Genomic DNA, 458360 nt, shown 5'->3' on the forward strand with positions numbered 1-458360 from the left:
TATCCCAAGTTAGTCCCGCAACCCATGGCGGAGGATGCACTCTTGACTGGGAAGCTCGAGCCCACCAATGAACCCTATGCGATTGCCAAAATTGCAGGAATCAAAATGTGCGAAAGTTATAACCGCCAATACGGCAAAAGCCATGGGGTGGACTATCGCTCGGTGATGCCCACCAATCTGTATGGCCCAGGGGATAATTACCATCCTGAAAATAGCCACGTGATTCCGGCACTCATTCGGCGTTTTCATGAGGCAAAGATCAATCGCTCACCCGAGGTCACGATTTGGGGAACTGGTACTCCCAAGCGTGAATTTTTATATGTCGATGATATGGCTGCTGCTAGCGTGTTTGTCATGCAGCTCGATCCAGTAGCCTATGAAGCACAAACTGAGCCCATGCAGAGTCATATCAATGTGGGTTTTGGTAGCGATATCACGATTGCACAATTAGCCGATGCGATTGCCAAAGCGACTGGCTATCAAGGTCAAATCACCTTCGATCCGACAAAACCGGATGGATCGCCGCGCAAACTCATGGACTCTAAACGATTAAACCGTCTCGGGTGGAGCCCTAAGGTTGGGTTGAAAGAGGGCTTAGCCACTGCTTATGAAGAGTACGTGAAGCTGAATTTACGAAAATAGCGCCAAAACTACCACTTGCAACCCATCGAGCCATTAAGGGTCCTTTGGTCACTTCATGGATTTAAAATTTAGAATGATTTTGAAATTGATCCATTAGGACATCATGAAGAGCGCGTTTCGCATTGACCACATCCTATTGCGAATTCTCTTTGGCCGACGCTGGAGAGAAAAAGTGTGGGCATCCAAAGCGGACGTTGCTCGCTTGCAAGCTCACATCACGGCAACCACTACTCCATTTTTAATCAATCTGGATGGGGTGGAGCGCATCAAGCTTTCCTGGAGCACTCCAAACCCAGCGTATAACCCCAGTTTATTAAAAACACCCAGTGGCTATTTGATGACCGCACGATCGAGTGCAGTCCATGTATTTAATGACCGCGTCTGCGTGACGAATCCCGATGCTCCTAAGGATGTCAATTATGTGATGTGGCTAGATGCGCAACTGAATATCATCAAATACGACATTCTGGATGAATCATTGTTGAGTAAGGATGCATCGGGTTGGACCTCTGCTCTTGAGGATATTCGACTATTTGACTGGAAGGGTGAGGTGTGGGGCATTGCCGCCATTGGTAATCGCGCGGCGGGCGCCATTGGGCAGGTTATGGTTCAGCTTGATGGGCATCGGATTACTCAGTATCAGGTCTTGCCGTCGCCACGAGGGCAGAAAGTAGAAAAGAATTGGATTCCGGTTACCCATGCATCGCAGTTAAAGTTGATTTATAGCGTAGAGCCATTGCAAATTCTTTCCATGCGTGCTCCCATGGAGCCAATCCGTTTGCCAGATAACTTTGATTCGGTAGCGGCTGAAGTGTCCTATCCGTATCGCGGGGGATCAAATTTAGTGCCATATGCCAACGGGTATTTGGCAGTGGTGCATTCAGCCCCAATCGCCTATCAAGGCGCTCGGATGTACACCCATCATTTCGTGCTCTTTAACCCCGATCTTCAGATCATTGAAATTGGCAGACCTTTTTTCATCGAACACATCGGAATTGAGATTGTGATGAGTATGGTTTTGCAAGACGATGGCGTTATCATTTCCTATGGTGTTGGGGATCGACTCTGTCGATTACTCAAGATTCCCCATACCGTGATAGATCGATTGATTTCGTGTGAATCGATTATTTAATTTACCTTCCCTTGGTCTTGTGCTCATTATCATGAGCGCCATTCTTTTAGGATGTTGGGCAGTCAAAGACACCATTGCTCTACGTAATGCCATGCTATTTCTGGGGGCTCCAATCGCAGCGCTATATTGTTATCAAGTCTTTAAAACGCGGCATGATCAAGGGATAGCGATTTCGTTTTGGTATTTCATTCCAATTATTTTGATTGGTTTGATGTTTGGCTGGGTCATATTTCATTTCTTATTTCTAGCCCGATTTCCTGAGCTGCAATTTCAAGAATTGCGATCGACCTGGCTTCGGGCCTTTATGGGGGTGGTGTTGGGGTTGGCCACCGGAATGGCCATTACCAAGCGACCCGCGGCAGTGAATATCCTATGGCTTGGATTTGTACCGAGCTTTCTTTATTTGTACTACCAGTATGTACAAAAGGTAGCGATTGCCCAGAGTCTCTTTGCACCGGACTATCACGGTTATATTTTTTACGGCAAAATTAGTGGCGTTTTGGTTGGTACGATTTTCATCGCTGGAGTCTTGGGAACCCTGTTGGATTTATTTCCTCGCCTAGGCGCGCGTGCGAAGTGGGCAATGATTATTTTCTGGCTTTTTGCCACAGGTGTTGCCTTGTTTTCCTATGTCTTTATTTTTGATGCGCTCAACGGCGTTGGGCTGGGCTTTTTGATTTTTGGTGCAGTGGGTGTTGGACTTTTGATTCGCCTAGTTCATTCTTTTTTCTCAAAACCCGAGATAAAAAAAGTTGTTATCCACTTCGTATTTTTAGTAAGTCTTGTTGGCGCTGCCGGATGGTTTGGTTGGCATCAAGCGAAATTGAATCCTGGTTGGGCGAGCCTGCTCGAAGATATGAATATTGCAGTGAAAGTGCATGAGTACCCAAACTGGCAAGATCCAGCCACCCTAGGTTTTCCAAAAAATGCCTTGGGAAAAGAGGTGCGCGGCAATACCTATGAGCGAGTGTCTTGGGCGGTCGTCGGCATGACGATTCTTGCTCCGCAAACCCCCTTGGGCGTGGGAATTCTTAGTCGACCATTTGGGGTGTTATTGAATGAAACATTCCCAAATAGTGCAAAAGGAATTATGTCAAGCCATAGCGCATGGGTTGAATTGACTTTAGCATTTGGATTTCCTGCCTTAGTGCTGACATTAGGAGCGATTGGATCCTTGATGGTTCTAGCTTTTTATAGCACCGGGCCCTTTCGGTACTTAGTGCTACTTTTTGGATTTTCGATCCTCTGTTTATATACTGTTGGCGAGGTCAGCCATCAACACGGGATTGAAATTTTATATTTTTTGATTGCTTTGATGGCAGGACTTGTAATGCCAGTAGGACAAAGTAGTGATGATGTTAAACCGATTAAATCGTAAAGATTGATGATGAATATTCTTTTAACAGGTGGCGCAGGTTATATTGGTAGCCATACGGCAGTTGCTCTTCTTGAAGCAGGGCATCATGTTGTGATCATCGATAACTTTTGTAATAGCCAACGATCAGTTGTAAATAAGATTGAGCAAATTACTGGTAAAAAGCTAATATGTATTGAGGCGGATGTGTGCAACACCCCCGTTGTTTTAAAAGCACTCCAAGAGAACCAAGTCGATGCGGTGATTCATTTTGCTGGCTTAAAAGCAGTGGGAGAGTCGGTTCAAAATCCCCTAGCGTACTACGCCAATAATATTACAGGCACCATCAGTTTATTGGAGGCGATGAGAACTGCGGATGTCAATGTGCTGGTATTTAGCTCAAGTGCAACCGTCTATGGCGATCCGCTCTATTTACCAATCGATGAAAAGCATCCAACCTCGGCAACGAGTCCCTATGGAAGAACCAAACTGCATATCGAAGAGATGCTTAAAGACATGGCAAGTAGTGATCCCACTTGGAAAATTATTTGTCTGCGCTACTTTAATCCGGTGGGAGCTCACGATTCGGGGTTGATTGGCGAAGAGCCTCAGGGTATCCCAAATAATTTAACCCCCTATGTCGCTCGGGTTGCCAGTGGTATCTTGCCGCAACTTCAGGTGTTTGGGGGTAATTACCCGACAGCCGATGGAACCGGGGTTCGAGACTACATTCACATCATGGATTTAGCCGAGGGCCATTTGGCGGCTTTAAATTTTGTCAATCAACATCCCGGATGGATCGCCGTGAACTTGGGAACGGGATCGGGTCATAGTGTTTTAGAAGTCATTCATGCCTACGAAGCCGTTGTCAATTCAAAAATTCCATTCAAAATCGTCGATCGCCGTCCTGGCGATATTGCAAGCTGTTATGCCAAAGTTGACTCTGCTAGGGAATTATTGCAATGGGTTGCTAAACGCGGGCTCTCAGAGATGTGTGAAAGCTCTTGGAATTTTCAACGCGCCAAGTAGGCAAGCGAATCAAATAAAATCAGTTTATAAATCCGCAACATCTGATTGGGAACAGCGTGCTGTACTATTACTCGATGTTTATAAAAATTAAAAACAGTCTTTTCAGTATTTATTTATTCACACTGGCATTTTCGATTGGGCTAGGAACCTTTAAGGTATCCCTCGCATTGATCGTACTCGGAATAGTTAGTCTTCCGATCGTATGGGATCAACACCAAGCGCGATTGATTTACCCTAAAGCCGGAGGGTGGATTCTATTGTTTTTATCAACCCTATTTTTAATCAGCTATTGGGCGAGTTATGTGCCGTATAAGCCATCCATTTTTTCATTTGAAGCGAACTATTTTGAGATGCTTTTTGTTTTAAGTGCTTGCGTCTTGATCATGCCATTTTGTCTGAAAGACACGCAAAAGGCGCTTGACTTAATTTGGTATTTGGGCTTGGGGGCATTTTTGTGGGCTGCGGTGACCATTTTTACAACCGTTTTACTCGCGCCTTCTCCGTACTACGGCAAGATAATTGATTTACGCGCTCTCGCCAGAGGCTTGATTCAGTTTGGCAATACGCCGGGAATTGCTAATCTGCTGACATTCTTTCCAATAATTTTTTATGCAAGTTTAATTTACCCCACACGAGAGCGGTCCAAGGGATATTGGGTGGGTATAGCTTTAGTGATGATTACGACACTAGTGGCTGCGGTACTGATTGAGCAGCGCTCTTTTTTTGTAATTAATTTTTTTGTACTCCCAATTTTGGTTGGAATCTTCTTATTTGCTATGAATCAGCGAAAGTTAGGCTCATGGGTTTTATCGCTACTTGCGATATACCCCTTGCTTATACTGGTAAATGATTACGCATCATTTTTAGATCGCGAAATAAAAACAGACATCTTCTTGGATGCCCGATTTGAGATGGTAGTGTTTTGGCTTTATCAATTGTTAGCCAATCCCTTTGGGAGTCCACTGGTTGGACCTCCTCCGTTAGATATGTATCCGCATTTTCATAATTTTTTTGCCGATATTCATCGGATTTCAGGATTTTGGCCTTTATTGAGTGCGATTTTATTAGTTCTGTACATATTCATTCGATTAATTTACCTAAGCTATTGGAATCGGCAGCTCGGGTTTTATCTACTGGCAATTGCCGTTCCTATTTTTCTGATTATGATCAGTTCAGTGGTTCCCGAAGGGGAGAGGCAACCTTTTTTAGCCCTTCTATTAATTGGAGCCCTATGTGAGCGGTATCTAGCAACTTCCGTGAGAACGTCGCCCACTACCTTGCCCGATGGATAATGGGAACAGGGTGAAAAATAATTAATGCGAAAATACACATTCAATGCGACTTGGCTGGTTTTTGAAAAAACCATCAGAATCATCGCAACTACTCTCGTAGCTTTTTATATTGCGCGCTACTTAGGTCCCCAAGATTTTGGTCAGCTATCGTATGCTCTCGCATGGCTAGCGATATTCGGTTCATTGTGCTCTTTAGGCCTAGACAGTATTGTCCTAAGAGAAATTTCGCATCACCCGGAGCGGCAAAACGGCATCTTCAGTACCGCCATTGGCATGAAGTTCTTTGTGAGTTTGATTTTTGTACTCATCGTTTTAGGGATCTACCTTTGTAAGGCAGATGATGTGGGTATGCACTTAATTTTGATTGCCGCGTGTGCTCTTATTTTTCAGCCACTCAATTTATGTGAGATTTTTTTTCAGGCAAAAGCGGAGTCAAAAAAAATTGTCCACTTTCAGGTCATTCAATCCTTAGCCTCTTGTATCCTAAAACTTTGGATTATCTATATTAATGGACCACTGGAGTGGCTCCTTTGGTCTTATGTCTTTGATGCGTGTTTTCTTGGGGTCGGGATTTATTTAAGGTGTCAGATGGAGAAGGGTATTACGCTGTCAGCAAGATATTTTGATTTGCAACTAGGTAAAAAATTACTCGTGTCAGCATTTCCCATGTTTTTAACCGGATTATCGGTTGCGACATATATGAAAATTGATTTAATCATGCTTGAACAGATGGCCTCCTTAGACGAGTTGGGAATATATTCCGCAGCGGCCAAACTTTCCGAGTCTTGGTACTTTATTCCAGTAGCGATCACGGGCGCCTTTTCGCCGCTCCTTTTCAAGCTAAAGAAAGAGAATCAAGAGGCCTTTAATTTGAAATTACAAGAGCTCTATAGCCTATTAATTTGGGGTTCAATCATACTTGGGTTTGCAACTTCATTATTCAGTAATGACATTATTCAATTGATCTATGGGACTAAATTTCAAACAGCAGACCATGTTCTATTAGTTCACATTTGGTCTGGGGTATTTGTTTGTATCGGCTTGGTAAATTCAATAGCACTACTCTCGGAAAATAAGCTATATCAAAACCTCATAAGAACGTTACTCGGCGGCATAATCAACATCTCACTTAATTTTTTATTCATCCCAACCTTTGGAGTACTTGGTGCCGCATATGCGACTTTAATTGCGTATGCATTTTCAGGACACTTCAGCGTAATTTTGTTTAAAAATGGATTTCATGAGTTAATGCTGCCCATTAAGTCTCTGATGCGAATTCCTAGGATCTTTTCATGAATGTGCAATTAAAAGCCAAACTTTATAAATTGCTGAGTATTTTTGGCATAGAAAGAAAGCTTTACAGTAATCCCTCATATTCTCAAGAAGGAGAGGATATGATTTTGAGACGCTTTGTTGGCGATGGTTCGATTGGTTTTTATGTTGATATTGGTGCTCATCATCCCTACCGTTTTTCTAATACCTATTTTCTGTACCAAAAGGGATGGAGAGGAATTAACATCGATCCACTTCCGGGAGCAATGGAATTATTTAAAAGTTGTAGGCCAAGAGACATCAATTTAACCTTAGGCATTGCTGCTGTTGATGGAACATTAAATTATTTTATGTTTAATGAACCAGCCCTTAATACCTTTGATAAATATCTTGCTAAAAGTAGGGAGTCACATCAATACAAAATTATTGATAGTCGAGCAATACCCGTAACTCGATTAGAAACCATTTTAGAAAATCACCAACACCAATTTAGATCGATTGACCTATTAACAGTGGATGTAGAAGGTTTAGATTATGAAGTTCTTCAGTCGAATAACTGGTTGAAATTTAGACCGCGTCTAGTCATAGTGGAATCATTACAATCGAGTTCATTGATTGATGTGATGAAATCTGAAATTTACAAATTTTTAATCGATAAAGAATATGTGCTCGTGGCAAAATCATTTTATAGTTGTATTTTCTTGGATCAAAGCTCAGGCAGATAATTCATTAACGCATGAAAAGTGCCGTATTGTTCCTAGTATTTAATCGGCCAGATACAACCCAAATTGTATTTGATACGATCTCACGAGCAAGACCGTCAAGACTGTATATTGCAGCCGATGGTCCTCGATTAAATTACCCAAATGATAATAAGCTTTGTGAAAAAACAAGGGCAATCGTCGATCAAATTAACTGGGATTGTGATGTCAAAACATTATTAAGAAAAACCAATTTAGGTTGTCAAGTGGCTGTGTCAAGTGCAATCAATTGGTTTTTTGAAAATGAGGATGAGGGAATCATCCTAGAGGACGATGTTGTTCCAAGCCCTGAATTTTTTGAATTTTGTGACACTATGCTAGAGCGATATCGTCATCAAATGCAAGTTGGAATGATTTCGGGATTTAATCCACTTGGCGCAGAAAAAAAATCGTCCCACTATTTCTATTCGAATTATGCATCGATTTGGGGATGGGCAACATGGCGCTCTCGCTGGAAACTTTATGATGTGAATTTATCCAACTGGACCATCAAAGGTTATAAAAAATTCATGTGCGGCAAATTGCCAGCCCATGTCTTGGAATATTTTATTGATGCCTATGAAAAGGTGCATCGTAAACAAATTAATACTTGGGACTATCAGTGGTCTTATGCTATGCAATCAAATAAACTATTGGTGATTAGGCCCGAGGCAAATTTAATCAGTAATATTGGGATAATTGGTACGCATTCCAATACTCAGGATATGAATCATAATATCCCTTATGGGTTCGTCGATATTAATTCTTTAAGTGGGCCATCAAACTTATTGTCAAATCCAAAATATGATTTAGATTTTTATCATTATGCATTTAGTAAAGAAAAGTATCAACTTTTTTTGCGTTCCTTTGCAAGGAAATTACTCTTATTAGATCTCATTCGAAATTTTTTTAAAAAAGATGATTAAAAAATTCGCTTTTTTTTCAGAAAATAGTAAACAGTGCGTTAATAATCAAGGTTCACTTTTTGTCTGTTAAAAGTGAAGAAAATATTTCTTACATTTGCTGATTCTCGTTTAAAGAGGTCTTTAAAAAGAATAGAGCAAGAAGCGGCTAATATGCAGGTGTATTCTTCAATTCTGGCTTTAGATGAAAGGTCACTAGCTCCCGAGTTTAGCGATCGTTTTCAAGATAAATTAAAGCCCTCAGTTAGAGGTTTTGGATATTGGTGCTGGAAGCCCCAAATCATCAAGCAGACTCTTGAGCAAATGAATGAGGGAGATGTGCTTCATTATTGCGATGCAGGTTGTTATCTGAATTTAGCGGGAAAAAATCGGTTACAAGAATATTTAAGTATGGTCAGTAGTAACTCTATTGGATTTTTAGCTTTTCAGGCAAAAGAACCAGCTGATCCATTCATGCATGATGGTAGAAAACTTTTAGATCTCAGAGATAGATTTTGGATAAAAGGGGATGCTCTAGATTATTTCAAAGTAAGATCAAGAATTGATATTATCGATACTCAAACAATAGGAGCTGGAATAATTTTTATCAGAAAAAACAAAAATACAATCGATATTGTTAAGCATTGGCTTGATATCTATTACAAAAATTTTAGTCTTGTAGACGATTCAGTTTCAATATCCCCAAATTTGAATGGCTTCATCGAGCATCGGCACGATCAAAGTATTTTTTCTATCCTTTGTAAATTAAGTGATATCGAAACCATTTCTGCCTATGAGTATTGGTATCCGTCTCGATCTGATTTAACTAAGCCCGATTGGAGTGTATTAAAAAACTATCCGATTTGGGCAATGCGAAAAAAAGATTTTGGATTTTGGGGAAATATAAAAGTTTGGGGATTGACAAAATACCACGCCTTACAAAGAAAATTTATCTTATAAAAAATACTCTATTTAATCTGGCTCAAAGTATTTGAATTTGAATAATAAATTATTAAGGCCATCTTAATTATGGGGATTACTTATAAGTGCTACTAATGACTCACTATTTTTTCTGAAATCTTATCAATACTAAATAGTAATATTTTTATCAAGAGATTTTTTGATTTACACTCAAATGAGAATTTCTTATTAGAAATTACAATGTTGAATAAAGTAATTTTTGGGAATTGATAACTGTGCGTATTGCTTTTGATGATCATATATTTAGCTGGCAAAAATACGGAGGTATATCGCGTTATTTTTATGAGCTAGCAAATCAGTTAACCTTAGAACCCAGCCTTGATGTTAAGGTGATTAGCCCATTTCACGTAAATGAGTATTTAGCCACAAGCTCCAAGGTGCCTATCTTGGGAACTAAGATGCCTTCTGGAAAGTATCTACAAAAAGGATATCGTATTGCAAATAGATTACTTGTGCCAATTTATCAGCGAGGCTTTATGCCTAATATTATTCATGAGACTTATTATTCAGCTTGGGGTAGTTTTGCAGGTAACGCCAAAAGAGTAATAACCGTGCACGATATGATTCATGAAAAGTTGCCTAATTATTTCCATCCTAAAGATAAAACGCCAAAAAGGAAAGCGGCTGCCATTGAGCGTGCAGATCATATTATTTGTGTTTCTGAAAATACAAGAGCAGATTTAATACAAATTCTTGGCGTCCCACATAAAAAAACATCTGTTGTTCATCATGGATTGTCGTTTTATCGTGAAGAATTAGCTCGATCAAATTCTAGCGGAGCCCCCCCTTTTTTGTTATATGTAGGTGAGCGGACTGGCTACAAGAATTTTTCTGCATTATTGAGTGTGTATGCAAAGTATAAATACTTACATAATAATTTTCACTTAATTGTATTTGGCGGCGGGCACTTTTCAGACCTCGAGCTACAAAAAATAAAAACTCTTAAGTTAGATCTTTCCAGAGTTCGGCAAACTACTGGGAATGATCTGATTTTGCGTGAACTTTATAACGCAGCATCGCTATTTATTTATCCTTCGCAATATGAGGGATTTGGGATTCCTCCCCTGGAGGCGATGAGTATGGGTTGTCCGGTTGCTTGCAGTAACACAGGCTCATTACCCGAAGTTGTTGGGGATGCCGCCTCATTTTTTGATCCGAATTGTGAAGAGTCTATGGCAAATGCTATTTTGTGCTGCCTTGAGAATCAGAGTTACCGAGATAGTTTAATTCACAAGGGTCAGGCAAGAGTTAAAAACTACTCATGGCAAAAATGCGCAAAAGAGACGAAGGCTGTCTATAAAGCACTTTTATCGTAAGAAAATAGGACCTGTGCCCATTTATTTGTATGGAGCGCCTTCTCGATATTAAGATCAAAATATACAATCTGATTTAATGCCAAATAAAAGTCTGCCCCTCATTACAATTATCACCTCTACACTAAATGCGGGTGAGTCATTACGGCATACGGCCCGATCCATACAAAAGCAAAGTTATCCCCATATTCAGTGGATTATTGCCGATGGTAAATCTTCAGACAATACCCTAAAGATTATTGAAGAGTTGGGTGATTTGGTAAATGTATGGTTTAGCAAACCTGATCGGGGAATTTATGATGCCTGGAATAAAGCACTCAAGTTTGCAAGAGGTGAATGGGTGCAGTTTATTGGCTCAGGCGATGAACTAGCTGATATTGATACTCTAGAAAAAATTGCATCTATCTTAGGTAATGCTCATCCCCATTATGATTTGGTGTATGGGCGTTTACAGTATCTATCAGAACACAATAGAAAGTTTCTTGAAGAAGTTGGCGCACCTTGGTCGAAAATAAAAAATGAGTGGGAGTTCTTTAGGCCTAAGTTACCAATTCATCCCGAGGTATTTCATCATATTTCCTTATTTAAAGAGGATGAGCCTTTTGATGTTAGTTATAAGTTTGCGGGTGACAGTCACTTTCTCATGCAATGTATTCGTAGTAAAGATCCTTTATATGTTCCAATCCTAGTAAATAAAATGCCGCTTGGTGGCGCCACAGGTTCTATTTATAGAGCCCATTTGATCTCACTTGAAACAAGGCGTGCATGTAGAGAGTTAGGTTATCAAATACCACTTAGTCATTATCTTTCGGAAAGTGCCAAAACCTTCATGAAACGAATATGCTGCTTTTTATTTCCCGATCAATATCTGTTTAAGATCGCCAATGGATACCGAAAATTAGTGGGTAAACAAAAACGCTGGTGATGGATATTCTTTTTGATAATCGTTGGATTGGTCCTCATGGTATCGGCCGCTTTGCTTTTGAAGTTGGAAATAGGTGTGGATTTAAGCCTTTGAATTTACGAGGGCGTCCATTGGGACTAATGGATCCATTGAGACTAACTTATTCTTTGTTAAATCAAAAGAAGCATTTTTTTTCACCTGGTTATAACGTTCCACTAGGAAATCCTTGCCGCTTTTCGTTTACCTTGCATGATCTGATGCCACTTGAAGTGCCGGCCTTAATGTCTCCGATGAAGAGTGCATATTTTGATTTATTAATCAAGCCGGCCATTAAAAATGCGCAAGTGGTATTTACTGTTTCGGAATATTCAAAAAAAAGGATAATTGACTGGTCCAGTATCGATCCTCAAAAAGTTGTCAATGTTGGAAATGGTGTTCACCCGCGATACACACCTGATGGGTCACGTTGGCAAAATCACCGACCCTATTTGCTATATGTTGGTAACCAAAAAGCCCATAAAAATGTTGAAGGATTAATTCGGGCTTATGCTCAGAGTCGAATTAGAAGTGATTGCGATTTACTGCTGAGCGGCTTCTTTTCTAGAAAAGTTGCAGATGAAATTTCCAAGCTGAATTTGGAGAAGCAGGTGTTATTCCTGGGCAATATTCCTGAGGAGTCTTTGCCAACTATCTATCGAGGGGCATTGGCGTTTGTGATGCCCTCTTTTTATGAGGGATTCGGGCTTCCTTTGGTGGAGGCAATGGCCTGCGGCACACCGGTGCTTACTAGTTCACTCACAGCCATTCCCGAGGTATGTGGGAATGCCGCCTTGTATTTTGATCCCAATGACTTTGACTCCTTTGTTAATGGCCTCAATCAATTAACAGATCAGAATTTGTTAAATCAACTAAGAGTAGCTGGGATTGAGCGGGCATCTCAATTTACATGGGATGATGTTGCTAGTCGCATCAAATCAACACTTAATGAACATAATGCATGATTGATTCGAATGACAACTGAAAAAAGGGGACATGGTCTACTTCGATGGATCGATCAAAAGCTTGGATCTTTGATTCTAGCGATGCTTGGCATTTTTTTAAAGATTCAAAGAGTTTGGGGTGTCAAAAAGCCAATACCATCCAATTCTTATTTAGTAGTTTGTTTTGGTGCGATTGGTGACTTAATAATTTTGACAAGAGCGGTAAAGACTTTTCTGGCTGATCAAAAAGTATATTTAGCATGCTCTAACCTTAATTACTCTAGCGCTCTTCTGTATACCGATTTTTATGCAGGTATTGAGTCGATCGATTTAAAGTCACCCTTATCTATTTATCGTGTGTGTAAAAAATATCAGATTAATCAAATCATCGATAGTACCCAATGGGCTAATATTGGACCAATTATGGTTGGCATGGCTTCATTACTCAATACTTATATTATTACCAGAGGGTTTAAATCAAACAATCGCTTTAGATGCTTAACCTACAATCACATTATTGATCATTCAAAAGATATTCATGAGGTTGGAAACTTTATCAACCTAATAGTAGGTGGGATAAAAGTAATTAGTAATTCACAACTACCCGAACTACTGACGGATTTGTATCATCCTCGTCTTCGCAAAACTACACGAAAAGTACTTTTGCATTTATGGCCAGCGGGGTCTAGAGCCTATTTAAAAGAGTGGCCAGAGTCTAATTGGGAAAAGCTTGCTCATCATCTAGTAAAGAATGGTTATCAAGTCTATTTAAGTGGTTCTCAAAGCGACGCATTAAGGACCCAAAATTTTATTGAGCGCTCTGGCTTGCCGTTGATCAACCTTGCAGGTGTAATGGATTTAAAATCGCTCTCTGAATTTATCCAAAATGAAATTGAGTTTGCGGTTTCGGTCAATACGGGTGTGATGCATTTGCTGGTGGAGGCTAAGGTCCCCGTCATTGGCCTTCATGGCCCCACGAACCCCGTGCGCTGGGGTCCCTTGGGATCGGCATCCATCTCATTGCTTCCGCGGTCTGGCCTATCTGCATACCTACATTATGGATTTGAGTATCCCAAAGCAGACAATTTAGCCTATGCACTCAATATGCTTTCCGTAGAACAGGTTATTGATGCGATGACAGACCTACCTTCGAGGGATAATTGAATCTATGAATCGATCCATCAGACTGTCTGACCCCTGGGTTCCGTATGCCATTCGACTTGCTGATGCTCTCATGATCCTTTCGTCTGGCTTATTGGCATTAGAGTTACGTCAAGCGTTAAATTTAGGAATAGATTTTCCCCCCGACTTATCCGCATACTATGCGATGGTGACAATTGCAGTAATTCTCTTTGCTGGATTGCCTGCAACCATATATCGATCATGGCGGGCTTCGCAATTGACAGCCATACTTGCCGGGGTCGCAATTCGTTGGCTAGCGATTGTGGGTTTAATTTTGTTGTGGTTATTTTTAGTCAAAGCCTCTGATGAGTTTTCACGGACTTGGTTTCTAATATGGACATTTATAGGGCTAATTTTTTTATCAGTTGAAAGGTTATTTACGTACTTATTTTTGCGACTATTGCGTAAGCATGGCTTTAATTTACGCTATGTAGCACTTGTTGGATCAGGTCAAGCAGCTATGAATCTAAAAAAACAATTACAGGGGCCCAGTTGGAGTGGGTATTCAATTGCTCTGGAGATTGGCCATATTAATGAAGAATCATTGCGACATCTATCAACTGTTGAAGTAAACGAAGTTTGGTTAGCATTACCACTATCTCATGAGTTTGAAATCAAAAACTTACTAGAGGCTCTTAAGCACAGCACGGCTACTATTCGCTTTGTTCCTGATTTATTTGTATTAAGATTGATCAATCATGGGGTATCCGATGTTCTAGGGACTCCCATGTTTGATTTATCTGCCTCTCCCATGACCGGAACCAATCAATTAGTGAAATGGTTGGAAGATAAAATTTTATCGTTACTGATTTTAGTGATGGTAAGTCCTCTCATGTTGATCTTGGCCATAGGCGTAAAATTTTCCTCCAAGGGCCCTATTTTTTATCGGCAAGAAAGAGTGGGACTTAATAATAAATCTTTTCAAATGCTTAAGTTTCGATCCATGCTAGTAGATGTTGAAAATTCAGAGGTGCGATGGGGTGGATCAGCTTCAAAGACAGTTACACGATTTGGCCAATTTATCCGAAAAACGAGTCTCGACGAGTTGCCTCAATTTCTCAATGTTTTGAAAGGAGACATGTCAATTGTTGGGCCGCGTCCTGAACGTCCAATGTTTGTAGAGCAGTTTAAAGAAGAGATTCCTGACTATATGAAAAAGCATTTGGTTAAGGCTGGTATCACTGGCTGGGCTCAAGTGAATGGTTGGCGTGGAGATACAGATCTGAAAGCTCGAATCGAATATGATCTTTACTATATTGAGAACTGGTCTTTAGGGTTCGATCTTAAGATAATATTAATGACCTTATTTAGAGTGCTGAATGATAAAAATGCTTATTAAATTTTCAATTAAAGAACTTCAACCTTCATTATGGAAAAGTAAATTATTAAAAAAACAATAAAATGAATAATTCTATGAATCGAAATGATTCCTTATCTGACACTGAAATCTCTTTAATTGATTTGTTGATATTTTTCAAATCTGCATACAAAACTATCGCAAGTTTCGCTTTATTTGGGATCATAGGTTCAGCCCTTTTCCTCTGGGCGGTCCCTAAGCAGTACGAGGCCAGCGCTCAAATTAAGATGGCGCAGATCGCAAACGTCAATAATAACAACAACAACATTAACCCCCTGGGCATCACCATCGAGGAACCGCAGGCCCTCATCGCCCGCATGGCGCTGCCGACCTCCTACACCAAGGAGACCATCGCACTCTGCGGCCTGACCAACCAAAAGGATCCCGAAGCTCTACTTGCAAAAAAAGTAAAGTTCAGCATCCCCAAGGGGGTGGTCGGGACAGTGGACCTGAAGGTTCGTGACACCTCCAAAGAAATTGCCAAAGCCTGTATAAACGCCATCTATCAGCTCATCAAGACTAGCCAAGCCCAGCTCGTTGCCCCCTACATCGATGAGGCCAGCAAAAAATTGAAAATCGAAGAGGAGCGCCTAGGCCGTGCCACCCAAGTGATCGCCAAGGCCGATAAATCAGGCGCGGCCGTGAGCGCCGCCTATCTCGCCACCCGCGACGAGATTCGCTACCTGCTCGATCAGATCTCCAGCCTCCAAAACATCATCACCGGCAACGAGAGCCGCTCCGCCCACCTTACAGCCCCGATCTACCTGAAGGAAGAGCCCGTCTCTCCCCAAAAGCGCAATAGCCTATTAATTGGCCTGATGCTCGGGGGCCTCCTGGGGCTGGTGCTGGCCCTAGCGCGCAAGTGGTACCGATCCAACCGCACGGCTCTTAAGCACTAAAACGTTAAAATATTAGACCTCAGGCCCTAGAGCTTTTACTCCAGGTAAAAGCCACAAGCATCAAAGTCCGCCCGCCGCAGGGGCTAATGTTGACCTTTTTTGAGATCTTTCACCTCAACTATTAATAGATGCCAAAGTGTTTAAATGATTTAAGTCCAATAAGGATGAAAGGGTACCCAGAAAAAATCTTTCCTCTGATCAACAACTGATTATAATAACTAATATCATAAACCGATTTCGGTAAAACTAAACCACTGTAAAGCCGCAGGATAACTTCATGGCCGCAGTCCCCACCAATCATTCCCTAGAGTTATCGGCGCAGCCCTCTCGACAGTGGCTGGCGGAGGAGTCGTTACATTCAACCACAGGCTCGGAGGCTCACTTAAGACTTCTAGGTCTCCTGGAGCAAAACACCGTCTGGACCCTGCGCCAGTTGGCTGATGCGCTGGCGGTGAGCCTTGGCAAGACCAACTACTGCCTGCGCGCTTTAAGAGACAGGGGCCTCGTCAAATGGGGTAATTTCTCGCAAACCCCAACAAGCTAAAGTACATGCACCTCCTAACCACCAAGAGCATCGCCCAAACGCTTCAACTTACCGCTCACTTTTTGCAGTGCAAGAAGCGCGAGTTCGAGGGGTTGCATAGCGAGATAGTGTGCCCGCGTGCCGAGTTGCGAGAAAACATTCCCGGCCCTGGTGCCGCATCGACCCTGTCGGCTAAAAATTACCCGTTTAGCGCGGGCGCTCCAGTGTGCTAAACCGTATGAATAAGCGAGTGAATAGATTCCAAAGTATGGCTGTCAAGATGGCTGATGGTCCATTGGGCAGGTACAGAAAAGGCATTGCTGTATTAGAGTTTAGTGCAGCAGCTATGCCGGCAGTATTTTGGATTGCGGGGGCAAGGGCTCGGAGCGGGCATTAGCGGGCTTGAGTGTCGAAAACTAATGTCTAATCGGGCAAGTCTTTTATTAGCCTCAAAGAAGATTTAATCAGATGAGCGATAAGCCAATTTATGTCAGTAAACCATTTCTTCCGCCTTTGGAAGAGTTCACTCCCTATTTGGAGCAAATTTGGAGCAACAAAACTCTCACCAATGGCGGTCCTTTTCATCAGCAATTGGAAAAAGCGTTATGTAAGTATCTTGGGGTAGATCACATTGCATTATTTAATAATGGGACGATTGCGCTTATAACCGCCCTGCAGGCTATGAAAATCAAAGGGGAAGTTATTACCACTCCTTACTCTTTTGTGGCTACAGCCCATTCGCTTTTGTGGAATGGAATCGAGCCCGTTTTTGTGGATATTGATCCCAATACTTTAAATTTAGATCCCTCGAAAATTGAAGCGGCAATCACTTCAAAAACAACAGCTATCATGCCGGTTCACTGCTATGGGCGCCCTTGTGATGTTGAGGCAATTCAAGAAATTGCAGATCGCCATAACTTAAAGGTAATTTATGATGCAGCGCATGCTTTTGGAGTGAAATGTCATTGTGGCAGTGTATTGAATCATGGTGATTTGTCCGTGTTAAGTTTTCATGCAACCAAAGTGTTTAATACTTTTGAAGGAGGAGCTGTTGTTTGTTCAGACGTTGAGATAAAAAATCTCATAAATCAGCTTAAAAACTTTGGCTTTGTAGATGAGGTTACCGTTGACATTGCAGGCATTAATGGAAAGATGAGTGAAGTTAATGCAGCTTTTGGTTTGGCCCAGTTAAATCATATTGACGACGCCCTGGAGGCGCGTAAGAAAGTCGATGCGCTATATCGATTCCAATTAAAAAATGTCAATGGGATCAAATGTCTTGAAGATGCAGGCGAAAAAGTTACTAACTATTCTTATTTCCCAATATTGGTCGATGAAACTTACTCTTTATCCAGGGATCAGCTTTATCAAAAGTTAAAAAATAACAATATCTATTCAAGACGATATTTTTATCCGCTTATTTCAGATTTTCCAATGTATAAAACATTACGATCATCTAGTTTTTCTAACTTGCCTGTTGCGCACAGATTATCGAAGCAGGTACTTTGTCTGCCAATGTATCCCGATCTAGATAGTGATGACGTAATCCGAATTACCGGATTAATAAAAAATAATCTTTAATAAACTTATCTTTAATAGTGAATTTCAGACACAACATTATTGCGAATTACGCTAGCCAAATCTACAGTGTCCTGATAGGCATTTTTATGTTACCCCAGTATATAAGTTTCATGGGGCCAGAATCATATGGTCTAGTTGGCCTTTTTACCATGCTGCAATTGTGGTTTTCAATTTTGAATGTTGGCTTAACGCCAACCCTAGCGCGGGAAACCGCCCGTTTTTATGGGGGTGCAATAAGTGTCCTTAGCTATTTGCAATTAATTAAATTCATTGAAATTATTTTTCTGGGGATAGCTTTAATTGGTGGTGGTATGTTGTATCTATTATCTGAGTATATCGCTGGTGAGTGGTTGCAGTTAAAGGAATTGCAAATTAGTGAAGTTCAGTACGTCTTAAAGATAATCGCCTTAGTTATTGCTATTAGATGGATGTGCGAATTTTATCGCGGCCAAATTAGCGGCGCCGAAAGGCAAGTATGGCTTAGCACTTATACGATCATTATTGCAAGCTTAAGATATGTTGGAATTATTGCTATATTTATGTTGATTGGTGTCTCCCCCAGCATCTTTTTTAATTATCAACTTTGCATCGCATTGTTAGAACTTATTTGGATCAGATCTTACGCAAATTCTTTGTTACCAACTCTGTGTGCTACAGAAAAATTAAATTTGTCTTTTGAGGTCATAAGACCGATAACTAAATTTTCCTTGACAATCGCATTTACTTCAACCGTGTGGATTTTTATTACCCAGACTGACAAGCTAGTACTATCTAAAGTATTGCAATTAGATGAATATGGCTATTTTACTTTGGCAGTTTTGGCGGCTAGTTTTATTATTGCAATTGGGGGACCTGTTAGTGCCGCTCTTCTTCCTAGAATGGCAAAGTTAGAGGCTGAGGGTAAACATTTCGAGTTGATTCAGGTCTATCGGAAGGCAACACAGCTGGTAACAATCGTTGCCGGTGCGGCATGCGTGACAATTGTTTTTAATGCTGAATATCTCCTTTTAGCGTGGACTGGTAATGAGTTTTTGGCGGCAAAGTCTTGGAAGATATTAACGTTATATGCCATAGGTAATGGGCTTTTGGTTCTCACGGCATTTCCGTACTATTTGCAGTATTCAAAAGGTGATTTGCGCTTGCATTTAATCAACAATATTGTATTTGTAATAATATTGGTTCCATTGATAATCTGGGCTTCTGGCAATTATGGTGGAGTAGGTGCTGGTTATGTGTGGGTTGGTATGAATCTATTTTCTTTTATTGCCCTTGTACCAATTGTTCATAATAAATTTGCGAATGGAATTAATAAAAAATGGTATCTCACTGATACGTTAAGTATCATTGCGCTTCTGGTTATAGCCGGTTATTTTTTAAATGATTTTATGATATTAAGCGAAAATCGTTTATATCGAATTGCTGAAATTTTGTTATTTGGATTGACAGTATTGATATTAGGCGTAATAGCTTCGTCAGAGTTTCGATTGAAATTTTTATATCTACTTAATTTTAGGCAAAAGTAATTTCTACTTTTCAATTAATTACTGAATGAAAAGCTGGGAAAATATATAATATAAAATTTATAATATTTTTTAATAGTCTTGAGTTGATAAAAATGATTTTATATATTTATTGTGCTGGCGGTTTTGGCAAAGAAGTTATTGATGTGGCACGTCGTAAAAATAATGTTTTAAATTTATGGACGGACATTAAATTTATCGATGATATTCGGACCGAGAATTATTATCATAACGCTGAAGTATTAAAATTTGATCAAATAACCGATGCGATAGAAATTGAAGATTCTGAATTTATTATTGCCAGTGGAGAGCCTATTGCCCGCTGTAAACTCTTTGAAAAGTTGCGGACCATAAATGTAGATTTTACAAACCTAGTTGATATTTCAAGTCTAGTGTCTGATTCAGCATTATTGGGTAACGGTGTTTTTGTGGCCCCCTTCTGCTCCATTTCAAGTAGCGTTGTACTTTCTGAAAATTCTTGCGTCAACACGATGAGCATTATTGGTCACGATGTTTGTGTAGGTAAGAATTCAGTAATTTCTTCTATGGTTAATCTTGGCGGGACATGTATTATCGGTGCCGAGAGTTATATTGGTATGGGCGCTTTAGTTAAAGAGGGCGTAAAAATTGGTTCTAACTCAATAGTTGGAATGGGGTCAGTTGTATACAACGACATCCCTGATGGCATGATTGCCATAGGTAATCCAGCTCGCGTATCTCGTCCCAACGCTGATCAAAAAGTTTTTAAGTAAGAAAGGAAATGCCATGAGCAATAAAGCTAAATATGATCAAATTTTTATTGATTCTTTCTCGGTAACGGCAGATCAATTGAATGATAAATTTGTATACCAATGTGTGCCAGCGTGGGATTCGGTTGGTCATATGGGCATGATTGCGGCCCTCGAAGATGCTTTTGGGATCATGATGGAGACCGAGGATATTATCGAATTCGGTTCATATACGATTGGCATCGAAAAGCTAAGTAAATACGGTATAGAGATATGATGTTTGGCGTTCTTGTCAGTAGACAGAACCCTAACGGCGTTGCTCTAGTCTTAGATGGGGGCATGGAAGTTAGTTATGAAATGCTTCACTCAGATATACAGCGCTTAGCCAATAAAGTACCCAAGGGGGCACTAGTATTTATAATTGGAGGCAATGATAAAGCTGCAGTAATTTTTTATTTAGCTTGCCTAGAAAAAGGGGCGGTCCCTTTGCTCTTAGGGAAAAATATTTCGCTTAAATCTTTGCATAAATTAATGCATACGTATGAGCCAAATTATTTATTTAAGACTACAATAAGCGGTCTGTCTGAAGACGGTTATAGTCTTATTTGGAAAGAGGATGAATATGGTTTGTTTGAGAGTAACGCATCCAAACCCCATGTTCTACACCCTAATCTAGGTCTATTGTTGGCCACTTCCGGGTCTACTGGTTCGGCAAAGTTAGTTCGCTTATCTTTGAAAAATTTAATTTCAAATGCAGAATCAATATCGCAATATTTAGAAATTACTCCTGAAGAAAGAGCCATTACTTCATTACCTTTTAACTATTCATATGGACTTTCAGTAATCAACAGCCATTTATTTTCTGGCGCATCAGTTGCGTTAACTAACCGACCTTTGTTGGATGCAGGTTTTTGGAAGTTTATTAATCAAGTTTATGTTACGAGCTTTGCTGGTGTTCCCTATAGCTATGAAATGCTATTGAAGTTGGGTCTAGAGCGATTAAAAATGCCATCTATTAAAACGCTTACCCAGGCTGGGGGGCGACTTGATCCGGTAAAAGTAAAAAAAATAGCTGAATATTGTTTCGCTAATGGATTAAAGTTTTTCGTGATGTACGGTCAAACAGAGGCAACTGCACGAATTTCTTATATGTCTTTAGAGGATGTGTTACGGCGACCGGGTAGCATAGGAAAAGTAATACCAAATGGTCTGCTACGGATAGAAGATATTGGTGGTAATTCTGTAAAGGTTCCTGGGGTGGTTGGAGAGCTTTTGTATGAAGGTGCTAATGTCTCAATGGGATATGCTGAAAGTTTAGATGATTTGAAATCGGGTGATATTTTTAATGGCATTCTTCGTACTGGTGACTTAGCGAGTTTTGATGAGGCTGGATATTTTTATATAGATGGAAGATTGCAGCGTTTTCTTAAAATTTTCGGGGTTCGTATTTCTTTGGATAGTGTTGAGAGAGTCTTGATGGACAAAGGTATCGAGTGTGCCGCTCATGGATCGGATGATCTGTTAATAATCTCGGTAGTTAATTTATCAGAGGATAAGTTTGAAGAATTGCAAAAAGTATTAGCTATAGATCTAGGGATTCATTACTCAGGTGTTCGGATACGAGGTATATCGGAATTACCGAGATTAATTAATGGAAAAGTGAACTATCAATGTCTGAGCCTATAAATATAGATCCGATATTAGAATGGCCCGTCTTTGGCCTTTCTCAAGAAGAAAAATCTCAGTGGCTCCTCGTTGCTTTGAAGAATTTGACCAACTGGCATGATAAGCGTTGTCCTGAATATCATTCAGTATTATCAAAAATTAAAAATGCCGAGAATATGGATTCAATTTCTGATTTACCTTTTTTACCAGTTCGATTATTCAAGAGTCAGAAATTACTCAGTATTCCGTATTCAGATGTAATAAAAATAATGACATCATCTGGCACCAGCGGTCAGAATGTTTCACAAATTTTCCTTGATAAGAAAACTTCATCAATGCAGGTTAAGATATTGTCTAAAATAGTTTCAAGCTTTATAGGTCCGCAACGTTTGCCGATGTTGGTAATAGATTGCCGAGCGACGATTGTAAATCGCTTTAAGTTTTCCGCTAGAACAGCTGGAATATTAGGATTTTCAATATTTGGTCATGATGTTGAATTTGCACTTGATGACGACATGACGATTAATTTAGACCGCGTTTCAAGATTTCTTGAAAAGTATACTGATCAGGATATATTACTCTTTGGTTTTACATTTATAGTTTGGCAACACTGGATCCGTTATTTAGAAGATGTCTCCATTAAGGTTCCAATCCGCAACGGAATTCTTATGCATGGGGGTGGTTGGAAGCAATTGCAATCGCAGGCTGTAAGCCCCAATGAATTTAAATACAGACTTAAGTCTGTCTCAGAGATCTCTCGAATACACAATTATTACGGTATGGTTGAGCAAACAGGCTCAATATTTATAGAATGTGAAGAGGGTAATCTTCATACATCTTCATGGTCTGAAATTATTATTCGCAATCCAACTGATTTCAAAGTAATGCCAAAGGGCGGCGTAGGTTTAATACAGCTGTTGTCTGTCATTCCCCATAGTTATCCTGGACATTCATTATTAAGCGAGGATGAAGGAGAGATTATTGGAGTTGATGGCTGTAGCTGTGGAAGATTGGGTACGTACTTTAGGGTTTATGGACGTATACAGAATGCTGAAGTTAGGGGATGCAGTGATACATATTCCAGATAATATAAGTAAACGAATGAAGATTTTTGTTGGAGATTTAACGCTAATTTCCAATAGACCAGTAGAAATATTTACTGATGAGCGAATTCAGTTTTTGGCGACGTTATCAAGTACTTTATTCAAGTTGCCTCAAGTTCGTAGCCTGCCGGATGTATCGACTTTTGCTTATTGGTCACGTAAATCTAATTTATTGCGACTTCGTGAACTAAGTAAGTCGAAAAGCAAATTTAAAATGGGATTGGGTTTAAGTTTCCATATTTGCCCCTCAAACGTGCCAATAAATTTTGCATTCTCTATGGCTTTTGGCTTACTAGCCGGAAATACATGTGTTATACGGCTTCCTACTAAAGAGTCTCCTACTATAAGTACTCTTATTGAGGCAATATTGAACGTTTTATCTATTCCAGAATATGCTGATATAAAAAGTGAAATTTTAATTGCAAGATTTCTACGGGATGACGAAGTAAATAAATTTTGGCTATCTGTAGCTGATTGTAAGATCGTATGGGGTGGTGATGATACAGTAAATCATTTTCGCAGCTTGCCATCACAGCCACGTTCGCGTGAAGTAGCTTTCCCTGATCGCTATTCATTATGCATTTTAAATCCGAGTGAAGTTAATCTTTTGGACAATGGCGGTCTAAAAAAACTAACATTAAACCTTTTTAACGACATATATTTAATGGATCAGGCTGCATGTTCATCCCCTCAATTGATAGTATGGATTGGTGAAGATGAAGAAGTCCGCTCAGCAAAAATGCGTTTATGGCCTGCATTAGTTGAAATTGTTGCCGATCGATATGAGTTAAAGCCGGTCCATGCTGTTGATAAGTATGTAGAAGCTTGTAATATTGCAATCAATAATGAGCGCGCGATTTCAGTAGAATGTTCTGGGAATCTCCTGTATAGGATAGAGCTATCTTCTATTTCAGTTGAACAAGATAAATATCGAGGATATTTTGGAACAGTTCATGAGATAACTTTGCGGTCTATGGATGAATTATCTCCCATGGTAAATGAGCGCTATCAGACAATCACTTATTTCGGCTTTATGCCAAACATTATTCGTAATGTAATTGCCTCACAAAAGCTTCGAGGGATTGATCGGGTAGTGCCAGTTGGTGCCGCAATTGATATGGGATTATTCTGGGATGGTTATGACATAGTTACCAGCTTGTCTCGTGAGATTGTATTTCAATAAATTGGGAGAATGATCTTGAAAGATTCTGTAGGTGAAAAATTTAGTCTAAATTGTATGGAGCTACAGGCTTATCAGCCCAATCGGTATCCATTTTTAATGATTGATCATGTTGATGAGGTTCTTCCTGGCAAGTTTGCTCGTGGATACAAAAATTTAACAATGAATGAATGGTATTTTCCGGTCCACTTTCCTGATGGCCCAAATATGCCTGGTGCTTTACAGCTTGAGGCGTTGGCTCAGATGTTGACGGTGGCCATCACCACATTACCAGGCCTTAAAGGTAAAGTAACACATGCTTTGCAACACACTGTTCGCTTTAGGAAAGAAGTTTTGCCTGGAAAAAAATTTGAAATTAATGCAGAGATAATTAGTTGGTCACGTGGCATATGCAAAGGTCGTGGTACAGCAACAGTTGACGGAGAAATTGCTTGTGAGGCTGATATGTTAATCACAATTCCAGATATTCTTGAGCAGTACCTCCCAAGGAAATAAATAATGATAAGAGAGGTTGATGTCATAGTAATTGGCTCTGGCGCAAGTGGTGCTGCTGCTGCATGGAGCCTTAGTCGAAATAATTCATGGCGTATAGTTTGTATAGAGCAAGGAAAGCAAGCGAACCCTTCAGATTACCCATCAACTCGCATGGATTGGGAGCTTGATCGTTTAGATACGTTTAGTTCAAATCCCAGTGTTCGTAAAAGTACCTCAGATTACCCTATCGATGACTCAAATTCACCGATTTCTATTGCTAATTTTAATGGTTATGGCGGCAGTACTATTTTGTATTCTGCTCACTTCCCGCGCTTCCACCCTTCTGATTTTCGAACTCGTTCTTTAGATGGCGTCGCTGAAGATTGGCCTTTGACTTATTCTGAATTGGAACCTTTTTTTTCAGAAAATGAAAAAATGATGGGTGTTGCTGGCTTGGTTGGAGATCCTGCATATCCAGATTATTCATCGTTGCTTCCCCCTGTGCCATTGGGGTCAATCGGGCGAGCTCTGGCCCATGGTTTTAATAGCCTCGGCTGGCATTGGTGGCCCTCATATGCGGCAATTAATACAGACAAGCATGGAAATCGCGGGGCCTGTATAAACCTTGGCCCATGCAATACTGGTTGCGCCCAAGGAGCGAAAAGTAGTGTTGACGTAACATATTTACCTGCTGCTCGATTACAGGGTGTCAACATTCTTACTGAATGCCGAGTTCTAGAAATTATATTGAATCCTAAGGGGCTGGCTGAGGGTGTTCTCTATGCAGATGCTTCTGGGTCGCAACATCTTCTGAGGGCCCGAGTAGTTATAGTTGCTTGTAGTGGTATTGGCACACCACGCCTACTATTAAATTCCAAGTCTACCGCATTCCCAGATGGGCTCATAAATGATACTGGTTTAGTCGGGCGAAATTTAATGTTACACCCTTTGGCATATGTTGAGGGCGTCTTCGATGTTGATATGCGTTCTAGTATTGGGCCCCATGGATGCTGTATCTTGAGTCAACAGTTTTATGAGACGGATATATCCAGAGATTTTCAAAGAGGGTATACCATGCAAGTATTGCGCGGAGCACCACCATTAGAGACTGCTATAACTGGCTACTTTATGAGACACATACCCATTGGACCTGATCATCACAAAATTTTTACATCAGTCTTTAATCGAACCGCTGGGATAGCAGTTATCTCAGAAGATTTGCCAGAATTGCATAACCGTATTGAGCTTGATTTGGAGCACAGTGACTCTTCAGGAATGCCAGGGGTAAAGGTTTATTACGCTCTCGGGGAGAATACTAAGAAAATGCTCAAACATGGAATTGATATGAGCAAAAGAGTATTAGAAGCATCTGGAGCCAAGGTAATTTCTGCATTTGCGCCCGTGAAACATACTGGCTGGCACTTAATGGGAACAGTTCGAATGGGGGATGATCCGAAAGTATCGGTAGTTAATAAGTATGGCCAAGCTCATGCGGTTAAAAATATTTTTGTTGTTGATAGTAGTATTTTTGTGACCTCAGGAGCTGTAAATCCCGTTGCAACTGCGCAAGCTCTCACGTTACACGCATGCGAGTATTTAAATAAAAATCTCGAGAGCTTAGTCGGTTAATTATGCTTAACTTAATAATTGATACGATCCTGCCAGGAGATCGCGCCTTAAATTTACCGCCTGCCTCTGAAATTAATATCGATATCTATTTAAGCAGCTATAGAAAGCAGGAGTTGATTAGTGAATTTTTGAATTTGACTAAGAAAGTTTGTTTAAATAAGTTTAAAAGTAATTTTTCAGAGCTTTCGGGTGCGGATCGTCTGAAAGCTCTCGAAGCCTGTAAAAGTGCAAATATTAGATTATTTACGGATTTTATAACAAACGTGTTAAAAGCTTATTATACAAATGCAAAAGTTCTTGAGACGATCAATTCTGGATCTATTCCTCCTTTTCCAGTCGGTAATGTTCTCGAAAACGATGATTGGGAAATTTTAGAGCCAGTCTTTGAACGTGGAAGAGTTTATAGATCCATCAATCCTAAGTTTTGATTTAATAAGGTAGAGGTATGTTGTTAAAAGATAAAGTGGCGATTGTGACTGGCGCAAATAGAGGAATTGGCTTTTCAATTGCTCGCACTTTTCTACAGAATGGCGCAAAGGTGATTGCATGCATTAGGTCTTTAGAAGCACAGCAGGAAGATTTGCAGACAAAACTCGATCCAGATGGGGTTCATAATCTTCAGTTAGTGTATTTGGACTTAAGTAAAGAGCAAGTGATTAAGTCAGCAATCAAGGTGATTATGACTACAAATCACAAAATAGACATTTTGGTGAATAACGCAGGAATTGCGAGCGGTGGATTATTCCAAATGACAACAATGAATGAGTTGCGTCGACTCTTCGAAATTAATTTTTTTGGGCAATTACTTTTAACGCAAGGGATTGTCAGACTTATGCAGCGTCATAAGGAAGGAAGCATTATCAATATCTCCTCAACAGCAGCCTGCATTGCCGATCCTGGAACACTAGGTTATGGATCTAGTAAAGCAGCTTTTGTTCGAGCATCTCAGAGTATGGCAACTGAATTCGGTAATAGCGGTATTCGAGTTAATGCAATCGCACCAGGTTTAACTAGAACAGACATGTTTGATCAAATGACGCCTGCGGCTAGGGAAAAATTGATTAATTCTTCCTCACTCAAGCGTGCAGCAGAGCCTCAAGACATTGCAAATGCGGCATTATTCTTGGCATCAAATTTATCTACATTTGTAACAGGTCAAATATTAAGAGTTGATGGAGGAATTTTTTGATATGGACAAAATGTCATACTCTGAAATTGTTGATATGGCCAAATTGATGCGCCTTAAAATGCTAGAGATTAGCTACAACTGTGCCTCAAGCACTCATCTCGGTGGGGGACTTTCAATGACTGAAATGATGGCTTGTTTATATGCTCGCATTTTACGTCATGATAAGAAAAATCCACGTTGGGAAGGGAGGGATAGGTTTATATTAAGCAAGGGTCATGGTGTTCTTGGATATTTTTCTGCCCTTGTTTCCGCTGGAATAATTTCCGACGAGATCTATAATACTTTCCAAACAAATGAGAGTGACTTGATTGCGCATCCTGTAATGAATTTGAATTTGAGTATTGAGTCATCAAATGGGAGTCTTGGGCAGGGCCTTTCAATGGCTGTCGGGATTGCATTGGCTGCGAAAAAGAAAAATGCCGCTTTTACTACTTATGTATTAATGGGGGATGGCGAGTGTAATGAGGGCTCAGTTTGGGAAGCCGTGATGTCAGCCGGTCAATTACATTTGGATAATCTTGTGGCCATGGTTGATTACAATAAGTTTCAAAGTGATGGAGTGGCTGATCAAATCATGAATTTGGGAGATCTTGCCAATAAGTTTCGTGCATTCGGTTGGGATGCACACGATATTGATGGACATAATATTATAGAGCTTGTTAATTCTTTAGAGGCGCCAAAAGTAGAGGGTAAGCCCAGGGTTATAGTTGCCAATACTATAAAAGGTAAAGGCGTGTCTTTTATGGAGGGCAATAACGAATGGCATCACAATCGCCTAACAAAGGCAAATTTTGATTTAGCTGTTGCAGAGGTAAGTAACTCTGCTATAACTCTGGAGAGGTAAATGTTTGATATTACCCCTACTAATGCAAGACAGTGGTCACGTTTAGGATCTCGAGGTGTTTTTGGTCAGGCCATCCTTGCCGTTGCTGAAAATAATCCGGAAATGATTGTTATATCAGCTGATCTCGGTAATTCATCTGGTCTAGATCGCTTTAAAAAAACCTACCCTGATAAGTTTCTTAACATAGGTATAGCGGAGCAAAATATGATTGGGGTCGCTAGTGGTCTTGCAAAAGAAGGATTTAATGTTTTTGCAACATCATTTGCACCATTTATTTCGATGCGTGCCTCAGAGCAAATTCGAATGAATTTAGGCTACATGGAGATGAATGTTAAGGCTGTAGCAATTGGAAGCGGTATTTCCATGGCTTTTTTAGGAAACTCTCACTATGGAATTGAAGATGCTGCCGTGATGAGATCCATTCCAAATTTGACGGTCGTATCGCCAGCTGATTGCGCTGAAATTTTTAAGGTCGTGGAGGCTGCCTCAAAGTTCAAAGGCCCAATGTACATAAGATTAACTGGAGCGGTGAATAATCCCCCTGTTTATACAGAAGACTATCAATTTGAAATAGGTAGAGCGATAACTCTTAAAGAAGGCTATGATATAAACATCGTCGCTTGCGGGACCATGGTCTATGAATCTTTGGAGGCGGCCAAGATTCTTGAGGAGCAAGGAATATCTGTTGGAGTAGTGAACATGCACACCATAAAGCCTCTCGATGCTCAAGTTATAAACAAAATTATAAGAAAATCGAAACTATTGGTTACTATTGAGGAGCATTCAGTAATTGGGGGGTTAGGCAGCGCAGTAGCAGAATATGCATGTCAATTTAAAGATATCCCACCTCAACTTAGACTTGGATTGCCGGACGCCTTTGGTAAAACTGGCGAATATAGATATCTGTTAGAAAAGTATGGGCTTGTGGGCTCAAAGATTGCAGAAAACATCAAAATCTTTTTTAATAACTTAAAATGTTAATGTATTAGTTGAGTTGGTATGTTGAGCATTAAAATTTCGTAAAAATGTAAAAAAACTAATGAAATATGATAAACCTTCTAGAATCAGAAAAAAAAATTATTGCAAATAGGCATAGCCTTAAAAATGCATTAAAAAAAAAATTAAAAATTTTTTTAGATTTGTCTATTTAAATTTAATTTTAAATGCAACAGATCAAAAATTTGATTCGAACACAATAATTTTAAGTAGAAAAATACATATTTTTTACAGGCATGTTGAGCGAAATAATGATGATCTACAAAGATTTCCAGAAAAGATGAGACCATCATGGTTTTCATATGAAAAATGCTTTAAAAATCTTCTAGACACAATATCTTTAGATGAGCTTGGTAAGGATGTCTGTATAAACATTTTATACGATGGAACTAAAGAGGGGCTAAACAAAGATTATATTTGTAAATATAAGAATTACAGAAATTTAAATATCAAAATTTTTCTAGTTAATGCTGGTTCAGAGCTTGGATCCGTTTTAATCATGACTAGACTTATAGCAAGTTTAAATTTACCTCAAAATGATCTTATTTATATTCTTGAGAATGACTATATCCACCAAAAAAATTGGGTTTCAAAAGTTATTGAAGTATATAATGAAAAAAGAAATTTTTTTGATATTTTGACACTATACGATCATCCTGATAGGTATAAGCAAAAAAAAGATCTTAATTTCAAATCAAAGATTATAGCTGCTTCTACTCAGCATTGGAGAACCGCACCTTCTACATGTATGTCTTTTATCATGACGCAAAAAGTTTTTCTAGAAATTTATCCTTTGTTGCGCACTGGGATCTCAGATAATCAAATTTTTAAAAAATTAAGACGAAGAGGTAAAAGATTAATATCTGCGATCCCAGGGTTGTCAACTCACGCCATGACTGAGCATATGAGCCCTTCTATTGAATGGCAAAAATTGATTGAGAGCGTTTAAAAGCTCGAGAAGTAAAAGTTATTTAATTAAAGTAAATAATGAAAATTTATACTAATCCTAAAAATCCATTTTCCTTGCTCGAAAAAAATTTATTAGTCCGCTTGTATTCAATTTATCCAAATTTATCTAATAGACTTTTTAAATCAATCAAACTGATTAAGGCTCCATTTTATATTTTACATTTAATAGTAAATTTATATGGTTTAAAAAAACTAGTAAACCGAATCGATAGATTTCTAACTGCTAAGGTAACTTTTGGCAATACAAAAAAATTGTTTACTATTAGAGATACTAATTCTCAATTTCATTCTATTTATTATAATTGCTTTAGAGATGTTTACGAGCCTGATGTAACATCAGCTATTTCACTTTTTCTTAATGAAGGAGAAACCTTTATTGATATTGGCTCAAATTGGGGGCATCATACTTTTTATGCTGTTTTGTGTAAGAAGGCGAAGTCTATAGCCTTTGAGCCTAATCCAGCAGTATGCGATGACATGAAGAGAATAGCTATGGAGTTGGGTGTTGAGGACAGTGTTGTATGCCATAATCTAGCGCTGTCAAACTTTACAGGTGACATCCAATTTGTACAGGAGTATTTTGAGTCAGGAATCGTATCAATAAATAGTGAATTTACCAGCCTAAGCTTAGCAACAAAAAAAATATTAGATCAATTAAAAAAAATTTTAAAAATAAACGGTATTAAGATTAAATCTACGGTGGTTAGTCTAGATTCAATGAATATTGCGTCAGCAAAGCTTATAAAGATTGATGCTGAAGGTGCCGAATTAAATATTTTATATGGAGGTTTGGAGACCTTAAAAAGGTGCAGGCCGTTGGTTATATTTGAATATCACTCCTCAAATCTTGAGAGGCTAAATAATTATCTTGATTACTTCAGGAGTATTAACTACATGTTAAAAATAATTGACTGTAAGTGGTCGGATAAGAAATATTGTTTTGAGCTTAACTCCGTTGAAGACATAGCAAAAAATAAGCAATTTAATTTACTGGCAATTCCTAAAGAATACAAAAACGTTATTGCATAATATTTGGTGGAAATTTATTATTTAATCCCGGCACTAGCAATCTCTGCTGGTTTGCTGTCGATTCTTGGTAATAAATATGATCAAATATATTTATTATTCTTTTCTGTAGCTATTTTTTTGATATGTGGCTTTAGATACAATTCAGATATTGATTACCCTGGTTACTTTGAGATTTATGAAAGAATACCAGCTTTAACCGATTTAGGCGCTGACGATTTCAAGTCAATTTATGGTGAGCCACTATTTATACTAGCTGGATCGTTTTTTAAATTATTTACAAGCGATTATCAACTTTATTTAATTATATTAGTTGCTATCTCAATTTTTGGAAAAGCATTCTTTATAAGTAAATTCACTAGGTATAGCTCTGCTGCATTTGGCATTTATCTTTGCTTTCATTTCATCACCGTAGAATTTATTCAGGTCAGGTGGGCAGTATCTACAAGTCTTCTTGCACTCAGTCTATTTTTTTTAATAAACTTTCGTTATTTATATGTAATTATTTTTGCCATTTTAGCAATTAATTTTCATTATTATAGTTCTGTAATAGTTTTAATTATATTAATAGCATACTTTGTATCAATAAAAAAAGCTTATTTAATTTTTTATCTTTGTTCAATCATTTTTTTACTGAAATTATTTGATATATTTGAATTTTATAGAATTAGCGATATAAATTTTTTCAGTAATTATATAAAAAATCAACTTAATACATATGGTAACAATGATGTAAGTATTGGTTTTCTTGGGATTTTGAGGGTCTTTTTTTGTATATTTTTAGCTTCAATAGTCCCAGTTGGCTATTCAAGAGAAATATTAATATTAAAAAAAACCTTAATAATTTCAACCTCTGTAGCTCTTATTGGATATTTAATCGGTACAATTTTTTATTATAGGACGCTGGTTTTTTGTGATCTAATTTTCTCGGTTATTTTATTCTCGAGAATGACTTTAATTAATTCAAAGTATTACAAATTATTATATTTTTTAATTATATTATTGTATAATTTATGGTTTATAATTGATATTAATAATAATATTTATGGCAAATTTATTACGGAATACATTTTTTTGAAATGAAGTTAGAAAGTATTCGTACTATTTTAGTAATTAATCACCAAGGCATCGGTGATATTGTTCTTTCAATACCTATATATTTGTCTCTTCGTGAAAAATATCCTGGTGCAAAAATATACTCTACTGTAAAGGGATTCTCTGAAAGCACAATCCTTACCTTTGCAGGGCTTTCCGATAAATTTATTTTTACTGAAGTACTAAGTAGTGGATTTTTCGAAAAGTTTAAATTTTTATTAAAAATATTTCAGTATAAATTTGATTTAGTTGTTGTACCTGCCGGACAAAATATCAGAAATGCATTAATAATTAGTTGGTTAACTCGCTCCAGATACTCACTTTCATTCTACAAGAATAATTTTCAAAAATTTTTAATTACAACCCCAATTTCTTTTCCATTAAATATCAACAGAGTTTTCAGGAATCAGATTATTTCTGCACAAATTCTTAATAGGGATTGTTGTAAATTATTGCCATTGCTATTCCCGTATAGTCAAAGTACACCGTCTGATCATAATTCAAAATTCAAGATGCTTAATTCTAGGTATATAGTTGTGCATCCCGGTAGTGGCGAACTAGAAAAGCATAAAAGATTTAATCTTCATCATTTGTCTAATCTTATTAAACTAATAATCTCTTCATATGACTTGCAGATAGTTATAGTTGGCTCCCCACAAGAAAAATCACTTTCTGAAAGTCTCATTTCCATGGTTTTGTCGTCTAATCTTGTTTCGTTGGTTGGTAAAACTTCATTAGTTGAAGCGATGGGGGTTGTCTCGAAATCAATTATGCTGATATCTGGCGATTCTAGTTTTATGCATATTGCAGCAGCATTTAAAGTTCCAACGTTTACTTTTTTTGGGCCAACATCTTCTGAGGAATTGGCTCCAACTTGGGCTCCGCACTTCACTTACTCGTTAAAAATGCCTTGTAGCCCATGTTATCCATATCTTTTAACTGGGTGCGGTAATACTATTTGCATGGACAATGTCAAGATAGATTCATTATTTATGTCTTTTAGTAATTTTTTTAATACTATAAACTTACAGAATGAGTAAAATATATGCTGTAGTTGTTAACTGGAACAATTATCAAATTACATTGAGATTGATTGAAGCTCTTATCTCACAATCGATTCCATTAGAAATTATTGTTGTTGATAATTGCTCAAGCGATAATTCTGTTGCAGTGTTGGAAAGCGAATCTAATGACAAATTTTTTTTAATTAAAAGATCTACTAATGGGGGGTTCGGCCAGGGTTGTAATGATGGAATTATTTTTGCCTTAACTAAATCGGCTAAATATATTTGGCTAATTAATAATGATGCAGTACCAGATATAAATTGTGCTTACGAGTTATTAAGAATAGCGTCCTCTGATAATACAATTGGAATTGTTGGCGGCTGTATTATTGACCCTGAAAATTTTATCCTTCCGCACTGCGGCTCCGTTGTGTCACCCTTTTCTCTGCAGTCAAGATACATATTCGACCAGTATTCCCTGCAGAATTACCGATATAGTTTTGTAACAGGCGCATGTATGTTTATTAATTGTGCAATATTTTCTAACAAAAACTCTCTTTTTGATCCGATGTATTTCATGTACTGGGAAGATCTTGATTTTTGTATGAGAGTTAAGCGTCATGGTTACAAGTTGTGCGTTGCCCCTGCTGCTTTGTTAACACATTCTGCTGGTACTAGCAGCAAGGATCTGCAGCTAAGTCGCCACGATTGGCAAATAAACTCCTCTTTAAGATGGGTAAATAAGCACTACCCAATTAGATATTATGGCTTTTTCATTATTTTTCTAAAAAATATTATTAAAAGTATTTTTGATGGAGATTTAAATCGTCTTCTTCTTACATTGAAAATATTCTCTAGGCTTCATTTTTTAAAATGGCGATGAGTTATGTGTGGAATATTTGGAATATTCGGTTATAAAGGATCGTATATTCAAATCCTTGAAAGTGCGAACTTTGTTATGCGACGTCGAGGTCCTGATGGCTCTGGCACTTGGTTTGACGATGCAAAAGCCATTGGCTTATCTCATGTGCGCTTGGCTATTCTAGATACTTCAAATGCCGGATCTCAGCCAATGATTTCGACTAATGGCCGTTACATAATGATTTATAACGGGGAGATTTATAACTATCGGGAATTGAAGAAAGAGCTCGAAGACTTGGGTGAGACCTTCTTGGGCAGCTCAGATTCTGAAGTTTTTCTTTCGCTTTTCTCTCGATATGGAGATTCTTGTTTTTCGAGGCTAAATGGAATTTTTGCTGCCGCTTTTTGGGATTGTGAGCTTGAAATATTAACTCTTGTGCGCGATCCGATGGGTGTTAAACCTTTATATTATTCACAGTCTCCAGGGAATAAATTTAGTTTTACAAGCGAGTTGAAGGCGCTGTTGAGAAACGGTTTGATACATCCAAAGTTAAATCCACAAGCTGTTTTGGCTCATCTTGGTTATCTATGGTCTCCGGGTCCTGACACCATTATTCAGGATATAAAAAAACTAATGCCTGGATATTTCATGAAAGTTAAGGCTGGAAAAATTCAGTCTTTCCAGCAATACCACAACTGGTCTGCGATGTTATTGGAAGGTGATTCTTCTACCTCAGCTGCCGATTGGGCGCTACGTGTTGCCTCAAGCGTCAAAAGCGCAGTTGAAAAGCAAATGGTCTCCGATGTGCCTCTCGGTGCTTTTTTATCAGGCGGCCTTGATTCATCAGCTGTAGCTCTTTTCGGTCAACATTACTTAAATTCTAAAAGCCCAGGGTCCGCTAATAGACTGCAGTGTTTTAGCATTGATGTGGGTGAATCGCCCTTCTCTGCTGAGGGGTTCTCAGATGATTTGCCGTATGCTAGAAAAGTAGCAGAGCATATTGGTGTAGATTTGCATGTTGTACGAGTTGGAAGCGAAATGATGAATAGATTATCTGAAATGATTTATTTTTTAGATGAACCCTGCTCAGATCCCGCTGCACTTAATACATTGTTTATTACAGAGTTTGCTAGATCATTTGGAATAAAGGTCCTTTTGTCAGGGGCAGGTGGCGACGATATTTTTACTGGATATCGCCGTCACTTCGCTTTAAAACAGGAGCGATGGTGGGGTTTTTTACCAGAATCAGCCAGAAAAGTTTTACGGATTGGAGCTGAGCACCTGCCTACCTCAACGAGCACGGGGCGACGCATTGCTAAAGCTTTTCAATATGCAGACAAAGATAAGGATCATCGGCTTGTTAGTTATTTCCTTTGGATGGATCCTCGGCGAGCTTTGGAATTATTGACACCAGATTTTCGAAGTGAACTGAATGAGGAAAGTATGTATGCGCCTCTTTTAAAAACTTTACATTATGCCCCGGCTGAGTTTGATTCGATCAGCAAAATACTATTTTTGGAGAGAAAACATTTTTTGGCCGATCACAATCTTAACTATACGGATAAGATGGCAATGGCAGCAGGAGTTGAGGTTCGTGTCCCATTATTGGATTTGGATTTAGTTAGTCTTGCAGGAATCATTCCTAGCTCATTCAAACAGAATGGCGTTACTGGAAAGTGGATTTTTAAAAAAGCGATGGAGCCATATTTACCTCACGAAGTAATTTACAGGCCCAAAACTGGCTTTGGTGTGCCATTACGTCAATGGATGCAAGGTATTTTAAGACCCCTAGTTGATGATGTTCTATCAAGATCTAGCCTGCTTAATAGGGGATTATTTGATCCTAAAGCTGTTGATGCTTTGGTAAGTGCCGATAGGATTGGAAGAGTGGACGCCACTTATACTATTTTTGGAATTATTTGCCTTGAGCTTTGGTGCCGTCAATTTATAGATGGAAATTTTTCGGTGGATCCTTTTATCGAAGTTATCCATTAACTCTTGTCTGGTAGCATGTAATTAATAATTACTTATAAAATAAATTAAGACTTTTATGATGAGTAAATTTCATCCTAATTTTTATAAAAGCTAATTTATTTCCCATTAAGATAGGTTTATAGAATTGAAAAAAAAAGTTATGCTAGCTTTTGGTACGCGCCCGGAGGCCATAAAGATGGCCCCCCTTTATCACGCATTAAAAAAGTATCCAGATGATTTTGAAGTTCTTGTCTGCGTAACAGCTCAACACCGTCAAATGCTTGATCAAGTATTGAGGGTGTTTGATATTACTCCTGATATTGATTTGGACTTAATGGCTCCTGGCCAGGATCTTTTTGATATCAGCGCGACAGTACTGTTAGAAATGCGTGCTGTTTTGACAAAATATAAGCCTGATCTACTATTGGTACATGGAGACACAACTACAACCTTATCGGCAGCATTGGCTGGTTTTTATAAGGGTATACCAGTTGGGCATATTGAAGCTGGTTTACGAACATTTGATATGTCTGCGCCTTATCCAGAGGAATTTAATCGCCAGGTGGTTAGTAAGGTGGCTACCTTGCATTTTGCCCCGACAAAGTTAAGTCGCGATAATCTTTTGCATGAAAAAATTAATGATTGTTCCATAACGGTTACTGGGAATACGGTAATTGATGCCTTACTTTGGATATTAGATCATATTGAATCAAGTGTGGATCACATGAATTCCATCAAGTGTTTCATAGATAGCAAGCTTCCTTTTGATTGGATTAATGATCGATTTATTCTCATAACTTGCCATAGACGCGAAAACTTTGGAGATGGATTTTTACAAATTTGCCGAGCAGTTAAAATGCTTGCCGAAAGATTTCCAAATGTTAGTTTTGTGTATCCTGTACATCTAAATCCCAATGTACAGGCTCCAACTCGAGAAATCCTTTCTGGAATAACAAATGTGCACCTTTTAGACCCATTTGATTACGAACCTTTTGCTTATCTACTAAAAAAATGTTATTTGGTTTTAACTGACAGCGGAGGTATTCAGGAGGAGGCACCGAGCTTGGGTAAGCCGGTATTAGTTATGAGGGATGTTACAGAAAGACCTGAGGCTGTTGAGGCCGGAACTGTGCGCCTAGTTGGGGCAAATCAAGAGCAAATCTTTTCTAATGTATCCGTTCTTTTAGAAAGCCAGCATAATTATGAGTCTATGTCTAAGGCTCATAACCCCTATGGCGACGGAAATGCAAGTGAGAGAATAGTTCAAGTCCTGAGGAATCTTTAAATGCAAAAAAAGTCGGTATGTATTATTGGACTTGGATATATAGGTCTCCCAACGGCCGCATTACTAGCTTCTAACGGTTATGAGGTAATCGGGGTGGATGTCAATCAGCAGGTTGTAGATACGATTAATCAAGGGCGCACTCATATCTTGGAGCCTGATTTAGATGCTTATGTAAGATCCGCTGTCGCTAATGGAAAACTAAAGGCTTTTACTAGACCTCAAGTTGCTGACATTTATATTATTTGCGTCCCAACCCCATTTCATAAGTCAGCGGGCATTCCTCAGCCAAACATAGATTATGTACTTGCCGCTGCCGATAGTATCAAAGGCTTAGTTAAAGCAGATGATCTTATTATTTTGGAATCCACATCTCCAGTTGGTACAACTGAAAAACTTTCCCATGTTTTTATGAATTCTGAAAATGAACTAGATAAGTTAAATATCGCCTATTGCCCGGAGAGAGTACTTCCTGGAAAAATAATGGTCGAATTAGTTGAGAATGATCGTATCGTCGGCGGCCTCACAGACAGAGCCACCAAAAGTGTCAGTGATTTTTATCGAACTTTTGTGCGCGGTGCAGTTTTGGAAACTAATGCCCCTACTGCAGAAATGTGCAAGCTAGCTGAGAATAGCTATAGAGACGTTAATATTGCATTTGCCAACGAGCTTTCACTATTAAGTGCTAATGCAGGAGTAGATGTTTGGAGATTAATTGAGCTAGCGAATCGTCATCCGCGTGTTAACATTTTGCAGCCTGGTACGGGAGTTGGGGGGCACTGTATTGCAGTTGATCCATGGTTCATAGTTGCGCGTGATCCAGAAAACGCTAAACTGATTAGAACTGCTCGTGAGGTAAATGACTATAAAACGGATTGGGTAATTAATCAGATTAAGGAAGCTTTAAACAAGGTTGAGGATGAGTTAAGTCGTAAAGCTAAGTTAGTTTGTTTGGGCTTATCTTTTAAGCCTGATATTGATGATTTGCGGGAATCCCCAGCGATTCACGTTGCACTTTCCTTACAAATGCAGGGATATAGAGTGTTGGCTGTTGAACCCAATATAAGCTCTCATGATTTACTTGAATTGGCGGATTTGGATGATGCTTTAATTAGTGCTGATGTGATAGCAGTATTGGTTAGGCACAAGGAATTTGTTCAATTAGAAAAAACTGGCTCCCTCAAAAATCGATACGTGTTAGATTTTTGTGGGCTGAACCTCTAAAGGTCATTTTTATTTTAGATCGGGGTAAATTTATTGGGGTAATCCCCCAAAATTTAAATATCCTAAGACTCAGTTCTTAAAAATAATATTGAGAGAGATATGAAGCAAGTTTTGCAAGATATGGTCAATGGGGAAACTATCGTTGCAGAGGCGCCATCACCCCAGGTCTCCTCTGGAACATTGCTAATTAACACTAGTGTGACATTGATTTCTGCTGGTACCGAGAGAATGTTGGTCGATTTTGGTAAAGCCTCGTATCTCCAAAAGGTAAGGCAGCAACCCGAAAAGGTAAAAATGGTTCTTGAGAAGGTTAAGACAGATGGCTTGATTAGTGCGTATGAAGCTGTGCGTTCAAAACTAAGTCAGCCGCTACCTCTTGGTTATTGTAATGTTGGTGTGGTTACAAAGGTCGGATCTGATATTCAGGGCTTTAAAATTGGTGATAGGGTGGTGTCCAATGGTCCGCATGCGGATGTTGTCAAGGTGCCAAAGAATCTTTGCGCCTTCATTCCAGATACGGTGGACGATGAATCTGCGGCTTTTGTGGTGGTGGCGAGTATTGGCTTGCAGGGTATCCGTTTGGCACAACCTACGCTTGGTGAAGCTTTTGTAGTCACGGGTTCGGGTTTGATTGGGTTGCTGACAGTGCAGTTGCTTTGCGCCCAAGGTTGCCGAGTGCTCGCAATTGATATTGACGAGTCCAAGCTTGCTCTGGCACGGCAGTTTGGTGCGCAAACTTGCAACCCCGGTATAGGTGAAGATCCTGTGGTCGCTGGGATGGAGCTGAGCCGCGGCAAGGGGGTGGATGGAGTAATCATTACGGCATCCACGCAATCGAATGATCCTGTGATACAGGCTGCGCGTATGTGTCGAAAGCGAGGGCGCATTGTACTGGTAGGCGTGACAGGGCTTGAGCTTAACAGGGCCGATTTTTACGAGAAGGAACTAAGCTTTCAGGTCAGCTGCTCTTACGGACCGGGCCGCTACGACCCAGATTATGAATATAAGGGGCTAGATTATCCACTGGGTTTTGTACGATGGACTGAGCAGCGCAATTTTGAAGCGGTTCTAGATATGCTGGCTAGCGGCCGGTTGGATGTGAAGCCACTCATTACTCATCGCTTTGCTTTTGAAGATGCGGCTAAGGCGTACGAGTTACTAACGATGGATAAGGCTAACCTAGGTATTTTATTGCAATACACATCACCAGTTTCGCAGCGAATGGTACGTCAGCTTTCCCTTAAGCCTGATATAAAGTTTGATCCGCAACGACCTGTATTGGGTTTTATTGGTGCAGGAAATTATGCCTCACGAATGTTGATTCCTGCATTCAAGAACGCTGGGGCTCAGTTCCATACTATTGTCACAGCAGGGGGTATAAACGGTGTGATCCACGGTGAGAGGTCTGGTTTCGCTGAGGCGTCTACAGATATGGCGACACTTCTAGCTAATCAGTTGATCAACACAGTAGTGATTGTCACACGTCACAATACACATGCAAATTTTGTGGCACAGGCTTTGAAAGCAGGCAAACATGTATTTGTGGAGAAGCCATTGGCAATCAACTATGAAGGTCTTGATATAGTCCGCTCGGCATATGATGCTGCGCAGTCCCGGACTGCAGTCGGCGGTGCGCAACTCATGGTGGGCTTCAACCGTCGTTTTTCTCCACAGGTGCAAAAGATGAAGGTGCTTCTAGAGAAGGTGAACGAGCCCAAAAGTATCATCATGACTATAAATGCGGGGACGATTCCTGCCAATCATTGGACACAGGACTTGGTCATTGGTGGTGGGCGCATTATCGGCGAAGCCTGTCACTTCATTGATCTCATGCGCTTTCTGGCGGGCAGTCCGATTGTGTCCATCCAGGCTCGTCGCATAGGGGATCAACCTGGCATCGGCATCACCGAGGACAAGGCCTCGATCACTTTGGGTTTTGAAGACGGTTCCTTTGGTACCATCCTTTATTTGGCTAACGGAGCGGCCAGTTTTCCAAAGGAACGAATAGAGGTGTTCACGGCTGGTAGTGTGCTGCAACTGGACAACTTTCGCAAGCTAAAAGGTTATCGTTGGCGAGGATTCAATAAGATGAACTTGTGGAAGCAGGACAAAGGACAAAGGGCTTGCGCCGCCGCATTTTTGCAGGCCATTGAAACAGGTACGCCGGCCATACCTGCAGATGAGATTTTTGAGGTGGCACGAGTCACCATTGAAGTGTCAGAGCTGTTGCGCAGTCAATGACGAGTTGGGCTATCCAAGTGCGGACTTTGTTGGAATTGGGTTTGTCAAATGTTGTACGCGTAGCTTGGTATCGTTTGGGTGTGAAGCTTGGACTTCACCCGGTTAGACGACTTCAGGCTGGCGTACCAAATGCACCATTCTTTTTACCTACAAAGGCAAATTGCGTTCCAAATGCCCCTGCAGTTTCAGCTTGGTACACGTCGACGTTATTGTTTAGCCATTTGCCAATAGCACTGACAGATGCCCCCCCCGACTGGTTAGCCAATCCCCTAAATAATCAGCGTATTCCAGAGTCCGATAGAGATTGGTGGCAAATCCCAGACTTCGATTCTGCTGTGGGTGATATAAAGCTTATTTGGGAGTTGTCGCGTATGGATTGGGCGCTCGCATTTGCACAGCGAGCTAGTCAAGGAGATATGGCTACCCTAAAACGGTTAAATGAATGGATGGCAAGCTGGTGCGCACAAAATCCGCCTTATAAAGGGCCGAATTGGAAGTGTGGCCAAGAAGCATCCATTCGTGTGATGCACCTTGCCATGGCTGCATTGATAATGGGGCAAATACGCTCTGCAACGTCTGGCTTGCTCGACTTGATACGCCTTCACTTGCAACGCATTGCGCCAACCGTTCAGTATGCTATGGCGCAGGACAATAACCATGGCACTTCCGAGGCAGCAGCATTGTTCATTGGAGGTAGTTGGTTGGACGCTTTGGGTTTTTCAGAGGGGAACCGCTGGGCGAACATGGGTCGCTTTTGGCTGGAAAATCGCTCTGAACGGCTGATTGGGCCGCACGGCAGTTTTAGTCAGTATTCGCTCAATTATCACCGTGTAATGCTGGACACCTTCTGCATGGTTGAAGTTTGGCGTCAGAAAATGGGTTTAACCCCACTTTCCACGAGTTGGATGGATAAGGCATTGGTCGCAACTGAATGGCTACGTCATATGTTGAATAAGGTGAGTGGGGACGGTCCAAATGCCGGTGCTAACGATGGCGCCCGTTTGCTGCCTTTGACTAATTCACCCTACCGCGATTATCGACCGACCGTGCAGTTGGCTATGGTTTTATTTGCCGGAAAACGAGCGTATTTACAGACAGGCTCTTGTGATACTGTATTGCAATGGCTTCGTATTGACCTCCCGCTAGTGGTAGCGCCCGCAGTTGAGAGTTACGTAGCGGACGATGGTGGTTTTGCGCTGCTCAGGCGTGGCAATGCAATGGTTATGTTACGCTACCCCCGCTTTCGTTTCCGACCCAGTCAAGCCGATGCACTTCACCTGGACCTTTGGTTGGGTGCCGACAATCTGCTGCGCGACGGTGGTACTTATAGCTACAACACTGAGCCACAATGGCTCAATTACTTTGGCGGTACAGCCAGTCACAACACAGTTCAGTTTGACGGCCGCGACCAGATGCCGCGCCTGAGCCGCTTTTTACTCGGAGATTGGTTGAAAACAGAACACCTGCAACCATTGCAGGAAGACGACCAGTCAACGCACTTTGCTGCCGGCTATTGTGATGGCTATGGGGCTCGGCATCGACGGTGCGTTAGCCTAGAAAACAATGCGTTGCTGGTGGTTGACGAAGTACAGGGTTTTGCCGATAAGGCGGTTTTGCGCTGGCGCTTGATGCCGGGCGATTGGCATTTTAAGTCGTCCTCAGACGGCGCTCGGCTCATGCTGAATGGGGGTAGTCTGCTCTTTCTTAATATATCATCTAATGCGCCCATTACGCGTTGTGAGTTGGTGAAGGGTTGGGAGTCACGCCACTACCTCGAAAAAACACCATTACCCATACTGGAGTTGGAAATTCAACAAGCCGGCACGCTGACAACGCAAATGCTCTGGACAGCATGAAGGTTATTTACTTCCATCAGCATTTTTCTACTCCAAAGGGCTCGACGGGTACTCGTTCTTATGAATTATCGCGGCACTTGCTGACGCGCGGTCACCAGGTCACTATAGTATGTGGTAGCTATGGGATGGGAGAAACTGGCCTATCTCAACCTTTTGTAGGCGGACGGCGGCACGGCACCGTAGATGGTATTGAGATCATCGAATTCGACCTCGCCTATTCGAATGTCGATGGCTTCATGAAGCGAAGCATGACGTTTGTGAAATTTGCCTTGCGTAGTATTGGCTTGGCCCTCACCGAAAAGTATGACCTCCTGTTTGCTACCTCCACCCCGTTGACTGCGGGCATACCGGGTATTTTTGCGCGATGGCTACGTGGTAAACCTTTTGTATTCGAGGTGCGAGACCTGTGGCCAGAATTGCCTCGCGCAATGGGCGCGATTCGTAACCCGTTGGTGCTCAGTGCCATTTCAGCGCTGGAGTGGTCAAGCTATCGTTCTGCGCACCGGTTAGTGGGTCTGTCGCCTGGCATTGTGGAAGGTATTGCGCGCCGTGGTGTGTCGCGCGAATGTATCACCTTAGTACCCAACGGCTGCGACTTGGGTATTTTTGCTAGTGGAGTACAGCCTTGGCGGCCATCAGAAGTGCACACGAATGATTTGATGGCATTGTTTGCCGGAACTCACGGCATGGCTAATGGTCTTGATGCTGTATTGAATGTTGCCGCTGAACTCAAGCATCGTGGGCGCGACGATATTAAGTTATTGCTTATAGGCCAGGGTAAATTCAAAGCCAGCTTGCAAGCTAGAGCTGCAGATGAGGGGCTTAACAACGTAGTGTTCCAAGATCCTGTAAACAAAGTAAAGTTAGCAGGCTTGATGGCATCTGCTGACCTGGGGTTGCAAATACTAGCTAACATTCCAGCCTTTTACTACGGCACCTCGCCAAATAAGTTTTTTGATTATATTGCCGCCGGTTTACCTGTTCTAAATAACTACCCTGGCTGGCTGGCTGATATGATTATTGAATACCGTTGCGGCTTTGTCGTGCCTCCAGATAATCCATTTGCATTCGCGGATGCACTGGAAGAGGCAGCTGCTGACCGCGATGAGCTGAAAGCTATGGGGCAACGTAGCCGTGCCCTGGCCGAAAAACAGTTTGACCGTACCAAGCTTGCAGATTTGTGGGTCGATTGGTTATCAGTTACCAAGGCCAACTTTACAGGTTGATGAATATGAAATTAATATCAAGTGATCATTCATTTATCAGGTTCGTAAGAGAGATATATGGAGAAGGTTTTATACCTCTTCATCGCCCGGTTTTTCAGGGTAACGAGCGTAAGTATCTAGTCGATTGTATTGACTCGAATTTCGTCTCATCGGTTGGAGCCAAGGTCACCGAATTCGAACAGAAGATTGCTAGTTTTACGGGTGCCAAGTTCGCTATCGCCACAGTCAATGGCACAGCTGCATTACATATAGCATTGCAGCTAGCTGGGGTTCGGTATGAAGATGAGGTAATTTCGCAAGCCTTGACCTTTATTGCTACTTGTAATGCGATAAGTTACATCGGTGCGCATCCCGTTTTTATCGATGTCGATCGTGATACCATGGGTTTGAGTCCTCGCGCATTGCGTCAATTCTTGGGGGCGCATGCGGAAATACGAGATGGTCAGACCTGGAACAAGTCGTCTGGTCGGCGTATTGCAGCGTGCGTACCCATGCATACTTTTGGGCTGCCCTGCCGTATTGAAGAGATTGCTTCCATTTGTGCTGAGTGGGGTATTGCCTTAGTTGAAGATGCCGCTGAATCTCTGGGCAGCTACGTAGGCAACCGCCATACTGGCACGTTCGGTGTATTTGGTGCACTGAGCTTTAACGGCAACAAGGTCATTACTACTGGCGGCGGCGGCATGATAATTACCGATGATGAGATCTTGGCAAAGCGCGCCAAACACATCACAACCACCGCAAAGACCCCACATCCCTACGAATTTGTACACGACGAGGTTGGTTATAACTATAGGCTACCGAATCTAAATGCTGCTTTGGGTTGTGCGCAGATGGAGCGCCTGCCGTGGATGCTTGATTTGAAGCAGCAAGTCGCCAACCGCTACCGTGACTTCTTCGGTAAAATAAATATAGATATTGTTGTACCTTTAACCGGTTACAGGACCAACAACTGGCTAAATGCCATTGTTCTGTCCGATAAAGCTGAGCGCGACTCATTTCTCTCTTACACGAATGAACATGGCATTATGACCCGTCCGATCTGGCGTTTGATGTCTGAATTAGAGATGTTCAAAAGGTTCCACCACGATGGTCTAGAAAATTCGCGTTGGCTGGAAGAGCGCGTGGTGAATATTCCTTCTAGCGTTCCAAATATAACTCTTGTCTCCGACTATGCCTGAGTTTGTTGGTAAGGGATTGAAGGCGAAGTTAGCTTATCGCGAGATAGCCCGCATTCACTTGCAGTGTATCAATAAAGGGTTTCTACCGAAGTTGGGGGAGCGATTCCTTACTTTGCTTTATAAATCGATAGATGAGGATCCGAACAGTATCATATTTGTTGAACGTAAAGAAGGGCAGGTTGTTGCGTTTGTTGCTGGCGGTCGAGGCATGAGATCAATTTATCGGCAAATGCTTTGGTACTGGCCCAATTTACTTGCAGTACTGTTACCAGCTCTATTTAATCCATTTAAATTGAAGAGGATAATTGAAATAATTATGTTTAGTCAGAGGCAAAAACTCGTTCTAAATTCTCCAAAAGCAGAATTATTCAGTATTGCTGTTTTAGATTCAGAACGCGGACGCGGTTTAGCCGCTGGTTTGTATGACGCATTAAAGCAACATTTTACTGAAAAAGGAGAATCTGCTTTTTGCATCGTGGTCGGTAATCGCCTCATTTCTGCCCACCATTTTTACCAAAGAATGGGCGCCACACCAATAGCACGACTTCAGGTTCACAAGGGGGAGCTATCTATACTATACAGACAAAATTTATCAGGATCCGTTAGCCGTTCATAGGATTTATATATTTATTACTGAAAATAGATATTGAAAATTTACATAAAATTGAATCAATTTTAATTTATATTGTTTGTAGAGTTAAAAAATAGTTAAAAATAAACTTTAAAAATATTTTATGAAAAAGTTATCGGATGCTTTGACACCAAATCTAATACAGGATTTATTATCTCAAGGATTTGTAAAACTGCCAAATTTAAAAAATTATATTAGCTTGGAGCTACTATCTGATGAGATTATTTCAGAAATTAACGGGCGCACTTTTTCTGCATTAACACCTGCGCACACAAAACTAATTGATGGTTTGGGGTTGCGAGACGATTTTGCCGCTTGTTTGTATGAAGTTGCGGTAAGTGCATTCAAATTTAAGGGAAGAATTGATAATCAGTACCATATTTCTCGTTTTGTATCTCCAGGACATTCTCGAGAGTGTTTTAGATCACATTTTGATTCACATATTTTTACTCTCGTACTTCCAATATCTATACCGCACGAAGAAGCACCATTGTGTTCTGGCGAATTATTATTAAAGCCAAATGCCAGAAGACATCCGAAAAGTGAAATTGAAAATATATGTACAAAATTATACTTTAAGCGTTATGCTTCAGAGCATTCAGTGAATATTCTCATAAAAAAGAAATTATTACTTATTGAGAAATTCACCAACATGGAGCCATTACTATTTTTGGGTATGACAACTTTGCATACAAATGCACCAGTTGCTCAATTTGTTTCCAAGCCAAGATTAACTTGTCTTGCGCACTATTTTGATCCATCCCCAAGGTTTGGGGTTGGTAACTTATTACGTTCAATTAGAGGCCGTTAAATATAACTTAGATAATTTTATGCAAAGATTTTTTGATATTTTTTTTTCTGGAATTGCGCTTTTATTTTTAGCGCCAATTTTTTTGCCTATTATTTTTTTATTGCGCATAACTGGAGAGGGTGAAGTATTTTTTTTTCAAGAGCGGATTGGTTGGCATGGACGTAAATTTCGTTTATTTAAATTTGCAACAATGCTGAAGAATAGCCCCAATATGAGCACAGGTACTGTGACAATTAAAAGTGATCCCAGGATTTTGCCTTTTGGTAAGTTTCTTAGAAAAACTAAAATAAATGAGCTTCCACAGTTAATTAATATTTTTCTTGGAGATATGAGCATTGTTGGGCCAAGACCTCTGACTACTGAAACTTTTGAGATTTATACAGCCGAAATTCAGGAATTGATCATAAAAGTAAAACCTGGTTTATCTGGCATTGGATCAATTATTTTTAGAGATGAGGAAAATATACTTATTGGGGCTGATAGCTCTTTAGATTTTTATAAAAAAAATGTAGCACCTTACAAAGGAATTTTAGAAGTTTGGTATGCATCTAACAATACAATTTTTAATTACTTCAAGATTATCGTAGTCACTGTTATTATTGTCCTTCACCCCAAAAGTCAGATTGCATGGAGTTCTTTTAAAAAGCTGCCCACTCCTCCAGCTCAACTTAAATCATTACTAAATTATCCCGGATAGCCTGAATCAAAAATTCGGATTCTGCTTATGTAATAAATTTATATAATTTTTTATTTTTTAAAATTGCCGGAATTTTTCTGTTACTTTTAGCATTTTTTATAAAACGCTTAAAATTAATAACATCTAATTTTTTTTGCTCATTCAATAGGCATATCAATACTGATTGGATAATTTATTTCTAAATGTTTAATTTCCCCTATTATTAAATTCATTATCTTCGTTTAGTTTTCGTTTTTAACAAGTATTCAAAAAAACTTTAAATTATTTAGCTATTTTCTCATTAATCCTGGATGTCAAGAATAAATTGCCTACCATTTCTACTATTAATTGTATATTGATAGTATGAAATTTTCGGTGAATTATTCTTGCCCCCAATGCGGTATTTAGATCTTTATAATGTTTGAAAAATAATATATAAAATTAAATTTTATTTGCTCTCAATTTTTGTTTTAGCCATATTTTAGGGCTGGTGAAGCATTGATTATTTGCGCAGTAATTGTTTATGGAGTCTAAATGATTTGGGATTCTTGAGTCTGGTACTGAAATCTTGAGTTCTGGCAAACCAATTCCAAGCGCCAAGCGCGCACATTGCTGCATGGTTTTGTGCCGCAGCATTCGGCGTGGCATCTCTACCCACATGGGATGATCTGTTTTCAGTTCTGCGAAGTACTCCCGCACTGTTATTGGGTGTATGAGACTTGAGCGATAAATGGTGCACTCCATCCAGATGGGAATACCCTGTTCTGTTTCGGCAGCTTGATGAAAGCTTATTCCTTGAAAACTCGGTTCACGGTGAATGAGGCTAATCCAGCCATCAATCGGGATGTAGATATCCCACTGGTTCTTTGTGTTGAGTTCCCAGGCGATGTTTCCCAAATGGGGATTGAGTTTATAGTGTTTGGCTGTGAGTAGAATGTTTTTTAACACTGCTGTGGGTACGGAAATCTCTTTGCCCCAATCCCTTAGCTCTTGGGGATCGATACTTAATACGGTAGCAACCTCGGTAATGAGGGTTTCTATTGGGGTTGGTCCGATGGGTGAATGCTGTTTACTGATTGCCCCTTTTCGTTTGGTTCCCGGTGCGTGTGAAATAGGTTTAATTGGAGCATCCCCTAACAGATCTTCGGGCAAATCGAGGATGGAGACCTTGTTCATTAATTTACTCCTTCTAATACTATCGTCTCCTTGATAGGCTCTTGGGGTTTCAATGCATCGGGGAGATCCTTCACCACAAAGCGCCGACTATTGATGACTGGGCTTTGGTAAGCCCTGATGAGTTCGGGATGCTCTAGACCCAGGCGTTTGGTATCAATCCGATAGCTGGGCTTGGGAGCTTTCCAAGTAATGACCGGTTTACCGAGGTAAGTCAGCACTTCGGCATCCGCCATGGTTTCCATGAGTTGCTGCTTAATACTATTGATTTGCTCTTCCTCAGCATGGCTTTGGGACTCCAAGGCTTTGAGCTCTTGGATTAAGGCGATCGTCTGCGGGTTGGCTTCGATTGTTTTGCCTGAAGAAGCCCTCTGAAAGAGCGCCTGGCAATCATCAATGGATTGAGGTTTGGGTGGAATATCCTTTTGTACATGCTCAGTCCAAAAGAAAGCTGCCTTTTCAAACATTAAGGATTCCAGCTCAACATCTCGGGTAACCGTATAGATCCGCAGATCCGAACCTCCCAGTAGAACAGCGACATCAATCTCAGGCAGATTGGTAATCCCTAAGTACCAGATGCACTGGCAAAGATAGGGCAGGGGAATCGCGTCCGTCCCTGGTTCACCCCAATCACTTTGACTGTAATGATTTGCAGTCTTACATTCCAAGAGCTTCTTGGCATTTAGTCTTCCGTCAGAATTAAAGAGGGGCAATTCTTTCTTCTCCAACACAAAGCGATCAATGTGTCCTACGCAAAAGGAATATGTAGGATGAATGAGACCCTGTGAATACTCAAGCAGATGCTCACCCGTGAGTAAGGCATATTCATTAGCGATAAACGATTCGGCAAACGAACCAAAGCGCAAAGCAAAACTATCTTTGGTGTCTACGCGCTTACCTGTTTTCTCCAGCCACACATCCATCGCCGAGCGGTACTTCGAAACCCCCAGAATCGCTCCAATATCGCTACCACCTAGGAAAGTAGTGCGATTGTGTGTAAAATCTTGATTATTAAGCATTTTTTAATCCTTTCATATTAATAATTAATAGATACTTAGTAATTATTACTAATAATATATTAAAAATAACTTGATTACAAGCGATCAAATTCGTGCTGCTCGAGCCTTATTGCGATGGAGTGGGAAGGACTTGGCAGATAAAACCGGCCTAGGTTTTTCTACATTGATGCGTTTAGAAGTGCTTGAGGGGGTTCCTGGTGCTCAGGCAAAAACACTAGAGATCATTCAAAAGACTTTTGAAGAGGCTGGAGTTGAATTCATCGGCACCCCTGAATCGGGGGCCGGGGTGCGGTGGAAAATCCAATGAATATTTTTAAATTACTTCAAATCTGTTTGTTCAGGCCATACGAACTACATAGTAGTCAAAATTCTGGATTTCTAATCATTTAAGACTCCCCGTCGCAAATATCGGCGGCGACCTCTCATGCAAGTTGATCATCCGTGCGGGGACTGTCGCCAAATAGGACCGGCTGTGAGATTTTGCATTTCATGATAATTTACTGGTCATACTAATCACTTGGATTTTGATGACTCTATCGAAACGTTTGATATGACATCCATTACATTTCCATTGCATCCAGCGCTGATGTATCGCAAGCGCTCTATTCGCCGTGAGGTGCGCGAAGCACTCACGCGATATCAATTTCCAAAGGATGTGTTTAAACAAGTCGAAGATATTCTAGTACGTCAAATTCGCATCTCACGGCTCATGAATCGCCATGTTCCAGCCACGCGCTTTAAAAATGCCGAGGATGTGCTCGACCATTTTGATGTAGAGCGTTTTGTGTGGCCCAAAGGTCGGGGTCGTAAAAATGAGGATCTCAAGCGAGCTCATCTGATCGCGACTTTATTTCGGGTGTGGGTGATTGGTTTTGGCGAGGAGCCCAAGATTAACAATAGGGGCTTTGCCCGCACCCCCTTTGTGCAATTTGCCCATCTGATTTTGCGCCATGAGGGCATTGGGAAGCTAGAGATGCACTTGGAAGCTTATCAAGCTTATCGCAAAAAGGTATTACAAAGCATATCAGTCACCGCAGCTTAATGGAGAGAGCAAAATCTCGCGATTAAACGGGGGGTAGTTTTGCCGATTTGGGCCTTACCAACTCTTATTTTCCTTTCTATAGTGAAGACTCATCTTCATTCATTTAAAAAGGAGCTAATATGAAAGATGCGAACGTTGTTGCAATACAAGCCATTACCGAGATCAATGGTGATGATTATGTAACCTCGAATCAAGAGCTGGTGGTCACTCAGATGCCACAAACCAAGATCGATCGTAAGCCAGCGAATAAATCGGGACCAAAGTCTCAAGCAGGTAAACAAAAATCCGCGCGCAATGCCTTTAAGAGCGGCTTTTTTAGTAAAGGCCTATTACCGTGGGAAGATGCCAAGGGCCAAGAGGCGCAGTGGAAGGCGTTAGTTGACTATTGGGGTGCGCATGACCCGGCCCGAGTGGGATTGCTGCGCGGATTGGAGTTTGCGCTCATGCAGCAAGAGCGCCTCATGGTAATCGAGCGCGATAAAATTTTAGGAGCCATGCAGTCAGTGGATATCGCCCTGGAATTTTGCCGACGCTCTGGATTATTGACGATTACCTACATGAACCTGCCCACGTGGTTTTTTAAGATTGACGATGAGGGTCAAAAAGAGTGGGCCATTGAGCTTGGGGATGTTCATGCAGAGGCGCTCCATTTAAAGGAGCATTACCACGATCGCTTAGTTGGTCGCATTGAAAAAGACTATCCGCATTTATATCGCTTCGTGATGGAACAATATAAAGCTAGCCCCTCGTTTTCGATTGCTTTAGGTCAGCTCTATAAACAGCAGAACACTATTTTGAATCTTGCAGCCCTCATTAATCAGTTGCAAGAGCGCTATCCGCATCACTTGACCTGGGCACAAGATCCCGAGCGTTATCAACTTATCATCAATGGCTTGCGATCGGAAGTCATTGAGAAGGTGGTCGACGTGGATAAAAGTATTGCGCGCGCCGCAGCGATTCAAAATCGTGTCCTCAAATCACTTGCTGGATTGGCCGCAATGAATCAGCAAGAAGTCCAGGCATCGGCCGCTAAGCGCTTATCGGAGTGAGTGTTTTAAAAAACGAACCCCTGAATTCATCAGCTAAATCAGGGGTTTAGCATTTAGCGGTTCGATCAATTGGGCAAAAGGATTAATTGGATTTTTTAGTTGATTGATTTACTGATTGATTTACTTTTGGGGGGGGCGACCTAACCAATTGGGAGTGCGAAAGGTCACGATTTGTCGATAGGTGAGGTTATAGAGAATTACAAAAACCGCGGCACTTGCCATGAGCGCTGGGGTGGAGTTCCACCATAAAAGCGCTGGAATGACGCCTAAGCTTGAGAGTACCCAAAGGTAGGGGGAGGTTTTGGCATTGGCCCAATAGGACTGATCACCAGGATGAGCCCAGCGCATAATGCGTCGATAAATGAGACTATGAAAATGCGCACCATCGGGCAGACCCGGGTTCTTACCTTGATGGACACTGCGTCGCCAAATCGTAAAGAGCGTCTCAAAAATCGGATAGGCATTGACCATGATGGCAAACCAGGGCGAGACGCTGGGATTGCGCGCCACCAACGCAATCGATAGCGCAGCAATGACAAAGCCTATGAGATAGGCTCCACCGTCACCTAAAAAAATGAGACCCCTTGGATAGTTCCAAAGAAAAAATCCTGCGATCGCCCCGATCAGAATGAATGCGAGATGCAGCACCAACGGATCACTCACTTTAAAAGCTACATAGGCAATCGCAAGGCAGGTAATGATGGCGACCATGCTGGCGAGTCCATTAAAGCCATCGATAATGTTGTAGGCATTTGAGAGCCCCGTGACTCCAAAGGCTAAAAAAAGGACTACAAACAATGAATGGTTTAGCCACACGTCAAGCGCACCAAAACCAAAGCGCATGGAGGTGATGTCAAAAAGCCATAAAAATAGAAGCCCCGCGATAAAGCCAGCCAGGAGCCGCATTTTCACACCCACGCGTTTAGTGAGATCTTCAGCAATGCCAGCGATAAAGACGGGAAGGCTAGCAAATAAAATAAGGACGAGGAGTGTGCCAAGCGTTGGGTTGACGATCCATTGGTAGAGCGTTGTAATCGCAATCCCCATCAATATGGACACGCCGCCAATACGGGGGGTGATGGCCGTATGAAACTTTTGGGGACCATCAAAATCATGATCGCCACTGACATGGTTATGCAAATGCTGATAGCGAATTACAAGGCCGGTGAGGATAGCGCTCGTTGCAAAAGAGAGGATTAATAACCACATCATTCAATTATAAAACTTATAGATAAATGCATCTGAAAATTGAGAATTTGGGATAGGTTAAGTGTCTCTTTAAGTGTTTCTAATTCCAAACGCATTATTGAGTCTCGCTCTAATTCGTACATGCGATTAGCATGATTAATGATGTGGTAAGGTGATTACTTTGTTTCGTCTTACAATGTAATTCACATAATTTTCACCAATCTCTTAATGGGCTGAATTTAGTATCCTCTGACCTAGTTTCCAAAATCACTCTGACACAATCAAGAACTAACTCATTGACTGCCTCTTTCTTATGAAACAATTCATTCGCGACCTACAGCAATATAGCTTGAACGCTTTTGTGATTGGCACACTCACTTTTTTTACCTTTCTCAGTAGTGATGCCCATGCTCAGGGATGCACAGGTGGCGTCCCAATTAATAGCGCACAAACCTCAACAGTCGTTATTTCAACCAATAATGAGTGTTTAAGTATTACTGAATCGGGCTCGATTACTGTGATTGGTCCAAGTGATAACGCGATTTATGTAAATCTAGGGGTAACCGGGGCCGGTATTAATAATGCCGGCTCGTTAACGGGTAATTTTTATGGTATCTCCAATGATGGATCGATAACAAGCCTCATTAATTCAGCAACAGCGCCCGCCATGGCCTCAATTACGGGTGGGAGTTTATGCGGCATCTATGGTTGTGCGGGCGTGGCAAATTTTGGCACGATCGGAACACTGATTAATTCTGCCAACTCATCGATTGCCGCTGGCTTGGGTGTCGGCATTGTTAGCTTTGGCTCTACTTCCTCGATCGGTATTCTTGATAATTCTGGAACGATTTCAGGCCCTGGTTTTTCGGGAATTCAAAATGAGGGCACCATCGGCTCATTAGAAAACCGAAGTGGAGGATTAATTGACGGCGATGGAGGAATATTAAATTACGGTACCGCAGCGATCATTACTACTATTACTAATGCTGGCGGTATTGTAGGTAATACCTCACAAGGAATTACAAATGAAGGAACGATTTTAAATCTTACCAATCAAAATGGCGGCGCGATTAGTGGATTTAGCACTGGAATTCATAACTCAGGAGTCGCAAGTTTAATCTCCAGGATCACCAATTCAGGACTGATTACTGGTAATTTATATGGTGTGGATAACGATGGAATGATTGGCGCCATAACAAATAATGCCAGTGGTTCTATTACTGCAGGTGGCGGCATTCTCAATCGCTCAACTGGCTCGATCGCGGTCATTGACAATTTAGGACTCATTAGCGCAACAGTTACAGCCATTGGTAATGTGACCGGCGGAAGGATTGCGTCATTAACTAATTCAGGTACGATCAGTAGCGATTCTTCGCATGCCATTGCTAATGCAGGTTCTATTAGCGCCATTGCAAATACAAGCTCCGGAATAATCAACGGTGGGGCTTATGGTATCGCTAATGATGGATCAGGAGCCATTGAATCGATTACCAATGCTGGATCAATCATTGGTCTAGTTGGTGGTATTTACAATTTCGGTAGTATTGGCACCCTCAATAATCTACAGGGTCAGGGCAATGCCAATGGAGCTTTGATTTACGATGGCCAATTGCCAGGGAACTATAACGTCATTATTAATAGCCCAACGCAATATGGACAGTTAACCGGATCTGTTGTTGGCGCCACCACATTTGGTATTTACACTGGCTCTACTGTGACAAGAGGTACCTATAGCGCAGTGCTTTCAGGATTTTCGTCAAGCAACCTCAACAACACCTCAGGCACATTCAATGGCTTTCGTTGGAGTTTAAGTAATTCATCGGCAGATATTTGGGATCTGATTGTGACCGGAGCGTCTACTGCGGACACCCAACAGTCCTTGGTGAATACAGCTTCTGTTTTACAAGGCACCTACACCTTACAAAATAGTGTGATGGTCAATGGCTTTACCTATGACTGCTCCCTATTTGATCGGCGTGGCATTTGTATCAGTGCAGGTGGTCGTAACACTACCGTTCAAGCCCAAGGGATCAATAACACGAGCGGTCTCTTGATCGCGTCCTATCGATTGAATCAAAACAATAGCCGTATTGGTGCCTGGGTGGACCAGAACCTATCCGTGAGTGGCCCGGGTACTGTGAAGTTGGGTAATAGCACTCCCATGATTGGTCTATTTGGAGTATGGAGCCAGCGTTCTGATGGCGTGGGTACTGAAGTTAAAGTCTCCGCCGCTTATGGTCAAAAAGACACCACCATTACTCGGCAAATTGTGGGTACTAGTGAAGCAGGAACTGGCAGCTCGCAACTCATTAGCCAAGGCGCTCAAGTGTTAGCGAAGTATGGTTTTGCTGTGATGCCTGATGTCGTAGTCTCCCCATACGCTGGAGTGCGCTACACCCAAAACAATATGGGTGGTTACACTGAAGCCACGAGCTCTGCTGTGACAACACCGTTGACCTACTCGGCACTGAATACTAATGCTACCACTGCACTGGCTGGTGTTGGAGCCCGTTATCAGGGTATTCCCAAGACCACGCTCTTTGCCAGCGCGGGAGTCGAAACCGATACCAATACCAGTAATGGTTCATATTCGGCAACCGGTGTGGATGGCTTAACCCCAGTGAACTTTAATCCCAATCCTGTGAAGACTAGACCCACTGCAACTGTGGGGGGTTACTACGACATCCTCAAGAATCAGCGTATTGGTGTGACAGGCATTTATCGACAAGAGCCATTCCAGGCGGTATCGACTACTACAGTCTTAGCTACGTATACGATTGGCTTCTAATGCATCGGACTTTCTTGATCAGTTCGCATTTGAAACCTTGGGTTCAGTTAGTGGATTGATTAGCAATCCGATCGAAGAAAAGATTCCAATCAATTTGCACTGAATGTGCCGAATGAAGATGGTGGGTCGGGCGAGACTCGAACTCGCGACCAACGGATTAAAAGTCCGCTGCTCTACCGACTGAGCTACCGACCCAGTGTGGTGTTGCTAGATTCAATACTGAATAAGCAAGAAATTTGCCTAATAAGAACACTGCAAGAAAAACCGCTTTAATTCATGATATTTGGCAAAACCAAGATTATAGCAAGATGTTGAAAGGCTACCTGACCCCTTTAATTTCGCCTTATGACTTGCCTTTACCTGACGATTCATTACCCCTAACCGCGCCGCGCCATGGGCGGATTTTTGGCAAAGTAATCCTTGATGCCTTCCAAAATCGCATCCGCAATCCGCTCTTGGTAGGTCTCATCATTGAGCTTTTTCTCTTCCTGGGGATTGCTAATAAACGCGGTCTCAATCAGGATCGATGGAATATCGGGGGCTTTAAGTACCGCAAAGCCCGCTTGCTCGACACGGTTCTTATGCAGTGGTGCAAAGTTACCAATGTTGCGTAAGACCGAGTTACCCACCCGTAAAGAATCGTTGATCTGCGCCGTGGTCGACATATCGAGAAGCAAGTGCGCGACTTGCTTATCCTTGGTTTTGATGTTGATGCCACCAATCAGATCCGAGGCATTTTCTTTATTGGCCATCCAGCGGGCGGCAGAACTCGTCGCCCCTTGTTGGGAGAGGGCAAAGACCGATGCCCCCTTCGCATGGGGCTGAATAAACGCATCCGCATGAATGGAGATAAAGAGATCGGCTTCCACTTGCCGTGCTTTAAAGACGCGGCGATGCAGGGGTACAAAGTAATCACCATCGCGGGTTAAAAAGGGGCGCATCGAGTCTTCTTGATCGATCTTGTTTTTTAAGCGCTTGGCAATCGAGAGAACGATGTTTTTCTCATACGAGCCGCGCGCGCCAATGGCGCCTGGATCTTCGCCACCGTGACCGGGGTCAAGTGCCACCGTAATTAAGCGCTTAAACGGAATGCGCTGGGTATTGGCAGTGGTGGCGCTTGGTGGGCTCTGTGGACTTTGTTGAGTGGTACTGGGACCACCCTTTTTACTGGGGGCGGCGTCTTTTTTGGCAAAGGCCGCAATCGGGTCTTCTTCCGTAGCCATCCCTTTTGGATTTTTCGCCTGTTCTTCTGCCAATAACTTCTCTTTTCTGGCGGACTCTTTCACCAGTTGCATGAGTGGATCGGGAGGATTAGTGGGGTAGAGATCAAAGATCAAGCGGTATTGATACTCGGCAACGGGCTCAAGGGTAAAGAGCTGGGGTTTCACCGCTTCTTTGAGATCAAATACGAGTCGCACCACCGTTGGTTGAAATTGCCCCACCCGAATTTGCGCCACGTACGGATCATTGGGTTTGACCTTCGCAACCAAATCTTTCAAGGTGGGATTGAGTTCCAAACCATCGATGTCGACCACCAATCGATCAGGACCTGTGAGTAGTTGATGAGAAATCGGCAGCGCCTTATCCGACTCCAGGGTAATGCGTGTGTAGTCCTCCGAGGGCCAAATGCGCACCCCCAAGAGTTTGGCACCGCTATTGGCTTGCACCAATTCACTTTCAGTTAGTAAGAGATAAAGCACACCCAGTGAGCCCATCGATTGCAGCCCTTGCGAAATGATCTGGCGACGTTTGGGGTTCATGGATTGATTCATGGATGAGTGCTGAGCGATTGAAGGACGGCTTCACCCGTTGGGGTCTGAGCGGTAATTTCAACTGTTCTCGCTAGTTCGGATTCTGTCTCTTGGGGATGAATCAGGGTGATCGCCAAATCCATGGTGGGCAGGGTGTGCTCGGCTTTCTCTGGCCACTCAATGATGCACAGCGTCGGGTATTCGGAATGCGTGAAGTGCTCTAAGAGACCAGCATCGACCCATTCGGCTGGGCTTTGCATGCGGTAGAGATCAAAGTGAAAGACGTGGAGTGTTTGATTGGGTAAAACCAGGATATGCTCTTCACACAGGCTATAGGTCGGACTTTTGACCTTACCCGAATAGCCCATCGCTTGGAGAAGGTAACGGGTGGCGGTGGTTTTACCTGCTCCCAGATCCCCATGAAGACTCATAAAGAGTGATTGAGGTTTATCGGGGGTGGAGGCATAGAACCCGAGGATTGCATTGGCGAGCATTTGTACCGCCTCTGCAGTAGCCTTCTCATCTTTACAATGGATCGTATGGTTGATTGCCAAGCGCGTCATGACCTCGTGCGTTCACACTCATTTAGGGATGGATTCTAAATTGCCCATGCATTCTCACGCATTTTCGCAAGAATTGCACACCCAGTGGGGAACCTTGCGTACTTGGCTAAATACCCGTGCCAAGGAGTTGGGCTTTGGGGAGGTACGAATTACCGATACCGATGTCAGTCACGCTCACCCTCATTTAGTAGAGTGGTTAAAAGAGGGTCGACATGGCCAGATGGCCTATATGGAGCGCCACAAGGATCTGCGTGCTGACCCAAGCTCTTTACAGGCAGGCGCGATTCGCAGCATTTGCCTCACCATGCCGTATTTGAGTGAGCAAAGTAGGTTACATGAGCAGTATGGGCAGCCTGAGCTGCATGAGATAGATGCGTCTTCAGTCGAGCAACTCCTTCAGTATGAAGAAAAGCGTCTCTTGGAGAGCGATCAAGCGATGGTTTCAGTCTATGCCAGAGGGCGGGACTATCACAAGGTGATTCGCTCTCGCTTACAAATCTTAGCTATGGAGCTAGAAGAAAAACTACAAGCGGCGTTCAGTGAATTGAACCATCCCCTGGAATACCGTGTCTTTACCGACTCTGCGCCACTCATGGAGGTGGAGTTGGCGCGCAAAGCCGGTTTGGGCTGGCGGGGTAAGCACACCTTGCTGCTTAATCGCGACTCCGGGTCGTTTTTCTTCTTAGGTGAAATCCTCATCAACGTCCCATTACCAATCGATGAGCCCATGGAGGCGCATTGTGGCTCGTGTCAGGCGTGCATCGACATTTGTCCCACAAATGCAATTGTTGCTCCGTATCAACTCGATGCCAGGCGTTGCATTTCGTATTTAACAATTGAGCATCGCGATGCAATTCCAGTGGAGTTTCGAAGCACCATGGGTAATCGCATTTATGGCTGCGATGATTGCCAACTCGTATGCCCCTGGAATAAATACGCCCAGCTCTCGACCGTAGCGGATTTTGGGGAGCGAAATGGATTGGGAAGCGCATCACTACTGGAACTCTGGAGCTGGAGCGAAGCCCAGTTTATCGAGCGCCATGCGGGTAGCGCCATTTTGCGCATTGGCTATGAGCGCTGGCGACGCAATCTAGCCGTTGCTCTGGGAAATGCTTTGGCATCGAATCTTGATGATGAAGTAAAGAGGGAGATTGTTTGGCACTTACAAGAGGCCTTACCGAGCGCCAGCCCATTGGTAGCCGAGCATATCTCTTGGGCGCTCAGTCGAGATGGCTCACGAGATCCCCAAGGGTCAAGCCGCTAAAATAGGGTAGATCCACTATGAGTACACCGCCCACCCATTCGAACGATGTATCTAAAACGGGTGCTGAGCGTCCGGCTGATCGGGTGGTGAGCGAAATCGATGCGCTCGAGTCTCATGAGAAGGCGCTTCAATCGCCATCTAATTCACCTATCACTCCGCGCTTTACTAGCGCGCACGATGCCTTTTGGAGTGGGGTGCGCGATGCGCGAGGTGCCCCTGCCATGGTGCTCTTTGCTGGCATGGTGGGCTTTGGGGCGATGGGGCGCACCAATGGCTTTGATCTGTGGTTTACCACCGCAACGAGCTTTTTGATGTTTGCTCTTCCCGGTCAGATTGTGATGCTCGAGATGATTTTAGTAGGCGCTTCATCGCTCACGATTGCGCTTGCGACCACTCTCACCGCAACCCGCTTTGTGACCATGACCGCCACGTTGTTTCCGATGCTCCATGAGCGCGATCGCAATAAGGCGCTCTATGCCAAAGTGCACCTTCTAGCAATGACTGCCTGGGCAGTTTCTTTGAAAGAATTCCAAACGATTGAACCTAAGCATCGTCTAAGTTACTTTGTAGGGCTTGGGATCTTGTGCTGGTTAATTTCAGTACCGGGTACGATTGTGGGGTTTTTAATTGCGGGCTCGGTCCCCATGCCCATTACTTTGGGCCTCATTTTTATTAATCCCCTCTTTTTTTTACTCACCTTTACCGAGATTAAGGTGAGTGGCTATCGCCTAGCCATTCTTCTAGGCAGCATTGCCGGCCCCATCTGTTATGTGCTCGATCGCGATACGAGCCTGTTAACCGCGGGACTCATTGGCGGTACGCTGGCCTACTGGATTGATCGGCGTTGGATCAGGCGCTATGACCGAAAGGTGTCCTCATGAGTGTGACAGCATCTCTAGCCCAAAACCTCGATACCGCCTTTGCGATTCAACAGGGGTGGGGCGCATGGCTTGCGCTTTTGGCGGCATCGCTAGGAACTTATGTGTGCCGCGCGGTGGGGGTGATGCTCTCGGGGCAAGTCAGCCAAGATAGCGAGTTCTTTCGCTGGCTCTCGGCAGTGACCTATGCGATGGTGGCAGCACTCACGATTCGCTTGATTTTTTTACCGATTGGGCTCTTAGCTACAGTGCCGCTCTATCTGCGTATTCTGGTCTGCATCTTGGCTCTGGGGGTAATGCTCTCCAATCCCAATCGGCGTTTGGTGCCGGCATTGCTCACCGGTACTTTATTGATGGTCACGATTGGTGTGATGCGGTAATTCGTGACCCCAATCTCTAAGTTACTCGACTTAATTCAAATGCTGTTCTAGAACTTTCGCAATATGCACTGCCTCGCGACTTGCCCCATCGGCGATTTGGTGACGACAGCTAGTACCGTCGGCGACCACCATTGCGTTGGGCTCTTTGCGAATACGCGGTAACAAACTGAGCTCCGCCATTTGTTTGGAAGCCTCGATATGCTCCACCTCATACCCGAAGCTGCCCGCCATGCCACAGCACGAGGATTCAATCAGCTGGGGGTTGGCATTCGGAATGAGTTTCAGTAATTCAAGGGCGGGGCTCACGGCCGCAAAGGCTTTCTGATGGCAATGGCCATGTACCAAAATCGGCTGTGCGGACTCTTTGAAGTTCGGCACAAACCGATTGGCTTTGTGTTCGCTGGCTAAAAACTCTTCAAGGAGTTGGGCATGCTTACTCACGACTTGCGCAGACTCACCCAGACCCATGGTGAGCGCTTCATCGCGAAGCGTAAATAAGCAAGAGGGCTCTAGACCCACAATTGCTATTCCTTCGTTTGCATAGGCTGCTAAATGGTTAACAAGTGCTGAGAGTCGTGTCTTCGCTTCATTGACCATACCGGATGCTAAGTAGGTGCGACCACAGCAAAATGGCTTTTGTTCATCTTGATCGTTTGCAGGTTGCGCCACATGAACCGCGTAGCCTGACTTTTGCAAGAGTGCGAGCGCCGCTTGCAAGTTCTCGTTCTCAAAATAGGCGTTAAAGGTATCGGCAAAGAGCACGACGCGTTTGTCGTGCTTGGCGAGTTCCTCAGGCGTTGCAAATGGCAGGGGTGCTTGATTCCAAAAATGCTTGCTCTTCCACGTCGGTAAGGAGCGCTGGGCGCTAATTCCGGTAAGCCACTCTTGGAGCTTGGCTAAAAGTGGGGTGTGATTACGCAGATTCATGAGCGCGGGCAAACCAGGAATGCGTGCAATGATGGGGGCGTAGTTCGGCAAGTGGGCGACTAAGCGATCACGTAGGGTATGACCAAAGCGCTCTTTGTATTGCGCCAAATACTCAATTTTCATTTTGGCCATATCCACGCCCGTGGGGCACTCGCGTTTGCAGCCTTTGCAACTCACGCATAAATCCATTACTTCTTTAACTGCCTGGGTGGCCAGTGGCAAATGGGCAGGAGGAGTATCACTCGTACTCGTAATTTGCCCTGAGATCGCAAGACGTAAGGTGTTGGCACGACCGCGGGTGAGGTCTTTTTCATTGCGGGTGATGCGATAACTCGGGCACATCACATCGGCATCAAACTTACGGCAATGCCCGTTGTTATTGCACATCTCAATCGCTTTGGCTAGGCCTTGCGCAGGATCGCCACCGGTACCTGCCGCGGTGACGACTTCGGTCACGGGATTGTTTTGTACATTCCAGGCGGACCAATCGAGCTTCGGTTGAACAGTAATGACCTGATAGGAAGGTGGATAGCGAAAGTAGGTGCTGTCATCCATCTTTGGGGGATTGACGATCTTGCCGGGATTAAGAAGCCCTTTGGGATCAAATTGTGTTTTGATCTTGGCAAGCGCCTCGGTAATCTTGGGACCAAATTGCCAGCTAATCCACTCCCCCCGGCACAGACCATCGCCATGCTCGCCACTAAAGGCACCTTTGTATTTGCGCACGAGCTCAGCCGCTTCTTCTGCAATCGCGCGCATCTTCAGAGCCCCATCGCGGCGCATATCCAGTATTGGGCGCACATGCAGGGTGCCGACTGAAGCGTGCGCATACCAGGTACCGCGCGAGCCATACTTACTAAAGACCTCGGTCAGGGCTTGGGTGTAGTCGGCCAAGTGCTCCAGAGGCACAGCGCAATCCTCAATGAAGCTCACAGGCTTACCATCTCCCTTGAGACTCATCATGATATTGAGTCCTGCTTTACGCACTTCCCACAAGTTCTTTTGCATCGCCGCGTCGGGCATCATCACGACCGACCCAGGTAAACCCAGATCACTCATGAGCGCATCGAGCTCTTGAAGTTTTTGTAAGAGTGGAGCGTGCTCGTCGCCGCTAAACTCCACGAGCAAAATGGCATCGACTGTTTTGGCGTTCGCATCAACGAGCGCGGTCTCAATGGTTTTACGAAATGCGGGGTTATTGCGCGAGAGGTCGATCATGGTGCGATCGACGAGCTCCACGGCGGTGGGTCCCAACTTCACGATGTGCTGGGCGCTATCCATCGCTTGATAAAAACTCGCAAAGTTTACGACCCCTAAGACCTTGTGTTTGGGCAAGCGCGCAAGTTTGAGTGTTAAGGATTTGAAATAGGCGAGAGTACCTTCACTACCTACGAGTAAATGAGCAAGATTGACACTGTTATCTAAGGTGTAAGGCAACTCACTTTGCGGATGAAAGACATCTAAGTTGTAGCCTGCTACTCGGCGCATCACTTTAGGCCAATGTGCGTCAATCTCGGGCTTGAGATCGTCCACCAGGTGCTTAACGTAATCCCCTAACACTTTGGCACGGCCCATGCTTTCTGAATAAGGACCAAAGTTGGCGAGCTCTCCATCAGCAAGCCAGGCATTAATCCCTAAAACGTTGTGCACCATATTGCCATATGCAATAGAGCGGCTGCCACACGAGTTATTGCCTGCCATACCGCCGATGGTCGCTTGGGCTGCTGTGGAGACATCAACCGGATACCAAAGTCCATGGGGTTTAAGGTGGGCATTGAGATGATCCAGCACCATACCTGGTTCTACCTCTACCGTGGCGCGATCCGGATCACTGAGATCGGAAGAGAGGATCTTACGAAAGTGTTTGCTGTTATCAATCACGAGTGCAGCACCCGTGGTCTGGCCGCATTGACTGGTGCCGCCGCCTCTGGGTAAAACGGGAATACCTGACTCGTTCGCAACCTCAAGGGCCGCTTCAATGTCCTGCGCCGATTTAGGAACGAGAACTGCTACCGGAAACTGTTGGTAGATTGATGCGTCGGTTGCGTAGCGCCCACGACTAGCACCATCAACCAAGACCTCGCCCTCAACATGCTGTTGGAGCTTGGTGGAAATCTCAGGCGGCAGGCTGCTTAGAGTAAAGCTGGGATCGGGTGCAATTTTGGTCATGAAGGCAGGCTATTAGTGGGGTGATTGATGCGCAATGACATAGAACAATATTTGGTAAAAATGATTGTAGTGATTTAAGTGCTACTTTTCAGGGGTGCAAGGATCCCTTTGCCGACTATGGGCAAGGAACTACTCAGGAATTGTTTATACTATTTCAGGTATATTTTTCTTATGCACAATGTTAAAAAATGCTCATAGTTGGAAGATGAAGAAAAGAGAAATGGGCGGTACTGAAATTACCCGAGGATCGAAAAATGTGTATGCAGATCTAGGTTTGCCTGACGCTGACAAACTCAAGATTAAGACTGATCTGGTCATTCAAATTATTAAAGCGATTGAGCGCCTTCAGTTGACTCAGGCTGAAGCTGCGCAACGAATGGGTATTTCACAGCCAAAAGTTTCCGCCATGATTAATGGAGACTTCTCTAATTTGTCCGAGCGCAAGCTGATGGACTGTCTCACCTGCCTTGGTTACAACATTGAGATTCGGGTAAAACCAGTTAGAAAGCCAATTGGGAGTTTGCGGGTGGCTATTGCCTAGGCTGATAAGAACCGTGGCAGAATGATCCTAAAGAAAGAATCAAAATACCAAGGAGACCACCATGCTAGCCAATAAACCCTATTTGCGCCAAGTCGATGTGCAAAAGATCTTAGACGCTGCCAATGCCCATGCCGAGAAACACAACTGGGCGGTCACCATTGCCGTGTGCGATGACGGCGGGCATTTGCTGGGGCTGATTCGTCGTGATGGCTGCGCTCCGGTGTCGTCCTATATTGCGCAAGACAAGGCGCGCTCTGCAGCGATGGGTAAGCGTGAGAGTAAGGTGTATGAGGATATTATTAATAACGGCCGAACTGCCTTTGCGACCGTACCCCACATTAAGGGCATGCTCGAGGGCGGGGTCAATATCGATGTGGATGGGTACACCATCGGTGCGGTCGGCGTCTCTGGCGTGAAGTCAGCCGATGATGCAGGCATTGCTCGAGCCGGCATCGCCGCGATTTTGTCCTAAATCAAAGCCAAATCTACCTTGTAAGCCAAGCCACATCTAGTAGTGAGCCGTATTTTTGAAAATACGGCTCAAAATATGAGCCGTATCAGCTATAATACGGCTCATGGTACTCACACATTCGTCAAAAAAAACCTATATCTGGCAATTGCCAGGATGGCCAAACTTTCAAATCGATCATGATCGCTTGGAGTCTCTGATAACCAGTGCTCGCCAAGCCCAAGGAATGATTATTGGCAAGGCATCCGCCATTGGCTTAACGGCTATCGCTGATGTTCATCAACAGCTTTGGATTGATGAGGTGATTGCTACCTCAGCGATCGAGGGCGAGCAATTAAATCCAGACTCTGTGCGTTCATCGGTATTAAGAAAACTAGGAATGGAGTATCAGGCTATTTCTGACCCACGTTCAGAAATGATTGATGGACTGGTCGCCATCATGGATGATGCGTTAACGCATCACGATGAAGAGCTTAATCATGAACGGTTGTGTTCGTGGCATCGTGCAATCTTTTCAAATGAGCGCTCGATTAAAGCAATGCGGGTTGGCGGTTATCGTACTCATACAGAGCTCATGCAAATTGTGAGCGGTTTGTATCGCAAAGAGAAGGTGCACTACATCGCACCACCTTCGGAAGAGGTGCATGGTCAGATGGATCAGTTTCTGAATTGGTTTGAGCTCACTCGTCCAAATATCAAACGGCGCAAAGCAGAATCTTTGGATGGTTTGTGTCGGGCTGCCATTGCTCATTTATGGTTTGAATCCATTCATCCGTTTGAGGATGGTAATGGTCGCCTTGGGCGAGTTATCTTGGATATGGCTCTCGCGCAGGATTACCCGCATTCGATGCGAATTTACAGTATCTCCAATCAAATTATGCGAAATCGTTCTTCGTACTACGATGCGCTTGAAGAGGCGCAGTCGGGAGATTTAGAAATTACTAATTGGTTGATTTGGTTTTTAAACACATTCATTAAATCATGCAAAACATCCTCACAATTTATTGATGATGCGATCGCAAAATCGCAATTTTGGCAAATGCATGCCAATCGAGGGTTGAGTGAACGACATCGCAAGGTGATTCAAAAACTGATCGAGGCGGGCGATGGCGGATTTCTTGGCGGCCTTACCGCTGAAAAGTATCAAAAAATCACCAAGGTATCTAAAGCGACTGCAACTCGCGACCTTGGGATTCTCAAGGAATGGGGCATCTTATTTACTAGCGGGGAAGGTAAAGCCACGCGCTATTACCTGAAATTAGGTAATTGGCAGCATGGGCTTGAAAGGAGTAATTCCTTGCAAGCAGGAGAAGCCCTGTAAAATCAAGGGGTGTCTACAAAAACTGATCCAAACCTACCCGATTCGGGTAATGCGCCCAGCGCCAATTTTGCTGATTTCCAATTAGATCCCAAGATCCTCAAAGCGGTTGAGGAGCAGGGCTATACCCAAGCAACCCCAATTCAGGCCAAGGCGATTCCAGTCGTCCTAGAAGGTCGGGATGTGATGGGCGCAGCCCAAACTGGAACTGGTAAAACCGCCGCCTTTACCTTGCCGATTATTCAGAAGCTCTTGCCTCAGGCGAATACGAGTACTTCGCCTGCGCGCCATCCTATTCGGGCCTTAATTTTGACCCCGACCCGAGAGTTAAGCGATCAGGTGGCTGATAACGCGAGCCTCTATGCCAAATTTACGGATCTACGCACGGCCGTTGTATTTGGTGGTGTTGACATCAAACCTCAAACAGCCTTGCTGCGATCGGGGGTAGAGATTTTGATTGCAACCCCTGGGCGTTTACTCGATCACATCACCAGTAAAACGGCCGATTTGTCACAAGTGCAACTTTTGGTATTGGATGAGGCTGATCGCATGCTCGATATGGGCTTTTTGCCCGACCTGCAACGCATCATCAATTTAATCCCCGCACAGCGCCAGACCCTATTGTTCTCTGCCACCTTTTCTCCAGAGATTAAGAAGCTCGCTCAAACCTACTTACGCAATCCCGTGACCATTGAAGTGGCTCGGCAAAATGCCGCAGCCGATACGGTCAATCAAGTGGTGCACTTGGTACCCTCCGAACATAAGCGTGCAGCCATCGTGGCAATATTGCAAAACCGGGTGAAGGCGGGCTTAAGTCGCCAGTGCATCATCTTTACTAATAGCCGAATGGGTTGCGCTCGGTTGGCGACTGCATTAGAGCGCGATGGCATCAAAGCGGCTGCGATTCATGGGGATAAGAGCCAAACCGAACGGATGGCAACTTTGGAAGCCTTTAAGACTGGCGCGATTGATGCCTTAGTTGCTACCGATGTTGCGGCACGTGGCTTAGATATTGCCGATATGCCGTGCGTGATTAATCATGAGCTGCCCTTTAATGCGGAAGACTTCATTCATCGAATTGGTCGCACTGGCCGTGCTGGTAGCAAAGGTGATGCAATTGCCTTAGTCGATGATAGTGAAAAGCGCTTACTCGAGGATATTGAGAAGCTTATGAAGCGCAAACTCACGATTGCGCGATTACCCACGAGTGAGCGAGAGGGTAAAAGTGGTGGCTCTAAACCGATTGCAGCCGACCCATTTTTCTACATGCCTTATGAGCCTGGGCAAATCACGGCAGCACCAAAGCAAGAGCCAACGAGTGCGCCGGTTAAACCAAACTCGAACTCAAAAAAGCCAGTGCTTGGCGCGCTCTTGGGCGGAATCAAAAAATAGTTTTATACCCCTTCCTTTGAAGTCTTAAAAAATGGGGGCTTGGATTCAAATCATGGAATTCGTCAGAAAGCATATTCTGTTCGTTGAAGGGGGTTTACCCACCCCACAAATGGATGCGGGGTCATTGGCTAATCTAGAGCTCATTACCCTCATCCAATCGCAGGGCCATCGGGTGAGTTATCTCTTTACGGGGCATCACCCCATGGGCGCGCGTCACGCACTCATCGATCTGGGATGCAAGCTCATCGATGGGGTAGGCTTTACACGCGCTCAGCAACAGACTCTATTCAAAGAACAAGGGTTTGATGCGGCCATCCTCTCACGCCCTGGGCCGGCACTGCAATGGATCGATGCTTTAAAGGCGCTTGCGATTCCCACCGTTTATTTTGGGCATGATCTGCACCACGTTCGACTCGAGCGTGAGTATGCGCTTCATTTGGAAACCGCGCCGCAACCCAAATTGCTGCAATCGTGTTTGGTGCATAAATCGATTGAGCGTCATTTGTGGGCGCTGGCCGATGTGGTGGTCTACCCAACATCTTGGGAATGCGATTACGTTATGACGCACTGTGGCCGCACCCATGCGCTCCCCATGCCGATTTACGATGGTGAGGCGATGGCGCATCTCCAACCGCAGATCGCAAGTATCGTTGCGCAGGTGCAGACCAACGACGGCAAGCCATATCCTCTTCTCTTTGTGGGTGGCTCGCATCATGGCCCTAACCGTGATGGTCTTCTTTGGTTCGTGCGCGATGTAGCACCTTTACTGACGCTACCCATGGAATTACGGGTCGTGGGCCAGTGGGATTGCGAGGCAATGCAACAACTTAACGATGCAGCGCACGGTGCATGGCGCGGCGATCAGCGCTTGTCCTTTTGCGGCTCGCTAACGAAGGAAGAGTTATTACATCAGTACGCCACTGCGTCTTTAGTGATTGCGCCGCTGCGCTATGGAGCAGGGCTTAAACGCAAGGTGGTTGAAGCATTGCTGTTTGAGCGCCCCTTACTCACAACCCCGATGGGGGTAGAAGGAATCGAGCTAGCACCTAGCCAATTGGAGCAGGTATGTAGTCCACTGGATCCCAAGGCCTTTGCCAAGGCTGTGGAGGCCCACTTGCAATTACCGCCATCAGTCCATCAGGCGCGCTCTCAAGATATTGCTCGCCAGATTGCTAGGCAGTTTTCTAAGACCCAGCGTTTAGCAAGTCTTGCGCAAATCTTTGCTATGCTAAGACTTTACTAATTTTGGGTTTTCACACTATTTGAGTTTATGAGTACTGCCTACGAAATCAATACCCCGCACGTGATTTCTGAGTCACTTGGCAATGAGACCGTCATCATTAATCTAGAGACCGGTACCTACCATCATTTAAATGGCAACGCCGCGCGCATTTGGCAACACTTGCAGCATGCGATCACCACCGACACCTTGGTACAGGGAATGGCGGCGGGTAGTCCAGAGCGTGCGTCCACCCTGACCCAGGCTCTTCCTGATTTTCTTGCGCAATTGGTGGATCAAGGCCTGATTCGCGAAAGTACTTGCGAGCCAACTGCGCACGCTTGCCCAGCCATTACGCTCGATGACAGTGCCTTGGTGTGTGAGAGTTTTACCGATATGCAAGATTTATTGGGCTTGGATCCCATTCATGAGGCCGATCCGAACGCTGGCTGGCCACATCAGCCACCGACCTAATTGGTTTGAACGCATTATTTGCGCAGCTAGCCACCACTTTGCGTGATCCGATCGCAAAGGCGATCTCCTTCTCAGAGCAACTATTTGGTGAGCACCGTTTTTCCTTTCGCATCAGTCCCGATTGGCCCCACCAGGCAATTCGTGGCGCTCTTTTTGGGACCCAAGATCAGAGCGCGCCAGTCCAATCGGATTGGCAGGTCTTGGCATTAACCGTAACGCAAGAGTATCTGACCGAGCTTATAAAGCCCTACGATCGCAATCGCTATGGGCAATTCATCATGGCCGAAGCTGCGCAAGGTGAAGAAGGGGTTTTAAGGCAGATGGCGTTTTACGACCCACTGGCAAAGTCGCTAAGAGCCTATGATTTTGATTCTCAGATTGCTTACATCCTAGTGACTCCAGCGCATGCATTTGCCGAGTGGGAGATTTTTAGTCCCTTTAAAGAGTTTTGGCATTACTGGGCCCTCATGCATGATTCAATCCTGGTGCACTCAGGGGTGGTGTGTCAAGCAGATGGTGCACTCGTGATCTTAGGTCCGGGCGGGGCAGGCAAGTCAACCACCACCTTATCCTGCGTAGAATATGACATGCAAACGACGGGCGATGACTTTAATCTATTGTCGATGGTCGATGGACGGGTTTGTGCTTATCCTCTTTTTCGAACCATCAAGGCAAAAGTGGGTAACTCCCTCATTACCAGCTTTGGTTGCTTATCCCGCTGGCCCTCGCAGACCTATGCCGCAGATCAGAAAACGATTTACTTTCCACCAAGCACTGATGCCATATGGCAAAAAAAGGCAGCGCAAGTGCTCGCTTTTTTAGAGCCTCAGTGGCTAAGTCAGGATTTGCCGCGCACCCCAGCCGCTATCCCCGCTATCCAAAGTGCGGTGAGCGCTATTTTGCAACACCCGTATTTAGCAGAGCGCTATTTGCAGCGCATGAGCGCCATGCTGGCGCAATGCCCAAGGCACACCCTGCATTTGTCCGCGCAACCCCAGGATAATGTGGCGCGCATTCGTGCTTTGATGGCGACTCTTCGGTCATAAGAGCGATGCACCAGGTCAGCGTCATTATCCCGGTGTTTAATCCCACTGAGCACCTAGCGGAGTGTGTGGCGAGCGTCTTGCAGCAAGAGTACGCTCCTTTTGAAATCATCCTCGTTGACGATGGCTCCAATAATCACTGCCTTGCGACGCTAGAGACGACTTGGCCAGACGAGCTTGTGCGGGTATTGCGGCTCGAGCGCAATCAAGGCGTTGCCCACGCTCGCAATTGGGGTGTGCAACACGCGTGCGGTGAGTATTTGGCATTTATCGATCAAGACGATTTATGGCCACCCCATAAATTACGCCTCCAGCTTGAGTATTTGGATGCGCATCCTGCTATGGATTTTGTGATTGGTCAGCAGGTGTATTTTTTATCCGCCGAACAAACCCAGGCACCCCCGTGGTTGCGCCGTGATTTACTGCAAAGGAGTTTGCCAGGGTATTTGCCGGGCACTCTGTTAGTGCGTAAAGATCGTTTTGTGACGGTTGGCTTTTTTAATGAGGCCCTGGTATCGGGTACCGATGATGTGGACTGGTTTTTTCGGGCAAAGGATCGGGGTATGCAAAGTAGTATGCTAGCCGATGATCTTTTATACAAACGCGTGCATGGCAATAATTTAAGTCAACAGGTTACTCGGCATCAGCAGGAGTTATTGCGCGTGGTGGCTGCGAGCATTGCGCGTCAGAAAAACACGGATAAATAATGCCAATCTCTGTGATCATGCCGTGCTACAACGCCGCTCTGTATATCGAAGAGGCGATTGCCTCGGTCTTAGCGCAGGGCGATTGGGTGGGTGAACTGATTGTGATTGATGATGCTAGTACCGATGACAGCGCCAAGCGCGTTTTGCACCTTGCGCACCCGAAAATTCAGCTGCTACGTCGAACCACCAATGGTGGTATTGCATTGGCGCGCAATCAAGGGATTGCGGCAAGTTCGAACGAGTACTTGGCGTTTTTAGATGCCGATGATTGGTGGCCAATGCAGCGTTTAGCAAGGATGCGCGCCGCTTTGGCTGATGGGCAGTGGTGCTTTGGTCAGATTGAGCATTTTTATTCCCCCGAATTGCAGCCAATACCCACTAAACCCTTGCCACCGATCCAAACCGGTTATTTTGCAAGTGCGATGCTCGCGCGCCGCTCATTTTTTGAGCGCGTTGGAGTATTTAATCCCCAATTGCGCGTGGGGGAGTTTATCGATTGGTTTGATCGTGCTCGCACGATTGCGCCCGATCCAGTCCTCCTAAAGGAAGTGGTTTTAAGGCGCCGCATTCATCGAAGTAATTCATCATTAACGAGCCAGCAGCATGTCCGTGACTATCTCAAGGTGGCTGCCTTAGCGATTGCACGAAAGCGTTCATTGTGAGTTCGAGACCCGAATACCTTGCCCTAATGGTTGAGTGCCACCAAGGGCAATTTGCCGATGCAGCACTTCGCATCACCAAGCAATTGCAACGCAGCGATGGTGCAGTGACTGCGCAGGTGATGGCAGCTCATTTTGCCTTGCGCCAAGCGCAATTTTCCAAAGCCCAATGGTTCATTGATGCGGCCCTCGCTAAGGATCCTTCAGACCAGGCAATTTATGCCGAGGAGCTTTTATACCTCTTTACTCAAAGTGATTACGCTAGGCTTTGGCAAAAATGGAATTTAGCAGTTGTCGCGGCCGCTCCAGCGCAGCACCCCATTCACGTGCTGGCACAAATCATGGAGCTTCTGAGTGCCGATGCCCCGCGTGATAGAGTCCTGCAAAAACTCAAGACTCATCCATTTACGACCATGGCTATGCATTTGCCATGTTTTGCATTTTTAGCAAAAGCGGATCCGCACATGCCGGCGTTGGATTTTGAAGCCGAGCTAGGAATGCAAACATTACGTAGCGTAGAGGATCTCATTGCCAAAACCGATTACCTCATGGCCTTGGCGGTGGCCCGCTGGGCCGCACACCTTGCTCCCAATGATGCCAATGCCTTTGCGGCTTTGGGGCTAGCGGAGCTTGTCAACGGCTTTGATACCTTGGCCGATCGCTATTTGCATGAAGCGGAATTTCGTCAAGCAAGCGATATGCCTCTTGTGAATTTGTATCGCTATCGGATCTTTATGAAGCAGGGCCGGTGGACAGATGCCACCATCATGGCCCAAGCGCTCATGGCCCAGCAGGCACTGGCTTGGACAGAGTGTCTGAGTTATCTCGACTATGCGCTTTGCCAACATGAGATTGCCTTATTTGAGGCGGGAGTCGAGTGGTTTAGTCAGCACTTTAAAGACGATGCCCGCTTGCCATCGGCTTTGGCGTACTTCGAATTGCGCCAAGCGCTCGATGCTAAGCGCATCAGTTCCTCTGAAGCCCTAGCTCGCTTGGCGCACACCGCCTGGCAAAGCAATGCTTGTGCCCATTATTTGAAGGCGCAACTTTTAGAGCCCGATGATCCGAGAGCAGCGCAAGCCGCGGCCATGATGGCCATCGCGCTTGATCCCTATTATCCCGCCGCCCAACGCTGGCAAGCGCAAGTGGCGACTAATCCGGCAGCGCTCGAGTGGATGGGGATTTTTATTCCAAAAAATCATGAAGGAGCGGCTTGGCCAAGTCCCCAGCATGAAGCGCTATTGCAACTCATTTTTGATACACCGCGTGCGGAGCTGAGTTCACGTTGGGCTCAGTTGATAGAAGCGAATCCCGTTAGCGGATTGGATGCGGGTGCAAATCGCTTGTTGCCGTTTTTGCATAAACGCTTTGAGACCGATATGGTGGCGCTTAACGGATCCAATCAGGCGCTTTTAAAAGGGGTTTGGAAAAAAAGTTTTTTTGAAAACGCCACACGCTTAGCAACGCTTTTGGAGCTGCAGAGGCATTTTCAAAAGGAAGCAATTGATCTCGTGCTGTTAAAAGGGATTGGTAATGCCATTGATCTTTATGGCGACTTGGGATCGCGGCCCATGGCCGATTTGGATATTCTGATTAAGCCCGCAGAAGTCGCGGCCACGCATCAACTGCTCACTCGGCTTGGCTGGAGCAGTGATGATCCACCCGTTGCTCCCCGAGTGCGCTTTCAATATGCAAGCACCTATCGCCATCCTGGCGGTGCGATGGTGGATATTCATTGGCGACCGTGTGAAGATTTTGTGAGTGATATTTACGACCCTGCCGATTTAGGGGAGTTGCATGCGATTGTGGTGCAAGGCCAAACCTTTGCGGTGCTCAATCCCACCTTGAATTTATTAACCACCATCTTGCACGGGGTAGCATGGAATCATCTTCCACCGGTGCGTTGGGTCTGCGATGCCCGCTTAATTTTGCATAAATACCAAGCTCAGATTGATTGGGGGCTCATGCATAGCTTGGCTATGAAGTATCACTGCTTAGAGGTCTTGGTCTTGGGTTTGCAATACCTGCAGCGGCATTTACCGCAGCCGCTAAGTTTGCCGCCGCCCATGGAGCTTGCGCTCCTGAGCGATTACTCCCAATCACCATTAATTCGGGTGCGGACCCAGTCACGCTCGCGCTTAGCCAATGCGGAAGAGATCATCGCTACCGTAGAGTTGTGGCGCAAGAAAGTGACGCTTGGCGCACACGATCGCATCATCGCCACGGGCGGAGAAGCGCCTCAATACGTGCGAACGCGATGTGAGTTGCGTGAAATTCCTTGGTTAGCGCAGTATGACCCAGGCTTTGGAGATCGCTATTTTGGGGATCAGGTGGCCGCTTACAATCTCATTACTATTGATGGGGCACACTCGTGTGTGTTGCGCCTCAATGCCCGCTATTGACGCGATTGATTAAGAAGAGCCATGGCACAATCATCGTCACCTCCTACAATGCCTCCATCCTTAGAGGCGGCCGATCGCTTCTTTGAAGCTCAGGAGTATGGCAAAGCAAAGCTCATTTATGAGACGCTCATTCATGAGCGCGCATCTCCTGCCAAGGTGTGGCAGCGCTTAAGCGTGATTGCTCTGATCGAGGGCCATTTAAATCACGCTTTGGACTATGCCTTAGAAGCCCACAAGCGAGACCCAAAAGATTCCACCACCATTTTGAACTTAGCCGAGCTTAATCGGCGCTTGGGAAAGTTAGCCGATGCCTTGCATTGGGCTCAATTTGCGATCACGCATTTTTCGCACGACCCGGTGGCCCATTACAACCTTGCGAGCGTTCATTTGGACCTGCAAGACGATCTTAAAGCGCAGGAGGCCTTGATTGAGGCTACGCGCTTGCAACCAAACCATAGCCTGGCTTGGAATAATTTGGGGTCGGTCTATCAACGGCGTAGTTTATTTGAAGAGGCTTATGAAGCATATGCCATGGCAGTGCAGATTAACCCCAGCCATGCAGAAGCCCAATGCAATAAGGGCTCGATTTTGTATCAGCGCAAGCAACTCGAAGCAGCCCGTGCCTGCACGGAGTTGGCCCTCCAAGCGCGCCCCAATTTTTTAGAGGCCAAAAACAATCTCAAACACATGATTGATCCTCAGGGCGGGGCACCTTACTTGATGGCCCTTGCGGGTTTGGCAAGCGGCTTTCAAAATCAACAACGGCATCTCGCTGTGATTGAGTTATTGCAATCGGAAGTGCAAACTGGTGGCGCGCTTGCTGAAATGGCGCAGCTGTGGCACTTATTGGGAATCTCGTATTACAAATTAAATCAATTTGCGAGCGCTTACCAATGCTATCAAGAGGCGATCGCTATTGCACCACGTTTTCCTGGAGCCCTCAATAGCCTCGGGTTTTTGTTGCAAGACATGCGGCTGTATGAGGATGCGAAGTTGGCTTTTGAGGATGCACTTCGATTGGAACCAAGCTCGGATATGGCAAGACTTAATCTGGGCCTTTTGCAACTCAAGTTAGGTGAGTGGGAAGCGGGTTGGGACAATTATGAATCGCGTTGGACGGGTTCAGCCGAGGCAATCAATCAAACGCAAGTCAAACCCAATCTGGCGCTCCCAGTCTGGGATGGGGCACAAGGAGCAGAACATAAGAGGATTCTCGTGCTAGCAGAGCAGGGGTTTGGAGACGCGATCCAGTTTTGCCGTTACCTGCAGGTACTGCAAACGCGAGCTCAGCATATTAGTTTTCATGTTCCAGACGCGTTGCGACGTTTAATGGAATGGTCATTCCCAAATGTGGATATTCGCTCCTTGATACCAGCTCGTCTAGATCCATGGAGTGCTTACATTCCACTACTATCCTTGCCCCGTATTTTTCAAACGCGACTTGAAACCATCCCGGCTGCCACTCCTTATTTACAGGTGCCCACTATTTTTAAAGAGTTCTGGCAACGCCGCGTTCAGCAAACCCGTTCGGATCGATTGAAGATTGGCATTGCATGGTCAGGCCGAAAAACCTTGCAATACGATGCGCGTCGCAGCATTCCCTTTGATGCCTTGGCCCCACTTTTGGCGATGGATCACATTGATTGGATCTGTTTACAAAAATGGGATCGAGATGTAGATGAGCGCCGTCTCGATTCCACTAATTGGCTAGACTGGACCGCAGAGCTTCAGGATTTTGCGGATACGGCAGCGCTTATTGAAAACCTGGATGCGGTAGTTGCGGTTGATTCGGCAGTTGCGCACCTTGCTGGTGCACTTCATAAGCCGGTGTATTTGCTTAATCGGTACGATGGAGAATGGCGCTGGTTATGCAATCAAAGCCGCTCACCGTGGTATCCATCGATGCAGATCGTCAATCAAACCGAATTTGGTAATTGGACATCTGTGATTGAGGCTGTAAAACAAAAAATTCAAGGGTTAACCCTAGATCGCTCGATGGGCAGCTAGTTTATCCTTTGACTTACTAAAAAACTCAGTGAATTCATCTCAGTCCAATTAATTAAAAATGAACAAGATATATCGACTGATATGGAGTAAACGCCACGGTTGTTTAGTTGCCGTTGCTGAAAATGCACGCTCTCATAGCGGAGGTAGTGCAGGGCAATCGCTTGTCGTGGGCGCTCTATTAGTTGGCTCGATTGCGGCGATCAGTCCAAGCCCAGCTATCGCAGCAGACTGTAGTTTTACCGGTGGCGCTACGATTTCTGGAACGTGTGAGCTACCAGCTAGCCCCGGGTTAACGGTCACTGGATCGCAGGCCATTGAGGTGACAACAGGCGCTGCTGCGCAAACTACCGCAAGTTTCACATCTGGCTCATTGCGCAACTCTGGATTAATTAGTGGCTCCACAGACGGCATTCAAAATACCGTTGGGACCCTGGGTGGTTTTATTAGCAACAGTGGAACCATCACGGGGACAAATAACGCGATTAATTTAACCAATATGACCCGGTTTATCAGTAACGCCGGGACGATCTCTAGTTCAGGTGTTGGTATTCGCTTAACAAACGGTAACTTAGCGGGTGGGATCACTAATGACGGGTTAATTAGTGGCGTGACCGAAGCAATTCGCATTGATCGCGGCACGTTTCAGGATTTTTCGACGTTTCGAGTCATATCAAATTTTGGCACTATTAGTGCTTCAGGTGGGGACGCATTTCGCTCAGGCAATTCCACAGCGGGTAGCGCAACATCCATCATCGGTACGATCGCGAACTTTGGATTAATTTCGGGTCAACGCGGCCTCGTTTTTGATGGAGGCACTAATCAAATCGGTAGTGTTCACAACTCTATCTCGGGATCCTCTAGCTCGGGATTTTTAGTGGGCGAAATTGCTGGAACGTCCACCGGCATTCAGATCGGTTCTGCCAGTATTAGTAGCACGATCAGCGGCAGCATTCAAAACCTAGGATTAATCCGCGGTGGTGATATTGGAATCTATATTCAAAATGGCACACTCACTTCGCTACGCAACTACGAGGGAACGATTACTGGAAGCTTAGACAATAGTAAGGCGCTATGGATTGCCAATGGCCAAATTCTCGAGGGTATTAGCAATACTGGCACGATCGGTGGAACAGCCTCTGGCAGTACCGCGATTAAAATTGGCGATGGCACTAATGTTGGCACGCTCAGTGGTGCAATCTACATTCCTGGAATCACCAATTCTGGAACGATCGGGCTAGGTAATATCGCGCTTGAAATTGATACTGGATCATCGCTCACCCATAGTCTCGTAAATAGTGGAACCATTACTGCAGATACAACAGCAATTCGTGTTTTAGGTACGCTTGCAAATAATTCATTTTCAGGTAATGCGATTGTTAACTCGGGTACCGTTTCAGGTTTTAGTGATGCTGCGATTCGGGTTGGCTCAGGAACCCTTGCGGGAACGATCTCAGGAAGTATTTCAAATTCGGGATTAATTTCAGGTAATTCTGCAATACGCATTGATCAAAATGGCACACTGCTTGGGCGCATTACCAACGATGGAACCATTGCTGGAACTTCAAATAATTACGGTATCGATCTGATCGGAACCATTACTGGTGGAATTCGTAATACCGGATTGATTTATGGAGGCCCTTCTGGTCGTTCGGGGACTGCAATTAGTGTTTTTGGGGCTGGCGTATCATCGCTCGCACGAGTTTCTTCTGGCATTACGAATCTTGGAACAATTGCTGGTGAGTCTGCAATTTTTGTCAATGAATTTGGAACCATTGCGGGTGGTATCACTAACTCCGGCAGCATTTTGACGCGAACCTTGGGTCCATCCGGCGGTGCATCGGCGATTGCAATTCTGGGGCGGATTTCTGGAAATGGTGGTGGCGCAAGCATTATCAATACTGGAACGATTGATAGTGGTGCTGGCGCTGGAATCGATATTGGTACGTCCTATGTAGGGACCATCAGTGGCAGCATTCGTAACGCAGGAACCATTAAGGGTGCAACCTCCGGCATTCGTTTGCAAAACGGAACGATTACCGGTGGTATTACGAATTCTGTCTCAGGACTCATTACCGGTAGTCGGGCCAATAGCAGCGGTATTTTGATTGCCGGAGCAAATGCCACAAGTAGTGGCGGTTTAAGTGGGGGAATTCGTAATCTGGGCACGATTGGTGGCTCAGCGAGTGGCGCGATAGGACTCATCGTGGGCGATGGCGTCTATGCAAGTACGCTCAGCGGTGGAGTCACTAACTCTGGAACGATCGGGCGCGGCTCTTACGGGGTTCAGGTTCAAAGCCTATCCTCATTAACGGGTGGCCTCACCAATAGTGGAACGATTGCCGGTAGTACCGCAGGTATTCAAGTCGAAGGGGTTCTTGCCAATGGCGGCTCGGGTAACGCCATTACCAATTCTGGCTTAATTCAATCGGCAGGCGGACCGGCCCTACAAATTGGCGGGACTCTTGCAGGCACCATTAGCGGCAGTATTCATAATTCTGGGCAAATCGTAGGCAGCTCATCGGCCATTCAAGTCGCTAATAACGGTGTGGTTACCGGTCAAATTAGTAATAGTGGAACTCTGAGTGCTACCCATGCGCTAAATTTGACCAACACCGCGAGCGGTTTTGTGATCAACAATACCGGGATGATTGACGGTCATGTCATTCTTGGTATTAATACGCTCAATTTAAATGCTACTACCAATACAATCAGTGGCTCTATCTCTGGTGGAGTCGCTAGTGGAGTGACGCTTAATGGCGCATTAACCAGTTCAGGTTCGATTGATGTGGGGCGTTTTCAGATTCAAAGTGGGGGAAGTCTCACATTGGCCAATGCCATGACCATATCCGGCTCTGGACAGGCGTTAAATAATTCCGGAACACTCGCGATTGCCGCCGGGACCAGCCAAACCTTAACGGGTAACTACAGCCAAGCGAGCGGAGCCACATTTCAAACAGGGGTTGCGGGCGCTTCAAGTTATGGTCAGCTTCGTGTCAACGGAAATGCAAGTATTAGCGATGGTGCTCAGGTTAATGTCAATGTGATTGGAAGCCCATCCATTTCAAGTAATACAACCATGAGCGGCATTATTTCAGCGACTGGGACCCTTGCAGCCACTGCTGCAGCAATTACAGTCACCGATAACAGTGCGCTATTGGACTTTTCATTGGCGGTATCAGGGAGTAGTTTGGATTTGATCGCTCGCCAGTCATCTGTCAATAACTTTGTGAGTGCTGTTCAAGCCAACAACAATCCGTCAGCCTTGGGTGCCGCTACAACCTTGCAAGCGCTATCTGCAAGCCCATCGCCGACCTGGGATCCGGTCTTTACTGCATTTAATCAAATGGCCAGCACTCAACAAGTATCAAATGGCGTCAGCCAAACAGTTCCACTTTTGGTTGGGGCTGGCTCGCAAGCCACCGCGATGGTGATGCAAAACTTTAATGATGTGATTGACTCACGTGTCTCGGTCAAACAAGGCTTGGCTAGTAAAGAAGAATTTATTGGCAATCAAGAGGTTTGGTTAAAACCGATTGGTAGTTGGGCCGAACAGAATCAAGAGAATAATGTTTCAGGATATCGCGCTAACACTGGTGGAGTCATTTTAGGGATCGATCGAGGTATTAATGCAAGTACCAGTCTGGGAGTAGCTTTGGTCTTTGCAAATAGTAATATTTCATCGAATTCAGCGGTAGCTCCAAGCTCTCTCAATATCAATAGTTACCAATTGGGTATTTATGGGCATCATCGACTGACTCAATCAACCGTTGTCAACTATCAAGCAGATATTGGTATTAACCAAAATAAAGGAAGTCGTTCAATTAATTTCATGGGAACGACGGCAAACTCAAGTTATGACAGTTACTCATCGCATGTAGGTTTGGGCTTAAACCATCACTTGCGTGTAAGTGAGCGCTTCACATTTATTCCATTAATTCGTACGGACTACATTGGAGTCATGTCAAATGCATATACCGAAAGTGGTGCAGGGCCGTTAAACCTCAATGTCAGTCAGCAAAATTACAATCAATGGCTAATGACAACTGGTGCAAAAGCTGAGTATGCATTGCCAAATCGCCTGAAGTTAGTTGGTAACTTAACTGCCGGATACAACGTAATCAATCAACAGGTTCAAGTTACATCAGCGTTTGTTGGTGGTGGGGGTAGCTTTGTAACCAATGGCTTATCGTTATCGCCCTGGTTATATAGCGCAGGCTTAGGATTGGTTGGCAAAACAAAAGACAATGTCGAGTTGAGTATTCGTTACGATTTACAATCGTCTTCTTCAGGTTATTTCAATCAAATTGCCTCTGCACGCATTCGATTCTTTTTTTAGAAGCACATGACTCAAACCATTCTCGTAACCGGCGGCCTCGGTTATATCGGCTCGCATACGGTTGTTAAACTCTTAGAGCAAAACTACCGCGTGGTAATCTTGGATAATCTGTCTAATAGCGAGCGCACTGTGCTTGCGCGCATTGCCCAGATTACCGGTAAAGACTCGGTCTTTGTGGAAGGGGATATTCGCGATCGCTCCCTTATTGCATCGATTTTTCAGTCGCATGTAATTGATGGGGTGATTCATTTTGCGGGATTAAAAGCGGTTGGTGAGTCGCAAGCCGAGCCGCTACGCTACTACGACAACAATGTATTGGGCAGCATCGTTCTTTTTGAGGAGATGCAAAAAGTAGGTGTCAAGACTTTGGTGTTTTCCTCATCAGCAACCGTGTATGGCGATTCGCCCGATACACCGTATCACGAGGAACTACCCTTAAAGCCGATTAATGTCTACGGGCGCACCAAATGGATGATCGAGCAGATTCTTGCGGATCTTGCATTGGCTCAACCGCAGATGGCCATTGCGTGTTTGCGTTACTTTAATCCCGTTGGGGCCCATGCTTCGGGACTGATTGGTGAGCATCCGCGTGGTATTCCCAACAATCTCATGCCCTATATTGCCCAAGTTGCCATTGGCGAGCGGGAGTGCTTAAGAGTGTTTGGTGCTGACTACCCCACACCTGATGGCACGGGCTTGCGCGATTACATCCATGTGGATGATTTGGCCGAGGGCCATCTCTTGGCCTTGCAGGCTCTTCAGAGTCATGCTGGGCTCTTAACCGTTAACTTGGGTACAGGTATACCGACAAGCGTTTTGCAAATGATTGCCGCCTTTGAGGCAGCCTGCGGTAAACCGATTGCCTATGAGATTGTGGAGCGGCGCCCAGGCGATAGTGCGAAAAGTTTTGCCGATCCGAGGTTAGCCAAAACCCTTTTTGGCTGGCAAAGCCAATATGGCATTGAGCGCATGTGCGCGGATACGTGGCGGTTTTATCAATCCCTTAGCAAGTCGCTTTAGCTACTGCATTCCTTTACCAGTCGATCGTTCCAGCGCTCGGTTGCAATACCTAACCACTGTGCGATGCTTATTTGTTGAGCTAGGGTTGTATCCGCTATCCCTAAGTAATGCGCAGCACGATTGAGTGTTGCGAGCATGATTTCTCTTGAATGCATCTCGATAGCCGCAGCCTGGGTTTGTTTACTGAGTTTCTCGCCCGCGGTATTGGTCACCAGCGGGAGATGCAAATAATGGGGCGTTTCATAACCCAAAGCGCACTGCAGATAAATTTGGCGTGCAGTGTTACTAAGAAGATCGGCACCGCGCACCACATGCGTAACCCTTTGTGCCTGATCATCGACTACCACCGCTAACTGATAGGTAAAGAGGCCATCGGCTCGCCGCAGCACAAAATCACCCACTTGACGATGAAGATCTTGGCTTTGTTTGCCTAAGCCTCGATCCACAAAGCCAATCACGCAATCCTTGGGTAGCCTCATGCGTAGGGCATGATTCTCAATGCTTAAATGTTGCTCGCGACACGTTCCCGGGTAAATGAGCTCTTGATTGGGACTTATTGAGACACCTGCTAGTTGCAAAACGTCCTCAATCTGTTTACGCGAGCACTGGCAGCCGTAGATCAGACCCTTGGCGATCAATTGATCGAGCCCCTTTTGATAAAGCGAAGTGCGCTCGGATTGCCACGTGGGTTCCTCATCCCACTCTAGGCCATAGGCTTTGAGTTGCTCAAGGATCAATTGATCAGCTCCTGGCACGGTCCTTGGGGTATCCACATCCTCAATACGCACGAGCCACATCCCGCCATGCGCTCGGGCGTCGAGCCAGCTCCCCAATGCCGTGGTGAGCGATCCCAAATGCAGGGGTCCGGTGGGTGAAGGAGCAAAGCGGCCGCGGTAGGGTTTTGGGCTTTGGCGACTACCTCCTGACCTAGTGCCTTGATTGAATTGGGGATTTAAAGAGGTGGTCATCGGGCTCATGATTTGGGAGTGCGCACAGCTAAAATCATCTCATATGGCTGCCCCCCAATTTATTCATCTGCGTTTGCATTCGGAGTACTCGATTACCGATGGGGTGGTGCGTATCGATGATGTGGTTGAGACCGCCTCCGCTGATGGGATGGGCGCGTTGGCACTCACGGATCTGGGTAACCTTTTTGGCCTGATTAAGTTCTACTCGGCAGCCCGCTCCTCTGGTCTAAAGCCGATTGCTGGTGCCGATGTATGGGTGACAAACACTCAAGAGCCCGACCAACCCTATCGCATGTTGCTCATGGTGCAAAACCACACCGGTTACCTCAATCTTTGCGAGCTCCTAAGCAAAGCATCGCTTCATAATCAGCGTCATGGCAGAGCCGAGATTCAGCCGGATTGGTTGAGTGAGTCGCTGCCAGCAAGTACTAAAGGATCAAAGAAGAAAACATTGGCCGAGGGCTTAATTGCGCTCTCGGGTGGACATCTGGGGGATGTGGGAGTTGCACTCCTAAACGGGGATGAGGCGAGGGCGCGCGAGTCGGCCAAACACTGGCAAACGGTCTTTGGTGGCCGCTATTTTGTGGAGCTTCAGCGTTTTGGTCATGCTCAAGAAGAGGCGCATATTCAGCTTGCATGCCAACTCGCTTGTGATTTGAAGATTCCGGTCGTTGCCACCCACCCAATTCAGTTTATGAAGCCCGAGGATTACACGGCGCATGAAGCGCGCGTCTGTATTGCCGAAGGCGAGTTATTGGGTGATCCGCGTCGTCCCAAACGTTTTACCGAAGAGCAATATTTTCTGACGCAGGCGCAAATGAGCGAGCGCTTTGCGGATCTCCCAGCGGCGCTTGCCAATACCGTAGAAATTGCCAAGATGTGCAATCTCAACCTGACCTTAGGACAAGCGCGGTTACCCGAGTTCCCAACGCCCGATGGTTTGCCACTCGATCAATACCTCATGCAACAGGCGGAGATCGGGTTGGATAAAAATCTGCGCAAACTCTATCCCAACGAAGAAGAGCGTAAGGCCCTTGAGCCCCGCTATCGCGAGCGCTTGCGCTTTGAGGTCAATACGATTGCGCAAATGGGCTTCCCAGGCTACTTCTTGATTGTCGCGGACTTTATTAACTGGGCCAAAAATAATGGCGTGCCGGTGGGCCCGGGTCGTGGGTCGGGCGCTGGATCTTTGGTCGCGTTCTCATTGGGGATTACCGATCTGGATCCTCTGCGCTACAACTTACTCTTTGAGCGCTTTTTAAATCCCGAGCGAGTTTCGATGCCCGACTTTGATATTGACTTTTGTCAGCATGGGCGCGACCGCGTGATTGCCTATGTGAAAGAGAAGTACGGCAAGGATGCGGTGAGTCAAATTGCCACTTTTGGAACCATGGCAGCTAAGGCCGCGATTCGGGACGTGGGAAGAGTTCTAGAGCAGCCTTATGGTTTTGTTGATGGCATTGCCAAGCTCGTACCGTTTAAGCCAGGGCAAGTAGTCACGATCGAGTCTGCCAAGAAAGAAGAAAAGCAACTCGCTGAGCGGGAAAAAAATGAAGAGGAAGTACGCCAACTCTTAGCGCTTGCACAGCAGCTTGAGGGTATGACCCGCAATGTGGGCATGCATGCCGGAGGGGTGCTAATTGCCCCTGGCAAACTCACCGATTTTTGCCCGCTCTATACCCAAGATGGTGGCGATGCCAATGCAGGGGTTATTAGCCAATTCGATAAGGATGATGTCGAGTCCATTGGTCTGGTGAAATTTGACTTTTTGGGCCTCACCACGCTCACCATCTTGGCGGGGGCCGAGCGTTGGATTCAGAAACTACATGCGGATCGTAAGGATTGGAGTATCAGTGATATCCCTCTCGATGATCCAAAAGCTTTTGAGCTTTTAAAGCGCGGTAATACGGTTGCAGTTTTTCAGCTGGAAAGTCGGGGCATGCAAGGGATGCTGCGCGATGCCAAACCCGATCGCTTTGAAGACATTATTGCCTTGGTGGCGTTATACCGACCGGGTCCCATGGACCTCATTCCCGATTTCATTAAACGTAAACACGGGCAGCAGAAAGTGGAGTATCCCGATCCTCGCATTGAGCCCGTATTGCGTGAGACCTACGGCATCATGGTCTACCAAGAGCAGGTGATGCAAATGGCGCAGATGATTGGAGGTTACTCCTTAGGGGGTGCTGACCTATTGCGGCGCGCGATGGGTAAAAAGAAGCCCGAGGAGATGGCTCAACATCGCCAGATCTTTCGCGAGGGGGCGCAAAAAAATGGACTCACCGAGCACAAGGCCGATGAAATCTATGACCTCATGGAGCGTTTTGCAGGATATGGTTTTAATAAGTCCCATGCGGCTGCCTATGCGCTATTAGCCTATCAAACCGCCTGGCTCAAGGCCTACTACCCCGCTGAGTTTATGGCGGCCAACTTATCGCTCTCAATGGACGACACCGATAAGGTGAAGATTTTGTATGACGATAGCCTGCACAATGGCTTAAAGATTCTGCCGCCGGATATTAATACCGGAATGTACGAGTTCACACCGATTGCAGAGCTCCATGATCAAGAACAAGGTATAGGGATTCGTACGATTCGTTATGGCTTGGGGGCGGTCCGAGGCACCGGTGAAGGGGCAATCCAAATCATTGTGGAAGCTCGCAAGAATGGACCATTTAAAGATCTGTTTGATTTTTGTGCCCGCGTGGATCGGCGTCAAGTCAATCGCCGTGCGATTGAAGCCTTGATTCGGGCGGGGGCATTTGATTCGATTGCGACCGATGCTGCCAAAGGCTTAGCGCATGCGTATGATGCGCGCGCCACGCTTCTAGCCTCACTCTCCCGTGCGATCGAGGCTGCCGAGCAGGCCGAAGCCTCAGTGCATCAGGTAAGTCTCTTTGATGCAGAGGATGTGGCGCAAGCCCATGCACCCGAGTACGTGAAGGAACTTCCTTTTTCTGAGAAGAAGCGACTTCAAGATGAAAAAGCGGCATTGGGCCTGTGTTTAACCGGACATTTGTTTGATGCCTACCGGCCCGAAGTGACGCACTTTATTCGTCAACCACTCATCAAGCTCACCGAGGGTAAGGATCAATTAGTCGCTGGCATCATTACCTCATCCCGAATGCTGATGGGGCAACGTGGACGAATGATGATTGCGACGATTGATGATGGCAGCTCAGCCCTTGAACTGACGCTCTATAGCGAAGTGTATGAACCCAATCGTTCTTGGCTCAAGGAAGACGAGCTACTGATCGCCAAAGTGAATGTGAGTCCCGATAAATTCTCAGGGGGCTTGCGAATTGTTGCTGAGAGCGTGATGGATATTGTGGGTGCACGTCTACGCTTTGCTAGAAATGTTCATCTCAATTTAGATACCGGCATTGATCTAAAGGTTCTCAAAGCCCAAATCAATCCATTTTTAGTCAAAGCACCAATGGGGAATGCCCTGCAAACTCCTCCAAAGGGACTGCCATTGACTGCCGCCGTGATGGCTAAAGGCGGGGCTTGCTTAGTTCAGTTTCCGGAGGATGTGCGCCTTTACCCGGATGACAACTGCTTGCGGAATTTGCATCAGATTTTGGGAAGCAAAACTGGCTCAAGCCCTAATCCGGTAGAAATTCAGTACGCTTGATTTTTCTGTTCGAATCTTTTGTGCTTAGTTAAAAGTTACCTAGTTCGATCAACAAGTTACTCATAAAAAAACAAAATGCCCATCGTAATTACCACCATCATTGATGAGAATGGAAACCAAGTCATTCCACTGATTGGTGATGCATGTTATCCAGAGGCGCTTAAGAGGGTTGTGATTCGCATACATGGAAATGAGCGAATCATTACTCCAATCGAACATACTTGGGATAACTTTTTCTTAAATGGACCCGTTGTTTCTGATGATTTTATGAATTAGCTGGAATGTTGAACCTATCAGGGGTAGAAGCAATCTCCTGCCAATGCCTAACGATTTTTAAGATAGGTCTCAAAGTCGTCTTTAAGCTCAGGGTGCTTTAGTGCAAATTCAATGGTTGCTTTAAGGTAACCTAATTTACTACCGCAGTCATAGCGCACCCCTTCGTACTCATAGGCCAGAACGGCCTCATCCTTTAGGAGAGTTTGTATAGCATCAGTGAGTTGGTATTCCCCGCCAGAACCAGGTTTGAGGTTGCGAATATGACCAAAGATCGAAGACGAAAGGATATAACGGCCAACCACTCCAAGATTAGATGGGGCATCCTTCGCGGCAGGCTTTTCAACAATTCCGGTGACGGCATGGATTCCTGTACCTTGGACTTTGGCTGCCACGACCCCGTAAGATTTGGTTTGTTCTGGCAGAATTTTCTCGACAGCCAAGACTGAAGCATTGTGTTTGGAATGCAGATCAACCATTTGTTTGAGGACTGGGGTATTACCATCCAATAAATCATCGGCCAAGATAATTGCGAAAGGTTCATCACGTACTAATTTCTCGGCGCATAAAACCGCATGTCCGAGACCCAATGGCTCGGCTTGGCGAACATAGACGCAATCCACATGGCTGGGTTTGATATTGCGCACGATCTCTAGAAGGCTTTGCTTATTTTTCGCTTCAAGTTCTGCCTCAAGTTCATAGGCCTTATCAAAGTGATCTTCGATGGCGCGTTTGCTGCGACCAGTCACAAAAATCATTTCCGTAATGCCAGCAGCAATAGCTTCCTCGACCGCATACTGAATTAATGGTTTATCCACCACATTGAGCATTTCCTTAGGGGATGCTTTGGTAGCTGGTAAAAAGCGAGTACCTAATCCTGCAACAGGAAAGACCGCTTTAGTGATAGGTTTAGTCGACATAGTCGTAATTATGCCTCGTCTTTATTAAAATCCAGTTCTTGGAACTTTGCGAACTGTCGTTGATCCATTTGTTTAATCAAGTGAAAAATGAATAAAAGAATTAACCGCAATCCTTCACGCAGACCAACGCATCCCGGCGCAATTCTACGCGAGGATATTTTGCCTTCACTCGGAATCAGTCAGGCGTCCCTAGCGGAATATTTAGGAGTCAGCCGATTGACGGTGTCTGAAATTTTGCTTGAAAAGCGTGCCGTAAGTGCAGAAATGGCCATGCGCATCTCGAAGGCAATTGGCGGATCTCCGGAAAGTTGGTTGCAAATGCAATCTGCCGTTGATCTATGGGATGTTGCGCAACGGTTTAAGTAAGACCCGGCGAAGTTGCCTAAACCAATCCCAAATTTAGCTTTCGCCTGATTGACTAAGCTTACATGCTTAGTTTATTAAGCTGTTCACTTAGCTTCGCATGACTTACTTCAAAATCCGCTAGCCGCTTTTTCTCCTGCTCGAGGACTGCGGCGGGAGCACGGGATACAAAGGATTCATTATTCAGTTTGCTTTGGCATTTGGCGATTTCATTAGCAAGACGTGTAATTTCTTTGGTGAGGCGCGCCTGTTCTGCTTTGGGGTCAACCTCAATCTTCAGCAATAACTTATTACGACCTACCAGAGCAATCGGCGCGCCCGGCGCATCCTTTTCCAAAGTGGATTCATCGGTCACAATTTTCACTTCGGATAGCTTGGCTAATGCACTGAGATAGGGAGCAGCCTTCGTTAAAAAGTCTGTGTCGCCATAGATCCATAAGGGCACCTTCTGAGCTGGCGAGATTTGCATTTCTCCACGCAGATTACGGCACGCATCAATAATGCTTTTAACCTCACCCATCCATGCCTCACTGGCCGGATCAATCTTATCGGTTTGCGATATAGGGTAGGGTTGCAGTGCAATCGATTGTCTAGGTTGATTGGTAAGCACCTTACCACTCTTGGGACCAATGGTTTGCCATAACTCCTCGGTGATGAATGGAATGATGGGGTGAGCCAGGCGCAAAATGGTCTCGAGAACGCGTAAGAGCGTTCTTCGCGTTGCCCGTTGTTGAGCAGGGCTGCCCTGTTGTAACTGAACTTTGGCAAGCTCTAAATACCAATCGCAATATTCATCCCATACAAATTGATAAATGGCGAGAGCAATGTTGTCAAACCGGTAATCGGCAAAGCCTTTGGCGACATCCGCTTCGGTACGTTGCAGTTGCGAGACGATCCAGCGATCCGCTTGCGAGAAATCCAAATAGCCTTCAGGGCCGCATTGGTTATCGCACGGTGCAAAGCCATTGTTTTTCTCATCCCCGGGGCAGCTCATTAGGACAAAGCGTGTGGCATTCCACAACTTATTACAAAAGTTACGGTAACCTTCGCAACGTTTTTGATCAAAGTTAATATTGCGCCCTAAAGAGGCCAGTGAAGCAAAGGTAAAGCGCAATGCATCGGTACCAAACGCTGGAATACCTTCTGAAAACTCTTTCTTTGTTTTCTTTGTAATGCTCTCCGCTTGTTTGGGGTTCATGAGGCCTACAGTGCGTTTTTGAACCAAGTCGTCGAGTGCAATACCATCAATCAAATCGATGGGGTCCAGAGTATTGCCCTTGGACTTACTCATTTTCTGGCCTTCGGCATCGCGCACTAAGCCATGCACATAAACAGTTTTAAATGGTACCTTCCCAGTAAAGTGGCAGGTCATCATCACCATGCGCGCGACCCAAAAGAAAATGATGTCAAAGCCTGTGACCAAGACCGAGGAGGGTAAAAAGTGATCGAGCTCTTTGGTTTGCTTTGGCCACCCCAGTGAACTAAATGGCACCAATGCAGAACTAAACCAAGTATCTAAGACATCCTCATCACGCTTGAGATCTCCTGCGTAGCCCGCTGCCTTGGCTTTAGCCTGCGCTTCATCCGCATTGCGCGCCACAAAGATCTCGCCGTTATTTCCATACCATGCGGGGATCTGATGGCCCCACCATAATTGCCGCGAGATGCACCAGTCCTGAATGTTCTCGAGCCACTGGGTATAGGTTGAGATCCAGTTCTCAGGTACGAGTTGGATGTCACCCGAGGTGACCGCATGCAAGGCGGCTCCAGCAATCGATTGACCCGGTTGGTAGCGATTATCGGGACTTGCTTTCGACATCGCCACAAACCACTGATCGGTGAGCATCGGCTCAATCACGGTTTGGGTTCGATCACCCCGCGGCACCATGAGGGTGTGGGGCTGAACTTTTTCCAATAGATCAGCTGCTTCGAGATCGGCCACAATTTGCTTACGAGCGGTAAAGCGATCGAGCCCTTGATAGACCTTCGGAGCATGCTCGTTAATTTTGGCATCGAGCGTTAAGACATTAACGAGTGGTAACTGATGACGCTGACCTACCGCGTAGTCATTAAAGTCATGGGCGGGCGTGACCTTTACTACCCCAGTCCCAAAACTCATATCCACATAGGTATCCGCAATAATCGGGATGCTGCGTTGGCAAAGGGGAAGCTCAACAGTTTTACCAATCAGGTGACGATAGCGCTCATCCTCTGGATGCACCATGACCGCCACATCACCCAAGAGGGTCTCAGGGCGCGTGGTTGCGACCACCAAGTGGCCACTTCCATCGGAGAGGGGATAGCGTATATGCCAGAGGCTGCCTTGTTCCTCTGTGCTGACTACCTCTAAATCCGAAACGGCAGTACCTAACACGGGATCCCAGTTGACCAGGCGCTTGCCGCGATAGATTAGTCCTTGCTCAAAGAGAGTGACAAAGACCTCCACCACGGCCTCGGACATCTTGGGATCCATCGTGAAATACTCACGTGACCAATCAATGGATGCACCAAGCCGCCGAATCTGCCGCGTAATCGTGGAACCGGATTCTTCTTTCCACTCCCATACCTTCTTTAGGAAGACCTCGCGCCCAAGATCATGGCGGGAGATTTTTTGGGCATCGAGTTTGCGTTCCACCACAATTTGGGTGGCAATTCCGGCGTGATCGGTGCCGGGAACCCAAAGGGTATTCTTGCCGGACATCCGTGCATGGCGCACCAAGCCATCCATGATGGTTTGATTAAACGCATGACCCATATGCAAGGTGCCTGTGACGTTCGGTGGTGGTAGCTGAATACAAAAATTGTCTTTGCCATCATCAACCTTAGCGGTGGCAATGCCACGCGTTTCCCACTCAGGTCCCCAGAATGCTTCGATTGGGGCTGGCTCGTATGACTTGGCTAATTTGGCTAAGTCAGGATTGTGATTGAGCGAGGGTTTTTCAGGGGAATAGGCAGTGTCAGACATAAGCATCAAATTATAATTGGGACGATGTACGCTGATTTACTTGAGAACCTCAATCCTGAACAACGGGAGGCGGTGACCCTACCTCCAACTCACCCCGATGGGCGCCCTCAATCAGCACTGATTTTGGCGGGTGCAGGTAGCGGCAAGACCCGCGTTTTGACTACGCGCATTGCCTGGCTGATTCAAACGGGGCAGATTTCTCCGATCGGGGTCTTGGCGGTGACCTTTACCAATAAAGCAGCCAAGGAGATGTTGACTCGTCTTGGAGCAATGCTGCCAATTAATACCCGAGGCATGTGGGTGGGAACTTTTCATGGTTTGTGTAATCGATTACTACGCGCGCATCATCGCGATGCGGGCCTGCCATCGACCTTTCAGATTCTGGATACACAAGATCAACTCTCCGCGATTAAACGGCTTTTAAAGAGCCTCAACGTCGATGATGAGAAGTTTCCACCGCGGCAATTACAGTACTTTATTGCCAATGCCAAGGAGCGTGGTAAACGCGCTAAGGATCTCGATCCCGGGGATGATTTTGAGGCCCGCATGATTCAGTTGTATGAGGCATACGATGCCCAGTGTCAGCGCGAAGGGGTGTGCGATTTTTCGGAGCTTTTGTTGCGTAGTTATGAGTTGCTCAAACATCACGAGCTAATCCGCACGCATTATCAGGAGCGCTTTAAACATATCTTGATTGATGAGTTTCAAGATACCAATGCCTTGCAATATGCTTGGCTCAAGCTCTTAGCCGGCAATGGTCAGATGACTAGTAGCTCGGTATTCGCGGTTGGTGACGATGATCAGAGTATCTATGCATTCCGGGGTGCAGATGTCGAGAACATGCGACTCTATGAGAAGCAATTTAAGCCTGTAACCGTGAAGTTGGAGCAAAACTATCGCTCACACGGGCATATCCTCGATGCTGCTAACCATTTGATTGCACACAATCAAGATCGCTTGGGTAAGAACCTGCGTACTGAAGCCGGTGTAGGTGAGCCGGTTCGTGTTTATGAGGCCGCCAGCGATGGCATGGAGTGCGCTTGGCTGATTGATGAGATTAAAGCCTTGATTCGCGGTGGCATGAGCCGTAGCGAGGTTGCGGTGCTCTATCGTAGTAATGCTCAGTCGCGCATTATTGAGCACGGGTTGTTCTCAGCCAATATCCCTTACCGCGTGTATGGAGGCCTACGCTTTTTTGAGCGCGCTGAGATTAAGCATGCATTGGCTTATATGCGCTTACTTGAAAACCCCAATGATGACACCTCCTTTGCACGGGTTGTGAACTTCCCGGCTCGTGGTATTGGAGCGCGTTCGATCGAAGCCTTACAAGATGCTGCTAAACAACACCAGTGCTCATTCTATGCAGCGGCCTCGTTCATCGAGGGCAAAGCCGGTAATAGTATCTCGGGATTTGTGCGCCTGATTGAGCATCTGCGTGACGCAACTAAACACAATACCTTGCCAGAGACGGTGGAGTATGTGATTCAGCACAGTGGTTTAATTCAGCATTATTTGACCGAGCGCGAGGGGCAAGATCGCGTCGAGAACTTACAAGAGCTGATTAATGCTGCGACCGCGTTTGTGGCCGAAGAGGGCTATGGCCAAGATGTTCAAGCCGCTACGCCACCCAGCCCAGAGCAGGCTGGGGTCGAGGATATTTCACCGCTGGCAGGATTTTTGGCCCATGCATCGCTTGAGGCTGGCGACAATCAAGCTGAAGCAGGTCAGGATGCGATTCAGTTGATGACTGTGCATTCGGCTAAAGGTTTGGAGTTCTCCGCTGTGTTTATGACTGGTCTGGAAGAAGGATTATTTCCTCACGAGAACAGTATTTCAGAGCCCCGTGGACTTGAGGAAGAGCGACGTCTCATGTATGTGGCAATTACGCGTGCCAAAGAGCGCTTGTATCTTTCGCATACGCAGTCACGCATGCTCCATGGCCAAGTACGCTACAACATGCCCTCACGCTTTTTGGATGAACTGCCTGCCGAGAGCCTCAAACACTTAACACCTAAAGCAAAAGATGCCCGCTGGGGAGCAACATCGTGGCAAAAAGGACGATCTACGAATACAAATAGCGTGGATGAGTTGTGGTGGGGCGGCAACGAGAGTGATGTGCCCGTGCGCAATGATCAGGCGAGTAACGCGATTGTTACGAGTTCATTGCAGTTAGAGCAAAACAAGAAGCGCGGACATTCTTTTCGGGTGGGGCAAGAAGTGTTTCATACTAAGTTTGGTGAAGGGCGGGTGACCGCACTAGAAGGTGAAGGAGTCGATGCCAAGGCGCAAGTGAACTTCAAACGCCATGGTGCGAAGTGGTTGCAGCTATCGATCGCCAAGCTGGTGGCAATATAAAGAAGAATTCCTTATATCTAACCCCCATACTTTTTTACGAGCTTAATAAAATCTTTTCGGGAAATATAGTCTTTTTTGTCTGCCTCTTGAATGGCAAGGTTAATTTCTGTTAATTGCCACTTTTCTAACTCATATGAAGGAAATGCATATTCATCCTGTGGCAAATTTCCAGGACCGCTCGTAAGTCGAATTGTTTTTGTAGGTTCCAATAAGGATTAATTCGGTAACTGCTCGTAATCATTACCCGTAAAGCAACCCTTCCAGGTCGCAAAAAACGAGCAATACATCACCGTTAATGCAGCCATGGAGAAGGGCGCCACCACAAAGGACGCGTAACGGCTCAAACCGATGATATCCATGATCATTCCCAGAGTGAGCGGAATCAAAATCAGCACTACGCTCCAGATGGTGATGTAGTAAAAGAACGCGCCTTTATTGGTCCAGCACGCCATCCAGCTAACAAATAAAGCTTTGCTCGGTGGCATATCTGCCCATGCCACCAAGACGGGCGCAAACCACATCAGCATGGCTACTGGAATATACAAAATACCACCGATGATCAGTGAGTAATACAACTGCTGCATGACCTCAGAGGTGATCGGTTTGTCATTGGTAATAAATGGCAGGAGCGCCTGAAAATCAATCACCATACTCGCAATTAAGCTCATGGTGAAGATCATGAGGGCATACACCAGTCCTAGTTGCAAGATGCGTTTTTTAACCTCAGGGTTATTCGAGCGGAACGCTGCCAGATAGACGGTTGGCAAAATCCGATCCTTTTGAATCGTTTGACGACACGCGGTCATGAAGCCAACCGATAGAGCAGGGGTCAAAATGAGGACTGCAAATACTCCAGCCAATGGAATCATGATGGCTAGCTGAGCCAGAAAAACATACATAAAGACAAGCATCAAGAAGCCTAGCGGGTTTTGCTTGAAGAGCCAAACCCCCTGGCGGACCCATACATAGCCTTCATTGGTTGCAACGGGATTGAGATTCATAGGCGCTTAGCTTACCTTAACTTGTGTGACGGCGGTTACGTAGGATTTGCTCAAAATGCGTTGGATCATGGGGTGTGAGCATCTGCGCATTACGAGGTAGGTAAAAATCCCAAAGCCGCGAGATCCAAAACCGCAGAGCGGCCGCGCGCAACATCGCGCTCCACGATGCCTCCTCGCCATCGGTGAGTGGACGCACTCCCATATAGGATGCTAATAAGGCATGTAAACGCTCGCGATTAAGAGCGCCTGAGCCATTGGTAAAGGGATCCTCCAAACACCAATCATTGGCAGTGACGGCTAAATCAAACAACCATTTGTCATTACCTGCAAAGTAAAAGTCAAAAAAGCCACCCAAGGATTCTTGACCGTGGTGGTGGGTAAAAAGCACATTGTCCCGAAAGAGATCGCAATGGCAAGGGCCCTGAGGAAGAGACTGATATACCGCCGACTGAAAAAATGCCTCCTGAAATTGCATCTCGGATAAGAGCAATTCTTTTTGAGACGTATTAAGGTGTGGCACGATGACAGGAACGGTCTCTTGCCACCAGGAGAGACTTCGTAAATTGGGTTGGGATAGCGCAAACGATTGCCCAGCCAGATGCATTTTCGCTAACTCTCTACCCACGGCATCGCAATGCTCGCTCTGGGGGGTAAGTTCTGATTGACCCGAGAGTTTGGTGACAATCGCTGCCGGTTTTCCTTTGATCTCAAACCATAGCTGTCCAGCACGATTGGCAATCGGCTTGGGAACTGAGATGCCTTGATTTGCAAGATGAAGCATTAGCTCCAAGTAATAGGGCAGTTGCGCAGCGCTCAATCGTTCAAAGATGGTCAGAACATAGTGACTGACTTTGGATGTTTGGCAATCGAGAAAGAAATTGGAGTTCTCAATCCCACCATGAATACCTTTAAGTTCGATGGCATTGCCAATTGAAAAATCGTTCGCAATGCGAGGAGCGATCTCATCAAGAGTGAGGGAGGTATAAACCGCCATGAGTCGGATTACTTTATCGGAATCCGAATACTCGGAACGCTAATCAAATTATCCGATGACATCCCGCCTGCTGGAAATACCGTTTGCGGGGGTGACATCTCATAAGTACCAAAGGCGGATTTCACCTCGATCTCAGTAGGTAAATTACTGTCCCGGTATTCGCGGATTTGAGTACCGGAAGGGTCGGTGTATTCAAAGCTGGGCTTGCGCTCTTCCTTGACACCAAGACCCGCAGGATTTCTGGATGACGGAGCTAATGGCTGATTATTAATTTGGTTCAGATCTTCTTTGCTTAGCGCTTGTGTGCCAGATGTTTGGGCAAATACACCATGCGATAAGAGTGCGGCAGAACATACGATGAAAGCATAGCGCCTCATAAGTAGTCCAGACTTAGTAGGTAAATTGAGGGATATCGTCATTTTTATTAAGAGAGAATGCCACCTATTATCCTAAGAAACTAGGATTTGCCCCACCGTTACGCCGATACAGCAAAATCAGGGGTTTTCCAGACCCCAGCAACTAAATTGTACGATTGAGGCATGTCAGCACACCAATTACTCCTTGTCGACGGCTCTAGTTACCTCTACCGAGCCTTTCATGCCATGCCGGATCTACGAAATAGTGCTGGGGAGCCGACCGGGGCAATCTACGGTATGGTCAATATGATGCGACGCGCCCGTGCGGAAATCGGCGCCGATCACATTGCCTGTGTATTTGATGCCAAGGGTAAGACCTTCCGAGAGGATTTATATCCTGAGTACAAGGCGCATCGTTCCCCCATGCCCGAGGATTTGGTGGCACAAATCGAGCCGATTCATGAGGTAGTTAAGGCGCTCGGATGGCCAGTGCTCATGATCTCCGGTGTCGAGGCCGATGATGTGATTGGCACTCTGGCCCGGCAAGCTGCTGAGATGGGCTGGTCAACCGTGATCTCCACGGGTGATAAGGATCTTGCGCAACTCGTGAATGACAAAGTAACTTTAGTGAACACCATGACCAACGAGAAATTAGATCGCACGGGGGTGGTAGCTAAATTTGGTGTGCCACCGGAGCGCATTGTGGATTATCTAGCGATTATTGGGGATAGCGTGGATAACGTTCCAGGAGTTCATAAGGCCGGACCCAAAACAGCAAATAAATGGTTAGCTGAGTATGGTGATTTGGATCAACTCATCGCCCACGCGAGTGAAATTAAAGGAGTGGTGGGTGATAACTTACGAGCGAGTCTTGATTGGTTGCCCAAGGCCAGAGAACTGCTGACAGTAAAACTCGATTGCGATCTCAATCCGCACATCGGTTCATTACATGATTTACACGCGAAGCCCGAAGACCCAAGCCAACTGAGAGCACTCTTTGAGCGCTACGCATTTAAATCATGGTTGAAAGAACTAGACGCTAAGAGTCTATCTGCTCCAACTTCACAGAGCGCAACGAATCATTCAGATACCCCAGTCTTCCAAGAGCCTCTTTCGCAGGAGTCTCAAGCACCATCTAAAGGTGAGATTGCGCGTGACTACACATGCGTGACAACCCAAGAAGTGTTTGAACAATGGCTACAGAAAATTAAGCATGCCACATTAACCTGTATTGATACCGAGACCACGAGCCTAGATGCCTTACAAGCCGAGCTGGTTGGGATTTCCTTATCGGTTGAAGAGGGTAAGGCCTGTTACATCCCGGTTGCGCATCGTACTGGCGAAGAGCAACTGGAACGGAATTGGGTGCTCGCTCGACTAAAGCCCTGGCTTGAGAATCCTGAAGCGAAGAAGCTTGGTCAAAATCTTAAATACGACATACACGTCTTTGGCAATTATCAAATTCAGGTGCAAGGAGTGGAGCACGACACCTTACTTGAATCCTATGTATTGGAGTCGCACCTCAGTCACAGCATGGATAACTTAGCCCAGCGCCATTTGGGAGTGAAGACCATTCAATATGAAGAGGTCTGTGGCAAAGGCGTGCATCAGATTGGCTTTGATCAGGTGGATCTCAAAACTGCGACCGAGTATGCCGCTGAAGATGCTGACATCACCCTGCGCCTTCATCACCATTTATGGCCGCAATTGGAACGCATGCCCCGCTTGCGGTACGTGTATGAACAGATCGAAATGCCAGCGATGCGCGTCTTGGGTATCATGGAAAGTAATGGCATCACGATTGATCGTGAGAAGTTGGCAATTCAGGGGCAGGAGGTTGGAAAAAAACTCCTCGTCCTTGAAAAAGAGATTCATCAACTGGCGGGTCAGCCATTTAATATCCAATCACCCAAGCAGATCGGTGAAATTCTGTTTGGGCAACTGCAATTACCTGTAGTTAAAAAGACTCCATCAGGAGCGCCATCCACCGACGAAGAGGTCTTACAAAAACTAGCCGAGGACTTTCCCTTGCCGGCACGGATTTTGGATTACCGCAGTTTGGCCAAGTTGATGTCGACCTATATCGAGAAACTGCCACGTATGATCAATCCCAAAACAGCGCGCGTGCATACCAATTACGCCCAAGCTGTTGCGGTCACCGGCCGTTTGGCGTCAAACGATCCTAATTTGCAAAATATTCCAGTGCGCACCGAGGAAGGCCGACGCATTCGGGAGGCCTTTGTTCCCCAAGCAGGCTATCGTTTGGTCTCGGCTGATTACTCGCAAATTGAGCTGCGCATCATGGCGCACATTGCCGAGGATGAAAACTTATTAGCTGCGTTTAAGGCGGGTAAGGATATTCATCAAGCGACAGCGGCCGAGATCTTTGCGATTCCACTGGAGCAAGTGAGCTCGGAGCAACGGCGCTATGCCAAAGTGATTAACTTTGGTCTCATCTACGGCATGAGCGCCTATGGACTAGCCAGCAATTTAAAGATCGAGCGCGCAGCTGCTCAGCAGTACATTGCAAAATATTTTGAGCGTTACCCAGGCGTTGCTCAATATATGGAACGAACTCGAGAAGAGGCTCGTGTCAATGGTTATGTAGAAACCGTATTTGGGCGACGCTTATGGTTACCGGACATCAAAGCCAATGGACCAAAACGCCAGGGCGCTGAGCGCGCAGCGATTAATGCACCAATGCAAGGAACGGCCGCTGATCTCATTAAGTTGGCGATGGTCGCCGTACAAAATTGGCTAGAACAAGAGCAACTGAAGGCCCGCATGCTCTTACAAGTGCATGATGAGCTCGTCTTTGAGGCCCCGCCTGAGGAGCTTGAGCATCTAAAATCATCCCTACCTCGACTCATGGGATCGATTGCTGAACTAAAGGTGCCTTTGATTGTGAGTATTGGAGTTGGCGATAATTGGGAAGAAGCACACTAGTGATTGAAATCAAATAAGGAGACAAGACGATGAGTAATGATCATATGCACAATGATTCAGGTCGACGTGATTTCATGAAGACCTCACTGAAAGCCTCAACAGCAACGGTGACCGCCGGAGCCTTGGGGATTGGCTTTGTAGCCGCTTCGGATCCTGTTTTGGCCCAAGCGATTAAAACCGACTTTACTGGCATTAAAGCGGGTGAGCAGGATATTCCAGTGGGCAGTTTTAATATGCCTGCTTATATCTCTCGTCCTGAGAAAGCAAGTGGCCCCTTGCCGATCGTGATTGTCGTGAGTGAGATTTTTGGAGTGCATGAGTACATCGCTGATACCACTCGGCGCTTTGCAAAGTTGGGTTATATGGCGATTGCGCCAGAGTTCTTCACTCGTGCGGGCGATCCCAATACCTTTGGAACCATTGCTGAGATTCAGAGCAATATTGTGGCCAAGACACCCGATGTTCAAGTATTGGGCGATCTAAAGGCTGCGATTGCCTGGGCTGGTAAAAATGGCGGCGATCTTAAAAAAGTCGGTGTCACTGGATTTTGCTGGGGTGGACGCATTACCTGGTTAGCAGCAACGATGCCTGAGGTGAAGGCGGGCGTGGCTTGGTATGGACGCCTGGTGGGCGATAAAACCTCTAATAACCCAAGACAGCCCGTTGAGATTGCAGCCGATCTGAAAGCTCCCGTATTGGGTCTCTATGGTTCAGCTGATACTGGTATTCCACTCGATACCGTGGAGCAAATGAAAGCAGCGCTCGCTAAAGCAAGTTCCAATCCTGCGGCGAAAGCCTCCAAGTTCGAGATCTATCCAGATGCCCCACATGCCTTTCATGCGGACTATCGCAATACCTACCGCGAGGGTCCCGCAAAAGACGGCTGGGCAAAATGCCTAGCTTGGTTTAAGCAGTACGGCGTTTCTTAAAATCCATTGAATCGAGCGGATTGCCTGTGGGTTTGAGCACACTTCAAATGATTGTTTTGGTCACCGCAGGCGCAGGGCTTGCGAGTGTGCTCGCTGCCGCAAGCCTTTCCTTAACCTTGCTTGCCAAAATCGTCAACAATATGGTGAGCCTCTCGGTAGGTATTTTGTTGGCCACCGCCTTTTTACATTCTCTGCCCGAGGCCTTTGAGATCCCAGGTGCGCAAGCCCACTACCTATTTGCCACCCTCTTGGGTGGATTGCTTGGATTTTTTCTCTTGGAGAAAATCGCACTCCTTCGTCATAGCCATCACCACGAAGGCGATGGGCATGACCATCACCACGGCCACGATAAAGAGGAGGCGGGTAGTAGTGGTTGGATGATTTTGGTGGGTGACAGCATTCATAATTTTGTGGATGGTGTTTTGATTGCTGCCGCCTTTATGGTCGATGTGCAAATCGGTATCTTTACTGCCTTAGCCATCATTGCGCATGAGATCCCCCAAGAGATTGGAGACTTCATCGTACTTCTCAATGCGGGCTTCTCTCGGGCACGCGCATTGCTATACAACGGAATTAGTGGTTTGATGGCAGTGGTCGGGGGCGTATTAGCGTATTACTTTTTAGAGCGCGCTACTCAAGTGATGCCCTATCTGCTGGTGATTGCATCGAGCAGTTTTATTTACATTGCAGTGAGTGATTTAATTCCGCAGATGCATCGGCGACCCCATTGGCAGGAGTCGCTACGCCAAGTCGTATTGATCGCAATCGGGGTTGGAATTGTGGTTTTGCTAACCGACCACAACCACTAATTTAAAGAATACAAACTGGGTTTATCGCTCAATCGGACGGCTTGGATCTGAGCACCACTCGCTCCAACTACCCACATGTAAGCGTGAGCCACTGAGGCCTGCTGCTTCCATCGCCAACAGATTATGGCAAGCACTAACCCCAGATCCACACGAATGAATAATAGTTCCAGGTTTTTGTTGACCAATGAGGAGAACAAATTCTTTATAGAGTTGCTCGGGCGATTTAAATTTACCCGAGACCAAATTCTCCTTAAAGCAGCGATTGGTTGCTCCGGGAATATGACCACCGACCGGGTCTAAAGTCTCATTCTCACCGCGAAAGCGATCTGGCGTGCGCGCATCAATCACCATTTTAGGAGCGTCGGATTTGACGTTTTGTTCCATCTCATTGGTTGTGATAACTCCCTGGAAGGGATAGACCTCTGGCATCGAGGTCAATGGTGTTGGTTCACGACCCGCATTGCCAATGCTGCCATTCCAAGCGTCTAGTCCGCCATCAAGTACTTGCACCGAAGCGTGACCAATGGAGCGTAGCATCCACCATAAACGACTCGCAAAGGTACCGCCATGGCTGTCGTAGGCAACCACATGGGTGTGATTAGCAATCCCTAGGCGTTGACGGGTTTTTGCCCAAGCCTCGGGGGTGGGTAGTGGGTGGCGACCATTCGTTCCAGTTTTAGGGCCCGATAAATCATGCTCAACATTCACATAGATGGCGCCAGTGATGTGGGCATTTTTGTACATTGCATAGCCGGCGTTGGCATTCGTGAGGTCGTAGCGACAATCGCAAATTAAGACATCGCTGCCTTCATTGATCAGTTCTTCCAGTTGATTTGCAGTAATGATGGGATTCATATAGCCTCCTGGGTGAAGATCCATTAGTAATTCATTTCACGACGATACCATTCGTGGAAGTGTTGCATGCCATCTTCCATGGGGCTTTGATAAGGGCCCACTTCGTTTTGGCCACGAGCAAGCAAGGCCGCGCGACCTGCATCCATGCGCTCGGCAATTTCATCATCCTCAATGCAGGTTTCCATATACGCAGCACGTTCCGCCTCAATAAACTCGCGCTCGAAAAGAGTAATTTCCTCAGGGTAATAGAACTCCACAATATTGCGAGTCTTGTTTGGGGCAATCGGATGCAGCGTTGAAATACAGAGTACACCTGGATACCACTCCACCATCACATTGGGGTAGTAAGTGAGCCAGATGGCGCCATGCTTTGGCATTTGCCCTTGGTGATGACGTAAAACCGCGTCGTGCCAGGCGCGATAGGTTGGTGTACCAGGCTTACTCAGTTCCTTGTGAATCCCGACGGTCTGCACACTGTGCCAGTCACCAAACTCCCAGCGCAAATCATCACACGACACAAACTTACCAAGCCCTGGATGAAAAGGGACAACATGATAGTCCTCGAGATATACCTCAATAAAGGTCTTCCAGTTGTAATTGCACTCGTGTACCTCAACATGGTCGAGCATATAACCCGAGAAATCTAAATCGCGACCCACGGAGAGTTTTCCGAGGTCGGCTTGCACATCCCTAGGACCTTCAAATAGTAGGCCCTGCCAATTTTGTAAAGGTGACTTACCAAGATTCAAACAAGGCTTGTCCCCAAAATGTGGAGCACCTAGCAACTGACCTTCGAGATCGTAGGTCCAGCGATGCAGTGGACAAACGATGTTGTCGACCTTGCCGCTACCATTGAGCATCAGTGCTTGTCGGTGGCGACAGACATTAGATAAGAGCTCAATACCGTTTGGACCTTCGTGATTACGAACCAGAATACGCCCCTCATTTTCCGCTAGCAGGGTTCGATACGAACCTGTTTCGGGAACCATGAGTTCATGACCGACGTAGCCGGGCCCTTGCTTAAACAGCAATTGCAATTCCTGTTGAAATAAATCAACGTCAAAATATGCCGAAACCGGCAGTTGTAAATTGGACGGCGCAAGGAATTGCGCGGTAGCCAGATTAGTCATTCTCCCCACCCCCGAAAAAGTCAGCCGAAGCTAAGCGGAACAACCAATCCAACCATCGACATGTCGATATTGGAAAGGAAGAAGGATTATACCCATGGGGCAAAATCTTGCTCGTGACATTTGTCAAATGAAGGAAATCCCCATAAACCCCGAAATCAGTTGAAATTCAATTCGGTATTAAGATCTTGATATGGCAAGTAAAAAAATGAACCCAGCCCCAATCGAGGGAAATATTGACCCCCAAATGCGCTATGAGGCAGCCCTCAAAGAGCTTGAGTCCTTGGTGGCTGCTATGGAATCTGGCAAGCTATCCCTTGAAGAAACCTTGGTCGCCTATCAGCGGGGCGCAGCTTTACTCAAACACTGTCAGGGTGTATTAGCTCAGGTTGAGCAACAAGTTAAAGTGATCGAGACCTAATTCGATTTAAGTCGCGTTGATGAACCCATTTTCATTTGAGGCCTGGTTGGCCTCCCAATCGCAGCGAGCAGAAAATGCGCTCCTGCAGTATCTCGATTCAGATACTGCGATCCCCCAGCATTTGCACGCCGCCATGCGCTATGCCGTGTTGGGTGGTGGCAAACGAATTCGTCCCCTATTAGTATTTGCTGCGAGTGAGTTAGGGTCAGTTGATCAAGTGGATGGGTCGCTCGTGAATCGTGCCGCGAGTGCGATTGAGATGATTCATACCTATTCCCTGGTGCACGATGATTTGCCATGCATGGACGATGATGATTTGCGCCGCGGACGCCCTACAGTTCATAAAGCCTATGACGAGGCGACTGCTTTACTAGCGGGCGATGCATTACAAACCCGTGCCTTTGAAATCCTCTCGTATCCAGTCGGTCCTGACCCAAAGACCGGTTTTGCACAGCTGCGCATGATTGCTTCCTTGGCTTATGCCTCGGGTTCTAAGGGCATGGCCGGTGGACAGGCGATTGATTTGCAGAACGTGGGCAAAAAAATGGACTTGCCCGCTCTAGAACAAATGCATGCCATGAAGACCGGTGCTCTACTCATTTGCGCTGTCCAGCTCGGAGGGATTGCCGCCCAATTGTCCGATCCAGCGATGGCTCAACTTGATACTTACGCAAAGGCGATTGGCTTGGCTTTTCAGGTGGTGGACGATATTCTGGACGCGACCGCTGATAGTGCAACACTTGGAAAAACGGCGGGCAAAGATGCGGCGCAAGATAAGCCTACCTATGTGACCCTGAAGGGTTTAGACTATGCAAACGAACTGGCTAATGAATTAAAGGGGAGAGCGCTAAACAGTCTGAATGAGTTTGGGCCACAGGCCGATGCCTTGCGTCATATTGCTCATTTAGTTGTGGATCGCAAAAAATAGTATGTTGCACTCGATCAATGACCCTCGCGATTTACGTAAATTAACACGTGAGGAGCTCCCGGCACTTGCTGATGAGCTAAGACAGTACATCGTGGATTCTGTATCGAAGACAGGTGGTCACCTCTCGTCGAATTTAGGAACGGTCGAGCTATCGATTGCCTTGCATTATGTATTCGATACACCGCACGATCGGATCGTGTGGGATGTGGGTCATCAAAGTTATCCGCATAAGATTTTGACTGGACGACGTGATCAGATGCACTCCTTGCGGCAATTTGGCGGACTTTCTGGATTTCCAAGACGCTCTGAGAGTGAGTACGACACCTTTGGTACAGCTCACTCCTCTACCAGCATCTCGGCAGCCATGGGGATGGCACGCGCTGCACAAACCAAGGGCGAGGATCGGGTGGCAGTTGCGGTGATCGGCGACGGCGCGATGAGTGCAGGGATGGCGTTTGAAGCCATGAACAATGCAGGCGTGTATGAGAACATGCCCCTGGTAGTCATTCTAAATGACAACGATATGTCAATTTCACCAGCGGTTGGGGCGCTTAATCGCTACTTGGCACGCTTACTCAGCGGCAATATTTACTCGGCAACCAAAAAAGGAATTGATTCGGTTCTGTCCTCGATGGCACCGCCGCTACGCGAGTTTGCTAAACGTCTTGAAGATCATGCCAAAGGTTTTGTGTCTCCATCCACTATCTTTGAGGAGTTTGGCTTTACCTACTTTGGTCCCATTGATGGCCATGATTTAGATACCCTCATCCCGATGATGCAAAACGTACGCCGTTTGGCAAAGGAGGGGAATGGGCCTCAGTTCTTGCATGTGATCACGCGCAAAGGCCAAGGCTATATGTTGGCTGAGGCGGATCCCATTTTGTACCATGGCCCCGGTAAATTTAATCCCCAAGAAGGAATCAAATCGAGTGGTGCGGGTAAGAAAACATTCACCCAGGTATTTGGGGAGTGGTTATGCGATATGGCGCAAGCCGATCCAAAGTTGGTCGGTATCACCCCTGCAATGCGCGAAGGTTCAGGCTTGGTCGAGTTTGAAAAACGTTTCCCCGATCGTTACTACGATGTGGGTATCGCGGAGCAACATTCTGTGACCTTTGCTGCAGGTATGGCCTGCGAGGGTATGAAACCCGTCGTGGCGATTTACTCCACCTTCTTACAACGTGCCTATGATCAGTTAATTCATGATGTGGCCTTGCAAGATTTACCGATTGTGTTTGCGATTGACCGTGCTGGGTTAGTGGGTGCCGATGGTGCGACTCACGCTGGGGCATACGATATTGCCTATTTGCGATGCATTCCTAATATGTTGATCATGACTCCGGCGGATGAAGCGGAGTGCCGTGATTTATTAACGACCGCGTATCATCAAAATCACCCAAGCGCAGTTCGCTATCCCCGCGGCGCAGGTATTGGCAATCCGCCATCTGCCGAATTGCGCTCCTTACCACTCGGGCATGGTGAGATTCGTCGTGAGGCGCAAACAAAGGGTAAACGTCTCGCTATTCTGGCATTCGGAACGCTGCTCTATCCTGCTTTGGATGTCGCCGAAAAACTGGATGCTACTGTAGTGAATATGCGTTTTGTAAAACCGCTGGATATTGAGTTGATCAAAACGCTTGCCCGTAATCATGATTACTTTGTGACCGTTGAGGACGGTTGTGTTCAGGGTGGTGCTGGTAGCGCTTGCATGGAGGCCATGAACCTCTTGGGTATCACCAAGCCGGTATTAACTCTTGGATTACCCGATGTCTTTATTGAGCACGGAGATTACAACTTGCTCATGGCTCAGTGTGGATTGGATGCTGCAGGAATCGAGGGAACAATTCTTGCCCGCTTCCCAGATTTGGGTACCGCCCCATTCAATCTTAAGACCCCATCGGATCAGGTCCCCGTCGGTAAGTAAAGCGTTTGTACAGGCGCTCCTTGAGCCAGTTGGATTGTTTTGAGCGAAAATACTGGTATGAATGATTTAAACACCCACTTCCTGAACACGACTGCCTTACCTGACATTCAAGGTGGTCATGACCTTCGCGCTCTTGCGATTGAGCGTGTTGGAATTCGTGGCATCAAGCATCCCATTCATGTTCAAAGTGGTTCTGGATCATTTCCAACTGTTGCTCAGTTTGAAATGGACGTGGCACTCCCAGCTGACCAAAAGGGGACCCATATGTCGCGCTTTGTCCATCTTTTGCACGATGAGCAAGGCGCTTACAGTGGCTCAAAGATCGTTGGGATGGCAAAAAAAATGTTACCCCTGTTGCAGGCGAAGCAGGGCCGTATTCAAATGCAATACACCCATTTTGAAAAGAAAAGCGCACCCGTTTCCTCGGTAGAAAGTTGGATGGATTACGAGGTCACGTATCGTGTCGAGGCCAAACAAATGCCTGATGAAAGCGTCGATATTGACTTGTATCTGCAGGCTATCGTACCGGTCATGAGCTTATGCCCATGTTCAAAAGAGATTTCGGAATACGGCGCCCACAATCAGCGCTCGCATGTCACCATTTTGGTCAAAGTCGATCCTGCCGCCAATCTGAATGTTGAAGAGCTATTACGTATTGCGGAGACCGAAGCCTCAAGCGAGTTATGGGCTATTTTGAAGCGCCCTGACGAAAAGTGGGTAACAGAGCGCGCGTATGAGACTCCTAAATTTGTGGAAGACTTAGTACGTGATGTTGCTACCCGGTTAAAGCACGATGAACGAATCCTGTCTTTGATGGTCGAAGCTGAAAACTTTGAGTCCATCCACAACCACAGTGCGTTCGCCCGTATCAACCTTCCTTAATGATTGGAGCGATCTAAAGAACTCAGATCCCAACGGGGTTTGATATCAAACGCTCCATTCGTGGTCGAACCACTTTGTAGTAGTCGAAGTGCTCCTGCAAATGCAATCATTACTCCGTTATCAGTGCATAACTCGATTGGTGGATAGTGAACCTGATACCCGCATGCAGTTGCCATTGCGGTGAGTTTTTTCCGAAGCTGGGTATTGGCACCCACACCTCCGGCAACCACTAAATCACGACACTCCATTTGCTCGAGTGCTGCCATTGCTTTATGACTTAAGACATCGGTCACGGCCTCAACAAATGCACAGGCGAGGTTGGCACGAAAAGACTCGGTATCAGAATTGGTGGATTGCACTTTTTTGACTTGGTGCAGCACTGCGGTTTTTAGTCCCGAAAACGAAAAATCCAGATCCTTGGAATGCAACATCGGTCTGGGTAAATCAAATCCGGCAGCCTTTCCAGACTCTGCCAATTTTGAGAGCGCTGCCCCGCCTGGGTAGTCAAGACCTAATAATTTGGCAGTCTTGTCAAACGCCTCACCGGCTGCATCATCCACTGTTTCCCCAAGCAGTTGATAGTCCCCAATTCGATTTACGAGCATGAGTTGCGTATGCCCACCGGAGACCAATAGGGCAACAAAGGGGAATTCAGGTGGGCGCGAGGATCCATCTGCCAGCAAAGGGGATAGCAGATGACCCTCTAAATGATGAACTCCGACCAGGGGTTTTTGGGTTGCCAGGGCTAGTGCATTGGCAAAGGCTGATCCCACCAGCAGGGCGCCTGCCAGACCAGGCCCCTGGGTGTAGGCAATGGCATCGACTTCCTGGAAGGTGCGGCCAGAATCTTTTAACGCCTTGTTTAATAAAGGAATTAAGCGGCGAATATGGTCTCGTGAGGCCAATTCAGGAACCACCCCACCATAATCTTGGTGCATCTCAATTTGGGAGTGTAAAGCGGCACCTAAGATGCCATGATGGGCAGGTCTTCCAGCCTCCCAGGCCCCTGTGTCATAGATGGCTAGGCCGGTTTCGTCGCAGGAGGTTTCAATACCGAGGACTATCATTGGTGGCAGGGTCGTGCTAGAATCCGTGTTTTAGTAAATTTTGATCATTTTCAAGCAATCAAAGAGTAAAAGCGAGTAAAAACAGCATGACCACAGTCCGCCTTCGCGAAAACGAACCATTTGAAGTGGCATTGCGCCGCTTTAAGCGCACCATTGAGAAGAATGGTCTATTGACCGATCTTCGTGCTCGTGAGTTCTATGAGAAACCCACTGCCGAGCGTAAGCGTAAGAAAGCAGCCGCTGCAAAACGCCATTACAAGCGCATTCGTAGCCAGATGTTGCCTAAAAAGTTGTATTAATTCTTTTATCTAATACAACACTGTGAAAGCCCCGGTTGTCGGGGCTTTTGTTTTTGGCTAATTAGGTTAAATCTAAACCAAATGAAGCTCAATGCGCTTACCTAAGGCGGCAGCATATTTGCGCAGCGTGCTAAGGCTTGGAGAATGTTTTCCAGAGGCCAGAGCGCTTTCTAGCCTTGCAATGGCTGGCGCTTGGGTGCCCATGCGTTTTGCAACCTGAGCTTGTGATAGCCCCGCTTCTTTTCTGGCAGCAAGAATCTCATCCAAAATTGATAGCTCTTCGCGGTTAAGTCGATTAAGTTCAGCTTTAACAGCAGAATTCTTAAGCATCTTGTTGACCATTTGTTTGTGGGTCAGCGCTTTAGTCGATTTGGTTGTCATTTCTTAAACTCCTTCATGCGTTGCTTGGCAAGCTTTAATTCTTTATCGGGGGTCTTTTGAGTTTTCTTTATAAAGCTATGGAGCATGACAATTTTTTGTTTTACAGCTAAGCAAAAGAAAACGCGCGCAATACCCTCTGCACCTTTAAGCCTTAGTTCAAATAGGCCACCTCCAAATGCATCGGTATGAGGTAAGCCTAAGTTGGGTCCATGCTCCATCATTCGGTCAGTTAAGCCGATATATCGAGCTTGAAGCGTAACTGGTAAATTCATGATTGCTTCCTGAACCTCTTGACTGTAATAAATGATAGAGTATTTCATCAAACAATGATAACAAATTTGTTATCATTGGGCAAGGGCAAAAAATTGCTGTTGCATTTATCAACACAATCAAAGCACTTACATGCGTATTCGTTAATCTCTTGGATAATGGATCAATACCATCTACGATTTGGAGAACTTAAATGACTCTCAAAGAGCAAATTACCGAAGACATGAAGTCAGCTATGCGTGCTAAAGAGACCGAGCGGCTGGGCACCATTCGCTTGTTGTTGGCTGCAATTAAACAGCGCGAAGTGGATGAGCGTATTACGGTAGACGATGCCGGCATCATTGCCATTGTTGAAAAACTGATCAAGCAGCGCAAAGATTCAATTGAGCAGTTTCAGAAAGCAGGTCGCACGGACCTAGTTGACCAAGAATCAAAAGAGTTAGGCATCTTGCAAGCCTATATGCCAGCCCAACTATCAGAGGCTGAAGTACAGGCGGCGATTCAAAAGACAATTTCGAGCTTGGGAGCTGCGGGCCCACAGGATATGGGCAAAGTGATTGGAGCACTCAAGGCACAACTTGCTGGGAAAGCCGATATGGGAATGGTCTCGGGCATGGTCAAGGCCGCTCTCGCAAAGTAGTGATTCGTTTATGGCCCTGATTCCCCAATCCTTTATCTCCGATTTACTCAATCGGGTCGATATTGTGGATGTGGTGGGCAAGCACGTCAAACTCAAAAAGGCGGGCGCGAACTATCAAGGCTTATGTCCTTTTCATCAAGAGAAGTCACCCTCGTTTTCAGTATCCCCCACCAAGCAGTTCTATCACTGCTTCGGGTGCGGGGCGCATGGGTCGGCAATTGGCTTCATGATGGAGTACTCCGGACAGTCTTATGTGGATGCGATTGAAGATCTCGCCCGTTCGGTGGGCCTGTCTGTTCCCCGTGAAGAGCGCAATGTTCGTGATGTGATTGCGCAAAAGCAAGCCCTGGCCCTTGGCGAAGTAATGACTATGGCGAGCGATTGGTATTCTCAGCAACTAAAAGGATCGCAGCGGGCCATTGACTACCTGAAGGGGCGTGGTTTGACCGGCGAGATTGCCAAGCGCTATGGCCTTGGGTATGCACCTGATGGCTGGCAGGGACTCGAGGCGGTATTTGATTCGTATAGCAAGGATGAAACTGCCAAGTTACTGATCGAGGCTGGCTTGATTATCCAGGGAGAGGGTGCCGACAGTCAGAGCAAGACCAAACGTTATGACCGCTTTCGTGATCGGATCATGTTCCCCATTCGAAATCCCAAAGGACAAGTGATTGCCTTTGGCGGCCGCATCTTAGATCAAGGGGAGCCTAAGTATTTAAATTCTCCAGAGACCCCGTTGTTTTCCAAAGGAAATACTCTTTATGGATTATTTGAGGGACGCTTAGCGATTCGGGATCGCGGATTTGTCTTGGTCTGTGAAGGCTATATGGATGTGGTGGCTTTGGCCCAACTAGGCTTTGCCAATGCGGTTGCCACCTTGGGGACTGCGTGCACACCCTTTCATGTGCGCACTTTATTGCGCCAAACCGATCGGATTGTATTTTCATTTGATGGGGATGCAGCCGGTCAGCGTGCGGCGCAGCGTGCGCTGGAGGCAACCCTACCCATCTTGAGTGACGATAAAGAAATTCGTTTTTTATTTTTGCCCAGCGAGCATGATCCCGATAGCTATATTCGTCAATATGGCGCTGCCGCGTTTGAGCAAGCAATTCATCAGGCGATGCCCTTATCCGGATTCTTTTTCAAGCTTGCGAGCGAGGGTAATGATCTAGCAACTCCAGAGGGTCGAGCTAAAACCCATCACATAGCCAAACCATGGCTGCAATCGATGCCAGCGATTGCCATGCGCTCTCAATTGCTGCGTGAGCTTGCGAATCGTACCGCATCGAGTGTGAGTGAGCTTGAGCAATTTTGTGCATTGACTTCTGCTACTAAAACTCCGCTCCCTACCACTCAAGCCCAAACCAAATCGCAGAATATCAAACCGGTAATTACAAAACCGATCGCCGCACGATCGGCAAAGCAGTCCCGTCCTAACGTTGAACCACCCAGGCCAACCGATTTGTCAGAACACATCATGCGTTTACTGATTCAGTTCCCGATTCTTGGAAAAGACATGACCCCCGATCAACGTCAATTGGCAATGGAGGTCGCCAAAAAACGATCAGATAAGGCGCATGATTTAATGAGCGACCTGATTCATCAGTGCGACATTTTGGAGATCAATACTCAAAATCCAAATTCTTCCTTTGCGGTTTTTCAGGATCAGTTAGCAACCAGTCCATTGGCCGATTTGTACCAAATCCTCAGGCAACGCATTTTGGGTTCTGAGATTGAGTATCTTGGAGCAAAAGAGGATCTGGAGGGAGTCTTAAATAAGCTAGAACTTGGTCATTTGAAAGCCGAAATGACTGAAATTACCGAAAAAATGACTCAGGGAACTGCAAATACACAGGATTTAGAGCGCTACCGGGAAATTAGTCAGCGTTTGAGTAGGCAGTAGGAAAATCAGAAAATAAATGGCTTAAATCGATATTTTTTAAGCTTTTGTAGGTCTTGATTGGCTCAATCGAGTATAATACGCACTTCCAGAAAAAACTATTTGAATCAGCCACTTACCTCCATGGCCTGAGTACCTTTGGATGATCGATGCGGGCAAATGAACCAGATCATCAGGAAATATGGATTAAGTGAGTATTTACTAACTTATTAGATTGATCGATTGCACAGATATCCATGAAAAAACCAGCTTCCAAAGTCGCTCCTAAAAAATTAGCAAAACCGGCACCTAAAGCTAAGGCACCGGTTAAAAAAGTAAAGCCTGCTGCTCCGGCAAAGAAGTCAGTAAAAGCGGTTGCTAAGAAGCCCGCCAAGGTTCCAGTAAAAAAAGTGAGCAAACCTGCGGGTAAGGCAATAAAGGCGCCAGCTAAAAAAGTGGTTTCCAAAACTGCAAAGCCGACAGCAAAGACTGCCAAGCCAAGTGCTAAATCAGTGAAAGCGGCACCAAAATTAACTGCCAAAGAGTTGGCAAAAAAGGCGGCCGAAGAGAAGGCCCTGAAGAAAGCGCAAGAGAAGGCGGCGAAGGAACAAGCCAAGGCGGAAGCAAAAGCCGCCAAGTTAAAAGCCAAAGAGGCAGCGGTTGAGTTGGATGAAAATGGTCAGCCGATTAAAAAGACGCGTGGTCGTAAACCAAAGGTCGAAGTAGCGGGCGAGCCTGGTGTTGATAACCGCACCGATCGCCAAAAAGCACGCGATCGAAAAGCAAAAGAAAAAGCACTCCTCAAAGAGTTTGCTGCACAACAATTGGGTAGTGAAGAGCAGCAAGAGTTACGCCGTGCACGTTTGAAGACCCTTATCAAAATGGGTAAGTCCAAGGGTTACTTAACTCATGGCGAGATGAACGATGTCATGTCCGATGAATTGTCAGAGGTGGACGCCCTTGAAACTCTGATCGGTCTGCTTAATGACATCGGGATTACCGTCTATGAGCAAGCTCCCGATGCAGAAACCTTACTCTTAAATGAACATGGCCCTACCGCAACCTCGGAAGAAGAGGCGGAAGAAGAAGCTGAAGCTGCTCTCTCAACCGTTGACTCAGAGTTCGGTCGTACTACTGACCCCGTGCGCATGTATATGCGCGAGATGGGTACCGTCGATCTCTTAACCCGCGAGGGTGAGATCGTGATCGCCAAAAAGATCGAAGCCGGTCTCAAAGATATGGTGATGGCTCTTTCTGCTTGCCCCGTCACCATTTCAGAGATCCTCACCAATGTCGACAAGATTGTTTCCGGAGAGATGGAAATCGATCAGTTTGTCGATGGCCTAGTAGATCCTAATGCTGAAGATATTCCGATGGCTGCCGATGAGCCCGAGGATCTGGAGATGATGGATGAGGGCGAAGAGGGCGATGATGATGAAGGTGGCGGTGGTGGCGCGAGTACTGCTAGTGCGAAGCAACTCGAAGAGCTAAAGCAACGTTCCCTTGAAAAGTTTGCGGTGATTCGGACGCAGTTTGACAAGATGCGTCGCGCCCACGACCGCGATGGTTATAACTCACCAGGTTATTTAAAAGCGCAAGACGCGATTCGAAACGAGTTACTTGGCTTTCGCTTAACAGCAAAGAGTGTTGAAAAGCTCTGCGACACCATGCGTGCCCAAGTCGATGAAGTTTGGAAACTCGAGCGCGGCATTGTGAGTATTCTGGTTGATAAGATTGGGATCCCGCGTGCCGAAGTTCTACAAGCATTTCCAAAAATGGCCATGAACTTGCGTTGGACCGCAAATCTTCTCAAAGAGCCAAAGTCGTATAGCGCTCTCTTGGAGCGCAATGTCCCAGCGATTCAAGAGCTACAACAAAAGTTGATCGATATTCAGACCAAAGTGGTTCTACCGCTCAATGAGCTCAAAGAAGTGAATAAGCAAATGATTGCCGGTGAGAAGCGGGCGAGGGAAGCGAAGCGCGAGATGACGGTCGCAAACTTACGCTTGGTAATCTCGATTGCTAAGAAGTACACCAACCGTGGCTTACAGTTCTTGGATCTGATTCAAGAGGGCAATATTGGTCTCATGAAAGCAGTCGATAAGTTTGAGTACCGTCGCGGTTACAAGTTCTCGACTTATGCGACCTGGTGGATTCGTCAGGCAATTACTCGCTCGATCGCAGATCAGGCGAGAACGATCCGTATCCCAGTACACATGATTGAGACCATCAATAAGATGAATCGCATTAGTCGCCAGATTTTGCAAGAGACTGGTCATGAGCCCGATGCTGCAACCTTGGCACAGAAGATGGAGATTCCAGAGGATAAGATTCGGAAGATCATGAAGATCGCAAAAGAACCGATTTCTATGGAAACCCCGATTGGCGATGATGAGGATTCACATTTGGGCGACTTCATTGAAGATTCCAATACCTTGGCACCTGCCGAGGCCGCACTGCATGACTCGATGCGCGATGTAGTGAAGGATGTGCTTGATTCCTTAACACCGCGTGAGGCAAAAGTATTACGGATGCGTTTTGGTGTCGAGATGAGCACCGATCACACCCTCGAGGAGGTTGGTAAGCAGTTTGATGTGACGCGTGAACGCATTCGTCAAATCGAAGCCAAGGCATTGCGTAAGATGCGTCATCCAAGCCGCAGTGATAAGTTGAAAACCTTCCTTGAAGAAGATTGATGAAGTCTCAGGGGCCCATAGCTCAGTTGGTTAGAGCAGAGGACTCATAATGGACTTAACCATGAGGTCTAGCAGTAAAGACCTCAATGATTTCAAGCGGTTAGTGGTGAAATGAGTGGTTTAAATTCACTACACACCGCTTACACACCAACGGGTTTTTCATGGTGTGTAGTAAATAGGGTTTTTATGTGGTTTTTGTGTAGTAAAACAAGTTAAGTAGGGCCCATAGCTCAGTTGGTTAGAGCAGAGGACTCATAGCGAAAGTTGTGCACCAGATAGCGAAAGCTGCTGTGTGAATGGTGTCAAATTCGGTGAACGCTAAAGGTAGTTAAAAACTACATATGCCAACGCCGAGCCAAGCGGAATCGCAAGATTCTGAAGGTGTAGAGACTAGACGGCACCCACCTAAGTAAGGATTTATAAATCTTTATACGGTGAAGGCATAGTCCAGGGAGTTAGGAAACTAACACAAACCGGAATCCTTTGGTCCCAGGTTCAAGTCCTGGTGGGCCCACCAGAATACATAACCCTGACCAGTAATGGTTGGGGTTTTTGTCTTTTGAGTATTACTAATGCGTATATCATGCCTGAAATAGACCCAATTTTGACTCGCATTGACTGCAGTCAATCATGTTTCAGACTTTGCTTTCTATGATTTATTCAACGAGTAGAAGAGTAAAAAGAACACATGGAATTCGAAATACCAGAAACCCTAGCCAATACGCTTCTTGGAATGATCGATGGGGATACGCTCCTTGCGAAGCGGCTTAGCGAGTACGGCCTTTCCCGTGGTAAACGTGTGGTATCTAGCCGTCTTTTCGATGCCACTTCATTGAACACGCTCTACGGCCTGTGCCGCACGGCCGACGAGCGTGAGCTGATGTTCCAAATGATTGCGCTGGACAATATCCATGCTGCGCCGGCTGCCCGAAAAATCCCAAGCTTGGAGCATCTGATCCCTGGTCTGATCGCTTGGCTGTCGCGCGACATGATCGATGGCTGGCTCTACAAACTTGGCAAGGATGGTGTGTTGCTACCCTGGCTGGTCCATTCAATGCGCTATGTGCAGCCTGTCGATGGCGCAGCTTACGTCATCATCGGCCTTCTGGCGAATACCTTGCAGGCCGCAGATCGTGAGCCAATTAACGATCCGAGGTTAAGGCGCACCGGCATGACTAACAGTATCACCTTTTACGCCGAAGATATTCAGGATTGCACGATTCCTGAATTGATGACGGGCTATGGTTACTTCAAAGAATGTGTGGAATTCAAAAACGAATACGAGACACACTTGAAACATTTCATGCAAATGCAACCAAAGTTTGGTGCGCAATTTACTGTTTCTGGCACTGTCTGGATGTCGAGCGAAGGGTCTCGTCCACAACTCGAATGCCTGAGGCTGCAGGCCGGTACAACAGCTCGATGCGTCAATGATGAAGAGCTACTGGAACGCCACTTCGATACCACCGCTGACGCAATCTTCTGGCGAGCAAGCGGTATCAGCGAGGGTTTTGAGAGGATTCCCCAGCATTGCTATCTGCACCTATTTCACCTGGATTACCACCGCAGCATATGGGCTCATGTGCAAAATGTGAAGGCCTATCGTTATAAGCCAGAATTGCGTGACAAGCTCGTTCTGCCAAATACTCATCGCGACTTGATTGATATCTTGACCGCTGATCGTAACTTCCTAATGGAAGACATTGTCGAGGGTAAGTCAGGCGGTACAACCATTCTGTGTAAAGGCGCGCCTGGACTTGGCAAGACGCTGACAGCAGAGGTCTATGCCGAAGTCGTGGAGAAACCGTTATACCGGGTACATTCTGGTCAACTCGGGGTGACGGCAAGCTCAGTGGAGGCTAACCTTTCGAAAATCCTGCGGCGTGCTGCGCGCTGGGATTCGGTGCTATTAATCGACGAGGCTGACGTCTACATTCGCCGCCGCGACAATGATCTGGAGCATAACGCCATCGTGGCCGAGTTTCTGCGGACCCTCGAGTACTTTAACGGTTTGCTGTTCATGACCACCAACCGCGTAGCCGATATTGATGACGCTGTCCTATCGCGCTGCATCGCTATCATCCAGTTCGAGACGCCGACACAAGAGCAGGCGAAACAATTATGGAAATCGCTCGCGCAGCAGTTCAACACCGAGCTGTCTGATGACCTAGTTGAGCGCTTGATAGTAACTTACCCAGCTGCCAGCGGCCGCGATATCAAGGAGTTGCTCAAGCTGACGCTCAAATTCTGCAAGGGTAGGAATTTGTTACTGAACGAAGATGCATTTGCTCAGTGCGCGGCTTTTCGCAGTATCAGCAAATCCGTCTAAGATGGCAACGTTTGACACATCCCTCCTTGGAGATTTGCTGCTGGGCCGGCTCAGTTTTCGGCCTGGTACTGTGCCTGACAGGCAAGCCTTGCCCGCTGGTCGTCACAACCTGGGTATTGCTAGCGAGCGCGATGCAGTATTGATCGTGCCGGAAGATCTCCAGCCTGGAGTTCCAGTTGCTCTGCTTGTGATGTTTCATGGTGCTGGTGGCAGCGCTGATAAGGTGTTGCCATTTTTGATCGAGCATGCGCGTCAGCATGGCTTTTTACTTCTGCTGCCGCAGTCTCAGTTTCCGACTTGGGATTTGGTTGTGGGTGGTAATGGCCCAGACCTAGAGCGGCTAGACAAAGCATTGCACGAAGTAGCCTCACGTTTTTCTATTAATCCATCCCACTTGGGATTTGCTGGGTTTTCAGACGGAGGCAGCTATGCACTATCAGTAGGTCTGACCAATGGCGACTTTGTAAGTCATGTGATCGTATTTTCTGGAGGCTTTATGTCGGTCCTTCAACAAAATGGCGCACCCCGCATTTTCATCGCCCACGGTTTGGAAGATGAGCAATTGTCAATTGAAACTAGTTCACGTCCTCACGTAACCAAACTTAAAGCCGCAGGTTATGACGTAACTTCTTTAGAATTCAAAGGCCCGCACCGCATCGAGCCACCAGTAGTTGCCTTGGCCATTGATTTCTTCCTGAAACCGACGTAATAGACGTAAAAAGCCACGCTTGAAATACAGAAATTCCCATGGGACTGATAAACAGCACTCAGAGGGTTGCAATCAAAAAATTGATTGAAGTAGAGGTTACCTCTGCTTTAATTATGTATACGTAAAAATTTGTAATTAGCAATTAACTAAAAGATATCGGATTAATTCATTGTTTCAAGATATTCAGTAACTGCTTTTATATCACTATCAGACAGTCCTTTTGAAATCATTTGCATGAGATTGCCTCGCGGACGTTCAAAGTGAATAGTTTTCGCCGACCATGTTGTGCCGCCAATTTCCATAAATCTTTTTTGATCAGGATTTTTCCAAAGGTTAAGCTGTTTTTGGTTATAGAAAGCTTTCTGACCAGCAATTCGAGGTATTGAGCCTTGTCCCTGACCTTCATTGCCATGACAGGAGTTGCACTGTAAAACAGATTGCTGGGGTATTCCCTTTTCGAAAATTTCTTTTCCTCGAGTTATCGACTCAGATGTATAAGGGATCTTCTGAGGTTTAATCTTTAATTGAGAAAAGTACTCAGCAAGCTCATTAATTTGTGAGTCGGATAGTCCTCTAGCCATGCCCCACATATACATCACGCCATATTCATTTCGACGAGTCTGATCTCGATAATCATTTAATTGATTTATTAAATACTCTTTTTGCTGTCCAGCAAGATTGGGCATGATCGGAGTGTTTGAGTAGCCATCAAGCCCATGACAAGATGAGCAAATCTGAACGGCAAGAACTTTTCCAGAAACTGGATAATCACCAATGGTTCTACTCCGTAATGGGTTTTCAAGAGTACTTATAGGGGGGGTCGAATTGAAGTATGTACAGCCTGAAAATATTCCAGATATCAGTAAGCCAAGGAATATCCTTAAGACGCTAATTTTGTTAATGTTTTTGTATCTCACTAACATCACATTGCTATCCAAACGTAAAACCATGATGCGTTATTTGCGCTTGCGTTGGTGCCTAATCCGTTGTAGTTTTTATTGCCACCATTAAACTGAGTGAATGCTGTATACGTATAGGTAATTCGGATATTTTGGAGTGGTTGATACCAAATAGATGGCATCCAGGCGACTGAGTTTGGCTGTAAGTTTGCACCGCTAATGGCATTCGTTCCATATCGAGCATCTGCTGAACCAGAAACACTTAAGTAGCCAAGGCCAGCACCATAAGTTGCTTTGTAGACATAGCTGATTTTAGCAATCAATGAATTGAGATTGTTATTTGTATTGCTGTAAAGAATATTGTTTGCATCAGTGATATTTTCTTGAGTAAAGCGGGCTTGCGCAGTAACAGTATGAGGATCCACTAAGTATTGATACTGCCCATCAACTGCTCGATCCTGATATTGCACAGTGCCTGAGCCCAGAGCGGGCGAGTTTATTGCCAAGCACGATGGGATGTTGCCAGTGAATTGAGCGCTATTGGCAACGGTCGAGCAGCTTTGATATTGATTAATATTCGATCCAAGAAATCCAATCATCCAATTGTGGCCGTTTCGCTCATTACTTTGATAGGCAAACCGAAAATAAGGATTAAGTCCTTGAAGGTATGTTGGTGCGTTATTCGGATTGCTATTTGATGCGGGGTAAGTCATCCAAGACAATGGTCCCGAACCACCTGATTGATATAGGTTAAGTTCACCATAAAAATTATTATTAATATACGCATAAACACCATAGCCGGGAGCGTTGATGCCATAAGCGCTTAGTTTGGTGTTGAAGGGAAGTCCATATGTTGACGAGTTTCTGTTAGAGCCCATGTAGGGATACATCCACATTGGAGAAGAATTCCAGACATCAGTAACGCCCGCATAATTATTAAGTGAGGCACCCCAAATAATATCTTTAATGATGCCATCGCCACCCACAAAGCGGTCAGCATAACGCCAATCCTGAACATCGGCAGCAAAACTGTTTTGATTTTTGACTGAGCCTCCACCACTAGTTTGCTCATCAAATGCGTAGTACCACTGACTAAAAGCACCGAAGTTATCAAAAATCTTACCACCTACATTAAGAAAAAGATAATTTGGTTCTAGTTTGCCACTTTGCTGAGTCTGCCCAGTGCCATTATTACCATTGGTACTGGTAGCAGCACCACCTACAAATTGAATCGAAATGGGCAAATCTTGACGGGTGCCCAACGTGTAACCGGTGAGCTTAAAATATCTGCCATAAGGGGTTAGTTCAGGATATTGACCGCCAGCATGGCATGAGACGCAGTTCTGACCCGTTTGTCTCGAGAAGAGCGGTATTGCGTTGCTGGATTCAGCAATGCTAAATAAAATAATAAAAAACGCAAAAAATTTGAATTTAAGAAACATATTATTTATGTAGAAATACTTGACAGTATTTTGCCAAAAAGAAAGCGCAATAAAAAGTAAATTTTGAATCCACTAGATGAACTGCTTCAGCTATGAAATACAAAGCACTCATCGTTTTCGATGACAGCTTATTTTTAGATCAGCGGCATCTTACCAATATAACCTTACAATCTAAGCATCATGAATTCATCTGAGCCAAACAATACAAATTCAGTTGATCAAGCAAAGGAGGAAGATCAATCCTCAAGCCAACTCAAGGCTGAGATCAAATCTGAGCCCAAGCCCACCATGAGTAAGCGCGAGATCATGGAAGAGTTATCACGCCAACGATTTCCATGGGAAGAATAGGTGACTATTTTTAGAAAGCGCTAGTGCAGTCAGGCTTTTACCTCTCCATCATTCTTGCCAGTCTAGGAGCCATCCTATTTGCTGCTAAAGCAATTGTGGTGAAATTTTCTTACCAATATGGTGCCACTGCGGATGTCGTTCTCACCCTGAGGATGGTGTTTTCGCTACCCATCTTTTGGTTGGCAGTTTGGTGGAATCAGCGAGTTACATCCCCTATACCTTTGGTGAGACAGGATGTAATTAAAGTCTGTGCGATTGGCTTATTAGGCTATTTTTTATCGAGCTATCTAGACTTTTTAGGATTGCATTACATCTCAGCAGGCTTAGAGAGGGTCATTTTGTACTTGACCCCAGCCATTGTTTTAGTGCTTTCAAAATTCTTTCTTAAAAAAGAGATTGTTCGCAGGCAATATTGGGCAATGGTCGTTGCTTATTTAGGAATTGTGATGGTATTTATGCACGATATTCAATTGAATGAGCATGGCGCCGTTGTCTTGGGCAGTATTTTGGTCTTTCTAGCGGCTGTGGTTTATTCGATCTACTTAATTTTTGCTGGCGAGTTAGTTGGACGCGTGGGCAGCATCCGATTAGTAGCGCTTGCAAGTGCATCAGCCACGGTCGCAACCTGTATTCAATCCCTCGTTCTGGGGGCCGATCAACTTTTTGTACAACAGCCCGAGGTGTATTACTTTGCTCTCGTCAATGCTTTGTTTTGTACCTTCATGCCCATGCTCTTTATCATGATGGCCGTCAATCGTATTGGCTCGAGCTTGACCGCTCAGGCAGGTACCATTGGCCCCGTGGGAACGGCATTTTTAGGATGGTATTTTCTGAATGAACCAGTGAGCGCCTTGCAACTTGCAGGAATTGCCGTAGTGTTAATTGGGATTGCGATCCTTTTATCAATTGGCAACAAGCCCAATCAAAACCCAACCCCAACGGAGTAGTTGCTTAGCTTTTAAATGTCACTACGTGATCAGCGCCCAAACGAATACCAATCTTTTCACCAATAGCGTGGTTATGGTGGCTGGGAACAAAGGCAAAAACCTCTTGGCCTGAGCTAAGTTTGAGGGTGTATAAAAAATCAGCTCCCCGAAACGCTTTGCGTACCACCTCAGCTTGCATCGGACTTTCATCATCATGCTGAATATCGTCAGCGCGTAAGAGCACATCAATTTGTTTTCCAGGACTTAGTTCGTCACCTGGGTCTAACTGTAACTGACCGAGTTCAATTTCAACGGCACCACCATCTTGGGTTTTGCCTTTGATAAATACCCCGCGACCGATAAACTCAGCGACATACCGTGTATTAGGCTTGTGATAAAGGTCATAAGGTGTATCCCACTGAATAATTTTGCCCTCGTTCATCACCCCAATGTGATCAGCAATTGCGAACGCTTCAAATTGATCGTGCGTGACGAGAAGAGCGGTAACTCCATTGGCCTTGAGGATGTCGCGCATCTCACTAGCCAGACGTTCACGCAAATCAATATCCAAGTTGGAGAAGGGCTCATCGAGCAAAATGAGATCGGGTTCGGGAGCCATTGCACGTGCCAGAGCCACGCGTTGTTGTTGTCCACCCGAGAGCTCATGAGGATAAGCGCTTGCTTTATCGGCAAGTGCTACGCGTTCTAACCATTGCATCCCAACAGTTTCACGCTCTGCTGTTGTACCCGTGCGTAGTCCAAACATGACATTCTCGAGAACACTTAGGTGTGGAAAGAGGGCAAAGTCTTGAAAAACCATCCCCACTTTGCGCTCTGCTGGTGGAACTCGAATACCTGGTGAGCTCACCGTTTTGCCATAAATCTTGATTTTTCCCATTTGCACAGGCTCAAAGCCGCAAATGGCGCGTAGAACCGTAGATTTGCCACAGCCGGAGGGGCCCAAAAGACAGGCAATATCCCCTTTGGGAAGTTGGAAACTGAGACCATTCACAACCCGAATAAAGCCTGAGCCTTCCTGCTTTGGAAACTCAATGGCAATGTTTTCGAGGGAAATCAGGGCTGGATTGGAATTCATCCCTATAATTTTCGCATTGAATCATAAAAATTCATAAAAACACCACAACCTACCTATTTATTTGATCCTTCACCGCAGTCGATGCGCACTAGCTCCATTCTTTTAGCCCTCGCCCTCAGTCTTCCGATTCTAGGGTTGATCTTGGCAGCTTTATTGGGTCAACCTAGCCCCATCCTATCCGATGGGATAGTCGCCGAGAGTACGCTAACCCACCTCTGGAACTACGTGCTGACCGATTACATTGTTACGACGATCTTGTTGTGTTTAGGCGTTGGTATCGGCGTCTTTGTATTGGGCGTTGGTAATGCGTGGTTAGTAGCGAACTATCAATTTCCAGGAAAGGCAATCTTTGAATGGGCCTTGATCCTGCCCCTTGCAGTTCCTGCCTATGTGATGGCGTATTTGTTTGTGGATTTTTTGCAGCACGCAGGGCCTGCGCAAACTATGTTGCGTGAGAATTTAGGTCTTTCATTGGCATTGCCTGATCCGCGTTCTTTGGGAGGTGCGATTTGGACCTTCTCCATGTGTTTATATCCATACGTTTACTTAGTGGCTCGCACCTCTTTTTTAGATCGAAGTGCACGATTTATGGAGGTTGCCGAGACTCTGGGGTACACCAGTGTGCAAGCATTCATGAAGCTAGTATTGCCCATGGCTAGACCCGCAATTTTTACCGGTATTGCGTTGGCACTGATGGAGGTCTTAGCCGATTTTGGAGCAGTATCGTACTTTGGCTTGCAAACCTTTGCGACCGGCATTTTTAAAGCTTGGTTATCGTTTGGGGACCGCAGTGCTGCAGTTCATCTATCCCTCATGCTCTTAAGTTTTGTCCTCATCGTGTTCTATTGGGAGCGTCACAATCGAGCCAGGCAACGCTATGCCCTCGCTAACACGAATACCCGACCTGCGATCCCAAAGCGCTTAGTCGGTTCGCATGCGCTCTACGCATTTTTATTCTGCGCCTTAACCCTATTTTTTGCATTTGTTTTGCCAATGGCAGTTTTATTTGATCTTCTAAGCGAGCAGGGGCTAGAGGCTGATCCGCGCTATTGGGGGTGGTTAAAAAATTCCTTAAGCTTATCCGCGTTCACTGCGATATTGGCTGTATTCTGCGCACTCTTTTTGGCGTATGCGGCACGCCTTACTCAAAGTAAAACGTTGCAAGGGGTTAATCGCTTGCTTACGGTTGGCTATGCTTTGCCGGGAGCAGTCTTGGGTGTCGGTATTTTGTCTCTATTGGGTTTATTGGATATTGCTTGGTTGATGTCGGTAAGCGTTGGAGTATTAGTTTACGCGTATCTGATTCGCTTTTTATCTGCAGGCTTGCAAAGTATTGAGACTGGCCTGACCCGTATTACCCCAGCGATGGATGGGACCGCTGCGCTCTTGGGCGCCAAGCCGATAGAGATGATTTGGCGGATTCATCTGCCATTATTAAGACGCAGTGTTTTAACAGCCTTGTTATTTGTGTTTGTTGATGTCATGAAAGAGCTACCAGCCACCTTACTATTGCGACCATTTAACTTAGATACCTTGGCAGTCGCTACCTATCAATTAGCAGCTGATGAGCGTCTGGCCGAATTAGCCTTACCTGCCTTAAGCATTGTTTTGGTTGGTCTTTTACCGGTGATCTTGCTATCTAGGGCCATTGCTCAGAAACGTTAAAAAACCACATAAGTACCAATATTATTGATAATCATTCTCATTCGTATTACAATGTAATCTTTGTAATTGCTGATAGGAATGGTTTGATATGCAAGGAATTCGCTCAGGATTCACATCTTCAATCAAGAAGGTATCTCTCATACTTGGTTTGGGTTTTGCAATTAGTGCCCCACTTAGCCATGCGGCTGAGCCTAATACAGTTCTTAATTTGTACTCCGCGCGTCATTATCAAACCGATGAATCGCTCTATGCCAACTTCACAAAAAGTACTGGCATCAAGATTAACCGAATTGAGGCAGACGACAATGCTTTGCTTGAGCGCTTGAATAGCGAAGGTGCCAAAAGCCCGGCCGATGTGATCTTGCTTGTTGACGCAGCACGATTGTGGCGCGCTCAAGTCAATGGCATGTTCAAGCCGATTCAGTCGAAGGTATTGGATCAGCGCATACCTGCCAATCTGCGTGCTAAGGCTGATCCGGATGGAACCACCTGGTTTGGATTTTCAACTCGGGCGCGCATTATTGTGTACAACAAAGATCGTATTAAGCCGGAGGATGTGAACACTTATGAAAAGTTAGCCGATCCAATCAATAAAGGTAAGGTATGCACTCGTTCGGGCTCACACCCCTATATGTTGTCATTGGTGGGTGCTCTGATTGAGCGTGATGGCTCTGCGGCCACTGAAAAGTGGGCTAAAGGCATGGTTGCCAACATGGCGCGCGCACCGAAAGGTGGCGATACCGATCAAATCCGCGCTGTTGCATCTGGTGAGTGTGCTGTTGCTTTAACCAACTCCTACTACTTAGCGCGCCTAATGCGCTCGACCAAGCCTGAGGATATCGCGGTGGTTGCTAAAGTGGGTCATATTTGGCCCAATCAAAATGCCGGTGGTGTGCACATCAATATTTCTGGGGGAGGGGTAGCCAAGAACGCTCCCAATCCGCAAGCAGCCGTTAAGTTTTTAGAGTATCTAGCCAGCGATGCGGCGCAGGTCTATCTGGCCGATGGTAATAACGAATGGCCGGTGGTAGCGGGCGTAAAAGTCGATAATCCTGCTTTAAAAGCGCTCGGACCTTATCAAGTCGAAAAAGTATCGATCGCTGCCATTGGCCGTAATCAAGTAGCGGCGCAGCGTATCTTGGATCAGGCAGGCTATCGCTAGACGACTAACCGCGACCAACAAATGGCATCTTGCTTGCCATGATGGTCATGAACAAGATATTGCTTTCGGGCGGCAGTTTGGCCATCTGTAAAACAGCCTGTCCAACATGATCGACATCCATCCGCGGCTCGACTTTGATCGAGCCGTCAGCCTGCATAATTCCGGCGGCCATGCGCTCGGTCATTTCAGTAGCGGCATTACCAATGTCAATTTGACCGCAGTTAATATTGAATGGCCTGCCATCGAGGGCGATGGATTTGGTTAGACCGGTAATTGCATGCTTAGTTGCAGTGTAAGGTGCGGTATTGGGTCTAGGCGCATGGGCTGAAATTGAGCCATTATTAATAATGCGACCACCTTGTGGTGACTGGGCTTTCATCATCCGCATAGCCTCTTGGGCGCATAAGAAGGCGCCACACAGATTGCTGTTGACGACATTCATCCACTGCTCATAACTAAGTTCATCCATGGGAATGGCCGGTGCGCCCATCCCCGCGTTATTGAAAAGCACATCAATGCGGCCGAATTGATCTTTTAGTTTCCCAAACAACGCTTTTACATCTTCGGGTTTGCCTACATCACAGGCGACTGCTAGACAATTACTTTCGTTTCCACCAATATCGTTAATTGCTTTTTGCAAACGTTCTAGATTACGCCCAGTAAGCACGACCGAGAATCCATCCGATAGCAGGGCTTTGGCAGCAGCCTTACCAATACCAGTTCCAGCACCGGTAACCAGAGCAACACGCAGGGGGTTTGAGTTCGTTGGCATGGATTTAATCAGGGCATAATAGTTGAAAGTTGAATAATAAACTGATGCTCATTAAAACTATTTTCTTTTCTAATAATAGAGTTTCAAAAAAATGGTAATTAAATAGTTATTTTTGAATTAAATCAATCAAGTGTATTAAGAATAATTTGATGCTGCTTCCCCCATTTACCCCCTTTGATCAACTGCAACTTTCCTTGCAAGAGCGGGGCTATGCGGTGATATCCCCTGATAGCCTGAGCCAATTGGTGAAAACTCCCCTCAAGGATCTGGAGGGCTTGAAGACCTATTGGAATAATTTGCCGCGTGATCCGTATTTAAAGGATGGCGGGCGTTATCGCTTTCGTCGCCATGCTAGCTATCTGATTCATCAAGGAGCTCTTGAATTAGCTCCCCATCGTGCGCATTGGCAATCGCTTGATTACAACGCGCTTCATGGCGGGATCGAGCGCTGGTTCGAGCCTCTAGAGTCCGCATTGCAGAGCAATTTGAGCTGGCAACAGTTAATGTTGGGGATCTCGCAATTATTTCCGGTATCTCCAAAATGGTTTGTCGAGGCCCATCCTTTTCGGATTGATACCAGCGATGGTATTGGGCGCCCTACGCCTGAAGGGGCTCACCGCGACGGTGTCGATTATGTCGTGGTGATTTTGGTGGATCGAGTGGGTGTCAAAGGCGGGGAGACCCGTATTTTTGAAGCACAAGGCTCGATTGGTTTGCGGTTTACCTTACGGGATTCTTGGACAGCCTTAGTTTTGAATGATGCGAAGATGATTCATGAGACCACACCAATTCAACCCATCGGAGCCCATGGCTATCGAGACACCTTGGTGATTACCTTTCGGCACAACGGTTTTCAAGAGCCTTCAAACCGGCAAGATCAATAATTAAATCGTCATGAGCATTCTGAAAGGGAATACACCATGGATGTTGGTAGCCCAAGTCGGTGCTCTATTAGGCTTTGCTGCATATGCTGTGACACTAACCACTTTGCAAGGCGAGTGGGGCCTCTCTAATTTTGAATCCGGCCTAATTGCCAGTGCATTCTTCGTAGGTTATATCGCGGTGGTGCCATTTGCCACGGCGCTAACCGATCAGATGGATGCGCGGCGTATTTATATGACTGGAAGTTTGTTGGCGATTGCGGGTCAATTGGGAATGGGCTTTATCGCCAGTGGCTTTATCAGCGCTTGCGCTTGTATGATGGTGAGCGGCGCTGGGTTAGCAGCTACCTATATGCCAGGTCTCAAAATCCTTTCCGATCGAGCTATTCAAGGGGAAATCACCCGCCATATTGCGTTTTATACGGCGTTCTTTGGGGTTGGGACGGGCCTCTCCTACGTCATCTCAGGGTGGATCCTCGATCTGGGTGATTGGCATCATGTTTACCGTTGGGTCGCTTTGGGTCCAGCATGCTCGCTCCTGATCGTGTTGGTGCTGATTCAGCCAACATGTCATTCTCATTGGCAAGACAATATAAGGATTGATTGGCGCAATATTTTCCCGATCCGGAAGTGGCAACAAGTTTTGCAAAATCGCAATGCCTCAGGATACATCCTCGGATATACCGTCCATTCACTTGAGCTCTTTGCCTCGCGCAGTTGGTTAGTTGCCTTTTTTATCCTTAGCACCCAGCTTTCGGGCGAGCAATTTATTCTGGCGGCTACGACACTTGCTGGAGTCATTAATTTCTTTGGGGTACCTGCCTCGATTTTGGGTAACGAGCTTGCCTTAAAGGTGGGTCGCCAACAATGGGTGTGTATTGTGATGATCACCAGTGCTTTTTTTGGAGTGGCGCTCGCTTACTCCATGGGCCATGCCAGTTGGATTATTTTGGCACTGGCAATTGGTCATGCCATTTTTATCATGGCAGATTCTGCTACGTTAACCGCGGGGCTGGTGACGAGTGCTGATGAGAAGCTCAAGGGAGCAGCAATGGGCTTACATTCACTGATGGGTTTTGGGGGTGGATTATTGGGCCCAGCCATTTTTGGTTTTGTGCTTGATCTCACCGGATCCCAGTCCGATCGGATTTCTTGGATTTGGGCCTATGCTTCGATCGTAGTTTGGGGAGTCTTATTTGTGATCTATGAACGTCGCAAGGGTTGGGTCCACTAAGATATCAAAAATGCATTTCTGGCTTTTTGAAGTCCACTGGCAAGGTCATGGCAGAAATACTCCGAACTCATCTTGTCGTAAAGACCAGAGCGCAGGGCAATATCATGAGTTTGATGATTTAAGCCACAGATATAGACCGATACACCCTGGGTTTGGCAATGGTGCATGAACTCCATCAAACTATCCATCCCAGTGGTATCCATATAAATTACATTCTTAAAATCTAATACCACTGCACATTGGGGAAGCCGCTGCTCGATTTTCTCAAGCAGCTGAATAGCTCCAAAAAAGAGGGCGCCATAAATGCGATACGCTGCCACTTTATCCTCTTGACCCTCAAGAAATGGAAAGTCAGTGATCGGCGCATTTTCAATTCGTGAGAGACTTGAAATTCGATATACAAAAGTGATGAACGCCAAGATTAATCCCACTTGCACAGCAACCGTTAAATCCACCGTGACAGTGAGTAAAAACACGCTGATCATGGTGATGCGGTAGGGCAGACGAAATTGTTGGACATCGATGAATTTTTTCCAATCCCCCATGTTCCAAGCAATAAAGATGAGGATCGCGGCTAAGCATGCCAATGGAATATTTTTTGCCAATGGTGATGCTAATACGATGATGAGCAGTAGAGTGGCTGAATGAACAATCGCTGAGATTGGTGTTCTAGCGCCAGATTCAATATTAGTGACCGTGCGGGCAATCGTACCGGTAACTGGCATACCCCCAAAGAAAGGCATGAAAAAGTTAGCAATTCCTTGGCCCATGAGCTCTTGATTGGGGCGATGGCGCTCATGCGTCAAGCCATCGGCAATACGAGCGCAGAGCAGGGATTCAATGGCGCCTAATAGTGCTAGGGTCATCGCTGGGGCAATCACCAATTGAGCGCTCTCCCAAGTAATTCCTTGCCATTGAGGGCTTGGAAGACCGGATGGAATTCCACCAAACCGCGTTCCAATCGTCTCCACTGGTAATGAAAAAATGGTGGTTACCAGAGTTGCAAGTACCAGAACCCAAATGGTCCCTGGCATGATCCCCAGTTTTCCGAGGCGCTTATGAAAGAGTCGCCATAGAATCAGAAAGAGCAGACTTGAGAGTGATAGAGCTAAGGTCGTTAGGCTCCAGGTAGCGGCCTGATGAATGAGCGTTTGTACCATGCTAACGAATTGCGATGGTAATTGTGGAATTTGCAAACCAAAGAAATCTTTAATTTGCGAAAGAATGATGAGAACCGCAATACCATTCGTAAAGCCAACAATCACGGCAATCGGAATAAAGCGAACTAGAGTTCCTAGGCGAAACAGTCCCATCAGAAATAAAAAAACACCTGATAGGGTGGTGGCTAGTAAGAGATTGGCAACCCCATAGCGATCAACAATGGCATAAACGATTACGATAAAGGCACCAGCAGGCCCTGCAATTTGAACTTTAGTGCCGCCAAATAGGGCGACAATCAATCCCCCAATAATGGCGGCAAAGATTCCAGCCTCGGGTTTTAAGCCGCTAGCAATTGCAAACGCCATTGCTAGTGGCAGTGCAATCACCCCAACCGTAATACCAGCCAATATATCCTGTGAGAATTGTTGACGCGAATACTTGCTAAACGAATCAAGGATGGCTGGTCGAAAGAAAGCCATTGTAGGTTTTTAGGTTTTAAACCAATTCCCCAACCACTGAGTAATCCCATAGGCCAACACTGAGCATGTTGCTGTCAGAATACTGCCCCAGGCGATATCAATCAGAGCAAGCTTACTTGGAAAATCACGAATCACAGCCAGATTGGTGAGGTTATAGGTCATGTAGCAAAAGAGTCCAAAAAGCGCCCCATAAATGAGTGCATCAAGCCACACCTGCTTTTGTAGGGCGGGATAAATCACAAAAATTAGGGCTCCAAGTCCGTACAACAGATAAAAGCCTAAAGCGGCCATCAGATTGGGATTGGGGGACATGAGGGTGCCCATTTCACTGCGATACAGGCCTTTGGCAATTCCTAACAACCAAATTAAATCAATCACTAAGAGGCAAAGCAGGAAGGCAAAATAGGGGATGAAATACTTGAGCATTTTGGTCAGAACCAGTCGCACAGAACGTCAATCGGACTTAACATAGTACTTCGAGTATATATCTTTCAATTATTTCGTTGGAGGCCTCTATGTTTCAGAATTTAATCGTACCCGTTGACGGCAGCGATGTCAGCATGAAATCGCTCAAGAAAGTAGCTGAGTTAGCAAAAGCAGATGGCGCAAAAGTGACTTTAGTTTACGTGTCTGATCCATTGCCTCCGATTGCATATGCCGATAGCACGATGGGCGTTGCGTTTACCGATACCGAGCATAAAAAGACCTGCGAGGCCTTTGCAAAAAAAGTGTTGGCTAAATCCACTGAAAAATTAGGTAAAGGATTAATGGTTGATACCCGCCATGTTTTTCATGTCAATCTGTTCGAAGGCATTATTGAAGCTGCCAAGAAATCAAAAGGCGATGTGATTGTGATGGCATCCCACAAAAATACTGGCCTCAAAGGGATTATGCTCGGCAGTGAAACCCACGCAGTGATCGTGCACACTAAATTACCAGTATTGGTTTTAGGCTAGTTTCTACTTCTTTTTCTGTTGGCCCGCCTCAGCGCGGGCTGCAGCGATGTTTTCATCCATGCCACGTGCAAACTCGCTATCGGCAGGAACCAAGCCTTTTGCCTTCGCCCAATATTCTTCAGCCTTTTTATAGTCGCCCATCTCAAAATAAGCGGTGCCTCCAAGAGCAAGGGCTTTGAGATTATTGGGGTCGATCTGCAGGGCTTTTTGCACCAGGCGCATCGGTTCACCCCGAATACTCTTATTCTCAAACGCTAAGAGATCGGCATAGTCCACTAAGAGCTGGGCATTATTGGGGTTGAGTTCCAATGCCTTCTTATAAGCCGCCCGAGCCTCTGCCATCCGGTTTAATGCAGCATAAGAGCGCCCCAGCATTTGCCAGCCCTCAGCGTTATTAGGCTCTTTCTCGAGTCGTTGAGCTAAACGCTCAACCATGCCTTCAATATCTTGTTGCGTCAGCTGCGGTTGGCCTTGATTAGCCTCTGGCAAGTACAGGGCCAATGGGGAGCCGACCAAGAGATATAAAACAATCGCCCCAATGGGTAGTGTGGTGGCAATGAAAATGGTCGACCATTTTTTCTTACGTTGATGTAACTCGCCATCTAAAACAAGTTGATCGGCCGCGATCGCCCGCTCCTCTTGGAGTAAGCGTTTTTCAATGTCTAGACGTGATTCATTTAGTTGCTCTTTGGTGATTCGACCTTCTTGGTGATCAAGCTCAAATTGACGCAATTGATTTCGAAGAATGGCAATATTCTCATCTTGCTCGAGGCTAATTTTTTCAGTATTAAGCTTGCTTTTACGAAACGGAATAATGATCAGTAAAACCGCAACTACGGTCATCAATACAGCAATCAGGATGAAAAGAGTCATTACTGGTTTCCTAGTTTGCGGTCTAGCAGTTGTCTAGCGCGCTCAATTTCTTGAGCCGAAAACGTTTCTTGGGACAACTCTTGTTTGCGTTGCTTAATCTGACGAACCAATAAGATGAGACCAAGTAGCATCAGCAAGAATGGACCAACCCAAAGCATTACGGTCGCTGCATTAAAGGGGGGCTTATACAGCACAAAGTCCCCATAGCGTTCGGTCATGTATTTCAAAATCTCTTGTTTAGAGCGCCCCTCACTTAGCTGTTGGCGAACTTGGTTTTTGAGATCCACCGCAAGATCGGCATTGGAATCCGCAATCGTCTGATTTTGACAAACTAGGCAGCGCAGTTCATTCGAGACCTCGAGAACTTTCTTCTCAAGCGCTGGGTTATCGGAGACCGAGGGGGCTGTATTGCTTTGTGTAAAACCCAGGCCGGGAATAGCAAAGCTAAGCAAGAGTCCAGTTAAATGAATAGAGAGGCGTTTCATGATTAGAGGCTGGCAATCAAGGGGATAATTTTTTTCTCGATCGCATCCTTGGTGAGTGGCCCGATGTGTTTGAGGCGAATCACGCCAGAGCGATCAATCACAAAGGTTTCAGGAACCCCATAGACCCCATAATCAATTCCAACCTGACCTTTAATGTCCGATACTGAGAGTTGGTACGGATCGCCGAATTGCTTGAGCCACGCTTGCGCCGCCTCAGGCTTATCTTTGTAGTCAAGCCCAATCAGAGGTGTGCTCTGAGTTTTTGCAAAGTCAACTAGTAAAGGATGTTCGTCCCGACAGGCAGCACACCAAGATGCCCAGACATTGAGAATCCACACCTGTCCTTTCATCTGATCAGGAGAAAAACTTGTTTGTTCTTTACCAAGCACTGGTAGATTAAACATCGGAGCAGGTTTACCAATAAATGGCGAGGGAACCTCACGCGGCTTCAGCTGTAAGCCGATTCCCAGAAAAACCAGCAGCACCAAAAAGATGATGAAGGGAATCAGGTAACGTCGCATCTTAAGCTTCTTTCTTGCGATAGCGACGATCGGTAATCGCCAAGAAACCACCGAGAGCCATCAAGAAGCATCCGCCCCAGATCCAATCAACAAATGGCTTGTGATAAATCCTTACGCTCCATTCGCTTTCATTAATTGGCTCTCCTAGAGATACGTACAGGTCGCGTGTCAGGCCAGAATCGATTGCTGCCTCGGTCATCGGCATTTGGCTTGCGGTGTAAATCCGCTTCTCAGGGAACAAGCTGGTTACTGGTTTGCCATTCTTGCTTACATCAAATTGACCCTGAATGGCGGCGTAGTTAGGGCCATTGATGGTTTTTAAGCCAACCATCTTGAAGTCGTAGCCACCGGACTGCGATACGCTACCAATTTGCATGCGCACATCCTGCTCGGTTTCAAAGCCACGCACTGCGGTCACGCCAATAATAAATACTGCAACCCCAAAATGTGCCAGTAGCATGCCGTAGTAACCAGCTGGTTGAATCCGTAGGTTTTGCCACCAGGTCTTACTTGGGTTAATCCTGGCACGATCGATTAATTGCGTAATACCAGAGCTAATAATCCAGGCAGCAATCAAAAGTCCAAAGCCGATCATTGGCGTCCAGGAACGCAGAATTAGGGGGGCAATAATCGCAGAGATCGCACTTGCTGCAAGTGCCCACTTCAATTTAGTCGCCAGTTCGATTGGCGGCGATTGGCGCCAGCGCGCAATTGGACCAACTCCCATTAAAAATAATGCAGGCGTCATGAGTGGCACAAATACTGCTTCGAAGTAAGGCTCACCCACCGAGATCTTTCCAAGGTTTAAGGCATCTAAGATCAGTGGATAGAGAGTGCCTAGTAACACTGCGGCGGCGGCAACCAATAAGAGAACATTGTTGACGAGGAGCATGCCTTCGCGTGAGACGGTCTCAAAGTTACCACCAATGTTGGCTTTCGGAGCTCGCCATGCAAATAGCAATAAGGAGCCACCAACGATCAGACCTAAAAAGCCCAGAATAAATACGCCCCGCTCAGGATCGGTAGCAAAGGCGTGAACCGAAGTAATCACACCTGAGCGAACTAGGAAGGTTCCCAATAGCGATAGTGAGAAAGCTAAAATCGCTAAGAGGGCGGTCCACATTTTGAAACCACCACGCTTTTCTGTAACGGCAAGCGAGTGCATCAATGCGGTACCGACTAGCCAAGGCATAAAGGACGCATTTTCAACGGGGTCCCAGAACCACCAGCCACCCCAACCGAGTTCGTAGTATGCCCAAGCGCTTCCAAGCGCAATACCAATGGTTAAGAAGCACCAGGCGGTAGTAACCCAAGGGCGCGACCAGCGCGCCCAGGCAGCATCGAGTCGACCAGATAAAAGAGCAGCAATTGCGAATGCGAAAGCGACTGCTGAACCCACATAGCCCATGTATAAAAACGGCGGATGAATAATCATCCCTGGGTCTTGCAACAGAGGGTTCAGATCACGCCCTTCAGGAGCGGGAGGAAAGAGTCGATCAAAGGGGTTGGAGGTCAGGATGGTAAATAGCAAAACACCCACGCTCAAAATACCCAACACAGCCAAAATGCGCGCAATCATTTTGTCTGGAAGGTGTTTTGAGAAAACAGCCACGGCTAAGGTCCAGGCCGCCAACATTAATGCCCACAACAAGATAGACCCTTCATGGCCACCCCAGACGGCACAAATTCGATAAATTAGAGGCAGATTGGAATTCGAGTTTTGTGCCACATACAGCACACTGAAATCATTTTGAATGAAGTTCACTGTGAGGCAAACGAAGGCAACTGCGACCCAAATAAAGAGGGCCCAAGAGGCAGGCCTAGCAATGGCCATGAGATGAGGGCGATTACTCTGGGCGCCTACCATTGGAAGCACAGAGAGGATGAGCGCAGTCACCAGCGCCAAGATCATCGCGTATTGGCCGATTTCTGCAATCATTTTTTACCCCCATACTCTTTTAGAGTAGGTGCGGCTTGAGGGTCTTTTGATTTGGCTTTTTCAAGAGCCTCAGCAGCTTCTGGTGGCATATAGTTCTCATCATGCTTAGCAAGCACTTGCTTTGCCTGAAAGATTCCGTTTTGATCGAGTTGACCTTGAGCAACCACGCCTTTACCTTCCTTGAATAAATCTGGCAAAAGACCTTCGTATTGAACGGGGACATCGTGTGCGGTATCGGTCACGATAAAGTTCACCTTCAAGCCACCTGGGTCACGAACAATGCTGCCCTCTTTCACTAAGCCGCCAATCCGAAATAATTTGTTCTTCGGTGCTTCATTGGCATAGACCTGGGATGGGCTAAAGAAGAACACTAAATTACTTTGGAAGGTCTGCAATACCAAATAGGCTGCAACACCTAATGAGGCCAGACCACCAGCGATCGCAAGACCGCGCTTTGTACGGGGTTTCATAACCCCCTATTTTGCCTAATTTCTTTGGGACTCGCGAATTTCAGAAATTAGGGTTTTTCGGAGGGTCTTATTCCGACTTCGTAATAGGGCTATCTCAATGACTAGAGCCAAAATCGTGACCAGGTAAGACCCCCAAACGAAGAGGGCATAGCCACCCATGTGAAGAAAGTCAGAAAAGCTCGACCAATAAAACATTACAGCACCTCCTTCACCCAGTCGGCGTGGCGCTCGCGGTCCAGAATGAGATTGCGACAGCGATATAGGGCAACTGCAATCGAATACATCCAAAAAGCAAAAACCATGATGAGCATGCCAGTCAACATTTGAGTGGCCATCGTAGGGGCTTTGGTGAGGCTAACGGAGGCCCCTTGATGAAGGGTATTCCACCATTTCACTGAGAAATAAATAATGGGGACATTGATCACCCCCACTATTGCCAGTAGTGCTGCGCTTCGGTCGGCCTTGCGCACATCCTCAATCGAGGCGTGTAATGATAAGAAGCCAAAATACAGAAAAAGTAATACGAGCTCTGAAGTGAGGCGAGCGTCCCAGACCCACCAGGTACCCCAGGTTGGCTTGCCCCAAACCGCACCCGTCCACAGAGCAATAAAGGTCATGATGGCTCCTGTGGGTGCAAGAGAAAGCGCCAGCATACTAGCCAAGCGTGCATTAAAAATGAGACCAATCGCCGCCCAAAATGCCATAACCAAATAAATCAGCATTGACATCCAGGCCGCAGGAACGTGGATAAAGATGATGCGATACGAGTCACCCTGCTGATGATCAGTGGGCGCAATACCTAAGCCAATCACTAAACCAATGATGGTCAGGATCACGCCGCTCACCACAAACCATGGGATTAGTGATCCAGCAAGCCCATAAAAACGTTGTGGTGCAGCGTATTTAAACCAATTTAGATTGAGTAAAGACAAAGTAATAAAACCTAACAGATTAATAAACTGAAAAGTATTGTAAGTCGATTGCGTGTGATCGTCTTTTATTCCAAGGCAATCCGAATGCTAGCCGCGCTGGCAAGGGGGGCTAAAAATAATGCGAGTGCGAGCATGGCGCCAAGCAAAGAAAAATGGGCCGCCACTCCAAGGCCAGTCTGGTAGGACTCGACTGCGCCGGCTCCAAAAATGAGGACGGGGCTTACGAGGGGCAAAATGATCAGGGCCAACAGGGTCCCGCTACCACGACTGGCTAAGGTTAAGCCGGCACCAATAGAGCCGATTAGACTCAATAGAGGTGTTCCCAGTAGAAGGGATAAAAACAAAACACCGACCGTATCCATCGGTAAATTAAATTGCAAGGCAAGGATTGGTGAGATGAGGGCAAGTAATAGACCGCTGCTCATCCAATGCGCAATGGTTTTAGCAAGCACCACGAGTGGCAAGGGTAAGGCGGTTAATGCAATTTGGTCCAAAGACCCATCGATAAAGTCCTCTGAAAATATTTTGTGAAGCGATAGCATGGCTGCTAGTAAGGCGGCAATCCACAGCATGCCTGGTGCAATTTGCATCAACAAGTTTTGCTCTGGCCCAATACCCAATGGAAAAAGACTCGTAACTACGGCAAAAAAAATGATGACCGCAAGGCTATCGCTTTTGCGTCGCAGAGCGAGGCGCAGGTCGCGCGTAATCACGCCTTGGAAGATCACAAATCCGGATGCGCTTTGACTCATAGTTCTAATCGAATCACACAAGGTTCGCTATCGATCTGTAGCTCTTGATGGCTACTAAGTGCTACGATTCCTCCATGATTGACATGCTCAATTAATAAGCTTTGTAACGCAAGGTTGGCCTCTCGATCTAAGGCATTAAATGGCTCATCTAAAACCCAAATTGTTTTTGCTTGAGGAAGGCGCAAGCGACTGAGCGCGATGCGTTGCTTTTGACCTTGGGATAAGGTGCGAATAAAACGATGGGCTTGGCGCTCCAAACCCGCTGCACGCAGAGCGAACATAGCCTCATCGTTGGAGATCGATTGTCCACCCAGTAATGCCAATGACATTAAATTCTCGATCGCACTAAAGTCTGACTTCAGGGCGGGGATATGCCCAAGATAAATCAGCTCGCTATGAAATTGATCCCGGTCCTCGGTAATTGGATCTGGTCCCCAAAATATCTGTCCCGCATGGGGTAAGAGTAGGCCACACAGAATACGCAGAAGACTGGATTTGCCTGAACCGTTATCCCCAGAGATGCGTAGAATAGATCCCGGTCTAATTTCAAGGCGGAGATCTTCAAATAAGGTACGACCCCCGCGTACGCATGCAATGGACTCAAGGCGTAACGATTTAGACATGCGTACTCATTCTTTGGGGATGCTACCTAACATTAACAGCTGCTTCGTGAACGAGCCGCTATCGCTTGGGCGCATGGTCCACAAATCCAGCTGGATTTTTGGGTTATAGGGGTCCACATAAATACCATTCTTTCGTAATTCGTAATGCAAATGGGGGCCGGTGGAACGACCGGTCGAGCCAACGTAGCCGATCTCCATACCGCGTCGAATATCATTTCCGACTACTAATTCATTATTGTAATTACTCAAGTGGGCGTAATAGGTTCGATAGTTGCCTGGATGGTCAATGATGATGAGTTTGCCGTACGCGCCGCTGTAACCAAGAAAAGCCACTTTCCCATTCGCAACGCTAAATACTGGCGTACCAGTAGGGGCTGCATAGTCAATCCCCATATGGGTTCGATAGCGTCGGTCTTTGCTTTGGGCTTGCGGATTATTAGGATTGGTTCGGGAGCGAATCGGAACCTGCCCAACACCTCGAGAGATCCGTCGATAGCTAAGAGGATTGGTCCAAAAGCTACGCTCAATAGAGTCGCCGTTGGCAGTAAAAAATGATCCAGGAATATCATCGCGATCCAACCAAAATGCATCGGCTAGTACTTGATTGGTTGCTAGGTTCAGAATCTCAACTGCCCAAATTTGTGCCCAACGATCCCGAGTACCAAAATCAACGATCACGCGCACTTGCTTTGGGCTATTTCCAAGTGAGGCGGAGTCATCTGGATAAAGTTGCTTCACGATCGAGTTGAGTTCCCAGGCAAGCTCAACAGGTAATTTATCTCCTAAACGTTGGGGGTCATAGAGTACCTCTTGCAACGGAATAAATAACTCTGTCCAAAACTGCATTTGGTCAGCAAGGTTTTCTTCTTGAATGAGGTATCCCCCAAACCCTGAGGCAGTAAAGGTCAAAATCTGCGATTTTTCATTCCTACTTGGCCCATTCATGATGCTCAGCGACTCAAAGCGCCCCCGTTTTCCGAAAGCAACGACATAAGGGATGCATGGGCCACTTGCGGAGTCGAAGAACCGACCCGTCTGATTCTTGAAATAATCTAAAAATTCAGGATCGTTGATTCCAATTCGACTGGGAAGATTGCTATCTCGAAATCCTCGCTTTAGACAGCCACGTTGTACCTGAAAATCAGGTACCGCATCAAACTGACTGTACTCTTCATTGCCAGGATCGGTCAGCTGTTGGTTTTGCTCTGCTAAGGGTTTACTTTGCAAGCCCGAGCCACCACTCCCTGCTTTACTTTGGGTGCGTTGATTAACCTGAATTCCTTTTTGGGGAGCAGTCACTTTTTTGTTGGTGACATTCGATTTGGTGTTTTGATTAGATTGAGAGAGCGCGATCTGACTGCAAAGTATGAGGCAAACTCCAAGACATACTTTGCCCCAAAGAGCCAAAGATTGAACACTGAATCGAGAGGTATGGGTTTGATGCACACCTCGATTATCCAATATCAAGAGGGGTAATCGAGGTATTTATTCCGTAGTGCAACATTTTTGTATCTAAAAACTAGGTATGATCAGGCATTGACTTCAAGGGAGCGGTAATCGATGCAAGCTGTGATGATTCGTTTGATGACCGCTGCCTGTGTATTTAGTATCCCTTCTTCGCAGGCGTCGGCCAAGAGTTGCTCAGAACAATTGGCCCCACAAAATTCTGCTCGTTCAGGATCCAAGCCCATGAGTTATGACGATTGTGTCAAGCAGGCTCGCATCGATTGTGAGCGGACGGCACGAGATCGTAAATTGATCGACGTTGCTAAAGAGAGTTTTATGAAACGCTGTCTTGCAGAATCCATCGGCAAATAATCGCTACAATCATTTTCTTTGATTGGTTAACCAAAAGAGGAAAAAATGCCGATTATTGAATCTGTTCAAGTGGCCAGCGTGCCAGTTCCCTTAGATGTTGTAACATCGTTTGCGACTCGAACCGTGAGCGAGCGCCATTACTGCATCGTTAAAGTTCGCAGTAAAGATGGTCACGAGGGGGTTGGCTTCTGTTACGTCGGATCTGCCGCCGGCAGTATCGCCAAAGTCGCCGTTGAGCAATTGTTGGCTCCTAAATTGATTGGTCAGAATAGCCATCGTAGCGAGGGTCTGTGGTCGGAGATGTATGCGGAATCGATTTTGCAAGGTCGTTCTGGCTCTGTGATGCGTGGCATCTCGATTCTGGATACTGCAATTTGGGATCTCAACGCCCGCTCAGTTGGTTTGCCTCTCCATCAATACTTGGGATGCGTGGTAGATGATCGTGTCCCTGCCTATGCCAGCGGTGGTTACTACTTGGAAGGTAAAACTCCAGCCAAATTGGGCAAGGAAATGGAATCGTTTGTGAAGCTTGGCTTTAAGGCGGTGAAGATGAAAGTGGGCCGCCTATCCCCCCGTGAGGAGGAGGCTCGAGTCAAAGCCGCTCGCAGTGCAGTCGGCGATGATGTCCTTTTAACCCTCGATGCGAATAATGCTTGGCGCGATTTACCAACCGCGATGGAGTATGTCCGTCGTTTTGAGAAATACAACCCCTATTGGTTGGAAGAGCCATTTTCCCCGGATGCTATTGATTTGCATGCCCGCTTGGCAAAAAATACCTCCATCACGATCGCTACTGGCGAAATTGAGGTAGGCCGTTGGCGTTTTCGTGAGCTGGTTGATGCCGGTGGCGCAACCATCCTGCAAGCGGATGCGGCAGTGTGCGGTGGCATTAGCGAATTCAGGCGGATTGCTGCGTATGCTGACTCTAAAGGGATTACAGTTTGCCCCCACTGGTTCCATGATTTGCATGCTCCCTTAGTTGCGGCAACACCCAATGCTCGCTTTGTGGAGTTTTTCCCTGACAACCAAGTCTTAAACTTCAGACGCCTTATTAACAAGCAGTTGGCATTTAAGAACGGTGATCTGATTTTGCATAAAACACCAGGATTGGGATTTGAGTTTGATGAAGCTGCGGTTAAGAAATACGCCGGCAAATCAGCCTGGACTACGATCAAAAAATAGTACGAAACGAATCAAAAAAGCCGCTTGATGAAAGCGGCTTTTTAGTTGATGACCATTTAGGCACTGGCTTTAGGCTTGGCCTTAAAGTACTTAAAGAACTGCAGGATGAGTACCAAGCCAAATCCAGCAAAGCCAATCATATCGGCGGTTGGTGAGGTGTAGGCCAGCGCGACCCCAGAAACAATCATCAGGGTACGCTCCACAATATTGGTCTTCTCAATAAACCAACCTTGCAGACCGCCGGCCAGTGCCACAATTCCGACGATGGCGGTTAGTGTTGACCAAACGATTTCCATCCAATTTGCCTCGGCCAATGCAGTGGTAGAGCCCATCAGCAAGAGGCTAACCCCTGATTTATCTAGCACGAACATAAAGGGCACCAGAATCGCAGGCGCCACGTATTTCCAGCTTTGTAAGGTTGTTTTGTATGGGTTACCCTTACAAATCGCTGCCGCCGCAAAGGGCGATAGGGCGGTTGGCGGTGAAACCTCCGATAACACTGCATAGTAAAAGATAAACATATGTGCTGCAAATGCGGGTACGCCCAAGTTAATGAGCGCAGGAGCTGCAATCACAGCACAAATGATGTACGAAGCAGTGACTGGTACTGCTAGACCCACAATCCAAACAATGAAGGCAGTAAATATGGCGGTGAGTAATAAAGAGCCGCCCGCATACTGAATCACAATCGAGCTGAACTTGAGGCCTAAACCAGTCAATACCACGGTACCCACAATCAGGCCGGCACCAGCGCAGGTTGCCGCAATCGCCAGAACACCGGTTGAGCCAGAAGCGAGCGCCTTGGTTAAATTGGATTCATAAAGACCCTTGAGAATGGGCTGTTTACCCATAAACCACTCGTAGGGGATGATGGCCGTATCCCGGCGCAACATGCTGGTCAATGCGGAAATAATTGTTGCCCATAACACAGCCATGACGGGCGTGAAGCCCATCAGCATAAATAGAACGATTGAGATCAGCGAGAAGAAATGAAACCAGTATTTTTTGCTGAGGGACCAGGCACTCTCGACCGCCTCAAAATGCATTGCTTTCATGCCGTACTTACGAACATCGATTTCCACCATCGTAAAAAGTCCGAGATAAAACAAAATGGTCGGAATAATCGACATTAATAAAACATCGAGATACGAAATCTTCAAAAAGTCGGCAATCAAGAAGGCTGCTGCACCCAATACCGGCGGAGAAATGATCGCCCCTAGGCCACCAGCTGCTAAGAGGCCACCAGCCGCGTTTTTCTCGTAACCTACCTTATCGAGCATTGGGGCTGCTACTGAGCCGACGGTGACGGTGGTGGCTACGCCGGACCCAGAGGGGCCGCCCAGCAAGAATGAAGATAAAACAATGGTGCGTCCTACGCCAGATGATTTGCCGCCCATGGCAGCAAATGAGAAGTCGATAAAAAACTTGCCCGCACCCGTAAATTGCAAGAATGCCCCAAAGATCGTGAAGAGAATAATGAGGGTAGCGGATACATCAACTGCGGTACCGTAGATACCCTCTAGGGTCATATACATAAACCCAACCAGACGGTCTACTGAGTAGCCTTTATGGGTCCAGGGGGCTGGAAGCAAGTCTCCAAAAAGTGCGTAGAGTAAAAATAGTATGGTCACTGATACCAAAATAGCGCCACTGGTGCGACGCACAGCCTCTAGGATTAATAGGATCAGTATGGAGCCCCAAACCACATCCATGCGGTCGGGCGCAGTATTGCGATCGCCAAAATCATCTCCACCGGCAATTGCGTAATAGGCAATATAAATCGCCAACAGGGCGCAAATCACATCCCACCACTTCACTTGATTCTTGTACCGAGCCAACATCGGAAAACTTAAGAAGACCAAAAAGAGCATAAAGCTCACGTGTACTGTTCTAAGCACTTGGGTTGGAACAATGGAGTAAGCGGCGTACAAATGAAACAGCGACATGCCAACCGCCATCAAGGTCAAAAAGATCGCAAAGATCCCTTTGTAATTATTGGAGTCACCCTCTTCTTGTTTAATCAGCGCATCTAATTTTTCTTGGGTTGCGCTATCAATTGCACTTTGGCTCATGGTATAGGTCTTTACTGAAAAATGGCCGCATTAGCGGCCATTCAAACAAAACGAAGAAACGAATTAATTGACTTTAATGTTTTTCTCTTTGAAGTACTTCAAAGCACCAGGATGAAATGGAACTGGTGTTGAGGCAGCTTTTTGACCTTCGGGGGTCACATTGATGTACTCAAAGTGTGAACGAACCAAGTCGATCTTGTTATCAAACACGGCTTTCACGATGTCATAGGCTTCTTTTTCAGACATCTTTGAGCTTGTGACCAAGATATTGGCAACAGAGATCACATTATTGTCTTTATCCATGCCCTTGTAGGTAGTTTTTGGAATCACGTCCTTGAAGTAAAGGTTGCCATATTTTTTGTTCATGGCATCCACTTCTTTGGAGTGATCAATCATCACAATCTTAGTTCCGGGAGTATTGGCAAGATCAGTTACAGCAGCGGTTGGTAAACCACCCACCCAAAAGAACGCATCAATCTTGCGGTCTTTGACAGCATTGACAGACTCTGCAACACCAAGACGCTCACGCTTCATGTCTTTATCTTTATCAAGACCAGCAGCCTCAATCACGCGAAAGGCCATCACCTCAGTAGCGCTGCCAGGGCTTCCTGTGCTCACACGCTTGCCTTTGAGATCTTGCATCGTTTTGATGCCCGATGCCTCGGTGGTCACAATGTGCATCCGATTAGGATAGAGAACTAACAAGGTGTTGAGGTCAATTTTTTTACCCGAGAACTTGCCTTGACCAGTTTGTGCATCTTTAGCGGCATCGGCCATTGAGAAGCCAATGTAAGGCTTACCAGTGCCGATCAGGTTGAGGTTATCCACTGAGCCGCCAGTTACCTCAGCAGTCGCAGACATCCCGGGCACTTTTTTGGACAGAACAGCTGCTAGGCCGCCACCCATGGGATAGTAAACACCGCCGGTACCGCCAGTCGCGACCGAAAGATTTTGAGCTTGAACGCTGCCCCAAAGCAGTGCAAAGCACAGAGGCAACAATTTAAGTAGTTTCATGTAGATATCTCCTGTAATCATTATTGATTGTTACTACAAGCCGTAAGTCTATACCAATTTAATCGTCTTAAAGCCCTTCCATCTGGAAGTTAATTTTTTGAAGTTCGTGAACCAGTCTGTTTTGCTGCTCTGCATCGAGGGATAGCAGAGGGGGTCTCACGCGAAGCCAATCAGGATCACCGCTATAGTGAGCGACCGCTGCCTTCATGCCAGGAATCATCGGGAACTGGGCAAAAATGGCCCGTACTGCCGATAGGGACTCTTGGAGGGCATCTGCCCCTGATTCTTGCCAGCGGGCTGCTAGTTGGGCAATTGCTTTTGGATTGACATTCGCGGTGGCTGAGATGCAACCCACGCCCCCAGCTTTTAGGGTGCGCAGTAAAAATACCTCACTACCTGCATAGACCCGAAATCCTGAGCCCCCCAACGCTTTAATCACAGATTCGGTATATGGCCAATCTCCCGAACTATCTTTCATCCCGATGACAGTATTGGGATAAGCCTTCACCAAGCGCTCCAACAGGGGAATACTCAGACCAATTTTGGTGACCGGAGGGATGTTGTAGACATAGATTTTTAAGTTTGCATCAGCCACTTTTTCAATGACTTCAGCATAAAACGCAAATAAGCCATCGTCAGCGACGTCTTTATAATAAAAGGGCGGGAGCATCAATACTCCGGCACAACCAGCATTCACTGCGGCACGTGTCATGGCAACTGCATCATCAACCGAGCATGCACCAGTCCCTGGCATCACATTATTTGGGTTGAGTCCACCATCAATCAATTCCTCTAGCACCATGATCTTTTGGCGTGCGGACATGGAATTGGCTTCAGAGTTCGTTCCAAAGACCGCTTGACCTACTCCATGACTTTGTAGCCATTGACATTGTCGCAGGAGTTTTTTGGAATTCGGACCACCATCGGCATTAAATGGGGTTAGAACCGGTGACAGGACTGATGAAAAACTTGAGGGGTGAACGGGCATCACAATCTCCAATTACAAGACAATAGGGGTTGGTAGAGGGCGCTGATTAAAAAAAGCATCAAGATTATCAATCGCAAGATTCGTCATCGCTTGACGAGTCTCCTGGGTCGCGCTGCCAATGTGGGGTGTTAGTAAGACATTGGGGAGCTCTAAAAATCGTGGATCAGGATTGGGTTCGTTTTCAAATACATCCAAGGCAGCTCCAGCAATCTTCCCGCCATGAAGTGCGGCCAATAAATCGGACTCGTTGATGACAGTGCCACGGGCGACATTAATCAAGTAGGACGAGGGACCTAAAGCCTCAAGCACCTCCCGATGAATCATGCGCTCGGTTTCTTTGCCGCCGGGGCAGCACAGAATCAAGATATCACTCATTCTTGCTAGCTCAATTAATGAGGAAATGTATGGATAGGACAGGTGCTTGTCATGTGGGCCATGGTAGGCAATCTTTACCTTAAAAGGCACTAGTCGCGCTGCGAGCTCTTGACCAATTCGTCCCATGCCTACGATCCCGATTGTTTTACCTGCCAAGGAAGTTGTAAACGGAAAGGCCCCTTTACTCCAATTTTTATGAATTACAAACTCATGCGCCTTCGGAATTTGTCGCAGTAGGGCAAACAACATGCCGATCGTGAGTTCGCACACTGCATCGTTGAGTACCCCTGGCGTGTTCGATGCCATGATCCCTTTTTGCCTTAAATAATCGAGCGGAAGATTGTCATATCCAACGCCACAGCAGGCAATCATTTCGACCCGGGGCAATTGATCTAAAAGAGCGGGTGTGATTGGATAGCTGGGTCTTGTCAAAATCGCCTGAACATCCTGTTGTGGAATGGGACCCTGAGGGTCAGGCATCATCACTGGTGTTAGGCGACGTAAGACCTCATCTTGCATGATTTCAGGGAAAAATCCCACTTGTAATACGCTATTGACTGGAATCATGTCTCGTTTCTATTTTTATTGGAATAATGTGACATTGTAAGTCGATATTTTTAACATTTTGGATACCACCCATTGAGCACTAATAACGATCCTAAAGCTGCATCGAACAGCACACCCCAAACAGGAATTCGCAAGGGCCTCACTCGCTACGGCGATACTGAATTTTCTCTATTTATGCGCAAAGCCTTTATCAAGGCGATGGGATTTAGTGACAGCGCTCTTGATCGACCCATTATTGGAATCACGAACACCTACAGTGACTTCAACCCTTGCCATGGCAATGTGCCGCAAATGATTGAGGCGATTAAGCGTGGTGTGATGCAGGCGGGTGGGATGCCGATGGTATTTCCAACCATCTCCATTCACGAGTCGTTTGCATTTCCAACCAGCATGTATTTGCGCAATTTGATGGCGCTTGATACCGAAGAGATGATGCGCTCGCAACCGGTGGATGCCGTGGTGCTGGTCGGTGGTTGCGATAAAACCATCCCCGCTCAATTAATGGCTGCGGCTAGTCTTGATGTGCCAGTGTTATCAATTCCAACGGGCCCTATGCTGACCACCTTGCATCAGGGCGATCGTTTAGGAGCTTGCACCGATTGCCGTCGATATTGGGGAAAGTTTCGGGCTGGGGAAATTGACCAAGCAGAAATTGATGAGATCAATGGCAAATTAGCTCCAACGACCGGTACTTGTATGGTAATGGGAACCGCCAGCACCATCGCCTGCATGGTTGAGACCGCTGGTTTGAGTTTGCCTGGCACAGCAGCAGCTCCAGCAGTCACTGCAGAACGCTTTCGTTTATCGGAGCTCACCGGTCGCAGAGCGGTTGAGCTTGGCAAAACAGCTGGTGAAGGTAAATTCTCACCACGAACCATCTTAAGTACCGAAGCGTTGACGAATGCGCTTGTTGTCTTGCATGCAATCGGGGGCTCAACCAATGCCTTGATTCATTTCACGGCGATCGCAGCACGTCTGGGAATCAAACTGGATTTGGAGCGCTTTGACCGCTTGGGCCGAAATATACCGGTCCTGGTTGATTTAAAGCCCAGTGGTTCGCACTACATGGAGCACTTATACGAAGACGGTGGTTTGATGGGTGTCTTGCGAGAGCTAAAACCCCACTTGTACCTCGATTGCTTAACAGTATCTGGCAGAACACTGGGCGAGGAGATTGACGCAGCAAAAGTGACCAAAGCCCGTAAGGTCATTCGGATTGCGAGCGAACCAATTTACCCTGTCGGTGGCTTGGCTGTTTTGAAGGGCAATTTAGCACCACGTGGAGCAGTCATTAAGCATTCAGCAGCTAGCCCTAATTTGCTCAAACATCGCGGTCGCGCAGTAGTCTTTAAATCTTTGGAGGATTTAGCCTTGCGCGTGGACAGTCCAGATCTAGACGTCACGGCAGAAGATATCTTGGTCTTACAAAATGCTGGCCCCAAAGGTGCGCCGGGTATGCCTGAAGCTGGCTATTTACCAATTCCCAAAAAGCTGGCTCAAGCAGGGGTCAAAGACATGGTCAGGATTTCAGACGCGCGTATGAGTGGCACCGCCTTTGGCACGATTGTGTTGCATGTCACCCCAGAATCGGCCGAGAATGGACCGCTTGCCATCGTTCAGGATGGCGACATGATTACCTTGGATGTTGAAAAACGTTTATTGCAATTAGAGCTTGATGATGCAGAAATTGCGCGTCGCATCGCTGCTCTTGAGACACCAGCAAAGCGTTTGAATATTCCAGAAACAGGTTATCGTCATCTCTATCAAACGACGGTTACGCAAGCAGATGTTGGGTGTGATTTTGACTTTATGGTTCCCTCTGCACATGGCGTGGTACCACTTCTAAAGGGAAAATGAGATGCTATTTAATCCAGCCGAGACTAAAGTTTTAATCGTTGGTGGTGGAACCATGGGGGCTGATGTTGCCCTAGTCTGTGCTCGTGGAGGGTGCGCAACCCAAGTTTTTGAATCGAGCGCTGAACGTCGCGCTCTATTGCCCAATTATTTTGAAACTAAATTGCAAGAAATTGGCTATTCGCATCGATTCCACTTACTCTCTGTCGTTGATTCGCTCAATCATTTTGACTGGTCAGAAATTGACTTGGTGATTGAGTGCGTTCCAGAAAAACTCGAAGTCAAGCAGGATTTATTTGCCCAACTCGAGCAGGTGGTTAACCCTGAAACTGTTCTAGCAAGTAATAGTTCTAGCTTTCCTATTAGTGAAATTGCCAAAGGTTTAAAAAGTCCTGCTCGCATGATTGGTTTGCATTTTTTTATGCCCGCACATTTGGTTCCTTGTGTGGAGGTGATCTATGGTGAAAAAACATCACGTTTGGTAGCAGACAGTTTGAGTCGCTTAATGACCGCGTGTGGCATGATTCCCGTTACAGTCAAAAAAGATCTGCCAGGGTTTTTGGCCAATCGCTTGCAACATGCACTCTCTCGTGAAGCTTTTGATCTGATCGATGCGGGGATTGTAACCCCCGAGGATGTTGATAAAGCAGTACGTTTTGGTTTCGGGTTTCGTTACTTGGCTGCAGGCCCAGTATTACAGCGTGATCATGCTGGTGTTGAGGTTCATGCCGCGGCCGGAGCCAGTATCTACCCCTCCTTGAATAACAAAGGTGAGATTGCACAATGCCTTAAGGAAAAAGTAGATTCTGGAAATCTGGGAATGAAAACAGGCCAAGGGTTTTATTCCTGGGATGCCGAGGCGATCAAAGCAGAGCGCCAGCGGTATGATGATTTGCTTCGTGCCGGTTTGAAACTCTTACAAAAAGAACTTCCTGAAATCAAATAAAGTGAGCACGCCGGTTCGCATTTGGGATTTGCCAACGCGGCTATTTCATTGGGCTTTGGCGATCTGTATTGTGCTCGGTATTGTGTTTGTAAAAATCGGCGGTAATGCTATTCAGTGGCATGCCTATTGTGGCTATACTGCGCTGGCACTGATCTTGTTTCGCATCATTTGGGGTTTTGTGGGTTCGCAGTATGCACGGTTTGCTAATTTCATTCCCAGCCCCGCAACGCTAATTGCTTTTCTTCGGGGTCAAGTCGATGGCGGACTTGGTCATAACCCGCTCGGCGCCTTATCCGTCATCGGTTTATTACTTGTCGTTTTAATTCAGGCTCTGACAGGCCTATTTGCCGATGATGATATTTTTTTCCAGGGACCACTTGCAAAATATGTATCAAATAGTACGGTCGCACTACTCACTAGTATTCATCGCTTCAACCAATACTCAATATTTGCTTTGGTCGGACTGCATATTGCCGCAATCTCGTACTACTATTTCGTGAAACGAGAAAACTTAGTCCGACCTATGGTCACTGGCGATAAATTAATCACCTCTACTCTAAACTTACAAGAGACGGTTGATACATCCCGCCAACGCATGATGGCACTGGCAATATTTTTGTTGATTATTCTCGGCTTATATCTCCTGATTGCTTAATCAGAGAATATAGGCCGAGTTGTGGCGAATAATTACTTCTTACGGAAATCGTCGTGACAGGCTTTGCAGGTTTGACTCGTTGCCCCCAAGGCCCTTTTCAAGTTCTCCGGATTGCCTGATTGAGCGGCAGCATTTAACTCCGCTACAGCAGCTTGCATACGATCAGCAGCTGTCTTGAACTTGGCACTTTCCTTCCAAATGGCTGGTTCAGCCTTACCACCTTCTGTCCCAGGACCAAATGCTTGCCAAGGTAAGCTTGAGAGCGTACTGATAATGGCGGCATTTCGGGCCACATCCTCTTTGTTATAGGGTACCTCACCCTTCACCACTGCAGACAATCGCCCCATATGGGCGCCCATCAGAGCAAATGCGCTTTGGCGATATTTGATGGCATCCTCTGGCTTAGCAAATTGAGCCATCGCTGGCGCGGCCAAGGTAAGGGCAAGTACCGGAATGAGAGCTTTGATGGAAATGCGAAGTGATTGAGTATTCATAAATCCTCCATGAGACTGATTAGAAATAATCCTAGTTCAAGAATACTCCAATTCTGTGAAGCCCATATTTCAGGGGTGCCCAAAAAGTTAGGACCCAAAAAGCATTCTTATTGGGTAGGTGAGGCCCCGCACGATCGAAATGAAGAACTCACTTAAGGGAACCATCCACCATTGAGAAATAATTCCGGTAAACACGAGTCCCAACACAATAAAAAAGCCCCAGGGCTCTAATTTACCTAATAACAGGGCTTGGCGGTACGGTAACAAGCCTGCCAAAATGCGGCCACCGTCCAATGGGGGGAGGGGAAATAAATTAAAGACCAAGAGTCCAATGTTCCAAAAGACCCCCGCCTTAGCCATGGAGATCAAAAACGGCTCATTAATACCTGACCCTTGAAGCAAAATCCAAGCAATAGCCCAAGCGATCGCCTGAAAAAAATTAGAACCAGGCCCAGCGAGTGCGACCCAAATCATATCGATTCGAGGATTGCGCAAGTGATCAAAGCGTACTGGAACCGGTTTAGCATAACCAACCAAGAAGGGGGAGTTTGCCAAAATCAGTGCAATCGGGATTAAAACAGTGCCAATCGGATCAATATGTTTTAGGGGGTTAAGTGTGACACGACCAAGCAAGAAAGCAGTGTTGTCGCCAAAGCGTTTGGCTGCATAGCCATGAGCAGCCTCATGAATCGTAATGGCAAAAACCAAGGGAATCGCATTAATTGCAATAGCTTGGATAGAATAGTCAGAAATCATATTAAGATCATATCGAGAGGAGACTATTGTGACCGATGAGAAGAAACCCCTAGTTAAATCCGCCGTGAAGGCACCTAAGCTTCCAGCCCGCCCACCGGTCGGGAAGGGCCCTCAAAGTATGGGGGGCAAGCCACAACAAGGATTTGGGGGTGGTAAGGGCATGATGCGAAAAGCTGGTCGGGGCCGATAATCACCTAAAGTGTGGATAATATTGACTATATCGTTTAGATAAAGGGGCAGACCATGAACGAATGGCAAAATGAAAGCAAAGACGTCATCAACAAAAAGATGATTACCCTAATTGTGATGTTGGCAGCCGCTACCAGCCTAGCGATTTTGTTTGCCTTGGTTGCAGCCCATATGGGTTACGTATTTGGTTAAATGTCAGTGCTTCTAGCACGATGATGTAAGCCGGTATCACTTGCCATGATGTCAAGTAATTCCGCAAGTTATTCACCTCCCGGGGGTATCAAAGCCCCTGCTGCACTCCAACAAATTCTTCAGCAAGCCGGCATTGTCGTTAACGGTACTCAAGCTTGGGACATGCAAGTTCATGACCCGATGGTTTTTGATCGGATTTTACAAACATGGTCTTTGGGCCTTGGTGAGTCCTACATGGATGGGCAATGGGACTGCCAGCGTCTAGACGAGTTCTTTTATCGTTTAATGCGTGATGAATTAGATGAGAGCGTGCAGGGTTTCGCTAAAGTCCGCCTTCTTTATGAAATCGCCCGCTCCAAACTATTTAATTTGCAATCCAAAGATCGAGCCTTTCAGGTGGGTGAGCAGCACTATAACGCGGGCAATGATCTGTTTGAGGCCATGCTTGATCCACGCATGATCTACTCCTGTGCTTACTGGGCTCATGCAAAGGATTTAACCGAGGCACAAGAACATAAACTTGATTTGATTTGTAAGAAGCTCCAGTTAAAGCCAGGTGAGTCGCTATTAGAAATTGGTTGTGGTTGGGGTGGGTTGGCTAAATTCGCGGCGGAGCGCTATGGTGTGAAGGTTTTAGGTATCACCGTATCGAGCGAGCAGCGGGCCTTAGCTATCGAACGTTGCCAAGGTCTTCCAGTTGAAATTCGTTTAATTGATTATCGAGATCTTACGGGATCGTTCGATAAGATCGTTTCAGTTGGGATGTTTGAGCACGTTGGGCAAAAAAATTATGCAGAGTACTTTGATATCGCTCATCGCTTGTTAAGTGATCAAGGAATTTTTCTCTTGCACACCATCGGCAGTTACGCAACGGTTAAAAAAACGGATGCTTGGATTGATCGCTATATCTTTCCGAATGGGCATTTACCATCTTTAGTGGAGTTATCGCAAGCATTAGAGCGCCGGTTTTTGGTCGAGGATTTGCATAACTTTGGACACGACTACGACAAAACGCTGATGGCATGGTTAAGTAATTTTGAGCGCGCTTGGCCGCAGTTACAAACCCAGTATTCCAAGCGTTTTTATCGGATGTGGCGCTATTACCTGTGCTGTTGCGCTGGATTTTTCCGCTCTGGCCAAGGGCAACTATGGCAACTGGTGTTAACTAAGCGCGAACGCCAGCAAACCTATCTGGGCTATCGTCCCAGTTTCTAATCCCTCATAATCCCAGTTATGGGAATGTCTACTACTTCTGTATCCATTGCCGCCATCTTTTTTGGAGCCGGCCTCGGGGCGCTCTTACGCGCCTGGTTTAATGTTCTTGCCGAATCATTTTCTTCTACGATCCCCGCGGGAACCTTAATCGCTAATCTCCTTGGCGCCTATCTAGTAGGTATTGCTTTGGCGTATTACATGGATCAACCAACGATTTCTCCACAATGGCGACTTTTTATCATCACCGGGTTCTTGGGTGGGCTGACTACGTTCTCAAGCTTCTCGGCAGAGGTTGTGCAGTTGATGCAGCGAGATCAATTGATGCTCGCTTTAGGCCTCGCCCTCATGCATGTCTGCGGATCCTTATTACTAACTTTTCTAGGGATTTGGACTGTCCATGCTCTCAAATAAAACCAAAAAATCCCAGGATTGCACCGAGTCCAATTAGATAGAGAGGATGACGCTTACTGAGCAAGACAAACAGAATGCTAAAGATGGTTAATGCATAGGCTGCCCAATTGCCATTAATGCGAATGGCAATTTGCCAGGCAGATGAAAGCACTAAGCCAACTGCAAGGGCGCTTGCTGAGTACTCAATGGTTTTTTTCCACTGCAAATGTTGCAGTTTTGCGATCACCCGCTGTAGATAAAAAATCAAAATACACGATGGCCAGCAAACGGCTAAAGTTGCTAAGAGGGCGCCCGCTAAGCCAAAGGCATTCCAACCAATTAAGGTAACGGTTAATAGATTAGGCCCCGGTGCCGCTTGCGCAATCGCAAAGTAATGAATGAAGGTTTGAGGATCGATCCAACCCTCTTGGTTGACCGAAATGTCATATAAGGTTGGGAGGAGAGCGTTGACCCCGCCAAATGCAATTAATGAGAACAACGACAGTTTGATAAACAGTCCTAAGAGGCCGATCATCATCGCGCTTTTCTCCAAGCAACCAATAGCGCAAGCGGCAAGGTGATGGCAACGACCCAGCCAAGCGCTAACTGATAGATCGTAGCAATCACGATGCTAATCAAAATCACCATTAGCATTGGTGGGTAACTCAATTCATCTTTGAGCATCTTAAATCCTGTAGCAGCGATTAAGCCAACCCCCACCGAAGAGATGCCTCGCAAAATACCTTGCACCCGCTCAAACTCTCCGTAATGGTCGTAGAGTAAGGCCAGCAAAATCACAACGGTCATGGGAGCCAGCATCAACCCACCAACAGCGGCGAATGCTCCTCGTACGCCCCCAAAACGCTCGCCTACACACACCGCAAGGTTAACAATATTAGGACCAGGAACTAACTGACAGACTCCCAAGAGCGCATTGAACTCTTGAGAGCTGAGCCATTGTTTTTGCTCCACCAAGGTTCTCCTGGCCCACGGCAGAACGCCACCAAAGCCCGATAAACCAATGAATGTGAAAGTAATGAATAAATGAGCTGGGCTGAGCCGCATGGCTTATGAATTGGCAGGGTAGGGCATCGGTACAGGCTTGCCATTGAGCCAGGCATTAAGCGTATCGACAAGACCTTGGGCAAAACCCTGAAAAATAGGCTCAGCCACAAAGCCTAAATGGGGGGTCATTAGTAAATTTGGGATGCGATGCAGTTCAGAGTCTTTTGGAAGTGGTTCTTGATCAAAGACATCGAGGGCAGCCTGACCTGGTCTACCGGATTTGAGAGCCGCGATCAGATCATTGGTCACAATCAGGCTTGAGCGCGAGGTATTTACCAAGATAGAGTCTGCTCGCATCATCGCTAAGCGATCCCGATGAATGAGGCCTTTGGTGCGCTCGCTGGCAACCAAATGCAAACTCACAATTTTTGAGGTTTGAAGAAGGGTTTCTAGTGGCAAGAACTCACAACCGGCTACCTTGGCGCGTTCGTGGGTCATATTCGGACTCCAGCAAACCAATTCCATTCCAAATGCAGCGCCTACTTTGGCGACTATGCTGCCGATGCCGCCTAGTCCAATAATCCCAAGACGTTGCCCGTTAAGTATGGGCAAGACCGAGTGGGCATTACGCCATTGCCCGTCACTCATCATCTGAGACTGATCGACCACCTGCTTACTGGCAGCCAGAATGAGGGCCCAAGTTAGCTCAGCGGTAGTTTCTTTGGATGGCCCGCCACGTGTACAAGCGACCGTGACCCCTTGATTGAGGAGTGCAGCATGATCAAGTAAGCCATTACGGACCCCAGTAAAAACAAACAACTTGAGCTTTGGTAGGCGCTTGATGAGCGATGCATCAAATGGGGACCGATCACGAACTAAGGCAATGGCATGCGCATCTTGCACGGCCTGGAAGAGGGATTCACCATCAAGGGGCTCATGGAAAAATCGCACATCGGCACGCGCTTGAATCCGCGACCAATCCGCATAGCTTTGTAAGCAGCGCTCGTAGTCTCCTAAGACAGCAATAATCGGTTTGGTATGCATAGAAATTCGCAGAATCAATGAATAAATCGATGATAATTGATGTTTAACCGTGATCTTGAGGAAACAAAATGATTCTAGAAGTAGTTGATATTCGTATCGATGAAGGTAAGCAAGCTGAATTTAATGAGGCAATTTTACGAGGAGTTCGTACCACCATTGCCCCTGCAAAGGGTTTTCGGGGCTTTAAAGTTAATCACAGCATTGAGTCACCCGATCGCTACTTGCTAATGATTTATTGGGACACCCTCGAGAACCATATGGTGGATTTTCGGGGATCTCCAGCATTTACCGAGTGGCGCAGCATTGTGGGCCCATTTTTTACCCAAGCGCCTGCTGTTGAGCATTTCAATTTAGTCGGTAAGTCCGACTAGGTTCAACTAAGCTTGATTTTTCTTGGGCTTGAGTCTGCCCTGGGGCTTAGCAGCAAGGCTGGGCTCTAGAGTTTCGCGTTCATCAAAAACGAAGCAATCGCCCACATAGTGATCGCCACCAATATCTTCAAAGTATTGCAAGATCCCACCATCCAATTGATAGCTGTGCTCAAGACCACGTTCTCGCAAATATAACCCTGATTTTTCACAGCGGATTCCACCTGTACAAAAACTGACCAAAGTCTTATCACTTAGTTCCGGGAGATGCGCCTCAATTGCTTGCGGAAATTCACTGAATTTATTGATGTTGAAATGCAATGCATTCTTGAATGTTCCGTATTCCACCTCAAATCCATTGCGCGTATCAATCATCACTACAGGGCGCCCCAGATCATCTTGGCCCCGATCAAGCCATTCTTTTAATTTCTGCGGAGAGATAAACTTCGCCCGACCTTTTTCCGGGGCGATCGTCGGATGATTCATGCGAATAATCTCTTTTTTGATCTTAACTAAAAGCTTACGAAATGGTTGCGTTGCTGACCAACTGTCCTTTGTTTGAAACGATGCCAGTCGTGGATCATCTCGTAAAAAGGCCAGAAAACTCTGAATGTTGGTCTCGAGACCAGCCAGAAATAAATTAATCCCTTCTTCTGATAGCAGAATTGTTCCTTTGAGGTGAAGCTCTGAGGCAACTTGATAGAGTGATTCTTTTAGTTGATCAAGCTCGCCTAGACGGACAAACTGATAGCCAGCAATATTGAGGATGGAAAGGGCGTTTGAGCCCGGACGCTCATGATTCATGCCTGTATTATCGACCAAGTTTATCGGTACACTTATAGCACTGATACCAACCCCATCATTTAATGAAAAACGATCGTTTAATTCCCTACCAACCCCTAGATTTAGCGGAGCCCGCAGATCTGGTTGCCGAGATCCGCAAACGTCGCGGTGGCCAGCTGATTAATCTGGATCGGATGCTGTTGCATAGTGAGCCAGTAGCCCGCGGCTGGAATCATTTTATTGGTAATGTGCGCCAGCAACTCTCACTCGATCCCAAGTTACGTGAACTGGGAATGTGTGGTGTTGCAGTTCTCAATGGTGCCGAGTATGAGTTCTTCCATCATGCCCCACCTTTTCTGAAAGCGGGAGGCACACAAGCCCAAGTCGATGCAATGAGGTATTTGGGAGGTAACAACTTTGACCCTAGCTCCTTTAGCCTATTAGAGCGAGACGCTCTCGAGCTAACCTTACAAATGACCCGAGCCATTCAGGTTGATCCTGCATTGATGAAGCGCCTGCAAGAAGCCTTAGGTAATACTGCATTAGTTGAGTTGGTAACGGTGATTGCAGCGTACAACATGGTGTCACGCTTTCTGATTGCTTTAGATATTCATCCCGAAGATCAGGCTCCCAAGGCTTAAGTAATGGATCGTCAAATTATTCGGGTGGTTCCAAGTGTTGCAACCTCTGATGGGGCGGGCGTTCGCTTACGTCGCAGTTTGGGCGGTCAAGATCGGCAGCGCCTAGATCCATTTTTGATGCTCGATGAGTTTTCATCCAACGATCCAAATGATTATGTTGCTGGATTTCCACCCCATCCGCATCGCGGTTTTGAAACCGTGACCTATATGCTCGAGGGTCACATGTTGCATGAGGATCACTTGGGTAATCGTGGCCACTTAAAAAGTGGTGGCGTGCAATGGATGACGGCCGGTCGCGGAATAATTCATTCAGAAATGCCCCAGCAAGAAAGTGGTGCGATGCGCGGGTTTCAGCTTTGGATTAATTTGCCCGCTCGCGAAAAAATGAAGCCCGCAGGGTATCAAGATATTCAAGATATATCCATTCCAAGAGTTCATTTACCGAAAGGTGGATTAGTTAAGGTGATTGCTGGGGAGTGCCAGTTACCTGATGGCACTGTGATCCAGGGCCCGATTCATGGATTAAGTACCGAACCTTTATTTTTTGATATTCACCTCTTGGGTCATGAGACGTTTAGTCATCCAATACCAGTCTCGCACCATAGCTTTCTCTATGTCTACGAAGGTGATTTAGCCCTTGGTGGTCAAGTGGAGCGAGTACCACGTCAGGCGGCGCTCGTTTTGGGTGAGGGCGATCAAGTGACTATGCAATCTGGCGCTCAGGGGGCTAAAGCTATTTGGCTTGCTGCAAAACCACTCCATGAACCGATTATTCAGCATGGCCCTTTTGTCATGAATACCCAAGAAGAGATTATGCAGGCAATTGCAGACTATCAACAGAATCGACTAACTACTCCCTAAGAGCAAGCCATGAGTCTTTATCAACAACTACTCCAGCGTGCTGCTGAACAAAAACCGATTCGGATTGGACTAATTGGTGCCGGTAAATTTGGTTCGATGTATCTAGCCCAAATTCCTAGAACCCCTGGGGTGCAATTGGTCGCGGTGGCAGATTTGATGCCCGCGCTTGCTAAACAGAATTTATGTAACGTTGGCTGGGACGCAACTCAATTAGAGGCCTCATCAATTGATTCGGCGCTTCGTGAGCGTACATGCTATGTGACCGATGATTGGCAAGCGATTGTGCAGCACCCAGCGGTTGACGTTGTTGTGGAATGTACAGGTAATCCGATTGCAGCAGTTGAGCATTGTTTGCGGGCATTTTCAGAGGGTAAACACGTTGTGAATGTCACTGTGGAGGCAGATGCCTTTTGTGGACCCTTGTTAGCCAAAAAAGCGAGAGATGCGAACGTCATTTACTCCCTTGCTTTTGGCGATCAGCCGGCCTTAATCTGTGATCTGGTAGATTGGGCTCGCACCTGTGGCTTCCCAGTCGTGGCTGCTGGTAGAGGTCATCAGTGGTTGCCGCACTATGCGGATTCAACCCCAGAAACGGTCTGGAATTACTACGGTTTAACTACTGAACAGGCAAAACGGGGTGGTCTCAATCCCAAAATGTTTAATAGTTTTTTGGATGGTTCAAAACCTGCAATCGAATCCACTGCAGTCGCCAATGCGACGGGATTAGCTGTACCAAGTAACGGTCTTTTATACCCTCCAGCCAGTGTTGAAGATATTCCTGTCGTAACACGACCGATTTCAGAGGGTGGCCATTTAGAACGTAAAGGGATGGTTGAAGTGATCTCTTCTTTAGAAAAGGATGGCCGAAAAATACCCTATGACATTCGCATGGGGGTTTGGGTCACGGTTGAAGCAGAGACTGATTACATCAAGAATTGCTTTGAAGAGTACAAAGCCCATACCGATCCAAGTGGACGATATTTCACGCTGTATAAGCGCTGGCATTTAATCGGACTAGAGGTTGGTTTGTCGGTAGCCAGCGTTGCTCTCCGTAAAGAAGCAACCGGGGTGCCCTATTGTTGGAATGCCGATGTCATCGCAACCGCCAAGCGCGACCTAAATCCGGGTGATCAATTAGATGGTGAGGGTGGGTATACCGTTTGGGGGAAATTACTACCCGCTAAGAAATCGCATTCCATGGGCGGATTGCCTTTGGGCTTAGCGCATCAGATTAAAGTCATCAGACCGGTGAAAAAAGGACAAAGTCTTTGTTGGGATGATGTACTAATCGATAAAACCACCGATGCTTACAAAATTCGTATGGAAATGGAGCAATCGTTTAAGGGAGCGATTCTCTCTTAACAAATTTCTTATAAAGATCAATTCCAAATTTACAGATGGAAATAAATAACAGGGCTCCTAAAATATCGCCAATGAGCATCGCAATCGCATTGGAGAGACTACCACTCGGGATGCCCATTATTACAAACCACACTTGATGTAATCCGGTACTCAAAAGAGCAAAGACCAAAACGCTAATAGCGATTATCTGTATATTGAGGTTGCTCAAATCCGGATTAATTTTGAGATTATGAATCACGATTAGGCGGGCTAAATAGGGACTAAATCCTGAAATAAGGCCGATGCCAAGAATGCTAATCATGTCATCACCAAGATCGCGACCAAAAGTGATTAAGGTCGAGGCAATCGCAATCCCAAGTGCTCCAGACAAACCAAAAATAAGAACTAAAAATAGCCTGAGTCCTGCGGGAAGGTAAATCCAGTTGACACCAGGGGCTGCCTCTAAAAATGAGGTAAGCCAATCATTGGCATAAAAAAGAAGGCTATAAACGAGAGCGCAAGCAATGATTGTCTTTGCAGAAAGGATTGATTCCTTTGAATAATTTGCTTGGCTCATGAAAAATTGACAACGATTATTGCGATTCGAGTTTGTTTGGTATATGGTTCACATTTGTATGTTACTCACCAATTCTAATTAAATTCATGTCACACCGCTCTCTATCGTATTTACGTTTTCTCAACTGTTTGGATACTTTGGATCGGATCAATCCTGGAAAAAAATTAGATTCCATTGAGGAGCAGTTATTAAATCGGGCGATGTTAGCCTGGGATCGCCAGCAAACGATCTTGGTTGGAGACTTATTAGCTGCCCATGAGCTTGGCTCTCAGGCAACACTTCATGGACGGATCAAAAATTTGCAGGCGATGGGTTACATCAAGTTGTCAATTGATAAAGCCGATGCTCGCAAAAAGCACATCCTCCCAACGAAATTGGCTTTCAGCCACTACGAAAAGCTCTCCACGCAGATGGAGAGTGTTCTACAAACACCTTAAGTTGGCAGCTGTTTTAAACAGTTCCAACCTTAAATTGGTGGAGTCGGCGGGAATCGAACCCGCGTCCGCAAACACGCTACAACAAGTTCTACATACTTAGTCTAATTATTTAATTTAACCAAGGCAACGCGAATCGACACGCTTTGCATTAGCGATTCACTCAGTTTTCGTATCAACTCTCGTGACGCGGGCTGATCTTATCTCTTGTATATGACCCTGACGTAGCTTGCGCTACCTGACCCAAGAGAGAATCAGTTCAGGGGCAGCCGCAATCAAGCGGCTAGTGCGTAACGTTCGTCGTTAGCAGTTATTGCATTCCCATTGATTTACGAGATAACGGGTCCTCGGTATGCCCTTGATGCTTTGTAATCCACGTCGAAACCATGTCGACCCCGAATTATTTTCACACTAGGACATTTATTTTAAGTCTTTGTGGAGTAATTTGCACACCTAATTGGCAAACAGAATTTGGCGCAGATCCTGTGGGCGATGAATCAGGTAGTCTGCACCCCAGGCGTGCGGCGGCTCTTCGCACCCACAATAGCCATAGAGAGCGGCTGCTGTCTGCATCCCAGCAGCCTTACCAGACACAATGTCACGAATATCATCACCAATATAAATGGCTCTCTTTGGATCGACCTTAGCCAAGCGAGCGGCGTGCAAAATCGGTTCTGGATGGGGCTTGGAGTGGGGCGTGGTATCGCCTGAGACCACGCAATGGGCTCTTTTTAGTAAGCCCATTTGCTCCGTGAGCGGTTGGGTGAATCGTTGTTGTTTATTGGTGACAATACCCCAAGGAATTTTTTGCTCATCAAGTTCTTGTAAAAGCGCTTCCATGCCCTCATACAGTTTGCTGTGAACCAAGAGCGCTTCCTCGTAAAAGTGTAAGAAGCGATCGCGCAAGGCAATGAACTCAGGATGATCGGGATCAATTCCAAAACTTTTCTGGATTAGTCCCCGCGCTCCAGCGGATGCCATGGGTCGGAGGACCTCATAGGCCATGGGCGGACGCTGATTGGCAATCAGCAGACGATTGGCTGCTGCAACTAAATCTGGTGCGGTATCCGCGAGCGTGCCATCGAGATCAAAAAAGACCCCCTCAAATACTGGCGTGCCCATTATTGAGGCTTGCGGGTTGCCATCATGTAATTCACATCCGTATCGCTACCCAAGCGATAAATTTGTGTGATGGGGTTATAGGTCATACCCTTGAGTTGCAATACCTCTAGGCCGGCAGTCCGAGTAAATTGTGCCAGTTCAGATGGCTTAATAAATTTCCCATACTGATGAGTGCCTTTGGGGAGGAGTTGCAAAATATACTCCGCGCCAATGATTGCAAAGAGGTAGGATTTTGGATTGCGATTGAGGGTAGAAAAGAAGAGATGCCCACCAGGTTTACAGAGATTTGCACACGCTTGCACCACGGAGGCTGGATCGGGTACATGCTCAAGCATTTCCATGCAGGTGACCACGTCATATGAATGGGGCTCTTCTTTTGCTAAATCCTCCGCTGAAATCGAGCGATATCGCACGGTAGTACCGCTTTCTAATTGGTGCAATTCAGCGACCTTGAGCGCTTTGGTCGATAAATCAATACCAGTTACTGTTGCCCCTGACTTGGAGAGCGATTCAGCCAGAATACCGCCACCACATCCGACATCGAGAACTTGTTTGCCTTCTAAACTGGTGATCGATTTAATCCAATCAAGTCGCAAGGGGTTAATCGCATGCAAAGGTTTGAATTCACTGGTCGGATCCCACCAGCGATGCGCTAAGGCGCTAAATTTATCAATCTCACCTTGGTCAACATTGCTCATTGAAAATACCATTTAAAGGAATAAGTAAGACTATACAAAAAAAGCAATAAAAAAGCCCGGCGAGCCGGGCTTTTAGTGTCCAGTGGACTAAATTACTTAACAGCTTGTGTACCAACTACTTCGATTACAGCACGACGGTTCTTGGCACGGCCTTCAGCAGTTGCATTGCTAGCGACTGGATCAGCTTTACCTTTACTTTCGGTGTAAACGCGGGTTGGATCAACCTCTCCAGCATTGGTCAAAAACGCTTTAACAGCATTGGCACGACGCTGACCGAGGGCAATGTTATAAGCATCAGTACCAACACTGTCCGTGTAACCAACAACGATGACCACCTCAAGCTTCATCTTTTTGATGTCTTGAGCGAGTTTGTTCAGGGTTGCAACACCTTCCGCCTTGAGAGTCGACTTATCAAAGTCAAACAAAGTATCGGCTTGTAAAGTGATTTTCTTCTGAGTTACTTTACTTGGAGCTGGTTTTGCAGGAGCAGCAGCAGGCTTAGGGGCGAGCCAGCCGTCGCAATTTGGAGCGGCGGTTGCTGGGGTCCAGCTAGCGTCACGCCAGCAGAGTGTACCGTCACCGTTTCTCCATGGAGTGCCGGTGGAGTTTACCCAGTTATCAACATTCTTTGGCTGGGCCATGACTGAACCGGCAGAAATCGTAATCACTGCAGCAAGCATCAGTTTTAGGGTTTTGTTCATTTTTTATCCTCAAAAAACATTTAATAAATTAATGCAACCGAATCGCCTAAAAGCCCAAAAAAGCCCAAAGCGCTACAACATAAATAGTTACCAACTATCAGAATATTAGCACAGGTTATGGGCCTGTGAAATGATATTATTTCGAGATGGAACAAGCCGCTAAAGAAACTCTCCCGATATCCCTAGAAGACGAAATGCGGCGGTCCTATTTGGACTACGCCATGAGCGTAATCGTCGGCCGAGCCTTGCCAGACGTACGGGATGGCTTAAAACCCGTACACCGCCGGGTTTTGTACGCCATGTATGAATTAAACAACGATTGGAATCGGGCTTTTAAGAAATCGGCCCGTATCGTGGGTGACGTGATTGGTAAATACCATCCCCATGGCGATACCGCGGTCTATGACACGATTGTCCGCATGGCCCAGGATTTCTCGTTGCGCTATATGTTGGTCGATGGTCAGGGTAACTTCGGATCGGTCGATGGCGATAATGCCGCTGCGATGCGTTATACCGAAATTCGTCTTCGTAAGATCGCCCATGAGCTATTAGCGGATCTGGATAAAGAAACCGTTGATTTTGGCCCTAACTATGATGGCAGCGAAAAAGAACCTCTTATCCTGCCTGCAAAAGTTCCTAACCTACTCATTAACGGCTCCTCTGGTATTGCGGTGGGGATGGCCACCAATATTCCTCCCCATAATTTGGATGAGGTGATCAAGGCCTGTCTGCATGTCTTGCATCAGCCGGATTGCACGATCGATGAGCTCATTGAGATCATTCCGGCGCCTGATTTCCCAACTGCCGGAATTATTTATGGCGTTCAGGGAGTTCGTGAGGGGTATCGTACTGGGCGTGGCCGAGTTGTGATGCGCGCCAAGACCCATTTTGAGGATATGGACAAAGGCCAGCGTCAAGCCATTATTGTGGACGAGTTACCTTATCAGGTGAACAAGAAAAACCTGCTTGAGCGCATTGCCGAGTTGGTCAATGAGAAAAAAATTGAGGGCATCTCGGATTTGCGCGATGAGTCTGACAAGTCGGGAATGCGAGTCGTGATTGAGCTCAAGCGCGGTGAGGTGCCCGAAGTCGTTCTCAATAATTTATACAAGAGTACTCAGCTTCAAGATAACTTCGGTATGAATATGGTCGCCTTGGTCGACAATCAGCCAAGGCTCCTTAACCTCAAGCAAATGCTCGAGTATTTCTTAGCGCATCGACGTGAGGTGATTACTCGGCGCACCATTTTCGAGTTACGTAAAGCCCGCGAACGGGGTCATGTGCTTGAGGGTTTAGCGGTTGCCCTTGCCAATATCGATCGATTCATTGCCATCATCAAGGCAGCCGCTAATCCAGTAGTTGCCAAACAGGAGTTAATGGCGCAGGCCTGGGACTCTTCGTTAGTGCGTGAGATGCTGGCCCGTGCTGAGGGCGAGGCTCCCGGTGGTCGCAATGCCTTCCGGCCCGAGGGCCTCTTGCCAGAATATGGCATGCAAGATAGCGGACTATATCGTTTGTCGGATGATCAAGCCCAAGAAATTCTGCAAATGCGCTTGCAGCGCTTAACTGGTCTTGAACAAGACAAGATCGTGAATGAGTACAAAGAGGTGATGGATCAGATTGCTGATTTATTGGATCTGCTCGCAAAGCCTGAGCGCGTCACCAAAGTCATTGAAACTGAGTTACTTGAGGTGAAGGCAGAGTTTGGTTCAGAAGGTAGCGACTCGGGTCGTCGTTCTTATATTGAAATGAACGCCACAGAGCTGTTTACTGAAGATCTAATTACTCCAACCGATATGGTGGTCACGCTTTCGCACGCTGGATACATGAAGAGTCAGCCGTTAAGCGAATACCGGGCGCAAAAGCGTGGGGGTCGAGGTAAGCAAGCTGCGGCTACTAAAGATGAGGACTGGATCGATACTCTGTTTGTCGCCAATACCCACGATACGATTTTGTGTTTCTCTGACCGAGGTCGGATGTATTGGTTAAAAGTTTGGGAGGTTCCCCAAGGAAGTCGGACTTCGCGCGGTAAGCCAATTATCAACATGTTCCCACTGGTTGAGGGTGAAAAGATTACAGTGATTCTGCCGATTCAGGGCTATCAAGAGGATCACTATGTATTTATGGCAACTCGTCGAGGCACCGTAAAGAAAACCCGTTTATCGGATTTTTCGAATCCTCGTAAGGCCGGAATCATTGCGGTTGACTTGGATGAAGGCGACTTTTTGGTTGGAGCAGCCATTACAGACGGTAAGCATGATGTGATGTTGTTCTCCGATGCAGGCAAGGCTGTTCGTTTTGATGAGAATGACGTACGACCCATGGGTCGTACCGCGCGTGGTGTCCGCGGCATGAATTTGTCGGATGGGCAAGAAGTGATTGCGATGCTAGTCGCTCCTGCCGAAGTTGCAGAGGGGTCAGTGGAAGCAGTTGAAGATGCCGCAGCACCAAATAGTGTGTTAACTGCGACCGCGAATGGTTACGGTAAGCGCACCCCGATTGCCGAGTACACCCGGCATGGGCGCGGCACGAAGGGCATGATTGCGATTCAGACCAGCGAGCGCAATGGTAAGGTAGTTGCGGCTGCTCTGGTTTCCCCAGAAGACCAAATTATGTTGATTACTACTGGTGGAGTACTCGTTCGTACTCGGGTTTCTGAGATTCGGGAGATGGGTCGCGCCACACAAGGCGTCACTCTAATTAATGTCGATGAGGGAACCCATTTATCCGGATTGCAGCGCATCGCAGAGAGTGATTCGGATGAGGAGGGCGACGACGTAGGCGATGAGCAAGGTAACAGCGAATCCGACACAGCGCCTGATGCCTAAGCAAAGCTTCGACTAACCGGACTTCATGATGAGTTTTGACCGCCGCATTTATAACTTCGCAGCGGGCCCAGCAACCTTGCCAAGTGAGGTTTTGGAACAAGCGCGCGATGAACTGTTGAATTGGCAGGGCCTCGGTGCCAGTGTGATGGAAATCAGTCACCGCAGCAAAGAGTTTATGGCGGTCTATGAAAAAACCTTAGCCGATCTTCGCGAGCTTATGCGCATTCCAAACGATTACGAAATCTTGCTCTTGCAAGGTGGGGGAATTGGTCAAAATGCGGCGATTCCGATGAACCTGATGCCCTTAGCCAAGAAACCCAAGGCAGATTTTGTGGTGACCGGGATTTGGTCTGAGAAATCAGTCAAGGAAGCGCAAAAATATGGGGAAGCTCACATCGCTGCGAGTTCCCAGGCGCAGGGGTTTCGGTCGATTCCAGATCAAAGAACATGGACCTTGTCCGAAGATGCGGCCTATGTGCATATCTGTGCTAATGAGACGATTGGCGGCGTTGAGTTCTCTGGGTTTCCAAAGCTTGGCAAGACCCCATTGGTTGCTGATATCTCGAGCAATATTCTTTCAAAAGCGATGAATGTGAGCGAGTGTGGCGTACTTTTCGCTGGCGCACAGAAGAATATTGGTCCCGCGGGGGTCACCATTGTGATTGTGCGCAAGGACTTGATGGGGCATGCGATGTCTATTACCCCCTCAATCTGGGATTGGGCCAAGGAGGCGGCTAATCAATCGATGTTCAATACTCCACCCACTTTCCCAATTTATGTTTCGGGCTTAGTATTTGAATGGATCAAGCGGCAAGGTGGGGTAGAAGAGATGGAGCGCCGTAGTCAATTGAAATCAAACATGCTCTATGAGTTGATTGATGGAAGCTCCTTGTATGAAAATCGCGTGGATCCAATATGTCGCTCGAGAACAAACGTCACATTTTTTCTGAAAGATGAAGGTTTAAATGCAGAGTTTTTGGAACAATCCAGTGCTGCAGGTTTGGCAGCCCTCCGAGGTCATAAGGCTGCAGGAGGGATGCGCGCTAGTATTTACAATGCCATGCCAATTGCTGGCGTTGAGACTTTGGTGGAGTTCATGCGTGAGTTCGAAAGGCGTGCCTAATGTCAAATGATGATCAGCGCTTAGCTCCGCTACGTGCCCAGATTGATGCGATCGATCAAGAGCTTTTGGAGCTTTTATCGAAGCGCGCAAAGGCGGCCCAAGCGGTTGGTCATATTAAAAATGAGTCATCAGCCCCTATTTTTCGTCCTGAGCGAGAGAGCCAGGTAATCCAGAATGTTTTACAAAAGAATCCTGGCCCGTTGCTGCCAGATGGTCTTGCTGCGATCTGGCGCGAGATCATGTCAGCATGTCGTGCACTTGAATCCAAGCAAACTATCGCTTATTTGGGTCCAACCGGTACCTTCTCGGAACAGGCGGCGCATGAATTTTTTGGGCAGTCGATTGACGGCTTGCCATGTGCGAGTTTGGATGAGGTGTTTAAGGCGGTTGAAAAAGGGGTCGCTACTTTTGGGGTAGTGCCTGTTGAGAACTCCAGTGAAGGAGCTGTTTCGCGTACCTTGGATTTATTGCTAGAAAGTCCATTGCAAATTAGTGGTGAGATAGTCTTGCCCATTCGGCATCACCTCTTAACCAAGCATGGAAGTTTGGATGGTGTAAAAACAGTTTGCGCTCATGCTCAGGCCTTGGCTCAATGCCAACAATGGTTAAGCATGCATGCGCCTCAATTGCATCGGCAGGCTGTTAGTAGTAATGCCGAGGCTGCACGGATGGCCAGTCAAGATCCAAGTATTGCCGCGATTGCTGGTGAGCCGGCTCAATTGGCTTATGGTTTGCAAATTGTTTCAGCGCAGATTCAAGATGATCCAAACAATCGTACACGGTTTGTCGTGATCGGCCAATATGCATGTCAACCATGCGGTCATGATCAGACATCTTTGGTGCTATCGGTCGCCAATCAACCTGGAGCCGTTCATCATTTGTTAGGTCCATTAGCAAAACATGGAGTGTCCATGACGCGGTTTGAATCACGACCAGCCCGCAATGGGTCTTGGGAATACCATTTTTATATCGATATTGATGGGCATGCGAGTAATGGCAAAGTAGCCACGGCAATTGCTGAGTTAAAAATGATTGCTGCCTTTTATAAAAACCTGGGCTCCTATCCGCGCGCTAAAAATTAAGACTTTCATTCATGACCAAAAAAATTGGCTTAGATCATGTGCATGAAATTGCACCCTATGTTGGTGGTAGACCCATCAGCGAAGTGGCGCGGGAGTTTGGCTTAGAAGAAAGCGCGATCGTGAAGTTGGCCTCCAATGAAAATCCATTGGGTATGCCAACGTCGGCTAAGGAAGCAATGTTGCGGGCCGCCAATGATCTAGGCCGCTATCCAGATTCCAATGGTTTTGAGCTTAAGCGCGTTTTATCCAAGCGGCTGGGGGTTCCAGAAGACTGGATTACCTTGGGAAATGGTAGCAATGATATTTTGGAGCTTACCGCTAGAGCGGTAGCACACACTGGTGATGCTGTCGTATTTTCTAAACACGCGTTTGCAGTTTACCCTTTGGCAACGCAAGCGATTGGCGCAAAAGCAGTGGAGGTTGCTGCTGATGCAAGTTACGGGCATGATCTGCCGGCCATGCTGCAGACCATTCGATCACTCGGGGAGACTGCCAAGTTGGTATTTGTAGCGAACCCAAATAATCCAACCGGTAGTTACTTGCAGCCAAAAGCGATTGAAGCATTTATATCTGCGATGCCTGCGCATGTCGTGGTGGTGTTAGATGAGGCATATAACGAGTACCTTGCCCCAGAGCAGCGCTACGACGCGATTGCTTGGGTAAAAAAATATCCTAATTTAGTAGTCTCACGCAGCTTTTCAAAAGCCTACGGATTAGCAGGGTTACGTATTGGATATGGTATCGCGCAACCCCATTTAACTGATTTATTAAACCGGATTCGACAGCCATTTAATGTGAATAGTTTGGCGCAAGCCGCTGCTATTGCAGCTCTAGGTGACGAAGCATTTTTACAGCGAGGCTATGAACTAAATCGAGCCGGTTATCAACAATTGATACAGGCATTTGAGCAAATGGGCTTAACCTATCTGCCCTCATCTGGAAATTTTGTTTTAGTGAGGGTGGGCGATGATGACGAAGCGGGTGCACGCGTCAACCGTGAGCTATTAAAGAGGGGTGTGATTGTACGACCCGTTGGTAATTATGGGCTACCTCAGTGGCTCAGAATCTCGATTGGTTTACCAGAAGAGAATACTATTTGCATTCAAGCGCTTGGCGCCATTTTAAGTAAGCCACAGGGTACTGCATGAGCCAAAATCAGTTTGGAACAGTCGCCATTGTTGGCGTTGGTTTGATTGGTGGATCGATCGGCTTAGCGCTCAAAAAGGCAGGGGTCGTTACTGAAGTGATCGGCGTCGGTCGAAGTGAAAGCAATCTTGAAGAGGCCAAAAAATTAGGGGCGATTGATCGCATCGATGATCTTGTGGGCGCAAGTAAAAAAGCCCAGTGGATTATTTTGTGCGTGCCTGTTGCGCAAATGCGCGCATGTTTTCAAACGATTGAGCCACATCTCAATCCGCACACATTGATTACTGACGCCGGTAGTACTAAAAGTGATCTGATTGTGGCGGCTAAAGAGGTTTTGGGTAAGAAGGTCTGTCAATTTGTTCCGGCCCATCCCATTGCAGGTGGTGCGCAGCATGGTGTGGTGGCAGCGAAGGCCGATTTATTTCAGGGAAAACAAACCATTATTTGTCAGTTGCAAGAGAACTCGGCAGCAGATGTGGCTCTGGTTGAGAGTTTTTGGCAGGCATTGGGTTCGCGTATCAAAAGGATATCGGCGATTCAGCATGATGCAATCTACGCAGCGGTTTCGCATTTGCCTCATTTGCTGTCATACGCATTAATGACGAGCGTGCTGAACTCCGAAGATGCTGAGCAAAAGCTTGGCCACGCTGGGGCTGGATTTCGGGATTTCACGCGGATTGCCGCTTCGAGCCCTGAGATGTGGCGCGATATTTGCCTTGCTAATAAATCAGCGATTTTGAAAGAGCTAGACCAGTATCTCGTGATTGCAAATGCTCTTCGTGACCTGATTGCCAAGGAGGATTCGCAAGCGCTCGAGAAGGTTTTTCTGAAAGCCAGTGAAGCTCGCAAACGGTGGGAAGAGTCGTAATGGCGAGCGAGTCATTGCAGATTGGACCTTTCCAAGGCGCCAAGGGTCAGATGACCCTGCCTGGATCAAAAAGTATTTCGAATCGCGCCTTGTTGCTTGCTGCGTTATCAAGCGGTACGACTACTCTTAAGCAATTACTTGATGCCGATGATACTCAGGTGATGCGCAACGCCTTGCGTCAATTGGGCGTAAAGGCTGAGGATCATGGTCATGATTGTGAGGTGACAGGTTGCGCTGGCATTTTCCCAGTCAAGCACGCCGACTTATTTATGGGAAATGCCGGAACTGCCATTCGGCCGCTCACTGCAGCATTAGTCATGCAAGAGGGCGAGTATCGACTCTCTGGAGTACCGCGGATGCACGAGCGACCGATTGGTGATTTAGTTGACGGACTCTCGCAAATTGGCGCGCAGATTGATTATGAGCAAGTGGTCGGTTATCCGCCGATTCAAATCCATGCAGGCAAGCTTGTCTTGCCAGAGGTGATTCGGGTTAGGGGCGATGTCTCCAGCCAATTTCTAACGGCTTTATTGATGGCACTGCCTCTCGTAGCCCGTAAACCAATTCAGATCGAAGTGATCGGTGAATTAATTTCTAGACCATACATCAACATCACAATTCAATTGATGGCCCGGTTTGGGGTTGAGGTAAGCAACCCAACGCCCAATCAGTTTGTGATTGCGCCCACTCAAGCTGGGGCCGTATACAAAAGCCCTCAAACACTCTGGGTCGAGGGCGACGCATCCTCCGCATCTTATTTTTTGGCTGCCGGCGTTCTAGGCCGTGGTCCAGTGCGCGTTCTTGGGGTTGGTAAAAATAGCATTCAGGGGGATATTGCCTTCGCAGATGCCATCGAACAAATGGGAGCAAGAGTGCTACGTGGCGATGATTTTCTTGAGACCAGCGGCGTTATTCATGTCGATGGAAGATTGCGAGGGATTACGATTGACTGCACCACAATCCCAGACGCAGCGATGACTCTCGCTATGATGGCATTATTTGCTCAAGGAAAAACTCGCTTAGAGAAGATCGCCAGCTGGCGGGTCAAAGAAACAGACCGAATTGCGGCCATGGCAACCGAGTTGCGTAAATTAGGGGCAGTGGTTCATGAGGGCGAGGATTTTATTGAGATTCATCCATTAACTGATGAGCAATGGCAGACTCCACCGCAGGGAATCGATACCTATGATGATCATCGGATGGCGATGTGTTTTTCTCTAGCAGCATTTGGTCCAAAGCCAATCTTAATTAATGATCCTTTATGCGTTGCTAAAACCTTTCCGCATTACTTTTCAGAGTTAGCACGAATCACGTATTAATTTCCTATAAAGGAGTATTGGGTTGAGTCTTCCCCCGGTTATCGCAATTGATGGACCTACTGCCTCAGGTAAAGGTACCGTGGCCATGCAAGTTGCCAACCGTCTTGGGTTCCATTATTTAGATAGCGGCGCCCTGTATCGTCTAGTAGCGCTTGCTAGCCAGCAAAAGGGTATTTCACCTTCCGATTGCCGCGCCTTGGGTGGGCTTGCCCTCACTATACAGATTGAGTTTAAAAATGGACTCATTTTCTTGGATGGTGAGGATGTCACAGAGGCGATTCGAGACGAATCCATTGGGGTTTTGGCGTCCCAAATTGCCGTTTATTCAGAGGTGAGAGATGCCCTTTTGGCCCTCCAAAGAGGGTTTCGGAGGGCTCCAGGCTTGGTGGCGGATGGTCGGGATATGGCTAGCCGTATCTTTACAGACGCTGTTTTGAAGGTATTTTTAACGGCCAGTGTGCAGGCTCGGGCGGAGCGTCGATATAAGCAATTGATCGCTAAGGGAATTTCTGCTAGAATGGATGTCCTTTTGCAAGATTTGCAGGAACGAGACGCTCGAGACATTCAACGAGCAACCGCGCCTCTAAAACAAGTTAAAGGGGCGCATTTGCTCGATACCTCGAACTTATCGATTGATCAGGCAGTTGAGCAGGTACTGTCTTGGTACCAAGAAGTAAATAGAAATTAGAAGTGGAAGTAGAAGTTGAAGTTTGGCGCTTAAGTTGGCACCTACGGTAAAAACCGCTAGCTTGAGTTTTATTAACCTAACCCGTCAGTAATTGGCGGCACAAAGTGAACCTCATGTCTGAATCTTTTGCAGCACTATTTGAAGAATCCCTAACCCGTTCTAATATGAAAACCGGCCAGGTTATTTCGGCCGAAGTCGTTCGTATTGATCATAATTTTGTGGTTGTGAATGCCGGCCTAAAGTCCGAAGCATTCATACCCGTTGAAGAATTCCAAAACGACCAGGGCGAGCTCGAAGTCAACCCTGGCGATTTCGTATCTGTCGCAATTGACGCCTTAGAAAATGGCTATGGCGATACGATTTTGTCACGCGACAAAGCAAAACGCCTTGCGTCTTGGATGAACCTCGAGAAAGCTCTTGAAGGGGCTGAGATCGTTACCGGTACAGTGACCGGTAAGGTGAAGGGCGGCTTGACCGTCATGGTAAATGGCATTCGTGCCTTTTTACCTGGATCGCTCGTCGATACCCGTCCAATTAAAGATACCAGCCCTTATGAAGGCAAGACCATGGAGTTTAAGGTCATTAAGCTAGATCGTAAGCGCAATAACGTTGTTCTTTCGCGTCGTGCAGTGGTTGAGGCCAGCCAAGGTGAAGAGCGCGCGAAGATGATGTCTAACCTCCAAGAGGGTAGCGTTGTTCAGGGCACCATTAAGAACATTACCGATTACGGTGCATTCGTTGATCTTGGCGGTATTGATGGCCTTCTCCACATTACTGACTTGGCTTGGCGTCGTGTGCGTCACCCCAGCGAAATGCTGACTGTGGGTCAAGAGGTAACCGCTAAGATTCTGAAGTTTGATCAAGAGAAGAACCGCGTTTCATTAGGTATTAAGCAGTTGGGCGATGATCCTTGGGTTGGTATTGCTCGTCGTTACCCACCCAATACACGCCTATTTGGTAAGGTCACCAATCTGACCGATTACGGTGCGTTCGTTGAAATCGAGAGCGGCATTGAGGGCTTGGTTCATGTATCTGAAATGGATTGGACCAATAAGAATGTGGCTCCAAGTAAAGCAGTTGCTTTAGGAACTGAAGTAGAAGTGATGGTTCTAGACATTGATGAAGATAAGCGTCGTATTAGCTTGGGTATTAAGCAATGCAAAGCAAACCCATGGGAAGAGTTCTCACGTAGCCATCAAAAGGGTGACAAGATCAAAGGCGCAATTAAGTCCATCACGGACTTTGGTGTCTTCATTGGCTTGCCTGGTGGAATCGATGGTTTAGTTCACCTTTCTGACTTATCTTGGAATGAGCCTGGCGAAGAGGCTGTTAAGGCCTTCAAGAAAGGCGATGAATTGGAAGCTGTTGTTTTGGCAATTGATGTTGAGAAGGAGCGTATCTCTCTTGGAATCAAGCAAATGTCAGGCGACCCCTTTAACAACTTCACATCGACCAGTGATAAAGGTAGCATGGTCACCGGTACCGTGAAGAGTGTTGATGCTAAAGGTGCTGTGATTGCCCTCGCTGATGAGGTCGAAGGTTATCTGCGCGCCTCAGAGATCTCAACCGATCGCGTTGAAGATGCGCGCAATGCTCTGAAAGAGGGTGATTCTGTCACTGCCATGATCATTAATATTGATCGTAAATCACGTTCGATTAATTTATCGATCAAGGCAAAAGATAGCGCTGATCAACAAGATGCCATGAATAAGTTACAGGGTGATGCTGGCTCTGGCACAACCAATCTTGGCGCCCTGTTGAAGGCGAAAATGGATAATCAAAGCTAAGGTGATTCCGCCACCCTTTGGGTGGCGGGCTAATTAGACTATGTCAGATCAAGAGCACCAAGCGATAACCCGTTCTGAGCTGGTTGAGAGTCTTGCGGAGCAGTTCCCGCAACTCCTGCCTCGGGATGTTGAGCTAGCAGTAAAAACCTTGCTAGACACCATGACCCAAGCCTTAGCTGAAGGCAAGCGTATTGAGTTACGTGGTGTGGGCAGCTTTGTTTTGCATCATCGTCCCGCTCGGACTGGACGCAATCCCAAATCGGGTGAGAAGGTTCTTATCCCAGAAAAGCGTGTTCCGCATTTCAAGCCGGGTAAAGAGCTCCGTGAGCGCGTTGATTACAAGCCACTTGATCAAAAAATTACTTCTGACTCGGGTAGCTCGGGTGCCTAATCCTGTGGTGGCAGATCTCTTAGGGATCTAAAAATAGTACGTCTATTCATTTGCCACTGAAATGATTCAAATTGAAACTGGTTGGTTACTGCTAATCCCCATATTTTTTGGTTTGGGTTGGCTAGCTTCTCGCTGGGATTTACGCTTAGAGGCAAGGCAGGAAGAGCGTGAACGACTTAAACAGCAACGCTCAACTTTCAAGGGCTTAAACTTATTACTCAATGAGCAGCCAGATCAGGCGATTGAAACCTTGGTCAAGGTTGCCCAATTGGATCCAGAAACGGTTGATCTGCATTTTTCATTGGGTAATTTGTTTCGCCGTCGCGGTGAGACCGAGCGCGCGATTCGCGTTCATCAGCATCTGGCCAACCGTGAAGACTTGAAACCGCGCGATCGAGATCATGCCGCATATGAGTTAGGCCGCGATTTCTTGCGTGCCGGTCTATTAGACCGAGCCGAGGCATCTCTCAATCAAGTCGGTGCTGGCAAATATGCCGTACCCGCCAAAGAAAGTCTTCTCGAGATGTATCAAATTGAGAAGGACTGGAAAAAAGCCATTATTGCTGCTAATGAACTTCAGGGCTTGCAGGATAAAAGCCATCAATTAGAGATTGCGCAGTTTTATTGCGAGATTGCCCAAGAAGCGCTAAGACGCGCTGATTTTCCTGAGGCAGATGGGGCCATCCATCACGCCCTATCGGCAATTCCAAACCATGCCAGAGCCTTAATCTTGCAGGGTGATTACTACTTGGCCAATGAGCGCCCCCAACAGGCGATTGATGTCTGGGCAATTGTGGCGAAAGAGAATCCCGCTTATATGCATTTAGTAGCCGATCGGTGGATGGCTGCACATCATGCTGTCAACCAAGTCGATCTTGGTTTAGATCAATTACTCGTTCTTCTCAAAACCCAAGCCATTGGGGAGCTCTTGGACATCGTGCATAAGCATATGATGCAAATTCGGGGGGCTCAGGCGGCCGAAGCCATGTTAGTTGATGTCATGCAGCATTCTCCGACACTCAGTGCTTTATCAAAACTGGCGGAGACGCGTTTAGCCTTGGCAGAAATGACGGGTCCCGAGACACGGGTAGCCGATCTTAAGTCTACCCTTGGGTTACTCAAGCAGCGGACAACTGCTTTGGCGCGTTATACCTGTGGCAATTGCGGATTTCGGGCAAGGCGTTTTTATTGGCAGTGCCCTGGTTGTAATCATTGGGAGGCATACTCACCCCGACGGACTGAGGGCGCTGTTCCGAGCGGCCCGTCGATGTAATCAATCACTCAAATGATCTAGTAAGTACTTTGAATGAGGAATAAAGATTGAAAGTCACTATTGTTGGAAGTGGATATGTGGGATTAGTTACCGGGGCATGTTTAGCCGAACTCGGTAATACGGTTTTCTGTTTAGATCTCGATCAGAAAAAGATCGATATCTTAAACTCGGGCGGAGTTCCAATTTACGAACCGGGGTTGCAAGAGATGATCGCCCGTAATCGCGCGGCTGGACGCATTCAATTTTCGACCGATGTGGCAGCGGCTGTTCAGCATGGTGAAATTCAGTTTATTGCCGTGGGTACCCCGCCAGATGAAGATGGCTCGGCCGATTTGCAGTATGTGATTGCGGCAGCACGCAATATTGGCAAATATATGAACGGTCCCAAGGTCATCGTTGATAAGTCAACGGTGCCAGTTGGTACTGCAGATAAAGTGACTCAAGCCATTACCGAGGAATTAAAAAAGCGCAATTTGGATCTCACATGGTGCTCAGTGGTCTCCAATCCTGAGTTTTTGAAGGAGGGTGCTGCGGTTGAGGATTTTATGCGCCCCGATCGCATTGTGATTGGCACCAATCAGGATGCCGCGGGACTGCGTGCCAAAGAACTGATGCGCAAACTCTATGCACCATTTAATCGTCATCATGAGCGTACCTATTACATGGATGTAAAGAGTGCCGAGCTTACAAAATATGCTGCCAATGCAATGCTAGCAACGCGTATCTCGTTTATGAATGAGCTTGCCAATTTAGCCGATGCGGTTGGTGCTGATATTGAGGCCGTTCGCCAGGGCATTGGTTCCGACTCACGGATTGGTTATGGATTTTTATACGCAGGAACAGGCTATGGTGGCTCTTGCTTTCCAAAGGATGTATCAGCCTTGACCAAAACAGCTTTACAGCATGGGCGTGACCTAAAAATCTTAGAGGCCGTCGAGGCAGTCAATCAGAGCCAAAAAACAATCTTGATCGAGAAGATTACCAAACGTTTTGGTGATGACCTCTCTAAGCATCGATTTGCAGTATGGGGTTTGGCATTCAAACCCAACACGGATGATATGCGTGAGGCTCCTAGTCGCTATATTATTTCTGAGTTAGTCAAGCGTGGTGCAGAGGTGATGGCTCATGATCCAGTTGCAATGCCTGAGGCACAACACGCCTTTGAGATCGATTTTCAAGGAAAACCAGATCAGCTTCAAAAAATTTCCCTAGTAAAAACTCCTGAGGATGCCTTAGTAGGGGCCAGTGCATTAATCATTGTGACCGAGTGGAAGGCGTTCCGTAGCCCTGATTTTGATCATCTAAAACAGGCGATGAAGAACCCGATCATTTTTGATGGGCGTAATTTGTATGAACCTCAGTCCATGACCGACCTCGGTTTTGAGTATTACGGAATTGGTCGGCATAATTAACATTTGAATTAAATTTAGAGCGATGACTGAGAAAGCTGACCGTACACAATTTAGCAAAGCACGCCTTTTGGTGGTGGGTGATGTCATGCTCGATCGCTATTGGTTTGGTGACACTAGTCGTATCTCGCCTGAGGCCCCAGTTCCTGTGGTTCAGGTTGGCAAGATTGATGAGCGTTTAGGGGGCGCAGCTAACGTAGCCCGCAACGCCTCGGCTTTAGGAGCGCAAACCAGCCTTCTAGGGGTGATTGGAGTGGATGAGGCTGGCAAACGTGTAGAAGCCTTATTGCAAGATAGTGGTGTACAAAGCTACTTACAATCTGATCCCAAAGTACCCACGACGGTTAAGTTAAGAGTGATTGCTCGGCAGCAGCAACTGATTCGTTTGGACTTTGAGGAAACTCCGAGTCCAGGCTCGCTCGCTCAAAAGCTCAAGCAGTTCGAGGCATTATTGCCCGAAGCAGATGTTGTTATCTTGTCCGACTATGGCAAGGGTGCACTTGAGCAAGTAGCAAGCATGATTGCTCTAGCAAAAGCCAAAAATAAGATCGTTCTGGTCGACCCAAAGGGTGATGCATATGCGAAGTACCGGGGGGCTACTGTATTGACGCCCAATCGTAGCGAATTGCGGCAAGTGGTTGGCGCATGGTCGAGCGAAGCGGAGCTCACCCAAAAAGCGCAAGCCTTGCGAGAGCAGCTTCAGGTTGAGGCTTTACTCTTAACTCGCTCTGAGGAAGGCATGACATTATTTACATCAGCGGGCGCAAGTCATGTACGTGCGCAGGCCCGCGAGGTATTTGATGTATCAGGCGCTGGCGATACCGTCATTGCTACTTTAGCAGTAGCCTTGGCAGCCAAATGGCCGCTGGAGCGTGCGATGGCCCTAGCCAATCGCGCTGGAGGAATCGTAGTCGGTAAACTGGGAACAGCAACCGTTTGTGCAGAGGAGCTACAGTGACCTATATCGTGACTGGTGCCGCCGGATTTGTGGGTGCGAATATTGTTCGTGCCTTAAATGCCCGTGGTGAAAAAAATATTATTGCAGTCGATGATTTGCGACCTGCAGATAAATATCGCAATCTAGCCGATTTGGATATTGCCGATTACATCGATAAGAATGATTTTTTAGAAGGCTTTCATGAGGGCTGGTTTGGTAAGGTAAAGGCAGTATTTCATGAGGGTGCCTGTTCGGACACGATGGAGACCGATGGGGTTTTCATGATGAACAATAACTATCAATACTCTATCAATCTCTATGAGATTTGCACCGACCAAAAGGTGCCATTTCTTTATGCATCATCGGCTGCAACCTATGGGGGATCTGATACGTTTGTAGAGGATCGTCAGCATGAGAAGCCTTTGAACATTTATGGCTACTCAAAGTTTCTGTTTGACCAATATATGCGTGCACGCATGGCTGAGAAGGCTCCGACCGCTCAGGTAGTTGGCTTTCGGTATTTCAATGTATATGGTCCACGTGAGTCCCATAAAGGGAGGATGGCCTCAGTCGCATTCCATCATTACCATCAGTTCAAAAAAAATCAAACGGTCAAATTATTTGGTGAATATGGCGGCTATGCACCCGGTCAGCAATCACGGGATTTTGTATCGGTTGAAGATGTTATAAAAGTGAACCTATTTTTCTTGGATCATCCAGAAAAGAGTGGCATTTTTAACCTTGGCACAGGTCGCGCTCAACCTTTTAATGATGTCGCACTAGCAACTGTAAATACCATGCGTAAACTGGCCAATCAACCAGCGTTAGCATTGGCAGATTTAGTACAACAAGGTTTCATTCAATACATTCCATTTCCTGATGACTTGCGGGGCAAATATCAGTGCTTCACACAAGCCGATTTAACTCAATTAAGGGCGGCAGGCTATACCGATAGCTTCTTAGATGTTGAGCATGGTGTCAGTCAATACATTGCCTGGTTATCAGAAAATTCTGATTTTTTAGCCAATCCCCTCTAGACTATTTTTTTCGTCAACCCAATCAACCATTGGGCGTTGAAGAAGGCCATGACATATTCGTCATGGTTTATTCATCAACCTCAAAGGAGAAATTATGGGTTTATCGACTCTGTTTCACACATCTGCTAACGCTGTATCTAAAGGATCGATGATTGGCATGATGGCATTAGCACTGGCACTTCCTCTTGGGATAACTCCTGCAAATGCTGCTCCAGTCAATGTCAATACGGCCAGTCAGACCGAGTTAGAGAGTATTCGTGGGCTTGGGCCATCAAAAGCGAAGGCAATTATTGCGGAGCGAGAAAAGGGCGGTGCGTTTTATGACTCCTATGATCTGCAATCACGGGTTCGCGGTATTGGCGAGCGTTCGGTGAGTAAATTAATGGAGAATGGTTTGAAAATCGAGGGTCAAAGTGGATACCGTGAGACAAAAAGTGGCCCACGCTCAGAGGCGCGTTCCACAAAAAAGAACTCCAAGTATCAAACTAAAGCGTCTACGGCGGAGGGTGAGCGGTCGACAGGTTCGCGTCACCGCTACTGAAATCAGCAGTTTTGGGTGAAGTTATCGCTAAAATAACTCTATGACCCAATTCAATCCATCTGCGGCACTCTATCCAACGATTTCTCAAACCATTGGTAATACCCCCTTGGTTCGCTTACAGCGTATTCCTGGTGTGGAGAATGAGCGCCGCGGTAATGTGATTTTAGGTAAGTTGGAAGGTAATAATCCAGCCGGGTCGGTCAAAGACCGACCCGCGCTCTCCATGATTAAGCACGCTGAGTTGCGTGGTGAGATTAAACCTGGCGATACTCTAATTGAGGCTACCAGTGGCAACACTGGTATTGCAATTGCGATGGTTGGGGCTATGTTGGGCTACAAAATTATTTTGGTCATGCCCGAAAACCAAAGCCTTGAGCGTCGACAGAGCATGGCGGCGTATGGTGCGGAACTTATTTTGACCTCCAGTTCAGGCGGGATGGAGTTGGCTCGTGATTACGCAGAGCAATTGCAAAAAGAGGGTCGCGGCAAACTGTTAGATCAATTTGCAAACCCAGATAATCCGCGGGCTCACATCGAGACCACTGGGCCTGAGATTTGGCGTGATACGCATGGTCAGATTACCCATTTTGTTTCTGCGATGGGGACTACGGGAACGATTACTGGCGTATCAACATATCTAAAGTCCATGAATCCAGAGATCCAAATTATTGGTGGGCAGCCTGAAGAGGGCTCGCAGATTCCTGGAATTCGGAAATGGGCACCTGCCTACTTGCCCAAAATCTACCAAGCTGAACGTGTTGATCGAATTGAGTATGTTAGTCAGGCGGAAGCGGAGGAAATGGCCCGTCGTATGGCTAAGGAAGAAGGTATCTTTTGTGGCGTGTCTGCTGCAGGCGCTTTAGTGATTGCACTTCGCGTTGCTCAAACGGTTGAGAACGCCACGATTGTATTCATTGTGTGCGATCGGGGCGATCGCTATTTATCGACAGGTGTATTTCCAGCCTAGTTACTAGGTTTTGGTGGCTTGCTCGATTTTTTCACTTTACTATCTTTTTTTGCCGTTTTAGTTGTCGTGGATCGATTTTTACTAGCGGGCATAGGCCCCGGTTTCTCGATTTGGTCACGTGTAAACACACTTTTGTTTTGATACCCTAGCGCCTGCGCAAATTCAGCAACACTTTGAGCATAAAAGTAACTACGGTTGTAGTTCACAATACTGAGGAAATTTTGGAGTCCAACAACATACAGAATCTCGGGCTCTTGATTGACTCCAGGCGATGGCAAATCAACAATCAAAGCTTTGCTACCCGGTTCAACCCCGCCTTGCAGCAGATCGCCGTTGCTGGGCTCCAAAATACCGAGCTGAATTAACTCTGCAACTGTAATTTTAGCAATCGGCTGGCCATCGGCTAGCTCAATAATTTTTGCCCGAGTTTGCTCATTTTGAATGACAGGAAAGTAGATGGGCATACCAGGTTGCCAGCCATGAACTTTGAGAAAGTTGGCGACGCTAAAGATTGCATCACGTCGACTATTGCGAAGATCAATTACGCCATCGCCATCCCCGTCGGTGGCAAATTGCAAAATACTCCCAGGCATAAACTGGGGAAGTCCAACGGCACCTGCATAGGAGCTACTTTGATTGAGGCAACGATTAAACGCATCTTGCCGATTTTTGGCTTCTTGCCAGCACAAAATAATGAGGTCTTTCAGTTGATTCTGAAAAAGAAGCTCACGCGCTGCTTGATTGGGCGCCTCTGGATAGTCAAAAGCAAGGGTGCTCAGTACATCCTTGACCCGGAAGTTTCCCATTTGACGACCATAAATCGTCTCAACCCCAATAATCGCCGCAATCACTTGATGGGGAACGCCAGATTCCGATTCGGCAGCTTCTAGGGCAGCACGATTTTGCTCGATAAAGGCAAGGCCAGCTCGAATACGGACTGGTTCCACAAAGCGCGAACGATATACCCGCCAGTTTTTTTGAAAGCTAACAGGCGGGGGAGCAACTAATTTTTTGACTTGGGATAGATGTTGAACATCATTAAAGCCACTATCCAGAAATGCCAAAGGAATGTTTTGTTGCCGTGAGATCTGATCGAGAAGCTCCTTGAGTGAAGACGGATATCGTTTAGCACTAGATACAGTAGCCTTATCAGCACGAACCTCTACTTTGGGTTTTGTGGACTGAGGATTGGATGCTGTGCTTGGTGGAGTGGGCGATGCACAGGCGCCTAACAGAACCGCTAGTACCAGGCTGGAGAAAAACGGTAGAAAGTTCAAGATCGCGCTAAGATAATAAAAAAAGTATTTTTAATATAAATTCATATTAAGTATAGTTAGTTGTTATTCAATGAGAGACAAATATGAGTACAGCCTACATCAGCCATCCTGATTTTATGAAACACGAGATGGGTCGCCATCATCCAGAGTGTCCTGAGCGAATTGCCGCAATTGAGGATCAGCTAATTCAGAGTCGTCTGGATACGCATTTAAAGCGGATTGATCCCCCACTTGCATCGGACGCTGATATCACACGAGTGCATAGCGAAGATCATTTGGCATTTGTGAAGAGTAAGGCTCCGAGTAGCGGCTACTCCATGATTGATGGCGATACCATCATGAACCCAGCAACGTTAACAGTCTCCTTGCGTGCAGCCGGCGCAGCAATAGCAGCAGTGGATGCCGTGATGCAAGGTGAGGTCAATAATGCCTTTTGTGCGATTCGGCCTCCGGGACATCATGCTGAGCCTCATCGCTCGATGGGGTTTTGCGTATTTAATAATGTGGCAATTGCCGCGCGTTATGCCATCGAAAAGTATGACCTTGAACGTGTTGCCGTGATTGATTTTGATGTCCATCACGGTAATGGTACAGAGGCCGCATTCATCAATGACCCACATGTACTCATGTGCAGTTTTTTTCAACACCCTTTTTACCCCTACAGTGGTTTAGATGGCGGGGAAAATATGGTCAATGTGCCCCTGCCGGCAACCACTAATGGCAAGATCGTCCGCGACATGATTAGTAAAACCTGGATTCCACGACTTGATGAATTCAAACCCCAGCTCATTATCATTTCAGCGGGTTTTGACGCTCATCGTGAGGACGATTTAGGCCAAATGGGCTTGGTTGAGGATGATTATGTATGGATGACCAAGCAATTAATGGAGGTTGCTAATCGCTATTGCGATGGCAAGATTGTGAGTTGCCTTGAGGGCGGATATAACCTCTCAGCGTTAGGCCGAAGCGTTGCTGCCCATCTAAAAACCTTGGCCGAGATTTAATCTGAATCACGATAAAATGGAGGTTTAGATACGTAAAAAGGTCCTCTTTCATGAAGGTTTTGGTCGCAGTCAAGCGAGTGGTCGATTACAACGTGAAGGTCCGGGTCAAATCGGATCAATCGGGGGTAGACATTGCGAATGTCAAAATGAGCATGAATCCCTTTGATGAAATTGCTGTTGAGGAGGCGGTTCGACTCAAAGAGGCAGGCCTTGTTACAGAAATTCTTGCTTTTTCAGCAGGCCCCCAAGCATGCCAAGAGACCTTAAGAACTGCCTTGGCGATCGGTGCAGATCGTGCCATCTTATGCGAGACCGATATCGAATTACAGCCTTTAGCAGTTGCTAAATTACTTCAGGCAATCTATTCCAAAGAGCAGCCTCAGCTCATCATTATGGGTAAGCAGGCGATTGATGATGATAGTAATCAAACCGGCCAAATGTTAGCCGCCTTGCTCAATCTGCCCCAGGCAACATTTGCTTCTAAGGTAACAATTAGTAATGGGCAGGCATCGGTTACGCGTGAGGTAGATGGCGGCCTTGAGACCGTCGCAGTTTCTTTGCCTGCTGTGATTACGACCGATCTACGCTTAAATGAGCCGCGTTACGTCACTCTACCCAACATTATGAAAGCTAAGAAAAAGCAGTTGGATATCGTCAAGCCCGATGATCTAGGAATTGATATTACCCCACGGTTGAAAACCATTCGGGTCGAGGAGCCACCAAAGCGCTCAGCGGGTATCAAAGTGCCGGATGTAGCAACTTTGATTGATAAATTAAAAAACGAAGCAAAGGTACTGTAATGGCTGCACTGGTTCTCGCTGAGTACGATCAGCAATCATTAAAAATGGCCACGCATCATGCGGTAAGCGCTGCTAAGCAATGCGCCAACGTAGTCGATATTTTGGTAGTGGGCCATGATGTAGATGCGATAGTCCAGGAAGCCAGCAAGATTGAGGGGGTTGGGAAGGTTCTCTCTGCCAATGCAACTCATTTTGCGAATCAGTTGCCGGAGGCAGTTGCGGAGCAAATTCTTGCCCTAGCCCCAAACTATGACTATTTTTTAGCACCTGCGACGGCACATGGTAAGAGTGTGATGCCCCGGGTTGCGGCCAAGCTGGACGTTGCCCAGCTCTCCGATATCACTAAGGTTGTGTCCGCCGATCAATTTGAGCGTCCCATTTATGCGGGGAACGCAATTGCAACGGTTCAAACGATTGACCCTAAAAAAGTGATTACGGTACGAACCACGAATTTTGATCCTGCCGGGACTGGCGGATCATGCTCAATCGAATCAATCTCTCCAGTACAGCCATTTACTGCCAGTCAATTTGTAGGTCGCGAGTTAACCAAATCAGACCGCCCTGAGTTGGCTGCCGCAAAAATTATTGTTTCTGGGGGTCGTGGGCTTGGCTCTGCCGAGAAATACCAAGAGTTGATTGAGCCCCTAGCCGATAAGCTTGGCGCTGCCTTGGGAGCTTCGCGTGCTGCCGTGGATGCTGGTTATGTGCCCAATGATTATCAAGTAGGTCAAACTGGAAAAATTGTAGCCCCTCAGCTTTATATTGCAGTGGGGATCTCTGGGGCAATCCAGCATCTTGCTGGCATGAAAGACTCTAAAGTCATTGTGGCGATTAACAAAGATCCAGATGCACCGATCTTTGGGGTCGCCGACTACGGACTCGTAGGTGATTTGTTTACTCTGGTACCCGAGTTAACTGCCTCGATCTAAGCTCAACTTATTGACTGAGCTTTTTGGCCTCTTCAATTTGGTAGATGAAGAATTGTTCAAAGCCAATAGCCAGAAAGCTCATCATGACCCCTGCGCCAATCACCAACGAGAGGATTACGCAAATTACGACAGGCCAACCCGATTCCGTTTTTTGTTTGCCTTGAAAGGAAGCATTAAATTGCGCATCCCATTTCTCATCGGGACGTAATCCAAAAACAATCGTACTTAACCAACTTGCTTCTAAGGCAATAAACCCAAGAATAATTAACACCCAGGCTGCCGCAGAGGATTCTGGACTTGTGTTTAAGAGCATAAAACCCAGAATGCCCGCGATTAGGGATGCAAGCTGGATCCACCCCCAAAAACTTTTGATACCGAGCAAATAAAAGCAATTCAATCCAGTTCCAGGAAGAAATAGCCCCAGTGCAGAGAATGTTAATTTGGACCGAAATGGGGTGCTCATGGATTAGTTCGTTGAATTAAATTAAAGCCCAATACTTCGCGGTTGGGTCCAATGATAAGTAAATAATTACCATCGCGTGCAATGCTTCGGTAATCCCGCAGCAAATATAAGAAATCGCGTTCAATATCCTCTCGATTGGAAGCGCAGGCCATACGAGTAGTGGCGATCTGGTTGATCTCAAAACCTCGAGGATCCTCGATAATTTGTGCAGTGAAGCGATTGCAGCCGCTATAACCACTCATGCGACCCTGACTAAATTGCAAACTAATTTTTGGCCCACCATCACTGGGCATCGAGCGAAGGCGAACCTCACCCATACTGTTTGGTGGCATATTCCAGCGATTTAGTTCCCATTGAGTGCCAACCAGTTCAGAGTAGGGCGGGGTCGTTTTCCCGGGACACGGCGGCACTATATTGGCGCAAGCAATCAAAAAAATTGGGGTTGCACTAATGAGTCTCATTAGCCCTCTCTTAGGTTGCGAGACACCTGCTACAGGATTATTTATATAAGCCTTTGATTTAAATGTATATTTATTGGTCACAGTCAATAATCTTTGGTGAAGTGATGGAGTTTTTAGAGCATTTCGTCTAGAATATGAGGTTTTCTGCGATCGTCGCACTCGTTGGTCAAAAACCCTTTTGAGCGAAGACGATTCAGTCAACCATTTTGTAATCATTTGATTTTAAGGAAATACCTATGGTCGTCATTCGACTTGCCCGCGGCGGTTCTAAAAAGCGCCCTTTTTTTAGCATCGTTGCTACCGACAAACGCAATCGTCGCGACTCGAACTTCATCGAGCGTTTGGGTTACTTTAATCCCCAAGCTTCTGAAAAAGAGCAGGCAATGCGCCTTTCTCAAGACCGTTTAACTTATTGGTCTGGCGTTGGTGCGCAAATTTCGCCAACCGTAAAGCGTTTGATCAAGGATCACCCAGCGGCCTAATCTTGGCCATGACTGAAGGGGGAGTGGTGAGCGGTCATCAACCCCCCTCTGATTTGATTGATTTGGGTATCGTCTACGATGCCCAGGGTCTAAAAGGCCACATCAAAGTCCGTCCCTATTCCCCTGACCCAATCGCCCTCTTGGCGTGCAAGGAGGCTTATTTGAGGGGCCCTCACTCAGCCGCATCCCCCGCTGTTTATCGTGTACATAGTGCAAAAATTCATTCTGGCTTCGTGGTGATGCTTTTGGATGGTATTTGTGATCGAGATGCTGCGTTAGCCCTCAAGGGCCAGACGGTTTTGCTACCAAGAAAGGCATTTCCAGTGCCTGAGCAAGATGCCTATTACTGGGTCGATTTGATTGGCTGCGAAGTCTATAACGAGCAAGGAGTTCACCTGGGCATGATTGAGGATATGGCCGAGTTTGGGGCTCATCCAGTCATGACGATTGGCAGTGAGCTGGTTCCTTTTGTCCCTGCAATTGTGAAATCAGTTGAGCTGAGGTCAGCAGAACTTCCATTAGGCAAAGTTGTAGTGGATTGGCAGCCCAACTGGAGTGAATGAGCATGGATTCAACCAAGATGGATTTTGATGTGTTGACGCTCTTTCCAGAGATGTTTGCTGCTCTCACGCAATATGGGGTGACCGGCCGCGCCTGTGAGCAAAGGCTAACTTCTGTAACTACCTGGAATATCAGAGATTTTTCTGAGGATTCTCGAAAAACGGTCGATGATCGGGCTTATGGTGGTGGCCCTGGTATGGTAATGATGGCCAAACCCCTAGATTCTTGTCTTGAGGCTGTGGGGCGCTCCCACCTTAATCGAGGGATTAATCCTGGGCCGGTTTGTTTATTAAGTCCCCAAGGAGAGCCATTTTCACAAAAGTTAGCGACAGATATCATCAGTTATCGACAATTAACCCTAATTTGTGGTCGGTATGAAGCTATTGATCAACGTTTTATTGATGACAAAGTGGATTTTGAGATCTCAATCGGTGATTTTGTGGTTTCGGGGGGCGAGTTGCCCGCTATGATCCTCATGGATGCCGTAATCCGTTTAATTCCGGGGGCTTTAGGGGATGAAGACTCTGCTCTACAAGATAGCTTTATGAATGGCCTTTTGGACCATCCCCACTACACCCGTCCAGAGGTTTATGGAAATAAATCGGTGCCAGACGTGCTTTTGGGCGGACATCACGCTAAAATAGTAGATTGGCGTCGGCAAAAGTCTTTGGAGCTGACGTTCAAGCGCCGCCCAGATCTCATCATCAAAGCGCGTGCAAATGGGTTGCTGAGCCCGAAGGACGAAGCGTTTTTAAAGACGCTTAAACCCTAAAAGCTTGGCAAAAATTGAACTGCATCCTCTATTGAGTCCACCTATATGTGGGATTAACGTCAATACGATGCCAAAGGAGTTGAAATGAATTTGATTCAAACGATTGAGCAAGAAGAAATTGCTCGCCTAACTGCCAACAAAACGATTCCAAGTTTTGCTCCTGGCGATACCGTTGTTGTCAGCGTCAATGTTGTTGAGGGTAACCGTAAACGCGCTCAGGCATTTGAGGGTGTGGTGATTGCCAAACGTAATCGCGGTCTTAATTCCAGCTTCATTGTTCGTAAGATTTCATCGGGTGAGGGTGTTGAGCGTACATTCCAAACCTACTCACCATTGATTGCCAGTATTGAGGTGAAGCGTCGCGGTGATGTGCGTCGCGCCAAGTTGTATTATTTGCGTGATCGTTCTGGTAAGTCCGCGCGTATCAAAGAGAAGCTCACTGCCCGTGCTAAAGAGGTCGTTGCTGAGCAAAGCGCTGAGTAATTAATCTGATATCAGCAATCAAGGCGACTTCGGTCGCCTTTTTGTTTATTTAAATCACCTAAAATGATGGCATGGTTCATTCATCCACATCCATCAAAAAGAGCTTAGCTGCTCCACCGAGTTTTAATCCGCGAAGGGTGCCAATTGCGCATCGCTGCGAGGATCAAGCGCGGGTGGCTGAGCATCTGTTTGATGCCAAGGCCCTACGAAGGCATTTTGCTGCTCCACCGGCCTGGACTCCTGAAATTACCGATGAAAATCGGCATGTGATCGCCAGTGACATCATTGCGCAACGCGAGGCAGAGGGCTTGATCACAGAAGCCGCTATTTTGTTAGCACTTGTGATGCAGCCAAACGGTTTAAATGTTCTCTTAACTCAGCGAACCGATCATTTGCATGATCATGCCGGGCAAATTAGCTTTCCAGGTGGTCGAAAAGATCATGCCGATGAATCAATCATTTCCACTGCATTGCGCGAAAGTGAGGAAGAGATCGGCTTGTCCAGCGATCATATTGATGTGATTGGAACCATGCCGGAGTATTTGACCGTCTCTGGTTATCGGGTGACCCCCGTGGTTGCTCTGGTTGAGCCTCCTCGAGCATATCGACCAGATCCATTTGAAGTGGCGGATGTTTTTGAGGTTCCTCTACCATTTCTGATGAACCCAGCGAATCACGAGGTACGGGTGTGGCATAGTGATGAGGGCTCGCGACGGTTTTATGCCATTCCGTATGCGGATCGATTTATTTGGGGCGCTACTGCTGGAATGTTACGAAATCTATATCATTTATTAAAAGCATGACCTTTTTCTCTATTCTTTTCGCTCTCATTGCCGAGCAATACCGGCCCGTTACCGCATCGCATTGGATTCGGAGAATGAGTGCCGCATGGCTCGATTGGGTCGCTAAAGAGTTTGGTGGCAAATCCGAGCAGGGTGCAACACCTGTGGGCGCCCGCTTAGCCTGCTTAGTTGGATTTGGCTTACCAACGGTATTGGTATTCGCAGTCTATGTATTTGCATACATCGTGAACCCACTGTTAGCATTTGTATGGAACATCATCGTCGTGTATCTGTTCTTCGGTTTTAGGCAATTTAGCCACTCCTTTACCGAAGTGCATGAGGCAATTCAAAACCATGATCTACCTGCTGCGCGGCAAGCACTGCAAGCGTGGGTGGGTGATGAGTTTGATACCTCACATCTATCTGAAAGCGAAATCATCGCGATTGCTCTCGAGCGAGCTATTATTGGGGCTCATCGCCACGTATTTGGGGTATTTTTCTGGTTCTTAATGCCCATTGGCCCCGCTGGAGTCGTTTTGTACCGACTGGCAGATAAGGCGAGTAAGCGTTGGGAGAGCTTTGGTTTGAATTTATCTGAGGCCGCTAAACATTTCTTCTTCATATTGGATTGGGTCCCTGTCCGACTCAGCGCAATCAGCTTTGCGATTGTAGGCAACTTTGAGGATGCGATTTATGCCTGGCGGAACTTAACCGGTAAGTGGGCAGATCCACTCTCGGCTGTTCTCTTAGCATCAGGTAGTGGAGCACTAGGCGTTCGCTTGGGAGAGCCTCTGCGGGAGCCAACCAGCGATGAGGCATTGGCAAGAGCTGAAGCAGGTGAGCCGCCGATTTACGAAATCGGTCATGAGCCTAGCGAGCGATCCATGCGCTCGGCAATCGGTCTGGTGTGGCGGGCCCTTATCGTTTGTATGGTGGTTTTAGCAATGTTGACCATCGCTCTTTGGCTGGGCTAATCCCCTGGATCTGAATATCTGCTGTTCTCGAGTCTGAGACCAGCTGTTTAAAAAGTGCTAAGCGCTCGCTCGCAATGACTCCTGCCAAGACGGCGGCTTGAACTGCACAATCAGGTTCATTATCGTGTTTGCAATTATGAAAGCGACACTGACCCAAATAGGGTTTGAACTCCCGAAAGGCATGTTGTAACTGACTCTCCGATACATGCGCAAGGCCAAATTCTTGAAAGCCTGGTGAGTCAATAATTGCTCCCAAACCATTTGCATCGCGACCCCATTCGGGTAGATCAAAATAGCGACAGGCTGTAGTGGTGTGTTTGCCACTATCCAGTTTTTGAGAGTATTCCTGAGTGATAGCCGCTGCATTGGGGATCCAGGCATTTAGAAGCGTTGATTTACCCATTCCGGATTGGCCGACCAAAACCGATACTTTGCCCTTCAGGAGTGGCACAAGTGCGTCGAGCGATTGCGGATTCAATTTTGCAGAGACTTCATGCACTGCGTAACCCATCGATTTGTATGGGGCAAGCTGATCACGTGCCGCTTCAAGCCTATCGTGTAGGTCGCATTTGTTCAAAATGATATGAAGATCAATTTGACTCAGTTCAGCTGCAATCACTGCGCGTCCGAGAAGATCGGGCGAGAATGCGGGCGCGGTTGCCAAAACAATCAGTATCTGATCAACATTGGCAGCAATGCTTTTACTCTTAAATGCATCTGAGCGATAGAGTAAATTCTTGCGCGGTTCGATTTCAAGGATACGGGCCTGATCCGCCGAAGTGCTCTCTAGAATCAAGCGATCGCCAACTGCCCCAAGGTGTTGTTTACCAGGAGCACTCACATGAATGAATGGCCCATGATGGGATCCATCAGCCTCAATCCGTTGCGCTAAGTAATGTCTGCCATACGAAGCGCTTAGAAGGGCACGAAAAAGACCCATTACCGAATATCACTCATGCAAATCGCTGAAGATGCGCAATCCGCAATGGGGCGGGAGGGTGAGAACTATAGAAAGCCGTATAGATTGGATCGGGTGTGAGGGTGGAAGCATTGTCTTGATACAGCTTCACCAAGGCAGAGATCAGGGCGCTTGCAGATGACTTCTGGGCTGCAAAATGATCTGCTTCGTATTCATGTTTACGCGAAGCAAGACTTCCCAGTGGCGTAAAAAAGAATCCAAATACAGGCGCTACCAACATAAAGAGGGCAAGAGCCAGACCACCGTTGTAACCATTGAGATCGGGGGTTACCCCCAATCCGAAATAGAACCAGGGTTGTGAACTAATCCATCCCAAAATAGCTAGCATTACAAAACTGAGAGCAAATGAGATCAGTAAACGCTTACGGATATGTTGACGCTTGAAATGACCCAGCTCATGCGCTAGAACTGCTTCTACCTCTAAGGGCTCTAACTTTTCAATCAGGGTGTCAAAAAAGACAATACGCTTGGCTTTGCCGATACCCGTGAAATAAGCATTGCCATGGGCACTTCGTTTACTCCCATCCATGACAAAAAGACCTTGACTAGCAAAGTCACAGCGTTTTAAGAGTTGCTCGATTTGGGTTTTTAGGGGGCCATCCTCGAGCGCCTTAAATTTGTTAAATAAGGGTGCGATTACCGTGGGAAAGAGCCATAGCAGTAGGGCGTTGAATAGTGTCCAAACTACCCATGTCCACAACCACCAATAAGTGCCACTAGTGGCCATAAGCTCGAGAACTAACCATAAGAGCGGTAAACCAAGCGCAGCCGCCAAGGCAATTCCTTTGAAGGTATCCAGCCAAAAGAGGCGCGGGGTCATGCGATTAAAGCCAAAGGCTGCTTCAATCCCAAATTGTTTTTTCCAGGTAAAAGGTAAGTCTAATATACCGGAAATGAAGGCCAGAGAAACTAAAAGAAGGATTTGCTGGGTAATGCCTGGTCCCACTAAGCTCAAGAGCGTTTGATTAAGCCACTCCAAGCCACCCAGCAAGGTAAAGCCGATCAACACAAATGCACCAAAGGCATTTTCGAGAAGACCTAAGCGTAATTTAGCAATCGTGTAATCAGCTGCTTTTTGATGATCAGCCAAAGAAACTCGCGAAGCAAATTCATTCGGTACACTAGCGCGGTGGAGGGCGACATGGCGTATTTGTCGCATGGCCAACCAGTGGCGCATACCAACGCTTAGCAGTAGGGCGGCAATGAAGATCAATGTAAAGGTCATGAAAGTATTATAGAGATGAGCGAACAAATGAAGCACACCCCCAACGGGAATGATCCTTTGATTTGGGTCGACATGGAAATGTCCGGCCTAAAGCCCGACAGCGACCGAATCTTGGAAATCGCTATGATCATCACCGATGCTCACTTAAACGTAATAGCCACAGCGCCGGTATGGGTTGTTCACCAAACGGACGAGGTCCTAAATGGCATGGATGCTTGGAACAAAGGAACCCACAGCAAGTCGGGTCTAGTGGATAAAGTGAAGGCTTCCTTGATAAGTGAGTCGGAGGTTGAGCAGCAGTGCATCACCTTTTTAAAGCAATATGTAAAAGCGAATACTGCGCCAATGTGCGGTAACTCCATTTGCCAGGATCGACGCTTTATGGCTCGGTATATGCCTAAGCTTGAAGCCTATTTCCATTATCGAAATGTTGATGTTTCAACCGTTAAAGAATTGTCAAAACGTTGGCAGCCCAATTTGGTAAAGGGCTTTGAAAAGCAGCAGGCCCATACGGCATTAGCCGATATTATGGAATCGATCGAGGAGCTAAAGTACTACCGAGAGCACTTCTTTCGGCTACCCACGCCAACTAGCGATTAATTACTTCTTTTTCTTGGGCCTAAAGGCTTTGACAATGGCCTCATCGGTTTCAATGATCGGCCCACCCATGAGCTCAATGCAATAGGGTATGGCTGCAAAAATCCCATGAACTAAGACTTTGCCCTCAGAGTCCTTTAAGCCTTCCAAGGTCTCTTGAATGGATTTAGGCTGGCCCGGAAGATTGAGAATCAGGGCGCTATGACCTTCAATTTCTCGCAGAACAGCCACCTGCCTTGACAAAATTGCGGTGGGTACAAAATGCAAACTAATTTGACGCATTTGTTCACCAAACCCCGGCATTTCGCGAGTCCCCACTTCTAGAGTTGCCTCTGGGGTGACATCCCGACGTGCGGGGCCGGTGCCGCCGGTGGTCAAGACTAGATCGCAGCCCATTTCATCAACGAGCTCAATTAAAGTTGAGGAGATATGTTCTATCTCATCGGGGATTAAGCGCTCATGGAAAACAAGGGGTGTGGTGATGACGCGCGATAGCCAATTTCGTAGGCTAGGAATGCCTTCGTCGACATAAATACCCTGACTGGCTCGATCTGAAATTGAGACCAATCCAATTTTGGCTTCATTAGGAAAACTGCGTTCAAAGGGGCTTGGCTGCTTCATGGTTCTATTCTAGCTATCATTAGAGGATGTTTGCATATTCACAAGATCAGTTCAGAATCATTATTGACTTTATTTTGGCAGAAGCCAAGCGAGTTGGAGCCACAGATGCCGCCGCTGAAATTTCAGAGGGCCATGGCTTATCCGTCACGGTTCGTAAAGGTGCGGTAGAGACGATTGAGCAGAGTGTTGATAAGCAAGTCGGGGTTAGTATTTATTTGGGTCAGCGCCGAGGCAATGCCAGCACCAGCGACTTCTCACCCGGGTCATTACGAACCACGGTGCAAGCCGCTTTCCATATTGCTAAACACACTGCAGAAGATGATTGCGCTGGATTGGCCGACCCAGATCTGCTAGAGCACCACCCATTGGATTTGGATTTATTTCATCCATGGGAAATTGACAGTAAAAAAGCGATCACAATTGCACGGCAGGCAGAGAAAGCGGCTTTTGCGGTCGATCGAGCCATTGTTAATAGCGATGGAGCTTCGGTATCTGCGCATCAAGCGCACTTTATGTTGGGGACCAGTAACGGATTTATCGGCGGTTATCCATACTCAAGACACTTTATTTCATGTGCTCCGATTGCGAATGCAACGGGGAAGACCAGTTCGATGCAGCGCGATGATTGGTACAGTACCTCTCGGGTACCCACCGAACTTGCTAAACCAAGCTTGATTGGTCGATATGCGGCCCAACGCGCTCTATCTCGTTTAAATGCGAAGTCATTAAGTACGCGTCGTTGCCCAGTCATTTTTGAGGCTCCCATTGCGGTTGGACTGATCGGATCTTTAGTTCAAGCAACTTCAGGGGCCGCACTTTACCGACGCTCTAGTTTTTTACTAGACAGTCTTGGTAAACCTGTGATGCCAAGCCATCTTGATTTATTTGAATTACCGCATCTAAAACGACAGACCGGTAGCGCTCCTTTTGATGAAGAAGGGGTTCGTACCCAAGCGCGCTCAGTCGTTGCTAAGGGAGAGCTGCAAGGATATTTTTTATCCAGTTATTCAGCTCGTAAGTTAGGAATGCAAACCACCGGCAATGCCGGTGGTGCTCATCACTTGAAATTGCACAGTCAAAATACCCCGTCCGGAGGTTTACCTGGTTTACTCAAAGAAATGGGTACCGGTCTGCTGGTGACAGAACTTATGGGTCAGGGCGTGAATTACGTGACCGGGGATTACTCACGTGGTGCATTTGGTTACTGGGTAGAGAATGGAGAGATTCAGCATCCGGTTGAAGAGATTACGATTGCGGGTAATCTCAAAGAGATGTTGATGGATATTGCCGCGGTGGCAGACGACACCATTATTCGTGGCACCAAAGAAACGGGCTCTATTTTGATCGGTTCGATGACGATCGGTGGTAAATAGTTAGTGACGAACTCGATTTAGGGTCACATAACTAAACTGAATATCACCTTCGCTTGCCGCAAGCTGCTCCATAATTTGCCAATTCTGCGGATCGGGGATCTCAAAAAAGGTATCGCCCTCAACCTCCAGCTCAATCTCGGTAACGAAGAGCTGATCTGCTAACGGAAAGGCTTGATTGAATAATTGTTGACCACCAATCACAAACACTCGCTCAAACTCGCGCAATGACTGCAAGGCCTCTTCAAGCGACGAAACAAGCTCAGCCCCATTTGCCTGATAGGCAGAATTACGACTAACCACGATATTGCGTCTTCCAGGTAAAGGTCTACCAATCGATTCCCAGGTCTTACGCCCCATAATAATTGGGTAACCCATGGTTACTTTCTTAAAAAATTGCAAATCAGCCGAGATCTTCCACGGCATTTGATTATCTTTGCCGATCACATGATTGCGTGAGCGAGCAACGATCATGGAAATAGCAGGTTTTGTCATCAATTGATTTAGACCGCAACCGGCGCTTTAATATGGGGGTGAGACTCATAACCCACGATTTCAAAGTCTTCAAACTGATAATCAAAGATCGACTCAGGTTTGCGATGAATCTTAAGGCTCGGCAATGGATAGGGCGTGCGTGATAGCTGAAGCTTCACCTGTTCCAGGTGGTTGCTGTACAAATGACAATCTCCGCCGGTCCAGATAAACTCACCAGGCTGTAAATTACATTGCTCTGCAACCATATGTGTTAGCAATGCGTAGCTGGCAATATTAAAAGGCACGCCCAGAAAAATATCGGCACTACGCTGATAGAGTTGGCACGAGAGTTTTCCATTGGCGACATAAAACTGAAAGAAGGCGTGACAGGGCGCCAAGGCCATTTTGGGAATATCAGCAACATTCCAAGCGGAGACAATAATCCGGCGGGAATCCGGATTGGTTTTAATTGTATGAATAATCTCTTTAATTTGATCGATGTGCTCGCCATTGGGTGTTGGCCAGGAGCGCCATTGGTAGCCATAAACCGGTCCAAGATCCCCATTGGGAGCGGCCCACTCGTCCCAAATGGATACGCCACGCTCTTTGAGCCATTGATTATTCGTATTACCACTCAGAAACCATAAAAGCTCATAAATGATGGATTTCAGGTGAAGCTTTTTCGTGGTAACCAGTGGAAAGCCTTCTGCGAGGTTAAAGCGCATCTGATAGCCAAAAACCGATAAAGTTCCAGTTCCGGTACGATCCGATTTTTCAGTACCATGTTCTAGAACATGGTGCATGAGTTCGTGAAATTGGCGCATGCGAAATTAAGTCAGTGCAGTTTGATATTACTTCTCGAGATGCTCAAGCTTACTTTTGACATCTTTCCAATCATCCGCATCGGCGAGAGGCGACTTGGATTTTGTAATGCTAGGCCATTGCTTCGCAAGCTCAAGATTGATTGCAATAAAGTTTTGCTGATCACCTGGCACATCATCTTCTGCATAAATCGCATTGACAGGACACTCTGGTACGCATACCGCACAATCAATGCATTCATCCGGATCAATTGCTAAGAAGTTCGGACCCTCACGAAAACAGTCAACAGGGCATACATCAACGCAATCGGTGTATTTACAACGAATACAGGATTCAGTGACAACGTAGGTCATAGCTCGCTCTGAAGAATAAATACCATCAAAAACACGAAAATAATCAATCACTGGATTTTATCCCAAATGGTGTAAAGTCTTGATTCCATCGATATCACACCCCATACAGAGCCATGACAACCAAACCAACAATCCTCGTTGCCCGCGCCATTTTTCCAGATGATTTAGTAAAGCTACAGGATCGTTATGAGGTGATATCTAACCGGGCTGATCAGGTGTTTACCCCGGATGAATTGCGTAACCATTTAGCGAATGTAGATGGGGCATTAGTGACTGGCAGTGAGCGAATCGATCAAAGCGCCTTGGCCGATGCAAAGCGCCTGAAAATCGTAGCCAATATTTCGGTTGGCTATAACAATTTTGATGTACCAGCGATGACTGCAGCCAAAGTCATGGCAACAAATACTCCGGATGTATTGACTGATACAACCGCTGATTTTGGCTTTGCGCTGCTAATGGCTACTGCCCGTCGGATCACAGAATCTGAGCATTGGATCCGAAATGGCCAATGGGATAAATGGTCTATCGTGCACAATCCCTTGGGCATGGATTTGCACCACAGCACCTTGGGTATTATTGGTATGGGTCGAATTGGGCAGGGTATTGCTAAGCGTGCCTTAGGTTTTGGGATGAAAGTGGTTTATCACAACCGTAAACGCTTAAGCGAGGCGGATGAAAAAGCGTGTGGTGCTCGATATCTTGATAAAGAAACCCTACTTCGCGAAGCTGACCATGTGATCTTGGTGGTGCCATACTCTGCAGAGAGCCATCATCTAATCGGCGCCAAAGAAATTGCGCTAATGAAACCGACTGCTACGCTAGTTAACATTGCCCGTGGTGGTATTGTGGATGATGCAGCTTTGGCGGCTGCATTAAAAGCAAAAACAATCTTTGCCGCTGGTCTTGATGTTTTTGAGGGAGAACCGAAAGTTCATCCGGAGTTGCTCAAGTTAAGTAATGTGGTACTGGCGCCCCATATTGCCAGTGCGACTGAAAAAACTCGACGTGCCATGATTGCGTTAGCGGCTGAAAACCTTAGCGCAGCTCTCGAGGGAAAACGTCCGCCGAGTTTGATCAATACCGAATTGTGGCAAGCCTAATTCAGTTAGTCCTTATTGCTGAATATCGTCGGTCTCTTCGGTGAGTTCTTTGAGCGCAAGCTCAATGCCGCCAAACTTTTCCGCAACCCAGTTATAGACCTTACAGGCGATCCATAAGAGACCAAAGCCCAAAATCGCATTTAGGACCAGGGCGGAAATCACCGTAAAACCGGGAATCGACCCATCTCGAATAAAGGCGACAAAGAGTGCCAATAAAACGATGGGGACCGAAAAGCATAAGTAAACCAAAACCAAGGTTTTGGCGGTATGCATGGGATCTAAAAACACAATCTCTTTTTTAGTAAATTTCATGATCCCGCCATCTTAAAGCAGTCCATCAAAAATCTCTACATCCACCCAATCGCCAGGCGCAATATTTCCCTGATCATGGTGAAGAATGATGAAGCAATTCGCTTCACTCATGGAGCGCAAAATCCCAGCGCCTTGGCTACCCGTTGCTTTAACGGCCCATTGACCCCGGCCATCCTGAAATAGAATCCCCCGTTGAAACTCGGTACGACCAGATTTCTTTCGAATTCCCACAGCAGATCGAACTGGAATCAAAGGGATCTCAACCCGTTTGGCACCATTTAGTTGTAACAGCGCATTGCGGACAAATTGATAGAAGGTCACCATCACCGCCACGGGGTTACCGGGTAAGCCAAAAAATACGGTTGGGCTAGGCTTGCTCGAACCTGGCTTTAGGCTGCCGAATGCCATGGGTCGACCAGGGCGCATGGCAATTTTCCAAAATCCAACCTCGCCCAACTCCTCCATCATTTGCTTAGTGAAATCCGCCTCCCCAACCGAGACCCCACCTGAGGAGATGATGACGTCGGCCGTTTGAGCTGCGGCAATGAAAGCCCTGCGAAGATCGTCGGGGTTATCTCGCACGATCCCACAATCAATCACCTCCATACCCAGTCGCTCAAGACAGGCGCGCAGACTATAGCGATTGCTGTCAAAAATCCTACCAGGTGCTAAAGACTCATGGATATCGCAGAGCTCATTGCCAGAAGAGAGGATTGCCACCTTGGTCCGCTGATAGACTTCAAGCTGATGAATGCCCAAGGATGCCGCAAGACCTAGGTCAGCAGGGCGCAAAATTCGGCCCTGCAAAATGGCTGCTTTGCCCGACTGCAAATCTTCGCCCCGTAAGCGACGATTCTCGCCAGCACGAACGATGTCACTGGAAAAGCTCACCAGACCATTGCTAAGAGTCTTGGTAAATTCCTGGGGGACTACCGTGTCGCATGTTGTGGGCATCAAGGCACCCGTCATGATTTTGATGCATTGCCCAGATTTAACGGTAGGCATTTCAGTTTGCCCAGCATGCAGTGTTCCAATGATAGTTAATTCAAGATTTTGGCGATCATCAGATAGTTCACTGCTATTGAACGCATACCCATCCATGGCAGAGTTATCATGGGAAGGAACATTGATCGGGGATAAAAGATCGCCCGCCAAGATGCGACCAAGGCATTGATGGAGGGGCAAGGTCTCTTTTCTGAGATGCATTGCCGACAATTCGTAACTTGATCTAATTAAGTCAGCAATAGCTTGCCGTGCATCCGTTACAGACAAAAAATCCGATTGGAACTCTTGATTTGCTTTATTGGTTTCCATATCTTTAGTTGGTAAATTTTTCTAATTGAGCTAGCTCTTCCGGAGTATTGGCATTGGCAAATGCAGATTCATTTGCAAAAATAGCTGTGCATGCAGCTTGAGATGTAAACCAGCGATCAATCTTGCGTTGTCCATTAGCCAAAAACTCTTCTAAGGACTGAAGTACTTCTCGTTTCATTAGACAAAAGACTGGCTGTGCCCAAATTTTCCCTTCAGAATCTTGACTTGACGCATAGGCAATATTCGCATCTTGTTTTTCTAGTCGATTGGCAAGCGCCATCACTAAATCTGTTGGAAAAAGTGGAGAATCGCAGGGAGCAGTCACCAGATACGGTGTTTTACAAGTCTTCAGGCCAGCTAGATAGCCCGCTAAGGGACCAGCAAAATCCTGATTCTCGTCAGTCACAACAGGGTAACCATATTGGGAATAGATATCCTGATTACGGTTGGCGTTAATAAATAAATCCGAGACTTGTGGTGCCAGGCGATGAATGGCATGTTCGATTAAAGGCTTGCCTTGAAACCGCACTAAGCCCTTATCGATACCGCCCATGCGCTGCGCTCGACCGCCAGCAAGTAATAGTCCGGTAATTTCAGAACGCGCAATCATCGGCAGGTCCTAGCCACCAATATAGGACATTTCAACTTTACCTTGCATGCGTTCTAAATCCTTGGTGTGAAGGTGTCTGATCTCGGAGTAGCGATCATCGCGATTTGACCATGTTTGCATAACAGCGTTTGCAATTTCAAGATCAGAACGACCAGATCGAATGAGAGTTTTAAAATCAAATCCTTCGGTAGCAAATAAACATAAAAATAGTTGACCATCTGTGGATAGCCGGGCACGGGAGCATTCATGACAAAACGCTTGGGTCACGCTGGAGATCACGCCAATTTCGCCAGCTCCATCCTGATACCGCCAGCGTTGAGCGACTTCGCCGGCGTAATTGGGATCGACTTGCTCAAGAGGGAAGTGCTCAGAAATCTTGGCAATCACTTCGGCAGATGGCAACACTTGATTAAGATTCCAGCCATTTGAAGAGCCAACATCCATAAATTCAATAAAGCGTAGGGTGATGCCGCGATTACGAAAATACTTCGCCATTGGTAGGATCTCGTGGTCGTTCACCCCTTTCTTAACCACCATATTGACTTTGATGCCTTCGAAGCCCGCCTTTTGTGCTGCCTCAATTCCTTTGAGCACATCGCTGACTGGATAGTCGACGTCATTCATCGCCTTGAAGACTGAATCATCGAGCGCATCCAGACTGACCGTGAGTCGTTGCAAGCCTGCTTCTTTTAGGAGCGTTGATTTTTTGCTCAATAGACTGCCATTGGTTGTAAGTGTTAGGTCTAATTCCTGATCCTTGGGTGTCCGAAGCTTAGCAAGCATAGAAATTAAGGTTTCGAGATCTTTACGAAGCAAGGGCTCACCACCAGTTAAGCGAATTTTTTCAACCCCAAGAGAAACAAAAATCGTGGCTAAGCGATGAATCTCTTCAAAACTTAATAATTCGGATTGTGCGAGATATGGATAGTCTTGGTTAAATACCTCTTTGGGCATGCAATAGGTGCACCGAAAATTACACCGATCGGTAACCGAGATGCGTAAATCACGCAATGGCCGCTGTCGACGATCAAGGGTGTGACCATGAGTCTCGTTGAGTGTATTTGGGATCAATGGCAAAGGACCCCTGGGGGTCTCTTTGCGTATCGGTATGACGGGCTTCACCATAATTCACATTATGGCCTTAAACGACTAAATCGTTTTATCGATGGTTTTTTCTTGGCCACCTGTTTCGACCAGCACCATCGGGCCTATTGGGAGGCTTGCAGGCGCTTTAGGCACTCGCGGAACGCGGGGCACCGGGATTTCTGCCTGAATCTGGGTTTGAACTTCTGCCAATTTCGATTGATCTGTTCCCACCCAAACCATTCCCGCTCCTTGCACGACATCCTTTAATGGTTCTTCAGCTAAGGCTGTGAATGCTACTTTGGGTAGTTCAGGTAGAGGTGCTGTAGTAGCCACTCCTAGACTCATCGCGGGCACATTCATCGGTTCAGTCACGATTGGGCTTGCTTCCTCACGTCGCTCCCGACGCTGATTCGGACGTCGTCCTCCGGTGGACTCTCGGAAAGTGCTCACAATTCGAGTCAGCGGCACCGATGCCGAGCGACCACCAAGCCCCATCGGAAAGCCTGGATTGGATTCTGAATTGATTGCTGAGTTACCACTCTCGTTGCGCTCAGCTCGATCGCCACGGTTACGGCCACGACCTCGACGGTTACGACCTCGGCGGCGTTCGTCTCCAGCGCTTTCAGACTCATCGGTGGCACCAACCACTTGCGGTGCTGGATTAGCAGTTTCTAGCTTCTCTTGGGTATTTTGTCGTTCACTGCGGTTACGGCCACGACCTTCTGAACGCGATGGGCGATTTGCTGCAGCTTCGGTTGGCTCAGAAGTTTTCTCCATGCGATCAGATGAATCGGTACGCTGATTTTTTTCATTGCGATTGCGACCCCTGTTGCGGTTGCGATCACCATTACGGCCACGATTTTCAGAGCGCAGATTTGGTTTTGTCTCTGGGGCTGCCGTTGGAGCACTTGAGGAAAATAGTTTTTTGATAAACCCGAGGAAACCACCTGACTCTGGAGTCGAGGAACTGGGTTTGGAATCTCGAATCGGACGCGGTGATGCGACAGGTGCCGGTTGACTTGGGGTAATCCCTTTCACTGCGGCCTCAGGGCGAGCTCGCACTTCGTCGTTTTTGCGACCAATGACTGCATCGGTTTCAAGCTCGCGCGCGGCTTCTTCCACCATGACGTAGCTCAGTTTTTGCTCATCTAAGCGAGGGTCATCATGACGCAGACGTTCTAATTTGTAATGAGGGGTCTCCAGATGCTTATTCGGGATCATCAAAATATGCACCTTAAAGCGCGTCTCAATCTTGATCACTTCAGCACGCTTTTCATTGAGCAAGAATGCAACCACCTCTACTGGTACCTGGCAGTGGATTGCAGCCGTATTCTCTTTCATGGCCTCCTCCTGAATAATTCTCAGGACTTGTAATGCAGAGGATTCGGTATCACGAATATGACCGGTTCCATTGCATCGTGGGCAGGTAACGTGACTACCTTCTGATAGAGCAGGGCGCAAACGCTGACGCGAGAGCTCCATCAAACCAAACTTTGAAATCTTGCCCATTTGGACCCGTGCGCGATCATGGCGCAAGGCATCGCGCAGACGATTTTCAACGTCCCGCTGACTCTTCGAGGACTCCATGTCAATGAAGTCAATCACGATTAGACCGCCAAGATCACGCAGGCGCATTTGCCGTGCAATTTCATCGGCCGCCTCGAGATTGGTTCGGGTTGCCGTCTCTTCAATATCCGACCCACGCGTTGCGCGTGCGGAGTTCACATCGACCGATACCAAGGCCTCCGTGTGATCGATGACGATCGCGCCGCCAGAAGGTAGGGGAACGGTTCTGGAATAGGCGGTTTCAATTTGATGCTCAATTTGGAATCGCGAAAAGAGGGGGACGTCATCTTGATAACGCTTCACCCGAGGCAAGTTATCCGGCATCACCACTGACATAAATGCCTGAGCTTGCTCATATATATCATCGGTATCAATCAAAATCTCACCAATGTCGGGCTGGAAATAATCGCGAATGGCACGAATCACAAGACTCGACTCTAAGTAAATAAGTAAGGGTGCTGAGTTTGCTTTGGCTGCCTCATCAATGGCTTTCCATAATTGCATGAGGTAATTAAGGTCCCACTGCAACTCGGTGGCATCCCGACCGATTCCTGCCGTTCTAGCAATGATGCTCATTCCGTCGGGTACCTCAAGTTGCGCCATGGCTTCGCGTAACTCTTGCCGATCCTCACCTTCAATGCGGCGCGATACACCACCTCCACGCGGATTGTTTGGCATTAATACTAGATAGCGACCTGCTAGGGAGATAAAGGAGGTCAGGGCAGCGCCTTTTTGACCGCGCTCTTCTTTTTCAACCTGAACAATGATTTCTTGACCTTCTCTCAGTGCATCCTTGATCGACGCATTGCGGACATCAATACCATCCTTGAAGTAGGTTCTTGCAACTTCCTTAAAAGGTAAAAAACCGTGCCGCTCCTCGCCATAGTTGACGAAGCAGGCCTCTAAAGACGGCTCAATACGGGTGATGACCCCTTTATAAATATTGCCTTTGCGTTGTTCGCGGCCGGCAGTTTCAATATCGATATCGATTAGTTTTTGACCATCAACGATGGCAACCCGCAACTCTTCCTGTTGCGTTGCATTGAATAACATGCGCTTCATAACACTCTCCTAAATGGGAGGCGGACTTGAGCGACACGAAGTGGATGACAAATATGCTCTGAGGAAAATCCCCAGAGTACTGGGGTGAGACAAACAAAGTTCCTAAACAGGAAAAATACCAATCAAATTGGTTTGGGTCTCACATGAACGCTCGCCACAGAGATGTCCTTTAGTTCTCAATGTAGGCGCTCGTTTTAAAAACGGTCATCTGCTTTCGGGGGTCGCGGCAAATATCACGCCAACCCTTGCGCCTCATTAAAACGGGAGAGGGGCAACCCCGGGAGTCTATTCATGGGCGACTCCAAGCTCCGGAATTCAAATTCTTAGTCATCAATGACTCAGAGCCTTGATTATAGGACACAAAACGGTCGACAATGGGAATATTCCAATGAATAAATCGCCAAAGCCCCCCTCAAAACCACGTATTTCAAGCAAGGATGCCCCTAAAACTAAGGTTTTGGCAGCTGTTTTGGAAACCGTGGGACCGGATTTTGCAGGTCAGCGACTGGATAATTATTTATTAAGGTGGGCTAAAGGAGTTCCAAAAAGCCATATTTACCGAATTATTCGCTCAGGCGAGGTGCGGATTAACAAAAAAAGGGCGTTGCCAAGCTCTCGTCTGGTTGAGGGCGATGTGGTTCGCTTGCCCCCCACCCGATTGGCTGAACCTAAGAAATTGGATCAAGTCATCTCGGAAGCACAGGCTAAAACCCTGGCAACAGATATCCCCATTTTGTTTGAGGATGAATATTTATTGGTGATTGATAAACCCTCTGGGCTGGCGGTCCACGGAGGTTCGGGTGTTCAGTTAGGGGCTATCGAGTTATTTCGTAAGGCAAGGCCAGAGAATTCATTTTTGGAGCTGGTCCATCGCTTAGACCGAGATACTTCGGGAATCCTGATCATGGCAAAGAAGCGCAGCGCGCTTCTGGAAATGCATCGGCAGATTCGGGAGGGTTTAACTGATAAGCGTTATCGTTTAATCGCCCATGGAGCAATGGATGCAATCAGTGGCACGAAGCAACTAAAGTTTCCTCTGTTGAAATATTTGCTAGAGAACGGTGAGCGTCGGGTTCGGGTGGACCCAAAAGGACAAGAAAGTCACACCAACATTCGGGTTACTGAGCTCTTTCAACGAGATGGCGCGAGTTTTACATTAGTTGAAGCACAGTTAAAAACTGGGAGAACGCATCAAATTCGGGTGCATTTGCAAAAAATTGGGCACCCAATCTTGGGAGATGATAAGTATGGATTGGAAGCCGGAGATAAGGAGTTGAAAGTTAAGCAACTTTTTCTCCATGCGCATCTTGCGGTCTTTTCGCATCCTAAAACTTTGGAGAAAATGCGTATTGAAGCCGATCTGCCAAAACGGTTTCATGATTTTCTCGCACAAAGGGACAGTCGTTTTTTGGCTAAAACGCTACAACCGAAAGAGATCGATTGAAGACAAACGAACGTCGCTATGAGCTAATCGTGTGGGACTGGGATGGCACGATTATGGATTCCACGCCAACGATTGTTCAGTGCATTCAGCAAGCCTGCCGAGACCTCGATTTCCCGGTACCCGGGGACTCGATTGCGAGCTATGTAATTGGTTTGGGTATTCATGATTCACTAAGACGTGTCGTGCCGACTATCGACCCGAAGCATTTTCCAACGCTCGTTGATCGTTTTCGCTATCACTATTTAGCAAAGGATCATGAGTTGCATCTTTTTGGGGGCATGCGAGACTTGCTTGAGAGCTTAAAGACTCAGGGTTTTATGTTGGGAGTGGCAACCGGTAAGCCTAGGCGCGGGCTCGATCGATCCTTGCGTCATCATCAGTTAGAGCATCTATTTCATGACACACGAACTGCGGATGAGTCCTTTGCCAAACCCCACCCGGGTATGTTGATGGACTTATCGGATCGTCTTCAAGTTCCAGTTCGCAAGATGCTGATGATTGGCGATACGACGCACGATCTTCAGATGGCCCAAGCGGCTGGAGTGGATGCGATCGCAGTCACTTATGGCGCCCATCCGGCCGATGCCTTGCGGTCTGCAAATTCTTTGGCTTGCTTTGATAATGTAGAGACTTTGGGAAACTGGTTGATGCAGAATTTGCATCAACCATTCCAAGATCCTGCCGAATTCAGTAAAGCGAGCTAAGTGTATGAATCAAAACCCCGAGTCATCCAATTCCAATGCGCAGTGGGAGCGTAGCGCCCTCGAACATCTCTTGCTTGAGAACCTAAAAGAAAATCGCAAGGCAAGACGTTGGCGAGCTATTCTGCGTATCTTGACCTTGGTTGTGTTGGTGGGCCTAGTCACACAAATCTTTGACATTGGTTTACCCGGCGGCGGGGGTAGTGGCAAACATACCGCACTCGTTAGCATTGAGGGTGAGATCTCACCCAATTCGGTTGCAAATGCTTTGGATATAAATTCGGCATTAAGTGCCGCATTTGAAAGCAAAGAGGCTGCCGGGGTAGTACTCCGCATCAATAGTCCAGGCGGCTCTCCCGTGCAAGCCGGCATGATTAATGATGAGATTAAACGTTTACGCGGCTTGTATCCTGATAAACCCTTTTATGTCGTGGTCGAAGATGTTTGTGCTTCCGGTGGATACTATGTGGCGGTAGCTGGAGACAAGATTTTGGTGGATAAAGCCAGTATTGTTGGCTCGATTGGAGTCGTCATGGGTGGCTTTGGATTTACGGGGCTGATGGATAAGATGGGCATCTCGCGACGCTTGATTACAGCGGGGTCGGATAAGGGTATGCTCGACCCCTTCTCTAAAGAAAATCCCAAGCAAGTTGAGATGGTTAAAAAAATGCTTGATGAAATCCATCAGCAATTTATTACTGTCGTGAAAGAGGGTCGTGGCGAGCGCCTAAAGAATGATCCGGATATTTTTTCGGGTCGCGTCTGGAATGGCGAACAGGCAGTTCAGTTGGGATTGGTCGATGGTTATGGCACAGTTGATTCTGTCGCACGTGATCTTTTAAAAACCCCTGATGTGGTGGAGTACACCTTGAAAGAGAATTTTGCTGAGCGTGTCGCAAAGCGCTTTGGGGCAGAGACCGGCGCTGCGATTAGCAAGGCCTTAACGCGAAGCGCGGAGATGCGGTAAAACTAAGCCAGCATCAAAAAAATAGCAGGCTTATTTTTGATGAGATCGGAGAGTGCTTCAGGTTTGGTATAGCGCTTGCGCCAAGAATCAATTGGCCCTGTCCACACCCACTCACTACTCAGTGTTAAATCGATTGCTACACAGAGTCGCGTTTGGTGAGATAGTGAGTTCAAGCAGCTTTGCAGCATTGCGGTATTTCGATAGGGAGTTTCAATCCAAATTTGGGTCTCGCGGCGCTGCCTAGAGGCCCCCTCTAACTCCTTGAGTTTTTTTGAACGCTCTGCACCTTCGACAGGAAGATATCCATTGAATTGAAAAAACTGACCATTAAGACCGCTTGCCATCAGCCCAAGCAAGATCGAGCTGGGGCCGACTAAGGGCTTCACTTTGGCCCCCCACTGATGTGCGACTTGGACAATCTCTGCGCCAGGATCGGCAACCCCCGGAACACCTGCTTCTGATAAGAGGCCCACATCATGCCCCGCTTGAATGGGAGTAAGCAATTCCTCCGGTTTAAGACTTAAGGCATGTTTGCGGTCCGGGCCGCGCCACTCTTGTATCACCATCTCTTGTAATGAATGATGCAGTGGTTCGATTTCATGAACGGCATTTAAAAATGCACGACTTGTTTTGGCGTCTTCCACAATCCAATACTTGATCTTGGCAATTTGCCGAAGGTTCTCGGCTGGTATGACGTGATGGAGTTGCGCAGCTCGGTTTTCACTACCTAATGTATTGGGTACCAAATATAAGTTACCAATTTGCATGCTATTGAGAGTCTTGAGTCGCAGGCAGAGAAATTCCCGCTTCAAGAAATAGGCTTGTTAAGGCAATTAACGGTAAACCAATCAGCGCGGTTGGATCTTCGCTCTCAATTTTTTCGAGAAGAATAATTCCCATACCTTCTGATTTAGCGCTACCAGCGCAATCATAGGGTTTCTCAAGGCGGAGGTATTGATCCAGAACCTGCTCGGGTAGTTTACGAAATTGAACCGTGGTTGGGACATGGATTGTTTCGCAAAAATTCTGACCGATTAGGCAAAGCGATGTATGAAAAACAACAGCCTGACCTTGCATTTGTTTGAGTTGAGCTAAGGCGGCGGCGTGCGAACCTGGCTTGCCAATCATGTGACCATTTAAATCAGCGCTTTGATCGGAGCCAATCACCCACGCGTTCCGGTGCAAGGATGCGATCGCCTGTGCTTTTGCTTGCGCTAACCGAAGCGTGAGATTTTTTGGAGTCTCGCCGGGTAGAGGGGATTCATCTAGGTTGGGTGCAATCGCTACAAATGGCATCCCAAGTCGTTCAAGCAGCTGCTGTCGATAGGGTGAGCTTGAGGCAAGAATCAGGGTGGGGGCGGACGGCATGAATGAGTAACTGAATGATGTTTGATAATGTCAATAGTTTGAATGAATTGCAAAACGTCGATCGGATGACACAAAACTCGCCTTACCCAATTCAATCGTTAGAAATCAACCCCAGCTCCTTGCTTAGAGTTGATATGTTAGCGCCTGTCTCTTACCAAGGCGAGGGATTTATCCAGATTGCCGATTTTCCAAGACTTTTAGCCGAATCAGCCTCTGTGAGCCCAGGCGATGGATTTGATTGCCAAATTTTAGGTTGGCATCGTGATGGCCGGCCGTTCATGGAGGTAAAGATTCGAGGGCGGATAGCGATTGCCTGTCAACGGTGCTTAGACCCCATGGCATTAGAGTTGGAAATACAAAAGACCTACGTTTTTTTAAGAACGGAAGTAGAGGCAGATCAATTCCCCATGGATCGCGATGATGAGGAGGCAATGGTCGCCTCAACCCACTTTAATTTGCTCGAAGCGATCGAAGATGAGATTTTGCTAGCACTGCCTCACGCCCCCAAACACCCGGTCGGCCAGTGTCAATTGCGGCAAATCGGGGCTGACTTGGAAAAGCCTAATCCCTTTAAGGTACTGAAAAACCTCAAGAAATAGCCATTATTTTGTTGGCGAATGCGGGTTTTTACCACTTTCTATGCTAGAATTGCGCCTTGCTTAGGAGTTCATTATGGCCGTCCAACAAAATAAAAAATCCCCCTCAAAGCGTGGCATGCATCGCGCACACGACTTTTTGACTGCACCCGCAATCGCAGTAGAGTCCACTTCCGGTGAGGCCCACTTGCGCCACCACGTATCCCCTAATGGCTACTACCGTGGTCGTAAAGTCGTTAAAACTAAGAACGACTAATTCCTCATTGTTTGATCGAAGCGGCTCAGGCCGCTTTTTTCTTAAACAGAATCGACGTTTTATACATATTCAATGAGTATCACTCTGGCAGTTGATGCTATGGGCGGGGATTTTGGGGTAGAAGTGACTATCCCAGCCTGCTGTGATTTTCTGCAAGATCATCCTGATGCTAAGATTCTTGCAATTGGCAACGCCCAAGCGATTGAGCAGTCGGTTCGCAAATCTAATCCAAACTTACTAGATCGCTTCCAGATTCTCGGCGCCTCTGAAATTGTCTTGATGGACGATCCCATTGAAGTTGCTCTGCGTCGTAAGAAAGACTCATCTATGCGAGTCGCCATTGAGCAGGTGCGTGATGGCAAGGCAGATGCCGCCATTTCTGCGGGCAATACGGGTGCATTGATGGCAATCTCCCGCTATATCTTAAAAACCTTGGATGGGATTGATCGACCGGCAATTGCAACTGCGATACCGAATGAGTTGGGGAAAGGCACTACCGTGCTTGATCTGGGTGCAAATGCCGATTGTGAGCCAATTCACCTTTTACAATTTGCGCAAATGGCTGATGTGATGTTGCGCGTGGTCAATGGCAATCCAAAACCCTCGATCGGCCTTTTAAATATTGGCGAAGAAGTCATTAAGGGTAATGAGGTGGTTAAACAAACTGCGGAACTATTGCGCCAAAGCCAATTGCATTTTTATGGCAACGTCGAAGGCAACGATATCTTCAAGGGAACCACGGATATTGTGGTTTGCGATGGCTTCGTTGGTAATGTTGTTTTAAAAGCTAGCGAAGGCTTGGCGAAAATGATGAGCGGTATGATCCGTGAAGAATTTAATCGATCCATATTAACCAAATTAATGGGTCTTGCTGCTCTATTGCCGTTGAAAAGAGTACGTCAACGAGTCGATCATCGGCGCTACAACGGTGCAGTTTTATTGGGTCTCAAGGGTTGTGTGATCAAAAGCCATGGCTCTGCCGATCGTTTTGCCTTTAAGGTCTCGCTTGAGCGTGCATACGATGCCGCTAAGAATCGGATGGTTGAGAAAATTGCTGAGTCATTTACATTGAGGTCCGCATAAGTATGGGTCGATTTGCTCGAATTGCAGGAACCGGCAGTTACTTGCCCGCATTAAGGCTGAGTAACCAAGATTTGGTGGACCGTTTGGCCAAAGAGGGTGTTGAGACCAGTGATGATTGGATTAAAACTCGCAGCGGTATTTCATCTAGGCATTTTGCTGCGCCCGATGAGTTAACGAGCGATTTAGCGGTCAAGGCAGCACAGCGTGCAATGATGGAAGCGCAATGGAATGCCGATGATATTGAGTTAATCATCTTGGCGACCTCAACCCCCGATCATCTAGGCGGTTTTCCAAGCACGGCATGCGTGATTCAAGATAAATTAGGTCTAAGGAATGGTTGTGCTGCCTTTGATGTGCAGGCGGTATGCGCTGGATTCTCATATGCCCTGAGTACGGCGGATGCATTCATTCGTGCTGGTATGTATCAAAAGATTTTGGTCATTGGGGCTGAAGTATTCTCTCGAATCTTGGATTTCAAAGATCGCGGTACCTGCGTACTTTTTGGCGATGGAGCGGGTGCTGTTGCGCTCGAAGCCTCTGATCATGCCGGAATCTTAGCGAGCGCTTTGCATGCGGATGGCAGTCAACGTGACATTCTGTGCATCCCTGGACGAGCAACTTGCGGTGGGATTGAAGGCGCTCCCTTTTTGCGAATGGATGGCCAAGCCGTCTTTAAATTAGCCGTGAAGGTGTTAGAGCAGGTCGCCCACGAGGTTCTGCAAAAAGCCAATATGCAGCCTAAGCAAATTGACTGGCTTGTCCCTCACCAAGCTAATATTCGCATTATGGAAGGAACGGCCCGCAAAATGGGAATGTCCATGGATCGAGTGATTGTTACGGTGCATGAGCATGGTAATACTTCAGCAGCATCGATTCCCCTGGCGCTCGATCATGGCATTCGATCGGGTCAAATTAAGCGCGGTCAGCATATTTTGTTAGAAGGCGTTGGGGGCGGTTTTGCTTGGGGCGCGGTTGTATTGCGCTATTAATGAGAAAAAATTGATATGACATTTGCATTTGTATTTCCAGGTCAAGGCTCACAATCGGTGGGGATGCTTAATTCCCTGGCTTCGCGAACAGAAGTTCATGCCACCTTGCAAGAGGCATCCGATGCGCTGGGTGAGAACATTGGTAAGTTAATTGCTGAGGGGCCTGCCGAGGCATTGGCCCTAACCACCAACACTCAACCGGTGATGCTGACCGCTGGGGTCGCCTGCTATCGAGCTTGGTTGGCCTCTGGTGGACCCAAGCCCAGCGTAGTTGCGGGTCACAGCTTGGGTGAGTATTCAGCTTTGGTTGCTGCCGGAGTGATTCGTTTTAAAGATGCCTTACCTTTGGTGCGATTTCGTGCAGAGGCCATGCAATCTGCGGTGCCAGTTGGCACAGGTGGCATGGCAGCAATTTTGGGGCTTGATGATCAGAAAGTGATCGAAGTGTGTGCGCTCGCAAGTCGCGAGTGCGGCAAAGTCGTCGAGGCCGTTAATTTCAATGCCCCTGGCCAGATTGTGATTGCCGGTGCGACCGAGGCAGTTACTAAGGCATGTGAGCTACTTAAAGCAGCTGGTGCCAAGCGTGCTCTACCCCTCCCAGTCTCTGCTCCATTCCATTCCTCGCTTTTGCAACCTGCATCCGAAAAGCTGAAGACTTATTTAGAGGGCATTGAATTTCATGCGCCTTGTGTGCCAGTGATTAATAATGTGGACGTATCCATTCTGGAGAGTCCAGAGCAAATTAAAGATGCCTTAGTTCGTCAAGCGGCTAAGCCGGTGCGTTGGCAAGAGACCATCCGCGCCATGGCTGATCGTGGAGTTACTCAGGTTGTCGAGTGCGGTCCCGGTAAAGTACTAGCTGGACTAACAAAACGAATTGATGATCGACTTCAAGGCATGGCGATTACCGACGAATCAAGCTTGATGGACGCATTGCAACAGTTAAAAACCTAATTTGTGAAATTCTTATGAACCTCGATTTAACAAATCAAGTAGCACTAGTAACCGGCGCATCGCGCGGTATCGGACAGGCAATAGCCACTGAATTGGCATCTTGTGGCGCAATCGTGATCGGTACCGCGACCTCAGAGTCTGGCGCGAATGCAATCTCCGAGCGATTGAGCGCATCTAAGGGCATTGGTAAGGTCTTGAATGTCACAGAAGGAGCCGCCTGTGAGGCAATGATTGAGGAGATCGTCAAGCAATTTGGGCGCATTGATATTTTGGTCAATAACGCAGGCATTACTAAGGATCAATTAGCAATGCGCATGAAGGAAGATGAGTGGTCCGATGTGATTGCTACCAATCTGAGTTCGGTATTTAAATTATCACAGGCTGTGTTGCGACCCATGATGAAGGCTCGATCAGGCCGGATTATTAATATCACCTCGATTGTTGGGCATATGGGTAACGCTGGTCAGGCAAATTATGCGGCTGCTAAAGCGGGAGTTGCTGGCATGACCCGTGCTCTGGCGCGTGAGATTGGTAGCCGTAATATTACTGTGAATTGCGTAGCACCCGGATTCATCGATACCGATATGACCCGCGCTTTAAGTGAAGACCAGCAAAATAGCCTTAAAGCCAATATTCCTCTAGCTCGCTTAGGAACCCCTGAGGATGTTGCTCAGGCAGTCGCTTTCTTGGCCTCTCCGGCGGCAGCTTATATCACTGGAAATACCCTCCATGTCAATGGCGGCCTATATCTGGCTTGAGTCTCCCGTCAAATGATCGGTGTCACAAACAAACTGATAAAATCCTGTAATTCGTTTTAACAAGTCCCGGAGGGAATGAATGGACAACATCGAACAACGCGTTAAGAAAATTGTGGCTGAGCAGTTAGGCGTGCCAGAAGCAGACATCAAGAATGAGTCTTCTTTTGTGAACGACCTGGGCGCAGACTCTCTTGACACAGTTGAATTGGTAATGGCCTTAGAAGATGAGTTTGGTATTGAGATACCAGACGAAGAGGCCGAAAAAATTACCACTGTACAGCTTGCGATTGATTTCGCAAAAACGAAAGCTGGACAGGCTTAATTCGTATCTAGGCTAAGCCGTGCCCGCATCAAATCAACCACGTCGCGTGGTGGTCACCGGCTTAGGTCTGATTTCACCAGTTGGCAATTCAGTCGCAACCGCATGGGATAACCTAATTGCGGGCAAGACTGGTATTGCTACAGTCACTAAGTTTGACCACTCAGCACTTAGTGTGCATTTTGCCGGTGAGGTTAAAGATTTCAATGTCGAGGACTACATTTCTGCCAAAGAAGCTCGGCATATGGATACCTTCATTCATTATGGAATCGCAGCCGGAACCCAAGCGATTAAAGATAGTGGTTTAGAGGTCACCGATCAAAATTCCGAGCGAATTGGTGTGTTAGTCGGCTCAGGAATTGGTGGTTTACCAATGATTGAGGATACCAATGCCGAGTTACTGTCTCGTGGCCCGCGCCGTATCTCACCATTTTTTGTGCCAGGCTCGATCATTAATATGATTTCTGGGCATTTGAGTATTCTCTTTAATCTGAAGGGTCCCAATGTTGCGGCGGTGACCGCCTGCACGACCGGTTTGCATAGTATTGGTTTGGCTGCTCGCTTAATTCAGTATGGCGACGCAGATGTCATGATCGCCGGCGGCGCTGAGTCGACCATTTCTGCTCTGGGCATTGGTGGTTTTGCAGCTGCCAGGGCATTGTCGACCCGTAATGATGATCCTGCAACTGCTTCGCGCCCCTGGGATAAAGACCGCGATGGATTTGTTTTGGGTGAGGGTGCTGGTGTAATGGTTCTCGAAGAGTACGAACATGCAAAAGCGCGTGGTGCCAAAATTTATGCGGAGTTATGTGGCTTTGGAATGAGCGGTGATGCGTATCATATGACCGCTCCCAATATGGATGGACCGCGCCGTTGCATGGTCAATGCAATGCGTGATGCGGGTATTACGGTAGATCAGATTCAGTATGTAAATGCACATGGCACATCAACACCCTTGGGCGATAAGAATGAGACAGATGCCATCAAGGCAGCTTTAGGCGATCATGCCAAAAAAGTGGTGGTGAATTCCACGAAATCGATGACGGGCCATTTATTGGGTGGCGCTGGGGGCCTTGAATCGGTCTTTACAGTTCTTGCATTGCACCATCAAAAATCACCACCGACTATCAATATTTTTAATCAAGACCCCGAATGCGACCTTGATTACTGCGCCAATACTGCTAGGGATCTCAAAATTGATTACGCTGTGAAAAACAACTTTGGATTTGGGGGTACCAACGGTACCTTGATATTTGGGAAAAAGCCCTAATATCTGAAGTATTGCAACTAATGGGTTGAGCAAAGCTCAATTTGGTATGAAAAAAATTCTATTGGTCGTTTTCTCAGTATTTAGCTGGGGAATCCTGTCGTTTTCACCGACGGTTTCCTCTCAGACAAACACTCAGCCTCCTCGGGTAGCGATCCCAGATTTCGTGGAATTGGTTGAAAAGGCTAGTCCCGCAGTGGTTAATATCCGTACTACCGAGAGGTTATCCAATCAACAGGCTCAAGGCTCTGTCCCAGGCATACCTGATGAGCAAGCGGAATTCTTTCGTCGCTTTTTTGGGGTACCGCTTCCAGGAGCACCCAATACCCCTCGCGGTCAGGGTAATCGACGTGGCCAACCAGAAGAAATTGAACGCGGTGTTGGTTCGGGATTCATTATTGATTCCAACGGAATTGTGATGACCAATGCACACGTAGTTGAAGGTGCAACAACGATTTATGTCACCCTAACAGATAAGCGTGAGTTCAAGGCAAAACTACTTGGCGCAGATAAGCGTACCGATCTTGCGGTCCTAAAAATTGATGCCACCGGTTTACCAAGGCTGCCTTTAGGTGACTCCTCTAAGGTGAAAGTGGGCGAGTGGGTTGTAGCGATTGGCTCACCCTTTGGTTTGGAGAATACCGTAACTGCTGGAATTGTGTCAGCCAAAAGCCGTGACACAGGAGACTATTTGCCATTCATTCAAACCGATGTCGCAGTCAATCCCGGGAACTCTGGTGGACCATTGCTCAATACTGCTGGCCAAGTGATTGGTATTAATTCTCAAATCTTTAGTCGCTCAGGTGGCTATATGGGAATTTCATTTGCAATTCCAATCGATGAGGCCATTCGGGTCGCAGATCAATTAAGAACCACCGGCCGTTTAGTGCGTGGACGAATTGGCGTGGCGATTGGTGAGATCAATAAAGATGTGGCTGAAAGCCTTGGGCTTGGTAAACCACGCGGCGCTTTTGTCCGCAATGTGGAACCTGGTGCGCCTGCAGCTAAGGGCGGCATTGAGTCCGGTGATGTGATCTTGAGCTTTAACGGGCGTGATATTAATAAGTCCACCGATCTACCTCGTATTGTGGGTGAGACAAAACCCGGTACCTCTGCAACGGTTAAAGTTTGGCGCAAAGGGACAACACGTGACCTAACGGTTGTGGTTGCGGATGCAGAGCCCGATAAAGCGGTTGCACGCAAGTCAGAGACTCCAGCTCCGCAAGCTGGCACGGCAAACAAATCATTGGGTATCAGTGTTGCCGAATTGACTGAAGCCAAAAATAAGGAATTGGGCGGCAAAGGCGGGGTTGAGATTACCAATGTGGGTGATGGTGCCGCTGCTAGAGCAGGTTTACGGGTTGGAGACGTGATTGTCCGAATTGGCGATGCCGATATTACCGGGATCAAGCAATTTGAGTCGGTAACCAAAGCCCTTGACCCTAGTAAGGCAGTACCTATTTTTGTGCGTCGCGGTGATGCCACCATCGTGGTACCCATCCGACCCGCTCAGAAGTAAATCCGGATATAAGAGCAAAACCATCAAGGGGTGACCAAAAAGTCACCCCTTTTTCTTGGGTTATTTCTTTTGGGGGTGGGGAAAAGCGCTGATTTTTCTGCTCCCAGTACAATAGGGAAAAGACATCTTATTGCAGCGCATCATTGTGTTGCGTTGCGACAAGGCGTTTTATCAAGACCTCTATCGAACAGCGCCAATGGATCACATCCGTAATTTCTCCATCATTGCCCATATTGACCATGGTAAGTCAACCTTAGCCGATCGTATTATTCAGCTGTGTGGCGGTCTTTCCGACCGTGAAATGGAGGAGCAGGTTCTCGACTCCATGGACATTGAGCGCGAGCGAGGCATTACGATTAAGGCCCAAACCGCTGCCCTAACGTACAAGGCAAAAGATGGGAAGACCTACAACCTTAATTTGATTGATACCCCAGGGCACGTCGATTTCTCTTATGAGGTCAGTCGCTCTCTTTCTGCCTGTGAAGGGGCATTGTTGGTTGTCGATGCCAGCCAAGGAGTTGAAGCGCAAACGGTGGCTAACTGCTACACCGCTACTGAACTGGGTGTAGAGGTCATTCCAATCCTCAATAAGATCGATTTACCATCTGCAGATCCTGAATCAGCTAAGAAAGAGATTGAGGACGTGATCGGTATTGATGCAACCGATGCCATTACCTGTTCTGCCAAAACAGGACTTGGTGTTGCTGATGTTTTAGAAGAAATGATTCGGCGCGTCCCGCCACCAAAGGGTGATGCCACATTACCTCTGCAAGCCTTAATTATTGATTCATGGTTTGATAACTATGTGGGTGTAGTCATGTTGGTCCGAGTGGTGAACGGCACCCTAAAACCAAAAGACAAAATTACCTTGATGGCTACTGGATCCACTCATTTGGTCGAGCAGCTTGGTGTTTTTACTCCGAAGTCAGTGACTCGTCCCCAGCTCAGTGCAGGCGAGGTCGGATTCATTATTGCTGGCATTAAAGAGTTGAAGGCTGCCAAGGTGGGTGATACCGTGACCCATGCATCCGGTCAACAGGGTCGCATCCCTGCGCCACAGCCGCTGCCTGGATTTAAAGAGGTTAAGCCACAGGTATTTGCAGGTTTATATCCAGTAGAAGCCAATCAATACGATGCATTGCGTGAGTCTTTGGAAAAGCTCAAATTAAACGATGCATCCTTGCAGTTTGATCCGGAGGTCTCTCAAGCCTTAGGGTTTGGATTTCGGTGCGGTTTCTTAGGTTTATTGCATATGGAAATTGTGCAAGAGCGTTTAGAGCGGCAGTTTGATATGAGTTTGATTACAACCGCGCCAACGGTTGTTTATCAGGTGGAGCAGCGTGATGGCACGAAGGTTGTGGTGGATAACCCTTCCAAAATGCCTGACCCTAGCAAGATCGAGACAATCTTAGAACCGATTGTGACAGTCAATCTGTATATGCCCCAAGAATATGTTGGCTCGGTCATTACCTTATGTACTGGTAAGCGGGGCATTCAAACCAATATGACCTATTTAGGGCGTCAAGTACAGCTCACTTATGAGTTACCAATGGCAGAAATCGTGTTGGATTTCTTTGATCGCCTGAAATCCGTCTCACGGGGTTATGCCTCGATGGATTACGAGTTCAAAGAGTATCGGCCAGCTGATGTAGTAAAGGTCGATATCCTAATTAATGGGGATCGAGTTGATGCCCTATCCATTATTGTGCATCGAAGTAATAGCCAGTCACGCGGTCGCGAGGTGGTTGCTAAGATGCGCGGCATTATTCCTAGACAAATGTTTGATGTCGCAATTCAAGCGGCAATTGGTAGCAATATCATTGCCAGAGAAAACGTCAAGGCTTTACGTAAGAATGTATTGGCGAAGTGCTATGGTGGTGATATTACTCGCAAGCGTAAGTTGCTCGAGAAGCAAAAGGAGGGCAAGAAGCGCATGAAACAAGTGGGTAATGTTGAAATTCCGCAAGAAGCATTTTTGGCCATCCTTCAGGTGGAAGAAAAATGAACTTTGCCCTTATCTTATTCATCTTGGCCATCATCACGGGTATCGCATGGGTTGCCGATAAACTCTACTTTGCCCCACAACGCAAAGCTGCTGGAATTGAGCGGATGCCACTTTGGTTGGAGTATTCGGCAAGTTTTTTCCCGGTTATTTTGGCGGTATTCATTCTGCGCTCATTTTTGATTGAGCCATTTAAGATTCCATCCGGATCGATGATTCCAACCCTGCAGATTGGAGATTTCATTGTTGTCAATAAATACACCTATGGCATTCGTTTGCCAGTAATCAACCAGAAAATTATTAATATCGGCACCCCAAAACGGGGTGATGTGGTTGTCTTTCGTTATCCCAAAGATCAGTCGGTTGATTACATTAAACGCGTGATTGCGATTCCTGGTGATGACATCCTCTACGAGGATAAAAAGGTCACTGTTAACGGGAAGCCACTTCAATACGCTGGTGGAGCCCCTTATCTTGATCCTGAGAGCATGCGGTATGCCAAGCTCTACCAAGAGAGCTTTCCAGCCGATCTTGGTGGTAATACTCATGAGATTTTGAATGATCCCGATCGCAGCACGATCTACCAAGGCGAGAACTTCCCTGGATCGGAGAACTGCCAATATCAAGGAACTGCACTGCGCTGTAAGGTGCCAGCAGGCCATTATTTTGTGATGGGTGATAACCGCGACAATAGTCTGGATTCGCGGTTCTGGGGATTTGTACCGGATCAAAACTTAGTTGGTCGCGCCTTTTTCATTTGGCTGAACATGGGTTCACTTGGCCGAATTGGAAGCTTTCAGTAATGAATGCCCGGGCAACACTCGATCTTGGCCCACTGCAGGATCGCTTGGCATATCAATTTAAAAAGCCTGATTTATTAACTCAAGCTTTAACCCATCGCAGTCATAGTAAAAAGAATAATGAGCGCCTCGAGTTTCTGGGAGACTCTGTATTGAACTGTGTAGTTGCTGAGATTTTGTATGAGCGTTATGCCGATCTTGATGAGGGCGATCTATCACGGGTACGAGCCAACTTGGTAAAGCAACAAGCGCTGTATGAAATTGCTCAAGCCTTGATGCTATCGGACTATCTCAAGCTTGGAGAAGGGGAGTTAAAAAGCGGTGGATTTCGTAGACCTTCAATCCTAGCCGATACACTTGAAGCCATTGCGGGGGCAATTTTTATTGATGGAGGATTCGAGGCGGCAAAGGCAAGTCTACGTAAACTGTACTCCACCATCTTGCAAAACGTGGATCCCAAAACCTTAGGTAAGGACGATAAAACCTTGTTACAAGAGTATCTACAGGGCTTTCAGCTACCTCTACCTACATATAACGTGGTGGCTACGACTGGCGCCGCTCACAATCAGCAGTTTGAGGTCGAGTGCATTGTTCCAAATCTTAAAGTGAGCGTAAAAGGGGAAGGGGCATCGCGGCGTGCTGCAGAACAGGGCGCTGCAAAAATTGCTTTGGTTGCTGTACAAAAAGCCTTGCCACAAGAGTCGCGTAAGCCCAAGAAGACTCGTGCTGCAAAAAAGAAAGCTGCCAAAGCCGATCCGGTTAAAGGGCAGTTACCTCTTAAGTTAAAGGATTGAAGTGTTTAGGTGCGGCACGATCGCATTAGTGGGCAGGCCCAATATGGGCAAATCCACCTTATTAAATGCACTTGTAGGTCAAAAAATTAGCATCACATCGCGCAAAGCGCAAACTACCCGTTACCGAATTGCGGGGGTGCAAACGCGTGAGCACGCGCAGTTTATCTTTATCGATACTCCGGGCTTTCAGACGCGCGTCATGAATACCCTTAATCAAACCCTCAATCGAACCGTGACCAGCACTTTGCACGACGTTGATGTTATCTGTTTCATTGTGGAGGCGGGTTACTGGGGTGCCGATGATGTCAACGTTTTGCGTTTATTACCAAATGACAAGCCGGTACTATTAGTTGCAAATAAGCTGGATTTATTTGCGTCGCGTTTTGATAATTCCGACGCTCGTGATCTGGAACTTTTTGAGTTCATGAAAAAAATGGCACAGCCATGGGGGGCAATTGCCGAGCAAACCAAGGGTTGTGAAGCGCAAACAATTGCAAGTCCTGAGCAAACCTTTGCTGAAGTGATTCCAATGAGTGGTAAGAACAAGGATGATATTGAACGCTTATTGGATTTAATTGCAGAGTATTTGCCGGAGGGCGAGGCGCGATACGAACCGGACACTCTGACGGATCGTAGCGAACGCTTTATGGCTGCTGAGATCTTGCGCGAGAAGGTGTTTCGTTATACCGGTGATGAGTTGCCGTACTCAAGCTCTGTGGTGATAGACCAGTTCAAGCTAGATGGCAAAATGCGACGTATTGCTGCAACCATTCTGGTAGATCGTGACAGTCATAAGGCAATGATCATTGGCCAGAAAGGTGAGCGGCTAAAAAAGATCTCGACCGAAGCTCGTTTAGACATGGAAGCATTGTTTGATAGCAAAGTTTTCTTGGAGACTTGGGTGAAGGTGAAGCGGGGATGGGCGGATGACCTTGCTGAACTACGTGCTCAGGGTTTGGAATAAATGGCAGGAACTCGTGTTCTGGATGAGCCGGGATTTGTACTGCACAGTATTCCCTATAAAGAGACAAGCTTAATTCTGGATGTATTTACCCGTTCGCACGGACGACTGGCATTAATCGCTAAAGGTGCGAAGCGCCCTCATTCGAGCTTACGACCAGTTCTGCAGCGCTTTCAGCCACTGCTCATCTCGTGGAGTGGTAAATCAGAACTGAGAACTCTCACTAAATCAGAATGGGTCGGAGGTTCTCCGGCTTTGGTTGGAGATGCACTTTTGTGTGGTTTCTATCTCAATGAGTTGCTGGTGAAGTTTTTGGCTAGAGAAGATGCCTACGAGTCGCTCTACGATCATTATGCCGAGACAGTTTATGCGCTCTCACAAATCGAGTCCTCCGGACCATCAATCGAGCAAACCTTAAGACCATTTGAGCTGGCCCTTTTGCGAGAGACTGGATATGCTGCAGCTCTTGATCATTGTGTGGAGACCCGCTCCCAACTAATTGATGGCGAGCGATATGTCTATCAGCCCGAGAAGGGGATCCGTCCATGGCAACCCGATGACCCCAGTCATTGGCCGGTACTTGAGGGGTCGGCACTGCGAGCCATGGCGCAGGGAGACTTTTCGGGATCAGAGACCCTAAGCCAGAGCAAACAATTAATGCGTTTCCTCTTAGGTATTCACTTGCAAGATCAGACTTTGACCACTCGTCAAATCTTGATTGATCTAAAAAAGATCTAAGTGGGACTATGGCTTTAATATTAGGTATGGCCCCACTAGAGCTCGGAATCAATATCGATCACGTTGCAACCCTGCGTAATGCTCGGGGGACATGCTATCCCGATCCACTCATGGCGGCACAAATTGCCGAAGCAGCAGGCGCTGATTTGATCACCTTGCATTTACGTGAGGATCGGCGTCATATCAAAGATGCCGATTTATTTGCGCTTCGACCCTTGATTCGAACCCGTATGAACTTGGAATGTGCAATTACAGCGGAGATGCTGGGCATTGCGATTCAGGTTAAGCCGCAGGATGTGTGCTTGGTCCCTGAGAAGCGGACCGAAATTACTACCGAAGGCGGGCTCGATGTGATCACTCATCAGAATCAAGTCCATTCTGCTACCAAACAACTACAGGCTGCTGGTATTCGGGTATCACTCTTTATTGATCCAGACCATCGCCAAATTGATGTCGCTAAGGAGCTTGGAGCACATGTAATTGAGTTACACACTGGAGCCTATGCAGATGCTCAAATAGAGCATCAATCATTTGAGCTGCAGCGAATTACAGAGGCTGCACGCTATGCAAAGAGTTTAGGTTTTCGAGTCAATGCCGGACACGGTTTGAATGAGCAAAATGTTCAGCCCATCGCCAAAATCCCTGAAATTAGCGAGCTAAATATTGGCCATGCGATCATTGCAGAGGCTATTTTTAAGGGTCTTCCCAATGCGATTCGGGATATGCGTAGACTCATGAATGAGGCGCGTTCGTAATGATTGTCGGGATTGGTACTGATCTCTTACAGATGGGTCGACTGCAGTCGGCTTATGAGCGCACCCAAGGTCGCTTAGCCAAGCGGGTTTTGGGGGATGAGGAGTATCAGGTGTTTCAACAGCGACTTAGCCGTAATCGCAAGCGGGGAATGGCCTACTTGGCTACCCGTTTTGCTGCTAAGGAGGCGTTTTCAAAAGCGATTGGCTTGGGTATGCACATGCCAATGAGTTGGCGATCTTTGCAAACACTCAATGAGCCCAGTGGCAAGCCTTATACAAAATATTCTGGGGCTCTGTTGCAGTTTATGGAAGATAAACAATGGCATGCGCATGTCACAGTGACTGACGAGCAAGAAATGGTGATGGCGTTTGTGGTTGTCAGTTACGGCACACCCATTGTTACCAGCTTTGATCCACAAAACTATCTTGGATGAGACCGTGGCAACCCAAAAAAAATCGACTTATAACCCAGGCCCCATTATTTTGGATGTTGAGGGGCTTACCTTAAACCAACACGATATCCGACGCATAAAAAATCCCTTGACGGGAGGCGTAATTTTATTCGGGCGGAACTTCCAATCTCGTAAACAATTAACTGCACTCACTAAATCAATCAAGCAAGTCCGCTCTGACATTCTGATATGCATTGATCATGAGGGAGGTCGAGTACAACGTTGTAAAACGGATGGGTTTACGCATCTTCCTGCTATGCGCCGCCTGGGTGATCTATGGATGCGCAATGGAGTTGGGGCAAGCTCTGCAATTTCCGCGATGAAGGCAGCAACCGCATGCGGCTACGTGCTTGCAACCGAGCTAAGAGCGTGTGGAGTTGACTTTAGTTTCACACCCGTTTTGGACTTGGATTATGCCCGCAGTGGTGTGATTGGCGATCGCTCATTTCATCGCAACCCAGAAATTGTGTATGTTCTAGCAAAAAGCTTGAATGAGGGACTCCGCTTAGGTGATATGGCTAATTGCGGTAAGCACTTCCCGGGACATGGATGGGCTGAGGCAGACTCTCATATTGCTATTCCCCAAGACGAACGCTCACTAAAATTAATTGAGAGTGATGATATGAAGCCGTATGAGTGGCTTGATATCAGTCTTGCCTCGGTGATGCCCGCTCATGTGATTTATCCAAAGGTTGATGCATTACCCGCTGGCTTTTCTAGTATTTGGTTGCAAACCATCTTACGTAAAAAGCTAAAGTTTGGTGGAGTGATTTTTAGTGACGACCTCTCCATGGAGGGGGCCAGTGTTGCTGGTGATGTGGTGCAGGGTGCTCAATTAGCACTCAAGGCAGGATGTGACGCGGTACTGATTTGTAATCGCCCCGATCTTGCTGATCGCTTACTCAATGAACTAAGCGTTTCTCCAAAGAAATTCACAGAGTCTGCAACGCGACTCAAGAAATTATTTCCGAAGGGTGAATCTCAGTCCTGGGATGAGTTGCATAAAAACGATGAGTATCTGCATGCCAAGGATTTATTAAAAACCCTTGGCCTTACTCATTAGTTAGCGCGACTACGATATTCGCCGGTACGGGTATCGATTTCAATCTTGTCCCCGGTATTGCAGAACAAGGGAACTTGAATCTCAAAGCCGGTTGCAATTTTGGCGCTTTTGAGAACCTTACCGGAGCTGGTATCCCCTTTAACAGCGGGTTCGGTATAGGTAATTTCGCGAACTACTGTGGTGGGTAATTCCACTGAGATGGCTCGGCCGTCATAAAAAACAACCTCAACCGCCATCCCTTCTTCGAGGTAATTGAGTGAATCACCCATATTGTCTTTCTCGACCTCATATTGGTTGTAGTCGCCGTCCATAAAAGTGTACATTGGGTCTGCAAAATAGGAGTAGGTGCAATCCTTCTTCTCAAGAATCACAACATCGAATTTATCGTCCGCTTTGTAAACACCCTCATTTGGCGCCGCTGTTAATAGGTTCTTGTACTTCATTTTGACTACAGCCGAGTTGCGGCCAGAGCGGCTGTATTCGTGTTTCTGGACCACCATGGGGTCACCATTAATCATGACAACATTACCCACGCGGAGTTCTTGAGCGATTTTCATAATAATTCCTGATATAAACGGATATTGGCTCCTATTGGGGCCAACTGATTCAAACCTAGTATTTTAACTGGTTAATGATTTAACTGACAAACCGAACTAATCTGCCCACTAAGCCGCCATCGGATTGGCGATCAATTATGGCTCTTTGCCAGTGTTTGGCATGCTCTAACCACATCGGTAGTTGGTCCCACCAGTTTTGAGCCCCCCGCCAATTCATTGCATCTGTAATGAGGTTTTGCAGTCGTGGATCGACACCCTCAAGGTAGAGATCTAAAAAAGCGTTGAGCTTGGTGTAATGCACGCCGTCATCTTGAGGATAGATATTCCAAATAAAGGGCTTGCCTGCTAACTGCGCCCGAATAAAGGAATCTTCCCCGCGCACAATGTTGAAATCACAGTGTGCTAAGAGCCAGTCATAATCATCTTGTGGAATAAACGGCATCGAGATCAGATTTAAATTTGGCCAATGGTGTTGTTGTAGATTGAGCAGCTGCGCATTACCAAATGCTAAAAAAATATTAAAGGGCTCTCCCAGTTGATTAAGGTTTACGAGCCATTCTTTAATTGGCGCCCCGGGATACGAAAAAATACTCAGTTTTTTTGAATCGGCCCGAGACTGTTGCCAGATTGTCTTTAGGCTCTTGGGGCAATCCTCTTGATCATTTTTTGGAAGGGGATCAAGCAATAGGCCTCCAGTATTGGCTTGAAATCCTGGAAAGAAGAAATACTTTTGTAAACCATGCGTATTAGGGGATGGTTTGCCATGAAAGTCCGCAACCCATGGCTCTGCACTTAAATACTCGAGATGAATCAGAATCGGCTTTTGGGGGGCGACCAAAATGCTATTGAGATAGCGGGTGGGTAGCTCACATGAAAACGCTTGGATTACAACATCGGGAAGCTCTGGCGGATGCCGGGCATTTTGATAACTGGTTTCCCAGGGAAGAACCTCAATACCCTTAAGATGGGATTGTTCCATCATGATGAGTTGTAGGGTATGCAAATCATCGCAAAATAGGCGTATATTTTGATCGTATTGAGTTGCCAGTGATCGTGCTAGACGCCAGCAAATACCCGCATCGCCATAGTTATCGATAATTTGGCAGAAAATATCCCAACGCATGACTAATTTACTTCCTGAATCCTTACGAATTGATTTAAAGGGACTTCCTGGGCTACCAGGCGTCTATCGTTTTTTTGATGAGTCAGGCCATATCTTATATGTTGGCAAAGCCAAGGATCTCAAACGGCGGGTCTCGAGTTATTTTCAAAAGAATAACCACTCCCCTCGAATTGAGCGAATGGTCAAGCGCATTATCCGTTTCGAAATCACGATTACTCGCACCGAAACGGAGGCCTTGATTCTTGAAAATAATCTGATTAAAGAATACAGCCCACCGTTCAATATTCTTTTTAGAGATGACAAATCCTATCCTTACCTGATGCTTACAGGGCATGATTACCCTCGTTTAGCCTCCTATCGCGGCAAGATTGATCGACGCAATCGTTACTTTGGCCCCTTCCCGAACTCTTGGGCAGTTCGTAATAGCGTGCAAATTTTGCAAAAAGTATTTCGTTTGCGAACCTGTGAGGATACGATTTTTCGTAATCGAAGTCGCCCCTGTCTCTTGCATCAAATTCATCGCTGTAGTGCACCATGCGTGGGTAAGTTGACCAAGGAGCAATACTCTCAAGATGTTGGTCAAGCCCTGCGATTCTTGGAAGGTAACCACCAAGTTGTTTTGGCTGAACTAGAGCGCGAGATGGAAAACTATAGTGCTGCTATGGAGTTTGAGATGGCTGCTGTAATTCGTGATCGTATCGCTGACTTATCCAATGTTCTTCAGCAGCAGTCTATGGATGTGGCGGCCGAAGGGGAGGGCGATGTTGATATTTTGGCGGCTGCCGAAATCGATGGCCAAATTTGTGTCAATTTAGCGATGGTTCGTGGCGGCCGTCACTTGGGGGATCGTGCCTATTTTTCCAAGGGTCTAAAGTCATCCGAAGATGAGCCGATTGATCTCCAGATCATTCTTGAAACATTTATTCAGCAACACTATTTATCGACCGATTCATCTTCTGACCTAGCCGTGATCACACCCCCTGTCATGATTACGAACGTACCATTCAAGGGCGAACGTGCGCAAGCGATCTGTCAAGCACAGACGGAGCGCTCGGCACGACCCATTTCGTTTTTGTTCCAGCCACAGGGTCAGCGCAAGCATTGGTTAGCGATGGCCGAGGGGAATGCCAAGATTGCCTTGCTGCGGCGCATTGCAGAAGCGGGCGGACAACTGGCTCGGGTTCGAGCACTTACAGATGCACTTGGTATCGATTTGGAGCAGCTTGATCAATTACGCATTGAGTGCTTTGATATTAGTCACACATCTGGTGAAGCTACTCAAGCATCTTGCGTAGTCTTTGCCAAAAATGAACTCCAACCCAGTGAGTATCGACGCTTTAACATTACTGGCATTACAGCCGGAGATGATTACGCAGCGATGCAGCAAGTATTACAACGCCGCTATGCAAATTTTCAGGAAATCCCAGCCGACAAAGTGCCACAACTCGTTCTCATTGATGGCGGTAAGGGTCAGGTAGAAGTAGCCAGGAAGGTCTTCAGTGAGCTCGGTATTGATATTGGGCTAATTGTTGGTGTTGCCAAAGGAGAGGACCGTAAGGTTGGTCTAGAAACGCTGATCTTTGCTGATGAGCGGGAGCCCATCCGATTGGGTTCGGATAGCCAGGCGCTCATGTTGATTGCACAGATTCGGGATGAAGCGCATCGTTTTGCAATTACCGGGATGCGTGCCAAGCGTGCTAAGTCAAGGACTGTTTCTAGGCTTGAAGAGATGGAGGGCATTGGGGCCAAGCGTCGACAAAAACTATTAGCGCGCTTTGGTGGGTTGCGGGGGGTTGCAAATGCAACCGTTGAAGAGTTAGCGAGCGTGGAGGGAATTTCTCAAACTCTCGCGGAGCAGATATACCGTCAGCTTCATTAATCGATCAATTAAATCGTTTATTCTCCAAAAATGCCATTTAATTTACCCATCGCCTTGACCTGGCTGCGTGTAGCAGCCATTCCATTATTGGTGGGGATTTTCTATTTACCCAATGATTGGTTGTCACTGCCCGAAAAAAATATCGTTTCAACAGGCCTTTTTGTATTTGCCGCCATTACGGATTGGTTAGATGGATTCTTAGCAAGACGGATGAACCAAGAGTCGGCCTTTGGTCAGTTTTTAGATCCTGTAGCAGATAAATTAATTGTGGCTGCTGCTTTGCTGGTATTGCTCAATTTAGATCGGGTGCAGGCCTGGGTCGCATTAGTCATTATTGGCCGTGAGATCACAATTTCTGCTCTGCGTGAGTGGATGGCGCAAGTTGGTGCGTCACGCAGCGTTGCCGTCCATATGGTCGGTAAATTAAAAACGACTGCCCAATTAATTGCCATCCCCTTCTTGCTCTTTAATGGGCAAATTTTGGGTATCCATAGCTCTCTTTTGGGGACTTGGCTGATTTGGATTGCAGCTTTTCTCACGCTTTGGTCCATGTTTTATTATCTACAAAAGGCGTTACCGCAATTAACCAATAAGCCGTAAAACTAGGAAATTTTGCTAATTAGGACCCCATCCCTGAATCTTTGCTAAACTGTCGATCCTGTAATGCGGGAATAGCTCAGTTGGTAGAGCGCAACCTTGCCAAGGTTGAGGTCGCGAGTTCGAGCCTCGTTTCCCGCTCCATTCATTGATGGGAAGCCCCAAAAGCTTCCCATTTTGTTTGAGTTGTTGTTTGGTGGATTCCAAACCAATTAGGGCGCGTTGGCCGAGTGGTTAGGCAGGAGCCTGCAAAGCTTCGTACGGGGGTTCGATTCCCTCACGCGCCTCCACCCATAATCATTGACGAATTAACCCTCTGCCCTAAAATAGAGACCGTTGGTACTTTTATCCATTAGCCTTGGAACAAAACCATGAATCGATTAATCTCCAAAACTCACTTTGTTGCTCTTGCCGCTGCTGCGCTGTTGGGAGCCTGTGCCACTGGTGATAGCCCCACTGGAACTCAGGAAGAAATCAATCAAATCCAGGCGCAGTTGCTTGGCGACATGCCTTTGCCAACTGGGGCCAAAATTATTGGGTCTGATTCATTAATTATTGGTCGTGGTGATGGCTGGGTAGGCCGCGTTAATATCAGCGCATTACAAGGTGCAACCGATGTGTACGCGTTTTTTCAGTCCGAATATCCCAAAGCGGGGTGGACCACGGTTACCGCCACGAAATCAAAAACCAGTTTCTTGGTCTTTACCAAAGGCGAACGCACTTGCACGGTTGAAATTAATGAGGGATCTCTAACAGGCCCTAAATCCATCATCACCATCACCTCTTCGCCTAAAAATGCGAATGTGATTGCGCCGACCCGTAAGCCTTAAAGTCCGTTTGCTCGGATTAGCCCAACCGCTTGCCCCTCAAGGGCAAAGTTGGAATCTGCGAGAACGATGATGTTCTCAAAATCTGGATTTTCAGCTTGGAGCTCGAGGTATGAACCAGCAGCCCCTTTCTTTTGCAAAAAGCGCTTTACAGTGACCTCATCATCGATGCGAGCAACCACGATGTCGCCATTACGCGCTTCAGTGGTCTTTTTAACGGCTAAATAGTCACCATCGAGAATTCCTGCATCCCGCATACTCATCCCCTTGACGCGTAGCAGGTAGTCTGCGCCTTTACTAAACAAGCTAGGGTCAACTGGAATATGTTTCTCAATATGTTCAATCGCAGTAATGGGTGAGCCTGCGGCAACCCTACCAATTAAGGGAAGGGTCAGTTGTTGCAAACTGCCCGATGGCAAATTCAATTGACGAAAATTTTGCCCTTGTAAAAGAGTCTGCGTATTGGTAACTCGAATGCCCCTCGACGTTCCAGGACTTAATTCGATATAGCCCTTTTTGGCTAGAGCACGTAAATGCTCCTCGGCAGCATTGGCAGATGCAAAACCAAGTCGATTTGCTATTTCAGCGCGGGTGGGAGGAAGACCACTTTCCTCAATGGCCAAGGTAATGAGCCCCAAAATCTCTTCCTGCCGAGCAGTCAGTTTTGGTAAAGATGGGCTGTCAATTACTGTATTTATGTTCATACTGGGATTGTATACAGTAAAAAATGGCATTTCAAGAACTTTTGCTTGGTTGGATAATACCTAGATGTCAAATTCCTCTATTTCTCCCTCTATTTTGGTGATAGGCACTGGCGGTACCATCGCTGGCCTTAGGACCGATTTAGGAAATGGGGGTTATCAAGCTGGTCAAGTGCCGATTTCAACCCTTTTGACCCAGATTAATAGCAAATTTCCTTTAAAAAACATGCAGTTATCAAATATTGATAGCTGTGATTTGAGTGAGCCCCTTCTAAGCGAATTAGGTGTCCAGGTTCGCATAGGACTAGCAGACCCCGAAGTAATAGGGATCGTAATTACCCATGGCACCGATACGATGGAAGAAACCGCTACTTTTTTGGAGTTTGTCTGCGGTGGATCTGCCAGAAATTTTGGCAAGAAGGTGGTTTTGACTGGAGCGATGCTTCCCTCTGATCATCCACAGGCTGATGGTCCTGGGAATTTATCCGATGCGATTGAATTTGCTGGGAAAAGGGATGGTCAGAGTGGAATTTGGGCTGTGATGGGCTCTAAGCCAATACTGGGCCTTGCTTTGGTCAAGGGCCATAGCTCTCAGACGAACGCCTTTTTTGGTGAAGCGCTGCCTAATGATTGGGTTCAAGTTAGCAATGACTTACCGATACCACCAGACAATCAATGGCCCTGGGTTGAAATTATTACAAGTCACGTCGGGGCCAGACCAGAAACCATTACCTTTTTAAAGAATCATGGGGTTCAGGGCATTGTTCTAGCAGGCACTGGTGCTAGTACCGTTCATGAGAGCCTTGCGCCCGCTTTGGAGCAGTTTATGGAGGCTGGTGGAGCCGTGGTGCGTGCCTCCCGAATCGGTAGGGGCTATATTGGCGGAAGTCTTGCAAATGGCCGATTAGCAAAGGCATTGAGCGCGGGTAATTTAAATCCTGCAAAAGCCCGTATTGCTCTGCAGCTAGCCTTATTCGCTAGCACCCAATCAAGTCCTAATCCATTGAGTTGGCAGGATTATTTTGCTAGAATGGTGGGCTTACCGGAATTTCGGTAAGTAATTTAAACAATTTGTTCCACCCTTGCTGCACTGGTGCTTAATTCTTGACAGCGGAATTAAGCAAGACGCCTAGGCAGTTTTATCCATAAGGAGTGATTAATGCGTCATTATGAAATCGTTTTTATCGTCCATCCGGACCAAAGCGAGCAGGTTCCAGCGATGATTGATCGCTACAAGTCGATCCTAACCACCCATGGTGGCAAAGTGCATCGCATCGAAGATTGGGGTCGTCGTCAGATGGCTTACATGATCGACAAGCTCGCTAAAGCCCACTACGTTTGCATGAATATTGAATGCGATCAAAAAACGCTTGAAGAACTCGAGCATGCATTTAAGTTCAATGATGCAGTGTTACGTCACCTCATTGTCAAGATGAAGAAGGCTGAGACTGAGCCATCCATCATGATGAAAGAAGTGCAGCGTGAAGAAGCTCGCAAGCTCGCTCAAGCTGACGCACCGGCAGCAGCCTAATTATTGTTGAAAAGGAGGCTTTGATTCGTAAAAGTCGGTCTGATTGTGAAGCGTAGTTCAAACCTTCTCATCCTGACTGCTTCTCTAATCGCCAAGGACGCCATTCGATATACCCCAGCGGGTTTGCCCGTGATTCATTGTCAGTTACATCATGATGGTGAGTTAAGCGAAGCAAATCAAGTTCGGCAAATTCGGATGAATGTTGAAGCCGTGGCAATTGGTGAGATTCATCGAGAGTTACTAACGATGGATTTAGGAGCAGTAGCAGTATTTGAGGGGTTCTTAACGCAAAAGACCATACGAAATGAGCGCCTCGTTTTTCATATTACAAAGATCACATCGAACAAATAGGAAACCATCATGGCTTTTGGAAAAATGAACAAAAAGACAGACTTCAAAAAGAAGCCTGCACAGAACCCACTCTTTAAACGCAAGCGTTATTGCCGTTTTACGGTTGGAGGCGTTGAGCAAATTGACTACAAGGATGTCGATACGCTTAAGGATTTTATTGGTGAGAACGCTAAGATTACGCCAGCTCGCTTAACGGGTACTAAGGCGCTGTATCAGCGTCAGTTGGATACCGCAATTAAACGCGCTCGCTTCTTGGCATTGCTGCCATTCTCAGATCAACATAAGAAATAATTAGGAGCCCACGATGCAAGTTATTCTGCTTGAAAAAGTAACCAATTTGGGCAACCTTGGTGATGTTGTTAAAGTCAAAGACGGGTTTGCTCGCAACTTTTTAATTCCTCAGCGCAAAGCGCGTCGCGCAACCGAGGCAGCCATTGCTGACTTTGCTGCACGTCGTGCCGAGCTTGAGAAGATTGCTGCAGAGAAGCTCGCGGCTGCGCAAGCGATTGGCGAGAAGCTCAAAGGCTTAGTGTTGGAGATTAGTCAAAAGGCCGGCGTTGATGGCCGTTTGTTTGGCTCAGTCACCAATCACGATATCGCTGAAGCTCTGGCGAAAAAGAGTTTTCAAATCGAGAAAGCTGCAGTTCGGATGCCAACCGGCCCATTGAAAGTAGTCGGTGACCACCCAGTGGCTGTTGCTGTTCATACGGACGTTGTGGTTGATATTAATATTCGTGTGATTGGTGAGCAGGCCTAGTTGACTTCGGTACACTAGCCCTATGGCCGAACCTCGCAACCGTCCCGTACCAATGAACCCAGGCATGCCTGGGCCTGGTGACGCGGTTGTGCAGGCTCTCAAAGTCCCACCCCATTCCGTCGAGGCTGAGCAATCGGTTCTCGGCGGTTTGCTTTTGGATAACACCGCATGGGATCGTTTAGGCGGTATCCTCTCCGAGCGGGATTTCTATCGTAGCGAGCATGCGCTGATTTATCTGGTTATCGAGCGTTTAATCGGCGATAACCGACCGGCTGACGTGATTACTGTATTTGAGGCGATCAAGAATGAGCCCGAAGCAGATCTCATCGGTATCGATTATTTAAATTCCTTAGCACAAAATACTCCTAGTGCAGCCAATATCAAAGGTTATGCAGAGATCATTCGGGATCGCAGTATCTTACGCCGCTTAATTGAGGTCTCAGACAGTATTGTCAATACGGCATTTATGCCTGAGGGTCGATCAGTTCGTACCTTACTGGATGAGGCTGAATCACGCATTCTGCAAATTGGTGAAGAAGGTAGTCGCAAAGCAGATTATCTCGAAATCGAACCTCTTTTAAAGGCGGTGGTTGCGCGTATTGATGAGTTATATAACCGTGATGGCGGTAGCGACATTACTGGAATCGCAACTGGTTTTATTGATCTCGATAAACAAACCAGTGGTCTGCAAAAAGGCGATCTGGTCATTGTGGCTGGCAGACCCTCGATGGGTAAGACCGCGTTAGCCCTAAATTTTGCTGAGAATGTGGCCTTGCATGAAGGTCTCCCGGTTGTTGTGTTTTCGATGGAGATGTCTGGAGCGCAACTAGCAACCCGTTTACTTGGATCCGTCGGCCGAGTTGATCAAAGTCGGATGCGGACTGGTAAGTTAAATGATGATGAGTGGCCACGTGTTACTGATGCGATTGCACGACTGAGTAATACCCAAATCCTCATTGATGAGACCGGCTCCTTAACCTGTCTCGAGTTGCGCGCCCGCGCTCGTCGTATTGCGCGCAATTATGGCGGCACCCTGGGAATGGTTGTGGTTGATTATCTGCAATTAATGAGTGGTAGCTCGGGTGGCGGTGGAGAAAACAGAGCCACCGAAATCTCTGAGATCTCAAGATCTTTGAAGTCGCTAGCCAAAGAGTTGCAGTGCCCAGTGGTCGCCTTATCTCAGCTTAATCGTGGTCTTGAGCAACGTCCCAATAAACGACCTGTCATGTCTGATCTGCGTGAGTCTGGAGCCATTGAGCAAGACGCTGACTTAATTTTGTTTATTTATCGTGATGAGGTATATCACCCAGACACCACAACCGATAAAGGTGTGGCCGAAGTCATTATTGGTAAGCAGCGTAATGGTCCAATTGGTACAGTCCGCCTGAGTTGGCAAGGACAGTTCACTAAGTTCGATAACTTGGCCCCCAATACACCTTCGTATGGCGGTGGGTTTAGCCCCTTTTAATTGCCTGTAATCCGGCGCGCCTCGGTATAGCGTGCTGCCCAGTAGGGTGAATCAATCCGTTCAAGACGGACTGTGCCACCTGCGCTAGGCGCATGTACAAAACGGCCTTGGCCAACATAAATTCCGGCATGAGAGTAGCGCTCACCAGTGGTATTAAAGAACACCAAGTCGCCGGGCGCAGGAGCCTGTTGCCCAATACCAGTGCCAACATTACTCATTTGCTGAATCGTTCTTGGTAGTTTGATGCCCGAGCTGTTTTTGTAGACGTAAACAATTAATCCACTGCAATCAAATCCACCTGCTGGGGTGTTGCCGCCATAACGATAAGGGACTCCGACCAAGCCCATTGCTGCAATCGAAATACCTTCGTTACCAACGCTTGTATCGTTCTTAAAGTGCGCAATACGCGGGTTACTTACCACCCCGCCAGATTTACGAGTTGGGGTGGTGGAGCAAGCACTGAGTGTTAATACACTCAGTGCAACCACCGCTGTGACTAGTAAATTGGTATTACAGTGCTTCAGCTGCATGATCGGCTAGTCGCGAACGTTCGCCACGAGCCAAGGTAATGTGACCGCTGTGACGCCAACCTTTAAAACGATCGACCACATAGGTAAGACCGGATGAGCCCTCAGTAAGATAAGGAGTATCAATTTGGGCAATGTTCCCAAGGCATACGATTTTGGTACCGGGACCAGCTCGTGTAACAAGCGTTTTCATCTGTTTAGGTGTTAAGTTCTGAGCTTCATCAATAATCAGAAATTTACTCACAAATGTACGACCTCGCATGAAGTTCATGCTTTTAACCTTAATCCGAGAGCGGATTAGCTCTTGAGTGGCAGCGCGACCCCATTCTCCTGCAGTGTCGTCACTCCGATGTAATACCTCTAAGTTGTCGTCAAAAGCGCCCATCCAGGGCTGCATTTTTTCTTCTTCGGTGCCTGGTAAAAATCCAATATCTTCACCAACCGGAACGGTTGCTCGAGTAATGATGATCTCGTTATAGCGTTTGCTATCCAACACTTGCTCAAGGCCGGCTGCAAGGGCAAGTAAAGTTTTACCGGTACCAGCTTGACCAAGCAGGGTCACAAAATCAATGTCTGGATTCATGAGGAGATTCATGGCAAAGTTTTGCTCGCGATTACGCGCGGTGATACTCCACACATTATTTTTCTGATGGGAATAATCCTTCAGAGTTTGAAGCAAAGCAGTCTTGCCATTGATTTCGCGCACCAGGGCATAAAAGGGTGTTGTACCGTCTGGATTTTCTTGATAAACAAATTGATTGATGAGCATGCTGGGTACTAGCGGACCAGTAACCCGATAAAACATCGTGCCGCTTTTGCCATCTGCCCAACTCTCCATGGCCTTGCCATGCTTCGGCCAAAAGTCACTCGGTAGCGCCATCACGCCCGAGTACATTAAATCTCGATCTTCTAAGACCTGGTCATTGAAGTAATCTTCGGCCGGAAGGCCTAGAGCTCTGGCCTTAATTCGCATATTGATATCTTTCGATACCAAAACAACTTCTTGCTGAGGTTTGGCTTTTTGCAGATCACGAACCACCCCTAAAATCAGGTTATCGCCTTTACCCTCTGGCAACCCCTCGGGTAGGGGGGCGGTGGAAAACTGGGTCTGGAAAAATAACCTCCCCGTTGCATCTTGATTACCCAATTTATTGAGCGGGATTCCTTCGTCGAGCTGACCGCTGGTACCGGCAATCAGCTGGTCGAGCGAGCGACTCACCATGCGTGCATTACGAGCAACCTCACTCATCCCCTTTTTATGGTTGTCGAGCTCCTCAAGGGTTGTCATGGGCAGATATAAATCGTGCTCCTCAAACCGAAAGAGCGAGGACGGATCGTGCATTAATACATTGGTATCCAAGACAAATAGACTTGGTGGACCTGTACGCACTGTGCGCTTTGGTCGCTCTGGCTTGGAGTCCAGTTGCTTTTCCAGATGTTGGGTGGGAGCAATTGTTTTAATCTGTTCTAATGCCGCCTCCGCGGCTGACAGATCATCATCCATATCAATATTGGGTTCTACCTCTTGGGCCCAGCTTGGCGCATGTGCTTTTTTTACCTTTTTAGGGGGATTTTTGAGATCCGGCGTTTTCTGACGACTTAAATTGACTTGATCGGCAATTTGGGTGGGCAGTGGAGGTAATGGCATGCGAGAACTTCTCCTAAATGAAAAAACCGCCTACGAAGAGCGAAAGGCGGTTTTGAGGGGTGACGCAGAGGGCGGGATCATATGCACGATTTACTAGGGGGCCGGTCTCCCGTCGTGGCCTAAATAGACCCCGATGCGGGTTTAATGGCATCCATCGCTTACGGTGCATATAGCCATACTGTAACCCAAATTGATGTCTTTGCAAGTACCGTATAAATCCCTAGGACATAGCCTTGGCGGCAGCGAGTACTTCGGCCACATGTCCTGCAACCTTAATGCCTCGCCACTCCTTTTGGAGAACGCCTTTGCTATCAAATAGGAAGGTGCTGCGATCAACGCCACGAACTTGTTTGCCGTACATATTTTTCATTTTGATGACATTAAAGATCGTGCACAGTTTTTCTTCGGTATCGGCAACCAATTCAAAAGGCAGACCTAATTTTTGGCGAAAGTTCTCATGTGAACGCAAATTATCCCGGGACACCCCAACCACCAAAGCGTTTGCTTGATTAAATGCGTCAATATGATCCCGAAACTCTCCTGCTTCAACCGTACATCCCGGTGTTGAATCTTTGGGATAAAAGTAAAGCACTAGCTTTTTACCTTGATACGCTTTTGGCGAGAAAGTGAGGTTTGATGTTGCCGGAATCTCACACATTGGCATCGTCTGCCCAATCTTAATCGTCATCGTAATTCCCCTCGTCAATGGTTATGTGAAATTAGTTGCATGGCGCATTTGGATCATCAGTTCACCGCTGCGATTGGCAATACTGCCATACTGGAATGGCTCAGTGGCTATTTTATCGAGTTGCCCAGTCGCCAGCCAAGATTTGTGCAATTGGCCCATCGTAACCAGTTCGTGACCTTGCATCATCCACCCCTGAAGCAATGATTTAAAGGCAGGTAACAACTTTTGTCCTTCTAACTCAGCGTGCAGGGTAAAGACTTGATCATTGGGATTACTTTGAGTGAGCCCAAGAATTGCTTGGGCCGCTCCAAAGGCATCCCGCCCATCCACTCCAATGAGCTCATCAAAGGTTGGAAGTGTGGTGGGGTACTGAATATGCTTGCTTCGCTGATGCTTAAATTGAATACGGTACGGCGCGAGATTGGGCTCAGAGCGCCCATCAGAGGCGTATTGCATCCCCCAATCATCGAGTTGCATCAGGGCCGCTTCATTCATTTGCCAGCCTGCAGCACCATGCGTAAGTGGAGGGTGTTTGAATATCTCACAAAAACGATCATAGGCTTTTTGCATTTGGATTCGAGTCCACGTTGCATCACGTTGATAAACATGATCTTGCCAATAGACATGATCCCAGGTATGGATCCCGGTCTCATGACCGGCCTCATCAACAGCACGCATTTCATGCGCAGCAGTTTTGCCAATGTCAGGCGCCGGGAGGAGAACCCCGTATAAAAGGGTTTTGATGCCGTAGTGCTCTACCACCGAAGTGCGCGATACTTTTTTCAGAAAACCTGGCCGAAAAACTCGTTTTAATGCCCAACCTGTATGGTCGGGCCCAAGACTAAATAAAAAAGTCGCTTGAATATCGAGCTCTGCAAAAACCTTGGCTAGATTTGGAGTTCCAACTTGGGTTCCAAGTAAGGTATCAACGTCAACTTTCAGTGCAATTTTTGCCATGGGACTCAGTACTATTCAACCAGATGTCGCGCTTTATCGACATCATGGCGATAGGCTTCAAAAATCTTACTTAGTGCATCGTTCATCGCAATAGTGGGTTTCCAACCAAGTTCAGCCATCGTATTTTCGATGGCGGGAACTCGATTTTGAACATCTTGATATCCAGCACCATAGTAGTTTTTGGAGGTTGTTTCCACCAATTGGACTCGATCAGCAGTAACCGCATACTCTGGGATTTGCTTGGCAATCGCAAGCATCATGGTAGCTAACTCTTTGACCGAGTAATTATTTTTGGGGTTACCTACGTTATAGATCTTGCCATCAGCAATATCACCTTCATTGGTGATGATGCGCATTAAGGCATCAATGCCATCGTCAATGTACGTAAAAGCTCGCTTTTGCGAGCCCCCATCGACAAGATTAATCGGCTCACCACGCACAATATGGCCCAGGAACTGGGTGACCACTCGCGAGGAACCCTCCTTGGGCGTGTAGATACTATCTAAACCAGGGCCAATCCAGTTAAATGGTCTAAATAAAGTAAAGCGCAAGCCTTCCATGCCATAGCCCCAGATGACTCGATCCATTAATTGCTTGGCGCAGGCATAAATCCAGCGCGGTTTATTGATGGGGCCATAAACCAAATTGGATGAGGCTGGATCAAATTCAGTATCTGTGCACATGCCGTAGACCTCGGAGGTTGACGGGAAGACCAGGTGCTTGCCATACTTCACGGCCGAGCGCACGATGGGAAGATTGGCTTCAAAGTCCAACTCAAATACACGCAGTGGTTGTTGTACATAGGTTGCCGGTGTGGCGATTGCAACGAGCGGCAGGATCACATCGCACTTACGAACGTGATACTCCACCCATTCACGATTAATGGTGATATCGCCTTCAAAGAAATGCATGCGAGGGTGGTTGAGAAGATCACCAATTCGGTCGTTTTGCATATCCATGCCGTAGACCTCCCACGACGTGGTCTCCAATATGCGCTTTGAGAGGTGATGGCCAATAAATCCATTCACACCCAAAATCAAAATCTTTTTCATAAAACCATTCCTTTGATGAACTTCAGAGGCCAACGACCGACTACTCTTGCATTAAAAATAGCTCAAGAGCCTTGCCATCGCCGCACAGGCCAAAGTAACGATTATCGACGAGATGCATCCCCAACCCGGATTTTTTGAGGAATGCTGCGATTGAGGGGGGTAGGTCTACGCTAGGTTCCAGTGGTAGGGAGCTTTTGGTAAGAATCACTTTTTGCCCACTTAATTCGGTAAAGGCACCAGGGTAGGGCGGCGCCACCGCCCGAATCAGGTTGTAAATCGACATGGCTGACTTGGTCCAATCGATGCGACCATCCTCGGGTTTGCGACCCCCAAAATAAGAACCTTCTGCCAATCGATTGGCTTGTCGAGGAAGCTCTCCTTGCATGAGTTGGGGTAGCACATTCTCCATCACCCGTTTTGCGGCTTGACTGACTTTGTCAAACACCTCTTTGCCTGTCTCATGAATTTCAATGGGAACAGCCACTTGTCCCACAATATCACCGGCATCGGGTTTTGCTTCCATGACGTGTAGGGTTGCTCCCGTTTCAGTCTCGCCATGTAACACGGCCCAGTTCACAGGAGCGCGGCCGCGGTACTTCGGTAAGAGCGAGCCATGCATATTGAGAGCCGCAATGGTTGCGGTCTCAAGTAACTTAGTGGGCAACATGAAGCGGTAATAAAAAGAAAAGAGATAGTCGGGTGCAATCTCCTTGATCTCGGGGAGTAAGGTTAATAATTCACTCTGTTGCACGATTCGACACGGCAAACCCCGTTGTTCGCAGAGTTTTTGAACGCTGCCAAACCAAATCCTCTCATTGGGGTCATCGGCATGGGTGATGACTAAATCAACTTGCATGCCTGCATCGATTAATGCTTGCAAACAAGCAACACCGACATCATGGTAGGCAAAAACAACTGCGCGCTTTGGTGTTTGATTCAAGATCTAGGGTTTAGATTGCTCTAAGACCGCGCTCACCATATAGCGAGGCCGTTGACGAACTTGTTGGTAAATCCGGCCGATATATTCCCCTAAGAGGCCCAGGCCAAATAGCATGACGCCAATTAAAAAGAAGGTGAGCGCAAAGAGTGTGAACACACCCTCAACTTCAGCGCCCAATACAAAACGACGGATTAAAAGGAGAAGGAATAGGGAGCCTGCTGCTCCAGCTAATAGCATGCCGAGGATTGAAAAGAGTTGCAGTGGCATCACTGAGAAGCCAGTGACCAAATCAAAATTAAGACGAATCAATTGATACAGGCTGTATTTTGATTCTCCAGCAAACCGTTCTTCATGTTTAACGGTAATTTCAATTGGATTGTTGGCGAAGGTGTAAGCCAAGGCAGGAATGAAGGTATTCGCTTCCTCACACTGCCGCACTAAATCAATGATGCGGCGATGGTAGCCACGCATCATGCAGCCTTGATCGGTCATGGTGATGCGAGTGAGCTTATCGCGTAATCGATTCATGGCACGCGAGGCCGTCTTTCGGAACCATGAGTCTTGGCGATTTTCTCGAATCGTGCCAACATAGTCATGACCTTCCTCCAGCTGACGCACAATTTTCCCAATCTCTTCCGGAGGATTTTGTAGATCCGCATCTAAGGTAACAATGTATTCACCGCGTGCATATTCAAAACCAGCCATGATCGCCATGTGTTGGCCAAAGTTATTTGCAAATAAAACCACGCGTGTTACATCAGGCCGCTTTTCGTATTGCATCGCGAGCATGGCAGCAGACCGATCTTTACTGCCATCGTTAATAAATATAAGTTCGTAGCTGAGTGCATACTGACTCGCAACATGATCAAGTGCGGGGTATAGGCGATCAAATAGAGCCTGTAAGCCCTCTTCCTCGTTATAAACCGGGATCACGACACTTAAGCGTGGATGAGCAAAGCTGTTCATGACACCATTTTGCCTGATCTAGAGGCGTTTACGCTAAAACCTCTTCTAGTGCCTTGACCACACGATCAACGTCGGCATTGGTCATGGTGGGGAAAAGTGGCAGAGTTAAGATGGATTGACCAATCATATTGGCAACTGGGGTTGCCTGTTCCGAGTACCCACGCTCACGATACAGTGCAAAGCTGGTAATGATTGGGTAATGCACCCCAGTACCAATACCACGTTCTTTTAAGGCAAGCATGATTTGGCTACGTGATTGGCCTAAGTGCTCCAAGGGCAGTAAGACCTGGAACATATGCCAATTACTATTTGCAAAATCGGCGATTGGCAGACCTAAACCTATTTTGCTCAAACCCGATTGTTCGAACTGATCAAAATAATGACGGGCGAGAGCGACGCGTTGCCCTTGAAACCGCTCCAATTGTTTTAATTGATGAAGACCAATAACAGCATTGACATCGGTTAGGTTGTCTTTGCCACCCAGAACATCGACCTCCATGCCATCAGGACCATGACGCACCAATCCTTGCAACCGTAATTTCTCGGCCAGACTGACTTGATCCTCACCAAAGCGCTCGGTGTTAAAAACTAAGCAACCACCTTCGATGGTGGTTAGATTTTTATTTGCCTGAAAACTAAAACTGACTAAATCATGCCGACCTTTTGTGCCAATGCGCAATCCGTTCCACGAGGATCCGAGTGCTTGAGCGGCATCCTCAATCACGCGCAATTGATGATGCTCCGCAATCGCGTAAAGCGCATCAATATCAAGGGGCAATCCAGCCAAATACACCGGCATAATAGCTTTGGTTTTGGCGTTAATGGCAGAGCTAACTTGACGAAGATCTAAATTACGGGTCTTCGGATCAATATCAACAAAAACAGGCTTTGCGCCCACAGCTAAGATCACATTGGAAGTGGCGACCCACGAAATTGGAGTTGTGATCACCTCATCGCCTGGACCAATCCCAGCAACTTGAAGGGCGATTTTCATGGTGGCCGTGCCGTTTGCAAAGCAACGAACAGTCGCGCCACCTAAATACTGACTCAAAGCCGCTTCAAACTCTAAAACCTTTGGGCCGGACGTAATCCAGCCAGAGCGCAACACATCGGCTACTGCTGCAATCGTGGCCTCATCAATCGTTGGCTTAGTAAAGGGAATAAATGGCTGGCTCATTTGCTCCATCTGCCTATTGTCGCAAAGGCTCTTGTGGATGTCGAACCACAACCCGTCGACTATCGCGACCCAATACCTCCATGGGAAGCCCGAGACCTTCTAGCTCAACAAATTGATCGGGGCGCATTAGCGCGATGGCATTGGGATCTTGATTCCAGACGATGATGAATTCACTGAGAGTCGGTACCCATTTCTGGGGTTCTTGTTTGGCACCAAAGGTCAGTTCATCGGTAAACTCGACCATGATGGTGTTGCGCTCCAGGTAAAAGGGAACAGTGTGATCGAGTAAGCGAACCGAGTAAATCTTGGCATCCTTTGGGATTTGTGATTTCACTCTTTGTGCCAGGTCATAGCCAGAGACAGCGCGACCCAAAGTTTCATGTCCCGTTCCAGCAATGGTGGCGGTTAAGAAAAAGCCAAAAGCAAATAGGGCAATGCTGAGCAGTGAATTGCGCTTCGCAAACAGGCTTGCTACCAGACTAAATGCCAATAAGCAAGATAGAGCGATCACAATCCAAACGGTGTAAGCCTGATAGGCAGCGACTTCATCAGGCTGACCATTGCGACCAATTTCGGACAAAAAGAAGAAGCCGGTGAGCGCGAGTAAGGCAAAAAATAAGGTTTGTAATCGCCAACCTATGGAAAGGTGCGCATGCGATTCTAAATAATCAGCGATTGATTTGGCTGCCAAAATAGTCAAGGCTGGAAAGACCGGCATGATGTAGCCCGGTAATTTTGAGCGCGAGATACTAAAGAAAATAAGGATAACTGCGAACCATGCCCAGAGCATCCACTCTGCCGAGAATGATCCGATTCTATATTCCTTGAGGGTTTGCCAGGCGGATCGAAAGAACTGGGGCATCCAGGGTAAAAAGCCCACAAGGACTAATGGTAAGAAAAAGTAAGCCGGTGCCGTGCGCCCATGAGCTGTTGCTGTAAAGCGCTCGAAATGTTCGTAAATAAAAAAGAAGTGAGCAAACTCTGGATTTTGAATCGATACCGCAATAAACCAGGGCGCAGTCACGATCAGAAAAATCACTAATCCACTGAGAATATGTAAGCGGCTTAACAGTTTCCAGTCAAAGCGCGTCACGATATACGCAAATAGCACCATTCCTGGAATCACAATGCCGATCAGTCCTTTTGATAGGGTGGCAAGACCCATTGCCAACCAGCAGACCCACATCCAAAGGCGGCTGGATTGTGGGCGATGTTGTTGATACGCATGTTGAGCTAATAAAAGTGAGCATAGGGCTAAATTTAGAAAAGCCGATAAGCCCATATCGAGCGCATTGAAATGTCCGCCCACGACCCACATGGGGCTTGATAGCAGAATAAGTGCGGATAGATATCCGGTAACCCGCCCAAATAATTTAACCGCAGTAAATCCAACCAATAAAATCGTAAGATAGCCGGTCAGTCCACTCCAAAAGCGTGCTTGCCATTCCCCTAGTCCGAAGAGTTGAAAGGTAATTGCTGAAGCCCAAATATGCAGAGGTGGCTTCTCAAAATATTTGTAGTCGTTGTACCGGGGTGTGATGTAATCGCCGCTCACCATCATCTCGCGGGCCATTTGCGCATAACGACCTTCATCCGTTGGAATCAGATGCCGATAGTCCAGAGTGGCAAACCATAATATGCTCGCAAGGACGAAGACAATCAGTAGTGCAACTGTATTGAGCGGTGTGAGTTGGCGTTCAGCAAACATCTAACTAATTTTTCTCCAAGATGATGGCGGCAAGCACTTTCCGCCCCTCGCCCATCAAGATGTTGTAGGTGCGGCATGCTGCTTGGGAATCCATCATTTCAAAACCAATTTTGGCCTTAATCAGTGGTTGCAGAATTTTGGGGTTCAGAAATACCTGCTTCTTGCCGGTGCCTATGATCACCAACTCAGGTTGCAAACCACTAATTAACGAGAAATGATCTTCTGTGAGGTCAGGACTTTCTTCAACTGGCCACACCATCACTTCGCCATCAGGCTGAACGATAAGGGCTTGCGAATACGGGGTTTTATTGACCTCAATAAAGCCAATTCCGTAGCCGGTAATCGTATTTTGGCTAGATTGTGGGTCAGAATGTAACTTCACGCTGAGGCTCTGTCATAATTAGAGGATTATAGCTAGCAAATTATCCCTAAATTTCAATGGCTTAACCCTGTAGAAGATCTGATTGTGAAACCCATACAAAAGTCCGACAAACTAAACAACGTCTGCTACGACATTCGTGGCCCTGTACTTGAACTTGCTCAACGCATGGAAGAGGAAGGGCACAAAATTATCAAGCTAAACATCGGTAATGTCGGTGTGTTCGGCTTTGATCCTCCGGAAGAAATCCAGCTCGATATGATTCGTAATCTTGGAAATGCGTCCGCTTACTCGGATTCCAAGGGGATTTTTGCGGCTCGTAAAGCCATCATGCAGTATTGCCAAGAAAAAGGGATTCAAGGTGTTACCTTGGATGATATTTACACCGGCAATGGTGCATCTGAGTTAATTGTTCTGGCGATGAATGCGCTTTTGAACAATGGCGATGAAGTGTTGGTGCCGGCACCCGATTACCCACTATGGACTGCCGCTGTTTCATTATCAGGCGGGACCCCGCATCACTACTTGTGTGATGAGTCTAAGGATTGGCAGCCTGATCTTGAGGATATGCGCTCCAAAATCACTCCGCGAACCAAAGCTATTGTGGTAATCAATCCTAATAATCCAACCGGTGCTTTGTATTCCAAAGAAGTGTTGCTAGAAATCATTGCGGTTGCGCGCCAGCATAATTTGATCTTATTTGTCGATGAGATCTACGACAAAATGCTCTTTGATGGCGAGAAACACATTTCGCTGGCATCGCTATCGACCGACGTAGTCACGATTACGTTTAATGGTCTATCAAAGAACTACCGCTCCTGCGGTTACCGCTCGGGCTGGATGGTTGTGTCTGGTGATAAAGCAATGGTTGCTGATTACATTGAGGGTTTAAACATGCTGTCCTCAATGCGGCTCTGCGCCAATGTCCCAGGACAATATGCGATTCAAACGGCATTAGGCGGCTACCAAAGCATCAATGACCTGGTGGCGAAGGATGGTCGATTAACTCGTCAACGTGACTTGGCTTACAAACTCATGAGTGAGATCCCAGGGGTCAGTGTTGCCAAGCCTAAAGCAGCACTCTATTTATTCCCAAAACTCGACCCACAGATGTATCCGATTAAAGACGATCAGCAATTTATCGCCGATCTTCTCAAAGAGGAGAAAGTTCTTTTGGTGCAGGGCACCGGTTTTAATTGGCCCAAACCAGATCATTTCCGGATTACTTTCTTACCCCATGAAGATACTTTGCGTGAGGCTATCAAGCGGATTGCTCACTTTCTTGAACGCTATCGTACGAAACACGCAAGCAATTCGGTCACAGCAACCACAGTAAAAGCATGATGAAACCTATTCAAGTTGGACTTCTGGGGATTGGCACCGTTGGTAGCGGAGTCTTTACCGTTCTCGCTCGTAATCAAGAGGAAATACAGCGGCGCGCAGGGCGCGGTATACGGATTCATACGGTAGCGGATTTAAATACCCAGCGCGCGCAAGAGCTTGTACAGGGCCAGGCCGAGGTGGTCAACGATGCACGTAAGGTGATTCAGAATCCCGAGATAGATATTGTGGTCGAGCTGATTGGCGGCTATGGGATCGCTAAGGATTTGGTGCTTGAAGCCATTGCACATGGAAAACACGTGGTCACTGCCAACAAAGCTTTAATTGCTGTGCATGGTAATGAGATCTTTAAAGCAGCTCATGCTAAGGGAGTGATGGTCGCATTTGAAGCTGCGGTCGCTGGCGGCATTCCAATTATTAAGGCCTTGCGTGAGGGCTTGAGTGCCAATCGGATCGAATGGATTGCTGGAATTATTAACGGTACGACTAACTTTATTCTCTCTGAGATGCGCGATAAGGGTTTGGACTTTAATGTCGTCCTAAAAGAGGCGCAACGCTTAGGCTATGCTGAAGCGGACCCAACCTTCGATATTGAAGGAATTGATGCGGCTCATAAGGCAACTATCATGAGTGCTATTGCTTTTGGAGTGCCGATGCAATTTGCGCAAGCGCATGTTGAGGGAATCACCAAGCTCTCTGCCACTGACATTCGGTATGCTGAGCAATTGGGCTACCGCATCAAGCTTTTAGGGATTACCAAGAAAACCCCAAGTGGTATTGAGTTACGTGTGCACCCAACCTTGGTTCCCGCTAAGCGTTTGTTGGCTAACGTTGAAGGCGCCATGAATGCGGTACAAGTATTTGGTGATGCGGTAGGTACCACTCTTTATTACGGGAAGGGCGCTGGTTCAGAGCCAACAGCCTCTGCCGTGATTGCCGATTTGGTCGATGTGACACGTTTGCAAACGGCAGATCCTGAAAATCGGGTGCCCCATTTGGCGTTTCAGCCAGATGCCTTGCAAAATACTCCGATTCTGCCGATCGCAGAAGTAACGACCAGTTATTATTTGCGCTTAGCAGTTGCTGATCAGGCTGGCGTTTTGGCCGATATCACACGAATTTTGGCTGCGCATGGCGTATCCATCGATGCTCTCTTGCAAAAAGAAGCTGCCGAAGGTGAAAGCCAAACCGATCTCGTTATTCTGACCCATGAGACCAAAGAAAAAAATATGACGGCGGCTTTGTTAGAGATGCAAGATCTAAAAACCGTGATTGGTGAGATCGTGAAGATTCGTCTTGAAAATCTTTCCTAGACCCAGTTTTACATATGCTTTATCAATCAACCCGAGGCGCAAGCCCAGAACAAACTTTTCAGGGAATCTTATTAGGTGGCCTGGCACCCGATGGGGGTTTGTATTTGCCAACCCATTATCCTCAGGTGACCAAGGCGCAGTTAGATTCTTGGAGGGGCCTGTCGTACCCCGACTTGGCATTTGAAATTATTCGTTTGTATTGCGATGATATTCCCGCTGATGATTTAAAAGCCTTGCTTCACAAGACCTACACTCCGCAGGTCTATTGCAATGGTCGTCCTGCTGACGCAGCAAGTGACATTACCCCGGTGCATTGGTTAGGTGAGGAGCATGGTGCAAGGTTGGGACTCTTAAGTTTATCGAATGGCCCAACCCTTGCTTTCAAAGATATGGCGATGCAGTTGTTAGGCAATCTCTTTGAATACGCATTAAAACGTGCCAAGCAGGATCTCAATATCTTGGGGGCCACTTCCGGGGATACTGGAAGTGCGGCCGAGTACGCCATGCGAGGTAAAGAGGGCATTAAAGTGTTTATGCTGTCGCCGCGTGGCAAGATGAGCCCGTTCCAGTCGGCGCAAATGTATTCCTTGCAAGACCCCAATATTTTTAATCTCGCGGTCGACGGAGTATTTGATGATTGCCAGGATATTGTGAAGGCGGTTAGTAATGATTTGGAGTTCAAAGCTAAATATCGAATTGGAACAGTGAACTCTATCAATTGGGGACGTGTTTTAGCGCAGGTGGTGTACTACTTTCAGGGATATTTATTAGCAACAGCTTCGAGTGAGGAAAAAATATCTTACGCAGTGCCATCCGGTAATTTTGGTAATGTTTGCGCAGGTCATATCGCCAGGATGATGGGTTTGCCGATTGCGCACTTAGTAGTTGCAACCAATGAAAACGATGTCCTCGATGAGTTCTTTAAAACCGGCGTTTACCGAGCACGCAAATCTGCCGAAACTTTACATACCTCAAGCCCGTCGATGGATATTTCGAAAGCAAGTAATTTTGAGCGTTTTATTTTCGATCTACTTGGTCGTGACGGTAAGCGAACTGCCCAATTATTTAAACAAGTAGAAACGGATGGCGGCTTTGATTTATCGCATGATCCGGCATTTAAAAACATCTCTCAATTTGGATTTGTCTCGGGTCGAAGTACACATCAAAATCGTTTAGAAACGATTCGGGATATTGATGAGCGCTACGGTGTCATGATTGACACCCATACCGCTGACGGCATTAAAGTGGCGCGTGAGTATTTGCAGGATGGCATTCGGATGCTAGTGCTGGAGACCGCCTTGCCAATTAAATTTGAAGAAACGATCCAAGAAGCATTGGGTCGGCCTGCCGATTGCCCACCCGCATTTCGTGACATTAAAAATAAGCCACAACGTGTGACGAATGTACCGGCTAGCACCCCAACGGTGAAGGCCTTTATCCAAGATCACGTCGATTGATCATGGCCATCAGCTCATCCTCAGGCTCTAGTAATAAACCACCACTACTAAGTGCAGCCGATGCTTTATCACATTTACTGAAAAACCCTGTGCCGGTTGAGGCCCAAGAGTTAGTGCCAACCCAAGATGCACTAGGGCGTGTACTTGCTGAGGATATTGTTAGTACAGTTGATGTGCCGCCACTCGACAACACATCGATGGATGGTTACGCCGTTGCAACTCAGGACATCTCAGAGTCGGGAGTAATCTTAAGAGTAGATCAACGCATTCCAGCGGGATCGGTCGGTAAGCCGCTTAAGCCAAAGACCATTGCCAGAATCTTTACGGGTGCGCCGATACCCCCAGGGGCAGATGCGGTTGTGATGCAAGAGGATTGTGTAACTCAGGCCCAATCCGATTTCGTACAAATTAACTCTATTCCTAACGCGGGACAATGGATTCGTCGACGCGGGGAGGATTTAAGTGTCGGAAAAGTTGCTTTATCGGCTGGCACCGTTTTAAGACCTCAACATCTGGGCGTCGCTGCGTCTGCTGGCTATGCACAGCTGCCTGTTAAACGTAAGGTAAGAGTAGCAGCATTCTTTACTGGTGATGAGTTGTCCTTACCAGGCGAACCTTTAAAGCCTGGCGGTATTTATAACTCGAATCGGGACACCTTATTGGGGCTTATTCGGAGCATGGGATGTGTTGGGACAGATTATGGGATTGTTCCTGATCGATTGGAGTCAACCCGCCAAGCTTTACGAACTGCTAGCGAAGATCATGATCTGATTATTACCTCAGGCGGAGTCTCTGTGGGCGAAGAGGATCACATTAAGCCAGCCGTTCATGCGGAAGGTCGACTGGATTTATGGCAGATTGGTATTAAGCCAGGTAAACCGCTGGCATTTGGCGCGGTTCGCAAACAAAATCAGGCAAATCGCGAGGCATGGTTTATCGGTCTTCCTGGTAATCCAGTATCTAGTTTTGTGACCTTCATTCTATTTGTTCGTCCATTTATCTTAAAACTTCAGGGGCGGTCCGATTTGGCACCACCATCTTTTCAGGTGAGAGCCGACTTTGATTGGCTAAAGCCAGATCGCCGTAATGAGTTTTTGCGAGTCAAAATGAACGCAGAAGGTGGTCTTGACCTATTTCCCAATCAGAGCTCGGGTGTTTTGACAAGCGCAGCTTGGGGGGATGGCTTGATTGATTGTCCGGCCGGACAGGGATTCAAAAAGGGTGATATGGTTCGATATATCCCCTTTAGTGGACTACTTTATTAATTCATCGCCATGAAACTGCATCTGCGTTTTTTTGCCTCGATACGAGAAGGCCTAGGTGTGGCGCAAGAAGAGATTGTGATTCCCGACTCGGTCAAAACTATTGCAGATCTTCGCGCCTTCTTAACAACGCGAGGCGCGCCGTGGTCCGATGTGTTGTCGAAGGATCGCGTCTTGCGATGTGCTCTCAATCAGCAAATGGTCAGCGCAGACACCGCTCTATTGGAGGACGCTGAAGTTGCTTTCTTCCCTCCGGTCACTGGAGGCTGATATGCCGGTTCGTATTCAAGAGCAGGATTTTGACCTCAGTACAGAAATTGCAAATTTACGAGCTGGCGACGGTGCAGTTGGTGCGGTCGCTATTTTTGTTGGTACGGTTCGGGATCTGAATGACGGTTCCGCTGTGAGGCAAATGACCTTGGAGCATTACCCGGGGATGACCGAAGCAGCCTTACAGTTAATTATTGATCAGGCTAAGGGTCGCTGGGATTTGAATCAAGCCCTGATTATTCATCGCGTCGGTCCCTTGCAGCCGCTCGATCAGATTGTGCTGGTCGCCGTTACCAGCGCCCACCGTGGCGAGGCCTTTGCTGCATGCGAGTTCATGATGGATTACCTAAAGACACAAGCGCCTTTTTGGAAAAAAGAAGATACTCCAAATGGTGCTCGTTGGGTCGATGCCCGCGTTTCAGATGATGCTGCTTTGGCCCGCTGGTCTAAAAGCTAGGCTGATTGCTAAAGAACCCTCTTTTCTGGGCTCGTGGTAAACGTTTCACGGCACATTCCGCTTTAGAGGCCTCTGAGCGGTCAGGATAGGTCTTTACCTCCAGTAACCTCACTGGCCCTCGTCCACGCGTATAGCGTGCACCAAGCCCTTGATTGTGTGCAAGTATTCGCCCCTCCAGCTGATTGGTAATGCCAGTGTAATAACTACCATCAGCACATTCGAGGAGGTAAAGGAACCAGGTCATCGCAGTTTGCATTGAAATAAAAAACTTGAATAATGGGGTTTTACCCCCATATTCTAAGTAGACTTATTCATTAGTAAATAAATTCATTTAAATCATGCGAATCGATAAATTAACCACTAAATTCCAAGAGGCGTTAGGGGACGCACAAAGCCTTGCCCTAACTAACGATAACCAGTTCATTGAGCCCGAGCACTTGCTGCTTGCCATGCTGCGCCAGCAAGATGGGGGGGCGCGTAGCTTATTAACTCGGGCCGGTACCAATGTTGCTGGCCTTGAAAAGGCTGCCGAGGCGATGATCGCCAAATTACCTCAGGTGCAGGGTACCGGGGGCGACGTTCAGATCGGTCGGACTTTATTAAGTTGGCTCAATCAAACCGAAAAGGAAGCAAGTAAACGCGGAGATCAATTTATTGCTGGCGAGCTATTCTTATTGGTTTTGGCAGACGATAAAGGCGAGCTTGGCAAAGCAGCCCGTGAGAATGGGCTGAGTCGCAAGGCCTTAGAAGCAGCCATTGATTTAGTGCGCGGCGGAGAGTCGGTGAACTCAGCGGATGCCGAAGGGCAGCGCGAAGCTCTAAAGAAATACACCCTTGATCTGACCGAGCGTGCTCGACTTGGAAAGCTTGATCCAGTGATCGGGCGCGATGATGAGATCCGTCGTGCGATTCAAATTCTTCAGCGGCGTAGTAAAAATAACCCGGTCTTAATTGGTGAGCCAGGTGTCGGTAAGACGGCCATCGTTGAAGGCCTTGCGCAACGTATTGTGAACGGTGAAGTGCCGGAAACCTTAAAAGACAAACGCGTCTTGGTGTTGGATATGGCACTGTTACTAGCAGGCGCAAAGTATCGCGGTGAATTCGAAGAGCGTTTAAAAGCCGTTCTTAATGATGTGGCAAAAGACGAAGGCCGCACCATTATGTTCATTGATGAAATTCATACCATGGTTGGAGCTGGTAAGGCCGATGGTGCAATGGATGCTGGCAATATGTTAAAGCCTGCACTAGCGCGGGGTGAGCTCCACTGTATTGGTGCCACCACACTGGATGAATATCGTAAATATATTGAAAAAGATGCCGCTCTAGAGCGTCGTTTCCAAAAAGTGATGGTTGATGAGCCAAGTGTTGAGGCAACGATTGCGATTCTGCGTGGCTTACAAGAGAAATATGAACTACATCACGGCATTGAGATTACCGATCCAGCGATTGTGGCCGCAGCTGAGCTTTCTCACCGCTACATCACAGATCGATTTTTGCCGGACAAAGCAATTGACCTCATCGATGAGGCTGGCTCTCGTATCAAGATGGAAATTGATTCAAAGCCTGAGGTGATGGATAAATTGGATCGTCGCCTGATCCAATTAAAGATCGAGCGTGAAGCGGTCAAGAAAGAGAAGGACGATGCTTCTAAAAAACGCCTAGACCTCATTGAAGAGGAAATCACCCGTTTGGGTGCTGAGTATGCTGACCTTGAGGAAATTTGGAAGGCAGAAAAGGGTGCAGCTTTGGGTGCTGCCTCTGTGAAAGAGGAGATCGAACGCGTCAAAGCAGAAATCGCCAAGCTGCAGCGCGAGGGTAAGCTCGAGAAAGTCGCTGAACTGCAATACGGGAAATTACCTGAGCTTGAACAAAAGCTGAAGTCAGCGGCGGCTGCTGAGGCAAAAGCAGAGCAAAAAGATACAAGTCGGCCGAAATTACTTCGCACTCAAGTTGGTGCCGAAGAGATTGCCGAGGTGGTCTCGCGCGCCACAGGCATTCCTGTTTCAAAAATGATGCAGGGTGAGCGAGACAAATTGCTCAAAATGGAAGAGCATTTGCACGAACGTGTTGTAGGGCAAGATGAAGCCATTCGCGCGGTCTCGGATGCGATTCGTCGCTCGCGCGCTGGTCTTTCTGAGGAAAATAAACCCTATGGCTCATTTATGTTTTTAGGGCCTACGGGTGTTGGCAAAACGGAGCTTTGCAAAGCATTGGCTGAGTTTTTGTTTGATAGTGATGACCGACTCATACGTATTGACATGAGTGAGTTCATGGAAAAGCACAGCGTCGCTCGCTTAATTGGTGCGCCCCCTGGGTATGTGGGTTATGAGGAGGGTGGTTATCTTACTGAGCAGGTGCGTCGCAAACCCTATAGCGTGATTTTGTTTGATGAGATCGAAAAAGCACATCCTGATGTATTTAATGTGTTACTACAAGTTTTGGATGATGGACGCTTAACCGATGGTCAGGGTCGCACGGTTGATTTTAAAAATACTGTGATTGTGATGACCAGTAATATTGGTTCTCATTTGATCCAGTCCATGACTGGAAAAAATCAAGCAGAAGTGAAAGAAGCAGTTTTTGGCGAACTTAAGAATCATTTCCGTCCTGAGTTCTTAAACCGGGTCGATGAGATCGTGGTCTTCCATGGGCTTGACCAAAAGAATATTGCCTCGATTGCAAAAATCCTCTTGCAAAACCTCTCCGAGCGCTTGGCGCGTCTTGATATGCAATTAGATATTAGTGATGCCGCGTTGAATAAGTTAGCCGAGGTTGGCTTTGATCCTGTTTTTGGAGCAAGACCACTCAAGCGAGCGATTCAGCAACATATTGAAAATCCGGTATCGAAGATGATTTTGGAGGGTAAATTTGGCCCGCAGGATGTAATTCCGGTGGATGTCGATAAAAAGGGCGATTTCAGCTTTTCGCGTCTCGTGCATTAAGCGTTTTGGCGGATTGAGCGACTGGCGCTAAACTAGTGCCATGTCGCTTGCCCAAGGCAGTTTTTATTCTAGTGATAACCGTACGATTGGCTTAATTAGCCTCGCGCACGGTACCTCACATTTTTACCATTTAGTTCTTCCTCCACTATTTCCTTGGCTCAAGATTGAGTTCGGCTTGTCGTACGCCGAACTCGGTTTATTGATGACCGTCTTCTTTGTGGTGTCTTGCATTGTTCAGGCCTCGTCTGGTTTTCTGGTGGATCACAAAGGCGCGCGACCAGTCCTTTTCGCCGGGATCGGACTATTGGCTCTATCCGCAGTGACCTATGCTGTGAGTTCAAGTTATTTGGGGTTGATGATTGGTGCAATTTTGATGGGGTGTGGCAATGGTGTTTTTCATCCCGTTGATTACACCCTAATTAATCATAAGATTTCGCCAAAACGACTACCGTATGCGTATTCCTTCCATGGGGTCACAGGTTATCTAGGCTGGGCTTTAGCCCCAGTCTTTATGGTGGCGATTGCCGAATTGGCAAACTGGCGAACGGCGATGATGGCGGCAGCCATCTTAGCCATATCGGTTCTGATGTTGCTCTGGTTTAACCGTGACTTGTTAACGGATGATGCAAAAGAGCGTCAAGCTAGTAATTTAGCGAATGCGCGTAAGGAAGACCCAAACCATAGCCCCTTGGGAACTTTTGATTTCTTAAAGTTGCCTGCCGTTTGGCTATGCTGGCTCTTCTTCTTTTTTAGCATGGTGGCGATGTCAGGTATTCAATCATTTGCCCCTAGTGCCCTGTTTAAGACTTATGAAATCTCGGTTGCCTCCGGAAACTTTTTCCTAACTCTCCTAGCACTTGGAACCGCTGGCGGCATGCTATTAGGCGGTTATCTGGCAAGTCGTTTTGCTGCCCCGGAACGAACGGTTGTGATCTGCTTATTTGTTAGTGCGCTTATGTCGGTGATCATCGGTGCAGAGTTAGTATCGGCTGCCTTCATTCCAACCTTGTTTGTTGTGATCGGAATTGGCTTGGGTATTGCTGCGCCATCACGCGACTTAATGATTCGGTCAGCAACGCCGCAAGGCGCCTCTGGTCGAGTCTATGGCATTGTCTACTCAGGCATTGACCTTGGCGCCTCAGTCGGCCCTCTTGCCTTTGGAATTTTGCTCGATGCTGGCAGGCCCAACTGGCTCTTCTTAGGGGTTGCCTTTATCCAATGCTTAATTATCTTTACCGCATTTAGGGTTGCAAGTAGCATCCCCAATCGACCAGCTACGGCGGATTAAATCTAATTTCCATCTAGTGAAATCAAAATTTCATTAGATGGAAAGATAGAAAAATGAAAATTGTTACCCCATTTCATTTTCTAATTCTTTATTTCATAAAGCAAAATTTTATCAATAAGTAATTGAATCTGTTGAGTTAATTTATTTTTATATCATTAGTAGATTTAGTCATTATTAATCAATTGCTTTCTAAACTCTTATATAAGACATAAGAGTTTGGGTTTCTCAAGCCCACGTCGATATCCATTTTTATCGTGAATGAAGGAGAGCAATATGGTGACTCGTAAAGCAGAAGCAGCAATTATTCAGAAGGATTGGGATACCAATCCACGTTGGCAGGGGGTAAAGCGTGGCTACACCGCAGAAGATGTCGTTCGTCTTCGCGGTTCTGTTCGCCCAGAGTACACCTTAGCGAAACAGGGCGCTGAGAAGTTATGGAATTTGGTGAATAACGAAGCCTATGTAAATTGCTTGGGCGCATTGACCGGTGGTCAAGCCATGCAGCAAGTGAAGGCTGGTGTTAAAGCAATCTATTTGTCAGGCTGGCAAGTAGCTGCTGATAACAATACCTATGCAGCAATGTATCCTGATCAATCCCTCTATCCAGTGGATTCAGTACCTAAGGTGGTTGAGCGAATTAATAATACATTTGAGCGCGCAGATCAGATTCAGTGGTCAAAAGGAATTAATCCAGGCGATCCTGGTTACATCGATTATTTCGCACCCATCGTTGCCGATGCTGAAGCTGGCTTTGGTGGTGTTCTGAATGCCTATGAATTAAGCAAAGCATTGATTAAAAATGGTGCAGCCGGCGTGCACTTTGAAGATCAGTTGTCATCCGTTAAAAAATGCGGACACTTAGGTGGCAAGGTGCTGTTACCAACCCAAGAGTCCGTGCAGAAATTAATTGCTGCTCGTTTGGCTGCCGATGTCATGGGTGTGCCAACCATTATTTTGGCAAGAACCGATGCTGAGGCTGCTGACCTATTAACCTCGGATTATGATGAAAACGATAAACCGTTCTTGACTGGTGAGAGAACACCTGAGGGTTTCTATAAAACTCGTAAAGGGCTCGGACAGGCGATTTCTCGTGGTTTGGCTTACGCAGAATATGCCGATATGGTCTGGTGCGAGACCGGTACCCCAGATTTGGATTTTGCGAAGAAGTTTGCTGAAGCCATTCGTGAGAAGTTCCCCGGAAAAATGTTGGCCTACAACTGCTCGCCGTCATTTAACTGGAAGAAAAACTTAGATGATGCAACGATTGCTAAGTTCCAGCGCGAGCTAGGTGCGATGGGTTATAAGTACCAGTTCATTACTTTGGCCGGTATTCACTCGATGTGGTACAACATGTATGACCTTTCACAAGACTATGTCAAGCGCGGTATGACGGCTTATGTTGAGAAGGTACAAGAGCCTGAGTTTGCAGCACGTGATCGGGGTTATTCCTTTGTTTCACATCAGCAAGAAGTTGGCACCGGCTACTTCGATGACGTTACAACCGTGATTCAAGGTGGGAAATCATCGGTAACTGCCTTGACTGGATCGACCGAAGAAGAGCAATTTCATTAATCATTCATTCGCCTAATCTGCGGCTAATGCAGTTATGGAAGGCGTCTTTAGCATCCCAAAAGGGTGACTTAGGCGCCTTTCTGTTTTACAGTAGTAACTATGAACCATTGCATTCTTTGCAAAGACGAGGGCGGGCATCTAGTATGGCGCGGTGATGATGCGCGCGTTGTTCTGGTCGATGCTCCCGATTTGCCTGGCTATTGCCGGGTGATTTGGAATCGACATACTGCTGAGATGAGTGAGCTATCACGAGTTGAGCGAGAAATCTTGCTGGCCTTGGTGGACGTGGTTGAGTTTGCAGTCCGCCGTGTGATGCGACCCCAAAAAATAAACCTAGCCTCATTGGGTAATCAAGTTCCCCATCTTCATTGGCATGTGATCCCCCGTTTTGCCGATGATCCATATTTTCCAGAGTCAATTTGGTCTTTAAGGCAGCGCGATACAGCTGAAGCTGTACTGAAGTCGCGACGTGAGCTTGCTAAGGGAGTTCCGGAAGCGATCCGATCAGGTATTGCTGACTTAGCTTAAGCGTTGGTAGGCCCAGGCTTGATGAAAGCCGTGGGCGTCTAGTAAATCTTCCTGATGAAAGCCTGCCTGGCGCGCGAGCGATTGATATTCAGAGGGGCTCAAAGGAAAGTCATTGGCTCGCACATGCTCAGTAATACGGGCACGTTCGATGGAGCTGATTGCCACCCAATCATTTTCAACCATGCATAAATATTGATCAAGATAATCATCTCGACTTTGTCGATTATTGCGCATTACATCGATCAACACAAACGACCCCGACTGTTTTAAGACTCGAAAGCATTCCTTAAAAAGAGCCAGCTTGGATTGATCATTCAAATGATGAATGGCATAACTTGAAAATACTAAATCCAGGGCGCAGTCCGGTATTTGACGAAGTTGCTCAAGCATATCCAAGCAATTTAATTCCAATTGCGAAGACCAGGGTGCCAAATTAGTTTTAGCAAGCTGCAGCGCTGGTTGTGAAAGATCGCATGCTATGTAGCGCGAGATTTGATTATTCTTAAAAAGTGTTTGACTGAGAGTGGCGTCTCCACAACCAAGATCTACAAGGGATATTGGTCGATCAATTGCCTGAATCAGCCGTTGACTGGCATCAACCAATTCGTGATGAAACATGTAGTTATGCTCAAGTAGTTTTTGATATGTCGCCCAATTGGATCGAAATAAAGTGATTGGGTCAGATTCAGACGCTTGATTCATTGAAAACCTAGAGTAATTTTCGGATCGATTCAATATATGCATGCGCATCGAGAGCCTGACCATTGCGCTGTGATTCCCAAAGTGCGCGACCTAGGCATTCCATGATCTGGTGATGGGCCTCATGCTCTGAATCTAATTTTCGACTAAGTTGCTCGGCTACCAACTTGATTCCCGGGGGCTGATCAATTGAAATCTGCTCGCTAATCGATAGGTGCATCGATAAATGCAAAAAGGGGTTGGTTTGCCCTTGTTCGGGTGTGAATTCATGAGAGAGCGCTTCATTGCTCGTCAAAATAGCGTGGTACTCAGGGTGAAGCTTGATCCATGAGCAGGCCATCATCTCCAGGGGCGTTAATACACCCCCAGACAACTCTTTTTGCCATGCCCCGCAAAAGAATTGTCGAACCTCATCACGGCTTGGGTTAAACAGTGCCACGTATTTTTCCTTGATTGGTTTTATATCGATAGGAGCATAAAGGCTCGACGATGCATTGCGCGCAATCTGGATTGCGAGCTTTGCATACATAGCGGCCGTGCAAAATCAGCCAATGATGAGCATCCATGAGGTAGTCCTTCGGAATCCGTTTCATGAGTTTTTTTTCAACTTCAATGACATTTTTACCCGGGGCAAGACCTGTGCGATTCGATACTCGGAAAATATGAGTATCTACCGCAATCGTTGGTTCCCCAAATGCCGTATTGAGGATCACATTGGCGGTTTTGCGCCCAACCCCAGGAAGCGCCTCAAGGTCAGATCGGTTTCTGGGTACTTCACCACCATGGCGCTCAAGCAGGATTCGACAGGTTTCCTGTAAATGTTTACCTTTTGTTCGATACAGTCCAATATGTTGAATATAAGGACGTACCCCTTCTTCGCCGAGCTCTAGGATGGCTCTAGGAGTATTGGCGACTACGAACAATCGACGAGTTCCCTTATTCACCGATACATCGGTTGCTTGCGCAGATAGTAAGACCGCAGTTAATAGTTCGAATGGCGAGCTGTATTCGAGTTCAGTAGTCGGCTTTGGATTATTTGCCTTCAATTGCTCAAAAAAGGCAATGCGCTGCTCAAGATTCATGATGTTGATGAGCCTGATTGCTTTACTCGTGCAATGGCTGCAGCAATAATCGCCCGTTTCCGTTCGATTTCATCGAGTTGTGCTTGGCTAGTGGCTTCATTTTGATCCAGTGCAGCCAATTTAGCTTTGGCTTTAGTGGCCAATCGCTCTTGCTGATCACGCTCTTCACGTCCTAATCGATTTAAATGCGACTCATAGCGAGATCTCGCAAGATCGGCTTGGGCGGCTGACCAGGCATTCCAGCCGGTTTGTTCACCCGTTACATTGAGCATGTGAATGCAATCGACTGGGCAAGGGGCAACACATAAATCGCAGCCTGTACACCACTCGGGAAGAACGGTATGCATTTGTTTGGACGCGCCAACGATGGCATCGACGGGACATGCCTGGATACAGAGTGTGCAGCCAATGCAGGCTTTCGGATCAATCCAAGCGACAGGGCGGGGACGCTCAACCCCGCACTCTGGGTTAATGGTGCGGGTCTCATCATCCAAGGGGTAATTCAGGATTTGGCTAAGACGAATAATTCCCTCGACACCGCCCGGGGGGCAACGATTGGGTTTTTCTCCCTCAGCGAGCGCCTCTGCGTAACCGCGGCAATCGGGGTAGCCGCACTTTGTGCATTGTGTTTGCGGAAGCGCGTCTTCGAGTAGGTCGGCCAGCTTGGTTGAGGGCATGGACTTTAAATCCGATGCAATTTAATTCGCGTCTTGATTGCTGGGATTCGATGAGTGGTGAGCCCGAATAAATTGCTGGATGCGGGGATAGACCTTATTGCGCCAACGACTTCCAGAAAAAATACCGTAATGTCCGGCACCGCTTACTTCATAATGCTCTTTCCTCGATTCCTCAATTCCCTTGCACAGTTTATGGGCCGCACGCGTTTGACCACTCCCAGAAATATCATCCATCTCGCCTTCGATCGTCAGTAAGGCTGACTCCTGAATATCTTGAGGTTTAACGAGCTCATTGCGTACCATCCAAGTTCCATTTGGTAGTGCATAGTCTTTGAAGACCGTACGTATGGTATCTAAGTAGTAGTGAGCATCCATATCCAGCACCGCGTTGTATTCGTCATAAAAACGGATATGGGCTTGCGCATCTTGTTCGTCACCACGTACTAAGTTTTGAAAATAATCCCAATGTGACTGCAGATGGTTGCTTGGGTTCATGGCAATAAAACCCATGTGCTGCAAGAACCCTGGATAAACTCGTCGCCCGACACCAGGATGGGGTGGCGGTACGTTATGAATCGTATTTGCCTCAAACCACTCAATCGATTTACTCATCGCCAGAGAGTTCACTGCGGTTGGTGATTTGCGTGCATCGATTGGTCCGCCCATCATCACCAGTGAGCGAGGTGTGCTCTCACCACGTGAAGCCATCAGAGATACAGCGCCCAGTACTGGTACGGTTGGTTGGCACACCGATATCACATGCAAGTTTTCAGCGCCAATGTGGCGAATGAAATCTTCAATGTAATGGACGTAATCATCTAGGCCGAATACACCTTGGTCATTTGGAACCATCCTGGCATCGATCCAGTCGGTGATATAGACCTTGTGATCTTGCAACATGGTGCGAACGGTATCGCGCAATAAGGTCGAGTGATGACCCGAGAGTGGGGCAACAATTAAAACAACAGGGTCTTGCTTCATTTTGGAGATGACTTCAATATCATCTGAAAAACGCTTGAAGCGAACCAAATTACAAAAAGGCTTGGCTAGAGCAGTAAATTCTTGGACAACCACTTCTTTGCCGTGTGCCTTGACACTCCGAATTCCAAACTCGGGTTTTTTATAGTCCTTGCCAAGACGGTGCAAGAGTTCATAACTGGCTGCTAGACGTTCGGCACCCGGCACCAGTGAGAGCGGGTTCGCGGGATTAACAAAAGTCTCAGCGGTCGTTTTAGCCCACTCTGTTAGGGGTTGCAATAATGCTTTTTGAAAATCATAGATTTGATAAAGCATTGAATACTCTCCAGAACCAGCAAAGATCCTATTTTGACATGAGAACCCGGGCAATTGCCTGAGCGACCCGATCTATATTTTTGGTATTTAAAGCAGCCACGCAAATGCGTCCCGTGGACAGAGCGTAAATGCCATCCTGTTCTTGGAGCTTGGCGACCTGGTCAGAGGTCAGCCCTGAGTAGGAGAACATGCCCCGTTGTGCCTCAATAAATGAAAAATCTTGCGATACGCCAGCTGCTGCCAATTTCTCTTTTAGGCCTTGACGCATGGATTTAATCCGATCGCGCATCTGGGCTAATTCATCTTCCCACATTTGACGCAGTTTTGGTGAGTTGAGAACCGTTGCCACAATCGCTGCACCATGCGTTGGTGGGTTTGAGTAATTGGTTCGAATCACGCGTTTGAGCTGCGACAGAACGCGGGCAGACTCTTCTTTGCTTTGTGTCACGATGGATAAAGCACCAACACGCTCACCATACAAAGAGAATGATTTGGAGAAAGAACTCGATACGAAGAAAGACATTCCCGAATCAGCAAACATGCGTACGGCAGCACCATCTTGTTCAATACCGTCCGCAAAGCCTTGGTAAGCAATATCAAGAAATGGAATTAACTGTTTTTGTTGGCAAATCGAAATAATTTTTTGCCATTGATCTTTGTTGAGATCCGCACCCGTTGGATTGTGACAGCAGGCATGGAGGATGACTAAGGTTTTCGCAGGAAAAGACTCCAGCGATTTCACCATGCCATCAAAGTCAACGCCCCGTGTTTTTGGGTCAAAGTAGGTGTACTCCAAAACCTCGTATCCAGCAGCCTCAAAAATACCGCGATGGTTCTCCCAGCTTGGGGAGCTAATGGCTGCTTTTGCAGTAGGTTCAAGGCGTTTAACAAAATCTCCACCAACTCGGAGGGCTCCAGTGCCACCAAGGCACTCTGCAGTGACCACTCGCCCAGCCTGAATCAATGCTGAGTCTTTGCCAAAAAGTAAGTTCTGAACAGCTGAGTTATATGGATTGGGTCCTTCAATCGGAATGTAGGCACGAGGCGCTTCTTTGGCAACGACTTCTTTCTCCGCCTCCAGGACAGCGCGCAAGAGCGGAACTTTGCCTTCGTCGGTGTAATAAACCCCTACACCTAAATTAACTTTGCCGGGCCTTTGGTCAGCGTTATAAGCCTCGGTTAGGCCAAAAATTGGATCTTTGGGAGCAAGCTGGACGGAAGAAAACAGATTCATGGTGGAAATTTCGATTAGTTGTTGTAAATCAGGCTCTTAGAAGCGGTTGGTATAAACGGAATAAAAACGGCAAAATTGAAGATTATTTATAAATTGCTAGGTAATTCATCCCTGGCCATAAATGATAGCCGAGATGCCAAAGCTCAATCCAAAATCGACCAGCAAAAAAAAGAACCCAGACCCGGTCGTTTTTACCGATTCTTCTGGAGTCGCAGAGGATGTTGTTCTACAGATTGAGGAGGCGACGACTCTGGATGAATCGAAGTTCGTTACCTTTCCAAATTCACCATATCAACTCTATCAACCATTTCCCCCCGCCGGTGATCAACCGACTGCGATTGATCAGTTATGCGAAGGACTTGAGGATGGATTGTTGTTTCAAACTCTATTAGGGGTTACCGGTTCAGGCAAAACATTCACCATGGCGAATGTCATTGCGAGAATGGGCCGGCCGGCCATTATCTTTGCGCCCAATAAAACTCTCGCAGCACAGTTGTATTCTGAGTTTCGGGAATTCTTCCCCAGAAATGCTGTTGAATATTTTGTGAGTTATTACGACTACTATCAACCAGAAGCTTACGTACCTCAGCGCGATCTGTTCATCGAAAAAGACTCATCAATTAATGAGCATATTGAACAGATGCGTTTATCGGCCACAAAAAGTTTATTAGAGCGTCGAGATGTGGTGATTGTGGCAACCGTATCGGCCATTTATGGCATTGGTAATCCAGGCGATTACCACAGTATGGTGTTGACCTTACGACCTGGTGATAAATTAAGTCAACGCGATATCGTGACTCGATTGATTTCCATGCAGTATGAGCGCAATGAGATGGATTTTCAGCGAGGCATTTTTCGGGTCCGCGGCGATACGATCGATATTTTCCCGGCCGAGCATAATGAACTGGCGATTCGGGTTGAGCTATTTGATGACCAAGTTGAATCACTTCATTTCTTTGATCCATTAACCGGAAAGATTAAGCAAAAATTACCGCGTTTTACGGTGTATCCAAGCTCGCATTATGTAACCCCAAGAGAAACAGTTTTAAGAGCGATTGAAACTATTAAAGCTGAGTTACGGGAGCGTTTGGATGAGTTTGTTAAAGGGAATAAGTTAGTGGAGGCGCAGCGTTTAGAGCAGCGTACCCGATTTGACCTTGAGATGCTCGCGGAACTTGGCTTTTGCAAAGGGATTGAAAACTATTCGCGACATTTATCGGGTGCAAAACCGGGTGAAGCGCCACCCACATTAGTTGATTACCTGCCAGATGATGCGCTCATGTTTTTAGATGAGAGCCATGTTTTGATTGGGCAATTGAATGGGATGTATAACGGGGACCGCTCTCGTAAACATACCTTGGTGGAGTACGGCTTTCGCTTACCATCGGCGATGGATAACCGCCCACTGAAATTTCCAGAGTTTGAGACGAAGATGCGCCAAGCAATTTTTGTCTCAGCAACTCCAGCCGATTATGAAAACCAAAAAACGGGCCAAGTGGTTGAGCAAGTCGTACGTCCTACAGGTCTGGTCGATCCTGAAATTGAGGTTCTACCCGCCAGCTCTCAGGTGGATGACTTACTGGGTCAAATTCATGACCGTGTGAAAGCGGGTGAGCGCATATTGGTCACAGTGCTTACAAAGCGTATGGCCGAACAATTAACAGAATATTTGGCTGATAACGGCGTAAAAGTACGCTATGTTCACTCGGATATTGATACGGTCGAGCGTGTCGAGATTATTCGTGATTTACGTTTAGGTGTTTTTGATGTGTTAGTTGGTATCAATTTATTGCGCGAGGGTCTTGATATCCCCGAGGTATCTCTCGTCGCAATCTTGGATGCGGATAAAGAGGGATTTTTACGAGCAGAGCGGAGTTTGATTCAGACCATTGGAAGGGCAGCGCGAAATGTTCATGGCAAAGCGATTTTGTATGCCGACAAGATAACGGACTCCATGAAAAGAGCGATGGGGGAAACTGAGCGTCGCAGAAATAAGCAAATTGCGTTTAACTTGCAGCATGGCATTAAGCCCAAAGGTGTTCAGAAGCGAATCAAAGACATTATTGATGGCGTTTACGATGTTCAGGAAAAGCGCGCGGAGTTGCAAGTTGCGCAGCGTAAGGCCCAGTATGAGATGATGAGTGAGCGTGAGTTAGCGAGCGAAATTAATCGTCTCGAGAAGCAAATGATGGCTGAGGCCAAAAATCTCGAGTTTGAGAAGGCGGCCGCAACTCGAGACCAGATTGCTAAAATTAAGGAGTTGGCATTTGGAGCGCTTGCTAAAGATTCTATATAAATCAAGCGCTTATCGTTTTTATCCCCACATTACCCCTATGGCTTATTCTTGATAAAAATACTCGGGAATATGTTATACTTGACTGGAATTGTCAGGTATTACCCCTCTGGCAATGGCTGTCCATATCAACCCACAACCAAGGTGATTTATGAGACTTACTACTAAAGGTCGTTTTGCTGTAACCGCGATGATTGACTTAGCCCTGCGCGAAGCGCATGGTCCCGTAACCCTAGCTGGAATTAGCCAGCGCCAGAAGATTTCGCTTTCGTATCTAGAGCAACTCTTTGGAAAATTGCGTCGCTTTAACATTGTTGAGAGTACTCGCGGTCCAGGTGGCGGCTATACATTAGCCCGCAAAGCCGAGGAGGTCAGTGTGGCCGACATCATTGTGGCTGTGGATGAGCCCTTAGACGCTACCCAGTGCGGCGGCAAGGGAAATTGCCATAGCGAGGAAGACACCCATAGTCGCTGTATGACCCATGACTTATGGACCAATTTGAACGCCAAGATGGTTGAGTATCTAGACTCGGTCACTTTACGCGATTTGGTCAAACAGCAAGAAAGCCGCGGAGTGGTGATTGCTGATATGCGCGAGAAAAAAGTGCGCGTTGAGCCTGCGAAGTTGAAAAAGCCCGCAGTCGCTGCAGTTGCTAAAAAAGAAGAGGCTCCTAAGCGGCCTTTAATTAATTCAGTATTCAATTTAGCAAGACAAGGTTAAGTATGAACGCTCCCATGAAGGCAGCTTTACAACCCGTTTCCATATATAGCCCCAAGCATTTCCCGGTCTATATGGATTACTCGGCGACGACGCCGATTGATCAGCGCGTGGTTGACAAAATGCTGCCTTATTTGCGGGAGCAATTTGGTAATGCAGCCTCCCGTAGCCATGCATTTGGATGGGCGGCCGAGGAAGCGGTCGAGGAAGCGCGGGTCGAGGTTGCTAAATTAGTTCATGCCGATCCTCGTGAGATCGTATGGACCAGTGGCGCAACCGAGAGTATTAATTTAGCGCTGAAGGGCGCAGCCCATTTCTACAAAGAAAAAGGCAAGCACATTATTACGGTGAAGACTGAGCATAAAGCGACCCTTGATACTTGTCGTGAGCTTGAACGCGAGGGATATGATGTTACCTACCTCGATGTCATGGAAAACGGTCTAATTGATTTTGCTCAGTTTGAGGCTGCTATTCGTCCAGACACCATCTTGGCATCGGTGATGTATGTCAATAACGAAATTGGAGTGATTCAAGACATTCCACGACTTGGCGAATTGTGCCGCTCGCGCGGAGTCATTTTTCATGTGGATGCTGCGCAAGCAACCGGCAAGGTTGAGATTGACTTAGAAAAGCTCAAAGTCGATCTGATGAGTTTCTCAGCACATAAGACCTATGGCCCCAAAGGGATTGGTGCTCTATATGTGCGACGCAAGCCCAGAGTGCGAATTGAAGCGCAGATTCATGGCGGCGGTCACGAGCGCGGAATGCGTTCGGGAACTTTACCTGTTCACCAAATTGTTGGCATGGGTGAGGCGTTCCGGATTGCTCGGATTGAGATGACTGAGGAAGCCGCGCGGATTCGCAAATTACGTGATCGTTTGTTAGCTGGTTTAAAAGACATTGAAGAAGTTTATGTCAATGGTGATATGGATCACCGTGTTGCCCATAACCTCAATATCAGTTTTAACTATGTTGAAGGTGAATCGATGTTGATGGCATTAAAGGACATTGCGATCTCTTCTGGATCTGCTTGTACCTCAGCATCTTTAGAGCCTTCTTATGTATTGCGTGCATTGGGGCGTAACGATGAGCTTGCCCATAGTTCGATTCGTTTTACGATCGGTCGCTTTACCACCGAAGAAGAAGTAGATTTCACGATTGCGTTGGTCAAAGACAAGATTGCAAAATTGCGGGAACTTTCTCCCTTGTGGGAAATGTACAAAGACGGCATTGATCTCAATACGATTCAATGGGCAGCGCATTAATGATGTTTGTTGTTCTAAACGAGGTAATTTGAAATGGCATATAGCGATAAAGTAATTGATCATTATGAAAACCCCCGAAATGTTGGCTCCTTTGCCAAGGGTGATGAGCAGGTTGGCACCGGAATGGTTGGTGCGCCCGCATGTGGTGATGTGATGAAATTGCAAATTCGCGTGAATGATCATGGTGTCATTGAAGATGCGAAATTCAAGACCTATGGTTGCGGTTCTGCGATTGCATCCTCCTCATTGGTGACCGAATGGGTAAAAGGTAAAACTCTTGATCAAGCTTTGGAGATTAAGAACTCCCAAATTGCTCAAGAGTTGTCATTGCCACCCGTGAAAATTCATTGTTCGATCTTGGCTGAGGATGCCATTAAGGCAGCAGTAAAAGATTACAAAGACAAGCATCCTGTTAAATAAAAACTACTATGCCCATCACCCTCACTGAAAAGGCCGCTAACCACGTCAACCGTAGTTTGCAAAAACGCGGTAAAGGCTGTGGTTTGCGTTTGGGCGTGCGCACCACTGGCTGCTCAGGCCTTGCCTACCAATTGGAATATGTTGATGAGGCCGCTCCAGAAGATCAAGTATTTGAATCCCATGGCATCAAGATTTTTGTTGATCCAAAGAGCCTGACCTATATCGACGGCACCGAGCTTGATTTTGTCCGCGAGGGCTTAAATGAAGGATTTAAGTTTCAGAATCCCAATGTGAAAGATGAGTGTGGTTGTGGCGAATCTTTCCGCGTCTGACAACTACTTCACTTTTTTTGGCCTCACTCCCCGGTTCGTATTTGATACGTCGGCATTGGATCAGGCCTATTTAGCGATTCAAAAGGAAGTTCACCCCGATCGTCACGCCTCGGGGTCTGATGCTGAGCAACGCTTAGCGATGCAAATGGCGACTTATGCCAATAGCGCTTACCGAACCCTGAAAGACCCCGTCGCGCGTGGCCTCTACCTCTGCCAGCTCCAGGGCGTTGAAGCTGATCTCGAGACTAATACTGCGATGCCAGCCCAGTTTCTCATGAAGCAAATGGAGTGGCGCGAAGCTTTAGATGACCATGCCGATGATTTGGAGGCTCTGGAGCAACTTGCAACTGAGGTTAAAGCCTCTCGTAGCGATTCATTACAGCAGCTTACCAATGCATTTGAGCGGTCCTCTTATTCCAAAGCGGTCGATATCTTGCGTGGCTTACTCTTTATCAACAAATTTGCTACCGAGCTCGATGATGCAATCGCGCAACTGGTCTAAGACAAACAAATATGGCTCTACTACAAATTGCTGAACCTGGAATGGCATTGGCGCCCCATGAGCGCAAGGTGGCCATTGGAATCGATTTAGGAACGACGAACTCCTTGGTTGCGGTCGTTCGCGATGCCTTACCAAAAGTCTTAACAGATGCTGCTGGTCAGGCTCTATTTCCCTCGGTGATTCGGTATTTGCCAAATGGCAGAACGCAGGGTGGATTTGAGGCTTTAGAACATGTGATCGAGGATCCAAAAAATACGATTGTCTCAGTTAAGCGTTTCATGGGACGCGGTTTAAATGATTTCACGGGTCACGATTTCCCTTACACGTTCATCGATGAGCCAGGCATGGTTAAGTTACGAACTGTTGCAGGGGATAAAAGCCCGGTGGAGGTGAGCGCAGAGATCTTGGCACGATTACGACAGTTAGCCGAAGATTCCGTACAGGATGAAATCGTCGGGGCGGTCATCACAGTTCCCGCTTATTTTGATGATGCCCAACGTCAAGCTACGAAAGACGCTGCTAAGCTTGCCGGGCTCCACGTCCTGCGGCTATTAAACGAGCCCACAGCGGCTGCGATTGCGTATGGCCTAGATAATGCCTCGGAAGGTATTTATGCCGTCTATGATCTTGGCGGCGGAACCTTTGATATTTCGATTCTGCGAATGAGTAAGGGCGTGTTTGAGGTTTTATCCACCGGTGGAGATTCTGCCTTGGGTGGTGATGACTTCGATCGATCGGTATATGACTGGGTGATTGATGAGGCTAAGCTGATAAGCCTTGAGCCTAAGGATCAGCGGGCGCTACTGAGCGCAGCCAAGCGCGCCAAAGAAGAGTTAAGCAATGTGACCGAGACCCCTATTGAGCTCACGCTCACGAACGGACAGTCCATCTCCCTAATTCTGACTCGCGACAAGTTCGGAGCGCTTACAAAGCCATTGGTGGATAAGACTATGGTTTCGGTTCGTAAAGCACTGCGTGATGCTCAACTCCAAGTGGATAAAGTAAAGGGTGTCGTGATGGTTGGTGGCGCCACCCGTATGCCGCAAGTACAAGCAGCGGTTGGGACATTTTTTAAGACTCAGCCCTTAAACAACCTTGATCCCGATCAGGTGGTTGCTCTTGGCGCAGCAATGCAGGCCGATCTTCTAGCGGGCAATCAAAGCAAGAACAATGAGTGGTTATTACTTGATGTTATCCCGCTATCCCTTGGTTTGGAAACCATGGGTGGACTCGTAGAAAAAATAATTCCGCGCAATACGCCAATTCCTGTTGCCAGGGCACAAGACTTCACGACCTTTAAAGATGGTCAGACCGGCCTATCGCTCCACATTGTGCAGGGGGAGCGCGAGGTCGTTGATGCTTGCCGGTCCCTAGGGCGATTTGAGCTCAAGGGTATTCCTCCGATGGTTGCTGGTGCTGCGCGTATTCGAGTGACATTCCAGGTCGACGCAGATGGACTTTTATCGGTGCATGCGATCGAGCAAAGCTCTGGGGTCCAGGCATCCATTGAAATCAAGCCATCCTATGGGCTAAGTGATTCTGAGATTGCCCGCATGCTGCAAGATGGATTCCAGGCCGCCGGGGATGATATGCGCGCTCGTGCATTACGTGAGGAGCAGGTGGAAGCAAGGCGCTTATTAGAGGCAGTGACTGTAGCACTGCAGGAGGATGGTGATCTGCTAACCGATGTCGAGCGTGCCCTGATTCGTAAGGAGATGACTCAGTTACAGACACTTTTAGAAGTGGAAACAAACAGTGATGTGTTGCGTAAAGCGATTGAAAAAGCCGCCAAGACTACCGATCCGTTTGCTGAAAAGCGCATGAATGCCAGTATTCAGCGTGCACTGACTGGAAAAAATGTTGCTGAAATTTAACTCTTGAGATAAACGTAATGACCCAAATTGTTGTCTTGCCCCACTCTGAGTATTGCCCTGATGGCGCAGTGATTGAAGCTGAACCAGGGGCCAGTATTTGTGAGACCTTGCTTGCTAATGATATTGAAATTGAACATGCGTGCGATATGGTGTGCGCTTGCACCACCTGTCATGTCATTGTGCGCGAAGGATTTGCAAGTCTTAATGAGCCTGATGAAAATGAAGAGGATATGCTTGATCGCGCCTGGGGTCTCTCCCCGCAATCTCGCCTATCGTGCCAGGCCATTGTGGCCAAAACAGATTTAGTGATTGAAATCCCAAAATATTCGATCAATCACGCCAAAGAAAATCATTAGTCGTAAAGTCTATGTTGGGTCGGATTCGCCAAAAGCAAATTGATTCAATCGATGCGGTATCAGTAACCCCCAACCCTATGATTTGCCCTATTTGCGAGCGCGAGATTCCTCCCGCCCAAATGGATGCACATCATCTGATTCCACGCTCTAAGGGTGGCAGGGAAACACAGTATTTACATCGAATCTGTCATCGTCAGATCCACGCTTTATTTACCGAGACCGAATTAGCAAGACGTTTGAACTCGGCAGAAGCGATTCGCCAACATCCGCAGATGCAACGCTTCATTGAGTGGGTGAAAAATAAGCCAGATGGCTTTTATGAGCGAGTTGCTAAAAGCTCTCGCTTAAAAGAGTATTAGGTTTATTCGTCTTCCCGACGTAAATGAGGAAACAGGATCACATCACGAATATTGGGTACGTCGGTCAGTAACATCACTAATCGATCAATGCCAATCCCGCAGCCTCCGGTAGGGGGCATACCGTACTCAAGCGCCCGAATGAAGTCGTGGTCAAAATACATGGCCTCCTCGTCGCCGGCATCCTTTTGCGCCACTTGTTTTCGAAAACGCTCGGCTTGATCCTCGGCATCATTGAGTTCCGAGAAACCATTTGCAATTTCACGGCCTGTAATAAAAAGCTCAAAACGCTCGGTTACTCCTTTGCGAGTGTCAGACTCGCGCGCCAACGGACTCACTTCGATGGGGTAGTCAATAATGTACGTCGGATCCCAAAGGTGCTCTTCAGCTACCAGTTCAAATAAGGCAAGCTGTAATGCTCCCAAACCAGCGTTTTTTAGTGGCGGAGCGTTCAGGTCTTCGCCACCTTTTTTAAGTTCACTGCGAATAAATTCAGGATCCTCTAGTTGAGTCGCGGTATAGGATTTTTTCGAAAGAGGACTGTACTTTAAGATCGCCTCGGTAATGGTCAGACGGTCAAAGGGTTTGGCAAGATCCAGTGGACGACCTTGGTGGGTCAGGGTTGCAGTCCCCTGGGCATCGATGGCAGCGCTACGAATGAGATTTTCAGTGAAATCCATGAGCCACCGATAGTCGGTATAGGCTGCATAAAACTCCATCATGGTGAACTCGGGGTTATGCCTAGGACTTACACCTTCATTACGGAAATTACGATTGATCTCAAAAACCCGTTCAAAACCACCTACGATTAGGCGCTTTAGATATAACTCTGGAGCGATACGCAAAAACATTTGCATATCAAGTGCATTATGGTGGGTAATAAATGGTTTAGCTGCAGCTCCACCTGGAATCGGATGAAGCATGGGCGTCTCGACTTCCATGAACTGTGCGTCAGTCATATGACGACGCAACGAAGTAATCACTTTGCTGCGCGCCAAGAACGTATTTCGGCTATCTGAATTCACAATCAAATCCACATAGCGTTGCCGATACTTCAATTCTTGATCGGCAAGACCATGGAATTTATCGGGCAGGGGGCGTAAAGACTTGCTTAAAAGTCTCAGTGTTGAACACTCAATCGATAACTCACCCTTGTTCGTTTTAAATAAATAGCCTTCGGCAGCAATGATGTCGCCTAAATCCCAATGCTTAAAGGCCGCATGAACATCACTGCCAGTGACATCATCACTGATGTAAAACTGAATTTGACCAGTACGATCTTGAATGGTTGCGAAGCTGGCCTTACCCATCACTCGCTTTAGAACCATCCGACCAGCAACTTTCACATGAACACGTTTGCTGGCCAATTCTTCTTTATTAAATGAGTCGTAATGCTGATGAAGGTCGGCCGCCAAGTGAGTTGGTACAAAATCATTGGGGTATGCAATGCCTGCTTGGCGAAGCTTTGCTAACTTCTCACGTCGCTCAGCAATGATGTGATTTTCATCTTGCGCAGGAATTGGCGGATCTTGTTGGTCTAAGTTACTCATAATGGAATCTCACACGCCCTGTTTAAGGCTGGCCTCAATAAATGCGTCGAGATCACCATCCAAGACTTTCTGGGTGTTCGAGATCTCAACATTGGTTCGTAAATCTTTAATGCGACTTTGATCAAGCACGTAAGAGCGGATTTGATGCCCCCAGCCGACATCGGTTTTGCTAGCCTCTAACTTATCTTGTTCGGCACGTCGTTTACGCATCTCATGTTCATATAGGCGTGATTTGAGCATACTCATTGCCTCAGCTCGGTTGCGATGCTGGCTACGATCGTTTTGACACTGCACCACAATGCCCGTTGGAATATGAGTAAGACGAACCGCAGAGTCAGTCTTGTTAATGTGTTGACCGCCAGCGCCAGAGGCGCGATAGGTATCAGTACGAATATCGGCAGGATTGATCTCGATTTCGATCGAGTCATCAATCTCAGGGTAGACATAAATGCTGGCAAATGAGGTATGGCGACCGCCCGAGGAGTCAAATGGTGATTTACGGACTAAGCGATGTACACCCGTTTCGGAACGGAGGTGACCATATGCATATTCACCATCCACCTTGATTGTGGCACTTTTGATGCCAGCGACGTCACCGTCAGATTCTTCCAAAATCTCGGTTTTATAGCCTTTGCGCTCGCAGTATTTGAGGTATTGGCGATACAGCATGCTGGCCCAATCACAAGCTTCGGTACCCCCGGCCCCTGCCTGAATATCGATAAAGCAGTTGCAGGGATCCATTTCATTATGAAACATCCGCCTAAATTCGAGATCCGCAATAATTTTTTCATAAGTACCTGCATCCGCTTCAAGAGATAGCAGGGTATCTAAATCATTCTCGGCGCGAGCAAGATCCATTAGCTCCATGCTGCTAATAATGTTTTGCTGCAAATCAGTTAGGGTGCTCACTACGCCTTCAAGTAACTTTTTTTCTTTCCCAAAGGCCTGTGCTTGTTTTGGATCATCCCAAATTTTGGGATCCTCCAAAATACGATTGACTTCAATTAGGCGATTTGATTTAGCATCAAAGTCAAAGATACCCCCGAAGGGCTTGCTCGCGAGCGAGGAGATCTTTGAAGGCGTTGGTAATTTGATTGAGTTGTTCGGCTTCCATTAGCGAATTATACGGGTAAGCGCCTAATGGAGTGGGTCGTCGATGGCCTCAATGATCAGTTGGATACGGGCCTCTTCGCGAAAACGATCACTCACTAGACGAAATGCCAAAAATGCGAGCTGCGGTAGTGTTTGGGTGCGATTAAACCAAACTGCTGATACGACGGGGGTATCACTTTCGTCCTGCATAATTGGGCGTAGTGAAAGACGTAAATGTTTATCTTTCATTAACGACTGTTGTAGTACCTGAAATTCGCCATAAAAGAGTGGTTGCGGAAAACCTTGTCCCCAGATCTCTTGCACCAAGCGGTCAGCAATTTCAACAGTAAATTGATCTGGGCTCAAGGAACCATCATGGATACAGCGCCTTTGTAAAATTTCATCATCGAGCAGGCTTGCGCTGATCTCTCGAAAGCAATTCTCAAAGTCATCAAAGTCGGATTGGCGAATCGTTAGGCCCGCAGCCATGGCATGGCCGCCAAACTTCAAAATAAGCCCAGGATATTTTTTTGATACTAAGTCAAGCGCATCACGCAGATGAAAGCCCTGAATCGACCGACCAGAGCCACGCAGCAATCGAGCGCCAGAGTCATCATCGGCAGGTGCAAAAACAATCGTTGGGCGATTAAAGCGTTCCTTTAGTCGCGAGGCGACAATGCCCACCACGCCTTGATGCCAATCAGGGTGCCATAAGCAAAGTGCGGGTTGTTCATTCACGGATAAATTAGCAAGGCTCGCAAGCGCGGATTCTTGCATACCGGATTCGATCACGCGCCGCTCTCGATTAATGCGATCAAGCTCTTGTGCCAGAGATCTTGCGCGAACCTCATCGTCACATAGGAGCAATTGAATTCCTAAGCTCATATCGGCTAAGCGACCAGCAGCATTTAGGCGAGGCCCAATGGCAAATCCCAGATCAAAGGGGCTGGCAGCTCTGGGATCTCGTCCAGCCACCTCAAATAAGGCTAGCAATCCTGCTGGCGCAAGACCCTGACGTATTTTTCTGAGACCTTGTGAGACCAAAATGCGGTTATTGCGATCGAGTTGGGCAACGTCTGCCACCGTGCCAAGCGCCACTAAGCTAAAGAGCTGCTCGAGTTTTGGCTGGGTCTCGACAGTAAATACGCCTCGCTCTCGTAACAGGGCTCGTAAGGCAATCAAAATGTAGAACATCACACCAACGCCCGCTAGTGCTTTGCTAGAAAATGGACATCCTGGCTGATTGGGGTTGACTATTGTTAGAGCGTTTGGAAGTTCCTCGCCGGGTAGATGATGATCAGTGACCAGAACATCGATGCCGTGTGTCTTGGCATAGTCAATTCCTTGATGGCTAGCAATTCCGTTATCAACCGTAATTAGGAGCGATGGTCTTGGATTGAGTTCAAGCGCCATATCAACCACCTCGGGGGTTAGCCCATATCCCATGGTAAAGCGATTGGGAACCAAGTAACCCAATTGCTGGTCAGATGCCCCTAGCATGCGTAATCCTCGCAGGCCAACAGCGCAGGCGGTTGCGCCATCACAGTCGTAATCAGCGACGATCACCATCGATCGTTTTGAGGTTATTGCATCTGCTAATAATCTCGCGGCTGTCTCGCATTCCTTCAGTGACGAGGGTGGTAGTAAATGCTTTGCCTCAAGACTTAAGTCGGAGTACTCCTGAATGCCTCGAGCAGCGTATAAGCGGGCAAAGAGCGGATCAATGCCATGCCCCTCTAAGCTTGTAGTAACTTCATTTGGGTAGGCGCGTTGGCTGAAAACACTCATGCCTGTAATTCCTCCCAGGTCGGTGGCTGATTTTTATGCCAAAACTTCCATGCAGGTCCTCGATAGTCTTTGGCTCGAAGCGTGCGCTTGCGAATGCCTTGCGGAAAATCAATTAGCGTGATTTCTAGGTCAAGTTCGAACATCGCTTGCACCAGTCTTGGCCATTGTTTGTCAATATCCTTTAACCACACAAAGATATCGCTTGCTTGTTGTTCCCACTCAACAGTTTGGGATTTCAGAAGAGGGATGCCACACTGTGCAGCAATCGATGTCATCCAGGGATGATCACTAATAATTTGCGTAGCATTAGTTAATTCAGGCGAATAAGTAATATCGGTTGCTTTACCAATCCCATATACCCAAACTGAATTAATTCGGGGCAATCCTTGCGCCTCCCGTGCCTCATTAATGGGGTGAATATGCCAGCGCATTTGGATTTCGTTCTGAACCCTGCGCCAACGTTTGGCTAAACCTGACACGACGGTATCTTTTGGAAGCCACCAATCGATATTACGGCCTGTGGCTTGTGCCAGGCTGTGGGTGTAGAGTGATTGATAATCACTTGCTGCATAAACCCAGGCATAGCCATTATTTGAAATCGGGATCATTCCCTCTTCGCCGAAGATGGTGTTTGCCTCCTCCATCAAGATCATGACTTCATCGCTAGATACAGTCAATTCCGATAACGGAAGTAGGACGAGATGATCGCGAGTCGCGTGTAAATGAACCGGTTCAATACATAGCTGAACTTGATTATTCGGATTTGTATGCAGGGCACTACCAAGTGCAAAGGAGTCGCCAATCAGATAGCGCTCATGCGGCAAAGCTTTGGGCGCACGCTCAACATCGTGATTAATCTGATCTTCGCCAGGCAGGAGAATGCTAATGTGATGACTCATGACCCTAATTTTAGGTGGCAATTACTCAATTTGCTTAGTAGGCGGTGCCAATTGCTTAAACTGTGAAGATGTGGAAGATTCCGATTGAGCTAGAGATAGGCCTTAAGTACACGCGCTCACGACGCAGGAAAGCGGTTGGTCAGCGTGATGGGTTTCTATCCTTTATTTCTGGGATCTCCATGGCGGGGATCGCTTTAGGGGTAGCGGCTCTAATCGTAGTGCTCTCGGTCATGAATGGGTTTCAGAAAGAGGTACGAGACCGTATGCTTTCGGTTCTCTCCCATATTGAGATTACCTCCCCAAGTGGTTTGGTCGATTGGGAGCCAATCGCCGAGACACTTGCAAAACAAGCTCATGTTCTCGGGGTTGCCCCAATGGTAAGTTCCCAGGGTCTTTTATCTCGAGCTGAATCAATGCGCGGGGTTGCGTTGCGAGGCGTGGATCCAGCCTTAGAGGGTCGAGTATCTGATCTGCCCAAGCAATTGATTGTGGGTTCAATGAGCGATCTCAAGCCCGGGCAATTTGGGGTTGTATTAGGAACCCAACTGGCAGGTACGCTTGGTGTAAGGGTGGGTGATCGCGTAAACCTATTAGTTCCAGAAGGTGATTTGACTCCCGCCGGCATGATGCCGCGGATGCGCGCTCTCCAGGTAGTTGGCATGGTGGATAGTGGTCACTATGAATACGATAGTACTTTGGCAGTGATGCACTGGAAGGATGCTGCTGCCTTGTTGCGAATGACCGATCCGACCGGTTTGCGGGTAAAAGTTGATGACATGCAAAAAGCTCCTGAAATTGCGGTGCGTCTAGCTCAGGTCGTACCGCAAGCGCTCTGGGTTAGCGATTGGTCACGCTCTAATCGCAATTGGTTTGCTGCAGTCCAAACTGAGAAAAAAATGATGTTCATTATTTTGACCTTGATTATTGCGGTAGCAGCATTCAACTTAGTTTCCACTCTAGTAATGACTGTGACCGATAAGCAGGCCGATATTGCGATTCTTCGAACCATGGGAGCGAGCGCGGGACTCGTACAGCGCATATTTTTAGTGCAAGGTTTGGCGATTGGCTTGTTGGGCTCGCTCCTAGGCGTTGCATTTGGATTACTTATTGCTCTTAACATCGATGTGATCGTGCCATTTATTGAGACTCTTTTCCGAGTACAGTTCTTGCCAAGAGATATTTATTTCATTAGCCAGCTGCCATCGGATGTGCGTCTCGATGATGTACTAAAGGTAGGAGTCATGGCTTTTGTTCTATCGATTCTTGCGACGATTTACCCAAGCCGTAGAGCAGCGCAGGTCAAACCAGCCGAGGCATTGCGCTATGAGTAAGCCAGTTCTGAAAGCGTCCAAACTTGCTAAAACCTATGGAGTAGGTATTAATACTGTTGAAGTATTGAAAGCAGTCGATTTGGAGTTAAGTCCGGCCGAGAAGGTTGCGATTGTGGGATCCTCCGGCTCGGGTAAGAGTACTTTGCTTCACCTTTTGGGGGGATTGGATACGGCAAGCGCTGGTGAAGTAGAGCTAGCAGGTCAATTACTCAATCGGATGAGCCCGAAGGAGCTTGATCAAATCCGTAATGAACGCCTAGGCTTTGTATATCAGTTTCATCATCTGCTTGACGAATTAACAGCGCTTGAGAATGTCGCCTTGCCTTTACGTATTAGAGGCCTGAGCCAGGAAGAGGCAGAAGCCCCAGCCCAGATCCTATTGGATGCGGTTGGCTTAGGAAAACGTCTGCATCACACCCCAGCAGAGTTATCGGGTGGGGAGCGTCAACGCGTTGCAGTGGCGCGCGCCTTAGTTGGAAAACCCGATTGTGTGTTGGCCGACGAGCCAACTGGTAACTTGGATACTGAGACTGCTGATCGGGTATTCGATTTAATGCTCGATATTGCTAAAGAGCAAGGTACCGGATTTTTGATTGTGACCCATGACCCGATTCGTGCTAAACGCTGTGATCGTATTTTGCGCCTAACCCGCGGTGTACTCGAGCCATTTGGGGAATAGTAAGTGATGTGGCTTGATACCCATTGCCACCTCGATGCCCCAGAATTTTTGAGTGATATCGAGAGCATCGTAGAGCGTGCAAAATGTGCTGGCGTAGCCGGTATCTTATTGCCTGCAGTACGAGCCCAAGATTTTGAGGCCGTTCAAGAGCTTACCCATCGGTTTAAGGGCGACATTCCATATTTAGTCTATACCTTAGGGATTCATCCCCTGTTTACCGATCGTGCTAGCGAAAGTGATCTAAAAACGTTAGAGACTGCAGTAGCCAATGCTAAAAATGACCCTCACTTTGTCGGTATTGGTGAAATTGGCCTCGATTATTTTGTTGCTGAGTTAGATCCGCATCGACAGGCTCTATTCTTTCATGCGCAACTAGACTTAGCCCAACACTATCAACTGCCGGTGATCTTGCATGTTCGTCGCTCTCAGGACATGATTTTGAAGGCGCTTCGCCAACGAAATTTAAGTGGCGGCATTGCCCATGCATTTAATGGCAGTTTTCAGCAGGCCCACCAATTTATTGATCTTGGATTCAAACTGGGTTTTGGAGGCGCGGCAACTTATGAGCGTGCTTTGCAAATTCGTAGGCTTATTCAAGAGTTGCCAATAGAAGCTATCGTGACCGAGACCGATTCGCCAGATATTCCACCAGCATGGTTACGCTCTGAACAAGGGCGTCGCAATGAGCCGGCATTTTTACCTCGTATTGCGCAGGTGTTGGCAGAAATCCGTAGCGTGCAGCCAAACACCTTTTCACAAGCAGTTATCCGCAATGTCAGTCAGGCCCTACCGCGCTGGGGCCAGCTTCTGAACCAATAACGTGCTCCGCATCGCAATTACGGCATGGATTGCCGGAGGGTCGGCTTTTCTCTTTTTACCCAAATTACCGAATCACGGCCTCGAGATCAGCATTATTTCCGGAATTATTTTGCTGAGCGTTAGCTATTACTTGCGAGATCGTAATCGCACCTTCGCATGCGTAGCGCTTGTGCTAGCCTTGGGATTATTGGGGTGGGGATATCACTTTCATTATGCAAAGGAGAGACTTTCATCGCCCTTACCAGTTTCTCTTGAAGATCAAGAATTAACGATCCGGGGATATGTCGATCAACTACCTAGTGGTGATCGTCAACATCAGCGCTTTGCTTTTGACGTGGTTGAATGGAATGATGATCAATCTGAGACCTTGCCAAGAAAAATCTACTTGAGTTGGAGTGGGGCGTGGCAAAAAAATCGTTTGATTCCGGAGCTTGTCCCCGGTGAGGAGTGGCAATTTGTTGTCAAACTCAAAAGACCACATACCTTAATGAATGACCATGGCTTTGATTTTGAACGATGGATGTTTCATCAAGGCTTTGGAGCAAATGGTTCAGTTAGGTCGGGTAAGCGAATTCAGGAGTCTCGATGGATTTCATTAAAAACAGCCATCGAGTATCAACGCTGGCGACTTCGCAATAAGATCAAAGCGGCTCTTGAGCCTTCTGCTCCCTATGTTGGGGTATTAGTTGCCTTAGTGATTGGCGATCAAAATGCCATTGCGCAATCCGATTGGCGGGTATTTAATGCCACCGGTGTCGGCCACTTAATTTCCATATCGGGCTTACATGTCACGATGCTCTCTGGATTGGGTGCCATGCTGGGGGCTTGGATATGGCGTCGTCGTGAATGGCCGCTCATGATTCCTGTTCAAAAAGTAGCAGCTGGTACTGGATTACTCACTGCATTTTTATATGCATGGTTAGCTGGATTTCAAATACCAGCCCAACGAACGCTCTACATGGTTGGGATTGTGGCTTTTGCACTCTGGACCTCCAGAATTCCACGCGCCTTTGATATTTGGTGGATTGCACTCTTGCTGGTTCTGGTAATTGATCCTATGGCCCCTTACACCCCAGGATTCTGGTTGTCGTTTGGAGCGGTAGCCATCATTTTGTATGGCATGGGTTCCTCATCAAGTCTCATTGGTATACCAAATGGGAGCGAGTGGGAGCGCAGTCGACTCGAACGACTCAAACAAGCCTTCCTTGAATCTTGCCGCTTGCAATGGATTGTGACCATTGCGTTGATACCTTGCACTTTATATTGGTTTTACCAGGTATCCATCGTGTCTCCATTCGCCAATGCGCTAGCAATCCCAGTGATTAGTTTTGTTGTGACCCCTTTGGCGATTGCTGGCGCGATTCTTCCTGAGTGGTTTGCACCAATCCTTCTCCAACTCGCCCACGAGGCAATGGAATGGACGGCGAAATACCTGAACTGGCTTGCAAAATTTGACTGGGCAGTGCATTGGTCTCATCAACCATCACTCTGGGCAATGGCTTTATCGTTTTTAGGGATCTTTTGGCATATTCGTCCGGGTCCGATGGCAAGCCATCGAATGAGTCGCATTGTGGGGCTTGTCCTTTGCATCCCTTTATTTTGGCAAGTGACCGATACCATTAATCATGGTCAATTTAAGGCATATGTATTTGATATTGGTCAGGGCGCTGCAGTCCTAGTTGAGACCAAATCGCATCGACTCTTATATGATGCTGGTCCACTTTCTGGAAAAAATGACAATGCTGGAGAACGGGTATTGCTTCCTTACTTTCGCGGAGAGGGAATTGATCGATTAGACCGATTGGTTATAAGCCATAAAGACTCAGATCACATAGGGGGTGCAAACACTTTGATGAAGAACTTAAATATTCAATCATTCTTGGGAACGATGCCCGAGCATCATCCCTTAATGAATGACATCCAACAATCAGCCATACCAGCATTACCCTGTCAGTATGGTCAAGAATGGCAATGGGATGGCGTAGATTTTAAAGTCTGGCATCCATCTGAGGAGGTAGACTTCAAAGCAGAGTCTCATCGCGGAAAGCCCAATGAAAATAGTTGCGTGCTAGAGATCCGCAATGCCAGCACAAGCTTCTGGTTAACAGGCGATATTGAAAAACGTGGAGAGCATGCACATGCTCGGCGCCTAGAGGAAATGGGTTATCAAAGGCCCAATAAAGTGGTGGTCATGGCCCCGCATCATGGTAGCAAAACATCATCATCTCAAGTGTGGCTAGATGCCATTCAACCGACCGTGGCATTTTCTCAGCATGGATATCGAAACCGGTATGGGCATCCACATCGTGTTGTGAAAGAACGATATCGGGATAATCAAATTCCGTTTCTAGAGACAACCACTACTGGTGCTCAACATTGGCATGCTATGACAAACGAGCTGATTGTTGATTTCGTGAGACAGAAGCGAAAGCGATTGTGGCATCACGACTAGCCAATCACGGTGAATACCTAAAGATAGGCATTCTGAGTCGGAAAGGCTTGAGAGATTGGTTGCGGGGATAGGATTTGAACCTATGACCTTCGGGTTATGAGCCCGACGAGCTGCCAGACTGCTCCACCCCGCGCCTGAGCCTTAGATTCTACCATTTTTTACTTTCACCTGTCGAGCTTTTCCCTGTTTTAAGTGGTTTAAAGGGCGTATCATAGCCACAAGATCATTTTTACCCAATTGTTGAATGACGATTAGTAAGCCTGAGTACTCCAATTCATCCCTATTAGAGCCAGTCGAAATCTCGAGTAGTGGTGAGCATCAGAAGAAGAGTTTGCCAATCATGATGCTTGCGGCTTTGGGAATCGTCTTTGGAGATATTGGTACAAGCCCGCTGTATGCTCTCAAAGAATGCTTTAGTCCAGATCATGGCATTGCATTCTCGAACGAAGCGCTATTTGGAGTGATCTCCATGATGATCTGGGCGCTTCTGATTGTGGTGACCTTCAAATATGTCTTTGTCGTTATGCGTGCCGATAACAAAGGCGAGGGTGGTGTCTTATCTTTAATGGCGCTTGCCCTGCGCTCCATGAAAAGTGATTCAAAGCAGTATTTCATGGTGATGGTTCTTGGGATGCTGGGTGCCTGTATGTTATTGGGTGAGTCTGTGATTACCCCAGCGATTTCAGTGCTTTCTGCTGTTGAGGGTATTGCGGTAGCAACCCCCAACTTGGCAGACGCAGTAATCCCAATCTCATTACTAATTTTGGTTTGTTTATTCATAATTCAGAAATACGGAACTGCTGCCGTGGGCCAACTCTTTGGACCTATTACTTTGGTATGGTTTTTGGTCTTGGCTGGTTTGGGCGTGATGAATATTGCGAAGTCGCCCGACATTATTTATGCGTTTAACCCTCTGTATGCCATCAACTTCATCTCCGATCATCCGGTTACGGCTTACATTGTTTTAGGCGCTGTAGTCTTGGTGGTAACCGGTGTTGAAGCCTTATATCTTGACATGGGGCATTTTGGAAAAAATCCTGTACGTCTTACATGGCTAACAATCGCTTTGCCTTGCTTGCTTCTTAATTATCTGGGTCAAGGTGCTCTGCTGTTATCAAATCCAACTGCTATATCAAACCCGTTTTATCTCATGGTTCCAGAGTGGGCGTTGTGGCCTATCGTTGGTTTAGCAACCGCTGCAACCGTGATTGCATCTCAGGCGGTCATCTCTGGTGCCTTTTCCATGGTGAATCAAGGGATCCTACTGGGCTTCATTCCCCGTATGAATATCTTGCATACCTCAGTTTCAGAGCGTGGTCAGATTTATATACCTGCTGTTAACTGGGCGCTACTAATCATGGTAATCGTTACTGTGTTGGAGTTTAGGGAGTCTGTGAGTTTGGCGGCAGCATACGGACTTTCGGTTACTTCCACGATGCTGGTGACCACTATTTTGTTAAGCATTGTGATGCGTCGTGAGTGGCATATTAATCCAATCATTATTTTGTGCATGATCGTGATGTTTTTGGTGATTGATATTGGCTTCTGGACTGCTACCTTAATCAAGATCAAGGATGGTGGTTGGTATCCCATCACATTAGCTCTAGTGATGTTTACCTGCTCACTGACTTGGTACCGGGGGCGCAAACTCTTACGTGATAAATTGATTGTTGAATCTATTCCGCTTGAGGGATTCATTAAGAATCTGTTGGCTCATCCACCGCATCGAGTCGAAGGCACCGCTATTTTTCTGACCCCGCATATTGATTTTGTACCGGCGGCAATGCTGCATAACTTAAAGCACAACCATGTCATGCATGAACGTGTCTTTTTCTTAAAGCTGAGTACCTGGGACGTGCCTTTTGTCCGAGATGAAGATCGCTTATCTCTGAAAGACCTTGGTGGAAATGTTTATGTTGTGCGCAGTGTGCATGGCTTTAAAGAAACCCCTGATATCAATAAAGTACTTGAATTAATTACCAAGCAGTATGGGTTGCCATTTGATTTAATGGATACTACCTTCTTCCTCGCGCGAGACGCCATCACGCCATCTAAATCTCCAGGAATGGCCGTTTGGCGCGAGCGTCTCTTTGCTTGGATGATGCAAAATGCTGCTAAGCCATCGGATTTTTATAACATTCCGGCTAATCGCTTAGTTGAGTTGGGTGCTAAGGTCGAGATTTAATGAAGTACGCCGATCGATTTTTAACTGTTGCTATTCTTTTTGGATTGACGATTGTTCCAGTCAATGCATCAACAAGTGACGAACTTGAGCTTGAAAAGTTGAATCAAATCGAGGCTCAACTAACGTTGCAGCGTGAATGGGTTGAATATCGTTGGAAGAAAACGAGTGCGGAGTGTTATGAGAAGTTTTTCGTAAACTCCTGTCTTGGCGATGCAAGAGCTAAGTATCGGAAAGAAATCGATCCGATTCGGGCACAAGAAGTATTGCTCAATGAAAACCAACGCATTATTAAAGAGCGTATCAAGACTGAACGCGATGCTCGCAGGGCTGCTGAGCGGGCTGATCCGAAACGTGCACAAGAACGCGCTGAGAATGAAAAAGCATTTTTACAAAAACAAAAGGATGCGGCAGCCCGTGCTGCAGACTTAGAGGAGCGTCGTAAAGATGCTCCACGACGTGCACAAGAGAATAAATCTGGTGTGAAATTAGACTGATATGGCAAAGACCAAAACCCTCTATGTTTGCCAAGCGTGTGGAGGCAGTTCTCCTAAATGGCAGGGCCAATGTCCTGCATGCGATGCATGGAACACGCTTGAAGAGTCTTTGGCTGAGACCGCCAACCATCGTTTTCAGGGATTGGCCAAGTCAATCCCGCGACAAAAATTAGTGAGCATTGAAGCACAGGATTCGCCTCGTTTGCCCACAGGAATTACGGAGCTCGATCGCGTGCTGGGTGGGGGATTGGTAGCCGGTGGAGTAGTTTTGCTCGGCGGTGATCCTGGAATTGGTAAATCCACCTTGCTATTGCAAGCCCTCGCTGAGCTCAGTATGCAAGGGATTGATGTTTTATATAGCTCCGGAGAGGAGTCTGCTGCTCAAATTGCCTTGCGAGCTCAACGTATTTCTTTAAATGCACCTCAGCTTGAAATCTTGGCAGAGATTCAGTTAGAAAAGTTATTGCTATCGGTTGAAGCTGCGCAGCCGCAGGTATTGGTGGTTGATTCTATCCAAACTTTATATTCCGAGGCATTCACATCCGTACCTGGATCAGTCGCTCAGGTGCGTGAGTGCGCCGCCCAGTTAACACGTCTCGCAAAGTCAAGTGGCATCTGTGTTTTATTGGTTGGTCACGTGACCAAGGATGGTCATCTAGCTGGTCCACGCGTACTTGAACATATTGTCGATACGGTTTTGTATTTCGAGGGCGATACCCATTCGTCATTTCGCTTAGTGCGCTCGATTAAAAACCGCTTTGGGGCGGTCAATGAGCTCGGCGTCTTTGCGATGACCGAGAAAGGTCTCAAGGGTGTCAACAATCCGTCCGCTCTTTTTCTATCGCAACATCCGCAAACGGTGCCCGGCTCCTGTGTATTGGTAACGCAGGAGGGGAGTCGGCCACTGTTGGTTGAGATTCAGGCGCTGGTTGATACGGCGCATATTCCTAATCCTAGACGCCTAGCGGTTGGCTTAGAACAGGCGCGTTTGGCCATGCTGTTAGCGGTCTTGCACCGTCATGCTGGAATCGCTTGCTTTGATCAGGATGTGTTCCTAAATGCAGTGGGTGGTGTCAAAATTACCGAACCAGCTGCCGATCTTGCGGTTTTGCTTGCGATCACATCATCAATTCGTAATCGTGCTCTACCAAAACATTTGGTGGTATTTGGTGAGGTTGGCTTGGCTGGAGAAATTCGCCCATGTCCGCGCGGTCAGGAGAGACTCAAGGAGGCCGCTAAATTGGGATTCAAGATTGCAATAATTCCAAAGGCTAATTTGCCAAAATCCAAAATTACCGATTTACAAATGATCGCAGTTGAGCGGATTGATGAGGCCATCGCTGCTATCAACGACCTGTATTAGAAAATGCTAGCGGCGTAAATCCTCTGCCTCAATCAAGCATACCTGCCGATCACCCGCTGATACATCCATCCAAATCGGGGAAAGATGCCCAAAAGCTTTTTGGAAATGATCATATTCATTGCCAATCTCAAGCAATAATGCGCCGCGTTCATGAAGGTATTCGCCAGCGGAGCGAATGATCTCACGGACCAGATCCATACCATCTGATCCACCAGCCAGTGCCTCACGCGGCTCAGCACGATATTCTGGAGGCAGGGCTTGCATTGACTGTTCATTTACATAGGGTGGATTACAAACAATTAAATCAAATCGTAAATCCTGTTGGGCAATTGGTTCCCATAGATCGCCATGCAGTAATTCAATGCGATCGCTTAAGTGATGGCGATCAAGATTGCGAGCGGCCAGAGCGAGAGCTGGCAAAGAGAGATCGCTAGCCACAACCTGCAAGTCGGGGTAATAAAGGGCCATGAGAACCGCCAGTGAACCATTACCGGTGCATAAATCAAGCACCTTGCCATCTGCGGGTAACCAAGACTCAAGCGCTTCATGAGCGATTAGCTCGGCGATGAATGAGCGCGGAATGATGCTTTGCGGAGTGCAGTCAAACGGCACCCCCATCAACCAAGCTTCGCCCAAAAGGTAGGCGAGAGGTTGACGTGACCCAATCCGTTTTTGAGCCACCGCGAAAGCCTTTTGGCTAAGCTCTCCAGAAATCATGGAGTCTAGATGCTCAAGAGTTTCTGAAGGCGATCGCTCTAATTGTTTGCTGACAATCCACAATGCCTCGGCCTCTGCATTACTCGCACCATGTCCGTAATGAAGATCAGCCGATTCCAGAAGACTTTGAATGCGTTGACAACACGCATCAATTGTCATGCTGGGCAAATTGGTTGTTATGGGAATGGGGTCCATGGGCAATAGCTTACCCAGCAAATCCTTAGGCAATTAGTTTTTCAAGTGCGCGACGATAGATATTCTTCAGTGGCTCAATGGAGTCGAGCGCCACGCGTTCATCAATCTTGTGACTGGTTGCGTTCACAGGTCCAAACTCAATCAGTTGGGAGCAAATCTTTGCAATGAATCGACCATCGCTGGTGCCACCGGTAGTTGAGAGCTCTGTATGAACTTGGGTTTCAGCCAAAATGGCTTCGCGCATCGCACCCGCTAATTCGCCATCGCTGGTTAAGAACGGTTCGCCACCTAAGGTCCAGTCAATGCTGAACTGAAGCTTGGCGTCTCGCAAGATCGATTCAACCCCGGCTTTTAACTGCTCTGGCGTACTTTCGGTGGAGAAGCGGAAATTAAAGTCAATCACCAACTCGCCCGGAATGATATTGTTTGCACCGGTACCGGCATGAATGTTTGAGATCTGAAAACTAGTCGGCTGAAAGTATTGGTTGCCGCGATCCCACTCTTTGGCAACCAGTGCCGCAAGGGCCGGGGCAACTTCATGAATGGGATTACGACCTAAATGAGGGTAGGCAATATGCGCCTGAACCCCTTTGACTTTTAATTTCCCCGAAAGCGATCCGCGTCGCCCATTTTTGATCATGTCGCCTAAGCGCTCTACGGAGGTGGGCTCACCAATGATGCAGTAATCCAGTTTTTGACCCCGCTTTTTAAGGAGGTCGCATACGACTACGGTCCCATCATGGGCAGGCCCTTCCTCATCGCTGGTAATTAAGAAGGCAATTGATCCAGAGTGATTCGGGTGCGTCTGTACAAATTCTTCGGTTGCCACTACAAAACCGGCAAGGGAAGTTTTCATATCCGCAGCGCCACGACCGTACAGAAATTGATCGCGCTCAGTAGGGGCAAACGGGTCATTAGTCCACTGCTCGAGTGGTCCGGTTGGAACAACATCCGTATGTCCAGCAAAGGCTAATACTTTGCCTTGGGAGTTTTTACCTCGTTTGATTGCCCAAAGATTGGTCACTTGAAAGTGTTCTGGACCGCTGACGATGGTTTCGACCTCAAAGCCAATTGCTGCTAAGCGCTTTGCAATCAGCTCTTGGCATCCGCCATCCGCAGGAGTCACCGAGCGACATGCAATTAGCTCTTTAGTGAGCGTAAGGGCCGTATTCATCAATTAGTCACGCAAGAGTTCATTAATAGCCGTCTTCGCTCTGGTTTGAGCGTCAACCTTTTTCACAATCACTGCCGCATACAAGCTGTATTTACCATTGCTTGCTGGAATCGATCCTGGAACCACGACGGATCCTGCCGGAACACGACCATAATGAACCTCACCAGTTTCGCGGTCATAAATCTTGGTACTCTGGCCAATATAGACGCCCATTGAGAGAACGCTGTTTTCTTCAATCACCACTCCTTCAACCACCTCGGAGCGAGCGCCAATAAAACAGTTGTCTTCGATGATGACAGGACCCGCTTGAATGGGCTCTAGGACACCACCAATACCTACGCCGCCAGAGAGGTGAACGTTTTTACCGATTTGCGCACAGGATCCAACCGTGGCCCAGGTATCGACCATCGTACCTTCGTCCACATAGGCGCCAATATTGACATAGGAGGGCATGAGCACAACATTTTTGCCAATGAATGAGCCGCGACGAGCAAAAGCGGGTGGCACTACCCGAAACCCACCTTTGGCAAAGTCTTCGGATGAGTAATTTACAAATTTGCTGGGTACCTTGTCGTAAAACTGGGTAAAGCCACCGGCTGACATTGGCTGGTTGTCTTCAAGGCGAAACGAAAGCAATACCGCTTTTTTGACCCACTGATTGACATCCCATTGACCGACGCCTCGTTTTTCGGCAACCCGAATTGAGCCATTGTTGAGACCGTCTAAAACAGTGCTAACTGCTTGTTTAATGTCGACCGGTGCTGAGCTCGGAGATAAATTCCCACGGTTTTCCCAGGCTTGTTCAATAGTGTTTTGGAGGGCTTGCGTCATAAGGTGTAGATAACTATAGGATTGATAAGGATTTTTAGAAAAAACTGAAATATAAATACTTAATAGTCATTATATTGGGGCTTGTACGGAAGGGTTAAATGGTCCTGGGATTGTTATCATCTTGGATTAGAACGTTTAGACCATTAATCCCCTAATTTGCCTTACTAAGAAGAACATCCGTGCAACTGAAATCAATCAAATTATCTGGCTTCAAATCTTTTGTTGACCCAACCCATTTTGAGTTACCTGGCCAGTTAATTGGTGTGGTTGGTCCGAATGGTTGTGGTAAGTCGAACATTATTGATGCGGTTCGCTGGGTTCTAGGAGAGTCACGGGCGAGCGAGTTGCGCGGTGAGTCGATGCAAGACGTCATATTTAATGGCTCTGGCTTACGTAAACCATCTGGTCGGGCCAGCGTAGAACTCATTTTTGATAATGCCGATGGTCGTGCACAAGGTCAATGGTCTAGTTTTGCTGAGCTCTCAGTTAAGCGTGTCTTAACCCGCGACGGTAACTCAAGTTACTACATCAACAATCAGGTGGTACGCCGTAAAGACGTGCAAGATATTTTTCTTGGAACCGGCCTTGGACCGCGTGCATACGCGATTATTGGCCAAGGCACTATTTCTCGTATTTTGGAGTCCAAGCCCGAGGAGTTACGCGTTTTTCTAGAGGAGGCTGCTGGCGTCTCGAAATATAAGGAGCGCCGCAAAGAAACCGCTGCCCGCTTAGAAGATACTCAGGAGAATCTCGTTCGCGTTCAGGACATTTTGCGGGAGCTAGAACAGCAGTTAGCACGTTTGGAAGCACAGGCTGAGGTGGCTAGTCGTCATAACGAACTGCTGACTCAGATGAAATCGCAGCAGCAATTACTGTGGTTTGTAAAGCAAACCGAGTCAGGTAAGGAGCAAGAGAAACACGCCAACTCCATTCGTGAAACCCAGGTCAAATTAGAAGAAGAAACTGCAAAGCTGCGTCACGCAGAGTCCGAGCTAGAAACGATGCGCACGCAGCAGTATGCACTGCAGGACGTGGTATCCAAAGCACAGGGCGATTTATACGAAACCAATGCGGAAATTAGTCAAGTTGAAGCCGAGATTAAATACGTTCATGAATCCCGCCAACGCCTTCAAGAACAAGTAGCTGATTTGCAGGCCCAACTTGATCGCTGGACTACGCAAGAGAAGGAGGCTGCTCAAGCGCAGCGCCAGGCCGAGCAAGAGTTCCGGGCTGCGAGTGAGAACGAAATAAAATTGCAAGCAGAGTTTGGGGCTCTGCAAGCGCAAGCACCTTCCTATGATGAACGTTTGCAGTCGGTAACCCAAGCACTCGATGGCGCGCGCGCTGCATTGGCAAGCCTTGAGCAGCGACTTGTTAGTTTGCAAGAGCGGATTCATGCTGGTGAAGCCCAGTTTGAAGACGCCACCTCACGGTCGACTCGTTTACACGATGAGTTGACTACCATGCGTAAACCAGATGATCAAGCCTTGCAAATGGCTACGGATCGTCACATCATGGCTTTACGCAAAGCAGATGAAGCAAAAGCTAAGGCGCTTCAAAACCAAGAGCACGTGCCTGTCACCGATGCCAAGCGGCAAGCTGCATTGGATCAGATTCAAAAAGCAAATCAGGATGTGCAGCAAAGCGAGGCCAAACTCAGCGCACTGGCTGCTTTACAAGCAAGTGTTCAAGCACAAGGCAAGATTGGCCCTTGGTTAGAAAGTAAAGGCTTAAAAGAGAGTAGACGCTTATGGCAGGAGCTTAAAGTTGAAAAGGGTTGGGAGCCCGCTCTGGAGTCAGTATTACGCGAGCGCCTAGCGGCATTAACCGGTAAAAGTCTGAATGAGACTCTAAGCCTTGCTAAAGAGGCGCCACCAAGTCGCTTAGCCATTCTTTTGACCGATGATTTGGAGTCTGGGGAGATTAAGGCTCCATCGGGATTTGTGCCATTTATCTCACGTGTGCAGGCATCTGGTGTCATCGCCAATGTTTTGCAAGAGTGGTTGAGCAATATTTATATCGCTGATACCTTGGAGGATGCGTTACGGCGACGTACACAACTCACCCGTGGCGCTGCTTTGGTCACCGCACAAGGACATTTGGTGACGCGCGCTGGTGTCCAGCTGTATGCGCCTGATTCTGAGCAGGCGGGAATGTTGGCTCGTGCACAAGAGATGGCAAGCCTTGAGAAGCAACTTAAGGCGCAACAGTTAATTCAGAGCGAGTTGCAAAGCGAGCTCGAGCAAGCTAATGCGAACTATCAGGCTGCACTTGCTGCTGCCGATCAATCCCGAGTTGCCGCAGAGCAAGCCGTTCAAGAGGCGCATGCCTTTGAAGTTGAAAAAATGCAATTAGTGCAAGCTAAAGAGCAGTACAGTACTCGGGCTGCACAAATCGATTCTGAGTTATCGGAAATTAATCAACAGTTAAATAGTATTTCTGTGGCGAAGACTCAAACTGAAGAGCAGCTCCGGGATACGAACGCACAAAAATCAGACCTGGAATCTCAGCTCTCAACTGCTCAGAATGACCTGGAGCAAGCTAGTGCTGCTCGCGAGGAATTACGCCTTGCTTTGCGTCAAGCCGAAATGACTGCTCAAGAAGCCACATTTAATACTCGCTCCTTACAGCAACGCATCAATGATCTACAGCGTGATCAAAGTACTGCTAGAACCCAAATTATGGAGCTTCAGGACCGCTTTGATGCTAATCAAAACGAGCTAAAGACCTTGAGTGATGAGGCAGCGCAAAACAAATTACAAAGCTTGTTGGGCATCCGTTCTGAGCGCGAGGCTTCGTTAGCAAAGGCTAGAACCGAGCAAGAGGCGATGCAGCACCAGTTACGTCAGGCGGATGAAGCGCGTTTAATGCTTGAGCAAACCCTACAGCCGATGCGCGACCGAGTGGTTGATCTGCAGTTGCGAGAGCAAGCAGCTCGCTTGAGTTATGAGCAGTTCACAACTTTATTGAATGACGATGAGGCGGATTACCAAGCACTTGCTGAGCGCTATAGCCCAGATCTGCGTGCGAGCAGTCTGCAAGGAGAGGTCACTCGCCTTAATAATGAGATTCAATCATTGGGACCCGTCAACATGGCTGCTCTTGATGAGCTATCGAGTAGCCGTGAGCGCAAGTCATTCTTAGATGCGCAATCAGCCGATTTAAATGAGGCGATCCAGACATTGACAGATGCGATTGCAAAGATTGATGCTGAGACACGTGATCTATTGCAAGGCACATTTGATCAGGTGAACACCCATTTTGGGCGATTGTTCCCTGAGCTCTTTGGTGGTGGTAATGCGCAGCTCGTTATGACAGGCGAAGAGATCTTAGATGCAGGTGTCCAAGTGATGGCGCAGCCGCCCGGTAAGAAAAATAGCACAATTCATTTACTCTCCGGTGGGGAGAAGGCTCTGACAGCTATCGCCTTAGTCTTCTCCTTATTCTTACTAAATCCAGCACCCTTCTGTTTGCTCGATGAGGTGGATGCCCCCCTTGATGATGCGAATACGATGCGCTATTCTGAGATGGTCGCACGGATGTCAGATAAAACTCAGTTCGTCTTTATTTCACACAACAAGATCACCATGGAAATTGCCAGCCAATTAATTGGCGTAACGATGCAGGAACAAGGCGTATCGCGGATTGTTGCTGTTGATATTGCGTCGGCTGTTTCGATGGTGGAGGCGGCTTAATGCCGCTTGATCAGTTTGCATCTCAATTGGGTTTGTCAGAGCTTCAACTGGCGCTAGGAGCTTTTGGGGTTCTGTTCCTTACTTGGGTGGTGATCTATAACGTTCGCAATGCTCGAGCAAAATCCAAAGCAATCGAAGAGCGTATTGAGCCAAGCTCTAATGTCACTGATGAAGAACTAATCGAGGCACCCCCTGTTTCTGTCGATACAGTAAACCAAGGCCCGGCACCTCAAACGATTGATCCCCGGATCGATTGCGTGATCACTCTGCGTTTTAACCAAGCCATTTCTGGGTTGGAGATTTTGGAGGCTCTTAAATCGTGGAGCGATCTACCAATTGCGTGGATGGCCGATGGGCTTTATGCAACTGGCGCAAATGAGGGTGTTTGGGAGCCCCTAGAGGCAGATCATTCGTATCTTGAGATTCAGCTTGCAGTTCAACTCGCTAGTCGGCGTGGCCCCATTGGGGTCCTTGAGTTATCGGACTTTTGTTCCCGTGTTCAGGTGTTGGCAGAGTCCTTGGATGCCCAAATTGATATGCCAGCTGTAAATACTATGCTAGAGAGCGCAAAAGAACTGGATGCCCTTGCTGCGCAAAGCGATATTTTGTTGGGAATGAACATTGTGTTTGATCAGCAAACATGGTCTTGGCCCCATATTGAGTCAGCCCTTACCCAAAGAGGCTACCGCATGAGCCCTCAGGAATATGCCTTTGAATATGCAGTCGATGGTAAGCCAGTATTTCGGACGGGGACATTTGATCGGCAAGCGCCAATTGGACAAGTCACTTTCTTGCTGGAAGTGCCTGTGGTTGCACAACATTTGCGACCCTTTGAGCTGATGCTCAATGAGGCTGCGGATGTGGCACAGACCTTGCAAGGACGCTTGGTTGATGACAACGGAGTTCACTTAACTGAGAACTCGGTGTATGTGATTCGCCAACAACTTGATTCTCTTTATGCTCAGCTTGACAAAGCAGGCATCCCTGCAGGGTCCGGCACGGCACTCCGTTTATTCTCTTAGGACAAGATCTTGAGTCAAGGTAGATCCTCGGCCGCGGATCGTTATCATTATTTACAGCAAGAACTTGCTCGTCTTGAGCATGCGTATTATGTTTTAGACCAGCCCTTGGTCCCCGATGCTGAGTATGACCGTTTGTATCGCGAGTTATTGGAACTTGAGGCCCAACACCCTGACTGGGTAACCCCTGACTCCTTATCACAGCGGGTAGGAGGTGCTCCCCTTAAAGAATTTATGGAGATCAAGCACTCGGTCCCCATGCTTTCTTTAAACAATGCCTTTGAGGAGTCTGAACTCATTGGGTTTGATCGACGTTGTCGTGAGGGTCTAGGTTTAGATCGCGTGGAGTACGCATGTGAACTGAAGTTTGATGGCTTGGCAATCTCATTGCGCTACGAGAACGGTGTCTTGGTCCAGGCAGCAACCCGCGGCGATGGGGCAAGTGGCGAGGATGTAACGAGTAATATCCGAACGATTCGGGCAATCCCATTGCGTTTGCTGGGTCCAAAACTTCCAAAGGTGATCGAAGTTCGTGGCGAAGTATTTATACATCGAACGGATTTTGAGAAGATGAATAAAATGGCTGCAGCCAATGGTGAGAAGGAATTTGCCAATCCTAGAAACGCGGCTGCAGGAAGTTTGCGTCAGCTAGATTCAAAGATCACTGCAAAACGTCCTTTAAGCTTTTTTGCCTATGGCCTGGGTGCTTTAGAGCCAAGTCAATGGCTACCCTCAACCCATAGTGAGTTGCTAAATCAATATGAATCACTTGGTTTACCTGTATGCAGAGAGCGCAGGGTAGTGGATTCGCTCGAGGGCTTGATGACGTTCTACACCGAGATTGCTGCTAAGCGTCAACAGTTACCGTATGAGATTGATGGCGTGGTTTATAAGGTGAACTCCTTTGCTGAACAAGCGCAACTAGGTTATGTATCGCGCGCGCCACGCTTTGCCATTGCGCATAAATATCCTGCGCAAGAAGAAATTACCACGGTCCTAGGGATTGATGTGCAAGTGGGTAGAACTGGAGCGATTACACCTGTGGCTCGCTTAGCACCTGTTTTAGTAGGCGGTGTTACTGTAACCAACGCCACCTTGCATAATGAAGATGAGGTACGACGCAAAGATGTCCGCATTGGTGACACGGTGGTCGTTCGTCGGGCGGGTGATGTAATCCCTGAAGTGGTATCCGTCGTTTTGGATCGCAGGCCAGCCAATGCACAAGTATTTATCATGCCAACCCGCTGCCCAGTCTGTGAGTCCCATATTGAGCGCTTATCTGACGAAGCGGTTGCCCGCTGTAGCGGCGGCCTATTTTGTGCAGCACAACGCAAGCAAGCACTATTGCATTTTGCACAACGCCGCGCGATGGATATTGAAGGTTTAGGCGACAAAATTGTGGATCAATTGGTTGATCTCAATTTGGTCCGAACACCAGCAGATCTCTATCGCTTGGGATTTACCGCTTTAGTCAACATGGAGCGCATGGGAGAGAAGTCCGCTGACAATCTTCTGCAATCCATTGCTCAATCCAAGAAAACCACCTTAGCGCGATTTATTTTTGGATTGGGGATTCGTCATGTTGGCGAAAGTACTGCCAAAGATCTTGCGAAGCACTTTGGAGATATCCATGCCTTAATGGATGCACAAATGAATGAATTATTAATGGTCAATGATGTTGGACCGGTGGTCGCTGATTCAATCATGAGTTTTATGTCAGAACCCCATAACCGCGAGGTGATTGAGCAACTGCTGGTATCTGGAATTGAGTTTCAAAAAGAAGAGAGAGTAACTACTGTTGATCTAAGTGGTAAGACCTTTGTTCTGACCGGAACGCTCCCAACACTCTCTCGAGATCAAGCAAAAGAACTACTCGAGGCAGCCGGAGCTAAAGTGGCAGGCTCAGTCTCTCAAAAAACCTCATTCGTAGTTGCTGGCTCCGAAGCGGGAAGTAAGCTTGATAAGGCGAATGAGCTTGGTATACCGATCTTAGATGAGGCAGCATTACTCTCAATGCTTAATGTAGGAAAAAACTGACAACAAAATCAGTTTGGTATTTCGAGCTTTAAGTCTTATTCTTTTGGTTTCTTAATTGACCAATAAATATGAATTCAGCCCGCTTGCTTACAAAGTATTTTGCCAATAATCCCATTGAGTTATTTCGTCAAATTATTCAATTGATTTTGATCAATTCAAAGTTGATATGGAATAATAAGTTACAAATTCATGGCCACATTACTGCCAGCGGACTTGTTATTCAAAACAATAAGGTTCTTCTAATCCGACATCCTTATATCGGCAAGTATTTTCAGCCTGGAGGACATATTGATGATGGTGAGACTTATTTGGAAGCCGCAATTCGTGAAGTGCATGAGGAAACAGGTTGGATATGCATGCCATCAAAAGAATGCGGTCATGTTTTGGATATCGACGTGCATTTGATACCTGAGAATGCAAAAAAGTTTGAGGGTGCCCATTGGCACATTGATCTGTGCTACCAGTTGAATCCTATAGAGCAAACTGGTGCAAGCGAGAGCCTATCTGCCGAATGGGTTGAGATCAGTCGCGTTGAATCTCCAAGAGTTCGTAGGGCATTTAAATAAGCAATGCGCCTTGATCAGGCCGCTAACACTTCCAACAACTCAGTCTCGAGCTGAATTTGCAGCTTTGGATTCTTACTAAGATTGCTACCATCAAGCAACATGATGTCTTCCACTCGCTCACCCAAGGTATTAATACGTGCGGTATGAAGTGAGATTTGGTGCTTAACAAGCGCTTTAGCGACTGCGTATAGAAGACCGGAGCGATCTGCTGCCGAGAGGGTGAGAGCAAAGTATTGATTGCGTTCATCTGGCTGCAAATTAACCCTAGCTTGGATTGGAAAGCTTTTCGATTGTCGAGATAAACGACCCATATTGGGTTCTGGTAGCGGCGCTGATTTTTTGATGGACTCCGCAAGTTCATACTCAACTAACTGAATCAAGTCGCGATAGCTGCCACCTTCATCAACTAAATGACTGCCAGATATTTGGAAGGTATCTAAGGCATAGCCATGCTTTGTTGTATGAATCCGCGCATCCCAAATGGAAAAATGATGGCGCTCAAAATAGGCGCAGATGCGGGCGAATAAATCCAATTGATCTTTGACATAAACCGCAACTTGTAAACCCTCGCCCGCTTGTGAGAGACGGGCACGGACAATTGGTTCATTCGTATGGACGTTTGCATACAAGTGTCGTGTAAGCCACGCAATATCATTAGCCTCGTGGCGCAAGAAAAATGCCACATCTAATTTCTGCCATAAGGCTTGAGGTGCATCGTCATCAATTCCTGCTAGACGCAGTTGGGTTAACGCTTCCTCCTTATGCTGAATCAGTTCGGATGATAGATCGGGTTTGGCGCCCCCCAAGACCCGAAGAGTTGCCCGATAGAGATCCTCTAATAACTTACCTTTCCAGGCGTTCCAGACCTTAGGGCTAGTACCCCGAATATCTGCAACGGTCAGCAAGTAGAGTGCGGTTAAATGACGTTCGTCACGCATGCGTTTTGCAAAGGCAGTAATGACCGCAGGATCGGTGATATCCTGCTTTTGAGCAATTTGACTCATCGTTAGATGTTCGGCAACTAACCAAACTAATAGCTCGGTTTCATCGTTGGCTAAGCCGTGGTCTTTGGCAAAGGTACGGGCATCGCGTTTTCCGAGTTCGGAGTGATCGCCCCCGCGCCCCTTAGCAATGTCATGGAATAGGGCAGCCAAGACAATAATCCAGTTTTTATCAAAGCTTGCAATCAGGTTGCTACAGAATGGGAACTCATGGGTATGCTCAAGAATCATGAAGCGTCGTACGTTACGCAAGACCATCAAGATGTGTTGATCAACGGTGTACACATGAAATAAATCGTGCTGCATTTGGCCGACAATGCGACGGAAGGATGGCAAATAACGTCCCAGAACACTGGTCTGATTCATCAGGCGAAAGGCGGTGGTCACACCATCCGGTAATTTGAGTAATTCCATAAACACAGCACGATTTCGTGGGTCTTTGCGCCACGAGGCATTCATAAGCTGCCGTGCGTTATAGAGGGCCCGAAAGACGCTTGCTGACAAACCATTGATGGCTGGGTTTTGGGCAAACACTAAAAATGTCCGCAATATTTGTTCGGGATGTTTTTGGTAAAGCTGGGGATCAACAATATCTAATAAACCTTGGCGCTCGATAAACATTGTGTTATCGGGACCTGGGATGGGATAGGTCGTGCGTGATTCATTGGGAAATAAGATTGCTTCGATGTTTTGAAGCAGAATCATGTTGAGCTGGCTCACGGCCTTGGCCGCCCAGTAATAACGTCGCATCAGCTCTTCGCTGGCCAGCCTGCCTGATTCTTGATCAATCCCGATCTGCTTAGCCAGACTGGCTTGAAGATCAAATACTAGAACGTCTTGACGACGTTTTGCAAGCAAATGCAAATTAGCTCGAATGTTTTGCAATAACTTCTGATTGCGATTGAGTTCTTTGAGCTCGCGCTCTGTGATTAACCCTTTTTTGAATAAATCAGTAAAGCTATTGCCAAGGGATGCAGCTTTACTAACCCATAGAATGATTTGTAGATCACGCAATCCCCCTGGACTCTCTTTGCAATTTGGCTCGAGTGCATATGGTGTTTCTTGAAACTTATAGTGACGCTGCTGCTGCTCCAATAACTTCGCCTGGAAGAATGCCTTGGGATCCATCGCTTCATCAAGACTGCGCTTGAATAACTTAAATAAGCCGCGATGACCACCCAGTAAGCGCGCCTCTAAAACCGAGGTACGCACGGTAATATCTTGTTGGGCTTCTGATAAACACTCGGACAGCGTGCGAACCGCAGAGCCGATTTCTAGACCCGAGTCCCAACACAGCGCAATGAAGGATTCCAGGTTGGACTGCAGTTGCGGATCCTCACTGCGTGCATCATCAAGCAAAATTAAGATATCAATATCGGAGTGAGGAAATAATTCAGAGCGACCATAGCCACCAACGGCTAGCAAGGCAGCATCCGTACTAAGATTGCAGCGATTCCATAAATCCAGCAACTGTTGATCGGTTGCTTGGGTTAAACGCTGCATTAACTTGCCAATATTCTGGTGAACTAAAAAATCAGAACACGCTAAGCTCCGTGCATCTTTGAGTGGATGGGATTCCGAACTCATGAACGCGTTCTAAAGATGAGGAGAATCTAAGCAGCGACTACGCTGGGTCGGTAGTTTAGGCTGCCAACGCAAGCAGGAGCCTTTGGTGTATCAGCAGACCAGGTTAAGACCTCAACGCCATGGTGAGTGACTAAAACAGTGTGTTCCCATTGGGCTGAAAGACTACGATCTTTTGTTTTCACGGTCCACTGATCGGGCATGGTTCGGATCTCGCGTCGACCAGCATTAATCATTGGTTCAATCGTGAAGGTCATGCCTTCTTCTAATACTTCCCCGGTACCTGGTTTTCCATAATGAAGAATCTGAGGATCTTGATGGAATACTTTACCGATACCGTGGCCACAGTATTCGCGTACCACCGAGTAGCCAGCCTGTTCGGCATGCGACTGAATGGCAGAGCCAATATCTCCTAAACGGGCTCCTGGTTTTACCTGGGCAATTCCAAGCCACATGCATTCAAACGTGACTTGGTTCAATCGGGTAGCCAAGATTGAGATGTCGCCGACTGCAAACATTCGACTGGTATCCCCATAGTAGCCGGCTTGGGTAATGACCGTGATGTCGAGATTAACAACGTCGCCATTTTTAAGTACTTTGTCACCTGGAATGCCATGGCAAATGACATCATTGACCGAGGTGCAGATCGATGCCGGAAAAGGCGGGTAGCCTGGGGGTTGATAATTTAATGGGGCGGGGATGGTCTTTTGCACATCACGCATGTAGGCGTGACAAAGACGATCCAATTCCCCGGTACTCACGCCGGGTTTGACAAAGGGGCCAATGTAATCGAGAACCTCGCTCGCAAGGCGGCCAGCCTCTCGCATCCCATTTAGATCTTTTTCATCAGTAAATACGCTGTGCATAGCGCATATTATGGCCGAATCTGGTTGATTTTGAGTAATTGCCGAATCACTAGTGGATTGATATTTAAGGTATAATTTTGGAATCGGTCTCATGGTGAGACTGAAATCCCAGATCAAGCCATCCAGGGTGGCGCTTTTGAGCGCAGTCAGGACTTGATCTTAGAACCAACCCTTAGGAGATTGTAATGTCAGTGACAATGCGTGAAATGCTGGAAGCTGGGTGCCATTTTGGCCACCAAACGCGCTTCTGGTCCCCCAAGATGGCCCCTTACATTTTTGGTCATCGCAACAAAATTCATATCATTAATTTAGAGAAGACCTTGCCCATGTTTCAGGATGCCCTGAAATTTGTGCGTCAGGTAGCTGCCAACCGCGGCACAATTCTCTTTGTTGGTACTAAGCGCCAGTCTCGCGAAATTATTGCCCAAGAGGCAACTCGTGCAGGTATGCCTTATGTTGATAGCCGTTGGCTTGGAGGCACCCTGACCAATTTCAAAACGGTAAAGGGTTCGATCAAGCGCTTAAAAGATATGGCCGCTGCAAAAGAGGCGGGCGATTGGGAGAAGCTCTCGAAAAAAGATGCCCTCACCAATGAGCGTGAGTTTGATAAGTTACAAAAATCACTTGGTGGTATTCAAGACCTCAACGGTGTACCGGATGCTATTTTTGTTGTGGATGTGGGCTATCACAAAATTGCAATTACCGAAGCCAACAAATTGGGTATTCCTGTGATTGCCGTAGTGGATACCAATCACTCACCAGAGGGCGTTGATTACATTATTCCGGGTAACGATGACTCGAGTAAAGCAGTCATTCTTTATGTTCGCGGTATTGCAGATGCCATCCTAGAAGGTAAAGCAAATGCGGTACAGCAAGTCCTCGAGTCTGTTAAAGAGGGCGAAGAAGAGTTTGTTGAAGAAGGGAAGGAAGACTGATGCCCGCGATTACCGCAGCAATGGTTGGCGAACTCCGCGCCAAAACCGACGCTCCCATGATGGAGTGCAAAAAAGCATTAACGGAAGCCGATGGTGATTTAGCTAAAGCCGAAGAGATCCTGCGTGTGAAGTTGGGAAGCAAGGCTAGTAAAGCTGCATCACGGATTGCAGCAGAGGGTGTAATTGTTTCCCATATTGATGGAGCAACCGGGGCTTTATTGGAAGTGAACTGCGAGACTGATTTTGTATCCAAAAACGATGACTTCTTGGCATTTAGTAATGGCTGCGCCAAGCTGGTTGCCGAGAAAAATCCCGCAGATGTCGCCGCTTTGGCCGCTTTAGAACTTAATGGTAAGCCTGTCGAGGCTGTGCGCACCGAATTGATCGGAAAGATCGGTGAGAACATGAACCCCCGCCGCTTCAAACGTTTTGCTGGTGGTGGCCAATTGGTTTCTTATCTTCATGGCAACCGAATCGGTGTGATGGTGGAGTATGAGGGTGATGCAACAGCAGCGAAAGATGTCGCCATGCACATTGCCGCAATGAAGCCTGTTTCTCTATCGACTGCTGACGTTCCCGCAGAAAATATTGCAACCGAGCGTAAGATTGCTGAGCAAAAGGCTTTGGAGTCTGGCAAGCCAGCTGATATCGCTGCCAAAATGGTTGAGGGTTCGGTTCAAAAGTATTTAAAGGAAGTCTCTTTATTGAACCAAGCTTTTGTAAAGAACGACAAGCAAACCGTTGAGCAAATGCTAAAAGCAGCCAATACGACGATTAAATCCTTCACCCTTTATGTTGTCGGCGAAGGAATTGAAAAGCGTCAAGATGACTTTGCTGCAGAAGTAGCTGCTCAGGTTGCTGCTGCAAAGGCAACTGCCTAAGGTATATGCCGGGATATCAACGCGTTCTACTGAAGTTATCGGGCGAGGCCCTAATGGGTGATGATGCCTATGGAATCAATCCGAAAACGATTGATTCCATGGTCACCGAAATCGCTGAGGTGGTTCAATTGGGCGTTGAAATCGCCATCGTGATTGGTGGCGGCAATATCTTTCGTGGTGTAGCCGGTGGCGCAGCCGGGATGGATCGGGCCACCGCTGATTACATGGGGATGTTAGCTACCATGATGAACTCATTGGCATTACAAGATGCGCTAAGACAAAAAGGCGTTGAGGCAAGAGTGCAGTCTGCTTTGCGAATGGATCAAGTGGTCGAGCCTTATATTCGGCCGCGAGCCATTCGAGCCATGAAAGAGGGCAAGGTTGTGATCTTTGCTGCTGGTACCGGTAACCCATTCTTTACAACTGATACTGCAGCCGCATTGCGTGCCGCGGAAATGGGTGTCGAGGTGATGCTCAAAGCAACTAAGGTGGATGGCATCTACAGCAGCGATCCTAATAAAGATCCAAGTGCAACGTTGTATTCCACTATTACTTTTGATGAGTGCCTCATCAAAAATCTTCAGGTGATGGATGCAACTGCATTTGCTTTATGCCGCGATCGAAAATTACCTATCCGCGTGTTTTCGATCTTAAAACCAGGTGCATTATTAAGTGTTGTGCGGGGCGAGCCAGAAGGTACCCTAGTTCACGTTTAAAAGGAGAGTGGCATGTCGGCTGGACAAATAAAGACCAATGCAGATCAAAAAATGCAAAAGTCAATTGAGGCATTTAAAGCTAATCTCGCAAAAATCAGAACGGGTCGTGCCAACCCTGGTATTTTGGAGCACCTAATGGTGGATTATTACGGTAATCCCACGCCAATCTCGCAAGTGGCTAATCTAGGGCTAGCCGATGCGCGCACCATTAATGTGACCCCATGGGAAAAAAATATGGTCGCGGTAGTTGAGAAAGCGATTCGCGAATCAGACCTCGGTCTAAATCCTGCAACTCAGGGTACGGTGATTCGAGTGCCAATGCCCCCCTTAACTGAGGAGCGTCGCAAAGAGCTGACCAAAGTCGTGAAAGCAGAAGGCGAAGAGACTAAAGTAGCAATTCGGAATTTGCGACGTGATGCCAATGAGCATTTAAAGCGCTTAACCAAAGACAAAGAAATCTCTGAGGATGATGAGCGTCGTGCTCAGGATGAGATCCAGAAACTGACCGATAAATTTGTGGCGGATGTGGATAAATTGGTCATTGAGAAGGAAAAGGAAATCATGACGGTTTAACCGTCATGATTTGGTCACATGACCCAAGCAGCTACCAGCTCTACGCTTGCAGTTCCTGCCGTTGGTAGTGTTCCCAGGCATGTAGCCATCATCATGGATGGCAATGGTCGTTGGGCAACTAAACGATTTATGCCGCGCGTAGCTGGGCATTCAGAAGGGCTTGAGGCGGTACGTAAGGTGGTTGAGGAGTGCGTCAAGCAAAACGTTGAATATCTGACCTTATTTGCCTTCAGTTCAGAGAACTGGCGTAGACCTCCTGAGGAAGTGGGATTTTTAACAAAACTCTTTCTGAAATCCCTTCGTAAAGAGGTTGCTCGCCTTGCTGAAAATAATATTCGTCTGAAGATGATTGGTGACCTTAGTCGCTTTGGAAGTGCGATTACCGAAATGGTCGAGTTCTCGGAAGAAAAAACGAAAGATTGCAATCGCCTAACCCTGACGATTGCCGCTAATTACGGTGGGCGCTGGGATATCTTGCAAGCGATGCAAAAAGCACTCGCGCAAAACCCACATCTTGATCCAGATGGCATTTCTGAGGAGTGGTTGGCCCCCCATCTTTCGATGGCCTATGCACCCGAGCCTGATTTATTTATTCGTACGGGTGGTGAGCAGCGGGTTAGTAATTTCCTCTTGTGGCAATTGGCATATACCGAACTGTATTTCACAGATATTCTTTGGCCAGACTTTGATGCCGCTGAATTACAAAAAGCATTTCTTTGGTATGCCCAGCGGGAGCGTCGCTTTGGTCGCACCAGTGCCCAGCTGGCGGAAGGGTCCAACCCCATTTCCCTCTCCGATGCCGTCTAATTGGCATGCTTAAAACTCGGATCGTAACTGCCGTCATCATGCTGGCCATTTTGTTGCCAGTATTGTTTTTGCTACCCCCAATCTATCTCTCCGGATTATTTTTATTAATCCTAGTGGCAGCGGCTTGGGAGTGGAGTCGCTTGATTGCTCCCAATGCATCGTATGCAGCCTATTTTTATGCACTGGCGTGCGCCATGGTTGTTCTTTTCCTGTGGCTCTTTGCAATCCCTGCGGTAGAAATCGCATTACTGAGTATCGCGCTTGCGTTTTGGATCATTGGCATGCCAATGATCTTGTCCCAAGGGATTCATCTTTCGCTGTCACGGTGGCGATTTATTTTTAGCGTTCTTGGGTTCATTATTTTGCCGAGCGCATGGCTATCTTTGGATTTGCTTCGTGAAATCGGCTTGGGGTGGTTATTAAGCGCATTGATATTAGTTTGGCTCGCTGATATTGGCGCCTATTTTGTTGGCAAGTCCTTTGGTCGACGAAAGCTTGCAAGCCAAATTAGTCCAGGTAAGTCTGTGGAAGGGGCTCTCGGTGGCTTAGCCCTATGCTTAGGTTACGCCATCGGCTGCGCACACTATTTACCGGTGAACGATACCCTGTTTGGGTCGTTTCAGTCGAAATGGGGCTGGGGCTGGATGCTTCTCATGACTGCAGTTTTGGTGGCTTACAGCATTATGGGAGATCTATTTGAGTCGCAACTCAAGCGGATCGCAAAAGTAAAGGACAGCAGCCATTTATTACCAGGGCATGGTGGATTTTTGGATCGTGTCGATGCTTTACTGCCGGTCATGCCAATTGCTGCATTATTCTCGATAATAGTGAGAAGCTAAAAAAAGACTTTGCTTATGCACGACCCTATCGCCCGTAATCTCTGTATTTTAGGATCTACCGGATCAATCGGGATGAATACGCTTGATGTGGTTCGGGCTCATCGTGATCAATTTAGGGTAAGCGCACTCACTGCTGGTCGGCAAATTGAACGTTTGGCAGAGCAGTGCTTGGAGTTCAGACCCAAGATCGCAGTGGTTCACTCGGCCCCTGATGCCAACACCCTAAAAGAATTACTCGAAGGTAAAGGACTAACGATTGCTGTGCATCATGGTGAGGCGGGTCTCATTGCCGCAGTCTCAGAGAGCGACTGCGATACCGTGATGGCGGCTATTGTTGGTGCTGCGGGTCTTTTGCCCACCTTACGCGCGGCTGAGCTCGGTAAGCGGGTACTGCTTGCGAATAAAGAATCTCTAGTGATGGCCGGAGATATTTTTATGAATGCCGCAATCCGAGGCGGCGCAGAGTTGTTGCCAATCGATAGTGAACACAATGCAATTTTTCAGTGCTTGCCGCCGCACTTTACCAGTCCAAAAAATACTTCGAGCACGAAAGAACGTTTGGGGGTTGAGGAAATTTGGTTAACGGCTTCTGGTGGACCCTTTCGGAATACCCCAATTGATCAGTTGGCTAATATCACGCCAGATCAGGCATGCGCTCATCCAAATTGGGTAATGGGTCGCAAAATTTCAGTTGATTCTGCAACCATGATGAACAAAGGCCTTGAGGTAATCGAGGCGCATTGGTTATTTGGATTGCCCCTCGAGCAAATTAAGGTGCTCATTCATCCGGAGAGTGTGGTGCATTCGATGGTGCGCTATCGAGATGGCTCGGTCATGGCTCAGCTCGGACAGCCAGATATGCGCACACCCATTGCATTTGGCTTGGCTTGGCCTAATCGCATTGATGCTGGTGTTGCGCCTCTCAATTTGACTCAGTTATCCGGTTTGCACTTTACCGAACCTGATCTTTTGCGTTTTCCATGCTTAGGTCTTGCCTTTGCTGCTGCAAGGCAAGGGGGGGCAAGCCCCACGGTTCTAAATGCCGCGAATGAGATTGCCGTCGCTGCATTTTTAGAAGGCCGCTTGCCATACCTAAAAATTGCGCAGGCTGTTGAGTTCGCGCTTAATCAGTTTCCCGGCCAAAAGGCAGGATCCTTGGATGAGGTTCTAACGGTTGATCGAGAGGCTCGCCTCAAAACCAGCGATTGGATTGCACGCCAATAAACATGGAAGCGATTTCAACACTTCTTTATTTCTTAATCACCATTGGGATCTTGGTGAGTTTTCATGAATTTGGTCATTACAGCGCCGCTCGGATGTGCGGGGTGAAGGTGCTGCGGTTTGCAGTTGGCTTTGGCAAGCCACTTCTAACTCTGAAATCAAAATCTGGAACCGAATGGGTCATTGCCGCGATTCCTTTGGGCGGCTATGTGAAGCTTTTGGATGGACGTGATTCGGAGCAGCAGATATCAGCTGAAGAGCAAGCCGTAGCCTTTGATAACCAGCCCTTATGGCAGCGTTCCTTCATTGTGGCTGCCGGTCCGCTAGCGAACTTCTTATTGGCAATCATTCTGCTGGCGTTCATCTATATCAATGGCGTACCCCAATTACCTGCACAAATACAGGCGCCTGCTGAGCAAACCATGGCAGCCCAGTTGGATATGGAAAAGGGTGATGAGATTTTGGCTTGGAAGACTGCAGGCGATGACGAATTTATACCAATTGTGAGCTGGAATGATTTACGCTGGCGTTTATTGGATGCAATCACTGCGGAGCGTGGCTTCTCATTGGAGCTGGAGGCGGAGTCTGGTAAGCGCCACATCGTGGAATTTAAGGCAGATGCTCTGCCTCGTCTGTCACCGGGAACAGACCCCTTTGCTCGTTTGGGCATTCTACCCATTCCAGGTAAAGATTCCGAGGGAGAATCTACATGGTTTGAGCTCCAGCTCGGCCCAATCGATTCCCTGATTTATGCCAGTGAACGGGTTTGGTTGATTACCAAAGTCTCGACCCGAATGATGATTGGCTTAATTACCGGGGAGACCTCCTTAAAACAGCTAAGTGGTCCGATTAGTATTGCCGATATGGCGGGCAAATCGGCCCAGTTTGGCTGGCAATCCTTCGTTTCTTTTCTAGCACTTCTCAGTATTAGTATTGGATTGCTAAACCTCATCCCTTTACCAATGCTGGACGGTGGTCAGCTCCTGTATGATGCATGGGAGTTGGTCTCTGGAAAGCGCTTATCCACTCAGTTGCAAGCGGTTTTCCAGCGTTTTGGCTTTATATTAATTATTGCGCTCACACTATTTGCTGTATTTAACGATCTACAACGCTTATTTCTGTCTTCATGATCCGTTTTTCGTCATTTCCTAACCGCCTGATGCAATATTTAGCCTCGTGCTTTTGCATCATTTTGTTGGCCAATGCAGGATTGACTCAGTCAGCATTGGCTGCGGACTCATTTATCGTCAAAGACATTCGGATTGAGGGTTTACAGCGGGTTGAGCCTGGTACGGTATTTAGTTATCTCCCTGTTCAGGTGGGTGAGCGTTTTACCCCTGAAAAGGCTGCTGATTCAATTAAAGCCTTGTATGCCACTGGATTTTTTCGGGATGTTCAGATTCAGGCGCAAGGTGATGTCTTAATTGTGATTGTGGACGAGCGCCCCACGATTTCTCGTATTGAGTTCACGGGTATGAAGGAGTTTGACCCTGAAGTGGTCCGCAAATCATTGCGAAGCGTCGGGGTAGCTGACGCACGTTTTTATGACAAAGCCTTAATTGATAAAGCAGAGCAGGAGCTCAAGCGTCAATATGTGAGTAAGGGATTGTTTGCTGCTGAGGTGGTTACAACGGTTACACCAGGAGCTCGCAATCAAGTGGCGATCTTCTTCAATATTGATGAAGGACCAGTGGCCAAGATTAAAGAGATTAATTTCATCGGCAATAAGGTATTTAGTGAGAGTACTTTGCGCAGTCAGATGCAGCTTCAAACCGGTGGTTGGTTATCGTGGTACTCCAAAGATAATTTGTACTCAAAGCAAAAGCTAACCGCTGACCTCGAGACCATTCGTTCGTATTACCTCAATCGGGGCTATCTCGAGTTTGTGATTGAATCCACCCAGGTTTCTATTACCCCCGATAAGCGCGATATCTATCTAACCATCAGTATTCGTGAAGGCAATAAATTTACAGTCAAGAACATTAGTCTTGCTGGGGAATTGCTAGGCAAGGAAAAAGAGTTCCAGTCTCTATTGAAGATCAAAGCTGGCGATACTTTCTCCTCTGCAAAACTAGCGGAAAGTACCAAGGCCATTGCTGAGAAGTTAGGTTCGTATGGCTATGCCTTTGCGGTGATTAATCCGCAGCCCGATATCCGACGTGATTTAAACGAGGTGGATATTACGCTGGTCATTGATGCCGGTCGGCGCGTGTATGTGCGCAAAGTCGAAATCACAGGGAACTCAAAGACACGGGATCTGGTAATTCGGCGAGAAATGCGACAGTTTGAGAGTGCCTGGTTTGATAGTGAAAAGATCCGAATTTCGAAGGAGCGGATTGGTCGAACCGGCTATGTAAAGGATAGTGAAATCACCACTTCCGATGTTCCCGGCTCCCCCGATCAAGTCGATGTGAACGTGAAGGTTGAGGAAAAGCCAACGGGTGCGATTTCGATTGGTGCTGGATTTTCTTCTACTGAAAAATTGATCCTGACCGCTGGTATTAACCAAGAGAATGCATTTGGAACTGGAACCAGTATTGGTCTTAATTTCTCGCTCGGTAAAATTAATCAATCCTTGGCACTATCACAATTTGACCCTTATTTTACTGAGGATGGTATTAGTCGTTACACCGACTTTTTCTATCGCTCCAATAAGCCGCTGTATTACGTGGGTGATCCTGACTATCAGATTAAGTCTTTTGGTACTAACTTAAAGTTTGGGGTGCCTTACACTGAGGTTGATCGGGTGTTCTATGGAACGGCGCTCGAGTTTTTTGATATTTACGTCACTCAAAATACCCCGCAACCCTACCAAACCTATGTACAGGATTGGGGTCAAACCATCCCCAGTCGTTTGCAAACCTACAATATTCCAGTGAATGTGGGCTGGGCGCGTGATGGTCGTGATAGCGCACTCATTCCATCAAAAGGTTCTTTGCAACGCTTGTCTGCAGAGGTTGGAACACCATTGGGCAATCTTCTGTACTATCAGTTAAATGCCCAATATCAGCAATATCACTCATTTTCTAAAGGTAATATCTTGTCTTTTAATGGCGAGGTTGGGTATGGAGAAGCCTACGGTAATAAGCCATACCCCATTACCAAGAACTATTTCGTTGGCGGTATTGGATCAGTTAGGGGTTATGCCCCGGGTTCCTTAGGTCCAACTTATTTCAACACCACAACCGGCACCTTCTTGCCTACTGGCGGTCAATCGAAGATCGTCACCAATGTGGAGTACACCTTCCCAGTCCCGGGTTCGGGGGCAGACAAAACCTTGCGCCTCTTTACCTTTGCGGACGGCGGTAATGCCTTTCAGGATATCAATTTAGTCCTGAAATACTCTTACGGTGTTGGCTTGTCTTGGATTTCCCCATTGGGACCATTAAAATTTAGCTACGGCATACCGGTAAATGCACAGCCTACTGATAGAATCCAAAGATTGCAGTTCCAAGTGGGTACAGCGTTTTAATTGTAAGGAAAATGATGATGATTCAGGGATTAATGACCAAAGGGTCTAAATTAGCTATAACTGCATTCTTAACGGGTATTTGTTCTGTTGCTTTTGCCCAAGAGACTGCTCCTCGCATTGCGTTTGTGAATGCCGAAAAGATTTTTGTTGAGTCCAATATGGCAAAAGCAGCCCAATCACGTTTGCAAAATGAGTTTGCGAAACGTCAGAATGAAATTCGGGATGGTGCTCAGAAAATTAAAGCCGCTGCTGAGAAATTAGATAAAGAGGCTGCCGTGATGCCTGAGGCTGAAAGAATTCGCAAGCAGAGGGAGTTGGCCGACTTTGACCGTGAGTTGCAACGCAAGAATCGCGAGTTAAACGATGATGCCAATCAACGTAATGCGGAAGAGCGAGCAAAAATTGCTGAAAAGGCTAATCTTGCCATTCGGCAGGTGGCTGAACAGCGTAAGATCGACGTGATTTTTCAAGAACCCCCAGCGTACCTCAATCCAAGACTTGATGTGACCGATGAGGTTATCAGGGTATTAAATAATCTGAAGTAATTCACATGCCAACTGCCATCGAGCTAGCCGAACAATTTCAAGTTAGCTTGGTGGGGGATGGTTCCCGATTATTGCGTGGGCTTGCTCCGCTTGAGCGAGCCCAATCTGACGAGCTCTCTTTTTTATCGAACCCTCTCTATCGCCAACAGGCACTTGATAGTAGTGCGGGTGCATTAATCGTCAGTGAAGCAGACCTAAAGTTCCTGCAAGGGCGCGCTCAGACTACAAAGACAAGTTATCTGGTATCAAAAAATCCTTATGCCAGCTTCGCTAAGATGGCGCAGTGGTTTGCAAAGCAAAGTGCTCCAATCCACCCCCCAGGAACTAGTCCGATGGCGGTCGTGGATAAAACGGCCGTGATACCTGCCTCATGCCATATTGGACCCTTTGTGCAAATTGGCCCCGGTGTTCGTTTAGGAGAGCGTGTGGTTCTTCTGGGTCAAATTAGTATTGGTGAGGGCACTACATTAGGTGATGATTGCCTCATTTACCCCAACGTCACGATTTATCACGATTGCACAATTGGCGATCGTTGCATTATTCATAGCGGTGCCGTGATAGGGGCTGATGGTTTTGGCTTTGCCCCTGACTTTTCATCACATGGTGGTCAATGGCTCAAAATCCCACAAACGGGTGGGGTAAAGATTGGTCAGGATGTTGAAGTGGGGGCCTGCACGACGATTGATCGTGGTGCAATGGCGAACACCACGATTGGGGATGGCTGTAAGATCGACAATCAAGTCCAAATTGCGCACAACGTAGTAATTGGTGTTCATACCGTGATTGCTGGTTGTGCCGCCATTGCTGGCAGCACCACCATTGGTAATTATTGTGTGATCGGTGGCAATGCGAACTTTGCCGGTCATCTTCAGATTGCAGACCGCACCACCGTATCGGGCGGCACCCCCGTGATTCGTTCTATAACGGAGCCCGGTACACACATTACCGGTGTTTTTCCTTCCATGCCCCATTCCGCCTGGGAGCGAAATGCAGCGATTTTGCGCGGACTGGATAAAATACGGGAGCGGATTCGAAGCCTTGAAGGCAAAGCATCCGATTCGGTTAGTAAACCCGATTAGTAACTTTTATGGACATGCTATGAGTCAAGCAGTGATTGATATTCACAAGATTCTGAAACTACTCCCCCATCGATATCCATTTTTGTTGGTCGATCGGGTCATTGAGTTAGATCCCGGAAAAACCATCAAGGCATTGAAAAATGTCACGATGAATGAGCCATTCTTTCAGGGTCATTTTCCAGACTTTCCGGTGATGCCAGGTGTTCTCATTATTGAAGCACTGGCTCAAACCGCGGCACTCTTAACATTTTCCGAAGAGCATGACCCAGAGGATGTGTATTACTTTGCAGGAATCGATGGCGCGCGTTTTAAACGGATCGTATTACCTGGTGATCAGCTCATCATGCACGCTACATTTGAGCGCGGTAAGGCTGGTATTTATAAGTTTCAGGTTAAAGCGACCGTCCAAGATGAATTAGCAGCTGAGGCATCCATTACCTGTGCGGTTCGAAAGAAGAGTGTGTAATGGCCACAATCCATGCAAGTGCCATCGTTGATTCCAAGGCGCAATTAGCCGATAACGTCGTTATTGGACCTTATGCTGTGATTGGGCCTCATGTCACCATGGGTTCAGGTTGCACGGTTGGTTCGCATTCCGTGATTGAAGGGCATACAAGTCTTGGACAAGATAATCGGATTGGTCACTTTGCAGCCATCGGCGGCGAACCGCAGGACATGAAATACCGTGGTGAGCCAACCCAATTGATCATTGGTGACCGCAATACGATTCGGGAGTTCACGACCATTCATACGGGTACTGCGCAAGATCAGGGCATCACCCGAATTGGCAATGACAATTGGATCATGGCTTATGTACATATTGCGCATGATTGCCAAATTGGTAATCACACCATCTTCTCAAGTAACGCCCAAATTGCCGGGCATGTTGAAGTAGGAGATTGGGCGATTCTGGGTGGAATGTCGGGTGTTCATCAGTTTGTTCGTATTGGGGCGCATGCGATGTTAGGTGGGGCCTCGGCACTTGTACAAGATATCCCCCCATTTGTGATGGCGGCGGGCGATAAAGCTGGACCCCATGGAATCAATGTCGAGGGCTTAAAGCGCCGCGGCTATTTACCGGAGGCGATTATGGAGCTCCGTAATGCCTATAAGGTTTTATACAAAGATGGGCTGAGTTTTGAAGAGGCAAAAGTTGCGATCGACGCCATGGCAAAGCAGCAAGCGGATGTCAAAACCCAAGAAGCCTTGCTTCAGTTTCATCAATTCTTAGCCGCCTCTAGTCGCGGCATTATCCGGTAACTGATTTTGCCGAGTCTGGCTTGTGTTGCAGGAGAGCCGTCTGGGGATTTAATCGCAGCCCCTGCGCTTTCAGCCCTAAAGCAAATACCGTACACTCGCGATCTTAGGATGTTTGGGATTGGCGGGCCTGCTATGCAAGCAGAAGGTTTTATCTCCCGTTGGCCGATGGAGACCTTAAGTGTGCGTGGATACGTTGAAGCGCTTGCGCAACTGCCTGCTATTTTGCGATTACGCTCCGAGTTGCTGCACTATCTTTTAAAGGTCGAGCGGCCTGATATCTTTCTAGGCATTGATGCACCTGACTTTAATCTGGGGGTCGAGACCCGCTTAAAGCAGCATGGAGTCCCAACGCTTCATTTAGTTTCCCCATCCATTTGGGCTTGGCGAGGTGGCCGCATTCATAAAATTGCTCGCGCGGTCGATCGGGTTCTGTGCCTGTTTCCATTTGAGCCAGAGATTTATGAGAAGGCTGGAATTGCTGCAAGCTATGTTGGCCACCCCTTAGCCAGCGAGATCCCAGAAATTGTGGATCAAGCTGCAGCAAAGAACGATTTAGGTATTGATGGCATCACCATTGCGGTGTTACCAGGCAGTCGTCAGTCGGAGATTGAGTTAATCGGCCCACTATTTTTTGAGACCATTGCCATTCTTGCAAAGCAATTGGAGGGCCAGAAGGTTCATTTTGTTCTTCCTATTGCCGCACCTCATTTACGACCTGCCATTGAGCGTTTACAGCAGCAACTCCTAGCCAGTCATCCCGATGTCCAATTGATCCTATTGGACGGAGATGCTAACCTGGCATTAGCCGCTGCCGATGTGGTCTTGATCGCCAGCGGGACCGCAACCCTACAAGCGGCGCTTTGGAAAAAACCCATGGTGATTTCATATAAGGTGCCTTGGCTAACTGCCCAGATTATGAAACGACAAGGGTACTTGCCATACGTGGGTTTGCCTAATATTCTGTGTGGCGAGTTTGTGGTGCCCGAGCTTTTACAAGATGCAGCCAAGCCTGAGGCCTTGGCTCGTGAAGTGATGCATTGGCTGAGCCACCCCGCAGCCGTTCAAAAACTTCAAAAGCGTTTTGAAGAGCTGCATCGGATACTGAAAAGGCCAACAGGGCTTTTGGTAGCTCAAGCGGTTGAACAAACCCTGCGTGAGAGAGCATAGTTCACCATGAGTATTTGGATTTGCGGAGTTGATGAAGCGGGGCGCGGTCCATTGGTTGGTGCAGTTGTCGCTGGAGCGGTCGTACTGGATCCCCGGCAACCCATTATTGGACTTAAAGACTCAAAAAAGTTAAGCCCTGCCAAGCGTGAAGTGCTTTATGCTGAAATTGTGTCAAGGGCAAGGGCTTGGGGTATTGGCGAAGCATCCCCCCAAGAGATTGATGAGCTCAATATCTTGCAAGCGACCATGTTAGCCATGCAACGAGCGATACAGTCCCTAGTTGATCGAATGGGTGAGTGGCCAAGCGAAGCGCTCATCGATGGTAATCGTTGCCCATCCCTACCTATACCAGCGCGTGCAATTATTCAGGGAGACGCAAAAGAGCCGGCCATTTCAGCTGCATCGATCTTGGCTAAAGTGCATCGCGATCAACAGATGCAAATCCTGCATGAACAATTTCCTCAATATGGCTTTAATCAGCATATGGGCTATCCCACCGAGGCCCATATTGCAGCCCTTAAACACTATGGCCCATGCGCGGATCATCGACGCTCCTTTGGGCCAGTACGGGAGCTCATCAATGCATAACTCCAAGGGTGTTATTTCTTCTAAAGAAAATCATTTACTCAAGCGCATTCGTCAGCTTCAGCAAGCGGGTAGCAAGGGGCAGAGGGCTCGCCAGGAGTTTCAGCTTGCGGTCATGGAAGGCATCCATTTACTCCAAGTCTGGCAAGGCGACCCGCGTTTACAGAGCATCCTGACTACTCCATCAGCACTCGCAAATACAGAGATTGCAGCGATTATTGATGCTCATTGTGAGCAATGCCCAGAAGTTGAGATCCAGCTGCTTGATGAGTCTTTATGGTCCTCTATCAGCGAGCTAGAGCATGCTCCGCAAATCATGGGCTTAGTTCGCCTTGAATCTCCAAAGTCTACTGCAAAGAATCTGCTCGGTGATACTGTAATTCTGGATGCTATTCAGGATGCTGGGAATGTCGGAACGATTTTGCGTACCGCTTTAGCTTGTAATTTCAATCAAATTGTGTGTACGGTTGGAACCGCCCATATTTGGTCGCCGAAGGTGCTTCGTGCGGCCATGGGAGCACATCGTTACCTGACTTTTTATGAGGCACAAAGCATCGATGATGTGACCAGTAATATTGAGGCACCCTTATTGGCAACGACCATGACTGCCGAGCGCTCACTGTACTCTATTGAAGCGCGTCTACAAAAGCCGGTTGCTTGGGTATTTGGTAATGAGGGACAAGGGGTCTCCCCAGAGCTCTTGGGACAAGCCACTCCAATTCGGGTTCCCCAAAATCCACAGCTGGAGTCTTTAAATGTGGCGAGCACCGCCGCCATTTGTTTGTATGAAACCCTGCGGGCCCGAGGGCAATTTAATTCCTGAGCCTTGCTAGCCAAGGATGGTTTTATCAGAACGAATGGCCTGAAGGATGGTGGTTGCAATCTCTTCAATTGATTTGCTAGTGGTCGAGACCCATGGAATGGACTCGCGTCGCATCATGGCAGTGGCTTCATTAATCTCATATCGACAGTTTTCTAGCTTGGCATAGTTACTTCCCGGCCGGCGTTCATTCCGGATCTCAGAGAGGCGTTCGGGGTCGATCGTTAAACCAAAAATCTTTTGTTTATGAGAGAGAAGATCTTTGGGCAGCTGGCCGCGCTCAAAATCTTCGGGGATTAAGGGGTAGTTGGCTGCCTTTAATCCATACTGCATCGCCAAATAAAGGCTAGTTGGTGTTTTACCAACCCGAGATACGCCCACCAGAATTACATTCGCATCGACCAGATTTTGATTGGACTGGCCATCGTCATGGGCTAAGGAATAGTTAATCGCTTCAATCCGGTTTTTATAAGCATCCGTATCAGCATTGTGATGCAGGCGATTGATTGCATGGGTTGAGCGCATTCCTAGCGTTTGTTCAAGGGGTGCCACAAAGGTTTGGAACATATCAAGCACTAAAGCTTTGGCTTGCCCAACGATCTGGTTTACCTCTGGATTGACAAGGGTGGTAAAAACAATCGCTTGGCCATACTTGGGATCGGTGCCATTAATTTGAGATACCGCGTCATGCGCTTTATCGATGGTATCCACAAAAGGAATACGAACCTGTCGAAAGCTAGCCTCGAACTGAGCTAGGATCGATTGACTAAAGTTTTCAGCGGTAATACCCGTTCCATCAGAGACGATGTAAACAATGCGAGGTAGGGTATTGGCCGGAAGAGTCATGGTGGTTATTGCGATAAAGATTGATTAAAAAATAGGCAAATTAAGGTCCAGTAATACAATACTGATCATTCAAGTATGCCCGATTTTAGGAGCAACGCTTTAGCCAGTTTTTTAACTTTACGAGAGTCTTTATGTCTATGCAAAATAAGCAAAACGCCTATGTTTTGCCTTTTGAGGAGCTGCGTGTCGGCGATGTTGAGTCGGTAGGCGGTAAAAATTCCTCACTGGGTGAAATGATTTCACAATTGGCATCTGCAGGGGTCCGTGTGCCAACCGGTTTTGCCACCACATCCATCGCATTTCGGGATTTTTTAAAACACAATCAACTGGATCAAAAGATTTCGGAGCGGCTTGCTAAGCTCAATGTTGATGACGTTCGTGCTTTGGCAGAAGCGGGTGCGCAGATTCGTTCGTGGATCGAAGGAGCTGCTTTTCAACCTCAGTTAGAGGCCGAAATACGAGCAGCTTTTCAAAAACTCGATGCATCCGGCAAAGGATCGTTTGCGGTCCGCTCTTCGGCAACGGCTGAGGACCTACCTGACGCTTCATTTGCAGGTCAGCAAGAAACCTTTTTGAACGTATCGGGTATTGATGATGTATTAAAAAAGATCCGTGAGGTGTTTGCATCCCTGTATAACGATCGTGCGATTTCCTACCGTGTCCACAAAGGATTTGCCCATGCAGATGTGGCTCTTTCTGCGGGTGTGCAGCGTATGGTGCGCTCAGACCTTGGAGCGGCAGGCGTGATGTTCACTCTCGATACAGAGTCTGGCTTTCCAGGAGTGGTTTTTATTACCTCAAGCTATGGCTTGGGCGAGACCGTCGTGCAGGGTGCAGTTAATCCCGATGAGTTTTATGTTTTCAAAGAGACTCTTGCAAAAGGTAAAAAAGCGATTATCCGGAAGTCGTTAGGATCGAAATTAATTCAGATGCAATTTGCTCCCCAAGGTTCCACAGAGCGTGTACAAACTGTTGAGGTAGGTCCTGAAGAGCGCAATCGTTTCTCAATTAGCGATGAAGATGTTACTGAGCTTGCCAAGTATGCGGTCATTATCGAGAAGCACTATGGTCGACCCATGGATATCGAATGGGGCAAAGACGGTGTGGATGGCAAGATCTACATCCTTCAAGCCCGTCCAGAGACCGTGAAGAGCCAAGCGGCAGATCAAGTGGAACTTCGCTATCGCTTAAAGGGAAATTCAAAAGTCATTACAACCGGCCGAGCCATTGGTCAAAAAATTGGAGGCGGTCCGGTACGTGTGATTAGGGACGCCAGCGAAATGGATCGGGTTCAGCCTGGTGATGTTTTGGTGGCTGATATGACCGACCCAAATTGGGAGCCCGTCATGAAGCGGGCCTCAGCAATTGTTACCAATCGAGGTGGCAGAACCTGCCATGCCGCGATTATTGCGCGCGAGTTGGGGGTCCCTGCAGTTGTGGGCTGTAGTAATGCAACCGATGTCTTACAAGATGGTGCGGTTGTTACTGTTTCGTGCGCCGAGGGTGATGAAGGACGCATTTATGACGGTCTGATTGAAACCGAGGTTACTGAGGTAAAGCGTGGGGTTCTGCCAGACATACCAGTCAAGATCACCATGAACATCGGCAACCCTCAATTAGCGTTTGATTTCTGCCAACTGCCGAATGCAGGGGTTGGCCTAGCTCGTCTGGAATTCATTATCAACAATTACATTGGCGTGCATCCCCGCGCAGTGTTGGAGTACCCCAATATTGACGCTGATCTAAAGCGAGCAGTGGAGAGTGTAGCGCGTGGCTATTCAAGTCCACGAGCATTTTATGAGGATAAATTGGTTGAAGGTGTGGCCACGATTGCCGCGGCTTTCTATCCCAAGCCAGTGATTGTGCGCCTTTCAGACTTTAAGTCCAACGAGTATAAGAAGTTGATTGGTGGGTCTCGTTACGAGCCAGATGAAGAGAATCCCATGCTCGGTTTTCGGGGGGCATCGCGGTATGTGTCGGAGGATTTCGGGGAGGCCTTTGCTCTTGAATGCGCGGCGATGAAGCGGGTACGCGAGGAAATGGGCTTAGATAATGTTGAGATCATGGTGCCGTTTGTGCGCACGATTGCCCAGGCAAAGCGCGTGATTGACATGATGGCTAAGTTTGGTCTGCAACGTGGAGTGAATGGCCTGAAATTGATCATGATGTGCGAGATTCCATCAAATGCCATTCTGGCCGATCAATTCTTGGAGTATTTTGATGGCTTCTCGATTGGTTCAAACGATATGACCCAGTTAACCTTGGGGCTTGATCGCGACTCTGGCATGGAGCTCTTAGCGATTGATTTCGATGAACGCGATCCGGCGGTGGAGTTCATGATCGAGCGCTCGATTGATGCCTGCGTCAAACAAGGTAAGTATGTCGGTATTTGTGGACAGGGCCCGTCTGATCATCCAGACTTTGCCAAGTGGCTGGTCAAAAAAGGAATCACCTCAATCTCACTCAACCCAGACAGTGTTGTACAAACCTGGGAGTTTTTGGCCAAGAACGGATCGTAAGTTCCTGTCCAACAAGACCAATAAGGCGGGCAAGACCCGCCTTATTTTTTTACCCTTTTTAGTCGTTTTACTTGGCTTGAAGATTTGCCTTTGGGTTTATGGACAGGTACGCTGCCCAGCTTCTTTGACGGCGATAGAATCGAAATACTTTTCTTAGAGCCATTCCAACTGGGTTCTGGAATGCTGAGTGCCACTTCTTTTAGTTTCTCACCCCAAATTCGATGCATCATTTCGAAGTAGGGATTATCTTCATCAATCGTGATTAATCTATCTAAATTGAAAGAGTCTTTCTCATAGACCAAGAGATCGAGCGGTAAGCCAACGGAAATATTACTTTTAATAGTCGAGTCCATCGAGATCAGGACACATTTGGTCGCTAAATTAAGCGGGGTATTAAAACGAATCACCCGATCGAGAATGGGTTTACCGTATTTGGATTCTCCAATTTGAAAGTACGGAGTCTCCGGTGTAGTTTCAATGAAGTTACCGGCAGCGTAAATATTAAATAAACGAGGTTTCTCACCCTGGATTTGTCCACCAAAAATTAAGTTGCAATTGAACTCAATTCCTGACTTTTGCAGATCCTCAAAATCGCGCTCTCTTACTTTCTTGACTGCAGAACCAACCACCGTCGCTGCCTCATGACAGCTTTTGGCATTCCAAAGATTGATGCCATCGAACATTTCACCTTGGAGCAGAATTTCTTTGACTGCTTGGGTAATGGCTAAGTTACCCGAGCTCATGAGAACAAAAAAACGCTCTCGGTCTTGATGAAAGAGGGCCATCTTACGAAAGGTACCGATTTGGTCAACTCCCGCATTCGTTCGAGTATCGGCTAAGAAGACTAGGCCTTCATCGAGGCAAAGGGCAACGCAATAGGTCATGGTTACAGCACTTTCACTTGTTGTATGGCAATGCGAGCCCGTAGCTCCTCTTGGCCACCACCGGAACGGATTCCTTTGATGGGTGCAGCTGAATAATAATCCCTTCCAATGGCCAAGCGAATATGCCGTTGATCCGTCAGGCAGGCATGGGTTACATCAATACTGATCCAGCGACCTTGATCTGCATCCAAACAAACATCTACCCAGGCATGACTTGCTAGGTTTGGAGATTCTTCGGCAAAGAAGTAGCCGCTAACATAGCGCGCTGGAATATTGGCAAACCGACATAGACTTAGCATGATGTGACTATGATCTTGGCAGACCCCAGTCTGCATCGCAAATGATTGAGCTGCTGTCGTTGCAAAGGTCGTGACACCTGCTTGATAACGAATGCCGGCACGAATCGCATCGGCTAGAGCCAAAACAGAATCAATGTCACGTTTATTAGGAAGTGCCGATTCAAAATACGATTGCATTGGTTCTGATATTTGTGTGAGGCTGGATGGCTGTAGAAGATAGTACGGGGACACGGCATGGGTATCATCCCGGTACTCATAGCATCCATGGCTCTTGACTTCTCCTTTGGCAGTAATGCTCATTGATTTATAGGGCGCGTCGAGTACTAATGTTTGGCAGGTATTACCAAAAGTGTCTTGAGTGGACTTGGCTTTGACGGGCGACTGAATTTGCCACTTTACAATCGTTTGCCCTTTGTTATCTAGTGGGCTTAGTCTTAACTCCTGAATCGAATAGCGAACTGGATTGTCGTATTGGTATTCGGTATGGTGCTCAATTTGTAAGTGCATAGGTTTCATCTTAGGCAACGGCAAGGGGGATGAGGTATGCATTACTGAGCTCGTCACCGATGTGATTAATTCGTTTTAAGAACTGCTTCGTGAACTCTTCAAGACCCATATGAAAGACTTCGTTGATATCAGAGTAATCAAGGTCAGCTTGGAGTTTGCCGATAAGACGTTCAATCTCTTTGGAATTCTGATTCCGAATTTCACCCAGCAGCATAATTAAATCACCCACGCAATAGCGTAGTGAACGGGGCATTTGTTGATTAAAGATTAGGAGTTCTGCTGCCTTTTGCGGGGTAATTTGGTCTGAGTAAATTTGGCGGTAGATCTCAAAAGCAGATACAGATCGCAACAGGGCGGCCCAGTGATAGAAATCAAAGAATGCTGAATCCGCCTCTTCATGGACATCTTGAATAGGTTTTAATTGGCGCAAGCTTGCTGGATCTTGGTACTTGGTTTCTAGGATGCGAGCAGTATTATCGGCGCGCTCTAGTAAGGTGCCAATGCGCATGAAGTAATAGGCCTCATTTTTCAGCATCGTGCCATGCATGACCCCCCGGGAGAGGTGGCAGCGATATTTAACCCAGTCTAGAAGGCTACTGGGATCAGCATAATCCTGTTTGGTAAGTAATTGCGTTAACTCAAGCCAGGTGGTGTTTTGGGTTTCCCACAGCTCAGATGTAATCCGTCCACGAATCGCTCGCGCGTTTTCACGGGCGGCGCGCAAGCAAGACACGATACTCGATGGATTATTCGCATCAGCGATCATGAACCGCAAAATGGATTCCTGGTTCATCTGGGAGTGGCTCGCTAGGAACGCCGGTTCTAGTTTAGAGATGGTGAGTAACTTACGCCAACTTTGGTCTCGGTATTCAGAGGGCTGCGGCAGCAAAGAGGTTTGATAGTTCACATCGAGCATACGCGCGGTATTCTCAGCCCGCTCGGTATAGCGAGCCATCCAGTAGAGGCAATCGGCGGTACGGCTTAACATGGACTAATCCTCCAGTACCCAAGTATCTTTGGTGCCACCACCTTGTGAAGAGTTCACCACCAAAGAACCCTCCTTGAGGGCAACGCGGGTTAACCCTCCCGGAACCATCTTGATGGTTTTGCCAGAGAGCACAAAAGGTCGTAGATCAATATGGCGCGGGGCAATTCCAGACTCAACAAAGGTTGGACAGGTTGATAGAGATAGCGTCGGTTGAGCAATATATTGATCGGGATGTTGAATTAAGTTCGCTCGAAAGCGCTCAATTTCCTCTTTGGTGGATGCTGGACCTACCAGCATGCCATAGCCACCAGCGCCATGAGTTTCTTTGACGACCAGCTCATCAAGATGAGCCAAGCTGTAAGCCAGATCTTCGGCCTTGCGGCATTGATAAGTCGGTACATTGTTAAGAATCGGCTTTTCACCTAAGTAGAACTCAATCATTTGCGGCACATACGGATAAATGGATTTATCGTCCGCAATTCCAGTGCCAATCGCGTTGGCTAGAGTGATATTGCCCGCACGATAGGCATTGAGTAAGCCGGCTACGCCTAAAGCAGAATCGGATCGAAATGCTAAGGGATCTAAAAAGTCGTCATCAATGCGTCGATAGATTACATCGACCCGCTGAGGCCCTTGGGTGGTTCGCATGAACACTTCTTCATCTTTGACAAACAGGTCCTTACCTTCGACCAGTTCGACACCCATCTGTTGAGCAAGGTAAGTATGTTCAAAGTAGGCCGAGTTAAACATGCCTGGGGTGAGAACAACTACATTTGGTTTTTTTACTCCCTCTGGCTTAACGGATTTGAGGCATTCCAATAGAAGGTCGGGGTAGTGCTCCACGGGGGCAACTCGATAGCGTTGGAATAGATCGGGAAAGAGGCGCATCATCATTTTGCGATCCTCAACCATATAGGACACGCCAGATGGTACGCGCAGATTGTCCTCTAGGACATAAAACTCACCTGCGCCTGCACGCACAATATCAATCCCGGCGATTTGAGCATAAATATTCCGCGGTACATCGATATGGCGCATTTCCGGTCGATATTGAGCATTATTAAAAATCTGCTCCCCGGGAATAATCCCAGCTTTAATGATTGCTTCGTCGTGATAGACATCATGAATAAAGTGATTGAGTGCGGTCACGCGTTGCCGAAGTCCTGCTTCAAGCGTCGACCATTCTTCTGCTGTGAATATCCGTGGGACTTGGTCAAATGGAATAGTGCGCTCAGTCCCCAAATCATCACCATAGACTGCAAAGGTGATGCCAACCCGACGAAAGATGAGATCGGCCTCAGCCCGTTTAAGGGCCATCAGAGCATCACTTTGCTCAGTTAGCCATTGCTGAAAGATGGCGTAGTGGGGTCTAGCCGCACCATGCACATCAAACATTTCGTCAAACGGGGTTTTCATAGTCTTTACGGTATTACGCCGGAATGACAAATCATCCGTAAATTGGCATGGCTTGGTGCAAATATGCACCTAAATGGTGCAAGAAACAGGATTATGAGAGTTGACCGCGCACGATTCTGGCTTTTTCTCGCTCCCAGTCACGCTCTTTACTTGCCTCGCGCTTATCGTGTTGTTTCTTTCCGCGGGCAAGCCCAATTTCACATTTAACTCGACCCTTTGAGAAGTGCAAATTGAGCGGGACCAAGGTATAGCCTCGCTGCTCAACTTTGCCGATGAGTTTCCGAATCTCGCTCTCATTTAAGAGGAGCTTGCGGGTTCGGGTGGGGTCGGCATGAATATGAGTCGATGTCGAGGAGAGTGGACTGATGTGAGAACCAATCAAATAAATTTCAGCATTACGCACTACGACATACGCTTCCTTAATTTGCGCACGACCAGCACGAATTGCCTTAACCTCCCACCCTTCGAGGACAAGGCCCGCTTCATAGCGTTCTTCAATAAAATAATCAAAGAAGGCTTTTTTGTTATCGACGATACTCATGGTTTAGAGTTTTTATAGGTTCCACGGTTTCATTATGGCAGACGTCAATAAGACGGTTTTGATTGGTCAATCCGCTGACCGCATGTACAGCCTAGTAACGGATGTTGCGCGCTATCCAGAGTTTTTACCCTGGTGCGGCGGTGTGGATATTTATGAGCAAACCGAAACGGTTCTCGATGCCAAAATTAAGATCCACTTTAAAGGGATTGAGCAATTCTTTCATACGCGAAATGCCAACCATCGCCCTGATTCGATTGATATGCAATTTGTTGATGGTCCATTTAAAAAGTTCACTGGCCAGTGGCGCTTCATTCCCTTGCGCGATGATGCATGCAAGATTGAGTTCAATTTGCACTGGGAGTTCAAAAGTGCCATCTTGGATAAGATCATAGGCCCGGTGTTCTCCTACATCGCCAGCACCTTTGTGGATTGCTTTGTAAAGCGTGCGGAGCAACTCTATGGCCACTAAAGCGCAGACCATGGAAATACTTTTATGCGATGCGCGCCAGGATCCGCCATTACTTCAAATTCATCATCTTCCGTTAAAGGGTGTTACAAAGCCCACGGTGGGTTGGGCGCTTCAAAGCTTGGGCATTGCCAAAGATCAAGATGATCCAGTGATTAGCCGTAAGGGCTGCTATGGGGTATTTGGTAAGCGCAAGGATTGGAGTAGCCCGCTATATGCCGGCGACCGTTTAGAGCTCTATGCACCATTACGCATTGACCCTAAATTAGCCAGACGAAAGAAGGCCAATCGCGATAAAGATAGCCTTTTAAAGGCCAAAGCCATGCGCCGGCAAGCTGCGAAACCGAGACCTTAAAGGAGTCCTCGACCCAGAACCTTTATAATCGGATTTTGCGACTAGGGGTTTTGCATGCGACTCATACAAAAAGCACTGACCTTTGATGACGTGCTCCTTGTGCCGGCCTACTCGGCCGTCCTTCCTCGTGACACCAGTTTGGTCACCCAGTTAACTCGCGATATTACGATCAATATTCCCTTGGTATCGGCCGCGATGGATACGGTCACTGAGGGTAGGCTCGCGATTGCCATGGCAAGTGAGGGTGGTATCGGAATCATCCACAAAAATCTCAAGCCTGCCGAGCAGGCTAAAGAAGTGGCTAAAGTAAAACGTTTTGAGTCGGGGGTCCTGCGGGATCCCATCACCATTCCTCCAGAAATGACCGTGCGTCAGGTGATTGCTCTATCGAGGGAGCATGGCTTTTCAGGATTCCCCGTGCTGCAAGGAAAAACCGTAGTTGGCATCATCACCAACCGCGATCTTCGGTTCGAAGAGGATTTAGATGCAAGCGTGAAGACCAAGATGACCCCACGTGAGCGTCTTATCACCGTGAAGGAGGGCGCAAGCCTTGAGGAGGCCAAGCGCTTAATGAGTAAGCATCGCTTAGAGCGCGTACTCGTTGTGAACGATGCCTTCGAGTTACGCGGCTTAGTGACCGTTAAGGATATTCTGAAGGCGACCGAGCATCCCAATGCTGCTAAAGATGGTGAGGGTAAGTTGCGCGTTGGCGCTGCCGTCGGTGTGGGCCCGGATAACGATGAACGTGTTGAGCTGCTGGTGAAGGCCGGTGTTGATGTGATTGTGGTCGATACCGCACATGGCCATAGTCAAGGCGTTCTCGATCGTGTGAAATGGGTCAAGAAGCACTACCCTCAGGTTCAAGTGATTGGCGGCAATATAGCGACTGGCGAGGCTGCGAAAGCACTCGCAGACCATGGTGCTGATGGTGTAAAAGTCGGCATTGGTCCGGGCTCGATTTGCACCACTCGCATCGTGGCGGGCGTCGGGGTTCCACAAATTACGGCCGTGGTGAATGTTGCCAATGCGCTTAAGGGAAGCGGTATTCCATTAATTGCAGACGGCGGTGTGCGCTACTCAGGAGATGTTGCAAAAGCCCTTGCTGCGGGTGCCAATAGCGTCATGATGGGTGGCATGTTTGCTGGGACGGAAGAAGCCCCTGGTGAGGTCTTTTTATATCAAGGACGATCCTATAAGAGTTATCGTGGCATGGGTTCATTAGGCGCCATGGCCGATGGTGCTGCTGATCGCTACTTCCAGGAAGATATCAGCGCAGCCAATGCCGAGAAATTAGTCCCCGAGGGGATTGAGGGGCAGGTGCCTTACAAAGGAAGTGTCCTGAGTATCTTGCATCAACTGAGTGGTGGTATTCGTTCGTCGATGGGCTATTGTGGTTGCAAAACCATTGCGGAATTACATGAGAAGGCCAGTTTTGTGGAGATTACTTCTGCAGGCGTACGAGAGTCGCACGTCCATGATGTGAAGATCACGAAGGAAGCCCCTAACTATCACATTGACTAAGAGTCGCTTGGGCAAAACTGTGCACGATACGATTCTGATTCTGGATTTTGGTTCGCAAGTTACCCAATTGATCGCCCGCCGTGTGCGGGAGTCAAAAGTCTATTCTGAGATCTGGCCGTATGACTCGGATCCGGAACGAATCAAAACATTTGTTCAAGAGCGTCGCTGCAAAGGAATCATTCTTTCGGGTGGACCAAGTTCAGTGACGGAGCCCAATAGTCCTAGGGCCCCCGAAATTGTTTTCCAACTTAATGTTCCAGTTCTAGGTATTTGTTACGGCATGCAAACGATGGCCACCCAATTGGGCGGTCGGGTTGCTTCAGCCGAGTCTTTGGGAAAAGCACGTGAGTTTGGGTATGCCGAGGTGCGTGCCCGGGGCCATACGGATTTGCTAAATGGCATTGAGGACCATCGCACCGCCGAGGGACATGGAATTCTCAAAGTATGGATGAGTCATGGCGACTCAGTTACTGAGCTACCTCCAGGGTTTAAGTTAATGGCCTCGACGCCATCCTGCCCGATTGCAGGAATGGCCAATGAAGAAAAACATTTCTACGGCCTGCAATTTCATCCTGAGGTAACTCACACCTTAAAGGGCAAAGAGATCTTAAATCGTTTTGTACATGACATTTGCCAATGCCGAGCTGATTGGGTGATGGGTGACTACATTGCTGAAGCAGTAGCGAAGATCAAGGAGCAGGTCGGTAGTGATGAAGTTATTTTGGGTCTGTCGGGCGGCGTGGACTCCAGCGTGGCTGCAGCCCTGATTCATCGAGCCATTGGACCTCAACTAACGTGCGTATTTGTCGATCATGGCTTGCTGCGCCTTCATGAAGGCAAGATGGTGATGGATATGTTTGCCCGGAACTTAGGGGTCAAGGTGATTCATGTGGACGCCTCGCATGAGTTCCTGTCCCAGTTAAAGGGTGTGACCGATCCGGAGCAAAAGCGCAAAATCATCGGTAAAGAGTTTGTGGAGGTATTTCAGCGCGAGTCTGGCAAGATCAAAAATGCCAAGTGGCTTGCCCAGGGTACGATTTATCCGGATGTCATTGAGTCAGCAGGTCAGGGTAAAAATAGTGCCCACACCATTAAGAGCCATCACAATGTTGGTGGATTGCCTGAGGATATGCACCTCAAACTTCTTGAGCCATTACGAGAGTTATTTAAAGATGAAGTGCGAGCCTTGGGCGTTGAGCTAGGTTTGCCAAAAGAGATGGTCGATCGCCATCCCTTTCCGGGTCCGGGGCTGGGTGTCCGAATTTTGGGAGAGGTTAAATCCGAATTTGCCGATCTTTTGCGCAGAGCGGATGCCATCTTTATCGAAGAGCTTCGTAATACGATTGACCCCAGCACCCAGCAATCCTGGTACGCATTGACGAGTCAGGCATTTGCAGTCTTTTTGCCCGTGAAATCGGTTGGGGTCATGGGCGATGGACGTACCTATGAATACGTCGTTGCACTGCGCGCAGTCCAAACCCAAGACTTTATGACTGCGCATTGGGCACATCTGCCACACGAACTGCTTGGCAAAGTATCGAATCGCATCATTAATGAAGTGCGCGGTATCAATCGTGTGGTCTTTGACATCAGTGGGAAGCCACCCTCCACAATCGAGTGGGAATAGCTATTTGTCTTTAGGAGTTTGTATGAACCCCCTGCGTCGTCTGGTCATTAGTTCAGCTGCTTTAGCTCCCTTAGGTTGCGCAACCGCTACCTTTGACCGCGGAATTCCGGTAGCCGCTCCCAAAAAAATCCCCAGTGTGCGCTCACCCCAATTGGGCCAGGAGTGGACTTATCTGCAGTTCGATACATTCTCAAGTAAGTTACTCGATGTGGTGACCGAGCGTGTTGAAATTGTCGGGCCAGGAGTCACGATCTCCCGTAGCAATCAAGATGGTGCAACGCTTCCAAGTGAGATTCAATCGTCATGGGGAATGATTGCAACGGATCCGCATTGGGGCCGAATCTTGAACTATGGCCCCCCGATTCCTCTTTGGCCAGAGCAAATGCAGGCTAACTGGAGTAAACAATTTACAACGCGCTACTCGATTGCAGGTTATTCAGATAACTCATTTGGTTGGCAGCAGTATATGTATTGCGCTGGCTGGGAAAAGCTCAAGGTCCCGGCAGGAGAGTTCACCTGTTTGCGCTATCAGAACCTGATTAATTTTCAGAGTGATGATGCTAATAAACTGGATTGCATTCGCCATGAAATCATTTGGTTTGCTCCAGAGATTGGTCGTTGGGTCGCACGCGAATCCTCTGGTTCCTATCAAATCCAGGGCCAAATTGGTGCGGTATTACTCGAGAACAGCACAGCCTGGCAATTGCGTTCTTGGAAGTAACCCGTATGCTATTTAAATACCTTTCTTGGCGAAGCGTAGCCACTGTGATGGCTAGCTTGTTATTGACCGCATGCCTGGGTTCGGTATCGCATATCCCAAAGACTGAGATTGCACCCCCTCAATCAATCCACTTGGTTCGAGCACCAGCGGTAGGTCAGCAGTGGGTCTATGAAGTTCGCAATATTTTTAATGGCGAGTTGGTTGATATTTTGACCGAGACCGTGGTCTCAGTGAGCCCAAAAGTACAAATTGCCAGAGAGGGTAAAAAACTGGGTAAGTTACCCGATGAGATTCAAGAGCCTTGGGGAATGATTTTGCAAGATCCCCACTGGACCCCACCGCAACGATTTACTAAAGCTGTTCCACTCTGGCCACAAGAAATGAAGCCTGGCTGGTCTGGGTTTTATCGGACTCGCTATCAGGTAGTTGGATTTCCAGATAATGATTTTTACTGGGGCTTAACCATTCAAGCAAATGCTTGGAATCGAATTAAAACTCAGGCTGGTGAGTTTGATGCTCTCTATTATGTGAACACCGCAGATTATTTTGAGAGCGACGACTTCATGCGCTACGTCAATAATCGACGTGATCAAGTTTGGTTTGTCCCACAAATTGGACGCTGGGTGGTGCGTGAGAGTTTTGGTGAGTATCTCTGGCTGGGGATGGTCGGCTGGTCCCAGTCTATCAAGGAGGACTATCTACGCTGGGAACTAATTTCTTGGAAGTAAGTCCGGTTTATGTATTCCGTTAAAGAAATTTTTGCAACTTTGCAAGGTGAGGGAGCTCAGGCTGGGCGGGCCGCTGTATTTTGCCGATTTGCGGGTTGCAATCTGTGGTCTGGGCGTGAGGAAGATCGTTCATCTGCTATTTGCCAGTTCTGTGACACGGATTTTGTCGGAACCGACGGCATTGGGGGCGGTAAGTTCGTAAGCCCGGAGGAGCTTGCGCAGGCGATTGAAAATGCTTGGATTGACTCCATGGGAACGCGACTTTATCGCTATGTAGTGATGACCGGTGGAGAGCCTTTATTACAGCTCGATGAACCTTTAATTAAAGCCTTGCATGCCAAGCAGTTTGAGATCGCAATTGAAACGAATGGAACGATTGCGGTTCCCAAAGGGATTGACTGGGTTTGCTTAAGCCCTAAGGCTGGGGCTGATCTCATTGTGAAGCAGGCTCATGAAATTAAGTTGGTCGTTCCGCAAGCAGGGCATCAACCAATTGAATCCGTTTTGCATCGCTTTGAGGCAATGGACTTTCGCCACCGTTATATCCAGGCGATGGATGGACCAAATCTAAGCGACAATATGGCCTTTGCGATCCAACTGTGCCAAAAGTATCCACTATGGCGCTTAAGTGTGCAAACCCACAAGATGATTGGAATTCGGTAATGCAGCAACTTACGATAACTCGCCGCCTCGAATTTGATGCGGGCCATCGCATTCCCAATCATGGTGGGCAATGCCGCCACTTGCACGGCCATCGCTATGCAATCGAGTTAACCGTTGAAGGTCCTGTCCATGAAAGTCGCGGGCAGGCAGATGACGGTATGGTGATTGACTTTGGTGATATCAAACGCATTGCATTGACCCATTTGGTGGAGCCCTGGGATCATGCATTTTTGGTTGCCAAGCAGGACACCTTGCTACTGAACTTCCTCAAAAGCCTGCCTAACCATAAAACCGTCGTATTGGATGATGTGCCTACAGTTGAGAACCTGGTTAAGTTTGCTTTTGATCGTTTAGCACCAATTTTTGCAGCCGAGACCCAAGGAAAACTTTCCCTTTCTAGTGTGCGGCTCTATGAGACCCCCAATTGCTGGGCTGATTATCCTGTTCGAATGGCTTAAGGACTAATGGTATCGCCACAAGACGAATCGTTTATGCGTCTTGCCATCCTGCAAGCTCAAAAGGCTGCGGCGTGTAATGAGGTTCCGGTGGGTGCAGTCCTCGTGTTTGATGATCAAGTGATTGGTCATGGTTATAACCAGCCAATTGGCTTACATGATCCCAGTGCCCATGCTGAGATGATGGCAATTCGGGAGGCGGCAAAATCCCTTGAAAACTACCGAATTCCGCAATCAACCCTGTACGTGACATTGGAACCCTGCGCAATGTGCTGTGGAGCCATTCTTCATGCTAGAGTGAAACGTGTGGTGTTTGGTGCGGCCGATCCTAAAACAGGAATGGCTGGTAGCGTCGCCAACCTCTTTGACCTGAAAGCGATTAATCATCAAACAGACATTGAGGGCGGTGTGCTGGCGGATGAATGTGGCAATCTATTAAGAGAGTTTTTTAAACAACGACGTTCATGAAGATTCATTTAATTGCTCCGTCTGGCGCAAGTCCTGATATGCGTAGTCCAGAAGCCGGTTTACGCTGGCTCAAAGAGCAGGGCGTTGTGGTGCATAACGCGGCCTGTACTGAGCGTGTGCATGAGCGTTTTGCAGGTACCGATCACGAGCGCTTAGCGGAGATGAATGCGATTCCTACAGTTGATCCCAACGAGGTCGTCATGGCGGTTCGGGGTGGTTATGGACTTCATCGCTTGCTTGATGCAATTGCCTGGAAAGAGATAGCAATTTCAGTCAAACAGGGGTTGCAAATTTGTGGGCATAGCGATTTCACAGGATTTCATTTGGGGTTACTTGCTAAAACTGGGGCGATGAGTCTAGCTGGACCCATGCTCAATTATGATTTTGGGCCACTGAACGAGTATGGTGAGCCACAAACTCCAAGTGCTTTTACCTGGCGTCACTTTCAAACCGCGATTCAGTCGCGCCGCATGAGTGTGGCAGTGCCCGATCTTCAGCACTTTGCCGGTGAAGTTGATCTCTCCCAAAACATTCAGGGGATGTTGTGGGGCGGTAATCTCAGTATTCTCACTACCTTGCTAGGAACCGCCTATTTTCCAAGTACGAAGCAGATTCAGGGTGGGATTCTATTTCTTGAAGACGTGAATGAGCATCCCTATCGCATTGAGCGAATGCTCTTGCAGCTTCATGAAGCCGGGGTGCTTGCCAGTCAGCAGGCCATCATTTTGGGACACTTTAATCAATACCGCTTGTACGAAGTCGATCGTGGCTATCAATTAGATAGTGCGATTCGATACATTCGGGAGGGTTTGCCAAAGAAGATCCCGATTCTTACGGGGCTGCCATTTGGTCATGTGACCGATAAATTAACCCTACCTGTTGGTGCCCATGTCAACCTACAAGCGAGCTTAAAAGGATTTGTATTGGAAGGAAAATGGTAAAACGTGCACTGCAAGCAATTATCTCCAGCCTGATTTTTTTGGTATCCACACCACTCATGGCACTCGAAGAACCAAAATACACTGTAATTGAAAGCGCTGCTCCATTTGAGTTACGCCAATATGCGCCCATGATCATCGCCGAGGTTACTGTGGATGGGGATATGAGTGATGCGGGAAGCAAGGGGTTTCGCTTAATCGCTGGATATATTTTTGGTAAAAATCAAAGCAAAGCCAATCTATCGAACGATGCAAAATCAAATGAAAAGATTGCAATGACCGTTCCAGTCACCATGGAGCCTGCCAGTGAGAAGATTGCCATGACCGCACCAGTTACGATGGAAAACCAAGCGGGACCCAATCAATGGCGGATGTTCTTTGTGATGCCTAGTCAGTACACCTTAGCTACCTTGCCAACACCGCTAAGCCCTGAAGTTAAGCTCAAGGAGATTCCGGTGCAGCGGAAGGCCGTTATCAGTTTTACCGGGTTTAATTCGGAAGAAAAGACGCAAGAAAAGACTGCAGAACTCAGGGCTTGGATGAAATCGAAGAATCTAACCCCATTGGGTGAGCCACAATTGGCGCGTTACAACCCACCTTGGAGCATTCCTTTTCTGCGACGCAATGAGGTTATGCTGGACTACTAGTTTCTAAGTCAAACCTTGCGCCCGTATCCTCGCCCAAGACCCTTTGTAAGATTGGTAGGGCTCTTTCTAGAAAGGGCGCCAAGGTCCAAACCGGATTCATCACCCATACCCCACTCGCTTGAAGTCGCTTTTCACCAACCGAATGAGCGATACGTAACTCGGCTCTTAGCCATGGGCGTTGGAATTGCTCAGATAAAGTACGTAAACGTTTGATGAGTTGTTTGGACTCTGGGCGCTGTAAGACGGGATACCAAATCAGATAAGTACCGGTTGCAAATCGGTCTAAGGCCTCATGTAAGCTGGTTTCGACTGCTCGGTAATCAGATTTGAGCTCATACGATGGATCCATGAGGATCAAACCCCGACGGCTTGGTGGGGGTAGCAGAGACTTTAGGCATGTGAAACCATCGTGTTGGCGTACTTCAATCTGGGAGCGCTTATCTAGGCTTGCAATATTGGTTTGTAAAACACCAATATCACTTGGGTGAAGCTCAAACAATCGAAGGCGATCTTGAGAGCGTAGGAGATGCGCCATGATCAATGGAGAGCCAGGATAGACATCTAGCGCCCCTTTGGGATTGCAATCTACAATCACCTCTCGATAAGGCTTAAAGTCTGAGTTATCAAACTCCGGGCTTGCCCATAGACGATCGATTCCGCCTTGGGATTCTTGGCTAATTACCGCATAACCATCGCGCAGTGAATAGATACCTGCACCCGCATGGGTATCAATAAACATTACTGCCCCATCTTTTTCTTGCAGGTATTGCGCGCTATGTATCAGCACTAAGTGTTTTAAAACATCGGCATGATTACCCGCATGAAATGCGTGGCGATAACTAAACATTGGACTGCGGTTTATTTTGGCGCATTACAAACACCAGCAGTGTGATGAGGACAAGCGCGCTACCGAGGTGTTGTAAAAGTTGGTTGTGCGGAAAATCCAAAACCGTAGTTTGCAAAATATAGAGCTCCAAGATCCCCGCTACTGCAATGATCCGAGGAATGAGGCTAGTTGGGGTAAGGTATTGATACTTCACATGATTCATGAGGCGACTAGCAATCAGCCCACACCAGATACCGAGTGCGGATCCCACCAAAATATCCCCCGGCCAGTGGGCACCAACGGCACTGCGTGATATACCGGTCAGAGTAGCAATCACAAATAACACAAGCAATAAATTACGACGTGCTGGACTGGTGGAAAAAAATAAGGCGCTTGCTACCGAGAACACCGTGAGAGTATGACCAGAAGGGAGCGCATGTTGAAGTAAGGGGTTACCCAAAATCGTAAAACTGTTCTCTGCTAATACGCCTGCAGGTCTGGGTAAATTAATCAAGGGTTTTAAGATGAGACTAAGGATGGCTGCAAAGCCGCCAGCGAGCAGAGCGGCACAGAGCTGCCGAGGAGCAATGATGAGCAGGGGAAAGCATAAGGCAAACACTCCCCAACCATTGCCTAAGAATGTAAACCACGCCCACACCCAGTTTGGTAGGACTTGAGCAGCTTGATTCATCCACAAAAAGAGTTCAACTTCGTGCCCACTCAATACCAAGGTGAGCCAAAGGATGAGTGGCAAAAGTGGAACTGCCCAGGCACGACCCAGTGACATGGGCATCTTTATGACGCGCGGGCGCGATCAGCCGCAGTAATTTGCACAGCTAATTGCTCCATCACCTGGGACACCGAAATGGATTTCATGCACACATTATCTTGACACGGTGTCTTGCGATGGTTGGCTGCACTGACGCACGGTGAGCAGGCGAGGTTGGCAGTGATCGGAATGGAGTTACCGAGCGAACCGTATAGAGCCGGAGTCTCTGGTCCAAATAACACCACCGTATGCAAGGCAGTAACGGATGAGAAATGCCCAGGACCCGAATCATTGGTCACCATCGCATGCGCAAGCGTATAGAGAGCAGGGAGTTCAGAGAAACGAACATGGCCAGCAAAATTCAGAGCGCGCTTGACGTTGGCTGCCAAGCGTACACCCTCAACATAGGTATGCTCTGCAGGTGATCCGGTAATTAGGATTAAGTCTTCGGGATAGCGCTGATGAACTGCCATAATGAGTTCGGAGAAGCGTTCAGGAGCCCAACGCCGTTGAGGTAATAAATCACTAGCATTTGGATTAATCAAAATGATGCGCTGCTGGCCCACTTTGAATGGAATGAGAGCTTGCTGAGCTAAATTCTCAATCCGGATCTGCAAGTTTTGTTTGACACTAGGATCGATGACCGCCTGAGCGAGACGAATTTCATCATCGGTAATCGCAATTTTGCTAAATGGCAACTCTTCCCGCTCAGCAAATGCAGCGTATACCAAAGAAATAAAATTCTTGGCAATATGAATATGGGGGTTGTAATGCACCTTGCGTGTGAGCATGGTGCCACGCCATAAACCTTCACCATGAAAAATATCGTACCCGACCCGCCGTCTTGCGCCGCATAAACCCGTTAATAGGGCAGTAAAGCGCGAGAAGAGTTCTAAATCAATTACGGTATCAATGCGATGAATGCGGGCTTTGACTAAAAATCCAAAGGTATCAAGTGCCAACTTCCAAAGACTGGAGGAGTCAATCGTAAAAATATGTTTGGGGTTTACAGTGTTGAGTAAACCCAAGCTCGCCGCATTGCTTTTAAAGATTAAGAAGTAAATCTCCGCGCCATTTGCTTGTGCTTTACGCATGGCAGGATCCACCAAAATTGCACTACCCATCTCAGAGAGTTCAATAAATAGGAGTCGCTTAGGCGGGCCTGATTTTCTGAATGGTTTTGCAATCAAATCGAATAAAGCCACAATCGGACTGGCAAGAGCGCAAAGCGGGACACCCACCCAGTGATCAATGGTTCGCATTGCGTTAACGCTGATTGCCATTCTATTTTCCTAACAGTCGAAGACTGTATTTTATGCTGAGCGGGGCCTACTTCCGTTTTAGTAGTTGATAGGCGCCTGGAAGAACACATAACAGGGTAATGGCCCCATAACTAATTGACCCTAAAACAGTCAATGATGGGCTCACGCCCCAGAGGGCCAACACTGATGCCAAGGTGGCCTCACGCAAACCCCAACCAGAAATACTAATGGGCAGCATTAATAGCAAACTCAAGGCTGGTAAACCGATCATAAGAGCTTCGGTGGGAACATCCGCTCCATAGGCTTTTAAGCAAAAGCCAAGCGCCAGAATATTAAAACAATGAATGCCTACCGCAAAAATAGCTTGCCCAATATTCGTTGGCCACGCAAAGGCAAACCGAATTCCAGATAAGGCATGATCCAAAGAAAAGCGTGCTAAGAGCGAACGAATCATGGTCATTAATGGTTGATAGGTCAGCGCAAAGGCTAATACAACGCCGCCCCCCAGCATCAGTGCCAAGACCCAATAGCCTAATTCAGTTCCCCAGGAGGCTAGGGTAGCCCCACCCAATACCAAACCAATCCCACCCAAAATGTTATTGCCCATGAGGCCGACCACGCGATCCAGAAGGGTCATTGCAAAGCCTAGCCGTAATTTTGGGTTCTGCTTAGCAATGTCTTCAGCATGAGAAAGCTCTTTTGTAAGCTCTTGTTGTTGGCTGAGCTGGCCGCTAGGAGTTAAGTGCGTACCGGCAATGGCTCGGTAACTATCACCACCTAAAGTGCTCGGTAAGCCCTGATTAATTAATCCCCCCGAGAAATACAGTCCAATGTATCCCATTAGACTCCCCTGAAATCCTGCGCGTCGCATGAATAATCCCCAACGTAGGCCACCGCATACAAAGGCGGCAGTAATGCACAGCGCACCAGCAACTAGCCATTGGGCTTCTAGTTGCAACTCGGATTCAAAAAGGGTTTTCCAATCAATACCGCTCGTCGCTTTCCACAGCAATGCAATCGATAGAACAATCCGAATCGTGGGCCAACTCTTCTTTAGTACGGTTTTCCATGAGGCGCTCATGGGCGTAAGGATAATGCCTCTCGCTGCGGGTTTGCCTTTCCGCCCCAACCCTGGCAGTAACTGAGCTCAAATTGGCTAAGTGCTTCACCCATATGGCCGATGCTCAGTCGATCCAAGGGGCGACAGGTCCGAAATTGACCTTCCCCCACCGGAGGCTTAAAGGACATTTGCGACCAATTGAGCAAAATAACATTCGATCCCTCGGGCAGTGACCCAAACCATAGATCAAATTGATCAAATCGATCATCCAATACAAAAACAGAGGTTGGTCTGGCATACCAAGCGACTCGGCTTGCCAAGGTCCAGTTCTGGACTGCAATACCACTTGCCTTGAGTTCTTTCACCAAAAGATTAGCAAGTGTGGATGCGGAACGCCAACCATATAAATCAGCTAGCGGATTCGATTTCATTTGATTAGCAACTGGATAGCCGGCGGTCATTACGAGTGTTAGTCCGACGACAACCAGCGTCCCTTGGATTGCCAAAAATAAACTAATCAACCAACGCTTGCCTTGCTCCCACCAAAGTGCAAGCCCAACGCCCGCTAAAGGGGCTAAGCAAAACCAAGCAGGTGTGGTCCAGTGCGGCAAGCCGCCACCTCCGGACAAGATAGCAAATACTGCAAAGGGGAGCGCAAAGAAAATAAATAACACCACCAGCTTTTTGGAAGGCTGGGCTGGTGACGAGCGCAGCATACTCCACGAGCCCAGTAAGGGTAGAAATCCAAACACGCCGATTTGGATTCCAATAAAAGTGGCCACTCGGCGCCATTTCCATTCACCACCGGCGCCATGATCAATTTGATATCGAAATGAGATCCAGTCATGGGCGGCATTCCACAGAAGAACAGGACTAATGAGAAGCAGTGCAATCAGGATGGCAATGTAAAACCCTGGCTCCCGCAAGACGCTCCACCGTGGGACGGTCAAGCAAGCAACGCTAAATGCCAGTGCATATAAAATAGCTGTGTATTTACTCAATCCAGCCAATCCAAACAACACCCCCAATAGAATCCATTGGCTAAAACGATATTGCCCATCTTGCACAATCCACCGCAGGGCCATCCACAAAATACCGAGGGCAAGAGGCGTTAATAGGGAGTCAGGTACCAGCCCAACAGCTAGTACATGCGGTAGGGGGGCAAAAACAATCACTGCAACGGCAAATAATCCCGCACGTGAGAACGATTGCGTCTCTGATTGTGGGTGATAAAGATTCCAGAGTTGCTCGGCAATCTGATAGACCAGCGCGCAGGAGATAATCCACAGCACAATCGGAATGAGTCGCAAAATGCCATCGGGCGCATCAATTGCGACTAGCGGCCACTGTATCCAGCCCACCAGCGGCGGGTGATCAAAATAACTCCATGCAAGACGATCTGCATAGAGGGCATAATGCGCCTCATCAACCGATAGCTCAGTCGTAAAGCCCAATGCCAAATGAATAATTGTGCCGAGCGCAATCAGAATAAATGCCCAAGCATAGGGTGTTTGCTTGGTAATTAGCGTCGACATAGAACGTCAGACTTTGTTAGCTATGTAAAGTTGGTAAAGAGCGTGATAGCCATCGCGTGCCATCCCGTCATCGAGCATTAGTTGGTAGAGACGCTTTGCTTGCTCCAAGCCAGGTAAATGAAGTCCCATCTGCTCTGCAGATTCAACTGCAAGACCAATGTCTTTCATAAAGTGCTCAGCCATAAATCCTGGGGCAAAGTCGCCTTTAATCATGCGCGGCCCTTGCACATTGAGCTGGGTGCCGCCTGCTGCGCCACTACCAATCACTTTGAGGACCGCCGAGGCATCAAGCCCCGCCGCTTGGGCATAGCGAATACCCTCGCAAACTCCCATGATGGTCGATGCAATCACAATTTGATTGCAGAGTTTGGCATGCTGACCGGATCCAGCAGGACCTAGTAGCGCAATGTTATTGCCCATGCATTGCAAGATTGGTAAAGCACATTCATAAGCACTTGGATCACCACCAACCATGATGGAAAGACGCGCATCGCGTGCGCCAATATCACCACCGGATACCGGTGCATCTAGAACAAAGACTTGGCGTTCACGAGCGAGTTTTGCAATTCGCACAGCCAATGCTGGACTAGAGGTGGTCATATCAATGGCAATGCAGTTTGGCTTTGCGCCAGCCAAAATACCATTCGTTCCTAAATAAACCTCTTCAACGTCTTTGGGATAGCCAATGATGGTGATCACCACATCGCACTGAGCAGCCAATTCTTTTGGAGAAGAATGCCAAATCGCTCCTTGCTCAAGTAATGCCGCCGCCTTCTCGGGAGAGCGGTTAAAAAGATGCAATGGATAGCCCGCCTTTAATAGGTGCGAAGCCATGCTCTTGCCCATGATGCCAGTGCCAATAAAACCAATAGCTGGCAAGGATGTTGTTCTAGAGTTCATGGGCCTATTTTAAAGGGGCTGGGCTCGCACAGGTTTGCGCTGAACCCCAAGCCAGATCAGGGCAAGGCCAATGATTGTGAGCGGAACAATTGATCCTAAATTAAGGAGGGTCCAGCCTTGCGTCGTGATTAGAACGCCGGAGCTCAATGCAGACAAAGCGGTGGCTAGAAACACAAAGAAATTAATGGCACCTTGAGCCTTATCACGCTCCGATGGGCGATAAGCCTCTAAGGCTAGGGTGGTACTACTCGTAAATAGAAAGTTCCAACCCACCCCCAGTAAAAATAGTGCAGTCAAAAAATGGAAAAAAGTAATGCCTGATAGAGCAATCATGACGCAGGCGATGTTGAGTACCACTCCCATTCGCAAGACCCACATCACGCCGATACGCTTAATGAGGGCGCCAGTAAAAAATCCAGGAGCAAACATGCCAATCACATGCCACTCAAGAACCCATGCGGTTTTATCAAAACTAAATTGACAGGCTTCCATCGCTAAGGGTGTTGCCGCCATGAGTAGGTTCATTACACCGTAGGCGAGTGCGGCAGTAAGAGTGCAAACAATAAATAAGGGCTGGCGCATGATTTCGGAGAGAGGGCGACCGGGCTCTTGGTTGGGATCCCCGCGTTTTTCAGGAAAGCGAATCTGACTAATCACTGCGAATGCGATCACCGCAACACCAGCTAAGGTGATATAGGCGCCTGCAAAAGGTTGCATGAACCAATCGCGCGTCCAGCTTGCCATATTGGGCCCTAAAACAGCGCCCAAGATGCCTCCAGCCAACACCCATGAGATCGCTTTCTCTTTGGCTGTTTTATCCGCAAGTTCTGCGGCAGCAAACCGATAGAGTTGAGCATTGGCGTTATAAAACCCCGCAATGATTGTTCCAAGATTTAAAAGCCAAAATTGTTTCTCTAAGGTCGCAAAAGCACACAAGAGCGACGAAAACAGGGCTACGAGTAAGGCAATCTGAAAGGAGCGCTTTCGACCCAAGCGCTGTTGAACTCTAGCCACGAGGGTAGTTGCCATGGCGCTGCCCACCACATACGCCATCACCGGCAGAGTTGCTAACCAAGGCTCGGGTGCCAGCGCAAAACCCACTAGGCCATTAATGGCAATAAAGGTAACGTTATTGGTGAGATAAAGCCCCTGTGCCAGGGTCAGAAACCAGAGATTTTTATTCATTCTGCATGGTCATAAAAGCTCTACGATAATGCATTGCATGATGCGTAGGCATACTGCTCTAATCCCTTTGTATCTTCTTCTTGGCTATCTGCTTCAAGGTTGCGCCGGGTTTGGTACTGACTCTAGTCAGTCCAGTGCAGATAAGCTCGACCCCTTGGTGGCTCGTGAAGATATCAAGAAGTTTTCAGCACAACCTGCGAATGAACCCCTTAGAGGATGGAGCTTTTATCGCTTGGCACCCTATAAGAAAAATACTGCTTATCGCCTTGAGAACTACCAGGGTCGAACAGTGCTCAGTGCGAATGCAAAAAAATCAGCCTCAGGGTTGGCGGTAAAACTCAAACCTCGGCCATCGCAACATCTTTGGCTAGAGTGGGAATGGAAAGCCACCGGTACTTTAGATAAAGCAAATAATTTAGATCGATATGCGGATGATGCGCCATTGCGAATCCTAGTTGCATTTGATGGCGATCGATCAAAGTTAACTTTGAAAGACAAAATGGTCGGTGAGCTTGCGCAGATCATGAGTGGACAAGAAATGCCATATGCCACACTCATGTATATCTGGTCACCTAATGGTCAGCTCAATCAAATCAAGCCAAATTCACATACGAATCGGATCAAGATGATTGCAGTCGATGCCGGTAAAGAAAACCTCGGACAATGGCGTAAGCACAGCAGAGACCTAACCGCTGACTATGAAGCGGCTTATGGTTACGCACCAGGGAATTTGATTGGAATTGCACTCTTGACGGATACAGACAATACTAACTCTGAAACCAAAGCCTATTATGGGGATATTGAGCTGAAATATAAGAACTACAAGCCCAATTAATCACTGGCTTGGGAAATTTCCTTTAGTTCCCGTTATGATCACTTTAAAAGATATATTTCTTGCATTAGAAACGCTTTAAGGAGACAAAATTGTCGGTTAGTACGGAACAGGTTCAACAAGCCCTCAAAGGGGTAAAGGATCCAAATACACAAATTGATTTTGTGAGCTCAAAATCAGTTCGTAATCTCAAAGTCAATGATGGAGATGTTTCTCTCGATATTGTTTTGGGTTATCCAGCTAAAAGCCAAATTGATCTGATTCGTCAATTAGTGGTCAGTGCCATTCGAGAACTTCCTGGGGTAAAAAATGTCAGCGTGGCGATTACCACCGATATTGTCGCGCACGCTGTGCAACGTGGAGTCAAGTTACTCCCTGGTGTAAAAAATATTATTGCAGTCGCCAGCGGTAAGGGCGGTGTTGGAAAATCAACCACCGCAGTGAATCTAGCCTTGGCATTAGCTGCTGAGGGCGCTCAAGTCGGAATCTTGGATGCGGATATCTATGGCCCCAGTCAGCCCATGATGCTGGGCATCACTGGGCGCCCCGAGTCGCTAGCCGAGAATACGATTGAGCCGATGGAAGGACATGGCTTGCAAGCCAGTTCAATTGGATTTTTGATTGAGCCCGATAACCCCATGGTGTGGCGAGGCCCCATGGTGACCTCGGCCTTAGAGCAGCTATTACGCCAAACACGTTGGCGTGACCTAGATTATCTGATTGTGGATATGCCACCAGGAACTGGTGACATTCAGTTAACACTTTCACAAAAGGTTCCGGTCACCGGATCCGTGATTGTCACCACACCTCAAGATATCGCTCTACTTGATGCTCGTAAAGGGCTCAAGATGTTTGAGAAAGTCGGAATTCCTATCATCGGCATTATTGAGAATATGAGCACGTATGTGTGCCCCAAGTGCAATCACGAAGAGCATATATTTGGTGAGGGCGGTGGCAAGAAAATGTGCCAAGACTATGGCGTTGACTTTCTTGGTGCTCTCCCACTCAATCTCTCGATTCGTGAACAGGCAGACTCTGGAAGACCCACGGTGGTCGCAGATCCTGATGGCGCAATTAGCTCGATCTATAAAGGGATTGCGCGTCAAGTCGCCATTCGCATTGCCAACCTTAGCAAAGACATGACCAGTAAGTTCCCCAGCATTGTGGTGCAAAAGACCTAACGGATCAATGCTATGCGTTTTGCCATCGTCATTCGAAAGCAAAAGATTGATAATCCATGGCAAAACTATCGTTGGTGTTTACTTCAGGTTGTTCCTGATATTGGGCAGTTTGGTAATTCTTTAGAACAGGCGGGTACACCCATTAACCCTAAGGTGGTTGGACGACTTCTAGAGCGGGATGATGATGGCGAGTCTTGGGTATTCGCAGGATTTGACTTCCAGTTCTTTCGGGATGAGGCTGAAGGCTACTATTTAAATTCCACCTCACCTGATCCATGTTGGTTTGTGATGTGGCGTCTTGAGACTGATTTCGAGTCTTATTTAGAGCCAAATTCAATTCCGATGGTAAGTAATGATGATGGGGCGGGGCTTGCAATACCTCATCGATTAATGTTGAGCTACAACGAGGCAGCCCGATTGATTGATGGGGGGGAGCAGGTCGATACAAGCCCACTGCAAGACGAGATGAAAGTATTCTTAGCCCAATACGTTGCAGAGAATTACAAACCGGAGCCCAAAAAACGTGCGAAGCCAGCCTCCTTTAAAGGCGCCAACCGCCCAGCGGAGCCTTAATGGCCGAAGATAATTTTTTATCTCGCTGGTCTCGAAAAAAAGCTGGGCTTGCAGAAGAGGCCGCTCCAGCGCCATCGACTGCTCCCGTTACTAAAGCACCCGATACGCTATTAAAAGAAGTAAATGATGAAGTAAGTAATGAAGAAAAAAAAGAAATTTTTGCCCCAGATCAGGCGCAGCAGCCCCCGACTCCAACCATTGAGGATGTTGAAAAAATTGATGTGAAATCACCTGATTTCTCGGCCTTTATGCGTCCCGATGTCGATCCTGTCGTACAGCAGGCCGCTCTTAAGAAAATGTTCAGCGATCCGCACTTTAATGTGATGGATGGTTTGGATATTTATATTGATGATTACTCAAAACCCGATCCAATTCCACTGGATATGCTCAAACGCATGCAGCAATCTGAGCTCTTGGGTATCTTCAAATCGACCGAGGAGCTCTATCCCGATAGTAAGCAAGACGCCTTGGATCAAGCGGATGCAATTCAAACATCGGCCAAGGAACATACGCAAATTGAGCAATCATCACAACCAGCTCCCATGGATAACCAGGACGCTGCTCAGCCAATCGATATAGAATCAGATTCATTAAACCCAAAAGTAGTTGATGAGAAACCTAGTGGAGAGAGACAGGCAAAACGCGATTCCGATACTTCAGGGTCTTAGCGCGAAGCTTTAAAACAAAATGAGTAAAAAATTAGTCTGCGATTGCAATCGCAGTATGCCTCTTGACCCAAAAGAAATGGGCATGCCCATTCATACATCCTTATGCCGCCAAGAGGTGGGACAGTTTCTAAATGCTCTAAATGAGTCTGAGCCGATTGTGGTCGCTTGTACGCAAGAGCGTGCTTTGTTTACTGAACTTGCGAGTCAGGCAGAAAAACCTCTGATTGCACCCCTTCAATTTGTCAACATTCGTGAGATGGCTGGATGGTCTAAGGATGCGAAGGAATCACACCCAAAGATCAAGGCTTTACTTTCAGTAACCGATTTGCCTGAGCCCGATGCGGTTCCGATTGTTGACTATCACAGCGATGGACGCGTACTGATCATCGGACCTGGAGATCAAGCCATCTATTGGGCGCAGCGCCTTGGTCAGTCATTGGAAGTGAGTGTCTTGTTAACGGAGCCCAGCCCGTTGCCCACTGGGCGAAGCTACCCAGTATTTACTGGAAAGATTACAAGTCTCGAAGGTTATCTAGGGCGCTTTATCGCCAAATGGGAGCTTACTAATCCCATTGATCCAGAGATGTGTACGCGATGCGGGGCATGTGTTGCTGTATGCCCTGAAAATGCGATCGATTTGTCGTTTCAAATTGATTTGGATAAATGCAAATCCCACCGTGCCTGCGTCACTGCGTGTGCTGGCATCGGCGCAATTAATTTTGAGCGAGCAGAACGTTCTCGTGAGGGCGAGTTTGATCTGATTCTTGATCTGCAAACGAATCCTAGTATTCAAATTAGTCAAAAACCTCAGGGATATTTTGCGCCTGGCGTAGATCGATTCGAGCAATCCTTGGCAGCCAGTCAATTGCTTGGAATGGTTGGTGAGTTTGAGAAGCCAAAATATTTTGTCTATACCGAAAAAATTTGTGCCCATGGACGTAATGGCAAGGTCGGTTGCTCCGCATGTATTGATGTGTGTTCAACAAAAGCAATTCAGTCAGTATTTAAGGATGGACAGGGTAAGGTAGAAGTCAATCCAAACCTCTGTATGGGATGCGGCGCTTGTGCGACGGTTTGTCCATCAGGTGCGATGCGTTATAACTTTCCGAGCGTCGCGTATCAGGGGCGGCAGATCAAAACACTGGCACAAACCTACTTGAGTGGCATTGCTAGCTCGAAGCCTGGTCATAATGCGCCAAGCTTATTGATACATAGCCAACAAGCTGGCACCACGCTTTTAGAAAATCTTGGGCGAGCTGCCCGCACGAAACCAAAAGAAATTGTTGGGCTGCCTGCATTTGTGATTCCATTTGCTGTTGAACATATTGCTTCAACCGGAATTGATTTGTGGTTTGGTGCAATGTCGTATGGTTTCGGTGAGGTTGTTTTGCTACTGAGTGGTGACGAAGACCCTGGATACCGAAGTGCGCTTACCGAGCAGGCTGACTTGGCCAATTCAATTTCACAAGCATTAGGCTATGGCCAACGTGTACGCTGCATCATGGCTTCCTCAAGTTCGGATATCAATGCAGTTAATCAGGTCATGGCTGAGTTACTTAATCGTAAAGCCCAAAAATTAATGGCACCTCCGGCAAGCTTTGCTTTGGCGATGCAAAAGCGCGAGACCCTTGAAATGAGTTTGGAGCATTTATTGGAATTTGCTCCACAGGCGCTCCCCGCCGAGGGTGTTCCACTGCCAGCCCACTCACCCTTAGGGGCAATTGCGGTCAATAAAGAGGCGTGCACGCTTTGCATGTCCTGTGTGGGGGCATGCCCTGAGGGCGCTTTATTGGATAATCCCGATGAGCCACAGCTCTCATTTATCGAAAAACAGTGCGTGCAGTGCGGACTATGTGAGCAAACCTGCCCTGAAAACGCAATCACTTTAAGCCCCCGCTTGAGTTCGATTGAGCAGCGCAAGCAAAAGGTTTTACTCAATAAAACCGAGCCATTCCATTGCATCAGCTGTGGCAAGGCATTTGGCACCCTGAAGATGGTCGAGTTGATGCTTGGTCGAATTGGCACCCATCACGCTTTCTCAGGTGAGGCTTTGAATCGCCTGAAAATGTGTAGCGATTGCCGTGTCGTGGATATGATGAAAAAAGAACTGTGAACAACATTCATGAGCGAAGCAAATATTCCCCAGACACCAGAACTTAGCCAAGAGGGCTTAGCTGAAGACTTGGCACGTGCCGATTTGTATGGCCTGCTCGCAAACTTATTTTTTCAGCCGCCAGACCAAGTATTGCTCGATCAAATAAGCGCATCTGGAAATGCAGATAACCCTGATAATCAGGCACCATTGGCAAGTGTTTGGACCGACTTGGTTGAGGCAGCCAAGCATAGTAAGGCATCGGATTGGAAGGCCGAATACGACAGTAGTTTTTTGGGAGTCGGCAAACCCAATGTGTTTTTATATGGCTCCTACTATCTCGCTGGGCATTTGCATGAAAAGCCGCTCCTAGACATTAGGCGCTCACTTTTGCAATTTGGGCTGGAGGCCTCTGATTCAGTTGCCGAAACCGAGGATCATATTGCAGCCTTATTTGAGGTCATGCGTTACCTCATCGCGGGGGAGGATGTGGAGGTAGCGAATTTGACTAATCAGCGAATATTTTTCAACGATCATATTCGCCCTTGGTATGACGAATTGTGCGATGCAATCGATGCTGATCCGGAAACCCATTTGTACAAAGCCGTCTCGGCGCTGACCCGAGAGTTTTTGGCGATTGAGGGTCAAGGTTTTGATATGGTTTAGTCAAATTCAATTGACACCATAGTTTTTGCATTTAAGGGTAAATCCTAGCGTCTAAAACATGCAAAAACTTACATAAATATTTCAATTCTTCTAAACTCAAAGTGTTGATATGCATCAACTATATTCGTGTAAAGGAATATTTATGGACAGCAAAAAAGTTGTAGACGCTCAAGAAAAATCCAAACCATCGCGTCGTAAATTTTTCATTGGCGCGGGAGTCACTGTTGGTGCGGCTGCTGTTGCTTCTCAAACACCGCTTGGTCAGGCGATTGTTCAGGATGTTGCTGAGGCAGTCACCAGTAAGCCTGATGGCTATCATCTGACCGCTCACATTAAGAAGTATTACCAAACAACGCTCGTTTAATCGAGCGTTTTTTATTGAACAAAATTATTTATTGCTTATCGCAGGAGTCTCATCATGAGCCTAACTCGCAAATCAACCTCAACCTCTAGCCGGGTTCCTTCCCAACTGATTGGTAGCCTATCCCGCGGATTGCGTTCAGCAGTTCCGACTATGGACCGCCGTACGTTCTTAAAACGTTCCGGTATTGGTGTTGGTGCTGGTATTGCCGCTACTCAATTAAATATGCTCCAAAAAGCGAATGCAGCTGAGACCAAAGCGATGCTTGATGGCAAAGGCAAGATTGAAGTGAAGCGCACAGTTTGTACCCATTGCTCAGTGGGGTGCTCGTTTGATGCAACCGTTGAAAATGGGGTTTGGGTTCGTCAAGATCCCGTCTTTGAATCGCCAATCAATATGGGTGGCGCATGCGCAAAGGGCGCTGCATTACGTGAGCATGGGCATGGCGACTATCGTTTGCGCACCCCCATGAAGTTAGTGGATGGCAAATACCAGAAAATTTCTTGGGATCAGGCGCTTGATGAGATTACCGCCAAGATGAAAGATCTGCGTTCAAAGTACACGCCAGACTCCATCTTCTTTATTGGCTCATCCAAGTACAACAACGAGCAAGCCTATTTGCTTCGTAAGTTTGTGTCGTTCTACGGTACCAATAATACCGACCACCAGGCGCGTATTTGCCACTCGACCACTGTTGCAGGTGTAGCAAATACCTGGGGTTATGGTGCAATGACCAATAGCTACAACGACATGATGAACTCGAAGGCGGCGTTATATATCGGCTCGAATGCTGCTGAGGCGCACCCTGTTTCCATGTTGCATATGCTGCACGCGAAAGAGAATGGCTGTAAAGTCATCGTAGTCGATCCACGCTATACCCGAACCGCTGCAAAATCGGATCAATATGTGCGGATTCGTTCTGGTACAGACATCCCATTCCTCTTTGGTGTGCTGTATCACATCTTCCAAAATGGTTGGGAGGACAAGAAGTACATCAACGACCGTGTCTTTGGTATGGACGACATTCGCAAAGAGGTCATGGAAAAGTGGACACCAGCTAACGTCGAAGAGGCTTGCGGAGTTCCAGAGGCGCAAGTTAAGCGAGTTGCAGAAACCATGGTTAAGAATCGTCCAGGAACGATTGTTTGGTGTATGGGGCAAACGCAGCACACCGTTGGTAACGCCATGGTTCGCGCTTCTTGCATCTTGCAATTAGCGCTCGGTAATATTGGCGTGTCCGGTGGTGGCGCCAACATCTTCCGTGGCCACGATAATGTTCAGGGCGCAACCGATGTTGGTCCAAACCCAGATTCTTTACCAGGCTACTATGGCCTTGCCGCTGGTTCGTGGAAACACTACGCTGCTGTATGGGGTGTTGACTATGAGTGGATTAAGGGTCGCTATGCCCCTGACATGATGGAGAAGTCGGGTACTACCGTTTCTCGATGGATTGACGCCGTCCTTGAAAAAGATGACATGGTTGATCAAGCCACCGCAGTGAAAGGCGTGTTCTTCTGGGGCCATGCACCAAACTCCCAAACCCGTGGCTTGGATATGAAGCGCGCCATGGATAAATTAGACCTTCTGGTAGTGGTCGATCCCTATCCAAGCGCAACGGCTGCAATGGCAGCGATGCCACCTGCTCCTGGTGGGACGGTTAATAAAAACCGCGCGGTGTATTTGCTACCAACTACAACTCAGTTTGAGTGCGCAGGTTCCGCAACTGCATCGAATCGTTCAGTGCAGTGGCGCGAGAAGGTGATCGATCCGCTCTTCGAGTCTGTTCCTGATCATGTTCTGATGCAAGCTTTTGCTGACCGCTTAGGCTTTGGTAAAGAGCTCTCGAAGAACTTCAAGATGTTAGATTCTAAGTTCGCTGGTAAGAACTGGAAAGAGCCCGAAGTTGAGTCGATCTTGCGCGAAATTAATCAGGCCGTTTGGACGATTGGTTACACCGGCCATACCCCAGAGCGTTTGAAGGCACATATGCGCATGATGAGCGTGTTTGACCCGAAAACACTGCGCTCACGTGGTGGCAAAGATCCAGTTACTGGTTATGACACAGCCGGTGATTATTTTGGATTGCCATGGCCATGCTTTGGTAATGCCGCGCTCAAACACCCTGGTTCACCTAACCTGTATGACACCAGTAAGCACGTGATGGATGGTGGTGGTAATTTCCGAGCCAACTTTGGTGTTGAGAAGGATGGTAAGTCACTCTTGGCTGCTGATGGTTCGTTCTCGAAGGGTGCTGACATCAAAACTGGATACCCAGAGGTAGACCATGTTTTCTTGAAGAAGTTAGGTTGGTGGAATGAGCTCACCGAGGATGAGAAAAAAGCTGCCGAAGGAAAGAACTGGAAGACTGACCTTTCTGGTGGAATCATCCGCGTCACCATGAAAAACCATGGCTGCCATCCATTTGGCAATGCCAAGGCCCGTGCAGTGGTTTGGAACTTTCCTGATCCAATTCCAATTCACCGCGAAGCGCTCTATAGCACTCGTCCAGACATGGTCGCGAAGTACCCAACCCATGATGATGTGAAGACCTTCTGGCGCCTACCGACTTTGTTTAAGACAGTTCAGAACAAAGCAATTGAAGACAAGCTTTATGAAAAGTTCCCCATCATTTTGACCTCGGGTCGCTTAGTGGAATACGAGGGTGGCGGTGAAGAGACTCGATCAAACCCATGGCTTGCTGAGTTACAGCAAGAGAACTTTGTGGAGATTAATCCGAGTGCAGCAGCCCGGCGAGGTATCAAAAATTGGGACTTTGTTTGGGTGAAATCACCAACGGGTGCCAAGATCAAGGTGCGCGCATTAGTAACCGAACGCGTAGCCCCAGATACTGCCTTTGTGCCTTTCCATTTTTCGGGATGGTGGGAAGGAAAAGATCTGCTCGATTTTTATCCAAAAGGAGCCTATCCGATTGTTCGTGGTGAGGCCGTTAATACCGGCACTACTTATGGATATGACCGCGTCACCATGATGCAAGAGACCAAGACCACGATCTGTCAGATCGAAAAGGCTGCTTAACTAACACCGCAAAGTCAGGAGATTAACTATGGCAAGAATGAAATTTATCTGCGACGCAGAACGGTGTATTGAATGCAACGGTTGCGTTACAGCATGTAAGAACGAGAATGAGGTACCTTGGGGCGTTAATCGCCGAAGGGTAGTTACCATTAATGATGGTGTCGTTGGCGCTGAAAAATCCATCTCAGTAGCATGTATGCATTGTGCAGACGCACCATGTATGGCTGTTTGCCCAGTCGATTGCTTCTATCGTACCGATGAGGGCGTGGTACTTCATAACAAGGACACCTGCATTGGATGCGGCTATTGTTCATATGCCTGTCCATTTGGCGCACCTCAGTTCCCAAGCTCTGGCGTATTTGGTTTGCGTGGCAAGATGGATAAGTGCACCTTCTGCAGCGGTGGTCCCGAAAAGAACGGTAGCGTCGCTGAGTTCGAGAAGTATGGCCGTAATCGTTTGGCTGAAGGCAAATTACCACTTTGCGCTGAGCTTTGCTCAACTAAAGCATTGATTGGTGGCGATGGCGATGTAATTGCCGATGTGTTCCGAACCCGTGTGGTCAAGCGGATGGCTGCTGGTAAGAATGCTGGAGCCGATGTATTTGGTTGGGCAACTGCTTACGGCAAACCCAATGCTCCCGCACCCGCTGCTAAACCAGCCGCTGGAGGTAAATCATGAAACTCGCCATAACGAGCGCCTTAGTTGTAACCGCTTTATTGGCTGGCTGTAACGAGGCGAATGTGGGTACCTCAGCGTCTAAGCGACCCGATATGGCTCCTTACATGGGTGCTGATAATGGGTTTATGGCGAAAGGTTGGAAACCAGGTGATCAGGCGAGCTGGAATGCTGAGATTACGAAGCGGAATCAGTTTCAGTCTGAGTACAGCAGAATCAAATAAAAATTAGAATAATTTGGAGATGATCCGATGAATGCATCATTTGGCTCTGTAATACGATCTATCCTGTTGGCAGCAGGTCTTGCTATCAGCTCTCTAAGTATTGCTCAACAAGGAACCGCCCAGTCGCCGACTCCTCAGAAGGTTGAGTCAGTCAATATTCTGGATGTTGGACGGTCCTCGAATGCAACTACTCAAGCTGCCATTGAGGCGGGTAAAAATCAACCAGGAAACAATGCACCAATCTGGAGAATGGTGAATAGCGACGAGGTGCATTACACCTCCTTGCCAGGAGCTGAAAATGGTGTATTGATCCAAAAGACCGGGCAAGAGTGGCGTTTAATTCGTAATGGCGTAATTACTGTTTATGGAGCCTGGCTTTTAACCCTTGCACTCTGTGGCGTAGTCGCGATGTATATCTTCAAGGGAACTATCAAGCTACATGAGCCGATGTCCGGACGTAAAATCCAGCGCTTTACCTTGTTAGAGCGAATTACCCATTGGACCATGGCGTTTACCTTTGTGGCACTTGCCTTTACCGGCATCATGATCTTATGGGGTAAATATTTCTTATTACCATTAACAGGGCCAGCATTCTTCGGAACCTTCTTATTGGTTTGCAAAAATGTGCATAACTTTGTGGGCCCCGCATTCACTGTCAGTATCGTAGTGTTCTTTATTCTCTTTGTCCGCAGAAACCTTCCTGAGAAGGGCGATATGGCCTGGGCGCTTGGATTTGGTGGTTTGATCTCAGGCAAACATATCCCTGCTGGATTTTTTAACTTCGGTGAGAAGTTCTGGTTTTGGGTTGGAATGGTGATTTTAGGCTCCGCAGTATCCGCATCTGGATGGGTGCTCGATATGATCGTCCCATTTATTCAGATTGAATACTGGCGTGGCACCATGCAGATTGCCAACATCATCCATGGTGTGGGAGCGATTTTGATGACTGCCCTTGCGCTCGGGCATATCTACATCGGTACGATTGGTATGCAAGGCTCAATCGATGCCATGAAAACAGGGTATTGCGATGAGACTTGGGCTAAAGAGCACCATGAGCTTTGGTATAAAAAATTAGGAAAGGGGTAATTCACATGAAACGTTTGCTTGTTGGTTCTGTCTGTTTAATTGGATCAACCGTCGCCCTAGCTGCATTACCACCCCCAACCCCACAGCAAGCCGAGGCAGCAGCTCTTGCTAAAGCAAAAACTGCTTATGCAGGAACCGTTGCCAGCTATCAGCTTTGCCAATCCATAAATGCCATTGCGATGAAATATAAAACAGCAGGTACGCCCAATCCTGCCCCTTGTGTTGCGCCACCCCCATTTGTACCTCCTGCAACAGCCTCAGTCGCACCAGCGCCCGCACCTGCTAAAAAATAACTCAATATTTCTTAATAGGAATCCCCAAGGCGACCCTTGGGGATTTTTTATTTGACAGCGGGATTGAGGGTGTATCGTCCAGTGATCTGTGCGCTAGCCAAAATATGACGCTGTAAGGCTGCTAATGCAGTTTTGCCATCAAAGGTGGAACCCAAACCAAGCGATGGCGTATCGAGGGCATAGACCGTAAAAATATAGTGATGCCAAATGCTGTCATTCCATGGCGGGCAAGGGCCATCGTAACCAAAATAATTGCCCTTCATTTCAGCGTCACCTGAGAACCACGCGGTGTAATCATTGATCCCGTGTAAGGCGCCGTGGTGTGTTCCAGGGCCGGGTTTACCTCGGGGCACCACTTCGGTTGAGTAGTGACCTGCTGGGATCTCAGTGATCGTCTTGGGAATATCGACCATGACCCAGTGAAAGAAATCAATGCGGGGTAGGGATGCGGGTACCGTTTTACCTTCTTGATTGACGTCATCCGGCTTGGAGGGAACATCTGGATCATGGCAAATCAAAGTAAACGATTGTGTGCCAGCGGGAATATCCTCCCACCGCAAATGGGGATTGTGATTTGACCCAAGACATACATGTCCCCGATCATTAGGAATGCAAAACGCATACTGTCCTGGAATCACTGCACCATCTTGAAAGCTTGAACTGGTGAGTCGCATAGGGTCTCCTAATATTGAATAATTGACTTATTGTGCAATAAATTCGCGAGCAAGAAACTGGGAACCCTCTTTGGTCTGAGGGTTTTTAAAGAAGGCATCGGGGTGGGTAATTTCTAGGATTTTGCCGTCTTGCATGAAGATGAGATTGGACGCTAGGCGCTTCACCTGGGCCATATTGTGAGAGGCAAATAAAACCACCTTCCCATCTCTGGCAAGCTCAGCAATCATCTGCTCGACATCATCACTGGCATTGGGATCTAGATTAGCGGTGGGCTCATCGAGAAGGACTAATTTGGGGTTTTGTAAGCGAGCTTGGGCAAAGCAAAGCTTTTGGCGTTCCCCAGCAGAAAGGCGTTGAGCGGGATTATTGGCTAAATGCGAAATTCCAACAGATTGCAAGGCCTCATCAATTGCTTGATCGCTAATGGTTCGATGGGTATCCCTTAACAAGCTAAGGTGCTCTCTAACCGTGGCTTTGAGCATGGGGGTGTAATGAAACACCAGTGCACTCTCATCGGACGTGAAGGGGCGTTGGCATTGACCCTGCGATGGCTCAATTAGGCCATGGATTAAGCGTAATAAGGTTGTTTTCCCAGCGCCATTGGGACCAATCAGGGCAGTAATACCTGCTAGGGGAACTTGAAGATCGCCAGATTGCAAAATAATGCGCCCATCACGGATGACCTCAACATTATGTAGGCTAAGCAATTTATCCATAACGTCGCTCCGCAACTTGTCGAACGACAAATATGAATATATTTGCCAATATCACAATACCAAGAAGGACAATTCCCAAAGACAAGGCAAACGCAAGATCGCCTTTGCTGGTTTCTAGTGCAATCGCGGTGGTCATGGTACGCGTTACCCGATCAATATTGCCGCCCACAATCATTACTGCCCCGACTTCTGAGATCGCCCGGGCAAAACCAGCCAGAATGGCGATCGTGAGTGAGAAACGACAATCCCAAATGAGCCACTTAAGACGAGCAAAGTAGGGTAGACGCAGAGCCATGAAGGGGTCGCGATGGATTTTCCAAGAATCTTCTAGTAATTGGCGGCTAAGTGCTGCAATTAAAGGGGTGGTGATAAAAAACTGAGCCACGATCATTCCCTTGACCGTAAATAACCAGCCCCACTCGCCAAAAGGACCGCTTCTTGACAGAATCAAGTACACCAAAACGCCCACAATCACTGTCGGTATCCCCATCATGCTATTCAGGATCACGATTGCAACGCGCTTACCCGCAAACTCTTCGGTGGCTAGCCAAGCCCCAAGCGGCAAGCCCACCAAGGTCCCCAATATCAGGGCCGTGATACTCACCTGCAAAGAGGTGATGACAATGCGCACAATTGCCGCATCGAGATGGGCTAGCAGTGCAACGGCATCAAGAAAGGTGGAGCTCATGAGCGAGAATCATTAAAAGGATCATTGGATTCTAACAATCAATGCTCCCTAAGTCTCGGTGGCACAATGGTGTGATGTCAATTACTGTTTGTGTCTTTTGTGGATCTCGACCCGGTTCTAATCCGAGCTGGTCGACTGCCAGTAGCCAATTGGGCTCTGAAATTGCTAAGCATGGCTGGCGACTCGTCTTTGGGGGTGGCGGGGGAGGTCTAATGGGTGATCTGGCCCGAGGTGCTTTGGCATCCCATGGCAATGTAATTGGCATTATCCCCAGTTTTTTGACTGAGGCAGAGGCTGTGATTGAAAATTTGGCGGAGCTTTACGTCGTAGAAAGTATGGTTGCCCGCAAAGAGATGATGATTGAGCTCTCCGATGTTTTTGTGGTTCTACCAGGCGGTATTGGTACGATCGAGGAATTGTTTGAGGTGTGGACTGGTAATCATGTCAAGGCGTATAGCAAGCCAATCCTGATTGTGAATCTAAATGGTTTTTATGACTTGCTGCTTCAATTTACTCAACAACAGTTCGATGATGGCTTTTTAATCGAGCGTCATTTCAGCGATATCACGGTAGTGAAGACAATTCCTGAGGCAATTGCATTTCTTCAATTGAAGGCGCGGTAATTCAGTATCATGAATGCCATGGCGGATGTCATTTGTTTATGTAATCAAATTTGGGACGAGGATTTACGAGAGTATTTGGCAACCCATGAAATTAACTCCATCGAGGAGTTGCGCCAAGAGGCATCAATTTGTAATAAGTGCATGCAATGCGAAGAGCTCGTTCAAACTGAAATTTATCATGCGCGCATTCGACGCCAGCAACATTCATCCTAGTGCAATCCAGCCCGCCTCAGGTTTGCGGGTGGTCACGATTAATATGCATAAAGGGATGTCACCCCTAAAAATTGACTCGACTGTTTATCGCTTGCGACAGCGTTTAAGGTCACAGCATCCGGATTTAATCTTTATTCAAGAGCTACAACAAGAGAACATCCGTCGACAGAAACGTTTATCCACCTGGCCGAAGCAAGAAATCACCCATTTTCTGGCTGATGGATTTTATGCAGATTGGCATTACGGTAAAAATGCCGAGTATCGACATGGTCATCACGGCAATGCCATTCTTTCCAAATTTCCATTGCATAAAGGAGATAACTACGATATTTCAGCCTATCGGTTTGAGCGTCGCGGTCTCTTGCACTCTATTATTCAATTAGCAGAGGGCCCGCCCATCCATTGCTTTTGTGTACACCTGGCCTTATTGCAACGTGGACGTGAGCGCCAAGTCGATACCATCTTGCAGCACATTGAGACTCTATCAAAGCATGAGCCCAGTATTATTGCGGGTGACTTTAATGATTGGCGTAATTCTGCGAGTGAGCCGATGGGTGAGGCTGGCTTTGTGGATGCGTTTGAGAGTTTGTATGGTGCCCCGGCTAAAACCTTCCCAAGTGCGAAGCCGATGTTAGCGATGGATCGTATTTATGTGCGTGGCTTAAAGATTCAGAAGGCGCAGGTATTAACCGAATGGTCAAAATTATCAGATCATTTAGCTGTATATGCAGAGTTAGGTCACTAATATGATGCACCTGTTCACCGGCACCATTTTTGGCTATCACGTCCCGTGGTTTGTGATCCTGCATGTCGTGATTGCGATCTTATTTTTCCTGCGGATCATCTGGGTTCGACGCCCAGTGGGGGTAGCAGTCTCGTGGCTATTGATTATCGTTTCCTTCCCAATTATTGGCCTGATTCTTTATTTGACCATTGGTGAGCGACCCGTTGGCCGAACGCTGACAAGCAAGATCATTCGCATGGAAAAGGAGTACGCCAAAATTAGTAAGGCAATGCGTCAGTTGCATGAGCCCGACCGCGCCCTTTTGCATCAGGATGCGCATGCGATTAGCCTACTTGCGCAGGCCAAGAACGGTACACCAGTAGCCGCTGGTAACCAGATCGAACTGTTTACCAACTCGCTGGAGATCCTGCAGCACTTCATTGATGAGATCAATCGTGCCCAAAAATCCATTCATATGGAGTTTTATATTTGGTCGCTGGGTGGTGATGCTGACCGAGTGGGCGAGGCCCTGATTGCAGCTTCCAAGCGCGGAGTGAAGTGCCGTGTTTTGCTTGATTCTTTGGGAAGTTCTAGCTGGTTTAAATCTGCTTGGCCAAAGCGCTTTGCAAATGCCAAGATTGAGGTGACCGAAGCTCTACCAATTCAGTTTGGCCGTTTTCAGTTCCGGCGCGCCGATCTGCGTTTACACCGCAAGATATTCATCATTGATGGTGAGACAGCATGGACTGGAAGTATGAACTTGGTTGATCCCCGAACCTTTAAACAGGACTCTGGAGTGGGGGAGTGGGTCGATGCCATGGTTCGTATTCAGGGACCCGTGGTATCCCAGTTTGAGCTCACCTTTTCATACGATTGGAGTGTTGATAACCCAAGGGTAATGCACTTTAGTGATCGCGATGGTCTCAATAAAAAGCCGGCTGGTAACGCTTTAGCTCAGGAGTTCTCGTCTGGACCAGTTTATCGAGACGATATTCTTTATCAGGTCTTGCTCTCTGCGGTACTCGATGCGCGCCAGGAGCTCGTGATTACCACCCCGTACTTTGTTCCGGATGAGGGTCTGGTCCAGGCGTTAATGGCAGCCGCTCACCGTGGAGTGAAGGTGAAGCTAATCGTACCGCGCTTGAATGATTCAACTTTGGTTGCTTGGAGTAGTCGGAGTTTTTACAGCACTCTACTAGGTGCGGGTGTTGAGATCGCTGAGTTTAAAGGAGGCTTATTACACACGAAGAGCCTTTTAATTGATGAGCGGATTGCTATTTTTGGATCGGTCAACTTCGATCAGCGCAGCTTACGTCTTAATTTCGAAATCAGCCTCATTGTGTACGACCAAACCTTCTGCACTCAACTTAAACAGTTAACTACCAGTTATCTTAAACGCTCACAGATCATTAATCGAATTGGGTGGGAACGCCGCCCACGGTGGCGAAGACTGTTGGAGAACACAGCGCACCTAGCATCGCCCTTGCTTTAAATCGCTCCGGCTTGTTTTAGCTGCTGGATCGATTCTGCAGAGTGCCCGAGTTCTTTTAGGATTGCCTCAGTGTGTTCACCGACCCCCGGTATTTTGTCCATTCGATACTCATAGGCAGTATTGATGCCTGGAGGTAATAGGGCGGGGATTGAGCCATTGGGAGATTCCACCGAATGCCAGCGTCCACGCGCACGCAATTGTGGGTGATCCCAAAACTGATGCATATCATTTAGGGAGGCATTGGCAATCTGAGCCTCCTCGAGTTTGGCTAAAACCTGTTCGCTCGTCATTGCAGAGAAGATCTTCAAGATAATGGCATTGAGTTCCACACGGTTTTCATTGCGCTTGAAGTTTTTATCAAAGCGGGGATCGGTCGCAAGCTCAGGCTGCAAGAGTACTTTCTCGCAAAACAAAGCCCACTCGCGCTCATTCTGAAGACCCAACATAATCGTTTTGCCATCGCCGGCCAAATAAGGACCGTAGGGAAAGATAGTGGCATGCGAAGCACCGGTGCGCGGTGGCGGAGAGGCGCCATCCATACTGTAATACATCGGGTAGCCCATCCACTCTCCAAGCGCTTCTAGCATGGAAATATCGATCACTGACCCTTTGCCCGTCTTTTGTCGCTGGAGAAGCGCTGCCAAGATATTGGTATAGGTATACATACCTGCTGCAATATCTGCAATGGAAATACCAACCTTGCTAGGGGTCTCAGGTGTTCCAGTGATGGATAAGAGTCCCGCTTCACTCTGAATCAGTAGGTCATACGCTTTTTTATCCCGATACGGCCCATTCTCACCATAGCCAGAGAGATTGCAATAAATTAATTTGGGATTGCTTGCTTGTAATGCTTGGGCAGTAAGGCCCATCCGGGCTGCTGCGCCCGGCGCAAGGTTTTGGACAAACACATCGGCAGTCTCTAGTAATTGACGCAGGATAGTAAGCGCAGGCTCGTGTTTGAGATCGAGAGTCAAACTTTCTTTGGAGCGATTCACCCAGGTGAAATGCGAGGACATCCCTTTGGCGCGTTGATCGTAGTTGCGCGCAAAGTCACCGGCACCAGGCCGCTCAATCTTGATGACGCGGGCACCAAGATCCGCTAGCTGACGAGTAGCAAAAGGCGCCGCGATGACATGCTCGAGTGCAACGACAGTAATACCGTCTAAGGGCCGCATCACTAGAATGAGCGTGGTAAGCCAAGCAAGTGCTCGGCCACATAGGAGTAGATCAAATTAGTCGAAATCGGAGCAACTTGATAGAGTCGGGTTTCTCTAAACTTACGTTCGACATCGTATTCACAAGCAAAGCCAAAGCCCCCATGCGTTTGTAAGCAAACATTGGCGGCTTCCCAGGATGCCTTGGCTGCTAAATACTTCGCCATATTCGACTCAGCCCCACAGGGCTCTTGTCGATCAAATAGCTCGCAGGCTTTAAAGCGCATCAAGTTCGCTGCCTCGGTCTCAATATAACTATCGGCAATCGGAAACTGAATACCTTGGTTCATGCCAATGGGGCGATCAAAGACCACACGCTCAGTAGCGTAGCGGCGTGCGCGATCGATAAACCAATAGGCATCACCAATGCACTCTGCAGCAATGAGTGTGCGCTCAGCATTTAAGCCGTCCAAAATATATTTGAAGCCCTGACCTTCGGTGCCGATCAAGTTCTCGGCTGGAATCTCTAACTGATCAAAGAAGACCTCATTGGTTTCGTGATTGACCATGTTGGCGATGGGACGCACTTCCATTCCTTTACCGATTGCCTCATGGAGATTGACGATGAAGATGGACATACCTTCCGACTTTTTCTTGACCTCCGAGAGGGGAGTGGTACGCGCTAACAAGATCATTAAATCCGAATGCTGAATGCGCGAGATCCAAACTTTCTGACCATTGATGATGTAGCGATCCCCTTTTTTGGTCGCAGTAGTCTTTAGCTTAGTCGTATCGGTTCCAGTAGTAGGCTCAGTCACCGCCATACTTTGCAGTCGCCATTCACCCGAGGCAATCTTTGGCAAATATTGTTGCTTCTGTTGCTCTGAGCCGTGACGTAGCAAGGTGCCCATGTTGTACATCTGACCATGACACGAGCCAGCATTGCCTCCGGAGAGATTGATTTCTTCCATGATGACGGAGGCCTCAGCAAGTCCAAGGCCCGAGCCACCATATTCTTCCGGGATTAATGCTGCTAACCAACCTGCATCGGTCATCGCCTTCACAAATGCTTCAGGATAGCCGCGCTCGTGATCCACTTTTTGCCAATAGGCAGAGTCATAATGTGAGCAAAGATCGCGAAGCGCTTCGCGCATTTCCTGATATTGGTCTGGTTTTGGAATACTTAATGCCATGATTAATTCAGTAGTTTATTAGTGATGTCGATGGTTTGATAAGGGAGCTGATCTACTGGCCAAGCACCAGATTTATTACTCTCAAAAATCTTTTTGAGATCTAAGGTGACATAACTAGTGCGATTTGCATAGTTGGAGATATGCCATTGCTGGTTATTGAGATCCTTAATGTTGACCCATTGGGTGTAATCGGAAACCACTTTATCACCGTCCTTTGAGGCAGCTACACCAATTGGAATATCGACATTATTCAAAATATGACCAGTGAGTTGCACGCTCTCAGCGCGGTTGTTTGGTGGTGCAGCAAGTTGGCGTAAGTACGCAGCCCGAATAAATCGTGAGGGCGGGGTGTAATCCGCAGGCAAGCCTATCAGCCCACCACCTTGACCAAGCTCTGTAACATTTTGGCCATTCACCGTAACCGCGCTGCGAGCAAAATTGGTTAGGTTAATGTAATTTCGAGCATTGGTAATGTGCCAATCGTAGGTTGGGGAGTTCGTTAATACGTTTGCGACATTTTCGTGGATACGCATTTGACCTTTGACGAACTCGATTACGATGCTGGCACCTGTGCGATCAGTAAACACAAAATGTAACCAGGGGGGAGTTGGGCCTGAGGGAAGGCTTGAGTCATACCAAACTTTGAAGCGTGGAATCTCTTTGCGTAATTCAGCGACATTAGCAAACATGCCCAAAGCAAGCGTACCAAAATCTAGAATCGAGACATAGTCCAAATCTTTAGGGGTAACGGTTTGATATTCAGTAAAGCCAGGAAGGAAGTTGCCACTCATCCCTAAGCCGGCGCTATTTTGACCCTCAAGCAGAGCAGGTGCGCCCGGCAAGATTCCTGGGGAGATTCCGAGAACAGCGTATTTGGTAATGAACTGGATTGGAGGTAACTTGAGATTATCGGGAGCCGTGGTACGAAATTTAGTTCCTTGTGGGAGGCTGTTGATGGTCCATTTCATATCAAAGGCCCACTCCATGGTGCGACCAGCAATGACCGTGCCATCTTTGGCCTGAATATTGACCGCAGTACAAGCAAACGAGCTGTGAAAAAAACTAAGTAGCGTAAGACCAACCAACCATTGTTTCATTGTGACTCTCCAACTCAAGATTCGGAATCTTGTAGTTTAATCTAGATACTTTCTTGATTGATGGGGCTAATTGCCATGCAACAAATCCTCTCCGGTATTCGTGTCCTAGAGCTTGGCCAATTAATTGCGGGCCCCTTCGCAGCGAAGACCTTGGCGGACTTCGGGGCGGAGATTATTAAAGTCGAGTCGCCCGGGGATGGCGATCCATTGCGCAAATGGCGTATGCTGCATGAGGGAACCTCGGTCTGGTGGCAAGCGCAGTCTCGTAATAAGCAATCGATTTGCATTGACTTGCGCCAACCCGAGGGTCAGGATATCGTGCGACGTTTAGCCCAAGAGGCGGATGTTCTGATTGAAAACTTTCGGCCCGGCACGATGGAGAAATGGGGCATGGGTTGGGATGCATTGCATGCGCTTAATCCGAGCTTGATCATGTTGCGTGTTTCTGGCTACGGACAAGATGGACCGCGTCGCGATGAGCCTGGCTTTGCCGCTATTGCGGAAGCAACGGCTGGATTACGATATTTAACTGGACACCCCGGGCAGGTGCCTGCGCGCGCGGGCTTATCACTCGGTGACACGATTGCTGGCTTGCATGGCGCCTTGGGTGTTTTGCTGGCACTCTATGAACGTGATGCTCGAGGTGGTCAAGGGCAGATGATTGATGTGGCGCTTTACGAAGCAGTGTTTAATCTGACCGAGAGCCTCTTGCCGGAGTACCACGTCTTTGGTGCAATCCGTCAACCAGCAGGAGGGGCATTGCCAGGCATTGCCCCATCAAATGCCTATCCTTGTATTGATGGCCAATACGTATTAATTGCCGCCAATGGGGATTCATTATTTAAGCGATTGATGGATCTGATCAGTCGTAACGATTTAGGCAACGATCCTGAATTGGCGCGTAACGATGGGCGGGCTAAACGTGCTGACGCCATTGATGAAGCAATTGGGCAATGGACGAGCCAACGAACCCTTGAAGAGATTCTGGCTGCTCTACAGGGTATTGCTGTTCCTGCTGGACGTATCTATAGCGCGAAAGATATTGCGGAGGATCCGCACTACCGTGCGCGCGGTGTGATTGAAACCATTGAGAGTGCCGAGGGTCTGAACGTCGAGATGCCAGGCATCATTCCGAAGCTCTCCCAAAATCCTGGGCAAATTCGACATCGCGCACCGACACTTGGCGAACATACTGAATCGGTTCTCATGAAGCACGGATTTACGGTTGAACAGATTCAGACTTTGAAAGACGCTGGCGTTCTGCATTAATGGAAGCCCTCATTCATTCCATGATGGATTGGTTTGGTATGCCCACCGTGGGTCTACCGGCGGTATTCATTGTGGCAGCAGTATCCGCCACGCTGATACCGATGGGCTCAGAACCCGTTTTGTTTGCATACGTCAGCTTAAATCCTGAGGATTATTGGTTGGCAATTGGTGTGGCAACCCTGGGCAATACCCTGGGCGGCATGATTAATTGGTGGCTGGGTTTACTCGCACGAAATACCTATGAGTCATTGCGAGGAGAGACCCATTCACGCGCCCAAGCCTGGCTAGAAAAACGAGGGCCACCAATGTTGTTACTCTCGTGGTTACCAATCATTGGTGACCCTTTGTGTTTGGTAGCAGGTTGGTTGCGTCTGCAATGGTTACCGTGCATGATTTACATGGCGGTTGGTAAGCTACTGCGGTACATCACTCTCACATGGCTGCTAACCTCGATACCCAAGTCCTTTTGGCAAGAATTAGGCCGACTCATAGGTCTATGAGAAGATAGTTGTCTTATTGGTTCAAACGAGGGTTTTTTGGAATGCTTCTAAAGGGTAAAACCGCCTTAGTGACGGGCTCAACGAGTGGTATTGGACTGGCGATGGCTAAGGCCATGGCCGCCCAAGGCGCCAATGTGATGATGAATGGCTTTGGTGATAAGGATGCGGCAATTGCCGAGGTCAAGGCCTACGGAGTGGAAGTGGATTATCACGGCGCCGACATGAGTAAGCCCGATGAGATTGCACAAATGATTGCTGCTACCGAAAAACGCTTTAGTGCAATTGATGTGCTCATTAATAATGCGGGGATTCAGCATGTCGCCAGTGTGGAAGATTTTCCAGCAGAGCGCTGGGACGCGGTGATTGCGATCAACTTAAGTTCGGCATTTCATGCAACGCGTTTAGCACTACCGGGAATGAAAGAACGTAATTGGGGTCGCATTATTAATATTGCCTCCGTTCATGGTCTTGTGGCTTCTATTCAAAAAGCAGCATACGTAGCGGCAAAGCATGGCATCGTAGGCTTAACTAAGGTGGTTGCGCTTGAGACTGCCCGTACCGGGATTACTTGCAATGCCATTTGCCCGGGTTGGGTGTTAACCCCCCTCGTTCAAAAGCAAGTGGATGCACGCGCCCAGCGTGAGAATATTTCCAATGATGCAGCTAAATTAGCATTAGTCTCCGAGAAGCAGCCTTCGGGTGAATTTGTGAAACCAGAGCAACTCGCTGCATTAGCCGTATTTCTGTGTGGACCGGATGCATCCGAAGTCCGTGGTGTTGCCTGGAATATGGATGGCGGCTGGACGGCGCAATAATTAATCACTCCAATCAAAATAAGAAGAACTTCGTCATGCAACGCATTGTCATCGTAGGTGGTGGGGCAGGAGGGTTGGAGCTAGCAACCCGTCTAGGCGATCGATTTGGTCCTCGCAAAGGAAAGCCCGGTCGTTACTCTATTACCTTGATTGATAAAAATCGCACCCATATTTGGAAACCAAAACTCCATGAGATTGCCGCTGGCAGTATGGATTTGGGCGACCATGAAGTTGATTACATTGCGCAAGCCCACTGGCATCACTTTACCTATCGCATTGGTGAGATGATCGGTTTGGATCGCGAGCGCAAAGAGGTGATTGTTGCGCCATATAAGGATCACCTGGGTACCGAAATTACCCCACAACGCTCTATTCCTTATGACGTTCTCGTCATGAGTATTGGAAGCCTCAGCAATGACTTTGCGACTCCCGGCGTTGAGGAATACGCCTTACGTTTAGAGTCTCAAGACGATGCCAAAAACTTTCATCATCAAATGCTCAATGCGATTATTCGAGCTCAGGCACAAAGTAATCCACTTTCGCCCGATCAATTGCACGTAGCCATTATTGGCGCAGGGGCAACTGGTGTTGAGCTTGCTGCCGAACTGCATCGCACCACGCGCGAAGTTGTTTCGTACGGTCTTGATCGAGTAGACCCTAATAAGGACTTAAAGGTAAGCGTGATCGAGGCAGCCCCCCGAATCTTGCCAGCCTTGCCGGCGCGACTCTCAAACGCGACTGAAGCCTTATTGCAAAAGATGGGTGTTGAGGTTATTACGAACAAGAAAGTGGCGCGGGTATTTCCAAAAGAAGTTCAATTTAGTGACAACACGAGTCTGCCCGCTGAATTGATTGTGTGGGCAGCCGGAGTCAAGGCGCCTGATTTTCTCAAAGACATCGGGGGCTTGGAGACGAATCGAATTAATCAGCTGGTGGTGCTGCCGACCTTACAAACGACGCGTGATCCTGACATCTTTGCCATGGGCGACTGCGCGGCCTGCCCTTGGCCAGAAGCAAACGAGGGGCAGGGCGGCTTTGTACCGCCGCGAGCCCAAGCGGCCCATCAACAAGCCTCTCATTTGTTTAAGCAAATCCAATTGCGTCTTGAGAACAAACCCCTGAAACCATACTGCTACCGTGATTTTGGTTCTTTAGTATCTTTAGGAAAGTACAGCACCGTTGGCAATATGATGGGCGGCCTGATTGGTGGCAATCTCATGATCGAAGGCGTCTTTGCCAAGCTAATGTATTTGTCTTTGTACAAAATGCATGAGCTGGCATTGCATGGCTGGGCTAAAGTGAGTCTTGATACCTTGGCGCGCATGATAACGCGCCGTACCGAACCCCACGTTAAATTACATTAATTGAGTTCGGAACGAACTTGAGCAGAGCGATCCCAAAGATTGGGGATCTGCGATGAGGAGTAACCCGAAACAAAGTTTTTGACAGAACCTGTTTGTGGGTCGTAGACATGGCGCTTCACAGCACCGATATTGCCCCCATAAACATGGATACTTATCGAGGGTTTGTCGTCAAAGGCATTCTTCACAATATGAATATCCCCAATGCTCGGGCTGACCTCATCCACATCACCAGGCAATAAGGTTTCTTCATGACCGACAGCCTCTAATTGACCAGCCGCATTGCGGGCGTAGCGTTGACCTTTTTCAGAGCCCCGCAGCATGCCAATTAGACCCCAGACCATGTGATCATGAATTGGAGTGGCTTGGCCTGGTCCCCAAACAAAACTGACGACCGAGAATCGCTCCAGTGGGTCGGCGTGTAATAAGTATTGCTGGTAATACTGAGGGTGGGGAACTGCGCAAAAATCCGGTAACCAAGAATCCGTCTTAATTAACTCTTGTAATAGCGCTTTAGCTTTGGGACGAACAATATCCTCGACTTGGCTCTCGCCGACCAGTTGGGTCATTTGAGTCACAAAGTGCCGTAATGGGGCAATTGGATCGGTCACAGCAGGATTTGTCATAGATCCATTATATGAATACTTTGGGGATTTCCCCAGCAAGCAGCGATTGGCAAAGACCCCTAAAATACCAGTATTCCATTCATTACACCCTAGGGGAAATTTATGTTTGACCCCATCATGTTGAGCCGAATCCAGTTTGCCGCCAACATTACCTTTCATATCCTATTTCCCACCATCACGATTGCTTTAGGCTGGGTCCTGTTTTATTTCAAGATCAAGTTCAATCGCACTGGTGAAGTCTATTGGCAAGAGGCGTATCAATTTTGGGTCAAAGTATTTGCTTTGACCTTCGCTTTGGGGGTTGTAAGCGGTATCACGATGAGTTTTCAGTTTGGTACTAATTGGCCAGGCTATATGGAGACCGTCGGCAATATTGCTGGACCTCTACTTGCTTATGAAGTACTGACCGCCTTCTTTCTTGAGGCGACGTTTCTGGGCATCATGTTATTTGGTGCAAAGCGCGTTTCACAACGGGTGCACACCCTAGCAACGTTCTTAGTAGCTTTTGGAACCACTTTGTCGGCATTTTGGATCATTGTTCTCAATTCCTGGATGCAAACTCCCCAAGGCTTTGAGATGATCAACGGCCAGGCCCATGCGGTGAGTTGGATGGAAATCGTCTTCAACCCATCCATGCCATACCGCTTTGCACACATGATGACTGCTTCATTCCTAACGGTGTTCTTCCTGTTAGCAGGTTTATCAGCCTATCGCTATTTACAGGGTAGTCGTACTCAAGCAAATAAAGCCATTCTCAAGTTTGGCATCGTAGCGGCCGCGATTGTGACCCCCATTCAGATTTTCTTAGGGGATATGCATGGTCTCAATACCCTCAAATACCAACCAGCCAAATTAGCAGCGATGGAAGGAATTTGGGATACTGGTAATGGGGTTCCGGCTGTTTTGTTTGCCATCCCCGATGAAAAAACCCAATCTAATAAGTTCGAGATTTCGATCCCGAAATTGGCTTCACTCTATCTCACCCATGACTGGAACGGTGAGGTCAAGGGCTTAAAAGATTTTGATAAGACTCCACCAGTCAAACCAGTCTTCTTTGCCTTTCGCATTATGGTTGGAATTGGAATGCTGATGTTGGCTTTATCTTGGTATGGGTGGTGGCGGATGCGTAAAGGACAGGATCTACCCATTTGGCTGGCCCGTGCTTTTGTCTGGATGACCTTTTCAGGATGGGTAGCAGTGGTTGCTGGTTGGTATGTCACTGAAATTGGACGTCAGCCTTATTTGGTGCATGGCGTTCTGACAACCGCAGAGGCTGCCACAAAATTGCCGGGTGGCATGGTATTTAGCAGTTTGATGATGTATTTGTTTCTCTACCTTACTTTGATCATTGCCTATATCTGGGCGATTTTCTATATGGCACGACAGGCAGACAAAAAGAGTGCAGATGCGGTACCAGCTGTAATTCAGCCTTCATCTACCTCCTTGCAAACGTAGATGATTCCAGCAGATTGGTCCCAAGCTTCCGTCTGGCTCCCCTTGTTTTTCTTGGGGGCGATGGGCTTTGCCATGTTGTCGTATGTGGTGTTAGATGGCTACGATTTGGGAGTTGGTATTTTGCTCAATCGTGCTGGAGATGCCGACAAAGATGTGATGATTTCCTCGATCGGACCCTTTTGGGATGCCAATGAGACCTGGTTGGTGCTTGGTGTGGGTATTTTGCTGGTTGCTTTTCCATTCGCACACGGTATTGTTCTGACCGAACTCTATTTGCCAGTGGCGATTATGTTGGCTGGGTTGATTCTGCGTGGGGTGTCATTTGATTTTCGGGCTAAGGTGAACTTAGCGCAAAAGCCACTCTGGAACTTCTTATTCTATTTTGGTAGCCTAGTAACTGCTGTAGCGCAAGGTGTAATGATTGGACGCCACATCATTGGCTACGAGTCTGGCTTATTAGGCTGGATTTTTGCTGCACTTGTCGGAATTTGTTTGCCAGCAGGGTATGCCTTGCTGGGTTCAACCTGGCTCATCATGAAAACGGAGGGAGCATTGCAGTTGCGAGCGATTTCATGGGCGCGGACAAGTTTGTGGCTAACTGGATTGGGCATTGCCTTGATCTCGGCAGCAACACCGTATTTCAGCCCAGAAATCATGAGTCGTTGGTTTAGCTACCCGAATATTATTTACTTAGCACCCATTCCGATCGCAACTGCACTCTTATTTTTAATCACGGATCGAGCGCTGCACCAGCTCAAAGCGAATCCCAGCCAGCGGGAATGGTTGCCATTCACAGCAACGGTTGCAATTTTTTGGCTATCGTTTTTTGGAATTGCCTATAGTTTGTTTCCTTATTTGGTTGTCGATCGTATGACGGTATGGCAAGCAGCCGCATCGACTCAATCGCTGTGGGTCATCTTCTGGGGCGCGATTGTGGTATTACCAACGATTCTGGCCTACACCTTGTTCTCCTACCGTATTTTTAAGGGCAAAACACAGCCACTGAGCTACTACTAATGAGATCGTTAGAATAAGGTATTCCATTTAAAAGAGTGCCTATGAACACCGCTGATCTTTCTGCCTTAAAACCACTTGCCGGAATTCGTGTTCTCGAGATTTGCAATGTCGCCGCAGGACCATTTTGCGCTTTGCTGCTCGCCGATCTCGGAGCCGATGTCATCAAGCTAGAGAACCCAGGTGCCGGGGATACACTGCGTGCCTGGCCTCCCCACACCGGTCCTGAGAATGATCGCTTGAGTGAGAACTTCGCCTCTTTAAATCGTAATAAGCGATCAATTACCTTGGATTTAAAAAATCCGGATGATAAACAAAAAGCCAAGGCTTTAATTGCGAATACGGATGTTCTGATCGAGAACAATCGCCCCGGTGTGATGAAGCGCCTTGGCCTGGATTTTGACTCAGCTCTTACTATTAATCCAAAACTGATTTACTGCTCGATCTCAGCCTATGGTCAAACGGGACCACGCGCTAACGAAGGTGGCTTTGATGTCACGATTCAGGCGATGAGCGGCATCATGAGTGTGACTGGAGAACCCGATGGAGCCCCTGTCAAATGCGGCGTGCCAGTCGCGGATTTCACAGCTGGTTTGTATGGCGCAATGAGTATTTGTGCGCAATTACGAGCTGTGGCGCAAACGGGTAAGGGTGTTCATATTGATGTGCCAATGATGGGAACTTCATTAGCCATCGCCGCCTTGCAAACCTCGGAGTACTTTGGAGTTGGCAAAGATCCAGTTAAATTGGGTTCAGCTCATCCTCGCAATGCCCCGTATCAAGCATTTAAGGCCAAAGACGATTATTTGGTGATGGCAGCTGGTACGCAAGCTCTATGGGAAACCGTTTGTCAGATTTTGAAGAGCCCAGAGCTTTTGCAAGACGAACGCTTTACTAGCACGGCACTGCGGGCAAAAAATCAAATCGCTTTAAAAGAATTGATTGAGGCAATCTTAAAACAAGATACAGCCGCCAATTGGATTGCGCAATTTAGTCAAGCAGGTGTACCGTGCTGTCCAATCAATCAATATTCCGCTGTTTTAAATGATCCACAAACCCTTGCGATGGGTTGGGTGCAGCCCATGGTGATGGCCAATGGTCAAGCAACAAAAACGGTGATTAATCCGATTAAATTCAATGGCGCAACAGCTCCCATCGAGCGCAGACCTCCGCGCTTGGGTGAGCATAATTCTGAGATCGTGGAGTAACTATGAACACCATACGGATAGAGCATTCGGGTCACATCAAGCGAGTCACTCTTAATCGTCCAGAGAAGCGCAATGCGATTAGCTATGAGATGGCTTGTGAGTTGCTCGCTGTCGCCAAGGAGGCGGAGACCGATGGCACTCGCTTACTGATACTGCGAGGCGAGGGGCAGGGTTTCTGTGCCGGATTTGATTTTTCCAACTTTGATGATGCAAGCCCTGGCGATCTACTGTTGCATTTTGTGCGTATTGAGCAAATGCTCCAAGCGATTGCGCATGCACCTTATGACACGATGGCATTGGCCCATGGACAAACGATTGGAGCGGGGGCTGATTTGCTCTTGGCATGTCGTCACCGGGCGGGTTCGGAGGATATGCGCATGATGTTTCCTGGTGCCCGTTTTGGTTTGATCTTGGGATCGCGGCGATTAGCCGAGTGTGTGGGCTCTGATCGCGCGCAGCAGCTCATTGGAAATCCACGTCGCATTGATGCGCATCAAGCTAAAGATTTTGGGATCCTCACTGCAGTCTTAGAGGCGACTGATTGGCATGCGTATGAAGCACAAGTTTTGGAGCATATTTTGGAGATCCCACCCGATGCTCGTGCGATGGCACTGCATGCCTGCAAACGCGATACCCGTGCGGTTGATTTATATGATTTAGTCCAATCAGGATCAGTGCCAGATATTAAACACCGTGTTGCTGAGTATCTCGCAAAGGTGAAAGCCGCAGCGAAGAAGTAAAGAAGAGAGAAGTATCTAACTCTGACAGATCTTGTCATACAGGCGATCTACTTTGCCTGCCAGCAGAACCTGACTTGGTAAGGGGCGATCGACCAGGGTACGCAAATCTACTGCGCACTCGAGTAATAAATCAAGGTTCATGTTGGTATGAAAGCCCATTAGATCCAACATATGAACCAATTCCTCGGTGCAAATATTCCCAGTGGCTCCTGGAGCATAAGGGCAGCCACCTAATCCGCCCAAAGACGAATCAAACCGCACAATGCCTGCTTGAACTGCAGCTAAGGCATTGGCTAAACCCATGCCACGCGTATTATGAAAATGCAGGGTCCACTGAGTATCGGGGTATTTGGATTGAGCCTTCTCGCAAGTTTCTGTGACCTGACGAGGATTGGCCATACCGGTTGTGTCGCAAATGCTAATACCGCGAACCCCTTGATCAACAAAATGATTAATCCAATGCATTAGTTCATGGATGGGGGTCATGCCGCTCATCGGACACCCAAAGCTAGTTGAAAGCGAGATATTGACGGCCACCTTGGATTGATGCGCCAAGGCAATTACCTCACTCAGAGCTTTGGCAGAATCAGCACGAGACATACGCAGATTGGATTGATTGTGGGTCTCGCTAACTGACATGACAAGATTGAATTCATCAACACCGACTGCAAGAGCGCGCTCAGCACCGCGTAGATTTGGGATTAGGACTGTATATTCGACCCCAGGGACGCGCTCAATGCCACGCATCACGGCCTCCGCATCAGCCAGCATCGGAATAGCCTTGGGGCTTGTAAAGGAGGTCACCTCAATCTTGGCATAGCCAGCATGACTTAAGCGATTAATTAAGCGAATCTTCTCTTCTGTGGGAATGAAACGCGGCTCTGCCTGAAAGCCATCGCGGGTTACGACCTCTTGGATGTAAATCCGAGTTGACGGATTGATATGAGTTTGACCGGGCATACGACCTCGTTGATTCGAATAATGGTTATGCAAATACTTATTTTAATTAAGAAAACCCCATTTCGGGATGGATAAAACAAAAATTCAAGAATGGTCTATAGTTACAGCACTGAGTTTTTATCAACGTGTTCGCTCTGTTACTAATAAAGGAAAAAAATGGAACATACATTGCCCCAGTTGCCTTACGCACTTGATGCGCTTGCACCTTATATTTCAAAGGAAACATTGGAGTATCACTATGGCAAGCATCATCAGACTTATGTGACTAATCTGAATAATCTCATCAAAGGAACCGAGTTTGAGAACTCGAGTCTCGAAGACATTGTCAAGAAATCATCCGGCGGCATCTTTAATAATGCCGCTCAAGTATGGAATCACACCTTCTATTGGTTTGGTTTAAAGCCAAATGGCGGCGGTGCCCCAACCGGTGCCTTGGCGGATGCGATCAATGCAAAGTGGGGCTCATTTGATAAGTTCAAAGAAGAGTTCACCAAATGCGCAGTTGGTACTTTTGGATCGGGCTGGGCCTGGTTAGTCAAGAAAGCGGATGGTAGCCTCGATTTAGTATCGACCAGCAATGCTGCGACACCATTAACAACCGATGCGAAGCCTCTGTTGACCTGTGACGTATGGGAGCACGCGTATTACATTGATACTCGTAATGCTCGTCCTAAGTATGTCGAGAATTTCTGGAATCTCGTGAACTGGGATTTTGTTAGCAAAAACTTTGCAGCGTAAATCCAGTAAGAAATCCATATGACATCCATTCTGAGCTCTTTAGGCAAGACCGTTCTGGTCGGATTTATCCTGCTTACCCTGATTGTGATCACCCTAGGGGGATCCAATGTGGGGAGCTCAGCGTGGATTACTTTTGTATTTCGCTTCCTGCATGTGATTTCAGGGGTGATGTGGGTGGGTCTATTGTGGTATTTCAACTTTGTACAGATTCCATCCATGCCAAAGATTCCGGATGAACAAAAGCCTGCGGTGGCGAAAGTGATTGCACCAATGGCCTTGAAATGGTTTCGTTATGCAGCGATGGCTACGGTATTAACCGGATTTATTCTGGCTGTACTCAATGGCTATGCCCATCAAGCTTTCACACTTCAGCAGCCTTTCTTAGCAATTGGCCTGGGCATGTGGATTGCTCTGATTATGGCCTTTAATGTTTGGTTCGTGATTTGGCCCAACCAGAAGCGCGCCCTCGGAATTGTGGAAGTAGATGCCGCGACTAAAGCAAAGTCTGCACGCGTCGCGATGCTCACTTCGCGGATCAATACCATTTTGTCGATCCCCATGTTGTATTTGATGGTGGCTCAGCAAAACGGCGGTTTGTAAGAAAGCCCTCAGTCGTTAAAACTGATAAAGACGCTCCGGGTTCTCGCTCAGAACTTGCTTTTGAATTGCTGGATCGGGGACCCACACTTGTAGTAAATCTAAAAGATCTGCATCGTTTGGCATCGTTCCTTTGACCATCACATGGGGCCAGTCCGTGCCCCATACCACCTGCCTTGAATTCGCAGCAATCAAGGCATGTGCAAATGGATTGGTATCAGAGTAGGGGATTCTTTCTTCAGTTGTGATTCGATAGGGACCGGTAAGTTTTACCCAGGCACGCTCCTCGCGCATGAGCGACAAGAGGTTTTGAAAGCCAGGGTCTTTGGTACCTAGATTTGTTTTTAAATACCCAAGATGACCCAGCACGATCGGGACCGGGAAATTCGATAGTAATTGCGAGAGATTTGGGAACTCATTGACATGCATGAGAAACTCCAGATGCCAGCCAAATGATGCAATTTGGTTCGCTAATTTAGTTAATTGCTTGATTGGTAAAACGCCCTTAGCCTCGGCAAGATCGACAATATTGCAGCGTAACCCACGAATTCCAGCACGATGCAGATCTTCTAATTCTGTATCGCTAATATCCCAATTCACCACTGCGACCCCTCGAAAGCGCAATGGATTAGTTTTAATCGCTGCCAGCAATGCACGATTATCCGTTCCATAAATACTGGGCTGGACCAATACTGATCGTTGAACGCCTAGGCTGTCCAGTAGTGCCTGATATTGTGAAAGTAAGGCATCTGGCGGGGTATAGATCCGATTTGGTATGTAGGGATACAAGGACTGAGGACCGCAGATGTGAGCATGGCAATCCGTTGCGTTCTCACAAAGAACGAGACCAGGCTTTTTGAGGGCCTGGTCTGGTGCTTGGCAAAGGGGAGCGTTATTGTGGTTCAATCCCAGCGTCTTTAGCAATCTTGGTGTACTTGCTGATTTCGCTACGAACAAACTTTTCGGTTTCAGCAAGATTCATGGGCTTGATGGTGATGCCTGCTTTGGCGTAGGCTGATTTCACCTCAGGGTCCTGCAGCGCCCGATTGATGTCGGTATTCAGTTTTTGCAAAATCACTTGGGGTGTTGCCGATGGTGCCCAAACGCCGACCCACAAACCAATTTCAAAGCCAGAAAAACCTTGCTCAGCAATCGTTGGAATATTGGGGGCTGCCTCGGCACGGGTTGCACCCGTTACACCCAATGCGCGGACTTTACCACCCTGAATTTGTGAGATGGCAGTTTGTAGGGGAGCCATGTAGTAGGCGGTACGTCCAGCAATGGTTTCTTGAATTGCTTCAGGAGATCCTTTAAAGGGGACGTGCAACATCTTGATGCCAGCAGTTTGATTGAAATACTCGGCTGCCAAATGGGTTGAGCTTCCGACACCAGCGCTTGCAAATGGAATATCACCCGGTTTTGCTTTGGCAGCGTTAATCAAGTCTTTAAGGGTCTTATAAGGGCTCTCAGCTGACACAACGAGAGCGTATGGACTGCTACCTAAAATATTGACATCGGTGAGGCTCTTGAGGTCATAAGGCAGTTTTTTATAAATCGCAGGATTGGCGGCATAGGATGCGGATTGAACTAAAAGGGTATAACCATCAGGTTCAGAGTTCACCACGACGCCAGTGCCTAGCAAGCCACCAGCACCAGGCCGGTTTTCAATAATGACAGGTTGCTTCCAGGTTTCTGCAAGGCTTTTGGCAACAATGCGCCCAGCAATATCAGCACCTGAGCCAGGCGTGAGGGGCACGACCATTTTGACGGTTTTATTAGGGTAATTGGCCGCTGCACTCTGTGCTTGAATTGGCAGACTAAATGCCCCAGCAAATGCAAGCGTGGTTGCGCCAATGAGATATTTTTTGATACTAATTTTCATGATGTCTCCTTTTTATTATGACTGCTTGTCTACTATGCCACAGAATCTAAAAATCCCCGTAGCGCATGGTTAAACTCAGCAGGCTTCTCAATATTCGATAGGTGAGCCGCTTGATCAATCGCGATTAGCGAAGAATGGGGAATAAGCCGATGCAAGACAGTGGATTGCTCATATGTACAGGCTGGATCTTGTCTGCCTAACAAAATCAGAGTTGGCGCCTTAATTTTTAAGAGCATCGTTGATTGCGCCATATCCCGAACTGCACTAGCGCAGCCTAGATAGCCATCTACAGGCGTAGCTAATATCATCTTTCGTACTCGTTCAATTTGATCTGGCTCGCGCTCAATAAAGTCATTTAAGAACCACCGTTTGATGGTTCCATCAACAAGACCAGCGATGCCTTGAGATCTCGCGATCGCAAAACGCTCCTCCCACATAGCGCGAGGTGGCATCTCACTGGCGGTATCGCAAAGACTAAGTGATAAAACATTGTCCGGATAATTGGCGCCAATGTATTGGCAGATCATGCCACCCATAGACAGCCCAGCAAAGTGGGCCTTCGTAATTCCGAGAGCGTTCATCAGGGCAACTAAGTCTTCTGCCAGAAGGGCAATGCTGTAGGGGCCTGGCGTTACTTCGCTTTGACCGTGACCGCGTGTGTCGTAGCGAATGACACGATACCGATCAATCAATGCGGGCATGGTTCGATCCCACATTTCTAAACTGGACATCAGGCTATTACTTAAAAAAACGGGGAGACCATTTTCCGGACCGTCGATTTGATAAGCGATCTTGATTTGATTAGCGTTTACAAACTGTCTCATCTTTTTCTCCTTAAGATGCTATTTTTACACTAATAAATCTTAGCTTCTCCAGCAGGTCGATTCTTAAAGCGTTTATGAACCCAATAGTATTCAGCTGGGCGCAGCCGGATCTCATCTTCAAAGTATTGATTAAGGCGCGCTGTATCGGCGTTCTCATCATCACTTGGAAATGACTCAAGCGCCTTACCAATATGACAAATGTAACCAGAGCGATCTGATTTAAGTGTGGTCTGCATCACGCACACTTCAGCGCCACTTATCCTAGCTAAACGTGAAATCGCAGTAATGGTATTTGTTTGAACGCCAAAGAAGGGTACAAATACTGAGTCCTTGATGCCGAGATCAATATCAGGGGCGATAAAAACAAAGTTTCCATTTTTAATCTCTCGAACCGTTTCGATGAGATGACCTTGTCTTGGAATGGATCGTCCGCCAAAGCGACCACGCCACTCAATAATCTTTTGATCAAAATATGGATTTTTCATCTTTTGGTAGAGGGTGACACCGCGTGGCCAATCCATTTTCTCGGCTAGGGCGCACAAAGCAATGCCACCTTCAATACCAACAAAATGGGGGTTGACCAAAATGCGGGGCTTTCGATCCCCTAAGTCAATTTCAGAATGAATCTGAATCATTTCATTGATCTGGGTAGGGGTGCCCAGCCAGATGCGACTGCGTTCCAAAATACTGCGCCCAAATAACTGCCAGTGCTGCAAAGCCAGAGCCTCAATTTCTTTATTCGATAGTTGTGGAAAACACAGGCGTAGGTTAATTAAGACCACCCGCTGACGATCGCTTGGTATGTGCGCGACGACCCATCCTAAACCACGACCCAGTTGAATAATCCATGTATATGGAAAAATTAGAACAAAGCGTAATAGTGATACTGAGAGGTGATTAAAAAAGGTTTGCAAATAGGTCCTTGTGAGGTATCACTATATACCTGAATAAAGACCCTAGGAACAATGGCGTAAACTGCTTACATGAAACAAGCTATTTTGCGGATCCTCTGGGTATTGAGTGGCGCAAGTGTGGCCTTGTTTTTGGCTCTTCATGTGGTCCGTCCACAAGATTCCACCTTATTACTTGCCTCCTTGGGTGGTTCAACACTATTTTTGTTTGGTCTAACAACACTGCCGCCGACGCAGCCCAGGGCATTATTTGGTGGCCATCTTATATCTGCCTTGATTGGGGTGATCTGTTACCAAACTTTGGGTGATGCAACGTGGGTACTGGTCTTATCAGTGCTAATCACAATCGCAGTATTGTTGCTGACCAAGACTGTTCATCCGCCTGCAGGTGCTAATCCTTTGATCATGATTCATGCACATGCAGGATTTATGGATATCTGGACCCATGTTTTATTGGGTGTCATAGTGCTGGCTGCCACAGCATTTGTCTGGTCACGTCTTGGGCCTGGAAAGGTCAAATATCCCGTGAAATGGAACCAAGAGTCTCCACCCGGACCCCATTGGGGCCCATGGGGGTCAATCTAAGTCTGATTCATTAATTCGCGAACCGCTTTGGCTAATTCAAGTGCGGTCATGCCATTAGGCCCAATTCCGGATTGAACCAGTTGATCAGCGGCGCGCGCATGAAGCTCAACCGCAAGGCAAGTTGCCTCCCACAAATTGAGATGATGGCGAATCCCTTGAGCCGCAAGTGAGGCGATAAGGCCCGTTAGGACGTCCCCCATGCCACCGGTTGCCATCCCAGGATTACCTGCATTGCAGGTATAGATCGCATCACTTGGCGAACCAACTAATGTGTGGTGGCCTTTTAGAACCACATAGCATTGAAATTGATCAATCAAGCGCTGAATGGCTCCTGATCGATTGGCCTGAATCTCATCCACCGACATGCCCAAAAGACGAGCTGCCTCGCCGGGGTGAGGCGTGATTGTGCATGGATCTTCACGTTCTCGCAATAATTGTGCTAACCGTGGGTGCTCAGCAATCAGATTTAAAGCATCCGCATCTAAGATTAGTGGACCAGGGAACGCAAGACTGGCCTCTAAAAATTGCAACGCTTGATCACTTAAACCTAAGCCGGGACCAATCGCAAGGGAATCCGACTGCATGCGCTCAATGAAATTACGGGCATTAACCACCTCACTGATGTCTTGAACCATCAACTCAGGTTGATCAACCTGCACATGAGCTGACTTCGAATCCAAGATCCCAATAATGGTCCACCCAGCACCGCTATACAGAGATCCATACGCAGATAAAAAAATAGCACCTGCCATTCCAGGCGCACCGCCTACAAGTAATACCTTCCCCATATCGCCTTTATGTTCATGGGGCTTACGAATCAAGCGGGCACGCAGCGCAAAGGCATTTAGGTTTGGCATGATTAGAGAGGGTAGGTGCTATGAAGCTGAGGCAGATGAATATGCTCCCAGCCCAGTTGTGAGTGGATTGCTACCTTCAGTTGTTCTGCGGCGTAGGGCTCCCCATGAGTAATATAAACATGCGTTGGAGCTTGTCGAAATCCTTTTAACCAACGTATGAGTCCAGCCTGATCAGCATGGGCTGATAAACCGCCAATGGTATGGATAGAGGCTTTGATAGAAATTTCCTTACCAAAGAGATGAACGATTTTTGCTTGATCAACAAGCCGCCGTCCCAATGTCCCTTCTGCCTGAAAACCGGTGATGATGATCGCATTATTACGGTGAGGTAGATTCCATTTGAGATGGTGCACAATTCGACCGGCCTCGCACATGCCGCTAGCAGAGATCACAATGGCGCCGCCTTTAATGCGATTGAGTGCTTTGGACTCTTCAACGTCGGCAATAAAACGTAAATCTAGGCGGTTAGGGTTGTTTTGATACCAATCGAAGATAGCCTGCGCTGCTTCATCGAGGGAGGAACGATATTCCTCGGTCAATCGAGTCACAGATGTAGCCATTGGCGAGTCAACCCAGATATTGAGATAGGGCAAACGTTTGCGCCGAATTAAATCCATTAATACAAAAATGATTTCCTGGGTGCGACCGACCGCAAATGCGGGGATGATGATATTGCCATTGTGCTTGAGTGTATTCGTAATGACCTCTACGAGCTCATCCTCTGTGTCCTGTAGCGATCGGTGTAAGCGATCGCCATAAGTCGATTCCATAATTAAGGTGTCAGCATGCTCAATTAGCTCAGGGTCGTTCATTAGCGGCCGATCAAACATTCCCAAATCACCCGAGAAGACGGTGCGATGGCTTTGTTGATTTTCTTTTTGAATATCGATCACCGTAATTGCGGCTCCCAGGATATGCCCGGCATCTAAAAATTCAATTTCGATCCCTTGACCAGGGCTAAAGCGGCGGTGATAAGGCACGGTCTTAAGTTGCGCCAAGCAATCGATGGCTTCGAGGGTGCTGTAAAGAGGAACTGGAAGATCACCTTTCCAACGGCCCTGAGCCTGTTTGCGTTGAGCGCGTTCATAATCGGCTTCTTGTAGATGGGCACTATCCAAAAGCATAATTTTGAGTAAAGAGGCTGTCGCAGGAGTGCAATAGATAGCCCCCCGAAACCCTTGGGCGCATAAGCGCGGCAATAATCCACTGTGGTCAATATGTGCGTGGGTCAGAACCACAAAATCGAGCTCACGGGGAGAAATTGGGAGTTCAGCCAAATTTTTGTCGTCCGCCTCTCGACCTCCTTGAAACATTCCATAATCCACCATAAAGCAGTGGTGAACCCCACATGCTTTGCCGCGGATAAGGTATTTAGAGCCGGTGACCTCTTGGCCTGCACCAAGGAATTGAATATGCATAAGAGCCTTAACTATAAAAGCTGCTAAATTTGATATGGATCAAAAGAATGCTCAATAATATTGTTACACTGATAACACTTAACTAATTACGGAGGCAGACTATATGAAAATACTACTACCAATTGACGGTTCAAAGACTTCGTTGAGTGCGGCCAAATACGTTGCTCAATTAGTTGGCAATATGCGCAGTAAGTGTTCCGTTACCTTAATTAATGTCCACGATGACTTCGGACTCAATCACGTTAAGCAATTTGTCAGTAAAAGCGTGGTGGATGACTATTTACGTGAAATCAGTGAAAAAGAGTTAAAGCCTGCTCAGAAGGTTTTAGATGCAGCAGGTGTTAAGCACAATATGATTATTAAGCGCGGCCATGTATCCAAAGAAATTTTGGCTACTGCCACCAAAGAAAAGTTTGACATGATTGTGATGGGCGCCAAAGGTCGCGGCGGCGTGCTTGATCTTCTGATTGGATCGGTTGCTCAACGAGTCGTGTCCTCAGCTAAGCAGCCCGTTGTCTTGGTGAAATAATTTGCCATCAACTCAATAAAAGGGCTGCCTTGGCAGCCCTTTGTTTTTGTAAGTCCGCATGACCATTTCATCGACACCGTGTTACCACTGCGGTAGTGATACCAAGGCAGCAGATGCCTTGCATGCTGATTTAGGTGGGATCCAGCGCCCATTTTGCTGTGCTGGATGCATGGCAGTTGCGCAAACTATCTATGGGGAAGGGCTTGAAAGTTTTTATCAGCGCCAAATACCCGCTGGCGAGCGACCCGACTATTTAGTCAATGGCAATGAACTTCCTGAAGCGCTCGAAGTCTATAACGATCCGACCCTGCAGGCGCGCTTTGTGAAGATTCTGGCTTCCGGCTTAGCTGAGTCGATTCTGTCGCTCGAAAAAATCCGTTGCGCGGCATGTGTTTGGCTTTGCGATCGTCATCTGCAACGTGTTTTAGGTATTGATGATGTCCAAATTAATTACGTCACCCTAAAAGCCATTGTGCGCTTTGATCCTCAGAAAATTACCTTACCAAAAATATTGTATGAGGTGCAGCGCATTGGGTATCTAGCCTGGCCTTATGAGCCCTCAGAGTTGGCTCTCCGTAGTAAGCGCGAGCGCAGAAATCTATTATTCCGTTTGGGGGTTGCTCTATTGGGCATGATGCAGGTCATGATGTATGCCTGGCCGATTTATACCGACTCGGTTGACCTATCTCCAGAAAACAATCTTTTACTCAACTGGACCAGTTGGCTATTAACCGTCCCTGTTGTTCTCTATTCTGCCGCCCCAATCTTTGGCTCCGCATGGCGGAGTGTGCGTTCATTTACGCAAACGCGATCTTTGGGCATGGATGTACCCATTGCCCTGGCACTGGGGATGGCATTTACTGTAGGCACTGTCAACTTATTAGTAGGAGATGGATCGAGTTATTTTGATTCGATCACGATGTTTGTGGCCTTTACCCTCGGGGCGCGTTATATCGAATTGATTGCTAGGCAGGATGCTCAAAGTGGCTCGGAGGCATTGGCTAAACAGCTTCCGGCTAGCTGTGAACGCTACCTTGATTACCCAAAGAATACTGCGGTTGAGCGCATACCCGTTGTGCGTTGCCTTGTCGGCGATCGAGTTCGGGTGGGTCCTGGTGAGATTATCCCGGCAGATGGCGTACTGATGGATTCATATACCAGTGTGAGTGAAGCATTATTAACTGGTGAATCAAGACCAGTACAGAAGTCTCCTGGTGATCGCTTATTTGCTGGCACGCATAATATTCAAAATAGTATTGCGCTGGAAATTACGGCGGTGGGACAAACCACTCGCTTGGCTGGCATTGCAATCCTATTGGATCGTGCTCTTCAAGCAAAGCCACCTATGTTGGGATTGGCTGAAGTGTGGGCCGGTCGATTTGTGATTCTTCTCATCATTGCAGCGATCATCAGTAGTGCCACCTGGTTATTAGTAGATCCTAGTCGAGCATGGCCCGTGATGCTCGGTGTGTTAGTGGCAAGTTGTCCATGCGCATTATCGTTAGCGATACCCACAGCACTGGCCGCTGCTCAGGGTGCGCTAACCAAGATTGGTTTATTTGTAATTCATGGTCGCGCCCTTGAAGGTTTGAGTAAAGCAAATACCTTGGTGATGGATAAAACTGGCACTCTAACGATCGGCGAGCCTCGTTTACAAAGCATCACTGTATTTCGAGATGGTATGAGTGAGCAAGATGTATTAGCGCTAGCGGTCGGTATGGAGGAGGGTCAAAATCATCCCTTGGGTCTAGCGCTTGGTGATGCACTTCGAGAGCGTGAGCTTGCGCCACAGCGTTTTTTGACTCGAAGTGAAAACCACTTAGGCAAAGGGCTATCCAATGGTAACTACCGTCTTGGTAAGGCCAGCTGGGTGGGTGTGCAGGGGTCAGCGATTCCATTCGATGCACTCTATAGTCATGTCTACTTAAGCGATGATCAGGGACTCATCGCCCAATTTAGCTTCTTAGATCGCCCCAGAGAGGGTGTTGAGGCTTTATTGCAATATGCACGCGCTCATGGGATTGCAGTTCACTTATTGTCGGGTGATACCCAGGCTACTGTCGAGGCCTGGGCACGCCATCACGGAATTACGCAGTATCGTGGTGGTGCCAGCCCCGAAGAAAAATATGAGTTTATTCGTGATCTACAGGCAAATGGTGCCAAGGTGTGTGCGATTGGTGATGGGGTGAATGATGCACCGTTCTTGGCAAAGGCCGATGTATCCATCGCAATGGGAAGTGGCGCCCCTTTAGCCGCGGCTGGTGCGGATGCTGTATTGGTAAGCCCTAATTTTGTGACCTTGGTGAAGGCATTTACCTTGGCACATCGCACCCAAAGAATCATTCGCCAAAACCTTCTATGGGCATTCCTATACAACGTGACGATTATTCCGGTGGCGATGATGGCTTGGATTAATCCTTGGGTTGCTGGGATTGGGATGGCATCTTCATCGCTTTTAGTAACCCTCAATGCATGGCGTTTACGTAAGGTCTAGATTAGACTGCTTGCATGGAAAGTTTGTATCTTTTGATCCCCTTATCGCTGCTCCTAGTGGCTGGTCTTGCTTACCTACTGTATTGGTCGATTCAGGGCGGTCAGTTTGATGATCTGCAAGGCCCCGGTGAGTCGATCTTGCTAGATGATGACAGCCCGCAGCGTAAAGACCCCCCTAATATTTGATCTACATCAAAATACCGAAATTACGCTAACTCGATAATTTCCCAAGGCTTTTAGCCCAGTCATTTTGCTCAGGGAGGTTGTATGGCGTTAGCCATCAGTGGGTCGCAAGACGCGAACTTTAACTATAAGGTTGTCAGCCAATTTGCCATCGTTACGGTGTTATGGGGCATTGTTGGGATGTTTGTGGGGGTAGTTCTGGCAGCCCAGTTGATTTGGCCAGAAATCACAATGAATATTCCGTGGTTAAGCTACGGTCGCTTACGACCCTTGCATACCAATGCGGTGATTTTTGCCTTTGGGGGCAGTGCTTTATTTGCAACCTCGTATTACATTGTCCAGCGCACCTGTCAGGTCCGCCTTTTTAGCGACAAACTGGCTGCATTTACCTTCTGGGGTTGGCAGCTCGTGATTGTGGCAGCCGCTATTACTTTGCCGCTTGGCATTACCACCTCAAAAGAGTATGCCGAATTAGAGTGGCCCATCGATATTCTGATTACGATTGTTTGGGTTGCTTATGCCATTGTGTTTTTTGGCACCATCATGAAGCGCAAGACCAAGCATATTTATGTATCGAACTGGTTCTTTGGTGCTTATATTCTGACAATTGCTATTTTGCATATTGTGAACAATATTGAGATGCCAGCGAGTCTATGGAAGTCATACTCGGCATACTCTGGTGCACAAGACGCCATGATTCAATGGTGGTATGGTCATAATGCAGTTGGCTTTTTCTTGACTACCAGCTTCTTAGGCATGATGTATTACTTCATTCCTAAGCAGGCCGATCGCCCAATTTATTCCTATCGTTTATCGATTGTGCATTTCTGGGCTCTTAACTTCACATATATGTGGGCAGGACCCCATCATCTGCAGTACACATCATTACCGGATTGGACTCAATCGCTGGGGATGGTGTTCTCATTAATTCTGTTGGCACCTTCGTGGGGCGGCATGATCAACGGCATCATGACCCTGTCGGGAGCTTGGTACAAGCTACGGAGTGACCCCATCCTGAAATTCCTAATCGTGGCGCTGTCGTTCTACGGTATGTCAACTTTTGAGGGTTCGATGATGTCGATTAAGACCGTCAATGGCTTGTCACACTACACCGACTGGACCATTGGCCACGTTCATTCTGGCGCTCTAGGCTGGGTTGCCATGATCACAATCGGCTCTTTGTACTACCTCATTCCTCGTTTGGTAGGTAAGAAGGAGATGTATAGCACCCGCCTCATTGAATTGCATTTCTGGATTGCCACCATTGGTGTCGTTCTTTATATCGCCGCAATGTGGATTGCTGGAGTGATGCAGGGCTTGATGTGGAGAGCTTTTGAGGCCGATGGCACATTGACCTATAGCTTTGTAGAGTCGGTGAAAGCCAGTTATCCCTTCTATGTGATTCGACTCTTAGGTGGTATCTGCTACTTGGGGGGTATGTTCTTGATGGCGTACAACGTATTCAAGACCTTGTATGGCGAGCGTTTTGTGGATGCACCGATCCCATCAAATGTTCAAGTTGCTCATTAATTGGGAGGAAAAATGTCAGATCAAAATAAATTTTTCTCTCACGCTACTCTCGAAAAGAACGTCGGTTGGCTCATCATCACGACTATTTTGGTTGTGAGTGTGGCTGGCTTGGTACAGATTGTGCCGCTCTTTTTCCAGCACTCAACCACCGAGCCAAGCCCTGGAATCAAGCCGTTTACAGCATTGCAATTGGCTGGACGTGATATTTACCAGCGCGAGGGTTGTGTTGGCTGTCACTCACAGCAGATTCGTACATTACGTTCAGAGACCGAGCGGTATGGTCCGTATTCAGTTGCTGGAGAGTCTGTCTTTGATCACCCATTCTTATGGGGAAGTAAACGAACTGGTCCTGATCTTGCTCGTGTAGGTGGACGCTATTCAGATGACTGGCAACGTATCCATTTACGCAATCCTCGTGATGTCGTCCCGGAATCCAATATGCCGGCTTACCCGTATTTGCAAAATGCGCCAGCGGATGTATCGAGTATTCAAAAACACATGCATGCATTAAAGCGTTTAGGGGTTCCATATACCGATGAAGAAATTGCGAATGCCCCCAAAGAGCTTGAAGGCAAAACGGAAGAGGATGCCTTAGTTGCCTATTTACAGGGCCTGGGCATTAATCGTCGCGCCACTACTAAAACTGCCAGCCAATAAAGGAGATCAGCATGCAAGCATTTACCGCTTATCTATCGGCAATATCGAGCACCTTTGGCTTATTTGTGTTTTTAGGAATTGTTTGGTGGGCTTGGTCTACGCATCGCGAGGCTGCCAATGAGGAGTCAGCAAATTTACCATTTGCACTTCCGGATGAGTTTCAGAAGGATCAATCATGAGTGATTTTTTTAGTCCCGGTTGGAGTATTTTTATTGCGATCGTAACGATCGTCGGCATTATTTGGTGCTTGTGGCTATTGATGTCGCAACGTAAAACCAAAGTACCAACCGATTCTTCGGGCAATGTAACCGATACGGGCCATGTTTGGGATGATGACTTGCGTGAATTGAACAATCCGCTGCCACGTTGGTGGATGTGGATGTTCATTATCTCGTGCATCTTCGGAGGTATTTATCTGGTTCTTTACCCTGGTTTAGGTACCTATCAAGGTATCTTGGGATATAGCACTCAAGCGGAGCATGATCAATCCGTACAGACCGCAAATAAAGATCTGCAACCGGTTTATGCGAAATACATGCAAATGAGCATTGAGCAGGTTGCGACTGATCCTAAAGCCAAAGAAATGGGACAGCGCTTATTTTTGAACTATTGCGCACAATGTCATGGATCAGATGCTGGAGGATCTAAGGGATTTCCTAATCTGCATGACAAAGATTATTTATATGGTGGCGAACCAGAGATGATTCGGGCATCGATTGTGCAGGGACGGGCAGGTGTTATGCCCGCCTTTGGCCACCTAAGCTCTGCCCAAATTGGCGAGGTGGTGGCTTATATTCGTAGCCTCTCCAACTTACCCGCCGATGATCTTCGTGTTGCTCAGGGTGAAGCTGTTTATAAAACCAACTGCGCGGCTTGTCATGGAGCAGACGGAAAAGGAAATATTGTTCTGGGCGCACCTAACTTAACCGATAAAGTTTGGCTCTACGGCAGTTCCGAGAAGGCGATTACCGAAACAGTGCAAAAAGGTCGTAATGGTGTCATGCCGGGTCATGACGCAATCCTAACCCCAGAAAAGATTCAGATTCTGACGGCTTACGTTTGGGGTTTGTCGCATCAGCCAATGAGCACAAAGAAGTAAAGCCATGAATCAAACTTCATCGACACAGACTGCTGGCCACAGCAAGCCTGTGATCGAGATCGTGGAGCAGTCGCTTTACGAAGTTCGTAAACATATTTATCCGCGCTCGGTTAGCGGACCTTTTGCAAGTTGGCGCATCGTATTTGTGGTGCTGACCCAGTTGTTGTACTACGGACTGCCATGGCTCAGTTGGAACGACCGTCAAGCTGTTTTATTTGATTTAGTGCAGCGTAAGTTTTACATCTTTGGCTTGGTGTTGTGGCCGCAGGATGTGATCTATCTTACGCTTCTCCTGATTTTGTCGGCGCTTAGTCTTTTTCTATTTACTGCAGTCGCAGGCCGTTTATTTTGTGGCTACGCTTGTCCACAAACGGTCTATACCGAAATTTTCATGTGGATAGAGCGCAAAGTGGAGGGCGATCGTTTTTCTCGCATTCGCTTGGATGGAGAAGAGTGGCCTTGGAGTTTTAAAAAGTGGCGACTGAAGATTACTAAGCATGCCTTATGGATTGCAATCGCTCTGTGGACTGGATTTACTTTTATTGGATATTTCACTCCCATTAAAGAACTAAGCGCTAATATCTTGGCTTTTTCTTTGGGGCCATGGCAAACCTTTTGGTTGCTCTTTTATAGTTTTGCAACATGGGGCAACGCAGGCTTTATGCGCGAGCAGGTTTGTAAATATATGTGCCCGTATGCCCGTTTTCAAAGTGTGATGGTCGACAAAGACACCTTTGTGGTGACCTATGACAAGATGCGCGGCGAGCCTCGCGGTAGTCGCAATAAATCAGAAAACCAAGTCCAAAAGGGCTTAGGGGATTGCGTCGATTGCAGTATCTGTGTGCAGGTATGCCCCACAGGGATTGATATTCGTGACGGTTTGCAATACATGTGTATTGGCTGTGGGGCCTGCATCGATGCTTGCAATCAAGTGATGGACAAGATGAACTATCCCAAGGGATTAGTGCGCTATACCACTGAGCGAGCCATGCTCAATCGAGAGTCGAATCAATTGGCGCGTAGCCATTTATTTCGCCCGCGCATCTTGATTTACACCTCAATTATTTTGGTATTAACCTCGGTCTTCTTGTTTTCGCTCTTCACACGAAATCCCTTGCGAGTCGATGTAATGCGTGATCGCGGTGCTTTGGCTCGCGAAGTGGATGGTCGCTATATTGAGAATGTCTATCGGGTCCAACTGATGAACTCTTCCGAGTCGCCAATGCAGGTCGATATCAAAGCAACCGGTTTGCCAGATATTGCAGTATTGGACGCTAGCGGCAAGGTCCTTCATAGCGTAGTGATTGCGCCAGCTAGTAATTTATTGATTCCGGTGAAGGCAAGCGTGGCGATCAATGAAGTGCTATCCGGATCGCATCCGATCCAGTTCCAGTTTCGTGGTCAAGAGGGCGAACAGATTCGCTTGCGTGATGAAAAATCAAGCTTTATCGTGCCACGCCAATAAAGGGAGTTCATTATGAAAGCAGAATCACAAATTTCAAAACCATGGTGGAAACAGCTCTGGCCTTGGTTATTAATTCTGGGCCCAGCCTTGGCAGCGATTGGTTGCGCTATTACCATTTATTTGGCATTTACTGTGCATGCCGATGAACCCGTGCGAGATGGTATTAAGCGGGGTCTGAAGGTCGAGCAGGTGCAACCGTGAAACTCAAGACAGCCATTTGGATTCTTTGGCCTTCCTTTTTAGCAGCCATTATTGCTGAAGGTTTGGTATTCAGTTTATTTAGGCCCGAAGACTTGCTCCTGTTTGGGCAACCCCATTATTTATCGAACGAGGCAATATACTCAATTGGTTTTTTTGCCTTTTGGACGATTTGCGCGATTTCAAGCGCCATCTCATTATTTATCGTACGCGACTGCTTCTTAAACTCGAAGTCAGTGGAAGATGACCTGCTTAACTGAGTCGTATAGGTGATGAGCAGTTGGTTTTCTCATTCACGTTCGGAACTCCAGCGAGTTGATAGAGCCCTTCAATGTCAATCAATTTAACGTGGCGTTGCTTAATTTGTAATAAGCCTGACTCTGTAAATCGTGACAACATCCGACTTACCGTCTCAATCTGAATTCCAAGATAGCTGCCAATGTCCTCACGACTCATCTTTAAATCAAATTCAGTAAATTCATATCCGCGAGCGGCATATCGTTGGGATAAGTTAATTAAAAAACCTGCGAGTCGTTCTTCGGCTCTGAGAGTTCCCAATGACAATAAATGACGTTGATCCTGAGTTAGTTCACGACTTAAGATGCGATGGAATTGATGCTGCAAACTGGGAATTTGTGATGCTAAGTTTTCAAATTCGGAGAAGCGAATGATGCAAACCTCGCTCTCCTCGAGTGCAATCGCATTAGCTTGGTATTGGTGCTCGCCAATGCCGTCTAAACCCAAAATCTCACCAGGCATATGAAAACCGATGATTTGTGCGCGACCATCCGGTAATGAGTGCTCTGTTTTTAGGGTACCAAAACGAACGCTGTATATGGAATTGAGCGGCTCGCCGTGTCGGTACAGGGTATCGCCTTTGTGGAGATGGACTCGATCTTTGACGAGAGTATCAACCTGGCTTACCTCATTGGCAGAAAGACCAAGCGGCAGGCAAAATTGCCCCAAGACACAAGTAGAGCATTTATTCAGAATTTCTTTACTGGAAGAAATATTCATGATGATGCATATTCTAGTCGAGAGTCCAAAAAAGTTCTATTTCACGCCCCATGCTCAGTAGCACATTATTTATCGGAATTCTCCTAGCAACAATGGCCAGTAGTTGGCATTGTGCCTTGATGTGTGGGGGGATTGCAGCTTCGATTGATCAATCGGTGGCAAAAATTAAGGTTTACCCCAATCGGTCAAGAGTCGTTTGGGATCAAATAGTGGTTCATTTGGCGAGGATTGCCAGTTACATAACTTTGGGGGCGGGAGCTGCCTGGCTGGGGGTTGCTTTTTGGCAGCAGGAGGTGATTCCAATTCAACGAGCTTTATTTGGAATTACTGCAGGGATTCTCCTCTATCAAGCCTATCGCTTGATTCATCCAAGTGGTAAGAAAATCACCCATCTTTTTGGGCAAAAAATTGCACAAGCCTTATCGCAATGGTGGGCAAAACACTTTGCAAAATCTCGCACAGGACTGGCGCGTTGGATCACGGGAATGCTTTGGGGATTAGTGCCGTGTAGTTTGGTTTATGGGGTCCTGGCCCTCGCATTTTTGTCGGGCGATCCAATTGTGGGCGCATTACTGATGCTGGCAATGGGATTGGGTACCTTGCCTAGCCTATTAGTTTTTACCAAGGTCAGCGGTGCCTTGATGCAGTTCGGACAGAAGGTCTGGGTACGATACCTTGCCGCACTCTTATTGATAGCAACTGCTGTATATGGTTTTTATCGTGGCATGACCGTGCCAGCAGAGTTATTAAAGGGTGGCTTTTGTTTGACCTAGAGTGCTTTGATTGCCAAACCAATTGCAACGAGTCCTGAGAATCCAGCAAAAATGAGATGAGTCCATTGGCTACTGATTCTAGGAGCAATTAGGCGACCAGCCATCATTCCAAGAATGGCACCGATTGCGAACGGTATGGCCACCAACCAGTTCATAGTCCCAGCCAGCCCCGAGCCCGCAACACCTCCCAGTGAAATCAGAGACAGAACACCCAAAGAGGTGGCAACGATTGACTGCATGGGTAGATCACTAATCCGTTTAAGTGCGGGGACAATCACAAAGCCGCCCCCAACGCCTAAAAGCCCTGATAAAAATCCAGCTAAGGCGCCAGAGCCAATCAGGGCGCGTGCGCAAGGGACGGTCCAAATTAAGCGACCGATCGATAAGTCGAGCGAGCAGGGTACTGCTTTGGGCTCTTTATATACCCCCTTTGATTGTTGGTAGGCCTCTACAAAAATTCGGATTGCAACGTAGAGGAGGACCAAAGAAAAAATCAGCATTAAGGGTTGATTGGGAATCTGGTGTGCCAACCAAAGTCCTGCGGGTGATAGTAGCAAGCCTGCAAAGGCCAACAGTATGGCAGCGCGGTAACGTAATAACCCAGTTCGTAAAGCCATGATGGCGCCTAGCGCAGAAGATACAGTGACTGCAAGTAGCCCAATGGGGCTCGCCTCCACCATGGGTAAATGGAGCGTAAAGACCAGCAAAGGAACCGATAAGATGCCGCCGCCGGCACCCGTTAGCGCCATGATGAGGCCAACGAATATGCCAAGCCCCGCAGGAATAAGGTGAGGTTGTAAAAGACCGATTAAATCCATCAAGATAGTATCAATGACTTGCTATTAGTTAAATCATAATATATTATATATTTATATATATTGTAATTCACCTTGAATAAGGAGTAAAGCATGCAAAAGCCAATCGTCAAAGCCTTTTTTGATCAAGGAACATGGACCTTTACCTACGTCGTTTATGAAAAACCCAACACGCCGTGTGTGGTGATTGATACAGTCCTCAACTATGACCCTAAATCGGGTCGTACCAAGACCAAGTCTGCAGATGAGGTGATTGCTTTTGTCAAAGAGCAGGGCCTTACAGTCGATTGGATTTTGGAGACCCATGCGCACGCAGATCACCTGAGTGCTGCACCTTATATTCAAAAGCATCTTGGGGGAAAGATCGCCATTGGCTCGCATATTCAGGATGTGCAAAAAGTATTTAAAGGAATATTCAATCTTGAGAGTGACTTTCTAACCAATGGCTCCCAATTTGATTACTTGATCGAAGAGGGCCAGGATTTGCATGCGGGTAACTTAACCATCCACCCCTTATTTGTTCCCGGACATACACCAGCATGCATGGCTTACGTGATTGGCGACGCCATTTTTGTTGGCGATACGATCTTCATGCCCGATGTTGGGACTGCACGTTGTGATTTCCCGGGTGGCAACGCTAATACGCTTTACCAGTCGATGCAAAAGATTTTGTCCTACCCAGATGACACGCGTTTATTCATGTGTCATGACTATCCCCCCACCGGTCGTCCGATTGCCTATGAAACTACCGTGGGTGAAGAGAAGCGGAAAAATATTCATGTGCATCAGGGGGTCACAGAAGCTCAGTTTGTGGAAATGCGTAATCAGCGTGACAAGACCTTGGAGATGCCAGTTTTGATCTTGCCTTCGATTCAGGTCAATATTCGTGCCGGTCATCCACCGCCTGCTGAGACGAATGGCAAGACTTATCTCAAAATCCCCTTCAATGTTCTCTAATTGGCGACTGAGTGGCTATGAATATCAATTTAAAGAAAATGCGCCAATCGGCTGATAAAGCAGTTGACTTAATGAAGGTTTTGGGAAATCGAGATCGAATGATGTTGTTGTGCGAAATTAACCAAGGGGAAAAATGCGTGGGCGAGTTGGAAGATTCCTTGGATATTCATCAGCCAACCCTCTCACAACAACTAACGGTATTGCGTAAGAAAAAGCTGGTGAAAACCCGTCGCGAGGGTAAGCAGATTTATTATTCCGGCGCCAATCCTGTGGCGATGTCAGTGATGAACTTGCTTTACCAAAATTACTGTAAATAACCAATTGATTTAAAAGGAGGTTTATGATGCAATGTAACGTCGGTCATACAGATCGGGTCCTGCGAATTTCTGCGGGAAGTTTATTAATTCTTTTATCTTTGAGTGGAGTGATTGGAGCATGGGGATGGATCGGGGTTGTGCCATTGGCAACCGGCATCTTTCGTTTCTGTCCAGCGTATCCGCTCTTAGGGATGAATACCGCCAAGAAAAAGTAGCGAATTAATTATGGGCAGTTTCAAGGAAGACTTCAAAGATACCGTTGTTGCGCTTCTTGAAACCGCTCAAGACCAGTATCGAGATTTCGTCAGTTTCGTTAAAGAAACATGGCCTCTGCTTGTTCTATTGGCCGCTATCTTAATTGGCCTCATTGCCTACTGGAATCCACCTCCACCGCGCCATATCATCATGGCCTCCGGTATTCAAGGGGGATCATATGAACAATTAGCCGCGAAGTATGTGGAGTTCTTTGCAAAAAAAGGCGTGACTATTGAGCTGGTGCGCACCGAAGGTTCTCAAGAAAATATTAATCGTCTTTCCGATCGCAAAGACCCAGTCCAAGCAGCTTTCGTTCAAGGTGGATCTTTGCATGCTAAACAAGTTCCTGGTGTTGAGTCCCTTGGAAGTGTTGACTACGAGCCGATTTGGGTCTTCTATAGAGGACCATTTCTAAAAAATGGTGCTCTAGATCTTGATCGACTCGCAAAGGCTCGGGTAGCCATTGGCCCCGAGGGTAGTGGTACCCATGTTCAAGCAACGAAAATCTTTGGTGCCGGGCAAGTGATACGCATGCCAACCTTCCTGTCCTTAGAAAACGAACAGGCAGTAAGCGCCTTACAAAAGGGTGAGATTGATATGGTGGTGATGGTCGATGGCTTGCGTGCAAAAAATGTACAAACTCTGTTAAATGATCCGAATATAAATATTCTCAACTTTGTTCGCGCCGCAGCTTACACCAAAAATATTCATTACCTAGAAGAACTTGAGGTACCCATGGGCGCTTTTAATATTGCGCGCAATTTCCCGCCCAGTGATACCAAAATGATTTCCACGGTCACTAATTTATTAATTGATGATCGGATGCACCCAGCGATTCAGTTTCTCTTTCTGATGGCAGCCCAAGAGATCAATGGTAAAGAATCATTTTTTGCCAAGCGTGGCGAGTTCCCAGCCCTTATGAACTCGGAGTTTCCGGAAAGTCCCATTGCACAACAGTTTCATCAGCGCGGTTTACCCGTCTTAATGGATTTTTTACCATTTTGGGTGGCTGAGTTTATCCATCGGATGTTCTTTACATTGTTACCATTCTTTGCGATTGCCTACCCCGTAGTGCTTTCATTACCTAGCTATCGTCTAAGGCGTGTGCGAGCAAAACTCAATCGTATTTATGGCGAGCTAAAGTTTTTTGAGAACGATCTGTTAATTAGCTACGATCCCAGCAAGATGCCTGAGTATTTGGAGACCTTAGCGGACATGGAGCGACGTGCCTTGGCATTAAAAGTTCCCAAGAGCGCTGCAAGTGATTTTTATACTTTAAGAAGCAGTATCGATTATGTGCGCAACGCGCTCAATCGGGGCGATCATCAAATTCTGGGTCGCGAGAGTTCCATTTGATTTGGGATGTCATCATTATTGGTGGCGGAGCCGCCGGTCTCTTTTGTGCTGGAATTGCTGGACAGCGTGGTAAAAAAGTTCTGGTACTGGATCATGCTCCAGTATTGGGGGAGAAGATTCGTATCAGTGGTGGCGGGCGGTGTAATTTCACAAATCTGAACTCAGCCCCTGAGCATTTTTTATCCCTCAATCCCCATTTTGTAAAAAGCCCCCTGGCGCGGTATTCATCAAAGGACTTCATTAATCTCGTGCGTGAGTACCGCATTCCGTTTCATGAGAAACATCGTGGCCAACTATTCTGTGATGATTCTGCAAAAGACATTATTCAGATGCTGTTGGCTGAGTGTCATAAGGGTGGTGTCACTATTCAACATCCAGTATCTGTTACCCAAATTATCAAATCGCAATCGAACTGGACTTTAGAAACAACAGATGGAATCAAACAGGCTACTCATTTAATTATTGCGACCGGAGGATTGCCAGTACCAGCGATTGGCGCGAGTGATTTTGCTCTGCGAATTGCCAAGCAGTTTGAAATCCCAACTACTTCGGTGCGTCCTGCATTGGTACCACTCGCATTCACCTCAGACGAGTTTTCAGTATTCACCAGCTTGGCTGGGATCAGCTTGGAAGCTAGCGTCCAGGCGGGAGAGCGTAACCACGGTTACGGAACCTATCGATTTGATGAAGATCTTTTGATAACCCATAAAGGGCTCTCGGGACCCGCTATTTTGCAAGCCAGTAGCTATTGGCATGAGGGCGAAGCGATCCACATCAATTGGCTAGGAAAGACCGATTTTGATGCGATCTTTTCTGAGGCGCACCAGAAAACAGTTGATGCCGCTCTCGCAGAGGTATTGCCGCAACGCGTTGCACAATTGTTGACCGAACAGCTCAATCTCGCAAAACGTAATTGGGCGGAGGTATCTAAGAAAGATCGAGAAGCCTTGCGTACCCATTTAACGAAGGCCCAAATGAAGCCTGCAGGTACCCTGGGATGGAAAAAAGCGGAGGTCATGTTGGGCGGGGTCGATACCAAAGCATTGGATGGCAAGACCATGATGGCTAAACAACATCAGAATCTCTACTTCATCGGCGAGTGTGTGGATGTCACCGGACATCTTGGAGGGCATAATTTCCAGTGGGCTTGGTCGTCGGCGTTTGTTTGTGCAAATGCACTGGCTGGCTAGAATTCAATTTCAATAAATTACATGGGGAGTGTTGATGGGCTTACTAATTGATCGTGTCGATCACCTCGTACTGACGGTGACTGATATTGAGAAAACTACGCAGTTTTATGAAAAGGCACTCGGTTTTGAGCGAGAGTTCTTTAAAGGACCCGAAGGACAGCCACGGTATGCCTTGTTGTTTGGGCAATACAAGATCAATCTGCAAGATAAAAATACCGAAACCCCGACCAAGGCAAAAGCGCCAACGATTGGGGCTGGCGATTTTTGCTTGATCTCCAAAGTTCCACTGGATGACTTCATTGCTCACCTACAAAAGGTTGGCGTAACCATCGATACAGGTCCGGTACAGCGCCGGGGAGCTTTGGGGCCGATTCGGTCGGTCTATTTCAGGGATCCAGATGGAAACCTGGTTGAAGTCGCCGAATACATCTAGATTTCACCTGTACGACCCTCAAAAGCCCCAAATCGGGGCTTTTTTCTATTTTATTAACTAATTGATTTTAAAGGGTATTTTTATCGTTATTCCCATATAAAGGCATATTGACACCCAAATATGTATATTTTTATTGACAAAGATATATGTAAATTTAGAATTACACTTAAGAAAAGTAGGTTATTAAGATTTTGTGGCAGAGGGTGTCATAAAACCCGCGTGCGGGTGGAGCACGAGAAGTAGGGTGTCTTTCAAAGGGAGAAAACTATGTCAGACCCAAACAAGGTATGGCCCACCGGCTTAACGGAGGCTGAATCTGAAGAGTTACACCGTAATCTGATTCAAGGCACGCAGTTTTTTGGCATGATCGCAGCTCTTGCCCATTTGCTTGCGTACATTTATTCGCCTTGGCTGAAATAAGGAGAAAAAAATGATTTACGGAAAAATGTGGTGTGTCGTAAAACCATCCGTCGGGATCCCATTATTCTTGGGTGCCTGCGCAGTTGGTTCGTTTGCTGTTCATACAATGATCCTCAACAATACAACGTGGGTTAAAGCATTTTTGAATGGCAATGCTGATAAAGTAGCTAGCGCTTCAGCATCGGCAGCAGCAGCACCTGCAGCACCTGCAGTGAAGAAGTAAAGTACTTTAATTTTTCACTAGTCCGAGGTCGGCGGGCCTCGGACTTTTTGCATTTTGATAGTGGGTCTTGACGCCGGTTGATCCTGATGGTGAGATAGCTATACATGAAACGCTTGAGCGAGAAACTAGTGCAATCCTGGACCAGCCTCGGTCCTAAGTTTCTGCCATTTGCAGACGCCGCAACCCCCGATTTGCCCCTCTCGCGACTTCTGCGACTCTCCTTATTTCAAGTTTCGGTTGGCATGGCCTTGGTCTTATTGATTGGCACACTCAATCGCGTGATGATCGTTGAGCTTGGGGTACCCGCCTCTTTAGTGGCGATGATGGTTTCTTTGCCACTAGTGTTTGCACCATTTCGTGCTTTGATTGGTTTTCGTTCTGACACCCATCGCTCTGAGCTAGGGTGGCGACGCGTTCCCTATATTTGGATGGGAACACTTGTGCAGTTTGGTGGTCTTGCCATCATGCCATTTGCCTTACTGGTTCTATCTGGCGGCGGTCAGTCGGCAGATGCCCCAGCTTGGATTGGACAGGCCTCTGCTGCGCTGGCATTCTTGTTAGTGGGTGCTGGGATTCACATTACCCAGACCGTTGGATTGGCGTTGGCGACCGACTTAGCGCCACAAGAATCGCAACCCAAAGTGGTTGGACTCATGTATGTGATGTTGCTCCTCGGAATGATTGTGAGCGCTTTTGTATTTGCAGCAGTCTTAGAGGATTTTTCACCGGGTCGTCTGATTCAGGTGATTCAAGGCTGCGCAATCACCACGATGATTTTGAATGTAATTGCCCTGTGGAAGCAGGAGACCCGCGATCGAAATCGACGCTTCAAGAATCCCGATCAGCCAACGTTTAAGCAATCCTGGGAACTCTTTTGTAAAGGCGATCATGCGATTCGTCGTTTAACCGCGGTTGGTTTGGGAACCATGGCGTTCACTATGGAGGACGTTCTGTTAGAGCCCTATGGTGGCGAGATTCTGAAACTCAGCGTTAGTTCAACGACGTTCTTGACTGCAACCTTAGCAATGGGAGGCTTAATCGGGTTTGGACTGGCATCGCGTGTGCTCAGTCGAGGGGCAGATCCATTTCGGATGGCTAGTATGGGCGCGCTACTTGGCTTACCCGCTTTTGTGGCGGTTATTCTTGCGGCCCCTTTAGCCTCTGCATCATTATTTAGCTTCGGGGTCTTCCTGATTGGGTTTGGAGGCGGCTTATTTGGTCATGGCACATTAACAGCCACCATGAATCTTGCGCCGCCGGAGCAACGCGGATTGGCTCTAGGTGCCTGGGGTGCTGTGCAGGCCACGGGGGCAGGGATTGCAATGGCCCTTGGCGGAGTAATTCGTGATCTTGTTAATTACTTTGCGATGAACGGTTACTTTGGTGCTACTCTCGTTGACCCAAGCACGGGATACATTGCTGTGTATGCCATTGAGATCGCGCTTTTAATAGTAACGATTGTTGCGATGGCCCCATTAATGAGGCAACGGGGAATGCCGCAACCCTTGCAAACGAGTTCAGGCGGCATGGGTCGTAGTTCTTAATCAAGGAGAAAGCGATGGAAGCAGGTTACGTTGTTGCAATTTTGATTGTTGCGATTGGCGCCATGGTCACCATTCGGAATATGAATCGCCGCAAGTAAGTATTACTTAGGAATCGCCTTTGCGTTTTTTACCCAAAAACGATTCTACGATGATCGAGCAAAATACCGCTCCCAGAAGGGCGGTAGTCACGGCCATGATCGGACCACTAATTTGCATACCAAAATCGTAGCCAAATTTCAGGCCGATACCCACTGCAATCAGGTAAGGGATCAAAAAGAGGTAGTTGCGAAGCTTCTTCATAGGCACCATCTTAGCCGGGAAATTCTGCTCAGCAATTTTGATGGGCTTGGATCATAATGACTTTTCAATCGGAGAGTTCATCATGGCGATCAAACGGTTTGCTATTTCCCTATTTTCAATTTTCTCGATCGTCTTTGGATTAGGAGCATTCGCTGCTGATACCGGACCAAGTGAGTCCGCCCCATCTTGGCAAGCGGAAGCCCAAAAAGAGATTAAGGCGAATCAATACGATGCTGCCATCAAAACATTACTGGCAGCCAATCAGCCCAACTCGGCGGATTGGAACAATTTGCTCGGTTATGCGCAACGCAAAAAGACCCCGCCGGATTTAGCTGCTGCGGAGCGTTACTATCAGGCGGCCCTGAAGATTGATCCAAAACATCGTGGCGCCCTGGAGTACTACGGTGAGTTATTTTTAATGAAAAATGATTTAGCTGGAGCCGAACAGATGCTTGCCCGACTCAATAAGGCCTGCTTCTTGCCGTGCGAGGAGTATCGCGAGCTAAAAGATGAAATTGCTAAGTACAGGGCTCAAAAAGGCATAAAGTAGGCCTCAGCTAAAAATCGGGGCCCGGGTCTCAATATCTGAGAAAATAGAGTTTTGATTAATGAGTTTAAAGACCCGCCACCATGCCAGCAGGGAGAACCACGCTTTCAGAGTATTTAAGCCAGCAATCGGCTCAGCACCCATCACTCCACCCTGATCTTGGTTCGCTTGTATTAGAAATTGCCAAAGCTGTTCAAGAAATCGCTTTATTAACCTCCCAAGGAGCGCTTGCTGGCGTATTGGGCAGTTTAGAGAGTCAAAATGTTCAGGGCGAGACCCAAAAGAAATTAGACGTTCTCTCCGATGAGATTTTGATTCAGACCTTTCGATCCGGCAATCTCGTGGCTGGAATTGCATCTGAAGAGAATGATGAGCCACTGAGTAATCCCAAGGGTGGATCCTTCCTATGCTTATTTGATCCACTTGATGGTTCATCGAATATTGACGTTAACGTCTCGGTCGGAACCATCTTTTCAATATTATCTGCAACCCCGAACGCCACGCTGACAGTGGGCGATTACCTGCGAACGGGTCGCCAGCAGATTGCAGCAGGGTATGCAATCTATGGACCGGCAACCATGTTGGTCTTTAGTTTGGGGCACGGTACACATGGCTTTACTTTTGATGCAGCATCTGGCGAATTCATATTGACGCACCCAGGGATTCAAGTCCCTGCCGATACCAGTGAATTTGCCATCAACGCCAGCAATGAGCGCTTCTGGGAGCCGCCTGTGAGTCGCTATATCAGCGAATGCAAGCAAGGTAAAACCAGTGTGCGAGGACGTGACTTTAATATGCGTTGGATTGCGAGTATGGTGGCGGATGTTCACCGAATCTTGATGCGCGGTGGAGTCTTTATGTATCCCAAAGACACAAAGGATCCGAGTAAACCAGGGCGCTTGCGTCTGATGTATGAAGCGAACCCGATGACATTTGTGGTGGAGCAGGCCGGCGGCTTGGGTTCCACTGGACGTCAACGTATCTTGGATGTTCAACCGGAGAGTATTCATCAACGAATCCCCGTCATTTTGGGATCTAAAAATGAAGTAGAGCGTATTGAGGACTATCACCGCGAACATGATCGTGCGTAACACTAATAACAAGCATGGATATGAGTACAACATCACTTAATCGTCGCGAACTGGCCAACGCCATTCGCTTTTTGGCCATCGATGCCGTTGAAAAATCGAAGTCGGGTCATCCTGGCGCACCGATGGGCATGGCCGACATTGCTGAGGTCTTATGGCGCGATCATCTCCACCATAATCCTGCCGATCCAGCATGGATTAATCGGGATCGATTTGTCCTTTCCAATGGCCATGGATCAATGCTGATCTATGCTTTATTGCATCTCACCGGCTATGCCGTCAGCATTGACGATATTCAGAAGTTCCGACAGTTGCATAGCATCACCGCCGGACACCCCGAAGTTGGTATTACGCCCGGAGTCGAAACCACTACTGGCCCCCTTGGTCAGGGGCTTGCGAATGCGGTGGGCATGGCCTTAGCAGAATCACTTCTTGCAAAGCGCTTTAACCGCCCCGGCCACTCCATCATTCATCACCACACTTATACCTTCTTGGGAGATGGTTGCCTCATGGAGGGCGTGAGCCATGAGGCCTGCTCACTGGCAGGCGTCTGGGGCTTAAATAAACTCATTTGCTTTTATGACGACAACGGCATCTCAATTGACGGGCATGTCGACGGTTGGTTTCGGGACGATACTGCCAAGCGTTTTGAGGCCTATGGCTGGAATGTAATTGGTCCCATTGATGGTCACGATAGCAATGCAATCTCACAAGCCATTCAGAAAGCAAAGAATGAATCCAAGCGCCCAAGCTTGATTATTTGCAAGACCACGATTGGTTGGGGAGCTCCAAATATGGCGGGCACCCATGATGTGCACGGCGCACCTTTGGGTGAGAAAGAAGCCCAAGCAACCCGTCAAGCACTTGGGTGGACCCACGCACCGTTTGTAATTCCGGCATCGATTAAAGATGCATGGAGTGCGATCGTGGCAGGTAAGGCCAAACAGGCTGCTTGGGATGCGGCGTTTGCCAACTATCAACGTGAGTACCCTGAGCTCGCCAAAGAGTTACTGCGTCGTATTGATGAAAAATTCCCTGAGGGTTGGGCCAATACCAAGTCCCAACTCTTTACGAGCATGAAAGCGATCGAAGCGCCGACAGCGAGTCGCAAGTCATCGCAACAGGTTTTGGAGGTTTTGGTCCCAGCTCTACCTGAGCTATTAGGTGGTTCTGCTGATCTCACCGGTTCCAACTTAACTGCTGTGAAAGCCAGCATCACCTGGCATCAAAAGCCTGAACAAGTAGCAAACTACCTATCCTATGGCGTGCGTGAATTCGGTATGAGTGCCATCATGAATGGCATTGCCTTGCATAAAGGCTTCATTCCTTATGGCGGCACCTTCGCAGTGTTCTCGGATTACGCCCGTAATGCCATGCGTATGAGTGCTCTGATGCACCAGCGTGTCATTTATGTGCTCACGCACGACTCGATTGGTCTGGGTGAGGATGGGCCAACCCACCAACCGATTGAACATGCAGCCAGCTTGCGATTGATCCCAAACCTCGACCTCTGGCGCCCTTGCGACGGATTTGAAACTGCCGTCGCTTGGACTGCAGCGATTGAGCGTACCGATGGACCCAGCGCACTCTTTTTATCTCGCCAAAATTTACCCCAGCTTACCCAGGCGATCACGGAAACCCAGGTATTAAAGGGTGCTTATGTCTTATCAGACTCTCCTAATCCTGAGGCAGTTCTGATCGCAACCGGCTCCGAGGTAAGTCTAGCGATACAAGCCCAAGCACTCTTACGTACCAAAGGTAAGTCGGTACGCGTGGTATCCATGCCATGCACCTCAGCCTTTGATCGTCAGTCTCGCGAGTGGCAAGACGCGGTCTTACTCAAGGGCGTTCGCCGGATCGCGATTGAAGCTGGGCAGGGCGATCTATGGTGGAAATACGTTGGTTTAGATGGCGCTGTGATTGGCATTAATCGGTTCGGAGAATCGGCGCCTGCACCAGCGGTTTATCAAGCCTTAGGTGTTACCGTTGACCGTATTGTTGAACTTGTTTTGTCCTAGAGGAAAAAATGGCATTAATTTCATTAAGACAGCTTTTAGATCACGCGGCTGAGCATCATTACGGACTGCCAGCATTCAATGTCAATAACATGGAGCAGATCCATGCCATCATGCAGGCCGCTGATCAGGTCGATAGCCCTGTGATTTTGCAGGCTTCAGCAGGCGCGCGTAAATATGCTGGTGAGCCATTCCTGCGGATGCTAGTACTCGCAGCGGTTGAGCAGTACCCTCATATTCCAATTTGCATGCATCAGGATCACGGTGCCTCCCCGGCAGTCTGCCAGGCATCGATCCGTAGCGGCTTTTCTAGTGTGATGATGGATGGCTCACTAAAAGAAGACGCCAAGACCCCGGCTGACTTTGCCTATAACGTGGATGTGACCCGCCGAGTGGTCGATATGGCACATGCCGTGGGCGTCTCAGTGGAAGGCGAGTTGGGTTGCTTAGGTTCATTAGAAACTGGACAAGCGGGTGATGAGGATGGCAGTGGGGCAGAGGGCGTACTCGATCATTCTCAGCTACTCACTGATCCAGACGAGGCAGCCGAGTTTGTTGCCAAGACGCAAGTGGATGCCCTAGCCATTGCGATTGGCACCAGTCATGGTGCGTATAAGTTCACCAGACCACCCACTGGCGATATTTTGGCAATCGACCGTATTAAGGCCATCAATCAGCGGATTCCGAATACGCATTTAGTGATGCATGGATCATCGAGCGTGCCGCAAGAGTGGTTGGCGATTATTCGTGAACATGGCGGCACTATTAAAGAGACCTATGGTGTGCCAGTAGAAGAGATCGTTGAAGGAATTAAGCACGGCGTGCGCAAAATTAATATCGACACCGATATTCGTTTGGCCATGACTGGAGCAATCCGCAAGTTTTTCTCAGAACACCCAGAAGAATTTGATCCTCGCGCTTTTCTCAAGGTTGCTACAGCAGCCGCTAAGGGAATTTGCGAGGCGCGCTTCAAATCCTTTGGGTGCGCTGGCCAAGCGAGCAAGATTAAAGTGATTCCCTTGGAAAAGATGGCAGCGCGCTACGCCAAGGGAGAGTTAAAAGCTGTTGTGCAGTAATGATTGAGCAAAAGGAATAAAGAGGAAAACATGACGATCCGAGTTGCAATTAATGGATATGGCCGGATTGGCCGGATGGTATTGCGCGCTCTCTACGAAGAGGCGATGTTGCAGAATAAAAAACGTGATATCCAAATCGTCGCCATTAATGCGATGGGCGATATTGATATCAACGCACATCTCACCCAATATGACTCCGCCCACGGTCGTTTTCCGGGAACAGTAAGCGTTGACGGTGATTACATGGTGGTCAATGGCGATCGGATTCGGATGTACTCAACCCGCAATCCCCTTGAAACTCCATGGGGCAAAGAGGGCGTTGATTTGGTACTCGAGTGTTCTGGTAAGTTCACCTCCAAAGAAAAAGCGATGGTCCATATTCAGCAGGGAGCCAAGAAGGTATTAATCTCGGCCCCCGGTGAAAAGGATGTCGATGCCACAATCGTATATGGCGTCAATGAGAAGGTCTTAAAACCCACCGATGTCGTGGTATCTAATGCAAGCTGCACCACCAATTGCTTGGCACCACTAGTCAAGCCCTTACTTGAGAAGATTGGGATTGAGTCTGGCCTCATGACCACGATTCATGCGTTTACGAATGATCAAGTACTCACTGATGTGTATCACAAGGATAAGCGTCGGGCACGCTCAGCTGTGAGCAGTATGATTCCCACCAAAACCGGTGCTGCAAAAGCGGTTGGTTTAGTGCTGCCAGAGCTTGCAGGGCGCTTTGACGGTTTTGCGATGCGCGTACCTACCATTAATGTCTCGGTCGTTGACCTCACCTTTATTGCCAAGCGTCCCACCTCGGTGGATGAAGTTCATCAAATACTGAAGGCTGCGAGTGAGCATGAGCTCAAAGGCATTTTGGGGTTTAATACCTTACCTCTGGTATCCATCGACTTTAATCATGATCCCCGACCCAGTATTTATGATGCTTCACAAACGCGGGTCTCGAGCGATGGCAAGTTGGTCAAGGTCTTGGCGTGGTACGACAACGAATGGGGCTACTCTGTGCAAATGCTCAATGCGGCAGAAGCGCTGATGGCGGTGTAAGGCATTGGCCAGTAGACCCTCTACTCGAAAACAAGACCCCGACTCGGCCTTGGTTGACGATATTCGTCTACTTGGGCGCATTTTAGGGGATGTGATTCGGGAACAAGAGGGCGTTGCAATATTCAATTTGATTGAGCAGATTCGGGTCTTATCGGTCCGGTTTCATCGCCATGGTGATGAAAATGCTAACAAAGAGCTTAAGAAGCTTTTAAAGGGATTGAGTGCCGATGATGCAGTCAAGGTTATTCGAGCCTTTACCTACTTTAGTCATTTGGCAAATTTGGCGGAGGATCGCCATCAATTGCGACGTCAAGCCGCCCAAGAGCGTATTGCTAGTCAACAGCCCGGTAGTATTGATTTAGCTTTAGAGCGAATTCATGCGGCAGGTATTAGTAAAGCAACCATTGTTAAAACCCTTACTGATAGTTATTTATCACCCGTACTGACCGCGCACCCAACTGAGGTGCAACGCAAAAGTATTTTGGACGCGGAGCGTAGCATTGCGCAATTATTGCTAAATCGTGATCAGATTAAAGATCGAGCAAAAGCATATCAACTCAAAAAAGATCGGTTATGTGAGCGTGAGCTTGCCGACAATGAATTACAAATCAAGGCACGCGTGATTCAGTTATGGCAAACCCGTTTGTTACGCTATACCAAACTAAAGGTTGCTGACGAAATTGAAAATGCCTTGAGTTACTACGAGGCTACTTTTTTACGGGAGATCCCCAAGCTCTACGCTGAACTAGAGGACCGTCTTGGGCAACCGCATATCGCTTCCTTTTTACGAATGGGTCAATGGACCGGCGGCGATCGGGACGGCAACCCTAATGTTAGTGCCCAAACCTTGGAATATGCCCTAAAACGGCAGGCCGAGATGATATTGCGTCATTACTTAACCGAAGTGCATTATCTGGGCACGGAGCTCTCTCTGTCGGCATTCTTGGTGGGCTTTCCAAAGGCCATGCAAGCCTTAGCGAATCGCTCCCCCGATGAGAATGAGCATCGCATGGATGAGCCCTACCGCCGAGCCTTAACCGGTATTTACTCGCGACTCGCTGCCACACTCAAAGACTTAACCGGGGGCGATGCAGCGCGACACGCCGTGCCACCCCAAAATCCCTATCAAAGCGCAAGAGAATTCTTGGACGACTTGCAAGTGATTGAAGGATCCTTGCGCTCCCATTCTGCGGAGGCACTCATTAATCAGCGTTTAAGGGCGCTCATCCGTGCTGTTGAAGTATTTGGTTTTCACTTGGCGACCGTGGACTTGCGCCAGAGCTCAGACCAGCATGAAGAGGTATTGCAAGAGTTGCTGTCTGTCGCCAAGATTGAGGACAACTACCGAGCTTTAGATGAGGCTGCTAAGCAGGCATTATTAATCCGCTTACTCAATGAAGCACGGCCACTGCAGGTGGTTGGCGCAGAGTATTCCCCACACACGATGAGTGAGCTTGCCATTTTTGCCCTTGCTAAACGTCTACGTGAGCGTTTTGGTGCAGATGCGATCCGCCACTACATCATTAGTCATACCGAGACCGTCAGCGATTTGCTAGAGGTGATGCTACTGCAAAAGGAACTTGGTCTGATGCGCGGTACCTTAGATTCTAAGGCGCGGATTGATCTCATCACCGTACCCTTATTTGAAACCATTGAAGATCTTCGCAATGCAGCACCCATCATGCGTGACTTCTATGCCTTGCCAGGTATTGCCAATTTAGTGAAACGGTCGGGTGCCGAGCAAGACATTATGTTGGGCTATTCCGATAGTAATAAAGATGGCGGGATCTTCACCAGCAACTGGGAGCTGTATTGTGCTGAGATTGCCCTGGTGGAGCTCTTTGAGCGCTTAGCCAATAGTCACAATATTCAGCTGCGCTTATTTCATGGGCGCGGTGGAACAGTAGGGCGTGGTGGTGGCCCTAGTTATGAAGCCATTCTGGCGCAGCCACCAGGGACTGTTCGAGGTCAAATTCGCTTGACGGAGCAGGGGGAGGTGATTGGTTCGAAATACGCCAACCCAGCGATTGGTCGACAAAATTTAGAGGCATTAATTGCGGCTACTCTTGAGGCTACTCTCCTGCAACCAACCAAGCCCGCAACACCCTTGTTCCTTAAAACGGCTGCCCAGATTTCAGAATCCAGTATGCGGGCCTACCGCCGTTTAATCTATGAGACCGAGGGCTTCGCCGAATACTTTTTCCAAGCTACGCCGATTCGTGAGATCGCCGAGCTCAATATTGGTTCACGACCCGCATCCCGAAAAGCGACTCAGCGTATTGAGGATCTTCGAGCCATTCCATGGGGATTTAGTTGGGGCCAATGCCGTCTAACGCTCCCCGGTTGGTTTGGTTTTGGATCTGCCATTTACGAGTTATTGCATGACGCCAAGCCAAAAGAGCGCGCTACGAACTTGGCTCTATTAAAGCGGATGTATCGTCAGTGGCCATTCTTTCGAACCCTCTTATCGAATATGGATATGGCTTTATCCAAAGCAGATCTTGATTTGGCTGCTCTTTACAGTGAGCTGGTTACCGATTCGCGCTTACGCAAAAAGATCTTTGCGGCCATGTGCGAGGAGTGGGATAAGACCATTGATGCACTTGTGCAAATCACGGGGGAGAAGCAACGCCTTGCCAATAACCCAATCTTAGCCCGGTCCATACGCCATCGCTTTCCTTACATCGACCCTTTGCACCACATTCAGGTTGAGCTAGTCAGACGCTATCGTGCTGGGCAAAGCGATGAGCGGGTTAAGCGGGGCATCCACTTATCCATCAATGGCATTGCATCGGGCTTACGAAATACGGGATAAATCCGTCAATCACTTATGGTGATCGGCAGGAAGCTCAACACCGCATTCGCGACAGTATTTATCGGTGGCATTGAGATCATCGGCTAAGCAGTTTGGACAGGTGCGCGGATCTAGATCTGGTCGATGGCGCCGTAGCGCCATTTCACTCGTGACAATTCCAGTGGGAACTGCTAAGGTGCCCCAGCCCATCAGCATCATGGTTGATGCAATCAATTTACCCAAATCCGTTTGTGGGGTGATGTCACCAAAACCAACGGTTGTCATGGTCGTAATGGCCCAATAAATACTAATTGGAATACTGGTGAATCCATTTTGTGGACCCTCAACCACATACATGAGTGTGCCCATTACCATCACGACCATTAGCACGACCGACAAAAACACCATAATTTTGCGTCGACTAGCGGCTAGGGCATTTGCTAGATGGTTGTACTCGACCAAGAAACTCGTGAGCTTGAAGATCCGGAATATGCGTAAAAGACGTAGAACCCGAACATCAATCAGTGAATGCAACTCCGGGAAGAATAGCGCTAGGTAGGTTGGTAAAAATGCGATGAGATCAATGATTCCAAAAAAGCTCAGCGCATATTTGCGTCGATCGGGAGCACAGTAGAGGCGCGCAAGGTATTCAACGGTGAAAATGAAGGTAAAAAACCACTCCAAGGCAAAGAGGATCGAGTGAAACTTGGCTGATATGCTCTGCACACTATCAAGCACTACCACCAAAATCGAGACCAGAATGACAAAGATCAAAATCCGGTCAAAGAGTCGGCCAGCGCGGGTATCGGACTCAAAAATAACCCGATACAAGGTCTCTTTCAGAGTCTGTTCTTCATGGATCTGAGGCTTGGCGGTCATATCGGCCTTGGGTGTTCAAAACAATTAGAATAACGGTTTACCAAGTAATCATTAATTTAGCCTAAATACGAAGGAATTTGCATGCCAGGCCTTTTGCCCAATGTAGACCCGGATGGTCTATTGGAATTCTCGGTAGTCTATACCGATCGTTCTTTAAATCACATGTCAGCGGAATTTAAGAAAGTTATTACTGATATTTCCGCAATTCTCAAGGATGTTTACAAAGCGCATTCCACCGTCGTGGTTCCTGGAAGCGGGACCTATGGCATGGAGGCGGTGGCACGGCAGTTTGCTCCTGGTAAAAAATGTCTGATTATTCGTAATGGCTGGTTTAGCTATCGCTGGACACAAATTTTTGATCTTGAGCAGTTCACCCAAGATGTTCATGTCATCAAAGGTCGCCAAGTTGAACAAACTGCCCAAGGTGCGTATGCACCCCCTCCGATCGAAGAGGTTATCGCCTTTATTCAGAAAGAAAAGCCAGACGTCGTATTTGCTCCGCATGTCGAGACCTCCGCCGGAATTATTCTGCCCCCCGAGTATTTGAGGGCTATTGGTGACGCAGTGGAATCCGTTGATGGATTATTTGTATTGGATTGCATTGCCTCTGGTGCAATGTGGGTTGATATGAAAGCCAGCAAAGTGGACGTCTTGATTAGCGCTCCGCAAAAAGGGTGGAGTAGCTCGCCATGTTGCGCTTTGATTGGTCTCTCCGAGCGTGCTCGGCAAAAAATTGAGCATACTCAAAGCAATAGCTTCTCAATTGATCTCAAGAAGTGGTTGCAGATTATGGAGACCTACGAGAAGGGTGCGCATGTGTATCACACCACCATGCCAACCGATGCATTGAAGATCCTGCGTAACGCCATGAAAGAGACCCAATCGCATGGATTTGATTACCTCAAGCAGCAGCAGATTGAGTTAGGCACCAGAGTTCGAGCCTTAATGGTTGCTAAGGGCTTTCCAAGCGTAGCCGCAACAGGCTATCAAGCTCCGTGTGTCGTGGTGAGTTACACCACCGATCCGGATATGCAGTCTGGTAAGAAGTTTATGGAGGTAGGCCTGCAAACTGCAGCGGGTGTGCCATTGCAGGTGGGCGAGGGCCCAGAGTTTAGGACCTTCCGTATTGGATTATTTGGTCTCGAGAAGTTGCTTCATATTGAGCGCGCCATCACGCATCTTGAAGCTGCGATGGACAAGATCACAGCAAAGTAATTACTTTTCGATCTTTAAGACAGCAAAGGCAGCCTGAAGGCGCTTGGAGTAAATCTCCTTTAGCGCCTTTACTTTTTCAGGGGTCCACGACCAAAAGCCAGCAAGACTTTTGGTTCCCGTTTTGCCACTCTTAACCATATTTAGAATCGATTCTGGCATCGCAGTGTCATTGCAAAGCGCAGGATAGATCTCCTTGGCAGCATTGCAATTGACATCCCAACCCGATAATTCTTTCTGAGTGATGGGTCCGACCGCAGCATACCGAAATCCAAAGCTGTAGCGGACCGCATCATCCACATCCTCCGGCGTTGCAACACCGCGATCGATTAAGTAGAGCGCTTCCCGCATTAAGGCATGCTGGATGCGATTGGCTAAAAATCCTGGAATATCTTGCCTGACCAAAACTGGCTTCTTATCAATGGATTGATAAAAGGCATACACTGCATCCGCAATCCTTGGATCGGTTTTCTCACCCAATACGATTTCGACTAGGGGCACCAGTTCAGCGGGCATAAAGTAATGGGCCCCCATCATGCGATGGGCTGTTTTCAAACCCTGTGCGATTTTGCTAATTGGGTAAGCGGAGCTATTACTCCCAATCGGTATCTCTTGTGGAACACGTTGGTCTAAAGAATGAAATAAGGCTTGCTTGGTTGGCAAATCCTCAATAATTGTTTCCACAATCCAGCGACAGTCAGTCCAGTCGCTCCATGTATCAATTTCGCCGGCGCGAGATGACCCTGCAGCACTCCGTTTGTCGGATGAGCATAAGGCGATCGCATCCTCTAAGCATTGTTTTGCCTTTTCTTGGGTACGACCTAAAACCACCACGGGGACATCTGCCCCCAAGAAGCCAGCCGCAATGCCCGTTGCCATGGTGCCAGTTCCAACTACCGTTACATAAGCCATCAAAAGCCCCTATTAAGAATCATGAAATAAACAAGAGTCTAATTCAGTATGGCAAGTGTCAGCTTGGCTTGACAGGCTATCGCATCCAATTGGTCGAGTAGAGAATATCCCAAACAGGTCAAGGCAAGTGAGCCCTGAAACTGGTATAAATGGGGCTTTGCTTTTTTAAGTAATTGCCATTTATAACGACAACGACAGACAAATTATGCTGAAACTTGACCAACATCCATCCGGTAGACATTTTTTACATATTCCAGGGCCCAGTCCAGTCCCATCCAGAATCTTGCGTGCAATTAGCTATCAAACCATTGATCATCGCGGCCCCGAGTTCGGTGAGTTAGGTCTTCAATTACTGGCTGGTATGCAAACCATCTTCAAGACCAAGCATCCAGTGATCATTTATCCAAGTTCAGGAACTGGTGCATGGGAAGGTGCTCTCGTAAATACTCTTTCACCTGGTGATCTCGTCCTGATGTACGAGACTGGTCATTTTGCAACCCTTTGGAATAAGTTGGCCCAACGTTTAGGTATTAAAACAGAGTTCATTGGCTTGCCCGGTGCCGAAGGTTGGCGTCACGGGGTTGATGCGGCCAAAATTGAAGAGCGTCTTAAGGCAGATACTGGTCATCAAATTAAGGCAGTCTGTGTGGTTCATAACGAGACCTCAACGGGCGTTACTTCCAATATCGCCGCGGTGCGCAAAGCCATTGATGCGGCAAAGCATCCTGCGCTTTTAATGGTCGATACGATCTCAGGTCTAGCCTCAGCCGATTTTCGTCATGACGAGTGGGGTGTTGATGTAACCGTGAGCGGTTCGCAAAAGGGCTTGATGCTCCCACCGGGTATCGGATTTAATGCGATTTCACCGAAAGCGTTAGAAGCCAGTAAGCGTGCCACCCTACCTAAAGCCTACTGGGCTTGGGATGAAATTCTGGAGTCCAATAAGACGGGTTATTGGCCTTCAACGCCTGCAACCAATTTGCTCTATGGCTTGCATGAGGCGATTGAGATGATTTTGAATGAAGGTATGGACAATGTATTTGCTCGCCATCAGCGCCTTGCCAAGGCTTGCCGTGCGGCAGTTGAGGCCTGGGGATTGGAAGTTCAGTGTAAAGACCCTGCGGTTTACTCGCCAGTATTGACCGGCGTGCGCACCCCAGAAGGAGTGGATGCCGATGCCTTGCGTAAATTAATCTTTGAACGCTATAACTTGTCCCTTGGTACTGGCTTGGGTAAGGTAAAAGGTCAATTGTTCCGTATTGGACATTTGGGCGATTGCAACGAGTTGTCCTTGCTTGCCGCCATCAGCGGATGCGAAATGGGTATGAACCGTTTTGGCATCAAACTCAAAGGCAGTGGTATTCTTGCGGCTCAAGAGGCTCTTCAGTAACTACGATTGATTGAGTTGTTTGCGTAGCGCTTCGATCTCTTCTAGAAGGTCAAGCGCTAAAGCAACCCCTGGAGTATTTACCTCCAGGTCTCGGACTAGACGGCTAGCGATCTTGGCACGGCGCAAAGAGTGGCCCGTAAAACGCCATTCACTCTGGCTTGAGCCTTGCGGTTGAAGAACTCCCTCGGCAACCCATTCTTCAATATGCGTATGGCTGATCGAGCAAGCTTGGCAGATTTCAGTCACAGTCAAATGCAGCTGCTCTTCAACCACCATACCCTCTAGTAATACTGAACGATTTGTACTCATATCGATTACTCCTAACCGTTTGCACGTGGATTAAATGCAGCAAATGACTTTGCCATTGCTTGGTAAGCTTCTTTATCTGAATCAGTGCTCGCTGGTGGGGTAACCAGTCGAACACTTGCATAAAGATCGCCTGGCTCTTGACTCGGAATGCCCTTGCCTTTGAGGCGGAGTTTCTTGCCTGCCATAGTATTAGCCGGGATGTTCAATTCAACTTTGCCAGTGGGAGTGGGGAGGTCTACGGTTGCTCCTAATGCCGCCTCCCAAGGGGCAAGGTTTAACGCAACCGTTACATCTTTACCATCGACCTTAAAGAGGGCATTTGGCTTAATCACAATCTCTAAATAGAGGTCACCCGCTTTGCCATTTCCAAAGCCTGGGCTTCCCTGACCAGCGAGGCGTAAATGTTGACCGCTTCGAATACCCTTGGGTATTTTGACCTCTAAGGTGCGCTCTTGCATACGCAGATGGCCTTGATCATCCAGTGCAGGCATTTTGAGTCCGATGCTTCGTTGTGTACCTAGATACGAATCAACTAAATCAATCTCGATCTTAGCGTGGTGATCTTCACCCGGAATATTGAACTGTGCACTTTGCTGATTGGCCTGTTGAGCACGACGCCCAAAAATGGATTCGAAGAACTCGCTGTGGTCAGGATTAGCACTATCGCCCCAACCATTGCCCCGAAACTCGTAACCAGGGTCCCAATTGGGTGGGGGATTAAAGCCTTGACCACCCGACCAGTTGCTGCCCATCTGATCATAGGCTGCTTTTTTCTCAGGGTCCTTTAAGACGGCATAAGCCTCACCAATTTCCTTAAAGCGCTTTTCAGCATCGGGCTCTTTGCTTACGTCGGGATGGTATTTGCGCGCCAGTTTGCGATAGGCCTGTTTAATTTGATCAGGCGTTGCATCCCGCTCAAGGCCGAGTATTTTGTAATAGTCTTGGTATTCCATGAATGCACAAGGGAAGTCAATCAATAATCCATGATTTTAATCGGATTAAACCATTCAGTAGAATGGATGTATGCCCGAATTTGATCCTTTAAGCGCCGACGATGATTTGCCCCCGAGTAAATCAGAGCTCAAACGCCAAATGGCCGATCGCCAAAAATTGGCTGAGGCTTTAAGCGCACTTCCAAGTGATGCCTTAAAGTCGATTCCGATTGATGAAGATTTGCGCGATGCAATTGCAAAGACGTCCCGCATTCGATCTTTTGAAGGAATCCGGCGCCATAAGCAATACCTTGGTAAGCGGATGCGGGCCTTATCGGATGAGGATATTGCAGCCATCAAGAAGCAGCTTGAGGTGATTGAGGGACCTGGTCGAGTCGAAACTGCAAAGTTGCATCGCTTAGAGCGACTGCGTGAGCGCCTATTGCAAAATGATGAGGCGCTACAAGAGCTCATTGCTCAGTATCCGACTCTGGATATTCAGAATATTCGTACTCTAATCCGAAATGCGAAGAAGGAGCGGGAGGCCAATAAGCCCCCAAAGGCCTATCGCGAGATTTTTCAATACCTAAGAGAGCTTGAGGCCTAAATGAGTAAAACCAAACAAGATCGTGGCGAAATCTACGTATTCATTCAAGCAATTTTATTGATTGCCCTATTCTTTGGTCCCGCTGATCTCTTCGGTAAGCCAGAAACTATTTATTACCCCCTATGGCTGGCTGGAAGAGCTCTTTTTTATTTGGGCTTAGGTATTGCGCTTTGGGCCGCGATTGCCTTGGGGCCCAATCTCACCCCAATGCCTAAACCGAAGCGCAATGGCGAGTTGATCCAGACAGGGATTTATAAGCTGGTTCGCCACCCAATCTATTTTGGGGTCATTATCTTAGGCTTTGGTTGGGCAGCGACCTTGCAAAGTTGGTATACCCTTGCCGTTGCAGTTGCGCTACTCATCTTTTTTGATCTGAAGTCCCGCAAAGAAGAGGAGTGGCTACTAGAAAAGTTTCCGAACTATCAAGACTATCGGCAGCGCACTAAAAAACTAATTCCGCTGATTTATTAAATCAACCCAATTTATTTAACCGCTTTATACCCCGGTGTTTTATTGGAGCGATTCTGGACAGCCTTAACAAAGGTGATTAAGGTCTTATTGCGCCTGAACTCCGGTTTTATGGCTAGATAAAACGTTTCAGTCTCTAGAGGAATAAAGTGCAACTTATATTCTTTGGCGATGTACTGCAGGCCAATGCCGACATCGGCTTGTTCTGCCAAAATACTGGTCGCAACGGCACTATGGGTAAACTCTTCGTGTCCATAACCTTTGATTTGCTTCGTTTTAAGGCCTTCGCGCTCCAAAAGCCGATCCAGAAGAAGGCGTGTACCCGCACCTTTCTGTCGGTTAATCATTCGCACCTCGGGTCGAGCAAGATCTCGAATCGAATTAATCTTGAGGGGGTTGCCTTTTGCCAATAAAAGTCCTTGGACGCGTTGCATTAAAGGAATGGTGATAAGACCGGCGCGTCGCAGGTGATCCTCGATGGCTTTGAACTCTCTTGCATCGGATACATGAAAACCGGCAATCGTCGCTTTATTCTCCATGAGGCGATCCAATGCATGTCCGGACCCCATGGTCTTATATTCAATCTCATCAAATTTTGAATGAATCTGCTCAATTAGAGGATCGTTGCTGCTGCAAAAGATATATCGATCAAATGTCTTATTAAGATGATTGGAGAGTTTTTCACTAATGTCGCTTGCTAAACGTTGAGCCTCGCTAGATAGCTGCAAATCTAAGCGTTCTAGAGAGTGAATCAGCAATTGCCCGGCAGGAGTAATTTTGGAGCCATGTCCCTTAATTCGTTCTAAGAGCTGGCAACCTAATTCCCGCTCAGCCTCTTGCAACTCATTCCAGACCGTGCGATAGGACACATTCAGATCCTTTGCTGCCGCAGCTAGAGTACGCCCCTGATCTACGCTGCGTAATAAATTACCAATATGCGTTAGATCGAGGGTGTGCTGATGGTAGTTTGGGGTTTTCAGGAGCAGGGTGGGTTGGATTACAAGCTTCATATGAATATTTTTGCATATTGATTATTTAAACTGATCTCTTGATGATAAAACGTTTTCAACCAACAATTCATCATCATGAAAAATCTACGTTCCATCATTTCAATACTGACCCTCTCTTTCTTGCTGTCCACCGCTGCGTATGCACAAAAGAGCATCGTCCTATCTTCAACGACCTCGACCGAACAATCGGGTTTATTTGGCCACATCCTGCCACCTTTTGAGAAGAAAACAGGGATTCAAGTAAAAGTAGTTGCGGTGGGAACTGGGCAGGCTCTTGACATTGGCCGTCGCGGTGACGCTGATGTGGTGATGGTTCACGATAAGGTTGCTGAAGAGAAATTCGTTGCCGAGGGATTTGCCGACAAACGGATTGAAGTCATGTACAACGACTTTGTTCTTATTGGCCCCAAGGCTGATCCAGCGAAAGTCGCTGGTGGTAAAGATATCCAAGCAGCGCTTAAGAAAATTGCTGACAGTAAGTCGACTTTTGTATCGCGTGGCGATAAAAGTGGCACTCATGCAGCGGAGCTACGTTATTGGAAGGGTGCAGATATTACAGTTTCTCCCAATCTGCCTTGGTATAAAGAAACTGGCTCGGGGATGGGCCCTGCATTAAATACCGCATCCGGTATGAATGCTTATATTTTATCGGACCGCGCAACTTGGCTCAGCTTTAAGAACCGTGGCGATCTAACTATTTTGGTGCAAGGCGATCCCAAGCTCTTTAATCAGTATGGTGTGATGCTGGTGAGCTCGGCTAAACATCCCAAAGTGAAGAAAGCCGAAGGCCAAGCATTTATCGATTGGATTACCTCAAAAGAGGGACAAGATATGATTGCCAGCTACAAGGTGGGCGGCGAGCAGTTATTTTTCCCAAACGCCAAGAATTAAGCTAGTAAGTACCTGGCACCAAAATATCGTTGGTGACATTATGCAGATCACGGTGGCCAGTAAACGCCATCGTGAGATCCAGCTCCTTATGAATAATCTCTAAACATTTGGTTACACCCGGGCCGCCCATGGCGCCAAGACCATATAGGAATGAGCGGCCAATCATCGTACCGCGTGCACCCAAAGCCCACGCTTTAAGAACATCCTGGCCGGAACGAATTCCGCCATCCATCCAGACCTCGATGTCCTTACCAACCGCATCCACAATTGGAGGAAGCGCCTGGATACTCGACATCGCTCCATCGAGCTGTCGACCGCCATGATTTGATACCACGATGGCATCGGCACCTGATCCGACGGCTGCACGGGCGTCCTCGGGATCCAAGATGCCCTTAATAATTAGTTTGCCGTCCCAGTGTTTCTTAATCCACTCGACGTCTCCCCAATTAAGGCCGGGATCAAATTGTTCCGCAGTCCATGATGACAGGGAAGACATATTCCCAACGCCCGTGGCATGACCAACAATGTTTCGAAAGGTGCGACGCGGTGTTTGTAGCATGCCCATACACCAACGTGGTTTAGTCATCATATTGATGATGTTAGGAATGGTAAGTTTGGGCGGGGCGCTTAAGCCATTTTTAATATCTTTATGACGCTGTCCTAAGATTTGTAGGTCCAGGGTGAGCACGAGGGCTGAACATTTTGCCGCCTTGGCCCGCTCAATCAGACGTTCAATAAAACCGCGATCTTTCATGACGTAGAGCTGGAACCAAAATGGTTTAGTGGTTCGCTCAGCCACATCTTCAATGGAGCAAATACTCATGGTCGATAAGCAGAAGGGGACGCCAAATTTCTCAGCAGCCTGCGCAGCTAAAATTTCACCGTCGGGATACTGCATTCCAGTTAATCCGGTGGGTGCCAGCGCGACCGGCATTGCAACCTCTTGGCCGACCATAGTTGTCTTGGTGGTGCGATTTTGCATATTGACAGCCACCCGTTGGCGTAATTTAATCTTCTGAAAATCCGATTCGTTGGCTCGGTAAGTAGATTCGGTCCAGGACCCGGAATCTGCATAGTCATAGAACATCTTGGGGGTGCGCTTTTGGTGGAGGACGCGCAAATCTTCAATATTGGTAATAATTGGCATGATGAGTTTTACAAGGTAAATACAACTAAATGTATCGGACAGACATATGATTTGTCTATTATGAATGATCCTAACTAAACCCAAACTCAGAGATGAAACCAACCGTATTAGCCTTTGATGTATTTGGAACCGTGGTCGATTGGCATGGCTCGATTGCGGCTGAGGTTGCCCAACTGATTCCCGAGGCGGACCCCATCGCGTTTGCAAGCGCCTGGCGATCGGGATACAAGCCCGCTATGGCTAGAGTGCGCAGTGGAGAGCTCGGCTGGACTCGGATTGATGATCTGCACCGGATGATCTTGGATCAAGTCCTTGCGGATCAGAAAATCGATCATTTGACCGAAGCGCAAAAGAAACATCTCAATCTCGCATGGCACCGGTTAAAACCTTGGCCAGATACAGTGCGAGGCTTAACACTTTTAAAACAAGACTTTACGATCGTTACCCTGTCAAACGGTAATTTAGGTTTGCTTGCCAATATGGCAAAAAACGGCGGTTTACCCTGGGATCTGATTCTCTCTGCCGAGGTATTTCGGCACTACAAGCCCGATCCGGAGACCTATCTGGGCGTTTGTCAAACCTTTGATCTAGAACCTCAGGACGTGATGCTAGTTGCTGCCCATAAAGACGATTTGGAGGCAGCGCATGCTTGTGGCTTGCAAACGGCCTTCATTGAGCGGCCTGCTGAATTTGGACCGAGGGTGATACGGACGGATCTTGGGCGTGAGTCCTGGACTACCTACCATGCTAAAGACTTTATTGACCTGTCAACCCAACTAAAAGCCGCCTCGTAAAATAATGATCTAGATCAAACGTAAACCTAAAGAAAAGATCATACTTAGAGGACTAAAGGGAGGATCCTATGGCAAATCTAACGATTGAAATTGAGAACCTAAAATGCGGTGGCTGTGAGAACACCATTGTTAAGGGTTTAAGAGCAATATCTGGGGTTCAAGCGGTGACAGTCGATCATGCAAATAGAGCAGTTGTTCTGGATGCCGACTTAAGTTTGCGCCAGCAAATTGTCGATAAGTTACTTAGTATGGGCTACCCAGAAAAGGGCTCTGTCGCGGGTCTTGATAAAGGAATTGCGACTGCTAAGTCATTTGTGAGTTGCGCGATCGGCCGCATCGGCTAAGTGATCTATCAATCGGCTAAGATGCCAGGATGTTTCATATTGACATCATTGGTTATTTAGCCGCTTTACTGACCACTTTCTCTTTTCTGGTTCAGGCCATTCAATCGTGGCGAACTAGAGACCTCTCGGGCATCTCTCTAGGCATGTACAGCATGTTTACCCTGGGAGTGGCATTATGGTTAATTTACGGGATTGTGATTGAAAGTTGGCCCCTAATTGTGACCAATGCCTTAACCTTTATATTTGCTCTGAGTATCTTACTCATGAAACTAAAACAAATGTCAAAATAACTCGGCACCCACTGTATTCTGACTAAATTCTGATAATGAAAATCCTGAAGATGCTTGCACTCTTGATCGTATTGGCGATAGCGATTGCAATTGGTGTTGCTTACTACACCGCAACTAAATTAGATGGGTATGTGAAGCGCTCGATTGAGAACTATGCGACGCAATCTCTGGGTACCAAGGTAACGGTAGGCGAGGTTAATCTTAGTTTGCGTCAAACTCAGGCGACGATTCGTAATCTTGAGGTTGCCAACCCTCCTGGCTTTGAGGGGGCTCATGCTTTTAAAGCGGGAACCATTGAGATTGTGCTCAATCCCAAGGAATCTAAATTGGATTTTGTAGTGATTGACCGTGTACTCTTAAACCAGCCGAGTGTGCGCTATGTCAAAACGAAAGATTCTGACAATCTGTCGGTTCTACAAAATAATGCTAGGCAATATAGCGCAGCTAATCAAAAGGAAGATGCTCAAAACAAAGCAGATAAAGCCCCAAGCGATTCTATGCAGCCACGCATTCTAATTAAGCAATTTAATATTCAAGGGGCAGATCTGGTGTATCAGGATATGAGAATCCTAGGCACAAGCGTTAACCTCAAATTAGATGATATTCAGATCGCTAATATCGATACCGGTAAAGATGGCGCAGGAACTAAAGAAGCCGTCGGAAAAATCATCGACGCCATTATTCCGGTGATCAAGAGCGCAGCCCTTAAAAGTGTCAATACCTATTTAAACATCGCTACCGATACTTTGCGCGATGTTACCGGTAGTGCTCAGCAACTTGGCAAAGATGCCGTCACCACCATCAAGAAGCTTTTTCAAAAATAGCCAAGATAAACCTATGACTCTTAATGCATACAACGGACGCCTGACCTCACTTTCGCACGGAGGAGGATGCGGCTGCAAAATTGCACCGGGGGTCTTAAGCGATATCTTGCGAGCCTCACCACTCAAAATGATTCCATCCGCTTTGTTAGCTGGCTCAGAAAATAATGAGGATGCAGCGGTTTATCAAATCAATGATCACCAGGCGATTGTGGCCACCACGGATTTCTTTATGCCGATCGTCGATGATCCCTATGACTTTGGTCGAATAGCTGCCACTAATGCGATTTCAGATATTTATGCGATGGGTGCTCAACCCTTATTTGCATTGGCTTTACTCGGTATGCCAATTAATGTATTACCGCTGGAGGTCATTCAGAAGATTATTGCGGGTGGAGAGTCGGTATGTCACGCAGCGGGGATTCCGATCGCTGGCGGTCATTCGATTGATACGGTTGAGCCCATCTACGGCTTGGTCGCGATTGGCATTGTTGATCCGGCCAACTTGAAGCGTAACAGCGGCGCAGAAGAGGGCGATACGATTATTTTGAGTAAACCTTTGGGGGTTGGCATTTTGAGTGCCGCCCTAAAGAAGGAGCGGTTATCCGCCAAGGGATATGAGTCAATGATTGCCTTCACTACCCAGTTAAATCAGCCTGGCATAGCCCTTTCGAAGATGCCAGAAGTTCATGCCCTGACGGATGTCACCGGCTTTGGTTTGGCAGGACATCTTTTGGAGATGAGTCGCGGGGCAAATCTAAGAGCCCATTTGAACTGGCGTGATATTCCAGTAATTCCGGAGGCGATTGAGTTTGTTAAAGAAGATATCTATACCGGCGCCTCAACCCGAAATTGGCAAGCCTATGGCGGGGAGGTTTCGTTTAGTTCAGATGTTCAACCTTGGCAGCAGCATTTATTGACCGATCCGCAAACCAGTGGTGGGTTACTGATTGCTTGTGCACCGGAGGCTAAAGACCAGGTTCTGGATTTGCTCCATCGCTCGGGGTTTCATGAGGCGAGAGCAATTGGCCATTTTGGAAGCGGGCAAGGCCTCGCGATGACCTAGGAAGCTGGCTGGGTCTTGCTTTCACCCATTGTCCTAAAACTAGCTACAATGAGTTGACTAACTATCGAGAGTAAAGGCCTCACCATGAAAAACCAAAGTTTTGCGGCATGTTTTCAGTCCTTCATGCAAAGCATGATGGGTTCCCCGATGAAGCGGGGCGAGTGGTTTTTGCAGTTGATGATTGATAAGCGTGATGAGCGCTTGCGTAAAAAGATCTATTAATTGTGGTTTGATCGAATGCGATCAATCGTGACTCGATGGGGCACACACTTAGCGGTGTGCCTTTTTGTTTTCCCTATCAGCGTATTGGCAGCTGGTCTTGCGGATGTGGTTGGTGAAGGGCAGATTCGGTTTCTCAAAACCAAGCCCGATCCGAACTCATACACTTATGAATCGAAGGTAACCATCTTAGAAACCAGTCTTGACTCTGGCTTAGTACAAATCCAGACTTGCCATAAAAAATTGGATCCGATTCGTAAAGTAGTCATTTTGTTTAACAAAGATCGAATCCGGGATATTCAAGTTCGGACGATGGACGGTATTGCGATGGCTGAGGTCAAAGACAATCGCGTAACCCTTAGTGAAGTACAAAAAGGCGGATCAATTTGTATTGATTTGCAGTCCAAGGCGCTGGATTCACTTGGCAATGGCCTCTATCAACTCAATGCTGGCCCTTTGATGCGACGACTTTTTGATGGCTATTTACCCATGACCGCGAACATGAAGTTCTCATGGCCAGACAAGCTACTCGCCGTTCAAGAGACTAAACCGGCCATTCAAGATGGTGTTGATATCAAGTCGGGCAATGATGGTCTGGAGATGGACTTGGTGTTTGCTGGAAAAATGACTGCGCAGATTCTGCTAAAGCGCTCCGATTAAAGTCTAGAGCTTTTCACAACGGTACTCGTCCTTGCCAATGGCTAGGCGTGATTCGCTCTGAATCAATTGCGCGATCGATGCCTTGACGTCGCCGACCTTGCAGCTCTCATCAAAGTAGCTAATTAGCCCAAGACTGCCACAAAAGCGTAACTGTTGATCGCCAAATTTCATGGTCGATTGCTGCAAGACCATGACCACCTTTTTGCTGGAGTCATTCTCAGGAATGCAGTTCCAGGTGGTGTAGTCAGCTCGGCCGCATGCCGAAAGTAGAAGAACTAGGGGGAGAAAGTAAAAAATGCGCATTTACAGGACAATTGATAATTACATTAATCTATTGTATGAGCCAAGTCCTATTGCCGCTGACCCTCTTCTATGATGGCGCCTGTCCACTGTGTCAGGCAGAGATTCTTTATTTGCAGACCCGCAATCATCAGCAATTACTTCAATTTGTCGACGTCAACAGCAGCGCATTCGACCCAGACCGTGTCGGTGTTTCGTGCCAGGCTGCACTTGATCAGATGGTTGGGCAAATTGAGGGGCATGCCCCCATTCATGGTGTTCCTGTCTTTGCAGAGGCTTATCGGCGCGCTAATTTACCCATCTTGGCTTGGTTATTTTCAAGAAAAACTCTAAGACCCATCTTGAACCTAGCGTATCGGATCTTTGCTAAGAATCGACATGCGATATCAGGTGCCATCGGACCCTTCGCATTAAAACTGGTTAAACGAATGACTCAATCACCTCGCTGAAGCAGTGCATGGTTTTGTTGAGCGATTGAACATTCTCGGGGTCCGGGGATGATCGTGATGGCATCGCCCGCTTGAATGATTCCTCCCTGCAGAACACGCAGGTACCAGCCACTACGAGCGCCCTGAATCATTGCCTTAGCCGCAGTTGCAACCCCTGTCTTTGCTGTGAACTTATAGCAGGGCTCCCGTAATTTAGTAACCGCGCATTCAATGGCACCAATGCGAAGGCGATCGCCAATGTAGACATCGTGTTCACTAAGCCCACTAATAGTTAGGTTTTCACCTAGGTAGCCATGCTCCAAATGGATCGATTGGCCTTTGGCTTCAGAAAGCAGCGAGGACCAAAAGGGGTAATGCTCCTGTGGATACATGTAGAGAGCTTTTTCAGTCCCACCATGAACTTGAGAATCGGCTTGCTCATCACCAAGGATGCCGCTTGCCGTGACTTTCACCGCCTCGGGTTGAATGATGGTACTCACAGGAGTTTTGTTGATGGCCGATATGACGGTACGGAGGTCTTCTCCGGCACGAACCCACAAGGGTTTTGCCAGCCCAGCGCTAATGGTTTCTAGACGAATTGCCATAGCCCATTATGCCGAAGAAAGCCCCAAGCTCAAACTCGGGGCTCTTGGGATTAATTTATTTCTTCTCAGCGCGAATCGATTGATCGCACTCGCGAATACTGTGGTTATAGCGCTTATGGTGATTATTTTTATCCAGCGATGCTTTGCAATCGGCGATGGAGTAGCGTACGTTCGCTTGACTGTAATTTGACATATAGACTCCTTTATTGATTTATTAAAAAAGGTCAGGAAAAGTCCTGCGAAAGAAATATAGGGCTCAGTCCAAGAAAATTCAAGGGCGATCGATTAAGATGAAACGATGAACTGGTTAAAGAGGCTTCCCTCAACGCGTCGAGAGCCCCCTGGCTTTGAGTGGGTCATCTTGCGCCATACGCCGAAGCTAATGTTCTATGGCACCAGCATATTTGTTGTACCGCTTGCCATTTTGCAATACGGAATAGAGCCCAGCGGATCATCCAGACTTTGGGAGCTCTATTTAATAGCCGGACTTATTTTCTTCTGGACGATGCTTTTCACTGCCGCTTTATGTGCTTTCATTGTGTATTTAATGAAAGGCCCGGCATTTGTTGCCGATGCTTACTACTTAGAGGATTCGGATTTACCAAAATGAAGAGTAGCGCAAGGGTCGGGGCGCTCGATGCCGGGGGTAATCCAAACAAAATCATAGAGTTTGGCTAGCTCCGCCAGTGCTTTAGGGTTACGCCGATCCTCTTCAACAAAACCAACACTCATGCGTTTCTTAGAGGGATCAAGTGATCTTAAAACTTGAGGAACTCCATAATCATTGCGAACATGGCCATTGCCGGCAAACAAAATCGCAGGAGAATGGCGCATCATGGTCTGCGCCATTGAAATATCGGTTAGGCGTTGCACCCGAAACATGGGTTCTAAATACTGGGCGGGGAGCTTGCCGCAATGTCCGTCGATCAAATCCTTCTCAAGGCTGCGTTTTGCTTCAATTGATAGAACACTTTTTTGGTAATCCGATTCCATCGCAGCCGGGATCGGCCCGCCTGAGAAGATGGTTTTTGAGATAGAGCGATCGAGATTGGAGCCATAGAGCGGGAATCCAGATACCCGAATGGCTTCAAATAGCGGTTGATAGAGCTTCCAGGGCCACGCTTTCGCAGAGAATCCTGCTTGCTCCAGTGACTGTAGAGTTGATCCAGTCCATCGAACTAATGAACCAGAGGGAAGATATTCAACAACCGCCGCATATTTTTTGCTGGCAATTGCAGCAATCAATCGACCGCGTGCTTCATGGTGATGGGGGTTATCGTGGAGCTCGCCGAGCAAAATATAGTCGGCGCTGATTAGCTCCGCAATCAACTGCTCTTGATTAACGGTGGCCTGACTACGAAGATCAATGATTGGACTTGCCGTCGCAGCAATACTCGCCAAAAGAAGGCAGCAGCCTAGATAAATATTCTTAATGGTATTCATTAAGAATATTTCTCGAGTGCCGCAAAAAAATGTTGACCCATCGGTGAAACCGGTTCTTGCGGGACGCCGACCTTACCCGTAATGCGTTGGGCCTCTTGGACTAGCTTGCGACCAAACCCCATCAGCCGATACATGGGTTGGACATAGATGTACTCAATATCACCGTTATCGGAATATCGGCAGTATGCGATCGTGGTATTTTGGTTCTTAATCCAGATTGTTTGCTGCTCGATTTCGATTGTGTAATCCATAGGATTGACTAATTGCGTTATTTCCTAAATCGCCTGTAGAATGAATCTAGATATTTTATGTTTAGTTTTGAATTCTAGTATTGCAAGTTTTTTGTATGACCTAGCATTTATGTACCGAATAATAAAAATCGATCCTGTCAAAGAATTGGTCTACGTTGCAGACGAACCAAAAGGGAAGTCTTTTGAGTTTTACTTTCCAAAACTAAGTGATGCGGTTTTCATTGAGGAATACACTTTAAAAGTGATGAGTAGTGACGGCCGCTACAAAATTATTTCACTGCTTGGTCGATAGCGACCGGCATGCTGTTCTCACGCATTGAACCAGATCCGGATAATCAATTTTTGCCCATCGAGGCTCGGTTGATATTGGATAGCTATCAGCATTTTCTAGGTAAGCCTTGTTTTGAATCTGTCAGCTTAATAAACACGGCACAAATGCTCTATGAAGCTCCTTTTGCAGTGGTAGCACACGATACGCAGGCTGATCCAATCTTTGGTTACGCTAATCGCATGGCCCAGAATGCATTTGAAATGAATTGGGCTGAAATCACCTCAATTCCATCGCGACAATCAGCAGAACCTGTTTTGCAAGATGAGCGCCAAGCCTTGCTGCAGCGCGTGCAACAGTTTGGCTTTATCGATGATTATTCCGGAATTCGGATATCCAAAACTGGCAAACGGTTTTGGATTCGTAATGCCACTGTCTGGAACTTAATCAATCCAAATGGAGTAAGGGTGGGTCAAGCTGCCCGATTTGATTGCTGGGATTATTTACCAGCCTGAGGATCGCGAAGTTCTGCGGCTTTATCTTGAATTGCCTGCTTGGCTTGATCGCTCATGCGCCCAAGATTGCGCACCTGCATCAGCATGCGTGGATTCTTACTCATGGCGCTCTCGTGGCGAATCAGAAAATCCCAATACAGCGTGGTAAATGGACAGGCATCAGGACCAGTGGATTGATCAGGCTTAAAGACACAGTGCTTGCAATAGTTGCTCATGCGATCAATGTATTTGCCGGTTGCGATATAGGGCTTGCTTGCCATTAAACCTCCATCCGCAAATTGGCTCATGCCAATTACATTAGGAAGTTCAACCCACTCAACGGCATCCACATACATACTCAAATACCACGCATGAATTTCCTTTGGTTTGACCCCAAGAAGTAGGGCGTAGAGACCGGTGACCATTAAGCGTTGAATATGGTGCGCATAGCCGGTGCGTAAACTCTGAGTAATGGTTTGCGATAAACACTGCATTGGGGTGTTACCGTCCCAGAAGAATGCTGGTAGGGCTTGATTCGCTTTCAATGCATTGAGTTCAAGATACTTTGGCATATTCATCCAATAGATGCCGCGAACATATTCGCGCCAGCCTAAGATTTGACGAATAAAGCCCTCCACTGCTGCAATCGGTGCACGACCCTGACGATAGGCTTTCTCTGCGGCCATCACCACCTCTTGAGCCGATAGCAACTTAAGATTCAGAGCGCTTGCAATATGCGAATGAAATAACCATGGCTCATCGGTCCACATCGCGTCTTGATACACACCAAATTGGGGAAGGCGATTAAGAATAAAGTCATTTAGCGCCTGGAGGGCTTCTTGCCGATCGATTGGCCAGCCAAAGCCGGAGGTGCTTGCCGCAACCGAACCCGGATGAGATATAAAGCGACTCTCGACCAGTTGGATAACCTCTTGGGTAATGCTATCGGGCTTCAAGCGTAATGGCGGTGGGATGGGTGGGGGGCCATCCTTGCCAAAGGAGGAGCGATTCTCGGAATCAAAGTTCCATTCCCCCCCAACAGGCGCATCGCCATTCATCAGCACGCTATGCTTTTTGCGAAGCTCGCGATACCAATACTCCAACCGCAGTTGCTTGCGGCCTTTGGCATGTTCAAAAAACTCCTTTACGGTTGCGAAAAAATACCGATCCTCACGAATTTCTAGTTGAATGCCAGTTTGTAATGACAGCTGTTTGATTTTCTCGAGAACACGCCAATCCCCCGGGGCAGTCATAATGAGTCTGCTTGGATTGCACAAAGAAATGGTTCTTGCAAGCTCACCCTCAAGTGTTTGGGTATTACCAGGATCATCGAGTTTGCTGTAATGCAGGCTAATCTTTGCCTTGCGCAGTGAATGCGCAAAATGTCGCATCGCACTAATAAACAAAGCAATCCGCTGCTTTGAGGACCAAATGTGGGTGGATTCTTCATCCACTTCTGCCATCCAGACTGCATCTTGCTTAGGATCAAATCCATCAAACGCGCTCGCATCCTGGTTGAGTTGGTCGCCGAGAACGAGGATTAGGTTACGCATGGACTGTAAACCACAGATATTGGGACGCAATTGATCATGAGATCAATTATCCTTGAAAGATTGATAACTTATTGTTAATGCGATGACAAGTATTGATTTCAGTAAAGATGCAGCCCAATTCTGGGATAAGCGTTTTTCAGAGGCGGAGTATGTCTTTGGTAAAGAGCCAAATGCCTATTTAAAGAATGAAGTAGCAAAGTATATGAGGCCCGGCGCCAACGCCCTCTGTGTCGCTGACGGTGAGGGGCGCAATAGTGTGTGGCTAGCAAAGCAGGGGATGGCTGTCGAGGCCTTTGATATATCGCCAGTAGCCGTAGAAAAGGCAAAGCAGTTAGCAAAAGAAGAGCAGGTATCGGTTACCTTCAGTGTTGCCAGTACCCATTCTTGGGTTTGGAAACCCAATCACTACGATCTGATCGCAGCCATTTTTATTCAGTTTGCAACCCCCAATATGCGCATTGATCTATTTGCCCAAATACGCGATTCCTTAAAACCCGGCGGATATTTAATCCTCCAGGGCTATACGCCGAAGCAATTGGATTACAAGACCGGTGGCCCACCAAGCATCGATCATCTCTACACCACTGAATTAATTCAGGACCTCTTAAGAGGAATGGAAATCTCCGATTGGCAAGAATATGAAGCAGAAATCCATGAGGGTGATGGGCATCATGGAATGTCTGCTCTCATGGGTGTGGTTGCTCGCAAACTCTAAGGTCTCAGATAGATAACTGCTGTTGGATATAGCGATCCAGGTCACCGGACCCCAGTGCGCCACTGACTCGATTGGTTTCTTTTCCGCCCTTAAAGAATGCGAGGGTGGGGATAGATCGGATCCCAAACTGAGCAGCAATACCTTGTTCCTCCTCGGTATTGAGTTTCACAAATAAAACCCGATTGGTATATTGCTTAGCAAGCTGATTGAAGGTGGGCGCAAACATTTTGCAAGGCCCACACCATGGCGCCCAGAAATCGACGATAACGGGTATCTGAGTTTGTTGAATTAGCTCCCCAAAGTCACCTGTATTCGCCTCGATCGGTGCAGAGAGGAGGTCATGCTGGCAGCTACCGCAAATCGGCTTGCTAGCCACTTTTTCAGGGGATAAGCGGTTTAATTTGTTACACGACGGGCATTGAATCAGCATTTAGTTTGCTCCCCAACCAGAAAGAATCGGCAAATTTTTCTAAAGAGTGCTAGGATTATTCTATGGTAAAGCAACTCCTATTGACTCTTTTGGTCGCCATTCTGCCCATTCAATCTTGGGCAGTGGTGGATATGAGTCTGCAAAAAGAGGCTTTAAAGTTTGGCAGTGCATCGATCTCCGCCCAAGACGCCCATCATCCTTGCCATCAAGAGGCGGCAATAAATTCTGATGATCAGGGCACTGAAAGTAAGCAGACTAGTTGTTATGCTTGCAGTTTATGTATGGCTTTCGGTGCCACCCTGATCACTAATCCTATTTTGCGCTTTGAATCACCAACGCAAAGTTTATTTACCGATCTTCAAAGATTTAGTAGTGAAGATCTGGTTTTAGGAAATAAGCCCCCGATTCTTTAACTCCCTAGGATAAGTCCGCCTAAATTTTGGGCACCTTTTACTTTGGAGAGTTAAATGAAATACCTTTTATTACTAATCGTTAGCATCTTTTCCTTATCGGCTGCTGCAGCCTCAGAGTGGGTTAGGGCAGAAGTCGTTCGTGTGGATACCGCAAAGCAGCGGATCGTTCTTAAGCATGAGCCCATTCCCAGCATCAAAATGCCGGCCATGACGATGCGCTTTGATGTGGCCAAAGATGTTGCGCTGGATTCATATCGGCCAGGAGATCGTGTGCAATTTCAGTTTAGGGAAGCCGGCGGTAGTCTAGATGTCACCGCGTTGGAGAAGCTCAAATGAATCGACTCTCCCAACTCCTATTGCTTGGGATATCTGTGTTGGCTAGTCAGGTAAGTGCTGCCCCTATGGGGTTTAAGAACAGCTGGATGATCATGGGGGACTTCTCGAAGACCTACCAAGAGTTTGCTGTGAACTATGCAGCTACAGCGAACGATGCATTTGGGTTTTCAACCAGCGCGATGCAGACCGATAACTCTGTATCTAAACAGCAAAATGCTGAGGCAGTCTATACCCGTAAGCTAGCGCGCTGGAATATGCCCGAAGCACAAGCCAATATTTGGTTTATTGGCGGGTTGGGTGCTACAACAGGCAATACCTTTGTGGGCACAAAGGCCATGGCTTCCCCAGGTATTCAGGTCGATTATGAAACCACCCGGTTTTATTCCATGGCTTCGGCCCGAGTGTATGCCGCGGAGGGGGCAACTAGCAATATCACGGTTGCACGATTGGGCGCGTCATTCTATGAAGTTGATTATGACGAAGCTCAGCCGTGGTTAATCATTGAAGCACGGCGAATGACCTTTGTCTCAAAGCAGTATGAATTCACCCCGATGTTACGAGTGATTCATAACCGTTATTTCGTAGAAGCAGGTGCCAATTTATCAGGACAGTGGCGCTTTAACTTTATGTACAACTATTAGGAGAATCATGATGAAATCAATTTATTCCATTCTATTTATTGCACTCATGGGTTTGGGGTCTGTAGCACATGCCAGTATGAAGGTGACGGTGAACGGTATGGTGTGCTCCTTCTGCGCCCAAGGAATTGAGAAGAGCATTTCGAAGATGGGTGAAACTAAGGCAGTGTTTGTAGACCTCAAGAATAAGGTCGTCGTCATTGAGCCCAAAGAAGGAAAAACACTCAATGAGAAAGAAATTTCTGCCGAGATTAAAGATGCGGGCTACGATGTGGTGAAGATTGAGACCATTCCGCAGACCGTTGCGCAATTTAGAGCTCAGCAGAAAGAGAAGAAATGAGCACCGATGGTTTACAGGAATCAAAATCGGGATTTATTAGCTCGGTCATTACTTTACTGGCAAGCTCCAGCACGCTCATCTGCTGCGCGATTCCTGCGCTACTGGTTAGTTTGGGTGCTGGGGCTGCGCTGGCCTCATTGGTTGCTGTTTTTCCTCAAATCGTATGGATTAGTGAACATAAAGAAGCTATCTTTGCGATCAGCACTTTGTTAATGGTCCTCGGTGGAATTCTGCAATGGCGGAATCGTAATGCACCTTGTCCCATCGACCCGGTACTCCGTAACGCTTGCCTGAAAACCCGAAAAAATTCTTTGCGGATTTACTGGTTTAGCGTAATTCTGTTATTGGTTGGGGCTTGGTTTGCATTCATCCAACCCTTGTTCGGATAGATTGACCCAATTCATTTGATTGATTTGGGTCAATTTTTGAGAAAGACTACTGAATCGTAAGAAAGACCTACAAGGATTCGGTCTTTGTAAGGCCTGATCTTTGTTATCATCCAGGATGGTTTTATCGTAGGTCAGGCATTGATTGCCGGCTTGTGATGCGTGCTTTGATCACCCCAACAGTGACATTTGCTTTATGACCTTATTGACGATTATTTTATTGCCACTGCTTGTTGGAACAACCTTGGCGCTATTGGCTGCTCGCTTTAGTCGAGTGGCCTCTGCTTGGGCCGTGGCGGGGGTGACAGCGACTAGTCTTACACTGCTGCTTAGTTATAGCAGTCGTATCTTTGCTGGTGAAAAGATCATTGCCAAGTATTCTTGGCTTCCAGAGCTTGGTATTGATTTTGCCTTTCGTCTCGATGGACTTGCCTACTTATTTGCTCTTCTGATTCTGTGTATTGGCCTACTAATTATTTTGTATGCCAAATATTATTTATCCGATACCGATCCGATTGGTAAGTTTTATGCCTACCTCATGCTCTTTATGGCAGCGATGTTGGGGATTGTTCTCACCGAGAACATTTTGCTCACGATTGTCTTTTGGGAGCTCACTAGTATTTCATCGTTCTTATTGATTGGGTATTGGAACTTTAAGTCCGAGTCTCGACGTGGGGCTCGCATGGCTTTAACAGTAACCGGCGGTGGAGGCTTAGCAATGCTTGCCGGTTTCTTGTTACTTGGACATGTAGCTGGTACCTATGAGCTATCCGGGATCTTTGCCGCTCGCGAGACCATTCAATCGAGCCCTCTCTATCTACCGATCTTGATCTTAATTTTGTTGGGTGTATTTACAAAATCAGCGCAATTTCCATTCCACTTCTGGTTACCGCAGGCCATGGCAGCCCCAACCCCTGTCTCGGCTTATCTGCACTCGGCTACGATGGTGAAGGCAGGGGTCTTCATGCTGGCCCGTTTATACCCAGCCCTGGGTGGTTCCTACGATTTTGAGATCATTGTTTCTGTGATTGGCTTAACCACGATGGCATTTGCTGCCTATGTGGCTATCTTCAAGCATGATTTAAAAGGGCTCTTGGCATATTCCACGATTAGTCATCTTGGGCTCATTATCTTTTTAATTGGCTTAAGTTCGCCGCTCTCAGCTGCGGCAGCGGTCTTTCATATCATCAACCATGCGACCTTCAAGGCGTCGCTATTCATGGTGGCGGGGATCATTGATCACGAGTGCGGAACGCGCGATATGCGCCGTTTGCGTGGACTCTATAAGTTCATGCCTTACACCGCAACACTGGCGATGGTGGCTGCGGCCTCCATGGCGGGTATCCCGTTATTTAATGGATTCTTATCCAAAGAGATGTTCTTCACAGAGTCCTTAACCCTCTCGCATCTTGGTTGGTTTGGAGTGATTGCACCAATCGTTGTGACCTTCGGTGGGATGTGCAGCGTTGCCTACTCCGCACGCTTTGTGCACAACGTGTTCTTTAATGGCACAGCCAAGGATTTGCCTCATACGCCCCATGAGCCGCCACGTTTCATGAAGATCCCTGTTGAGTTACTAGTGGTGATTTGTATTGCGGTTGGCGTTCTTCCCGCTATCACTGTAGCACCCCTTGTATTTCTGGCTGCTTACGACGTGTTTGGTGGCCCGATTCCTCCCTATACGATTGCGATTTGGCATGGATTTAATACGCCGCTCATGATGAGCATCATCGCTCTATTGGGTGGGGTGGTGATGTTCTGGTTATTACAGAATCGCTTTAATTTGCACTTGCATGCCCCCAAAGAGTTAAACGGTACACGGATTTTTGTGCACTTTATTGAGTCCTTATTGGGAGCTGCTCGTTGGATCACTCGGACCATTCAGAACGGCTCTTTGCAACGTTACCTTGCAGTCTTGATTGCTGCGGTTCTCCTAATTGGATTGTGGCCATTCATGCATTACGGTTACACCACTGGTGGCGCTTCTCTGACCCCAGCTAATCCAGTGGCTATTGTGATTTGGGCCATTGCCGTCTTGGCTGCGATTGCAACTGCCGTGGTTCATCGTCACCGCTTAACGGCAGTGATCCTAGTTGGGGTGGTGGGTTTGGCAACCGCGCTGACCTTTGCGTATTTCTCGGCACCGGATTTAGCCCTAACGCAGTTATCGGTGGAAGTGGTAAGCACCGCGCTCATGCTAATGGCCTTAGCCTTGATTCCACGAAATGGTCCCAAGGAGTCTAGCTCAAGCCGCAGGACGCGTGACATCGTTTTATCGATTCTGGCGGGTGCTGGTGTATCCGCTTTACTGTGGGCAGTATTAACTCGACCCCATGAATCAATTGCCTGGTATTACTTGGCACAAAGTGTGCCATTGGGCGGTGGTAGCAACGTGGTGAACGTAATCCTGGTCGACTTCCGAGGCTTTGATACCTTTGGCGAGATCATCGTTCTTGGGATTGCGGCAATTGGTGCCTTGAGTTTGATGGATGGATTAAAAATCGAGCGTCAACTGTTACCGGGTTCATTAAATTCCGTGATGCTCTCGGTTGCAGCCCGAACTCTCTTACCCTTTGCGGTACTGGTTAGTGTTTATATCTTCTTGCGTGGCCATAATCTGCCAGGTGGAGGATTCATTGCGGGATTGATTACATCGGTTGCTTTAGTGATGCAGTACATGGCCGGTGGACTAGTTGCAACATCCGCCAAGCTCAAAATGGATTTCCCCAAGCTGATTGGTAGTGGTGTGCTGATTGCCGGAATCACTGGACTCGGAAGCTTTATCTTTGGGGCAGGATTCTTGACGAGCACCTACGGTTACCCGGTCTTGCCCCTCATTGGAAAGATTCCACTTGCGAGTGCGGCAGCTTTTGACCTGGGGGTCTATCTCACCGTCGTTGGGGCAACCTTGCTAACTATCTCTGCGCTCTCAGGTGCAAGCCAACGGGATTCCAAATTAAAAGGGGTTGCCTAGATGGAACTGCTACTTGCATCCGCCTTAGGCATTGTGACTGCTTGCGCGGTATACCTGATGCTGCGAGGACGAACCTTCTCCGTAGTGCTTGGCTTGTCTCTGCTCGGTTATGCCATCAATCTCTTTATTTTTGCGATGGGTCGTCTCACCAGTGGTAAGCCTCCTGTGATTGATCAAGCAGTATCGTCTTATGCCGATCCGATTCCTCAGGCACTTGTATTAACGGCCATTGTCATTGGTTTTGGAATGACTGGTTTTATTGTGGAACTAGCCTTACGGGCTCGGAACGACACTAAATCCGATCACGTGGATGGTGAGGAGCCGGGTAAAGGCTCAAACTCAGAGTCAAATCAAGAGCCAAGCGCCAAGCATAAGGAAGAGTCGGAATCATGAGCCACCTCCTTGTGCTGCCGATTGTCTTGCCTGCGCTCACAGCGGCGCTGTTACTTCTAATGGGGCGCCAACTCTCAATCAGTCGCGTGATTAGCTTCATTGCTAGTGCATTATTGCTCCTCATCGGAATTCAATTATTTCAGGATGCCAATAGCGGGGTAATTCAGACGTATGTATTAGGTGATTGGGCTGCACCATTTGGCATCGTGCTAGTTCTGGATCGTTTATCAGGATTAATGGTATTGCTGACCTCGATTGTGGCAATTGCTGCACTGTTTTATGCGATGCAGGGCTGGGACCAGCGTGGTAAGTACTTTCATGCCTTGTTTCAGTTTCAATTGATGGGTATCAATGGGGCGTTCTTAACCGGCGACTTATTTAACCTATTCGTTTTCTTTGAAGTCTTATTAATCGCCTCCTATTGCTTGTTGGTTTATGGATTTGGTGAGCGCCGTTTGCGTGCAGCAGTTCACTATGTTGTGATTAACCTGACAGGTTCGGCCTTATTCTTAATTGGTGTCAGCATTCTGTATGGCCTGACTGGCACCTTAAATATGGCTCAGTTGGCAGAGCGGATTGCTAGCTCATCCGCGGACGACATCGCCTTGATTCGTTCAGCTAGTTTATTGCTAATCGCTGTCTTCGGAATTAAAGCAGCGTTATTTCCTTTGTATTTCTGGCTTCCCAATGCGTACTCAAGTGCATCAGCACCGGTAGCCGCCTTATTTGCCATCATGACGAAGATTGGTATCTATGCCATTTTCCGCTTCAATAGTTTGATCTTTAGCGGGTCGGAGGGTGTGACTGCTGATATTACTAGCCCTTGGCTGATGCCTGTGGCCATGTTGACCCTGATTCTTGGGGGATTGGGCGCACTAGCTGCAAAGCGTCTTTTGGAGCTGATTGCTTATTTAACAGTGGCATCCGTTGGCATGATCTTGATGGCCTATTCAATTGGTAATCAAGCATCATTCTCAGGGGCCTTGTTTTATATGGTCCACAGCACCTTAATTTCAGCGACACTCTTTTTGCTAGCAGAGATGATCGGACAGGCGAGGGGATCTATTGAGGAAAAACTTCAAACAGGACCACTCATGAAGCAGGGAGTTGCCTTGGGAATTGCTGTGCTGATTGCTGGCGCAATTGCAATTGGTCTACCCCTGTCATCTGGCTTCTTAGCAAAGCTAATGATTTTGCAAAGCGCAACACTGAATACACACATGCCGATGATCTGGACAATCATCTTGTTAGCAAGTTTTATTGGCTTAATTGGTTTATCTCGGGCCGGTAGCACCTTGTTCTGGAAAACATCCCACGAATATGCCGCTGACGCACGTTCTCCAGGTTTTGGCCAGTGGTTGCCGATTCTTTTCTTGCTCGGCGCAAGTTTATTGATGGTGGTTTATGCGGCTCCCTTAAAGCAAATAACCGATCAAACAGCTGCGCAAATGAAGGCGCCTCAAACCTACATTGAAGCAGTAATTGGCCAAACTGCCGATCGCGCACCTCGAGCGTTACCACGGGAGTCAAGACCATGAAGCGTTGGTTACCCCACCCAGTTCTATCGATTCTGCTTTTTATTACATGGCTACTTTTATCTGCTGATCTCTCGTTAGCGCATATTGTGTTGGCGGCTATCTTGGCGTGGGCTATTCCTTACTTATGCAGGTCATTTCTAGCGGGGCTGCCCCCCATTAAAAATCCTTTGGCAGCGTTACGTCTTCTTTTTGTGGTGACCTACGATATTGTGGTGGCAAATGTGGTGGTGGCGCGGCTCATATTGGGATCCCCTAAAAAACTCAGACCGCTCTTTGTAGAAATGCCAATTGCACTGACCCAGCCTATGTCGATTTCACTGCTGGCAAGCATTATTACTATGACCCCGGGTACGGTATCCGCTGAGCTCACGGATGACAATCATGTCTTAATTATTCATGCTCTTGACTGTGCAGACCCAAGTGCACTGATTGCCGATATTCAGAATCGATACGAAAAACCTCTTATGGAGATTTTTGGATGCTAGATCTTTCCATCAAAATTACCTTGGTTGTCATTGCTCTATCGATGGGCATTACGGTGTATCGTCTGATTAAGGGGCCGGATGCACCGGATCGTATTTTGGCACTCGATACCTTGTATGTCTCGGCTGTAGCGCTTTTAATCGTTCTGGGTATTTATGACGATAGCCCTATTTATTTTGAAGCCGCATTATTAATTGCCTTAATGGGTTTTGTGGGTACGGTTGCGCTATCGCGCTATCTAGCCCGTGGCGATGTGATGGACTAATCGGGGTGCATACCATGCTTGAACTAATTACTTCGGTCTTATTGCTTATCGGTGCCTTCTTTATTTTTGTTGGCTCCTTGGGATTGTTGCGTTTGCCCGATTTCTTTATGCGCTTGCATGCACCCACTAAAGCATCAACCCTTGGGGTGGGTGGAGTTCTGCTTGCATCCATGGCCTATGCCCTAAAAGACGGTCTGCTTATTCACGAGTTGATCATCACCCTGTTTGTATTTCTGACTGCCCCTGTAAGCGCTCATCTCCTGGCACAGGCTGCATTACGCCTGCGTCTCTACTCGAAAGCAAAGCTACCAGATTAATAATCGAATTAATTGGTAGACCGTGGCGGAATCCGTCGCCACAGATAGATCACCCAGATACTACAGAGTAGGTAGAGTCCCAAAAAGAATGCGGGCGGTAAATCCCAGTAGAGCAGTTGATTAAGTTGGTAAGCCCAGAAAGACTCTGGGGCGTTTGTTTCTCGAAGCCAGGCTTCCAAAACGGTTAAAGGGCAGGTGATGGCAAACACTGCCTCAATCGCAACAAAGAGCATGAGACCTGCATGAATCTGCCGAAACCGACGATTACGAATCCATGACCAGGAATAAATGAATCCAAAGGGAATGAGCAGCAAGCCCAGGGTAATAAAGATGGCTATGAAAAAGTGAAGAACTAAAACAATATCTGCAAGCGATGTCATCAATAAAAATGCTTACTTGTTCAATCGTTTTTAATAGATTAACTTAGAGATTAGCTTTTGAATTGCAGACTTTTCTTGACTTGGCTGTATCAATTTTCGTAGCTGTTTAACTTGCTCTCGAAGTTTCTTGTAGAACAATTGATCTGTTTCTGCGCGAAGCAGAAGTCTGGCTAGGGCTTTTTCATTGCCAACCGGAAAATATCCTAAATAATCTTTCCCAAGCAGCCCGCAATTGCCTGCTATCTTGGAGGCAAGTATTGGAACACCTGCTGCAATTGCCTCAGAAACTACATGAGCACCACCCTCCATGCGACTGGAGATAACAATGACGTGACTGCGCGCCAGGGTTCTTAGTGTTGTCTGATGACTCACCATGCCTTGCCAGGTATAGCGATCATGTTGTTTGGTAGCTTGCAATGCGATTTTTTCCATCTCCCCACTCATGGCCATCCCTAAGTGTTGAATGGTAATTTGACTATCACTATGTAAGTAGGGTAGCGCACGTACGATGCAAAAGGGATCTTTCTCAGGGCGAAGATGCCCAATCACACTCACACTGAATTCATCATTGGGCTTCTGCTGCTTAGGTATCTGCGGCGCCGACTGATGAATGACTGTTGCTTTATGACGCCATTTTGCGGGGATGATTCGTAATGCCTCTGTTTGTAAAACCACCAATCCATCTGCTAATGCCATGGATTCATGAACCTCAGGGTGGTTTGCCATATCCCGGTACAGATCGGTGCCTGTCAGAATCAGAATTAAAGGACGATTAGGGTATGCGAGCTTAAACGCATCAATTGATGTATGACTTCGGTAGGCATGTAAGGCAATCAAGAGGTCGGTATCTTTTCCAGACCAAGATTCAGTAATAGGGACGCGGTAGCCAAGCTGTCTTAAAAAACCTTGCCATCGTTTGGCGGTCACACGATTACCGTGCAAGCTCCCAGGTGGAGCTGGGGTAACGATTTCGATACGACGCATATTTAAGAGCTGCCCTTTGAAATACGATTCAGAAAAATAAGCCCCAATACAGGACCCGGTAGCAATAGCCATGTAATGTAGTGATCCATGATGGGTAACACCAGGGTACTAATTTGAATAGAGATCATCGTGATGGTGAAACCAATCGCATTTTGAATCGTCAGCGCAGTGCCGACGATTTCAGGAGGACATGCTTGAGCTGATAGGGCAGAGAACTGTGGCGAGTCAGCGACGACACTCATCCCCCAAATAAGCCAAAACAGAATTTGTAGCCATAACGGTAGCCCAGTGATCCATGGATACAACAGACAACATAGACCGGACAGTGCCAGGGCAGTTGAGGCAACCTTTATACCGCCCATCGATTTGCTAAGCTGCCCTCCAATGAAACAGCCAAGTGCCCCAACCCCGATTACCGAAAATGCCAACCCAGATAAATCCAGGGGATTTTGAATGGGATACGTACTGGCAATCAGAAATGGTACCAGCGCCCAAAAGGCATAGAGCTCCCACATATGACCAAAATAGCCAAAGGCGGAGCGACGGTATTCGGGGATTTCAAAGAGCTGACGAAAGCCACTGAGTTTCACTCGTGAGGAATTACCCAATTTGAGATGAGGGCCATCGCCAAGCCAAAAAATAATCCCCATCGCAATGACTGCTAGGAAGGAGGAGAACAAAATCACTTCTTGCCAAGGCCAATCCACACCGAAGTAGCGTGTGGCATGCGGGATGGCCGTTCCCAGCGTTAGCATGCCAACTAGTTGAGCAATGCGTGATGATGCCTTCTGAGGATCCCAGGTCATGATCAGTTTCATACCGATAGGGTAGATACCTGCTAAACAAATCCCAACTAAGAAACGCAGTGCAGAACCTATCCAAATGCTATCAGCTAATACCGCAAATGCAGTATTAAACAATGCCCCAAGCAGGGCACAAGCAGCAAAAAGATGGCTCGGCCTAAACCGATCCGCGATACCACTGAGGGCGAATACTAGGGTACCGGCTACAAAACCAAATTGCACGGCATTGGTCAGTATGCCGATGCCGGCAAGATTAATATTCCATGAATCAATCAAGTTATCAGCCACTCCATTGATGGAGAACCACAAAGAAGTTCCCATTAGCTCAGCAATCACAATCAATAGTGAGGCTAAATTGGGGCTAATCGATCGAGACGATTTCGTAATATTCAATTGAGTTAAAAAATTAGGGTAGCAAAGCCACCCCAATATGGTACTGCGTAATTCTGAATAGAAACTATCTAGATCACATAACTCATACGAGACTTGTATCAGCATAAAGCTGAGCCTTGTGAATCCCCGCTGGCTTGATACAGAATGCATCGACTGATGGGTTATTTGATTTGGCTCGTTCCTGATAATTGCGATCCAGTTGATATTGTTCTTCTAGGGCATCGAGCATTTCCTCAATCTGGGCTTTTAAGCTGAGAGGCAGTTCCGGACATTGATTGAGAGCATGCAAGGAAATAGTGGTTTGCTCGGCAAGCACAGAGCAGCGTGTTCTAGAGAGTTCCATTACCTTTGCAAGTGCGCCCATGAGTAAAACAGTATGCTGGGAATTCATCATCGTATCCTTATTGATAATCATTCTCATTTATAGTATCATATGAATAGATAGAAAGGAATACAAGAATGATTGAAAAAAATAGCATTCAGCCAAAAGATCGGGCAATTTTGGCCATGGGCCTGCTAACAATTACTGGAAGCGTTCTCTTATGGATTGCGATCTAGACTGAATAGGTCTTAACATGACACGAGAAGAAGAAACATTAAAACCATCGGCGCAGATATCAAGAAATGATATGTGTGTATACCGCAGCGAAGAGCTGTTTGGTTCGAAGAGCGCGATTCAGATTAACCATCATGGTGTGATTTACACCTTACGAATTACCCAATTAGGTAAATTGATCTTAACCAAGTGATATGAATTCAGGACAGTTGGCGCGTTCGTCTTCATACAAAATTACTCTAGCGGTATGCATAGGACATGCCATACTAATCGGATGGATGATGACTGCAAAGACCAAGTATCAGCATGAATCTCCAGCCGTCCTTTATGGACAATTGGTTGAGCGCGAGTCGAATACGATTCAAAAAACAGTAATTTCGCCAATTCATGTAAAGCAAGATCCCATTAATCAAGCGAGTACACCGGCTATTGAGAGTAGCCAGGGGATCATAACCAGTCAACAGCCAGATAGCAGACACTCGAACGTGTCATCTGCACCCATATCCTTACCATCCGCTGCTGACCCTAAGTTCAATAACCCAAAGCCGCCGTATCCGATCGCCAGTCGAGAAAACGGGGAGGAGGGCAGGGTATGGCTTTCACTATGCGTATCTGAGCATGGTGTTATCAGCCGCTTGCAATTAGCTCAATCGTCTGGTCATCCGGCGCTCGATCGTTCGGCCTTGAATACGGTGACGCGCTGGAAATTTCATCCGGCGCGCCAAAATGGCGCTGCTATTCCTTACTGTTATCGATTACCTATCGTCTTTGTATTGGCTTAATTTCCATATACGTAATATTGTCAATAGCACTTGACATTGAGAATCATTCTCATTAAAGTAGAGATTCGTTTAAACCAAAAAACGATTATGTAAACGTCACAGCCCGCCGTCGCTAGCTAGTGTCAACTAATTCTAGCGAGCATGAATCTAAGAAAGCACCCATTTGCGGCTATTGCAGCCATAACCATGGCGGGTATTGCCATGAGTGCCCATAGTAAGGTAGTGACCACCGAAGAAGGAAGACCAATTGAACAGTCCCGTGGTGAGCTGGGCGAAGTGGATGTCATTCTGAAAGAGGTTACCGTGACGTCGACTCGGTCCTCTCGGAAGGTGGATAACGTACCCAATGTCGTCACCGTAACAACGGCCGAAGAAATCCAAGAAAAGGGCGACCGAAACATTAAAGACCTATTTAATAATTCCGTAGATGTCACAGTTCCACAGCAAACACAACGATTTAGTCTGGCGATCGGAGCCCAGGGCCGGTCAGGAAATGAAAGTATCAATATTCGTGGTCTGCAGGGCAATAATGTTTTGCTACTTGTGGATGGGATTCGGGTACCCAATGCCTTCTCGTTTGGGGCCCTATCGGTCGGGCGAGGAAACTTTCTGGATGTTGATGGGTTTCGTCGTGTTGAGGTGGTACGGGGCCCATCGTCAACACAGTATGGCAGCGACGGCCTTGCTGGGATTGTGAACTTTCAGACCTTTAATCCAAGTGATTTCATCAAAAAGGGTGAGACTCACGGCGGATTTGCTCGTACCGGCTACTCGAGCGTCGATACATCTTCGAATACGACATTTGGCTATGGTGGTATTCAAGACCACTTGCAGGGGATGGTCCTTGGAAACTTTCAAGCTGGCCATCAATATCAAAACCAAGGATCCAATAACTCAACCGGCATCACCAGGACGGCGCCCAATCCAGCGGATTACAACAATTGGTATGTTCTGACTAAGGGATTTGCCCAAATCGATCGCAAGCAAAAACTGGGCATTACCTATGAGTCTCAAAACGTCACGCAAAACGTCAATAACTTATCGGATTTGGGAACCGGCGGAGGCTGGATTTCGTTTGGTGGCCCGGGTGGATTTACCTATAACAATGTCGTGACATCCACCACGCAAGATAAAACAACTCGTAATCGTGTCTCGGGTGAATACGACTTTAAGGACAGTGGGGCGCTGTATGTTCAAAAAGCTAATGTCATGGTGTATTACCAAGATGCAGATGTCACTCAAAATGCCTACCAGCAGCAAGTTGGCAATTCACGTCTCTCATCATGGCGCAGCCGCAACAACACCTATAGCCAAGACACCTACGGCATCAATACGAACCTAGAGAGTAATACCACCAGTATCGTCAATCAGCGACTGACCTATGGATTTGATTGGAGTTCTTCACGCATCTCGAGTCAACTCAATGCGGCGGGTAATGGAAGCTCAATTACACCCGCACCCAAATCAACGTACAACCTAGGCGGCGCGTTTTTGCAAAGTGAAATGGAATTCAATCAAGTGAGTGTGATTCCAGCACTTCGCTATGACAGTTACTCGATTACACCGGTCACTGGTTCATTGCCATCGAACTCCGGATCAGCGGTCTCGCCTCGCATCGGAGCGATTTGGAACATTACACGGGAGTTTCGTCCATTTGCAAACTGGGGTACTGGATTTACAGCGCCCACACCAGATCAAACACTTTCCTATTTTGCTGGGAGTGGCTACACCAACATACCCAATCCTAATCTAAAGCCGCAAACTGGTAATGGCTTTGAGGTCGGTGCTCGCGGTCAGTTGGATCGGTTTCGGTATCAAGTATCGGGATATGCAAACTATTACAAAGACTTTATCTCTCAGGTGAATTACCTTGGATCATATAACGGTAGTGCACCGCAAACTCTATACCAGTATCAAAACTTATCCAAGGTCAATATTTGGGGTTGGGACGTTAGGACCGATTGGGCGTTTGCGAAGGGTTGGCAGGTGAATGCAGCGATGGCCTATAGCTATGGTGAGCAAATCCAAAATGGGATTTCAGCACCGCTAAATTCGATTCAACCTTTGCGCGCCATTGCAGGATTGCGGTATGACGCTAGTACTTGGGGAGCGTTTGCCAATGTTATTTGGAATCAGGGTAAATCTGCCGATCGTGTGAACTTTAATAATGCTACTGGTGGTACAACCAATCAATTTTTGTCGCCCACATCGACCGTTTTAAATCTGACAGGCTACTGGAAGCCCATTAAAAAGCTAACGATTAATGCCAATCTCAATAATGTCTTTAACACCACCTATTGGAACTGGTCTGATGTACAGGGCTCAGTCTTAACTCAAAACCGAGCATCGGCTGGCGGATTTTCGGGGTACAACGCCCAAGCTGCTCAACAATCCGCCACGGCAGCGCCGCGGAACTGGCAAATCTCAGCTCGTTATGACTTTTAAGGAGGCATCATGAAGCCGACTATTCATCGTATTCGTCAATTCTTTATCACCTTGCGCAAAGAGGGACGCTTACGGCATCGAGAAATTGCTGAAAAGCTGACTATTTCTGAGGGAGAGTTGATTGCCGCTCACGTTGGACTTGGTGCTACGGCAGCTAAAGGCTTAAGAGCAATTCGTCTGGATGCTAATTGGCCTGCGCTGATAGCCTCGATTGAGTCGATTGGGGAGGTCATGGCTCTCACCCGTAACGAAGCCTGCGTCCATGAAAAAATTGGTCAATACCGTCACGTGAGTCAGGAGGGGTCGGTAGGTCTAGTCGTGGGTGAGATTGACTTGCGGATCTTTTATCAACATTGGTTTGCTGGGTTTGCAGTCATTGAGAGTGGTTCTCAGGGGGAGCGGCGTAGCTTGCAATTCTTTGATGCGCAGGGACTGGCGATTCATAAGGTTCATCTGAAGCCACAGAGTGATGTGTCAGAATTTGACGCAATCGTTTCATTGTTTGCGACCCCTCAACAAGAGCCTGGTCTTGAGGTATCAAAGCTCAAGGCAAAGCCAACCCCAGCTCCAGATACAGAGATCGATCGCGCCGGATTCTGGCAGGCATGGAGAGATCTCAAGGATACCCATGATTTTTATCCGCTCTTACGAAAATACACACTCACACGTACTCAGGCACTTCGTTTGGCAGAGCCAGAGTTTGTTCGGGAGCTTTCTAAAGACTGCCTACGATCAATGTTGCAGGGTGTAGCACAGACTAAAACCCCCATCATGGTTTTTGTTGGCAATCCTGGAATGATTCAGATTCATTCGGGACCCATTGATCGGATTATTGAACAAGGGTCTTGGATCAATGTGATGGATCCCCGCTTTAATTTGCACCTTCGTCAGGATCTGATTGAGCGTGCCTGGATTGTTCGTAAGCCAACTGTCGATGGCATTGTTACCTCCATTGAGTTTTTTGATCAGAGCGGCGAGGCTATTGCAATGTTTTTTGGAGAGCGCAAGCCTGGTAAAGCTGAACTTACATCCTGGCGAGATCTGGTAACCCAGATTGAGGGTGAACATGGATTAATGGAGGTCTGCCAATGAGTGATCTTGGTCATACAGGGCGTCGTCGTTTTCTGTACGCAATGGCAGCCATCCCGATGGCATGGCTTGGGAAGCCGGCTTGGGCAGAGCGAACTCAAGCTACCCTAGGTCGCCAACGTCTAATTTGCATTGGATCGGCAGTTACAGAAATTGTGTATGCACTAAATGCTAGTAATTTGATTGTGGGAGTTGATACGACCTCGATTTATCCGGATGCCGCACGCACGTTACCCAGTGTTGGCTATTCAAGAACCTTATCGGCAGAGGGCGTTTTATCGCTATCCCCAACCCAAATCTTATGTACCGAGGATGCCGGACCTCCGGTAGTTATTCGCCAGATTCAAGATGCCGGGATTCCGATACGGCTTTTGCCCGCTCATCACACCTTTTACGGTGTCTGTGATCGTGTGATTGCGATTGGTCAAACAATCCATCGGCAAGCTCAAGCGGATCAATTGAAGTTCCAGTTGGAGCAGCAGTGGATCACTTTGGAGCGCGAGTTGAAAGCAAAACCCTTTGTAAATCCTGCCCCACGGGTGCTTTACATTCATTCCATGAATCCATCTCAGGTCATGGTCTCAGGTCAAGATACGAATGCCAATGCCATGATCACTTACGCTGGCTTACGAAATGCACTCTATGGATTCAAAGGCTATAAACCGCTGACCCCAGAGGCTGTTATTGCAGCCAATCCCGATTTAATTCTGGTCACAGATCAAGGACTGCAAGCGATTGGCGGACGTAGTCAGCTTGCGCACCTGCCCGGTATGGAAAGAACGAAAGCGATTATTCGTCAGAAAGTTATTTCAATGGATGCTGTTTATTTATTAGGGTTTGGTCCACGAATGCCGGATGCATTATTAACGCTTCATCGTCAGGCACGCATCTTGTTGGGATGAGACAGGCCGTCAGTCCACTTGACTACTCAGCCTGGGGTGCGAGGCTTGGGTTACTTCTTATAGGGGTAACTGCATTTCTAATCGCAGTGAACTTAGGTGCTGTGGATATTCATGGTTTGGACTGGTTGCAAGTTTTTAATCCACAGAATGGTTATGAGGGTGCCAGTTATGTGCTTTGGAACATTCGGATCCCGCGCGCCTTATTGGCCATTACGGTTGGAGCAGCACTGGGCGTTGCAGGCGCTCTCGCACAAAGCTTATTTCGTAACCCCTTAGCTGACCCTGGCCTATTGGGAGTTTCTGCGGGTGCCAGTTGCAGTGTGGCTATTGGGATTGTGATGTTGGATGGCTTTCGTTTTATCTCCCCGGAGGAGCTACGGGTCTGGGCTATCCCAGTTTTTGCATTCTTGGGCGCTATAGCGGTTTGTTTCTGCCTTGATTATGTCGCCCGTGTTATATCTCCAGGGTCGATTGCTGGTCTGCTATTAACCGGCATTGCATTGAATGCCCTAGCGGGTGCAGTGATCGGTCTATGTACCTATTTAGCCAGCGATGAACAATTGCGCAGCTTTACCTTTTGGACCCTTGGGTCTCTCGCAAGCGCACGCTGGATGATGGTCGGGGTATTGGTTGGAGCCATAGTTATCGGATGGGTCTGGATTCGAACTCTTTTACAGGATCTCAATGCCTTGACATTGGGTGAGAACATTGCAAATCATCTCGGGGTAGATGTTTCACGCCTTCGAACTAAGGTCATCGTTTTGGTTGCCACTCTTTCTGGATTAGCTGTTGCATGGTGCGGCATGATTGGCTTTATTGGTTTAATGGCACCAAACCTTGTGCGTATTTGCTTGGGGTCTGATCAAAAGAGGGTAGTTCCCTATTCCGCAGGGGTGGGGGCTATTCTGCTACTCATTGCCGACACAATTGCCAGAACCATTGCAATCCCTGCAGAGGTGCCAGTCGGTATTTTCACTGCCCTGTTAGGCGGCCCATTATTTTTGATCTTATTGCGGCAATATCGATCAAGGCTTGATTGATATGAAATTACAACTCCATCATGCCTCTTTACAGCTTGGAAAAAAACTCTTTGGGCCATTTGATTTCACGATTTGGCCAGGTGAGCGGATTGCGATCCTGGGTAAAAGCGGTGCCGGTAAGTCAACGATTATTCGACTGATTGCGCGAGAGTATCAAATTAAAAGCGGCTCAATTTTGATGAATGGCACCTCGATTGAGCAGTATTCATCGGCGCAACTAAGTCGGATACGAGGGGTCTTACCTCAGAACACTCAGATTGCCTTTGGGCTGATGACTGATCTCGTGATTGAGATAGGACGAGTGAGTGCCACTAATAAGATCAACCAAGAAACGATTGTTGTGCTTGCAGCCAAGATGGCGTGCGCAGACCATCTTTTGGGGCGTGCATTTAATACTCTGTCTGGCGGTGAGCAAGCACGAATTCATCTGGCAAGGGTATTCGCTCAGCTATGGGATATCCGCGATGGTCTGATTTTGGTCGATGAACCAGTAGCAGCACTAGACCCTGGCCTGCAGTATCAGTTGCTGGATACGATTGACCGTTTTGCGAGAGAAAGAAACCACGCGGTGCTAGCAGTTTTGCATGATATTAATCATGCCCTTGTTTTTGAGCGGTTACTCCTCATTGAGCATGGGCGCATTATTCAAGATTGTCCGGCTGATCATCATGCGCGAGCAGACCTAGAGCGTTTATATGGTATTCAGTTAGAACATCTTCAGGATAGCCAAGGGGCTAGCGTGCTGGTGCAAGTTCGATAGACTCCGTTAAGAATTGGCCGCACTCCTTACCTAATTTGGCATATGATTAACTATTGATTAAATACCAGGAGTCATGATGGCTAACAAAAAACCAGCTACACCCAGCATCAATATCGGTATTACTGATGCCAATCGCCAAAAAATTGCGCAGGGTCTCTCCAAATTTCTGGCCGATAGCTACACTCTATATTTAATGACCCATAATTTTCATTGGAATGTCACGGGACCTCACTTTAATACCTTACACACAATGTTCATGACCCAATATACCGAGCAATGGGCTGCATTGGATCTGATTGCCGAACGCATTCGGGCGCTTGGACATCATGCACCGGGAACCTATAAAGAGTTTGCAAGCTTAGCTTCGATCCGGGAGGCAGAAGGCACTCCAAAGGCAATGGAGATGGTGCGTTATTTGGTGAATGCGCAAGAGGCAACCGCGAAAACGGCTCGCAGTCTCTTTCCAGTGGTTGAGAAAGCCAATGACCAACCAACAGCAGACCTATTAACGCAACGGATTGATATACACGAGAAAACCGCTTGGATGTTACGTAGCCTGCTCGAAACCGATTAACTCGAATTTAAAAGACTCTGATGATTCATCATCTCGATCACTTGGTGCTCACTACCTCTCATGAGAAGGAGTGTATTGATTTCTATACCCGCGTTCTTGGCATGACTCTTGAATCATTTATTGGTGGCACACCACCGGTTGAGCGCAAAGCATTTAAGTTCGGTCAGCAAAAGATCAATCTTCACATCAAGGGTAAAGAATTTGAACCCAAGGCGGATCTTCCAACACCCGGTTCGTTGGATCTGTGTTTTATTGCAGATCGTCCCTTGAGAGAGGTGATTGAGCAATTGAATGCTAAAAACTGGCCGATTATCGAGGGACCGGTGGTTCGCACTGGCGCAACGACCATAATCAATTCAGTCTATGTGCGCGATCCCGACCAAAATCTAATCGAGATTAGCGAGCTACTTTAAGAGCGCGCTTTCAGGTGGCTTTCGAGTCCTTGAACCGCTCTTGAATAAAGTAATACCAATTAGCCTGGCGCTGCCAATACTCCTTCCATAGCGATCGCCAGTTCGCCTTAGGTAGGCGCATTTGTCCCTCGACATCGCCGTAGATATTCCTCGATTGCAAGCCATGCTTATCGCATAAATATCGGATCGCTTGATTTTCGATCACGCAGTGCATATAGAGAGTGCGGTATCCACGGTTTTGGGCCCAGGTGATTGCTTCACTGAGTAGCTGATCAGCAATTCCTTGGCGACGAAACTCTTTTTTCACAATCACCCCAAATTCAACTGCATCATTGAGACAGGCAATATGAATCACGCCAGCCCAATGACCATCATGATGAGCAATCAGAAAATGATGATTTGCTTTGTCCTGTTTAAATTTACCGACGAGGCGATTGATGCCCTCAGCGCTTAAGCTAATCCCAAAGTAGTTTCTAAGTGTCTGCGGATCCAAGGTTTTCAGCCACGATCCATACCGATTGATTTGGGTATTGGGCAGAAAGTGGGTAAAGACCGTCATCTTAGGACCCCATGGGGTAACTTTTTCGGTTTCTTGCGATGTACGCTAAACGAGCCTCAGACCAGGCTTCAACGATGCTTTTAAGGTATTTGATTAGGTTTTTCATATTCTATCCTCTTGTAAAGGGTTGATTTCAATAGGAATTAACTCTTTTTAAGGGTTAACCCTAAACTACTATACGCTCTTTTTCAGAATGCTGCATGACAGCAAAAAAAGAGAAATCCAAACCCATGCTCACAGATGCCAAAGGGTTGGCCATGGTTGATTGGCTAAGTTCATCACTTGTTCACCAAATGAGGAACAAATTGCAACTTGGGGTTATCAGTGCAGGGCAGTGCAAAATCAAAACTGATACCATCGAATGGTTCAATTCATTAAAAATAATAAGACCGATCGATGCCGCATGACGTTACCTTAATTGCAATTTTGGCTGGAGGCTTTGGGCTCGCTCTTGTTTTTGGGCTTGCGGTCTCTTACCTAAAGATGCCACCGTTATTAGGCTATCTAATTGCAGGTGTCGTGATTGGCCCTGCAACGCCAGGCTTTGTTGCCGACATTGGTTTATCGACTCAGCTTGCAGAAATTGGTGTGATGTTGCTAATGTTTGGGGTCGGACTTCATTTCTCAATTAATGATCTACTGGCTGTCAAAAAAATTGCGGTTCCTGGTGCGCTTTTCCAAATGGCAGTTGCCACTGCACTTGGCTATTTGGTAGCACATTACTGGGGCTGGTCCTTAATTGGCTCCATCATCTTTGGCTTAAGTCTATCGGTAGCTAGTACCGTTGTTTTACTGCGAGCCCTCGAGTCAAAGGGGCTTTTAGAGACGGTTAATGGGCAGATTGCAGTCGGCTGGTTGGTAGTTGAGGACTTGATGATGGTTCTAGCCTTAGTGTTGGTACCGGTCATGGCTGAGATTTATGGCAATGATGGATCGGCTGCACACTCCACCAGCCCTAGTGAATTACTGAGCTTAGTCGGAATAACCTTGGCCAAAGTGACTGCGTTTATTGTTTTGATGTTGGTCGTGGGCAAACGCTTGCTTCCTAAAATGCTGTGGATCGTTGCAAAGAGTGGTTCACGCGAGCTCTTTACCTTAGCGGTGATTGCAGCAGCAATCGGGATTGCTTTCTTAGCCGCAGAACTATTTGACGTCTCGTTTGCTCTGGGCGCTTTCTTTGCTGGCATGATGCTTGGTGAGTCTGAGCTCAGTAAGCGAGCAGCCGATGAGTCATTGCCTCTTCGTGATGCATTTGCGGTCTTGTTCTTTGTATCCGTCGGCATGCTCTTTAACCCCGAGATCATCTGGCAAGAGCCCATCAAATTACTGATTGTGATTGCCATCATCATGGTTGGTAAAACATTGGCGGCAATTTTGTTGGTATTGCTATTCAACTACCCCTTGGGTACTGCCTTAACGGTTGGCGTTAGTTTGGCTCAGATCGGGGAGTTCTCATTTATTCTCGCCGGCATGGGCCTTGCCATGAATCTAATTCCGAATGAGGCATACAGCTTGATCTTGGCAGGAGCAATTTTGTCGATTGCCTTTAACTCCTTCTTATTTAATGGGATCGAACCAGCCTTAGTATGGGCCAGAAAGCGCTCACATCTGGCGCGCAAGCTGGATGAGCGCCTGGACCCTCTATCATTGTTGCCCACCACCGTTAATGAATCGCTCTTGCATAAGCAAGTAGTGATTGTTGGCTATGGCCGGGTTGGTAAGAAAGTCTTTGAAAATCTCAAAGCGCAAAACATTAATTGCGTGATCGCCGAGAAAGACCGCGGTACTGTTGAAGAATTGCGCAAGCAAAACATACCAGCAGTAACTGGTGATGCAGCCGACCCCTTTGTTTTGATTCAGGCACATATCGCCCGTGCAGCAATCTTGGTCATTGCAACCAAGGATTCAATTGATATTAGTAAGATGGTGGAAACTGCGCGGACCCTTAATCCCGAGGTCAAAATCTTTATCCGGGCGCGAAGTCCTGAAGAGATCGAGCTCTATGAGAAAGAGGGCTGGGGTAAATCCTTTACACCCGAAGATGAGTTGGCAGCACGCATAGCCGGTGAGGTCATCGCGGAGATGGCAAAATAATTTATCTATTTGTTTAGTACCGAAAATAATGGACCACAAGACCTTGATGGCTAAACCCAAAAAGCCCATTTGTATTGCAGTAAGTATTGCGGCGATCTTATTGCTAGGTGCTTGTGCGGGAGGTCAGTCCAATAATAACTTTGGGAATGCTGCAACCGTGAGTGCGAGCCCCCAAATGCTATCGAATGCACAGCTGGAGTCTTTAGTTTCTCCCATTGCCTTGTATCCTGATTCACTGCTATCAATTATGTTGTTGGCCTCAACCTACCCGCTTGAGGTTGCTGAAGCCTATAACTGGCGCTCGAGCAATGCGAGTTTGCAGGGCAGTGCGCTTACAAATGCACTCAATGCTCAATCGTGGAACGATAGCGTTAAGTCATTGATTTCATTTCCTCAGGCTTTAAACATGATGGGTAAGCAATTGCAGTGGACACAAAATCTTGGAAATGCTTATAAATTGCAACCGGCAGATACGATGAAAGCCGTGCAAGTACTGCGCAAGAAAGCACAAACCGCCGGTACCTTAAAAAGCAATACCCAAATGGCCGTGAGTACTGATGCCAGCGGGAATATCATCATCGCGCCGCCCAATACACAAATTGTGTATGTACCAACCTACAACCCAACCCAGGTTTATGGTCCTTGGCCCTATCCCGATTATCCGCCATACCCAGCGTACGATCCCGCTTGGGGCGCAATGTCATTTGGTGTGGGTTTAGCGGTTGGAGGGGCTTTATGGGCAACGCCAGCTTGGTCAAGTGGCACAATTAATGTGAACAATAATGAGCAACGTCCTAACCGAGGCTTAATTGGTCCGAGCAGTATTGCCAATCAGCAACGCCTCTTAAACGATTGGAAAAATAACGCCACTCCACAAGAGCGTCAGGATGCGCGTAGTGCTGCGCAGCGCGCCGATAGTTCATTTGAGAAAAATGCTACAGCCCAAGAGAAGGCACAAGCTAGCCGTCTTGATCAAGAAGGGCGCTCCGCAATTGCAGCGGATCGAGCAAACCCCAATGCAACTCGAGAGGCCGCCCAAGAAAATGCGATGCGAGAACAGGCGCGCTTTGATGAGAATCGGGATCGTTTCGGTGGCTTCCGTGGAGGGGGCTTTGGGGGTGGTCGCATGGGTGGATTTAGGCGCTAATCATGCTATCAAGCAAAATACGATCAATGAAAACAATGAAGATACTTTTGGGATTGGTATTGGGGTATTTGGCAATCATTCCGGCAATCAGTTATGGCCAATTAAAGCCCCATGATGCGTCGACTGCTGCCATGGTGGAACTTTGCAAAGCGCGAAACGATATTGATGCTCAGAACTTTTGTTTTGGATTTGGTGAGGGGGTATATCAGGCTTATTTAGCCAGTCGCCCAGCGGGCGCAAAGCCTAATATCTGCTTTGGATCTAGCAACCACACGCGCGAGCAAGTGCTAGAGGATTTTCTGAAATGGAATCAGCAAAATCCTCAATTTAATCAAGAGCAGGCTGCCAAAACCCTGGTCCGCTTTTTTAAACAACGCTACCCCTGTAAATCGTAGCTAATTTAGGCAATCGTTATACAATCGTTTTGAGTCCCGCCGATTCTCTTTGCTGAAAGGAAAAAACATGCTCCAGATGCTGATTAATGATTCAATGAGTACCACTGACAAGATCATGAAAATCGCTGGTTTTATTGGTATGGTGGTTAGTATTACGGTTGCGTTTTACTTGATCTTCTCCGCAAGTGCCCCTGACTCCAAAACCGCTGTATTTATATTCTCTCTAGGCTCTGGTCTTGCCCTTGGTTATTTGTCATTTGCGATTAAACAAAAATCTCGAAACTAATTAAATAGAATCAATCCTTGATGGCTCCATTGCGGAGCCATTTTATTTTTAAGAGCACTCAATGAAAAATGAAACCAAAGGCATGCTGATTGGTTTCATTGGTATTTTTATATTCAGCCTGACCCTACCAGTTACCAAAATAACCGTTGAGAGTCTTAATCCCTATTTTTTGTGCTTTGCGCGCGCATTACTCGCTGGAATCTTGGCGGGGGGCTATCTAATCTATACCAAAGCACCCATTCCAGACGCGAAACAAATTCGTCAATTTGCGATTGTGGCGCTTGGCGTTGTCTTTATCTTCCCGCTATTCATTAATATCGCGATGACCACGGGTGAAGCCTCTCATGCCGGAGTTATTTTGGGAATCATGCCATTAGCTACGGTCGTTGCAGGAGTGCTACTTTTTCAAGAGCGCCCGTCCTTGGGCTTTTGGATAAGCGCTTTAACAGGCTGCTTCTTAGTTTGCACCTACGCATATTTAAATAGTGAAGGGAGATTTCGGTACACCGATTTCTTATTATTAATTGCTTGTGCAGCCAATGGAATTGCCTATGCGATTGGTGGCAACTTGTCGCGTACGATGAATGCTAAACAAGTGATTTCATGGACCTTAGTTCTCTCGTTGCCGATCAACTTCATTGGAAGCGTTTTCACTTTCCAAGAGTCTTACTTAGTAGCGAGTGCCAGTATCTGGATTAGCTTTTTATACCTCGGGATCTTTTCAATGTTTATTGGATTCTTTTTTTGGTATGGCGGTATGGCGATTGGCGGAATCTCACGCGTGAGTCAGGTTCAATTATTGCAACCCTTTTGTACCTTACTAGCCTCTGCTATTTTGGTCTCCGAGCCCATTACATTGATGAACATCCTATTTGCTGGTCTGGTGATTACGACGGTCATGATCGGGCGCCAGATGTTGGTCCGTCGGGGACCGGCTGTCTAATTGGATTGGCGGATAAATGGATTCAGATTATGAAATTAACCGCAGAATCAAGCCAGTAAAGGGTCTGATGGCGGTCAAGATCCCAAAAAAATGCGGGATTATCCCTAGAGTAATCCCCTTGTGTTCATGGGATCTGTGTTGCAAACTCTAATCGTTATCAGTTGCAATTCACTAGGTAATTGGTAATAAAGATTTAGGAGACTTCTATTTTGGGCTGCTGATGCAGTCCATTTTTGTAAAGTTTATTAATTGTTTGTTTAAAGGAAAAATATGAATAAAGCTGAACTCGTAGAAAAAATTGCTGATGATGCTGAACTTTCAAAAGCTAGTGCAGAGCGTGCTCTGAACTCTGCGATTGAAAATATTATCAAAGCAGTAACGAAAGGTGACTCTGTTCAGTTAGTTGGTTTTGGAACCTTTAGCCAAGGTAAGCGCTCAGCACGTACTGGTCGCAATCCAAAGACTGGTGAAGCAATTAAGATTGCTGCATCTAAGACCGCAAAGTTCTCTGCTGGTAAGGCGTTCAAAGACGCTGTTAACAAGCGCAAGTAATACCAATTAGGTATTTCCAAAAAGCCGCCCACGAGGCGGTTTTTTGTTGCTACGCAGCATTTATGACTGATTAAACACTTGTGTTTCGGAATCAAAGGACTAGAATCCAAGAATGCTTCAATACATCGGCAAAAGATTTGTCCATTGCTTTGTTATTGCCTCCATCATTTTTGGATGCTCGGTGCAGGCTGCCACACCATCATTTAAAGAAGATTTAGATGATTTTGAAGAAATTTATCTCCTATCCAATCAACATTCTGCCCCCGCTGTTCTTGATGCGCCAGTAATTCTTTGGCAAAACGAAGATCTCTCACAAACTGTATTGACAGCCCATGGCGCAGTTGATGATTTTGAAAAACTTATACTTAAAACAAATCCCGCATTTATTCTGCAACATTTAGAGTATTCTCTTTGCTCCGTTCGACCAGTTCTTTTTGAACGGCAAACACCAAACTTTCACCAGGCCCGAGCACCCCCAATCATCATTTGATGAATATTTTTTTGGGGTAGAAGCAATTTCTACGTTGTATCAACCCTTGCTTGGGGTTCATCGGTGTATTTTATTAGACTGTCAATCAGTTTTTTTGTCCTTTCTTTTAGTATTGGGCTTGCTCATGCGCAAAATCCAAATCGCGCTATGGATTTGCGGCAATTGTGGTCGGAGTTGCGACTTAATAATCCACAGCTAACTGCGCTTCGAGAGAATTATTTAGCAGCAAAAGCGACTGTACCGCAGATTGCGGCGCCATCGAATCCCCAGTTAGGACTTGTATGGTCTGGAATTCCCCCCAATACGCCATTGGGGTTAGGAAACGCTGGTAATGTAGGGCCTACAAATAATTCAATTTCATTTGCACAGCCTTTCCAGTTCCCTGGAAAAAAGAGCCTAGCCTCCGAAATTGCCGATAATTCAGCCGAGTCATTATTGGCTCAAAGCGAATTAAATTACCTTCAGCTTGGGGCACAACTATCAACCCTGTATTACAACGCATTATCTGCTCAAAAGCAGCTACAAATATCTAAAGAGATGGTGGCGCGTTTAGAGTTAATTAAAAACGTATCACGTTCACGCTATGCAAATAATTCTGCAGCATATGTTGAGTATCTAAATACTCAAGTTGCTCAGAGCGCAGCAATGGCAGAGCAATTTAATCTAGAGAAGCAGTTGCAACTGGCATATCGTAGTATCAATCAACTTATTGGGCGGGATCCGAGAGAAAAAATTGCTTTATCAGGAGATATTCAGCAAGCACTTCGTTCTGTACCTACATTAATTGAGTTAGAGAACTATGCTGAAACCAGTCATCCCTTGTTGCGAAGCTCCCAATTGGATCTTGATGCTGCCCGAAAGGGTGTCAGCTTAGCTAAAAAAGCATACTTACCTGACTTTCAAATTATCGGATCTTCTTACACTCCAAGAGGCCCATTTGCATCAAATAATGGTGCACTATTTTATCAATTTGAATTTGATATCGTGATTCCATTGTATTTTTTCATGAAAGAAAAATACGGTGTTGAGCAGGCAATTCGTAAGCAGTCAGCAGTCGAGGCAACAAACATTGCAAATCGTCAGCAAATTATCTTGGGCGTGGCTAATGCCTATACAGTATTTGAGCAAACTAAAAATCGAATGCAATTTATACGCGACAGTCAATTACCCCAGGCTGATGCTGCCTATAAGGTTGCCCTTACACAATATTCAAATAATGGCCAGGGATTTAATGATTTACTAACAGCCCAAAATCAACTGAGACATATTCAAAACCAATTAACGGTCACCGAAAGTGATTTATTGCAAGCTTTTGCAGTCTTGATGGTCTCTGCTGGCCGGGAGCCCTTTTAGGAATTCTATGAAACATCATTTCAACCCCAAATTGCTTAACTTTTTGAATGGGATCTTTGTAATTATTAAGCAACGATTACAAATTATTTCAGATGCTTATTGGCAATTAAGCCCAAATCAACGATACCGTATTCGTTTAGCCTCATTTGCATTTGCAATTTTAGTTATTGGATTTATTGGAGGTCGCCTGACAACCGTTCATCGGGTTGTTAAAACTGAGCAGCAAGAAAAAGAGATGGTGGTTGATAAATCCGGAATGATTTCATTAACAATGGCCGGAGTGGAACTAAATTCTGAAATTTATCAATTTGAGAAAGTATCCATCCAGTCTGTTCCTCAAGAAATCAGAGTTCCTGGGCGATTAATTTTTAATGCTGAAAAAGGAAAATTATTAAGCGCTCGAGTGCCCGGGCGGGTCGAGCGAATTTTTACATTTGAAGGATCACCAATTGATATTGGTAGCCCAATCATTGAGCTTTATAGCCCCGAATTTAATTCTGCTCAACAAGAATTTTTATTAACATACCAAACAGTGAAAATCCTCAGTGAATCTAATTCATTGACTAATCTGTTGGCCGATGCAAGGATTACTCAGGAAGCGGCAGCCAATCGACTTCGAAATTTAGGGTTTGCTGATTCTGATATCAAATTATTGGAGAAAACAGGCAAATCTAATCCGAATTTGTTATTGCGCTCACCGTTGAAGGGGGTTGTTGTAAAGCGCAATGTGGAACCCGGTTCAATTGTGAACAGTGGAGATCCCTTAGTTTTCTTAGCGGATCCCAAAGCTCTTTGGTTTGCCGGTAATATTTTTGAGCAAGATGCGCGTCTAATCGAAAGAGGTCAGCAGATTCGAGTTTCACTTGAGGCATTTCCAAACCGAGAAATTAATGCAAAGGTGAATTATGTTGCTCCAACAGTAGATGCCCAATCGCGAGGTATTTTAATTCGCGCAGATATTGATAATTCTGATGGTAGTTTGCGTCCTGATATGTATGCAAACGGTAAATTACAGATTGGTACGATGCAGGCAATTGTGGTCCCGCAAGCTGCTATTGTGCGTGACAAAGAGATGCTATATGCCTTTGTTCGCACGTCACCCGATAACTATCGCCGCCTCGTGGTTAAGGGGTTTGATTTTGATGGTAAGCGTTTTGCGATCACGGACGGTGTTGAGCCAAATAGTGAAATTCTGATTAAAGGTGCTGTACTACTTAATGAGCGATTTATAAAACAGGAGTAGTGCGTGAGTCTCGTTAGTTCATTTGTTCGTAGCGTTATTCAAAAACGCATTATTGTTTTAGCATGCTGTGGACTGCTTTTAATACTTGGCACCCTCGCATTGCGGTCATTACCCATTCAGCCTTATCCAGGAGTGGCCCCATTAACAATCCAGGCGATCACGCAATGGCCGGGTAGGGGAACGACGGAAGTAGAACAACAAATCACCATACCGGTCGAAAATGCTCTAGCCGGCATTCCGGGTGTGCAAACCTTTCGTTCCGTATCTCTTTTTGGTCTGTCTGTTGTCACCTTAAAGTTTAATAATTCAACTGATCCTTTCAGGGCACGACAAATATTCATTAGTAATCTCTCTAAAGTTGATTTTCCACCTGGGGTAATAACAAGCGTTAGTCCTGATTCAGATGCAACGGGAGAAATCATGCGTTACCAGGTTGCTTCAGAGCATGCTGATTCCTCAAAACTCAAAACACTTCAAAATTACGAAATTTATAAAGAGTTGAAACAAACTCCAGGTGTTGCTGAAGTTACCTCATTTGGCGGCAAGGTTCGACAGTACCAAATTGTGATCATGCCGGAAAAAATGCAAGCCAAGGGCGTTACGCTTGAGCAGCTGGTTTCGGCTCTAGCAGCTGCCAATGCAAATACTGGTGGAGGCCTATTACCTAGCGGCGAACAACAGTTTGTGGTTCGTGGGGTTGGATTATTAAAGAATGTGCAAGATATCAAGCAAGTAGTGATTGCTACCAATAATGGTATTCCTATTCGTATCGGAGATATTTCTGATGTCAGGATTAGTCATGCACCGCGCTTAGGAATTTTCCAATTCGATGATAAGCCAGACGAAGTAGAGGGAATTATTTTCTTGCGGCGTGGAGAAAATGCTACCGAGGTATTGGGTCGAGTGCGCGAAAAAATCAATCATATCAATAGTCATGTATTACCTCCTGGAATTGAGATCAGACCATTCTATGATCGCCAAAATTTATTAGATATAACTGTTGGCACAGTTAAGCACACATTATTTTTTGGGATCTCTTTAGTTTTAGTCGTACTTTATGTATTTTTAGGTAACTTTCGTGCGGCTGCTGTCGTTGCTGCCGTGATCCCGTTAGCGCTCTGTTTTTCATTCATCCAAATGGATCTGTTCAACGTACCAGCTAATTTAATTTCTCTGGGGGCGATTGATTTTGGCGTGATCGTAGATGCCGCTGTCATTGTGACTGAAAATGTAATGCGACATCTTGAGGATGGGAAAAAGCGCCTTAATCAGAGTATTGTTGTCGCAATTAGCGAAGTACAGCGCGCCATGATCTATTCTGTTTGCATCATTATTGTGGCTTATTCGCCATTATTTTTAATGGGAGGGGTAGAGGGAATTATCTTCAAACCGATGGCATTTACGATGGGATTTGCACTCATTGCGGCGATGATTTTAAGCCTTACTTTCTTGCCTGCCATCATGTCTTTAATTTTTGGTGAAACGTTTCATCATCGTCCACCTCGTTTTATTACATCCTTATTAATTTGGTATCGACCTCTTTTGCGGCGTTGGATGGATAAACCTCGAACTATTGCCGCTGTCTCAGTATTTATCTTGGGACTTGCACTTTTGAGCACCACTCGCCTGGGAACAGCCTTTTTGCCTACTCTTGAAGAAAATAATATCTGGCTGCGTGTTACTTTACCGAATACGGTGGATCTTGATTATTCAGTGAATATAGCTAACAAACTACGTGAGTTATTCAGAAAGCAACCTGAGATTGAAAAAGTTGCAGTACAAATCGGTCGGCCAGATGATGGTACTGATCCAACTGGTGTATTTAATCAAGAATATGGTTTGTATCTAAAATCCCCAGAGAATATGCCCGCTGGCAGTAGTAAAAAACTACTAATTGCCAATTTAGAGGAAGAGCTTCAGAAAATCCCGGGCTTAAGCTACAGCTTCTCTCAGTATATTCAAGATAATGTGAATGAGGCTTTATCTGGTGTAAAAGGTGAAAATTCCATCAAAATTTATGGTCCTGACTTAGAGGTTTTAGATCAAAAGGCTCACGAGGTCTTGAGGTTGCTTAAAAAGGTTCGTGGTATTGCGGACGAAGGTATTTTGAAAGAGTTAGGGCAGCCAACTCTAAATATTGAGATTGATCGTGAGCGTGCTGCACGCTACAACATTGAAATGGACTCAATTCAATCATTAGTTGCGAATGCAATTGGTGGTACGCCCATTACCCAATTGTTAGAAGATGAAAAAAGTTTTGGTATTGCGATACGGTTACAAGAAGATCATCGGAACGATATCTCAGATATTGCAACCCTATTAATCGATGTTCCCGGAGGCGGACGAATTCCCTTATCGATGGTTGCTAAAGTAAAAATAGGAGATGGCCCTTTTTTCATTTATCGTGAGTATGGTAAGCGGTATATAGCAATCAAATTTAGTGTTCGCGGACGAGATCTTGGAAGTGCTATTGAGGACGCAAAATTTTTGGTTGATAAATCACTTCGATTACCACCAAACTACTCAATTGCCTGGGATGGTCAATTTAATCAAATGAAAGAAGCGCAACGTCGCTTAATGATCATCGTGCCTTTGGCGCTTCTTGCTATTTTCTTTTTATTACTTAGTGTATTTGGTAATCTTCGTGACGCATCGATTGTGCTGATCAATGTTCCGTTTGCAGCCATTGGAGGGATTATTGCCCTACATCTAGCGGGTGAGACTCTAAGTATTTCAGCGTTATTCGGCTTTTTGTCCTTATTTGGTATCGCAGTTTTAGATGGTGTCATCTTAATTTCATTCATTAATAAAGTGAGCACCGAAGATGAATCACAAATGAAGGATGCGATGGTCGAGGGCGCAAGCTTGCGAGTGCGCCCAGTTCTGATGACTGCCTTACTATCTGGATTGGGTTTATTGCCCGCAGCCTTGTCGCATGCAATTGGTTCAGAGGCTCAGAGGCCATTAGCGCTTGTCATTGTGGGCGGTATGATTACGGCCACAATATTGACGTTGTTTGTTTTGCCGGTCTTTTATGCATGGTTACGGTCTCGAAAAGGAAGTAATCTCTATACTGTATGAAATAATTAATTGAGTATAGAAAGTGGCGACTAGGGATTTACTAATCATCGGGGATGGTTTCTCGGCTGCCGTCTCCTTGATTCATCTACTGCGTCAAGGGATTGATGCACAGTCAATTACGATTCTTGGCAAGTATTCTCCTGGACGTGGCAATGCATATGGCTGCTCAAGCCCAGCATTTCGGCTAAATGTTCGAGAAGATCTCCCAATTATTTTCGCCGAAGATCCGCTGCATTTTGCCAGGTGGGCAAATGAGTATATTAAGGATCCCCAAGCCAAAACAAGCGCAGGTTACTTCTATCGCCGTAGTGATTTTGGCGCTTATATAAATCAATTGGTTAATGACCAACTTGACGGTAGAGCCCTCAATCATATCCAAGGTGAGGCAGAGCGCATTACTGGGTCTGATGGGCAATGGCAGGTGGAGCTCAAGACTGGTGAACATATTGATGCAAAGGCAATGATTCTGGCGACAGGTAATGCGACCCCGATCTGGCCATGCCCGGTTCATATCGATCAATTCTCGAACCATTGCACCCTGACTGAGAACCCATGGCCGGGTGATTACCTCCATCGGATACCCGCAAATGATCATGTCCTTTTACTCGGTGGTGGGTTAACGGCATTGGATGCTATTAATGGTTTGGTAGAGCAGGGTCACCAAGGAAAAGTCTTAGTGATTTCTCCACGAGCACTTTTTCCCCCATCTCAGGCGCCGTGGACCAGAATGAGGCAACCGCAATGGCCTAATCCCATCACACCTGCACGATTGGTACGCTTCATGCGCCACTATCTCCCGAATACCCCAACCGATCAATCGGAATGGCAATGTGCCTGGGAAGAGCTGCGACCCGATCTCAATCGTATTTGGCAGGGATTTAATGCTTATCAGAGAAGAATCTTGATGAAACACTTTGGCTGGCTTTGGAATCTCTATCGATTTCGGGCTTCACCCCAAACTATTGCGGCTTACCATCAATTGCGCGATCGGCAACAAATTGAGTTTCGATGTGGACGCGCCAAGGAGATAGCTGTTCGGAACGGAGCGATTCATGTGTCACTTCACCATGGAGAAGTGACACATGGCCATCATTTAATTAATTGCACTGGGGTAGCACGTGACCGATTAGTTGATCAGTTGATAAGCGACGCTATTGCAAGCCCGGATGCACTCAAGAGTTCGATTGCAATCGATTCACAGCTTAGTGTTCTTGATCCAAAAGGCAGGGCTCATCAAAGCCTTTGGATGATTGGACCAGCGACCATGGGCAGTTTGGGGGATGTAATCGCAGCAAGTGCGATTGCTAAGCAAGCCGAGCAACTCGCCAAAGCAATCCGATTAAACTGGATGCCTAGTTCATCCGTTCAATAAAACGATTATGAAACGATTCCCTAAACACTCTCAGTGCAAATTCATTATTTTTGCTGCCTTAATCAGCTTGCAGGGCTGTGCCGCTGTCTTTACGGATGCATCGGACGCTAATCATGTCACCTTTTTGAATAGCGCCGACGAGTCGCTTCCTCAATTAACAGAGAAGGCAAATGCCTATTGCCAACAGTACGGTAAGAAAGCCGTATATCGCAAAGGCGATAATTTACTGGTTGCTGTATTTGACTGCCGCTAAGCTTATCTAGTTTTCTTGGGAGCGGGTTTAGCATTCAAGAGCTCAGGCTGCATCGTTGTATCCTCCTCGATTGATTTGCGATAGCCCGGTGGGTACTTGCTCCAGTCATAGCCTTTGCGGGCTCGCTGATAGCCATAGTCATACAGCGCTTGCATGTATTTGTATCAAATTCTTCAACATGCGGGAAAGTAAAGTCTGAGCCGATATAGGCCAGATTGAAACCGACTCGGTCATCCATTGATTAGAACGCCTCTTTCTCAGCCTCTAAATAGGCAAGGCTCGTGTACTTACCAATATTGCCATCGAACCCCTGCATGGTTTTAGCCCGCTTACTAACGCGCGGATCTTTCAACACCAATGATTTGGCCACACTTAAGTCCTGACCATCTTTGACGGCTTTGACGCAGGTATCGTAAATGCCTGCCAAGAACTCGCCGTATTCATTGAGGAGCTGTTTACTCGGTTCACCATGCCCTGGTACCCAGAGCTGATCACCTTCGGTCGATTGTAAATTCTGATAGGTCTTAAAGGTGCCGACATAAGAGCCGTCATCAATATTGGCAATGCGATTGCCCATTGCAATATCGCCTACGTAAGTCACCTTATCTTCAATGACCTGCATGCATATATCACCAGGGGTGTGCGCAGTGCCATGGTGATGCACTTTGATGCGCACATCGCCAAAGTTAAAGATATCACCCTGATTAGCGTCGTGAGTCGGCGGAATCACCTTAGTACCCGCGGTCGCTTGATTGGTCCAGCGCTCCATTAAACTGCGCCAGGCATTGCCTTCGATACCTTTGATCTGTTTGATGGAGTAGGGATGCGCATAAATGGGCATGTCCTTACTGTAGGTTTCCACAAATGCTTGATTACCTAAAAAATGATCGCCGTGGTAATGCGAATTAAAAATTGCAATCACCGGTTTATTGGTGACCCTCTTAATCATCCGGATTGCCATCTCACCAATTTGCAAGGAGGCGCCGGAATCTAATATGACGACCCCTTTGCTAGTGACCACGAAGGTCACATTAGCCATCATGCCCCGGTTTTCAGGTGTTGGAAAGCCGTCGGGCGAGTAGATTAACCAAACGTGCTTACTAATCTGCTTGGCAGGAATATCCTTGACTGGCGGCCCTTTGAAAAAATCCTCCGCCGCACTGGCAAACTGCATGGCTTGCGGGGCAAGCATGATTCCCCCAGCTCCTGCGATCCATTTGAGTGCCTGACGACGTGTATCAGCAACCATTGAATACTCCCATTGATATATTCAGTTTAGCGAATATTTTCCCTGCCTATCAATTTCAATGATTACTTGAGTAATTTGTTCATCAATCGCTATCCCATGACCAATTTAGCAATCTGGGTGTAGAGCGGGATCCCAAGGATTAAATTGAGTGGGAATGTGATACCCAAAGACATACCCATGTACAAAGCAGGGCTCACCTCGGGCAAAGCATGTCGCAATACTGCTGGCACCGCAATATAAGACGCGCTAGCAGCTAGAACCATCAACAAAATCGTATTACCCAATTCCACCTTGAAGATGTAGCAGAGTAAAAGCGCAAAGAGGGAATGGCAAAGGGGCGCTACAAAGGCATACACAATCAAACGTCTGGGCTTGCCCTTGAGATCCACAAAACTCTTGGCGCTCATTAAGCCCATATCTAGTAAGAAGAATGCCAACATCCCCTTGAATAAATCCACGGAGAATGGCGCCATTACCTTTTGCCCATCGGGTCCCGAGATAATGCCAATTAACATCGCACCAAGTAGCAATAGTTGCGCGCCGTCCGTAAATGACTCGTGCAGCAGTTTGCCAACTCGCATCGGTTGCTTAGTTTGCGATACAGAGGATTTCGCACGATTGGCGAGGAAGATCGCCAAAATAATTGCTGGGGATTCCATTAGTGCCATGGCAGCAGCCATATGGCCACCATATTCGATCTGAACATGGTTGAGGTATTGAGTGGCGGTAATAAAGGTCACTGCGCTAACCGACCCATACGTCGCGGCAATCGCTGCTGAATCAAGAGCGTTGAGTTTGGTCTTCAGAAAGTAATAACTGACGAGCGGAATAATGCAGGCTAGGGCAATCGCAATGATCAAGCTGGTAGTAATTGCGAAGGTGAGCCCAGATTGGTGCAAAGCGAACCCACCCTTGAGGCCTAAAGCCATTAAAAGGTAAAGAGATAGAAACCGGGTGATGGGTTGCGGGATCTCGAGGTTGGAACGAACCAATCCTGCAAACACGCCAAAGATAAAAAATAGGATGGCGGGATCAATAATGGTACTCATGAGTTCTTATTTTCTCATTTTTAGAGAGCTTCTCAGAAAAAGAGCCACTCCCCCCTAAAAAGTGCTTGAGTAGAATAGACCCATATTTATTAGGGAAATCACTAATTCGCGATCTATGGTCAAATTCACCTATCGATTTTGGGGAGTAGCCTGCCTAGTAATGGGTCTTGCGCATCGACATTCCGGAAAGCCGTTAAGAGCCAACCCGGTGCGCGAGGGGAATCAGTCCTTGGCCAGACCAGTTTTAAGTATTGGAAAACTGTGGACCCCTATTTAAGCGTGATTCGCCGAGTAGTTCATATTGCCCTAATTTGGGCATGTGCTGCATCCCCTACCTGGGCGCAAACGCAATCTACCAAAACCGTTTTTACTCTTGATCAGCTTATCCAGCTTGCCTTAGAAAGTAATCCGCAGGTGATGGCCGCTCGCGATCAGACCCGGGCGGTTAGTGGTCAATTGCGAAGCGCGAGAGCGATTCCAAACCCCGAGTTTGAGGTCAATACCGGTCAGCAACGTGGTACCTCGGGCGGATTAAACACCGGCAACCTCTCGCAATGGGTTGTTACTCAGCCACTCGATATGCCGTATACCCGTTTCCCACGGGTCAATGCTGCTGAGGCCAGCATGCGTGCCGCTGAAGCAAATCGGGTTGCATTTGAGGTTGAGACCATTGCGCGTGTTCGCCAAAGTTTCTATGAGCTCGTGCGCCGCGAAGCTGAATCACGCGCTGCAGATGAAGATTTGGATCTCACCAAACAAATCCGCGATCGCATGCAATTGCGCTACGACGTTGGTGAGACCGCTCGCTTTGAGTTAATTCGGGCACAAACCGAGTTTCTCAATGCTGAGATCGTGGCCCAAGGAAGCAAACTACGGATTGAGCAAGCCCGCAGTCAATTGCGTAAAGTCGTGGGCTTTAATCTGCCTGCAAACTTTGAGATTGCAGCCAAAGTAGATTCCATCCCCAAATTACCCGAACTCAAAGTCTTATTGGATAACCTACGCAATCAGAGCCCTGAGCTAAAGCGCGCCAAGGCCGAGGTTGAAGCCAGCGAGTCACGCCTAAGTTTTGAGCAAAACTCGCGCCTACCGCAATTGGCAATTAAGGCTCAGCAATACAACGACCCGAACTTTACCGATCGCCTCTATGGTTTGGTGGTCAGTATCCCGATTTGGGATTTCCGCCAAGGCCAAATTACAGAAGCCGAGGCCAATGCCTCGAAAGCCCGTAATCAATTGAATGCTCAGATGCAAAGCCTCGAGACTCAGCTCGAATCAGCATACAAACTCTTTGAGATCACGAGCTTTCAGGTCAAAACTTTGGACGAGCGGGTCGTACAACTTGCGGCCAGTGCTCGCAAGATTGCCGAGACCTCGTATCGCTTTGGTGAGCGTGGCATGTTGGAGTTCTTGGATGCGCAGCGGACCTTTCGAGCCGCTCGGAATGATTTAATTCGAGCCCGTTTTGAGTTGGCATCGATTGTGAATGAGATTGAACGTTTGAGTGCCTCGCCAGAATGGGTGGCCATGATTGAAGGTAAAAAATAATGAGTGCCGAACCTAAACTCACTAAAAAAATAGCTGATCAAATTCAGAAGGGGCGTGCCCTAATTCTGGAGCAAACCGTCGCCGCAATTCATGCAATACGGGATTGGCAGAAGCAAGGCTACGGCCAAATTCGCGAGTTTGCAAATCAAAAAGCTCCAGCTGTTTTGCAAAAGTATGATGCCAGTCCAGCTTGGGTCAAGTCGGGATTCTTCGTTTTACCTTGGGTAGTTGTTGTTTTGTTAACTCTTTATTACTTTGATGTGTTTGACTCTAAGCCAACACCCCGCCTGGTTCAAGACCCAAGCATTGTGTATGTCAATGATGACCTGAGTAAATTAATTAAGAATGGGCAGGTCAAATTAGCCCCGTTTGTCGAGGAGCTAAGAGTCTCCGGCCGAATTGATTTTAATGAGCGCTTCTTGGCACGAATTGGTGCAAATGTAACGGGGCGTGTCTCTGAAATCTTAGGAGTGCCTGGTCAAGAAGTTCAGCAGGGGGAGGTCTTGGCAAAGATTACCTCAACCGAGCTCACCCAATCACAACTTGCCTACCTAAAAGCACGAACCGCCAGCCAGTTAGCTGAGCAAGCTGCTAATCGTGCGCGTATTCTTTATAAAGAAGATGTGATCGCTCTCGCTGAGTTGCAACGCCGTGAAGCCGAGGCGATGAGCGCAAAAGCCGAGTTACGTGCTGCGAACGATCAATTGCGAGTGCAGGGCATGGATCAGAAAAGCATTGATCGACTCGCTAAAACGGGAGTGATTGAGTCCATCAATAATGTGGTGGCAACGATCCCCGGCCAAATTGTGGAGCGCAAAATTAATCGTGGACAAGTGGTTCAACCAGCCGAATCACTCTTCACGATCGCAGATTTAAGTACCTTATGGGCAGTCGCTGAAGTTCCTGAGGGAAATTCGTCGTTGTTACAAAAGGGGCAAAAATCGTCGGTGATTATTCCTGCGCTGCGTAATCGGGTGATTGAAGGCGTGATCTCGCACGTCGATGCCATCGTTAACCCACAAACGCGTACCGTTGTGGTGCGGATGGACATTTCGAATCCAACAGGGCAAATACGTCCCGGAATGTTAGCTACGATGTTGATTGATAGTGAACCGGTAGAGCGCTTAGTTGTGCCAAATTCTGCGGTGATTCGGGAGGATAACCAAGATTACGTATTTGTACGAGGCGAGGACGATCAATACAAAATGGTTCCCGTCAAAGCCGGACCTGAGGGTAAAGGCATGCGCGCCATTCTTTCTGGCCTCAAAGAGGGTGAGGAAATTGCGATTGAAGGCGCATTTCATTTAAATGCGGAACGCAAGCGTCAGCTTAGTGGTGGCGGCTAAGACCATTTGACATGATTGAGCGTATTGTCCGTTTTGCTCTTCAGCAACGCCTACTGGTGGTGGTGATCTCCGTTTGCTTATTCTTCGTAGGCTTATTTGCTACGAAGCGCTTATCGGTTGATGCCTTCCCTGATGTAACAAATATCCAGGTGCAAATCGCAACCGAGGCCCCTGGTAAATCACCCGAAGAAGTCGAGCGCTTTGTCACCATCCCGATTGAGTTAGGCATGACCGGCTTACCCGGCCTCGTAGAGATGCGTTCGCTCAACCGTAACGGTATTTCCATTGTGACCTTGGTCTTCACGGATAAGACCAGTATCTACTTTGCCCGCCAACTTGTTCTGGAGCGTCTCATTGAGGTTGCGTCCCGTATGCCCGACGGAATCACTCCCGTCTTGGCGCCACCGACCACGGGACTCGGGGAGGTTTATCAGTACACCCTCGAGCATCCGTCTGATCGAGATCGCCCCCTGACTGAGGATGAGCTGCAAGAGCGCCGCACGATCCAGGATTGGGTAGTACGCCCCATGTTGCGCTCGATTCCAGGTGTTGCTGAGATTAATACCCAAGGTGGCTTCGCTAAAGAGTATCAAGTATTGGTTAATCCTGAGCGCTTGCGGCACTATGGGATTACCTTGCAAGATGTGTATGTGGCACTGGCTCGCAATAACGCCAATTCTGGTGGCGGCCAATTACCGACCTATGCAGAGCGGTATTTGATTCGTGGGGTTGGTCTTGTGGCAAAGCCTGAGGACATTGGCAAGATTATTCTGAAAGAAGTGAAGGGCACTCCAGTGTATGTGCGTAACGTTGCCGAGGTCATGATTGGTAATGAGATTCGGCAGGGCGCCATTATTAAAAATGGTGTTACCGAGGGTGTGGCTGGCATTATTCAGATGAACCGTGGTGCGAATGCTCGGGAGGTAGTCAATCGCATTAAGACCAAGGTCGCCGAGATTAACGAGCGCAAGTTATTGCCTGAGGGTTTACAGATTGTTCCGTTCTATGACCGAACCGATCTGGTCAATGCGGCGATGTTCAACGTTGCCAAGGTCTTAGTTGAGGGCATCATCTTGGTAATCGTATTGCTCTTCTTGTTCTTGGGCGATGTGCGTTCATCGATCATTGTGGTGGCCACTCTGATCTTGACCCCGCTACTCACATTTTTTGTGATGAACCGCTATGGCATCTCTGCGAACTTGATGTCCTTGGGTGGTCTCGCAATCGCCATTGGCATTATGGTCGACGGCTCAGTCGTGGTGGTTGAAAACACTTTTGCTAAGTTAGGCGCTCGCCTAAAAATGGGTGAGTCCCGTAACCGTATTATCTTAGAGGCAGCTACCGAGGTCGGTAAACCCGTGCTCTTTGGTGTGGGCATCATCATTTTGGTATTTATGCCCTTACTTGCGCTCGAAGGCATGGAGGGCAAGATGTTTGCTCCGATGGCGATCACGATTGCGATTGCGCTCACTATCTCACTGATCCTATCGTTTGTGCTATCTCCCGTCCTTTGTTCTTACATCCTCAAAGGTGGTAGTGAGGACGATACGAAGATTGTGGCGAAGCTGCGTAAGCCGTATAACTTTATGCTCGATTGGAGCTTAAAACATCCCCGTTTAGTCGTAAAACGCGCTCTGATTGCGCTAGGCGCTAGTGTGGTTCTGTTTATCTTTTTGGGTAAATCATTTATCCCGGTGATGCAAGAGGGTTCTATCACTCCAGTGATTGTGCGTTCGGCCAATATTGCGCTCGATGAGTCGATTAAGTTGGAGTTTGAGGCCCTCAAAAGAATCATGACCATTCCTGGTGTGGAAATGGCGGTATCCCGTTTAGGACGCGGTGAGTCCCCGGCCGACCCTGGTCAACCATTCGAGTCCGATCCGATCGTGACCTTGAAGCCCTTGGGCGATCGAGATCTAAGCCAAGAGGAAATTGCCAATCAAATTCGTGAGAAATTAAAGACCTTGCCCGGTGTGGAGTTGGTGATCTCTCAACCGATTGCAGCCCGTGTTGACGAAATGGTCTCGGGTGTACGTTCACAAGTAGCGATCAAGATCTTTGGTGATGATATCGAGACTCTTATCAAACTAGGTACTCAAATTAGTCAAATCTTATCGCGCATGAAGGGCAGTACTGATCTGCGGATCGAGCAAGCCTCAGGCCAGAACTACCTCAATATCAAGATCGATCGCGATGCGATTGCGCGCTACGGGATCAATGTGGCCGATGTCAACGATGTGATTGAAACCGCAATCGGTGGTAAACAGGCCTCGACAGTCTACGAGGGTGAGCGCCGCTTCCCCATGGTGTTGCGCTATCCAGCCCCTTACCGTGACAAGATCGATGCCATCGAGAACATCATCCTGCTATCGCCTAACGGCGCCCAGGTGCTCATGAAGGATCTGGCGAAGATTGAGTTACTTGATGGTCCACCGCAAATATCGCGCGAGTCCGGTAAGCGTCGCCTCGTGATTGGTGTCAATGTGCAGGGTCGTGATTTGGGTGGTTTTGTCGATGAAGCCCAAAAGAAAATTGCCCAGGATGTGAAATTACCCGAGGGCTATACCCTGGTTTGGGGCGGTCAGTTTGAGAACATGGAGCGCGCCATGGCACGACTCATGATCATCATTCCGCTCACGATTGCCGCGATTTTCTTCTTGCTCTTTATGCTATTCCAATCGATTCGCTTGGCTGGGCTGATTATTTTGGTTCTGCCGTTTGCATCGATTGGAGGTATCTTCGGCCTCTTTATTACCGGCGAGTATTTATCGGTACCCGCCGCAGTCGGATTCATTAATCTTTGGGGTATTGCGGTACTGAACGGCGTGGTGCTGATCTCCTTTATCAAACAATTGCGCGATGACGGCATGCCTTTGCATGAGGCTCTCATTGATGGGTGTGCACATCGCTTTAGACCTGTGATGATGACCGCATCGGTGGCGATGTTGGCCT

Annotated in this window: 462 protein-coding genes, 4 tRNA genes, 1 other RNA gene and 1 pseudogene (2 of these 468 cut by a window edge); 322 read left to right on the plus strand and 146 right to left on the minus strand. The window is 47.1% G+C overall.

Features of this window, described 5'->3' with window-relative positions:
- The 45 genes from fcl to QUE64_RS01765 all read left to right on the plus strand — a co-directional run.
- Nucleotides 1-642 carry the 3' portion of a GDP-L-fucose synthase gene (gene fcl / locus QUE64_RS01550; protein WP_286225616.1) on the plus strand. The gene continues 339 nt to the left of window position 1, outside the view, so 642 of the gene's 981 nt are visible here — the last part of the coding sequence; its start codon lies off the left edge, out of view; the stop codon is at nucleotides 640-642.
- A gap of 103 nt (nucleotides 643-745) precedes the next feature.
- Nucleotides 746-1774, plus strand: a complete 1029-nt coding sequence (locus QUE64_RS01555) for a hypothetical protein (RefSeq protein WP_286225617.1) — start codon at nucleotides 746-748, stop codon at nucleotides 1772-1774.
- A 31-nt stretch (nucleotides 1775-1805) separates the two neighbouring features.
- Nucleotides 1806-3152 carry a hypothetical protein gene (locus QUE64_RS01560; protein ID WP_286225618.1) on the plus strand — a complete coding sequence of 449 codons (1347 nt, stop codon included), beginning with the start codon at nucleotides 1806-1808 and terminating at the stop codon, nucleotides 3150-3152.
- A gap of 9 nt (nucleotides 3153-3161) precedes the next feature.
- Nucleotides 3162-4157 (plus strand): UDP-glucose 4-epimerase GalE, encoded by a 996-nt coding sequence (gene galE, locus QUE64_RS01565; RefSeq protein ID WP_286226139.1) that lies wholly within the window; start codon nucleotides 3162-3164, stop codon nucleotides 4155-4157.
- Nucleotides 4158-4414: 257 nt separating this feature from the next.
- Complete coding sequence (locus QUE64_RS01570; protein ID WP_286225619.1) at nucleotides 4415-5449, plus strand: hypothetical protein; 1035 nt, start codon at nucleotides 4415-4417, stop codon at nucleotides 5447-5449.
- A gap of 24 nt (nucleotides 5450-5473) precedes the next feature.
- Nucleotides 5474-6745 (plus strand): flippase, encoded by a 1272-nt coding sequence (locus QUE64_RS01575; protein ID WP_286225620.1) that lies wholly within the window; start codon nucleotides 5474-5476, stop codon nucleotides 6743-6745.
- Nucleotides 6742-7446 carry an FkbM family methyltransferase gene (locus QUE64_RS01580; RefSeq protein WP_286225621.1) on the plus strand — a complete coding sequence of 235 codons (705 nt, stop codon included), beginning with the start codon at nucleotides 6742-6744 and terminating at the stop codon, nucleotides 7444-7446. The genes QUE64_RS01575 and QUE64_RS01580 overlap by 4 nt, the downstream gene beginning before the upstream one ends.
- Nucleotides 7447-7457: 11 nt before the next feature.
- Complete coding sequence (locus QUE64_RS01585; RefSeq protein ID WP_286225622.1) at nucleotides 7458-8387, plus strand: glycosyltransferase family 2 protein; 930 nt, start codon at nucleotides 7458-7460, stop codon at nucleotides 8385-8387.
- Between the two features lie 72 nt (nucleotides 8388-8459).
- On the plus strand, nucleotides 8460-9323 hold the full coding sequence (locus QUE64_RS01590; RefSeq protein WP_286225623.1) for a hypothetical protein: 864 nt from the start codon (nucleotides 8460-8462) through the stop codon (nucleotides 9321-9323).
- A 236-nt stretch (nucleotides 9324-9559) separates the two neighbouring features.
- Nucleotides 9560-10660 (plus strand): glycosyltransferase family 4 protein, encoded by a 1101-nt coding sequence (locus QUE64_RS01595; protein ID WP_286225624.1) that lies wholly within the window; start codon nucleotides 9560-9562, stop codon nucleotides 10658-10660.
- Between the two features lie 76 nt (nucleotides 10661-10736).
- A complete protein-coding gene (locus QUE64_RS01600; RefSeq protein ID WP_286225625.1) occupies nucleotides 10737-11582 on the plus strand; it encodes a glycosyltransferase family 2 protein in 846 nt (281 codons plus the stop codon).
- Nucleotides 11582-12562, plus strand: a complete 981-nt coding sequence (locus QUE64_RS01605; RefSeq protein WP_286225626.1) for a glycosyltransferase family 4 protein — start codon at nucleotides 11582-11584, stop codon at nucleotides 12560-12562. Before QUE64_RS01600 ends, QUE64_RS01605 begins: the two co-directional genes overlap by 1 nt.
- Before the next feature lie 9 nt (nucleotides 12563-12571).
- Nucleotides 12572-13705, plus strand: coding sequence for a glycosyltransferase family 9 protein (locus tag QUE64_RS01610; RefSeq protein ID WP_286225628.1), 1134 nt, complete (start codon nucleotides 12572-12574; stop codon nucleotides 13703-13705).
- A gap of 4 nt (nucleotides 13706-13709) precedes the next feature.
- On the plus strand, nucleotides 13710-15062 hold the full coding sequence (locus tag QUE64_RS01615) for an undecaprenyl-phosphate glucose phosphotransferase (protein WP_286225629.1): 1353 nt from the start codon (nucleotides 13710-13712) through the stop codon (nucleotides 15060-15062).
- 74 nt (nucleotides 15063-15136) lie between these two features.
- Nucleotides 15137-15979 (plus strand): Wzz/FepE/Etk N-terminal domain-containing protein, encoded by an 843-nt coding sequence (locus tag QUE64_RS01620; protein WP_286225630.1) that lies wholly within the window; start codon nucleotides 15137-15139, stop codon nucleotides 15977-15979.
- Between the two features lie 277 nt (nucleotides 15980-16256).
- Nucleotides 16257-16523 carry a winged helix-turn-helix transcriptional regulator gene (locus QUE64_RS09085; RefSeq protein ID WP_353506769.1) on the plus strand — a complete coding sequence of 89 codons (267 nt, stop codon included), beginning with the start codon at nucleotides 16257-16259 and terminating at the stop codon, nucleotides 16521-16523.
- A 5-nt stretch (nucleotides 16524-16528) separates the two neighbouring features.
- Nucleotides 16529-16735, plus strand: a complete 207-nt coding sequence (locus QUE64_RS01625; RefSeq protein WP_286225631.1) for a helix-turn-helix domain-containing protein — start codon at nucleotides 16529-16531, stop codon at nucleotides 16733-16735.
- Nucleotides 16736-16970: 235 nt separating this feature from the next.
- Nucleotides 16971-18083, plus strand: coding sequence for a DegT/DnrJ/EryC1/StrS family aminotransferase (locus tag QUE64_RS01630; RefSeq protein ID WP_286225632.1), 1113 nt, complete (start codon nucleotides 16971-16973; stop codon nucleotides 18081-18083).
- Nucleotides 18084-18193: 110 nt separating this feature from the next.
- Nucleotides 18194-19606, plus strand: a complete 1413-nt coding sequence (locus QUE64_RS01635) for a lipopolysaccharide biosynthesis protein (protein WP_286225633.1) — start codon at nucleotides 18194-18196, stop codon at nucleotides 19604-19606.
- Between the two features lie 92 nt (nucleotides 19607-19698).
- Entirely contained in the window at nucleotides 19699-20355 is a 657-nt protein-coding gene (locus tag QUE64_RS01640) for a NeuD/PglB/VioB family sugar acetyltransferase (RefSeq protein WP_286225634.1), read from the plus strand.
- A 13-nt stretch (nucleotides 20356-20368) separates the two neighbouring features.
- On the plus strand, nucleotides 20369-20608 hold the full coding sequence (locus QUE64_RS01645) for an acyl carrier protein (RefSeq protein ID WP_286225635.1): 240 nt from the start codon (nucleotides 20369-20371) through the stop codon (nucleotides 20606-20608).
- Complete coding sequence (locus QUE64_RS01650) at nucleotides 20605-22017, plus strand: AMP-binding protein (RefSeq protein WP_286225636.1); 1413 nt, start codon at nucleotides 20605-20607, stop codon at nucleotides 22015-22017. The genes QUE64_RS01645 and QUE64_RS01650 overlap by 4 nt, the downstream gene beginning before the upstream one ends.
- Entirely contained in the window at nucleotides 22002-23084 is a 1083-nt protein-coding gene (locus QUE64_RS01655; RefSeq protein ID WP_286225637.1) for a LuxE/PaaK family acyltransferase, read from the plus strand. The genes QUE64_RS01650 and QUE64_RS01655 overlap by 16 nt, the downstream gene beginning before the upstream one ends.
- Complete coding sequence (locus QUE64_RS01660; RefSeq protein WP_286225639.1) at nucleotides 22987-24282, plus strand: acyl-CoA reductase; 1296 nt, start codon at nucleotides 22987-22989, stop codon at nucleotides 24280-24282. The genes QUE64_RS01655 and QUE64_RS01660 overlap by 98 nt, the downstream gene beginning before the upstream one ends.
- Nucleotides 24283-24297: 15 nt before the next feature.
- Entirely contained in the window at nucleotides 24298-24774 is a 477-nt protein-coding gene (gene fabZ / locus QUE64_RS01665; protein WP_286225641.1) for a 3-hydroxyacyl-ACP dehydratase FabZ, read from the plus strand.
- A 3-nt stretch (nucleotides 24775-24777) separates the two neighbouring features.
- Entirely contained in the window at nucleotides 24778-26382 is a 1605-nt protein-coding gene (locus tag QUE64_RS01670) for a GMC family oxidoreductase (protein ID WP_286225642.1), read from the plus strand.
- Nucleotides 26383-26384: 2 nt separating this feature from the next.
- Entirely contained in the window at nucleotides 26385-26810 is a 426-nt protein-coding gene (locus QUE64_RS01675) for a hypothetical protein (protein WP_286225643.1), read from the plus strand.
- Between the two features lie 17 nt (nucleotides 26811-26827).
- Nucleotides 26828-27571, plus strand: a complete 744-nt coding sequence (locus QUE64_RS01680; RefSeq protein WP_286225644.1) for an SDR family NAD(P)-dependent oxidoreductase — start codon at nucleotides 26828-26830, stop codon at nucleotides 27569-27571.
- Nucleotide 27572: 1 nt separating this feature from the next.
- Nucleotides 27573-28415: a transketolase gene (locus QUE64_RS01685; protein ID WP_286225645.1), complete on the plus strand. Its 843-nt coding sequence runs from the start codon at nucleotides 27573-27575 to the stop codon at nucleotides 28413-28415.
- Nucleotides 28416-29396: a transketolase family protein gene (locus tag QUE64_RS01690; protein ID WP_286225646.1), complete on the plus strand. Its 981-nt coding sequence runs from the start codon at nucleotides 28416-28418 to the stop codon at nucleotides 29394-29396. It abuts the gene before it with no gap.
- Nucleotides 29397-29691: 295 nt separating this feature from the next.
- Nucleotides 29692-30360: a hypothetical protein gene (locus QUE64_RS01695; protein ID WP_286225647.1), complete on the plus strand. Its 669-nt coding sequence runs from the start codon at nucleotides 29692-29694 to the stop codon at nucleotides 30358-30360.
- A gap of 38 nt (nucleotides 30361-30398) precedes the next feature.
- Nucleotides 30399-31409, plus strand: a complete 1011-nt coding sequence (locus tag QUE64_RS01700; protein WP_286225648.1) for an FkbM family methyltransferase — start codon at nucleotides 30399-30401, stop codon at nucleotides 31407-31409.
- Between the two features lie 6 nt (nucleotides 31410-31415).
- On the plus strand, nucleotides 31416-32489 hold the full coding sequence (locus QUE64_RS01705; protein WP_286225649.1) for an EpsG family protein: 1074 nt from the start codon (nucleotides 31416-31418) through the stop codon (nucleotides 32487-32489).
- Nucleotides 32486-33541 (plus strand): glycosyltransferase family 9 protein, encoded by a 1056-nt coding sequence (locus QUE64_RS01710; RefSeq protein ID WP_286225650.1) that lies wholly within the window; start codon nucleotides 32486-32488, stop codon nucleotides 33539-33541. The genes QUE64_RS01705 and QUE64_RS01710 overlap by 4 nt, the downstream gene beginning before the upstream one ends.
- Nucleotides 33534-34388: a glycosyltransferase family 2 protein gene (locus QUE64_RS01715; protein ID WP_286225651.1), complete on the plus strand. Its 855-nt coding sequence runs from the start codon at nucleotides 33534-33536 to the stop codon at nucleotides 34386-34388. Before QUE64_RS01710 ends, QUE64_RS01715 begins: the two co-directional genes overlap by 8 nt.
- Before the next feature lie 3 nt (nucleotides 34389-34391).
- Nucleotides 34392-36362, plus strand: coding sequence for an asparagine synthase (glutamine-hydrolyzing) (gene asnB / locus QUE64_RS01720; RefSeq protein ID WP_286225652.1), 1971 nt, complete (start codon nucleotides 34392-34394; stop codon nucleotides 36360-36362).
- A gap of 139 nt (nucleotides 36363-36501) precedes the next feature.
- The gene (gene wecB, locus QUE64_RS01725; RefSeq protein ID WP_286226140.1) at nucleotides 36502-37626 is read left to right on the plus strand and encodes a non-hydrolyzing UDP-N-acetylglucosamine 2-epimerase; all 1125 of its coding nucleotides are present in this window, start codon (nucleotides 36502-36504) and stop codon (nucleotides 37624-37626) included.
- Nucleotides 37627-38847 (plus strand): UDP-N-acetyl-D-mannosamine dehydrogenase, encoded by a 1221-nt coding sequence (wecC, locus tag QUE64_RS01730; RefSeq protein ID WP_286225653.1) that lies wholly within the window; start codon nucleotides 37627-37629, stop codon nucleotides 38845-38847.
- Nucleotides 38848-38946: 99 nt separating this feature from the next.
- Nucleotides 38947-41088: a bi-domain-containing oxidoreductase gene (locus QUE64_RS01735; protein WP_286225654.1), complete on the plus strand. Its 2142-nt coding sequence runs from the start codon at nucleotides 38947-38949 to the stop codon at nucleotides 41086-41088.
- A gap of 41 nt (nucleotides 41089-41129) precedes the next feature.
- Nucleotides 41130-42944: a heparinase II/III family protein gene (locus tag QUE64_RS01740; protein WP_286225655.1), complete on the plus strand. Its 1815-nt coding sequence runs from the start codon at nucleotides 41130-41132 to the stop codon at nucleotides 42942-42944.
- A complete protein-coding gene (locus QUE64_RS01745) occupies nucleotides 42941-44170 on the plus strand; it encodes a glycosyltransferase family 4 protein (protein WP_286225656.1) in 1230 nt (409 codons plus the stop codon). The genes QUE64_RS01740 and QUE64_RS01745 overlap by 4 nt, the downstream gene beginning before the upstream one ends.
- A complete protein-coding gene (locus QUE64_RS01750; protein ID WP_286225657.1) occupies nucleotides 44170-45351 on the plus strand; it encodes a LegC family aminotransferase in 1182 nt (393 codons plus the stop codon). Before QUE64_RS01745 ends, QUE64_RS01750 begins: the two co-directional genes overlap by 1 nt.
- Nucleotides 45344-45967, plus strand: coding sequence for a GNAT family N-acetyltransferase (locus tag QUE64_RS01755; RefSeq protein WP_286225658.1), 624 nt, complete (start codon nucleotides 45344-45346; stop codon nucleotides 45965-45967). The genes QUE64_RS01750 and QUE64_RS01755 overlap by 8 nt, the downstream gene beginning before the upstream one ends.
- 118 nt (nucleotides 45968-46085) lie before the next feature.
- Nucleotides 46086-46793, plus strand: coding sequence for a hypothetical protein (locus tag QUE64_RS01760; RefSeq protein WP_286225659.1), 708 nt, complete (start codon nucleotides 46086-46088; stop codon nucleotides 46791-46793).
- A 19-nt stretch (nucleotides 46794-46812) separates the two neighbouring features.
- A complete protein-coding gene (locus QUE64_RS01765) occupies nucleotides 46813-47490 on the plus strand; it encodes a sugar transferase (RefSeq protein WP_286225660.1) in 678 nt (225 codons plus the stop codon).
- A 420-nt stretch (nucleotides 47491-47910) separates the two neighbouring features.
- Here the strand turns inward: QUE64_RS01765 and QUE64_RS01770 are convergent, their stop codons facing one another.
- Together QUE64_RS01770 and QUE64_RS01775 are read right to left on the minus strand one after the other, a co-directional pair.
- Nucleotides 47911-48645: a recombinase RecT gene (locus QUE64_RS01770; protein WP_286225661.1), complete on the minus strand. Its 735-nt coding sequence runs from the start codon at nucleotides 48643-48645 to the stop codon at nucleotides 47911-47913.
- Nucleotides 48645-49661, minus strand: a complete 1017-nt coding sequence (locus QUE64_RS01775; RefSeq protein WP_286225662.1) for a YqaJ viral recombinase family nuclease — start codon at nucleotides 49659-49661, stop codon at nucleotides 48645-48647. The genes QUE64_RS01770 and QUE64_RS01775 overlap by 1 nt, the downstream gene beginning before the upstream one ends.
- Nucleotides 49662-49731: 70 nt before the next feature.
- Here QUE64_RS01775 and QUE64_RS01780 point away from each other — a divergent pair, with 70 nt between their 5' ends.
- From QUE64_RS01780 to QUE64_RS01790, 3 genes are all read left to right on the plus strand, one after another.
- Complete coding sequence (locus QUE64_RS01780; RefSeq protein ID WP_286225663.1) at nucleotides 49732-49968, plus strand: helix-turn-helix domain-containing protein; 237 nt, start codon at nucleotides 49732-49734, stop codon at nucleotides 49966-49968.
- 243 nt (nucleotides 49969-50211) lie between these two features.
- On the plus strand, nucleotides 50212-50703 hold the full coding sequence (locus QUE64_RS01785; RefSeq protein ID WP_286225664.1) for a hypothetical protein: 492 nt from the start codon (nucleotides 50212-50214) through the stop codon (nucleotides 50701-50703).
- A gap of 119 nt (nucleotides 50704-50822) precedes the next feature.
- Complete coding sequence (locus tag QUE64_RS01790) at nucleotides 50823-51752, plus strand: hypothetical protein (RefSeq protein WP_286225665.1); 930 nt, start codon at nucleotides 50823-50825, stop codon at nucleotides 51750-51752.
- A 120-nt stretch (nucleotides 51753-51872) separates the two neighbouring features.
- Here the strand turns inward: QUE64_RS01790 and QUE64_RS01795 are convergent, their stop codons facing one another.
- Nucleotides 51873-52964, minus strand: coding sequence for an MraY family glycosyltransferase (locus tag QUE64_RS01795; RefSeq protein ID WP_286225666.1), 1092 nt, complete (start codon nucleotides 52962-52964; stop codon nucleotides 51873-51875).
- A gap of 289 nt (nucleotides 52965-53253) precedes the next feature.
- On the opposite strand from QUE64_RS01795, the gene QUE64_RS01800 reads away from it, so the two are divergent.
- Nucleotides 53254-55728 (plus strand): beta strand repeat-containing protein, encoded by a 2475-nt coding sequence (locus tag QUE64_RS01800; RefSeq protein ID WP_286225667.1) that lies wholly within the window; start codon nucleotides 53254-53256, stop codon nucleotides 55726-55728.
- A gap of 119 nt (nucleotides 55729-55847) precedes the next feature.
- Here QUE64_RS01800 and QUE64_RS01805 read toward each other — a convergent pair.
- The 3 genes from QUE64_RS01805 to tsaE form a co-directional block, all read right to left on the minus strand.
- Nucleotides 55848-55923, minus strand: a tRNA-Lys gene (locus QUE64_RS01805).
- Between the two features lie 182 nt (nucleotides 55924-56105).
- Nucleotides 56106-57488 (minus strand): N-acetylmuramoyl-L-alanine amidase, encoded by a 1383-nt coding sequence (locus QUE64_RS01810; RefSeq protein WP_286225668.1) that lies wholly within the window; start codon nucleotides 57486-57488, stop codon nucleotides 56106-56108.
- A gap of 8 nt (nucleotides 57489-57496) precedes the next feature.
- Nucleotides 57497-58042 (minus strand): tRNA (adenosine(37)-N6)-threonylcarbamoyltransferase complex ATPase subunit type 1 TsaE, encoded by a 546-nt coding sequence (gene tsaE, locus QUE64_RS01815; RefSeq protein ID WP_286225669.1) that lies wholly within the window; start codon nucleotides 58040-58042, stop codon nucleotides 57497-57499.
- A 46-nt stretch (nucleotides 58043-58088) separates the two neighbouring features.
- Between tsaE and queG the strand changes: the two genes are divergently transcribed.
- From queG to QUE64_RS01830, 3 genes are read left to right on the plus strand one after another with little or no spacing between them, the layout of a single operon-like run.
- Nucleotides 58089-59306: a tRNA epoxyqueuosine(34) reductase QueG gene (queG, locus tag QUE64_RS01820; RefSeq protein ID WP_286225670.1), complete on the plus strand. Its 1218-nt coding sequence runs from the start codon at nucleotides 58089-58091 to the stop codon at nucleotides 59304-59306.
- A 17-nt stretch (nucleotides 59307-59323) separates the two neighbouring features.
- Nucleotides 59324-60187 carry an AzlC family ABC transporter permease gene (locus QUE64_RS01825; protein WP_286225671.1) on the plus strand — a complete coding sequence of 288 codons (864 nt, stop codon included), beginning with the start codon at nucleotides 59324-59326 and terminating at the stop codon, nucleotides 60185-60187.
- Nucleotides 60184-60564, plus strand: a complete 381-nt coding sequence (locus QUE64_RS01830; RefSeq protein WP_286224023.1) for an AzlD domain-containing protein — start codon at nucleotides 60184-60186, stop codon at nucleotides 60562-60564. The genes QUE64_RS01825 and QUE64_RS01830 overlap by 4 nt, the downstream gene beginning before the upstream one ends.
- A gap of 30 nt (nucleotides 60565-60594) precedes the next feature.
- Here QUE64_RS01830 and QUE64_RS01835 read toward each other — a convergent pair whose 3' ends face one another.
- Nucleotides 60595-63660, minus strand: coding sequence for an FAD-binding and (Fe-S)-binding domain-containing protein (locus QUE64_RS01835; RefSeq protein ID WP_286225672.1), 3066 nt, complete (start codon nucleotides 63658-63660; stop codon nucleotides 60595-60597).
- A gap of 205 nt (nucleotides 63661-63865) precedes the next feature.
- Here QUE64_RS01835 and QUE64_RS01840 point away from each other — a divergent pair, with 205 nt between their 5' ends.
- The 13 genes from QUE64_RS01840 (at nucleotide 63866) to galE (QUE64_RS01900) (ending at nucleotide 81247) form a co-directional block, all read left to right on the plus strand.
- Entirely contained in the window at nucleotides 63866-64201 is a 336-nt protein-coding gene (locus QUE64_RS01840) for a helix-turn-helix domain-containing protein (RefSeq protein WP_286225673.1), read from the plus strand.
- A gap of 61 nt (nucleotides 64202-64262) precedes the next feature.
- Nucleotides 64263-64673, plus strand: a complete 411-nt coding sequence (locus QUE64_RS01845; protein ID WP_286225674.1) for a heme-binding protein — start codon at nucleotides 64263-64265, stop codon at nucleotides 64671-64673.
- 103 nt (nucleotides 64674-64776) lie between these two features.
- Nucleotides 64777-65991 (plus strand): Fic family protein, encoded by a 1215-nt coding sequence (locus QUE64_RS01850; RefSeq protein WP_286225675.1) that lies wholly within the window; start codon nucleotides 64777-64779, stop codon nucleotides 65989-65991.
- 9 nt (nucleotides 65992-66000) lie between these two features.
- Nucleotides 66001-67380 (plus strand): DEAD/DEAH box helicase, encoded by a 1380-nt coding sequence (locus QUE64_RS01855; protein WP_458574689.1) that lies wholly within the window; start codon nucleotides 66001-66003, stop codon nucleotides 67378-67380.
- Nucleotides 67381-67432: 52 nt separating this feature from the next.
- Nucleotides 67433-68623, plus strand: a complete 1191-nt coding sequence (locus tag QUE64_RS01860; RefSeq protein WP_286225676.1) for a glycosyltransferase — start codon at nucleotides 67433-67435, stop codon at nucleotides 68621-68623.
- Nucleotides 68624-68650: 27 nt separating this feature from the next.
- A complete protein-coding gene (locus tag QUE64_RS01865; RefSeq protein ID WP_286225677.1) occupies nucleotides 68651-69073 on the plus strand; it encodes a PqqD family protein in 423 nt (140 codons plus the stop codon).
- Between the two features lie 5 nt (nucleotides 69074-69078).
- Nucleotides 69079-70119 (plus strand): hypothetical protein, encoded by a 1041-nt coding sequence (locus tag QUE64_RS01870; RefSeq protein ID WP_286225678.1) that lies wholly within the window; start codon nucleotides 69079-69081, stop codon nucleotides 70117-70119.
- 5 nt (nucleotides 70120-70124) lie between these two features.
- The gene (locus QUE64_RS01875; protein WP_286225679.1) at nucleotides 70125-70823 is read left to right on the plus strand and encodes a glycosyltransferase family 2 protein; all 699 of its coding nucleotides are present in this window, start codon (nucleotides 70125-70127) and stop codon (nucleotides 70821-70823) included.
- Nucleotides 70823-71485 (plus strand): glycosyltransferase family 2 protein, encoded by a 663-nt coding sequence (locus QUE64_RS01880; RefSeq protein WP_286225680.1) that lies wholly within the window; start codon nucleotides 70823-70825, stop codon nucleotides 71483-71485. The genes QUE64_RS01875 and QUE64_RS01880 overlap by 1 nt, the downstream gene beginning before the upstream one ends.
- A complete protein-coding gene (locus tag QUE64_RS01885) occupies nucleotides 71482-73884 on the plus strand; it encodes a nucleotidyltransferase domain-containing protein (RefSeq protein WP_286225681.1) in 2403 nt (800 codons plus the stop codon). The genes QUE64_RS01880 and QUE64_RS01885 overlap by 4 nt, the downstream gene beginning before the upstream one ends.
- Nucleotides 73885-73905: 21 nt before the next feature.
- Entirely contained in the window at nucleotides 73906-75891 is a 1986-nt protein-coding gene (locus tag QUE64_RS01890; RefSeq protein ID WP_286225682.1) for a tetratricopeptide repeat protein, read from the plus strand.
- Between the two features lie 58 nt (nucleotides 75892-75949).
- The gene (locus tag QUE64_RS01895; protein WP_286225683.1) at nucleotides 75950-80227 is read left to right on the plus strand and encodes an autotransporter domain-containing protein; all 4278 of its coding nucleotides are present in this window, start codon (nucleotides 75950-75952) and stop codon (nucleotides 80225-80227) included.
- Between the two features lie 6 nt (nucleotides 80228-80233).
- Nucleotides 80234-81247, plus strand: coding sequence for a UDP-glucose 4-epimerase GalE (gene galE / locus QUE64_RS01900; protein ID WP_286225684.1), 1014 nt, complete (start codon nucleotides 80234-80236; stop codon nucleotides 81245-81247).
- Here the strand turns inward: galE (QUE64_RS01900) and gluQRS are convergent.
- Nucleotides 81244-82215: a tRNA glutamyl-Q(34) synthetase GluQRS gene (gluQRS, locus tag QUE64_RS01905; RefSeq protein ID WP_286225685.1), complete on the minus strand. Its 972-nt coding sequence runs from the start codon at nucleotides 82213-82215 to the stop codon at nucleotides 81244-81246. The genes galE (QUE64_RS01900) and gluQRS overlap by 4 nt on opposite strands.
- A 43-nt stretch (nucleotides 82216-82258) precedes the next feature.
- Here gluQRS and dnaE point away from each other — a divergent pair, with 43 nt between their 5' ends.
- A complete protein-coding gene (gene dnaE, locus QUE64_RS01910) occupies nucleotides 82259-85849 on the plus strand; it encodes a DNA polymerase III subunit alpha (protein WP_286225686.1) in 3591 nt (1196 codons plus the stop codon).
- Between the two features lie 75 nt (nucleotides 85850-85924).
- Nucleotides 85925-86125 carry an AbrB/MazE/SpoVT family DNA-binding domain-containing protein gene (locus QUE64_RS01915; RefSeq protein WP_286225687.1) on the plus strand — a complete coding sequence of 67 codons (201 nt, stop codon included), beginning with the start codon at nucleotides 85925-85927 and terminating at the stop codon, nucleotides 86123-86125.
- Between the two features lie 47 nt (nucleotides 86126-86172).
- On the opposite strand, the gene galU is transcribed toward QUE64_RS01915, so the two are convergent.
- Entirely contained in the window at nucleotides 86173-87042 is an 870-nt protein-coding gene (gene galU, locus QUE64_RS01920) for a UTP--glucose-1-phosphate uridylyltransferase GalU (RefSeq protein ID WP_286225689.1), read from the minus strand.
- Between the two features lie 87 nt (nucleotides 87043-87129).
- Between galU and QUE64_RS01925 the strand changes: the two genes are divergently transcribed.
- Nucleotides 87130-87408: a HigA family addiction module antitoxin gene (locus tag QUE64_RS01925; RefSeq protein WP_286225690.1), complete on the plus strand. Its 279-nt coding sequence runs from the start codon at nucleotides 87130-87132 to the stop codon at nucleotides 87406-87408.
- Nucleotides 87409-87466: 58 nt separating this feature from the next.
- Here QUE64_RS01925 and QUE64_RS01930 read toward each other — a convergent pair whose 3' ends face one another.
- On the minus strand, nucleotides 87467-90370 hold the full coding sequence (locus QUE64_RS01930; RefSeq protein WP_286225691.1) for a valine--tRNA ligase: 2904 nt from the start codon (nucleotides 90368-90370) through the stop codon (nucleotides 87467-87469).
- A gap of 24 nt (nucleotides 90371-90394) precedes the next feature.
- Here QUE64_RS01930 and QUE64_RS01935 point away from each other — a divergent pair, with 24 nt between their 5' ends.
- Complete coding sequence (locus QUE64_RS01935; RefSeq protein ID WP_286225693.1) at nucleotides 90395-92725, plus strand: UvrD-helicase domain-containing protein; 2331 nt, start codon at nucleotides 90395-90397, stop codon at nucleotides 92723-92725.
- A 215-nt stretch (nucleotides 92726-92940) separates the two neighbouring features.
- Here the strand turns inward: QUE64_RS01935 and QUE64_RS01940 are convergent, their stop codons facing one another.
- The 3 genes from QUE64_RS01940 to QUE64_RS01950 are packed head-to-tail and all read right to left on the minus strand — an operon-like array spanning nucleotide 92941 to nucleotide 95097.
- Entirely contained in the window at nucleotides 92941-93726 is a 786-nt protein-coding gene (locus QUE64_RS01940; RefSeq protein ID WP_286225694.1) for a BPSS1780 family membrane protein, read from the minus strand.
- Nucleotides 93727-93742: 16 nt separating this feature from the next.
- Nucleotides 93743-94720: a homoserine kinase gene (locus QUE64_RS01945; RefSeq protein ID WP_286225696.1), complete on the minus strand. Its 978-nt coding sequence runs from the start codon at nucleotides 94718-94720 to the stop codon at nucleotides 93743-93745.
- 8 nt (nucleotides 94721-94728) lie between these two features.
- On the minus strand, nucleotides 94729-95097 hold the full coding sequence (locus tag QUE64_RS01950) for a hypothetical protein (RefSeq protein WP_286225697.1): 369 nt from the start codon (nucleotides 95095-95097) through the stop codon (nucleotides 94729-94731).
- Between the two features lie 162 nt (nucleotides 95098-95259).
- Here QUE64_RS01950 and polA point away from each other — a divergent pair, with 162 nt between their 5' ends.
- Genes polA through QUE64_RS01965 form a run of 3 tightly spaced genes read left to right on the plus strand, consistent with a single transcriptional unit; the run spans nucleotide 95260 to nucleotide 99760 of the window.
- Complete coding sequence (polA, locus tag QUE64_RS01955) at nucleotides 95260-98022, plus strand: DNA polymerase I (RefSeq protein ID WP_286225698.1); 2763 nt, start codon at nucleotides 95260-95262, stop codon at nucleotides 98020-98022.
- A gap of 29 nt (nucleotides 98023-98051) precedes the next feature.
- On the plus strand, nucleotides 98052-98951 hold the full coding sequence (locus QUE64_RS01960) for a dienelactone hydrolase family protein (protein WP_458574690.1): 900 nt from the start codon (nucleotides 98052-98054) through the stop codon (nucleotides 98949-98951).
- A 47-nt stretch (nucleotides 98952-98998) separates the two neighbouring features.
- On the plus strand, nucleotides 98999-99760 hold the full coding sequence (locus tag QUE64_RS01965) for a ZIP family metal transporter (RefSeq protein WP_286226143.1): 762 nt from the start codon (nucleotides 98999-99001) through the stop codon (nucleotides 99758-99760).
- Nucleotides 99761-99781: 21 nt separating this feature from the next.
- On the opposite strand, the gene QUE64_RS01970 is transcribed toward QUE64_RS01965, so the two are convergent.
- Complete coding sequence (locus QUE64_RS01970) at nucleotides 99782-100639, minus strand: sulfurtransferase (protein ID WP_286225699.1); 858 nt, start codon at nucleotides 100637-100639, stop codon at nucleotides 99782-99784.
- On the minus strand, nucleotides 100639-101745 hold the full coding sequence (locus QUE64_RS01975) for an aromatic ring-hydroxylating oxygenase subunit alpha (protein ID WP_286224041.1): 1107 nt from the start codon (nucleotides 101743-101745) through the stop codon (nucleotides 100639-100641). Before QUE64_RS01975 ends, QUE64_RS01970 begins: the two co-directional genes overlap by 1 nt.
- Nucleotides 101746-101935: 190 nt before the next feature.
- Between QUE64_RS01975 and xseB the strand changes: the two genes are divergently transcribed.
- Genes xseB through folE2 form a run of 4 tightly spaced genes read left to right on the plus strand, consistent with a single transcriptional unit; the run spans nucleotide 101936 to nucleotide 105897 of the window.
- Complete coding sequence (gene xseB / locus QUE64_RS01980) at nucleotides 101936-102163, plus strand: exodeoxyribonuclease VII small subunit (RefSeq protein WP_286224042.1); 228 nt, start codon at nucleotides 101936-101938, stop codon at nucleotides 102161-102163.
- Between the two features lie 19 nt (nucleotides 102164-102182).
- Nucleotides 102183-103091, plus strand: coding sequence for a polyprenyl synthetase family protein (locus tag QUE64_RS01985; protein ID WP_286225700.1), 909 nt, complete (start codon nucleotides 102183-102185; stop codon nucleotides 103089-103091).
- Between the two features lies 1 nt (nucleotide 103092).
- Nucleotides 103093-105015: a 1-deoxy-D-xylulose-5-phosphate synthase gene (gene dxs / locus QUE64_RS01990; protein ID WP_286225701.1), complete on the plus strand. Its 1923-nt coding sequence runs from the start codon at nucleotides 103093-103095 to the stop codon at nucleotides 105013-105015.
- Nucleotides 105016-105072: 57 nt separating this feature from the next.
- Nucleotides 105073-105897, plus strand: coding sequence for a GTP cyclohydrolase FolE2 (gene folE2, locus QUE64_RS01995; protein WP_286225702.1), 825 nt, complete (start codon nucleotides 105073-105075; stop codon nucleotides 105895-105897).
- Here folE2 and tsaD read toward each other — a convergent pair.
- Nucleotides 105894-106964, minus strand: a complete 1071-nt coding sequence (gene tsaD / locus QUE64_RS02000; RefSeq protein ID WP_286225703.1) for a tRNA (adenosine(37)-N6)-threonylcarbamoyltransferase complex transferase subunit TsaD — start codon at nucleotides 106962-106964, stop codon at nucleotides 105894-105896. The genes folE2 and tsaD overlap by 4 nt on opposite strands.
- An 86-nt stretch (nucleotides 106965-107050) precedes the next feature.
- Between tsaD and rpsU the strand changes: the two genes are divergently transcribed.
- Nucleotides 107051-107263 carry a 30S ribosomal protein S21 gene (gene rpsU, locus QUE64_RS02005; protein ID WP_011903537.1) on the plus strand — a complete coding sequence of 71 codons (213 nt, stop codon included), beginning with the start codon at nucleotides 107051-107053 and terminating at the stop codon, nucleotides 107261-107263.
- A gap of 72 nt (nucleotides 107264-107335) precedes the next feature.
- Here the strand turns inward: rpsU and QUE64_RS02010 are convergent, their stop codons facing one another.
- Together QUE64_RS02010 and QUE64_RS02015 are read right to left on the minus strand one after the other, a co-directional pair.
- On the minus strand, nucleotides 107336-107644 hold the full coding sequence (locus QUE64_RS02010) for a helix-turn-helix domain-containing protein (RefSeq protein WP_286225704.1): 309 nt from the start codon (nucleotides 107642-107644) through the stop codon (nucleotides 107336-107338).
- Nucleotides 107641-107964 (minus strand): type II toxin-antitoxin system RelE/ParE family toxin, encoded by a 324-nt coding sequence (locus tag QUE64_RS02015; RefSeq protein ID WP_286225705.1) that lies wholly within the window; start codon nucleotides 107962-107964, stop codon nucleotides 107641-107643. The genes QUE64_RS02010 and QUE64_RS02015 overlap by 4 nt, the downstream gene beginning before the upstream one ends.
- A gap of 143 nt (nucleotides 107965-108107) precedes the next feature.
- Between QUE64_RS02015 and QUE64_RS02020 the strand changes: the two genes are divergently transcribed.
- The 5 genes from QUE64_RS02020 to QUE64_RS02040 all read left to right on the plus strand — a co-directional run bounded on the left by QUE64_RS02020 (nucleotide 108108) and on the right by QUE64_RS02040 (nucleotide 116167).
- Nucleotides 108108-108554 (plus strand): GatB/YqeY domain-containing protein, encoded by a 447-nt coding sequence (locus QUE64_RS02020; protein WP_286224121.1) that lies wholly within the window; start codon nucleotides 108108-108110, stop codon nucleotides 108552-108554.
- A 16-nt stretch (nucleotides 108555-108570) separates the two neighbouring features.
- Nucleotides 108571-110457, plus strand: a complete 1887-nt coding sequence (gene dnaG / locus QUE64_RS02025) for a DNA primase (protein WP_286226144.1) — start codon at nucleotides 108571-108573, stop codon at nucleotides 110455-110457.
- 233 nt (nucleotides 110458-110690) lie between these two features.
- Nucleotides 110691-113129: an RNA polymerase sigma factor RpoD gene (gene rpoD, locus QUE64_RS02030; RefSeq protein ID WP_286225706.1), complete on the plus strand. Its 2439-nt coding sequence runs from the start codon at nucleotides 110691-110693 to the stop codon at nucleotides 113127-113129.
- Between the two features lie 688 nt (nucleotides 113130-113817).
- The gene (locus tag QUE64_RS02035; RefSeq protein WP_286225707.1) at nucleotides 113818-115458 is read left to right on the plus strand and encodes an AAA family ATPase; all 1641 of its coding nucleotides are present in this window, start codon (nucleotides 113818-113820) and stop codon (nucleotides 115456-115458) included.
- Between the two features lies 1 nt (nucleotide 115459).
- On the plus strand, nucleotides 115460-116167 hold the full coding sequence (locus tag QUE64_RS02040; RefSeq protein ID WP_286225708.1) for an alpha/beta hydrolase: 708 nt from the start codon (nucleotides 115460-115462) through the stop codon (nucleotides 116165-116167).
- A gap of 161 nt (nucleotides 116168-116328) precedes the next feature.
- On the opposite strand, the gene QUE64_RS02045 is transcribed toward QUE64_RS02040, so the two are convergent.
- On the minus strand, nucleotides 116329-117117 hold the full coding sequence (locus QUE64_RS02045) for a c-type cytochrome (RefSeq protein WP_353506771.1): 789 nt from the start codon (nucleotides 117115-117117) through the stop codon (nucleotides 116329-116331).
- Nucleotides 117090-118508 carry a cytochrome C gene (locus tag QUE64_RS02050; protein WP_286225709.1) on the minus strand — a complete coding sequence of 473 codons (1419 nt, stop codon included), beginning with the start codon at nucleotides 118506-118508 and terminating at the stop codon, nucleotides 117090-117092. The genes QUE64_RS02045 and QUE64_RS02050 overlap by 28 nt, the downstream gene beginning before the upstream one ends.
- A gap of 180 nt (nucleotides 118509-118688) precedes the next feature.
- On the opposite strand from QUE64_RS02050, the gene QUE64_RS02055 reads away from it, so the two are divergent.
- Both QUE64_RS02055 and QUE64_RS02060 read left to right on the plus strand, forming a co-directional pair.
- Nucleotides 118689-118856: a hypothetical protein gene (locus tag QUE64_RS02055; RefSeq protein ID WP_286225710.1), complete on the plus strand. Its 168-nt coding sequence runs from the start codon at nucleotides 118689-118691 to the stop codon at nucleotides 118854-118856.
- A gap of 23 nt (nucleotides 118857-118879) precedes the next feature.
- Nucleotides 118880-119803: a DMT family transporter gene (locus tag QUE64_RS02060; protein ID WP_286225711.1), complete on the plus strand. Its 924-nt coding sequence runs from the start codon at nucleotides 118880-118882 to the stop codon at nucleotides 119801-119803.
- A 4-nt stretch (nucleotides 119804-119807) separates the two neighbouring features.
- Here the strand turns inward: QUE64_RS02060 and QUE64_RS02065 are convergent, their stop codons facing one another.
- Nucleotides 119808-120878, minus strand: coding sequence for an ABC transporter ATP-binding protein (locus tag QUE64_RS02065; RefSeq protein WP_286225712.1), 1071 nt, complete (start codon nucleotides 120876-120878; stop codon nucleotides 119808-119810).
- 81 nt (nucleotides 120879-120959) lie between these two features.
- On the opposite strand from QUE64_RS02065, the gene QUE64_RS02070 reads away from it, so the two are divergent.
- Both QUE64_RS02070 and QUE64_RS02075 read left to right on the plus strand, forming a co-directional pair.
- Nucleotides 120960-122543, plus strand: coding sequence for an ABC transporter permease (locus tag QUE64_RS02070; RefSeq protein WP_286225713.1), 1584 nt, complete (start codon nucleotides 120960-120962; stop codon nucleotides 122541-122543).
- An 88-nt stretch (nucleotides 122544-122631) separates the two neighbouring features.
- Nucleotides 122632-123705, plus strand: coding sequence for an extracellular solute-binding protein (locus QUE64_RS02075; protein WP_286225714.1), 1074 nt, complete (start codon nucleotides 122632-122634; stop codon nucleotides 123703-123705).
- Nucleotides 123706-123709: 4 nt separating this feature from the next.
- Here QUE64_RS02075 and QUE64_RS02080 read toward each other — a convergent pair whose 3' ends face one another.
- Nucleotides 123710-124477: an SDR family oxidoreductase gene (locus QUE64_RS02080; RefSeq protein WP_286225716.1), complete on the minus strand. Its 768-nt coding sequence runs from the start codon at nucleotides 124475-124477 to the stop codon at nucleotides 123710-123712.
- Nucleotides 124478-124626: 149 nt separating this feature from the next.
- Here QUE64_RS02080 and QUE64_RS02085 point away from each other — a divergent pair, with 149 nt between their 5' ends.
- Entirely contained in the window at nucleotides 124627-125361 is a 735-nt protein-coding gene (locus QUE64_RS02085; RefSeq protein ID WP_286225717.1) for a 2OG-Fe dioxygenase family protein, read from the plus strand.
- Nucleotides 125362-125371: 10 nt separating this feature from the next.
- On the plus strand, nucleotides 125372-126592 hold the full coding sequence (locus QUE64_RS02090) for an MFS transporter (protein WP_286225718.1): 1221 nt from the start codon (nucleotides 125372-125374) through the stop codon (nucleotides 126590-126592).
- Here the strand turns inward: QUE64_RS02090 and QUE64_RS02095 are convergent.
- Nucleotides 126589-128232: a SulP family inorganic anion transporter gene (locus QUE64_RS02095; RefSeq protein ID WP_286225719.1), complete on the minus strand. Its 1644-nt coding sequence runs from the start codon at nucleotides 128230-128232 to the stop codon at nucleotides 126589-126591. The two genes, QUE64_RS02090 and QUE64_RS02095, sit on opposite strands and share 4 nt — an antisense overlap.
- A gap of 9 nt (nucleotides 128233-128241) precedes the next feature.
- Complete coding sequence (locus QUE64_RS02100) at nucleotides 128242-128679, minus strand: DUF2177 family protein (protein WP_286225720.1); 438 nt, start codon at nucleotides 128677-128679, stop codon at nucleotides 128242-128244.
- 68 nt (nucleotides 128680-128747) lie between these two features.
- On the opposite strand from QUE64_RS02100, the gene QUE64_RS02105 reads away from it, so the two are divergent.
- Nucleotides 128748-129188 (plus strand): universal stress protein, encoded by a 441-nt coding sequence (locus QUE64_RS02105; protein ID WP_286225721.1) that lies wholly within the window; start codon nucleotides 128748-128750, stop codon nucleotides 129186-129188.
- Between the two features lie 3 nt (nucleotides 129189-129191).
- On the opposite strand, the gene ccmI is transcribed toward QUE64_RS02105, so the two are convergent.
- The 10 genes from ccmI to QUE64_RS02155 form a co-directional block, all read right to left on the minus strand.
- On the minus strand, nucleotides 129192-130061 hold the full coding sequence (ccmI, locus tag QUE64_RS02110; RefSeq protein ID WP_286224140.1) for a c-type cytochrome biogenesis protein CcmI: 870 nt from the start codon (nucleotides 130059-130061) through the stop codon (nucleotides 129192-129194).
- Nucleotides 130061-130546, minus strand: coding sequence for a cytochrome c-type biogenesis protein (locus QUE64_RS02115; RefSeq protein ID WP_286224141.1), 486 nt, complete (start codon nucleotides 130544-130546; stop codon nucleotides 130061-130063). The genes ccmI and QUE64_RS02115 overlap by 1 nt, the downstream gene beginning before the upstream one ends.
- A gap of 2 nt (nucleotides 130547-130548) precedes the next feature.
- Nucleotides 130549-131067, minus strand: coding sequence for a DsbE family thiol:disulfide interchange protein (locus tag QUE64_RS02120; protein WP_286224142.1), 519 nt, complete (start codon nucleotides 131065-131067; stop codon nucleotides 130549-130551).
- Between the two features lies 1 nt (nucleotide 131068).
- Nucleotides 131069-133006, minus strand: a complete 1938-nt coding sequence (locus QUE64_RS02125) for a heme lyase CcmF/NrfE family subunit (protein ID WP_286225722.1) — start codon at nucleotides 133004-133006, stop codon at nucleotides 131069-131071.
- Nucleotides 133003-133476, minus strand: a complete 474-nt coding sequence (ccmE, locus tag QUE64_RS02130; RefSeq protein WP_286225723.1) for a cytochrome c maturation protein CcmE — start codon at nucleotides 133474-133476, stop codon at nucleotides 133003-133005. Before ccmE ends, QUE64_RS02125 begins: the two co-directional genes overlap by 4 nt.
- A 15-nt stretch (nucleotides 133477-133491) precedes the next feature.
- On the minus strand, nucleotides 133492-133671 hold the full coding sequence (ccmD, locus tag QUE64_RS02135) for a heme exporter protein CcmD (protein ID WP_353506772.1): 180 nt from the start codon (nucleotides 133669-133671) through the stop codon (nucleotides 133492-133494).
- Entirely contained in the window at nucleotides 133671-134408 is a 738-nt protein-coding gene (gene ccmC / locus QUE64_RS02140) for a heme ABC transporter permease CcmC (RefSeq protein WP_286225724.1), read from the minus strand. Before ccmC ends, ccmD begins: the two co-directional genes overlap by 1 nt.
- Before the next feature lie 65 nt (nucleotides 134409-134473).
- Nucleotides 134474-135160, minus strand: coding sequence for a heme exporter protein CcmB (ccmB, locus tag QUE64_RS02145; RefSeq protein ID WP_286225725.1), 687 nt, complete (start codon nucleotides 135158-135160; stop codon nucleotides 134474-134476).
- On the minus strand, nucleotides 135157-135783 hold the full coding sequence (ccmA, locus tag QUE64_RS02150; protein ID WP_286225726.1) for a cytochrome c biogenesis heme-transporting ATPase CcmA: 627 nt from the start codon (nucleotides 135781-135783) through the stop codon (nucleotides 135157-135159). Before ccmA ends, ccmB begins: the two co-directional genes overlap by 4 nt.
- 6 nt (nucleotides 135784-135789) lie before the next feature.
- Nucleotides 135790-137082, minus strand: coding sequence for a M23 family metallopeptidase (locus QUE64_RS02155; RefSeq protein WP_286225727.1), 1293 nt, complete (start codon nucleotides 137080-137082; stop codon nucleotides 135790-135792).
- Between the two features lie 261 nt (nucleotides 137083-137343).
- Here QUE64_RS02155 and QUE64_RS02160 point away from each other — a divergent pair, with 261 nt between their 5' ends.
- Both QUE64_RS02160 and QUE64_RS02165 read left to right on the plus strand, forming a co-directional pair.
- Nucleotides 137344-137601 carry a hypothetical protein gene (locus tag QUE64_RS02160; RefSeq protein WP_286225728.1) on the plus strand — a complete coding sequence of 86 codons (258 nt, stop codon included), beginning with the start codon at nucleotides 137344-137346 and terminating at the stop codon, nucleotides 137599-137601.
- 45 nt (nucleotides 137602-137646) lie between these two features.
- The gene (locus QUE64_RS02165; protein WP_108507933.1) at nucleotides 137647-138783 is read left to right on the plus strand and encodes a mandelate racemase/muconate lactonizing enzyme family protein; all 1137 of its coding nucleotides are present in this window, start codon (nucleotides 137647-137649) and stop codon (nucleotides 138781-138783) included.
- A 56-nt stretch (nucleotides 138784-138839) separates the two neighbouring features.
- On the opposite strand, the gene QUE64_RS02170 is transcribed toward QUE64_RS02165, so the two are convergent.
- The 4 genes from QUE64_RS02170 to QUE64_RS02185 form a co-directional block, all read right to left on the minus strand.
- Nucleotides 138840-140855 (minus strand): TRAP transporter permease, encoded by a 2016-nt coding sequence (locus QUE64_RS02170; protein WP_286225729.1) that lies wholly within the window; start codon nucleotides 140853-140855, stop codon nucleotides 138840-138842.
- 63 nt (nucleotides 140856-140918) lie between these two features.
- On the minus strand, nucleotides 140919-141869 hold the full coding sequence (locus QUE64_RS02175) for a TAXI family TRAP transporter solute-binding subunit (protein ID WP_108507935.1): 951 nt from the start codon (nucleotides 141867-141869) through the stop codon (nucleotides 140919-140921).
- A gap of 67 nt (nucleotides 141870-141936) precedes the next feature.
- Complete coding sequence (locus tag QUE64_RS02180) at nucleotides 141937-142857, minus strand: dihydrodipicolinate synthase family protein (protein ID WP_353506773.1); 921 nt, start codon at nucleotides 142855-142857, stop codon at nucleotides 141937-141939.
- Between the two features lie 12 nt (nucleotides 142858-142869).
- Nucleotides 142870-143799, minus strand: coding sequence for a 2-hydroxyacid dehydrogenase (locus QUE64_RS02185; RefSeq protein ID WP_286225730.1), 930 nt, complete (start codon nucleotides 143797-143799; stop codon nucleotides 142870-142872).
- A 72-nt stretch (nucleotides 143800-143871) separates the two neighbouring features.
- On the opposite strand from QUE64_RS02185, the gene QUE64_RS02190 reads away from it, so the two are divergent.
- The 3 genes from QUE64_RS02190 to QUE64_RS02200 are packed head-to-tail and all read left to right on the plus strand — an operon-like array spanning nucleotide 143872 to nucleotide 147254.
- On the plus strand, nucleotides 143872-145656 hold the full coding sequence (locus QUE64_RS02190; RefSeq protein WP_286225731.1) for an IlvD/Edd family dehydratase: 1785 nt from the start codon (nucleotides 143872-143874) through the stop codon (nucleotides 145654-145656).
- Nucleotide 145657: 1 nt separating this feature from the next.
- Nucleotides 145658-146599: a 3-hydroxyacyl-CoA dehydrogenase family protein gene (locus tag QUE64_RS02195; protein WP_286225732.1), complete on the plus strand. Its 942-nt coding sequence runs from the start codon at nucleotides 145658-145660 to the stop codon at nucleotides 146597-146599.
- 1 nt (nucleotide 146600) lies between these two features.
- The gene (locus QUE64_RS02200) at nucleotides 146601-147254 is read left to right on the plus strand and encodes a cytochrome b/b6 domain-containing protein (protein WP_286225733.1); all 654 of its coding nucleotides are present in this window, start codon (nucleotides 146601-146603) and stop codon (nucleotides 147252-147254) included.
- A 32-nt stretch (nucleotides 147255-147286) separates the two neighbouring features.
- On the opposite strand, the gene QUE64_RS02205 is transcribed toward QUE64_RS02200, so the two are convergent.
- Both QUE64_RS02205 and QUE64_RS02210 read right to left on the minus strand, forming a co-directional pair.
- Nucleotides 147287-147748 carry a c-type cytochrome gene (locus QUE64_RS02205; RefSeq protein WP_286225734.1) on the minus strand — a complete coding sequence of 154 codons (462 nt, stop codon included), beginning with the start codon at nucleotides 147746-147748 and terminating at the stop codon, nucleotides 147287-147289.
- A gap of 87 nt (nucleotides 147749-147835) precedes the next feature.
- A complete protein-coding gene (locus tag QUE64_RS02210; protein ID WP_286225735.1) occupies nucleotides 147836-148504 on the minus strand; it encodes a site-2 protease family protein in 669 nt (222 codons plus the stop codon).
- A gap of 243 nt (nucleotides 148505-148747) precedes the next feature.
- On the opposite strand from QUE64_RS02210, the gene QUE64_RS02215 reads away from it, so the two are divergent.
- Genes QUE64_RS02215 through crcB form a run of 3 tightly spaced genes read left to right on the plus strand, consistent with a single transcriptional unit; the run spans nucleotide 148748 to nucleotide 150511 of the window.
- Complete coding sequence (locus QUE64_RS02215; RefSeq protein ID WP_199908516.1) at nucleotides 148748-148885, plus strand: hypothetical protein; 138 nt, start codon at nucleotides 148748-148750, stop codon at nucleotides 148883-148885.
- A 45-nt stretch (nucleotides 148886-148930) separates the two neighbouring features.
- Nucleotides 148931-150100, plus strand: a complete 1170-nt coding sequence (gene cfa, locus QUE64_RS02220) for a cyclopropane fatty acyl phospholipid synthase (RefSeq protein ID WP_286225736.1) — start codon at nucleotides 148931-148933, stop codon at nucleotides 150098-150100.
- A gap of 24 nt (nucleotides 150101-150124) precedes the next feature.
- Nucleotides 150125-150511, plus strand: a complete 387-nt coding sequence (gene crcB, locus QUE64_RS02225) for a fluoride efflux transporter CrcB (protein ID WP_286224162.1) — start codon at nucleotides 150125-150127, stop codon at nucleotides 150509-150511.
- On the opposite strand, the gene QUE64_RS02230 is transcribed toward crcB, so the two are convergent.
- The 3 genes from QUE64_RS02230 to QUE64_RS02240 are packed head-to-tail and all read right to left on the minus strand — an operon-like array spanning nucleotide 150504 to nucleotide 152539.
- Complete coding sequence (locus QUE64_RS02230; protein WP_286224164.1) at nucleotides 150504-151028, minus strand: chromate transporter; 525 nt, start codon at nucleotides 151026-151028, stop codon at nucleotides 150504-150506. The genes crcB and QUE64_RS02230 overlap by 8 nt on opposite strands.
- Nucleotides 151025-151555: a chromate transporter gene (locus tag QUE64_RS02235; protein WP_286225737.1), complete on the minus strand. Its 531-nt coding sequence runs from the start codon at nucleotides 151553-151555 to the stop codon at nucleotides 151025-151027. Before QUE64_RS02235 ends, QUE64_RS02230 begins: the two co-directional genes overlap by 4 nt.
- Before the next feature lie 3 nt (nucleotides 151556-151558).
- Complete coding sequence (locus QUE64_RS02240; RefSeq protein WP_286225738.1) at nucleotides 151559-152539, minus strand: D-2-hydroxyacid dehydrogenase family protein; 981 nt, start codon at nucleotides 152537-152539, stop codon at nucleotides 151559-151561.
- A 68-nt stretch (nucleotides 152540-152607) separates the two neighbouring features.
- On the opposite strand from QUE64_RS02240, the gene QUE64_RS02245 reads away from it, so the two are divergent.
- Entirely contained in the window at nucleotides 152608-152910 is a 303-nt protein-coding gene (locus QUE64_RS02245) for an antibiotic biosynthesis monooxygenase family protein (protein WP_286225739.1), read from the plus strand.
- A gap of 6 nt (nucleotides 152911-152916) precedes the next feature.
- On the opposite strand, the gene QUE64_RS02250 is transcribed toward QUE64_RS02245, so the two are convergent.
- The gene (locus QUE64_RS02250) at nucleotides 152917-153711 is read right to left on the minus strand and encodes a sulfurtransferase (RefSeq protein ID WP_286225740.1); all 795 of its coding nucleotides are present in this window, start codon (nucleotides 153709-153711) and stop codon (nucleotides 152917-152919) included.
- Nucleotides 153712-153773: 62 nt separating this feature from the next.
- On the opposite strand from QUE64_RS02250, the gene QUE64_RS02255 reads away from it, so the two are divergent.
- Genes QUE64_RS02255 through QUE64_RS02265 form a run of 3 tightly spaced genes read left to right on the plus strand, consistent with a single transcriptional unit; the run spans nucleotide 153774 to nucleotide 156554 of the window.
- A complete protein-coding gene (locus QUE64_RS02255) occupies nucleotides 153774-154331 on the plus strand; it encodes a carboxymuconolactone decarboxylase family protein (protein WP_286225741.1) in 558 nt (185 codons plus the stop codon).
- A 3-nt stretch (nucleotides 154332-154334) separates the two neighbouring features.
- Nucleotides 154335-155192: a pirin family protein gene (locus tag QUE64_RS02260; RefSeq protein ID WP_286225742.1), complete on the plus strand. Its 858-nt coding sequence runs from the start codon at nucleotides 154335-154337 to the stop codon at nucleotides 155190-155192.
- Between the two features lie 9 nt (nucleotides 155193-155201).
- Nucleotides 155202-156554, plus strand: coding sequence for an NAD(P)H-dependent oxidoreductase (locus QUE64_RS02265; RefSeq protein ID WP_286225743.1), 1353 nt, complete (start codon nucleotides 155202-155204; stop codon nucleotides 156552-156554).
- On the opposite strand, the gene QUE64_RS02270 is transcribed toward QUE64_RS02265, so the two are convergent.
- Nucleotides 156532-157110, minus strand: a complete 579-nt coding sequence (locus tag QUE64_RS02270; protein WP_286225744.1) for a hypothetical protein — start codon at nucleotides 157108-157110, stop codon at nucleotides 156532-156534. The genes QUE64_RS02265 and QUE64_RS02270 overlap by 23 nt on opposite strands.
- Before the next feature lie 86 nt (nucleotides 157111-157196).
- Here QUE64_RS02270 and QUE64_RS02275 point away from each other — a divergent pair, with 86 nt between their 5' ends.
- On the plus strand, nucleotides 157197-157547 hold the full coding sequence (locus QUE64_RS02275) for a hypothetical protein (protein WP_286225745.1): 351 nt from the start codon (nucleotides 157197-157199) through the stop codon (nucleotides 157545-157547).
- A gap of 35 nt (nucleotides 157548-157582) precedes the next feature.
- Here QUE64_RS02275 and ssrA read toward each other — a convergent pair.
- From ssrA to ompA, 4 genes are all read right to left on the minus strand, one after another.
- Nucleotides 157583-157941: a transfer-messenger RNA gene (gene ssrA / locus QUE64_RS02280) on the minus strand.
- 56 nt (nucleotides 157942-157997) lie between these two features.
- Nucleotides 157998-158666, minus strand: coding sequence for an HAD family hydrolase (locus QUE64_RS02285; RefSeq protein WP_286225746.1), 669 nt, complete (start codon nucleotides 158664-158666; stop codon nucleotides 157998-158000).
- On the minus strand, nucleotides 158666-159364 hold the full coding sequence (gene ubiG / locus QUE64_RS02290) for a bifunctional 2-polyprenyl-6-hydroxyphenol methylase/3-demethylubiquinol 3-O-methyltransferase UbiG (RefSeq protein WP_458574691.1): 699 nt from the start codon (nucleotides 159362-159364) through the stop codon (nucleotides 158666-158668). The genes QUE64_RS02285 and ubiG overlap by 1 nt, the downstream gene beginning before the upstream one ends.
- Before the next feature lie 92 nt (nucleotides 159365-159456).
- Nucleotides 159457-160065 carry an outer membrane protein OmpA gene (gene ompA / locus QUE64_RS02295; RefSeq protein ID WP_286225748.1) on the minus strand — a complete coding sequence of 203 codons (609 nt, stop codon included), beginning with the start codon at nucleotides 160063-160065 and terminating at the stop codon, nucleotides 159457-159459.
- 146 nt (nucleotides 160066-160211) lie between these two features.
- On the opposite strand from ompA, the gene gyrA reads away from it, so the two are divergent.
- The 15 genes and pseudogenes from gyrA to cysM all read left to right on the plus strand — a co-directional run bounded on the left by gyrA (nucleotide 160212) and on the right by cysM (nucleotide 177461).
- Nucleotides 160212-162893, plus strand: coding sequence for a DNA gyrase subunit A (gyrA, locus tag QUE64_RS02300; protein ID WP_286225749.1), 2682 nt, complete (start codon nucleotides 160212-160214; stop codon nucleotides 162891-162893).
- A gap of 28 nt (nucleotides 162894-162921) precedes the next feature.
- Nucleotides 162922-164016 carry a 3-phosphoserine/phosphohydroxythreonine transaminase gene (serC, locus tag QUE64_RS02305; protein ID WP_286226148.1) on the plus strand — a complete coding sequence of 365 codons (1095 nt, stop codon included), beginning with the start codon at nucleotides 162922-162924 and terminating at the stop codon, nucleotides 164014-164016.
- Nucleotides 164016-165098, plus strand: coding sequence for a prephenate dehydratase (pheA, locus tag QUE64_RS02310; RefSeq protein WP_286225750.1), 1083 nt, complete (start codon nucleotides 164016-164018; stop codon nucleotides 165096-165098). The genes serC and pheA overlap by 1 nt, the downstream gene beginning before the upstream one ends.
- 11 nt (nucleotides 165099-165109) lie before the next feature.
- Complete coding sequence (gene hisC, locus QUE64_RS02315; RefSeq protein ID WP_286225751.1) at nucleotides 165110-166246, plus strand: histidinol-phosphate transaminase; 1137 nt, start codon at nucleotides 165110-165112, stop codon at nucleotides 166244-166246.
- The gene (locus QUE64_RS02320; protein ID WP_286225752.1) at nucleotides 166243-167112 is read left to right on the plus strand and encodes a prephenate dehydrogenase; all 870 of its coding nucleotides are present in this window, start codon (nucleotides 166243-166245) and stop codon (nucleotides 167110-167112) included. The genes hisC and QUE64_RS02320 overlap by 4 nt, the downstream gene beginning before the upstream one ends.
- Complete coding sequence (aroA, locus tag QUE64_RS02325; protein ID WP_286225753.1) at nucleotides 167112-168431, plus strand: 3-phosphoshikimate 1-carboxyvinyltransferase; 1320 nt, start codon at nucleotides 167112-167114, stop codon at nucleotides 168429-168431. The genes QUE64_RS02320 and aroA overlap by 1 nt, the downstream gene beginning before the upstream one ends.
- A gap of 22 nt (nucleotides 168432-168453) precedes the next feature.
- The gene (gene cmk, locus QUE64_RS02330; protein WP_286225754.1) at nucleotides 168454-169119 is read left to right on the plus strand and encodes a (d)CMP kinase; all 666 of its coding nucleotides are present in this window, start codon (nucleotides 168454-168456) and stop codon (nucleotides 169117-169119) included.
- Nucleotides 169120-169232: 113 nt separating this feature from the next.
- Nucleotides 169233-170906: a 30S ribosomal protein S1 gene (gene rpsA, locus QUE64_RS02335; RefSeq protein WP_108507959.1), complete on the plus strand. Its 1674-nt coding sequence runs from the start codon at nucleotides 169233-169235 to the stop codon at nucleotides 170904-170906.
- 40 nt (nucleotides 170907-170946) lie between these two features.
- Nucleotides 170947-171282: pseudogene (locus QUE64_RS02340) on the plus strand (integration host factor subunit beta); the annotation flags it as partial.
- A gap of 76 nt (nucleotides 171283-171358) precedes the next feature.
- Complete coding sequence (lapB, locus tag QUE64_RS02345; RefSeq protein ID WP_286225755.1) at nucleotides 171359-172570, plus strand: lipopolysaccharide assembly protein LapB; 1212 nt, start codon at nucleotides 171359-171361, stop codon at nucleotides 172568-172570.
- 47 nt (nucleotides 172571-172617) lie between these two features.
- On the plus strand, nucleotides 172618-173982 hold the full coding sequence (locus QUE64_RS02350) for a UDP-glucose dehydrogenase family protein (protein ID WP_286225756.1): 1365 nt from the start codon (nucleotides 172618-172620) through the stop codon (nucleotides 173980-173982).
- A gap of 22 nt (nucleotides 173983-174004) precedes the next feature.
- Nucleotides 174005-174937: a D-glycero-beta-D-manno-heptose-7-phosphate kinase gene (rfaE1, locus tag QUE64_RS02355; RefSeq protein WP_286225757.1), complete on the plus strand. Its 933-nt coding sequence runs from the start codon at nucleotides 174005-174007 to the stop codon at nucleotides 174935-174937.
- A complete protein-coding gene (rfaD, locus tag QUE64_RS02360) occupies nucleotides 174934-175953 on the plus strand; it encodes an ADP-glyceromanno-heptose 6-epimerase (protein ID WP_286225758.1) in 1020 nt (339 codons plus the stop codon). Before rfaE1 ends, rfaD begins: the two co-directional genes overlap by 4 nt.
- A 94-nt stretch (nucleotides 175954-176047) precedes the next feature.
- Complete coding sequence (locus QUE64_RS02365) at nucleotides 176048-176494, plus strand: ComEA family DNA-binding protein (protein ID WP_286225759.1); 447 nt, start codon at nucleotides 176048-176050, stop codon at nucleotides 176492-176494.
- Between the two features lie 40 nt (nucleotides 176495-176534).
- Nucleotides 176535-177461, plus strand: a complete 927-nt coding sequence (gene cysM / locus QUE64_RS02370) for a cysteine synthase CysM (protein WP_286224192.1) — start codon at nucleotides 176535-176537, stop codon at nucleotides 177459-177461.
- Here cysM and QUE64_RS02375 read toward each other — a convergent pair.
- Entirely contained in the window at nucleotides 177458-178738 is a 1281-nt protein-coding gene (locus QUE64_RS02375; RefSeq protein ID WP_286225760.1) for a lytic murein transglycosylase, read from the minus strand. The genes cysM and QUE64_RS02375 overlap by 4 nt on opposite strands.
- 83 nt (nucleotides 178739-178821) lie before the next feature.
- Here QUE64_RS02375 and QUE64_RS02380 point away from each other — a divergent pair, with 83 nt between their 5' ends.
- The 3 genes from QUE64_RS02380 to QUE64_RS02390 are packed head-to-tail and all read left to right on the plus strand — an operon-like array spanning nucleotide 178822 to nucleotide 181471.
- Nucleotides 178822-179742 (plus strand): histone deacetylase family protein, encoded by a 921-nt coding sequence (locus QUE64_RS02380; protein WP_286224194.1) that lies wholly within the window; start codon nucleotides 178822-178824, stop codon nucleotides 179740-179742.
- 50 nt (nucleotides 179743-179792) lie between these two features.
- The gene (locus tag QUE64_RS02385; protein ID WP_286225761.1) at nucleotides 179793-180542 is read left to right on the plus strand and encodes an electron transfer flavoprotein subunit beta/FixA family protein; all 750 of its coding nucleotides are present in this window, start codon (nucleotides 179793-179795) and stop codon (nucleotides 180540-180542) included.
- Nucleotides 180542-181471, plus strand: a complete 930-nt coding sequence (locus QUE64_RS02390) for an electron transfer flavoprotein subunit alpha/FixB family protein (protein WP_286225762.1) — start codon at nucleotides 180542-180544, stop codon at nucleotides 181469-181471. The genes QUE64_RS02385 and QUE64_RS02390 overlap by 1 nt, the downstream gene beginning before the upstream one ends.
- A gap of 7 nt (nucleotides 181472-181478) precedes the next feature.
- Here QUE64_RS02390 and QUE64_RS02395 read toward each other — a convergent pair whose 3' ends face one another.
- Both QUE64_RS02395 and QUE64_RS02400 read right to left on the minus strand, forming a co-directional pair.
- Nucleotides 181479-181934 carry a hypothetical protein gene (locus QUE64_RS02395; protein ID WP_286224197.1) on the minus strand — a complete coding sequence of 152 codons (456 nt, stop codon included), beginning with the start codon at nucleotides 181932-181934 and terminating at the stop codon, nucleotides 181479-181481.
- Nucleotides 181931-182395 (minus strand): META domain-containing protein, encoded by a 465-nt coding sequence (locus QUE64_RS02400; RefSeq protein ID WP_286225763.1) that lies wholly within the window; start codon nucleotides 182393-182395, stop codon nucleotides 181931-181933. The genes QUE64_RS02395 and QUE64_RS02400 overlap by 4 nt, the downstream gene beginning before the upstream one ends.
- Nucleotides 182396-182631: 236 nt before the next feature.
- On the opposite strand from QUE64_RS02400, the gene rpsP reads away from it, so the two are divergent.
- The 6 genes from rpsP to QUE64_RS02430 all read left to right on the plus strand — a co-directional run bounded on the left by rpsP (nucleotide 182632) and on the right by QUE64_RS02430 (nucleotide 186449).
- Nucleotides 182632-182877 carry a 30S ribosomal protein S16 gene (gene rpsP, locus QUE64_RS02405; RefSeq protein WP_108507972.1) on the plus strand — a complete coding sequence of 82 codons (246 nt, stop codon included), beginning with the start codon at nucleotides 182632-182634 and terminating at the stop codon, nucleotides 182875-182877.
- A gap of 8 nt (nucleotides 182878-182885) precedes the next feature.
- Complete coding sequence (gene rimM / locus QUE64_RS02410; RefSeq protein ID WP_286225764.1) at nucleotides 182886-183440, plus strand: ribosome maturation factor RimM; 555 nt, start codon at nucleotides 182886-182888, stop codon at nucleotides 183438-183440.
- A 17-nt stretch (nucleotides 183441-183457) separates the two neighbouring features.
- Entirely contained in the window at nucleotides 183458-184210 is a 753-nt protein-coding gene (trmD, locus tag QUE64_RS02415) for a tRNA (guanosine(37)-N1)-methyltransferase TrmD (protein ID WP_286226149.1), read from the plus strand.
- Between the two features lie 84 nt (nucleotides 184211-184294).
- Nucleotides 184295-184693 (plus strand): 50S ribosomal protein L19, encoded by a 399-nt coding sequence (gene rplS, locus QUE64_RS02420; RefSeq protein ID WP_286224199.1) that lies wholly within the window; start codon nucleotides 184295-184297, stop codon nucleotides 184691-184693.
- A 71-nt stretch (nucleotides 184694-184764) separates the two neighbouring features.
- On the plus strand, nucleotides 184765-185496 hold the full coding sequence (locus tag QUE64_RS02425) for a CoA pyrophosphatase (RefSeq protein WP_286225765.1): 732 nt from the start codon (nucleotides 184765-184767) through the stop codon (nucleotides 185494-185496).
- Entirely contained in the window at nucleotides 185493-186449 is a 957-nt protein-coding gene (locus tag QUE64_RS02430; RefSeq protein ID WP_286225766.1) for a CobD/CbiB family protein, read from the plus strand. The genes QUE64_RS02425 and QUE64_RS02430 overlap by 4 nt, the downstream gene beginning before the upstream one ends.
- On the opposite strand, the gene rsgA is transcribed toward QUE64_RS02430, so the two are convergent.
- The gene (gene rsgA, locus QUE64_RS02435; RefSeq protein ID WP_286225767.1) at nucleotides 186394-187389 is read right to left on the minus strand and encodes a ribosome small subunit-dependent GTPase A; all 996 of its coding nucleotides are present in this window, start codon (nucleotides 187387-187389) and stop codon (nucleotides 186394-186396) included. The two genes, QUE64_RS02430 and rsgA, sit on opposite strands and share 56 nt — an antisense overlap.
- 13 nt (nucleotides 187390-187402) lie before the next feature.
- Entirely contained in the window at nucleotides 187403-188653 is a 1251-nt protein-coding gene (locus QUE64_RS02440; protein ID WP_286225768.1) for a M48 family metallopeptidase, read from the minus strand.
- A gap of 27 nt (nucleotides 188654-188680) precedes the next feature.
- Here QUE64_RS02440 and orn point away from each other — a divergent pair, with 27 nt between their 5' ends.
- The gene (orn, locus tag QUE64_RS02445) at nucleotides 188681-189253 is read left to right on the plus strand and encodes an oligoribonuclease (RefSeq protein WP_286225769.1); all 573 of its coding nucleotides are present in this window, start codon (nucleotides 188681-188683) and stop codon (nucleotides 189251-189253) included.
- Here orn and mog read toward each other — a convergent pair whose 3' ends face one another.
- The gene (mog, locus tag QUE64_RS02450) at nucleotides 189254-189871 is read right to left on the minus strand and encodes a molybdopterin adenylyltransferase (protein ID WP_286225770.1); all 618 of its coding nucleotides are present in this window, start codon (nucleotides 189869-189871) and stop codon (nucleotides 189254-189256) included. It lies immediately after the preceding gene.
- 26 nt (nucleotides 189872-189897) lie between these two features.
- Between mog and pmbA the strand changes: the two genes are divergently transcribed.
- Entirely contained in the window at nucleotides 189898-191244 is a 1347-nt protein-coding gene (gene pmbA / locus QUE64_RS02455) for a metalloprotease PmbA (RefSeq protein WP_286225771.1), read from the plus strand.
- Here the strand turns inward: pmbA and QUE64_RS02460 are convergent, their stop codons facing one another.
- The 3 genes from QUE64_RS02460 to fdxA are packed head-to-tail and all read right to left on the minus strand — an operon-like array spanning nucleotide 191245 to nucleotide 192890.
- Complete coding sequence (locus QUE64_RS02460) at nucleotides 191245-191736, minus strand: dihydrofolate reductase (protein ID WP_286225772.1); 492 nt, start codon at nucleotides 191734-191736, stop codon at nucleotides 191245-191247.
- A gap of 8 nt (nucleotides 191737-191744) precedes the next feature.
- Nucleotides 191745-192539 (minus strand): thymidylate synthase, encoded by a 795-nt coding sequence (locus QUE64_RS02465; protein ID WP_286225773.1) that lies wholly within the window; start codon nucleotides 192537-192539, stop codon nucleotides 191745-191747.
- A gap of 27 nt (nucleotides 192540-192566) precedes the next feature.
- Entirely contained in the window at nucleotides 192567-192890 is a 324-nt protein-coding gene (gene fdxA, locus QUE64_RS02470) for a ferredoxin FdxA (protein ID WP_286226150.1), read from the minus strand.
- Between the two features lie 113 nt (nucleotides 192891-193003).
- Between fdxA and QUE64_RS02475 the strand changes: the two genes are divergently transcribed.
- A complete protein-coding gene (locus QUE64_RS02475) occupies nucleotides 193004-193990 on the plus strand; it encodes a 2-hydroxyacid dehydrogenase (protein ID WP_286225774.1) in 987 nt (328 codons plus the stop codon).
- A 12-nt stretch (nucleotides 193991-194002) separates the two neighbouring features.
- Here the strand turns inward: QUE64_RS02475 and QUE64_RS02480 are convergent, their stop codons facing one another.
- Genes QUE64_RS02480 through QUE64_RS02500 form a run of 5 tightly spaced genes read right to left on the minus strand, consistent with a single transcriptional unit; the run spans nucleotide 194003 to nucleotide 199940 of the window.
- Nucleotides 194003-194302, minus strand: a complete 300-nt coding sequence (locus QUE64_RS02480; RefSeq protein ID WP_108507984.1) for a hypothetical protein — start codon at nucleotides 194300-194302, stop codon at nucleotides 194003-194005.
- A 12-nt stretch (nucleotides 194303-194314) separates the two neighbouring features.
- Nucleotides 194315-195616, minus strand: coding sequence for a molybdopterin molybdotransferase MoeA (gene moeA, locus QUE64_RS02485; protein ID WP_286225775.1), 1302 nt, complete (start codon nucleotides 195614-195616; stop codon nucleotides 194315-194317).
- A 4-nt stretch (nucleotides 195617-195620) separates the two neighbouring features.
- Nucleotides 195621-196226, minus strand: coding sequence for a molybdenum cofactor guanylyltransferase MobA (gene mobA, locus QUE64_RS02490; RefSeq protein ID WP_286225776.1), 606 nt, complete (start codon nucleotides 196224-196226; stop codon nucleotides 195621-195623).
- Nucleotides 196227-196235: 9 nt separating this feature from the next.
- On the minus strand, nucleotides 196236-197351 hold the full coding sequence (moaA, locus tag QUE64_RS02495; RefSeq protein WP_286225777.1) for a GTP 3',8-cyclase MoaA: 1116 nt from the start codon (nucleotides 197349-197351) through the stop codon (nucleotides 196236-196238).
- Nucleotides 197352-197375: 24 nt separating this feature from the next.
- The gene (locus tag QUE64_RS02500) at nucleotides 197376-199940 is read right to left on the minus strand and encodes an Rne/Rng family ribonuclease (protein ID WP_286225778.1); all 2565 of its coding nucleotides are present in this window, start codon (nucleotides 199938-199940) and stop codon (nucleotides 197376-197378) included.
- 388 nt (nucleotides 199941-200328) lie between these two features.
- Here QUE64_RS02500 and QUE64_RS02505 point away from each other — a divergent pair, with 388 nt between their 5' ends.
- The 3 genes from QUE64_RS02505 to QUE64_RS02515 are packed head-to-tail and all read left to right on the plus strand — an operon-like array spanning nucleotide 200329 to nucleotide 203052.
- Nucleotides 200329-201384: an RluA family pseudouridine synthase gene (locus tag QUE64_RS02505; RefSeq protein ID WP_286225779.1), complete on the plus strand. Its 1056-nt coding sequence runs from the start codon at nucleotides 200329-200331 to the stop codon at nucleotides 201382-201384.
- Entirely contained in the window at nucleotides 201381-202088 is a 708-nt protein-coding gene (locus QUE64_RS02510; protein ID WP_286224227.1) for an HAD-IA family hydrolase, read from the plus strand. Before QUE64_RS02505 ends, QUE64_RS02510 begins: the two co-directional genes overlap by 4 nt.
- Before the next feature lie 4 nt (nucleotides 202089-202092).
- Nucleotides 202093-203052: a S49 family peptidase gene (locus QUE64_RS02515; RefSeq protein WP_286225780.1), complete on the plus strand. Its 960-nt coding sequence runs from the start codon at nucleotides 202093-202095 to the stop codon at nucleotides 203050-203052.
- Between the two features lie 2 nt (nucleotides 203053-203054).
- Here QUE64_RS02515 and QUE64_RS02520 read toward each other — a convergent pair whose 3' ends face one another.
- Nucleotides 203055-203819 carry an SAM-dependent methyltransferase gene (locus tag QUE64_RS02520; RefSeq protein WP_286225781.1) on the minus strand — a complete coding sequence of 255 codons (765 nt, stop codon included), beginning with the start codon at nucleotides 203817-203819 and terminating at the stop codon, nucleotides 203055-203057.
- A gap of 1 nt (nucleotide 203820) precedes the next feature.
- Nucleotides 203821-204420: a Maf family nucleotide pyrophosphatase gene (locus QUE64_RS02525; protein ID WP_286225782.1), complete on the minus strand. Its 600-nt coding sequence runs from the start codon at nucleotides 204418-204420 to the stop codon at nucleotides 203821-203823.
- A 14-nt stretch (nucleotides 204421-204434) separates the two neighbouring features.
- Between QUE64_RS02525 and QUE64_RS02530 the strand changes: the two genes are divergently transcribed.
- From QUE64_RS02530 to nagZ, 17 genes are all read left to right on the plus strand, one after another.
- A complete protein-coding gene (locus tag QUE64_RS02530) occupies nucleotides 204435-205019 on the plus strand; it encodes a YceD family protein (protein WP_286225783.1) in 585 nt (194 codons plus the stop codon).
- 73 nt (nucleotides 205020-205092) lie between these two features.
- A complete protein-coding gene (gene rpmF, locus QUE64_RS02535) occupies nucleotides 205093-205272 on the plus strand; it encodes a 50S ribosomal protein L32 (RefSeq protein WP_286225784.1) in 180 nt (59 codons plus the stop codon).
- A 72-nt stretch (nucleotides 205273-205344) separates the two neighbouring features.
- Nucleotides 205345-206355, plus strand: coding sequence for a phosphate acyltransferase PlsX (gene plsX / locus QUE64_RS02540; RefSeq protein WP_286225785.1), 1011 nt, complete (start codon nucleotides 205345-205347; stop codon nucleotides 206353-206355).
- Between the two features lie 2 nt (nucleotides 206356-206357).
- Nucleotides 206358-207344, plus strand: a complete 987-nt coding sequence (locus tag QUE64_RS02545; RefSeq protein ID WP_286225786.1) for a beta-ketoacyl-ACP synthase III — start codon at nucleotides 206358-206360, stop codon at nucleotides 207342-207344.
- Between the two features lie 15 nt (nucleotides 207345-207359).
- Nucleotides 207360-208298, plus strand: a complete 939-nt coding sequence (fabD, locus tag QUE64_RS02550; protein ID WP_286225787.1) for an ACP S-malonyltransferase — start codon at nucleotides 207360-207362, stop codon at nucleotides 208296-208298.
- Nucleotides 208299-208312: 14 nt separating this feature from the next.
- A complete protein-coding gene (gene fabG / locus QUE64_RS02555) occupies nucleotides 208313-209056 on the plus strand; it encodes a 3-oxoacyl-ACP reductase FabG (protein WP_286224239.1) in 744 nt (247 codons plus the stop codon).
- Nucleotides 209057-209135: 79 nt separating this feature from the next.
- A complete protein-coding gene (acpP, locus tag QUE64_RS02560; RefSeq protein WP_108508000.1) occupies nucleotides 209136-209378 on the plus strand; it encodes an acyl carrier protein in 243 nt (80 codons plus the stop codon).
- 19 nt (nucleotides 209379-209397) lie between these two features.
- Complete coding sequence (gene fabF / locus QUE64_RS02565) at nucleotides 209398-210645, plus strand: beta-ketoacyl-ACP synthase II (RefSeq protein WP_286225788.1); 1248 nt, start codon at nucleotides 209398-209400, stop codon at nucleotides 210643-210645.
- 46 nt (nucleotides 210646-210691) lie between these two features.
- Entirely contained in the window at nucleotides 210692-212161 is a 1470-nt protein-coding gene (locus tag QUE64_RS02570) for a DegQ family serine endoprotease (protein ID WP_286225789.1), read from the plus strand.
- Nucleotides 212162-212357: 196 nt separating this feature from the next.
- The gene (gene lepA / locus QUE64_RS02575; RefSeq protein ID WP_286226151.1) at nucleotides 212358-214166 is read left to right on the plus strand and encodes a translation elongation factor 4; all 1809 of its coding nucleotides are present in this window, start codon (nucleotides 212358-212360) and stop codon (nucleotides 214164-214166) included.
- On the plus strand, nucleotides 214163-214966 hold the full coding sequence (gene lepB, locus QUE64_RS02580; RefSeq protein WP_286225790.1) for a signal peptidase I: 804 nt from the start codon (nucleotides 214163-214165) through the stop codon (nucleotides 214964-214966). The genes lepA and lepB overlap by 4 nt, the downstream gene beginning before the upstream one ends.
- Entirely contained in the window at nucleotides 214966-215757 is a 792-nt protein-coding gene (gene rnc, locus QUE64_RS02585) for a ribonuclease III (RefSeq protein ID WP_286225791.1), read from the plus strand. The genes lepB and rnc overlap by 1 nt, the downstream gene beginning before the upstream one ends.
- 43 nt (nucleotides 215758-215800) lie before the next feature.
- The gene (era, locus tag QUE64_RS02590; RefSeq protein ID WP_458574692.1) at nucleotides 215801-216721 is read left to right on the plus strand and encodes a GTPase Era; all 921 of its coding nucleotides are present in this window, start codon (nucleotides 215801-215803) and stop codon (nucleotides 216719-216721) included.
- The gene (recO, locus tag QUE64_RS02595; protein WP_286225793.1) at nucleotides 216722-217456 is read left to right on the plus strand and encodes a DNA repair protein RecO; all 735 of its coding nucleotides are present in this window, start codon (nucleotides 216722-216724) and stop codon (nucleotides 217454-217456) included.
- A gap of 8 nt (nucleotides 217457-217464) precedes the next feature.
- The gene (gene pdxJ / locus QUE64_RS02600; RefSeq protein ID WP_286225794.1) at nucleotides 217465-218211 is read left to right on the plus strand and encodes a pyridoxine 5'-phosphate synthase; all 747 of its coding nucleotides are present in this window, start codon (nucleotides 217465-217467) and stop codon (nucleotides 218209-218211) included.
- A complete protein-coding gene (gene acpS / locus QUE64_RS02605) occupies nucleotides 218211-218645 on the plus strand; it encodes a holo-ACP synthase (protein ID WP_286225795.1) in 435 nt (144 codons plus the stop codon). Before pdxJ ends, acpS begins: the two co-directional genes overlap by 1 nt.
- Nucleotides 218646-218649: 4 nt before the next feature.
- Nucleotides 218650-219726 carry a beta-N-acetylhexosaminidase gene (nagZ, locus tag QUE64_RS02610; protein ID WP_286225796.1) on the plus strand — a complete coding sequence of 359 codons (1077 nt, stop codon included), beginning with the start codon at nucleotides 218650-218652 and terminating at the stop codon, nucleotides 219724-219726.
- On the opposite strand, the gene efp is transcribed toward nagZ, so the two are convergent.
- Both efp and earP read right to left on the minus strand, forming a co-directional pair.
- A complete protein-coding gene (efp, locus tag QUE64_RS02615; protein ID WP_286224250.1) occupies nucleotides 219723-220283 on the minus strand; it encodes an elongation factor P in 561 nt (186 codons plus the stop codon). The genes nagZ and efp overlap by 4 nt on opposite strands.
- Before the next feature lie 79 nt (nucleotides 220284-220362).
- Nucleotides 220363-221406: an elongation factor P maturation arginine rhamnosyltransferase EarP gene (gene earP / locus QUE64_RS02620; protein WP_286225797.1), complete on the minus strand. Its 1044-nt coding sequence runs from the start codon at nucleotides 221404-221406 to the stop codon at nucleotides 220363-220365.
- On the opposite strand from earP, the gene uvrC reads away from it, so the two are divergent.
- The 5 genes from uvrC (at nucleotide 221405) to QUE64_RS02645 (ending at nucleotide 224712) form a co-directional block, all read left to right on the plus strand.
- Nucleotides 221405-223285: an excinuclease ABC subunit UvrC gene (uvrC, locus tag QUE64_RS02625; RefSeq protein ID WP_286225798.1), complete on the plus strand. Its 1881-nt coding sequence runs from the start codon at nucleotides 221405-221407 to the stop codon at nucleotides 223283-223285. The two genes, earP and uvrC, sit on opposite strands and share 2 nt — an antisense overlap.
- A 30-nt stretch (nucleotides 223286-223315) precedes the next feature.
- Nucleotides 223316-223885 carry a CDP-diacylglycerol--glycerol-3-phosphate 3-phosphatidyltransferase gene (pgsA, locus tag QUE64_RS02630; protein WP_286224253.1) on the plus strand — a complete coding sequence of 190 codons (570 nt, stop codon included), beginning with the start codon at nucleotides 223316-223318 and terminating at the stop codon, nucleotides 223883-223885.
- A gap of 65 nt (nucleotides 223886-223950) precedes the next feature.
- Nucleotides 223951-224026, plus strand: a tRNA-Gly gene (locus QUE64_RS02635).
- A gap of 72 nt (nucleotides 224027-224098) precedes the next feature.
- Nucleotides 224099-224172 (plus strand) — tRNA-Cys (locus tag QUE64_RS02640).
- An 81-nt stretch (nucleotides 224173-224253) separates the two neighbouring features.
- Nucleotides 224254-224712, plus strand: a complete 459-nt coding sequence (locus QUE64_RS02645) for a hypothetical protein (RefSeq protein ID WP_286225799.1) — start codon at nucleotides 224254-224256, stop codon at nucleotides 224710-224712.
- Here the strand turns inward: QUE64_RS02645 and lexA are convergent.
- Entirely contained in the window at nucleotides 224709-225413 is a 705-nt protein-coding gene (lexA, locus tag QUE64_RS02650; RefSeq protein WP_286225800.1) for a transcriptional repressor LexA, read from the minus strand. The genes QUE64_RS02645 and lexA overlap by 4 nt on opposite strands.
- A gap of 64 nt (nucleotides 225414-225477) precedes the next feature.
- On the opposite strand from lexA, the gene QUE64_RS02655 reads away from it, so the two are divergent.
- The 6 genes from QUE64_RS02655 (at nucleotide 225478) to dnaB (ending at nucleotide 229517) form a co-directional block, all read left to right on the plus strand.
- Nucleotides 225478-226467, plus strand: coding sequence for an asparaginase (locus tag QUE64_RS02655; RefSeq protein ID WP_286225801.1), 990 nt, complete (start codon nucleotides 225478-225480; stop codon nucleotides 226465-226467).
- Between the two features lie 102 nt (nucleotides 226468-226569).
- Nucleotides 226570-226941 carry a 30S ribosomal protein S6 gene (gene rpsF / locus QUE64_RS02660; RefSeq protein WP_286224257.1) on the plus strand — a complete coding sequence of 124 codons (372 nt, stop codon included), beginning with the start codon at nucleotides 226570-226572 and terminating at the stop codon, nucleotides 226939-226941.
- A gap of 45 nt (nucleotides 226942-226986) precedes the next feature.
- The gene (gene priB, locus QUE64_RS02665; RefSeq protein WP_286225802.1) at nucleotides 226987-227292 is read left to right on the plus strand and encodes a primosomal replication protein N; all 306 of its coding nucleotides are present in this window, start codon (nucleotides 226987-226989) and stop codon (nucleotides 227290-227292) included.
- 9 nt (nucleotides 227293-227301) lie between these two features.
- Nucleotides 227302-227583, plus strand: a complete 282-nt coding sequence (gene rpsR, locus QUE64_RS02670) for a 30S ribosomal protein S18 (protein WP_108508018.1) — start codon at nucleotides 227302-227304, stop codon at nucleotides 227581-227583.
- Nucleotides 227584-227596: 13 nt separating this feature from the next.
- Nucleotides 227597-228049 carry a 50S ribosomal protein L9 gene (gene rplI, locus QUE64_RS02675; RefSeq protein ID WP_286224259.1) on the plus strand — a complete coding sequence of 151 codons (453 nt, stop codon included), beginning with the start codon at nucleotides 227597-227599 and terminating at the stop codon, nucleotides 228047-228049.
- Nucleotides 228050-228113: 64 nt separating this feature from the next.
- On the plus strand, nucleotides 228114-229517 hold the full coding sequence (gene dnaB / locus QUE64_RS02680) for a replicative DNA helicase (RefSeq protein ID WP_286226152.1): 1404 nt from the start codon (nucleotides 228114-228116) through the stop codon (nucleotides 229515-229517).
- On the opposite strand, the gene QUE64_RS02685 is transcribed toward dnaB, so the two are convergent.
- The 10 genes from QUE64_RS02685 to QUE64_RS02730 all read right to left on the minus strand — a co-directional run bounded on the left by QUE64_RS02685 (nucleotide 229514) and on the right by QUE64_RS02730 (nucleotide 239562).
- Nucleotides 229514-230047 carry a C40 family peptidase gene (locus QUE64_RS02685; RefSeq protein WP_286224260.1) on the minus strand — a complete coding sequence of 178 codons (534 nt, stop codon included), beginning with the start codon at nucleotides 230045-230047 and terminating at the stop codon, nucleotides 229514-229516. The two genes, dnaB and QUE64_RS02685, sit on opposite strands and share 4 nt — an antisense overlap.
- Nucleotides 230028-231692 carry a PhoH family protein gene (locus QUE64_RS02690; RefSeq protein WP_286225803.1) on the minus strand — a complete coding sequence of 555 codons (1665 nt, stop codon included), beginning with the start codon at nucleotides 231690-231692 and terminating at the stop codon, nucleotides 230028-230030. Before QUE64_RS02690 ends, QUE64_RS02685 begins: the two co-directional genes overlap by 20 nt.
- A 220-nt stretch (nucleotides 231693-231912) precedes the next feature.
- The gene (locus QUE64_RS02695; RefSeq protein WP_108508023.1) at nucleotides 231913-232380 is read right to left on the minus strand and encodes a peroxiredoxin; all 468 of its coding nucleotides are present in this window, start codon (nucleotides 232378-232380) and stop codon (nucleotides 231913-231915) included.
- A gap of 21 nt (nucleotides 232381-232401) precedes the next feature.
- Nucleotides 232402-233337 carry a polysaccharide deacetylase family protein gene (locus QUE64_RS02700; RefSeq protein WP_286225804.1) on the minus strand — a complete coding sequence of 312 codons (936 nt, stop codon included), beginning with the start codon at nucleotides 233335-233337 and terminating at the stop codon, nucleotides 232402-232404.
- Nucleotides 233338-233348: 11 nt separating this feature from the next.
- The gene (locus QUE64_RS02705; RefSeq protein ID WP_286225805.1) at nucleotides 233349-234389 is read right to left on the minus strand and encodes a bifunctional UDP-4-keto-pentose/UDP-xylose synthase; all 1041 of its coding nucleotides are present in this window, start codon (nucleotides 234387-234389) and stop codon (nucleotides 233349-233351) included.
- 40 nt (nucleotides 234390-234429) lie between these two features.
- Nucleotides 234430-235329, minus strand: a complete 900-nt coding sequence (locus QUE64_RS02710) for a formyltransferase (RefSeq protein ID WP_286225806.1) — start codon at nucleotides 235327-235329, stop codon at nucleotides 234430-234432.
- Nucleotides 235330-235332: 3 nt separating this feature from the next.
- Nucleotides 235333-236295 carry a glycosyltransferase gene (locus QUE64_RS02715; RefSeq protein WP_286225808.1) on the minus strand — a complete coding sequence of 321 codons (963 nt, stop codon included), beginning with the start codon at nucleotides 236293-236295 and terminating at the stop codon, nucleotides 235333-235335.
- Nucleotides 236296-236323: 28 nt separating this feature from the next.
- Nucleotides 236324-237481 carry a DegT/DnrJ/EryC1/StrS family aminotransferase gene (locus QUE64_RS02720; protein WP_286225810.1) on the minus strand — a complete coding sequence of 386 codons (1158 nt, stop codon included), beginning with the start codon at nucleotides 237479-237481 and terminating at the stop codon, nucleotides 236324-236326.
- A gap of 4 nt (nucleotides 237482-237485) precedes the next feature.
- Complete coding sequence (locus QUE64_RS02725) at nucleotides 237486-239180, minus strand: glycosyltransferase family 39 protein (RefSeq protein WP_286225811.1); 1695 nt, start codon at nucleotides 239178-239180, stop codon at nucleotides 237486-237488.
- A 4-nt stretch (nucleotides 239181-239184) separates the two neighbouring features.
- On the minus strand, nucleotides 239185-239562 hold the full coding sequence (locus QUE64_RS02730) for an Mth938-like domain-containing protein (protein ID WP_286225812.1): 378 nt from the start codon (nucleotides 239560-239562) through the stop codon (nucleotides 239185-239187).
- Nucleotides 239563-239646: 84 nt separating this feature from the next.
- Between QUE64_RS02730 and QUE64_RS02735 the strand changes: the two genes are divergently transcribed.
- The 6 genes from QUE64_RS02735 to moaE are packed head-to-tail and all read left to right on the plus strand — an operon-like array spanning nucleotide 239647 to nucleotide 245659.
- On the plus strand, nucleotides 239647-240903 hold the full coding sequence (locus tag QUE64_RS02735; protein ID WP_286224276.1) for a pyridoxal phosphate-dependent aminotransferase: 1257 nt from the start codon (nucleotides 239647-239649) through the stop codon (nucleotides 240901-240903).
- Nucleotides 240903-242213 carry a homoserine dehydrogenase gene (locus tag QUE64_RS02740; protein ID WP_286224713.1) on the plus strand — a complete coding sequence of 437 codons (1311 nt, stop codon included), beginning with the start codon at nucleotides 240903-240905 and terminating at the stop codon, nucleotides 242211-242213. The genes QUE64_RS02735 and QUE64_RS02740 overlap by 1 nt, the downstream gene beginning before the upstream one ends.
- Before the next feature lie 14 nt (nucleotides 242214-242227).
- A complete protein-coding gene (gene thrC / locus QUE64_RS02745) occupies nucleotides 242228-243670 on the plus strand; it encodes a threonine synthase (RefSeq protein WP_286225813.1) in 1443 nt (480 codons plus the stop codon).
- 2 nt (nucleotides 243671-243672) lie between these two features.
- Complete coding sequence (locus QUE64_RS02750; protein ID WP_286225814.1) at nucleotides 243673-244935, plus strand: molybdopterin molybdotransferase MoeA; 1263 nt, start codon at nucleotides 243673-243675, stop codon at nucleotides 244933-244935.
- Between the two features lie 9 nt (nucleotides 244936-244944).
- Nucleotides 244945-245202 (plus strand): molybdopterin converting factor subunit 1, encoded by a 258-nt coding sequence (moaD, locus tag QUE64_RS02755; protein WP_286224279.1) that lies wholly within the window; start codon nucleotides 244945-244947, stop codon nucleotides 245200-245202.
- Nucleotide 245203: 1 nt separating this feature from the next.
- Nucleotides 245204-245659 carry a molybdopterin synthase catalytic subunit MoaE gene (moaE, locus tag QUE64_RS02760; RefSeq protein WP_286225815.1) on the plus strand — a complete coding sequence of 152 codons (456 nt, stop codon included), beginning with the start codon at nucleotides 245204-245206 and terminating at the stop codon, nucleotides 245657-245659.
- Here the strand turns inward: moaE and QUE64_RS02765 are convergent.
- Nucleotides 245649-245903, minus strand: coding sequence for a GIY-YIG nuclease family protein (locus tag QUE64_RS02765; RefSeq protein WP_286225816.1), 255 nt, complete (start codon nucleotides 245901-245903; stop codon nucleotides 245649-245651). The two genes, moaE and QUE64_RS02765, sit on opposite strands and share 11 nt — an antisense overlap.
- A gap of 94 nt (nucleotides 245904-245997) precedes the next feature.
- On the opposite strand from QUE64_RS02765, the gene clpB reads away from it, so the two are divergent.
- From clpB to QUE64_RS02785, 4 genes are all read left to right on the plus strand, one after another.
- On the plus strand, nucleotides 245998-248601 hold the full coding sequence (gene clpB / locus QUE64_RS02770) for an ATP-dependent chaperone ClpB (RefSeq protein ID WP_286225817.1): 2604 nt from the start codon (nucleotides 245998-246000) through the stop codon (nucleotides 248599-248601).
- 40 nt (nucleotides 248602-248641) lie between these two features.
- Nucleotides 248642-249889 (plus strand): MFS transporter, encoded by a 1248-nt coding sequence (locus QUE64_RS02775; protein ID WP_286225818.1) that lies wholly within the window; start codon nucleotides 248642-248644, stop codon nucleotides 249887-249889.
- A 273-nt stretch (nucleotides 249890-250162) separates the two neighbouring features.
- A complete protein-coding gene (gene aceA, locus QUE64_RS02780; RefSeq protein ID WP_286225819.1) occupies nucleotides 250163-251461 on the plus strand; it encodes an isocitrate lyase in 1299 nt (432 codons plus the stop codon).
- A gap of 99 nt (nucleotides 251462-251560) precedes the next feature.
- Nucleotides 251561-251989 (plus strand): HIT family protein, encoded by a 429-nt coding sequence (locus tag QUE64_RS02785; RefSeq protein WP_286225820.1) that lies wholly within the window; start codon nucleotides 251561-251563, stop codon nucleotides 251987-251989.
- Here QUE64_RS02785 and QUE64_RS02790 read toward each other — a convergent pair.
- The 6 genes from QUE64_RS02790 to QUE64_RS02815 are packed head-to-tail and all read right to left on the minus strand — an operon-like array spanning nucleotide 251981 to nucleotide 256974.
- Nucleotides 251981-252754 (minus strand): class I SAM-dependent methyltransferase, encoded by a 774-nt coding sequence (locus tag QUE64_RS02790; protein WP_353506774.1) that lies wholly within the window; start codon nucleotides 252752-252754, stop codon nucleotides 251981-251983. The two genes, QUE64_RS02785 and QUE64_RS02790, sit on opposite strands and share 9 nt — an antisense overlap.
- Nucleotides 252699-253121, minus strand: a complete 423-nt coding sequence (locus QUE64_RS02795) for a DUF1841 family protein (RefSeq protein ID WP_286226153.1) — start codon at nucleotides 253119-253121, stop codon at nucleotides 252699-252701. The genes QUE64_RS02790 and QUE64_RS02795 overlap by 56 nt, the downstream gene beginning before the upstream one ends.
- Nucleotides 253114-253770, minus strand: coding sequence for an endonuclease III (gene nth / locus QUE64_RS02800; protein WP_286224288.1), 657 nt, complete (start codon nucleotides 253768-253770; stop codon nucleotides 253114-253116). The genes QUE64_RS02795 and nth overlap by 8 nt, the downstream gene beginning before the upstream one ends.
- Entirely contained in the window at nucleotides 253767-254447 is a 681-nt protein-coding gene (gene rsxB / locus QUE64_RS02805; RefSeq protein WP_286225822.1) for an electron transport complex subunit RsxB, read from the minus strand. Before rsxB ends, nth begins: the two co-directional genes overlap by 4 nt.
- Before the next feature lie 21 nt (nucleotides 254448-254468).
- Nucleotides 254469-255740, minus strand: a complete 1272-nt coding sequence (locus QUE64_RS02810) for a polyhydroxyalkanoate depolymerase (protein WP_286224290.1) — start codon at nucleotides 255738-255740, stop codon at nucleotides 254469-254471.
- Nucleotides 255741-255768: 28 nt separating this feature from the next.
- Nucleotides 255769-256974: an amino acid aminotransferase gene (locus tag QUE64_RS02815; protein WP_286225823.1), complete on the minus strand. Its 1206-nt coding sequence runs from the start codon at nucleotides 256972-256974 to the stop codon at nucleotides 255769-255771.
- A 133-nt stretch (nucleotides 256975-257107) separates the two neighbouring features.
- Here QUE64_RS02815 and uvrB point away from each other — a divergent pair, with 133 nt between their 5' ends.
- The 9 genes from uvrB (at nucleotide 257108) to QUE64_RS02860 (ending at nucleotide 265093) form a co-directional block, all read left to right on the plus strand.
- On the plus strand, nucleotides 257108-259270 hold the full coding sequence (uvrB, locus tag QUE64_RS02820) for an excinuclease ABC subunit UvrB (protein WP_286225824.1): 2163 nt from the start codon (nucleotides 257108-257110) through the stop codon (nucleotides 259268-259270).
- Between the two features lie 148 nt (nucleotides 259271-259418).
- Nucleotides 259419-259988: a Fe-S cluster assembly transcriptional regulator IscR gene (iscR, locus tag QUE64_RS02825; RefSeq protein ID WP_108508047.1), complete on the plus strand. Its 570-nt coding sequence runs from the start codon at nucleotides 259419-259421 to the stop codon at nucleotides 259986-259988.
- A 2-nt stretch (nucleotides 259989-259990) separates the two neighbouring features.
- Nucleotides 259991-261250 (plus strand): IscS subfamily cysteine desulfurase, encoded by a 1260-nt coding sequence (locus tag QUE64_RS02830; protein ID WP_286224294.1) that lies wholly within the window; start codon nucleotides 259991-259993, stop codon nucleotides 261248-261250.
- A 33-nt stretch (nucleotides 261251-261283) separates the two neighbouring features.
- Nucleotides 261284-261670, plus strand: a complete 387-nt coding sequence (gene iscU / locus QUE64_RS02835; RefSeq protein ID WP_215371770.1) for a Fe-S cluster assembly scaffold IscU — start codon at nucleotides 261284-261286, stop codon at nucleotides 261668-261670.
- 8 nt (nucleotides 261671-261678) lie between these two features.
- Entirely contained in the window at nucleotides 261679-262002 is a 324-nt protein-coding gene (iscA, locus tag QUE64_RS02840) for an iron-sulfur cluster assembly protein IscA (RefSeq protein WP_286225825.1), read from the plus strand.
- The gene (hscB, locus tag QUE64_RS02845) at nucleotides 261980-262504 is read left to right on the plus strand and encodes a Fe-S protein assembly co-chaperone HscB (protein WP_286225826.1); all 525 of its coding nucleotides are present in this window, start codon (nucleotides 261980-261982) and stop codon (nucleotides 262502-262504) included. Before iscA ends, hscB begins: the two co-directional genes overlap by 23 nt.
- Before the next feature lie 11 nt (nucleotides 262505-262515).
- Nucleotides 262516-264378, plus strand: a complete 1863-nt coding sequence (hscA, locus tag QUE64_RS02850; protein ID WP_286225827.1) for a Fe-S protein assembly chaperone HscA — start codon at nucleotides 262516-262518, stop codon at nucleotides 264376-264378.
- A 17-nt stretch (nucleotides 264379-264395) separates the two neighbouring features.
- Nucleotides 264396-264734 (plus strand): ISC system 2Fe-2S type ferredoxin, encoded by a 339-nt coding sequence (gene fdx / locus QUE64_RS02855; protein WP_286224304.1) that lies wholly within the window; start codon nucleotides 264396-264398, stop codon nucleotides 264732-264734.
- An 11-nt stretch (nucleotides 264735-264745) separates the two neighbouring features.
- A complete protein-coding gene (locus tag QUE64_RS02860) occupies nucleotides 264746-265093 on the plus strand; it encodes an HNH endonuclease (RefSeq protein ID WP_286224305.1) in 348 nt (115 codons plus the stop codon).
- A 2-nt stretch (nucleotides 265094-265095) separates the two neighbouring features.
- Here QUE64_RS02860 and lysS read toward each other — a convergent pair whose 3' ends face one another.
- The 4 genes from lysS to QUE64_RS02880 all read right to left on the minus strand — a co-directional run bounded on the left by lysS (nucleotide 265096) and on the right by QUE64_RS02880 (nucleotide 270419).
- A complete protein-coding gene (gene lysS / locus QUE64_RS02865) occupies nucleotides 265096-266640 on the minus strand; it encodes a lysine--tRNA ligase (RefSeq protein WP_286225828.1) in 1545 nt (514 codons plus the stop codon).
- Between the two features lie 9 nt (nucleotides 266641-266649).
- Nucleotides 266650-267754, minus strand: a protein-coding gene (gene prfB / locus QUE64_RS02870) for a peptide chain release factor 2 (RefSeq protein ID WP_286225829.1) whose coding sequence is annotated in 2 segments (ribosomal slippage) — nucleotides 266650-267672 and nucleotides 267674-267754 — 1104 coding nt in all. Because the reading frame shifts where the segments join, the coding sequence is not laid out codon by codon here.
- Between the two features lie 23 nt (nucleotides 267755-267777).
- Entirely contained in the window at nucleotides 267778-269520 is a 1743-nt protein-coding gene (gene recJ, locus QUE64_RS02875) for a single-stranded-DNA-specific exonuclease RecJ (protein ID WP_286225830.1), read from the minus strand.
- The gene (locus tag QUE64_RS02880; RefSeq protein WP_286225831.1) at nucleotides 269517-270419 is read right to left on the minus strand and encodes a hypothetical protein; all 903 of its coding nucleotides are present in this window, start codon (nucleotides 270417-270419) and stop codon (nucleotides 269517-269519) included. The genes recJ and QUE64_RS02880 overlap by 4 nt, the downstream gene beginning before the upstream one ends.
- Nucleotides 270420-270487: 68 nt before the next feature.
- On the opposite strand from QUE64_RS02880, the gene QUE64_RS02885 reads away from it, so the two are divergent.
- The 4 genes from QUE64_RS02885 to QUE64_RS02900 are packed head-to-tail and all read left to right on the plus strand — an operon-like array spanning nucleotide 270488 to nucleotide 275700.
- A complete protein-coding gene (locus QUE64_RS02885; RefSeq protein WP_286225832.1) occupies nucleotides 270488-271750 on the plus strand; it encodes a lipoprotein-releasing ABC transporter permease subunit in 1263 nt (420 codons plus the stop codon).
- Nucleotides 271743-272429: an ABC transporter ATP-binding protein gene (locus tag QUE64_RS02890; protein ID WP_286225833.1), complete on the plus strand. Its 687-nt coding sequence runs from the start codon at nucleotides 271743-271745 to the stop codon at nucleotides 272427-272429. Before QUE64_RS02885 ends, QUE64_RS02890 begins: the two co-directional genes overlap by 8 nt.
- Before the next feature lie 6 nt (nucleotides 272430-272435).
- Nucleotides 272436-273248, plus strand: a complete 813-nt coding sequence (locus QUE64_RS02895) for a TatD family hydrolase (RefSeq protein ID WP_286226154.1) — start codon at nucleotides 272436-272438, stop codon at nucleotides 273246-273248.
- Between the two features lies 1 nt (nucleotide 273249).
- On the plus strand, nucleotides 273250-275700 hold the full coding sequence (locus tag QUE64_RS02900; protein WP_286225834.1) for a DNA internalization-related competence protein ComEC/Rec2: 2451 nt from the start codon (nucleotides 273250-273252) through the stop codon (nucleotides 275698-275700).
- Nucleotides 275701-275756: 56 nt separating this feature from the next.
- Here QUE64_RS02900 and QUE64_RS02905 read toward each other — a convergent pair.
- Nucleotides 275757-275833: transfer RNA gene (locus QUE64_RS02905), tRNA-Met, on the minus strand.
- Nucleotides 275834-276040: 207 nt separating this feature from the next.
- Between QUE64_RS02905 and QUE64_RS02910 the strand changes: the two genes are divergently transcribed.
- From QUE64_RS02910 to radA, 3 genes are read left to right on the plus strand one after another with little or no spacing between them, the layout of a single operon-like run.
- Nucleotides 276041-277885 (plus strand): potassium transporter Kup, encoded by a 1845-nt coding sequence (locus QUE64_RS02910; protein WP_458574697.1) that lies wholly within the window; start codon nucleotides 276041-276043, stop codon nucleotides 277883-277885.
- Nucleotides 277885-278379, plus strand: a complete 495-nt coding sequence (locus QUE64_RS02915) for a hypothetical protein (protein ID WP_286224317.1) — start codon at nucleotides 277885-277887, stop codon at nucleotides 278377-278379. Before QUE64_RS02910 ends, QUE64_RS02915 begins: the two co-directional genes overlap by 1 nt.
- A gap of 1 nt (nucleotide 278380) precedes the next feature.
- Nucleotides 278381-279742: a DNA repair protein RadA gene (radA, locus tag QUE64_RS02920; protein WP_286225835.1), complete on the plus strand. Its 1362-nt coding sequence runs from the start codon at nucleotides 278381-278383 to the stop codon at nucleotides 279740-279742.
- A 6-nt stretch (nucleotides 279743-279748) separates the two neighbouring features.
- Here radA and prmB read toward each other — a convergent pair whose 3' ends face one another.
- The 3 genes from prmB to dapD all read right to left on the minus strand — a co-directional run bounded on the left by prmB (nucleotide 279749) and on the right by dapD (nucleotide 282659).
- Nucleotides 279749-280618, minus strand: a complete 870-nt coding sequence (gene prmB, locus QUE64_RS02925) for a 50S ribosomal protein L3 N(5)-glutamine methyltransferase (RefSeq protein ID WP_286225836.1) — start codon at nucleotides 280616-280618, stop codon at nucleotides 279749-279751.
- Nucleotides 280619-280679: 61 nt separating this feature from the next.
- Entirely contained in the window at nucleotides 280680-281828 is a 1149-nt protein-coding gene (dapE, locus tag QUE64_RS02930; protein ID WP_286225837.1) for a succinyl-diaminopimelate desuccinylase, read from the minus strand.
- A 3-nt stretch (nucleotides 281829-281831) separates the two neighbouring features.
- On the minus strand, nucleotides 281832-282659 hold the full coding sequence (gene dapD, locus QUE64_RS02935) for a 2,3,4,5-tetrahydropyridine-2,6-dicarboxylate N-succinyltransferase (RefSeq protein ID WP_286225838.1): 828 nt from the start codon (nucleotides 282657-282659) through the stop codon (nucleotides 281832-281834).
- A 179-nt stretch (nucleotides 282660-282838) separates the two neighbouring features.
- On the opposite strand from dapD, the gene smc reads away from it, so the two are divergent.
- The 4 genes from smc (at nucleotide 282839) to QUE64_RS02955 (ending at nucleotide 289976) form a co-directional block, all read left to right on the plus strand.
- Entirely contained in the window at nucleotides 282839-286354 is a 3516-nt protein-coding gene (smc, locus tag QUE64_RS02940; RefSeq protein ID WP_286225839.1) for a chromosome segregation protein SMC, read from the plus strand.
- The gene (locus QUE64_RS02945) at nucleotides 286354-287376 is read left to right on the plus strand and encodes a cell division protein ZipA C-terminal FtsZ-binding domain-containing protein (protein WP_286225840.1); all 1023 of its coding nucleotides are present in this window, start codon (nucleotides 286354-286356) and stop codon (nucleotides 287374-287376) included. Before smc ends, QUE64_RS02945 begins: the two co-directional genes overlap by 1 nt.
- 9 nt (nucleotides 287377-287385) lie before the next feature.
- Entirely contained in the window at nucleotides 287386-289410 is a 2025-nt protein-coding gene (ligA, locus tag QUE64_RS02950) for an NAD-dependent DNA ligase LigA (RefSeq protein WP_286225841.1), read from the plus strand.
- Between the two features lie 68 nt (nucleotides 289411-289478).
- A complete protein-coding gene (locus tag QUE64_RS02955) occupies nucleotides 289479-289976 on the plus strand; it encodes an NUDIX hydrolase (RefSeq protein WP_286225842.1) in 498 nt (165 codons plus the stop codon).
- A 14-nt stretch (nucleotides 289977-289990) separates the two neighbouring features.
- On the opposite strand, the gene QUE64_RS02960 is transcribed toward QUE64_RS02955, so the two are convergent.
- Both QUE64_RS02960 and map read right to left on the minus strand, forming a co-directional pair.
- Nucleotides 289991-292564 carry a [protein-PII] uridylyltransferase gene (locus QUE64_RS02960; protein ID WP_286225843.1) on the minus strand — a complete coding sequence of 858 codons (2574 nt, stop codon included), beginning with the start codon at nucleotides 292562-292564 and terminating at the stop codon, nucleotides 289991-289993.
- A 26-nt stretch (nucleotides 292565-292590) separates the two neighbouring features.
- Nucleotides 292591-293427: a type I methionyl aminopeptidase gene (map, locus tag QUE64_RS02965; protein ID WP_286225844.1), complete on the minus strand. Its 837-nt coding sequence runs from the start codon at nucleotides 293425-293427 to the stop codon at nucleotides 292591-292593.
- A gap of 185 nt (nucleotides 293428-293612) precedes the next feature.
- Here map and rpsB point away from each other — a divergent pair, with 185 nt between their 5' ends.
- The 16 genes from rpsB to QUE64_RS03045 are packed head-to-tail and all read left to right on the plus strand — an operon-like array spanning nucleotide 293613 to nucleotide 308330.
- A complete protein-coding gene (rpsB, locus tag QUE64_RS02970; RefSeq protein ID WP_286224327.1) occupies nucleotides 293613-294362 on the plus strand; it encodes a 30S ribosomal protein S2 in 750 nt (249 codons plus the stop codon).
- Nucleotides 294362-295243 (plus strand): translation elongation factor Ts, encoded by an 882-nt coding sequence (gene tsf, locus QUE64_RS02975; protein ID WP_286225845.1) that lies wholly within the window; start codon nucleotides 294362-294364, stop codon nucleotides 295241-295243. The genes rpsB and tsf overlap by 1 nt, the downstream gene beginning before the upstream one ends.
- A gap of 5 nt (nucleotides 295244-295248) precedes the next feature.
- Nucleotides 295249-295959, plus strand: a complete 711-nt coding sequence (pyrH, locus tag QUE64_RS02980; protein ID WP_286224330.1) for a UMP kinase — start codon at nucleotides 295249-295251, stop codon at nucleotides 295957-295959.
- A 12-nt stretch (nucleotides 295960-295971) separates the two neighbouring features.
- Nucleotides 295972-296532, plus strand: coding sequence for a ribosome recycling factor (frr, locus tag QUE64_RS02985; protein ID WP_286225846.1), 561 nt, complete (start codon nucleotides 295972-295974; stop codon nucleotides 296530-296532).
- Between the two features lie 18 nt (nucleotides 296533-296550).
- Nucleotides 296551-297339, plus strand: a complete 789-nt coding sequence (gene uppS, locus QUE64_RS02990) for a polyprenyl diphosphate synthase (RefSeq protein ID WP_286225848.1) — start codon at nucleotides 296551-296553, stop codon at nucleotides 297337-297339.
- Nucleotides 297340-297344: 5 nt separating this feature from the next.
- Nucleotides 297345-298178, plus strand: coding sequence for a phosphatidate cytidylyltransferase (locus QUE64_RS02995; protein ID WP_286225849.1), 834 nt, complete (start codon nucleotides 297345-297347; stop codon nucleotides 298176-298178).
- Between the two features lie 15 nt (nucleotides 298179-298193).
- Nucleotides 298194-299402: a 1-deoxy-D-xylulose-5-phosphate reductoisomerase gene (gene ispC / locus QUE64_RS03000; RefSeq protein WP_286225850.1), complete on the plus strand. Its 1209-nt coding sequence runs from the start codon at nucleotides 298194-298196 to the stop codon at nucleotides 299400-299402.
- A 2-nt stretch (nucleotides 299403-299404) separates the two neighbouring features.
- On the plus strand, nucleotides 299405-300529 hold the full coding sequence (locus tag QUE64_RS03005) for a M50 family metallopeptidase (RefSeq protein ID WP_286225851.1): 1125 nt from the start codon (nucleotides 299405-299407) through the stop codon (nucleotides 300527-300529).
- A 29-nt stretch (nucleotides 300530-300558) separates the two neighbouring features.
- Nucleotides 300559-302871 carry an outer membrane protein assembly factor BamA gene (gene bamA / locus QUE64_RS03010; protein ID WP_286225852.1) on the plus strand — a complete coding sequence of 771 codons (2313 nt, stop codon included), beginning with the start codon at nucleotides 300559-300561 and terminating at the stop codon, nucleotides 302869-302871.
- Nucleotides 302872-302882: 11 nt separating this feature from the next.
- The gene (locus QUE64_RS03015) at nucleotides 302883-303416 is read left to right on the plus strand and encodes an OmpH/Skp family outer membrane protein (RefSeq protein WP_286225853.1); all 534 of its coding nucleotides are present in this window, start codon (nucleotides 302883-302885) and stop codon (nucleotides 303414-303416) included.
- Between the two features lie 5 nt (nucleotides 303417-303421).
- Nucleotides 303422-304495, plus strand: a complete 1074-nt coding sequence (gene lpxD, locus QUE64_RS03020) for a UDP-3-O-(3-hydroxymyristoyl)glucosamine N-acyltransferase (RefSeq protein WP_286225854.1) — start codon at nucleotides 303422-303424, stop codon at nucleotides 304493-304495.
- Nucleotides 304496-304514: 19 nt separating this feature from the next.
- A complete protein-coding gene (gene fabZ, locus QUE64_RS03025; RefSeq protein ID WP_286224339.1) occupies nucleotides 304515-304961 on the plus strand; it encodes a 3-hydroxyacyl-ACP dehydratase FabZ in 447 nt (148 codons plus the stop codon).
- Entirely contained in the window at nucleotides 304961-305755 is a 795-nt protein-coding gene (gene lpxA, locus QUE64_RS03030) for an acyl-ACP--UDP-N-acetylglucosamine O-acyltransferase (protein WP_286225855.1), read from the plus strand. The genes fabZ (QUE64_RS03025) and lpxA overlap by 1 nt, the downstream gene beginning before the upstream one ends.
- 6 nt (nucleotides 305756-305761) lie before the next feature.
- Entirely contained in the window at nucleotides 305762-306922 is a 1161-nt protein-coding gene (gene lpxB, locus QUE64_RS03035) for a lipid-A-disaccharide synthase (protein WP_286225856.1), read from the plus strand.
- A 6-nt stretch (nucleotides 306923-306928) separates the two neighbouring features.
- Nucleotides 306929-307510 (plus strand): ribonuclease HII, encoded by a 582-nt coding sequence (gene rnhB / locus QUE64_RS03040; RefSeq protein WP_286225857.1) that lies wholly within the window; start codon nucleotides 306929-306931, stop codon nucleotides 307508-307510.
- A complete protein-coding gene (locus QUE64_RS03045) occupies nucleotides 307503-308330 on the plus strand; it encodes a TrmH family RNA methyltransferase (protein ID WP_286225858.1) in 828 nt (275 codons plus the stop codon). Before rnhB ends, QUE64_RS03045 begins: the two co-directional genes overlap by 8 nt.
- A 6-nt stretch (nucleotides 308331-308336) precedes the next feature.
- Here the strand turns inward: QUE64_RS03045 and ppsR are convergent, their stop codons facing one another.
- Nucleotides 308337-309173, minus strand: a complete 837-nt coding sequence (gene ppsR / locus QUE64_RS03050; protein WP_286225859.1) for a posphoenolpyruvate synthetase regulatory kinase/phosphorylase PpsR — start codon at nucleotides 309171-309173, stop codon at nucleotides 308337-308339.
- 131 nt (nucleotides 309174-309304) lie between these two features.
- Here ppsR and ppsA point away from each other — a divergent pair, with 131 nt between their 5' ends.
- Entirely contained in the window at nucleotides 309305-311692 is a 2388-nt protein-coding gene (ppsA, locus tag QUE64_RS03055) for a phosphoenolpyruvate synthase (protein ID WP_286225860.1), read from the plus strand.
- Between the two features lie 41 nt (nucleotides 311693-311733).
- On the opposite strand, the gene QUE64_RS03060 is transcribed toward ppsA, so the two are convergent.
- The 5 genes from QUE64_RS03060 to smpB form a co-directional block, all read right to left on the minus strand.
- Nucleotides 311734-312576 carry a peptidase gene (locus QUE64_RS03060; protein ID WP_286225861.1) on the minus strand — a complete coding sequence of 281 codons (843 nt, stop codon included), beginning with the start codon at nucleotides 312574-312576 and terminating at the stop codon, nucleotides 311734-311736.
- 2 nt (nucleotides 312577-312578) lie between these two features.
- A complete protein-coding gene (locus QUE64_RS03065) occupies nucleotides 312579-313382 on the minus strand; it encodes a transglutaminase family protein (protein WP_286225862.1) in 804 nt (267 codons plus the stop codon).
- 10 nt (nucleotides 313383-313392) lie between these two features.
- Entirely contained in the window at nucleotides 313393-314370 is a 978-nt protein-coding gene (locus QUE64_RS03070; RefSeq protein WP_286225863.1) for an alpha-E domain-containing protein, read from the minus strand.
- 3 nt (nucleotides 314371-314373) lie between these two features.
- Nucleotides 314374-315786, minus strand: a complete 1413-nt coding sequence (locus QUE64_RS03075) for a circularly permuted type 2 ATP-grasp protein (RefSeq protein ID WP_286225865.1) — start codon at nucleotides 315784-315786, stop codon at nucleotides 314374-314376.
- 91 nt (nucleotides 315787-315877) lie between these two features.
- Nucleotides 315878-316327 (minus strand): SsrA-binding protein SmpB, encoded by a 450-nt coding sequence (smpB, locus tag QUE64_RS03080; protein WP_286224350.1) that lies wholly within the window; start codon nucleotides 316325-316327, stop codon nucleotides 315878-315880.
- 34 nt (nucleotides 316328-316361) lie between these two features.
- Here smpB and QUE64_RS03085 point away from each other — a divergent pair, with 34 nt between their 5' ends.
- Genes QUE64_RS03085 through QUE64_RS03135 form a run of 11 tightly spaced genes read left to right on the plus strand, consistent with a single transcriptional unit; the run spans nucleotide 316362 to nucleotide 324916 of the window.
- The gene (locus QUE64_RS03085; RefSeq protein WP_286224351.1) at nucleotides 316362-316796 is read left to right on the plus strand and encodes a type II toxin-antitoxin system RatA family toxin; all 435 of its coding nucleotides are present in this window, start codon (nucleotides 316362-316364) and stop codon (nucleotides 316794-316796) included.
- Entirely contained in the window at nucleotides 316786-317148 is a 363-nt protein-coding gene (locus QUE64_RS03090; protein WP_286225866.1) for an RnfH family protein, read from the plus strand. Before QUE64_RS03085 ends, QUE64_RS03090 begins: the two co-directional genes overlap by 11 nt.
- 54 nt (nucleotides 317149-317202) lie before the next feature.
- A complete protein-coding gene (guaB, locus tag QUE64_RS03095; protein WP_286225867.1) occupies nucleotides 317203-318669 on the plus strand; it encodes an IMP dehydrogenase in 1467 nt (488 codons plus the stop codon).
- A gap of 19 nt (nucleotides 318670-318688) precedes the next feature.
- Nucleotides 318689-320296: a glutamine-hydrolyzing GMP synthase gene (gene guaA, locus QUE64_RS03100; RefSeq protein WP_286226155.1), complete on the plus strand. Its 1608-nt coding sequence runs from the start codon at nucleotides 318689-318691 to the stop codon at nucleotides 320294-320296.
- Between the two features lie 22 nt (nucleotides 320297-320318).
- Complete coding sequence (locus QUE64_RS03105; protein WP_286225868.1) at nucleotides 320319-321017, plus strand: hypothetical protein; 699 nt, start codon at nucleotides 320319-320321, stop codon at nucleotides 321015-321017.
- 5 nt (nucleotides 321018-321022) lie between these two features.
- Nucleotides 321023-321745 (plus strand): hypothetical protein, encoded by a 723-nt coding sequence (locus QUE64_RS03110; RefSeq protein WP_286225869.1) that lies wholly within the window; start codon nucleotides 321023-321025, stop codon nucleotides 321743-321745.
- A gap of 9 nt (nucleotides 321746-321754) precedes the next feature.
- Nucleotides 321755-322408, plus strand: coding sequence for a 7-carboxy-7-deazaguanine synthase (gene queE, locus QUE64_RS03115; protein ID WP_286225870.1), 654 nt, complete (start codon nucleotides 321755-321757; stop codon nucleotides 322406-322408).
- Nucleotides 322408-322866 carry a 6-pyruvoyl trahydropterin synthase family protein gene (locus QUE64_RS03120; RefSeq protein WP_286225871.1) on the plus strand — a complete coding sequence of 153 codons (459 nt, stop codon included), beginning with the start codon at nucleotides 322408-322410 and terminating at the stop codon, nucleotides 322864-322866. Before queE ends, QUE64_RS03120 begins: the two co-directional genes overlap by 1 nt.
- Before the next feature lie 6 nt (nucleotides 322867-322872).
- Nucleotides 322873-323331, plus strand: coding sequence for a tRNA adenosine(34) deaminase TadA (gene tadA / locus QUE64_RS03125; protein WP_286225872.1), 459 nt, complete (start codon nucleotides 322873-322875; stop codon nucleotides 323329-323331).
- Nucleotides 323328-324272, plus strand: a complete 945-nt coding sequence (locus QUE64_RS03130) for an LD-carboxypeptidase (RefSeq protein ID WP_286225873.1) — start codon at nucleotides 323328-323330, stop codon at nucleotides 324270-324272. Before tadA ends, QUE64_RS03130 begins: the two co-directional genes overlap by 4 nt.
- On the plus strand, nucleotides 324266-324916 hold the full coding sequence (locus QUE64_RS03135) for an SOUL family heme-binding protein (RefSeq protein ID WP_286225875.1): 651 nt from the start codon (nucleotides 324266-324268) through the stop codon (nucleotides 324914-324916). The genes QUE64_RS03130 and QUE64_RS03135 overlap by 7 nt, the downstream gene beginning before the upstream one ends.
- Here QUE64_RS03135 and QUE64_RS03140 read toward each other — a convergent pair.
- From QUE64_RS03140 to QUE64_RS03170, 7 genes are read right to left on the minus strand one after another with little or no spacing between them, the layout of a single operon-like run.
- Nucleotides 324900-325763 (minus strand): 23S rRNA (adenine(2030)-N(6))-methyltransferase RlmJ, encoded by an 864-nt coding sequence (locus tag QUE64_RS03140; RefSeq protein WP_286225876.1) that lies wholly within the window; start codon nucleotides 325761-325763, stop codon nucleotides 324900-324902. The genes QUE64_RS03135 and QUE64_RS03140 overlap by 17 nt on opposite strands.
- The gene (locus QUE64_RS03145; RefSeq protein ID WP_286225877.1) at nucleotides 325756-326529 is read right to left on the minus strand and encodes a phosphatase PAP2 family protein; all 774 of its coding nucleotides are present in this window, start codon (nucleotides 326527-326529) and stop codon (nucleotides 325756-325758) included. The genes QUE64_RS03140 and QUE64_RS03145 overlap by 8 nt, the downstream gene beginning before the upstream one ends.
- A gap of 8 nt (nucleotides 326530-326537) precedes the next feature.
- A complete protein-coding gene (locus QUE64_RS03150; protein WP_286225878.1) occupies nucleotides 326538-327794 on the minus strand; it encodes a glycosyltransferase family 9 protein in 1257 nt (418 codons plus the stop codon).
- 46 nt (nucleotides 327795-327840) lie between these two features.
- Entirely contained in the window at nucleotides 327841-328854 is a 1014-nt protein-coding gene (locus QUE64_RS03155) for a lysylphosphatidylglycerol synthase transmembrane domain-containing protein (RefSeq protein WP_286225879.1), read from the minus strand.
- A complete protein-coding gene (locus QUE64_RS03160) occupies nucleotides 328851-330368 on the minus strand; it encodes an ArnT family glycosyltransferase (RefSeq protein ID WP_286225880.1) in 1518 nt (505 codons plus the stop codon). The genes QUE64_RS03155 and QUE64_RS03160 overlap by 4 nt, the downstream gene beginning before the upstream one ends.
- 6 nt (nucleotides 330369-330374) lie before the next feature.
- Nucleotides 330375-331268, minus strand: a complete 894-nt coding sequence (locus QUE64_RS03165) for an NAD(P)-dependent oxidoreductase (RefSeq protein ID WP_286225881.1) — start codon at nucleotides 331266-331268, stop codon at nucleotides 330375-330377.
- Nucleotides 331269-331277: 9 nt separating this feature from the next.
- A complete protein-coding gene (locus QUE64_RS03170) occupies nucleotides 331278-332453 on the minus strand; it encodes an MFS transporter (protein ID WP_286225882.1) in 1176 nt (391 codons plus the stop codon).
- 37 nt (nucleotides 332454-332490) lie between these two features.
- On the opposite strand from QUE64_RS03170, the gene QUE64_RS03175 reads away from it, so the two are divergent.
- From QUE64_RS03175 to QUE64_RS03230, 12 genes are all read left to right on the plus strand, one after another.
- A complete protein-coding gene (locus QUE64_RS03175) occupies nucleotides 332491-333288 on the plus strand; it encodes a DUF3047 domain-containing protein (RefSeq protein ID WP_286225883.1) in 798 nt (265 codons plus the stop codon).
- An 89-nt stretch (nucleotides 333289-333377) separates the two neighbouring features.
- Nucleotides 333378-334466, plus strand: a complete 1089-nt coding sequence (gene apbC / locus QUE64_RS03180) for an iron-sulfur cluster carrier protein ApbC (protein WP_286224372.1) — start codon at nucleotides 333378-333380, stop codon at nucleotides 334464-334466.
- Between the two features lie 12 nt (nucleotides 334467-334478).
- Entirely contained in the window at nucleotides 334479-335039 is a 561-nt protein-coding gene (locus QUE64_RS03185; RefSeq protein ID WP_286224374.1) for a DUF3305 domain-containing protein, read from the plus strand.
- Nucleotides 335039-335707, plus strand: a complete 669-nt coding sequence (locus tag QUE64_RS03190) for a DUF3306 domain-containing protein (protein ID WP_286224375.1) — start codon at nucleotides 335039-335041, stop codon at nucleotides 335705-335707. The genes QUE64_RS03185 and QUE64_RS03190 overlap by 1 nt, the downstream gene beginning before the upstream one ends.
- A 19-nt stretch (nucleotides 335708-335726) precedes the next feature.
- Entirely contained in the window at nucleotides 335727-337820 is a 2094-nt protein-coding gene (locus tag QUE64_RS03195) for a 4Fe-4S binding protein (RefSeq protein ID WP_286225884.1), read from the plus strand.
- Nucleotides 337821-337829: 9 nt separating this feature from the next.
- Nucleotides 337830-338465 carry a TorD/DmsD family molecular chaperone gene (locus tag QUE64_RS03200; protein ID WP_286225886.1) on the plus strand — a complete coding sequence of 212 codons (636 nt, stop codon included), beginning with the start codon at nucleotides 337830-337832 and terminating at the stop codon, nucleotides 338463-338465.
- A gap of 142 nt (nucleotides 338466-338607) precedes the next feature.
- Complete coding sequence (locus tag QUE64_RS03205) at nucleotides 338608-338829, plus strand: formate dehydrogenase (RefSeq protein ID WP_108508114.1); 222 nt, start codon at nucleotides 338608-338610, stop codon at nucleotides 338827-338829.
- Nucleotides 338830-338883: 54 nt separating this feature from the next.
- Complete coding sequence (locus QUE64_RS03210; protein ID WP_286225887.1) at nucleotides 338884-341862, plus strand: formate dehydrogenase subunit alpha; 2979 nt, start codon at nucleotides 338884-338886, stop codon at nucleotides 341860-341862.
- A 28-nt stretch (nucleotides 341863-341890) separates the two neighbouring features.
- Nucleotides 341891-342541 carry a formate dehydrogenase FDH3 subunit beta gene (fdh3B, locus tag QUE64_RS03215; protein ID WP_286224382.1) on the plus strand — a complete coding sequence of 217 codons (651 nt, stop codon included), beginning with the start codon at nucleotides 341891-341893 and terminating at the stop codon, nucleotides 342539-342541.
- A complete protein-coding gene (locus tag QUE64_RS03220; RefSeq protein ID WP_286225888.1) occupies nucleotides 342538-342762 on the plus strand; it encodes a hypothetical protein in 225 nt (74 codons plus the stop codon). The genes fdh3B and QUE64_RS03220 overlap by 4 nt, the downstream gene beginning before the upstream one ends.
- 27 nt (nucleotides 342763-342789) lie before the next feature.
- The gene (locus tag QUE64_RS03225) at nucleotides 342790-343848 is read left to right on the plus strand and encodes a formate dehydrogenase subunit gamma (RefSeq protein ID WP_286225889.1); all 1059 of its coding nucleotides are present in this window, start codon (nucleotides 342790-342792) and stop codon (nucleotides 343846-343848) included.
- Between the two features lie 5 nt (nucleotides 343849-343853).
- Nucleotides 343854-344141, plus strand: a complete 288-nt coding sequence (locus tag QUE64_RS03230; protein ID WP_286224385.1) for a hypothetical protein — start codon at nucleotides 343854-343856, stop codon at nucleotides 344139-344141.
- Nucleotides 344142-344188: 47 nt separating this feature from the next.
- On the opposite strand, the gene QUE64_RS03235 is transcribed toward QUE64_RS03230, so the two are convergent.
- Genes QUE64_RS03235 through QUE64_RS03245 form a run of 3 tightly spaced genes read right to left on the minus strand, consistent with a single transcriptional unit; the run spans nucleotide 344189 to nucleotide 346220 of the window.
- Nucleotides 344189-344815 carry a YbhB/YbcL family Raf kinase inhibitor-like protein gene (locus QUE64_RS03235; protein ID WP_286225891.1) on the minus strand — a complete coding sequence of 209 codons (627 nt, stop codon included), beginning with the start codon at nucleotides 344813-344815 and terminating at the stop codon, nucleotides 344189-344191.
- A gap of 27 nt (nucleotides 344816-344842) precedes the next feature.
- Nucleotides 344843-345532, minus strand: coding sequence for an ATP-binding cassette domain-containing protein (locus QUE64_RS03240; RefSeq protein WP_286225892.1), 690 nt, complete (start codon nucleotides 345530-345532; stop codon nucleotides 344843-344845).
- Complete coding sequence (locus QUE64_RS03245) at nucleotides 345525-346220, minus strand: ABC transporter permease (protein WP_286225893.1); 696 nt, start codon at nucleotides 346218-346220, stop codon at nucleotides 345525-345527. The genes QUE64_RS03240 and QUE64_RS03245 overlap by 8 nt, the downstream gene beginning before the upstream one ends.
- Before the next feature lie 74 nt (nucleotides 346221-346294).
- On the opposite strand from QUE64_RS03245, the gene QUE64_RS03250 reads away from it, so the two are divergent.
- Genes QUE64_RS03250 through cls form a run of 4 tightly spaced genes read left to right on the plus strand, consistent with a single transcriptional unit; the run spans nucleotide 346295 to nucleotide 349272 of the window.
- The gene (locus tag QUE64_RS03250) at nucleotides 346295-346843 is read left to right on the plus strand and encodes an LOG family protein (RefSeq protein ID WP_286225894.1); all 549 of its coding nucleotides are present in this window, start codon (nucleotides 346295-346297) and stop codon (nucleotides 346841-346843) included.
- 9 nt (nucleotides 346844-346852) lie between these two features.
- On the plus strand, nucleotides 346853-347056 hold the full coding sequence (locus tag QUE64_RS03255) for a (2Fe-2S)-binding protein (protein WP_286225895.1): 204 nt from the start codon (nucleotides 346853-346855) through the stop codon (nucleotides 347054-347056).
- Complete coding sequence (locus QUE64_RS03260) at nucleotides 347022-347801, plus strand: endonuclease/exonuclease/phosphatase family protein (RefSeq protein ID WP_286224391.1); 780 nt, start codon at nucleotides 347022-347024, stop codon at nucleotides 347799-347801. The genes QUE64_RS03255 and QUE64_RS03260 overlap by 35 nt, the downstream gene beginning before the upstream one ends.
- Nucleotide 347802: 1 nt before the next feature.
- On the plus strand, nucleotides 347803-349272 hold the full coding sequence (gene cls / locus QUE64_RS03265; protein ID WP_286225896.1) for a cardiolipin synthase: 1470 nt from the start codon (nucleotides 347803-347805) through the stop codon (nucleotides 349270-349272).
- Here the strand turns inward: cls and QUE64_RS03270 are convergent.
- From QUE64_RS03270 to QUE64_RS03280, 3 genes are read right to left on the minus strand one after another with little or no spacing between them, the layout of a single operon-like run.
- Nucleotides 349269-350447 (minus strand): CaiB/BaiF CoA transferase family protein, encoded by a 1179-nt coding sequence (locus tag QUE64_RS03270; protein WP_286226156.1) that lies wholly within the window; start codon nucleotides 350445-350447, stop codon nucleotides 349269-349271. The genes cls and QUE64_RS03270 overlap by 4 nt on opposite strands.
- Before the next feature lie 2 nt (nucleotides 350448-350449).
- On the minus strand, nucleotides 350450-351619 hold the full coding sequence (locus QUE64_RS03275) for an acyl-CoA dehydrogenase family protein (RefSeq protein WP_286225898.1): 1170 nt from the start codon (nucleotides 351617-351619) through the stop codon (nucleotides 350450-350452).
- Nucleotides 351620-351621: 2 nt separating this feature from the next.
- Complete coding sequence (locus QUE64_RS03280) at nucleotides 351622-352716, minus strand: choloylglycine hydrolase family protein (protein ID WP_286225900.1); 1095 nt, start codon at nucleotides 352714-352716, stop codon at nucleotides 351622-351624.
- Between the two features lie 75 nt (nucleotides 352717-352791).
- Here QUE64_RS03280 and QUE64_RS03285 point away from each other — a divergent pair, with 75 nt between their 5' ends.
- Genes QUE64_RS03285 through QUE64_RS03300 form a run of 4 tightly spaced genes read left to right on the plus strand, consistent with a single transcriptional unit; the run spans nucleotide 352792 to nucleotide 356664 of the window.
- Complete coding sequence (locus QUE64_RS03285) at nucleotides 352792-353985, plus strand: CaiB/BaiF CoA transferase family protein (protein WP_286225902.1); 1194 nt, start codon at nucleotides 352792-352794, stop codon at nucleotides 353983-353985.
- Nucleotides 353985-354485, plus strand: a complete 501-nt coding sequence (locus QUE64_RS03290) for a YqaA family protein (protein WP_286224397.1) — start codon at nucleotides 353985-353987, stop codon at nucleotides 354483-354485. The genes QUE64_RS03285 and QUE64_RS03290 overlap by 1 nt, the downstream gene beginning before the upstream one ends.
- A 41-nt stretch (nucleotides 354486-354526) precedes the next feature.
- Nucleotides 354527-355300 carry a 3-hydroxybutyrate dehydrogenase gene (locus QUE64_RS03295; protein WP_286225904.1) on the plus strand — a complete coding sequence of 258 codons (774 nt, stop codon included), beginning with the start codon at nucleotides 354527-354529 and terminating at the stop codon, nucleotides 355298-355300.
- 35 nt (nucleotides 355301-355335) lie between these two features.
- Entirely contained in the window at nucleotides 355336-356664 is a 1329-nt protein-coding gene (locus QUE64_RS03300; RefSeq protein WP_286225905.1) for an NAD(P)/FAD-dependent oxidoreductase, read from the plus strand.
- Here QUE64_RS03300 and QUE64_RS03305 read toward each other — a convergent pair.
- Nucleotides 356661-357287 (minus strand): cysteine dioxygenase family protein, encoded by a 627-nt coding sequence (locus tag QUE64_RS03305; protein ID WP_286225906.1) that lies wholly within the window; start codon nucleotides 357285-357287, stop codon nucleotides 356661-356663. The two genes, QUE64_RS03300 and QUE64_RS03305, sit on opposite strands and share 4 nt — an antisense overlap.
- 102 nt (nucleotides 357288-357389) lie before the next feature.
- On the opposite strand from QUE64_RS03305, the gene QUE64_RS03310 reads away from it, so the two are divergent.
- The 4 genes from QUE64_RS03310 to QUE64_RS03325 are packed head-to-tail and all read left to right on the plus strand — an operon-like array spanning nucleotide 357390 to nucleotide 361704.
- Nucleotides 357390-358742 (plus strand): cytochrome ubiquinol oxidase subunit I, encoded by a 1353-nt coding sequence (locus QUE64_RS03310; protein ID WP_286225907.1) that lies wholly within the window; start codon nucleotides 357390-357392, stop codon nucleotides 358740-358742.
- Nucleotides 358743-359759, plus strand: coding sequence for a cytochrome d ubiquinol oxidase subunit II (locus tag QUE64_RS03315; protein WP_286224401.1), 1017 nt, complete (start codon nucleotides 358743-358745; stop codon nucleotides 359757-359759).
- A gap of 41 nt (nucleotides 359760-359800) precedes the next feature.
- Nucleotides 359801-360964, plus strand: coding sequence for a CaiB/BaiF CoA transferase family protein (locus QUE64_RS03320; RefSeq protein ID WP_286225908.1), 1164 nt, complete (start codon nucleotides 359801-359803; stop codon nucleotides 360962-360964).
- A gap of 2 nt (nucleotides 360965-360966) precedes the next feature.
- Nucleotides 360967-361704: an enoyl-CoA hydratase/isomerase family protein gene (locus tag QUE64_RS03325; protein WP_286225909.1), complete on the plus strand. Its 738-nt coding sequence runs from the start codon at nucleotides 360967-360969 to the stop codon at nucleotides 361702-361704.
- A 15-nt stretch (nucleotides 361705-361719) separates the two neighbouring features.
- On the opposite strand, the gene QUE64_RS03330 is transcribed toward QUE64_RS03325, so the two are convergent.
- A complete protein-coding gene (locus QUE64_RS03330) occupies nucleotides 361720-362664 on the minus strand; it encodes a hydroxymethylglutaryl-CoA lyase (protein ID WP_286225910.1) in 945 nt (314 codons plus the stop codon).
- 156 nt (nucleotides 362665-362820) lie between these two features.
- On the opposite strand from QUE64_RS03330, the gene sodB reads away from it, so the two are divergent.
- Both sodB and QUE64_RS03340 read left to right on the plus strand, forming a co-directional pair.
- Nucleotides 362821-363402 (plus strand): superoxide dismutase [Fe], encoded by a 582-nt coding sequence (gene sodB / locus QUE64_RS03335; RefSeq protein WP_108508142.1) that lies wholly within the window; start codon nucleotides 362821-362823, stop codon nucleotides 363400-363402.
- Between the two features lie 18 nt (nucleotides 363403-363420).
- The gene (locus QUE64_RS03340; RefSeq protein WP_286224405.1) at nucleotides 363421-364002 is read left to right on the plus strand and encodes a urate hydroxylase PuuD; all 582 of its coding nucleotides are present in this window, start codon (nucleotides 363421-363423) and stop codon (nucleotides 364000-364002) included.
- Nucleotides 364003-364017: 15 nt separating this feature from the next.
- On the opposite strand, the gene QUE64_RS03345 is transcribed toward QUE64_RS03340, so the two are convergent.
- From QUE64_RS03345 to QUE64_RS03360, 4 genes are read right to left on the minus strand one after another with little or no spacing between them, the layout of a single operon-like run.
- Nucleotides 364018-364905, minus strand: a complete 888-nt coding sequence (locus tag QUE64_RS03345; protein WP_286225911.1) for an amidohydrolase family protein — start codon at nucleotides 364903-364905, stop codon at nucleotides 364018-364020.
- Nucleotides 364892-365881 carry a Bug family tripartite tricarboxylate transporter substrate binding protein gene (locus tag QUE64_RS03350; protein WP_286225912.1) on the minus strand — a complete coding sequence of 330 codons (990 nt, stop codon included), beginning with the start codon at nucleotides 365879-365881 and terminating at the stop codon, nucleotides 364892-364894. The genes QUE64_RS03345 and QUE64_RS03350 overlap by 14 nt, the downstream gene beginning before the upstream one ends.
- 32 nt (nucleotides 365882-365913) lie before the next feature.
- Complete coding sequence (gene pcaD / locus QUE64_RS03355; protein WP_286225913.1) at nucleotides 365914-366705, minus strand: 3-oxoadipate enol-lactonase; 792 nt, start codon at nucleotides 366703-366705, stop codon at nucleotides 365914-365916.
- A gap of 29 nt (nucleotides 366706-366734) precedes the next feature.
- Nucleotides 366735-367619: an LpxL/LpxP family acyltransferase gene (locus tag QUE64_RS03360; RefSeq protein ID WP_286224409.1), complete on the minus strand. Its 885-nt coding sequence runs from the start codon at nucleotides 367617-367619 to the stop codon at nucleotides 366735-366737.
- A gap of 69 nt (nucleotides 367620-367688) precedes the next feature.
- Between QUE64_RS03360 and QUE64_RS03365 the strand changes: the two genes are divergently transcribed.
- Nucleotides 367689-368201 (plus strand): HPP family protein, encoded by a 513-nt coding sequence (locus QUE64_RS03365; protein ID WP_286225914.1) that lies wholly within the window; start codon nucleotides 367689-367691, stop codon nucleotides 368199-368201.
- On the opposite strand, the gene QUE64_RS03370 is transcribed toward QUE64_RS03365, so the two are convergent.
- Both QUE64_RS03370 and QUE64_RS03375 read right to left on the minus strand, forming a co-directional pair.
- Nucleotides 368198-369058, minus strand: coding sequence for an NAD(P)H-hydrate dehydratase (locus tag QUE64_RS03370; RefSeq protein WP_286225916.1), 861 nt, complete (start codon nucleotides 369056-369058; stop codon nucleotides 368198-368200). The two genes, QUE64_RS03365 and QUE64_RS03370, sit on opposite strands and share 4 nt — an antisense overlap.
- Before the next feature lie 2 nt (nucleotides 369059-369060).
- A complete protein-coding gene (locus QUE64_RS03375; protein WP_286225917.1) occupies nucleotides 369061-370476 on the minus strand; it encodes an MBL fold metallo-hydrolase RNA specificity domain-containing protein in 1416 nt (471 codons plus the stop codon).
- A 103-nt stretch (nucleotides 370477-370579) separates the two neighbouring features.
- Here QUE64_RS03375 and QUE64_RS03380 point away from each other — a divergent pair, with 103 nt between their 5' ends.
- From QUE64_RS03380 to QUE64_RS03420, 9 genes are all read left to right on the plus strand, one after another.
- Nucleotides 370580-371005, plus strand: coding sequence for a universal stress protein (locus tag QUE64_RS03380; RefSeq protein ID WP_286225918.1), 426 nt, complete (start codon nucleotides 370580-370582; stop codon nucleotides 371003-371005).
- Between the two features lie 58 nt (nucleotides 371006-371063).
- Nucleotides 371064-373499, plus strand: a complete 2436-nt coding sequence (locus QUE64_RS03385; protein WP_286225919.1) for a heavy metal translocating P-type ATPase — start codon at nucleotides 371064-371066, stop codon at nucleotides 373497-373499.
- A gap of 14 nt (nucleotides 373500-373513) precedes the next feature.
- Nucleotides 373514-373684, plus strand: coding sequence for a cbb3-type cytochrome oxidase assembly protein CcoS (gene ccoS, locus QUE64_RS03390; protein WP_108508150.1), 171 nt, complete (start codon nucleotides 373514-373516; stop codon nucleotides 373682-373684).
- Between the two features lie 81 nt (nucleotides 373685-373765).
- Nucleotides 373766-375211, plus strand: a complete 1446-nt coding sequence (gene ccoN / locus QUE64_RS03395; RefSeq protein WP_286224415.1) for a cytochrome-c oxidase, cbb3-type subunit I — start codon at nucleotides 373766-373768, stop codon at nucleotides 375209-375211.
- A gap of 12 nt (nucleotides 375212-375223) precedes the next feature.
- Nucleotides 375224-375868 carry a cytochrome-c oxidase, cbb3-type subunit II gene (gene ccoO, locus QUE64_RS03400; RefSeq protein WP_286224416.1) on the plus strand — a complete coding sequence of 215 codons (645 nt, stop codon included), beginning with the start codon at nucleotides 375224-375226 and terminating at the stop codon, nucleotides 375866-375868.
- 11 nt (nucleotides 375869-375879) lie between these two features.
- Nucleotides 375880-376047 carry a cbb3-type cytochrome oxidase subunit 3 gene (locus QUE64_RS03405; RefSeq protein WP_286225920.1) on the plus strand — a complete coding sequence of 56 codons (168 nt, stop codon included), beginning with the start codon at nucleotides 375880-375882 and terminating at the stop codon, nucleotides 376045-376047.
- On the plus strand, nucleotides 376044-376967 hold the full coding sequence (ccoP, locus tag QUE64_RS03410; protein WP_286225921.1) for a cytochrome-c oxidase, cbb3-type subunit III: 924 nt from the start codon (nucleotides 376044-376046) through the stop codon (nucleotides 376965-376967). The genes QUE64_RS03405 and ccoP overlap by 4 nt, the downstream gene beginning before the upstream one ends.
- A gap of 4 nt (nucleotides 376968-376971) precedes the next feature.
- The gene (gene ccoG, locus QUE64_RS03415) at nucleotides 376972-378432 is read left to right on the plus strand and encodes a cytochrome c oxidase accessory protein CcoG (protein ID WP_286225923.1); all 1461 of its coding nucleotides are present in this window, start codon (nucleotides 376972-376974) and stop codon (nucleotides 378430-378432) included.
- Nucleotides 378433-378444: 12 nt separating this feature from the next.
- Nucleotides 378445-378633, plus strand: a complete 189-nt coding sequence (locus QUE64_RS03420) for a hypothetical protein (protein ID WP_286224420.1) — start codon at nucleotides 378445-378447, stop codon at nucleotides 378631-378633.
- 249 nt (nucleotides 378634-378882) lie between these two features.
- Here QUE64_RS03420 and QUE64_RS03425 read toward each other — a convergent pair whose 3' ends face one another.
- Nucleotides 378883-379647 carry a cyclic nucleotide-binding domain-containing protein gene (locus QUE64_RS03425; RefSeq protein ID WP_286225924.1) on the minus strand — a complete coding sequence of 255 codons (765 nt, stop codon included), beginning with the start codon at nucleotides 379645-379647 and terminating at the stop codon, nucleotides 378883-378885.
- Nucleotides 379648-379697: 50 nt separating this feature from the next.
- On the opposite strand from QUE64_RS03425, the gene QUE64_RS03430 reads away from it, so the two are divergent.
- The gene (locus tag QUE64_RS03430) at nucleotides 379698-380420 is read left to right on the plus strand and encodes a sulfite exporter TauE/SafE family protein (protein ID WP_286225925.1); all 723 of its coding nucleotides are present in this window, start codon (nucleotides 379698-379700) and stop codon (nucleotides 380418-380420) included.
- Here QUE64_RS03430 and QUE64_RS03435 read toward each other — a convergent pair.
- Nucleotides 380417-381238 (minus strand): sulfite exporter TauE/SafE family protein, encoded by an 822-nt coding sequence (locus QUE64_RS03435; RefSeq protein ID WP_286225927.1) that lies wholly within the window; start codon nucleotides 381236-381238, stop codon nucleotides 380417-380419. The genes QUE64_RS03430 and QUE64_RS03435 overlap by 4 nt on opposite strands.
- 90 nt (nucleotides 381239-381328) lie before the next feature.
- Between QUE64_RS03435 and QUE64_RS03440 the strand changes: the two genes are divergently transcribed.
- The 9 genes from QUE64_RS03440 to QUE64_RS03480 all read left to right on the plus strand — a co-directional run bounded on the left by QUE64_RS03440 (nucleotide 381329) and on the right by QUE64_RS03480 (nucleotide 387930).
- Nucleotides 381329-382192 (plus strand): MBL fold metallo-hydrolase, encoded by an 864-nt coding sequence (locus tag QUE64_RS03440; protein WP_286225928.1) that lies wholly within the window; start codon nucleotides 381329-381331, stop codon nucleotides 382190-382192.
- 17 nt (nucleotides 382193-382209) lie between these two features.
- A complete protein-coding gene (locus QUE64_RS03445; RefSeq protein ID WP_286224425.1) occupies nucleotides 382210-382509 on the plus strand; it encodes an ArsR/SmtB family transcription factor in 300 nt (99 codons plus the stop codon).
- Nucleotides 382510-382535: 26 nt separating this feature from the next.
- Nucleotides 382536-382724: a YgaP family membrane protein gene (locus QUE64_RS03450; RefSeq protein WP_286226157.1), complete on the plus strand. Its 189-nt coding sequence runs from the start codon at nucleotides 382536-382538 to the stop codon at nucleotides 382722-382724.
- 10 nt (nucleotides 382725-382734) lie between these two features.
- A complete protein-coding gene (locus QUE64_RS03455; protein WP_286225929.1) occupies nucleotides 382735-384120 on the plus strand; it encodes a TAXI family TRAP transporter solute-binding subunit in 1386 nt (461 codons plus the stop codon).
- Nucleotides 384117-385310, plus strand: coding sequence for a BaiN/RdsA family NAD(P)/FAD-dependent oxidoreductase (locus QUE64_RS03460; protein WP_286225931.1), 1194 nt, complete (start codon nucleotides 384117-384119; stop codon nucleotides 385308-385310). The genes QUE64_RS03455 and QUE64_RS03460 overlap by 4 nt, the downstream gene beginning before the upstream one ends.
- A 34-nt stretch (nucleotides 385311-385344) precedes the next feature.
- Nucleotides 385345-385743, plus strand: coding sequence for a VOC family protein (locus QUE64_RS03465; RefSeq protein WP_286225933.1), 399 nt, complete (start codon nucleotides 385345-385347; stop codon nucleotides 385741-385743).
- Between the two features lie 267 nt (nucleotides 385744-386010).
- Nucleotides 386011-386163 carry a light-harvesting antenna LH1, beta subunit gene (gene pufB / locus QUE64_RS03470; protein WP_108508170.1) on the plus strand — a complete coding sequence of 51 codons (153 nt, stop codon included), beginning with the start codon at nucleotides 386011-386013 and terminating at the stop codon, nucleotides 386161-386163.
- A gap of 10 nt (nucleotides 386164-386173) precedes the next feature.
- Nucleotides 386174-386386 (plus strand): light-harvesting protein, encoded by a 213-nt coding sequence (locus QUE64_RS03475; RefSeq protein ID WP_108508171.1) that lies wholly within the window; start codon nucleotides 386174-386176, stop codon nucleotides 386384-386386.
- A gap of 104 nt (nucleotides 386387-386490) precedes the next feature.
- On the plus strand, nucleotides 386491-387930 hold the full coding sequence (locus QUE64_RS03480) for a PucC family protein (protein WP_286225934.1): 1440 nt from the start codon (nucleotides 386491-386493) through the stop codon (nucleotides 387928-387930).
- Between the two features lie 105 nt (nucleotides 387931-388035).
- On the opposite strand, the gene QUE64_RS03485 is transcribed toward QUE64_RS03480, so the two are convergent.
- On the minus strand, nucleotides 388036-388230 hold the full coding sequence (locus QUE64_RS03485) for a hypothetical protein (RefSeq protein ID WP_286224433.1): 195 nt from the start codon (nucleotides 388228-388230) through the stop codon (nucleotides 388036-388038).
- Nucleotides 388231-388312: 82 nt separating this feature from the next.
- On the opposite strand from QUE64_RS03485, the gene QUE64_RS03490 reads away from it, so the two are divergent.
- The 6 genes from QUE64_RS03490 to ppc all read left to right on the plus strand — a co-directional run bounded on the left by QUE64_RS03490 (nucleotide 388313) and on the right by ppc (nucleotide 396827).
- Nucleotides 388313-388780 (plus strand): tetratricopeptide repeat protein, encoded by a 468-nt coding sequence (locus QUE64_RS03490; protein WP_286225935.1) that lies wholly within the window; start codon nucleotides 388313-388315, stop codon nucleotides 388778-388780.
- Between the two features lie 80 nt (nucleotides 388781-388860).
- Nucleotides 388861-389868, plus strand: coding sequence for a class 1 fructose-bisphosphatase (locus QUE64_RS03495; protein WP_286225936.1), 1008 nt, complete (start codon nucleotides 388861-388863; stop codon nucleotides 389866-389868).
- Between the two features lie 20 nt (nucleotides 389869-389888).
- Nucleotides 389889-391883: a transketolase gene (tkt, locus tag QUE64_RS03500; protein WP_286225937.1), complete on the plus strand. Its 1995-nt coding sequence runs from the start codon at nucleotides 389889-389891 to the stop codon at nucleotides 391881-391883.
- A gap of 8 nt (nucleotides 391884-391891) precedes the next feature.
- Entirely contained in the window at nucleotides 391892-392956 is a 1065-nt protein-coding gene (gene fba, locus QUE64_RS03505) for a class II fructose-bisphosphate aldolase (protein WP_286225938.1), read from the plus strand.
- Between the two features lie 30 nt (nucleotides 392957-392986).
- Nucleotides 392987-394012, plus strand: coding sequence for a type I glyceraldehyde-3-phosphate dehydrogenase (gene gap / locus QUE64_RS03510; RefSeq protein ID WP_286224438.1), 1026 nt, complete (start codon nucleotides 392987-392989; stop codon nucleotides 394010-394012).
- Nucleotides 394013-394016: 4 nt separating this feature from the next.
- Nucleotides 394017-396827, plus strand: a complete 2811-nt coding sequence (gene ppc, locus QUE64_RS03515; RefSeq protein WP_286225939.1) for a phosphoenolpyruvate carboxylase — start codon at nucleotides 394017-394019, stop codon at nucleotides 396825-396827.
- Between the two features lie 9 nt (nucleotides 396828-396836).
- On the opposite strand, the gene QUE64_RS03520 is transcribed toward ppc, so the two are convergent.
- A complete protein-coding gene (locus tag QUE64_RS03520; RefSeq protein ID WP_286225940.1) occupies nucleotides 396837-397685 on the minus strand; it encodes an ion transporter in 849 nt (282 codons plus the stop codon).
- An 81-nt stretch (nucleotides 397686-397766) separates the two neighbouring features.
- Here QUE64_RS03520 and QUE64_RS03525 point away from each other — a divergent pair, with 81 nt between their 5' ends.
- Entirely contained in the window at nucleotides 397767-398900 is a 1134-nt protein-coding gene (locus QUE64_RS03525; RefSeq protein ID WP_286225941.1) for an alanine--glyoxylate aminotransferase family protein, read from the plus strand.
- On the opposite strand, the gene QUE64_RS03530 is transcribed toward QUE64_RS03525, so the two are convergent.
- Nucleotides 398901-399809: a 3-hydroxyacyl-CoA dehydrogenase family protein gene (locus tag QUE64_RS03530; RefSeq protein WP_286225942.1), complete on the minus strand. Its 909-nt coding sequence runs from the start codon at nucleotides 399807-399809 to the stop codon at nucleotides 398901-398903. It lies immediately after the preceding gene.
- A gap of 205 nt (nucleotides 399810-400014) precedes the next feature.
- Here QUE64_RS03530 and QUE64_RS03535 point away from each other — a divergent pair, with 205 nt between their 5' ends.
- Nucleotides 400015-401199, plus strand: coding sequence for a pyridoxal-phosphate-dependent aminotransferase family protein (locus QUE64_RS03535; protein ID WP_286224443.1), 1185 nt, complete (start codon nucleotides 400015-400017; stop codon nucleotides 401197-401199).
- On the opposite strand, the gene QUE64_RS03540 is transcribed toward QUE64_RS03535, so the two are convergent.
- Together QUE64_RS03540 and QUE64_RS03545 are read right to left on the minus strand one after the other, a co-directional pair.
- Complete coding sequence (locus tag QUE64_RS03540; RefSeq protein WP_286225943.1) at nucleotides 401200-401508, minus strand: chaperone modulator CbpM; 309 nt, start codon at nucleotides 401506-401508, stop codon at nucleotides 401200-401202.
- Between the two features lie 11 nt (nucleotides 401509-401519).
- On the minus strand, nucleotides 401520-402461 hold the full coding sequence (locus QUE64_RS03545) for a DnaJ C-terminal domain-containing protein (RefSeq protein WP_286226158.1): 942 nt from the start codon (nucleotides 402459-402461) through the stop codon (nucleotides 401520-401522).
- A gap of 70 nt (nucleotides 402462-402531) precedes the next feature.
- Between QUE64_RS03545 and yjgA the strand changes: the two genes are divergently transcribed.
- Together yjgA and QUE64_RS03555 are read left to right on the plus strand one after the other, a co-directional pair.
- Nucleotides 402532-403047 (plus strand): ribosome biogenesis factor YjgA, encoded by a 516-nt coding sequence (yjgA, locus tag QUE64_RS03550; RefSeq protein WP_286225944.1) that lies wholly within the window; start codon nucleotides 402532-402534, stop codon nucleotides 403045-403047.
- Nucleotides 403048-403518 (plus strand): methyltransferase family protein, encoded by a 471-nt coding sequence (locus QUE64_RS03555; protein ID WP_286224446.1) that lies wholly within the window; start codon nucleotides 403048-403050, stop codon nucleotides 403516-403518. It begins immediately after the preceding gene.
- An 11-nt stretch (nucleotides 403519-403529) separates the two neighbouring features.
- On the opposite strand, the gene QUE64_RS03560 is transcribed toward QUE64_RS03555, so the two are convergent.
- The gene (locus QUE64_RS03560) at nucleotides 403530-404525 is read right to left on the minus strand and encodes a substrate-binding domain-containing protein (protein ID WP_286225945.1); all 996 of its coding nucleotides are present in this window, start codon (nucleotides 404523-404525) and stop codon (nucleotides 403530-403532) included.
- Between the two features lie 75 nt (nucleotides 404526-404600).
- Between QUE64_RS03560 and QUE64_RS03565 the strand changes: the two genes are divergently transcribed.
- A complete protein-coding gene (locus QUE64_RS03565) occupies nucleotides 404601-405416 on the plus strand; it encodes an ABC transporter substrate-binding protein (RefSeq protein WP_286225946.1) in 816 nt (271 codons plus the stop codon).
- 1 nt (nucleotide 405417) lies between these two features.
- Here the strand turns inward: QUE64_RS03565 and QUE64_RS03570 are convergent, their stop codons facing one another.
- On the minus strand, nucleotides 405418-406563 hold the full coding sequence (locus QUE64_RS03570) for an alpha-hydroxy acid oxidase (RefSeq protein WP_286224449.1): 1146 nt from the start codon (nucleotides 406561-406563) through the stop codon (nucleotides 405418-405420).
- 92 nt (nucleotides 406564-406655) lie between these two features.
- Here QUE64_RS03570 and QUE64_RS03575 point away from each other — a divergent pair, with 92 nt between their 5' ends.
- The 7 genes from QUE64_RS03575 to QUE64_RS03605 all read left to right on the plus strand — a co-directional run bounded on the left by QUE64_RS03575 (nucleotide 406656) and on the right by QUE64_RS03605 (nucleotide 410757).
- Nucleotides 406656-407357, plus strand: a complete 702-nt coding sequence (locus QUE64_RS03575) for a haloacid dehalogenase type II (RefSeq protein ID WP_286225947.1) — start codon at nucleotides 406656-406658, stop codon at nucleotides 407355-407357.
- 68 nt (nucleotides 407358-407425) lie between these two features.
- Nucleotides 407426-407701 carry a heavy-metal-associated domain-containing protein gene (locus QUE64_RS03580; protein WP_286224451.1) on the plus strand — a complete coding sequence of 92 codons (276 nt, stop codon included), beginning with the start codon at nucleotides 407426-407428 and terminating at the stop codon, nucleotides 407699-407701.
- A 29-nt stretch (nucleotides 407702-407730) separates the two neighbouring features.
- Nucleotides 407731-407991: a SemiSWEET transporter gene (locus QUE64_RS03585; RefSeq protein WP_286224452.1), complete on the plus strand. Its 261-nt coding sequence runs from the start codon at nucleotides 407731-407733 to the stop codon at nucleotides 407989-407991.
- Nucleotides 407992-408026: 35 nt separating this feature from the next.
- The gene (locus QUE64_RS03590) at nucleotides 408027-408815 is read left to right on the plus strand and encodes a DUF748 domain-containing protein (protein ID WP_286225948.1); all 789 of its coding nucleotides are present in this window, start codon (nucleotides 408027-408029) and stop codon (nucleotides 408813-408815) included.
- Between the two features lie 13 nt (nucleotides 408816-408828).
- Nucleotides 408829-409878, plus strand: a complete 1050-nt coding sequence (selD, locus tag QUE64_RS03595) for a selenide, water dikinase SelD (protein ID WP_286225949.1) — start codon at nucleotides 408829-408831, stop codon at nucleotides 409876-409878.
- 84 nt (nucleotides 409879-409962) lie between these two features.
- Nucleotides 409963-410100 (plus strand): hypothetical protein, encoded by a 138-nt coding sequence (locus QUE64_RS03600; protein ID WP_286224455.1) that lies wholly within the window; start codon nucleotides 409963-409965, stop codon nucleotides 410098-410100.
- Nucleotides 410101-410115: 15 nt separating this feature from the next.
- Entirely contained in the window at nucleotides 410116-410757 is a 642-nt protein-coding gene (locus QUE64_RS03605) for a hypothetical protein (protein ID WP_286225950.1), read from the plus strand.
- 3 nt (nucleotides 410758-410760) lie between these two features.
- Here QUE64_RS03605 and QUE64_RS03610 read toward each other — a convergent pair whose 3' ends face one another.
- Nucleotides 410761-411060, minus strand: coding sequence for a hypothetical protein (locus QUE64_RS03610; protein ID WP_286225951.1), 300 nt, complete (start codon nucleotides 411058-411060; stop codon nucleotides 410761-410763).
- Nucleotides 411061-411095: 35 nt separating this feature from the next.
- Here QUE64_RS03610 and QUE64_RS03615 point away from each other — a divergent pair, with 35 nt between their 5' ends.
- A complete protein-coding gene (locus tag QUE64_RS03615; RefSeq protein WP_286225952.1) occupies nucleotides 411096-411506 on the plus strand; it encodes a thiol-disulfide oxidoreductase DCC family protein in 411 nt (136 codons plus the stop codon).
- Here the strand turns inward: QUE64_RS03615 and QUE64_RS03620 are convergent.
- A complete protein-coding gene (locus tag QUE64_RS03620) occupies nucleotides 411491-412090 on the minus strand; it encodes an MOSC domain-containing protein (RefSeq protein ID WP_286225953.1) in 600 nt (199 codons plus the stop codon). The two genes, QUE64_RS03615 and QUE64_RS03620, sit on opposite strands and share 16 nt — an antisense overlap.
- 55 nt (nucleotides 412091-412145) lie before the next feature.
- Complete coding sequence (locus QUE64_RS03625) at nucleotides 412146-412283, minus strand: hypothetical protein (protein WP_286224460.1); 138 nt, start codon at nucleotides 412281-412283, stop codon at nucleotides 412146-412148.
- A gap of 105 nt (nucleotides 412284-412388) precedes the next feature.
- On the opposite strand from QUE64_RS03625, the gene QUE64_RS03630 reads away from it, so the two are divergent.
- Nucleotides 412389-412700, plus strand: a complete 312-nt coding sequence (locus QUE64_RS03630) for a hypothetical protein (protein ID WP_286225954.1) — start codon at nucleotides 412389-412391, stop codon at nucleotides 412698-412700.
- Here the strand turns inward: QUE64_RS03630 and QUE64_RS03635 are convergent.
- On the minus strand, nucleotides 412670-413533 hold the full coding sequence (locus QUE64_RS03635; RefSeq protein WP_286225955.1) for a ChaN family lipoprotein: 864 nt from the start codon (nucleotides 413531-413533) through the stop codon (nucleotides 412670-412672). The genes QUE64_RS03630 and QUE64_RS03635 overlap by 31 nt on opposite strands.
- Nucleotides 413533-413784 (minus strand): GNAT family N-acetyltransferase, encoded by a 252-nt coding sequence (locus tag QUE64_RS03640; RefSeq protein WP_286225956.1) that lies wholly within the window; start codon nucleotides 413782-413784, stop codon nucleotides 413533-413535. The genes QUE64_RS03635 and QUE64_RS03640 overlap by 1 nt, the downstream gene beginning before the upstream one ends.
- Nucleotides 413785-414084: 300 nt before the next feature.
- Here QUE64_RS03640 and QUE64_RS03645 point away from each other — a divergent pair, with 300 nt between their 5' ends.
- Complete coding sequence (locus QUE64_RS03645) at nucleotides 414085-414567, plus strand: MEKHLA domain-containing protein (RefSeq protein WP_286225957.1); 483 nt, start codon at nucleotides 414085-414087, stop codon at nucleotides 414565-414567.
- Here the strand turns inward: QUE64_RS03645 and QUE64_RS03650 are convergent.
- Nucleotides 414552-416099, minus strand: a complete 1548-nt coding sequence (locus QUE64_RS03650) for a cryptochrome/photolyase family protein (protein ID WP_286225958.1) — start codon at nucleotides 416097-416099, stop codon at nucleotides 414552-414554. The two genes, QUE64_RS03645 and QUE64_RS03650, sit on opposite strands and share 16 nt — an antisense overlap.
- Nucleotides 416100-416181: 82 nt before the next feature.
- Here QUE64_RS03650 and QUE64_RS03655 point away from each other — a divergent pair, with 82 nt between their 5' ends.
- Nucleotides 416182-416814, plus strand: coding sequence for a class I SAM-dependent methyltransferase (locus QUE64_RS03655; protein WP_286225959.1), 633 nt, complete (start codon nucleotides 416182-416184; stop codon nucleotides 416812-416814).
- A 4-nt stretch (nucleotides 416815-416818) separates the two neighbouring features.
- Here QUE64_RS03655 and trxC read toward each other — a convergent pair whose 3' ends face one another.
- The gene (gene trxC, locus QUE64_RS03660; protein WP_286225960.1) at nucleotides 416819-417244 is read right to left on the minus strand and encodes a thioredoxin TrxC; all 426 of its coding nucleotides are present in this window, start codon (nucleotides 417242-417244) and stop codon (nucleotides 416819-416821) included.
- Between the two features lie 62 nt (nucleotides 417245-417306).
- Between trxC and QUE64_RS03665 the strand changes: the two genes are divergently transcribed.
- The 11 genes from QUE64_RS03665 (at nucleotide 417307) to QUE64_RS03715 (ending at nucleotide 425327) form a co-directional block, all read left to right on the plus strand.
- Entirely contained in the window at nucleotides 417307-417657 is a 351-nt protein-coding gene (locus QUE64_RS03665) for a hypothetical protein (protein WP_286225961.1), read from the plus strand.
- 54 nt (nucleotides 417658-417711) lie between these two features.
- Complete coding sequence (locus tag QUE64_RS03670) at nucleotides 417712-417993, plus strand: copper-binding protein (protein WP_286224469.1); 282 nt, start codon at nucleotides 417712-417714, stop codon at nucleotides 417991-417993.
- Entirely contained in the window at nucleotides 417990-418634 is a 645-nt protein-coding gene (locus QUE64_RS03675; protein WP_286224470.1) for a hypothetical protein, read from the plus strand. Before QUE64_RS03670 ends, QUE64_RS03675 begins: the two co-directional genes overlap by 4 nt.
- Nucleotides 418635-418641: 7 nt before the next feature.
- Entirely contained in the window at nucleotides 418642-418971 is a 330-nt protein-coding gene (locus QUE64_RS03680) for a heavy-metal-associated domain-containing protein (RefSeq protein ID WP_286224471.1), read from the plus strand.
- Nucleotides 418968-419360 (plus strand): hypothetical protein, encoded by a 393-nt coding sequence (locus QUE64_RS03685; protein WP_286225962.1) that lies wholly within the window; start codon nucleotides 418968-418970, stop codon nucleotides 419358-419360. Before QUE64_RS03680 ends, QUE64_RS03685 begins: the two co-directional genes overlap by 4 nt.
- A 193-nt stretch (nucleotides 419361-419553) precedes the next feature.
- Entirely contained in the window at nucleotides 419554-422331 is a 2778-nt protein-coding gene (locus QUE64_RS03690; protein ID WP_286225963.1) for a monovalent cation/H+ antiporter subunit A, read from the plus strand.
- Complete coding sequence (locus QUE64_RS03695; protein WP_286225964.1) at nucleotides 422332-422724, plus strand: Na+/H+ antiporter subunit C; 393 nt, start codon at nucleotides 422332-422334, stop codon at nucleotides 422722-422724. It abuts the gene before it with no gap.
- On the plus strand, nucleotides 422721-424262 hold the full coding sequence (locus tag QUE64_RS03700; RefSeq protein WP_286225965.1) for a monovalent cation/H+ antiporter subunit D: 1542 nt from the start codon (nucleotides 422721-422723) through the stop codon (nucleotides 424260-424262). The genes QUE64_RS03695 and QUE64_RS03700 overlap by 4 nt, the downstream gene beginning before the upstream one ends.
- Nucleotides 424259-424747, plus strand: a complete 489-nt coding sequence (locus QUE64_RS03705; protein ID WP_286225966.1) for a Na+/H+ antiporter subunit E — start codon at nucleotides 424259-424261, stop codon at nucleotides 424745-424747. Before QUE64_RS03700 ends, QUE64_RS03705 begins: the two co-directional genes overlap by 4 nt.
- Nucleotides 424741-425010 (plus strand): K+/H+ antiporter subunit F, encoded by a 270-nt coding sequence (locus tag QUE64_RS03710; protein ID WP_286225967.1) that lies wholly within the window; start codon nucleotides 424741-424743, stop codon nucleotides 425008-425010. The genes QUE64_RS03705 and QUE64_RS03710 overlap by 7 nt, the downstream gene beginning before the upstream one ends.
- 14 nt (nucleotides 425011-425024) lie before the next feature.
- Nucleotides 425025-425327, plus strand: coding sequence for a Na+/H+ antiporter subunit G (locus QUE64_RS03715; protein WP_108508218.1), 303 nt, complete (start codon nucleotides 425025-425027; stop codon nucleotides 425325-425327).
- An 8-nt stretch (nucleotides 425328-425335) separates the two neighbouring features.
- On the opposite strand, the gene QUE64_RS03720 is transcribed toward QUE64_RS03715, so the two are convergent.
- The 4 genes from QUE64_RS03720 to QUE64_RS03735 all read right to left on the minus strand — a co-directional run bounded on the left by QUE64_RS03720 (nucleotide 425336) and on the right by QUE64_RS03735 (nucleotide 428281).
- On the minus strand, nucleotides 425336-425707 hold the full coding sequence (locus QUE64_RS03720; RefSeq protein ID WP_286225968.1) for a DUF2784 domain-containing protein: 372 nt from the start codon (nucleotides 425705-425707) through the stop codon (nucleotides 425336-425338).
- Between the two features lie 30 nt (nucleotides 425708-425737).
- Nucleotides 425738-426763, minus strand: a complete 1026-nt coding sequence (gene senB, locus QUE64_RS03725; protein ID WP_286225969.1) for a selenoneine biosynthesis selenosugar synthase SenB — start codon at nucleotides 426761-426763, stop codon at nucleotides 425738-425740.
- The gene (locus tag QUE64_RS03730) at nucleotides 426694-427887 is read right to left on the minus strand and encodes an MFS transporter (protein WP_286225970.1); all 1194 of its coding nucleotides are present in this window, start codon (nucleotides 427885-427887) and stop codon (nucleotides 426694-426696) included. The genes senB and QUE64_RS03730 overlap by 70 nt, the downstream gene beginning before the upstream one ends.
- 82 nt (nucleotides 427888-427969) lie before the next feature.
- Nucleotides 427970-428281, minus strand: a complete 312-nt coding sequence (locus tag QUE64_RS03735; protein WP_286225971.1) for a hypothetical protein — start codon at nucleotides 428279-428281, stop codon at nucleotides 427970-427972.
- 235 nt (nucleotides 428282-428516) lie between these two features.
- Between QUE64_RS03735 and hemP the strand changes: the two genes are divergently transcribed.
- The 9 genes from hemP (at nucleotide 428517) to QUE64_RS03780 (ending at nucleotide 436448) form a co-directional block, all read left to right on the plus strand.
- Nucleotides 428517-428636 (plus strand): hemin uptake protein HemP, encoded by a 120-nt coding sequence (hemP, locus tag QUE64_RS03740; protein ID WP_286225972.1) that lies wholly within the window; start codon nucleotides 428517-428519, stop codon nucleotides 428634-428636.
- A gap of 1 nt (nucleotide 428637) precedes the next feature.
- Nucleotides 428638-429225, plus strand: a complete 588-nt coding sequence (locus tag QUE64_RS03745) for an energy transducer TonB (RefSeq protein WP_286225973.1) — start codon at nucleotides 428638-428640, stop codon at nucleotides 429223-429225.
- Between the two features lie 141 nt (nucleotides 429226-429366).
- Nucleotides 429367-431670, plus strand: coding sequence for a TonB-dependent hemoglobin/transferrin/lactoferrin family receptor (locus tag QUE64_RS03750; protein ID WP_286225974.1), 2304 nt, complete (start codon nucleotides 429367-429369; stop codon nucleotides 431668-431670).
- Between the two features lie 9 nt (nucleotides 431671-431679).
- A complete protein-coding gene (locus tag QUE64_RS03755) occupies nucleotides 431680-432762 on the plus strand; it encodes a hemin-degrading factor (protein WP_286225975.1) in 1083 nt (360 codons plus the stop codon).
- Nucleotides 432759-433661, plus strand: a complete 903-nt coding sequence (locus QUE64_RS03760; RefSeq protein ID WP_286225976.1) for a heme/hemin ABC transporter substrate-binding protein — start codon at nucleotides 432759-432761, stop codon at nucleotides 433659-433661. Before QUE64_RS03755 ends, QUE64_RS03760 begins: the two co-directional genes overlap by 4 nt.
- Nucleotides 433658-434701 (plus strand): FecCD family ABC transporter permease, encoded by a 1044-nt coding sequence (locus QUE64_RS03765; RefSeq protein ID WP_286225977.1) that lies wholly within the window; start codon nucleotides 433658-433660, stop codon nucleotides 434699-434701. Before QUE64_RS03760 ends, QUE64_RS03765 begins: the two co-directional genes overlap by 4 nt.
- 1 nt (nucleotide 434702) lies before the next feature.
- The gene (locus tag QUE64_RS03770) at nucleotides 434703-435461 is read left to right on the plus strand and encodes an ATP-binding cassette domain-containing protein (protein WP_286225978.1); all 759 of its coding nucleotides are present in this window, start codon (nucleotides 434703-434705) and stop codon (nucleotides 435459-435461) included.
- Nucleotides 435462-435537: 76 nt separating this feature from the next.
- Nucleotides 435538-436035 carry a Dps family protein gene (locus tag QUE64_RS03775; RefSeq protein WP_286224496.1) on the plus strand — a complete coding sequence of 166 codons (498 nt, stop codon included), beginning with the start codon at nucleotides 435538-435540 and terminating at the stop codon, nucleotides 436033-436035.
- A gap of 20 nt (nucleotides 436036-436055) precedes the next feature.
- Entirely contained in the window at nucleotides 436056-436448 is a 393-nt protein-coding gene (locus QUE64_RS03780) for a VOC family protein (RefSeq protein ID WP_286225979.1), read from the plus strand.
- 10 nt (nucleotides 436449-436458) lie between these two features.
- Here QUE64_RS03780 and QUE64_RS03785 read toward each other — a convergent pair whose 3' ends face one another.
- The gene (locus tag QUE64_RS03785; protein WP_286225981.1) at nucleotides 436459-437007 is read right to left on the minus strand and encodes a GNAT family N-acetyltransferase; all 549 of its coding nucleotides are present in this window, start codon (nucleotides 437005-437007) and stop codon (nucleotides 436459-436461) included.
- Between the two features lie 200 nt (nucleotides 437008-437207).
- Between QUE64_RS03785 and QUE64_RS03790 the strand changes: the two genes are divergently transcribed.
- From QUE64_RS03790 to QUE64_RS03850, 13 genes are all read left to right on the plus strand, one after another.
- Complete coding sequence (locus QUE64_RS03790) at nucleotides 437208-437414, plus strand: hypothetical protein (protein WP_286225982.1); 207 nt, start codon at nucleotides 437208-437210, stop codon at nucleotides 437412-437414.
- On the plus strand, nucleotides 437404-439101 hold the full coding sequence (locus QUE64_RS03795) for a cation:proton antiporter domain-containing protein (protein ID WP_286224499.1): 1698 nt from the start codon (nucleotides 437404-437406) through the stop codon (nucleotides 439099-439101). Before QUE64_RS03790 ends, QUE64_RS03795 begins: the two co-directional genes overlap by 11 nt.
- Before the next feature lie 46 nt (nucleotides 439102-439147).
- On the plus strand, nucleotides 439148-440248 hold the full coding sequence (locus QUE64_RS03800) for a DUF3300 domain-containing protein (protein ID WP_286225983.1): 1101 nt from the start codon (nucleotides 439148-439150) through the stop codon (nucleotides 440246-440248).
- Nucleotides 440249-440283: 35 nt separating this feature from the next.
- Nucleotides 440284-440643 (plus strand): Rap1a/Tai family immunity protein, encoded by a 360-nt coding sequence (locus QUE64_RS03805; protein WP_286225984.1) that lies wholly within the window; start codon nucleotides 440284-440286, stop codon nucleotides 440641-440643.
- Nucleotides 440644-440737: 94 nt separating this feature from the next.
- On the plus strand, nucleotides 440738-440929 hold the full coding sequence (locus tag QUE64_RS03810) for a hypothetical protein (RefSeq protein ID WP_286224502.1): 192 nt from the start codon (nucleotides 440738-440740) through the stop codon (nucleotides 440927-440929).
- Between the two features lie 61 nt (nucleotides 440930-440990).
- On the plus strand, nucleotides 440991-441872 hold the full coding sequence (locus QUE64_RS03815) for a DMT family transporter (protein ID WP_286225985.1): 882 nt from the start codon (nucleotides 440991-440993) through the stop codon (nucleotides 441870-441872).
- Nucleotides 441873-442142: 270 nt separating this feature from the next.
- Nucleotides 442143-442424 carry an HU family DNA-binding protein gene (locus QUE64_RS03820; RefSeq protein WP_108508243.1) on the plus strand — a complete coding sequence of 94 codons (282 nt, stop codon included), beginning with the start codon at nucleotides 442143-442145 and terminating at the stop codon, nucleotides 442422-442424.
- 112 nt (nucleotides 442425-442536) lie between these two features.
- A complete protein-coding gene (locus QUE64_RS03825) occupies nucleotides 442537-442914 on the plus strand; it encodes a hypothetical protein (RefSeq protein WP_286225986.1) in 378 nt (125 codons plus the stop codon).
- Nucleotides 442915-443061: 147 nt separating this feature from the next.
- On the plus strand, nucleotides 443062-444267 hold the full coding sequence (locus QUE64_RS03830; protein WP_286225987.1) for a TolC family protein: 1206 nt from the start codon (nucleotides 443062-443064) through the stop codon (nucleotides 444265-444267).
- Nucleotides 444268-444274: 7 nt separating this feature from the next.
- Nucleotides 444275-445510, plus strand: coding sequence for an efflux RND transporter periplasmic adaptor subunit (locus QUE64_RS03835; RefSeq protein WP_286225988.1), 1236 nt, complete (start codon nucleotides 444275-444277; stop codon nucleotides 445508-445510).
- 3 nt (nucleotides 445511-445513) lie between these two features.
- Nucleotides 445514-448591, plus strand: coding sequence for an efflux RND transporter permease subunit (locus QUE64_RS03840; RefSeq protein WP_286225989.1), 3078 nt, complete (start codon nucleotides 445514-445516; stop codon nucleotides 448589-448591).
- A 22-nt stretch (nucleotides 448592-448613) separates the two neighbouring features.
- Nucleotides 448614-449963: an FAD/NAD(P)-binding protein gene (locus QUE64_RS03845; RefSeq protein WP_286225990.1), complete on the plus strand. Its 1350-nt coding sequence runs from the start codon at nucleotides 448614-448616 to the stop codon at nucleotides 449961-449963.
- Nucleotides 449964-449970: 7 nt separating this feature from the next.
- Nucleotides 449971-450216 carry a hypothetical protein gene (locus QUE64_RS03850; protein ID WP_286225991.1) on the plus strand — a complete coding sequence of 82 codons (246 nt, stop codon included), beginning with the start codon at nucleotides 449971-449973 and terminating at the stop codon, nucleotides 450214-450216.
- A gap of 2 nt (nucleotides 450217-450218) precedes the next feature.
- Here the strand turns inward: QUE64_RS03850 and QUE64_RS03855 are convergent, their stop codons facing one another.
- From QUE64_RS03855 to QUE64_RS03865, 3 genes are all read right to left on the minus strand, one after another.
- Nucleotides 450219-450371 (minus strand): hypothetical protein, encoded by a 153-nt coding sequence (locus tag QUE64_RS03855; protein ID WP_286225992.1) that lies wholly within the window; start codon nucleotides 450369-450371, stop codon nucleotides 450219-450221.
- Between the two features lie 86 nt (nucleotides 450372-450457).
- Nucleotides 450458-451465 carry an MBL fold metallo-hydrolase gene (locus QUE64_RS03860; protein ID WP_286225993.1) on the minus strand — a complete coding sequence of 336 codons (1008 nt, stop codon included), beginning with the start codon at nucleotides 451463-451465 and terminating at the stop codon, nucleotides 450458-450460.
- 89 nt (nucleotides 451466-451554) lie between these two features.
- Nucleotides 451555-452514 carry a sodium-dependent bicarbonate transport family permease gene (locus tag QUE64_RS03865; protein ID WP_286225994.1) on the minus strand — a complete coding sequence of 320 codons (960 nt, stop codon included), beginning with the start codon at nucleotides 452512-452514 and terminating at the stop codon, nucleotides 451555-451557.
- A 261-nt stretch (nucleotides 452515-452775) separates the two neighbouring features.
- On the opposite strand from QUE64_RS03865, the gene QUE64_RS03870 reads away from it, so the two are divergent.
- The 3 genes in view from QUE64_RS03870 to QUE64_RS03880 are tightly spaced (at most 11 nt apart) and all read left to right on the plus strand, a layout consistent with a single transcriptional unit that may run on beyond the window.
- A complete protein-coding gene (locus QUE64_RS03870; RefSeq protein WP_286224516.1) occupies nucleotides 452776-454062 on the plus strand; it encodes a TolC family protein in 1287 nt (428 codons plus the stop codon).
- A complete protein-coding gene (locus QUE64_RS03875; protein ID WP_286225995.1) occupies nucleotides 454062-455408 on the plus strand; it encodes an efflux RND transporter periplasmic adaptor subunit in 1347 nt (448 codons plus the stop codon). The genes QUE64_RS03870 and QUE64_RS03875 overlap by 1 nt, the downstream gene beginning before the upstream one ends.
- Nucleotides 455409-455419: 11 nt before the next feature.
- Nucleotides 455420-458360 carry the 5' portion of an efflux RND transporter permease subunit gene (locus tag QUE64_RS03880; protein WP_286225996.1) on the plus strand. It continues 155 nt past the right edge of the window, so only the first 2941 of its 3096 coding nucleotides appear in the window; its start codon is at nucleotides 455420-455422; the stop codon falls past the right edge of the window.

Origin of the sequence: Polynucleobacter sp. HIN7 (assembly GCF_030297595.1) — a bacterium.
Taxonomy (GTDB): Bacteria; Pseudomonadota; Gammaproteobacteria; order Burkholderiales; family Burkholderiaceae; genus Polynucleobacter.

Excerpts from the sequence above, each read along its gene's own strand:
- QUE64_RS01700 (WP_286225648.1), top strand. The coding sequence starts at position 30,399 with ATGAAAATTTATACTAATCCTAAAAATCCATTTTCCTTGCTCGAAAAA.
- QUE64_RS03320 (WP_286225908.1), top strand. The coding sequence starts at position 359,801 with ATGAACACCGCTGATCTTTCTGCCTTAAAACCACTTGCCGGAATTCGT.
- QUE64_RS03245 (WP_286225893.1), bottom strand. The coding sequence starts at position 346,220 with ATGAGCTCCACCTTTCTTGATGCCGTTGCACTGCTAGCCCATCTCGAT.
- QUE64_RS03015 (WP_286225853.1), top strand. The coding sequence starts at position 302,883 with ATGATGATGATTCAGGGATTAATGACCAAAGGGTCTAAATTAGCTATA.
- QUE64_RS03490 (WP_286225935.1), top strand. The coding sequence starts at position 388,313 with ATGGCGATCAAACGGTTTGCTATTTCCCTATTTTCAATTTTCTCGATC.
- QUE64_RS02090 (WP_286225718.1), top strand. The coding sequence starts at position 125,372 with ATGAGCATTCTGAAAGGGAATACACCATGGATGTTGGTAGCCCAAGTC.
- QUE64_RS02790 (WP_353506774.1), bottom strand. The coding sequence starts at position 252,754 with ATGGTCAGGCTCTCGATGCGCATGCATATATTGAATCGATCCGAAAAT.
- QUE64_RS02830 (WP_286224294.1), top strand. The coding sequence starts at position 259,991 with ATGAACGCTCCCATGAAGGCAGCTTTACAACCCGTTTCCATATATAGC.
- QUE64_RS01695 (WP_286225647.1), top strand. The coding sequence starts at position 29,692 with ATGAGACCATCATGGTTTTCATATGAAAAATGCTTTAAAAATCTTCTA.
- QUE64_RS03220 (WP_286225888.1), top strand. The coding sequence starts at position 342,538 with ATGAAACTCGCCATAACGAGCGCCTTAGTTGTAACCGCTTTATTGGCT.
- QUE64_RS02430 (WP_286225766.1), top strand. The coding sequence starts at position 185,493 with ATGACCTTTTTCTCTATTCTTTTCGCTCTCATTGCCGAGCAATACCGG.
- nth (WP_286224288.1), bottom strand. The coding sequence starts at position 253,770 with ATGAATCTTGAGCAGCGCATTGCCTTTTTTGAGCAATTGAAGGCAAAT.
- rimM (WP_286225764.1), top strand. The coding sequence starts at position 182,886 with ATGACTGAAGGGGGAGTGGTGAGCGGTCATCAACCCCCCTCTGATTTG.
- QUE64_RS02695 (WP_108508023.1), bottom strand. The coding sequence starts at position 232,380 with ATGACGATTAAGATTGGGCAGACGATGCCAATGTGTGAGATTCCGGCA.
- QUE64_RS02050 (WP_286225709.1), bottom strand. The coding sequence starts at position 118,508 with ATGTTTCTTAAATTCAAATTTTTTGCGTTTTTTATTATTTTATTTAGC.
- QUE64_RS01755 (WP_286225658.1), top strand. The coding sequence starts at position 45,344 with ATGCCTGAGTTTGTTGGTAAGGGATTGAAGGCGAAGTTAGCTTATCGC.
- QUE64_RS03135 (WP_286225875.1), top strand. The coding sequence starts at position 324,266 with ATGGTAAAACGTGCACTGCAAGCAATTATCTCCAGCCTGATTTTTTTG.
- QUE64_RS02120 (WP_286224142.1), bottom strand. The coding sequence starts at position 131,067 with ATGCGACGTTACCTGATTCCCTTCATCATCTTTTTGGTGCTGCTGGTT.
- QUE64_RS03340 (WP_286224405.1), top strand. The coding sequence starts at position 363,421 with ATGACATCCATTCTGAGCTCTTTAGGCAAGACCGTTCTGGTCGGATTT.
- QUE64_RS01810 (WP_286225668.1), bottom strand. The coding sequence starts at position 57,488 with ATGAACCCCAAACGTCGCCAGATCATTTCGCAAGGGCTGCAATCGATG.
- QUE64_RS01825 (WP_286225671.1), top strand. The coding sequence starts at position 59,324 with ATGAGTACACCGCCCACCCATTCGAACGATGTATCTAAAACGGGTGCT.
- QUE64_RS01640 (WP_286225634.1), top strand. The coding sequence starts at position 19,699 with ATGATTTTATATATTTATTGTGCTGGCGGTTTTGGCAAAGAAGTTATT.
- QUE64_RS02170 (WP_286225729.1), bottom strand. The coding sequence starts at position 140,855 with ATGAGCCAAAGTGCAATTGATAGCGCAACCCAAGAAAAATTAGATGCG.
- QUE64_RS02285 (WP_286225746.1), bottom strand. The coding sequence starts at position 158,666 with ATGGGCACGCCAGTATTTGAGGGGGTCTTTTTTGATCTCGATGGCACG.
- QUE64_RS02515 (WP_286225780.1), top strand. The coding sequence starts at position 202,093 with ATGAATCAAAACCCCGAGTCATCCAATTCCAATGCGCAGTGGGAGCGT.
- QUE64_RS02035 (WP_286225707.1), top strand. The coding sequence starts at position 113,818 with ATGGAATTCGAAATACCAGAAACCCTAGCCAATACGCTTCTTGGAATG.
- rnhB (WP_286225857.1), top strand. The coding sequence starts at position 306,929 with ATGAGTATTTGGATTTGCGGAGTTGATGAAGCGGGGCGCGGTCCATTG.
- QUE64_RS03200 (WP_286225886.1), top strand. The coding sequence starts at position 337,830 with ATGAGCGAAGCAAATATTCCCCAGACACCAGAACTTAGCCAAGAGGGC.
- QUE64_RS01555 (WP_286225617.1), top strand. The coding sequence starts at position 746 with ATGAAGAGCGCGTTTCGCATTGACCACATCCTATTGCGAATTCTCTTT.
- QUE64_RS03800 (WP_286225983.1), top strand. The coding sequence starts at position 439,148 with ATGGCTAAACCCAAAAAGCCCATTTGTATTGCAGTAAGTATTGCGGCG.
- QUE64_RS01660 (WP_286225639.1), top strand. The coding sequence starts at position 22,987 with ATGGCTGTAGCTGTGGAAGATTGGGTACGTACTTTAGGGTTTATGGAC.
- QUE64_RS03480 (WP_286225934.1), top strand. The coding sequence starts at position 386,491 with ATGAAACGCTTGAGCGAGAAACTAGTGCAATCCTGGACCAGCCTCGGT.
- QUE64_RS03805 (WP_286225984.1), top strand. The coding sequence starts at position 440,284 with ATGAAGATACTTTTGGGATTGGTATTGGGGTATTTGGCAATCATTCCG.
- rsgA (WP_286225767.1), bottom strand. The coding sequence starts at position 187,389 with ATGGGTCTTTTTCGTGCCCTTCTAAGCGCTTCGTATGGCAGACATTAC.
- QUE64_RS02065 (WP_286225712.1), bottom strand. The coding sequence starts at position 120,878 with ATGAATTCCAATCCAGCCCTGATTTCCCTCGAAAACATTGCCATTGAG.
- dnaB (WP_286226152.1), top strand. The coding sequence starts at position 228,114 with ATGCCTGGGCCTGGTGACGCGGTTGTGCAGGCTCTCAAAGTCCCACCC.
- wecB (WP_286226140.1), top strand. The coding sequence starts at position 36,502 with ATGCTAGCTTTTGGTACGCGCCCGGAGGCCATAAAGATGGCCCCCCTT.
- rnc (WP_286225791.1), top strand. The coding sequence starts at position 214,966 with ATGAATGCCCGGGCAACACTCGATCTTGGCCCACTGCAGGATCGCTTG.
- rplI (WP_286224259.1), top strand. The coding sequence starts at position 227,597 with ATGCAAGTTATTCTGCTTGAAAAAGTAACCAATTTGGGCAACCTTGGT.
- rpsU (WP_011903537.1), top strand. The coding sequence starts at position 107,051 with ATGACCACAGTCCGCCTTCGCGAAAACGAACCATTTGAAGTGGCATTG.
- QUE64_RS02125 (WP_286225722.1), bottom strand. The coding sequence starts at position 133,006 with ATGATTGCAGAAATCGGCCAATACGCGATGATCTTGGCGCTGGTGACT.
- ccoO (WP_286224416.1), top strand. The coding sequence starts at position 375,224 with ATGTCAGATCAAAATAAATTTTTCTCTCACGCTACTCTCGAAAAGAAC.
- QUE64_RS02955 (WP_286225842.1), top strand. The coding sequence starts at position 289,479 with ATGAATTCAGCCCGCTTGCTTACAAAGTATTTTGCCAATAATCCCATT.
- QUE64_RS01585 (WP_286225622.1), top strand. The coding sequence starts at position 7,458 with ATGAAAAGTGCCGTATTGTTCCTAGTATTTAATCGGCCAGATACAACC.
- serC (WP_286226148.1), top strand. The coding sequence starts at position 162,922 with ATGAGTTTTGACCGCCGCATTTATAACTTCGCAGCGGGCCCAGCAACC.
- fabD (WP_286225787.1), top strand. The coding sequence starts at position 207,360 with ATGACATTTGCATTTGTATTTCCAGGTCAAGGCTCACAATCGGTGGGG.
- QUE64_RS03465 (WP_286225933.1), top strand. The coding sequence starts at position 385,345 with ATGGGCTTACTAATTGATCGTGTCGATCACCTCGTACTGACGGTGACT.
- QUE64_RS01625 (WP_286225631.1), top strand. The coding sequence starts at position 16,529 with ATGCACCTCCTAACCACCAAGAGCATCGCCCAAACGCTTCAACTTACC.
- QUE64_RS03680 (WP_286224471.1), top strand. The coding sequence starts at position 418,642 with ATGATGAAATCAATTTATTCCATTCTATTTATTGCACTCATGGGTTTG.
- QUE64_RS01635 (WP_286225633.1), top strand. The coding sequence starts at position 18,194 with ATGGGGCCAGAATCATATGGTCTAGTTGGCCTTTTTACCATGCTGCAA.
- QUE64_RS03315 (WP_286224401.1), top strand. The coding sequence starts at position 358,743 with ATGATTCCAGCAGATTGGTCCCAAGCTTCCGTCTGGCTCCCCTTGTTT.
- QUE64_RS03425 (WP_286225924.1), bottom strand. The coding sequence starts at position 379,647 with ATGAATATTTCTTCCAGTAAAGAAATTCTGAATAAATGCTCTACTTGT.
- QUE64_RS02255 (WP_286225741.1), top strand. The coding sequence starts at position 153,774 with ATGAAAAACGATCGTTTAATTCCCTACCAACCCCTAGATTTAGCGGAG.
- QUE64_RS02960 (WP_286225843.1), bottom strand. The coding sequence starts at position 292,564 with ATGAGTTCGGAATCCCATCCACTCAAAGATGCACGGAGCTTAGCGTGT.
- QUE64_RS01630 (WP_286225632.1), top strand. The coding sequence starts at position 16,971 with ATGAGCGATAAGCCAATTTATGTCAGTAAACCATTTCTTCCGCCTTTG.
- QUE64_RS03600 (WP_286224455.1), top strand. The coding sequence starts at position 409,963 with ATGAAAAACCAAAGTTTTGCGGCATGTTTTCAGTCCTTCATGCAAAGC.
- QUE64_RS01790 (WP_286225665.1), top strand. The coding sequence starts at position 50,823 with ATGAAAGATGCGAACGTTGTTGCAATACAAGCCATTACCGAGATCAAT.
- pmbA (WP_286225771.1), top strand. The coding sequence starts at position 189,898 with ATGTTTGCATATTCACAAGATCAGTTCAGAATCATTATTGACTTTATT.
- QUE64_RS02270 (WP_286225744.1), bottom strand. The coding sequence starts at position 157,110 with ATGAGCCAAGCAAATTATTCAAAGGAATCAATCCTTTCTGCAAAGACA.
- iscR (WP_108508047.1), top strand. The coding sequence starts at position 259,419 with ATGAGACTTACTACTAAAGGTCGTTTTGCTGTAACCGCGATGATTGAC.
- QUE64_RS03160 (WP_286225880.1), bottom strand. The coding sequence starts at position 330,368 with ATGTCGACGCTAATTACCAAGCAAACACCCTATGCTTGGGCATTTATT.
- QUE64_RS02165 (WP_108507933.1), top strand. The coding sequence starts at position 137,647 with ATGCCGATTATTGAATCTGTTCAAGTGGCCAGCGTGCCAGTTCCCTTA.
- ccmI (WP_286224140.1), bottom strand. The coding sequence starts at position 130,061 with ATGACTCTTTTCATCCTGATTGCTGTATTGATGACCGTAGTTGCGGTT.
- fabZ (WP_286224339.1), top strand. The coding sequence starts at position 304,515 with ATGAGTCAAGCAGTGATTGATATTCACAAGATTCTGAAACTACTCCCC.
- QUE64_RS02115 (WP_286224141.1), bottom strand. The coding sequence starts at position 130,546 with ATGAAACGCCTCTCTATTCATTTAACTGGACTCTTGCTTAGCTTTGCT.
- QUE64_RS03420 (WP_286224420.1), top strand. The coding sequence starts at position 378,445 with ATGAAAGCAGAATCACAAATTTCAAAACCATGGTGGAAACAGCTCTGG.
- moaE (WP_286225815.1), top strand. The coding sequence starts at position 245,204 with ATGCCGGTTCGTATTCAAGAGCAGGATTTTGACCTCAGTACAGAAATT.
- QUE64_RS02105 (WP_286225721.1), top strand. The coding sequence starts at position 128,748 with ATGTTTCAGAATTTAATCGTACCCGTTGACGGCAGCGATGTCAGCATG.
- QUE64_RS03850 (WP_286225991.1), top strand. The coding sequence starts at position 449,971 with ATGAAACGATTCCCTAAACACTCTCAGTGCAAATTCATTATTTTTGCT.
- QUE64_RS03635 (WP_286225955.1), bottom strand. The coding sequence starts at position 413,533 with ATGAATACCATTAAGAATATTTATCTAGGCTGCTGCCTTCTTTTGGCG.
- QUE64_RS01975 (WP_286224041.1), bottom strand. The coding sequence starts at position 101,745 with ATGACTAATCTGGCTACCGCGCAATTCCTTGCGCCGTCCAATTTACAA.
- QUE64_RS03535 (WP_286224443.1), top strand. The coding sequence starts at position 400,015 with ATGCTGAAACTTGACCAACATCCATCCGGTAGACATTTTTTACATATT.
- QUE64_RS01830 (WP_286224023.1), top strand. The coding sequence starts at position 60,184 with ATGAGTGTGACAGCATCTCTAGCCCAAAACCTCGATACCGCCTTTGCG.
- QUE64_RS03280 (WP_286225900.1), bottom strand. The coding sequence starts at position 352,716 with ATGAAACAATGGTTGGTTGGTCTTACGCTACTTAGTTTTTTTCACAGC.
- QUE64_RS02250 (WP_286225740.1), bottom strand. The coding sequence starts at position 153,711 with ATGAATCATGAGCGTCCGGGCTCAAACGCCCTTTCCATCCTCAATATT.
- tsaD (WP_286225703.1), bottom strand. The coding sequence starts at position 106,964 with ATGATAGTCCTCGGTATTGAAACCTCCTGCGACGAAACCGGCCTAGCC.
- QUE64_RS03615 (WP_286225952.1), top strand. The coding sequence starts at position 411,096 with ATGAGCCAAGTCCTATTGCCGCTGACCCTCTTCTATGATGGCGCCTGT.
- QUE64_RS02425 (WP_286225765.1), top strand. The coding sequence starts at position 184,765 with ATGGTTCATTCATCCACATCCATCAAAAAGAGCTTAGCTGCTCCACCG.
- QUE64_RS02015 (WP_286225705.1), bottom strand. The coding sequence starts at position 107,964 with ATGAAATACTCTATCATTTATTACAGTCAAGAGGTTCAGGAAGCAATC.
- QUE64_RS03325 (WP_286225909.1), top strand. The coding sequence starts at position 360,967 with ATGAACACCATACGGATAGAGCATTCGGGTCACATCAAGCGAGTCACT.
- lepA (WP_286226151.1), top strand. The coding sequence starts at position 212,358 with ATGGATCACATCCGTAATTTCTCCATCATTGCCCATATTGACCATGGT.
- QUE64_RS01675 (WP_286225643.1), top strand. The coding sequence starts at position 26,385 with ATGCTTAACTTAATAATTGATACGATCCTGCCAGGAGATCGCGCCTTA.
- QUE64_RS03085 (WP_286224351.1), top strand. The coding sequence starts at position 316,362 with ATGGCAGACGTCAATAAGACGGTTTTGATTGGTCAATCCGCTGACCGC.
- QUE64_RS03250 (WP_286225894.1), top strand. The coding sequence starts at position 346,295 with ATGTCAATTACTGTTTGTGTCTTTTGTGGATCTCGACCCGGTTCTAAT.
- QUE64_RS02520 (WP_286225781.1), bottom strand. The coding sequence starts at position 203,819 with ATGCAAATTGGTAACTTATATTTGGTACCCAATACATTAGGTAGTGAA.
- QUE64_RS03825 (WP_286225986.1), top strand. The coding sequence starts at position 442,537 with ATGCTTCAATACATCGGCAAAAGATTTGTCCATTGCTTTGTTATTGCC.
- tsf (WP_286225845.1), top strand. The coding sequence starts at position 294,362 with ATGCCCGCGATTACCGCAGCAATGGTTGGCGAACTCCGCGCCAAAACC.
- QUE64_RS03610 (WP_286225951.1), bottom strand. The coding sequence starts at position 411,060 with ATGCGCATTTTTTACTTTCTCCCCCTAGTTCTTCTACTTTCGGCATGC.
- QUE64_RS02655 (WP_286225801.1), top strand. The coding sequence starts at position 225,478 with ATGTCAAATTCCTCTATTTCTCCCTCTATTTTGGTGATAGGCACTGGC.
- QUE64_RS02235 (WP_286225737.1), bottom strand. The coding sequence starts at position 151,555 with ATGCGGCTCAGCCCAGCTCATTTATTCATTACTTTCACATTCATTGGT.
- QUE64_RS03775 (WP_286224496.1), top strand. The coding sequence starts at position 435,538 with ATGGCTAACAAAAAACCAGCTACACCCAGCATCAATATCGGTATTACT.
- QUE64_RS01915 (WP_286225687.1), top strand. The coding sequence starts at position 85,925 with ATGCCCATCGTAATTACCACCATCATTGATGAGAATGGAAACCAAGTC.
- QUE64_RS02230 (WP_286224164.1), bottom strand. The coding sequence starts at position 151,028 with ATGATGATCGGCCTCTTAGGACTGTTTATCAAACTGTCGTTGTTCTCA.
- QUE64_RS03165 (WP_286225881.1), bottom strand. The coding sequence starts at position 331,268 with ATGAACTCTAGAACAACATCCTTGCCAGCTATTGGTTTTATTGGCACT.
- moeA (WP_286225775.1), bottom strand. The coding sequence starts at position 195,616 with ATGGAAACCAATAAAGCAAATCAAGAGTTCCAATCGGATTTTTTGTCT.
- QUE64_RS02480 (WP_108507984.1), bottom strand. The coding sequence starts at position 194,302 with ATGAAATTTACTAAAAAAGAGATTGTGTTTTTAGATCCCATGCATACC.
- QUE64_RS03565 (WP_286225946.1), top strand. The coding sequence starts at position 404,601 with ATGAAAAATCTACGTTCCATCATTTCAATACTGACCCTCTCTTTCTTG.
- thrC (WP_286225813.1), top strand. The coding sequence starts at position 242,228 with ATGCTTTATCAATCAACCCGAGGCGCAAGCCCAGAACAAACTTTTCAG.
- hscA (WP_286225827.1), top strand. The coding sequence starts at position 262,516 with ATGGCTCTACTACAAATTGCTGAACCTGGAATGGCATTGGCGCCCCAT.
- QUE64_RS03735 (WP_286225971.1), bottom strand. The coding sequence starts at position 428,281 with ATGATGAATTCCCAGCATACTGTTTTACTCATGGGCGCACTTGCAAAG.
- QUE64_RS03655 (WP_286225959.1), top strand. The coding sequence starts at position 416,182 with ATGACAAGTATTGATTTCAGTAAAGATGCAGCCCAATTCTGGGATAAG.
- QUE64_RS01650 (WP_286225636.1), top strand. The coding sequence starts at position 20,605 with ATGATGTTTGGCGTTCTTGTCAGTAGACAGAACCCTAACGGCGTTGCT.
- QUE64_RS03715 (WP_108508218.1), top strand. The coding sequence starts at position 425,025 with ATGCTTGAACTAATTACTTCGGTCTTATTGCTTATCGGTGCCTTCTTT.
- QUE64_RS02180 (WP_353506773.1), bottom strand. The coding sequence starts at position 142,857 with ATGCCCGTTCACCCCTCAAGTTTTTCATCAGTCCTGTCACCGGTTCTA.
- efp (WP_286224250.1), bottom strand. The coding sequence starts at position 220,283 with ATGAAAATCGCTCAAGAACTCCGCGTGGGTAATGTTGTCATGATTAAT.
- QUE64_RS01680 (WP_286225644.1), top strand. The coding sequence starts at position 26,828 with ATGTTGTTAAAAGATAAAGTGGCGATTGTGACTGGCGCAAATAGAGGA.
- tadA (WP_286225872.1), top strand. The coding sequence starts at position 322,873 with ATGGTATCGCCACAAGACGAATCGTTTATGCGTCTTGCCATCCTGCAA.
- QUE64_RS03005 (WP_286225851.1), top strand. The coding sequence starts at position 299,405 with ATGGAAGCGATTTCAACACTTCTTTATTTCTTAATCACCATTGGGATC.
- QUE64_RS03435 (WP_286225927.1), bottom strand. The coding sequence starts at position 381,238 with ATGGATTTAATCGGTCTTTTACAACCTCACCTTATTCCTGCGGGGCTT.
- QUE64_RS01690 (WP_286225646.1), top strand. The coding sequence starts at position 28,416 with ATGTTTGATATTACCCCTACTAATGCAAGACAGTGGTCACGTTTAGGA.
- QUE64_RS01965 (WP_286226143.1), top strand. The coding sequence starts at position 98,999 with ATGATTGTTTTGGTCACCGCAGGCGCAGGGCTTGCGAGTGTGCTCGCT.
- clpB (WP_286225817.1), top strand. The coding sequence starts at position 245,998 with ATGCGAATCGATAAATTAACCACTAAATTCCAAGAGGCGTTAGGGGAC.
- QUE64_RS01710 (WP_286225650.1), top strand. The coding sequence starts at position 32,486 with ATGAAGTTAGAAAGTATTCGTACTATTTTAGTAATTAATCACCAAGGC.
- QUE64_RS02570 (WP_286225789.1), top strand. The coding sequence starts at position 210,692 with ATGAAAAAAATTCTATTGGTCGTTTTCTCAGTATTTAGCTGGGGAATC.
- rpsB (WP_286224327.1), top strand. The coding sequence starts at position 293,613 with ATGTCAGTGACAATGCGTGAAATGCTGGAAGCTGGGTGCCATTTTGGC.
- lapB (WP_286225755.1), top strand. The coding sequence starts at position 171,359 with ATGATTCAAATTGAAACTGGTTGGTTACTGCTAATCCCCATATTTTTT.
- QUE64_RS03860 (WP_286225993.1), bottom strand. The coding sequence starts at position 451,465 with ATGGTTGCTGATACACGTCGTCAGGCACTCAAATGGATCGCAGGAGCT.
- acpP (WP_108508000.1), top strand. The coding sequence starts at position 209,136 with ATGGACAACATCGAACAACGCGTTAAGAAAATTGTGGCTGAGCAGTTA.
- QUE64_RS03130 (WP_286225873.1), top strand. The coding sequence starts at position 323,328 with ATGAAGATTCATTTAATTGCTCCGTCTGGCGCAAGTCCTGATATGCGT.
- pheA (WP_286225750.1), top strand. The coding sequence starts at position 164,016 with ATGTCAAATGATGATCAGCGCTTAGCTCCGCTACGTGCCCAGATTGAT.
- QUE64_RS03720 (WP_286225968.1), bottom strand. The coding sequence starts at position 425,707 with ATGACATCGCTTGCAGATATTGTTTTAGTTCTTCACTTTTTCATAGCC.
- QUE64_RS03745 (WP_286225973.1), top strand. The coding sequence starts at position 428,638 with ATGAATTCAGGACAGTTGGCGCGTTCGTCTTCATACAAAATTACTCTA.
- QUE64_RS03075 (WP_286225865.1), bottom strand. The coding sequence starts at position 315,786 with ATGAAAACCCCGTTTGACGAAATGTTTGATGTGCATGGTGCGGCTAGA.
- QUE64_RS02505 (WP_286225779.1), top strand. The coding sequence starts at position 200,329 with ATGAATAAATCGCCAAAGCCCCCCTCAAAACCACGTATTTCAAGCAAG.
- QUE64_RS03710 (WP_286225967.1), top strand. The coding sequence starts at position 424,741 with ATGCTAGATCTTTCCATCAAAATTACCTTGGTTGTCATTGCTCTATCG.
- QUE64_RS03045 (WP_286225858.1), top strand. The coding sequence starts at position 307,503 with ATGCATAACTCCAAGGGTGTTATTTCTTCTAAAGAAAATCATTTACTC.
- QUE64_RS02095 (WP_286225719.1), bottom strand. The coding sequence starts at position 128,232 with ATGGCTTTCTTTCGACCAGCCATCCTTGATTCGTTTAGCAAGTATTCG.
- QUE64_RS01845 (WP_286225674.1), top strand. The coding sequence starts at position 64,263 with ATGCTAGCCAATAAACCCTATTTGCGCCAAGTCGATGTGCAAAAGATC.
- QUE64_RS01745 (WP_286225656.1), top strand. The coding sequence starts at position 42,941 with ATGAAGGTTATTTACTTCCATCAGCATTTTTCTACTCCAAAGGGCTCG.
- yjgA (WP_286225944.1), top strand. The coding sequence starts at position 402,532 with ATGCCCGAATTTGATCCTTTAAGCGCCGACGATGATTTGCCCCCGAGT.
- QUE64_RS02075 (WP_286225714.1), top strand. The coding sequence starts at position 122,632 with ATGCAAGGAATTCGCTCAGGATTCACATCTTCAATCAAGAAGGTATCT.
- QUE64_RS03105 (WP_286225868.1), top strand. The coding sequence starts at position 320,319 with ATGAACCCCCTGCGTCGTCTGGTCATTAGTTCAGCTGCTTTAGCTCCC.
- QUE64_RS03670 (WP_286224469.1), top strand. The coding sequence starts at position 417,712 with ATGAAATACCTTTTATTACTAATCGTTAGCATCTTTTCCTTATCGGCT.
- QUE64_RS02085 (WP_286225717.1), top strand. The coding sequence starts at position 124,627 with ATGCTGCTTCCCCCATTTACCCCCTTTGATCAACTGCAACTTTCCTTG.
- ccoS (WP_108508150.1), top strand. The coding sequence starts at position 373,514 with ATGGAAAGTTTGTATCTTTTGATCCCCTTATCGCTGCTCCTAGTGGCT.
- pgsA (WP_286224253.1), top strand. The coding sequence starts at position 223,316 with ATGCCATTTAATTTACCCATCGCCTTGACCTGGCTGCGTGTAGCAGCC.
- QUE64_RS02055 (WP_286225710.1), top strand. The coding sequence starts at position 118,689 with ATGAATTCATCTGAGCCAAACAATACAAATTCAGTTGATCAAGCAAAG.
- QUE64_RS02810 (WP_286224290.1), bottom strand. The coding sequence starts at position 255,740 with ATGCTTTATCAAATCTATGATTTTCAAAAAGCATTATTGCAACCCCTA.
- QUE64_RS02530 (WP_286225783.1), top strand. The coding sequence starts at position 204,435 with ATGATGTTTGATAATGTCAATAGTTTGAATGAATTGCAAAACGTCGAT.
- QUE64_RS03275 (WP_286225898.1), bottom strand. The coding sequence starts at position 351,619 with ATGGCATTAAGTATTCCAAAACCAGACCAATATCAGGAAATGCGCGAA.
- smpB (WP_286224350.1), bottom strand. The coding sequence starts at position 316,327 with ATGAGTATCGTCGATAACAAAAAAGCCTTCTTTGATTATTTTATTGAA.
- QUE64_RS01750 (WP_286225657.1), top strand. The coding sequence starts at position 44,170 with ATGAATATGAAATTAATATCAAGTGATCATTCATTTATCAGGTTCGTA.
- QUE64_RS02380 (WP_286224194.1), top strand. The coding sequence starts at position 178,822 with ATGAGTACAGCCTACATCAGCCATCCTGATTTTATGAAACACGAGATG.
- QUE64_RS01860 (WP_286225676.1), top strand. The coding sequence starts at position 67,433 with ATGGAATTCGTCAGAAAGCATATTCTGTTCGTTGAAGGGGGTTTACCC.
- QUE64_RS03365 (WP_286225914.1), top strand. The coding sequence starts at position 367,689 with ATGAAACAAGCTATTTTGCGGATCCTCTGGGTATTGAGTGGCGCAAGT.
- QUE64_RS02240 (WP_286225738.1), bottom strand. The coding sequence starts at position 152,539 with ATGCATACCAAACCGATTATTGCTGTCTTAGGAGACTACGAGCGCTGC.
- QUE64_RS03705 (WP_286225966.1), top strand. The coding sequence starts at position 424,259 with ATGAAGCGTTGGTTACCCCACCCAGTTCTATCGATTCTGCTTTTTATT.
- QUE64_RS03575 (WP_286225947.1), top strand. The coding sequence starts at position 406,656 with ATGAAACCAACCGTATTAGCCTTTGATGTATTTGGAACCGTGGTCGAT.
- QUE64_RS02080 (WP_286225716.1), bottom strand. The coding sequence starts at position 124,477 with ATGCCAACGAACTCAAACCCCCTGCGTGTTGCTCTGGTTACCGGTGCT.
- fdx (WP_286224304.1), top strand. The coding sequence starts at position 264,396 with ATGACCCAAATTGTTGTCTTGCCCCACTCTGAGTATTGCCCTGATGGC.
- QUE64_RS02465 (WP_286225773.1), bottom strand. The coding sequence starts at position 192,539 with ATGCGCCAATTTCACGAACTCATGCACCATGTTCTAGAACATGGTACT.
- QUE64_RS03195 (WP_286225884.1), top strand. The coding sequence starts at position 335,727 with ATGAGTAAAAAATTAGTCTGCGATTGCAATCGCAGTATGCCTCTTGAC.
- QUE64_RS02720 (WP_286225810.1), bottom strand. The coding sequence starts at position 237,481 with ATGGAGCAAATGAGCCAGCCATTTATTCCCTTTACTAAGCCAACGATT.
- QUE64_RS03330 (WP_286225910.1), bottom strand. The coding sequence starts at position 362,664 with ATGCCCGGTCAAACTCATATCAATCCGTCAACTCGGATTTACATCCAA.
- rpsR (WP_108508018.1), top strand. The coding sequence starts at position 227,302 with ATGGCTTTTGGAAAAATGAACAAAAAGACAGACTTCAAAAAGAAGCCT.
- QUE64_RS01935 (WP_286225693.1), top strand. The coding sequence starts at position 90,395 with ATGTACGCTGATTTACTTGAGAACCTCAATCCTGAACAACGGGAGGCG.
- QUE64_RS03375 (WP_286225917.1), bottom strand. The coding sequence starts at position 370,476 with ATGCATATTCAATTCCTTGGTGCAGGCCAAGAGGTCACCGGCTCTAAA.
- ppsA (WP_286225860.1), top strand. The coding sequence starts at position 309,305 with ATGTCTATGCAAAATAAGCAAAACGCCTATGTTTTGCCTTTTGAGGAG.
- QUE64_RS02700 (WP_286225804.1), bottom strand. The coding sequence starts at position 233,337 with ATGGCAAAAATTGCACTGAAAGTTGACGTTGATACCTTACTTGGAACC.
- QUE64_RS02775 (WP_286225818.1), top strand. The coding sequence starts at position 248,642 with ATGTCGCTTGCCCAAGGCAGTTTTTATTCTAGTGATAACCGTACGATT.
- fdh3B (WP_286224382.1), top strand. The coding sequence starts at position 341,891 with ATGGCAAGAATGAAATTTATCTGCGACGCAGAACGGTGTATTGAATGC.
- QUE64_RS01895 (WP_286225683.1), top strand. The coding sequence starts at position 75,950 with ATGAACAAGATATATCGACTGATATGGAGTAAACGCCACGGTTGTTTA.
- QUE64_RS03570 (WP_286224449.1), bottom strand. The coding sequence starts at position 406,563 with ATGCCAATTATTACCAATATTGAAGATTTGCGCGTCCTCCACCAAAAG.
- QUE64_RS02205 (WP_286225734.1), bottom strand. The coding sequence starts at position 147,748 with ATGAATACTCAATCACTTCGCATTTCCATCAAAGCTCTCATTCCGGTA.
- QUE64_RS03455 (WP_286225929.1), top strand. The coding sequence starts at position 382,735 with ATGGGCAGTTTCAAGGAAGACTTCAAAGATACCGTTGTTGCGCTTCTT.
- hemP (WP_286225972.1), top strand. The coding sequence starts at position 428,517 with ATGTGTGTATACCGCAGCGAAGAGCTGTTTGGTTCGAAGAGCGCGATT.
- QUE64_RS01840 (WP_286225673.1), top strand. The coding sequence starts at position 63,866 with ATGAAGAAAAGAGAAATGGGCGGTACTGAAATTACCCGAGGATCGAAA.
- plsX (WP_286225785.1), top strand. The coding sequence starts at position 205,345 with ATGAGTATCACTCTGGCAGTTGATGCTATGGGCGGGGATTTTGGGGTA.
- QUE64_RS02215 (WP_199908516.1), top strand. The coding sequence starts at position 148,748 with ATGAACGAATGGCAAAATGAAAGCAAAGACGTCATCAACAAAAAGATG.
- QUE64_RS03255 (WP_286225895.1), top strand. The coding sequence starts at position 346,853 with ATGAATGCCATGGCGGATGTCATTTGTTTATGTAATCAAATTTGGGAC.
- recJ (WP_286225830.1), bottom strand. The coding sequence starts at position 269,520 with ATGAGTGTTTTCAGCCAACGCGCCTACCCAAATGAAGTTACTACAAGC.
- QUE64_RS02915 (WP_286224317.1), top strand. The coding sequence starts at position 277,885 with ATGAAGTACGCCGATCGATTTTTAACTGTTGCTATTCTTTTTGGATTG.
- galE (WP_286225684.1), top strand. The coding sequence starts at position 80,234 with ATGACTCAAACCATTCTCGTAACCGGCGGCCTCGGTTATATCGGCTCG.
- QUE64_RS03270 (WP_286226156.1), bottom strand. The coding sequence starts at position 350,447 with ATGCGGCCCTTAGACGGTATTACTGTCGTTGCACTCGAGCATGTCATC.
- QUE64_RS01925 (WP_286225690.1), top strand. The coding sequence starts at position 87,130 with ATGAATAAAAGAATTAACCGCAATCCTTCACGCAGACCAACGCATCCC.
- fabG (WP_286224239.1), top strand. The coding sequence starts at position 208,313 with ATGAACCTCGATTTAACAAATCAAGTAGCACTAGTAACCGGCGCATCG.
- QUE64_RS03750 (WP_286225974.1), top strand. The coding sequence starts at position 429,367 with ATGAATCTAAGAAAGCACCCATTTGCGGCTATTGCAGCCATAACCATG.
- sodB (WP_108508142.1), top strand. The coding sequence starts at position 362,821 with ATGGAACATACATTGCCCCAGTTGCCTTACGCACTTGATGCGCTTGCA.
- galE (WP_286226139.1), top strand. The coding sequence starts at position 3,162 with ATGAATATTCTTTTAACAGGTGGCGCAGGTTATATTGGTAGCCATACG.
- QUE64_RS03770 (WP_286225978.1), top strand. The coding sequence starts at position 434,703 with ATGAAATTACAACTCCATCATGCCTCTTTACAGCTTGGAAAAAAACTC.
- ompA (WP_286225748.1), bottom strand. The coding sequence starts at position 160,065 with ATGAACAAAACCCTAAAACTGATGCTTGCTGCAGTGATTACGATTTCT.
- QUE64_RS03300 (WP_286225905.1), top strand. The coding sequence starts at position 355,336 with ATGCAACGCATTGTCATCGTAGGTGGTGGGGCAGGAGGGTTGGAGCTA.
- QUE64_RS01835 (WP_286225672.1), bottom strand. The coding sequence starts at position 63,660 with ATGACCAAAATTGCACCCGATCCCAGCTTTACTCTAAGCAGCCTGCCG.
- QUE64_RS03560 (WP_286225945.1), bottom strand. The coding sequence starts at position 404,525 with ATGAAGCTTGTAATCCAACCCACCCTGCTCCTGAAAACCCCAAACTAC.
- dxs (WP_286225701.1), top strand. The coding sequence starts at position 103,093 with ATGTTGCACTCGATCAATGACCCTCGCGATTTACGTAAATTAACACGT.
- QUE64_RS02185 (WP_286225730.1), bottom strand. The coding sequence starts at position 143,799 with ATGATTCCAGTCAATAGCGTATTACAAGTGGGATTTTTCCCTGAAATC.
- QUE64_RS02750 (WP_286225814.1), top strand. The coding sequence starts at position 243,673 with ATGGCCATCAGCTCATCCTCAGGCTCTAGTAATAAACCACCACTACTA.
- lysS (WP_286225828.1), bottom strand. The coding sequence starts at position 266,640 with ATGAGTAACTTAGACCAACAAGATCCGCCAATTCCTGCGCAAGATGAA.
- QUE64_RS03185 (WP_286224374.1), top strand. The coding sequence starts at position 334,479 with ATGCGTTTTGCCATCGTCATTCGAAAGCAAAAGATTGATAATCCATGG.
- QUE64_RS02645 (WP_286225799.1), top strand. The coding sequence starts at position 224,254 with ATGAATCGATTAATCTCCAAAACTCACTTTGTTGCTCTTGCCGCTGCT.
- tkt (WP_286225937.1), top strand. The coding sequence starts at position 389,889 with ATGAGTACAACATCACTTAATCGTCGCGAACTGGCCAACGCCATTCGC.
- galU (WP_286225689.1), bottom strand. The coding sequence starts at position 87,042 with ATGTCGACTAAACCTATCACTAAAGCGGTCTTTCCTGTTGCAGGATTA.
- QUE64_RS03155 (WP_286225879.1), bottom strand. The coding sequence starts at position 328,854 with ATGAGCGCCTCATGGAAAACCGTACTAAAGAAGAGTTGGCCCACGATT.
- QUE64_RS03225 (WP_286225889.1), top strand. The coding sequence starts at position 342,790 with ATGAATGCATCATTTGGCTCTGTAATACGATCTATCCTGTTGGCAGCA.
- folE2 (WP_286225702.1), top strand. The coding sequence starts at position 105,073 with ATGAATGATTTAAACACCCACTTCCTGAACACGACTGCCTTACCTGAC.
- QUE64_RS02320 (WP_286225752.1), top strand. The coding sequence starts at position 166,243 with ATGAGCCAAAATCAGTTTGGAACAGTCGCCATTGTTGGCGTTGGTTTG.
- QUE64_RS01850 (WP_286225675.1), top strand. The coding sequence starts at position 64,777 with ATGGTACTCACACATTCGTCAAAAAAAACCTATATCTGGCAATTGCCA.
- QUE64_RS03405 (WP_286225920.1), top strand. The coding sequence starts at position 375,880 with ATGCAAGCATTTACCGCTTATCTATCGGCAATATCGAGCACCTTTGGC.
- QUE64_RS03385 (WP_286225919.1), top strand. The coding sequence starts at position 371,064 with ATGACCATTTCATCGACACCGTGTTACCACTGCGGTAGTGATACCAAG.
- map (WP_286225844.1), bottom strand. The coding sequence starts at position 293,427 with ATGCACAGCGTATTTACTGATGAAAAAGATCTAAATGGGATGCGAGAG.
- QUE64_RS03370 (WP_286225916.1), bottom strand. The coding sequence starts at position 369,058 with ATGCCAAACCTAAATGCCTTTGCGCTGCGTGCCCGCTTGATTCGTAAG.
- QUE64_RS03815 (WP_286225985.1), top strand. The coding sequence starts at position 440,991 with ATGAAAAATGAAACCAAAGGCATGCTGATTGGTTTCATTGGTATTTTT.
- gluQRS (WP_286225685.1), bottom strand. The coding sequence starts at position 82,215 with ATGACCACCTCTTTAAATCCCCAATTCAATCAAGGCACTAGGTCAGGA.
- QUE64_RS03530 (WP_286225942.1), bottom strand. The coding sequence starts at position 399,809 with ATGGCTTATGTAACGGTAGTTGGAACTGGCACCATGGCAACGGGCATT.
- QUE64_RS01945 (WP_286225696.1), bottom strand. The coding sequence starts at position 94,720 with ATGGCGGTTTATACCTCCCTCACTCTTGATGAGATCGCTCCTCGCATT.
- QUE64_RS03780 (WP_286225979.1), top strand. The coding sequence starts at position 436,056 with ATGATTCATCATCTCGATCACTTGGTGCTCACTACCTCTCATGAGAAG.
- QUE64_RS02945 (WP_286225840.1), top strand. The coding sequence starts at position 286,354 with ATGCCGCTTGATCAGTTTGCATCTCAATTGGGTTTGTCAGAGCTTCAA.
- QUE64_RS03310 (WP_286225907.1), top strand. The coding sequence starts at position 357,390 with ATGTTTGACCCCATCATGTTGAGCCGAATCCAGTTTGCCGCCAACATT.
- wecC (WP_286225653.1), top strand. The coding sequence starts at position 37,627 with ATGCAAAAAAAGTCGGTATGTATTATTGGACTTGGATATATAGGTCTC.
- QUE64_RS03540 (WP_286225943.1), bottom strand. The coding sequence starts at position 401,508 with ATGAGTACAAATCGTTCAGTATTACTAGAGGGTATGGTGGTTGAAGAG.
- QUE64_RS02895 (WP_286226154.1), top strand. The coding sequence starts at position 272,436 with ATGTGGCTTGATACCCATTGCCACCTCGATGCCCCAGAATTTTTGAGT.
- ccmA (WP_286225726.1), bottom strand. The coding sequence starts at position 135,783 with ATGTCTAAATCGTTACGCCTTGAGTCCATTGCATGCGTACGCGGGGGT.
- uppS (WP_286225848.1), top strand. The coding sequence starts at position 296,551 with ATGACCCAAGCAGCTACCAGCTCTACGCTTGCAGTTCCTGCCGTTGGT.
- QUE64_RS01610 (WP_286225628.1), top strand. The coding sequence starts at position 12,572 with ATGACAACTGAAAAAAGGGGACATGGTCTACTTCGATGGATCGATCAA.
- xseB (WP_286224042.1), top strand. The coding sequence starts at position 101,936 with ATGGCAAGTAAAAAAATGAACCCAGCCCCAATCGAGGGAAATATTGAC.
- ccoN (WP_286224415.1), top strand. The coding sequence starts at position 373,766 with ATGGCGTTAGCCATCAGTGGGTCGCAAGACGCGAACTTTAACTATAAG.
- QUE64_RS02160 (WP_286225728.1), top strand. The coding sequence starts at position 137,344 with ATGCAAGCTGTGATGATTCGTTTGATGACCGCTGCCTGTGTATTTAGT.
- QUE64_RS01760 (WP_286225659.1), top strand. The coding sequence starts at position 46,086 with ATGAAAAAGTTATCGGATGCTTTGACACCAAATCTAATACAGGATTTA.
- frr (WP_286225846.1), top strand. The coding sequence starts at position 295,972 with ATGTCGGCTGGACAAATAAAGACCAATGCAGATCAAAAAATGCAAAAG.
- QUE64_RS03525 (WP_286225941.1), top strand. The coding sequence starts at position 397,767 with ATGCCAGGCCTTTTGCCCAATGTAGACCCGGATGGTCTATTGGAATTC.
- orn (WP_286225769.1), top strand. The coding sequence starts at position 188,681 with ATGAAGCACACCCCCAACGGGAATGATCCTTTGATTTGGGTCGACATG.
- QUE64_RS02365 (WP_286225759.1), top strand. The coding sequence starts at position 176,048 with ATGGGTTTATCGACTCTGTTTCACACATCTGCTAACGCTGTATCTAAA.
- QUE64_RS03190 (WP_286224375.1), top strand. The coding sequence starts at position 335,039 with ATGGCCGAAGATAATTTTTTATCTCGCTGGTCTCGAAAAAAAGCTGGG.
- ubiG (WP_458574691.1), bottom strand. The coding sequence starts at position 159,364 with ATGAGCAATGTTGACCAAGGTGAGATTGATAAATTTAGCGCCTTAGCG.
- QUE64_RS02500 (WP_286225778.1), bottom strand. The coding sequence starts at position 199,940 with ATGAAGCGCATGTTATTCAATGCAACGCAACAGGAAGAGTTGCGGGTT.
- QUE64_RS03650 (WP_286225958.1), bottom strand. The coding sequence starts at position 416,099 with ATGCGTAACCTAATCCTCGTTCTCGGCGACCAACTCAACCAGGATGCG.
- rfaE1 (WP_286225757.1), top strand. The coding sequence starts at position 174,005 with ATGACTGAGAAAGCTGACCGTACACAATTTAGCAAAGCACGCCTTTTG.
- QUE64_RS01970 (WP_286225699.1), bottom strand. The coding sequence starts at position 100,639 with ATGGATCTTCACCCAGGAGGCTATATGAATCCCATCATTACTGCAAAT.
- QUE64_RS01765 (WP_286225660.1), top strand. The coding sequence starts at position 46,813 with ATGCAAAGATTTTTTGATATTTTTTTTTCTGGAATTGCGCTTTTATTT.
- QUE64_RS03065 (WP_286225862.1), bottom strand. The coding sequence starts at position 313,382 with ATGCACTTACAAATTGAGCACCATACCGAATACCAATACGACAATCCA.
- QUE64_RS03810 (WP_286224502.1), top strand. The coding sequence starts at position 440,738 with ATGAGTACCACTGACAAGATCATGAAAATCGCTGGTTTTATTGGTATG.
- bamA (WP_286225852.1), top strand. The coding sequence starts at position 300,559 with ATGCAATATTTAGCCTCGTGCTTTTGCATCATTTTGTTGGCCAATGCA.
- QUE64_RS02545 (WP_286225786.1), top strand. The coding sequence starts at position 206,358 with ATGGGTCGATTTGCTCGAATTGCAGGAACCGGCAGTTACTTGCCCGCA.
- QUE64_RS01930 (WP_286225691.1), bottom strand. The coding sequence starts at position 90,370 with ATGTCTGACACTGCCTATTCCCCTGAAAAACCCTCGCTCAATCACAAT.
- QUE64_RS02890 (WP_286225833.1), top strand. The coding sequence starts at position 271,743 with ATGAGTAAGCCAGTTCTGAAAGCGTCCAAACTTGCTAAAACCTATGGA.
- QUE64_RS03665 (WP_286225961.1), top strand. The coding sequence starts at position 417,307 with ATGGTAAAGCAACTCCTATTGACTCTTTTGGTCGCCATTCTGCCCATT.
- dapE (WP_286225837.1), bottom strand. The coding sequence starts at position 281,828 with ATGAATACGGCCCTTACGCTCACTAAAGAGCTAATTGCATGTCGCTCG.
- QUE64_RS01605 (WP_286225626.1), top strand. The coding sequence starts at position 11,582 with ATGGATATTCTTTTTGATAATCGTTGGATTGGTCCTCATGGTATCGGC.
- QUE64_RS02390 (WP_286225762.1), top strand. The coding sequence starts at position 180,542 with ATGGCTGCACTGGTTCTCGCTGAGTACGATCAGCAATCATTAAAAATG.
- QUE64_RS03175 (WP_286225883.1), top strand. The coding sequence starts at position 332,491 with ATGATGCGTAGGCATACTGCTCTAATCCCTTTGTATCTTCTTCTTGGC.
- QUE64_RS02275 (WP_286225745.1), top strand. The coding sequence starts at position 157,197 with ATGTCACACCGCTCTCTATCGTATTTACGTTTTCTCAACTGTTTGGAT.
- QUE64_RS03820 (WP_108508243.1), top strand. The coding sequence starts at position 442,143 with ATGAATAAAGCTGAACTCGTAGAAAAAATTGCTGATGATGCTGAACTT.
- QUE64_RS01560 (WP_286225618.1), top strand. The coding sequence starts at position 1,806 with ATGAGCGCCATTCTTTTAGGATGTTGGGCAGTCAAAGACACCATTGCT.
- tsaE (WP_286225669.1), bottom strand. The coding sequence starts at position 58,042 with ATGACGCGCTTGGCAATCAACCATACGATCCATTGTAAAGATGAGAAG.
- QUE64_RS01600 (WP_286225625.1), top strand. The coding sequence starts at position 10,737 with ATGCCAAATAAAAGTCTGCCCCTCATTACAATTATCACCTCTACACTA.
- QUE64_RS03450 (WP_286226157.1), top strand. The coding sequence starts at position 382,536 with ATGCAATGTAACGTCGGTCATACAGATCGGGTCCTGCGAATTTCTGCG.
- QUE64_RS02885 (WP_286225832.1), top strand. The coding sequence starts at position 270,488 with ATGTGGAAGATTCCGATTGAGCTAGAGATAGGCCTTAAGTACACGCGC.
- gyrA (WP_286225749.1), top strand. The coding sequence starts at position 160,212 with ATGGAACAAGCCGCTAAAGAAACTCTCCCGATATCCCTAGAAGACGAA.
- QUE64_RS01865 (WP_286225677.1), top strand. The coding sequence starts at position 68,651 with ATGAGTACTGCCTACGAAATCAATACCCCGCACGTGATTTCTGAGTCA.
- QUE64_RS03495 (WP_286225936.1), top strand. The coding sequence starts at position 388,861 with ATGCCAGCAGGGAGAACCACGCTTTCAGAGTATTTAAGCCAGCAATCG.
- QUE64_RS02880 (WP_286225831.1), bottom strand. The coding sequence starts at position 270,419 with ATGAGTCATCACATTAGCATTCTCCTGCCTGGCGAAGATCAGATTAAT.
- QUE64_RS03350 (WP_286225912.1), bottom strand. The coding sequence starts at position 365,881 with ATGAAAATTAGTATCAAAAAATATCTCATTGGCGCAACCACGCTTGCA.
- ccmB (WP_286225725.1), bottom strand. The coding sequence starts at position 135,160 with ATGAGTCAAAGCGCATCCGGATTTGTGATCTTCCAAGGCGTGATTACG.
- QUE64_RS03795 (WP_286224499.1), top strand. The coding sequence starts at position 437,404 with ATGCCGCATGACGTTACCTTAATTGCAATTTTGGCTGGAGGCTTTGGG.
- QUE64_RS03475 (WP_108508171.1), top strand. The coding sequence starts at position 386,174 with ATGATTTACGGAAAAATGTGGTGTGTCGTAAAACCATCCGTCGGGATC.
- QUE64_RS02705 (WP_286225805.1), bottom strand. The coding sequence starts at position 234,389 with ATGAAAAAGATTTTGATTTTGGGTGTGAATGGATTTATTGGCCATCAC.
- pyrH (WP_286224330.1), top strand. The coding sequence starts at position 295,249 with ATGCCGGGATATCAACGCGTTCTACTGAAGTTATCGGGCGAGGCCCTA.
- QUE64_RS03605 (WP_286225950.1), top strand. The coding sequence starts at position 410,116 with ATGCGATCAATCGTGACTCGATGGGGCACACACTTAGCGGTGTGCCTT.
- QUE64_RS01940 (WP_286225694.1), bottom strand. The coding sequence starts at position 93,726 with ATGAATCTCAATCCCGTTGCAACCAATGAAGGCTATGTATGGGTCCGC.
- iscU (WP_215371770.1), top strand. The coding sequence starts at position 261,284 with ATGGCATATAGCGATAAAGTAATTGATCATTATGAAAACCCCCGAAAT.
- selD (WP_286225949.1), top strand. The coding sequence starts at position 408,829 with ATGACTCTTAATGCATACAACGGACGCCTGACCTCACTTTCGCACGGA.
- era (WP_458574692.1), top strand. The coding sequence starts at position 215,801 with ATGGGCAAATCCACCTTATTAAATGCACTTGTAGGTCAAAAAATTAGC.
- asnB (WP_286225652.1), top strand. The coding sequence starts at position 34,392 with ATGTGTGGAATATTTGGAATATTCGGTTATAAAGGATCGTATATTCAA.
- uvrB (WP_286225824.1), top strand. The coding sequence starts at position 257,108 with ATGCCAAAGCTCAATCCAAAATCGACCAGCAAAAAAAAGAACCCAGAC.
- QUE64_RS03640 (WP_286225956.1), bottom strand. The coding sequence starts at position 413,784 with ATGGATTACACAATCGAAATCGAGCAGCAAACAATCTGGATTAAGAAC.
- QUE64_RS02010 (WP_286225704.1), bottom strand. The coding sequence starts at position 107,644 with ATGACAACCAAATCGACTAAAGCGCTGACCCACAAACAAATGGTCAAC.
- rpsP (WP_108507972.1), top strand. The coding sequence starts at position 182,632 with ATGGTCGTCATTCGACTTGCCCGCGGCGGTTCTAAAAAGCGCCCTTTT.
- moaA (WP_286225777.1), bottom strand. The coding sequence starts at position 197,351 with ATGGTGAAGCCCGTCATACCGATACGCAAAGAGACCCCCAGGGGTCCT.
- earP (WP_286225797.1), bottom strand. The coding sequence starts at position 221,406 with ATGCGTTGGGATATTTTCTGCCAAATTATCGATAACTATGGCGATGCG.
- QUE64_RS03760 (WP_286225976.1), top strand. The coding sequence starts at position 432,759 with ATGAGTGATCTTGGTCATACAGGGCGTCGTCGTTTTCTGTACGCAATG.
- QUE64_RS02910 (WP_458574697.1), top strand. The coding sequence starts at position 276,041 with ATGATGCTTGCGGCTTTGGGAATCGTCTTTGGAGATATTGGTACAAGC.
- QUE64_RS03260 (WP_286224391.1), top strand. The coding sequence starts at position 347,022 with ATGCGCGCATTCGACGCCAGCAACATTCATCCTAGTGCAATCCAGCCC.
- pdxJ (WP_286225794.1), top strand. The coding sequence starts at position 217,465 with ATGGCTTTAATATTAGGTATGGCCCCACTAGAGCTCGGAATCAATATC.
- prmB (WP_286225836.1), bottom strand. The coding sequence starts at position 280,618 with ATGACAATTGATGCGTGTTGTCAACGCATTCAAAGTCTTCTGGAATCG.
- QUE64_RS03120 (WP_286225871.1), top strand. The coding sequence starts at position 322,408 with ATGCAGCAACTTACGATAACTCGCCGCCTCGAATTTGATGCGGGCCAT.
- QUE64_RS01875 (WP_286225679.1), top strand. The coding sequence starts at position 70,125 with ATGCACCAGGTCAGCGTCATTATCCCGGTGTTTAATCCCACTGAGCAC.
- rpmF (WP_286225784.1), top strand. The coding sequence starts at position 205,093 with ATGGCCGTCCAACAAAATAAAAAATCCCCCTCAAAGCGTGGCATGCAT.
- dnaE (WP_286225686.1), top strand. The coding sequence starts at position 82,259 with ATGGCTGCCCCCCAATTTATTCATCTGCGTTTGCATTCGGAGTACTCG.
- QUE64_RS02385 (WP_286225761.1), top strand. The coding sequence starts at position 179,793 with ATGAAGGTTTTGGTCGCAGTCAAGCGAGTGGTCGATTACAACGTGAAG.
- QUE64_RS01615 (WP_286225629.1), top strand. The coding sequence starts at position 13,710 with ATGAATCGATCCATCAGACTGTCTGACCCCTGGGTTCCGTATGCCATT.
- QUE64_RS02195 (WP_286225732.1), top strand. The coding sequence starts at position 145,658 with ATGCTATTTAATCCAGCCGAGACTAAAGTTTTAATCGTTGGTGGTGGA.
- QUE64_RS01770 (WP_286225661.1), bottom strand. The coding sequence starts at position 48,645 with ATGAACAAGGTCTCCATCCTCGATTTGCCCGAAGATCTGTTAGGGGAT.
- rplS (WP_286224199.1), top strand. The coding sequence starts at position 184,295 with ATGAATTTGATTCAAACGATTGAGCAAGAAGAAATTGCTCGCCTAACT.
- QUE64_RS03625 (WP_286224460.1), bottom strand. The coding sequence starts at position 412,283 with ATGTCAAATTACAGTCAAGCGAACGTACGCTACTCCATCGCCGATTGC.
- QUE64_RS01655 (WP_286225637.1), top strand. The coding sequence starts at position 22,002 with ATGTCTGAGCCTATAAATATAGATCCGATATTAGAATGGCCCGTCTTT.
- QUE64_RS03875 (WP_286225995.1), top strand. The coding sequence starts at position 454,062 with ATGAGTGCCGAACCTAAACTCACTAAAAAAATAGCTGATCAAATTCAG.
- mobA (WP_286225776.1), bottom strand. The coding sequence starts at position 196,226 with ATGATTGCGCGTTCTGAAATTACCGGACTATTACTTGCTGGCGGTCGA.
- trmD (WP_286226149.1), top strand. The coding sequence starts at position 183,458 with ATGGATTTTGATGTGTTGACGCTCTTTCCAGAGATGTTTGCTGCTCTC.
- queE (WP_286225870.1), top strand. The coding sequence starts at position 321,755 with ATGTATTCCGTTAAAGAAATTTTTGCAACTTTGCAAGGTGAGGGAGCT.
- QUE64_RS03380 (WP_286225918.1), top strand. The coding sequence starts at position 370,580 with ATGAAAATACTACTACCAATTGACGGTTCAAAGACTTCGTTGAGTGCG.
- QUE64_RS02210 (WP_286225735.1), bottom strand. The coding sequence starts at position 148,504 with ATGATTTCTGACTATTCTATCCAAGCTATTGCAATTAATGCGATTCCC.
- QUE64_RS03150 (WP_286225878.1), bottom strand. The coding sequence starts at position 327,794 with ATGGCAATCAGCGTTAACGCAATGCGAACCATTGATCACTGGGTGGGT.
- QUE64_RS03205 (WP_108508114.1), top strand. The coding sequence starts at position 338,608 with ATGGACAGCAAAAAAGTTGTAGACGCTCAAGAAAAATCCAAACCATCG.
- QUE64_RS03060 (WP_286225861.1), bottom strand. The coding sequence starts at position 312,576 with ATGACCTATTGCGTTGCCCTTTGCCTCGATGAAGGCCTAGTCTTCTTA.
- QUE64_RS03675 (WP_286224470.1), top strand. The coding sequence starts at position 417,990 with ATGAATCGACTCTCCCAACTCCTATTGCTTGGGATATCTGTGTTGGCT.
- QUE64_RS02815 (WP_286225823.1), bottom strand. The coding sequence starts at position 256,974 with ATGAATCTGTTTTCTTCCGTCCAGCTTGCTCCCAAAGATCCAATTTTT.
- guaB (WP_286225867.1), top strand. The coding sequence starts at position 317,203 with ATGCGACTCATACAAAAAGCACTGACCTTTGATGACGTGCTCCTTGTG.
- QUE64_RS03210 (WP_286225887.1), top strand. The coding sequence starts at position 338,884 with ATGAGCCTAACTCGCAAATCAACCTCAACCTCTAGCCGGGTTCCTTCC.
- QUE64_RS01800 (WP_286225667.1), top strand. The coding sequence starts at position 53,254 with ATGAAACAATTCATTCGCGACCTACAGCAATATAGCTTGAACGCTTTT.
- QUE64_RS01645 (WP_286225635.1), top strand. The coding sequence starts at position 20,369 with ATGAGCAATAAAGCTAAATATGATCAAATTTTTATTGATTCTTTCTCG.
- QUE64_RS03555 (WP_286224446.1), top strand. The coding sequence starts at position 403,048 with ATGAGTAAAACCAAACAAGATCGTGGCGAAATCTACGTATTCATTCAA.
- uvrC (WP_286225798.1), top strand. The coding sequence starts at position 221,405 with ATGACTAATTTACTTCCTGAATCCTTACGAATTGATTTAAAGGGACTT.
- QUE64_RS02785 (WP_286225820.1), top strand. The coding sequence starts at position 251,561 with ATGAACCATTGCATTCTTTGCAAAGACGAGGGCGGGCATCTAGTATGG.
- ccmD (WP_353506772.1), bottom strand. The coding sequence starts at position 133,671 with ATGTTTTATTGGTCGAGCTTTTCTGACTTTCTTCACATGGGTGGCTAT.
- QUE64_RS01575 (WP_286225620.1), top strand. The coding sequence starts at position 5,474 with ATGCGAAAATACACATTCAATGCGACTTGGCTGGTTTTTGAAAAAACC.
- QUE64_RS02020 (WP_286224121.1), top strand. The coding sequence starts at position 108,108 with ATGACTCTCAAAGAGCAAATTACCGAAGACATGAAGTCAGCTATGCGT.
- fdxA (WP_286226150.1), bottom strand. The coding sequence starts at position 192,890 with ATGACCTACGTTGTCACTGAATCCTGTATTCGTTGTAAATACACCGAT.
- QUE64_RS03240 (WP_286225892.1), bottom strand. The coding sequence starts at position 345,532 with ATGGATAAATTGCTTAGCCTACATAATGTTGAGGTCATCCGTGATGGG.
- QUE64_RS01960 (WP_458574690.1), top strand. The coding sequence starts at position 98,052 with ATGAGTAATGATCATATGCACAATGATTCAGGTCGACGTGATTTCATG.
- pufB (WP_108508170.1), top strand. The coding sequence starts at position 386,011 with ATGTCAGACCCAAACAAGGTATGGCCCACCGGCTTAACGGAGGCTGAA.
- QUE64_RS03855 (WP_286225992.1), bottom strand. The coding sequence starts at position 450,371 with ATGCAAGCGCTGTATGACTATGGCTATCAGCGAGCCCGCAAAGGCTAT.
- QUE64_RS03295 (WP_286225904.1), top strand. The coding sequence starts at position 354,527 with ATGCTTCTAAAGGGTAAAACCGCCTTAGTGACGGGCTCAACGAGTGGT.
- QUE64_RS02175 (WP_108507935.1), bottom strand. The coding sequence starts at position 141,869 with ATGAAACTACTTAAATTGTTGCCTCTGTGCTTTGCACTGCTTTGGGGC.
- rpoD (WP_286225706.1), top strand. The coding sequence starts at position 110,691 with ATGAAAAAACCAGCTTCCAAAGTCGCTCCTAAAAAATTAGCAAAACCG.
- QUE64_RS01735 (WP_286225654.1), top strand. The coding sequence starts at position 38,947 with ATGAAGCAAGTTTTGCAAGATATGGTCAATGGGGAAACTATCGTTGCA.
- QUE64_RS03485 (WP_286224433.1), bottom strand. The coding sequence starts at position 388,230 with ATGAAGAAGCTTCGCAACTACCTCTTTTTGATCCCTTACCTGATTGCA.
- QUE64_RS03440 (WP_286225928.1), top strand. The coding sequence starts at position 381,329 with ATGCAAAAGCCAATCGTCAAAGCCTTTTTTGATCAAGGAACATGGACC.
- QUE64_RS02440 (WP_286225768.1), bottom strand. The coding sequence starts at position 188,653 with ATGACCTTTACATTGATCTTCATTGCCGCCCTACTGCTAAGCGTTGGT.
- lexA (WP_286225800.1), bottom strand. The coding sequence starts at position 225,413 with ATGAACATAAATACAGTAATTGACAGCCCATCTTTACCAAAACTGACT.
- QUE64_RS03835 (WP_286225988.1), top strand. The coding sequence starts at position 444,275 with ATGAAACATCATTTCAACCCCAAATTGCTTAACTTTTTGAATGGGATC.
- aroA (WP_286225753.1), top strand. The coding sequence starts at position 167,112 with ATGGCGAGCGAGTCATTGCAGATTGGACCTTTCCAAGGCGCCAAGGGT.
- crcB (WP_286224162.1), top strand. The coding sequence starts at position 150,125 with ATGTCTACTACTTCTGTATCCATTGCCGCCATCTTTTTTGGAGCCGGC.
- QUE64_RS03285 (WP_286225902.1), top strand. The coding sequence starts at position 352,792 with ATGCAACAAATCCTCTCCGGTATTCGTGTCCTAGAGCTTGGCCAATTA.
- QUE64_RS03580 (WP_286224451.1), top strand. The coding sequence starts at position 407,426 with ATGGCAAATCTAACGATTGAAATTGAGAACCTAAAATGCGGTGGCTGT.
- QUE64_RS03700 (WP_286225965.1), top strand. The coding sequence starts at position 422,721 with ATGAGCCACCTCCTTGTGCTGCCGATTGTCTTGCCTGCGCTCACAGCG.
- ppsR (WP_286225859.1), bottom strand. The coding sequence starts at position 309,173 with ATGACTCTTCCGGCCAATACCCTACCTCGCATTGTTTACATCGTCTCT.
- mog (WP_286225770.1), bottom strand. The coding sequence starts at position 189,871 with ATGAAGCAGCCAAGCCCCTTTGAACGCAGTTTTCCTAATGAAGCCAAA.
- QUE64_RS03235 (WP_286225891.1), bottom strand. The coding sequence starts at position 344,815 with ATGCGACTCACCAGTTCAAGCTTTCAAGATGGTGCAGTGATTCCAGGA.
- QUE64_RS01880 (WP_286225680.1), top strand. The coding sequence starts at position 70,823 with ATGCCAATCTCTGTGATCATGCCGTGCTACAACGCCGCTCTGTATATC.
- QUE64_RS02725 (WP_286225811.1), bottom strand. The coding sequence starts at position 239,180 with ATGTTTGCTGAACGCCAACTCACACCGCTCAATACAGTTGCACTACTG.
- moaD (WP_286224279.1), top strand. The coding sequence starts at position 244,945 with ATGAAACTGCATCTGCGTTTTTTTGCCTCGATACGAGAAGGCCTAGGT.
- aceA (WP_286225819.1), top strand. The coding sequence starts at position 250,163 with ATGGTGACTCGTAAAGCAGAAGCAGCAATTATTCAGAAGGATTGGGAT.
- rpsA (WP_108507959.1), top strand. The coding sequence starts at position 169,233 with ATGTCTGAATCTTTTGCAGCACTATTTGAAGAATCCCTAACCCGTTCT.
- QUE64_RS03290 (WP_286224397.1), top strand. The coding sequence starts at position 353,985 with ATGGAAGCCCTCATTCATTCCATGATGGATTGGTTTGGTATGCCCACC.
- QUE64_RS03140 (WP_286225876.1), bottom strand. The coding sequence starts at position 325,763 with ATGTTTAGTTATCGCCACGCATTTCATGCGGGTAATCATGCCGATGTT.
- ccoG (WP_286225923.1), top strand. The coding sequence starts at position 376,972 with ATGAATCAAACTTCATCGACACAGACTGCTGGCCACAGCAAGCCTGTG.
- cls (WP_286225896.1), top strand. The coding sequence starts at position 347,803 with ATGATGCACCTGTTCACCGGCACCATTTTTGGCTATCACGTCCCGTGG.
- QUE64_RS03430 (WP_286225925.1), top strand. The coding sequence starts at position 379,698 with ATGCTCAGTAGCACATTATTTATCGGAATTCTCCTAGCAACAATGGCC.
- QUE64_RS03830 (WP_286225987.1), top strand. The coding sequence starts at position 443,062 with ATGGATTTGCGGCAATTGTGGTCGGAGTTGCGACTTAATAATCCACAG.
- queG (WP_286225670.1), top strand. The coding sequence starts at position 58,089 with ATGCATTCTCACGCATTTTCGCAAGAATTGCACACCCAGTGGGGAACC.
- QUE64_RS02245 (WP_286225739.1), top strand. The coding sequence starts at position 152,608 with ATGATTCTAGAAGTAGTTGATATTCGTATCGATGAAGGTAAGCAAGCT.
- QUE64_RS03170 (WP_286225882.1), bottom strand. The coding sequence starts at position 332,453 with ATGAATAAAAATCTCTGGTTTCTGACCCTGGCACAGGGGCTTTATCTC.
- dapD (WP_286225838.1), bottom strand. The coding sequence starts at position 282,659 with ATGACGCAAGCCCTCCAAAACACTATTGAACAAGCCTGGGAAAACCGT.
- lepB (WP_286225790.1), top strand. The coding sequence starts at position 214,163 with ATGAACTTTGCCCTTATCTTATTCATCTTGGCCATCATCACGGGTATC.
- lpxD (WP_286225854.1), top strand. The coding sequence starts at position 303,422 with ATGCCAACTGCCATCGAGCTAGCCGAACAATTTCAAGTTAGCTTGGTG.
- QUE64_RS03090 (WP_286225866.1), top strand. The coding sequence starts at position 316,786 with ATGGCCACTAAAGCGCAGACCATGGAAATACTTTTATGCGATGCGCGC.
- QUE64_RS02740 (WP_286224713.1), top strand. The coding sequence starts at position 240,903 with ATGAAACCTATTCAAGTTGGACTTCTGGGGATTGGCACCGTTGGTAGC.
- QUE64_RS02400 (WP_286225763.1), bottom strand. The coding sequence starts at position 182,395 with ATGAGACTCATTAGTGCAACCCCAATTTTTTTGATTGCTTGCGCCAAT.
- QUE64_RS02995 (WP_286225849.1), top strand. The coding sequence starts at position 297,345 with ATGCTTAAAACTCGGATCGTAACTGCCGTCATCATGCTGGCCATTTTG.
- fba (WP_286225938.1), top strand. The coding sequence starts at position 391,892 with ATGGCATTAATTTCATTAAGACAGCTTTTAGATCACGCGGCTGAGCAT.
- QUE64_RS02070 (WP_286225713.1), top strand. The coding sequence starts at position 120,960 with ATGCGCACTAGCTCCATTCTTTTAGCCCTCGCCCTCAGTCTTCCGATT.
- QUE64_RS01715 (WP_286225651.1), top strand. The coding sequence starts at position 33,534 with ATGAGTAAAATATATGCTGTAGTTGTTAACTGGAACAATTATCAAATT.
- polA (WP_286225698.1), top strand. The coding sequence starts at position 95,260 with ATGTCAGCACACCAATTACTCCTTGTCGACGGCTCTAGTTACCTCTAC.
- QUE64_RS03685 (WP_286225962.1), top strand. The coding sequence starts at position 418,968 with ATGAGCACCGATGGTTTACAGGAATCAAAATCGGGATTTATTAGCTCG.
- QUE64_RS01620 (WP_286225630.1), top strand. The coding sequence starts at position 15,137 with ATGAATCGAAATGATTCCTTATCTGACACTGAAATCTCTTTAATTGAT.
- QUE64_RS01985 (WP_286225700.1), top strand. The coding sequence starts at position 102,183 with ATGAACCCATTTTCATTTGAGGCCTGGTTGGCCTCCCAATCGCAGCGA.
- QUE64_RS03790 (WP_286225982.1), top strand. The coding sequence starts at position 437,208 with ATGACAGCAAAAAAAGAGAAATCCAAACCCATGCTCACAGATGCCAAA.
- QUE64_RS03695 (WP_286225964.1), top strand. The coding sequence starts at position 422,332 with ATGGAACTGCTACTTGCATCCGCCTTAGGCATTGTGACTGCTTGCGCG.
- QUE64_RS02040 (WP_286225708.1), top strand. The coding sequence starts at position 115,460 with ATGGCAACGTTTGACACATCCCTCCTTGGAGATTTGCTGCTGGGCCGG.
- QUE64_RS03785 (WP_286225981.1), bottom strand. The coding sequence starts at position 437,007 with ATGACGGTCTTTACCCACTTTCTGCCCAATACCCAAATCAATCGGTAT.
- QUE64_RS02260 (WP_286225742.1), top strand. The coding sequence starts at position 154,335 with ATGGATCGTCAAATTATTCGGGTGGTTCCAAGTGTTGCAACCTCTGAT.
- QUE64_RS02265 (WP_286225743.1), top strand. The coding sequence starts at position 155,202 with ATGAGTCTTTATCAACAACTACTCCAGCGTGCTGCTGAACAAAAACCG.
- acpS (WP_286225795.1), top strand. The coding sequence starts at position 218,211 with ATGATTGTCGGGATTGGTACTGATCTCTTACAGATGGGTCGACTGCAG.
- QUE64_RS01950 (WP_286225697.1), bottom strand. The coding sequence starts at position 95,097 with ATGAGGCGCTATGCTTTCATCGTATGTTCTGCCGCACTCTTATCGCAT.
- QUE64_RS01795 (WP_286225666.1), bottom strand. The coding sequence starts at position 52,964 with ATGATGTGGTTATTAATCCTCTCTTTTGCAACGAGCGCTATCCTCACC.
- cysM (WP_286224192.1), top strand. The coding sequence starts at position 176,535 with ATGACCCAATTCAATCCATCTGCGGCACTCTATCCAACGATTTCTCAA.
- QUE64_RS02395 (WP_286224197.1), bottom strand. The coding sequence starts at position 181,934 with ATGAGCACCCCATTTCGGTCCAAATTAACATTCTCTGCACTGGGGCTA.
- QUE64_RS03070 (WP_286225863.1), bottom strand. The coding sequence starts at position 314,370 with ATGTTAAGCCGTACCGCCGATTGCCTCTACTGGATGGCTCGCTATACC.
- ccoP (WP_286225921.1), top strand. The coding sequence starts at position 376,044 with ATGAGTGATTTTTTTAGTCCCGGTTGGAGTATTTTTATTGCGATCGTA.
- QUE64_RS02690 (WP_286225803.1), bottom strand. The coding sequence starts at position 231,692 with ATGCCATTACCTCCACTGCCCACCCAAATTGCCGATCAAGTCAATTTA.
- gap (WP_286224438.1), top strand. The coding sequence starts at position 392,987 with ATGACGATCCGAGTTGCAATTAATGGATATGGCCGGATTGGCCGGATG.
- QUE64_RS03230 (WP_286224385.1), top strand. The coding sequence starts at position 343,854 with ATGAAACGTTTGCTTGTTGGTTCTGTCTGTTTAATTGGATCAACCGTC.
- ispC (WP_286225850.1), top strand. The coding sequence starts at position 298,194 with ATGCACGACCCTATCGCCCGTAATCTCTGTATTTTAGGATCTACCGGA.
- rpsF (WP_286224257.1), top strand. The coding sequence starts at position 226,570 with ATGCGTCATTATGAAATCGTTTTTATCGTCCATCCGGACCAAAGCGAG.
- QUE64_RS03865 (WP_286225994.1), bottom strand. The coding sequence starts at position 452,514 with ATGAGTACCATTATTGATCCCGCCATCCTATTTTTTATCTTTGGCGTG.
- QUE64_RS02475 (WP_286225774.1), top strand. The coding sequence starts at position 193,004 with ATGACAACCAAACCAACAATCCTCGTTGCCCGCGCCATTTTTCCAGAT.
- QUE64_RS03585 (WP_286224452.1), top strand. The coding sequence starts at position 407,731 with ATGTTTCATATTGACATCATTGGTTATTTAGCCGCTTTACTGACCACT.
- QUE64_RS03765 (WP_286225977.1), top strand. The coding sequence starts at position 433,658 with ATGAGACAGGCCGTCAGTCCACTTGACTACTCAGCCTGGGGTGCGAGG.
- QUE64_RS02765 (WP_286225816.1), bottom strand. The coding sequence starts at position 245,903 with ATGACCTGGTTCCTTTACCTCCTCGAATGTGCTGATGGTAGTTATTAC.
- QUE64_RS09085 (WP_353506769.1), top strand. The coding sequence starts at position 16,257 with ATGGCCGCAGTCCCCACCAATCATTCCCTAGAGTTATCGGCGCAGCCC.
- QUE64_RS03620 (WP_286225953.1), bottom strand. The coding sequence starts at position 412,090 with ATGGCAATTCGTCTAGAAACCATTAGCGCTGGGCTGGCAAAACCCTTG.
- lpxA (WP_286225855.1), top strand. The coding sequence starts at position 304,961 with ATGGCCACAATCCATGCAAGTGCCATCGTTGATTCCAAGGCGCAATTA.
- QUE64_RS03445 (WP_286224425.1), top strand. The coding sequence starts at position 382,210 with ATGAATATCAATTTAAAGAAAATGCGCCAATCGGCTGATAAAGCAGTT.
- ccmE (WP_286225723.1), bottom strand. The coding sequence starts at position 133,476 with ATGAAACCCCGTACAAAGCGCGGTCTTGCGATCGCTGGTGGTCTGGCC.
- QUE64_RS03305 (WP_286225906.1), bottom strand. The coding sequence starts at position 357,287 with ATGACAAATCCTGCTGTGACCGATCCAATTGCCCCATTACGGCACTTT.
- QUE64_RS03645 (WP_286225957.1), top strand. The coding sequence starts at position 414,085 with ATGCTGTTCTCACGCATTGAACCAGATCCGGATAATCAATTTTTGCCC.
- cfa (WP_286225736.1), top strand. The coding sequence starts at position 148,931 with ATGATGTCAAGTAATTCCGCAAGTTATTCACCTCCCGGGGGTATCAAA.
- recO (WP_286225793.1), top strand. The coding sequence starts at position 216,722 with ATGGCAGGAACTCGTGTTCTGGATGAGCCGGGATTTGTACTGCACAGT.
- QUE64_RS01670 (WP_286225642.1), top strand. The coding sequence starts at position 24,778 with ATGATAAGAGAGGTTGATGTCATAGTAATTGGCTCTGGCGCAAGTGGT.
- pcaD (WP_286225913.1), bottom strand. The coding sequence starts at position 366,705 with ATGAGACAGTTTGTAAACGCTAATCAAATCAAGATCGCTTATCAAATC.
- QUE64_RS03755 (WP_286225975.1), top strand. The coding sequence starts at position 431,680 with ATGAAGCCGACTATTCATCGTATTCGTCAATTCTTTATCACCTTGCGC.
- rsxB (WP_286225822.1), bottom strand. The coding sequence starts at position 254,447 with ATGCCCTCAACCAAGCTGGCCGACCTACTCGAAGACGCGCTTCCGCAA.
- QUE64_RS02860 (WP_286224305.1), top strand. The coding sequence starts at position 264,746 with ATGTTGGGTCGGATTCGCCAAAAGCAAATTGATTCAATCGATGCGGTA.
- QUE64_RS03630 (WP_286225954.1), top strand. The coding sequence starts at position 412,389 with ATGAACTGGTTAAAGAGGCTTCCCTCAACGCGTCGAGAGCCCCCTGGC.
- QUE64_RS01775 (WP_286225662.1), bottom strand. The coding sequence starts at position 49,661 with ATGCTTAATAATCAAGATTTTACACACAATCGCACTACTTTCCTAGGT.
- QUE64_RS01890 (WP_286225682.1), top strand. The coding sequence starts at position 73,906 with ATGGCACAATCATCGTCACCTCCTACAATGCCTCCATCCTTAGAGGCG.
- QUE64_RS03520 (WP_286225940.1), bottom strand. The coding sequence starts at position 397,685 with ATGACCGCCAAGCCTCAGATCCATGAAGAACAGACTCTGAAAGAGACC.
- QUE64_RS02460 (WP_286225772.1), bottom strand. The coding sequence starts at position 191,736 with ATGACAAAACCTGCTATTTCCATGATCGTTGCTCGCTCACGCAATCAT.
- QUE64_RS03145 (WP_286225877.1), bottom strand. The coding sequence starts at position 326,529 with ATGTCACTGGGTCGTGCCTGGGCAGTTCCACTTTTGCCACTCATCCTT.
- iscA (WP_286225825.1), top strand. The coding sequence starts at position 261,679 with ATGCCCATCACCCTCACTGAAAAGGCCGCTAACCACGTCAACCGTAGT.
- QUE64_RS03690 (WP_286225963.1), top strand. The coding sequence starts at position 419,554 with ATGACCTTATTGACGATTATTTTATTGCCACTGCTTGTTGGAACAACC.
- senB (WP_286225969.1), bottom strand. The coding sequence starts at position 426,763 with ATGGCTATTGCTACCGGGTCCTGTATTGGGGCTTATTTTTCTGAATCG.
- QUE64_RS02045 (WP_353506771.1), bottom strand. The coding sequence starts at position 117,117 with ATGGTTTTACGTTTGGATAGCAATGTGATGTTAGTGAGATACAAAAAC.
- QUE64_RS01785 (WP_286225664.1), top strand. The coding sequence starts at position 50,212 with ATGACATCCATTACATTTCCATTGCATCCAGCGCTGATGTATCGCAAG.
- trxC (WP_286225960.1), bottom strand. The coding sequence starts at position 417,244 with ATGCTGATTCAATGCCCGTCGTGTAACAAATTAAACCGCTTATCCCCT.
- hisC (WP_286225751.1), top strand. The coding sequence starts at position 165,110 with ATGACCAAAAAAATTGGCTTAGATCATGTGCATGAAATTGCACCCTAT.
- QUE64_RS03110 (WP_286225869.1), top strand. The coding sequence starts at position 321,023 with ATGCTATTTAAATACCTTTCTTGGCGAAGCGTAGCCACTGTGATGGCT.
- QUE64_RS02685 (WP_286224260.1), bottom strand. The coding sequence starts at position 230,047 with ATGCAGCTGAAGCACTGTAATACCAATTTACTAGTCACAGCGGTGGTT.
- radA (WP_286225835.1), top strand. The coding sequence starts at position 278,381 with ATGGCAAAGACCAAAACCCTCTATGTTTGCCAAGCGTGTGGAGGCAGT.
- QUE64_RS01685 (WP_286225645.1), top strand. The coding sequence starts at position 27,573 with ATGGACAAAATGTCATACTCTGAAATTGTTGATATGGCCAAATTGATG.
- QUE64_RS03545 (WP_286226158.1), bottom strand. The coding sequence starts at position 402,461 with ATGGAATACCAAGACTATTACAAAATACTCGGCCTTGAGCGGGATGCA.
- QUE64_RS02525 (WP_286225782.1), bottom strand. The coding sequence starts at position 204,420 with ATGCCGTCCGCCCCCACCCTGATTCTTGCCTCAAGCTCACCCTATCGA.
- QUE64_RS01580 (WP_286225621.1), top strand. The coding sequence starts at position 6,742 with ATGAATGTGCAATTAAAAGCCAAACTTTATAAATTGCTGAGTATTTTT.
- QUE64_RS03590 (WP_286225948.1), top strand. The coding sequence starts at position 408,027 with ATGAAAATCCTGAAGATGCTTGCACTCTTGATCGTATTGGCGATAGCG.
- QUE64_RS02715 (WP_286225808.1), bottom strand. The coding sequence starts at position 236,295 with ATGAACAGCTTTGCTCATCCACGCTTAAGTGTCGTGATCCCGGTTTAT.